This is a genomic window from Micromonospora sp. NBC_01699 (genome assembly GCF_036250065.1).
Classification (GTDB): domain Bacteria; phylum Actinomycetota; class Actinomycetes; order Mycobacteriales; family Micromonosporaceae; genus Micromonospora_G.
Genome location: NZ_CP109199.1, coordinates 57,672 through 519,044, shown reverse-complemented (window position 1 = coordinate 519,044; position 461,373 = coordinate 57,672). Strand labels below are relative to the sequence as shown.

Annotated in this window: 401 protein-coding genes, 3 tRNA genes, 13 pseudogenes and 1 riboswitch (2 of these 418 running past the window's edge); of the genes and pseudogenes, 164 read left to right on the top strand and 253 right to left on the bottom strand. The window is 70.4% G+C overall.

Translation table 11 applies throughout. The features are described from left to right. The 7 genes in view from dpdF to dpdD are tightly spaced (at most 2 nt apart) and all read left to right on the top strand, a layout consistent with a single transcriptional unit that may run on beyond the window. Positions 1–2,332 carry the 3' portion of a protein DpdF gene (dpdF, locus tag OG792_RS02340; RefSeq protein WP_329106904.1) on the top strand. The gene continues 110 nt to the left of window position 1, outside the view, so the window shows 2,332 of its 2,442 coding nt (coding positions 111–2,442); its start codon lies beyond the left edge, outside the window; it ends in the stop codon at positions 2,330–2,332. Positions 2,333–2,334: 2 nt separating this feature from the next. Continuing rightward, a complete protein-coding gene (locus OG792_RS02335; protein ID WP_329106902.1) occupies positions 2,335–3,297 on the top strand; it encodes a hypothetical protein in 963 nt (320 codons plus the stop codon). Further along, the gene (gene dpdH, locus OG792_RS02330) at positions 3,294–6,194 is read left to right on the top strand and encodes a protein DpdH (RefSeq protein ID WP_329106901.1); all 2,901 of its coding nucleotides are present in this window, start codon (positions 3,294–3,296) and stop codon (positions 6,192–6,194) included. The genes OG792_RS02335 and dpdH overlap by 4 nt, the downstream gene beginning before the upstream one ends. Continuing rightward, positions 6,191–6,955 carry a hypothetical protein gene (locus tag OG792_RS02325; protein ID WP_329106898.1) on the top strand — a complete coding sequence of 255 codons (765 nt, stop codon included), beginning with the start codon at positions 6,191–6,193 and terminating at the stop codon, positions 6,953–6,955. Before dpdH ends, OG792_RS02325 begins: the two co-directional genes overlap by 4 nt. Beyond that, positions 6,949–11,409 (top strand): protein DpdJ, encoded by a 4,461-nt coding sequence (dpdJ, locus tag OG792_RS02320; RefSeq protein WP_329106896.1) that lies wholly within the window; start codon positions 6,949–6,951, stop codon positions 11,407–11,409. The genes OG792_RS02325 and dpdJ overlap by 7 nt, the downstream gene beginning before the upstream one ends. Further along, positions 11,406–11,945 (top strand): phospholipase D-like domain-containing protein DpdK, encoded by a 540-nt coding sequence (dpdK, locus tag OG792_RS02315; RefSeq protein WP_329106894.1) that lies wholly within the window; start codon positions 11,406–11,408, stop codon positions 11,943–11,945. Before dpdJ ends, dpdK begins: the two co-directional genes overlap by 4 nt. Continuing rightward, positions 11,942–14,203: a protein DpdD gene (gene dpdD, locus OG792_RS02310; protein ID WP_329106892.1), complete on the top strand. Its 2,262-nt coding sequence runs from the start codon at positions 11,942–11,944 to the stop codon at positions 14,201–14,203. Before dpdK ends, dpdD begins: the two co-directional genes overlap by 4 nt. Here dpdD and dbpB (OG792_RS02305) read toward each other — a convergent pair. The 11 genes from dbpB (OG792_RS02305) to OG792_RS02255 all read right to left on the bottom strand — a co-directional run bounded on the left by dbpB (OG792_RS02305) (position 14,163) and on the right by OG792_RS02255 (position 23,879). After that, complete coding sequence (gene dbpB, locus OG792_RS02305) at positions 14,163–15,323, bottom strand: DGQHR domain-containing protein DpdB (protein ID WP_329106890.1); 1,161 nt, start codon at positions 15,321–15,323, stop codon at positions 14,163–14,165. The genes dpdD and dbpB (OG792_RS02305) overlap by 41 nt on opposite strands. Beyond that, the gene (dpdA, locus tag OG792_RS02300) at positions 15,320–16,564 is read right to left on the bottom strand and encodes a tRNA-guanine transglycosylase DpdA (RefSeq protein ID WP_329106889.1); all 1,245 of its coding nucleotides are present in this window, start codon (positions 16,562–16,564) and stop codon (positions 15,320–15,322) included. The genes dbpB (OG792_RS02305) and dpdA overlap by 4 nt, the downstream gene beginning before the upstream one ends. Continuing rightward, on the bottom strand, positions 16,561–17,700 hold the full coding sequence (dbpB, locus tag OG792_RS02295; RefSeq protein WP_329106887.1) for a DGQHR domain-containing protein DpdB: 1,140 nt from the start codon (positions 17,698–17,700) through the stop codon (positions 16,561–16,563). Before dbpB (OG792_RS02295) ends, dpdA begins: the two co-directional genes overlap by 4 nt. Continuing rightward, positions 17,697–18,614 carry a hypothetical protein gene (locus OG792_RS02290; RefSeq protein ID WP_329106886.1) on the bottom strand — a complete coding sequence of 306 codons (918 nt, stop codon included), beginning with the start codon at positions 18,612–18,614 and terminating at the stop codon, positions 17,697–17,699. The genes dbpB (OG792_RS02295) and OG792_RS02290 overlap by 4 nt, the downstream gene beginning before the upstream one ends. Then, on the bottom strand, positions 18,611–19,414 hold the full coding sequence (folE2, locus tag OG792_RS02285) for a GTP cyclohydrolase FolE2 (protein WP_329106884.1): 804 nt from the start codon (positions 19,412–19,414) through the stop codon (positions 18,611–18,613). The genes OG792_RS02290 and folE2 overlap by 4 nt, the downstream gene beginning before the upstream one ends. Next, positions 19,411–19,767, bottom strand: a complete 357-nt coding sequence (queD, locus tag OG792_RS02280; protein WP_329106882.1) for a 6-carboxytetrahydropterin synthase QueD — start codon at positions 19,765–19,767, stop codon at positions 19,411–19,413. Before queD ends, folE2 begins: the two co-directional genes overlap by 4 nt. Next, positions 19,767–20,405: a 7-carboxy-7-deazaguanine synthase gene (gene queE, locus OG792_RS02275; RefSeq protein ID WP_329106880.1), complete on the bottom strand. Its 639-nt coding sequence runs from the start codon at positions 20,403–20,405 to the stop codon at positions 19,767–19,769. Before queE ends, queD begins: the two co-directional genes overlap by 1 nt. Positions 20,406–20,408: 3 nt before the next feature. Further along, on the bottom strand, positions 20,409–21,086 hold the full coding sequence (queC, locus tag OG792_RS02270; RefSeq protein ID WP_329106878.1) for a 7-cyano-7-deazaguanine synthase QueC: 678 nt from the start codon (positions 21,084–21,086) through the stop codon (positions 20,409–20,411). 230 nt (positions 21,087–21,316) lie between these two features. Beyond that, positions 21,317–22,813 carry a tyrosine-type recombinase/integrase gene (locus OG792_RS02265; RefSeq protein ID WP_329106876.1) on the bottom strand — a complete coding sequence of 499 codons (1,497 nt, stop codon included), beginning with the start codon at positions 22,811–22,813 and terminating at the stop codon, positions 21,317–21,319. A 188-nt stretch (positions 22,814–23,001) separates the two neighbouring features. Next, positions 23,002–23,119, bottom strand: a tRNA-Arg gene (locus OG792_RS02260). 325 nt (positions 23,120–23,444) lie between these two features. Continuing rightward, positions 23,445–23,879 (bottom strand): NUDIX hydrolase, encoded by a 435-nt coding sequence (locus OG792_RS02255; protein ID WP_329106874.1) that lies wholly within the window; start codon positions 23,877–23,879, stop codon positions 23,445–23,447. Between the two features lie 384 nt (positions 23,880–24,263). On the opposite strand from OG792_RS02255, the gene OG792_RS02250 reads away from it, so the two are divergent. Then, a complete protein-coding gene (locus OG792_RS02250; RefSeq protein ID WP_329111058.1) occupies positions 24,264–24,920 on the top strand; it encodes an HAD family hydrolase in 657 nt (218 codons plus the stop codon). Here OG792_RS02250 and OG792_RS02245 read toward each other — a convergent pair. Beyond that, positions 24,917–26,152 carry an XRE family transcriptional regulator gene (locus OG792_RS02245; protein WP_329106872.1) on the bottom strand — a complete coding sequence of 412 codons (1,236 nt, stop codon included), beginning with the start codon at positions 26,150–26,152 and terminating at the stop codon, positions 24,917–24,919. The two genes, OG792_RS02250 and OG792_RS02245, sit on opposite strands and share 4 nt — an antisense overlap. A gap of 584 nt (positions 26,153–26,736) precedes the next feature. On the opposite strand from OG792_RS02245, the gene amcA reads away from it, so the two are divergent. After that, positions 26,737–26,922 carry a multiple cyclophane-containing RiPP AmcA gene (gene amcA / locus OG792_RS02240; RefSeq protein WP_329106870.1) on the top strand — a complete coding sequence of 62 codons (186 nt, stop codon included), beginning with the start codon at positions 26,737–26,739 and terminating at the stop codon, positions 26,920–26,922. After that, entirely contained in the window at positions 26,903–27,919 is a 1,017-nt protein-coding gene (locus OG792_RS02235) for a Z1 domain-containing protein (RefSeq protein ID WP_329106868.1), read from the top strand. Before amcA ends, OG792_RS02235 begins: the two co-directional genes overlap by 20 nt. A 115-nt stretch (positions 27,920–28,034) precedes the next feature. Here OG792_RS02235 and OG792_RS02230 read toward each other — a convergent pair whose 3' ends face one another. Further along, the gene (locus tag OG792_RS02230) at positions 28,035–28,892 is read right to left on the bottom strand and encodes a GIY-YIG nuclease family protein (RefSeq protein ID WP_329106866.1); all 858 of its coding nucleotides are present in this window, start codon (positions 28,890–28,892) and stop codon (positions 28,035–28,037) included. Positions 28,893–29,493: 601 nt separating this feature from the next. Between OG792_RS02230 and OG792_RS02225 the strand changes: the two genes are divergently transcribed. After that, positions 29,494–30,360 carry a hypothetical protein gene (locus OG792_RS02225; RefSeq protein WP_329106864.1) on the top strand — a complete coding sequence of 289 codons (867 nt, stop codon included), beginning with the start codon at positions 29,494–29,496 and terminating at the stop codon, positions 30,358–30,360. A 47-nt stretch (positions 30,361–30,407) separates the two neighbouring features. Continuing rightward, entirely contained in the window at positions 30,408–31,403 is a 996-nt protein-coding gene (locus OG792_RS02220; RefSeq protein WP_329106862.1) for an HNH endonuclease, read from the top strand. Positions 31,404–31,639: 236 nt separating this feature from the next. Here the strand turns inward: OG792_RS02220 and OG792_RS02215 are convergent, their stop codons facing one another. Then, the gene (locus tag OG792_RS02215; protein ID WP_329106861.1) at positions 31,640–32,440 is read right to left on the bottom strand and encodes a very short patch repair endonuclease; all 801 of its coding nucleotides are present in this window, start codon (positions 32,438–32,440) and stop codon (positions 31,640–31,642) included. Then, entirely contained in the window at positions 32,437–33,741 is a 1,305-nt protein-coding gene (locus tag OG792_RS02210; RefSeq protein ID WP_329106859.1) for a DNA cytosine methyltransferase, read from the bottom strand. Before OG792_RS02210 ends, OG792_RS02215 begins: the two co-directional genes overlap by 4 nt. A 184-nt stretch (positions 33,742–33,925) precedes the next feature. Between OG792_RS02210 and OG792_RS02205 the strand changes: the two genes are divergently transcribed. The 7 genes from OG792_RS02205 (at position 33,926) to OG792_RS02170 (ending at position 43,436) form a co-directional block, all read left to right on the top strand. Then, positions 33,926–34,447 carry a DUF4259 domain-containing protein gene (locus OG792_RS02205; protein ID WP_329106858.1) on the top strand — a complete coding sequence of 174 codons (522 nt, stop codon included), beginning with the start codon at positions 33,926–33,928 and terminating at the stop codon, positions 34,445–34,447. Between the two features lie 340 nt (positions 34,448–34,787). Beyond that, positions 34,788–36,272 carry a HEPN domain-containing protein gene (locus tag OG792_RS02200; RefSeq protein WP_329106856.1) on the top strand — a complete coding sequence of 495 codons (1,485 nt, stop codon included), beginning with the start codon at positions 34,788–34,790 and terminating at the stop codon, positions 36,270–36,272. 388 nt (positions 36,273–36,660) lie between these two features. After that, positions 36,661–37,878 (top strand): hypothetical protein, encoded by a 1,218-nt coding sequence (locus tag OG792_RS02190; RefSeq protein WP_329106854.1) that lies wholly within the window; start codon positions 36,661–36,663, stop codon positions 37,876–37,878. Further along, positions 37,875–38,414: a hypothetical protein gene (locus OG792_RS02185; protein WP_329106852.1), complete on the top strand. Its 540-nt coding sequence runs from the start codon at positions 37,875–37,877 to the stop codon at positions 38,412–38,414. Before OG792_RS02190 ends, OG792_RS02185 begins: the two co-directional genes overlap by 4 nt. Beyond that, on the top strand, positions 38,411–39,064 hold the full coding sequence (locus tag OG792_RS02180) for a hypothetical protein (RefSeq protein ID WP_329106850.1): 654 nt from the start codon (positions 38,411–38,413) through the stop codon (positions 39,062–39,064). Before OG792_RS02185 ends, OG792_RS02180 begins: the two co-directional genes overlap by 4 nt. Further along, positions 39,061–42,147 carry a hypothetical protein gene (locus OG792_RS02175; protein ID WP_329106848.1) on the top strand — a complete coding sequence of 1,029 codons (3,087 nt, stop codon included), beginning with the start codon at positions 39,061–39,063 and terminating at the stop codon, positions 42,145–42,147. The genes OG792_RS02180 and OG792_RS02175 overlap by 4 nt, the downstream gene beginning before the upstream one ends. Further along, positions 42,144–43,436, top strand: coding sequence for a DUF2399 domain-containing protein (locus tag OG792_RS02170; protein WP_329106847.1), 1,293 nt, complete (start codon positions 42,144–42,146; stop codon positions 43,434–43,436). The genes OG792_RS02175 and OG792_RS02170 overlap by 4 nt, the downstream gene beginning before the upstream one ends. A gap of 258 nt (positions 43,437–43,694) precedes the next feature. Here the strand turns inward: OG792_RS02170 and OG792_RS02165 are convergent. From OG792_RS02165 to OG792_RS02115, 12 genes and pseudogenes are all read right to left on the bottom strand, one after another. Beyond that, positions 43,695–44,291: pseudogene (locus tag OG792_RS02165) on the bottom strand (IS3 family transposase); the annotation flags it as partial. Between the two features lie 200 nt (positions 44,292–44,491). Further along, positions 44,492–45,742 (bottom strand): IS4 family transposase, encoded by a 1,251-nt coding sequence (locus tag OG792_RS02160; RefSeq protein ID WP_329106845.1) that lies wholly within the window; start codon positions 45,740–45,742, stop codon positions 44,492–44,494. Positions 45,743–45,775: 33 nt separating this feature from the next. Further along, positions 45,776–46,126, bottom strand: coding sequence for an IS3 family transposase (locus tag OG792_RS02155; RefSeq protein WP_329106843.1), 351 nt, complete (start codon positions 46,124–46,126; stop codon positions 45,776–45,778). Continuing rightward, complete coding sequence (locus OG792_RS02150) at positions 46,123–46,416, bottom strand: transposase (protein WP_329106839.1); 294 nt, start codon at positions 46,414–46,416, stop codon at positions 46,123–46,125. The genes OG792_RS02155 and OG792_RS02150 overlap by 4 nt, the downstream gene beginning before the upstream one ends. Positions 46,417–46,439: 23 nt before the next feature. Continuing rightward, positions 46,440–47,459, bottom strand: a complete 1,020-nt coding sequence (locus OG792_RS02145) for a DUF6884 domain-containing protein (RefSeq protein WP_329106837.1) — start codon at positions 47,457–47,459, stop codon at positions 46,440–46,442. A gap of 45 nt (positions 47,460–47,504) precedes the next feature. Further along, positions 47,505–47,777, bottom strand: a pseudogene (locus OG792_RS34600) (DUF7669 domain-containing protein); the annotation flags it as partial. Between the two features lie 499 nt (positions 47,778–48,276). Then, positions 48,277–48,906: a hypothetical protein gene (locus OG792_RS02140; protein ID WP_329106835.1), complete on the bottom strand. Its 630-nt coding sequence runs from the start codon at positions 48,904–48,906 to the stop codon at positions 48,277–48,279. Between the two features lie 173 nt (positions 48,907–49,079). Then, positions 49,080–49,694, bottom strand: coding sequence for a hypothetical protein (locus OG792_RS02135; RefSeq protein WP_329106833.1), 615 nt, complete (start codon positions 49,692–49,694; stop codon positions 49,080–49,082). Continuing rightward, positions 49,691–51,082, bottom strand: a complete 1,392-nt coding sequence (locus tag OG792_RS02130) for a hypothetical protein (protein WP_329106831.1) — start codon at positions 51,080–51,082, stop codon at positions 49,691–49,693. Before OG792_RS02130 ends, OG792_RS02135 begins: the two co-directional genes overlap by 4 nt. Next, positions 51,079–51,882 carry an ABC transporter ATP-binding protein gene (locus OG792_RS02125; protein WP_329106829.1) on the bottom strand — a complete coding sequence of 268 codons (804 nt, stop codon included), beginning with the start codon at positions 51,880–51,882 and terminating at the stop codon, positions 51,079–51,081. The genes OG792_RS02130 and OG792_RS02125 overlap by 4 nt, the downstream gene beginning before the upstream one ends. 169 nt (positions 51,883–52,051) lie before the next feature. Next, positions 52,052–52,846: a zf-HC2 domain-containing protein gene (locus OG792_RS02120; RefSeq protein WP_329106827.1), complete on the bottom strand. Its 795-nt coding sequence runs from the start codon at positions 52,844–52,846 to the stop codon at positions 52,052–52,054. Continuing rightward, entirely contained in the window at positions 52,843–53,394 is a 552-nt protein-coding gene (locus OG792_RS02115; RefSeq protein ID WP_329106825.1) for an RNA polymerase sigma factor, read from the bottom strand. Before OG792_RS02115 ends, OG792_RS02120 begins: the two co-directional genes overlap by 4 nt. A 415-nt stretch (positions 53,395–53,809) precedes the next feature. Here OG792_RS02115 and OG792_RS02110 point away from each other — a divergent pair, with 415 nt between their 5' ends. Next, the gene (locus tag OG792_RS02110) at positions 53,810–54,280 is read left to right on the top strand and encodes a YybH family protein (RefSeq protein ID WP_329106823.1); all 471 of its coding nucleotides are present in this window, start codon (positions 53,810–53,812) and stop codon (positions 54,278–54,280) included. 74 nt (positions 54,281–54,354) lie between these two features. On the opposite strand, the gene OG792_RS02105 is transcribed toward OG792_RS02110, so the two are convergent. The 4 genes from OG792_RS02105 to OG792_RS02090 all read right to left on the bottom strand — a co-directional run bounded on the left by OG792_RS02105 (position 54,355) and on the right by OG792_RS02090 (position 58,807). Next, positions 54,355–55,800: an NDP-hexose 2,3-dehydratase family protein gene (locus OG792_RS02105; RefSeq protein WP_442932362.1), complete on the bottom strand. Its 1,446-nt coding sequence runs from the start codon at positions 55,798–55,800 to the stop codon at positions 54,355–54,357. Next, complete coding sequence (locus OG792_RS02100) at positions 55,797–56,519, bottom strand: class I SAM-dependent methyltransferase (protein ID WP_329106821.1); 723 nt, start codon at positions 56,517–56,519, stop codon at positions 55,797–55,799. The genes OG792_RS02105 and OG792_RS02100 overlap by 4 nt, the downstream gene beginning before the upstream one ends. 72 nt (positions 56,520–56,591) lie before the next feature. After that, entirely contained in the window at positions 56,592–57,650 is a 1,059-nt protein-coding gene (locus OG792_RS02095) for a glucose-1-phosphate thymidylyltransferase (protein ID WP_329106819.1), read from the bottom strand. Then, positions 57,647–58,807, bottom strand: coding sequence for a DegT/DnrJ/EryC1/StrS family aminotransferase (locus tag OG792_RS02090; RefSeq protein WP_329106817.1), 1,161 nt, complete (start codon positions 58,805–58,807; stop codon positions 57,647–57,649). Before OG792_RS02090 ends, OG792_RS02095 begins: the two co-directional genes overlap by 4 nt. A 369-nt stretch (positions 58,808–59,176) precedes the next feature. Between OG792_RS02090 and OG792_RS02085 the strand changes: the two genes are divergently transcribed. Together OG792_RS02085 and OG792_RS02080 are read left to right on the top strand one after the other, a co-directional pair. After that, entirely contained in the window at positions 59,177–60,421 is a 1,245-nt protein-coding gene (locus OG792_RS02085; protein ID WP_329106815.1) for a class I SAM-dependent methyltransferase, read from the top strand. An 85-nt stretch (positions 60,422–60,506) separates the two neighbouring features. After that, positions 60,507–63,260 carry a LuxR family transcriptional regulator gene (locus tag OG792_RS02080; RefSeq protein ID WP_329106813.1) on the top strand — a complete coding sequence of 918 codons (2,754 nt, stop codon included), beginning with the start codon at positions 60,507–60,509 and terminating at the stop codon, positions 63,258–63,260. Positions 63,261–63,297: 37 nt separating this feature from the next. Here OG792_RS02080 and OG792_RS02075 read toward each other — a convergent pair whose 3' ends face one another. After that, positions 63,298–63,915 (bottom strand): dTDP-4-dehydrorhamnose 3,5-epimerase family protein, encoded by a 618-nt coding sequence (locus OG792_RS02075; protein WP_329106812.1) that lies wholly within the window; start codon positions 63,913–63,915, stop codon positions 63,298–63,300. Positions 63,916–64,217: 302 nt separating this feature from the next. On the opposite strand from OG792_RS02075, the gene OG792_RS02070 reads away from it, so the two are divergent. The 3 genes from OG792_RS02070 to OG792_RS02060 are packed head-to-tail and all read left to right on the top strand — an operon-like array spanning position 64,218 to position 67,385. Continuing rightward, on the top strand, positions 64,218–65,198 hold the full coding sequence (locus OG792_RS02070; protein ID WP_329106810.1) for a thiamine pyrophosphate-dependent dehydrogenase E1 component subunit alpha: 981 nt from the start codon (positions 64,218–64,220) through the stop codon (positions 65,196–65,198). A gap of 3 nt (positions 65,199–65,201) precedes the next feature. Beyond that, positions 65,202–66,236, top strand: a complete 1,035-nt coding sequence (locus OG792_RS02065) for an alpha-ketoacid dehydrogenase subunit beta (protein ID WP_329106808.1) — start codon at positions 65,202–65,204, stop codon at positions 66,234–66,236. Positions 66,237–66,281: 45 nt separating this feature from the next. After that, positions 66,282–67,385: a Gfo/Idh/MocA family oxidoreductase gene (locus OG792_RS02060; RefSeq protein WP_329106806.1), complete on the top strand. Its 1,104-nt coding sequence runs from the start codon at positions 66,282–66,284 to the stop codon at positions 67,383–67,385. A 3-nt stretch (positions 67,386–67,388) separates the two neighbouring features. On the opposite strand, the gene OG792_RS02055 is transcribed toward OG792_RS02060, so the two are convergent. Next, positions 67,389–68,531 (bottom strand): nucleotide disphospho-sugar-binding domain-containing protein, encoded by a 1,143-nt coding sequence (locus tag OG792_RS02055; RefSeq protein WP_329106803.1) that lies wholly within the window; start codon positions 68,529–68,531, stop codon positions 67,389–67,391. 331 nt (positions 68,532–68,862) lie between these two features. Between OG792_RS02055 and OG792_RS02050 the strand changes: the two genes are divergently transcribed. Beyond that, positions 68,863–72,081: a ThuA domain-containing protein gene (locus OG792_RS02050; RefSeq protein ID WP_329106802.1), complete on the top strand. Its 3,219-nt coding sequence runs from the start codon at positions 68,863–68,865 to the stop codon at positions 72,079–72,081. A 130-nt stretch (positions 72,082–72,211) separates the two neighbouring features. Here OG792_RS02050 and OG792_RS02045 read toward each other — a convergent pair whose 3' ends face one another. The 4 genes from OG792_RS02045 to OG792_RS02030 form a co-directional block, all read right to left on the bottom strand. Then, the gene (locus OG792_RS02045) at positions 72,212–72,898 is read right to left on the bottom strand and encodes an alpha/beta hydrolase (protein ID WP_329106800.1); all 687 of its coding nucleotides are present in this window, start codon (positions 72,896–72,898) and stop codon (positions 72,212–72,214) included. 326 nt (positions 72,899–73,224) lie between these two features. Then, positions 73,225–74,544, bottom strand: coding sequence for a nucleotide disphospho-sugar-binding domain-containing protein (locus OG792_RS02040; protein ID WP_329106798.1), 1,320 nt, complete (start codon positions 74,542–74,544; stop codon positions 73,225–73,227). Between the two features lie 339 nt (positions 74,545–74,883). Beyond that, complete coding sequence (locus OG792_RS02035) at positions 74,884–75,906, bottom strand: alcohol dehydrogenase catalytic domain-containing protein (RefSeq protein WP_329106796.1); 1,023 nt, start codon at positions 75,904–75,906, stop codon at positions 74,884–74,886. A gap of 47 nt (positions 75,907–75,953) precedes the next feature. Next, positions 75,954–76,568: a DUF2306 domain-containing protein gene (locus tag OG792_RS02030; RefSeq protein WP_329106794.1), complete on the bottom strand. Its 615-nt coding sequence runs from the start codon at positions 76,566–76,568 to the stop codon at positions 75,954–75,956. 694 nt (positions 76,569–77,262) lie between these two features. Between OG792_RS02030 and OG792_RS02025 the strand changes: the two genes are divergently transcribed. Then, positions 77,263–78,870 (top strand): GMC family oxidoreductase, encoded by a 1,608-nt coding sequence (locus OG792_RS02025; protein ID WP_329111054.1) that lies wholly within the window; start codon positions 77,263–77,265, stop codon positions 78,868–78,870. A 231-nt stretch (positions 78,871–79,101) separates the two neighbouring features. Here OG792_RS02025 and OG792_RS02020 read toward each other — a convergent pair whose 3' ends face one another. The 4 genes from OG792_RS02020 to OG792_RS02005 form a co-directional block, all read right to left on the bottom strand. Beyond that, the gene (locus OG792_RS02020) at positions 79,102–80,697 is read right to left on the bottom strand and encodes an MFS transporter (protein ID WP_329106793.1); all 1,596 of its coding nucleotides are present in this window, start codon (positions 80,695–80,697) and stop codon (positions 79,102–79,104) included. 56 nt (positions 80,698–80,753) lie between these two features. Continuing rightward, positions 80,754–81,398, bottom strand: coding sequence for a DUF899 domain-containing protein (locus tag OG792_RS02015; RefSeq protein WP_329106791.1), 645 nt, complete (start codon positions 81,396–81,398; stop codon positions 80,754–80,756). A 241-nt stretch (positions 81,399–81,639) separates the two neighbouring features. After that, the gene (locus OG792_RS02010) at positions 81,640–81,951 is read right to left on the bottom strand and encodes a hypothetical protein (RefSeq protein WP_329106789.1); all 312 of its coding nucleotides are present in this window, start codon (positions 81,949–81,951) and stop codon (positions 81,640–81,642) included. Beyond that, complete coding sequence (locus OG792_RS02005; RefSeq protein ID WP_329106787.1) at positions 81,951–83,006, bottom strand: sigma-70 family RNA polymerase sigma factor; 1,056 nt, start codon at positions 83,004–83,006, stop codon at positions 81,951–81,953. The genes OG792_RS02010 and OG792_RS02005 overlap by 1 nt, the downstream gene beginning before the upstream one ends. Before the next feature lie 400 nt (positions 83,007–83,406). On the opposite strand from OG792_RS02005, the gene OG792_RS02000 reads away from it, so the two are divergent. Then, a complete protein-coding gene (locus tag OG792_RS02000; RefSeq protein WP_329106786.1) occupies positions 83,407–84,639 on the top strand; it encodes a cytochrome P450 family protein in 1,233 nt (410 codons plus the stop codon). A gap of 28 nt (positions 84,640–84,667) precedes the next feature. Then, positions 84,668–85,951: an activator-dependent family glycosyltransferase gene (locus OG792_RS01995; protein ID WP_329106784.1), complete on the top strand. Its 1,284-nt coding sequence runs from the start codon at positions 84,668–84,670 to the stop codon at positions 85,949–85,951. Between the two features lie 248 nt (positions 85,952–86,199). Here OG792_RS01995 and OG792_RS01990 read toward each other — a convergent pair whose 3' ends face one another. From OG792_RS01990 to OG792_RS01980, 3 genes are all read right to left on the bottom strand, one after another. After that, complete coding sequence (locus OG792_RS01990; RefSeq protein ID WP_329106782.1) at positions 86,200–87,366, bottom strand: acyltransferase family protein; 1,167 nt, start codon at positions 87,364–87,366, stop codon at positions 86,200–86,202. A gap of 449 nt (positions 87,367–87,815) precedes the next feature. After that, positions 87,816–88,940, bottom strand: a complete 1,125-nt coding sequence (locus OG792_RS01985) for a helix-turn-helix domain-containing protein (protein WP_329106779.1) — start codon at positions 88,938–88,940, stop codon at positions 87,816–87,818. Then, positions 88,937–89,614 carry a hypothetical protein gene (locus OG792_RS01980; protein ID WP_329106777.1) on the bottom strand — a complete coding sequence of 226 codons (678 nt, stop codon included), beginning with the start codon at positions 89,612–89,614 and terminating at the stop codon, positions 88,937–88,939. The genes OG792_RS01985 and OG792_RS01980 overlap by 4 nt, the downstream gene beginning before the upstream one ends. A gap of 156 nt (positions 89,615–89,770) precedes the next feature. Between OG792_RS01980 and OG792_RS01975 the strand changes: the two genes are divergently transcribed. After that, positions 89,771–91,399 (top strand): protein kinase domain-containing protein, encoded by a 1,629-nt coding sequence (locus OG792_RS01975; RefSeq protein ID WP_329106775.1) that lies wholly within the window; start codon positions 89,771–89,773, stop codon positions 91,397–91,399. 17 nt (positions 91,400–91,416) lie between these two features. Here OG792_RS01975 and OG792_RS01970 read toward each other — a convergent pair whose 3' ends face one another. The 4 genes from OG792_RS01970 to OG792_RS01955 all read right to left on the bottom strand — a co-directional run bounded on the left by OG792_RS01970 (position 91,417) and on the right by OG792_RS01955 (position 96,000). Then, positions 91,417–92,745, bottom strand: a complete 1,329-nt coding sequence (locus OG792_RS01970) for a hypothetical protein (RefSeq protein ID WP_329106772.1) — start codon at positions 92,743–92,745, stop codon at positions 91,417–91,419. Between the two features lie 3 nt (positions 92,746–92,748). Beyond that, entirely contained in the window at positions 92,749–93,282 is a 534-nt protein-coding gene (locus OG792_RS01965; protein ID WP_329106770.1) for a SigE family RNA polymerase sigma factor, read from the bottom strand. A 150-nt stretch (positions 93,283–93,432) separates the two neighbouring features. After that, a complete protein-coding gene (locus OG792_RS01960) occupies positions 93,433–95,256 on the bottom strand; it encodes an adenylyl cyclase (RefSeq protein ID WP_329106768.1) in 1,824 nt (607 codons plus the stop codon). Positions 95,257–95,598: 342 nt separating this feature from the next. Continuing rightward, positions 95,599–96,000, bottom strand: a complete 402-nt coding sequence (locus OG792_RS01955; RefSeq protein ID WP_329106766.1) for a RidA family protein — start codon at positions 95,998–96,000, stop codon at positions 95,599–95,601. A 112-nt stretch (positions 96,001–96,112) separates the two neighbouring features. On the opposite strand from OG792_RS01955, the gene OG792_RS01950 reads away from it, so the two are divergent. Further along, entirely contained in the window at positions 96,113–97,093 is a 981-nt protein-coding gene (locus tag OG792_RS01950) for a helix-turn-helix transcriptional regulator (protein ID WP_329106764.1), read from the top strand. 196 nt (positions 97,094–97,289) lie between these two features. On the opposite strand, the gene OG792_RS01945 is transcribed toward OG792_RS01950, so the two are convergent. Continuing rightward, the gene (locus OG792_RS01945) at positions 97,290–97,949 is read right to left on the bottom strand and encodes a class I SAM-dependent methyltransferase (protein WP_329106762.1); all 660 of its coding nucleotides are present in this window, start codon (positions 97,947–97,949) and stop codon (positions 97,290–97,292) included. 12 nt (positions 97,950–97,961) lie between these two features. Continuing rightward, a complete protein-coding gene (locus OG792_RS01940; protein ID WP_329106760.1) occupies positions 97,962–99,137 on the bottom strand; it encodes a DUF371 domain-containing protein in 1,176 nt (391 codons plus the stop codon). A 195-nt stretch (positions 99,138–99,332) separates the two neighbouring features. On the opposite strand from OG792_RS01940, the gene OG792_RS01935 reads away from it, so the two are divergent. Next, positions 99,333–101,069, top strand: a complete 1,737-nt coding sequence (locus OG792_RS01935; protein WP_329106758.1) for an ABC transporter ATP-binding protein/permease — start codon at positions 99,333–99,335, stop codon at positions 101,067–101,069. Beyond that, positions 101,053–102,492, top strand: coding sequence for an aminotransferase class V-fold PLP-dependent enzyme (locus tag OG792_RS01930; RefSeq protein ID WP_329106756.1), 1,440 nt, complete (start codon positions 101,053–101,055; stop codon positions 102,490–102,492). Before OG792_RS01935 ends, OG792_RS01930 begins: the two co-directional genes overlap by 17 nt. Positions 102,493–102,551: 59 nt before the next feature. Here the strand turns inward: OG792_RS01930 and OG792_RS01925 are convergent, their stop codons facing one another. Together OG792_RS01925 and OG792_RS01920 are read right to left on the bottom strand one after the other, a co-directional pair. Continuing rightward, positions 102,552–103,160 (bottom strand): G5 domain-containing protein, encoded by a 609-nt coding sequence (locus OG792_RS01925; RefSeq protein WP_329106754.1) that lies wholly within the window; start codon positions 103,158–103,160, stop codon positions 102,552–102,554. 350 nt (positions 103,161–103,510) lie between these two features. Next, positions 103,511–103,927, bottom strand: coding sequence for a nucleotide pyrophosphohydrolase (locus tag OG792_RS01920; RefSeq protein WP_329106752.1), 417 nt, complete (start codon positions 103,925–103,927; stop codon positions 103,511–103,513). Between the two features lie 328 nt (positions 103,928–104,255). Here OG792_RS01920 and OG792_RS01915 point away from each other — a divergent pair, with 328 nt between their 5' ends. The 3 genes from OG792_RS01915 to OG792_RS01905 all read left to right on the top strand — a co-directional run bounded on the left by OG792_RS01915 (position 104,256) and on the right by OG792_RS01905 (position 108,044). Next, positions 104,256–105,614 (top strand): family 16 glycosylhydrolase, encoded by a 1,359-nt coding sequence (locus OG792_RS01915; protein ID WP_329106750.1) that lies wholly within the window; start codon positions 104,256–104,258, stop codon positions 105,612–105,614. Between the two features lie 130 nt (positions 105,615–105,744). Further along, positions 105,745–106,629: a DUF1996 domain-containing protein gene (locus tag OG792_RS01910; protein WP_329106748.1), complete on the top strand. Its 885-nt coding sequence runs from the start codon at positions 105,745–105,747 to the stop codon at positions 106,627–106,629. Positions 106,630–106,850: 221 nt separating this feature from the next. After that, on the top strand, positions 106,851–108,044 hold the full coding sequence (locus tag OG792_RS01905; RefSeq protein WP_329106746.1) for an AI-2E family transporter: 1,194 nt from the start codon (positions 106,851–106,853) through the stop codon (positions 108,042–108,044). A gap of 64 nt (positions 108,045–108,108) precedes the next feature. Here the strand turns inward: OG792_RS01905 and OG792_RS01900 are convergent, their stop codons facing one another. Then, positions 108,109–108,741, bottom strand: coding sequence for an NADPH-dependent F420 reductase (locus tag OG792_RS01900; protein WP_329106744.1), 633 nt, complete (start codon positions 108,739–108,741; stop codon positions 108,109–108,111). Between the two features lie 66 nt (positions 108,742–108,807). Then, positions 108,808–109,479, bottom strand: a complete 672-nt coding sequence (locus OG792_RS01895; protein WP_442932361.1) for a dienelactone hydrolase family protein — start codon at positions 109,477–109,479, stop codon at positions 108,808–108,810. 155 nt (positions 109,480–109,634) lie between these two features. Between OG792_RS01895 and OG792_RS01890 the strand changes: the two genes are divergently transcribed. Further along, a complete protein-coding gene (locus OG792_RS01890; protein ID WP_329106739.1) occupies positions 109,635–109,829 on the top strand; it encodes a hypothetical protein in 195 nt (64 codons plus the stop codon). 255 nt (positions 109,830–110,084) lie between these two features. Continuing rightward, positions 110,085–110,217: riboswitch (cyclic di-AMP (ydaO/yuaA leader) on the top strand. Between the two features lie 3 nt (positions 110,218–110,220). After that, positions 110,221–111,258, top strand: coding sequence for a coiled-coil domain-containing protein (locus tag OG792_RS01885; protein ID WP_329106737.1), 1,038 nt, complete (start codon positions 110,221–110,223; stop codon positions 111,256–111,258). A 31-nt stretch (positions 111,259–111,289) separates the two neighbouring features. Here the strand turns inward: OG792_RS01885 and OG792_RS01880 are convergent, their stop codons facing one another. The 6 genes from OG792_RS01880 to OG792_RS01855 all read right to left on the bottom strand — a co-directional run bounded on the left by OG792_RS01880 (position 111,290) and on the right by OG792_RS01855 (position 119,593). Next, positions 111,290–113,716 carry a glycoside hydrolase family 65 protein gene (locus OG792_RS01880; protein ID WP_329106736.1) on the bottom strand — a complete coding sequence of 809 codons (2,427 nt, stop codon included), beginning with the start codon at positions 113,714–113,716 and terminating at the stop codon, positions 111,290–111,292. Further along, positions 113,713–114,465 carry a beta-phosphoglucomutase family hydrolase gene (locus OG792_RS01875; RefSeq protein WP_329106734.1) on the bottom strand — a complete coding sequence of 251 codons (753 nt, stop codon included), beginning with the start codon at positions 114,463–114,465 and terminating at the stop codon, positions 113,713–113,715. Before OG792_RS01875 ends, OG792_RS01880 begins: the two co-directional genes overlap by 4 nt. Positions 114,466–114,537: 72 nt before the next feature. After that, positions 114,538–115,002, bottom strand: coding sequence for a DUF4442 domain-containing protein (locus tag OG792_RS01870; protein WP_329106732.1), 465 nt, complete (start codon positions 115,000–115,002; stop codon positions 114,538–114,540). Between the two features lie 97 nt (positions 115,003–115,099). Continuing rightward, complete coding sequence (locus OG792_RS01865; RefSeq protein WP_329106730.1) at positions 115,100–116,056, bottom strand: hypothetical protein; 957 nt, start codon at positions 116,054–116,056, stop codon at positions 115,100–115,102. Positions 116,057–116,119: 63 nt separating this feature from the next. Continuing rightward, positions 116,120–117,436, bottom strand: a complete 1,317-nt coding sequence (locus tag OG792_RS01860; RefSeq protein ID WP_329106728.1) for an ABC transporter ATP-binding protein — start codon at positions 117,434–117,436, stop codon at positions 116,120–116,122. A gap of 147 nt (positions 117,437–117,583) precedes the next feature. Next, entirely contained in the window at positions 117,584–119,593 is a 2,010-nt protein-coding gene (locus OG792_RS01855) for a glycosyltransferase (protein WP_329106726.1), read from the bottom strand. Between the two features lie 361 nt (positions 119,594–119,954). On the opposite strand from OG792_RS01855, the gene OG792_RS01850 reads away from it, so the two are divergent. Further along, positions 119,955–121,559 carry a glycosyltransferase gene (locus OG792_RS01850; protein WP_329106724.1) on the top strand — a complete coding sequence of 535 codons (1,605 nt, stop codon included), beginning with the start codon at positions 119,955–119,957 and terminating at the stop codon, positions 121,557–121,559. Between the two features lie 171 nt (positions 121,560–121,730). Here OG792_RS01850 and OG792_RS01845 read toward each other — a convergent pair whose 3' ends face one another. From OG792_RS01845 to OG792_RS01825, 5 genes are all read right to left on the bottom strand, one after another. Continuing rightward, positions 121,731–124,115 (bottom strand): glycosyltransferase family 2 protein, encoded by a 2,385-nt coding sequence (locus OG792_RS01845; RefSeq protein WP_329106722.1) that lies wholly within the window; start codon positions 124,113–124,115, stop codon positions 121,731–121,733. A 5-nt stretch (positions 124,116–124,120) separates the two neighbouring features. Continuing rightward, on the bottom strand, positions 124,121–126,310 hold the full coding sequence (locus OG792_RS01840) for a bifunctional glycosyltransferase/CDP-glycerol:glycerophosphate glycerophosphotransferase (RefSeq protein WP_329106720.1): 2,190 nt from the start codon (positions 126,308–126,310) through the stop codon (positions 124,121–124,123). Between the two features lie 72 nt (positions 126,311–126,382). After that, complete coding sequence (locus OG792_RS01835; RefSeq protein ID WP_329106718.1) at positions 126,383–127,129, bottom strand: ABC transporter ATP-binding protein; 747 nt, start codon at positions 127,127–127,129, stop codon at positions 126,383–126,385. Then, positions 127,129–127,941 (bottom strand): ABC transporter permease, encoded by an 813-nt coding sequence (locus OG792_RS01830; RefSeq protein WP_329106716.1) that lies wholly within the window; start codon positions 127,939–127,941, stop codon positions 127,129–127,131. Before OG792_RS01830 ends, OG792_RS01835 begins: the two co-directional genes overlap by 1 nt. Positions 127,942–128,232: 291 nt before the next feature. Then, the gene (locus OG792_RS01825) at positions 128,233–129,627 is read right to left on the bottom strand and encodes an L-serine ammonia-lyase (protein ID WP_329106714.1); all 1,395 of its coding nucleotides are present in this window, start codon (positions 129,625–129,627) and stop codon (positions 128,233–128,235) included. A 236-nt stretch (positions 129,628–129,863) separates the two neighbouring features. Here OG792_RS01825 and OG792_RS01820 point away from each other — a divergent pair, with 236 nt between their 5' ends. Further along, the gene (locus OG792_RS01820; RefSeq protein WP_329106712.1) at positions 129,864–130,073 is read left to right on the top strand and encodes a PspC domain-containing protein; all 210 of its coding nucleotides are present in this window, start codon (positions 129,864–129,866) and stop codon (positions 130,071–130,073) included. An 87-nt stretch (positions 130,074–130,160) separates the two neighbouring features. Here the strand turns inward: OG792_RS01820 and OG792_RS01815 are convergent, their stop codons facing one another. From OG792_RS01815 to pdxH, 9 genes are all read right to left on the bottom strand, one after another. Beyond that, entirely contained in the window at positions 130,161–132,176 is a 2,016-nt protein-coding gene (locus tag OG792_RS01815) for an arabinofuranosyltransferase (RefSeq protein ID WP_329106710.1), read from the bottom strand. Positions 132,177–132,183: 7 nt separating this feature from the next. Then, positions 132,184–133,428, bottom strand: a complete 1,245-nt coding sequence (locus OG792_RS01810) for a glycosyltransferase family 2 protein (protein WP_329106708.1) — start codon at positions 133,426–133,428, stop codon at positions 132,184–132,186. A gap of 212 nt (positions 133,429–133,640) precedes the next feature. Further along, positions 133,641–134,501, bottom strand: coding sequence for a DUF4230 domain-containing protein (locus tag OG792_RS01805; RefSeq protein WP_329106706.1), 861 nt, complete (start codon positions 134,499–134,501; stop codon positions 133,641–133,643). A 98-nt stretch (positions 134,502–134,599) separates the two neighbouring features. Next, the gene (locus OG792_RS01800; RefSeq protein ID WP_329106704.1) at positions 134,600–135,775 is read right to left on the bottom strand and encodes an acyl-CoA dehydrogenase family protein; all 1,176 of its coding nucleotides are present in this window, start codon (positions 135,773–135,775) and stop codon (positions 134,600–134,602) included. Continuing rightward, positions 135,772–136,074, bottom strand: a complete 303-nt coding sequence (locus tag OG792_RS01795) for a type II toxin-antitoxin system VapB family antitoxin (protein ID WP_329106703.1) — start codon at positions 136,072–136,074, stop codon at positions 135,772–135,774. Before OG792_RS01795 ends, OG792_RS01800 begins: the two co-directional genes overlap by 4 nt. A gap of 210 nt (positions 136,075–136,284) precedes the next feature. Beyond that, positions 136,285–136,887: a nitroreductase family protein gene (locus OG792_RS01790; RefSeq protein WP_329106701.1), complete on the bottom strand. Its 603-nt coding sequence runs from the start codon at positions 136,885–136,887 to the stop codon at positions 136,285–136,287. 19 nt (positions 136,888–136,906) lie between these two features. Further along, a complete protein-coding gene (locus tag OG792_RS01785) occupies positions 136,907–137,842 on the bottom strand; it encodes an aldose 1-epimerase family protein (protein ID WP_329106699.1) in 936 nt (311 codons plus the stop codon). A gap of 65 nt (positions 137,843–137,907) precedes the next feature. After that, on the bottom strand, positions 137,908–139,296 hold the full coding sequence (locus tag OG792_RS01780) for an MFS transporter (RefSeq protein ID WP_329106697.1): 1,389 nt from the start codon (positions 139,294–139,296) through the stop codon (positions 137,908–137,910). After that, positions 139,293–139,973 carry a pyridoxamine 5'-phosphate oxidase gene (gene pdxH, locus OG792_RS01775; protein ID WP_329106695.1) on the bottom strand — a complete coding sequence of 227 codons (681 nt, stop codon included), beginning with the start codon at positions 139,971–139,973 and terminating at the stop codon, positions 139,293–139,295. The genes OG792_RS01780 and pdxH overlap by 4 nt, the downstream gene beginning before the upstream one ends. A 251-nt stretch (positions 139,974–140,224) precedes the next feature. On the opposite strand from pdxH, the gene OG792_RS01770 reads away from it, so the two are divergent. From OG792_RS01770 to sepH, 3 genes are all read left to right on the top strand, one after another. Further along, positions 140,225–141,331, top strand: a complete 1,107-nt coding sequence (locus OG792_RS01770; RefSeq protein WP_329106692.1) for a citrate synthase 2 — start codon at positions 140,225–140,227, stop codon at positions 141,329–141,331. 277 nt (positions 141,332–141,608) lie between these two features. After that, positions 141,609–142,736: a phosphoserine transaminase gene (gene serC / locus OG792_RS01765; protein ID WP_329106690.1), complete on the top strand. Its 1,128-nt coding sequence runs from the start codon at positions 141,609–141,611 to the stop codon at positions 142,734–142,736. A gap of 212 nt (positions 142,737–142,948) precedes the next feature. Continuing rightward, positions 142,949–144,034, top strand: coding sequence for a septation protein SepH (gene sepH / locus OG792_RS01760; protein WP_329106688.1), 1,086 nt, complete (start codon positions 142,949–142,951; stop codon positions 144,032–144,034). 9 nt (positions 144,035–144,043) lie between these two features. On the opposite strand, the gene thpR is transcribed toward sepH, so the two are convergent. The 6 genes from thpR to OG792_RS01730 all read right to left on the bottom strand — a co-directional run bounded on the left by thpR (position 144,044) and on the right by OG792_RS01730 (position 149,448). Continuing rightward, complete coding sequence (thpR, locus tag OG792_RS01755) at positions 144,044–144,646, bottom strand: RNA 2',3'-cyclic phosphodiesterase (protein ID WP_329106686.1); 603 nt, start codon at positions 144,644–144,646, stop codon at positions 144,044–144,046. Positions 144,647–144,693: 47 nt separating this feature from the next. Further along, a complete protein-coding gene (locus OG792_RS01750; RefSeq protein ID WP_329106684.1) occupies positions 144,694–145,194 on the bottom strand; it encodes a hypothetical protein in 501 nt (166 codons plus the stop codon). Between the two features lie 60 nt (positions 145,195–145,254). Beyond that, complete coding sequence (locus OG792_RS01745) at positions 145,255–146,004, bottom strand: maleylpyruvate isomerase family mycothiol-dependent enzyme (protein WP_329106683.1); 750 nt, start codon at positions 146,002–146,004, stop codon at positions 145,255–145,257. Between the two features lie 12 nt (positions 146,005–146,016). Further along, complete coding sequence (locus OG792_RS01740; RefSeq protein WP_329106681.1) at positions 146,017–147,327, bottom strand: MFS transporter; 1,311 nt, start codon at positions 147,325–147,327, stop codon at positions 146,017–146,019. Positions 147,328–147,397: 70 nt separating this feature from the next. Continuing rightward, the gene (locus OG792_RS01735; protein ID WP_329106679.1) at positions 147,398–147,847 is read right to left on the bottom strand and encodes a MarR family winged helix-turn-helix transcriptional regulator; all 450 of its coding nucleotides are present in this window, start codon (positions 147,845–147,847) and stop codon (positions 147,398–147,400) included. Between the two features lie 122 nt (positions 147,848–147,969). Further along, a complete protein-coding gene (locus OG792_RS01730; RefSeq protein WP_329106677.1) occupies positions 147,970–149,448 on the bottom strand; it encodes an NCS2 family permease in 1,479 nt (492 codons plus the stop codon). Between the two features lie 119 nt (positions 149,449–149,567). Between OG792_RS01730 and OG792_RS01725 the strand changes: the two genes are divergently transcribed. Beyond that, positions 149,568–149,822 (top strand): DUF2530 domain-containing protein, encoded by a 255-nt coding sequence (locus OG792_RS01725; RefSeq protein WP_329106675.1) that lies wholly within the window; start codon positions 149,568–149,570, stop codon positions 149,820–149,822. Between the two features lie 37 nt (positions 149,823–149,859). Here the strand turns inward: OG792_RS01725 and OG792_RS01720 are convergent, their stop codons facing one another. Continuing rightward, complete coding sequence (locus OG792_RS01720) at positions 149,860–150,699, bottom strand: DUF3027 domain-containing protein (protein ID WP_329111053.1); 840 nt, start codon at positions 150,697–150,699, stop codon at positions 149,860–149,862. A gap of 86 nt (positions 150,700–150,785) precedes the next feature. On the opposite strand from OG792_RS01720, the gene OG792_RS01715 reads away from it, so the two are divergent. Genes OG792_RS01715 through OG792_RS01705 form a run of 3 tightly spaced genes read left to right on the top strand, consistent with a single transcriptional unit; the run spans position 150,786 to position 153,992 of the window. Further along, positions 150,786–152,495 carry an MFS transporter gene (locus OG792_RS01715; protein WP_329106673.1) on the top strand — a complete coding sequence of 570 codons (1,710 nt, stop codon included), beginning with the start codon at positions 150,786–150,788 and terminating at the stop codon, positions 152,493–152,495. Beyond that, positions 152,492–153,127: a futalosine hydrolase gene (locus OG792_RS01710; RefSeq protein WP_329106671.1), complete on the top strand. Its 636-nt coding sequence runs from the start codon at positions 152,492–152,494 to the stop codon at positions 153,125–153,127. The genes OG792_RS01715 and OG792_RS01710 overlap by 4 nt, the downstream gene beginning before the upstream one ends. Before the next feature lie 25 nt (positions 153,128–153,152). Continuing rightward, complete coding sequence (locus tag OG792_RS01705) at positions 153,153–153,992, top strand: 1,4-dihydroxy-6-naphthoate synthase (RefSeq protein ID WP_329106669.1); 840 nt, start codon at positions 153,153–153,155, stop codon at positions 153,990–153,992. Here OG792_RS01705 and OG792_RS01700 read toward each other — a convergent pair. Beyond that, a complete protein-coding gene (locus OG792_RS01700; RefSeq protein WP_329106667.1) occupies positions 153,953–154,339 on the bottom strand; it encodes a cold-shock protein in 387 nt (128 codons plus the stop codon). The genes OG792_RS01705 and OG792_RS01700 overlap by 40 nt on opposite strands. A 36-nt stretch (positions 154,340–154,375) precedes the next feature. After that, positions 154,376–154,996, bottom strand: a complete 621-nt coding sequence (locus OG792_RS01695) for an HAD family hydrolase (RefSeq protein WP_329106666.1) — start codon at positions 154,994–154,996, stop codon at positions 154,376–154,378. Between the two features lie 91 nt (positions 154,997–155,087). Between OG792_RS01695 and OG792_RS01690 the strand changes: the two genes are divergently transcribed. Then, entirely contained in the window at positions 155,088–157,568 is a 2,481-nt protein-coding gene (locus tag OG792_RS01690) for a helicase-associated domain-containing protein (RefSeq protein ID WP_329106664.1), read from the top strand. 24 nt (positions 157,569–157,592) lie between these two features. On the opposite strand, the gene OG792_RS01685 is transcribed toward OG792_RS01690, so the two are convergent. Next, positions 157,593–157,856 (bottom strand): hypothetical protein, encoded by a 264-nt coding sequence (locus OG792_RS01685; RefSeq protein ID WP_329106662.1) that lies wholly within the window; start codon positions 157,854–157,856, stop codon positions 157,593–157,595. 397 nt (positions 157,857–158,253) lie between these two features. Between OG792_RS01685 and OG792_RS01680 the strand changes: the two genes are divergently transcribed. Further along, entirely contained in the window at positions 158,254–159,963 is a 1,710-nt protein-coding gene (locus tag OG792_RS01680) for a DNA repair helicase XPB (RefSeq protein WP_329106660.1), read from the top strand. Positions 159,964–160,471: 508 nt separating this feature from the next. Here OG792_RS01680 and OG792_RS34595 read toward each other — a convergent pair. The 3 genes and pseudogenes from OG792_RS34595 to ligD (OG792_RS01665) form a co-directional block, all read right to left on the bottom strand. Continuing rightward, a pseudogene (locus tag OG792_RS34595) lies at positions 160,472–160,633 on the bottom strand (helix-turn-helix domain-containing protein); the annotation flags it as partial. Between the two features lie 182 nt (positions 160,634–160,815). Continuing rightward, positions 160,816–161,748: a non-homologous end-joining DNA ligase gene (ligD, locus tag OG792_RS01670; RefSeq protein WP_329106656.1), complete on the bottom strand. Its 933-nt coding sequence runs from the start codon at positions 161,746–161,748 to the stop codon at positions 160,816–160,818. Next, entirely contained in the window at positions 161,738–162,679 is a 942-nt protein-coding gene (gene ligD / locus OG792_RS01665; RefSeq protein ID WP_329106652.1) for a non-homologous end-joining DNA ligase, read from the bottom strand. Before ligD (OG792_RS01665) ends, ligD (OG792_RS01670) begins: the two co-directional genes overlap by 11 nt. 85 nt (positions 162,680–162,764) lie before the next feature. Between ligD (OG792_RS01665) and ku the strand changes: the two genes are divergently transcribed. From ku to OG792_RS01645, 4 genes are all read left to right on the top strand, one after another. Continuing rightward, positions 162,765–163,808 carry a non-homologous end joining protein Ku gene (gene ku, locus OG792_RS01660; RefSeq protein ID WP_329106650.1) on the top strand — a complete coding sequence of 348 codons (1,044 nt, stop codon included), beginning with the start codon at positions 162,765–162,767 and terminating at the stop codon, positions 163,806–163,808. 124 nt (positions 163,809–163,932) lie between these two features. Beyond that, complete coding sequence (locus tag OG792_RS01655) at positions 163,933–164,649, top strand: FKBP-type peptidyl-prolyl cis-trans isomerase (protein ID WP_329106648.1); 717 nt, start codon at positions 163,933–163,935, stop codon at positions 164,647–164,649. Positions 164,650–164,798: 149 nt separating this feature from the next. After that, positions 164,799–165,935, top strand: a complete 1,137-nt coding sequence (locus OG792_RS01650) for a glutathione-independent formaldehyde dehydrogenase (RefSeq protein ID WP_329106647.1) — start codon at positions 164,799–164,801, stop codon at positions 165,933–165,935. Between the two features lie 40 nt (positions 165,936–165,975). Further along, positions 165,976–166,377: a GlcG/HbpS family heme-binding protein gene (locus OG792_RS01645; protein ID WP_329106645.1), complete on the top strand. Its 402-nt coding sequence runs from the start codon at positions 165,976–165,978 to the stop codon at positions 166,375–166,377. A 1-nt stretch (position 166,378) separates the two neighbouring features. Here OG792_RS01645 and OG792_RS01640 read toward each other — a convergent pair whose 3' ends face one another. Continuing rightward, on the bottom strand, positions 166,379–167,296 hold the full coding sequence (locus OG792_RS01640; protein ID WP_329106643.1) for an NADP-dependent oxidoreductase: 918 nt from the start codon (positions 167,294–167,296) through the stop codon (positions 166,379–166,381). A gap of 187 nt (positions 167,297–167,483) precedes the next feature. On the opposite strand from OG792_RS01640, the gene OG792_RS01635 reads away from it, so the two are divergent. Then, positions 167,484–168,350, top strand: coding sequence for an alpha/beta fold hydrolase (locus tag OG792_RS01635; protein ID WP_329106641.1), 867 nt, complete (start codon positions 167,484–167,486; stop codon positions 168,348–168,350). Positions 168,351–168,358: 8 nt separating this feature from the next. Here OG792_RS01635 and OG792_RS01630 read toward each other — a convergent pair whose 3' ends face one another. Further along, positions 168,359–170,146, bottom strand: coding sequence for a glycoside hydrolase family 15 protein (locus tag OG792_RS01630; RefSeq protein ID WP_329106639.1), 1,788 nt, complete (start codon positions 170,144–170,146; stop codon positions 168,359–168,361). A 168-nt stretch (positions 170,147–170,314) separates the two neighbouring features. Between OG792_RS01630 and OG792_RS01625 the strand changes: the two genes are divergently transcribed. Further along, the gene (locus OG792_RS01625) at positions 170,315–171,346 is read left to right on the top strand and encodes an NADPH:quinone reductase (RefSeq protein WP_329106637.1); all 1,032 of its coding nucleotides are present in this window, start codon (positions 170,315–170,317) and stop codon (positions 171,344–171,346) included. Between the two features lies 1 nt (position 171,347). Here the strand turns inward: OG792_RS01625 and OG792_RS01620 are convergent, their stop codons facing one another. After that, positions 171,348–171,590: a hypothetical protein gene (locus OG792_RS01620; RefSeq protein ID WP_329106635.1), complete on the bottom strand. Its 243-nt coding sequence runs from the start codon at positions 171,588–171,590 to the stop codon at positions 171,348–171,350. A gap of 255 nt (positions 171,591–171,845) precedes the next feature. On the opposite strand from OG792_RS01620, the gene OG792_RS01615 reads away from it, so the two are divergent. Both OG792_RS01615 and OG792_RS01610 read left to right on the top strand, forming a co-directional pair. Continuing rightward, entirely contained in the window at positions 171,846–172,298 is a 453-nt protein-coding gene (locus OG792_RS01615; protein ID WP_329106633.1) for a ribonuclease domain-containing protein, read from the top strand. A 72-nt stretch (positions 172,299–172,370) separates the two neighbouring features. After that, positions 172,371–172,772 carry a barstar family protein gene (locus OG792_RS01610; RefSeq protein WP_329106631.1) on the top strand — a complete coding sequence of 134 codons (402 nt, stop codon included), beginning with the start codon at positions 172,371–172,373 and terminating at the stop codon, positions 172,770–172,772. Positions 172,773–172,784: 12 nt separating this feature from the next. Here the strand turns inward: OG792_RS01610 and OG792_RS01605 are convergent, their stop codons facing one another. Then, entirely contained in the window at positions 172,785–173,258 is a 474-nt protein-coding gene (locus tag OG792_RS01605) for a hypothetical protein (RefSeq protein ID WP_329106630.1), read from the bottom strand. A 175-nt stretch (positions 173,259–173,433) separates the two neighbouring features. Here OG792_RS01605 and OG792_RS01600 point away from each other — a divergent pair, with 175 nt between their 5' ends. Beyond that, positions 173,434–173,928: an NUDIX domain-containing protein gene (locus OG792_RS01600; protein ID WP_329106627.1), complete on the top strand. Its 495-nt coding sequence runs from the start codon at positions 173,434–173,436 to the stop codon at positions 173,926–173,928. A 5-nt stretch (positions 173,929–173,933) separates the two neighbouring features. On the opposite strand, the gene OG792_RS01595 is transcribed toward OG792_RS01600, so the two are convergent. After that, positions 173,934–175,550 (bottom strand): MDR family MFS transporter, encoded by a 1,617-nt coding sequence (locus OG792_RS01595; RefSeq protein WP_329106625.1) that lies wholly within the window; start codon positions 175,548–175,550, stop codon positions 173,934–173,936. Between the two features lie 181 nt (positions 175,551–175,731). On the opposite strand from OG792_RS01595, the gene OG792_RS01590 reads away from it, so the two are divergent. The 3 genes from OG792_RS01590 (at position 175,732) to OG792_RS01580 (ending at position 179,907) form a co-directional block, all read left to right on the top strand. Beyond that, positions 175,732–177,045, top strand: a complete 1,314-nt coding sequence (locus tag OG792_RS01590) for an MFS transporter (RefSeq protein WP_329106623.1) — start codon at positions 175,732–175,734, stop codon at positions 177,043–177,045. Positions 177,046–177,130: 85 nt separating this feature from the next. Continuing rightward, the gene (rfaE2, locus tag OG792_RS01585; protein ID WP_329106621.1) at positions 177,131–178,936 is read left to right on the top strand and encodes a D-glycero-beta-D-manno-heptose 1-phosphate adenylyltransferase; all 1,806 of its coding nucleotides are present in this window, start codon (positions 177,131–177,133) and stop codon (positions 178,934–178,936) included. 14 nt (positions 178,937–178,950) lie between these two features. After that, positions 178,951–179,907 carry a glycosyltransferase family A protein gene (locus tag OG792_RS01580; protein ID WP_442932436.1) on the top strand — a complete coding sequence of 319 codons (957 nt, stop codon included), beginning with the start codon at positions 178,951–178,953 and terminating at the stop codon, positions 179,905–179,907. Positions 179,908–179,943: 36 nt separating this feature from the next. On the opposite strand, the gene OG792_RS01575 is transcribed toward OG792_RS01580, so the two are convergent. The 3 genes from OG792_RS01575 to OG792_RS01565 are packed head-to-tail and all read right to left on the bottom strand — an operon-like array spanning position 179,944 to position 182,247. Further along, on the bottom strand, positions 179,944–181,047 hold the full coding sequence (locus tag OG792_RS01575; protein ID WP_329106618.1) for a glycosyltransferase family 9 protein: 1,104 nt from the start codon (positions 181,045–181,047) through the stop codon (positions 179,944–179,946). Positions 181,048–181,063: 16 nt separating this feature from the next. After that, positions 181,064–181,735: an Hsp20/alpha crystallin family protein gene (locus tag OG792_RS01570; RefSeq protein WP_329106616.1), complete on the bottom strand. Its 672-nt coding sequence runs from the start codon at positions 181,733–181,735 to the stop codon at positions 181,064–181,066. Further along, entirely contained in the window at positions 181,732–182,247 is a 516-nt protein-coding gene (locus OG792_RS01565; RefSeq protein WP_329106614.1) for a DUF2231 domain-containing protein, read from the bottom strand. Before OG792_RS01565 ends, OG792_RS01570 begins: the two co-directional genes overlap by 4 nt. 301 nt (positions 182,248–182,548) lie before the next feature. Between OG792_RS01565 and OG792_RS01560 the strand changes: the two genes are divergently transcribed. The 5 genes and pseudogenes from OG792_RS01560 (at position 182,549) to OG792_RS01540 (ending at position 185,801) form a co-directional block, all read left to right on the top strand. After that, positions 182,549–182,737, top strand: a complete 189-nt coding sequence (locus OG792_RS01560) for a hypothetical protein (RefSeq protein ID WP_329106612.1) — start codon at positions 182,549–182,551, stop codon at positions 182,735–182,737. Positions 182,738–182,821: 84 nt separating this feature from the next. Continuing rightward, positions 182,822–183,085 carry a hypothetical protein gene (locus OG792_RS01555; protein WP_329106611.1) on the top strand — a complete coding sequence of 88 codons (264 nt, stop codon included), beginning with the start codon at positions 182,822–182,824 and terminating at the stop codon, positions 183,083–183,085. Next, positions 183,082–183,639 carry a DUF6879 family protein gene (locus OG792_RS01550; protein WP_329106608.1) on the top strand — a complete coding sequence of 186 codons (558 nt, stop codon included), beginning with the start codon at positions 183,082–183,084 and terminating at the stop codon, positions 183,637–183,639. The genes OG792_RS01555 and OG792_RS01550 overlap by 4 nt, the downstream gene beginning before the upstream one ends. Before the next feature lie 258 nt (positions 183,640–183,897). Then, a pseudogene (locus tag OG792_RS01545) lies at positions 183,898–184,515 on the top strand (NB-ARC domain-containing protein); the annotation flags it as partial. 764 nt (positions 184,516–185,279) lie between these two features. Then, positions 185,280–185,801, top strand: a complete 522-nt coding sequence (locus OG792_RS01540; RefSeq protein WP_329111052.1) for a tetratricopeptide repeat protein — start codon at positions 185,280–185,282, stop codon at positions 185,799–185,801. A gap of 439 nt (positions 185,802–186,240) precedes the next feature. Here OG792_RS01540 and OG792_RS01535 read toward each other — a convergent pair. Beyond that, positions 186,241–186,317 (bottom strand) — tRNA-Thr (locus OG792_RS01535). A 259-nt stretch (positions 186,318–186,576) separates the two neighbouring features. Between OG792_RS01535 and OG792_RS01530 the strand changes: the two genes are divergently transcribed. Then, positions 186,577–188,298, top strand: a complete 1,722-nt coding sequence (locus OG792_RS01530) for a metallophosphoesterase family protein (protein ID WP_442932360.1) — start codon at positions 186,577–186,579, stop codon at positions 188,296–188,298. A gap of 337 nt (positions 188,299–188,635) precedes the next feature. Then, on the top strand, positions 188,636–192,124 hold the full coding sequence (locus OG792_RS01525) for an ice-binding family protein (RefSeq protein ID WP_329106604.1): 3,489 nt from the start codon (positions 188,636–188,638) through the stop codon (positions 192,122–192,124). A gap of 232 nt (positions 192,125–192,356) precedes the next feature. Here the strand turns inward: OG792_RS01525 and OG792_RS01520 are convergent. From OG792_RS01520 to tmk, 7 genes and pseudogenes are all read right to left on the bottom strand, one after another. Next, positions 192,357–193,097, bottom strand: a pseudogene (locus OG792_RS01520) (class I SAM-dependent methyltransferase); the annotation flags it as partial. A gap of 21 nt (positions 193,098–193,118) precedes the next feature. Beyond that, positions 193,119–193,961: a PSP1 domain-containing protein gene (locus OG792_RS01515; RefSeq protein WP_329106602.1), complete on the bottom strand. Its 843-nt coding sequence runs from the start codon at positions 193,959–193,961 to the stop codon at positions 193,119–193,121. A 63-nt stretch (positions 193,962–194,024) separates the two neighbouring features. Continuing rightward, on the bottom strand, positions 194,025–194,723 hold the full coding sequence (locus OG792_RS01510) for a hypothetical protein (RefSeq protein ID WP_329106600.1): 699 nt from the start codon (positions 194,721–194,723) through the stop codon (positions 194,025–194,027). Next, the gene (locus OG792_RS01505) at positions 194,723–195,028 is read right to left on the bottom strand and encodes a hypothetical protein (RefSeq protein ID WP_329106598.1); all 306 of its coding nucleotides are present in this window, start codon (positions 195,026–195,028) and stop codon (positions 194,723–194,725) included. The genes OG792_RS01510 and OG792_RS01505 overlap by 1 nt, the downstream gene beginning before the upstream one ends. Further along, positions 195,029–195,355, bottom strand: coding sequence for a YbaB/EbfC family nucleoid-associated protein (locus OG792_RS01500; RefSeq protein ID WP_329106596.1), 327 nt, complete (start codon positions 195,353–195,355; stop codon positions 195,029–195,031). A 110-nt stretch (positions 195,356–195,465) separates the two neighbouring features. Further along, positions 195,466–196,674, bottom strand: coding sequence for a DNA polymerase III subunit delta' (locus OG792_RS01495; protein WP_329106594.1), 1,209 nt, complete (start codon positions 196,672–196,674; stop codon positions 195,466–195,468). Between the two features lie 37 nt (positions 196,675–196,711). Next, on the bottom strand, positions 196,712–198,799 hold the full coding sequence (gene tmk / locus OG792_RS01490; RefSeq protein WP_329111051.1) for a dTMP kinase: 2,088 nt from the start codon (positions 198,797–198,799) through the stop codon (positions 196,712–196,714). Positions 198,800–199,098: 299 nt separating this feature from the next. On the opposite strand from tmk, the gene OG792_RS01485 reads away from it, so the two are divergent. Then, positions 199,099–200,319: an amino acid deaminase/aldolase gene (locus tag OG792_RS01485; RefSeq protein WP_442932359.1), complete on the top strand. Its 1,221-nt coding sequence runs from the start codon at positions 199,099–199,101 to the stop codon at positions 200,317–200,319. 77 nt (positions 200,320–200,396) lie between these two features. Here OG792_RS01485 and OG792_RS01480 read toward each other — a convergent pair whose 3' ends face one another. Further along, positions 200,397–201,053, bottom strand: coding sequence for a TetR/AcrR family transcriptional regulator (locus OG792_RS01480; RefSeq protein ID WP_329111048.1), 657 nt, complete (start codon positions 201,051–201,053; stop codon positions 200,397–200,399). Between the two features lie 230 nt (positions 201,054–201,283). On the opposite strand from OG792_RS01480, the gene OG792_RS01475 reads away from it, so the two are divergent. After that, complete coding sequence (locus OG792_RS01475; protein WP_329106593.1) at positions 201,284–202,648, top strand: D-arabinono-1,4-lactone oxidase; 1,365 nt, start codon at positions 201,284–201,286, stop codon at positions 202,646–202,648. A gap of 42 nt (positions 202,649–202,690) precedes the next feature. On the opposite strand, the gene OG792_RS01470 is transcribed toward OG792_RS01475, so the two are convergent. The 7 genes from OG792_RS01470 to OG792_RS01440 form a co-directional block, all read right to left on the bottom strand. Beyond that, entirely contained in the window at positions 202,691–203,920 is a 1,230-nt protein-coding gene (locus OG792_RS01470) for a CapA family protein (RefSeq protein WP_329106591.1), read from the bottom strand. Between the two features lie 315 nt (positions 203,921–204,235). Then, entirely contained in the window at positions 204,236–207,103 is a 2,868-nt protein-coding gene (topA, locus tag OG792_RS01465) for a type I DNA topoisomerase (protein WP_329106590.1), read from the bottom strand. 393 nt (positions 207,104–207,496) lie between these two features. Beyond that, the gene (locus tag OG792_RS01460) at positions 207,497–208,183 is read right to left on the bottom strand and encodes a hypothetical protein (RefSeq protein ID WP_442932435.1); all 687 of its coding nucleotides are present in this window, start codon (positions 208,181–208,183) and stop codon (positions 207,497–207,499) included. A gap of 89 nt (positions 208,184–208,272) precedes the next feature. Continuing rightward, on the bottom strand, positions 208,273–208,815 hold the full coding sequence (locus tag OG792_RS01455) for a hypothetical protein (protein WP_329106586.1): 543 nt from the start codon (positions 208,813–208,815) through the stop codon (positions 208,273–208,275). A gap of 86 nt (positions 208,816–208,901) precedes the next feature. Then, positions 208,902–211,280: a sodium-translocating pyrophosphatase gene (locus OG792_RS01450; RefSeq protein WP_329106584.1), complete on the bottom strand. Its 2,379-nt coding sequence runs from the start codon at positions 211,278–211,280 to the stop codon at positions 208,902–208,904. Between the two features lie 303 nt (positions 211,281–211,583). Then, a complete protein-coding gene (locus OG792_RS01445) occupies positions 211,584–212,021 on the bottom strand; it encodes an ATP-binding protein (RefSeq protein ID WP_329111046.1) in 438 nt (145 codons plus the stop codon). Then, positions 212,018–212,374, bottom strand: coding sequence for an STAS domain-containing protein (locus OG792_RS01440; RefSeq protein ID WP_329106582.1), 357 nt, complete (start codon positions 212,372–212,374; stop codon positions 212,018–212,020). The genes OG792_RS01445 and OG792_RS01440 overlap by 4 nt, the downstream gene beginning before the upstream one ends. A gap of 195 nt (positions 212,375–212,569) precedes the next feature. On the opposite strand from OG792_RS01440, the gene OG792_RS01435 reads away from it, so the two are divergent. After that, positions 212,570–214,960 (top strand): DEAD/DEAH box helicase, encoded by a 2,391-nt coding sequence (locus tag OG792_RS01435; RefSeq protein WP_329106580.1) that lies wholly within the window; start codon positions 212,570–212,572, stop codon positions 214,958–214,960. 75 nt (positions 214,961–215,035) lie between these two features. Next, positions 215,036–215,245 carry a hypothetical protein gene (locus tag OG792_RS01430; RefSeq protein ID WP_329106579.1) on the top strand — a complete coding sequence of 70 codons (210 nt, stop codon included), beginning with the start codon at positions 215,036–215,038 and terminating at the stop codon, positions 215,243–215,245. 200 nt (positions 215,246–215,445) lie between these two features. Here the strand turns inward: OG792_RS01430 and OG792_RS01425 are convergent, their stop codons facing one another. After that, complete coding sequence (locus tag OG792_RS01425) at positions 215,446–215,886, bottom strand: hypothetical protein (protein WP_329106577.1); 441 nt, start codon at positions 215,884–215,886, stop codon at positions 215,446–215,448. A 297-nt stretch (positions 215,887–216,183) separates the two neighbouring features. Here OG792_RS01425 and OG792_RS01420 point away from each other — a divergent pair, with 297 nt between their 5' ends. Together OG792_RS01420 and OG792_RS01415 are read left to right on the top strand one after the other, a co-directional pair. Next, a complete protein-coding gene (locus OG792_RS01420; RefSeq protein WP_329106576.1) occupies positions 216,184–217,020 on the top strand; it encodes a helix-turn-helix domain-containing protein in 837 nt (278 codons plus the stop codon). A 42-nt stretch (positions 217,021–217,062) separates the two neighbouring features. After that, the gene (locus tag OG792_RS01415; protein ID WP_442932358.1) at positions 217,063–217,236 is read left to right on the top strand and encodes a DUF397 domain-containing protein; all 174 of its coding nucleotides are present in this window, start codon (positions 217,063–217,065) and stop codon (positions 217,234–217,236) included. An 87-nt stretch (positions 217,237–217,323) separates the two neighbouring features. Here the strand turns inward: OG792_RS01415 and OG792_RS01410 are convergent, their stop codons facing one another. From OG792_RS01410 to ssd, 7 genes and pseudogenes are all read right to left on the bottom strand, one after another. Next, positions 217,324–217,677 carry an Rv3654c family TadE-like protein gene (locus OG792_RS01410; protein WP_442932357.1) on the bottom strand — a complete coding sequence of 118 codons (354 nt, stop codon included), beginning with the start codon at positions 217,675–217,677 and terminating at the stop codon, positions 217,324–217,326. 38 nt (positions 217,678–217,715) lie between these two features. Further along, positions 217,716–218,084 carry a TadE family type IV pilus minor pilin gene (locus tag OG792_RS01405; protein WP_329106574.1) on the bottom strand — a complete coding sequence of 123 codons (369 nt, stop codon included), beginning with the start codon at positions 218,082–218,084 and terminating at the stop codon, positions 217,716–217,718. Next, positions 218,081–218,209 carry a DUF4244 domain-containing protein gene (locus OG792_RS01400; protein WP_442932434.1) on the bottom strand — a complete coding sequence of 43 codons (129 nt, stop codon included), beginning with the start codon at positions 218,207–218,209 and terminating at the stop codon, positions 218,081–218,083. The genes OG792_RS01405 and OG792_RS01400 overlap by 4 nt, the downstream gene beginning before the upstream one ends. Positions 218,210–218,276: 67 nt before the next feature. Then, on the bottom strand, positions 218,277–219,101 hold the full coding sequence (locus OG792_RS01395; protein WP_329106573.1) for a type II secretion system F family protein: 825 nt from the start codon (positions 219,099–219,101) through the stop codon (positions 218,277–218,279). Continuing rightward, positions 219,101–219,661, bottom strand: a pseudogene (locus OG792_RS01390) (type II secretion system F family protein); the annotation flags it as partial. The pseudogene OG792_RS01390 and the gene OG792_RS01395, both read right to left, overlap by 1 nt. A 440-nt stretch (positions 219,662–220,101) precedes the next feature. Beyond that, positions 220,102–221,334, bottom strand: a pseudogene (locus OG792_RS01385) (TadA family conjugal transfer-associated ATPase); the annotation flags it as partial. Beyond that, on the bottom strand, positions 221,331–222,386 hold the full coding sequence (gene ssd / locus OG792_RS01380; protein WP_329111042.1) for a septum site-determining protein Ssd: 1,056 nt from the start codon (positions 222,384–222,386) through the stop codon (positions 221,331–221,333). The pseudogene OG792_RS01385 and the gene ssd, both read right to left, overlap by 4 nt. Positions 222,387–222,768: 382 nt before the next feature. Between ssd and OG792_RS01375 the strand changes: the two genes are divergently transcribed. Both OG792_RS01375 and OG792_RS01370 read left to right on the top strand, forming a co-directional pair. Continuing rightward, the gene (locus tag OG792_RS01375; protein WP_329106572.1) at positions 222,769–223,803 is read left to right on the top strand and encodes an alpha/beta hydrolase; all 1,035 of its coding nucleotides are present in this window, start codon (positions 222,769–222,771) and stop codon (positions 223,801–223,803) included. 413 nt (positions 223,804–224,216) lie between these two features. Then, positions 224,217–225,038 carry an HAD family hydrolase gene (locus OG792_RS01370; RefSeq protein WP_329106570.1) on the top strand — a complete coding sequence of 274 codons (822 nt, stop codon included), beginning with the start codon at positions 224,217–224,219 and terminating at the stop codon, positions 225,036–225,038. A gap of 3 nt (positions 225,039–225,041) precedes the next feature. Here the strand turns inward: OG792_RS01370 and OG792_RS01365 are convergent, their stop codons facing one another. Then, positions 225,042–225,788 (bottom strand): oxidoreductase, encoded by a 747-nt coding sequence (locus OG792_RS01365; RefSeq protein WP_329106568.1) that lies wholly within the window; start codon positions 225,786–225,788, stop codon positions 225,042–225,044. 269 nt (positions 225,789–226,057) lie between these two features. On the opposite strand from OG792_RS01365, the gene acs reads away from it, so the two are divergent. Both acs and OG792_RS01355 read left to right on the top strand, forming a co-directional pair. After that, positions 226,058–228,022, top strand: a complete 1,965-nt coding sequence (gene acs, locus OG792_RS01360) for an acetate--CoA ligase (protein WP_329106566.1) — start codon at positions 226,058–226,060, stop codon at positions 228,020–228,022. Positions 228,023–228,344: 322 nt separating this feature from the next. After that, on the top strand, positions 228,345–230,681 hold the full coding sequence (locus OG792_RS01355; RefSeq protein ID WP_329106564.1) for an immune inhibitor A domain-containing protein: 2,337 nt from the start codon (positions 228,345–228,347) through the stop codon (positions 230,679–230,681). Positions 230,682–230,777: 96 nt separating this feature from the next. On the opposite strand, the gene OG792_RS01350 is transcribed toward OG792_RS01355, so the two are convergent. Beyond that, entirely contained in the window at positions 230,778–231,947 is a 1,170-nt protein-coding gene (locus OG792_RS01350) for a C45 family peptidase (RefSeq protein WP_329106563.1), read from the bottom strand. A 135-nt stretch (positions 231,948–232,082) separates the two neighbouring features. On the opposite strand from OG792_RS01350, the gene OG792_RS01345 reads away from it, so the two are divergent. From OG792_RS01345 to OG792_RS01330, 4 genes are all read left to right on the top strand, one after another. After that, positions 232,083–233,027 (top strand): alpha/beta fold hydrolase, encoded by a 945-nt coding sequence (locus OG792_RS01345; RefSeq protein ID WP_329106561.1) that lies wholly within the window; start codon positions 232,083–232,085, stop codon positions 233,025–233,027. Between the two features lie 144 nt (positions 233,028–233,171). Further along, on the top strand, positions 233,172–233,375 hold the full coding sequence (locus OG792_RS01340; RefSeq protein WP_329106560.1) for a hypothetical protein: 204 nt from the start codon (positions 233,172–233,174) through the stop codon (positions 233,373–233,375). Position 233,376: 1 nt separating this feature from the next. After that, the gene (locus OG792_RS01335; protein WP_329106558.1) at positions 233,377–233,901 is read left to right on the top strand and encodes a DUF6879 family protein; all 525 of its coding nucleotides are present in this window, start codon (positions 233,377–233,379) and stop codon (positions 233,899–233,901) included. Positions 233,902–233,981: 80 nt separating this feature from the next. Continuing rightward, on the top strand, positions 233,982–236,021 hold the full coding sequence (locus tag OG792_RS01330; RefSeq protein WP_329106557.1) for a tetratricopeptide repeat protein: 2,040 nt from the start codon (positions 233,982–233,984) through the stop codon (positions 236,019–236,021). Between the two features lie 115 nt (positions 236,022–236,136). Here OG792_RS01330 and OG792_RS01325 read toward each other — a convergent pair whose 3' ends face one another. Both OG792_RS01325 and OG792_RS01320 read right to left on the bottom strand, forming a co-directional pair. Beyond that, complete coding sequence (locus tag OG792_RS01325; protein ID WP_329106555.1) at positions 236,137–236,325, bottom strand: DUF397 domain-containing protein; 189 nt, start codon at positions 236,323–236,325, stop codon at positions 236,137–236,139. Then, positions 236,316–237,116 (bottom strand): helix-turn-helix domain-containing protein, encoded by an 801-nt coding sequence (locus OG792_RS01320; protein WP_329106553.1) that lies wholly within the window; start codon positions 237,114–237,116, stop codon positions 236,316–236,318. The genes OG792_RS01325 and OG792_RS01320 overlap by 10 nt, the downstream gene beginning before the upstream one ends. Positions 237,117–237,412: 296 nt before the next feature. Here OG792_RS01320 and OG792_RS01315 point away from each other — a divergent pair, with 296 nt between their 5' ends. The 3 genes from OG792_RS01315 (at position 237,413) to OG792_RS01305 (ending at position 238,174) form a co-directional block, all read left to right on the top strand. Then, positions 237,413–237,556, top strand: coding sequence for a hypothetical protein (locus OG792_RS01315; RefSeq protein WP_329106551.1), 144 nt, complete (start codon positions 237,413–237,415; stop codon positions 237,554–237,556). Positions 237,557–237,613: 57 nt separating this feature from the next. After that, the gene (locus tag OG792_RS01310) at positions 237,614–237,838 is read left to right on the top strand and encodes a hypothetical protein (RefSeq protein WP_329106549.1); all 225 of its coding nucleotides are present in this window, start codon (positions 237,614–237,616) and stop codon (positions 237,836–237,838) included. A 72-nt stretch (positions 237,839–237,910) separates the two neighbouring features. Further along, positions 237,911–238,174: a hypothetical protein gene (locus OG792_RS01305; RefSeq protein WP_329106547.1), complete on the top strand. Its 264-nt coding sequence runs from the start codon at positions 237,911–237,913 to the stop codon at positions 238,172–238,174. Positions 238,175–238,241: 67 nt separating this feature from the next. Here OG792_RS01305 and OG792_RS01300 read toward each other — a convergent pair whose 3' ends face one another. Further along, positions 238,242–238,928, bottom strand: a complete 687-nt coding sequence (locus OG792_RS01300) for an alpha/beta fold hydrolase (protein WP_329106545.1) — start codon at positions 238,926–238,928, stop codon at positions 238,242–238,244. Positions 238,929–239,044: 116 nt separating this feature from the next. Between OG792_RS01300 and OG792_RS01295 the strand changes: the two genes are divergently transcribed. After that, a complete protein-coding gene (locus OG792_RS01295) occupies positions 239,045–240,022 on the top strand; it encodes a helix-turn-helix transcriptional regulator (RefSeq protein WP_329106543.1) in 978 nt (325 codons plus the stop codon). A gap of 21 nt (positions 240,023–240,043) precedes the next feature. On the opposite strand, the gene OG792_RS01290 is transcribed toward OG792_RS01295, so the two are convergent. From OG792_RS01290 to OG792_RS01280, 3 genes are read right to left on the bottom strand one after another with little or no spacing between them, the layout of a single operon-like run. Next, positions 240,044–240,478 (bottom strand): NUDIX hydrolase, encoded by a 435-nt coding sequence (locus OG792_RS01290; RefSeq protein WP_329106541.1) that lies wholly within the window; start codon positions 240,476–240,478, stop codon positions 240,044–240,046. Further along, positions 240,478–240,843: a hypothetical protein gene (locus OG792_RS01285; protein WP_329106539.1), complete on the bottom strand. Its 366-nt coding sequence runs from the start codon at positions 240,841–240,843 to the stop codon at positions 240,478–240,480. The genes OG792_RS01290 and OG792_RS01285 overlap by 1 nt, the downstream gene beginning before the upstream one ends. After that, entirely contained in the window at positions 240,840–243,191 is a 2,352-nt protein-coding gene (locus OG792_RS01280; RefSeq protein WP_329106538.1) for an SseB family protein, read from the bottom strand. The genes OG792_RS01285 and OG792_RS01280 overlap by 4 nt, the downstream gene beginning before the upstream one ends. 159 nt (positions 243,192–243,350) lie before the next feature. Between OG792_RS01280 and mycP (OG792_RS01275) the strand changes: the two genes are divergently transcribed. Then, entirely contained in the window at positions 243,351–244,580 is a 1,230-nt protein-coding gene (mycP, locus tag OG792_RS01275; protein ID WP_329106535.1) for a type VII secretion-associated serine protease mycosin, read from the top strand. Between the two features lie 28 nt (positions 244,581–244,608). Here mycP (OG792_RS01275) and OG792_RS01270 read toward each other — a convergent pair whose 3' ends face one another. The 3 genes from OG792_RS01270 to eccB all read right to left on the bottom strand — a co-directional run bounded on the left by OG792_RS01270 (position 244,609) and on the right by eccB (position 246,831). Then, the gene (locus OG792_RS01270) at positions 244,609–244,902 is read right to left on the bottom strand and encodes a WXG100 family type VII secretion target (protein WP_329106533.1); all 294 of its coding nucleotides are present in this window, start codon (positions 244,900–244,902) and stop codon (positions 244,609–244,611) included. Between the two features lie 22 nt (positions 244,903–244,924). After that, positions 244,925–245,242, bottom strand: coding sequence for a WXG100 family type VII secretion target (locus OG792_RS01265; RefSeq protein ID WP_329106531.1), 318 nt, complete (start codon positions 245,240–245,242; stop codon positions 244,925–244,927). Positions 245,243–245,436: 194 nt separating this feature from the next. After that, on the bottom strand, positions 245,437–246,831 hold the full coding sequence (eccB, locus tag OG792_RS01260) for a type VII secretion protein EccB (protein ID WP_329106529.1): 1,395 nt from the start codon (positions 246,829–246,831) through the stop codon (positions 245,437–245,439). Positions 246,832–246,933: 102 nt separating this feature from the next. Between eccB and eccE the strand changes: the two genes are divergently transcribed. The 4 genes from eccE (at position 246,934) to rarD (ending at position 250,773) form a co-directional block, all read left to right on the top strand. After that, positions 246,934–248,808: a type VII secretion protein EccE gene (eccE, locus tag OG792_RS01255; protein ID WP_329106527.1), complete on the top strand. Its 1,875-nt coding sequence runs from the start codon at positions 246,934–246,936 to the stop codon at positions 248,806–248,808. A gap of 78 nt (positions 248,809–248,886) precedes the next feature. Then, positions 248,887–249,273 (top strand): phage holin family protein, encoded by a 387-nt coding sequence (locus tag OG792_RS01250; RefSeq protein ID WP_329106525.1) that lies wholly within the window; start codon positions 248,887–248,889, stop codon positions 249,271–249,273. A gap of 70 nt (positions 249,274–249,343) precedes the next feature. Then, positions 249,344–249,856: a GNAT family N-acetyltransferase gene (locus tag OG792_RS01245; protein ID WP_329106524.1), complete on the top strand. Its 513-nt coding sequence runs from the start codon at positions 249,344–249,346 to the stop codon at positions 249,854–249,856. After that, complete coding sequence (gene rarD / locus OG792_RS01240) at positions 249,853–250,773, top strand: EamA family transporter RarD (protein WP_329106522.1); 921 nt, start codon at positions 249,853–249,855, stop codon at positions 250,771–250,773. The genes OG792_RS01245 and rarD overlap by 4 nt, the downstream gene beginning before the upstream one ends. A gap of 122 nt (positions 250,774–250,895) precedes the next feature. On the opposite strand, the gene OG792_RS01235 is transcribed toward rarD, so the two are convergent. After that, a complete protein-coding gene (locus OG792_RS01235) occupies positions 250,896–251,636 on the bottom strand; it encodes an anti-sigma factor family protein (protein WP_329106520.1) in 741 nt (246 codons plus the stop codon). Then, the gene (locus OG792_RS01230) at positions 251,637–252,152 is read right to left on the bottom strand and encodes a sigma-70 family RNA polymerase sigma factor (protein WP_329111040.1); all 516 of its coding nucleotides are present in this window, start codon (positions 252,150–252,152) and stop codon (positions 251,637–251,639) included. A 270-nt stretch (positions 252,153–252,422) separates the two neighbouring features. Here OG792_RS01230 and OG792_RS01225 point away from each other — a divergent pair, with 270 nt between their 5' ends. After that, positions 252,423–254,555: a PhoX family protein gene (locus tag OG792_RS01225; protein ID WP_329106518.1), complete on the top strand. Its 2,133-nt coding sequence runs from the start codon at positions 252,423–252,425 to the stop codon at positions 254,553–254,555. Between the two features lie 187 nt (positions 254,556–254,742). Here OG792_RS01225 and OG792_RS01220 read toward each other — a convergent pair whose 3' ends face one another. Then, positions 254,743–255,525 (bottom strand): IclR family transcriptional regulator, encoded by a 783-nt coding sequence (locus OG792_RS01220; RefSeq protein ID WP_329106516.1) that lies wholly within the window; start codon positions 255,523–255,525, stop codon positions 254,743–254,745. Between the two features lie 246 nt (positions 255,526–255,771). Here OG792_RS01220 and OG792_RS01215 point away from each other — a divergent pair, with 246 nt between their 5' ends. The 3 genes from OG792_RS01215 (at position 255,772) to OG792_RS01205 (ending at position 258,150) form a co-directional block, all read left to right on the top strand. Then, entirely contained in the window at positions 255,772–256,305 is a 534-nt protein-coding gene (locus OG792_RS01215; protein WP_329106514.1) for a SigE family RNA polymerase sigma factor, read from the top strand. After that, the gene (locus OG792_RS01210; protein WP_329106512.1) at positions 256,302–257,081 is read left to right on the top strand and encodes a hypothetical protein; all 780 of its coding nucleotides are present in this window, start codon (positions 256,302–256,304) and stop codon (positions 257,079–257,081) included. Before OG792_RS01215 ends, OG792_RS01210 begins: the two co-directional genes overlap by 4 nt. A 217-nt stretch (positions 257,082–257,298) precedes the next feature. Beyond that, the gene (locus OG792_RS01205) at positions 257,299–258,150 is read left to right on the top strand and encodes a DUF3152 domain-containing protein (protein WP_329106511.1); all 852 of its coding nucleotides are present in this window, start codon (positions 257,299–257,301) and stop codon (positions 258,148–258,150) included. A gap of 172 nt (positions 258,151–258,322) precedes the next feature. Here OG792_RS01205 and OG792_RS01200 read toward each other — a convergent pair whose 3' ends face one another. From OG792_RS01200 to paaA, 25 genes are all read right to left on the bottom strand, one after another. Beyond that, positions 258,323–259,354: a polyprenyl synthetase family protein gene (locus OG792_RS01200; RefSeq protein WP_329106510.1), complete on the bottom strand. Its 1,032-nt coding sequence runs from the start codon at positions 259,352–259,354 to the stop codon at positions 258,323–258,325. Positions 259,355–259,435: 81 nt separating this feature from the next. Beyond that, a complete protein-coding gene (nuoN, locus tag OG792_RS01195) occupies positions 259,436–261,004 on the bottom strand; it encodes an NADH-quinone oxidoreductase subunit NuoN (protein WP_329106509.1) in 1,569 nt (522 codons plus the stop codon). Continuing rightward, complete coding sequence (locus OG792_RS01190) at positions 261,001–262,545, bottom strand: NADH-quinone oxidoreductase subunit M (RefSeq protein WP_329106507.1); 1,545 nt, start codon at positions 262,543–262,545, stop codon at positions 261,001–261,003. The genes nuoN and OG792_RS01190 overlap by 4 nt, the downstream gene beginning before the upstream one ends. Beyond that, positions 262,545–264,485 carry an NADH-quinone oxidoreductase subunit L gene (nuoL, locus tag OG792_RS01185; protein ID WP_329106505.1) on the bottom strand — a complete coding sequence of 647 codons (1,941 nt, stop codon included), beginning with the start codon at positions 264,483–264,485 and terminating at the stop codon, positions 262,545–262,547. The genes OG792_RS01190 and nuoL overlap by 1 nt, the downstream gene beginning before the upstream one ends. Positions 264,486–264,497: 12 nt before the next feature. Continuing rightward, positions 264,498–264,797, bottom strand: coding sequence for an NADH-quinone oxidoreductase subunit NuoK (nuoK, locus tag OG792_RS01180; RefSeq protein WP_326561439.1), 300 nt, complete (start codon positions 264,795–264,797; stop codon positions 264,498–264,500). Then, on the bottom strand, positions 264,794–265,564 hold the full coding sequence (locus OG792_RS01175; RefSeq protein ID WP_329106502.1) for an NADH-quinone oxidoreductase subunit J: 771 nt from the start codon (positions 265,562–265,564) through the stop codon (positions 264,794–264,796). The genes nuoK and OG792_RS01175 overlap by 4 nt, the downstream gene beginning before the upstream one ends. After that, a complete protein-coding gene (gene nuoI / locus OG792_RS01170; RefSeq protein WP_329106500.1) occupies positions 265,564–266,151 on the bottom strand; it encodes an NADH-quinone oxidoreductase subunit NuoI in 588 nt (195 codons plus the stop codon). Before nuoI ends, OG792_RS01175 begins: the two co-directional genes overlap by 1 nt. A 1-nt stretch (position 266,152) precedes the next feature. After that, positions 266,153–267,511 (bottom strand): NADH-quinone oxidoreductase subunit NuoH, encoded by a 1,359-nt coding sequence (gene nuoH / locus OG792_RS01165; RefSeq protein ID WP_329106498.1) that lies wholly within the window; start codon positions 267,509–267,511, stop codon positions 266,153–266,155. Further along, positions 267,501–269,996, bottom strand: coding sequence for an NADH-quinone oxidoreductase subunit G (locus OG792_RS01160; protein ID WP_329106496.1), 2,496 nt, complete (start codon positions 269,994–269,996; stop codon positions 267,501–267,503). The genes nuoH and OG792_RS01160 overlap by 11 nt, the downstream gene beginning before the upstream one ends. Before the next feature lie 55 nt (positions 269,997–270,051). Then, positions 270,052–271,368, bottom strand: coding sequence for an NADH-quinone oxidoreductase subunit NuoF (gene nuoF / locus OG792_RS01155; protein ID WP_329106494.1), 1,317 nt, complete (start codon positions 271,366–271,368; stop codon positions 270,052–270,054). Continuing rightward, positions 271,365–272,354 (bottom strand): NADH-quinone oxidoreductase subunit NuoE, encoded by a 990-nt coding sequence (nuoE, locus tag OG792_RS01150; RefSeq protein ID WP_329106492.1) that lies wholly within the window; start codon positions 272,352–272,354, stop codon positions 271,365–271,367. The genes nuoF and nuoE overlap by 4 nt, the downstream gene beginning before the upstream one ends. Continuing rightward, entirely contained in the window at positions 272,354–273,679 is a 1,326-nt protein-coding gene (locus tag OG792_RS01145; RefSeq protein ID WP_329106490.1) for an NADH-quinone oxidoreductase subunit D, read from the bottom strand. Before OG792_RS01145 ends, nuoE begins: the two co-directional genes overlap by 1 nt. Then, positions 273,679–274,413 (bottom strand): NADH-quinone oxidoreductase subunit C, encoded by a 735-nt coding sequence (locus OG792_RS01140; protein ID WP_329106488.1) that lies wholly within the window; start codon positions 274,411–274,413, stop codon positions 273,679–273,681. Before OG792_RS01140 ends, OG792_RS01145 begins: the two co-directional genes overlap by 1 nt. Further along, positions 274,410–275,084, bottom strand: a complete 675-nt coding sequence (locus OG792_RS01135; protein WP_326561448.1) for a NuoB/complex I 20 kDa subunit family protein — start codon at positions 275,082–275,084, stop codon at positions 274,410–274,412. The genes OG792_RS01140 and OG792_RS01135 overlap by 4 nt, the downstream gene beginning before the upstream one ends. 13 nt (positions 275,085–275,097) lie before the next feature. After that, positions 275,098–275,463, bottom strand: a complete 366-nt coding sequence (locus tag OG792_RS01130) for an NADH-quinone oxidoreductase subunit A (RefSeq protein ID WP_326561449.1) — start codon at positions 275,461–275,463, stop codon at positions 275,098–275,100. Between the two features lie 90 nt (positions 275,464–275,553). Further along, positions 275,554–276,861: a geranylgeranyl reductase family protein gene (locus tag OG792_RS01125; protein WP_329111038.1), complete on the bottom strand. Its 1,308-nt coding sequence runs from the start codon at positions 276,859–276,861 to the stop codon at positions 275,554–275,556. 117 nt (positions 276,862–276,978) lie between these two features. Then, the gene (locus OG792_RS01120; protein WP_329106485.1) at positions 276,979–277,554 is read right to left on the bottom strand and encodes a hypothetical protein; all 576 of its coding nucleotides are present in this window, start codon (positions 277,552–277,554) and stop codon (positions 276,979–276,981) included. 200 nt (positions 277,555–277,754) lie between these two features. Next, positions 277,755–278,465: a demethylmenaquinone methyltransferase gene (locus OG792_RS01115; protein ID WP_329111036.1), complete on the bottom strand. Its 711-nt coding sequence runs from the start codon at positions 278,463–278,465 to the stop codon at positions 277,755–277,757. A gap of 108 nt (positions 278,466–278,573) precedes the next feature. Beyond that, entirely contained in the window at positions 278,574–279,827 is a 1,254-nt protein-coding gene (locus OG792_RS01110) for a hypothetical protein (protein WP_329106483.1), read from the bottom strand. Positions 279,828–280,221: 394 nt separating this feature from the next. Continuing rightward, positions 280,222–281,412, bottom strand: coding sequence for a cyclic dehypoxanthinyl futalosine synthase (gene mqnC / locus OG792_RS01105; RefSeq protein WP_329106481.1), 1,191 nt, complete (start codon positions 281,410–281,412; stop codon positions 280,222–280,224). Between the two features lie 85 nt (positions 281,413–281,497). Further along, positions 281,498–282,613, bottom strand: coding sequence for a 1,2-phenylacetyl-CoA epoxidase subunit PaaE (gene paaE / locus OG792_RS01100; RefSeq protein ID WP_329106479.1), 1,116 nt, complete (start codon positions 282,611–282,613; stop codon positions 281,498–281,500). Next, positions 282,610–283,089 carry a 1,2-phenylacetyl-CoA epoxidase subunit PaaD gene (gene paaD, locus OG792_RS01095; RefSeq protein WP_329106477.1) on the bottom strand — a complete coding sequence of 160 codons (480 nt, stop codon included), beginning with the start codon at positions 283,087–283,089 and terminating at the stop codon, positions 282,610–282,612. Before paaD ends, paaE begins: the two co-directional genes overlap by 4 nt. A gap of 11 nt (positions 283,090–283,100) precedes the next feature. Continuing rightward, complete coding sequence (gene paaC, locus OG792_RS01090) at positions 283,101–283,826, bottom strand: 1,2-phenylacetyl-CoA epoxidase subunit PaaC (protein ID WP_329106475.1); 726 nt, start codon at positions 283,824–283,826, stop codon at positions 283,101–283,103. Then, a complete protein-coding gene (gene paaB, locus OG792_RS01085) occupies positions 283,823–284,113 on the bottom strand; it encodes a 1,2-phenylacetyl-CoA epoxidase subunit PaaB (RefSeq protein WP_329106473.1) in 291 nt (96 codons plus the stop codon). Before paaB ends, paaC begins: the two co-directional genes overlap by 4 nt. Continuing rightward, a complete protein-coding gene (gene paaA, locus OG792_RS01080) occupies positions 284,110–285,198 on the bottom strand; it encodes a 1,2-phenylacetyl-CoA epoxidase subunit PaaA (protein ID WP_329106471.1) in 1,089 nt (362 codons plus the stop codon). The genes paaB and paaA overlap by 4 nt, the downstream gene beginning before the upstream one ends. A 415-nt stretch (positions 285,199–285,613) precedes the next feature. Between paaA and OG792_RS01075 the strand changes: the two genes are divergently transcribed. Further along, positions 285,614–286,600 (top strand): hypothetical protein, encoded by a 987-nt coding sequence (locus tag OG792_RS01075; protein ID WP_329106469.1) that lies wholly within the window; start codon positions 285,614–285,616, stop codon positions 286,598–286,600. Then, positions 286,600–287,553: a serine hydrolase gene (locus OG792_RS01070; RefSeq protein ID WP_329106467.1), complete on the top strand. Its 954-nt coding sequence runs from the start codon at positions 286,600–286,602 to the stop codon at positions 287,551–287,553. The genes OG792_RS01075 and OG792_RS01070 overlap by 1 nt, the downstream gene beginning before the upstream one ends. A gap of 24 nt (positions 287,554–287,577) precedes the next feature. Here the strand turns inward: OG792_RS01070 and OG792_RS01065 are convergent, their stop codons facing one another. From OG792_RS01065 to OG792_RS01055, 3 genes are all read right to left on the bottom strand, one after another. Beyond that, entirely contained in the window at positions 287,578–288,426 is an 849-nt protein-coding gene (locus OG792_RS01065) for a menaquinone biosynthetic enzyme MqnA/MqnD family protein (RefSeq protein ID WP_442932356.1), read from the bottom strand. Positions 288,427–288,460: 34 nt separating this feature from the next. After that, the gene (locus OG792_RS01060) at positions 288,461–289,774 is read right to left on the bottom strand and encodes an MFS transporter (protein WP_329106464.1); all 1,314 of its coding nucleotides are present in this window, start codon (positions 289,772–289,774) and stop codon (positions 288,461–288,463) included. A 78-nt stretch (positions 289,775–289,852) separates the two neighbouring features. Further along, positions 289,853–290,437, bottom strand: a complete 585-nt coding sequence (locus tag OG792_RS01055) for an ArsR/SmtB family transcription factor (protein ID WP_329106462.1) — start codon at positions 290,435–290,437, stop codon at positions 289,853–289,855. Between the two features lie 238 nt (positions 290,438–290,675). Between OG792_RS01055 and OG792_RS01050 the strand changes: the two genes are divergently transcribed. After that, positions 290,676–292,715 carry a HelD family protein gene (locus tag OG792_RS01050; RefSeq protein WP_329106461.1) on the top strand — a complete coding sequence of 680 codons (2,040 nt, stop codon included), beginning with the start codon at positions 290,676–290,678 and terminating at the stop codon, positions 292,713–292,715. Between the two features lie 12 nt (positions 292,716–292,727). Here OG792_RS01050 and OG792_RS01045 read toward each other — a convergent pair whose 3' ends face one another. Continuing rightward, positions 292,728–293,447: a hypothetical protein gene (locus tag OG792_RS01045; protein ID WP_329106459.1), complete on the bottom strand. Its 720-nt coding sequence runs from the start codon at positions 293,445–293,447 to the stop codon at positions 292,728–292,730. A gap of 278 nt (positions 293,448–293,725) precedes the next feature. Here OG792_RS01045 and OG792_RS01040 point away from each other — a divergent pair, with 278 nt between their 5' ends. From OG792_RS01040 to OG792_RS01000, 10 genes are all read left to right on the top strand, one after another. Further along, on the top strand, positions 293,726–294,655 hold the full coding sequence (locus OG792_RS01040; RefSeq protein ID WP_329106458.1) for a PIG-L deacetylase family protein: 930 nt from the start codon (positions 293,726–293,728) through the stop codon (positions 294,653–294,655). Positions 294,656–294,683: 28 nt separating this feature from the next. Continuing rightward, positions 294,684–295,625 carry an ATP-grasp domain-containing protein gene (locus OG792_RS01035; RefSeq protein ID WP_329106456.1) on the top strand — a complete coding sequence of 314 codons (942 nt, stop codon included), beginning with the start codon at positions 294,684–294,686 and terminating at the stop codon, positions 295,623–295,625. Then, positions 295,622–296,845 (top strand): glycosyltransferase, encoded by a 1,224-nt coding sequence (locus tag OG792_RS01030; RefSeq protein ID WP_329106454.1) that lies wholly within the window; start codon positions 295,622–295,624, stop codon positions 296,843–296,845. Before OG792_RS01035 ends, OG792_RS01030 begins: the two co-directional genes overlap by 4 nt. A gap of 267 nt (positions 296,846–297,112) precedes the next feature. Further along, positions 297,113–297,370, top strand: coding sequence for a type II toxin-antitoxin system RelE/ParE family toxin (locus tag OG792_RS01025; protein ID WP_329106452.1), 258 nt, complete (start codon positions 297,113–297,115; stop codon positions 297,368–297,370). Positions 297,371–297,428: 58 nt separating this feature from the next. Next, positions 297,429–297,824: a helix-turn-helix domain-containing protein gene (locus OG792_RS34590; RefSeq protein WP_442932355.1), complete on the top strand. Its 396-nt coding sequence runs from the start codon at positions 297,429–297,431 to the stop codon at positions 297,822–297,824. Next, entirely contained in the window at positions 297,821–298,321 is a 501-nt protein-coding gene (locus OG792_RS01020; RefSeq protein ID WP_329106450.1) for a hypothetical protein, read from the top strand. Before OG792_RS34590 ends, OG792_RS01020 begins: the two co-directional genes overlap by 4 nt. A 93-nt stretch (positions 298,322–298,414) precedes the next feature. Next, entirely contained in the window at positions 298,415–299,059 is a 645-nt protein-coding gene (locus OG792_RS01015) for a transporter (protein WP_329106448.1), read from the top strand. Beyond that, on the top strand, positions 299,056–299,388 hold the full coding sequence (locus OG792_RS01010) for a transcriptional regulator (protein WP_329106447.1): 333 nt from the start codon (positions 299,056–299,058) through the stop codon (positions 299,386–299,388). Before OG792_RS01015 ends, OG792_RS01010 begins: the two co-directional genes overlap by 4 nt. Further along, on the top strand, positions 299,385–300,299 hold the full coding sequence (locus tag OG792_RS01005; RefSeq protein ID WP_329106445.1) for an ABC transporter ATP-binding protein: 915 nt from the start codon (positions 299,385–299,387) through the stop codon (positions 300,297–300,299). The genes OG792_RS01010 and OG792_RS01005 overlap by 4 nt, the downstream gene beginning before the upstream one ends. Before the next feature lie 13 nt (positions 300,300–300,312). Beyond that, positions 300,313–301,050: an ABC transporter permease gene (locus OG792_RS01000; RefSeq protein WP_329106443.1), complete on the top strand. Its 738-nt coding sequence runs from the start codon at positions 300,313–300,315 to the stop codon at positions 301,048–301,050. Positions 301,051–301,108: 58 nt separating this feature from the next. Here the strand turns inward: OG792_RS01000 and OG792_RS00995 are convergent, their stop codons facing one another. The 4 genes from OG792_RS00995 to OG792_RS00980 form a co-directional block, all read right to left on the bottom strand. Beyond that, on the bottom strand, positions 301,109–302,995 hold the full coding sequence (locus OG792_RS00995) for a M14 family zinc carboxypeptidase (RefSeq protein ID WP_329106442.1): 1,887 nt from the start codon (positions 302,993–302,995) through the stop codon (positions 301,109–301,111). 176 nt (positions 302,996–303,171) lie between these two features. Continuing rightward, entirely contained in the window at positions 303,172–303,963 is a 792-nt protein-coding gene (locus tag OG792_RS00990; protein ID WP_329106439.1) for a WXG100 family type VII secretion target, read from the bottom strand. After that, positions 303,960–304,271, bottom strand: coding sequence for a hypothetical protein (locus tag OG792_RS00985; protein ID WP_329106438.1), 312 nt, complete (start codon positions 304,269–304,271; stop codon positions 303,960–303,962). Before OG792_RS00985 ends, OG792_RS00990 begins: the two co-directional genes overlap by 4 nt. Continuing rightward, the gene (locus tag OG792_RS00980) at positions 304,268–304,870 is read right to left on the bottom strand and encodes a hypothetical protein (RefSeq protein WP_329106436.1); all 603 of its coding nucleotides are present in this window, start codon (positions 304,868–304,870) and stop codon (positions 304,268–304,270) included. The genes OG792_RS00985 and OG792_RS00980 overlap by 4 nt, the downstream gene beginning before the upstream one ends. An 80-nt stretch (positions 304,871–304,950) precedes the next feature. On the opposite strand from OG792_RS00980, the gene OG792_RS00975 reads away from it, so the two are divergent. Then, positions 304,951–305,352 carry a YbaB/EbfC family nucleoid-associated protein gene (locus OG792_RS00975; RefSeq protein ID WP_329106434.1) on the top strand — a complete coding sequence of 134 codons (402 nt, stop codon included), beginning with the start codon at positions 304,951–304,953 and terminating at the stop codon, positions 305,350–305,352. A 105-nt stretch (positions 305,353–305,457) separates the two neighbouring features. On the opposite strand, the gene OG792_RS00970 is transcribed toward OG792_RS00975, so the two are convergent. The 16 genes from OG792_RS00970 to mqnE all read right to left on the bottom strand — a co-directional run bounded on the left by OG792_RS00970 (position 305,458) and on the right by mqnE (position 324,019). After that, positions 305,458–305,766 carry a DUF4229 domain-containing protein gene (locus tag OG792_RS00970; RefSeq protein ID WP_329106432.1) on the bottom strand — a complete coding sequence of 103 codons (309 nt, stop codon included), beginning with the start codon at positions 305,764–305,766 and terminating at the stop codon, positions 305,458–305,460. A gap of 14 nt (positions 305,767–305,780) precedes the next feature. Continuing rightward, positions 305,781–306,203: a hypothetical protein gene (locus OG792_RS00965; protein WP_329106430.1), complete on the bottom strand. Its 423-nt coding sequence runs from the start codon at positions 306,201–306,203 to the stop codon at positions 305,781–305,783. A gap of 169 nt (positions 306,204–306,372) precedes the next feature. Next, positions 306,373–306,849: a hypothetical protein gene (locus OG792_RS00960; RefSeq protein WP_329106428.1), complete on the bottom strand. Its 477-nt coding sequence runs from the start codon at positions 306,847–306,849 to the stop codon at positions 306,373–306,375. A gap of 88 nt (positions 306,850–306,937) precedes the next feature. After that, positions 306,938–307,999 (bottom strand): WxL protein peptidoglycan domain-containing protein, encoded by a 1,062-nt coding sequence (locus OG792_RS00955; RefSeq protein ID WP_329106426.1) that lies wholly within the window; start codon positions 307,997–307,999, stop codon positions 306,938–306,940. A gap of 113 nt (positions 308,000–308,112) precedes the next feature. Beyond that, the gene (locus OG792_RS00950) at positions 308,113–309,327 is read right to left on the bottom strand and encodes an Ig-like domain repeat protein (protein WP_329106424.1); all 1,215 of its coding nucleotides are present in this window, start codon (positions 309,325–309,327) and stop codon (positions 308,113–308,115) included. 206 nt (positions 309,328–309,533) lie between these two features. Then, complete coding sequence (locus tag OG792_RS00945; protein ID WP_442932354.1) at positions 309,534–310,385, bottom strand: phosphate ABC transporter ATP-binding protein; 852 nt, start codon at positions 310,383–310,385, stop codon at positions 309,534–309,536. A 30-nt stretch (positions 310,386–310,415) separates the two neighbouring features. After that, the gene (locus OG792_RS00940; RefSeq protein WP_329106422.1) at positions 310,416–311,354 is read right to left on the bottom strand and encodes a sortase; all 939 of its coding nucleotides are present in this window, start codon (positions 311,352–311,354) and stop codon (positions 310,416–310,418) included. Further along, positions 311,354–313,033 carry an Ig-like domain-containing protein gene (locus tag OG792_RS00935; protein ID WP_329106420.1) on the bottom strand — a complete coding sequence of 560 codons (1,680 nt, stop codon included), beginning with the start codon at positions 313,031–313,033 and terminating at the stop codon, positions 311,354–311,356. Before OG792_RS00935 ends, OG792_RS00940 begins: the two co-directional genes overlap by 1 nt. A gap of 76 nt (positions 313,034–313,109) precedes the next feature. After that, on the bottom strand, positions 313,110–314,291 hold the full coding sequence (locus tag OG792_RS00930) for a hypothetical protein (RefSeq protein WP_329106418.1): 1,182 nt from the start codon (positions 314,289–314,291) through the stop codon (positions 313,110–313,112). 185 nt (positions 314,292–314,476) lie between these two features. After that, entirely contained in the window at positions 314,477–317,095 is a 2,619-nt protein-coding gene (locus OG792_RS00925) for a hypothetical protein (protein ID WP_329106416.1), read from the bottom strand. Further along, positions 317,092–318,795 (bottom strand): phosphate ABC transporter substrate-binding protein PstS, encoded by a 1,704-nt coding sequence (locus OG792_RS00920; protein ID WP_329106414.1) that lies wholly within the window; start codon positions 318,793–318,795, stop codon positions 317,092–317,094. Before OG792_RS00920 ends, OG792_RS00925 begins: the two co-directional genes overlap by 4 nt. Further along, positions 318,792–320,093: a phosphate ABC transporter permease PstA gene (gene pstA / locus OG792_RS00915; protein ID WP_329106412.1), complete on the bottom strand. Its 1,302-nt coding sequence runs from the start codon at positions 320,091–320,093 to the stop codon at positions 318,792–318,794. Before pstA ends, OG792_RS00920 begins: the two co-directional genes overlap by 4 nt. A 10-nt stretch (positions 320,094–320,103) precedes the next feature. Further along, entirely contained in the window at positions 320,104–321,159 is a 1,056-nt protein-coding gene (gene pstC, locus OG792_RS00910) for a phosphate ABC transporter permease subunit PstC (RefSeq protein ID WP_329106410.1), read from the bottom strand. Then, the gene (locus OG792_RS00905) at positions 321,159–321,677 is read right to left on the bottom strand and encodes a hypothetical protein (RefSeq protein WP_329106408.1); all 519 of its coding nucleotides are present in this window, start codon (positions 321,675–321,677) and stop codon (positions 321,159–321,161) included. The genes pstC and OG792_RS00905 overlap by 1 nt, the downstream gene beginning before the upstream one ends. A gap of 311 nt (positions 321,678–321,988) precedes the next feature. Further along, on the bottom strand, positions 321,989–322,720 hold the full coding sequence (locus tag OG792_RS00900; RefSeq protein ID WP_329106406.1) for a hypothetical protein: 732 nt from the start codon (positions 322,718–322,720) through the stop codon (positions 321,989–321,991). 129 nt (positions 322,721–322,849) lie between these two features. After that, positions 322,850–324,019, bottom strand: coding sequence for an aminofutalosine synthase MqnE (mqnE, locus tag OG792_RS00895; RefSeq protein ID WP_329106404.1), 1,170 nt, complete (start codon positions 324,017–324,019; stop codon positions 322,850–322,852). A gap of 258 nt (positions 324,020–324,277) precedes the next feature. Here mqnE and OG792_RS00890 point away from each other — a divergent pair, with 258 nt between their 5' ends. The 4 genes from OG792_RS00890 to OG792_RS00875 all read left to right on the top strand — a co-directional run bounded on the left by OG792_RS00890 (position 324,278) and on the right by OG792_RS00875 (position 331,137). After that, on the top strand, positions 324,278–325,801 hold the full coding sequence (locus OG792_RS00890) for a C40 family peptidase (protein WP_329106403.1): 1,524 nt from the start codon (positions 324,278–324,280) through the stop codon (positions 325,799–325,801). A gap of 405 nt (positions 325,802–326,206) precedes the next feature. Next, entirely contained in the window at positions 326,207–328,063 is a 1,857-nt protein-coding gene (locus tag OG792_RS00885; protein ID WP_329106401.1) for a hypothetical protein, read from the top strand. A 581-nt stretch (positions 328,064–328,644) separates the two neighbouring features. Further along, on the top strand, positions 328,645–330,369 hold the full coding sequence (locus OG792_RS00880) for a DEAD/DEAH box helicase (protein ID WP_329106399.1): 1,725 nt from the start codon (positions 328,645–328,647) through the stop codon (positions 330,367–330,369). A gap of 129 nt (positions 330,370–330,498) precedes the next feature. After that, complete coding sequence (locus OG792_RS00875; protein ID WP_329106397.1) at positions 330,499–331,137, top strand: putative glycolipid-binding domain-containing protein; 639 nt, start codon at positions 330,499–330,501, stop codon at positions 331,135–331,137. Positions 331,138–331,158: 21 nt separating this feature from the next. On the opposite strand, the gene OG792_RS00870 is transcribed toward OG792_RS00875, so the two are convergent. Further along, positions 331,159–332,250 carry a PLP-dependent cysteine synthase family protein gene (locus tag OG792_RS00870; protein ID WP_329106396.1) on the bottom strand — a complete coding sequence of 364 codons (1,092 nt, stop codon included), beginning with the start codon at positions 332,248–332,250 and terminating at the stop codon, positions 331,159–331,161. After that, on the bottom strand, positions 332,247–332,708 hold the full coding sequence (locus OG792_RS00865) for an Lrp/AsnC family transcriptional regulator (protein ID WP_329106394.1): 462 nt from the start codon (positions 332,706–332,708) through the stop codon (positions 332,247–332,249). Before OG792_RS00865 ends, OG792_RS00870 begins: the two co-directional genes overlap by 4 nt. Before the next feature lie 248 nt (positions 332,709–332,956). On the opposite strand from OG792_RS00865, the gene OG792_RS00860 reads away from it, so the two are divergent. Continuing rightward, positions 332,957–333,238 (top strand): BldC family transcriptional regulator, encoded by a 282-nt coding sequence (locus tag OG792_RS00860; RefSeq protein ID WP_329106392.1) that lies wholly within the window; start codon positions 332,957–332,959, stop codon positions 333,236–333,238. A 46-nt stretch (positions 333,239–333,284) separates the two neighbouring features. On the opposite strand, the gene OG792_RS00855 is transcribed toward OG792_RS00860, so the two are convergent. From OG792_RS00855 to hemL, 10 genes are all read right to left on the bottom strand, one after another. After that, complete coding sequence (locus OG792_RS00855) at positions 333,285–333,974, bottom strand: UbiX family flavin prenyltransferase (RefSeq protein ID WP_329106390.1); 690 nt, start codon at positions 333,972–333,974, stop codon at positions 333,285–333,287. Positions 333,975–334,040: 66 nt separating this feature from the next. Continuing rightward, on the bottom strand, positions 334,041–334,970 hold the full coding sequence (mqnP, locus tag OG792_RS00850; RefSeq protein WP_329111032.1) for a menaquinone biosynthesis prenyltransferase MqnP: 930 nt from the start codon (positions 334,968–334,970) through the stop codon (positions 334,041–334,043). Then, positions 334,946–336,409, bottom strand: coding sequence for a menaquinone biosynthesis decarboxylase (locus OG792_RS00845; protein ID WP_329106388.1), 1,464 nt, complete (start codon positions 336,407–336,409; stop codon positions 334,946–334,948). The genes mqnP and OG792_RS00845 overlap by 25 nt, the downstream gene beginning before the upstream one ends. A 61-nt stretch (positions 336,410–336,470) precedes the next feature. After that, positions 336,471–336,875: a hypothetical protein gene (locus OG792_RS00840; RefSeq protein ID WP_329106387.1), complete on the bottom strand. Its 405-nt coding sequence runs from the start codon at positions 336,873–336,875 to the stop codon at positions 336,471–336,473. A gap of 228 nt (positions 336,876–337,103) precedes the next feature. After that, positions 337,104–338,096, bottom strand: coding sequence for a c-type cytochrome biogenesis protein CcsB (gene ccsB, locus OG792_RS00835; RefSeq protein WP_329106385.1), 993 nt, complete (start codon positions 338,094–338,096; stop codon positions 337,104–337,106). After that, positions 338,097–339,749, bottom strand: coding sequence for a cytochrome c biogenesis protein ResB (resB, locus tag OG792_RS00830; protein WP_442932353.1), 1,653 nt, complete (start codon positions 339,747–339,749; stop codon positions 338,097–338,099). Beyond that, positions 339,749–340,582 (bottom strand): cytochrome c biogenesis CcdA family protein, encoded by an 834-nt coding sequence (locus OG792_RS00825; protein WP_329106383.1) that lies wholly within the window; start codon positions 340,580–340,582, stop codon positions 339,749–339,751. Before OG792_RS00825 ends, resB begins: the two co-directional genes overlap by 1 nt. Then, complete coding sequence (locus tag OG792_RS00820; RefSeq protein ID WP_329106381.1) at positions 340,582–341,196, bottom strand: TlpA family protein disulfide reductase; 615 nt, start codon at positions 341,194–341,196, stop codon at positions 340,582–340,584. Before OG792_RS00820 ends, OG792_RS00825 begins: the two co-directional genes overlap by 1 nt. Positions 341,197–341,200: 4 nt before the next feature. Continuing rightward, complete coding sequence (locus tag OG792_RS00815) at positions 341,201–341,848, bottom strand: histidine phosphatase family protein (protein WP_329106379.1); 648 nt, start codon at positions 341,846–341,848, stop codon at positions 341,201–341,203. A gap of 3 nt (positions 341,849–341,851) precedes the next feature. Next, positions 341,852–343,189: a glutamate-1-semialdehyde 2,1-aminomutase gene (gene hemL, locus OG792_RS00810; RefSeq protein ID WP_329106377.1), complete on the bottom strand. Its 1,338-nt coding sequence runs from the start codon at positions 343,187–343,189 to the stop codon at positions 341,852–341,854. Positions 343,190–343,378: 189 nt separating this feature from the next. On the opposite strand from hemL, the gene OG792_RS00805 reads away from it, so the two are divergent. Further along, a complete protein-coding gene (locus tag OG792_RS00805) occupies positions 343,379–343,714 on the top strand; it encodes an STAS domain-containing protein (RefSeq protein WP_329106375.1) in 336 nt (111 codons plus the stop codon). A 9-nt stretch (positions 343,715–343,723) separates the two neighbouring features. Here OG792_RS00805 and OG792_RS00800 read toward each other — a convergent pair whose 3' ends face one another. From OG792_RS00800 to OG792_RS00780, 5 genes are all read right to left on the bottom strand, one after another. Continuing rightward, positions 343,724–344,278: a hypothetical protein gene (locus OG792_RS00800; RefSeq protein ID WP_329106373.1), complete on the bottom strand. Its 555-nt coding sequence runs from the start codon at positions 344,276–344,278 to the stop codon at positions 343,724–343,726. A 93-nt stretch (positions 344,279–344,371) separates the two neighbouring features. Then, positions 344,372–344,695, bottom strand: coding sequence for a hypothetical protein (locus OG792_RS00795; protein WP_329106372.1), 324 nt, complete (start codon positions 344,693–344,695; stop codon positions 344,372–344,374). Between the two features lie 104 nt (positions 344,696–344,799). Next, the gene (locus OG792_RS00790) at positions 344,800–345,546 is read right to left on the bottom strand and encodes a GntR family transcriptional regulator (RefSeq protein WP_329106370.1); all 747 of its coding nucleotides are present in this window, start codon (positions 345,544–345,546) and stop codon (positions 344,800–344,802) included. Positions 345,547–345,737: 191 nt separating this feature from the next. After that, complete coding sequence (locus OG792_RS00785; RefSeq protein ID WP_329106368.1) at positions 345,738–346,292, bottom strand: response regulator; 555 nt, start codon at positions 346,290–346,292, stop codon at positions 345,738–345,740. 31 nt (positions 346,293–346,323) lie between these two features. After that, a complete protein-coding gene (locus tag OG792_RS00780; protein ID WP_329106366.1) occupies positions 346,324–350,685 on the bottom strand; it encodes a hybrid sensor histidine kinase/response regulator in 4,362 nt (1,453 codons plus the stop codon). A gap of 168 nt (positions 350,686–350,853) precedes the next feature. Between OG792_RS00780 and OG792_RS00775 the strand changes: the two genes are divergently transcribed. Continuing rightward, complete coding sequence (locus tag OG792_RS00775) at positions 350,854–352,908, top strand: SpoIIE family protein phosphatase (RefSeq protein WP_329106364.1); 2,055 nt, start codon at positions 350,854–350,856, stop codon at positions 352,906–352,908. A 9-nt stretch (positions 352,909–352,917) separates the two neighbouring features. Here the strand turns inward: OG792_RS00775 and OG792_RS00770 are convergent, their stop codons facing one another. Further along, positions 352,918–354,234: an FAD-binding oxidoreductase gene (locus OG792_RS00770; RefSeq protein ID WP_329106362.1), complete on the bottom strand. Its 1,317-nt coding sequence runs from the start codon at positions 354,232–354,234 to the stop codon at positions 352,918–352,920. Positions 354,235–354,329: 95 nt separating this feature from the next. Between OG792_RS00770 and OG792_RS00765 the strand changes: the two genes are divergently transcribed. Next, positions 354,330–356,420 carry a S9 family peptidase gene (locus tag OG792_RS00765; protein WP_329106360.1) on the top strand — a complete coding sequence of 697 codons (2,091 nt, stop codon included), beginning with the start codon at positions 354,330–354,332 and terminating at the stop codon, positions 356,418–356,420. A gap of 124 nt (positions 356,421–356,544) precedes the next feature. Continuing rightward, a complete protein-coding gene (locus tag OG792_RS00760) occupies positions 356,545–357,783 on the top strand; it encodes a family 16 glycosylhydrolase (protein WP_329106357.1) in 1,239 nt (412 codons plus the stop codon). Positions 357,784–357,819: 36 nt separating this feature from the next. Here OG792_RS00760 and OG792_RS00755 read toward each other — a convergent pair whose 3' ends face one another. After that, positions 357,820–358,764 carry a threonine ammonia-lyase gene (locus OG792_RS00755; protein WP_329106355.1) on the bottom strand — a complete coding sequence of 315 codons (945 nt, stop codon included), beginning with the start codon at positions 358,762–358,764 and terminating at the stop codon, positions 357,820–357,822. 121 nt (positions 358,765–358,885) lie between these two features. On the opposite strand from OG792_RS00755, the gene OG792_RS00750 reads away from it, so the two are divergent. Continuing rightward, positions 358,886–359,986: a DUF4352 domain-containing protein gene (locus tag OG792_RS00750; protein WP_329106353.1), complete on the top strand. Its 1,101-nt coding sequence runs from the start codon at positions 358,886–358,888 to the stop codon at positions 359,984–359,986. A gap of 4 nt (positions 359,987–359,990) precedes the next feature. Here the strand turns inward: OG792_RS00750 and OG792_RS00745 are convergent, their stop codons facing one another. From OG792_RS00745 to OG792_RS00735, 3 genes are read right to left on the bottom strand one after another with little or no spacing between them, the layout of a single operon-like run. After that, positions 359,991–361,538: an FtsX-like permease family protein gene (locus OG792_RS00745; protein ID WP_329106352.1), complete on the bottom strand. Its 1,548-nt coding sequence runs from the start codon at positions 361,536–361,538 to the stop codon at positions 359,991–359,993. Next, positions 361,535–362,248, bottom strand: a complete 714-nt coding sequence (locus OG792_RS00740; protein ID WP_329106350.1) for an ABC transporter ATP-binding protein — start codon at positions 362,246–362,248, stop codon at positions 361,535–361,537. The genes OG792_RS00745 and OG792_RS00740 overlap by 4 nt, the downstream gene beginning before the upstream one ends. 44 nt (positions 362,249–362,292) lie before the next feature. Then, positions 362,293–362,829 carry a PadR family transcriptional regulator gene (locus OG792_RS00735; RefSeq protein WP_329106348.1) on the bottom strand — a complete coding sequence of 179 codons (537 nt, stop codon included), beginning with the start codon at positions 362,827–362,829 and terminating at the stop codon, positions 362,293–362,295. Positions 362,830–363,030: 201 nt separating this feature from the next. Between OG792_RS00735 and OG792_RS00730 the strand changes: the two genes are divergently transcribed. From OG792_RS00730 to OG792_RS00715, 4 genes are all read left to right on the top strand, one after another. Beyond that, the gene (locus tag OG792_RS00730) at positions 363,031–363,387 is read left to right on the top strand and encodes an STAS domain-containing protein (RefSeq protein ID WP_329106346.1); all 357 of its coding nucleotides are present in this window, start codon (positions 363,031–363,033) and stop codon (positions 363,385–363,387) included. A gap of 129 nt (positions 363,388–363,516) precedes the next feature. After that, complete coding sequence (gene mscL, locus OG792_RS00725; protein WP_329106344.1) at positions 363,517–364,038, top strand: large conductance mechanosensitive channel protein MscL; 522 nt, start codon at positions 363,517–363,519, stop codon at positions 364,036–364,038. 65 nt (positions 364,039–364,103) lie between these two features. Beyond that, entirely contained in the window at positions 364,104–364,358 is a 255-nt protein-coding gene (locus OG792_RS00720; protein ID WP_329106342.1) for a hypothetical protein, read from the top strand. Between the two features lie 21 nt (positions 364,359–364,379). Further along, positions 364,380–364,757, top strand: coding sequence for a hypothetical protein (locus OG792_RS00715; protein WP_329106340.1), 378 nt, complete (start codon positions 364,380–364,382; stop codon positions 364,755–364,757). 34 nt (positions 364,758–364,791) lie between these two features. Here the strand turns inward: OG792_RS00715 and OG792_RS00710 are convergent, their stop codons facing one another. Further along, positions 364,792–365,829 carry a helix-turn-helix transcriptional regulator gene (locus OG792_RS00710; protein ID WP_329106338.1) on the bottom strand — a complete coding sequence of 346 codons (1,038 nt, stop codon included), beginning with the start codon at positions 365,827–365,829 and terminating at the stop codon, positions 364,792–364,794. Between the two features lie 63 nt (positions 365,830–365,892). On the opposite strand from OG792_RS00710, the gene OG792_RS00705 reads away from it, so the two are divergent. Continuing rightward, positions 365,893–366,612: a PP2C family protein-serine/threonine phosphatase gene (locus OG792_RS00705; RefSeq protein WP_329106336.1), complete on the top strand. Its 720-nt coding sequence runs from the start codon at positions 365,893–365,895 to the stop codon at positions 366,610–366,612. A gap of 79 nt (positions 366,613–366,691) precedes the next feature. Here OG792_RS00705 and OG792_RS00700 read toward each other — a convergent pair whose 3' ends face one another. Next, a complete protein-coding gene (locus OG792_RS00700) occupies positions 366,692–367,003 on the bottom strand; it encodes a hypothetical protein (RefSeq protein WP_329106334.1) in 312 nt (103 codons plus the stop codon). Between the two features lie 103 nt (positions 367,004–367,106). After that, a complete protein-coding gene (locus OG792_RS00695) occupies positions 367,107–368,003 on the bottom strand; it encodes a Sir2 family NAD-dependent protein deacetylase (protein ID WP_329106332.1) in 897 nt (298 codons plus the stop codon). Positions 368,004–368,223: 220 nt separating this feature from the next. On the opposite strand from OG792_RS00695, the gene OG792_RS00690 reads away from it, so the two are divergent. Together OG792_RS00690 and OG792_RS00685 are read left to right on the top strand one after the other, a co-directional pair. Beyond that, positions 368,224–369,018, top strand: coding sequence for a DUF4184 family protein (locus OG792_RS00690; RefSeq protein ID WP_329106330.1), 795 nt, complete (start codon positions 368,224–368,226; stop codon positions 369,016–369,018). Positions 369,019–369,815: 797 nt separating this feature from the next. After that, positions 369,816–370,559, top strand: coding sequence for an SDR family NAD(P)-dependent oxidoreductase (locus OG792_RS00685; protein ID WP_329106328.1), 744 nt, complete (start codon positions 369,816–369,818; stop codon positions 370,557–370,559). A 35-nt stretch (positions 370,560–370,594) separates the two neighbouring features. On the opposite strand, the gene OG792_RS00680 is transcribed toward OG792_RS00685, so the two are convergent. Continuing rightward, positions 370,595–370,873, bottom strand: coding sequence for a helix-turn-helix transcriptional regulator (locus OG792_RS00680; RefSeq protein ID WP_329106326.1), 279 nt, complete (start codon positions 370,871–370,873; stop codon positions 370,595–370,597). Positions 370,874–370,909: 36 nt separating this feature from the next. Here OG792_RS00680 and map point away from each other — a divergent pair, with 36 nt between their 5' ends. Beyond that, complete coding sequence (map, locus tag OG792_RS00675) at positions 370,910–371,677, top strand: type I methionyl aminopeptidase (protein WP_329106324.1); 768 nt, start codon at positions 370,910–370,912, stop codon at positions 371,675–371,677. Positions 371,678–371,775: 98 nt separating this feature from the next. Here the strand turns inward: map and OG792_RS00670 are convergent. From OG792_RS00670 to OG792_RS00645, 6 genes are all read right to left on the bottom strand, one after another. After that, positions 371,776–371,848, bottom strand: a tRNA-Lys gene (locus OG792_RS00670). A 131-nt stretch (positions 371,849–371,979) separates the two neighbouring features. Further along, positions 371,980–373,305, bottom strand: a complete 1,326-nt coding sequence (locus tag OG792_RS00665; RefSeq protein WP_329106322.1) for an ABC transporter permease — start codon at positions 373,303–373,305, stop codon at positions 371,980–371,982. Continuing rightward, complete coding sequence (locus OG792_RS00660) at positions 373,302–374,045, bottom strand: ABC transporter ATP-binding protein (RefSeq protein WP_329106319.1); 744 nt, start codon at positions 374,043–374,045, stop codon at positions 373,302–373,304. The genes OG792_RS00665 and OG792_RS00660 overlap by 4 nt, the downstream gene beginning before the upstream one ends. Continuing rightward, a complete protein-coding gene (locus tag OG792_RS00655) occupies positions 374,042–375,046 on the bottom strand; it encodes an efflux RND transporter periplasmic adaptor subunit (protein WP_329106318.1) in 1,005 nt (334 codons plus the stop codon). The genes OG792_RS00660 and OG792_RS00655 overlap by 4 nt, the downstream gene beginning before the upstream one ends. Positions 375,047–375,201: 155 nt before the next feature. After that, positions 375,202–375,363, bottom strand: coding sequence for a hypothetical protein (locus OG792_RS00650; protein WP_329106315.1), 162 nt, complete (start codon positions 375,361–375,363; stop codon positions 375,202–375,204). A gap of 85 nt (positions 375,364–375,448) precedes the next feature. After that, a complete protein-coding gene (locus tag OG792_RS00645; protein WP_329106313.1) occupies positions 375,449–376,318 on the bottom strand; it encodes an SDR family NAD(P)-dependent oxidoreductase in 870 nt (289 codons plus the stop codon). 134 nt (positions 376,319–376,452) lie between these two features. Here OG792_RS00645 and OG792_RS00640 point away from each other — a divergent pair, with 134 nt between their 5' ends. The 3 genes from OG792_RS00640 to OG792_RS00630 all read left to right on the top strand — a co-directional run bounded on the left by OG792_RS00640 (position 376,453) and on the right by OG792_RS00630 (position 379,254). Further along, the gene (locus tag OG792_RS00640; RefSeq protein ID WP_329106311.1) at positions 376,453–377,019 is read left to right on the top strand and encodes a TetR family transcriptional regulator; all 567 of its coding nucleotides are present in this window, start codon (positions 376,453–376,455) and stop codon (positions 377,017–377,019) included. Positions 377,020–377,182: 163 nt separating this feature from the next. After that, the gene (locus OG792_RS00635; RefSeq protein WP_329106309.1) at positions 377,183–378,016 is read left to right on the top strand and encodes a class I SAM-dependent methyltransferase; all 834 of its coding nucleotides are present in this window, start codon (positions 377,183–377,185) and stop codon (positions 378,014–378,016) included. Between the two features lie 74 nt (positions 378,017–378,090). Then, on the top strand, positions 378,091–379,254 hold the full coding sequence (locus tag OG792_RS00630) for an NADH-quinone oxidoreductase subunit D (RefSeq protein WP_329106306.1): 1,164 nt from the start codon (positions 378,091–378,093) through the stop codon (positions 379,252–379,254). Between the two features lie 14 nt (positions 379,255–379,268). Here the strand turns inward: OG792_RS00630 and OG792_RS00625 are convergent, their stop codons facing one another. The 4 genes from OG792_RS00625 to OG792_RS00610 all read right to left on the bottom strand — a co-directional run bounded on the left by OG792_RS00625 (position 379,269) and on the right by OG792_RS00610 (position 384,372). Next, positions 379,269–381,341, bottom strand: coding sequence for a hypothetical protein (locus OG792_RS00625; RefSeq protein ID WP_329106304.1), 2,073 nt, complete (start codon positions 381,339–381,341; stop codon positions 379,269–379,271). A gap of 136 nt (positions 381,342–381,477) precedes the next feature. Beyond that, positions 381,478–382,482: a glycine betaine ABC transporter substrate-binding protein gene (locus OG792_RS00620; protein WP_329106302.1), complete on the bottom strand. Its 1,005-nt coding sequence runs from the start codon at positions 382,480–382,482 to the stop codon at positions 381,478–381,480. Positions 382,483–382,963: 481 nt separating this feature from the next. Continuing rightward, the gene (locus OG792_RS00615) at positions 382,964–383,686 is read right to left on the bottom strand and encodes an ABC transporter permease (protein ID WP_329106300.1); all 723 of its coding nucleotides are present in this window, start codon (positions 383,684–383,686) and stop codon (positions 382,964–382,966) included. After that, a complete protein-coding gene (locus OG792_RS00610) occupies positions 383,683–384,372 on the bottom strand; it encodes an ABC transporter permease (protein ID WP_329106299.1) in 690 nt (229 codons plus the stop codon). Before OG792_RS00610 ends, OG792_RS00615 begins: the two co-directional genes overlap by 4 nt. Positions 384,373–384,512: 140 nt before the next feature. Between OG792_RS00610 and OG792_RS00605 the strand changes: the two genes are divergently transcribed. After that, positions 384,513–385,475, top strand: coding sequence for an ABC transporter ATP-binding protein (locus OG792_RS00605; RefSeq protein ID WP_329111028.1), 963 nt, complete (start codon positions 384,513–384,515; stop codon positions 385,473–385,475). Positions 385,476–385,593: 118 nt separating this feature from the next. Here the strand turns inward: OG792_RS00605 and OG792_RS00600 are convergent, their stop codons facing one another. From OG792_RS00600 to folP, 7 genes are all read right to left on the bottom strand, one after another. After that, a complete protein-coding gene (locus OG792_RS00600; protein WP_329106297.1) occupies positions 385,594–386,085 on the bottom strand; it encodes a hypothetical protein in 492 nt (163 codons plus the stop codon). Between the two features lie 177 nt (positions 386,086–386,262). After that, positions 386,263–386,577 (bottom strand): hypothetical protein, encoded by a 315-nt coding sequence (locus OG792_RS00595; protein ID WP_329106295.1) that lies wholly within the window; start codon positions 386,575–386,577, stop codon positions 386,263–386,265. Between the two features lie 76 nt (positions 386,578–386,653). After that, on the bottom strand, positions 386,654–387,829 hold the full coding sequence (locus OG792_RS00590) for an ABC transporter permease (RefSeq protein ID WP_442932433.1): 1,176 nt from the start codon (positions 387,827–387,829) through the stop codon (positions 386,654–386,656). Positions 387,830–388,268: 439 nt separating this feature from the next. Then, the gene (locus OG792_RS00585) at positions 388,269–388,787 is read right to left on the bottom strand and encodes a DUF3180 domain-containing protein (protein ID WP_329106291.1); all 519 of its coding nucleotides are present in this window, start codon (positions 388,785–388,787) and stop codon (positions 388,269–388,271) included. A gap of 111 nt (positions 388,788–388,898) precedes the next feature. Continuing rightward, positions 388,899–389,423 carry a 2-amino-4-hydroxy-6-hydroxymethyldihydropteridine diphosphokinase gene (gene folK / locus OG792_RS00580; RefSeq protein ID WP_329106290.1) on the bottom strand — a complete coding sequence of 175 codons (525 nt, stop codon included), beginning with the start codon at positions 389,421–389,423 and terminating at the stop codon, positions 388,899–388,901. Positions 389,424–389,426: 3 nt separating this feature from the next. Next, positions 389,427–389,786, bottom strand: a complete 360-nt coding sequence (gene folB, locus OG792_RS00575; protein ID WP_329106288.1) for a dihydroneopterin aldolase — start codon at positions 389,784–389,786, stop codon at positions 389,427–389,429. Continuing rightward, positions 389,783–390,625, bottom strand: coding sequence for a dihydropteroate synthase (folP, locus tag OG792_RS00570; protein WP_329111026.1), 843 nt, complete (start codon positions 390,623–390,625; stop codon positions 389,783–389,785). Before folP ends, folB begins: the two co-directional genes overlap by 4 nt. Positions 390,626–391,108: 483 nt before the next feature. On the opposite strand from folP, the gene OG792_RS00565 reads away from it, so the two are divergent. The 7 genes from OG792_RS00565 to OG792_RS00535 are packed head-to-tail and all read left to right on the top strand — an operon-like array spanning position 391,109 to position 399,942. Continuing rightward, the gene (locus tag OG792_RS00565; protein WP_329106285.1) at positions 391,109–391,423 is read left to right on the top strand and encodes a hypothetical protein; all 315 of its coding nucleotides are present in this window, start codon (positions 391,109–391,111) and stop codon (positions 391,421–391,423) included. Positions 391,424–391,439: 16 nt separating this feature from the next. After that, complete coding sequence (locus OG792_RS00560) at positions 391,440–391,802, top strand: hypothetical protein (RefSeq protein WP_329106283.1); 363 nt, start codon at positions 391,440–391,442, stop codon at positions 391,800–391,802. A 49-nt stretch (positions 391,803–391,851) separates the two neighbouring features. Next, a complete protein-coding gene (locus OG792_RS00555) occupies positions 391,852–395,601 on the top strand; it encodes an ATP-binding protein (protein ID WP_442932352.1) in 3,750 nt (1,249 codons plus the stop codon). A 1-nt stretch (position 395,602) separates the two neighbouring features. Next, complete coding sequence (locus OG792_RS00550) at positions 395,603–397,558, top strand: MFS transporter (protein ID WP_329106281.1); 1,956 nt, start codon at positions 395,603–395,605, stop codon at positions 397,556–397,558. A gap of 3 nt (positions 397,559–397,561) precedes the next feature. Further along, a complete protein-coding gene (locus OG792_RS00545) occupies positions 397,562–398,110 on the top strand; it encodes a hypothetical protein (protein WP_329106280.1) in 549 nt (182 codons plus the stop codon). 19 nt (positions 398,111–398,129) lie between these two features. After that, positions 398,130–399,287, top strand: coding sequence for a M23 family metallopeptidase (locus OG792_RS00540; RefSeq protein WP_329106279.1), 1,158 nt, complete (start codon positions 398,130–398,132; stop codon positions 399,285–399,287). A gap of 37 nt (positions 399,288–399,324) precedes the next feature. Beyond that, positions 399,325–399,942, top strand: a complete 618-nt coding sequence (locus OG792_RS00535) for a hypothetical protein (RefSeq protein ID WP_329106277.1) — start codon at positions 399,325–399,327, stop codon at positions 399,940–399,942. Positions 399,943–399,964: 22 nt separating this feature from the next. Here OG792_RS00535 and OG792_RS00530 read toward each other — a convergent pair whose 3' ends face one another. Next, positions 399,965–400,441 carry an Rv0361 family membrane protein gene (locus tag OG792_RS00530; protein WP_329106275.1) on the bottom strand — a complete coding sequence of 159 codons (477 nt, stop codon included), beginning with the start codon at positions 400,439–400,441 and terminating at the stop codon, positions 399,965–399,967. Positions 400,442–400,740: 299 nt separating this feature from the next. On the opposite strand from OG792_RS00530, the pseudogene OG792_RS00525 reads away from it, so the two are divergent. Next, positions 400,741–402,681, top strand: a pseudogene (locus OG792_RS00525) (FtsK/SpoIIIE domain-containing protein); the annotation flags it as partial. A gap of 62 nt (positions 402,682–402,743) precedes the next feature. Further along, positions 402,744–403,047, top strand: a pseudogene (locus tag OG792_RS00520) (hypothetical protein); the annotation flags it as partial. Positions 403,048–403,214: 167 nt separating this feature from the next. Here OG792_RS00520 and folE read toward each other — a convergent pair. The 4 genes from folE to OG792_RS00500 all read right to left on the bottom strand — a co-directional run bounded on the left by folE (position 403,215) and on the right by OG792_RS00500 (position 407,234). Then, complete coding sequence (gene folE, locus OG792_RS00515; protein ID WP_329106270.1) at positions 403,215–403,883, bottom strand: GTP cyclohydrolase I FolE; 669 nt, start codon at positions 403,881–403,883, stop codon at positions 403,215–403,217. A gap of 29 nt (positions 403,884–403,912) precedes the next feature. Next, positions 403,913–405,940: an ATP-dependent zinc metalloprotease FtsH gene (gene ftsH, locus OG792_RS00510; protein WP_329106268.1), complete on the bottom strand. Its 2,028-nt coding sequence runs from the start codon at positions 405,938–405,940 to the stop codon at positions 403,913–403,915. A gap of 485 nt (positions 405,941–406,425) precedes the next feature. Then, positions 406,426–407,001, bottom strand: coding sequence for a hypoxanthine phosphoribosyltransferase (hpt, locus tag OG792_RS00505; RefSeq protein ID WP_329106266.1), 576 nt, complete (start codon positions 406,999–407,001; stop codon positions 406,426–406,428). Between the two features lie 98 nt (positions 407,002–407,099). Continuing rightward, complete coding sequence (locus tag OG792_RS00500; RefSeq protein WP_329106265.1) at positions 407,100–407,234, bottom strand: hypothetical protein; 135 nt, start codon at positions 407,232–407,234, stop codon at positions 407,100–407,102. A 151-nt stretch (positions 407,235–407,385) separates the two neighbouring features. Between OG792_RS00500 and OG792_RS00495 the strand changes: the two genes are divergently transcribed. Continuing rightward, the gene (locus tag OG792_RS00495) at positions 407,386–408,339 is read left to right on the top strand and encodes a GlxA family transcriptional regulator (RefSeq protein WP_329106263.1); all 954 of its coding nucleotides are present in this window, start codon (positions 407,386–407,388) and stop codon (positions 408,337–408,339) included. 40 nt (positions 408,340–408,379) lie between these two features. Here OG792_RS00495 and OG792_RS00490 read toward each other — a convergent pair whose 3' ends face one another. The 4 genes from OG792_RS00490 to dacB all read right to left on the bottom strand — a co-directional run bounded on the left by OG792_RS00490 (position 408,380) and on the right by dacB (position 413,828). Beyond that, on the bottom strand, positions 408,380–410,032 hold the full coding sequence (locus OG792_RS00490; RefSeq protein ID WP_329106261.1) for a gamma-glutamyltransferase family protein: 1,653 nt from the start codon (positions 410,030–410,032) through the stop codon (positions 408,380–408,382). 9 nt (positions 410,033–410,041) lie between these two features. Beyond that, complete coding sequence (gene tilS / locus OG792_RS00485; RefSeq protein ID WP_329106259.1) at positions 410,042–411,043, bottom strand: tRNA lysidine(34) synthetase TilS; 1,002 nt, start codon at positions 411,041–411,043, stop codon at positions 410,042–410,044. A gap of 10 nt (positions 411,044–411,053) precedes the next feature. Then, positions 411,054–412,124 (bottom strand): zinc-dependent metalloprotease, encoded by a 1,071-nt coding sequence (locus tag OG792_RS00480; RefSeq protein WP_329106257.1) that lies wholly within the window; start codon positions 412,122–412,124, stop codon positions 411,054–411,056. A 72-nt stretch (positions 412,125–412,196) separates the two neighbouring features. Further along, positions 412,197–413,828 (bottom strand): D-alanyl-D-alanine carboxypeptidase/D-alanyl-D-alanine endopeptidase, encoded by a 1,632-nt coding sequence (gene dacB / locus OG792_RS00475; protein ID WP_442932432.1) that lies wholly within the window; start codon positions 413,826–413,828, stop codon positions 412,197–412,199. Positions 413,829–414,418: 590 nt separating this feature from the next. On the opposite strand from dacB, the gene OG792_RS00470 reads away from it, so the two are divergent. Then, positions 414,419–414,928 carry an inorganic diphosphatase gene (locus tag OG792_RS00470; RefSeq protein ID WP_326561590.1) on the top strand — a complete coding sequence of 170 codons (510 nt, stop codon included), beginning with the start codon at positions 414,419–414,421 and terminating at the stop codon, positions 414,926–414,928. A gap of 74 nt (positions 414,929–415,002) precedes the next feature. On the opposite strand, the gene eccD is transcribed toward OG792_RS00470, so the two are convergent. Then, positions 415,003–416,430 (bottom strand): type VII secretion integral membrane protein EccD, encoded by a 1,428-nt coding sequence (eccD, locus tag OG792_RS00465; protein WP_329106253.1) that lies wholly within the window; start codon positions 416,428–416,430, stop codon positions 415,003–415,005. A gap of 126 nt (positions 416,431–416,556) precedes the next feature. Here eccD and eccCa point away from each other — a divergent pair, with 126 nt between their 5' ends. From eccCa to OG792_RS00450, 3 genes are all read left to right on the top strand, one after another. After that, entirely contained in the window at positions 416,557–420,567 is a 4,011-nt protein-coding gene (gene eccCa / locus OG792_RS00460) for a type VII secretion protein EccCa (protein WP_329106252.1), read from the top strand. An 86-nt stretch (positions 420,568–420,653) separates the two neighbouring features. After that, on the top strand, positions 420,654–421,994 hold the full coding sequence (gene mycP / locus OG792_RS00455; protein ID WP_442932351.1) for a type VII secretion-associated serine protease mycosin: 1,341 nt from the start codon (positions 420,654–420,656) through the stop codon (positions 421,992–421,994). A 36-nt stretch (positions 421,995–422,030) separates the two neighbouring features. Continuing rightward, positions 422,031–422,570: a GNAT family N-acetyltransferase gene (locus OG792_RS00450; protein ID WP_329106250.1), complete on the top strand. Its 540-nt coding sequence runs from the start codon at positions 422,031–422,033 to the stop codon at positions 422,568–422,570. A 60-nt stretch (positions 422,571–422,630) separates the two neighbouring features. On the opposite strand, the gene OG792_RS00445 is transcribed toward OG792_RS00450, so the two are convergent. From OG792_RS00445 to OG792_RS00425, 5 genes are all read right to left on the bottom strand, one after another. Further along, on the bottom strand, positions 422,631–423,809 hold the full coding sequence (locus OG792_RS00445) for a MarP family serine protease (RefSeq protein WP_329106248.1): 1,179 nt from the start codon (positions 423,807–423,809) through the stop codon (positions 422,631–422,633). Positions 423,810–423,881: 72 nt separating this feature from the next. Further along, positions 423,882–424,601 (bottom strand): NUDIX hydrolase, encoded by a 720-nt coding sequence (locus tag OG792_RS00440; protein WP_329106246.1) that lies wholly within the window; start codon positions 424,599–424,601, stop codon positions 423,882–423,884. After that, positions 424,598–425,203 carry a TlpA family protein disulfide reductase gene (locus OG792_RS00435; RefSeq protein ID WP_329106244.1) on the bottom strand — a complete coding sequence of 202 codons (606 nt, stop codon included), beginning with the start codon at positions 425,201–425,203 and terminating at the stop codon, positions 424,598–424,600. Before OG792_RS00435 ends, OG792_RS00440 begins: the two co-directional genes overlap by 4 nt. Continuing rightward, positions 425,200–426,012 (bottom strand): endonuclease III, encoded by an 813-nt coding sequence (gene nth / locus OG792_RS00430; protein WP_442932350.1) that lies wholly within the window; start codon positions 426,010–426,012, stop codon positions 425,200–425,202. The genes OG792_RS00435 and nth overlap by 4 nt, the downstream gene beginning before the upstream one ends. Before the next feature lie 24 nt (positions 426,013–426,036). Further along, on the bottom strand, positions 426,037–427,230 hold the full coding sequence (locus OG792_RS00425) for a CapA family protein (RefSeq protein WP_329106240.1): 1,194 nt from the start codon (positions 427,228–427,230) through the stop codon (positions 426,037–426,039). A 327-nt stretch (positions 427,231–427,557) separates the two neighbouring features. Between OG792_RS00425 and OG792_RS00420 the strand changes: the two genes are divergently transcribed. The 9 genes and pseudogenes from OG792_RS00420 to OG792_RS00380 all read left to right on the top strand — a co-directional run bounded on the left by OG792_RS00420 (position 427,558) and on the right by OG792_RS00380 (position 437,884). Further along, positions 427,558–428,235 carry a Crp/Fnr family transcriptional regulator gene (locus OG792_RS00420; RefSeq protein ID WP_121158004.1) on the top strand — a complete coding sequence of 226 codons (678 nt, stop codon included), beginning with the start codon at positions 427,558–427,560 and terminating at the stop codon, positions 428,233–428,235. A gap of 196 nt (positions 428,236–428,431) precedes the next feature. Then, complete coding sequence (locus OG792_RS00415; protein WP_329106234.1) at positions 428,432–429,181, top strand: metallophosphoesterase family protein; 750 nt, start codon at positions 428,432–428,434, stop codon at positions 429,179–429,181. Positions 429,182–429,441: 260 nt separating this feature from the next. Further along, positions 429,442–430,041, top strand: a pseudogene (locus tag OG792_RS00410) (TetR/AcrR family transcriptional regulator); the annotation flags it as partial. Between the two features lie 149 nt (positions 430,042–430,190). Continuing rightward, a complete protein-coding gene (locus OG792_RS00405) occupies positions 430,191–431,063 on the top strand; it encodes a TIGR03084 family metal-binding protein (RefSeq protein ID WP_329106233.1) in 873 nt (290 codons plus the stop codon). Continuing rightward, positions 431,060–432,790, top strand: coding sequence for an acyclic terpene utilization AtuA family protein (locus OG792_RS00400; protein ID WP_329106231.1), 1,731 nt, complete (start codon positions 431,060–431,062; stop codon positions 432,788–432,790). The genes OG792_RS00405 and OG792_RS00400 overlap by 4 nt, the downstream gene beginning before the upstream one ends. Positions 432,791–432,876: 86 nt before the next feature. After that, positions 432,877–433,011: a hypothetical protein gene (locus tag OG792_RS00395; protein WP_329106229.1), complete on the top strand. Its 135-nt coding sequence runs from the start codon at positions 432,877–432,879 to the stop codon at positions 433,009–433,011. Between the two features lie 64 nt (positions 433,012–433,075). Continuing rightward, positions 433,076–434,632, top strand: coding sequence for an acyl-CoA carboxylase subunit beta (locus tag OG792_RS00390; RefSeq protein ID WP_329111020.1), 1,557 nt, complete (start codon positions 433,076–433,078; stop codon positions 434,630–434,632). Positions 434,633–434,642: 10 nt separating this feature from the next. After that, positions 434,643–436,679: an acetyl/propionyl/methylcrotonyl-CoA carboxylase subunit alpha gene (locus OG792_RS00385; RefSeq protein WP_329106228.1), complete on the top strand. Its 2,037-nt coding sequence runs from the start codon at positions 434,643–434,645 to the stop codon at positions 436,677–436,679. 41 nt (positions 436,680–436,720) lie between these two features. Beyond that, positions 436,721–437,884, top strand: coding sequence for an acyl-CoA dehydrogenase family protein (locus OG792_RS00380; protein ID WP_329106226.1), 1,164 nt, complete (start codon positions 436,721–436,723; stop codon positions 437,882–437,884). 24 nt (positions 437,885–437,908) lie between these two features. Here OG792_RS00380 and OG792_RS00375 read toward each other — a convergent pair whose 3' ends face one another. Then, positions 437,909–438,469: a helix-turn-helix domain-containing protein gene (locus tag OG792_RS00375; RefSeq protein ID WP_329106225.1), complete on the bottom strand. Its 561-nt coding sequence runs from the start codon at positions 438,467–438,469 to the stop codon at positions 437,909–437,911. 92 nt (positions 438,470–438,561) lie between these two features. On the opposite strand from OG792_RS00375, the gene OG792_RS00370 reads away from it, so the two are divergent. The 3 genes from OG792_RS00370 to OG792_RS00360 all read left to right on the top strand — a co-directional run bounded on the left by OG792_RS00370 (position 438,562) and on the right by OG792_RS00360 (position 441,081). Then, positions 438,562–439,476, top strand: coding sequence for an alpha/beta hydrolase (locus OG792_RS00370; protein WP_329106223.1), 915 nt, complete (start codon positions 438,562–438,564; stop codon positions 439,474–439,476). Positions 439,477–439,532: 56 nt separating this feature from the next. Continuing rightward, entirely contained in the window at positions 439,533–440,420 is an 888-nt protein-coding gene (locus tag OG792_RS00365) for a CPBP family intramembrane glutamic endopeptidase (RefSeq protein ID WP_329106220.1), read from the top strand. Between the two features lie 178 nt (positions 440,421–440,598). After that, the gene (locus OG792_RS00360) at positions 440,599–441,081 is read left to right on the top strand and encodes an NUDIX hydrolase (protein WP_329106219.1); all 483 of its coding nucleotides are present in this window, start codon (positions 440,599–440,601) and stop codon (positions 441,079–441,081) included. Here the strand turns inward: OG792_RS00360 and OG792_RS00355 are convergent. Together OG792_RS00355 and OG792_RS00350 are read right to left on the bottom strand one after the other, a co-directional pair. After that, complete coding sequence (locus OG792_RS00355; protein WP_329106217.1) at positions 441,074–442,258, bottom strand: acyl-CoA dehydrogenase; 1,185 nt, start codon at positions 442,256–442,258, stop codon at positions 441,074–441,076. The two genes, OG792_RS00360 and OG792_RS00355, sit on opposite strands and share 8 nt — an antisense overlap. Next, positions 442,255–443,043 (bottom strand): DapH/DapD/GlmU-related protein, encoded by a 789-nt coding sequence (locus tag OG792_RS00350; RefSeq protein ID WP_329106215.1) that lies wholly within the window; start codon positions 443,041–443,043, stop codon positions 442,255–442,257. The genes OG792_RS00355 and OG792_RS00350 overlap by 4 nt, the downstream gene beginning before the upstream one ends. 177 nt (positions 443,044–443,220) lie before the next feature. Between OG792_RS00350 and OG792_RS00345 the strand changes: the two genes are divergently transcribed. Then, the gene (locus tag OG792_RS00345; protein ID WP_329106213.1) at positions 443,221–444,558 is read left to right on the top strand and encodes a helix-turn-helix domain-containing protein; all 1,338 of its coding nucleotides are present in this window, start codon (positions 443,221–443,223) and stop codon (positions 444,556–444,558) included. Positions 444,559–444,644: 86 nt separating this feature from the next. Continuing rightward, positions 444,645–445,109, top strand: a complete 465-nt coding sequence (locus OG792_RS00340) for a hypothetical protein (protein WP_329106211.1) — start codon at positions 444,645–444,647, stop codon at positions 445,107–445,109. A gap of 20 nt (positions 445,110–445,129) precedes the next feature. Here the strand turns inward: OG792_RS00340 and OG792_RS00335 are convergent, their stop codons facing one another. From OG792_RS00335 to OG792_RS00325, 3 genes are all read right to left on the bottom strand, one after another. Next, positions 445,130–446,779 carry a hypothetical protein gene (locus tag OG792_RS00335; protein WP_329106209.1) on the bottom strand — a complete coding sequence of 550 codons (1,650 nt, stop codon included), beginning with the start codon at positions 446,777–446,779 and terminating at the stop codon, positions 445,130–445,132. Positions 446,780–446,851: 72 nt separating this feature from the next. Continuing rightward, complete coding sequence (locus tag OG792_RS00330; RefSeq protein WP_329106207.1) at positions 446,852–448,447, bottom strand: hypothetical protein; 1,596 nt, start codon at positions 448,445–448,447, stop codon at positions 446,852–446,854. 195 nt (positions 448,448–448,642) lie between these two features. After that, positions 448,643–449,218, bottom strand: a complete 576-nt coding sequence (locus OG792_RS00325; protein ID WP_329106205.1) for a CHAP domain-containing protein — start codon at positions 449,216–449,218, stop codon at positions 448,643–448,645. A gap of 278 nt (positions 449,219–449,496) precedes the next feature. Here OG792_RS00325 and OG792_RS00320 point away from each other — a divergent pair, with 278 nt between their 5' ends. Further along, entirely contained in the window at positions 449,497–450,102 is a 606-nt protein-coding gene (locus OG792_RS00320; protein WP_329106203.1) for an esterase/lipase family protein, read from the top strand. After that, positions 450,089–450,262: a hypothetical protein gene (locus OG792_RS00315; RefSeq protein WP_329106201.1), complete on the top strand. Its 174-nt coding sequence runs from the start codon at positions 450,089–450,091 to the stop codon at positions 450,260–450,262. Before OG792_RS00320 ends, OG792_RS00315 begins: the two co-directional genes overlap by 14 nt. Positions 450,263–450,399: 137 nt before the next feature. Here the strand turns inward: OG792_RS00315 and OG792_RS00310 are convergent, their stop codons facing one another. The 7 genes and pseudogenes from OG792_RS00310 to OG792_RS00285 all read right to left on the bottom strand — a co-directional run bounded on the left by OG792_RS00310 (position 450,400) and on the right by OG792_RS00285 (position 458,368). Then, on the bottom strand, positions 450,400–452,163 hold the full coding sequence (locus tag OG792_RS00310) for a serine/threonine protein kinase (protein WP_329106199.1): 1,764 nt from the start codon (positions 452,161–452,163) through the stop codon (positions 450,400–450,402). A 69-nt stretch (positions 452,164–452,232) separates the two neighbouring features. Next, positions 452,233–452,700 carry a hypothetical protein gene (locus OG792_RS00305; RefSeq protein ID WP_329106197.1) on the bottom strand — a complete coding sequence of 156 codons (468 nt, stop codon included), beginning with the start codon at positions 452,698–452,700 and terminating at the stop codon, positions 452,233–452,235. 254 nt (positions 452,701–452,954) lie between these two features. Further along, positions 452,955–454,508: pseudogene (locus OG792_RS34585) on the bottom strand (adenylate/guanylate cyclase domain-containing protein); the annotation flags it as partial. Between the two features lie 131 nt (positions 454,509–454,639). Next, positions 454,640–456,659: pseudogene (locus OG792_RS34580) on the bottom strand (adenylate/guanylate cyclase domain-containing protein); the annotation flags it as partial. Positions 456,660–456,790: 131 nt separating this feature from the next. Further along, a pseudogene (locus tag OG792_RS00295) lies at positions 456,791–457,597 on the bottom strand (MBL fold metallo-hydrolase); the annotation flags it as partial. Positions 457,598–457,754: 157 nt separating this feature from the next. After that, on the bottom strand, positions 457,755–458,216 hold the full coding sequence (locus OG792_RS00290) for a RidA family protein (RefSeq protein ID WP_329106195.1): 462 nt from the start codon (positions 458,214–458,216) through the stop codon (positions 457,755–457,757). Beyond that, a complete protein-coding gene (locus OG792_RS00285; RefSeq protein WP_329106193.1) occupies positions 458,213–458,368 on the bottom strand; it encodes a hypothetical protein in 156 nt (51 codons plus the stop codon). Before OG792_RS00285 ends, OG792_RS00290 begins: the two co-directional genes overlap by 4 nt. Before the next feature lie 839 nt (positions 458,369–459,207). Between OG792_RS00285 and OG792_RS34575 the strand changes: the two genes are divergently transcribed. The 3 genes in view from OG792_RS34575 to OG792_RS00270 are tightly spaced (at most 57 nt apart) and all read left to right on the top strand, a layout consistent with a single transcriptional unit that may run on beyond the window. After that, complete coding sequence (locus OG792_RS34575) at positions 459,208–459,831, top strand: Rv0361 family membrane protein (protein WP_442932431.1); 624 nt, start codon at positions 459,208–459,210, stop codon at positions 459,829–459,831. A gap of 39 nt (positions 459,832–459,870) precedes the next feature. Further along, positions 459,871–460,845, top strand: coding sequence for an ArsA-related P-loop ATPase (locus OG792_RS00275; protein WP_329106189.1), 975 nt, complete (start codon positions 459,871–459,873; stop codon positions 460,843–460,845). A 57-nt stretch (positions 460,846–460,902) separates the two neighbouring features. Further along, positions 460,903–461,373 carry the start of an ArsA family ATPase gene (locus OG792_RS00270; RefSeq protein WP_329106187.1) on the top strand. The gene runs 678 nt beyond the window's last position, so only the first 471 of its 1,149 coding nucleotides appear in the window; its start codon is at positions 460,903–460,905; the stop codon falls past the right edge of the window.

Sequence of the window (461,373 nt, the reverse complement as noted above, 5' to 3'; positions counted from 1 at the left end):
ATCCGGCCTCATGTTTGCCCGTGCCAGCACGTTAAATCTGATCGACACACCCATGCGGAGTTGGGATACAGCGATCTGGCAACCGCATGGCCTCCTCAAAGATGGCGACACGCTCACCCTAACTCCGTGGCAGCCGAGCTGGCTCGATACGCACGGCGGTGCCCCGCCCGACGAACCAGTCAGCCGCCGGGCTCGACGCCGGCTCGACGGCAGCGTGCCGGCCGACCGCTTTTACGAAGGTGCGACCGGGCAGGCAACCGCCAAGACGCTCGCTCAGCGCGACGCGTTGCGTGCGACCGCGCTTGCCGGCCCAGGCGACACGGTGATCTGCGTGCTGCCCACCGGTTCAGGCAAGACAGACGTCGTGCTCACGCGCGCGATCCGCTACCGACCGCAGCAGGCCATCATCATCGTTCCAACGGTGTCGCTAGCAATCGACCTTGAACGCCGAGTGCAGGATTTCCTGAAGACGACCGAGCGGTTCGCGTACTACGGAGCCGCCGACGGCGCTATCAAGGACCGAATCCATACAGGTATCGCTGCCGGCTCCCAGTGGCTTACGATCGCCGGCCCCGAGGCCGCGTGTCTCTCCCTTGCCAGACCACTCCTGGAGGCTGCGAACCGCGGCACACTCGACATGATCGTCATCGACGAGGCACACATTGTGGCTGAGTGGGGCGATGCCTTCCGGCCCGCCTTCCATACGTTCGCTGGCTTGCGGCAACGCCTGCTCGCCGTGGCTCCTGACGGGCGGCAGGCGACCACGGTACTGCTCACTGGGACCCTCGACACCTACGGCCTGGCCACGCTGACACGGCTCTTCCCTGGGCGGAACCGGTTGATCGTGTCTGGACAGGCGACTCGCCCGGAGCCCGCGTGGTGGAACGCACACTGTGCCACCGAGAATGAGAAACGCGACCGGCTGATCGAGGCGCTCCGTCACCTACCCCGGCCCGCTCTGGTCTACACGACCCTGCACACGTCGGAGCGATCGACCAACACCAAGACTGTCCAGTCATGGCTTCGAAAGGCGGGTTTCCGATCGACGATCGAGATCGCCGACAATCCCAGTCCACAACGCCGACAGGCTGCAGTGGCCGGCCTTCGCTTGAGCGGGCCTCTGGAAGACGACCTCGACGTCGTCGTGGCGACGTCTGCGTTCGGTCTGGGAATCGACATTCCAGACATCCGTACGGTCATTCACGCGTGTGTTCCGGAGACAATAGATCGCCTCTACCAGGAGGTGGGCCGTTCCGGGCGCGACGGCTTGGCCACGACATCGCTCGTGCTGTGGACTGCCGCCGACATGGCCCTCGCGGAGTCCATCTCCCACGAGCGTCTGCTCGGTGTGGACCTTGCGTGGAGACGCTGGAAGAGTATGCGCAACGGAAAGTGGTCTGGGACGCACCTCACCGTCGATCTGCGGGCGGACCACGCGGGTGTGAAGTATCCATCAAGCGACGCGAACATCTACTGGAACATCCAGACACTCTCGGCCATGGATCGCGCCAAGATGGTCCGCCGCCAGTGGCCTATTCCCGAAAACGTTCCCGACGATGCGGATGACGACACCTTGGAGGTGCTGTTTGACAACCAGCGGTCCGCCGCAGCCGTCGAAGTACTCCAGAGCGATCTCGACGATGAGTCAACCTTCAAGACCCGGTTCGCGGCCGGCCAGCGTAGCGCTCGCAGCGGATCCGCTGCAGCTCTCGCTGCGGCTACCCATCTCGTACGTGGCCTCAATGAATGCACCAACCGCTACCTAGCAAGGAACTACCAGGTCGAAGACGAGAGCGGCGACCGGTTCCCGGTCTCCGTTGCCTGCGGCGGATGCCCGCACTGCCGCCGAATTGGCAGCCTGCCGCGCTCCGCGCCCATGCACCACACGCTCGTGGCGGGCACTATCAGCATGGAGGCGCACGACGACCTGCGGGCGCTATCGGTCGATCGCCGGCTGAGCGTGCGCTTCGACGCACCTGACCCCGCAGCCGTCCGATCGCTGGTGGACCGCTTGATCAGGAGGGGCATCGTCGTCGTAGCCGCGCTGTCGAGCACCGCATGGACCTCAAGATCACCGAACCCCTGGTGGCAGGAGGACATAGCCTCGCTCATCGAGCGGCGCCTGGCACCTTGGCGTGTGCCTACGCTGCTTATTGTGGACCACGGACTCGACGACACCGACCTTGCCCGGGCGTTAACGTCGCTGACAAATCAAACACTTGGGGTGGTCCTCACGCCGACGACACGACGTGATCCGCGCAATCCCAAACAGTTCCTGCACGAAGCGTGGACGCCCAGCTACGACATCTACGATTTACTGAGGAAGGTCTGACCATGGGTGTGATGACGACGTCGCCTGACGTTGTGCCCGAGGCATTGCGGTACCTACTGCGTGCCGTGTTGGCCCACACCGACGCACGCTGCAACAAATCGGATCTCCTTCTACTAGTGGCACCCGAGGGCCTCCCCGAGACCATGAAGCCCTTCGAAGGCGACAAGCCAGATGACGGCGATAACGAGAACAACTCCACAAGCGGCAATCTCATTGTCACCCGATCACTAATTGCCTTAACAGCCTTCAAGCTCGTCTCCGCCGAGGGTGCCGAGATTGTCGCAACGGATACTGCTCGCCGTCACTGGTCGAAGCCATCCGATGTGTCCGCCCGATCCCTCAGCCGAGTCCTCCGCTCTCAACTGTGGCAAGGTGCGACTGCGGGCGACGACGCGCTGCCTGCCGACCCTGACAGCGATCTCGTGAACGCCCTGGCAGTCCTGCACGCGTGGCCCGAGCCACTGCGCCCATTTGACTTCGAGGGTGGTAGCGGTCGCCGATTCGACTTCGCCCAAGCCCACTGGTACGGCCCGAACAAGGCAGACTGGCCAATAACGAACGTCGTACAATTCGCGCCCTTCCGCCGATGGGCGGCCTATCTGGGGTACGCGCAGCACGTTGGCAAGCAGTCAGTCATCGCCGAGGCGAGCCAGGCCCTCGTGGCCGATTTGCACTCTTTGCCACGGTCGCGATACCGGGTGAGAGACTTCATCGACCATTGCGTCCGCCAGCTGCCGATCAGCGACGGAGGGTCTCGCACTCATTGGAAGCCTGACGATCCGCGGGAGATTTCCCCCGGATTATCAATGACGCTGTCGCAACTGGAGGCATCCGGCCACGTGAGCATCCCGCCCGCCGAAAGTGACCGCGACTCCATGGTCATTTCTCTGGGCTCGGACAGGGCAGGTCGAAACGTCTCCCATCTGGAATGGCACCCACAAGACGTGGCGAAGGAACGCTCGTGACGACGCTGTCGATACCGCCCTGCTGGTCGCGGGCAGAGATTCAGAACGCTGCTCAGGTCGACGTCGGCGCGCTCGACTTCGAGGACGACGCCTCCAGCGCCCTATTCGACGCGGTCCATCAGTCTGTACCTCTCGCCCGGCTCGGCAAGAATAAGCAGCAGCAGCCGGCGAGCGAGAGAGATGTACTCAACGACCTCTGTCAACCGATCACCTCGAATGAGCCGCTTATCCGGTTCATTACCGGACAGACCGGTACTGGGAAGAGTCACTTGGTCCGGTGGCTGCGGACCCAGATACCTCGCAACGATAAGTGGCACCTGGTCTACATCGAGAAGCGCAACACCTCGTTGCGGCGGATCATCGAGCAGATTTTGACCGATATCGACACGCCAACCGCCAACACGCTTCGGATCAGCCTGGTTCACGCTGCGGCGCAGGTCACTACGGTTGAGGAGGCAATGCTTGCGGTCCTGAACCAACTCCACCAACTCGTGACGTTCGACGAGGCTCCTACGATCGCTGGCCTGTCTGGGCCCGATCTCGCAGAATCTCGCACCTTTGTCGCCCGTCTGATCGGCGACTTCATGTTCAAGCAGCAGCTTTCACGCCCGAGCGGGCCGATCGAGCGGATCGTAAAGCTCGCCATGCACGGCTACGACTCCGAGGCCACCGTCAGTCCAGAGGATCTTCGGTTTCGCCAATCGGACCTGCGAGTCGACGCCGAGGCCTTCGAGGACGCGGGCCAGGACTTCCAGGTCCTGATCCGGTCCCTGGCCTCCAACGAGGGCCGTCGGACGGAGGCCGCCGCGATTATCGACTACTACGTGCCCCGAGCAACCGCCGCGGCCATCACTGGCAGCGGGACCGACCTGCTTGGCGTCTTCGAAGACGTCCGAGGCGAATTGGCTCGCCGAGGTCAGCAGCTATTCCTTTTCATCGAAGACTTGGTACTCCTGCATGGTATCGACGGGCAGTTGGCGCACGCGTTGACACTGCCTGCCCGGCGTGATCTGTGTCCGATCCGGGCGGTGATAGCCGTCACCACCGGTCATCTCGACACCCGCTACGACACCTTCGCAGAACGTGGTGTGCACTACACGATGGATGTCCCGCGCGAGCAGATAGACCCCGGCGACCTTCGCATGTTCGTCGGCCGCTACCTCAATGCTGGTCGGGTCGGGCGCCACGAGCTCGCGCAGGCGAGACACCTTGGCTCGCCGAGACCGAACAAGTGCACCGGTTGCAGGTACCGGGACAGGTGCCATCCGATGTTCGGCACGACCGACGAGGGGCATGGCCTGTTCCCGTTCAACGCGGTCGCGGTGGATCGGCTCGTTGAGCTGGCAAGCCCCGACAGGTTCGATCCGCGCAACATCCTGCGAGAGGTCGTTCGCGCCCCGCTGGAGGTAGCCGAGGCGGAACTGGCTACGCCCGGTATGTTCCCGTCGGCGCGCTTCGCAGCCACCCTCGCCCCTACCCGCACCAGAGTGCCGCTGGTGACACGTGACACGATCACGAGAGGCTCTGCAAGCGGCGAGGCCGAGATCAGCCTACGGGCGTTCTACGCGGCCAACCCAATAGCGAGCGATCCGACGCTGGATTCGATTGCCATGGTGTTCGGAGTCGAACTTACCGATCTTGGTCTTGAGACCTCAGCTCCCGAGGCCGCGCAGCCAACGCCGGCCGCCGTTACCGCTCCCTCGACCATCGATGCGTGGGCCAACGGTGAGCGACTGCCGAGCAACGATGCGCGCAAGATTCGACGGTGGGTAATCGATGCCCTGGCCCTGCGGCTGCTCAACCACCCACATAGCCTCAGCGTCTACCGCTCGCGCGGCAGCGTTCGAGTCGGAGCTGTCGACATCACTCAGGGGCACGTGGTGGTGCACAACGCGGGCGGTGGCGGTAACCCACCTGAGGAACTTACGATTCAGTTTCGACAAAGTGATACTGACGCGGTGGTCCTCAAAGGCATTCTGTCGTCGGACACCGGGGATCTCGCGGGCCCGAATGCTGGCCGTTGGTTCTTCGACCTCCAGGCGCGACTCGACACGTGGGAGCGGGAGATCGTCGACCGGGCGTCGCAACAGCCCGAGGACGAGATAGGCAACGCGCTGGCAGTGCTTGGTGTGCTGAGCAGCGCCGACGAACGAACTCCTACCAGCCCGGCAGAGGCTATCGCGATCATGGTCAGGCCGCAGCGGCCGGAGAACCTGCACCCGGAGATCGTGAAGTTTCTCGGTGCGGTCGAGCGGCAACGGACGGAAGCGTTAACCGTGGTGCGAGATCACTTCACACAACGCAAGTCCACCGGCCTTCCGACAATCTTCGACGCGGGAGCAGTGCTAGAGGACTTGCTGCCCGCAGCACGACTGAGTGAACTTCCCGGAAACGGCGCGGCGACCAACCTGATGTGGCGAGCAGTGCGCGATCAACAGACCGTGGCCGCCACGTCGGCATGGGCACCGGTCAAAGGCACGCTAGCCGCGATCACGCAGCAGATTGGCCCGTCGGAGGACTTCACGGAGACGCTACAGGTCATGGATCGCTTCGTCGAGCAAGCCCTCCGCGCTGGTGTATTGAAAGACCCAGAAGCACACCGCCGGTACGAAGAGCTCCGGGCCGCAGCCGCACCAGGACATCTCACTAAACTTCGGCAGCTGCTCAAGCGACGAGAAACCACCATCAGCCCGGCCATGCTGTGGGAGCTTCCGCAGGACCAGACACCGATGCTGAAGAACATCCTGGCGTTTTGGCGAAACTGTGACAGCCTTCTGCGTTCGGTGCGCTCTTTCAACCCGGTGGATGATGGGCCCACAGACACCTACGACCGGGCGCGCCTGCACAACGCGTTCAGAACCCTTGCCGACCGCCTTGAAGAGCAGGCCACACGATGACTGACACCCACACCGTTGCCACCACTCCCAATGGCGAGACGCTCGCCCAGCGAGCGAACAAGGCTCTACTTATGCTGGCGGCACGCGGAGACCAGCAAAAGTCGGCAGACGAGCTCGCCGGGATCACCGCCGCCTGCAAACGTGCCGAGGATGCGTCCAAAGACCTGGACGCCCTCGCGGAGATCGTCACCGAGTTCGCGACACGCAACGTGCCGTACACACCGCCGCCGCTACCGCCGGACGCCAGAAAGGCAACCACAAATCTGCGCGGCGTTGCTACAAGGGCACTGGATTCAGAGGAAGATCTGACCAGCCGCCTGCGAGGCAATGCCGTTCAAACGGCATTGGAAACCGCTGAAGCCATCGTGAAGAGGTCCAAGCAGGCGTTGATCGCAGCGGCGGACACCGAGCGAAGACGCGTCACACCGGATGGAATTGGCCGACCCATCACCGTCCTACCCGGGAAAGAGTCGGTGCGGATACAGGCCCAGCGGATTCAAAGCACTCTACAACAGCGTGCTGCCCAACAGGTCACCGATTTACCGGCCGCGATCGACGGCTGGCGGGCTGCTGCCAGCGAGTGGAACGCGGTCAGCCGGTCCCTAGCGCAGGCCATCTCCGAACTTCCCCCGGAGATCAAGGCCTTCATCGAAGCCGCAGTCAGCGACGACGGCGCCGGATGGTCTCTGCTCACCCCGGCCGTACGTGAGTGGCTCGACATGGACGGCCATGGCGACGGCTATGTGATGCGCAAATGGTAGACATCGACCACCAGGTACTGCTACGCGTTCTCGACGAGCTTGAGGACCACGAGGCCCGCAACCTCGTATGGGGACTTACCGAGGAGTCGTGGACACAGGAAGCGTTGATCGATCGCATCAGCCGAGCAGCCACCCTCTTCGACCCGCATGAGGTCCTGGAACAGTTGCAACAGCATGGACTGCTGTTCGAGGTGGAACGGACTTGGCCGACGGCCTACCGCACCCGTATGGCCGAGGCAATGCGGTTGTTTGCGCACCTTCGTCAGCAGTTTTCCAACAAGCCATGGCAGGCTGCGGCTCCGCTAGTGGCGGACTTCCGGTTCAGGCACGAGCCCCGTCGCTTTCCGAAACGTGACCTGAACCTGGCCGACGTATCGACGAGACTTTCGGTGCAGGGAATAAGTCCAAAATTCGACGCTGCGGCCAAAATTCTGGACGGACGCGATCTCTCGCAGTTTCAACTCGACTCGACCGTGGCAATACTAAACGCGATGGCCGGCCGTGATCGAGGCGTGGTCGTGTCTGCCGGCACTGGCAGTGGCAAGACGCTAGCGTTTTATCTGCCGGCGCTGATCTACCTGGGGACCAGACCAGACGGGGAGACCGGCGCCGGTGTTATCGCCATCTACCCGCGGAACGAACTACTCAAAGACCAACTTGCGTCCGCGCTTGACGAGACCCGTCGGTTACGGTCCGCTGGCGGCCGCCAGATCCGCATCGGCGCGTACTTCGGTAACACGCCAAACCAGGCACAAAGGGGCCACGCGCCGAATCGGCAGTGGCGCCGGGCGCCGGCTGGCTGGGCCTGCCCGTTCCTGACCTGCCGGGTGTCCATCGACGACAAGCGCTGCGGTGGCGACCTTATCTGGCAGTTTGCCGACTATGAAACCGGCCGCGAGCAGTTGAGATGTGCGACGTGCGGAGACGTCGTGAACGAAAATGAACTGATCTTGACACGGCGCAAGATGCAGCAGCAGCCCCCGGACCTACTGTTCAGCACTACTGAAACGCTCAACCGGTCGCTGAGCGACGGCTGGAGCATGCATGTGTTCGGTGTCGGCCCGAAAGCGCGCTACACGCCGCGCCTCGTCCTGCTCGATGAGGTACACACCTACAATGGCACCAACGGTGCACAGGTCGCCTATCTGCTTCGCCGGTGGCGCCGTCTCATGCGACGCTCGGCGAGCCGGTCAACGGCCTGGGTGGGGCTCAGCGCGACGCTGGCCAACGCCGAGCGTTTCTTCGCCGAACTGTGCGGCCTTAACGATGGCGCTGTCGAACCGGTAGAGCCCCAGCCTGAGCACATGGAGCCACGGGGCCGTGAGTACCAGGTCGTCCTTCGTGGTGACCCCGGAGCCCAGACGGCGCTGCTGTCCACGACGATCCAGTCCCTGATGCTGATCCGCCGGGTCCTGGATCCTCGGCCCACCACCATCGGAGCCTACGGCAGTCGTGTCTTTGCGTTCTGCGACAACCTCGACCTAGTGAACCGACTTTATCGGCAGGTTCTCGATGCCGAAGGTTTCGACGAGTTCGGCCGACGCAAGGCAAACGGCTATGCCCTCGCGGACCTGCGAATGAGTCGATCCGCCCAGCGACTCGGTGCAGTTGTCACGGACTGGCCGCTACGCGATGCCGATGGCCAGCACTGGTGGATGCCCGAGCAGTTGGGATTCGACGGCCGGGTGCTGACCATCGGCCGGACCTCGTCACAGGACGCCGGCGTGAACACGCTGGCCGATGTGATCGTCACGACCGCCTCGCTTGAGGTCGGCTTCGACGACCCGCAAGTCGGTGCTGTCCTTCAACACAAAGCACCTCGCGACATCGCCTCGTTCCTGCAGCGACGGGGGCGCGCCGGCCGTACTCAGACTCAACGTCCATGGACGGTCGTGGTGCTATCCGATTTCGGGCGTGACCGGGCCGCATACCAGGACTACGAGACGCTCTTGGCACCCGCGCTACCCGAGAAGCGACTCCCGCTAGGCAACCAGTCGGTGCGTAAGATGCAGGCGGCGATGTGCCTGATCGATTGGGCTGCGAACGTCTTGAACGTCTCGGCCCGCCGGGACAGTGGCCGCACCATGCGCAAGGTGTTCGTCAAGCCCGACGAGACCCACGACCCTCTGCGTGAGCAGACCGCCGACCTGCTCGATCGGGTGATGAGCGGCGGACCTGAACGCGACGATCTCATAGCGTTCGTCGGGGCGTCTATGCAACTGCCGCGAGACGAGGTCGAGGCGGTGTGTTGGGAGCAGCCACGGTCGCTGCTACTCGACGCCGTGCCGACCGCACGACGTCGACTGGCCAGTCGATGGACCAAGCACCGCGACGACGACGGTCGCGACCCGGACGACAGTTGGGTGGAGGACTCCCCGCTGCCGGATTTCATCCCGAAGGCGCTGTTCAGCGACCTGTGCCTGCCTGAGGTTGCGATCGAACCGCCGGTCGGCTACGACGCCGCTGCCCGCGAGTCTCTCGCGGTCTTTATGGCACTCAATGAGCTTGCGCCGGGCAAGGTGACTATGCGCTGGGCGGTCGAGCGCGGCAAGGGGCTATGGATCCCTCCAGCTGACGACGGCGGGTCGGTAGCGGTGGAGGAGGGCATCGCTCGGGTGAATCAGCTCATTGGGGAGGTGAAGGTCAAGGGCCAAGTGCTGCCGCTGATCCGGCCGCTGATCACCGCACCGGTCGTACCCGAGCCCGACGTGCGGCCGTCGTCAAACGGCCGGCTGGCCTGGCAGATACAGCACCAGCCTGCGGGCGGGGCTATTGAGATGACTCGACCCCGATCTGGTCCACTGCGGACCTGCGTCACCGAGGTCCTCGCCTACCTACACACCGCTGCGGGCGCGCTTCGCACGTGGCGGTACGCGACCCAGACCACCGCCAGCGTGCTACGGCGCACCGGAGGACGGCGGGAGTTGCGTAACTCGTTCACCTGGCAGGGCGCACCAGCGGCCATCGGCTACGAGGCGACGGTGGACGCACAGATCGTCACGGTCACGGTGCCGCAGACCCTGGCAGCGTTCGCCCTGGGCCACTCCGGCAAGCGTCTCCGCCAGTTGCGCCGCGACTACTTCATCCATCAGATGCGCTCCGCCCTGCATGCCGTGCGCATCGATGCCTTCCTCTCCCGCGACATCGCCGAAGCGCTAGCCGTCGCCGCCGCCGCGAGGATTATCGGTGGGGGTGCCGCCGTCGACTTGACGGCCATCCCCGTATCCGAGTGGAAGACAGTAATTGGGGGCCTGCTCCACGAAGGGGTGATCGGCCTCGACGACAGCGATGACGAGCAGCACGACAGTCAGGCCGGCAGTAAACAACAGGAGCGGCTCCTGGAATCGCTGACAACACCACATGTGGCTGCCGCCATCACCGCTGTGATCGGCGAGCTGACAGCACCACCCGGGGACGGATGGCTGCCGTGGCTTCGCGACCGATACGTCCAGACGATCGCCGCCGCCTGGCAGGCTGCCGCGCAGCAGATCTGTCCCGAATTCGATGCCGATCTCGACAGCCTCATCGATGTCGACCCTTTGGGCGACGGACCGACGGCTACCTTCATTATCAGCGACTCTGCCATCGGCGGTGGCGGTCTCATCGACGCGCTAACCAACCGCATCAGCGAGGATCCGCGGCGCTTCGACTACCTGGTTACGACCGCGCTGCAGGCCTCCGATCTGGAGGAGGTGGACCGGTCCATGCGGCACACCCTCGACCTACTCGCCCGCAATGACGGCGTGGCCCGGACGGCGGCCCGGTTCCGGCAGGCGACCGGTGACCGGCTGGGCGCCTGGCAGGACCTCCTCGTGACACTAACCGCCGAGGGTGTGAGCCCGGCTCACACCACGGTGACTGCGCTGGCCAGCCGCATATTCCGGGCGGCGTCATCGCCCGCGTCCGATCAACTGCTCACCACGTGCCTGCGACGCTGGGACGAGACCGAGGAGCGGGTCGGGTTTGCGGTCGACTACCGCAGCATCTGCATGACCTTGCTCGCCGAACAGGATGTCCGGGCCGCGCTCGTCGAGGCCATACCCGAAGCCGCCAAGCAGGGCGACAGTTGGGCACGGTCCGTGTTGCAAGGGTTATTGTGGCCGAGCGCCGAAGCGAGGCGGGCGGCGTCCCTCGTCGCGTCGAATCGGTTCGTCAACGAGGCCCCTCTAACCGAACGGACGCTCGTGCTGGATTCCTTGCCCAACCCGGTGAGCGACGTAGACGTCGATGAGCCGCAGTGGCTCCGCATGCTCAGTGACTTCATCGCCAGCAGCGGCCGTTGCCGATTGTACTCGGCAAGCGATGACCGTTTGCAGCTCAAACACGCGATCCAGCAGTTGGTTACGAGCCCGATCGAACTCGGGTGGCTGCATGTGCACGCGCATGTGGAGGCAATGGCCCGCCACGACGGCGTCCTACACGTCGAGGTGTCGCTGGAGGAGACGCCTCAATGAGCAACAGGCACATCCACCGGCTCGCGGCGCGGCCGCATCGACTCATCGGCGAGGCGCTGCAGGGCCTCGTCGTCGCAGAGATCCTGTCACCCGGACGGCGCGTTCTGATTGCGTCGCCGTGGATCAGCGACGTGCCAATTCTGGACAACCGCGGCGGCCGTTTCACCGCGCTAAACAGCTCCTGGAGCACCCGCGTCATCCGTCTGTCAGTGGTGCTCCGCACCCTGCTCGAAAGGCACACCGAGGTGTATCTGCACTGTGGGCCCGGCGGACGTGAGAAGGCGTTCATCGACCATCTGCGCAATATGGCCCGCACCGACGGCACTGAGACACGGTTACACACCCGCCAGTCCAGGCATGACCCAGAGAAGGCTCTCGACCATGAGAAGGCGATCGCAGGTGACGACTGGGCCGTGTTCGGGTCCATGAACCTGACCTACCGCGGTGTGGAAATCAATGGCGAACTTGTGACGGTCTCCACCGATCCAGCGCGTGTCGCCACTATCACTACCGAACTGATGAGCCTGTTCCGGTGACCGGACCACGAACGCCAGTGATCGCGGTGTGGCCAACTTTCCGCGACACGTTCTTCGCGCCCCCCAACACTCTGGACATCACCAAACGAATTCCTGACCTGGACCGTCTGCTATCTGTTGTCAGCCAACTCGTTGCGGCCGAGCCGCCCCAGCCGATCGTGCTGCCGGCGGTCGTGGGCCGTGTCTCCTTCTACTACGGCATTGCTTTCACCAATGAACAGGCCCACAGCCTGCGAGAACTGCTGCAGTCCCACGTCGGAGCAACCTGGTCGGACTTCGACGGGCTCAGCGTCCACGGTCCGGCCCTCAACGATCCGCTGGTGCAGGCCGCCACAGCCTTCGCTGGCAATCCACGTTACGTCTACCGGTTGAGGGTCGCTACCACTGAACGCGACATGGTCCGCGCCTCGGTCCTGTCGCTACTGGAATCGCTGGGCACAGCGCCACGTCGCCAAACACGGCTGGCCGTCCCAATCGGACGTCTGGTGGGCGACCTCGCCGACGCATGCGCTGCCGGCGCAGAGGACGCTGCCAACCGCACATACGCTATGTTGGCAGCCGATCACCGGATATCCGAGACGAATCGGCTATTCCTGCAGGTCCAAGTTCTCGCTGCGTTCGATAAATGGGACGATCTTACAAATCATCCAATGCTCGACAACCTGCTGAGGCTCGACCGGCCCAGCCCGGTCTCGGACGCACTGGCCCGCCTGGCCATCGCGCAACTGCCGGATTCGCCAACGCTGGAGGCATTCCAGCCTGTCGGGACCCGCTTCGGATCGTTGATCGACTCCGTGACGGTCATCCGGACGCCGGCCGGCGCCCTGTACTACACCCTGCGGTCGCTGGCGGCCGGTGAAGCACCTGAGCAACTACGCCAGCGTCTCATCGACGCCGGCTGGGCTACCCCGACCGTCACCGCCATTCTCGGTACCGGCGGCCCAGCCGGCGCCGACGAGGGCGCACCGACACGTACGCACCAGGAGTTGCGCGCTGCGGCCCAAGCGGCGATCCGCGAAGGTCGCTACGACACCGCAATCGAGTTGCTCTCGGTACTGCCAGCTGATGTCGTCGACCTGCCCGGCGTCATCGACGCCGTCACCCACACGTTCACCTCAGCCGCCCTAGCGCTGTTAGAGCGTCACCGCGCGGCACACGGCGACGAGATACTACGCCAGGCCAGCATCCAAAAGCCCGTTCCTACCAGTGCCGGCACCTCGCTCGTGCAACGACTGCGGGCACTGTTCAACCCGGCGACGCCACCTGCTGCTATCGCCGACATAACCACCGCCATCGAACGGTCCGGTCTCGCAGAACTCCGCGCTCCGGGTGGCACCGACGCAGTGTGTCGGGCGCTGCGCGAGCTCACAGCCAGCGAGGACGTGATGCGCTTGGCCACTGGTCTGGACGTGTGTATCGATCTCGCCCGCGATCTTAAGGCCAGCGAGGCAGACCATGATGCCATTAGGTCGCTTAGCCGGACGGTGCTGGAACTGTGGGCGTTCCATGACACCACCGGTGACCGCCGTCGGGCGGCCCGTATCGGGCAGCTCGCCAGCGCGGCTGTCGAAGTCGGGCTGAGCCGTCAGGAGTTCGACGAGGTCATCGAGTTGCTGCGCGTCGGCTGGGATCCGTTCCTTACCGATGCCGACCTGCCTGTCGGACTTGACGTCCTGGAGCAGTTGATCGGCTACCGACCCGCCGACTCCGACAGTCTGGACAAGTTCGCCATCCCGATGCTGTCGCGAATCGGCAGCCACAACGCGGGGCGCATCCCGTCGGCGCCACTGGCGGTGGCAGTCGACCTCGCGGCGACGTTCGGCCTGACCATCGAACTGCCGGCAATGCACACTGCCCCATCGCCCGTTGTCATACCGAACGGTCTCAAGATCGCGCTCTATTCGCTCGAGGAGGGGGCGCTCGCTCGGGCAACGAAGATACTCCAGCAACGGCATCCGGGGCTGGGGTTTCTGGTCTCTTCGGACCATGTCGCCACCGACACACTCAAGGTGGCGGCCCGGACAGCCGACCTGTTCGTCGTCGTTGACCGGGCCGCCACGCACGCGGCTACCGCTGCGGTCAAGGCCGACCGACCCAGCGCACCGATCCGTTACGCTGCCGGCAAAGGTTCCACCTCATTGATCGAGACTGTGGAGACGTGGCTGCGTGACCGGCAGGCCGGGCCGGACGAGACTCCTGAACGCCCGGCAGGCCGCCTTAGCCGCGACCGCCGACCCGGTAACGATAACGGTCGATGAGGTACTCCTGCACTCTGGCGATGTCGCGGGAGGTGTTTTCCACACCGTTCCAGACCCGTTCGCCGTCGGGGAACGGCCACGTTCCCTCGGTCCAGTGGCAGTCGTCGGCGATGGCCTTCAAGTCGGCTGCGAACTCTGCCTCCGTGACAATTCCATCCGAACTGCCGCGTGCATGGGAGATCTCGTCCATCAGCACACCCATACCGATGATGCCTACACCGTGCATGAGCCGAGACTGGCGTGGCGGTTTGTTCCACGCGTCGGGGAAGACCTCGGCGACGGCCTTCCAGAAGTTGTTCAGGATCGAGGTCATGCGGTCATAGTTCGGCGCAGCGTTGTCGCCGCGGTAGGGCCAGAGGGCACCGTTACTGAGACTAGACTCCAGCATCCGCAACATCGAATTGTCTTTGATCAGCCCTTTCGGGTTGGTCTGGGTTTGGATCATGCGGTGCAGCGGCGACTCTTTTAAGAAGTTAAGCCGTTCCACGAGGGTCGCCGGTATTTGGCGGACCATCAGCGGCGCTGGGAGCGCACCGGACGCCTCGGGCAGTAACTCATGGATAAGGCCCTTAGGAAGCGCCTTGGTCGAGTTGACCAGGATGAACTGAGAACGTTGGTCGGCGTGAGTGTCGGCAATGAAGGCGGTCACGCACACCGGAAACTCGTCAAGACGCGAGTCACGGATTGCGGCACTCCGCTGCTGCCCATCGACGATGAACCCGGGCTTGTCCTCCTCCTGCCCGTCGACGATGATCGGAATAATAATGGTGCCCGACCGCACGAAACCAGGGCCGTCCTCATCAGCGCCTTTCTTGCCCTGAAATCGGACGCTCTCGTCGAACGCGATCACGATTGCATTTGGCAGCAGAGGGCTCGGGTCAGTGTCCAGGTAGCGGCGAATCGCACCGACGTGCGCCGCGCTTTCCGGCCGCTGGTAGCCGTGTAGCTTGGTTGTGTCGTCGCGGCGAATACGTGACACCGTCGCGATGTCCGGCAGCTGCTTCCCGTCGATTGCGAACGTGTAGACGCGCCGGTTTGGGCCCTGCTGGATCTGCAGCGCGGGCAGGCGCAGCAGCCGTCGGCGGCCAGACTTCTGCGGGCTGTCAGGTGCCTGCGTCACATTGGGTCCTCTCCGAGTTGGGTACGCAACCGATTTCGGAAAACGTACAGGTTATGAAAGCCGCGTCGCTTGTTGCGCTCGCTTCCGCGGAAGATGGCGATGGTGATGCCTTCCTTGCGGCACAGCGGGCACTTGCAGTCCTTCCAGGGCATGTCCTGCAGGGTCCGCCGGTAGTCCGCGCGGCGGTCGACCTTGGGGTCCACCAACTGGCTATATTCGTGGACGGCCGTCAAGGTTTCATCTATGGTGGCTAGCCCGGCATCGTACTCGCGCAGCCGGCGAAGAGCGGCGCGTTCGAGGGTCATCGCCCTCCGCTGGTCGATCTCCCCGGCGCTGATCCTCTTGCGTAGTGCGGGGTTACCTTCCACCTGCTTCACCCGGATGGCGACATAGGTCGAATTGGGTGTGTAGTAGTTGTCGCGGTCGTCTTTGAACGACTGCAGGAACGGCGAGGTGCTGTCAAAGCTTGTCACGCCGTGCTCGGCGAAGGCCGGGATATTGTCGCAACGGCTGATCCCGAGCAGATGCAGTTGGGTACCGGCGTGACGCTCCCCATCGACGGCAGCGAGGCAGGCGAGGATCTCCGGAGTCTTGTACGGGACCATGCCACCCATCGCAATACGACTGTAGCCGATACGCTGCAGTTCTCTCACGGACTTGGCGTAGGACTCTGGGCTCCAGCCCTGCGCCACCCCAAGTGGCTCGAAGCGCACCTTGCGGTCTTTGCATCGCTTCCAGAACTGGTTAGCATAGTCGAGGGTGAGATCCTGGCGGTCGGCCCATTTCTGCACCGACTCGTGCCCTGGATCGACTGGCGTCAGCGGTTTCAGGTTGAACACGATGTGGTCAACGGAGATACCGTAATCGAAGTCGTTGCGGTCGTAGAACTCAATGACTTCCTCGACGGTGAACGGCGGCTCATCGAGTTGATGATAGGTGAAGGCGCCGCAGTCGCCCATGATGCTCAGCGGGCCGTGGACATGGTCCAGGCGGAAGAACCGGCGGGCTCCTTCGCGTCGCAGCCGATTGCGCTGCGCACCGGTGTACTTCCCCGCGACGCCGCTCGAGTAGCCGTCCACGATTGACTTGGCGACCAGCAAGCCATGAAAGGGCGGCGAATCGAAGACCTCGTGAGCGTACAAGTCATCGCGTTGGCGTACCCGCATGGGGTCGCGTTCCTCTGTGAGGAAGTCGAAGCTGGGGTCGATCTGATCCTGGCTATCGGGGAAAAAGTACTTCATGATCGGGCCGCCCGTGCATCGATGTAGACCCGAATAAGGTAGTTCGACAGTGTCTGGATCTGGCCGGGTACGTTCTCAACCGCGTTCCACGGCAAGTTGATCTGGTCCCAGGTGCCGGCGGTCCACCGGCAGTAGGGGGCAACCAAGTCGATCTCCTTGCGAATCTGTTCGGCGGCGTCGAGACGGCGCGGATCGACGATTGCTAACACCCTGTCCATGAGCCTTCCCATCGCCCGGATGCCGGCGCCGTGCATGAGGCGGCTGTCGTTGGCGGGTTTGCCCCACGCGTTTGGGAATGCGTCGCGGACTGCCGACCAATACAGGCACAGGGCGTGGTGGATGCCGTCAACATCGATCTCGTTGCTGGTCAGGTTCCGGTACGGGTACAGGCAGCCAGCCGCAGCAGTGAGGCTCTCTTGGATCATCGACACGATGCTGTTGTCGGCGATCACCGCGATGCGGACGGCGTTGCCGCTGGTGGAGGCCCGTTTGATCATCTGGTGAAACGGTGACCGCTCGTCGTTGTTGAGCCGGTCACACACCATCGATGGCGCTTTACGGACGCTGAGCCGCTGGGGCAGCGGCGCGTCCACCTCTGGCAGAAGTTCGGTTACCAGGCTCGGCGGCAGCGGGCGGGTGTTGTTGACGCGGACGAACTGATCGCGTTGCAGGCTTACCGCGTCGGCGACGAACGCGGTAACTGGCACGGGGAAGTCGTGGCGTTCGGCTCGGGACAGGGCGATCGCCCGTTGTTGCCCGTCGACGATCCACGCAGGCTTTGCCTGTGCCGGACCGGCCAGCGGGAGTCTTAACGTGCCTGCAGTGGCCAGCCCGTCGTGGGTGCGGGGTCCACGGCTGCCAGTAAACCTCGCGCGGGAGGACAGGGCCAGGATGATCGCGTTAGGAAAGATCACCGGTCCGCTGTTGAGGTAGTCGATGATGTCCTGGACATGGCTACGAACCTCGGGCCGCTGGTAGCCGATTAGCCGGCTAGCCTCGTCGCGGCTCACCCGAGACACGTCGGCGATCTGCAGCACTTCAGCCGCGGTAAGTGCGAACAGGTACAGCGGGTGTCCGTTGATCTGGTCGATGCGCAGCGCGCGGCGCCGCAACTCCGTCGGCTGATCGGTCATCATCGGTGCACATCGCAAACGTCGCGATGCAGGTCGGCAAAACGGTGCTGTTCGCACGAGCGGCCGGTAGCGCGCAACTGACGTAGCAACTGGGTGGCGCTGGTATGGGCGTGGCTGCGGATGTAGGCAGCGACCTCGACATCTGTCATCCGCTGACCTGCGGCGCGGGCCGCCGGTGGGTTGGCGGGGACTGCAGCCTTGGCGGCCGTACGCAGCGCGACGCGCGTCGTGCCGGTGCCATGTTCGAGTAGGTAGTTGGCGACGCGGATGTTGAGGGCCTGCAGGCTGCCCCCGACGGTGTGACGCAGCACTGCGGTGACCGGGATCAGCAGATTCGCGAGCGGGGCATGCGCGGCGGGTGGCCCGACGACAGACAGGGTGTCTCCGTTGAGCAGCCCAGCAGCAGCGAGCAGGTCCTCGGCACAGGCCCGCTGGTATGCCTCGGACAATACGGCGATTACGGTCGCCGACCTGTCGGCGGCGACGAGTTGTTGGAACGTGCGGGGCCCGACGGCGGGCCCCTCCCACTCGCCTAGCCGCTGCCACCAGTCGCTCACCTCCGCAACTGTCGCCCCCACCGTGTCGGGGGCGGGCGCAGAGAACGTGGCGCCGTAAGCACAGATCGGAGCATCGGCCGGGATCAGGCCATAGCCAGCGGAAGCAATCCACAACTGAGCGTTCCGACCGGCCCGGGAATCGACCAGCTCACGCACGACCTTCCAGTGTTCGCCGGCGTAGGCGTCGATCGCGGGGCAGCGGCGAGAGGTAGATGTCTCGAGCCGGCGGGTCCAGCTGGCAAATCGATCTGCGGGGCGCCGCTGGAGGACTGTACGCAGGTGGAGGTCGGCCGGGACAGCGTGACGTTTGCGGTTCGCGCAGGTGACCACGATGTGTAGCGGCCCACGCTGGCTGGTCACGAACCAGCTCCAGACGGTACGGGCCACGATACCTGGGCAAAGGCGACGTGGTTGTGGATGCTTTCGTCGTTGACGACCCGCACCCAGCCCCGGTTGATCCGTGGATCGTCGCGGAGCGCGATCACCACGTTGCGGGCCATGTCTTCGACGAAGACTGGATTGTCGTGGGCGGCCATCGTCACGTACCGCTCGTCCGGGCGCTTTAGTAGTGCGTACAGCGGCGATGAGCCGGCCTGCTCCGCCACGGCGATAAGGTCGTCGAACCACAGCCCGGTGGCTGGACTGGCCAGGTCGGCTTCGATGGTGACCCGGCCACGTTGGTTATGCGCGCCGTAGTCGCTGATCGCCTTACTACACGGACAAACGCTGGTTACCGCCACCTCGGTGCGCAGCGACACCCGACCACCGGCCGGACCGCTGATGACGGTGATCCTGCATGGGTAGTCCATGAACGAGGCCGCACCGGTCGCCGGCGCCTGCCGCTCTAGGAAGTAGACAAAGGCAGCCGATACGGTCGCGGTGAGCGAGCCCATCCGCTGGCGTAGGTCGTCGGCCATCAACAGCATGGTCGCAGCGTCGAGTTGGTCGCGCCAGGCATGCAGCACTTCAACGAATCGCGACAAGTGCGCGCCCTTGACCTCGGCCTCCACATCAATGGTCATGGTCATAGTGGCGACCGTGTCCCGCTTATTGCCCTGGCCGTCGCGGACCAGTACCGGATAGCGCAACCCGTCAACACCCACGGTTTCCAACGGGACCCCGCGCTCGTCGGGTAGGGCCTGCACATCGATGAGGGTCACCGCTCACCTCGATACACACAACCCGAGGTGCAAGTTTCTCTGACCACGATCGCCGACAGCGACAGCGTGTTGACGAGTCGTTCCCACGCCCACCGAGCCAAGTTCTCGCTGGTCGGATTCTCCAACCCAGGGACCTCGTTGAGGTAGTAGTGGTCTAGCTCAGCGATCACCGGATTGACGGCAGCCTTCAGATCACCGAAGTCCATGATCCAGCCCATCGTCGGGTCGACCTCGCCGCTTATGTGAACCTCTAGCTTGTACGAGTGGCCGTGGAGCCGGGCGCATTTATGGCCTTCCGGCACATGGGGTAGCCGGTGGGCGGCCTCGAAGGTGAACTCGCGGAAGATTTCCATCAGGCGATCCCAAGGTACTTGTGGGTCTGCAGGCTGAGCTGCCACTGCGGATGTTCGAGGCAATACGCCACCGTCGCCGCCGTGTTCGCTTCCCGATCAGGGCCATCCATTGGCTGCAACAGGAAACGGCGAAAGTCGAGGTGCTCGAACCGGTCAGGCATCGCCTCCGGCTGCGGGAACACCAACTTCAGATCGTCGCCCGAGGTCAGTACAACCTTTGCCTCAGCTTTCGGGCTCACGCAGATCCAGTCGATACCGGCCGGTGCCGGCCGGGTGCCGTTCGTTTCGATTGCGACTTCGAACCCTTCATCGTGCAGGGCCGCGACCGCCGCAGCGTCCAACTGCAGCAGCGGCTCGCCGCCGGTGCACACGACGTAGCGGCGGGCCCGCGGGTGCGCCGTTCCCTGCCATGCCTTCGCAACGGCAGCGGCAAGGTCGGTCGCAGAACGGAAACGGCCCCCGCCGGGGCCGTCGGTGCCGACAAAGTCCGTGTCGCAGAACTGACATACAGCCCGATGTCGATCGCTTTCTCGACCGGTCCACAGGTTGCAACTGGTGAAGCGGCAGAACACTGACGCACGACCGGCGTGGCTGCCCTCACCCTGCAAGGTATAAAAAATCTCTTTCACCCGGTACATGGACTACGCGACCGCAGCCATCGACGGATCGTCCATGCCCAACTCGGCGAAGCCGCGTATCCGGAGCAGACACGAGTCGCAGGTGCCGCAGGCGCGGCCATCGACTGGGTCGTAGCAACTGTGCGTCATCCCATAATCGACACCCAACTCCAGACCACGCTTGATTGTTTGCGCCTTGGTCAGCGCCACCAGCGGCGTGTGGATCTTCAAGTGCTGAGTGCCCTCCACGCCAGCCCTGGTCGCCAGGTTCGCCATCCGCTCATATGCCTCGATGTATTCCGGCCGGCAGTCCGGGTACCCGCTGTAATCCAGGGCGCTCACCCCTATGAACACGTCCGACGAGCCGACCGTCTCGGCGAACGCCAGCGCGAACGACAGGAAGATCGTGTTGCGGGCCGGCACGTAGGTGACTGGAATGTCGGAGTCAAGATCATCAGCACTGTCGTGGTGGGGTACGTCGATCGCGTCGTCGGTCAACGCCGACCCGCCGAACGCGCGCAGGTCGATGTCCGCCACCACATGCCTACTAACGCCGAACGCCTGGGCAACGCGGGCTGCGGCTTCCAACTCGATGGTGTGACGCTGGCCGTAGCGGAAGCTCAGCGCGTAGGGCTCGAAGCCCTCGCTACGGGCGATGGCAAGCACCGTCGTCGAGTCCAAACCACCGCTGAGCAGGACCACTGCCTTCGGTGCTAGCATTGCCGCCCCCAAACTCCAGGAAACTGTGCCGGGATCGAAAACTACGGAGATGTAGTTTCCGTCCTGTTGTGGCTCACGTTAGCGTGCAGAAAGCGCGGATGAAAGTCGCCGCGGGAGCCAGCGAGTAGACCATCGATCTAGTCTCGAACCTTGCGGGTCCGTGCAGGCGTAGACCGCATCCCGAGGCCGGCCCCCGCCACGCCGCTCGGCTGTTACGCGGCCACAGGTGTCGGCAGCCGGCGGGGCACAAGTGCGGCTACGGCCTCGGCAGCGGCGTGGCTGAGTTCGGGCAGCACGTTGGTGTACGTATCGGCCGTGAGCGCCAACGTGGAGTGACCGAGGGTGGCCTGGATGACTTTGAGATCGACGCCGGCGGCGAGGGCGAGGGTGGCGGCGCCGTGGCGGAGGTCGTGCAGACGACCACGTGGTAGGTCAGCCAACGCGACGAGCCTACGGAATCGGCGACTGACGGCGGCCGGATGCCAGGCGAACCCATCGGGGCGGGTGAAGAAGAGTCCCTCATTGCGATCACGGGGCCGCCGGCTGCGGTAGGCGCGTAGGACGGCGACGGTCACAGTGTCGAGTCCGATACTCCGGTTGCTGGATTCGCTCTTCGGGCGCTTCCGGTGCAGTCCGCGGCCGATGGCGGTGATCTGATTGGCGATGGTGATCTCGGCGCGATCGAGTGCGGTGTCGAGGTCACGCAGGCCGACTGCCTCTCCGCGGCGCAGTCCCCGGTACGCGATGAGGTGGAACAGCGGGTAGAGGTCCGGGTCATGCTTGGCGGCGTGATCGAGAAACGCACCAGTCTGCTGCGGCGTCCACACCATGACCGAAGCGGGGACCTGTCCGGTGTCTCGCCAGTGGTCGACCCGCTCTTCGGTCCAGAGCAGTGGTCCGGCCGATCCAGCCCGGCGCATCCGGACGTGTGTGGCCGGGTTCGTCGCGATCAGGCCCTCGGCGATGGCGTCGTTGAGCGCCTTGCGGAGAGTCGCGCGGATCCGTTGGCAGGTGGAGGGGCCGGCGGGCCTCAGTCCACGGACCGAGGCCCGCACCGCAGCGTCACGCGAAGCCTGCGACAAACGGATTTTCGCACCGTTGCTCTCGATGGCATCGAACATGATCCGGATGTCGTCGACCCGCAGCTGGTCGAGGGACAACTCACCCAAATGCGGGATCAGGTGGACCCGGACGTGCCCCTCGTAGGCAAGCAGCGTGTTCGGATCGACCCTGCACCACTGGAGCCAGCGTCGCAGGTAGGTGGCGACCGAGGTGGAACCACCGAGACTGCGCCGAGCCTCAACTTTGCGGCGTACGGCGTCAACGGAGGCAAGCGGCCGCATCCGACGGCTCGCGACCAGTAGATCCGTGATCTCGCCGAGCAGGGTGGCATCGCCCTGAGCAAGGTCGAGCAGGGCACGGGCATGGTCCCGGGCGGCGAGCGCGTCGCGCCGTATCCGGAACCCGCCCCGGCATAGTTGCCGTCGGCGACCACCACTCACCCGGGGCAGTTCCAGCTGGTAGTACCAGGTCCCGTGGTCGATGCTCCACGTCCCGCCTACGCGGCGCAGTCTCGGACAGGGCCCCTCGGACGATCCCGTCGGGCGGCAGCCGCACCGCTTGAAACAGCCAGTAGTGCCCACCGATGACCTCCATGCTGACAGCAGCGCGATCGCTACGGACCAGGACCGATACCGCCCGCAGTCCACCTGGTGCAGTCCAACCAGCGAGCGAGCCGCTCAAGACGTTCAACGCAATACAGCTCAAAAGGTGCGCCGCCCGGAGTCAGCAGTCTTCAACTACATACCCAATGAGCAGGCAATATGGACGACTTGCGATGAGATGTGGATCTTGAGCGATTGAGTTCCGACAACGGCTCCCACGAGGGGCCCACATTTGCCCCCGAACTCACTTCTAATTTGCTAGCCCACAGGTCAGGGCCTTGATCAAGACTCGGCGGAGAGCAAAACTCTCGGTTTAGGAAACCGATGCTCTATCCCCTGAGCTACGAGGGCGCGAGGGTCCAGGGTACCTACCAGCAGCCGCCGACGCGCCACAGGGACCCTCAAAATCTATCAGCGCTGGCAGTGCCACCCGGGGATCACACAACGACCGCATGCGACCGGAGCCGGGCCGCCGTCGCACACGTTCGCGCGCTGCCGCTCACCGACGCTCACCGGCGCCCGAGCACACAACGCGCACACCCACGAAGATCAACAACATCGGGCGGAACGGGCCAATTCGGAACAGACCTGGGGCCCCGACTGGCCGGGGCTCGACGACACCGAACCTCCCCCGGCGGTTGCGCGACACGATCGCCTCCTTCCCACAGTGTCCAGGTCAGTCGAACAGCCGCCCCAGGAGCGCTCCCTGGCCGGACTGGAGGATGTGCGCCGCCTCCAACGGCAGCCAGAAGCACTCGAAACGGGTGGGCTCCCGCTCACCGTCATGATCTTCCTGGCTTGCCCACCGATGGGGCGCAGACTGGGTGAGTTCCAGTTGAAAGACGTGACGATGCTGAATCTCGAACCGGTACGGGCTGATGTCGTACTCGATCTCACCCAGCTTACGAACGATCTTGAAGCCGTCGAGCCCGGTCTCCTCGCGGGCCTCACGCAGGGCCGCATCTTCCGGCGCCTCGCCTGGGCGGACGCTGCCGGCCGGAACCTGGATGCCCACCTCTTCGTAGCTGTAGTCGGTATGCCGGAAGACGAGCAGCCGCCCGTCGCGCACGATGTAGCAGAGCACCTTGTGCTTGACGACCCGCTCGGGCATGACGTCCTCTCCTTGGCCTGAGGCCGGGCCGGATCAGCACCGTCGCCACAAGTAGAACGCATCGCTGGAGACGGCAGGCCGATGACAAGCGGTAACCGTGAGCTCACCCAAGAAACTGTTCGCGACAAGCGCCGAACCGGGCCGATCTGCCGGCCGTCGGATGACAGGTCCTGCCGCCAGCGATCAGGTCTGCGCGGCGCTCGCGGGGTCGCACTTCGCAGTAGCAGATGACGTCGCCGGCAACTGCCTGAACGAGCCCACTTGATCAATGTGGTACCTGGCTGCTCCATGACCGTCGGCCTGGTCCGGGAGATACCGGAGAAGGGACTCGACACCGGCGCGGGGCCACTGGAGCTGGCAAGGCCGGCAGGGCAAACTGTTCGGATGATCGCTAGTGTCTTCTTCGATGTGGGTGAAACGATCGTTGACGAGTCTCGGGAATACGGGACGTGGGCGGACTGGTTGGGCGTACCTCGACACACGTTCTCTGCCGTCTTCGGTGCGGTGATCGCGCGGGGCTTGGACTACCGGGAGACGTTCCAGGTGTTCCAGCCCGGGTTCGACCTGGCCAAGGAGCGGGAACGTCGTACCGCAGCCGGGCAGCCAGAGCACTTCTCCGAAGATGACCTGTACCTCGACACGCGGCCGTGCCTGGCCACGCTGCGGGAAATGGGGGTACAAGTCGGCCTGGCAGGTAACCAGACGGCACGGGCGGAAACGATCCTACGTGCCCTGGACCTGCCGGTTGACGTGATCGGCACGTCGGACGGTTGGGGTGTGGAGAAGCCGTCGGCGGCATTCTTCGATCGGGTCGTAGCTGAAGCGGGCTGCCGGGCCGATCAGGTGCTCTATGTCGGTGACCGCCTGGACAACGACATCCGGCCGGCGCAGGAGGCCGGGATCGCGACCGCCCTGATTCGCCGCGGGCCTTGGGGATACATCCTTGACGACAGGGCGATCAGCGAGCGCTGTCTGTTCCGACTCGACTCGCTGGCCGACCTTCCCGAGCTGGTACGCAAGCACAACGAATCGGTCGCCTAACTTCCAGGCAGGGCTGCCCGGGCGGTCGTGAGGGCGGCGATTCGTTCGTCGAGCTGAGCGCCCTGTCGACCGTCGCCAAGTACGGGGCGTACGGCTCTGACTCGGTCCAGGCCGGTTCCGTACCAGTCGGTGTGCAGCACGTCGACGGCCCGGTTGAGGTAGTCGGCGGCGTGGTCACCATCAGCGCGGTGCGCGGTGGCGAGATCGGCCAGAACGACGCTGCGTTGCTTTGCACCGTGGCCGCTCAGACCAGCGAGGGCCCTCGTGAGCTGGTCCGCAGCCCCGGCGTCGTCACCTGCCGCGAGCGCCGAGTAGCCGGCGAAGGAGTGGAGGCGCCCGGCGTTGTAGAAGTCGAGCCATCCGGGTGGCGTGCTGCTGGTGTCGATCGCGTTGGCGGCGAGGTCGATGTGGTGGCGACTGGCCAGCCCCGCCCCGGCACGCGCTTCGACCTCTGAGGCGACGCAGTGCAGCCAGGAGCGGACCATGGGGCTGACACCGTGCCAGGTGTGCTGGAGGGCTGCGTCGATCAGGGGTCGGGCGCCGGATGGGTCGTTGCTGAAGGCGGGGATGAAGGCCATGTGGCCGAGGACGGCAGCCGCCAGGGAGTGGTCGCCCGCCTCGCGTGTCGCTGCCAGGGCGACGTCGTAGCAGCGTTCGGCAATGGCGGGTTGGCTCAGGTCGAAGAAGGCGAGCCGGGCGGTGAGCAGCGCGGATTCGGCGAGCGCGGTAGCGAGGCTGGATCGACTGTTGTCGCCGGCCGCACGCAGGAGGCCGATCCCGAGCTGGGTGTGGGCGTACGCCGCCTCGTAAAGCGGCCGCGAAGGGCTGGTCCAGTACAGCTCGCGCTGGCACCGCACGATCTGGGTGTACGAGTCTGGGTCGATGGTCTTGCCGTGCGCGTGGGGGGCTTGCGGGTCGAGTGACAACAGTGGTGCGACCATGGGCAGCATGCTGGCGCCGAACAGCGCTCGCAGTACGGATGCCCGGTCCCAGCCCGTGCCGTTTTCGTCTCCGGTGAGCATGTCCCACAACCTCCTGAACTCGTGCAGTGTTTCGGCTTGCGGACGCACGGCCATCTCGTCCGGGGTGAGCAGACCCAGGTCGGCGGCCGGCATCCCGAGGATGGTGACCAGGTGCTTTCGGTAGCGCGGGTCTGGCCACCGCTCGCCGGTCTCCCATCGCCGCACCGTGTTGGCGTTGAGGCCGCTGTCGGCCTCTCCGGCACGGCTCATCTCGGTACGGATGCGTTCGGCGACCTCTTCGTAGGACCAGCCCCGCTGGAGCCTCTCCCACGCTAGCCGACGGTTTGGTGGATAGCGCCGTCCGGTCATCCGGGTACCTCCGCGGATCGGATGTCGATGGGTTCACGCTAGCCACCGTGGCGACAGATCGTCACTACCTGGTTGCGAACGGATGGGTAGTGGACGGTACCGCCCCAGTCCTGTCAACGGTTTCCTGTTGACGAGCATCAACGGCCGCCGGTGATCAAGCGGACCAGCTCACCGACAACTCGTCACAACGCCGAGGACTTCATGGTGGATAGATTGATCGCACATTTCAAGGCGCTCAGTGAGCCGATCCAGCCGACCGTAGCGGCTGGCCCGTTTGTCGTGGGGTTGATCCCTCGTCTGCGTACAGCCGTCGGGGTTGCGCGGGCGGGTGACCGGCGCGGCGCTCCCGGCCGCCGCATCGCGGTGGTGGATCCACCGGGACATCGGTGGATCCACCACGGCCGGCTGGATCGCCTACTGCCCGATGTCGTACTGAGCCCGCTCCGGAACGACCCGAACGGGATTCATCAGACGGCGATGTGGCCATGACCCTCTACGTCTCCCAAAACGCCACCACCGGCACGGTCTCCAGGCCGCGCCCGGCGGCGCCCGCGCACACAGAATCATCGGCGATCGGCCGAGCCGGTGCCGTCTGGGCTGATCCCCCTTTGCTCACCCATGCCTGGCGTCGCGTGTTCGCGCGAACGACCGGTGAAAGCGGTCGCATGTGATCGCCAAGGTCTTGGTGGTGGCGTCGCAAGCTGCATTGGCTCGCACCTGGTCGACGCGCTGCAGATGGGCCGCTGGTTCGGTTTCCGACCTGGCTACCGCGACCTCGTCCGGCTTTACGTCACCGACGAGCTTCGGGAGGCCTTCGAGGCCGTCTGTCGGGACGAGGAATTCTTCCGCGAGGAACTACATCAGTATGCGCGACTCATCGACGGGCGCCCTCAGGTCACCCCCGCGAAGATACCCCCGCTGGTAGCTCAGCGACTGCCGTGGCTCAAGCCCACCGCCGCAAACAAGATGTACAACGCCGAGCTGGTCGAACGCCGTTCACCTGGCAAACCGTTCGAACCGAGAGCATACCCTACTGAACGCAGTCAACGCGCGTATAACGTCGAACGATTCCTGCCGCTCGTAGACGCGGCAACAATTCGGACTCAGCTACCCGGTCGCAGCGAGCACCCCGACGCCGTGCTCGTCGGCCAAGTGCCGCATCGCACGCTCACCGCCGCCCTAAGCGGGCTTAAGTGGAGCGATCCAGCCAATGTTGCACCGGATCTCCGATGGGTCATGTCCCTCACCGACCACGACGTAGATGGGTGGGTGGTCCTCCTTCCACAACAGCGCACAATGGACCATGACCGAATGCTGAATGGACGTGGACCTATTGCCATCGCAACACGCAGCGAAGTCAGGCCCGGGTATTTAAACACCGTTGCCGACTCCATACACCGCCAGTGGGCCATCGACATCGCCCACGGAAGGCACAACGAGCTGCCACGATTGCGTATCCGGCCGAAGACCGGGGCGATTGTCCTCTATCCGACAACCATAGCCAATCAGGTGTCTGGCCAAACCAAGCATCCCATTGACGCACGACAGGTGGTCATGGCGTTCTGTCTCGTCGCCCCCTCGTCGGCAATCAAGGAGACGCAACCGCTCGTTACCTTCCGCAGCCACGACAGCCTCCATACCGAGGCGGCGATCATCGACCGCGTGTAGCCTGCCGTTAGCAGCCCCCCGATTAGCCATTCGCTACTCTTGCACGTCTGGGGAGGACTTTACCTTCACACACTAAGGGCATTTAGGAGTTGCCTCCAGCCAACCTAGTATTGGGTCAGATCGTAGGCATACGGAGTGACTGGCCGCGTTCAAGGCGCGCCAATCCATGTGACTCATGGCGCCAACCATCCATCGCGTAGGGGTAGTTCACCTCTTCCCGATAGATCTGCACACCTGGCGGCTCCACTGTGGCTTGCCAACCAACCGGCAGCGCGGCGACCACCCGTCGCAGGTGAGACATTAGCGGAGCTTTGCCACGCTCCAGCGTGACCTCTCGTCCCACGTAGTCAACCACACTAGCCTTGTCACTCTCACTGCCACTGCGGTCCGATGCGTACCGGAAGAGATCGAATGGCACGGCAGCTTTAAGGGCTGCCAGTGCCCCCAATACAGGCATCGGTCCACCTGCCCCCGCCACTCTAACCGTGACCAGGTGATCCACGGGTCGATCAAGAAACCATTGTCCAGGCTTACCAGACGCACGGCCGCGCCCGACATCCTTCGGGGCAAAGCCTTCGGCAACGTTCCAGGGTGCGAGACCCGCCTCTCTGTACCGCTTGATAAGCACCGACTCCGGGGACGCTGCGTCAACGAATTTATCAACGTATAAACACCGGAACGACATGTCGCTCACATCGATACCAAGCCGCCCCATGCAGCGTCGCCGGTGCTGATTCAACCGGACACGCAAAGTATCCTGGGACTTTCCTATATAGACTGACTCGCCAGCGTGGAACAGCTGGTAAACGCCATGCTCCGGTCCAAGCGCGGAGAGATTTTCCTCCGTCAATGAGACCGGCTCCAGGGAATCCAATGCCTGCGGCAGTTGCTCCAATAGAGCGGCGTTCAGGTCGATAGCGAAGACATCCGCATACGACAGGAGCTCTCCGCGGGCGCGTTGCCGAGGAACCATCACGAAACCCTCACGTCATCGCTACTGCCAGACTCCAGCACCGTCTTCCCCCATCTGCGGTCCATCGGGTCGAAGCCCTGACTTGATCACCTCGAGCATGATTATGCGCCACAAGGAGCCGGGGCGATAGGCCCTTGGACTGCGGTGAGGGCAGCAGACGCTGCACTGCTACTGGTGGACTCCGCCGCCAGCGTGAAATCGTGTCGAACCGGGAGTCGCCTAAGTAGCACCGCCAGCCGCGACGGGGTGACAGTTCAACCCCGTCCCCCAAGAAGCATCCCTTAGGCTGGATTCGCCCGATTTATAATATTTGATGGACTCGGACCATTGTGCACCGATGCAACCGTAAACCGGTTGGTGGATGACGGGATCGATCCTGGCCTCGATAGAGATCGGGGCGCATGGGCTGGGCAGGATCAAGCTAGTGCGGGTGAGTGGGTCCCTGTAGACAGTTGTTGCCATGCCGTGCTCCGGGGCCACTGGGCGGGCAGATGAACGACGATTTGTCGAGCGCGCCTGGTCCGCCTGGGTTGTAGTTGGATCTCGAAGACTAACCTGTCAGACTACGGGGACCCGGCTTGGCGAGTCTGTGGAGGCAGCGGTGACTGACCATTGGACTGCCGAGTTTCGCCTCAGCATCACGCGAGCTCTGGCCGACCAGTTGGAGACCACCCTGCGGCCACTTAAGCCCGCACCCTTGACGACGACGCACCTGTCCAGGGTTCTGGGTCGTCCCGGCGTGTACACGCTGTTCTTCAACGGTCAACGTGTCTACGTCGGCAAGGCCGCGAGTTCGCTGCAGGACCGGCTGACCCAACACCTCCGCAAGCTCTCCGGTCGTTCCGGGCTCGATCCGGCAGCTGTTGGCTTCGTGTGCGTCTACGTGGACGAGGACCTCGACGCCGCAGCGCCCGAGAAGCTGCTTATCAAGAAGTATCGGGAACACGACAGTATTCCCTGGAACACTAATGGCTTCGGCAACAAGGACCCGGGGCGCAATCGGGATACAAGCGTGGTCAAGGCGGTACATTTCGACGCAACCTATCCCATCGACCTTGACTACCGCTGTCGACTGCACCCAGGCTCCCAGCCACTCACGGCGATCTTGGACTCGGCCAAGGGCCAATTGCCCTACCTTCTGCGATTCGACAGCAGCGCTGGGGCCAGGAAGACCTACCGAGACACCTCGTTGACCCCTTCCGACCAGCCCATGAACGCGAGGAACCTCGCGCACCAGGTTATCGCCGCCTTGCCCGTTGGATGGCAGCTGACCGCGTTGCCCGGCTACCTCATCATGTATCAAGAGCGTCGGCGGTACGACAGCGCGCTCGGCTGGTGGCGGCGTGAGTCGGATGGTCAGGTCCTGTACGCCCCGGGCCCGCGCCAATTCGCCGCAGGCAGGGTGGACGCGGACGCGGCCGACGAGGGCACGACTGAGGCCGATCCGCTCTTCGAACTCGACGCGTAGGCAGCCTGCCAGAAGGGCTCATCCCGGTGCCTACTGCCCAGGACTACGTGGAGATCGGTACCTCTTCCGCGCGGGAGCAGTGGCGGTCGATTCTCGCCCGCACGCCGGTCATGGTCGGCCGGCAGGTGGCCTTCCTCCCGGTGGAGACGTTGACCTGCCTCGCCGCAAGCCTGCTGGTTAACCATCGAAAGTACGGTGGCTCCACGGCCCATAGGGCCGAAGCGCCGGTGCCCGCACTCGCGCGGTTGTTTCAGCGGCCCAACAGCAGCGTCCTGGCGAAGATGGCGAACCTCGACGGCAGCCGACGCAACGGTGCGAAGCACGAGATCGAGGTAGCCGCTCACCTCCTGGCGGGTCCGGGAAGTCTCGGCGCTGTTTACCGCGTCATACTCGCCGCAGCGCGGGACGTCGGCATCGGGCCGGCGCGTCTGCCCGACTTTCTCGGACTCGCCGACAACGACTCCGAACTGCTCCTGCTCGGTCAAGGCCAGCTCGACAGCGCGGAGGTCGAACTCGCCGTACAGGCCAGCTCGGCGAACTGGCTTGAGTCGCGAGCCGACCTCGATGAGCGGACGACAGAGCGGCTACTCGTGGCCGCCGTACGGGTTGGCCAGCACCGATTCGCCCACGAGGTGTTACGCAACCACGGACACCGGTGTGTCTTCTGCGGCCTCTCCATCAGCGTGGAAGGAAGCCGCGCGGTGCGGATGTTGGTAGCCAGCCACATCAAGGCGTGGCGATCGAGTAACCACGCCGAGCGGCTGGACGCGCGGAACGGCCTCACCGCCTGCCCAACGCACGATGTCGCGTTCGATACGGGGCTCATGACCGTCAACGGAGGCCTACGCATTCACCTCAAGCCCTCTCTCACCGCCGCCGTTGGCACAGATCCGGCGACCCGAGCCGCGTTTGGCCGACCACCATTGGCTGACCGTCTCCTCCTGCCCGCCGCCGCCCTGCCCCCACGCGCCAAATACCTGGCCTGGCACCACCAGCATGTCTACCGAGAAACACCGGCACCCGCTCTACCGCTCGCCCTCTAACCCAGAGCACGCGTTCGACGGCGTAGACAGCCTGTCGGTGCGATCGCTCGTAGCGATCAACCGCCCCCGAGTCCGGCGGCACGCCCGTCGGGACGTGACTCAATTGTCCTCCGACCTCACGCCGATGGCGCTCAAGCCCAGGCCGTGACGGTAGCCCCCCTCGGCTGCGACCGAATCTCGGTCGCAGCCGGGTTCGGCTCTCGATCGTACCCTCGAGCGCGCGTCATTTGCCTCGTCTAGCGCCCTGGACGCAATGGCCGAACATGACCCTCGCCTCGGACCACCTCCTCAACGCGGTTGGCGGCCTCCGTGGGATCCTCGTGCTCCCAGATTCGGATCACGGTCCAGTCCGCGTCGGCGAGTAACTGGTCGGTCTCCCGATCACGAGCGCGGTTTCCATCGATCTTCTCCCGCCAGAAGCCGCCGTTGGCGTGGGCCGGACGATAGTGCTCGGGACATCCATGCCAGTAGCAGCCATCAACGAAGATCGCGATGCGGGCGGCCGGGAACACCACGTCGGCGGTGCGGCGCAGGGACGGTAGGGGTTTGGCGTTGACTCGGTACCGCAGACCTCTCTTATGCAGAAGCGAGCGCAGGCGCAGTTCGGGGCCGGTATCGCGGGCCTTGTTGGCGCGCATCACCGCCCGTACGGCGGGGGTCTTCGCCCAAGAGCTCGTGGTGACGTCCGGCGCGACGAGAAGACCTCGGTCCCACGCCAAGCGCCACCCCTGGGCCAGATTCTCGGCCCGGGTAGCGTGTTCGACCTCACCGAGGTAGCGAGCGGGTGAGCGGCCCTTATCGGACCAGCGTAGGTAGGCCCGGATGCGACGAGTCCGGGGCAGCAGTTTGAGTTCGACGGACGCGCGGGCCCGCCGTCCGTCGCCGAGATCGACCAACCGCCGGTCGGCCCCGCCAGCGGCTCGGTCCTGCTCAAGCGACGCCGCTCTCCTGCTACGGCCCTGCCGGCCCTTCCACGCTCTCGGATCGGGGGTCTTGTCCGCCCAACGATTGTCGGACGGGGCGATGGCCGAAGTCACCGCTGGCTCGTAGTCTCGTCGAGGGCGGTGGCAATGGCCCGAGCGAAGAACTCACCAAGCATGACGGGCACAGCGTTGCCGAGTTGGCGCATTTGCTCGCTCCGAGGACCGGCCAGCTTCCAGTCGTCGGGGAAGGTCATAACCCGTGCTGTCTCACGTACGGTCATATACCGGTGCTTGTAGGCGTAGGGCGAGCCCTCTAGTGGCTCGGGTAGCAGTTCGTCGGTCAACATCACCGACTCCCCGCCAGGTACGCCGTGCACGCCCGCCTTCACTGTCTTCGCCGGCCGGTCGAGCTCGTTCGGGGTGTGGCCGGCGTAGATTCGCGCGTCAGGCCAGCCGATGTGGCCGGTGAATCCACCGAGTCGGTACTCCCGCCGGTCGAGTCTGTCCCAAGGCACCGCTGGTAGCGGGGGCTGTCCGTCAAGGCCCTTAAGCGCGTCCCGCAGAGTGCGCCATGGAAGCTTGCCGTCGTCCTTTGGAGGAGTATCCGGCAGCCGGGACATGACACGCTCGCGCACGTGGTCGGGCACGTCCGGGTGTCGGTCCCAATACGAGCCGTCCAACATCGATCGGACCAACGCCGTCTCTGAGTAGCGAGGGCTCACGGCCTGCTTGAAGCGTTCGATGTCAACCCCGCGGTCCGCCCTGAACGCCACGATGATGATCCTGTTGCGAATCTGTGGAACACCGTAGTCGGCGGCGTTCACTGTCGTGGTCACTACCTCGTATCGCTGCTTCGGATCCGACGGCTCTTCGGCCAGTCGCCCCTGTAACACCTCGTCATGCTCACGCCACGAAGTGTCGTCGTCACGTTCCACGAACGGCAGCTGCAACTCACGCTCGATGTACTCGAAGTACGGTCTGAAGGAGGGGCGCAGCAAGCCGCGGACGTTCTCGCAGATGACGGCCTCGGGTTGAATCTTGCGGATGGCGCGGAACATCTCCGGGAACATGTTGCGTTTGTCCTCGTCGCCCTTCGCCACCCCACCGAGGCTGAACGGCTGACAGGGTGGTCCCCCGGCGAGCAAGTCCACGCGGCCCCACAGATACTCGAACCGGACCCGGCTCACATCCCCCTCGATCAGGGGCCACCGCTCGCCCGGGTCAGGGATCCACTCCTCGTCGCCCCTCGAAACCGCAGCGTTGGCCTTGAGGGTGTCGCAGGCGTGCCTCACAAGCTCGTTGACCAGCAGGGGCCGGAACCCAGCTCGATGCACGGCCATCGCCAGACCGCCACCACCAGCGAACAACTCCACCGAAGTGCGGTCATTGACTGGCTCTTTTAGCGGCTCAAGCATCCCGGAAGCATACCGCGGAGTTGTCGATCTTTCCAGTAACGCGCCCTGCTATCGACGAACGGACCGATAGGCCGCCGACACGCCACGGGACGCGCTACCCAGAGGTCGCCGAACGCCAGAGCCCGAGCCCCGGGGCAAGCCACGAGGACCGTGTGGTTTGGTTACGCGATCCCGAGGAGGAGCGATGGCGACCTGGCAGTTCGGTCCGTTCGACAACGACGACGCGGTCGAGTGGTGCGCCATATTGGAAGGCAGCGCGCCCGACCAACGCACGGAACTCGTGCGCCGCACGCTCGAAGCAGCAGCCCTGGCCGGGCCCGCACTTCCGCCGGAAAGAGCCGCGCAAGCCATCGCCGCCGCCGCAACCGTAATCCAGTCGCTCACCGGCATGCCATCATCGGAATCGGCCTACGCCCCCCGCTTCCTCCTTGGCCGCGCCGACGTATACGTCGATCCGTCGCTGCGAGACCTGGCCACACGGGCGCTCGAGGCAGTGCTCGCCGAAGGATCGGCGTGGCGCCTGCGGTGGGCCGGAAACATCGAGGAGGAGGAGGCGCTGAGCGTCGTCAAAAAACTTAGCACTTCCCTCGCCACGGGCTCGCCAAGGCCTCATCGTTCGAAGGTAGTGTCAGGCCAGATGCCACGCGAGCGCGCTCTCCAGTTCGGGCAGGAGGTCGGCGACGGCCCGGAAGATCTACCTACCTGACGGACACGCCATGCGACGCCCTCTCAAACACCACGAAGTGACCGCCCAGACATGTTGTCCTAACGGGTCGTACAAGTCGCGATGGGGCGGCGGACAACACCGGGGCGGCATCCCTAGCCCGCGAGCACGGGGGGCGTCCCTATGGGCTTCGTCAAGCGGCGAAGGCATGTTGCCTAGGCCGAGCCCTGGTAGGCCTGCGTCCCGCTGCCAAAACGGCCGGCAGGGTCCGCGTGAAGGGCAAGGGCTACGTCATTAAGGACGGCGACGTCGTAGAGTTTCAGAGGGAGGAACATCTGGGATCGGGAGGGAGTAGCTGTCCTACGCAGCGACAGCGAACATCATGGCCAACGATCCTCTGAACCTCGACAAGTCCGGCGAGTGGGCAGGTCTCTGGTGGTTGCCGGACGACCCTGACGAGCAGATCCCCGGTGTGCTCCGGTACGAGCCGGAGGGCGGCCTGGTGCTCTCGTTGATCGGCGCGTTCGAGGACCGCATCATGTCGAGCCCTTCTCCTGGTGTCGTTGCGGTCCACGAAGGGCACCGGGTGTGGGACGTGATCCACGGTGCGGCCGAGCAGCGCGAGATCACTCTTCTTGCCTGCGTCCCGAATAGCAGCAAGCGGACCATTGGTGCGCGAGTGAAAAGTCCGGACAAGCAGACCGTGATGGCGACGACGGCGCTCATCGGGGCGCACGTCAGCGGCGAGGACGACGCAGCGTTCTCCGCGGCCGAGGTGTCGGTCGAGGACCTCGGGCTCTGGGCAGCCTCGTCGGTGTTCGAGGGCTTTCTCGGAGCCCCCGACGGCAAACCGGACGGAAGCGGAAGCATCTCCGTGAAGCCGTCGGAGACCCAGTCGATCGTGGTTGATGGAACTGAGTTCCGCCTCTCGCACCGGCACACGCTGCCGTTCTTCGATCAGCGGAGGGGCGGGACCGTCGGCCGCGTGCGCGACACCGCGTTCGTGCGAATCGTCCCTACGGACCCGTTCTCCTTGAGCGGTGCGCTGGGCACGGCCAGCCTGGTGCAAGATTTGATCGCTCTCGCGACACACCGTGCCGCCGGCGTGATCTGGTTGCGGCTGGAGGTGGCAGAAGCGGACTCTGTGCCGCGTGGTGACCGCCCTTCGCTGCGCCGAGATGCTGATGTTCTCTACTCGCCCTCTGTGCTTGGTAAGCACGATGCCAAGGCCGCCGACCACCACCGCGTGTTCTTCACGTGCGCATCGTTCCCGTTCGAGGAGGTCGTTCCACGCTGGTGCGAGGCACACGGGCGGCTACAGGCGGCGATCAACATGATCTTAGGCCTCCGCTACGCACCGGCTCGCTATGTCGAGAACAATCTTCTGACGGCGGTGGGCGCAGCCGAGGTGCTGCATCGCCGTCTCGGCATCGATGAGCGCCCGATGCCCGCAGATGAGTTCAAGCCGATGCGCGAAGCCATGCTGACGCACGTGCCCGAGGACCACCGAGAGAGATTCAAGCGAGCTATCCGCAACGACCCGACCCTGCGGGACCGGCTGTACGCGCTCGCTGCGCGTCCTGATGATGTGGCCGTCGGGCTGCTCATGCCGGACGTGGACCGATGGGCGAGGAGGACCACTCGGGCACGGAACGACCTGGCGCACGAGGGTAGCACCCCGGATCACTCCATGGAGGAGTTGATCGCCGTTGTGGAGGTGACCACAGCCGTCGTGATCCTCAACGTGCTGCACGAGCTCGGGTTGCCCCCCGAGCGACAGCGCGAGATCGTGCAGAAGCATCCGCAGCTCCGTGCGACGGCCAGGAGCGCGCGCGAATGGCTGGTTGTCCCGGGAGCCGACTCCTGAAGCCTCGTCTTCTGCCAGCGAGGAGAGTGAGGCGTCTCTATGGATCTTGTCCGGCGGCGAGGGTGAGTTCTCCTGCTGTTTGGCGCTGATAAGGCGTACGAGTCCGGGGCATGGCGTGCAGGACGTCGACGCGACGGCGGGCGAGGCAGATGACTTTGCGGTCGTAGTAGGCGCGGCTATGCGGGTCGGATAGGGCTACGAACGCGGGCAGGAAGAACGGTTTGAGCTGCTTGATGCCGCCTTTGAACGGGTGCTCGCCGACCAGATCGCCGACGGGTGGAAGGGCGGTCCCGATGAGCTTGTCGAAAAAGCCCGGAGGAGCATCCGGTAGCCCCGGCGTACGAAGAGTCTCCTGCTCGTTGGCTTGCCGCGATATCCTCGATCTCCTATGAGCGATGCAGCGGCCTTGACGTTCGACGACTACGCTGCCGAATCGGCTGTTCTCGGGATCTACCGGCAGGTCTTCGCGGTGCTAGCGCGAAACGCCAACGCGATGGTGGACGACGCAAACTCGGTCGGGGCCGATGAGTCGATCTTGCAGGCGTTCGCTGACGGGGGCCCGTCTGGGATGACGGTCGAGCAGGTCGTGCTGGCGTGTCCGAGCGTGCCTGCCGATGTGGTCCGGCGCCGATTTGAGGTGCTGCGTTCGTATCGAGCGGTGACCCGGGTCAACGAGCGGCCGCACGAGATGTTCTACCAGGCGACGTTCGCGCCGTACGTGATGTTGCTCTTCCTGCGCCGCCTGTCGCAGACCGGGGGTCAGGCGGAGCTGCACCGGATGTTGTCGATGGCCCGGCTGGCCTTGGACGAAGATGACACCACCCCGGAAGTGGTGCGCGAGCAGCTGCTGGAGATGACGACGGTCTTCCGGTTGCTGGCGAACCCGATCATGCAGTTGGCGAAGTCGGCGACGGTCGAGTCCTTGCAGACGCAGGCGCAGCCGCTGCTGGGTAACAGCGACCTACTCGACAAGGCGCGGGTGTATCACAACGCGGCGGCGGACCGGCATCCGCAGCTGCTGCCGGAGTGCACGCAGTTGAGGATGGCGCTGGCGGCATATCGCGACGCGTTGAACACCGCAGCCGGGCGGCTGCTGGCGCACGCAGGCAAGACTCGCGCGCTGGGGTTGCTGCCGACCGAGCGATGGCGCACGTTCGCGCGTGACAGCAGCACGGAAGGCCTGGCTCAGGCTCTGAACGGTCTGCTGTTCGACGCGCCAGAGCCGTTCTTCACCGCCGACGATCTGCTGGACGCGGTGGAGGAAGGACTGCAGTCCGAAACCGGCCGAGTGCCGCCGCCGCGACCGCGTGTCGATGACGAGCCTCCGCCGACGGAAGTCGACATCGACTCGGAAGCGACGCTGCTGGCCCGGCCCGCGGAGGAGCTGCTCACCGGGCGGGACGTGGTCACGGTGGCGCAGCTTCTCGCCGATGCCGGTGACTGGCCGACCAGTCGGCGGGTGTTGTCGGAGCTGACCGCGATTCATCTGCGTCCGGAGCTGCCGTACATAGTGACCTGGGGTAATGGATGGCGCGTCGATGTGACATCCACGCGGACGTGGGTCTCCGACGGCTGGTTCCGCCGGGACCAGCGGGAGACAGCGTGAACGAGCGCGACGTGGCCCTGTGGTGGGCCAGGATTCGGTCCGGCGGACCACAGCAGGTCTCCGCCGGTGGGCCGACACCGGCCGGGCTGCGCCGTCTGGTGGAAGCCGACGCCAAGGCAGTGTGGCTGATCCCGAACCTGCCCGACAGCGCGGGACCGACTGTTCTGAGCGAGTACGGAATCCCTGGCTCCTCAATAATGGACAGCAAGGGGACCCTGCGAGTGCTGGCCGCGACTCTGCGATGCTGCTGGCCCGACCCCGCGACGGATCCGTGGCCCGGGCTGCCGGCTTCGACCGGCCACGTCGGTCAGGTGTTGCAGCGGCTGGTGCCAGGCCGCAACAAGGTGAGCCGCCAGCAACTGTTGTCCGCAGGGCTCAGGCGCCTCGCATCATCCGGTTGGGTCCTTCTGGAAGGTACGGACACGGTGCGGATCGGGCCACGAATCGCCTCCTTCGGATCGTTGGAACTGAGCACTCTCAGGGAGCTGTGGCGGTTGATCCCCAACACCACCGACAGCGGGCCGGAGGTGTGGTGAACCGCCCGAATCCCATCTTCGAAGAGGTGCTCGGGACGTTGCCCGACCGGCAGCGAGAGCTGGTCGAAGCCGCGTACGCGCTGCTAGAGCACGGCAGTGGCCCAGTTCACCGGCAGTTCCTGCCCGCGCTGCGGGACGCGACGAGCCGTGAACGGCTGGAGGAGCTACTTCGCCGAACGGGCCGGACACTGGTGTCGGTCGACGCGCTGCACTTCACGTCCGGATTCGACGACGCCGTACGGACCGAGCTCGCCGAGACCGGGTGGCAGCCGCTGTCGTTGGCCGACCGCGCCGTTCTGGTCCTGGTGCTGGTCCACTCGGTGGCGGTCCCGCGCAGCGAGGAGCGAATCGCCGCGGACTCCTGGGACAGCCCGTACCCGACCACGTTGCAGGACGTCACTCGTGACAGCAAAGTGCCGATTGGAGAGGTCAGAGCGGCCCTGGGCCGGTTGACCGCGTGCGGGCTGCTCCGAACAGTCCGGGGCGGCGACCACGACAGCGGCTACGTACCGGGCCCGCAGCTGTCGCGGCTGACGCCGGCCGCCCGCGAGCAGTTGCAGGACCAGTTGATTCTCGCCGCGGCACCGGACCATCCGCTGGCCGCGGCGATCCGGGAACGCCGGCACAACCGCATGGGAGGACAGCGTTGACGTCGGTAGCCATGCCGTCGGACGGCGTCGTCGAGGACATCGTCGGAGCGCGCGTCCTCGCCGGCATCCAGATGGTCAACATCTCACGGCTGTCGACTCATCCGGTGCCGATCACCGCCCGTGGGCTGATCACGATGGCGGGTCAGGGGCCCTCTGACTCCAACGGGGCCGGCAAGTCGTCGTTCATCGCCGGGCTGAGCCTGCTGCACGCCGACGAGCAATGGCGGTTGCAGTCGGGGGCGCAGGCCGCTGCCGAGTTGCTATTCACCGCCGAACTCGCCGGCCAGGAGGCGATGCACGCCAACGCCGACCGCGGCTACCTGATCGGCGTTTTCGTGCCGTCGCAGGCCGAGACGGTGGAAGAACTGGACGCGTCGGCGTTGACGGTGTGGCTACGGATCAACCGGCAGAGCCCGCACGTTGAGCTGCGGTGGGCCCATCGGCTACACGTGCCGTTCGGTGACACGGAGGACGAACGAGCCGGCGGCGCCGACGGGTTGTGGGACGCCTTGCCGCGCAGCAACGGCCGTACCGATATCCGCGCCAACCGGCTCGCTCGCACCCTGTACGGCTCGACAGTTCGATGCGTGTCGTTCCTGTCGACCTCGGTACGGGCCAGCCCGACCGCGAACCTGCTCGCCCAGCCGCTCAACGAGCTGACCCCGGAGCGGATCTTCGAGGCCATCGGAGCGCTGACCGGTTTGACCGCCGAGATCGAACAGGAGCAGCGGTCCAGGGCCGAGGAGTACGAACAGGCTGGGAAAGCCGAGCGGGCCGAGTCGGAGTACGAGTTGTGGGACGGCCGGATGAAGGTCGTCGAGGATGGCATCGCCTCGCGGGAGCAGTCCCGGACGTTGCTAGCCGAGGCACGTGACGGTTGGCGAAGTCGCTGTGCCCGGTACCTGGTCGACGGCGTGCACGAAGCCGAACGGATCGCCGCGGATGTCGAGGCGAAGGAACGTCGGCGTGAAGAACTGGATGCGAAGATCGAGACGGCCGGCGGTGAGGTGGATCGGCTATCCGACGACAAGGCATTCGATGAGAGCTGCCGCACCCGGATCAAGGCGTACGAGGATCTCAAGGCTGCCGAAACCGCACTGCAGGACGAGCAGAACAAGAACGTCGGCTCGATCGAAACCCTTGGTGGACAGCTGCGGCGCCTTAAAGCCGACGCGGCCGTAGCGGACGGGCGCACCGTTGAACAGGCCGAGGATGAGATCACCGAGGCCGAGAAGATGATCCAGGCGGCGGAACGGGCCAAAGGTCGTACCGAACACGCGCTGGGGGTCGCCAAGGCGGCGCTGTCCGCCGCAGAGAAGGGCGAGGATGTCGCGGTCGCCCAGGTCCGGCTGCTACGGGCGAACGACATCACCGCAGCGCCGCTGGTCGACACGATCTCCTTGACCGAACAGCAGCGGCCTACGTGGGAGGCGCGGCTGCTGCCCTATCGGCACGCGGTCGCCGTCGCTCACCACCAAGCTCGGGATGCCGTCCGACTACTGACCGCACTGCCAGGCAGCCTACTGGTCGAAGCAGACCCCATCGATCATGTGGCCGAGCCGGGCCTGCCCGCCGCTGCGGACCCCGACCTACCGGTGAGCCGGTTCCTCGCGGCGTTAGCCGAGCGAGCCGGAGCCGACGAGCACATCGATCCCGTAGCTGGCGTGCACGGGATCGCCGGGTTACCGGAATCACTGACCGGCCGTGCCGGCCGGATCCGAGGCGCTCAAGATCAGGTGAAAGGAGCCGCCAGCGAGGACGACGAGGCCGACGAGGGGATCCGCGAGGCCAAACGCATCAAGGGCCGCGCCGACACGCACCTACGCGGCGCGAAGGCCGAGGCCGAGGCCACAGTGGTTCGCGACAAGGTGACGAAGCTCCGCAATCGCAACTCCGCAACCGAACTGGAGCTGAACAAACTCGGCGGGCCGTTGCAGCAAGCCAAGGTCGGCTACGAGGCCGCCCTCGGCGAGAAAGCCGCCCGGGCTCAGCAGATCGAGGCGGCAAACAGCACCCTTACCAGGCTAAAGAAGGAACTCGAAGATAACCGCAGCCAGTGGCGAGCCCTGCTGCAGCTGCGTACAGATCTTGACTTGCCTCGCCTGCACGCGCAGTGGACCGGAACGGTGGAGTCCGCCGAACAGCACCTGCTTACGCTCGACGAGAGTGAGGCGCTGCGGCCGTCGGCGGAGTGGGACGAGCTGTGCGCGCGGCTGGCCAATGAGGTTCGCGCCGTGTGTTTCCCGCCCGGTGACCCGGAGCAGAACCGGCCGGAGGAACTCCGGGTCGTCGACGAGCAGCGCGCCGACCGGCGCACCGGAGCGTACGTACGGCTCATTCCCGACGTGTTGAGGATCGTCGGCAACTTCCTGACTGATCATGAGCGCGTCGACCGGGAGAATGCCTCGCAGATCCAGCAGGAGCGGCAAGCCAAGACCATCACGCTGACCGGCGCGAAGGCCGCACTCGACGAGGCCCGGCGAACATCGGAGGCGCTGCGGTCGACCACCGCCAAGGCCATCAAAGCGAAACTGCGTCAGGTGTCCGACGAGTTTGACCGGCTCGACCAGACCTACGGCGGCTACGGCGGCAACCTCGATTTCCCTGAACCGGAAGCCCCCGCCGACCCCGAGAAACCGTGGCAGTGGACGATCACCCCACGGTGGCGGCGCGGTGAGGGAAAACCGCCGTCGTCGTACCGGCTGCGCGGCAACACGGCACAGATGGACGACAAAGCGGTGAAGCTCGTCTGCGCGGCGGCACTCGCCGGCGCCCAGGACCGGCCGCTGTTGCTGGTCCTCGACGAACTCGGCCGCAACCTGGGTGCGGCACACCGCCGTGACGCCGTCGCCCTCTTCGAGAACATCGGCCGGGACCGTGCGATCAGCGTCGTCGGCGCCCTGCAGGATGACATGGAGCGGTACGCGATCGGCGCGTCCAGCCTCTACATCAAGCTGAGACGCCCGTCCGACACCATGCCGTACAACCAGGCGCCGGTCGTCATCGGCAGCGAAGCCGACACCACCCGGGTGCAGCTGCTCTCCGACTGGATGACCTCGTTCCGGCCGGAGCCGCAAACATGACCGACACCGACGGCACCGTCCCAGAGGAACCGGACCCCGAAATCACTCTCAGCTGGATCCGTGACTACCCGGGCCTGGTCGCCTACGCGCCGCTGCCGCCCAGCGGGCACTACCCCCGGGACAGCCGCGGTCGGCCGAGACCGCGATCCGCCCGCCTCCGCACCGAAAACCCTGGCCAGGCTCCACGCCGACCGGACGGACTACTCAGCGACAGCGACTGGACCTGGGTCATTCGCAGCGAGCACAGCTGGGCCGGTGTCAGCAACAAGTTCGGCGCTGACGCGCTGCGCATCATGCTGGAACTCGCCGCATCCGGCTGTGTGACGATCGGCTACACCCTTAACAGCAACGCCCTGGCCCAGCCACCACGCCGGGTGTACCCGCACCCCGACCTGGCGGCAGCAGAACAAGCACGCCGAAGCCGCCGACGCGACGACACCAGCACCCTTCGAACCAGGGCGGAGCAGATCGCATCGGCGATCGCCGATGACTGGCCGGATGCCAGCCGGGCCCTACGCGTCACCGACCACCCCGACCGGCTGTTGTGGGCGCTGCGCGCCGCCGCCGACCTCGCTGAGGGCCGTACCCACGATTCCCTCCGCGCATTCGTGCAGAGCCACGCCAACGACACGAAAGCCCGCGACGACGTGCATCATCTGCTCGCCGCTATGGGTTTCGACCACGAGACACTCATCGCGCTCGGCGTGGCCCGCAACCCGTACATCGGGCTCGGCGGCCCGATCCTGCTGCACACGACCACCGGCTCCGTCCTCGACCTGTCGGCGATGCCCGGCCCGCACGACATCCGACTGAGCCCCCACGCGCTGCCGCGACTGACCGTCTCCGGGCACACCGGCGTCCTGCTGGTCGTGGAGAACCGGCAGGCGGCCGAAACGGTTTGTGACACCCGGCCCGACCTGCCGGTCGTCTGGTGCCACGGACAGCCGCCCGCAGCCGTCGTGTCGATGATCGTCCAGGCCGCGCAGCAGACCTCAGCAGTCGTCATCTGCGCGGACGCCGACCTCGGAGGCGTCCGCATCACCGCCCGCGTCCACGACAACCTGCCGCTGGGCACCACCATCCACGTCGTGGACGTCGGCACGGTGCAGCACGACGAAGGCCGGACATTCAACACCCACAGCCGTACCCACCTCGAGCAGCTCGCACAACGCCCGGACCAAATCGGCGCCTTCGCGCAATGCTGCCTGAACCGGGGCTACGCGATCGAGCAGGAAGCCACCGCACGGGCCGCCCTTCACACCGTTTTGAAGAGCCAGCCACCTTCGTAAACCGCACTGGCGCCTTCTCACAGTTGCCGGTGCACCGGCAACTGTTTTGAACGGGACGAGCGAACCTCGACCTACTCCGCAAACGCGTCCTCAACGCCACATGCGAAAAGCAAGATCAACGACACAATGATGTGTGCCAGGGCCGATATGCGCTACCTCGGAAGTGCGTCATGACACCGCCGCCGCACGTCCCACGTCCTTGGGGCAGGCTGCGGTGACGTGGCCCGAAAAATCCGGACTCGAACTAAATGCACATTATCAAGCTGCCCGCCGATTAGCAAACCATTCTTCGAGGATTTCCGACGGCGGGCGGTACCCGAGACCGGAATGTAGACGCCGCCGATTGTAAAAGCCCTCGATGAACCTGATGATCTCCCGTCGCGCTTCGGCACGAGTGGCGAATGTTCGGTGATGCACCCACTCCGTCTTCAGCTTCCCGAAGAACGACTCGGCCATCGCATTATCGAAACAGATACCGGTCCGCCCGACCGACTGCCGCACCTTATGCCGACTCAACGCGACACCGAACTCGTGCGATGTATATTGACTACCGCGGTCGGAGTGAAATATCGCTCCGGTCGGCAACGGGAAACGCCGCGCGGCCATATCCAGAGCCCCGCACACCAACGACGCCGGATAACGGTCATCGACCGCCCACCCGATCACGCTCTTGGAGAAACAATCGATGACCGAAGCCAGGAACAACGGCCCTTCTCCGGTGTCGATCTGGGTGATGTCACCGACCATCTTCGCCCCGGGCGCCTCGGCGGTGAAGTCCCGGCCGACGAGGTCCGGGATCGGCCCGGCGGCCCGGTCGGCCACCGTCAGGCCACGACGGCGTTTGACCCAATGCCGTTCAGTTAAGGATGTTTGGGCAGGCCAGTTGCGGTGTTGGCGGGTTGGGGTGGCGGGTGGTTCGGTCGGTGGGGCGTTTGACGCGGTAGGAGTTGTGTCGGGCGCGTTTGATGACGCGGGGGCAGGTCCGGTCGCGGCGGGGTGGGTTGGGCTGGTGGCGAATCTCGTCGAGCGCGTCGGTCAGGGCGGTGTAAAGGTGTTCAGGGGGTGATGGCCGCCTGGTCGGTGACCTGGCGGCGCGTGACCCGGAGGCCTTTGATGAAGGACATGCGGTCGGGGTCGTAGCCCGCCGGGTCAGCGGCGTCCAGCAGGAGGGCGCGGATGGCGTAGTGGGCCAGTAGCAGTCCCCACATCTGTTGTTCGACCAGGTCCGGGGTCTTCGAGCGCAGGACTTCACCGCGTCCGCGTAGGTCCGTCTTGATCTCGTCCAGCGCGGATTCCTCTTCCCAGCGTTGGTGATACGCCTCGGCCAGGGTGAGGGCGCCGATCTCGTGCGGGTCGGTGATCGTGGTGATCACCACGATCAGGTCACCATCGAGGTTGCGGTCCGGGACGGTGTACTCGACCACCCGTACCCGGCGAGCCAACTCGGCGGGAACATCGTGGCCGGCTTTTGCCTGTTCGGCCAGCCGGGCCCGGCTGGCGGCGCTCAGCCCGGCTGTGTAGATCAGCGCGTGGTAGGAGCCGTCCGGAAGCCAGCTCAGGTGCCCGACCGACACCGACGCGCCGATCCGCCAGGCCAGGTCCGCGCCGGTGCCCGCGAACCGGTTGAACAGGTCGTAGGAGTACAGGCCGGCGTCGGCCATCACCAGCATGCCCGGCCCGACCGTGCTGGTCAGATCGGCGGCCAGGGTGCGCTCCCCGGTGCGGCAGCTACCCAGCACGGCACCGACAATCGCGTGGCTGCCGCACTCGGCGATGGCGGCGAGGTGCAGTTTCGGATACGCCGACGCTTTCGGCCCGGAGCCCATCCGGCCGAACCGTTCGGCATTGTCCGAGGTGTCGGCCACGTCGAAGCTGGTCGCGTCGATCGCCATCAACCGGCGCCGGGCCAGCCACGCGCCCTTGGTGCCCGAGGTCGCCAGAGGCACCGCGGCCCGCTCGAACAGCGCCTTCATCGGCTCTGGCCCGAGCCGTTGTCGGGCCTGGGTGATCGCCGACTTGGTCGGGACCTGCCAGTCGTCGTCCCACGAACCGAGTGCGCGCAGGTTACCCACCAACCGGCGCATCACCTCGTCGTAGGACTCGGCGAAGAACAAACCCATCGCGATGACGTAGCGGATCATCACATGCGCGGGCAGCCGCCTCGACCGCTTCTCCCGCCGCTCGGTGCGGTTGAGGACCTCCTCCAGCAGGTCACGCCCGAAACGGGCCGACACCACACCCAGCCCGATATGGTCGGTCAACCGGCCCCACGGCCGTTGCGCTGTCTCTACCACCGCTGACGTCACGGCCAGCCACCGTACCGCCCTCCACAACCGACGTCAGCTCACCACACTGACCTCAGCAGACGCCCTAACTGAACGGCATTGGCGTTTGACCTGTACAGGCACCAACCCGGCCGCCGCCATCAGCCGCCGCACGAGCTCGTCGTCGACCTCCACGCCGGCACGCGCGAGTTCAGCGTGGACCCGCCGGTAACCATAGGTACGACCAGACCCGACAAAGACGCTCCGAATTCTCTTCGTCAGTTCCAGACGCCGCGTTGCCCGCGCCGAAACAGGCCGGTCGAGCCACTCGTAGTACCCCGACCGGGAGACACCCAACATCCGGCACATCATGCTTACCTCAAAGTCGGCCTTCCCCCCGGAGATGAAAGCGTACCGCTCGCTCACCGTTGTTCTCTCGCGAAGAAGGCCGCAGCTTTTTTCAGGAACGCGTTCTCTTGCTCCAGTTCCCGAATGCGCCGTTCCATCTCGGCTGTCCGCACCCGATCGATCGCCTCGCGGGCGTCATCACTGCCACCAGGGTTCTTTTTCTTCTCCGCGATCACCCAGTTGCGTACCGTCTCCGCAATCAGACCGAAATCGCGGGCGACATCAGCGTAGCTGCGCTGCCCCTCGATCACCGCCTTGACCGCCTCGGCGCGCAACTCCGGTGAATACCTTGCTGGTTTCTTTGCCACGTACCGTTCCTTCCGGACTCTCATCACCCTACTTGGGGACGTGTCCGGAGTCCTCGGGGCACCTCACGGGCCAGGATCTCGACCGCCATGGCAGCCTTCTTCTGCCCTATCCCGGGTAAGGTCCGCAGCCGTGCCGCAAGGTCGGCGGCTCGTGGCTCGCCGGACCAGACCAGCCCGGCGTCGCTGCCGTAGCGGTCCACGACCAAGCCGGCGGCGGCCACGACCCACACCGACATGTTGTTCACGTACCTATGCAGGGCGGGCTGCTGGGCCACCGCGGCCCGCACGCCTTTCGGATCGGCGACGATACCGGCCGGATCGAGGTGACCGAGACGCCGCCGCAGCTCGTACGGTGCCTGCCAGGCGCGCTCGGCGGGTATGCCCTGGTCGAAGAGGACGGCCAGGAGGAACGCGAACGGGTCGGTGAGGACGAGGGTGTTGGCGTCCGGGTCGGGGGTAAAGCGAGGCGGAGCGTCAGCCCTCTCGGCCTGGTGCTCCCGCCCGTAACGCAGCAGCGCCGCCACCACGGCCTGACTCGTGGACGGTACGACGGACGGCTGCGTCTCGACGGGTCGAGCCTGCGTCGGAACCAGGTCCTTCGGCTGTTGGTCGTACCAGGCCAGTTGCTCGCCAAGCGTCAGCCCGGCAAGCGGCCGACGAACGGTCGCCCCGGCCTGCTCAAGAAGGTGCGCGATCGGCCGGCTGTACTCGTCGCCGGCATGAACCTCGACAATCCTGCCCCGCAGCGAACCCTCGGCACGCACCAGCTTTGCCAGCACCCACTGACCCCAGGCACGCCGATACTCAGAAGTTTGATCGGCCAGCGCGGTGTCGTACGGGGCGAGCACCGTCTCGGGCGGGACCAGCGCGTGTTCGGCACTCAGGATGTAGCAGCGGTAGGCCTGCTGCTCGGCGTACTCACGACGGCGTAGGAACAGTGGCGACAGGTAGAGATCTCGAGCGGGCATGGGATAGCCCGCTTTCGTCTTCACACAGCCAATCAGCGCGATGTCGGCACGCCCGAGGGTCTGGGCTGGCGCCACGACGCGGGTCTGCTGTGGCAGGGCGGTCTCGACGAGGGCGTACCGCCCGTGCCCGAGGCGGATCAGGGGTGTCCCGCAAGGGCTCGGTGGCCCACCGCTGGCGTCCCTGGTCATCCCCTGAATCACTGGCCCGAGTGATTCCGGCCGTCGGCTCGGGTCGACTCGCCGTACCTCATCAATCAGCTCGGCTCGCCCGAACTCTGGCTGTTCCACTGCGAGCCGGCGGGCAGCGGATAGAACGAGCTGCCAGGCGGGTTCATACCCCAAAACGTACCCCTCACCATCTGGACCAGCCTGAGGACTGAGGATCGCAGCCATAGGCCAAGATGTACATCGCCCAAAGGGCCTTTCCGAGCCGGACGGAACTCACCCACCCGCATGATCAGGTTTAGCCTGTCGCCGTACCCGAAGGTCACAACCGGTCCGCCGACCAGTGCCCACTCACCACCTGCGGCAACACTCGATCCCGACCATCCCGTCATCGGCGATGGCACGACCAAGCATTTGCAACGGAGCACCCAACGACCATCGTCGTACACGAATGCAACAAATGGATGCCGAAAACGCGGGGTGTGCGGCTACAACGGTTTCCTCGCATCACTATTAGGAAACCGATGCTCTATCCTCTGAGCTACGAGGGCGCGAGGCTACAGGGTACCCGCTCGCGGCCGGTCCCCGTCGACAGGGAGCGGTACGCGTCATCAGCTGCCGGCACCCGTCGCGCCCCACCCCGGGAACCCCACCCCGATCCCACAACCCGCCTGATCATCGCGCTACACGTCACGCAGCCGGACAATGAAGCAGCCGACAAGTTCGCTCACCCGTCGGCCGGGCGGCGGGCGGGGCCGTTGTCGACGAACTGGAACAGGCTCAGCAGGGGCGCGCCGCCGAGCTCTTCGAGGATCAGACCGTCGTTGGAGGAGAACTGGAGGTACGCCGAGCCGATGCTGACCCCGTACGCTCCCCTGCCGTTGGGGGTGATGGTGAACCGTTGGGCCGGGTTGGTGGCGTCGCAGACGGCCGCCTCGACGGTTGACGACCTCGCGTTCACCGGGACGTACTCCTGCCAGCAGCTCGGTTCGTCGGCGGCCGGATGGTTGTTGGCCCTGGTGTACGCCTTGATCAGGTACGTGTCCCCGTCGAGCGGTGTCGGGACGAACAGCTGGCGCCCACCGACCTCGTCGGCTTCGACGAGCCGGCCGTCGAGCGCCAGCCGCCCCCCACGAGCCTGCACCGGCGCCTGCACCGCCACGATCGTGACCTCACGCGTACCGGAGAGTGCCGGGTCGATCGCGTCTGTCGCTGCTTGCGGTGCCTCGGCGGCGAGCGGAGCTGATGCCGCCCCCACCGGGGCACCCGGTGTCGCGCCGATTGCGGGCCCGCAGGCCATCAGCGCGCCGGTGCACACCAGCATCGCCGCACCGGTAACCCACTTCATGGTGAACATGTCGTCCTCCTAGCGCTCCGTCACATCGGTGTCGGTTGGGAATCAAGATGGCGTGTCGGCGTCGGTTCAACACGCCTGCTGTCGCCCGGCGGTTTCACGGACCCTGGAAATCTTTTGTACGACCAACCGGGTGCCAGGTGCCGACGGACCAGCACCTGGCACCCGGGAGCCGGTCAGTGGTCCGGGGCCGTCTGGGCCACGGGGCGCCGGGGACATCCGTACAGGGTGTAGGCGAGCAGCCCGGTCGCGGCGAGGATGGTGGCGCAGACGGTGGCGGCGGTGGTGTCGGCGGGCTGGATCAACCAACCGGCAACCTGCATCCTCAGGTGCTCGCTGGGGCCCATCATCGGCAGGATCGCGATGAGGGTCCAGGCCAGCGGGGCGATCCAGGCGCGGGTGACGCCGAGCAGCGCCGCGCCGAGTGCGGTGAGTCCGAGCATGCCCGCGGTGTTGCGCAGTACGACGGTGAGCGGTTCGAAACGCGCCTCGGTGATCGTGGTGAGCAACAGCAGTCCGACTATCGCTCCGGCGGCGAGTACCAGGTGTCCGGCACGGCGTACCGGCCAGTTCATCGACGCGGTGTGGTCGAGGGCATCGTCGGCCCCGCTGAGGGTGGCGCCGAACGCGGCTACCGCCAGCGTCACGGTGAGGCTGATCAGACGCACGTTGATCGCCCGCGAGTCGGAGTAGGCAAACCACAACGCCCACACCAGCACGATCGCCGCCGTCGCGAGGGTCAGCGCGAGGGGAACCCGTCGGGACCGCAGGTAGAGCCGGAGCCACCTCACGGCGTCTCGCCGTACAGGAATGGCATTAGATCTTCGCCCTGGCAGTTCAGCGCGGCGGCGCGGGCCTGCGCCATCCGGCGTCCCTGCTCGGCCGGCGGCAGGCCGGTCAACGTCCGGTACGCGTCTTCCGCCTGCCCGCGTTCCTCGGGCATCAGTGCCTGCCAGGTGCTCGGTTGCCCGCGCAGCCAGGCGGCGGCCACCTCCTGGAAGAGGTACCGGCCCTCGGTTCCGCCGGGTTCTCCGCTCATCTTCGCGTCGCAGTCCTGCTCCCAGGCCGACCCGAGCAGGAATGTCAGGAAGATCGGGTCGGCGAATTCGCTGCTGACGATCCCGATCGAGGCAAGGCCGAAGCCGAGCGTGTCGGGCTGGTGCGGGACCGGGGCCGGGTCCGTGCTCGACCGTGCCCAGTCGTGAAGCTGTGGGCTTTCCACCACTCGGGTGGGGGCGTCGGGCAACTTCGCCGCCAGCATGGTCAGGGCCTGCCGGGCCGGGCCGACGACCTCGGGCAGGAGGTAGGCGTGCACCCGGGTCACGCAGACCCGCGGGCCGTCGCTGTCGCACACCAGCTCCCGGGCTACCGGGTCCACTGCGGCCGCGGCGGAGTAACCACCGGCGGGCAGGAGCGGTACCGCGATCACGGCACCGACCACCGCCGGGAGCACCGCCAGCGCAACCGTGCGGCGGCTGGCCGCGCCGACCAGGAGCAGTGCGGTGATGGCGAGGGCCGTCAGCCACAGCGCCTGGGTGGTGTTGACCCGCGCCACGATCGTCTGGAAGTCGTCGATGTTGCCGTCGTGGATCGGGCTGAGCAGGAGCGCCGCCGGACCGGGTTTGGCGTCCCCGCCCACCATGGGCTCACCCATCCACAGCGGAATTATGCCGGCCACGGCGGCGCCGACCACGGCGAGCGCCGGCGCGGTGAACAACCGGGGTACGGCCCGACCGGCGGCCATGCCGAGCCAGCCCGCGGCGATCAGCGAGATGGCACCGACCACGGTGACGGCGATCGCGGCGACCGGGAAGTATCCCGACGTCGGGGCTACCCATGGCACCCCGATGAGGAAGACCAGGAGGTAGGCGCTCACCATCGCGAGCGCGAGCGCGGCCGCCGCCGGCACGACTCGTTGCCGTCGCGGTCTGACGGTGCTGGCGAACAGTTCGTCGACCCGGTAGAGCGTGTCGCGCCGGCCCAGCCACGCTCCGCCGGCCAGTGCCAAGGGCAACATCAACAGCAGGTTCATCCGTACGGCCACCGCCAGCTGCATCCAGCGCCCTTCGAACCCGACGGTGTAGGACAGCAGCAGGCCGGTGCCGAGCACGATGGACAGCAGTGCGATGAACGCGGCCGGGGAGCGGCGCAGTTCGATGCGCAGGATCCGGGCCATCATGCCTTCACCTGCTCGCGGTGCGCCCGTAGCAGCGCCGAGTAGCCGCGCTCGGTGGCGCTGTCTCCGGCTGCTCCGGCGTCTTCCTCCTGCGCCAGCTGCGCCGCGCTGCCCTGCCACACCAACCGGCCCTCGTTGATCAACACCACGTCGGTGCAGGCGGCCGCGACGTCCTCGACCAGGTGGGTGGAGACCAGTACGCAACTGTCCACGCCGATGTCGCGCAGCAGTTCGCGGAAGTCGAGGCGCTGCTCCGGGTCGAGGCCCACGGTGGGCTCGTCGAGCAGCAGCACCTGCGGGTCGTTGACGATCGCCTGCGCGATTCCGGCGCGGCGCAGCATGCCCCCGGACAGCGTCTTCATTTTCGAGTCGGCGCGGTCGGCCAGGCCGACCCGTTCGATGGACCGCTGCACCGCACCGGCGACGACCGGCTTCGGCATCTCCTTGAGCCAGGCCATGTACTCGACGAACTCCCGTACGGTGAAGCGCGGGTAGAACCCGAAATGCTGCGGCAGGTAGCCGAGCCCTCGGCGTACCTCACGCAGGTCGGCGCGGCCGGTGGCGTCGTGGCCGAGCAGGTTCAGCCGCCCGCCGGCCGGCTTCAGCACCGTGGCCAGGGCTCGCATCAGCGTTGTCTTGCCGGCGCCGTTGGGGCCCAGCAGTCCGTGCACGCCGGTGCCCAGCGCCAGGTCGAGTTCGTTGACCGCCACGTGCCGTCCGGCTCGGACGACCAGTTTCTCGGCGTGCACCGGCCAGGCGTAGGTGGTCGGCGATATCTCCGCCGCGCTGACAGCGCGCATCATAATTTCTCCATTCGTGGTGTGGCATATCCGCCACCTGCGGGTGGAATGTCCGGCGGGGGCTGTGCTTCCCGTACGTGAAATCGGCAGCCCGGAGGGCGGGGCCGCCGATGTGGTGGCGTGCCGCCGGTGGAGCGGGGAACGTGGTGGCGCTCGGGGCGCCGGGGTCAGGTCAGGTCTGGTCCGTACCGAGACGGTTGTGGTCTGCGGCGCGGACGAGCACCACGGCCGTCAACGCCAGGGTGAGCCCGACCCATCCGGGCCAGCTGTCGCCGTTCAGGATGCTCGGGAGTCGATTGCCGGCCAGGCTCGGCAGCACCACCCCCGCGGACCAGGTGACCGTCAGCCCGAGTGCGGCCCGGTCCACCCCGACCAACCCGCCCAGCGCCAGGGTGCCGGCGATGAAGGCCAGGCACGGCAGCAACCATTGGGCCGGCGAGTGCCCGGTCCCCCAGCCCGCCACCGCCAGAATCGGCACGACCGCCGCCAGAACCGCGGCCGTACGGTGCAACAGCAGTCGCAACCCGGCTCGGGGCACGCTCGCCATCAGCTCCCAGGCGGGATCGGTGTAGCGGCTCCACGCGGCGGCCACCGGCAGCAGCGGCGCCACCGGCGCGATCAGCAGCACAAGTGACGGTCGGCTCTCGAAGACCTTCTCGAACATGACCGCGAGCAGCATCAACCCGGCCGCCGTGGCCAGCCAGGGCAGGAGCCGCGCCGCAGCCCCCGTACGCCGCAGCAGCCTGCGCCGCCTCCGGACGGGACTGGCGGCGATCCCCGCCGCGACCCCGTCGGCCACCCGGTCGAGCAGGTCCCGCGTGCCGGGGTCGATGGCGTCGGCCAGCAGCGCCCGGCAGTCGGCGCAGGATTCCAGGTGCGCCTCCACCGCCCAGACGGTCGCGTCGTCGACACCGGCGTCACCCATGGCGTAGCGGGAGATCAGGGCGTGTGTTGGGTGAGTGGTCATGACAACGCCTCCCGCATGGCGATCCGGGCCCGCCGCGCGCGGGTCTTCACAGTTCCTTCCGGGACACCGAGCAGCAGCGAGGTCTCCCGTGCCGTCAACCCGTCGAGGACCATCGCCCGCAATACCTGACGCAACTCCGCCGGCAGTGCCAGCAGGGCTGTTTCCAGGCGGGAGTCGATGCCGCCGGCCAGCGCCTCGTCCTCGGCCGCCGGGGCCATGTTCTCGAAGGTCTGTACCGCCGGCACCCGCTCCTGCCGGGCTCGCCGACGGAACGCGTCGACCAGTCGGTGGGCCGCGATCGTCCACATCCAACCCAGGGCGCTGCCCTCGGTCGAGGCATGCGCCTGGCTGCCGGCCGACCGCCACACCGCCAGGTACGTCTCCTGTAGCACGTCGGCCACCACGTCCGGGTCGGTGCAGCGCCGACGCAGCCGTACGGTCAGCCACGGCGCGGTGCGCCGGTACAGCTCGTCGAAGGCGCGCCGATCGCCGCGTGCGACGCAGCGCAGCAGCTCACCCTCGTCGAGTTTGTCCAAGCTTCGTCTCACACCAAGCAAGACGACGGGTACGCCCGCCACGGTTCTCCATATTCCGTGACGTGGGTCACAAAGCAGAACCGGCACCCGGCGACCTCGACCGACCGCAGGGCCCGTCTGTCCTCCCCCGCGACGCTAGCGCACGGCAGGAGAAGACGATCGGTCGTCGCTGGACCCATAGTGGGTGGGCCCCCGTCCAGCCGACCGGTACGGCATCCGACGATCGTCCGGGCCGGACGACCCATGCCCGCTCCGGCCGACCGACCGATTCTTCAGCCGACGGCCCCGGCCGAGTTTTTCAGCCGGCGGCCCCGGCCGAGCCCGGTGCCGACGGCAGCCTGCCGCCGCCCCGTCTCCGACGCTCACCACCGGATACATATTTCCGCACAGGAAAACAGTCATCGATATCGCAGCAGGGAGGGATCGCGTGAAGAAGTTCGCCACCGTATTTCTGGTAGTAATCCTGGGTGGTTTTCTGGTAGCGCCGGCCCAGGCGGGTCCGAAGCATCAGGACCAGAACCACTGGCGCCCCGGATGCGCGCAGCGGTTCGACCAGGTCGTCCGAAAGCGTGACGTGGCCTTCCAGGCCCGCGACCTGACTCGGCTGATGCCCACCTACCGGCAGGACGCCGTGGAGATCGATCCGACCGGGGCCTACCTTCCCGGCAAGGCGACGATCGAGGCGCATCTGACCAACCTCTTCGCCGTGGATTTCGTGTCCACCTTTGTGGAGTACCAGCGGATCGTCGACGGTTGCGGAACCGCGCTGCTGGTTCTCGAGTCGCGGTTCAGCAATCCCGCGATCGGCATCAACATGCATTTCATCACGTCACAGACCTTCACCTACGAACGCGGCCAGTGGCTTCTCCTGCTCGCCGCCAACACCACGATTCCCTGACGAAGGGGACCGGCGCACAACTGGCGCTCCCGCGTACCCACAACGCGGGAGCGCCAGCGTCGGCCGGGGGCGGATCAGAGGTCGACCGCTCGTGAGTTGAGTACGGACAGCAGGGTGCGGGCCTGGACGTTGACGTAGTGACCGTGCCGTACGAGCGAGTTCAGCTGACCGCTGGTGACCCAGCAGAAGCCGGGCGGTGGATCGATCGGCGCCTGGTCCGGCTCGGCCTCGATGATCAGGTAGCGGCTTTCGGCGTGGTAGAACCGGCCGCCCTCCTCGGAGTGGACGGCGTCGTAGCGGATCGTCCGGGCCTCCGCGTCGCGTACCAGGTCGAGGAACGGCGGGCGGCTCGGGCCGGTCAGGTGGTCGTGGTAGTTCGGCGTGAGCTGCACCGTCGGCCCCAGTTCGACCGTGTCGAGGAAGCCGCCCTCGACCCTGGCCTGGGCCAGCAGGTGGGGTACGCCGCCGAAGCGCCGTACCAGGAAGGCGGCGATACCCGTCCCGAGCGGTTCGAACAGCGGCTGGGTCCAGCCGGCCACCTCGCGGTTCCCGGCCTGGACCGCCACCGCCATCACCCGGAAGTACCAGTTGCGCACGTGGTCGATGGAGGACCCGCCGCGTACCCAGTCGCTGACCCTGTCCAGCGGGATCAGCCGGGCGGACACCTGGTGCCGGGCCCGCTCGTCGGTGATCCAGGACAGCAGGTCGATGTCGGAGTGCAGCGCGCCGGAGTCGGCGGGCCAGGCCGGCGCGCAGGCCAGGACGGTACGGGAGTCCATGTTGACCACGTTGTCGAGGCGCAGCAGCTCACCGATCTGGCCCAGGGTCAGCCAGCAGAAGTCGTCGTCGAGCGGGACGTCCTCGTCGGTTTCGACGATCATGTTCCGGTTGACCTTGCGGAAGAACCAGGAGCCGTGCTCGGACTGTAGGACGTCGGCCAGCACCCGCCCCCGGTCCCGCCGGGTGAAGTACTCCAGGTACTTCACCTCCCCGCCCTGGTGCACCCTTGTGTAGTTGCTCCGGGTGGCCTGGACCGTCGGGGAGAGTTGCAGCAGGTTCGGGTTTCCCGGCTCCATCTTCGCCTGCATCAGGAAGTGCAGTACGCCGTTGAACTCCTTCGTCAGGATGCCCAGGATCCCGACCTCCGGCTGGACGATGATCGGCTGCTGCCACTCCGGGAACGGCCCCTCCTCGACGGTCACGTGCAGCCCCTCGACCGTGAAGAACCGGCCGCTGCGGTGCCCCAGGTTGCCCCGGTCCGGGTCGAACGACCAGCCGTCGAGCTGGTCGAACGGGATGCGGTCCACCCGGAAGTGGTGGGCCTGCTTCCGGCCGGCGAGCCACTCGGGGAACCGCGCCGTGGGCATGCCCGCCCCGGTGGTCCTGATCTGGGCGGAGTAGGTGAACCGGCCGGGCAGTGTGGTGTCCTCGCGGGGCCGCAGCCGTGGGCCGGGTGGGACGAACGTCGCTTCCCGGGCCGCCCGGCCCGGGAAGCCGGTGCCCAGGTCAAGGTCGGTCATCGTACGTCTCCTCCCCGCCATCCGACGAACAGGCCACGGCCGGCCTGGACGTCACCGATGTACTCCGTCTTGCAACCGGCGTTCTCGAACGCGGCCTCGTACTGCTCCCGCGTCCACAGCCCGAACACGTGGTTCTCGGTGAAGTGCCGAATGCCGTGCCGGTCGGCGACCGTCCAGTGGCTCTCGATGTGGGTGGCTCCGTCCCGCTCGCGGCTGTGCGACACCCGGGCCACGGTCATCTCGGGGCGCCGGATGATGTCGCCGGCGATGTAGCCGTCGAGGTAGTTCTCCGGGAAGTACCAGGGCTCCACGACCAGTACGCCGCCGGGCGCGAGGTGCGCCACCATTCGGGTGAGCGTGACCCGCAGCGCCGCCACCGACGGCAGGTACGCGACCGCGGTGGACAGCGAGATCACCGCGTCGAAGCGCCGACCGAGGTCGAAGTCGCGCATGTCCCGCAGGTGGATCTCGACGCCGGGCAGCTTGGTCCGGGCGACCGAGACCATCGGCCCGGACAGGTCGAGGCCCTCGACGTGGTCGAATGCCCCGCTCAGGGTCAGCAGGTGCTCTCCGGTTCCGCAGCCGACATCGAGCAGCGAGGTCGCGTCCGGCCGGCGGGCGCGGACGATCTCGGTCACCAGCTCGGCCTCGCGGTCGAAGTCCTGGCCACGGGCCCGGTAGACCAGGTCGTAGACCCGGGCGAGGTCATCGCCGAACATCGGACCCCCTGTTCCGCCGTGGTCGGGCCGTACCCGGTATCGCCAGGTGCGGCCGGGGGTGGGGCGCGGCTGTCACGCGGCCAACTCGATCCACGCGTCGTCCCCGACCACCATCCGGCGTCCGGTGGCCCGCGAGCGGATGGTGGCCGAGCGGCCGATGAGCGATCCCCGCAGTCCGGGTACGTCCGAGATCGATGCGCCGTCGAGCACTATCGAGTCGCCCAGGTTCGTCGTCCGGACCAGGCAGTTCTCGCCGATGGCGGTGTACGGCCCGATGTTGCTCGCCTCGACCACGGTGTTCGCCCCGACGACCACCGGTCCCTCGATCCGGGACCGCAGCACCCGCGCACCGGGTCCGATCACCACCTGGCCGACGAGCTCGCTGGCGTCGTCGACGTCACCGAGGTTGGCCGACCGCAGTGCCCCGAGCTGGTGCCGGTTGCATTCGAGCACGTCCTCGGTACGTCCGGTGTCCTTCCAGTAGCCCTGGTATTCGATCGCCCTGACCTCGGCACCGTTGGTGAGCAGCCACTGGATCGCGTCGGTGATCTCCAGTTCGCCGCGTGCGCTGGGTGGGATCGCGTCGACCGCGTCGTGGATCGCCGAGGTGAAGAAGTAGACCCCGACCACGGCCAGGTCGCTGACCGGCTGCTCGGGTTTCTCCACCAGCCCCCGTACGTTGCCGTGCTGGTCCAGCTCCACGATGCCGAACTGACGCGGGTCGGCGACCTTGTACACCAGCACCTGGGCGGCCGGCCGGCGGGCGGTGAACTCCTCGGTGCTCCGGAGGATTCCGTCCGGCAGGAAGTTGTCGCCCAGGTACATCACGAAGTCGTCGTCGCCGAGGAAGTCGCGGGCGATCGCGACGCAGTGCCCCAGGCCGCGCGGCTCGTCCTGCCGGATGTAGGTGACCCGTACGCCGAGGCGGGACCCGTCGCCGATGGCCTCGTCGATGGCGGACGCCCAATCACCGACGACGATGCCAATGTCGGTGATGCCCGCATCGCGGATGCTTTCCAGGACGTACTCAAGCACGGGTTTGTTGGCGATCGGGATGAGCTGTTTGGGCATCGAGTAGCTGAAAGGTCTCAGGCGGGTACCCGACCCGCCCGACAACACCAGTGCCTTCATGACAGTGCTCCCCTCACGGCCGACCGTCGGTGTTCGACGGCCTTGCACAGTTCGCCGGCCACGGTCCGGACCTCGGCGTCGTCGAGTCCCTGGTGGATGGGGAGCAGCAGGGTGGCGGCGGATGCCTGCGCGGTCCCGGGCAGGACCGCGTCGGACTGGAAGAGCGGCACGGTGTGCAGCGGCTCGTAGCGGAACGTCGTGTAGATGCCGCGTTCCAGCAGGTCCTCGGCCACCTGGTCGCGGATGGCCGGGTCGAGCTGGATCCAGTAGAAGTAGTGGGTCGACTCGTGCCCGGCCGGCAGCCGTGGGGGGAGACGGATGCCCTCGACGTCGCCCAGCAACCGGTCGTACGTCTCGCTGATCGCGCGGCGCCACTCCACGAAGCCGGGCAGCCGACGCAGCTGTACGCTGCCGATCGCCGCGGTCATGTCGTTGCCGATGAGCCGCCGGCCGACGTCGTGGATGCTCAGCTCCCACCAGCGGTGGGCCACCTTGGACGCGGTGGTGAAGGCGCTGCGGTCGTCCACGCCGTGGTAGGCGAGTCGCTGGGCACGGTAGCCGAGTTCCGGGTCGCGTACATAGAGCATGCCGCCGTCACCCGTAGTGATCACCTTGCGGGAGTCGAAACTCCAGGTGGCGATGTCGCCGAAGGTGCCGACGCGCTGGCCGTCGACCGCGGAGGCGATCGACACGGCCACGTCCTCGATCAGCGGAAGGCCGCGCTCCCGGCAGAACGCGGCGATGTTGACCAGGTCGCCGGGGTGGCCGCCGTAGTGCAGTACCAGCACCGCCCTGGTCCGCTTGGTCAGCGCCCGCTCGATGTCGGCGACCGAGGGGTTGAGCGTGTGCGGGTCCACGTCGCAGAAGACCGGACGGGCGCCGGTGGACGCGATGGCGTTGGCCGCGGCGATGAAGCTGACCGACGGCAGCAGCACGTCGTCGCCGGGGCCGAGGTCGAGCAGCTCCATGGCCAGGAACAGGCCGGAGGTGGCCGAATTGATGAAGATGAGGCGCTCGGGCTCGACGTCCAGGTACTCGGCGAACTCCGCCTCGAACCTCTTGGTCCGGGGGCCGTACCCCAGCCAGTTTCCGGCGAACACCTCGCGTACGGCTTCGAGTTCCTCGGCGCCGAGATTGGGCTGGGAGATATTGATCATCTTTCCTCCGACGGTGCGGACGTCCCCCGTTCGGTGCGGTACCGCGCCCGAACTCCCGCCCCGGCCCGCTACGCTCCGCGACGAGCAAACCAGGCACGGAAAGACGTCACAGCTGAAAAATTCGCTCCGCATTACCACTGGTCGAGCCAAACACAAAGCATATCGTCAAGCTTCGCTGTCCGGCGCCGCATCTTCCGTGTTGCGGTATCGACGCGCACACTCGGAGATGACAGGGGGATATGCGCTGGTACAGGCTGTCGCACGTAGCGTGGAATCAGTGACTGTTCCCACCCGGGCCCGGCGCGTGCGGCGAGCAACGGCTGCCCGACCTCGTCCCGGCTCGCCACAATTATCGAGGGGGTTGCCTAAGTGCTTGGCAACGACGTACCGCCGACCGTAGCCGAGTGCCGCGTCTGCGGCGGCGCCGTCCAGGAATGCCTCGACTTCGGGCAGCAGCCCGTGTCCAGCGCGTTCGTCGATCCCGACCGGGCCGACGCGGAGGTCTTCTTCCGGCTGGCCGTGGGCTTCTGTACGACCTGCACGATGGTCCAACAGTTGGAGGAGGTGCCCCGGGACCAGATGTTCCGCCTGGACTACCCGTACCGGTCGTCCGGCTCCGCGGTGATGCGCAAGCACTTCGAGCAGACCGCCCGGCACCTGCTGGAGACCGAGCTGACCGGGCCGGACCCGTTCGCGGTCGAGGTCGGCAGCAACGACGGCATCCTGCTCCAGGACATCGCCAACGCGGGCATCCGGCACCTGGGCGTCGACCCGTCCGGCGGCGCGGCCACCGTCGCCCGGGCGAAGGGCATCCGGGTACGGGTCGAGTTCTTCGAGGAGACGTCCGCTCGGGCGATCCGGGCCGAGAATGGCCCCGCCGACGTCATCTTCTCCGCGAACACCATCAGCCACATCGCCTACATCGGCTCGATCTTCCGGGGCGTGGACGCGCTGCTCGCGCCGAACGGGGTGTTCATCTTCGAGGACCGCTACCTCGGCGACATCATCGAGCACACCTACTTCGACCAGATCTACGACGAGCACTTCTATCTCTTCTCGATCCAGTCGGTCCAGGCGATGGCCGCCACGTACGGCTTCTCGCTGATCAACGCCGAGCGGCTGTCCGTACACGGTGGCGCGGTGCGGTACACCGTCGCCCGTACCGGCTCCCGGGAGCCCGACCCCGCCGTCGCGGAGCTGCTCGCCCGGGAGCACGCCCTCGGGCTCGGCACACCGGACACGTACGAGCGGTTCGCGGCGAACATCAGCCGGACCCGGGACGACCTGGTCGCCCTGCTGCATGACCTGCGTTCGAAGGGCCACACCATCGTCGGTTACGGGGCCACCGCGAAGAGCGCGACCGTGGCGAACTACTGCGGCATCGGACCGGACCTGATCTCGGCCGTCTTCGACTCCACCGCGGAGAAGCAGGGACGACTGACCCCGGGTTCGCACATCCCGGTGCTGTCGCCCGAGGAGTTCGGCAACCCGTACCCCGACTACGCGCTGCTGTTCGCCTGGAACCACGCCGACGAGATCATGGCCAAGGAGCGGCGCTTCCGGGAGAACGGCGGCCGCTGGATCCTCTACGTCCCCGACGTCCACATCGTCTGAGCGGCGACAGCGGCGACAGCGGCGGAACCGTCGGCGCGGGCCCGTGGACGGGACACGCGGGCCCGGTCGAGGGAGGCAGCACGGGATGGATCTGGTCGAACGGGACCTTGAGCTGGCACGACTGGAGGACCTGCGGGCGCAGTGCGTACGGGGCAACGGCGGCGCGGTACTGGTCAGCGGTGCCCCGGGCAGCGGGAAGACCGCGCTGTTGAACGCCTTCACCCAACGGTGGACACGGGACGGTCCGCTCCTGCTCACCGCGACCGGCTCGCGGGCGGAACGCGGCGTACCGCTCGGTGTGCTGCGCCAGTTGCTCGCCGGTGCCGGGCTCCCCGGGAACGTCCGGGACGGCCTGGTGACACCGACGGAACCGGCAACGGGAGCCGGGCCGGCGGCAGCGGAACGGGCGAGCGCGGCGCCGGTGGCGCAGTGGTGCTCCGTACTGTTGGATCTCGCCACCGACCGGCCGGTGGTGCTCGTCGTGGACGACGTGCACCACGCGGACGACCCGTCGTTGCAGTGCCTGCTCTGGCTGCTGCGTCGGCGGAATTCGGCCCGCATCCTGCTGGTGCTCGGCGACCAGGCCCCCTCGACCGTCATGGACCCGTGGTTCCGGGCCGAACTCGTCCGGCAGCCGGGCTGCCACCGGCTCCGGCTGGCACCGCTGTCCGTGCCGGCGGTACGGGCACTGTTCGTCGACCAGCACGGTCAACCGGCGGCGGGTCAGCTCGCCGTCGCCTGTCACCGGGTCACCGGCGGAAACCCGGCGCTGGTCGAAGCGCTGGTCGAGGACCTGCGCCTGCCCGGCACGGGTGGGGTTCGCCCGGCCGGGCCGGTGCTCGGCGAAGCCTTCGCCCAGGCCGTGGTCACCTGCCTCTACCGGGCCGAGCCGGACGTGCTCGCGGTGGCCAGGGCGATTGCCGTGCTCCGGGGCGGTACGGCGACGGCGCTGGTCGGCCGCCTCGCCGGGGTCGACACCGGCACCACGGCACGCGCGCTCCGGCTGCTGGACCGCGCCGGTCTGCTGCACGCCGGCGCCTACCGTCATCCGGCCGCCCGCGCCGCCGTGCTGGACGAGATGGACGGGGCGACCCGTGCCCGTTGGCACGAGCGCGCCGCCGAGCTGCTGTACCGCGAGGCCGCCCCGGCCTCGACGGTCGCCCGGCACCTGGTCGCGGCCGGTGGGCCGGGCCAGCCCTGGGCCGCCGGTGTGCTCGGCGAGGTCGCCGAACGAGCGTTGTCCGACGGCCGGGTGGCCGAGGCCGCCGACCGGCTCAGGCTGGCCCGCGAGTGCGCCACCGACGGCCGGCAGCGCGCGGAACTCACCGCCCTCCTGGTCCGTGCGGAATGGGAGGTGAACCCGGCCGCGGCCGGTCGGCACCTGGCCGGGCTCGGACGGGCGCTGCGCGACGGCGATCTAGGTGGGCGTTGCGGCGTCGACCTGGCCCGCCGCCTGCTCTGGCACGGCCGGGTGGAGGAGGCGCTCGACGTGGTCGGCCGGCTCGCCGGATCCTCGGACGGGACCTCGGCCTGGCTGCTCGGCGAGCTGCGGGCACTGCGCGAATGGCTCGCCGTCACCATGCCGGCGGTGGCGGGGCGTTTCCCCGCCCTTGCCGGCGGCGCCGGGTCGGGCGGGGTCGGATGGCCGGCCGTCGATCCGTACAGCCGTGCGACGGCCGTCCTGGTCGCGGTGCTGCGCGGGACCGCCGACGAGCAGGTCCTGGCCGCCGCCGAGCAGGTCCTGGAGGGCGCGAAGGTGGGCGTGACCGCCCTCGAACCGGTCGTCTTCGCCCTACAGGCGCTGGTGTACGCCGACCGGGCCGACCAGGCCGCGCGGTGGTGCGACGGCTTCCTGGAGCAGGCCACCGACCAGGGCGCGGTGACCGCGGCCGCGATCCTCGCCGGGATCCGGTCGGAGATCGCCGGCCAACAGGGCGACCTGGCGGGGGCCGAGCGGTACGCCCGGACCGCGCTCGACCGGCTCGACCGGGAGAGTTGGGGTTGGGCGGTCAGCGTGCCGCAGGCGTCGCTACTGCTGTCGCTGAGCCTGACCGGCCGGTACGACGAGCTCGGCGACGTGTCCTGGTCCGACCTGCCCGCGCCGGCGATGGAGACCCGCGACGGGTTGCGTTACCGCTACGCCCGTGGCCACTACTGGCTGGCCGTCGATCGCGCGCAGGCGGCCCTGGGTGACTTCCTCGCCTGCGGGGAGCTGATGGCCCACTGGGGACTCGACCTGGCCACGCTGGCGCCGTGGCGGCTCGGCGCGGCAACGGCGTACCTGCGGTTGGGGCAGCCGGACCGGGCCCGGGATCTGGCCGGTGAGCAGCTCGACCGCTGCCCGTCCGGGTTCGGCCGGATCCGGGCCGGAGCTTTGTGGATCATCGCCCGGACCAGTGCGCCGCAGGCCCGGATCACGCTGCTGAGCGAGGCCACCCGGGCCTTCGAGGCCGTCGGGCACCCGTCCGAACTGACCCACTCGCTCACCGAGCTGAGCCAGGCGTACCAGGCGCTCGGCGACCACGACAAGGCCCGGTTGGCCGCGCGGCGGGCCGCCCGTACGGCGAGATGGTCCACCGGCGGCGAGTCCGACGGCCCGCCGCCGCCGGACCGGGACCCGGCCACCCCGTTGCCCGGTACGGAGGAGCTGAGCGCGGCCGAGCGCAGGGTCGGCGCGCTGGCCGCGCTGGGCTACACCAACCGCGAGATCAGCCGTCGGCTACACATCACCGTGAGCACGGTGGAACAGCACCTCACCCAGGTGTACCGGAAGCTGCGGGTGAGCCGGCGGACGCACCTGCCGGCCAGCCTCCGGTACGAGGTCGCCGACGCCGGCTGAGCGTCGGCGGACCCGCGCCGCCCCGGGTCCGGACCGGTCACCTCGATTCCATCGCACCGACCGTCCGGTAGACCTCCAGGCACTCCTGGTAGCGCGGCAGAAGGCCCTGTTCCAGCACGGTCTGGAGGGGTGGGGCGGTGCTGTCGCGTACGGACAGGATGGGGTCGGCGCCGCCGAGCATTCCCCGCCAGTCGATGCCGAGCTGCGGGTCGAGCGGATGCACCCCGAACTCGTTCGAGGCGTCGTAGGTCGCCGAGCAGAGGTAGAAGGCGGTGGTCTGTTCCGCCAGGGAGGCGATCCCGTGGCCCACCCCCTCCGGCAGGTAGACCATCCGGAGGCTGTCCGAGTCGAGCCGGACCGAGTCGTGGCAGCCGAAGGTCGGCGAGCCGATCCGGGTGTCCACGATGACGTCGTTCATGGATCCGTAGAGGCAGCACACGAACTTGGCCTGTCCGACGAGTCTGGTGAAGTGCACGCCGCGCACCACGTTGCGGTGGTTGACCGTGCAGTTCACCTGGGCCACCGGCAGGTCCCGCCCCAGGATTTCGCGCCACCATTCGACGCGTAGCAGTTCCGAGAAGACGCCCCGGTTGTCCGGCAGCACGCTCGGCGTGAATTCGAATGCGCCGGCGACCGCGAGTTCACGTACCTTCACCAGATCCTCCTCAGCAGAGCCTTCGGACGGCAGCAGAAGGGATATCAATAGTCATCGCACCGGAGTGCGATGCACACTCCCGCTGGCGCCATACGCCCCGGCACCTCACCGTCAAATATGTTTTCCGTACGACCCGATGTCAAGGGCGATCCAATTAGCCGCACCCCTGTTTACAGAACAAGGGTTGATAGGGGTTTTGGCCGACGATCCGGATTCCTAAGATTCAGGATGACGATCTACCCGCACGTCGCGCCGGAATCCGTCCACCCAGCCGGATCGGGCACCAGAATGGGGGTCAGCCAGTGACAGTCGACACAGCGCAACTGCTGCGCGAAATGGTACGCATCCGCTGCATTGAGGAGACGCTCGCCGAGGTTTACCGCGACGAGCAGGAGATGCGTACGCCGATGCACCTGTCCATCGGTCAGGAGGCCGCGGCGGTCGGCGTGTGTGCCGCGCTGGGCCGCGGCGACCTCGTCTACAGCAGCCACCGCTGCCACGCCCAGTACCTGGCCAAGGGGGGCGACCTGTCCGCCATGGTGGCCGAGTTGTACGGCCGGGAAAGCGGCTGCACGCACGGCCGGGGCGGCTCGGTGCACCTGATCGACACCGAGGCCGGGTTCGGTGCCTCGTCGGCCATCCTGGGCGAGATGATCTCGGTCGCCACCGGTGCCGCGTGGGCCATGGCGCTGGAGGGCTCGCCGGGCGTGGTCGCCACCTTCTTCGGCGACGGCGCGACCGAGGAGGGCGTGTTCCACGAGGCGCTGAACTTCGCCATGGTCCGGCACGTCCCGATCATCTTCGTCTGCGAGAACAACGGCTACTCGCTGTCCTCGCCGCTGGAGTACCGGCAGCCGCCGGGGAACAGCATCACCGGGTGGGCCCGGGGCTACGGCATGCCGGCCCAGCGGGTCGACGGCAACGACGTCCTGGCGGTACGCGCCGCGGCCGAGCAGGCCGCCGAGTGGTGCCGGGCCGGCAACGGTCCGTACTTCCTGGAGTTGGAGACGTACCGCTGGCGCGAGCACGTCGGCCCGAACTGGGACTACGACGTCGATTTCCGGACCAGGGCGGAGGTCGACTCGTGGATCGAGCGCTGCCCGATCCGCCGGGCCACCGAAGTGGTCCGGGAGCGAACCTCCACCATCGACGATCAGGTCGCCGCCTGGGAACAGGAGTTCCGGGACGAGGTGCGGCAGGCCATCACCAAGGCGAAGCTGAGCCCGTTCCCGGCGATCGAGAACCTGCTCGTCGGCGCGTACGGACCCAGCGGGAAGGCGTGAGACATGCGCAAGCTGAAGTATTCCGAGGCGATCGGCGAGGCCACCCTGCAATGCATGGAGGCCGACCCACGGATCTTCGTCGCCGGCCAGAGCATCGCGGACCGCAAGGGCATCTACGGTACGACCGTCGCCCCCACCGAACGTTTCGGGACGACCCGGATGCACGACACCCCGAACTGCGAGAACGCCTTCGCCGGGATCGCCGTCGGGGCGGCGTCGAGGGGGATGCGGCCGTTGGTGGTCTACTCCCGCGACGACTTCATGTTCCTGGCCATGGACGCGATCTTCAACCTGGCCGCGAAGTGGCGCTACATGTACGGCAACCAGGGCGGCGTGCCGGTCGTACTGCGTGGTGTGGTCGGCCACGGCTGGGGCCAGGGAGCCACCCACTCGCAGAGCCTCCAGTCGATCTTCGGGCACTTCCCCGGCCTGTACGTGGCCACCCCGGCCACCCCGGCGGACGCCAAGGGGCTGCTGATCAGCGCCCTTCAGGGGGACAACCCCGTGGTCCTGCTGGAGAACCGAGGTCTGTACGAGGTCGAGGGTGAGGTGCCCGAGGAGCCGGTGGCGGTTCCCTTCGGCGTGGGTCGGATCGCCCGAGCCGGGCAGGACATCACCATCGTGGCCGCCTCGCTGATGGTCCGCGAGGCCGAGCGGGCCGCCGAGGCGCTGACCGAGTGGGGCGTCAACGCCGAGGTGGTGGATGTTCGCAGCATCCGCCCGCTGGACGAGGAGATCATCTGTACCTCGGTGGCGAAGACCGGGCACCTGGTGGTGGCCGACACCAGCTGGGCCCGGTACGGATTCAGCGCCGAGGTGGCCGCCGTGGTCGCGGAGAACGTACTCGGATCGCTGCGCGCCCCGGTGCGCCGGGTGACCCTGCCGGACAGCCCGGCACCGGTGTCCTGGCCACTGGAGCAGGCGTTCAACCCCGACGCCGAGGCGATCGCCAAGGCGTGCCTGGAGGTACTGGGGATGGACCAGAAGGTCTCGGTCGAGTTGGATGAACTGGCACGCGACTTCATCGGCCCGTACTGAGCGGCTCACCGGGCCACCGGCGGTCGGAGCGACGAGGGGACGACATTGAGCAGCACGAGTGGGCGGCGCCTGCGGGTCGGCCTGATCGGCACGGGCGTCGGTATCCGGACGTACCTGCCGGGTTTCGCCGCCACCGGACGGGCCGACGTGGTCGCGCTGTCCGGTAGCAGTGCCGGCCGGGCCCGCGAGGTGGCCGCGGCGGCCGGCATTCCCACCGCGTACGACAACTACCGACAGCTGTGCGCCGACCCGTCGCTCGACGTCATCTGCGTCGCGTCGCCGAACCAGTACCACTACGAGCACTACCTGGCCGCCGCCGCGTCCGGCAAGCACGTGATCGTGGAGAAACCGGCCGCGCACGACGCCGAGGAGCTGGCGAAGTTCCTGGAGATTCCGACCGCCGCCGACCAGATAGTGCTGGTCGACCATCAGCTCCGGTTCAATCCCTACCTGCGGGTGCTGCGCGACCGCATCGCCTCGGGCGAGCTGGGTACGCCGTACCACCTGCGCATCCACCAGCAGGGCGTGGGCCTGCTGTCGCCGGACGTGCCGTACTCGTGGCGCTTCGACGCGGAGCGCGGCGGCGGCGTACGCCTCGCCATGGGCTCCCACCTGGTCGACCTGGTGGAGTTCCTGCTCGGCGGCGCGTCCACCGACACCGTCTTCGGCACCCTGGACGTCGTGGTGCCGACCCGGCGCGACTCGGCCGGACGAACGCATCGGGTGAGCGCTGATTCGGCGTTCTCGTCGGTGCACCGGGTCGGCGACGTCACCGCGCTGCTCTCCGCGAGTGCCGCCGCCGCGTCCGAGAACCTGTTCGACGTCGACCTGCTCGGCAGCGCCGGCGAGGCGCACTTCAGCCTGACCGACAAGTTGCGGCTGACCACGTCGGGCGGGCACCGGACGGTCGACCGGCCCGAGGGTGTCGATCCCGACGAGGTGCACAACCGTACGTCCGTGTTCAAGTCCTCGTTCGTCCAACTGGCCCGCGCACTGGTCAGTGCGGTGCTCGACGACCAGCGCGAGGCGCTGGCGGTGGGGTCGTTCCTGCACGACCAGATGCCCACGGCCCGTGTGTTGGACGCGCTGCTGGAGTCGGCGCGGACCGGAACCTCGGTCGCACTCGGCGAGCCGGTACGGTCGAGCTGATCGTCAGCTCGGCAGGGCCGCCGCGACTACCAGTTCCGGCAGCCGGTCGACGATCTCCGCCGGGGTGGGCTGCGCGGCGACCTCGTCGGCGACCTCGGCCGCGGCCAGGGCGAATCCGACCGTGCCCAGCAGCTCACGGGTGTACTCGGTGACCGTCTGCGCGGTGGCGTTGCCGGGGGCGAGGCTCAGCCCGGCGCCGGATGCCACGACCGCCTGGGCGTTGTCGGCCTGGTCGTCGAACTGGGGCAGGACGAGCTGCGGCACACCGCTCGCCAGCGCGGTCAGCGCGGTGCCCTGTCCCCCGTGGTGGATCACGACGTCGCAGGCTCCGAGCACCTGGGCCAGGGGCAGCCGGCCGGCGTGCCGGACCGCGGTGGGCAACGGTGGCCAGGTGTTGACGACATCGTCGTCGACCGCGACGACGACGTCGAGCCCGAGCCGGGCCAGGGCCTCCAGCACCGGGATGACCAGCCCCGGCACCGTGTCCGCGCCGAGCCGCGGCACCAGCGTGCCGACGGTCAGGCAGACCCGCGCCCGTTCGCGCGGTTCGAGCACCCAGCGGGGCACGTACGCGTCGCCGTTGTACGGCACGTACCGGATGCCCTGGTGTTCGGTGGTGTGCGGCAGCCGCAGGCTCGGCGGCCACGGGTTGATCACCCGCGCGGGGCGGGGCAGCGTGTCCCGACCGAGGTCGGCCAGCACCCCGCGCAGTTCGGCCTGCGCACCCGCCCGGTACTCGGGTAGCTCCGGGACGCCCCAGTGCATCTCCACCTGCGGGATGCCGTGCGCGGCGGCGGCCAGCGGCCCGGCGAACTCGGCCCGCTCGGACACGACCACGTCCGGTTGCCAGGACTCGACCAGCTCCCGTACGTGCGCCAACCGGGCCTCGGCGAGCTGCCCGAACGCGCGACCGTGGGCGTACCGCCGGTCGTCCGGCCCGTGCCCGGTCGCGGCGGCGGCCAGCTCGACGAAGTCGACGTCCGGCCCGCACGAGGACGCCGGCAACCCGGACCGCAGTACCACCGGTACGAACCGGTCCGAGGTCGCCACCAGCACCTCGTGACCGGCCAACCGGCCGGCCCAGGCCAGTGGTACCAGCGGGAAGAAGTGGCCGGACAGCGCCACGGTGGTGAAGAGAATCCGCACGGTGCCTCCCCTCGTGAGGGGCCGACCGGGGTCGGCTGCGATGGCGGGGCCCGGCTTCGGGCTCCGGAGCACGTCGCACCGGCTGTTGACCGGGCCAGGCAAGCATGTACCGGCAACCCACCCCGTGACTTCTTCGACCGTGCCCTCCTGGGCACCGTGATTCGCGCGTACCCGATGACCGTCGCTCCTGTGGGTCCCCAGCTCGCACCGGCGGTCCGGGCCGCGACCGTCGCGGCCGGGGCCCGCTTTGATCGAGCACGATCGGATAAGACAACCCGGCCGCACGCCGCTAGACAGGGGGGCGACAGAAAGATCGCGAGAGTAAGGAGTCATGGTGCAAGGGAGCAGCAGCAACCGAGGACATCCGTCCGCCAGCGGGCGCCGTCGACTGGCGACGGCCGTGGTGGCGCTGTGTCTGACCCTTGGCGGCGGCTTCCAGCCGACTCCCGCCTCGGCGGACTCGCCTGCCCCGTCCGGCGCGGGGCGCACCGACCGGATCCTGGTGTTCCACCAGACCGGCCCCTTCCTCCGCCACGCCTCCATCGAGTACGGTCTCGCCGCCATCCGGGAGATGGGTGAGCAGAACGGCTTCACCATGGAGGAAACCCAGGAGTCGTCCGCGTTCACCGACGCCAACCTGGCCCGGTTCGACGCGGTCATCTGGCTCAACGCGATCGGTGTGGTGCTGGACCGCGACCAGCAGGCGGCCTTCGAACGCTACGTCCGGGGCGGCGGCGGGTACGCCGGTGTGCACGGCCCCGGCGGCATGGAGACCAACTGGCCGTGGTTCTACAACGACCTGATGGGCAGCTTCTACGAGTCGCACCCGGCCCAGCCCGCCTTTCCCGAGACCCAGCCGGCGCTGATCCGGGTCGAGGATCGCGGGCACCCGTCGACCACCGCCCTGCCGGCGGAGTGGGCGTTCGCCGAGGAGTGGTGGAACTTCTACCAGAGCCCCCGGCAGGACGTGCACGTGCTCGCCTCGCTGGACGAGTCCAGCTACGACCCGGGCACCGGCGCGATGGGTGATCACCCGGTCACCTGGTGCCGGGAGGTGGCCGGCGGCCGCTCCTGGTACACCAACCTCGGGCACAGCGTCGGCAGCTACGCCGACCCGGCGTTCCGGGGCCACCTGCTCGGCGGCATCTCGTACGCGGCCGGCTGGGCGGCGGGCGACTGCTCGGGCCGCAACACCGACAGCGACAACGCGTTCGAGCAGGTGACCCTCGCCGAGGGCGGGGCGCGGATCGGCGAGGCGACCGCGCTGGCCGTGTTGCCGGACCGGCGGGTGCTGCACGCCGCGCGTACCGGCGAGGTACGGCTGACCACCCCGAACGGGAACACCACGCTGGCCGGGAAGCTGCCGGTGTACACCCACCGGGAGAACGGCCTGTACGCGATCGCCCTCGACCCCGACTTCGACACCAACCGTCAGGTCTACCTGTACTACGCGCCGCCGCTGAACACCCCGGCCGGCGACGTACCGGCGGACGCGAACCCGCTGCTACGCGCCCGCTACCAGGGCTACGACCAGCTCTCGCGGGTCACCCTGGGCCGCGACAACCGGCTGGACCTCCGGCACGAGCAGAAGATCCTGCGGGTCCCGACCGACCGTGGGCTCTGCTGCCACGCGGGCGGCGACATCGGTTTCGACCGGGCGGGCAACCTGCTGCTGTCGACCGGCGACAACACCGACCCGTCCGCCTCGGACGGGTTCACCCCGATCGACGAACGGCCCGGCCGTAGCCCGGTCTACGACGCCCAGCGCACCGCCGGCAACACCAACGACCTGCGCGGCAAGCTGCTGCGGATCACGGTGAAGCCGGACGGCGGCTACCGGATCCCGGCGCACAACCTGTTCCCGGCCGGCACCGCGAAGACCCGGCCGGAGATCTACGCGATGGGCCTGCGCAACCCGTCCCGTTTCACCGTCGACCCGGCCACCGGCTGGATCCAGCTCGGTGACGCCGGCCCGGCCGCCGGTGCCGCCGATGCCGACCGTGGTCCGGCCGGTCAGGCGGAGTTCAACCTGCTCAAGGGTCCGGCGAACCTGGGGTGGCCGTACTGCGTCGGGGCGAACCAGGGCTACCGGGACCACGACTTCGCCACCGGAGGGTCGGGCGGCACGTTCGACTGCGCGGCACCGGTGAACACCAGCCCGCACAACACCGGGCTGGTCGGCCTGCCGCCCGCGCAGGGCGCGTGGATCAGCTACGACGGCCTCTCGGTTCCCGAGTTCACCACCGGCGGTTCGACGCCGCCGTTCGGCAACGGTGGCGAGGCCCCGATCGGCGGGCCGACCTACCGCTTCGATCCGCGCCTGTCGTCGCCGACCGGCTTCCCCCGCTCGTACGACGGACGGACCTTCGCCGTCGACCGGGACCGGGCCTGGATCAAGGAGATCGGGGTCGGTACGGACGGCCGGCGGGGCGAGATCCTCCCGTTCGGCAACCAGCTGCGGCTGACCGCGCCGACGGACCTGGAGTTCGGGCCGGACGGCTCGCTCTATGTGCTGGATCGCGGACGGGCCGGCACCGACTCCGCTCTCTACCGGATCGACTACGCGAAGGGCCGCCGCGCACCACTGGCCACCGCGACCGTCGACGGGGACAGCGGGCCGGTGGGGCAGGTGGTGACGTTCCACTCCGCCGGCTCGTACGACCCGGACGGTGGCCGGTTGCGCTACTCCTGGGACTTCGACGGCGACGGGCGTACCGACGCGACCGGGGCCGGGCCGGTGACCTTCCGCTACCCCCGGCCGGGCGGCTACCAGGCGCGGCTCACCGTCACCGACCCGACCGGACGTACCGGCACGGCGCGGGTGGCGGTCACCGCCGGCAACACCCGCCCGGCCGTGAGCCTGACCGCCCCGGTCAACGGCGGGCTGCTCGCCGCCGGCGACCGGGTGCCGTACCGGGTCTCGGTCAGCGATCCGGAGGACACCGGGGGCTGGTGTGACCGGGTGGTGGTCGAGTACCGGTTGGCGGACGGTCCGCCGTTGAGCCGGGCCACCGGCTGCGCAGGGGTGATCGACACCCCGGGGGCACGGACCCCGGGTACGACCGCCGGCGTGATCACCGCCAGCTACACCGACCGGGGTAACCGGGCCGCGCCCCGGCTCACCGGCACCGCGCGACACGTCCTGCAACCGATGTCGCGGGAGGCCGAGTCCGTGGTGGAGGCGTTCGGCGTACGGGTGGTGCCGCACGGCGCCGCCAGCGGTGGCGCGTACGTCGGTGACATCGATCCGGCCGACTGGATCAAGATCGACCCGGTGAACCTGAGCGGCGTCACCGGAATCGGGCTGCGGGTGTCGGCCACCGCGCCCGGCGGGAAGATCGTCGTCCAGAACCACGAGGTGGGTGGGCCGACGGTGCTGACCGTGGACGTCCCCGCCACCGGCGGCCCGGACGCCTTCGTCGACCTGCCGATCGCACCGCTGACCGATCCGGGCGGCACGGAACCGCTGTACCTGATCTTCACCGGACCGAGCGGCGGACTGTTCAATCTGGACAGCATCCGGTTCGACGGTCCCGGCGTGGGCGGCTGACCAACCGGGGAAAGGACGCCGGGCCAGCGGGTCGCTCGCTGGCCCGGCGTCCTTTCCGGGGATGCCGGCTCTCGTTCTCTCCGGGGATTGCCGGCTCTCGTTGACCGTCCGGCAGGAGGTCCTGGTCTTCCTATGCCTTGAGGCGGAGCGCCTCAAGCTGGTCGGCCAGCTCCTTCGGGCGACTCAGGGCAACCGGGTGGCCCCCACCCATCTCGTCGGCGGTGATGCCGATCCGGTCCTTGACCAGCTGGCGGAGGAAATCGACCGGGAAGAAGTGGTCATCGCGGCAGATCAGCGCCCGGGTCGGCACGTTCGGCCACGCGTCGAGCGGCCACGGCTTCTCGAACGGCGTGCCGGACTGCTCCCGGGCGTTCTCGGCGGACGCCTCGACCAGCTCCGGCGACAGGTCGTTGAAGAAGATGAGATTCGGATCCTGGTCCTGCTCGGGCGTCCAGCCGTTCCGCTCGGCCTGCGCCTGCCGGGCCTGCGGGTAGCCGCTGCTGCCCCACCACTCGCCGGGCGACTCGCCGGGCGCCGGCACCATGGGCGTCAACAGCACCAGCAGGTCCGCCGGCACCCGGTCACAGACCAACGCACCGGTGTACGCCCCGAAGGACTGGGCCACCACCACCAGGTCGGTGCGATCACCGATCGCCTTGACGGCGACGTCGGTGTATTCGGCCAGCCCGGCCGAATCGTCGTCGCATGGTAGATCAACCACTACCACCTCATGGCCCTTGTCCCGCAGTTCGGCCTCCAGCGGCTGCCAATACCAGGGACCATTCCCGGCCGGCGGAATCAACACGTACGTCGCCATAGTCAGCGATCCTCCAGGGTAGACGAACGGTCGGCAACCGCGCCCAGCAGGCCGGGGAGCACACGTTGGGCCCGCCGATATCGCGCCGACGTGATCCGCCCGAGCCTATCGCACTTCACCGGCACCGCCAGGCGGACAGCCCGTACGTCGACCCGGCCGATTCTCATCGCGTACGTCGATTGTGTCCGGCCCGGCGAAAGGAGCCGGCCCACCACCGAAAATGCCTCCAGAACGCCCGGTACAGGTGACCCGGAAACGATCTAGAGGCATTTACCGGTCGGTCCCCGACGCGGCTTGATCGGCGACGCGGCTTGATCGGCGACGCGTCAGGGGCGGCTGCGGTTATGCGCGGTCAACCGCTCCAGGATCGGAATGATGTCGTGCGAGTTCGGCGCCGAGAGCCACTCCTGGTGCACCCGAGCCGCACCCTCCCGGTACGAGGGATCCTCCAGCACCTGGATGAGTTGCTTACGCATGTCCTCCACCGACTGGGTGGACCGGTCGAGCGCGACACCGGCACCACGGGCGGCCATGTAAGGACCGGTCACCGGCGACTCGATGCCCCACAGCTCGACCGGAATGATCTGCGGCACCTGGAACGGAATGGCCGACGCCCAGGTTCCGAGGCCACCGTGGTGGATGAATGCCGAACAGGTGGGCAGCAGCAGGTCGAGCGGGATGTACTCGACGATGCGCACGTTGTCCGGTACGCGGGGAACGCCCTCAAGCTGCGACTCGTTCAGCGTCGCCACCAGCTCGACGTCCAGGTCGGCCACCATCTCGAACATGTCCGTGACCAGGGAACGGACCGCCGCCTGGAGGTCCTCCGCGCCCTTGCCGAACTCGCGCATGGAGGCGCCCAGGCACAGCGCGACGCGCGGTCGGCTGGGCTTGTCGTACAACCACTCCGGCATGACGGCGGTGCCGTTGTAGGGTTCCCACCGCACCGACAGCGCCGAACGGGTGGTCGGCAGGCGCATCCCGGCCGGAGTGGGGTCGATCGTCCACTGCCCGAAGAGCAACTCGTCGTCGACCTCGAACCCGTACGGCTCGGCCTGCGGCCGCATGGCGCTGGTCAGCGGGTCCTCGCCCAACGTGGAGCCGGGCAGCTGGCGGGCCTTCTGCCAGCGGTCATAGCTCGCCGCGAACATGTCGTGACCCCACAGCAGGCGCGCGTGCGCCGCACCACTGGCCCGGGCCGCGATCGCCGCCGAAGGCCAGCAGGGCTCCCAGACGATCAGGTCCGGCTGCCAGCCGCGCGCGAGCCGGACGAAGTTCTCCACCCCGGAGTCCTGCACCGCCGTCGCGTCGTCGACAGGGTGGAAGTTCCAGATGCACGGCAGCATGAACATCCGGAAGAAGTCCCAGGCGTACGCCTCGCCCGGATCGTCGATGGCCAGCTGGCTCGCCGCGTCACCGTACCGCTCCGCGGCGAGGCCCCTCAGCTCCGCGCTGCCGGCGCCGACCGTCTCGGGTAGGTCGTCGCCGAGCGACACCGCGGTCAGACCGGCCTCGGTGATGTGCTTCACGACCGCCGGTCCGGACACGACGCACACCTCGTGTCCGGCGGCCTTGAAGGCCCAGGCGAGGGTCACCGACGGATAGAGGTGCGCAATGGCGGGCCAGACGGCGAACATGACTCGCATTAAAATTCTCCCTTTTGCGACGTGGCTTTGGTATGACCAGGCCGGAGCGACGTGTCCCCGGAATGTGCGGCGTGGTGGCATCGCCGGGGCGCCGTACCACCATACGTCATATCCATGATCATCGCTCCATAACATGCCCCGCCGCCCCGGTCAACCCTTTAGCGGCCTCGGTTGCCGAGAAATAATCCGCCAGTCAGCTTTCCCGCCTACGGTAGGCCGCTCGCGGCCGTCCACCGTGGACCCGCGCCGCCGGGCGGCGCTCGGGCCGGGACGAATCCGCATCTTTGAGATTGCACTTCTGGTCATCGGCGCGACCGGGACGAACCGGGACTACCGATATCACCAGGTCACTACGGCACGAAAGCGCACGTCGCCGTTTGCCACCCGGTCGAGCGCGTCGGGGATCCGGTCCTTGGTGAAGGTCTCGACCACCGGCGTGCAACGGCCACGGGCGACCAATTGCAGCGCCTCGGTGAGGTAACGCAACCCGCCGTGGGTGGCACCCATGATGCGGTGCCGCTGGGTGAAGAACGGCTTGGTCCGCTCCGGCGCGAGATTGAATCCGGCGGCGTTGTCCAGGCCCACCAGCACGAGTCGACCGTCGACCCGCAGGCCGCGCAGGCTGTCGGAGGCGGCCTGGTAGGAACCGCAGGTTTCCAGGATGACGTCGGCGCCGCCCACGTCACGCAATTCCGCCCCGTCGCTCACCACGATGTCGGCACCGAGCTGTTTGGCGACCTCGTGCTTGTCCGGAGAACGGGTGACGGCGATGGTCTCGTACCCGCAGGCGTGGGCGAACTGCACCGCCAGGTGCCCCAGCGCGCCGACGCCCAGCACGGCGATCCGTTCGTGCGGCTTCGGCTCGCTCTGGCGCAGCGCGCTCCAACTCGTGTAACCCGCGCACATCATCGGCGCCGCGAGTTCGTACGCGAGCCCGTCCGGCAGCAGCACCGTCGCGTCCGCGGCGGCGACCACGTACTCGGCATGACCGCCGGCGACGCTGAACCCCGTCGTACGGGGTGCCACGCAGTTCATCGCGGCCTGTCCCGAGACGGGCAGGTTGAGCCGGCAGTAGTCGCAGCGACCGCAGGTGGCCTGTACCCAGGTGGTGCCGACCCGGTCCCCGACCGCCCGGGAGGTGACCCCGGCGCCGACCTCGACGACCTCACCGACCGGCTCGTGCCCGGTCACCGCCGGGGTGACGGCCGGGAAGGGGATGACACCCCGGGTGGCCAGCACGTCGTTGACGCAGATACCCGAGGCGTGCACCCGGATCAGCACATCTCCGGGACCCGGTCGGGGAGTCGGGATCTCCTGGATCTCCCACCTGGCGTTGACCTTCGGAACGACCGCTGCCTGCATGATTCCACCGCCTTCGTTGTTCGGTCACCCGCCGCACCCTGACGCGACTAGCGGGTCGAGGTGCCCACCCGGGCCGGCGCCAACGAGCCCTTGTTCCGGCGGGCGGTCCACTCCAACCACCACTGGGCGGCGAGCAGGTTGAGCACGATCCCGATCCAGCTGGCCGTCTCCAGCAGCAGGGGGAAGGACGACGGGTCGAATCCGGGCAGGTGCGGAATGGTCAGCACCATGACTCGGCCCTCGATGATCTGCATGCACAGCGCGAAGCTGTAGATCATGAACCGGCGGTGCTGCTGGTACCGACGCAGGCGGGCCATCCGCCAGCCGTAGAGGCTGGCCGCGAGCCAGAGCAGCGCCCCGATCGCGTTACCCGCCGGGCCCGCGGCGAACGGCACGATCGCCAACGCCAGCAGCGAGGACGGGATCACTCCCACGAAGACGTAGGCCCGACCCATGAAGCGGTGCGCCGCCGGGAAGCGCTGCCGGAAGCGGGGCCACAACTGGAACGGCACCGTCGCCATCGCCACCGTGCCGAAGATGACGTGCGCGGCCAGGACCCCGTAGTGCCACGGTACGTCCTCGCGCAGGTTCACCCGGGCCTGGCTGGGATCGAAGGTCAGGTACGCCGGAACGAACATCAGGATGAAGAGGTACGCGATCACCGCGACGGGCAGGATCCAGGGACGGCGCCACCAGCTCCGCCGACGTACCGGCGGGGAGCTGGCTCTGCCGTCCGGTGTCGGTTCCGTCGACTGTGGATCGGCTTCCCTCGTAGAGACACCGATTGCCGGGGGCTGCGTCACGGTTGTTCCCCTGTTCGTCTGAGGTGCTTGAGCAGCAAGAAAGAACCTCCGACAGCGATCGTCGGACTGATCGACTTCACGTTCGACGCGTGCCGGCGGGGTGGCCGCCGGACGGCCCATCAAGAATGACAAGGCGGGCCGGACGAAGCTCCTTCGAAAATGCTCAATGTGATGGCGGTCGATCGGTGTCGGGCCTAGGATCGTCGGCACCCGGCACCCGGCACCCGGCACCCGGCACCCGGCGGCAGGGGCGGCGGCGGAACCGACGGCGACCATCGGCCACCGTTTGCCCGCTCTCCCGCCGTCGGACGCGGACCCGGATCGGTTCAGCGGCGCGCCTCGCCAAGACCGCAATCGTAGAGATGCGGGTGGGTCAATATCCAAAGACGATGGCAACGTCGGGCCCGACGGGCCTGGGCACGCTCCGACGAATCCGCATGCAGCCGGCGAGCGCCATCTCGCGGACGAGCGGCCCGGGGAGTGGGCCGTGTTCGCCAACCAACCACCCAACCCGCTGGCTCGTCCCTGCGGAGCTCGACTGATGGAGGAGCACATGTACGACTATGTGATCGTCGGTGCCGGGTCGGCCGGATGTGTACTCGCGGCTCGGCTGAGCGAGGATCCCTCGGTGACGGTGTGCCTGGTCGAGGCTGGCCCGAGGGACACCGCGCCGAACATCCACGTGCCGGCCTCGTTCGGCCGGCTGTTCCGTACGGAACTCGACTGGGACTTCAGCACCCACGAGGAGCCGTTCCTGGACCGCCGCCGGATCTACCTGCCCCGTGGTCGGGTGCTGGGCGGCACGAGTTCGATCAACACGATGGTCTACGTCCGCGGCAACCGGCTCGACTTCGACGAGTGGAACCAGCCGGGGTGGCGCTACGACGACCTGCTGCCGTACTTCAAGCGTTCCGAGGACAACGAGCGGGGCGAGTCCACGTACCACGCGGTCGGCGGGCCGCTCACCGTCTCCGAGGGGCGGGCGAAAAACCCGATGTCGGCGGCGTTCGTCGAGGCCGCCAGCCAGGCCGGGTACGCCGTCAACCCCGACTTCAACGGGTCCGAGCAGGACGGATTCGGGTTCTTCCAGGTGACCCAGCGCGACGGCAAGCGGGTGAGCACCTCGACCGCGTTCCTGCACCCCGCGCTGGACCGGCCGAACCTCACCGTGCAGTCGAACCTCCAGGTGCACCGGGTGCTCATCAACCAGGGCCGCGCCACCGGTGTGGTCGGCCGCCGGCTGGAAGAGGAGATCACGATCGAGGCGCGGCGGGAGGTCATCCTCGCCGGCGGCGCGTACAACTCGCCGCAGCTGCTGATGCTCTCGGGCATCGGTCCCGCCTGGCTGTTGAACGCGCTGGGCGTGCCGGTCACCCTGGATCAGCCGCTGGTCGGCCAGAACCTGTACGACCACGCGCTGGTGCCGCTCATCTTCACCCACTCGCACCCGATCAGCCTGCTGGTGGCGGGTGAGCCGGCCAACGTCGCCCAGTTCATGGAGGAGGGTCGGGGCCCGCTGACCTCGAACGGCCCCGAGTCCGGTGGCTTCGTCCGGACCAGTGCCGACCTTCCCGCACCGGATGTCGAATACCTCGGGGCGCCGGTCATGTTCGCCGACAGCGGCCTCGGCACCCCCACCCAGCACGCCTTCTCGTTCGGCCCGTCCATTCTCACCCCGCGCAGTCGGGGCAGCGTGCTGCTCGCCCTGGACGACCCGACGGCGAAGCCGAAGATCGTGCACAACTACTTCTCCGAGGACGCGGATGTCGAGGTCGCGATCGCGGGGATCCGGATCGGCCTGGAGATCGCCCGGCAGAAGGCGCTGGAGCCCTACACCGAGGGTACGTTCGAGCCGCCGGCCTCCGATTCCGACGCCGACCTGCGCACGTACATCCGTCAGTACGCACACTCGATCTTCCACCCGGGCGGCACCTGCGCGATGGGCAGCGTGGTCGACGCCGAGCTGAAAGTCCAGGGGATCGACGGGCTCCGGGTGGTGGACGCGTCGGTCATGCCCGCTCCGGTCCGGGGCAACCCGAACGCCGCGGTCATCGCGATCGCCGAGAAGGCGGCCGACCTGATCAGCGGCGCGACGCCACTGTCGCCGGCGACCGCGGCCCTCGCCGGCCAGCCCGCCAGCGGCGCGAGCCGGAGCGCGTGACACCCGGCAATCCCACGAGCGGGTACCGAACCTACTACTGATATCTCGACGGCCCGGGTGCGACGGACAACCGCCGCCCCCGGGCCGTTCGCTGAGCGACCGGTGGTGCTGGCCGCGCCGAGCCCGTTCGGCTTCCCGGCCGCCGGGCCGGGACGACCGTCGTGCTGCCGGGAGGCCGACGACGAACTGGCCTCCCGGCAGCACGGAACGGTTCGGTCCCTCGTCGGCTGGTCAGCCGCCGACCTGGACCGCCGGCTCGTCGGCGTCGGCCTCCTCGGCTTCCGGCGCCGCGCCGGTCGGCGGCGCATGACGCAGGGTGACGACCGCGATCAGGGCCAGGCCGACGAGCAGGACGGCACTGATGGCGGCGACGACGTGCATGCCGGTGGTGAACGCGTCACGAGCGCTCTGGAGCAGTTCGGCACCGACCTCGCCGGGAAGTTGCCCGGCCGCGGTGAGCGCACCGACGATGCTCTCCTCCGCGCTCCGCGTCGCCTCCTCACCGGCGGCGCTGGGCAGGTTCCCGCTCAGCGCGCTGCCGTACACGGCGGTGGCGATGCTGCCCATCACCGCGAAGCCGAGGGCCATGCCGAGTTCGCCGCCGGTCTCGGAGACGGAGGCGGCCGAGCCGGCCTTCTCCGGCGGTGCGGACCGGAGCACCAGCTCGGTGCTCAGCGCGGCCTGCGGCCCGCTGCCGGCGCTGCTCAGGATGAGGGCGATGACCAGGAGGACCACTCCGCCACCGGTGTCCACCTGGGTCAGCATCAGGTATCCGCCGGCCGCGACGAGCAGTCCGACCGCGACCACGTAGGCCGGGCGGACCGTACGGGCGATCGCCGGGGCGATCATCGCGGCGGCCACCATGGCGAAGCCGGAGGGCAGCGTCAGCAGACCGGCCCGCAGCGGCGTGAGCCCCTCGACCGTCTGGAGGTAGAGGTTGACGACCAGGATGGTCCCGCCACCGACGGACGCGCCGAACAGCGCGATCACCAGGGCCCCGCTGAACGACTTGATCTTGAACAGGCGCAGGTCGATCAGCGGCTCGGCGAGGCGGTTCTGCCGGAGCACGAACAGCACACCCAGGACCAGGCCGACCACGATGGCCGCCACCGGGACCGGCTGCACGCCGTCCTTGGCCAGTTCCTTGATGCCGTACACGGTGGACAGGATCGTGCCCAGGGACAGCGCAACGCTGAGCAGGTCGATCCGGCCGCTCGAACTCTCGTCCCTGAACTCCGGCAGCAGCACCGGGCCCGCCACCAGCAACAGCACCATCACCGGAACCGCCAGCAGGAACACCGCGCCCCACCAGAAGAACTGGAGGACCGTCCCGCCGATCAGGGGGCCGAGGGCCATGCCGCCCATGAAGCACGCCACCCACACCCCGATGGCCGATCCGCGCTGGGCCGGGTCGTGGAACATGTTCATGATCAGTGCCAGGGTGGATGGCATCAGGGTGGCACCGGCGATGCCCATCAGCGCCCGGGTCACGATCAACATCTCGGGCGAGGTGGAGAGCGCGGCCGCCACCGAGGCGACGGCGAAGAGTGCCGCGCCGATCAACATCAGTTTCCGGCGGCCGATCCGGTCGCCGAGGCTACCCATCGTGATCAGGAAGCCGGCGATCATGAAGCCGTAGATGTCGATGATCCACAACTGCTGGATGCTGCCCGCGCCGAGATCGGCACTCAACTGCGGCAGCGCCAGGTGCAACACGCTGAGGTCCAGCGACAGCAGCAGGGTTGGCAGAGCCAGCACCGCCAGACCCAGCCACTCCCGGCGGCCGGCCTTGGGCCCGGCTTCCGGAATTGCCGTGTTCGCGTCCATGGAAAACCCTTCTGTGAACAGTTCGAGCTGATGAGTACGGGGGGCGCGAGCGGGTGTTACTCGTCGTACCGGTCGTGGTGCCGCCACCACTGCTGCGGGTAGTCCAGCTCCTCTTCCTGCCGCCCCAGCGGGGTCAGGTCGAGGTAGTTGTAGATGTTGATCAGCGCGTCTCCGCCACGGGAGAACGACGAGTACGTGTGGAAGATGTCCGTGCCGTCACGGAGGAAGACACTCAGTCCCGAGGTTTCGGAATCGTTGACGGTGACCCCGAAGTCGGGGTTGAAGTCGCTGCCGAACGACGAGAACCAGGGCGCCGTCCATTCCATCCGCTGCCGGAACGCCTCCAGCTTGGCCAGCGGTGCGCGGGACACCAGCACCAAATTGGTGTCCCGGGCGTGCAGGTGAGCCGGGTGGCCCAGGTTGTCGACCTGGAGTGAGCAGCCGACGCAACCCTCGCTCCAGTTCGGATGGAACATGAAGTGCCGGACGATGAGCTGGCTACGGCCGTCGAACAGACCCAGCAGGTCCGTCTTGCCGTTCGGCCCCTCGAAGACGTACTCCTTGTCGATCTTGACCATTGGCAGCTCGCGCCGAAGGGCACTCAGCGCGTCCCGCGCCCGGGTCAGTTCCTTCTCCTTGACCAGCAGTTCTCCTCGGGCGGCGACCCACTCTTCCCGACTGACTGTTTTCGGTAACTTCATCCGTGTCTCTCCCGCAGAATCGTTGTCGTAACCCAGGTCCGGCTCGCCACCGTCGTCGCCGGACCCACCGAAGATCGCTCTAGAACGGGCATAAGCTGACGAAGACCAACTACTGGTCGAACATGTGGCGTTATCTCATCCCGGACCATCTCCCTCGGCCGTCGTTCCGACGTGGCCCTACTTGAGACGGTGGTGGCCGGAAAAACTCATCGCTTCGACGGAAGCCGATCGAAAACGGGCCTCAGCGCGGACCGGTTGGCTGGTCACGGCGGGAGACGGCGGCCAGCACCGCGGGCTCCCGCTCCTGATTACGGATCACGAACGGCGACACCCCGTCCAGGCACAGCACGTCGCCGCGCCCGTACCGCTGCCGGCCGCCGTCGGCGTACTCGATCTCGACCTCGCCGTACTCGATCACCACGATGGCGCGGCGCCAGTCCGTGTCGTCGACCTCGGGGGTGCGTCCGGGCGCGACGACGATCACCAGCAGCTCGAACGACGGCGGGAGCCGCCGGTTGAGAAAGGAGACACGGTCGCCCCGGCCGCCGTCCATCAGAGCGTCAGCGGCAGCCCGAAGGCGGGGAAGACCTGCGGCTGGAAGGTGGTGATCTCCGCTACCACGCCACCCTCGATCCGCAGCACGTCCAGACCCAGCGCCCGGTACGCGGACTCGCCCGGCCCGCGTACGTAGCAGGCGGCCGCCGGCTGCCGGTTGGCCCGGGTGAGCACGTGCCGCCAGCCCGGCCACGCCCCGGGACCGACCATCGCCGGCGCCCAGCTCGCGATGATGGCCGACCGCCCCTCGAACCAGGTCGGCTTGGGCGGCATCGTGAACCGGGCGTCCTCCCGCAGCAGCGCCGCCAGCCCGACCATGTCGGCCCGCTCGGTCGCCTCGACATAGCGCTGCAACACCGCCCGTTCCTCCTCGCTCGGGTCGGTGGACGACGACCACTCGATCCGCCGCTCCGGCAGGTGGAGCTTGAGCGTGGCCCTCGCCCGTTGCAGCGCGCTGTTGACCGCCGCGACGGTGCCGTCCAGCAACGCCGCCGTGTCATTGGCCGACCAGCCGAGCACGTCCCGCATGATCAGCACCGCCCGCTGTTTGGGCGGCAGGTGCTGGATCGCGGCGAGGAAGGCCAGCTCGATCGTCTCCTTGGCGACGACCGCCGCGTCCGGCTGGACCTCGGACGGCGCCACCGGTTCGAGCAACCGGTCCGGGTACGGCTGCAACCAGGGCACCTCGACCTGCGGCAACGGCAGCCGGTCCACGCCCGCGAGGCCGCCCCCGACCGGGGCGAACGGCTGACGCGCGTGGCGCTGGTGGCGTTCGAGGAAGTCCAGGCAGGCGTTCGTGGCGATCCGGTACAGCCAGGCCCGGAAGGTGGATCGTCCCTGGAAGCTCTCCCGCCTGCGCCAGGCGCGCAGGAACGTCTCCTGGACCAGGTCCTCCGAGTCGTCGAACGAACCGAGCATCCGGTAGCAGTGCACCTGCAACTCGCGCCGGTATCGCTCGCTGAGATCGGTGAACGCCAGTTCGTCACCCACCCGTACGGCGTCGACGACGGTGCTCTGCTCGGACCTGCTCGTGTCCGCTCCGATGCCGCTCACGAAACGCCCTCCATCGCTTAACAGGTGCCCGCCGGTTTCAGGACCGCCAACCAAAGCGCCCGCCCGAATGCGATCCGGCGCGTGGCAGAGAATGCGTGTAACACAATGACCGCCGTTTATGGTCGGTTGCCGCTGCCTGCGGTATCAACCGACCGGCACCAGCGTATCGCAGGGCGGGCGCCGACGGCCCGACGAACGGGCTGCGTTCGGCGCGTCGGCGGGCCCGCTCGGTCCCGACAAGTGAGACCGCAACCCAAGAGATGCGGTCCTGGACCGCCCACCCCGAGGATGTATCGGGAGGACTGCCGAACATCGGGCGTAGCTCGTCCCCACGACACCCTGATTCGTCCGGCGCAAAGGTCTCATGTCCGCATTCGCTCCTCTCAGGGATGGCTACCAAATGACCTCGGTCGACCTGTTCAGCAAGGACTTCCAGTCGAACCCCTACCTGAGCTACGCCCAACTGCGACAGGACGCGCCGGTCTACCACGTCAGCGGGCCGATGGGCTCGGAGATCTGGCTGATCACCCGCTACGAGGACGCCCGGGCCGCGCTCGCCGATTCCCGATTCTCGAAGGACCCGAAACGCGCGCCCCAATGGGCGAAGATGATGGCCGCCGGAGTCGGGGACGAAGGACCGCTCGGCGCCAACATGCTCAACAGCGACCCGCCCGACCACACCCGGCAACGCCGCCTGATCAGCATGGCCTTCACCCGTCGCCGGATCGACCTGCTGCGGCCACGGGTCCAGGAGATCACCGACGAGCTGATCGCGGCGATGGCGACCAAGAGCGAGGTGGACCTGATCACCGCGCTGGCGTACCCGCTGCCGATCACCGTGATCTGCGAACTGCTCGGCATCCCCGGTGAGGACCGCGACGACTTCGGTACCTGGACCCGGATGCTGCTCGCGTCACCCATGACCAAGGAGGGTGTCGAGAGCCGGCGGCAGGGCAACCAGAACATGGACCGGTACCTGACCGACCTGGTCAGCAAGCTGCGGGCCGAGGTCGACCCGGACCTCGACTACGACGCACAGCCCAACATGCTCAGCGCGTTGATCGTGCCGGGCAAGGCGGACCAGCTCTCGGAACGCGAACTGCTCGGCATGATCAAGCTGCTGCTCGTCGCCGGCCACGAGACCACCGTCAACCTCATCGGCAACGGCACGGTGGCCCTGCTCCGCCACCCGGACCAGATCCAACTGCTGCGCGACCGGCCCGAGCTGATGCCGGCGGCAATCGACGAGCTGCTGCGCTACGACGGCCCGATCGAGCGGGTGCCGATGCGGTTCACCACCGAGGACATCGAGATCGCCGGCGTCACCATCCCGGAGGGCAGCGCGGTCAACATCGTCCTGGCCGCGGCGGACCGCGACCCGACGCGGTTCGACGCGCCGGACCGCCTCGACATCGCCCGCGAGGAGAACCCGCACATCGCCTTCGGCCACGGCATCCACTACTGCATCGGCGCGCCCCTGGCCCGGATCGAGGGTCAGATCGCGTTCCGCGCTCTGCTGGACAACTTCCCGAACATGGCGCTTGCCTGCCCGCCGGAGGAGTTGGACTGGCGAATCGGCGGGCCGAACATCATGCGCGGCCTCGGGTCGCTCCCCCTGGCACTGAACCGATGACCGATCGCTGCACGCGGGGAGGACACCCATGCGCGTACTCTTCCTAGCCGGAATCAACAAGTCGCACCTGTACGCGATGACCCCGCTGGCCTGGGCCCTCCAGATCGCGGGGCACCAGGTACGCGTCGCCAGCCAGCCGGACCTGGCCGACGACGTGGCGCAGACCGGGTTCACTCCGGTGCCGGTCGGTCAGGTGCTGCGGATCAGCGAGAAGCTCGGACCGGCGGAGCCGGCGAAGCCGGGCGAGTCGCGCCCGCAGCGGTGGGAGAAGCCCGTCCAGGGCACCTTTCCGGAGGACCCGCACGGCCACCTGGCGTCGATCTCCTCGGGCTTCTTTCCGCTGGTCTGCCCGGATCCGCTGTTCGACGACTTCATCGAGTACGCCCAGAGCTGGAAGCCCGATCTGATCATCTGGAACTCGCTGGCGTTGGCCGGCGGGGTGGCCGCCCGGATCAGCGGCGCGGCGCACGCGCGCCTGCTGTTCGGCGCCGACGGGCTGGGCCAGATCCGGGCGGCCTTCCGGAAGGTACGCGACGAGGCCGCACCGGAATCGTTGAACGACCCGCTCGCCGACTGGCTGGGTCCGAAGCTCCAGCGCTACGGCCACGAGTTCGACGAGGAGATCGCGCTCGGGCAGTGGACCATCGATCCGATGCCGCCCTGGGTCTACCACCCGCCGGCGGACGTCCACTACGTGCCGATCCGGCACGTGCCCTACAACGGTCCGTCCCGCATCCCGGACTGGATGAACGAGCCGCCGACCCGGCCGCGGGTCTGCCTGACCCTGGGCGTGTCGCACCGGGAGTCGCACGGGATCGAGGCATCCGTCGTCGACCTGTTCGACGCCGTGGCCGACCTCGACATCGAGGTGATCGCCACCCTCAACCGCAGGCAGCTCGCCGACGACCCGAAGATCCCGGACAACGTACGGGCGGTCGAGTTCGTGCCGTTGAACGCGCTGCTGCCGAGCTGTGCGGCGATCGTGCACCACGGTGGCACGCAGACCTTCGCCGCGGCGATGGAGAACGCGGTGCCACAGCTGATCGTGCCCAGCGCGTACTGGACCGAGAAGTGGTGGGGGCCGGTTGCCGAGGGCAACGGGTTGGAACGGCGCGGTGCCGGCGTCTACGTGGCCGACTCCGACTTCCTGACGGTGGACATGCTCCGCGAAGAACTGGTACGGGTGCTCAACAACCCGTCGTACAAGGAGAACGCGGTCAAGATCCGGGACGAGCGGCTGGGCACACCGACGGCGAACGAGCTCGTGCCGCAGCTTGAGCGGCTGACCGCGCGACACCGTGGGCTCGGCTGAGGTCGTACCCGAAGTTCCGCCGCACGACGGCGTGACTGTTGTTGATGGTCCCGGACCGAGTTTCAGGTCCGGGACCATCAACGTGTTGTCACACCTTCGTCGTCCCGACCCGGTGTGACGGGGACACGGGACCGCCCCCGGTTCGGATCGATCCGATCCTGTTCGGACCGGGTCGTCGAACCGGGGGCGGTGGCTGTCCTGCCCGGGGACTCGCGCGCTGTCGGGCTGGCCCGGCGCGCGGGCACCCGCTAGTCGCGCAGGGCCGGACTACCGACCTCGGATCCGGTCGCCGGCGTCGGTGCCGGCGGCGGGACGGCTGCCGGCGGCGGGCTCTTGCGCCGACCCCAGCGCCGCATCACCGGCCGTTCGACGGTGACGAACAGCAACCAGCCGGCGATCACGTTGGCCACGAGGAACGCGAGGATGACGGCTATCGCGACCCCGGTGCCGTACTGCTGGTTGTCCCCGAACAGCGCGCGTCCGTGGTAGAGCACGATGCCCTGGGCCATGTAGAAGCCGAACGACACGTCACCGAGCCACTGCATCGGCCGGCTCGCTAACAGGGTTCGCCTGCCCTCCCGGTCGGCCACCGCGGCGGCACAGATCAGGATGCCGAGCGGCACCATGGTGGCAAAGCTGAAGGCGTACGCGGTCGGCAGGGACAACGACAGCGAGTACCCGCCGGTCGCCATCCCGGTCGCCGACAGGACGCCGATACGCGGCCACAGCCCGGCTATGACGATCCGGGCCAACAGCATGCCCAGTACGAATTCGAACACTCGGGCCGGCGGGAAGAAGTAGCCGAACCAGAACTGCTGCATGGAGAGTTCGGGGATGAAGGGGCCCTTCGGGGTGTCCGGGATGACGTACAGCGTGGTGAGTACGACCGCGAACCCGCCCAGCACCGTCGCTCCCGCCCAAGCCCACAGCCGGCTGTCGGCGATCCGCCGGATCGGGTGGATCAGCAGCGGGAACAGGAGGTAGAAGAGCAGTTCGCAGCCGAGCGACCAGCTCGGTGGATTGACGCTGATCGACATCAGCGCATCCGGGAAGAACGGGTGCAGCAGCAGCAGGTTGGGCAGCCACGTCGACACGGGAGTGAACGCCGCCGCGAACAGGATCATGGCGATGGCCCAGGTCACGATGTGCGTCGGGTAGATCTTGAGGAGTCGGCGACGAAGGAAGGACCAACCACTGTCGCCGGGCCGGGTCGACCAGGTGAGCACGAAGCCGCTCAGTATGAAAAAGAACGACACCCCGACGAAACCGCCGCCGGCCAGCACTTTCGCGTATCCCGCCTGCCAATCCGGATCGGCGAACGGGGTTGCCGGGAGGTTCGGCGGGACCGGCGTAACGAACTGTGACGTATGGTAGAGAAAGACGAGCAACGCCGCGACGAAACGAAGCCCCGTCAACGACGGAAGCTTGCTCGCCGTGGCTGACGCCCGGCTGTGGGACTCCGTACTGGACGGGGTCATGTCAGGTAACCTTTCCTCAGGGCGGCCATAGGCGGTCGCGGGCGCATCCTCGGAAACCGACGCGGCGACAACAGCAGGGGTACGTCTTACGTCTCCCTCCCCGAAACGAATCATCGCCGGGCACCCCGGAGCCCGACGAAGGTCAACAGGGACATCGTTCTCGACTCCACCCGGGGCCGCATCTCCTGAATTGCCGAATTGACGTGCGTCAACAGCGCCGAGACTCCTGCCGCAGGCCAAAATCCGGCCGGTCGATCGAGGCTCGTCCACTCCGCACAGCGGAAGAGGGTTCGGCGCCCCGACCAGCGGTAATCTCAGCCGCCAACGTCCGTACGGGCGTCAACGCGAGTTGCGAAAACCCGCCGGCGTCGGTCGCGGGCCGTGGGTCACGGATTCGGGACGTCGGACTCCAGCCGCAGGGTGGGGACGCTTTCGGTGCCGGCGTCGATGACCGCGTGGGCGAGTGCCGGGGGTAGCCCCGTCTGGGTGGCGAGGCTGCCGCTGGAGACCCGTTGCCGGTCGAGGAGTTCGACGGCCTTGCCGAGCAGCGACGGCTGCTCACGGGGGCCCAGGTCACCGGGTTCCGGGTAGCCCCACTGGGCGAGCAGGCTCATGCCGCGCCGGTAGGTGTGGTCGCGGTAGACCCCGACTTCGTGTCCCCGGTAGATCAGCGCCTTCAGGCTGATCCCCCAGCGGCGCTTCAGCTCGTGCAGCCGGTCGAAGTCGAGTCGGGCCGGCAGCTCGTCGCGCAGCACCGCGCTGGGTGCGAGGAACTCGGACGCGAACGCCATGGCCTCCCGCTCCAGAAGCTGGCTGCCCGGTTCGGCGTCGTGGTGCATCAGCAGGTGGCCGAGTTCGTGCGCGGCGTCCATCCGGGAGCGGGCCTTGTCGTCCTTGGCCGGGTTGAGGAAGACGAACGGACGCTGTCCGTACCAGTGGGAGAAGGCGTCAACCCGTTCGGAGACGTCGGGCAGGGCCAGCACGATCACCCCGTACGACTCCAGCAGCCGCACCATGTGCGCCACCGGTGCCGCCCCGAGGCCGAACGCCTCACGCGCCGCCGCTGCGGCCGCCCGTACGTCCTCCGGGCCGGCCGGCTCGGCCAGGTCCAGGTGCGGCAACCGCAGTTCGGGCAGCCGCAGATACCGCTCGACCACCTCGACCACCCGCCAGGCGACCTCACCGAACGCCGCCGCCTGGTCCCGCTCGGCCTGGGTGGCCGTACGGAGACTACGGAAGTGCGCGTGCCCGGGGGTGACCGGAACCGGGAACCCGGCGGCGAAGAACTCGACCGGCATCGACAGCGCCAACGCCAACCTGGCCAGCACCGACGCCGACGGACGCGCCTGGGCCAGCTCGTACTGGCTGACCGCGGCCGCGGTCACCCCGACCAGCCGGGCGAGTTCGTTCTTGCGCATTCGTCGCCACCGACGGGCGAGCCCGAGTGCGTGCGGCTCGAAGCCCGCGGCGGCGACGGCAGCCGGAACCGGCGGTCGTAGCGCCCTCGTCACGCCGACCGGCCGGACACCCGGCCGGGTCGCAGGGCAAGCAGGTCAAGCTCGGGAATCGGCAGTTCGTCATGGCGCGACTGCGGCACCACGACGGTGCCGTCGGCGACCGGCAACGGCGTACCGACCAGGGCCGCCGGACCGAACCACAGCGTCACCTCGAACCACGGCGAGCCGCCGTCGCGGTTGTCCCTCGGCAAACCGATGTACGCCACCGCCTCACCGGTCGCGATGTCCCCGGTGTGCGCGATCCGCACGTGCCGCTTCGGCGGCACCACCCCCGCGAACACCTCCGGGAACTGTCCCTCGTCGTCGAACGCCAACTGCCGGTCACGGCTGTTCTCCACCGCCCCACCCAGCCGTGCCTCGCTGCCCTCCCAGCGGATCGACTCGATCCCGCCCTGCAACGAGTACAACCGCACGACATAGCCCGCGCAGAGGATCTCCAACGAGTTGTCGTCCAACCGCGCCCGCACGCCGTCGACGCCGTTGAACTCGGCCTGACCGAGATGCACCAGGTTGCGCCACACCGTGGTCCCGAAACTCATCGCATCGTCACCGAGCTCCGGCTCGTGCCGATCCGCCGCCCGCCGGTACACCTGCTGGATCAACCGACCCAGCCGATCCAGCACCCCGCGTTCGTCCAGCACCGCCACCGCGTCACCCAGCAAGCCCATCCCGAAAACCTAGCCGACACACCACTTGATATTGCAAAAATCAAGTCTCCGACACGCCACCGCGACCCGGACGGGCACGAGCCCGCGCGGTCGGCGGAGCGGCCCGGCGCCGCGCCCCGGAAGCGGACCACGGGGGCGATGTGTCAAGGTGGGCGCGTGGCCGGGCGTGTGATAGCTGACCGTTACGAACTGCAAACGATGCTGGGCCGGGGCGGCATGGCGGTGGTCTGGCGCGGGGTCGATCTACGGTTGGGCAGGTCGATCGCGGTCAAGCTGCTCAACCCGGCCGGTCTGGCCGACCCGTCCATGTTGGAACGGTTCGACCGCGAGGCGCGTACGGCCGCCCGGCTGGCCCACCCCAACATCGTGGCCGTACACGACGTGGGCAGTGACCGCGACGAACCGTACCTGGTGATGGAGTTGGTCGACGGGCCCAATCTCGCGACCCTGCTCGCCGACGGGCCGCTCAGGCTCGACCGGGCGCTGGAGATCGCCGGCCAGGTCTGCGGCGCGCTGGGCACGGCACACGCCGCCGGGGTGGTGCACCGTGACATCAAACCGGCGAACATCCTGCTCGACCCGGCCGGCACGGTGAAGGTGTGCGACTTCGGCATCGCCCGCCTGCTGCACGGTGGCCAGGCCACCCTGACCGCCCCGGCCACCACGCTCGGCACCAGCCACTACATGGCCCCGGAACAGGCCGCCGGCGATCCGGTGGACGCGCGCACCGACCTGTACGCGCTGGGCTGCCTGCTGTACGCGATGCTCACCGGTGAGCCGCCGTTCACCGGGGACAACCCGCTCCGGGTGCTGTGGCAGCACCTGCACGAACCCGCCCCGGCGCTCGCGTCCGTACGGTCCGGTGTTCCTGCCGGCCTCGATCGCCTGGTCGGTCAGCTGTTGGCCAAGGATCCCGCCGAGCGACCCACCACCGCCACCGACGTACGCAACCGCCTGGCCGCGCTGGCGTCCGATCAGCCGTCGTCCGGTGCGCTGTCGCCCGGTCGCCGGTCGACCGAACCCGAGTCGTCCGACTTTCGCAGGACGGTGGTGGTCGACGCCGTTCCCCAGCCACCGACGCCCGGCCCGGTACGCGCCGCCGCCTCGGTTGCCGCCCAGACCCGCGCGCTGCCCGCCCTCGACAACGGTCTGACCCGGTCGGCCACGCGGCACGATGAGGGACCCCACTCCCGTCGGGCGCTGGTGGCGGCGCTCGGCGCGATCCTGCTCGCCGCCGTCGTGATCGGTGTGCTGCTGAACAACCGTGGCGGTGGCGGTACGGTCGACCCGCCGGGGAACGCCGCGCCCGCCGGGGCCTCCACCCCGGCGCGTGCTCCCACGACCGCCGCCACGACCGCTGCCGCCGCCACGACCGCTGCCGCCGCCACGACCGCTGCCGCCGCCACGACCGCTGCCGCCGCCACGACCGCTGCCGCCGCCACGACCGCTGCCGCCGGTCCGGCCGGCGCCCCGACCGGTGCTGCCCCGTTCGGCACCACCGCCCTGCTGATCGCCGTGCAGACGACGCTCGACCTCCAGGTCCGGGCCGGAGCGGTGGAGGCCGACGTGGCCGAGGACCTGGACGACAAGCTGGACGACGCCGCCGGCAAGCTGATGGAGGGAGAGCCGGGAGAGGCCGCGAAGCGGGTGGCCGACGTACGCGCCAAGCTTGTCGACCTGCGCGAGGACGGGAAGATCCCGTCCGGGACGTACGACCTCCTGCGCCCCATGTTGGACAGGCTCGCCGAGAGCCTGCCCCCCGGTGGCCGGGGCAACGGGAACTGACCGGTGACCGACCCCGGTCAGCGGCAGTTCCAGACCACGGCCTGGATGACGTTCTGGGCGTCCTCGCTCTGCCCGGCGATGATCCGACCGTCGTCGCTGACCGCCACCGGCGCATCCCCGACGGCCGTCCGGTGCGGCTCGACGTACGGCAGGTCGACCGTTCCGGCGTCGGTGAGCAGGCCGAGGCGTTCGTTCGGGAGCCAGCCCACCATCCAGCCCTGCCCGTTCCCGCCGCGCGGCCGGAGCGTGCTCGGCGGCAGGTCCACGAACTCGCCCGTGGGCAGGTGGTACCGGGCCGGCGTATCGACCTCGGTGCCGTCGGCGGCGTACGTGACGGCGGTGCCGATGATCCAGCCGTTGCGGATGCCCAGCGGCCGGAACGACTCGGCCGGTACGCCCCGCACCACCGGCTTGGGCAGCTCCCGCCGCGTTCCGTCGGGCAGCCACAGGTAGCCCGCCGCCGGGTTCCGGGCCGACCGCGCCCGGTCCTTCGGCGTAACCGAACCGCCGGGGTCGGCCGAGACGGTGGACGGGTTCGGCCAGACGACGCCGACGACGGTGCCGTCCTCGTCGATGCCGGCGACGTGGCCCACCCAGTCGGGGCCGGGCAGCGCCAGGTCGACCGGCTGGGCGGACGCGTCGGGCCAGACGATCGGCCGTTGGTCCACCGCCCCCTCGCCCCGGACTCCGGCGATCCGGCCGGCGTCGTTGATCGCCACCGCCGCCGAGGTGCCCTTCCCGGGCAGTGGACTGACCCTGCCGTCGCGGTAGACGTACGCCTGCGGACCGTTTGCCAGCCAGCCCGAGCCGACGGCCACACCGGAGGTGTTGACGTCGGTCAGGGACTGGTCGGCGCCGGGCAGAACAATCCGGTACGGCTTGCCGTCGTCCCACATCAGGATCGGGTAGCCGTCCCGCCGTTCCTCCGGATAGGTCCGGCCGACGATGAACCGGCCGGTCGGGTCGGCGCCGGTGACCAGGCTCATCGGTTCCCGGTCCGGTAGCGGCAGCCGGTTCACCGTGCACTTCGTTGGTGCCATGCCCGGTGTGGGCCGGGTCGCCGCCGGCTCGGTCGCGGCGGGCCCGGTGGTGGCCGGTACGGTGGCGGCCACGGCCCGTTCGTCCGGTCCGGACGAGTCCGGGCGCAGCGCGGTCAGCGCCACCGGCACGGTCGCCACCATCGCCGCCACCAGCAGGACCGCGCCCCCTCCGCCGAGCGCGCGCCGGGTTCGCCGACGTCGTCCCCCCTCGGCGATCGCCCGGCCGAGATCCACCCGGCTCGGGTTGGTCGGTTCGTCGTCGAGCCGGCGCAGCAGGGCGATCGCGTACTCGTCCTCGTTTTCCATCTCTCATCCTTCCCGTGTCGTGCCGGCGGTCGCCGGTGTCGTGCCGACGAGGTCCCGGTCGCCGAGCAGTCGGCGCAGTGCCTTCAGCCCGTACGAGGTCTGGCTCTTGACCGTGCCGGCGGAGCAGCCGAGCACCTCGGCCACCTCGGTCACCGGCAGGTCGTGCAGGTAGCGCAGGACCAGCACGGCCCGCTGCCGGGGCGGCACCCTGAGCAGCGCGGCGTGCAGGATGGTCCGGTCCTCGGTGGGCTGGTCGGTGCTTGCGCGTACGTCCGGCGCGTCGCCGAAGAGGCGGACCCTCCACCAGCCCTTGCGCTGGCTGTCGAGGAAGACGCGGACGAGGATCACCCGTACGAGTGCGTCGAGCGAGTCGGCTCGCGACGACCTCGCCCAGCTCACGTAGAGCTTGGTGGCCGCCTCCTGGACCAGGTCGTCGGCCTGGTGCTCGTCACCGCAGAGTGAGTACGCCAGCCGGCGCAGCGCGGGCAGCCGGGCGGTCACGTACTCGATGTATTCGCGTTCCGATCCTTCGCGCATCCGGCGACTACCTCCCTGGGATCCCCTCTACTGACGGGCGCCACCGGGAATCGGTTGTACGGGACGGGCCGGATCGGCGGGGACGACAGCGGCGGCCGGCCCGGAACCAACCGGGCCGGCCGCCGCCGGTGGTGCTGACCGCTGTCCCGGTCAGCCTTCGGGGTAGTTGACGATGGTGCTGGTGCCGTACGAGCCGACGACCGGGGTGCCGGCGTCGTTGATGGTTCGTTCGATTCCGCCGCTTCCGTCGAGGAAGACGGTGACCATGTTGTGGAACTTGACCTTCGGCGTACGGGGGACCTCGATGCCCCGGTCCGCGCGGATGTCGACCTCCTGGTTGAAGTACGAGTAGACGCCCAGCCCCCAGGCTTCGTGCTCGCGTACGTGCCGGCCGACCTTGTACGAGGCGTAGCCCTTGCCGGTGGGGCTGGTCCAGGCGGCCTGGCTCGGCGGGTCGTACGGCAGTTCGCTCTGGTAGAAGATCGTCCGGCCGTCCTCGCCGTTCCAGACGGTCTGGTACTTCTGGTAGTGCTCGACGAACAGCCCGTACGCGGTCACGTCGTCACCGTTGATCACGACGCCGGTGTCGGCGGTGTTCTGCGACCAGCCGATGCCGTTGCCGTGGTCACCGCGCCAGGCCCAGATGTTGTCGATGATGGTGTCGTCGCTGTTCACCACGAGGCTGGTCTTGGCCTTGCCGACCCAGGGCCCACCGATGCGGAAGAAGACGTCCTGCAACGAGATCGGGTTGCTGGAGTGGTTCTTCCGGCTGTGCCGGTCACCGACCTCGACCAGCACGTCGGATTCGCGCGCACCGGCGTCGACCAGCACCCCGGCGATCCGTACGCCGTCGACGTCGTCCACCCGCAGGGCCGCGTCGCCACGGTCCGGGGCGAGGCTCGGCATGCCCAGGCCGAGCACGACGGTGTTCTTGTGCTTGACCCGAAGGGCCCGGTCGAGGTGGTAGACGCCGGGGGTGAGCAGCAGGTGCTTGCCCCGGGCCAGCGCCTTGTTGATGGTGTGCTCGCTGTCGGACGGCTTGGCGATGTAGAAGTCGCCGATCGGCAGCGAGTAGCCCTGCTGCCGCTGGCCGTCGCCCCAGGTGGTGCCGGAGGTGTTGTGCCGCAGGGTCGGTACGAAGACCCGGTAGTCGCCGCGGGCGTCGACGTACAGGTAGGGCTTCTCGCGGGTGACCGGGCTGGTCGGCAGCGTGGTGTACGGCGGGTTCGGGAAGCCCGTCTCGGGTGCCCCGACGACACCGGAGAACACCTGGTTCCAGACGCCGTTGGTCCAGACGTCGCCGAGCTGGCTGTCCCGGGTGATCCACTGCTGCTGGGAGCCGTTGATGGTGACCCCGTCGACCTTGGAGTCGGCGATGTAGCCGCCGCTGGAGAAGCCGGCGTTGCCGGGTTCGAGCCAGAGCACGCCCTTGATGTGCACCCGGCGCATCGGCGACGCCTGCGACACCGCCCACTGGTTGGACCAGTCGGTCGGCGTCACGGACAGGTTCTCCGCCGAGCGCCAGAAGTTGGTGAGGGCGGAGATGCCGGCGGCCGAGTCGGGGTCGGGCTGGCCGATGACGCGTACGGCGCCACGGATGTCGACGTCGTCCGGGGACTGGCCGAGGCCGGCGACGGTGGTGTAGTAGCCGAGCTTGCCGTTGACGTCGTACTGGCCGGGCTTGAACAGGATGGCGTACCTGTTCGTACCCATCTCGTTCTCTTCCTGCTGCGCGAAGAGTTCGTCGAACTTGGCCTGGATCTGGGCGACCGGCGTCGACGGGTCGTAGACGAAGACGTTGGGTCCGAAATCAGGGCGTCCGCCCTGGTGAGCGGCGGCGCTGCCGGCCAGCGGCACCAGGCCGCCGGCGGTGAGCAGCGCGGCCGAGGAGATGACCGTGCCGAGGCGGCGCAGAGTGCCACCGGTACGCGGGCGCGTGGTCGCGCGTACGCCCTGGTTGTGGATCGGTTTCATCGACCTGCCTATCGGGGACGGCGGCGAGTCGTCACCGGCCGACGGAGAGAGCGCTCTCTCCGTCGGCCCGGCCCGGTCCAAGCCGCGAAGGAAGGGATCGGTGTGTTTCTACCCCGCCGATCACGTCCCGCGCTATAGCTGGCACAGCCATTTGCCGACCCGAATCACGACCGGCCCGGCTCCACATCGGACAGTGCAGCCATTAATCGCGCTATGTCCGGCGTCCCCCGAGCAGGCTGCGGTGGACAGCGGATGTCCACCGCAGCGAACGCACGCCGGATCCGCGCCGAGCTCGCCGCCCCCGGTACGACCGGCAGCCCTACCGGAGGCGGCGAGGTCGAGTCAGGCGACGGCGGTTCCCTCGAACTCGACCATCAGGGTGGGGATCGCCAGCCGGGTGACCCCCAGCATCGTGGTGGTCGGTGCCACGCCGGCCGCGCCCAACCTCGACGTCAGCACACCGTAGTGCTCGAAGAGTCGGTCGACGTCGGTGGTGTAGACGTTGAGTCGGACGAGGTTCGCGAGGGACATGCCGGCCTCGCCGAGGATCGCCTCCAGGTTGTCGAGACTCAGCGTCACCTGTGCCGCCATGTCACCGGCATGCCGGGGCTTGCCGTCGCCGCTCATCGCGGTCTGCCCGGAGCAGTACAGGGTCCGGGTGTCCCCGGATACGACCTCGCCCTGGTTGTACCCCAGCCCCACCGACCAGGCCCACGGGTTGACCGCCGATCGTTGCACTGCCATCTCAGCTCCATTCGTCGAAAGCGTGGGCACGCTGGAACCGAACCCACGTGTCGGTGAGCCTCTCAGCGAATACACGACATCCTGTGTCTTGTATTCCTGGCACAATTTCCGGGTGCGAGCCGACCGGTTGGTCTCGCTGGTGCTGCTGCTGCGCCAGCGCGGTCTGCTGCCTGCGGCCACACTGGCCCGCGAGTTGGAGGTATCCACCCGCACCGTGCTGCGCGACATCGAGGCGCTGTCCGCGGCCGGCGTCCCGGTCTACGCCGAGCGCGGGCGGCACGGCGGATTCGCTTTACTGCCCGGTTTTCAGACCGAACTTACCGGGCTGAACCACGACGAAGCGCTCGCCCTGCTGGTCGCCGGATCGCGACGCGGCGCGCAGGCGTTCGGTCTCGGCTCGGCACTCGCGTCGGCCATGCTCAAGGTGGTCGACGCGCTGCCTGACAGCCATCGACACACCGCGATCGGCGCGGTCGAGCGACTGCTCATCGACCCGGAGACCGATCTGCTGTCGCGCCGGCTGGTCACCGAGGAGGTTCCGTACGGCACGGTGGCCGAGATCCGGCGCGCGGTGTTCGCCGGACACAGGCTGCGCATCCACTACGCGGCCGTGGGCCAGCCCCCGAAGTGGCGCACGGTGGACCCGATCGGCCTGGTCACCGTACGCGAGCAGGGCTACCTGCTGGCCATGAGGTCCGGCGCGGACCGCACCTACCGGCTGTCCCGGGTCCTGGCCGCCGAGGAACTCGCCGAACCCGCACAGCGACCGGACCGGGTCGATCTGGACCGGGCCTGGCGGGAACGCAGCACCCGGTTTCGGACCGGCGGCGACACGGTCACCGTGCTGGTACGGGTCACCGCCGCGCGGCGTGAGGACCTGGTACGTACCGCGCTGGCCGTGCACTCCGAAGAAGCCGACGCAGACGGCTGGCTGCGGCTGGAGGTGACCTTCCAGGATCCGAGACATGCCGAATGGGCACTGTGGCAGCTCGCCAGCAGCGGGGAGGCCCTGGCCCCGCAGTGGTTGCGCACCGCCCTGCACGACCGCGCCGCCGCGATCGCCACCCGCTACGCAGTGTCATCCGGAGGTTGAAGGACGACTCACCCGCCAGCCAAGAAGCGTCCGGGCGCTTCCGATCTCGAAGGTGTGCGCCTTCGACTCCAGCTCAACCGCCAGGTGGAGGACGGCCGCGGGCCGGCTGCCCTCCCCCACCTGGTCGGCGTACGTTCCACCATTCACCCATCGACAGGTGACGTGACGTACCTGGTGTGCGACCGTAGGAAACCGGTCAGTCCCGTACGTCGGCGGCGGCCCGGACGTGGATCACGACCTCGGGGGTGGTCGAACCGAGCCGGCGGGCCCACGAGGAACTCATCCGGTCCATCTCGGCGCCACTGATCACCTCCGCCCCGGTAACCTTCCAGCCGCAGTCGGCCAGCCGGTCGGCGAGGACCGCGTCGACGTACTCGGGGGTGAGTTCGGGCAGCTCGCGGATCTCCAACGGCACCGGGTCCCGCCAAATGCTGGTACCGACGGTCACGTCGAGCGTGGCGCCGGACCGGGCCACCGCCCGCAGCCCCGCGCAGACGTCCCGGTCGCCGTGCACGATGCCGCGCAGCAGCTTGCCCCAGGGCATCAGCACCGACACCTCGTCGGCGATCCCGTGCAGCTCACCCGGCACCGACTCGATCGCGGAGTTGACCAGGAGCAGGTTCGGCGCACCGCCCTTGGCCGGCTTGCGGGCGGCACGCACGCTGGTCGGCGACATCCGCTGCCAGGCCGGATCGATCCCGATCACCAGCCAGTCCGGCTGGGACCGGGCCAGCCGGTAGGCGGTGCGCGCGTCACCGGTACCGACGTCGACGATCACCCGGCTGGCCGCGCCCCGGAGCGCGTCGAGAACCTCGCCGTCCGGCGTGACCAGGCGCTTACCCTGTACGACCTGCATCCGGCGATTCTGTCAGGTGCGTACGGGCGCACCGGCCGGGCCGCCCGGCGACCGGTCCGGGCCCAGCGCGTCGTACACCCGGCGCCGGGTCAGCCCGAACGGCGCCAACGCCTCGCTCAGCGTGCGCGGCGACACCCCGGCGGTGGCCAGCGCCCGGACCAGGGCGTCAAGATCGACCGGCTGGTCGGTGGCCGGCGAGGACGCCAGCACGACGGTGACCTCCGGCAGGCCGAGCCGGCGTACGGCGGCACCGGTGCGCTCGGCCGTGGTCCAGCGCATCGCGGTGCCGACATCCGACTGCCCGTCCGGTACGGCCACCCGGCGCGCGGGGGTCGCCGCGACCACGTGTTCGAGCACCGCGTCGACCTCGTCCACCGGCAGCACCAGCACCGTCGGCGCCAGCGCGGAACGCAGTGACACCTCGACCTCCGGCCGACGTACCGCCCGCCGGTCCACCCGGCCGAGCAACAGCGCCGGGGTCGGCGGCAGGCCGGCGGCGAACAGCACCTCGGCCGGGCCGCCCGGCGCGTTCAGCAGCGCGAACCGGGCACCGGTGCCGGCGGCGGCGGCGGACAGCCACCCGAGCGCCGGGGTGGACAAGCCGTCCGCCGGGCCGGGCAGGGTCACCGCGACGATCCCGGCCCGCTCGACAACCGCCGCCGCTGCCACCGGCTCGCGTACGCCGACCAGGTCGACGGTCGCGTCGGCGTGCCGCCAGAGCAGGTCGAGCCGGCCGGCGGGTACGGCCGACCCGGCCGGTCGGAGCAGGACCAACGGCGCGGGCGGGGTCACCTCGACCAGGGTCAGGGTCACCGCCGTCGCCGGGTCGGTGAGCGCGGCGGCCAGCTCGCGGTCGAGATCCTCGGCGGTCAGGGTGGCCGCCACGGCCAACGTGCCGGGGTCGTTGTGGTGACTGCGACGCAGCACCAACCCGTCGCGTACGGCATGGTCGGGGTTGATCGTCGCCTCGCCGGTGGCCTCGTAACCGGCCGCCTCGACGGTGTACCGCACCCGACCGCGCAGCAGGCCGAGCTCGGCCGGATCCAGTACGGCCGCCACCCCGACCACACAGGTGGCCCGCTCGGTCACCTCGGTGTCGTGGGTGAACTCCAGCGTCTTGGCGTGGGTCGCCCGGATCCGGGGATGGCCGTGGCCGCGTACCAGCGCACGGCGCCTCGTCCTCGCCACCGGTCGGTTCCTCCTCGACTGCCGCCCCGAGGCGGGGCGAGCCAACGCCAAACGATATCCCGTGCCCGATCCACGGCCGGCGGCGTCGCCGTCGAGGGCGCCGATATCCGACTGAAATGGACGCTGACGAAATGTGAATGACGTGCCATATTCGTCACACCGGTGAATGAACAGCCCTCGCAGGAATCGACGGACATGACCCCCTCCGAACTGATCACGGCACCACCGGCCGGGGTACGCATCACCGCGTCCCGGCTGAGCCAGACCGTCCGCGGCGGTCGGCGGACCCTGCTCGACGTCTCGCTCACGATCGAGCCCGGCGAACTGGTCGCGATCATCGGCGCCAGCGGTGCCGGCAAGACGACCCTGCTGGAAACCCTGGCCGGGGTACGGCCGCCAAGCTCGGGCACAGTGGACCGACGGCCGGGCGTCGACACCGACCGGATCGACGGACCGGCCGTCGTCGGCTACGTGCCGCAGGACGACATCATCCACCACGAGTTGCCGCTCGAACGGACCCTGCGGTACGCCGCCCGGCTCCGGCTGGCACCGGGCACCGACCCGACCGCGCTCAGTCGACGGGTGCACGAGGTCATGGCCGAGCTGGGGTTGACCGAACGGGCCGGGGTACCGGTCGGGCGGCTCAGCGGCGGCGAGCGCAAACGCGCCAGCATCGCGGTCGAGCTGCTGACCCGACCCGGGGTGTTCTTCCTGGACGAGCCGACCTCCGGGCTGGACCCGGCGATCGCGGTCGAGCTGCTGCGCGTACTGCGCGGGCTGGCCGACTCGGCCGCCACGGTCGTACTGACCACGCACCAGGTCACCGACGTCGAGTTCTGCGACCGGGTGGTCGTACTGACCCGGCAGGGGGCGCTGGCCTTCGCCGGCACGCCGGGCGAGGCGCGGGAGTTCTTCGGGGTGGCCACGCTCGCCGAGGTCTACCTGCGGCTGGACGGGGAACCGGAGCCGGGCACCTGGCCCGACCGGTTCGCCGCCCGCCCCGAAGCTGATGCCCGCACCGCCCCCACGGCGGCAACGGCCGACCGGCCGACGCACACCGGCGAGCCGGGACGGACCGGTGGGTCGCGGCAGCGGGTGGGGCGGCTGCGCCAGTGGGCCGTGCTGACCGCCCGCAACCTGGAGATCGTCGGGCGGAACCGGCTCACCCTGGCCATCCTGCTCGGCTCACCGCTGATGGTGCTCGGCATGTTCGCGCTGCTGTTCCGGCCCGGAGCGTTCGAACCGGCCGACCCGAGCCCGAATGTGATGGTGATGATCCTGTTCTGGATCGCGTTCGGCGGCTTCTTCTTCGGGCTCACCTACGGGCTGCTCCAGATCTGCACCGAGCTGCCGATCGTCCGGCGGGAACGGCTGGCCGGCGTACGCGTCGGGCCGTACCTGTTGGCCAAGGTCGCGGTGCTGCTGCCGCTGCTGGCCCTGGTCGACCTGGCCCTGCTCGGGGTGTTGCGCGGCATCGACCGGCTGCCGGCCGCCGGCGGGGCCGCGTTCGCCGCGCTCTACCTCACCCTGCTGCTCTCCTCGGCCGGCGCGCTCGCCCTCGGCCTGCTCTGCTCCGCGTCGGTGGCCGACGCCGCCCAGGCGACCCTGCTGCTGCCGATGCTCTGCTTCCCGCAGGTGCTGTTCGTCGGGGCGATCCTGCCGGTGCCGGAGATGGCCGCCGGGGGCCGGTGGCTCAGCTACGCCATGTCCAACCGGTGGGCGTTCGAGGGGCTGGGCCACACCGCCGAGGTGGAACGGATCTGGCACGACGGCGCGTCCCCGCTCGGCCCGCCGCTGCTGGCCAGCTACGGCGACAGCTTCGCCCGACCGGTCTGGGTGAACTGGGTGATCCTCGGCGGGTTCCTGGTCGCCTTCCTCGGCGCGGCGTGGACCGTACTGGCCCGGAGGGACTCCCGTGGCGCCGCGGCCTGACCTGCTGGCGACCGACGACCCGGCATACGCCGGCACCAGCCGGATCGACGAACTACGCGCGGGCGAGTACGCCCACCTCGACCGCAACGGGCAGGTCTACCTCGACTACGCGGGAGCAGGTGTGCCCGCACGGGCCCAGATCGACGCCCACCACCAACGGTTGACCTCGGGCCTGTACAGCAACCCGCACTCGGAGAACCCGACCTCGGTGGCGGCCGGCACACTGGTCGAATCGGCCCGGCGGGCGATCCTCGCCTTCTTCAACGCCGACCCGGAGCAGTACGCCGTCGTCTTCACCCCGAACGCCAGCGGCGCCTGCCGGCTGGTCGGCGAGGCGTACCCGTTCGGGCGAGGGGTACCACTGGTGCTCACCGCCGACAACCACAACTCGGTCAACGGCATCCGCGAGTACGCCCGTACCGCCGGCGGGGCAATCCGTTACGTGCCCGTACGCGGCACCGAGCTGCGGGTAGAACGGTCCGATGTGGAGGCAACGCTGACCCGGCGAAACGGCCGGTGGAGACGGCGGCGGGGCCTGTTCGCCTTTCCGGCACAGAGCAACTTCAGCGGGGTGCAGCACTCGCTGGAGTGGGTCGGACTGGCCCAACGGCACGGGTACGACGTACTGCTCGACGCCGCCGCCTTCGTACCGACGAACCGGCTGGACCTCGGCGCGGTCCGGCCCGAGTTCGTCTGCCTGAGCTGGTACAAGCTGTTCGGCTACCCGACCGGGATCGGCGCCCTGGTCGCCCGCCGGGACGCGCTGGCCCGACTGCGCCGGCCGTGGTTCGCCGGCGGCACCATCCGGGCGGTCAGCGTCCAGGGCGACTGGTACGAGTCGATGGACGACGAATCCGCGTTCGAGGACGGCACGCTCAACTTCCTCGGCATCCCCGACGTCGAGTTCGGCCTGAACTGGGTCGAGTCGATCGGGATCGACGTCATCCATGCCCGGGTCGGCGCACTGACCGGCTGGCTGTTGGGCAACCTGACCGCGCTACGGCACCGCAACGGCGAGCCACTGGTCCGGGTGTACGGCCCGGCGACCAACGAGCGCCGGGGCGGCACCATCTCGTTCAATTTCCTCCACCCGGACGGCACCCCGGTCGACGAGCGACTGGTCGCGGCCGAGTCGACCGCCGCCGGCCTCTCCCTGCGTACGGGCTGCTTCTGCAATCCGGGGGCGGGCGAGGGCGCGTTCGGGATCACGAAGTGGCGGTTGGGGCGGGCACTGCTGCGCAACCCGAAGACCGTGGACGAGTACCTCGACGTACTGCGGGTACCGACCGGTGGCGCGATCCGGGTTTCGTTCGGGCTGGCCTCGAACGCGGCTGACGCGTACCGGTTCCTCGCCTTCGCCGAGTCGACCTACCTGGACCGGGACCGCCCCGACGTGGCCCTGCCGCCCCGACTGCGCTGCTGAAATGGAAACGTCCGGCGCCCGTCGGTAAGTCCGTGGCGCCGGACGTGTTCGTCGGGAGGTCAGTCGCAGCCGTACCCGTCGCCGTCCCGGTCGAGGTCGTAGATGTCGTCACCGATCACCTTCACCGGTCCGGTCACGTACGCGGGCCCGTTGCCGCTGCCTCCCGCGCAGTCCACATCACTGGCGATCGGTACGCATCCGCTGTAGTTCGGATCGCATTTGCTCGCCGCCTTGGTGCCCACGGCGACCACCTGCGTAACCGGTGCCTTGGTGACCGCCTCGCGAATCAACTTCTTGCCGGTCTGCTTTCCGTCGGTCGTGGTCACCTCGTAGGTGAGTGTCTTCACCCCGGCGACGCCCTTCGTCTTCGTCTTCTTGGTGCCCTTGGCGAGGGTCGCGTCGTTCACGGTCCTGGTGGTGAACGGAATCGACCTGGTCTCGATAACCGTCTTCTTCTCGATCCTCGGCGGCTTCGGTACGGCCGTCGGAACCGGTGCGGCGGTCGCGGATGCCGGCGGTTGCGTGGTGTCCGCCGGCACTGCGGACGGAGTCTCGGTCGGTACCGCCGTCACCAGCTCGTCTGCGGATGGGGTCGCACCGGGCAGAGCCTCGGAGGCGGGCTGCGGACCGCAGGCCACCACCAGGCCGACCGCGGCGAAAACAACCATCCAACGGGTCGGTCGGATGTCGCGGCGATTGCCGACCGACCAGAAGGCTCGCGATTTCCGCACCATTTCACTCCCAGCTACTAACGTCGAAGTAAGCAGACCACGATGGACGTGTAGCAGTCTGACGACGAGCGGTAGTGGTGCGCACCCGCCAGGGGTGTGGACAGCGGAAACAATCCGGTAATGAGCACGACCATAAGGCCGATGACCGTTTGTGTGATCAACCAACGTCCGACAGGGGCCCGCCCTGGTGTTGTCGACCCGTACGGGTGGCCGCTTTTCGGTGGACCCGCGCGGTCGTCCCGGACGTTCAGGCCCGAGAGATGATGCGTGCCCGCCCCATCGACTGTCTAACCGGCAGTAGGGTCACCGGACGGGTGCGTGGGCGGGGCCTTTGCGACCGAGCCTCGGGATCGCTCGACCGTGTAGCGCAGCGCCGAGTCGTCGAGCTTGTCGTGGGCGGCGGCCACGAGGTCGATGCCCAGTACGTCGGCCAGCCGGGTCAGGTACGTCATCACGTCGCCGATCTCGGCGCGTACGCGCGCTCCGGCCGTCGGATCATCCATCACCCGGGCCGCCTCGTCCGGGGTGAGCCACTGCAACTCGGCGACCAGCTCGCCGACCTCACCGGCCAGCGCCATGGCCAGATTCTTCGCGGTGTGGAACTGCTGCCAGTCCCGCTCGGCCACGAACGTCCGCAGCCGCTCGGTCAGCTCCGGCACGGTGTTGGCGCGGACGTCCGCGCCGGACGGGGGTTCGGTACTCATGGGCAGGACGATATCGGCGAAATTTTTCGAAGAACCTGGGGAGCCCGCCCGGGAGCCTCGTGACCGACCAACCTCGGTTTGTTGCGGGAGCGCTCTCTACCTGGCAATTCCGACGTTTTGCTGGCCCCGCATGCTCCCGGCCGGCCCGTCCGTCGGCTGACGCCTGGGAGCGCTACCCCGGCCCAGAGAGCGCTCTCCAAGCGCCCCTCGAATTGACAGCTGTCACGGTGCGGTTAAGAGTGGGTTGCAAGGGAGCGCTCTCTTCATCCAGATGTCACTGATCCGCCACGGTTCGTTGACATTCGTCCTACTCCATGAAGGAGGACTGATGGATCGGGTTCCTACTGCTCCCGGCACCCCGCTGCCCCCTCCAGCCGACGCTCGGCGGTCTCGTTCGCGACGCTCCAGCACCGGTGGGTGGCGCGGAATCGTCTCACTGACCGCCTTACTCGCCCTGCTCGGCGGCTATCTGAGCGTCACGCCGGGCACCGCCAGCGCCGCCGAGGAAGGGCTGCTGTCGTACGGCAAGCCGGCGGTCGCCTCGACCGACCAGAGCGACGTGAACTGCTTCGAGTGCACGCCGGACAAGGCGTTCGACCTCGACCCGGCCAGCCGCTGGGCGACCAGTTCCACCACCGGTTGGGTCGACCCCGGCTGGATCTACGTCGACCTCGGCGCCACCGCCACCGTCAACCAGGTGGTCCTTCAGTGGGATCCGGCGTACGCCTCCGCGTACCAGATCCAGGTCTCGCCGGACGCGACCACCTGGACCACCATCTACTCCACCACCACCGGTCGGGGCTTCAAGGAAACGATCAACGCCACCGGCACCGGCCGCTACGTCCGGATGTACGGCACCGCTCGCTCGGGCCCGTACGGCTACTCGCTCTACGAGTTCAAGGTGTACGGCACCGGCGGCAACCCGACCGCCCCGCCCGCGCAGCCGGCCGACCCGACGTTCCCGGCCACCCGGCTGATCTGGAGTGACGAGTTCAACGGTGCCGCCGGTAGCAAGCCCGACCCGGCGAAGTGGACCATCGACCCCGGCACCGGACAGAACAACGAGATCCAGTACTACACGAACAACAACAACGCCAACATGGACGGCACCGGCTCCCTCGTCATCGAGGCCCGACGCGAAACAGCCGGCGGACGCGACTACACCTCGCACCGGATGAACACCGGCGGCAAGTTCACCACCCAGTACGGCCGCGTCGAAGCCCGGGTCAAGGTACCCAAGGGCAACGGACTCTGGCCCGCCTTCTGGATGATGGGCGCCGACTTCCTCACCGGCCGCCCGTGGCCCTACAACGGCGAGATCGACATCATGGAGGTCCTCGGCCGCAACACCTTCGAGGGCTACTCCACCCTGCACGCACCGGCGTACAACGGCGGCGGCGGGTACGGCCAGAAGTACCCGGCACCCGGCGGCGCGGACCTGTCCCTGGACTACCACGTCTGGGCCGTCGAGTGGGACAGCCGGGGCATGACCTTCAAGCTCGACGGCACCACGGTCTTCTACGCCAGCAAGGCCACCGTCGAGGCGACCCGCGGGCCGTGGGTCTTCGACCACCCGTTCTACATCATCCTCAACCTCGCCGTCGGCGGCGACTTCCCCGGACCGGTGGACGGCACCACACCGTTCCCGTCCCGGATGCTCGTCGACTACGTACGGGTCTACCAGTAACCGATCGCCGTGGGGTGGCCGGCCGCGCCGGTCGGCCACCCGGCGTCCGGCCGACCCGGTCCGCCCGTGAGCTTCGATCCGCTTCCACTCACCGCGTAAATCCCACCCGTGAGTCACAAGGAGTTTCCGTATGCACCGGAGATCCGCACTCGTCGCCCGGCCACGACTGCGCCTGGCCCTGCTCTTCGCCGCCATGGTCGCGCTGCTGGGCGCCTACCTCACCGCCGCCGTGTCGAAGGCCGACGCCGCCGCCGAACCGGTCCGGGTGTCGGAGTTCCTCGCCGACTGCCCGTTCAGCCACCGCCTGCCGGACGACCCGATCGTCTTCCCGGGCCTGCCCGGCGCCTCGCACATGCACAGCTTCTTCGGCAGTGAGGCCACCAACGCCCACACCGAGCTGCCCGACCTGGTCAACGCGAACAGCAACTGCAACCCGGCGGTGGACAAGTCGTCGTACTGGGTGCCGACCCTGTACGTCAGCGACCAGCCGGTCGAGCCGGAGATCACCACGTTCTACTACCTCGGCGAGGGCGTACGCGACGACGTGATCGCCCGGATCCAGCCACTACCGCTGGGGCTGCGGATCGTGGCCGGAAACGCCAGGGCGACCGCGCCGGACGAGACCACCAACTCCCGCTGGTCCTGTCTGCACCACGGCGAGGTCGGCTCGTCGAAGGACTTCGTGAACTGTCCCGCCGGCAGCATGATCGAGTCGTATCTGGACTTCCCGCAGTGCTGGAACGGGGTCGACCTCGACTCGCCCGACCACAAGAGCCACATGGCGTACCCGGTCAACGGCGAGTGCGCGAGCACCCACCCGGTGCCCGTACCGAAGTTGCGCCAGGTGCTGCGTTACCCGGCAAACGGTGACCCGGCCCGGTTCCGGCTCGCCTCCGGAGCCGGCTACACGATGCACGGGGACTTCTTCAACGCCTGGCCCGAGGACGAGATGGCGCGGCGGGTGCAGGACTGCATCCGACCGATCATCAAGTGCGGCGCCGACGGCCGTCCCTGACCCGAACCCTGATGGGGCTCCCGACTGGCCGGGAGCCCCATCAGGCTGTCTGCACCGGGCTTCCGCGTGATATCTCCTGACAAAACACGAATCAACAGCTCATCACGTAGGCTTTTGGACGCCCCGCCCAGACGTGTCGACACCCTCCCGACCGGGTAATGCCTCTCCGCCGACATCGAGAGGGGTCACCGTGATCATGGCGACTGAGCGGGGGGCCGACCATGTCTGACGGCACGGCTGCACCCGATCCCGGCGCCGCCGGGGCCAACCCGGCCGGGCCGGACCCGCAGGAGCCGATCGACGGCAGGCAGCAGCCGGTCCACGGCAGGTTGGAGCGGATCCAGGGCGCCCAGGAGCGGGTGCACAGCACCTGGGACAGCCTGCCCTGGTTCCTGCGCTGGTCGGTGGTGTGGAGCGCCTGCCTGCTGATCATCGCCGCCGGGATCTACCTGCTCGCCACGGTCGCCTCCCGGCTCGCGCCGCTGACCATCGCGCTCGCCGCGACCTTCTTCCTGGCCGCGATGCTCGACCCGCTGGCCGTACGGCTGCGCCGGTTGCGCCTGCCCCCGGCGCTGGCCGCGCTGATCTCCCTCTTCCTCCTGCTGGCGGTGATCGGCGGGGCCGCGTACCTGGTCTGGACGCTGACCGCGGACCAGTTCTCCAGCCTCAGCAAGCAACTGGACGAGGGGTTGGACCGCACCCGCGACTTCATCACCGGCTCGCTACCGGTCAGCCCCGAGCAGCTGGACAAGTGGACCAAGCAGGCCACCGACGGCCTGCGTGAATCGACCCCGGACCCGGTGGCCGGAGCGCGTACGGCAGCCGAGGTGGCGGGCGCCGTACTGCTGATCTTCGTACTGCTGTTCTTCCTGCTCAAGGACGGGCGCCCGATGTGGCACTGGGTGCTGTCCCGGGTCTCCGACCGGTCCCGACCGGCGTTTGTGCAGGCCGGCCGCAACGGCTGGCACACACTCAGCGCGTACACCCGGGGGACGGTGCTGATCGCGGCGATCGACGCCGTCGGCATCGGTCTGGCACTCGTCCTGCTCGGGGTGCCGCTCGCCTTTCCGCTGGCGGTGGTGACCTTCCTCGGCGGCTTCATCCCGATCATCGGCGCCACCGTCGCCGGCAGTGTCGCGGTACTGGTAGCGCTCGCCGCGAAGGGACCGACCACCGCGCTGCTCGTCCTGCTGGCGGTGATCGCCGTACAGCAGACCGAGGGCAACCTGCTCGAACCCCTGATCATGAAACGGCAGGTACGCCTGCACCCGGTCGTGATCCTGGTGGCGGTCACCGCCGGCACGCTCTTCGGCGGGATCGCCGGCGCCTTCGTCGCGGTCCCGGTGACCGCCGTGGTCTACCGGGTGGTCGACACCGTCACCGCACTCCGACAGGGCCGAGAGGTCCCGTCCTGACCGAGCCACAGGTGCCAGCGGGGCCGGCCGGCAGCACGAGCCGGGCAGCGGGCGGAGCGACCGCTCACGAGTCCTGGCGCAACGCCTCCACCAGCTCGTCGGCGGTGAAGTCGGCGTCGTAGGTGATGCCGCCCGGCTGCTGCTTCCGGCCGCCCGCCGCCAGATCACCGGCGTCCACCGGTTGGAAGCCGAGTTCCTCGATCAGGTCCGCGACGGCCCGCTTGGCCTTCGGGTCGTCCCCGGACATCGGAATGCCGTAGCGCTCCTGGGCCGAGGACTGGCGGGCGTGGTCGCGCATGTGCTCGGCGTGCAGGGTGTTGAACGCCTTGACCACGTTCGCACCGCGGAGGTGCTGCTGCACCAACTCGCTGGAGGTGACCCTGTCCTGCTCCAGGTCCGGGTACTCCCCGTCCCGCTCCGGCGTGTAGTTCCCGGTGTCCATGACGGGCTTGCCCTTCAGCTCCGCCGTGGGCAGTTCGTCGTACCGGCCGAACGGCACGGCGACGATCACCACATCGCCGAACCGGGCCGCCTCCGAGGGGCTGACCGCGTGCGAGCGGTGTCCGAGTTCGCCCACCAGATCCCGAAGATTCTGTGGGCCGCTCGCGTTCGCGATGGCGATCTCGTGACCGGCCGCGGCGAGCCGACGGGCGAGCGTTGCGCCGACGCTCCCGGCGCCGATGATTCCGATGTGCATGCCAGTGGTTACCCGCCAATCCCGGCGACGAACGGGCCGGGGCGTGAGTCCGGTGACGGCCGCCGGTCAGGGCGCGGCGCCGAAGCTCGGTAGGCGCTCGGCGAACCAGTCGGCGGCCTGGTCGGCCACCTGCTCCAGCGCGCCGGGCTCCGGGAACAGGTGGGTCGCGTCCGGGATGATCCGCAGTTCCACTGCCCCGCCGAGCGCGTCACGGGCCTGCTGGTTGAACTGGATCACCTGTTCGTCGCGACCGCCGACCAGCAGCAACGTCGCCGCCCGTACGCGGGAAAGGGCCGGACCCGCCAGGTCCGCGCGGCCGCCGCGGGAGACGACCGCCGGTACGTGCTCCGGCCGCTCGGCCGCGGCTACCAGCGCCGCCGCGGCACCCGTGCTCGCTCCGAACAGTCCGACCGGCAGGGCGGCCGTGTCGGGCTCGGTGCGCAGCCAGTCGATCACGCCCACCAGCCGTCCGGCGAGCATCGGGATGTCGAAGCGCAGCTCGGCGGTCTGCTCGTCGGCCCGCTCCTCCTCGGGTCTGAGCAGGTCGACCAGCACGGTCGCGAGGGCGCGCTGGTTCAGCACCCGGGCGACCGCGACGTTGCGCGGGCTGCGCCGGGAACTGCCGCTGCCGTGGGCGAACAGCACCACCCCGACCGCCCCCTCGGTGGGGGTGACCAGGTCGGCGGTGAGCTGCACCTCCCCGGCCCAGACGGTGGTTTCGGTCGTCACTGTGTTCACCTGCTGTCCGGTACCCGGCTACGGGTGGAACAACCGCCCGTCGGCCCGGCAATCACCGTTTGCCGGGCTCCCCGCTCGGGAAGGCGAACCGGGTCAGGCAGGAAGACCACGGCGGAGCCGGTAGCGGCCCGCGCTGAGGCGATCGTGAGGATGCCATGACCCACCACAAATCCGCCAGGTCGGAGTCCGGTCGAGCCGACACGGGTCCGGCCGGCGACAAACGGGACAAGCGTAAGGACGCGGGGCGGGACTGGGCGGACGAGGCGGCACAGGCACGAGCCTCGGACGACCCGCGCCGGGTGACCCCGCACGACCCGACGGGCGTCCCCTCGACCGGGGACCGCCGCTGACGTGACGACGCGCCGCGCCCGGCACCGGAAATTCCGGGCGCCGCAGCGGCGTGAACGTTCGCTCCGACGAACCCCGGCGGGCACTCCTGGTGAGGCCCGCCGGGGTCGGTCACCGACCCGTGGACCGGCGGGGCGGCCGGTGGTACGCCTAGCAGGAGAAATCCTCGACCGCGACCCTGAATTCGGCTGCTAAGTCCGTCTGATCCGGTAATGTCACCCTCGGTTCCGACCCGGTGGTACCCCCTCTGCTGTCGGCGACGACCGCCGCCCAATCGCCGTCACCGGCGAACCGGGGAACCAGGTAGTCGGGGTGAGTCCGCACACGCGGTAGGGGTAGTTCCGTCCCGAACCCGTCAGCTAACCCGGTCGGCGGCCGACGGGAGGAACGTGCATGACGAGATCCAGACGTCAGCGGTTCTCGCTGGCTCTGACCCTGCTCACCGCGGTGAGCATGCTGGTGGGCGGCGCGGCGGTCGCGGCCGGGCCCGCCTCGGCCACACCCTCGCCGCCGACCACACTCGGCGACGAGGGCGGCAACCCCCTCTTACGCGACGTACTCGAATCGACCGGGCGTGGATACGCCGCCGCGAGCGTCGCCGTCGAGAACGCCCGCAAACGCCAGGCCGCGTACGCCGACGAGCTGCGGCAGATCGAGGCACAGCTCGACCAGCTCGCCCCCGAGGTCGGCGAGGTCGCGGTGAGCGCCTACCGGATCGGCCGGATAGGACCACTGAGCGCGCTGCTCGGCAGCGCCTCGCCGGACGACTTCATGGACCGGGCAGAGGGACTCGACCTGATCGCGCAGCGCGACAACAGCAAGCTGCGCCGGTTGCACGAGGCCCGCAACCGGGCCAGCCGGGCCAAGGCGGCGGCCGACGCCGCGGTGGCCGACGAGCAGCGGCAGCTGTCCGTGATGGCCGCGCAGAAGGAGGCGGCGGAACGCGCCCTCTCCCTGGTCGGCGGCGCGGCCACCGAGGGTTTCGTGAACGCCAGTTCACCGGTCGCGGCACCCGCGCCGCGCAACCGGGACGGCTCCCTGCCGGCGCAGTCCTGCAACCGCGACGACCCGACCACCGTCGGCTGCCTCACCCCGCGCGCCCTGCACGCGCTGACCGAAACACGACGGCTCGGCTTCGATCGGTACGTCTCCTGCTACCGCGCCGGCGGGCCGTTCGAACACCCGAAGGGCCGGGCCTGCGACTTCTCCGCGCAACCCGGCGGGTTCGGCGGCAACGCCACCGACGGCGACAAGACGTACGGCAACAACCTCGCCGCGTTCCTCGTCCGCAACGCCGACCGGCTCGGCATCCTGTACGTGATCTGGTACCGGCAGATCTGGTTCCCGGCCACCGGTTGGAAGGCGTACTCGTCCGCGAAGGGCGACCCGTCCAGCGACCACACCAACCACGTACACCTGTCCCTGCTCTGATCCCGGTGCCGGATGCCGGGTCCGGGCCCGGTCAGTTGCGGGTTTCGCTCGGCGCGACCTCGTTCTTCACCGGGGTCCCCGAACCCGAGGTCTCCGCGACCGAGGCACGCCGGGCCGGCGCCCGACCGGGCGGCTGCTGTGGCGCCGGACCGACCGGTTGCGGCTCCGGATTCGGTTTGGTCACCGGCTCGTCGCAGCCGACCTCGACCCTCTCCCCGTGGTGTAACAGCTCCACCGACCCGTTCCGGTCGCCGTTGCGCAGGGCGTACGTGGTGTCGCGTTCGCGTACGTCAACCCGCAGCCGGTGCCCGTGCCAGACCAGCGAGAACTCCAACCGGTCGATCCGGTTCGGCAGTCGGGGGGCGAACGACAGGAGGTCCCCGTGGTCGCGCATCCCGCCGAAACCGGCGACCAGCGCGATCCACGCCCCGGCCAGCGAGGCGACGTGCACCCCGTCGCGGGTGTTCTGGTTCAGGTCGTGCAGGTCCATCAGCGCGGCCTCGCCCAGGTAGTCGTGGGCCAGTTCGAGGTGCCCCACCTCGGCCGCCAGGACCGCCTGGGTGCAGGCCGACAACGACGAGTCACGAACCGTACGCCGCTCGTAGTAGGCGAAGTTGCGGGCCTTCTCCTCCGCGGTGAACGCGTCCCCGCGCCAGTGCATCGCGAGCACCAGGTCGGCCTGCTTCACCACCTGCTTGCGATACAGGTCGAAGTACGGGTAGTTCAGCAGCAGCGGGTACTTCTCCGGCGGAGTGCCCGCGAAGTCCCACTCCTGGAGCCGGGTGAAGCCCTCCACCTGCTGGTGCACGCCCAGCTCCGGGTCGTACGGGATGTGCATGGCGTTCGCCGCGTCCCGCCAGGCGGCGGTCTCCTCGTCGTCCACGCCCAGCCGCCAGGCGTGCTCGCTGTGCCGGGTCACCGCGTCGGCGGCGGCCAGCAGGTTCCGCTGCGCCATCAGGTTGGTGTAGACGTTGTCGCTCTTCACCGCGGTGTACTCGTCCGGACCGGTCATCCCGTCCAGGTGAAACTGCCCGGACCGGTCGTGGTGCCCCAGCGATCGCCACAGCCGGGCCGTCTCGACCAGCAACTCCAGCCCGATCTCGCGCTCGAAGTCCTGGTCACCGGTTGCCTGCACGTAGCGGCGTACCGCGTCGGCGATGTCCGCCGCGATGTGGAAGGCGGCCGTCCCGGCCGGCCAGTACGCCGAGCATTCCTGGCCCCGGATGGTCCGCCACGGGAACGCGGCCCCGTTCAGCCCCAGGGTCCGGGCCCGTTCCCGGGCCATCGGCAGGGTCGAGTGCCGCCAGCGCAGCCCCGACGCCACCGCCGACGGCAGCGTGTACGTCAGCACCGGCAGCACGAACGTCTCGGTGTCCCAGAAGACGTGCCCGTCGTATCCCGGACCGGTCAGCCCCTTGGCCGCGATCGGCCGCAACTCGGCCCGCGCACCCGCCTGGAGCACGTGGAACAGCCCGAACCGGACCGCCTGCTGCACCTCCGGATCGCCCTCGACCCGTACGTCGGAGGTGTCCCAGAAGGTGTCCAGGTAGTCGCGCTGCTCGGCGATCAGCCCATCCCAGCCGGAGAACCGGGCCCCGGCCAGCGCGGCGCCGACCTGGTCCCGCAGGGCCGGCCGGGACCGCTCGCTCGACCACCCGTACGCGATGTACTTGTCCAGCCGGATCCGCTCCCCCGGCTGGAGGACGCAGGTGATGGTGGTCCTGGCCCAGTCGTTGAAGGTCTCGGTGCTGAGCGTGGTCCGGGCGGGTGCCTCCAACTCGTGGCCCATCGCGGCGGCCAGCCGCAGCCCGCTGGCCCGGGTGTGGTGGACCAGCAGCCCGCCGTCCTCCAGCGCCAGGTGCTCCTCGGACTCCAGCGGCGACTCCAGCACCGCCGCGACCCGGGGGTCCTTGCTCTGTGCCGGCAGCACCTCGTTGGCGACGAGTTCCGACTGCACGATCAGCCGCAGCGGCTCGTCGACCGGTTCCACCTCGTAGCGGATCGCGGCCACCGAGCGCTGGGTGAAGGAGACCAGCCGGGTGCTGCGGATCCGGACCCGCTTGCCGGCCGGGGAGCGCCAGAGCACCTCCCGGTGCAGGGTGCCGGCCCGCAGGTCGAGCACCCGTTCGTGGTCGAAGAGTTCGCCGTACCGGACGTCGAAGGGTTCGTCGTCGACGAGCAGCCGGATCAGTTTGCCGTTGGTGACGTTGACGATGGTCTGGCCGGACTCGGGGAAGCCGTAACCGGCCTCGGCGTACGGCAGCGGCCGGAGTTCGAAGAACGAGTTGAGGTAGGTGCCGGGCAGGCCGTGCGGCTCGCCCTCGTCCAGGTTGCCGCGCAGTCCGATGTGCCCGTTGGCGAGTGCGAACACCGACTCCGACTGGGCCAGCACGTCGACGTCGAGGCGGGTCTCCCGGACATGCCAGGGCTCGACCGGATAGGCCCGTTCCCGGATCATGCCGCGTCCCTACCGGTCAGCAGTTCGGCCAGGTCGGCGACGACGGTGTCGGCGCCGTACTCGCGCAGCGCCGTGGCCTGCCCGACCCGGTCGACGCCGACCACGAAGCCGAAGCCGCCGGCCCGCCCGGCCTCGACTCCGGCGAGCGCGTCCTCGAAGATGGCGGCCTGTTCGGGCTTGACCCCGAGTTGCTCGGCGGCGGCCAGGAAGGTGTCCGGGTGCGGTTTGCCGCGCAGGCCCCGCTGGGCGGCGACCACCCCGTCGACCCGGACCTCCAGCAGGTCTTCGAGTCCGGCGGAGGCGACCACGTCCCGGCAGTTCGCGCTGGCCGACACGACCGCCCGGCGGAGCCCGGCGCGGGCGGCGGCGTGCAGGTAGGTGACGGATCCGTCGTACACCTGGACACCGTCGGTGTGGATCCGGCGGAGCAGGATGTCGTTCTTGCGGTTGCCGACGCCGTTGACCGTGTTCGCCTCGGGCGGGTCGTCGGGGGCGCCCTCCGGCAGGTTGATGCCGCGGGAGGCGAGGAAGGTCCGTACCCCGTCGGCGCGCGGCCGGCCGTCGACGTACCGGTTGTAGTCCGGGCCCGGGTCGTACGGCACGAACGGCTGCCCGTGGGCGGTTGCCCACTGGCGCAGGAAGGCGTCGAACGTCTCGGCCCAGGCGGCGTTGTGGACCCGGGCAGTCTGGGTCAGCACGCCGTCGAGGTCGAAGAGGCAGGCGGTCACATGAGCGGGTAGACCCAGCACGTCTTCAACTTATCCGGGCGAACCGGTCGACCAAACGTCTTTCCTCGATGGTGTTTCCCATCCGATCCCCGGTCAGCGGCGGCGCAGCGTCCAGAGCACGGTCATCTCGGCGGTCGGCTCGCCGTCCTCGGTGCCGATCTCGACCCGTACCGGGAACTCGGGCCGGGTGCCGGCGTCGAATTCGGCGATCACCTCTGTCGCCGGGCGGCCGAGTCGGGCGGTTGCCCGTACCGGGCCGAGGGCGAGTTTCCGGTAGGCGATGTCGGCGGTGACGGTCAACGGCACCGCCCGGTCGAGCAGCGCGCCGAAGGCGGTCAGCACGACCGCGCCGGAGGCGGTTTCGCCGAGGGTGAACAGGGCGCCGGCGTGCGGTCCGCCGACGTGGTTGTGGGTGGCGGGCGAGTCCGGCAGCCGGACCGTCACCCGGACGCCGTCGGCGCCGTCGGGGGCGATCTCCACGAACTCGACCCCGAGGGTACGGACGAACGGCACCGCTTCGAGCATGCCGGCCGCGATCTGACGCGAGTCGATGGTCATGAGCCGGAGGCTACTCGCCGGTAATTTGTCCGGGCAAGACCCGACGGGTGTCGGCCGCCGCTCCCGGCCGGGCGGGTCACCGGCCGGGGAGCAACGGTCAGAGGCTGGCGATGGTGTTCAGGATCTCGGCGTAGAAGTTGCCCTCGATGCTGCGGAAGAACGCGAAGTCCTGTCCGGGGTCGCCGAAGAACGGGCGCAGGGTCCAGGCGAGCTGGGTGCCGACGAACCCGAACAGCAGGATCCAGATGTAGAGCAGCGTCATGCTCGCCGGCCGCTGGCCGCCCGCCGCCACCCGAGCCCCGGGCTGTTGTTGCCGGTAGCCGGGCGGGAGCTGGTGGAGCGGCTGCGGGTACGGGGGGAGCTGCGGCGCCACCGGCGCGGCCACCGGGGCCGGCCCGGCGGCAACCGGTACGGGCGCCGCGACCTGCGGCCTGCCGTCACCGTTCGCGGCCACCGTGGCGGGCACCGGCACCGCCGGAGCGGTCACCTCGGCGGCGCCGGCCGGCACCTGCGCCGGCACCTGCTGCGGCACCTGCTGCGGCGGTGCGGTGGTGAGTAGGCCGTGCTCGTTGAGCACCTGCATGCCGCCGGTCAGGAACTTCAGCCCGACAAAGGCGGAGAGCGTCAGGATCGCCACGTTCAGCAGCTTGAAGAAGCTGTAGTCCGGCGCGGTGATCAGGAAGAACAGGCTGATCGGCGCGAACGCCACGGCCAGCATCGAGATGACCGTGATCGCGACCATCACCATCGCCAACGCCTGGCGTATGGACAGCCGGGCGCCGAAGACCAGATTGAACAGATAGAGCGTCGGTAGGCAGATCGCCAGCGTGACCAGGAACAGCAACGGCAGTTTCACCGCCGAGGTGAGGGCCATCAGGAAACTGTGGAACGCGCCGAGTACGGCGCCGTAACAGGCCAGTGCGATGGCCGAGGCGGCCAGCATCCGGCCGGTCAACGCGTTCAGCTCCCGCTCCTCGACCACCTGCTGCCAGATGCTGTGCCGATCCCGGAGAATGCGCTCGATCACGAGCAGGCCGGAGCCGTCAGATGCCAACGGAAGATCCCTTTCGGTGGGAAAGCGGAAGCGAGCACGTTGACGCTAGGTGGTACGGGCGCGTCAGCGCCACCCCACATCGATCCGGTCGCCGCGTTCGTCGAAGAAATGCAGGGCGTCCATGCGTACCGAAATGGCCAGTGGGTGTCCGGCCGCGACCGCCGGGTACGGCGCCAGCCGGACCGCCAGCTCGGCCGGGCGGCGGTGGTGCCGACCCGGATCGTTGAGCACGCTGGTCCGCGAACCGGGGCCGATGGTCTCGCGGGCGGCACCGGGCTGGTCCGGCACGGTGGCCCGACCGGTGAGCCGCTGCACGGCGTGGCCGAACCGGCGCAGCCGGCTGCCGGTGGGCCCCTGCTCCCGCGTCGGCCCACCGAGTTCGTCCACCACGATGGCGGTGGCGCCGATGTCCAGGAAGGCCAGCGACTCGTGGCCGTGGTGTTCGAGGTAACGGATCCGGCCCTGGAGCACGTCGCCCGGGGCGTCGGCGGCGACCGGGGTCAGCGCCTCGGCTCGCATCCCGACCACTATCCGCTCGCCGTGGTAGTGCGCGACCGCCCTGGACCGGATGTCGTCCCAGGGCAGGTAGAGCGACTGCTCACCGAGGTTCAGCGTCACGTACCGGTCGAGGTGGACGTAGACCGACGCCTCCAGCAGGTTCATCCGGGGACTGCCGAGGAACGCCGCGACGTAGAGCGTCGCCGGGCGGCCGTAGACCTGGGTCGGGGTGCCGACGTCCTGGAGCACGCCCTTGCGCATGATCGCCACCCGGTCGGCCATGGTGAGCGCCTCGGCCTGGTCGTGGGTGACGTAGATGGTGCTCACGCCCAGTTCCCGGACCAGGCCGGAAATCTCCGCCCGCAGCTCGGCGCGCAGGCCGCTGTCGAGATTGGACAGCGGCTCGTCCATCAGGAACAGCCCGGGTCGGCGTACGATCGCCCGCCCCATCGCCACCCGCTGCCGCTGCCCGCCGGAGAGCTGGCTCGGCTTACGCCCGAGTACGTCGCCGATGCCGAGCGCGCCGGCCACGTCGCTGACCCGTTCGGCCCTCGGGGTGGGCTCGACGCCGGACAGCCGCAACGGGAACGCGATGTTGTCGCCGACCGTCATGTGTGGATAGAGCGCGAAGTCCTGGAAGACCATGGCGATCCGGCGGTCGCGCGGGGGCAGGTCGTTGGCCAGTTCGCCGTCGAGCAGGATCGCGCCGCTGCTCGGCTCCTCCAGCCCGGCGACCATCCGCAGCACGGTGGACTTGCCGCAGCCGGAGGGTCCGAGCAGCACCATGAACTCGCCGTCGTTGACGTCGAGATTGACGCTGTCGACCGCGATCGTCCCGTCCGCGAACACCTTGGTCACGTCTTTGAGCGCGACGGTTGTCACCGTCACCTCCCCGCAGCATCGAGCCGGTCCCCGAGATGACTGTGACGAGGATCATCGCCCTCGCACATCGGGTAAACGTGCCATGCTCATACTGTGACGAGACGGTAACTCGCCCGCAAAGGGACTCTGCTAGGCATCGACCGCTGGTCAGCGGCGGTGCACCGCCCAGGGCTCGGACTCACGGTCGACGTCCAGTTCGGTCAGTCCGGTGAGGCTGGACTCGGTGCCGAACTCCCGGTGCCGGGGCAGCCCCGACCACTGCATCCCGGAGCCGCGCAGGAAATACTCCAGACCCGGATCCCAGGTGTGGCCGTCCGACCGCCGTTGGTAGACGTAACCGAGCGGGTGGGTCCGGTAGATCAGGCCACCGGCGCGGCGGACCCGGTCGAGCAGTCCCCGGTCGATCGAGCGCGGCACCGGGCGCCAACCGCCCACCTGCTCCAGGTCACCCCGGCTGATCAGCATCGTGCCGCCGGCCACCACCGGGACGTACTCCTCGGCGAAGCCGGCGGACCGGCGGACCGTGGTGTCCAGGGTCTGGAGGTAGACGAACTCGGCACCCTTGCCGACCATGGTCGCGCCGGAGTAGTGCCGGGCGAGCACCAGGTCCCAGACGTGCTCCGGCCCGTACGTGTCGTCGTCGTCGAACTTGGTCACCAGACTGCCGCGGGCGCGGGCGGTGGCGGCGCCGATCGCCTCACCGAAACCGTGCTCCGGCGGCAGCGTCATGATCTCTATCGGCCGCGAACCGCGGGTCACCCGGGCCCGCAGTTCCGCCGGCAGTTCGACGCCGTGCAGGCAGAGCACGATCTCCAGGTTCGGGTACGTCTGGTTCTCGATGGCGTTGACCGCCTCGATCACGTGCTGGAGCCGCTTGGTCACCAGCAACGCGCTCACCGACGGCACCGCCGTCAGGTTCGGGAAGGTGCTGGCGGCGAGCCGGGGCAGCGCGAACCCGCTGGCGTGCAGGCGCATGGCCGACCGGCGCAGCGCTACCGCGCGTACCTCCCACTCCAGGTCGTCGGAGGGGGCGGGCAGGTCCGCGCGCAGCGCGTCCCGCACCTCGTCGGCCAGGTGTTCGCCGACCGCGTCCGGCAGCCCCGGTACGTGCACCAGCAGGCCGGCCAGGGTCAGGTGCACCAGGAACGCGGCCTCGGCGACCGGGTGCCGGGCCGGAACCGTGGCGCAGTGCACCACCCCGGTCTTGGCCAGCGCCGCGAGCGCCTCCTCGCCGAGCCAGGGCCGGTCGATCCGACCCGCGCGGAGCAGACCCGCCGGACCGGTGATCCGGTAGCCCCAGCCGTCCTCGGCGTCGGTGAAGATCAACTCAGCCCGGTCGGCCGAGCGTCCGAACGGACCGTAGCGGCGGCGCACCACCGAGCGTTCGAGGTCGACCAGGACGGTCGCCGGCCGGGCGGCGACACCGGCACCGTACGGCCCGGCGGCCAGTGTGGTCGCATACAGGTCGGCCGGGGTCGGGGCGGCCACCGCGGAGTCCACCAGCTCGACGACGCTGGTCTCGGTGACGGCCGGCTGCTGTAGCGGACGTGACTCGCCGCTGGCGGTGAGCACCACGTCGTGCGCCCGGATGTCGTTGTTCTCCGGCAGCGCGCCGGAGACCGGGGCGATGTTCTGTCCACCGCCGAGCCACGCCGGCAGTACGTCCTGCGCGGTCACGTCGGCGCTCGCCGGCTGCGGCAGCGGGCGGACCGGGGTGAGCAACGGAACGATGGCGGCAATCACCGAACGTAGCTGGGTCGGCCAGCGCACCTCGATCTCGACCATCGCCCGGCCCTCGCTGGAGCGGGGAAACCGCGTCCGGTACGCGAGTACGTGCCGGAGCGCGCCGAGCCGGCCGGACCAGCCGCTCTCGGGGACCCGCCACGAGTCGACCACGACCGTCACCCGGCGTACCTGGATCAGCGAGACGGGATGTTCGAGCAGATGCCACAGCCAGTCGACCGACTCCGCGGCGATCGCCAGCCGGCTCACCTGGTCGCCGACCCCCGGCATTGACCGCTTTCCGGGTCGGCCCGGCACCTCGGTCAGACCGGAGCCCATCATCACGGCCGGCCATCGTCGGCGGCGTAGACCTCGCCGGTCACCCACCACCACCCGCCAGCGGGTGTACATCTCCGGCGCGTCCTTGCTCGACAAAACCCGGTCCCTCTCTGCGTCTGTTGGCGGCCGAGGGCGGGCCCGCCACCGACCGCTGTGGTGCCGGACAGACGCCGTCACAGCCGTACTGACAACCCCGAAGATTCCACGATAGCCCGCCAAAAGCGTACGCGCCGGTCGGGCCCGGGGGCCCGGAAGTGAACCGCAGGGGCTATTTACCGGGGCCCGGTACGGGCTGCTCCGAACCGGTTACGTTCGGGTCGACCGGAGGCCGTCTCCCCGTCGTACGAAAGGGGCGGTCAGCCAGCACCGCCCGGCGCGGCGGTTGCACATCGTTAGACTGTGGCTCGTGTCGAGCCGGAATCGCGTCCCGTCGGATGCGCACCAGCATCAGGTCAGGTTGGTCCGTAACGATTGGAGCCCGCTCAAGCCAGGCAAAATTGGCGAATGGCAGCCGACGAGGTCGGTCTCGGTTGTCATTCCCGCATACAACTGCCAGGAGACGCTCAACCTCACCCTGGCCTCGCTGAGCCACCAGACGTACCCAGAGCACCTGCTCGAAGTGGTAGTGGCCGACGACGGCAGCGAGCCGCCGCTGGAACTGCCGAAGATCCGGCCGGCCAACTGCCGGATCGTCCGGGTGCCGGAGCACTCGACCGGTTGGGGCCGGTCCAACGCCCTGCACGTCGGCGCGATGAACAGCGGCGGCGACATCCTGCACTGGCTGGACGCCGACATGGTCGTCTTCCCGGAGCACGTCGAGGCCCAGGTTCGCTGGCACCACGTCTCCGAAGAGGCCGTCACTCTCGGTTACAAGCGGTTCGTGGCGAGCGACTTCCCGACGCCGGAGGAGGTCTCCGAGCGGAGCATGGCCGGCACCCTCGACAAGCTCTACCGGGTGCAGGACACCGAGCCGCACGACTACGTCGAGAAGCTGATCAACGACACCGACCAGCTCCGGGGCGGTGACCACCTCAACTTCCGGGCCCACGTCGGTGCGACCGCCGCGCTGACCCGCACCCTGTACCTCGCCGCCGGCGGACTCAACCCTGAACTGCGACTGGGCGAGGACACCGAGTTCGGCTACCGGCTGACCCAGCTCGGTGCGGTCTTCATCCCCGAACCACGCGCCGGCAGCTGGCACCTGGGTGCCACCCACATGCAGACCAGGGGCGAGGCGCTCCGCCGCTACAACCACCCCTACCTGGCCGATTTGATGCCACTGCCGCGTTACCTGCGGCCGGCCCCGAACCGGTCCTGGGCCGTCCCGCTGATCACGGCGGTGGTGCCGGCCGAGGGGTCGTTCGAACTGGTCCGCGCCTGCGTCGACCGGCTGCTCGCCGGGGACCAGACCGACCTGCTGATCAAGCTGGTGGCGGACTGGGACGCGATCGAGGACAACCGGCGCTCCGTACTCGCCGACCCGCTGCTCGACCGGCGGCTGCTCGCGGTCACCTACCGCTCGGAGCCCCGGGTCGAACTGGTACGCCAGGCGCCGGACACCGTGTTCCCGTCCCCGTTCCTGCTCAACGTCCCGCCGCACCTGGGCGTGGACGTCAACACCGTACGCCGGATGGTGTCGGAGGCCGACGAGTGGCAGGCCGGGCTGGTCCGGCTGCTGCCCGCCGGTGCGACGTCCCCGGCGGAGGCACTGGCGCTGTGGCGTACCTCCGCACTCAGCCGGGCCGAACGGGTACGCCGACCGGGCGAGCAGCTCGACAAGGTGGTGGCCGAGGTGTCCGGCGAACGCTGGGTCAGCGGCGACGAGTTCGGGGTGGTCAACCTCGGCCTGCTCTCCCCGGCCGGGCTGGTCCCGCCCCGGCCCCGGTTGGTGCACCCGGCCGGCAAGCGGTCCCGCCGACAGTTCGGCGACGCCGAAACCGTCGCGGTCGGCGGCGTGCGCTCCCTGGCCAGCGCCACCCGTTTCGTCGCCCGCCAAGCCGCCATGGGCGTCGCCCGCAAAGTCCACCGCCGAGTCAACCGCCCAACCCCACCACCAACCTGACCCCCTCCCCCTCCCCCTCCCCTCCCCCACCCCCCGGGGCGGCGATCTTGCAGTTGTGGCCGTGCACAAATCCGGACAAGTGTCCTAACCTAGGGCACCACAAGTGCAAGATCGTCGACGAAATCGGGGAGGAGGGAGGGAGGAGGGAGCGGGAGGGGGAGGGGGAGGGGGTTAGGTCGGTGGGGTTAGGCGGATTGTTTCTTGGTCGCGGGTTGGTAGTAGTTCCAGCCGGCGGCCTGCTACCTCGATGTCCTGGGGGAGTGAGGGTCGGGCGATGATGTCGAAGGTCAGGTTGGCCGGGGGCGCGTCGGCGGTGCGTCGGTAGAGCAGCAGCCAGTCGCCGTCGGGCAGCCCGGTCAGACCGGCGACGGGGATCCGTACCCGCCAGCCGGTGGACACCTCGGTCGACAGTTCGAGGTCCGGCGCCGGCACCTCGTAAGGGTCCGCGCCGGTCCGCTGGCGCAGCACGATCCGCAGGTCACCCCAGTCGTATTCACCCCCGGGCAGCCCACCTGCGAGCGAGAGCAGGCCGTCGGCCAGGTCGGCGTCGTACACCACCGGGCCGGGCGGGAGCACCCGCAGCGACAACACCTCGTCGTCGGTCGCAGCGGCGAGCACCTCCACCTCGCCGACGATCCGCCGGACACCGGTGAAGCCGGCGACGATCGGCAACTCCGACGTCTCACCGCCCGGATCGACGAAGGTCACCCGCCAGCCGGGACCCACCTCACCGACCAGGGGCGACCGGTAGGCCGGGCCGGCGCCGGCGACCAGGTCGGCGAGCGGAATCCGGGCCGCCCAGCCGACCCCGGACGACACCGGTCCGGGGCCGGACGGGTCAGTTCCCACCCGGTCGGCCGGAGCCGGGCCATCGTCGACCGGCTCGACCGGATACGAGCGCCAGAGCACGCCCGTGGTCCGGGCGAGCCGGAGTGCCGCCCCCGGCGGGTGGGTCAGCGCCCGGCCCTCGACCAGCAGATCCGCCCCGTCGATCCGGGTGCCGGTGATCCACGCGCGGGGCCGTTCCACCCGCAGCCGCAAGCCGGTCCGGTGCGGGTAGGGCACCACCCGTACGCCGTGGGCCACCCAGCGGGCCGGCAGCGCCGGCCGGGCGTCGCCGAGGCCGAGGGTGCGCCGCTGCGGGCCGCCGGGATTGACCAACGCCACGTTGAACACCCACTCGCCGGGCCGCCAGCCCTCCCGGCCGCCCAACCGGCGCGGGTCGACCACGGCGGAGAACCCGGACCAGCCGTACGGGACCGAGGCGGCCACCTGCGCCACCCGGCGGGGTCGGCTCGGCAGCAGCCGGATACGCCGCCGCCCGGTGGCCTCACGCAGCCAGAACACCCGCGCCGACACCCACGGTCGGGCCGCCCCACGGATCACGTCGTACGCCAGGCCGCGTACGTGCAGGCGGCCGTCGACCCAGCGTGCCTCGTGCACCTCGGTCCGCACTCCCGGCCCGAGCCGGAACAGTCGCCGGGGTGCGGCCGGGTGACCGGCGTCGAGCAGCGGCAACCGGAGGTAGCGCCCGCCGCCCCGACGAACCACCGGCGGGGTGGCGTCGAGCCGGCTGGCCGCCACCACCTCGACCAGTTCCGGCAGGGCCCGCGCGCGGGCCAGGTGCCAGGCCACCCGCAGTCGGGGGACCAGCCGGTCGAGCACCCGGTCGTCGACCCGGCTCAGGTAGTCGGTGGCCAGGTCGCGAAAACGCTCCCGGTACGTCTGGTCGACGTCGGGCAGCAGGTCCAGGAAGATCCTCAGGTCGTTGACGAGCGTGGTCTCGTCGTACCAGTCCTTGAGCCCTCGGTCTAGCGCGGCGAGCGACCGGCTGGCGCTGTCGACGGCGGCGAACCGGTCGACCAGGTTGCGCACCTCGTGCTGCCGCTGGGTGATCGACAACTCGGCGCCCGGCTCACGCTGGCGCCAGTAGTAGACCGGCAGGTCGAGCACGTCGACCGAGCCGGCCAGCGCGTACGCGGGCACGGTCACCGGGATGTCCTCGTAGCGGACCCCCTCCGGGAACCGAAGCCCGTGCCGCTCCCAGAACGACCGGCGGAAGACCTTGTTGCAGGCCAGCCGGTCGTAGACCAGGTTCCGCCGGGCCTTCAGGCTGGTCCGCAGGGCGGTGGCCCGATGGGTGCCCCGGTGCAGCGGCGACTGCCGCAGGCCACGGGCGGTGAGCAGGGCGACGTTGCCGGAGGCGAAGTCGGAGCCGGTCTGCCGTAACGCGCCCACCAGCACCTCCAGCGCGTACGGCGGCAGTAGGTCGTCGCTGTCGACGAAGCTCAGGTAGTCACCGGCGGCGGCCTCGATCCCGGTGTTCCGGGCGGCGCCGAGCCCCCGGTTGGGCTGCCTGATCAGCCGGAACCGGTCGTCGGTCCGGGCGTACCGCTCGGCGATCTCGCCGCTGTCGTCGGTCGACCCGTCGTCGACCAGCACCACGTCCAGGTCCGGGTAGGTCTGCCCGGCGATCGAGTCGAGACAGTCGACCAGGTAGCGGCGAACGTTGTGGATCGGCACCACGACGGTGATCGACGCCCCCAATTCCGGCACCCGGGTCAGCCGGGCTCGCCGAGCAGCGTCCGGCGTACCACCCGCTCGGCGGCCCGGCCGTCGTCCAGGGCGCAGAACCGGGCCCGGAACCGGGTTCGGGCGTTCGTGGCCGCGTCGTTGTCGACCGCGTCGGTGCGGAACAGGTCCAGCAGGTCCGGGAAACCGGTGGCGACCGCCCCCGGCGGTTGCGCGGTGACGTCGAAGTAGACCCCACGGGCGAGCCGGTACGCGTCCCAGTCCGGGGCGTAGATCACGATCGGCCGGTCCAGCGTGCCGTAGTCGAACATCGCCGACGAGTAGTCGGTGACCAGCACGTCGGCGGCGAGGTAGAGGTCCTCGACCGACGGGTGGTCACTGACGTCCAGGACCCGGCCGGCGGCGCCGAGGACACCGGCGACCTCCCGGTCGTGGAAGTAGTGGCTGCGCATCAGCAGCCGACCCCGGGGGCCGAGCGCCTCGACGAACTCGGTCGGGTCGAACGGCGGCCGGTAGCCGGGCAGGTGTTCCCGGTGGGTCGGCGCGTAGAGCACCACCCGGTCCCCGGCTGCGAAGCCGAAATCGGCCCGGATCTGCGCGACCTCCTCGGCGGTCGCGTTGGCCAGCCGGTCGTTGCGCGGGTAGCCGGTGTCGAGCGCGACGTAGTTCGCCGGGTACGCCCGGTGCCACATCTGGGTGGAGAAGGTGTTCGAGCTGATGCTGAAGTCCCACCGGTCGATCCGGCGCAGCAGCCTGGTGAACCGCATCCCCGGCGCGCCGGCCGGGTACCGCTGCTGGTCCAGGCCCATCACCTTGACCGGGGTGCCGTGGTGGGTCTGGATGTGCACGGAACCGGGCCGCTTGACCACATAGTCGGGGAAGTTGACGTTGTTGACCAGCCACTTCGCCCGCGCCAGCGCCCGGTAGTAGGCGGGTGTGCCGGCGACGACGTACCGCACGCCGGGCGGCAGGCTCGACACCCGGTCGCGGCGGACCACGAAGACGCCCCGGATGTGCGGGGCCAGCTCGCGGGCCTTGGCGTGGATCGCCGCCGGGTTGCAGGTGTAGCCGCGGTACCAGTAGGCGGCGTAGAGGGCCAGCGACGGGTCCATCGGCAGCAGCAGCTGGGCCCGGTAGTAGCCGCGCAGGACGGCGTCGCGGCCGAGCCGGGCCGACCGGCGGACCGGTGGTTTCACCGTCCGCCGGGCCGCGCCGGCGCCGTCGCGCAACCGGCCCCGGACCAGGTACGCCGTACGCAGGGCGCTGAACGTACGCCAGTTGCCCCGGGCGACCAGCCGGTGCTTGAGCCCCTCGGCGCCCGCCGGCACGGGGTAACCGCCCGCCGGCAGCCACCGCCGGTAGTCGGCGACCATCCGGGCGAAGAACGCCGGCCGCAGCTTCGGGGCGAGCCGGTCGCCGTTGCCGAGGATGGTCAGGTAGTGCCAGATCATCCGCTGGAAGAGCAGCGGGCGCAGGTCGTCGACCCGTGGCCCCCACTCGTCCATCAGCTCGAACACCCGGCGCCAGTGCAGGAAGACCTCGAAGTGCCGGTCCCCCCGGGTACGGGTGATCGCGCCGGACCGGCGCTGCCGGTAGTTGACGCAGACCAGGTCGAGTACGCCGATCCGCTCCGCCGCCACCATCAGCGGGTACGTGAACGACACGTCCTCGTACCAGCCGGGCCCGAAGCGGAGCCCGAGATCGACCAGGAAGTCCCGCCGGACCAGCTTGTTCCAGGCGGTGTGCAGCAGTTGGATCAGTTCCGGCCGCTGCCGCAGGTTGACCGTGGTCGAACCCGGCAGGTCCGGGAACAGCTCCGGCATGGCGCTGCCCAGCACCGAGTTGTCCCAGTACACCCGGACGTGGTCGACGATCAGCAGTTCCGGGGAGGTCTCCCGCAGTTGCCGGGCCACCGTCGGCAGGCAGTCGGGCACGAGCCAGTCGTCGCTGTCGACGAACCAGACGTACTCGCCGTGGGCCCGGTCGAGCCCGATGTTGCGCGCCTCGCCCAGACCCACGTTCTCCGGCAGCGACACCACCGTCAGCCGGGGGTCGCGGGCGGCGTACTCGGCGAAGATCTCGCCACTGCTGTCCGGGGAGTGGTCGTCGACCCCGATCACCTCGATGTCGTGCAACGGCTGCCCGAGAATCGAGTCGAGACATTCCCGCAGGTAGCCCTCGACCCGGTAGGCCGGTACGACAAAGGTGATCAGGGTCATCGGGTCCAGCCAACCACCCCGGAGCCGCACCCGCCCGGTGTATCGGGCAGGTGCCCACGAAGACGGCCGGGGTCAGGTCCGAACGACGTTGTTGTACGCGTCGAGCGCTTCCCGGACGGTGCCGTCGATCTCCAGCTGGCCGGCGTTGAAGTAGAGCCCACGGGTGCAGAACCGGGTCAGGTCGTTCTCGTTGTGCGAGACCAGCACCAGCGAGCGGCCCTCACCGAGCATCCGCTCGATGGTGGAGTAGCACTTCTTCCGGAACTCGGTGTCGCCGACCGCCATCACCTCGTCCATCAGCAGGATCGGGTGCTGGAGGTGGGAGATCACCGAGAAGCCCAGCCGGACCTTCATACCGGACGAATAGTGCCGTACCGGTGTGTCGATGGCCTTCTCAACCTGGTCACCGGCGAACGACACGATGTCGTCGAACCTGGTCTTCAGGTACTGCGAGCTGAGCCCGTGCAGGGACCCGACCAGGTGCACGTTCTCCCGGCCGGTGAGGTCGTTGGAGAAGCCGGCGGAGAGCTCCAGCAGGGGCGCGACCTCACCGCGTACGGTGATCGTGCCCTCGTCCTGGATCAGCACCCCGGCGATCAGCCGGAGCAGCGTGCTCTTGCCGGTGCCGTTGCGGCCGATGACGCCGACCGCGTCGCCCGGCTGGACCTCGAACGACACGTTGCGCAGTGGCCAGAACTCGTCCGCCTTCGGCTGCCGCCCACCGCGGTGGATGAACATCTCCCGCAGGCGTAGCTGCCGCCGCCGGTTGCGAACGAACTGGATGCCGAGGTTGTGCGCCTCGATGATCGGCTTGCTCACTACAGCTCCTTGAGCACGGCGGGCTCTAGCCGGCGGAAGACCCACCAGCCGCCGAAGAACAGCACCAGACTGCCGACCACCGAGACGGCGAGCAGACTGGCGTCGGGGAATTCCGACGGGTACCAGATGGCGCGGAACAGCTCGAAGATGCCGACCAGCGGGTTCAGCTCGTAGACGATCTTCACCCAGCCCGGCATTCCGGAGTCCTGGACGAGCTGCAACGGGTAGATGATCGGGGTGCCGTAGAACAGCAGCCGGGTGAACAGCTTCATCAGCCGGTCCACGTCCCGCAGCAGCACGTTCAGCGACGACAGCAGCAGCGCGACGCCGGTGAGCAGGATGGTCATCAGCAGCACCGCCAGCGGCAGCGCGAGCAGTTCCCAGCCGAAGTGCAGTTCACCGAAGTACGCGGCGAGCACTACCAGCACCGGCAGGCCGGCGACGTACTCCGCGAAGCGGCCGATGACCCGCCCGATCGGGAAGACCTCGCGGGGCACCTTCATCGTGGTGATCAACCGGGCCTGGCCGGTGAGCGCGCTGGTGGCCTCACCGATCGCGGAGTTCGTCCACATCCAGGCGAAGATGCCGGTCACCAGGAACAGCGGGTACGAGTCCTTCGCCGGGCCGGCGTGGTTGCTGGTGTTGTAGAGGACACCGAAGACGAACCAGTAGATGCCGCCCATCGCGAGCGGTTCGAGCAGCGACCAGAAGTAGCCCAGGAACGACTGCTGGTACTTGACCGCCAGGTCCCGGCGGACCAGCAGCCGCAGCGCGTTGCGATGGCCCCACATACTCGCGACGCTCGTTGTCATGGCCGCCTTCCCGAACCGAGGAATGATCGAGGGCGGCTGCGCCGGAGAGATCCACCGACGCGTCCGGTACGAATCACGTGTCGACCTCTCCCGGTCACCGTCCGCGACCGCCCTAACAGCTATTGTGCTCCCGCGTCTCGTGCCGGAATCTCGGACACGGCAACCTGGAGCGCGGCTGCGGGCCCCGCTTCAAGCGGGCCGCTGACGCGCCATAGGTTAGCAGTCGGTCAGCACGCTCGGTAGGCGGTGCCGGGCCTGCGCGAGCGCTCCGGAGCGCGGATCCATCAACCGTCAGCACTCGATGACATTGACCGCCAGACCACCCCGTGCGGTCTCCTTGTACTTGACCTTCATGTCCGCCCCGGTCTCCCGCATGGTCTTGATGACCTTGTCCAGGGAGACCGTGTGTACGCCGTCCCCGCGCAGCGCCAGCCGGGTCGCCGTGATCGCCTTGATGCTCGCCACCGCGTTCCGCTCGATGCACGGGATCTGCACCAGTCCGCCGACCGGGTCGCAGGTCAGACCCAGGTTGTGTTCCATGCCGATCTCGGCCGCGTTCTCCACCTGGGCGGGCGTGCCGCCGAGCGCCTCGGCCAGACCGGCCGCCGCCATCGAGCAGGCCGAGCCGACCTCGCCCTGGCAGCCGACCTCGGCCCCGGAGATCGAGGCGTTCTCCTTGAACAGCACCCCGATCGCCGCGGCGGCCAGCAGGAACCGGACCACGCCGTCCGGCGACGCGGTGGCCACGAACCGGGTGTAGTAGTGCAGCACCGCCGGGATGATGCCGGCCGCACCGTTGGTCGGCGCGGTGACCACCCGGCCGCCGGAGGCGTTCTCCTCGTTCACCGCGAGCGCGAACAGGGTGACCCAGTCCATCACCCGCAGCGGGTCCTCCGAACCGCCGGTGCCCGACCAGCCGGCCCCGCGTTCGGTCGCCAGGGACCGCCGCAGCTCCGCCGCCCGCCGGCGCACCTTGAGCCCGCCCGGCAGCACCCCGTCCCGGTGGCTGCCCCGCTCGACGCACTCCTGCATCACCCGCCAGATCTCCAGCAGGCCGGTACGGATCTCGTCGGCGCCGCGCCGGGCCCGCTCGTTGGCGAACATCACCCCGCTGATCGACAGCCCGGTCTCCTCGGTCACCTTCAGTAGTTCCGCCCCGGTGCTGAACGGGTACGGCACCCTGGTCGGGTCCGGCTTGATCCGGTCCGCGCCGGCCGCCGCCTCGTCGACCACGAAGCCACCACCGACCGAGTAGTACGTCCGGTCCCGTACCGCCTCACCGGCCTCGTCGTACGCGGTGAAGGTCATCCCGTTCGGGTGGTACGGCAGCGCCCGGCGGCGGTGCAGCACCAGGTCCCGGGCCGGATCGAAGTCGATGGTGTGCGCGCCGAGGACGGCCAGCCGCCCGGTGCGGCGGATCTCGGCCACCGCACCGTCGACCAGGTCCGGGTCGACGGTCTCGGGTGCCTCACCGGCCAGCCCGAGCAGGACCGCCCGGTCGCTGCCGTGGCCGTGCCCGGTGGCGCCGAGCGAGCCGAAGAGTTCGGCGTGGATCCTGGCCGTGCCGGAGAGCAGCCCGTCGGCCTTGAGCCCGGCGGCGAACGTACGCGCCGCGCGCATCGGCCCGACCGTGTGTGAGCTGGACGGCCCGATCCCTACCGTGAACAGATCGAAGACGCTGATCATCGATCCTCCTCCCGCCGCTGGCTCTGCCGCATCCGGCTCCGTTGCCGTCGGTCCGGCCAGCACCGAGCGGCGAGCCTACCCGTCATCCCGAGCATGCGTCCGATGCGGCCAACCGGGGTAAGCACCTACGGGTACGGATGCGCCGAATCGCCCTCAGTGAGGAGGTCGGCGGTGGATGTCGGTTCGTACGGTGGATTCAGACGCGGCGGACCGCCGCAGAGTTGGAGAAGACGACCATGAGTCGCAAGCTTGCACGACCCCGCGACGGCCGGATGATCGCCGGAGTCTGCGCCGGGCTGGCCCGCCGCTTCGGCCTCTCCACCGGCCTGGTCCGGCTTCTGTTCGTGCTCTCGGTGATCCTGCCCGGCCCGCAGGTGCTGCTCTACATCGCACTGTGGATCATCCTGCCGAACGAGGACCACCAGCAGGCGTACGTCGCCCACTGAACGTGGATCGGGGCCGCACCCCGCTGGGTACGGCCCCGATCGTGGTCCTGCCGGGCCGGCTCGGCCCGGTGGGGCCTCGGCCCGCGGTCAGCGCCGGACGGCGACCACGACGTCCTGCGGCAGATTGTCGATCACGGTCCAGTACTGGGACGAGAACTGCTCCGGGGAGAACCGGTTACCGCGCCAGACCCAGCCGTCCGGCTGCTCGCCGAGCACGAAGACCTGGATCGGCCCGAACCCGCCGACATCGGCGGCCCTGGCTGCGAACGCCGCCGGGTCCCGGGTGGCGGCCAGCTTCTGCACCTCGGCGAACCGGTCGTCCCAGCGGGACAGGGTGCTGCCGGCGGTGCGGTCGTTGTCGACGAACCCGGGCCAGGGCAGGTACGAGAAGACCCGGTCGTCGATGGCGAGCGTGACCGGCTGTGCCTTCGGTCCGAGCACACCTTCGACCGCCCGCTCCACCTCGGTGATCGGGAAGCCGGTACGGAGATCCTCGTCCGGGGCGTAGACCGGGTAGCCGCCGCCGGGCAGCGGTTCGCTGTGCGCCATGATCGCGTACTTGCTGCCGCTCTCGGGCATCCAGGTGGTGGTGAAGCCGGTCGCGGTCCAGGCGAGCACGACCGCGAGTAGCCCCGCACCGGCCAGCCGGGGCGGGGTCAGCCGCAACCGGCGTAGCACGATCGGGACGAGGTGCGCCAGCACCAGGACCCCGGCGATGGTGAGCAGCACCCCGTAGAGCCGGGCCGTGTAGTGCAGGAACCCGGTGTGCTGGGTCAGCACGTACCGGATCATCGACAGGATCCGGTAGCCGTACGCCGAGATGATCAGCAGCAGCAGCGGGCGGGCCCACCAGACCGAACGCCACAGCCAGACCAGACCGATCAGCCCGACGAGGTTCAGCAGCCCGAGCGGGTTGAAGTCGAGGAACGGGAAGAGGCCGGAGTTCAGCGAGCCGGAGACGTACAGGTCGGAGATCGACTGCCCGCCCTTGGTCAGGCTGTCCCAGCCGAACGGCACGATGTACCAGGACGCCACCACGAACGAGACCAGCACGATCAGGCCCAGCCGGCGCAGGTACGCCCACCGGTCCGGCTCGGTCCGCCAGGCGACCACGATCAGGGTGATCAGGCCGATCGCCCCGTAGACCATCCACGCCTGGTAGGTGATCACGATGAAGCCGCCGAGGATGCCGGCCGGCAGCCAGTGCATCCGGCGCCGGGCCGGGCGGGCGAAGACCTCCAACGCCCACGGTACGAAGATCGCCAGCGTCAGTACCTCGAACGCCTTGCGCGGGTCCGACCAGGTGACCAACGTCAGGGCGGCGATGGCCAGGGCGATCCACGGCCCGACCAGCCGGCGCCACAGCACGAACGCGGCCAGCACCGCCAGCGAGCTGAAGAGCACCTCGGCGTCGGCGAGCAGCCGCCAGGCCGGCTCGTCGAGCACGACCGACGCGCGGCCGACCAGCCAGGCGTAGAACGGCGGGTACTCCGACGGCAGCCCCTGGACCAGGGTGTCGCTGGAGGCGATGGTGGTGGTGTAGCGGGTCGCCGACGCCGACATCCGGCCCATGTCGCCGACCAGGCCGGCGAAGCCGAACGGGGTGCCGTTGAGGGCCGAACGCAGCATCAGCACGGTCCAGGCCGCGCCCAGACCGGCCGCCAGACCGGCCACCGCGTCCCCGGACCGACGCATGGCCAGCACGAACACCCCGATGATCAGGATGAACGCCCCGGCGAGCGGGATCGTGGACGCGCCCGCCGAGAACGGATCCCGGTCGATCAGCCGGGGGATCACGATCGCGACCGGGGTCGCGACAAGCCAGGTGAGTACGGCGACCGTGCCACCGTTGGCCAGCCAGTTCGGCAACCGCCGCCCACTGCCCGAGGTGGTCTCGGTGGTGTCGGCGGCCGCCGGTTCGACGGCTGCCGGCGCGGGCGACTCCGTCTTCGGTGCGGCGGACCCGGCCGGCGCGGATGCCCCGGACTCGGCCGCGTCGCGGTCTTCGGTCGGCACGTTCGCCTCGTCGGACTCGTCGGCCCGGTTCGGCCGGACCGGGCCGGTCGGCTTGGCCGACCCGTCGGGCGTGGTCTGCACTGTCATCGCGTACTCAGCCGCGGGCCGGGGCGAGGTCGCTGTCGCTGCGCGCATCGTCGACCGGCGTCGTGGCGACCGGCGCGCTCGGGCCGACCCGACGCAGGTTGAGCAGGCTGGCGAAGAGGCCGGAGAAGAGCACCGTCACGCCCAGGCCGATCACCGTGGACGAGGGCAGCACGACCCGCAGGGTCTCGGCGAGGTTCTGCTCGCCGAAGCCGCTGGCTCCCCACGCGGTGACCGCGAGCACCGACCCGGCCAGCCCGAGCAGGATCAGGAGCAGGCCGGCGGCGGTGCAGGTCTCGAACCGTACCCACCTGCCCCACCAGGCGACCTGGGCTTGGTTGGTGATCCCCTCGGTGTGACCGTAGAGCAGCGCGAAGACGCCGAAGAGCAGTAGCTGCGCACCGGTCAGGACGGCCAGGCAGGTGTAGACCATGGTGCTGATGTCGAAGCCGACCCCGGCCACCTGTAGCGGCCCGAAGGACAGCGTCGCGGTGCCGAGCAGGCCCAGCACGACGAGCACCAGCCCCGGCCAGATCAGCGTCTTGCGCGGTGCGAAGACGAGCAGGAAGCGCAGGTGCCGCCATCCGTCCCGCCAGGTACGCAGGTGCGGCGGACGGCTGCGGCCGTCCTTCTGGAGCGTGGTCGGCACCTCGACGATGTCGTAGTTGTTGAGCGCGGCCCGGACCACCAGTTCGGAGGCGAACTCCATGCCCGGCATGCAGAGGTGCAGGTCCCGGATGCGGTCCCGGTTGAAGCCCCGGATCCCGCAGTGGAAGTCGCCGACGTTGCGCAGGCCGAACAGCCGGCGCCCCAGCCAGGACAGCACCGGGTTGCCGAGGTAGCGGTGCAGCGGCGGCATCGCACCCTTGGCGATGCCGCCGCGGAACCGGTTGCCCATGACCATGTCGTGCCCGGCGCGCAGTTCACGGATGAACGGCTCAAGGTTGGACAGATCGTACGAATCATCCGCATCGCCCATGATGATGTACTTGCCTCGGGCCTGCTCGATGCCGTTGAGCAGTGCGCCGCCGTAGCCGCGGATCGGCGCGTGGGACACCCGCGCCCCGGCCCGGGTGGCGATCTCCTGCGAGCCGTCGGTGGACCCGTTGTCGCTGACCAGGACCTCGCCCACCACACCCAGTTCGGCGAGCGCCCGGACAGCTTTGGTGACGCAGATCTCCAGCGTCTCCGCCTCGTTCAGGCAGGGCAGCAGGACGGTAACCTCGATCTCGTCTCCGGCAACAGAAAGTGCCACAGGCGTTTCTCCCGATTCGATTTCTCGGTGTGTCGATTGGCGAGGGGCCGGGCGGCGAGGGCAGCGCGGTGCTCCGTCGGCCGCCTTCTCAAGACGCCGCTGGATCCTACCGCCACATCCCGCACCCGGTGATACGCCACCAGGGAACGCTAGGAGAATACCCGGCGCGGCCGGTTGACCTGGGATGACACCGAGTCATCGAGCTCCTACGCTCAGGGAGCGGTATAGGTCACGGTCACCTTCTCGTAGCCCAGCGAGCGCAGCAGACCCTCAAGCATTTTCCGGGTGTTCTCCTGCGCCCTGTCACTGAGTCCGCTGTCCCGGGCCGCTGCGGAGATGCTCTCCTCCGCCTTCTGGTAGACCTCGCGCTGCCGGTTGGGGTCGCCGCCGAAGACCTCACCGAGCCGGTTCAGCAGGCCCCGGTCCTCCGCGAAGACGTAGCTTTTCTCCAGATCGAGATTGGTCTCGCCGAGTTGCGGCGCGGGCAACCTGATCTCGACCGACTTCCGGTCGGCGGATTCGATCACGCCGCCCTCGGAAATCTTCGCGAAATCGACATATGCCTCAACAGACCCGGCCCCGACAAAAAGGGTACGTTCGTTGAGCAGGAAATCCGGCACGTACTTGCGGTCCTGCTGTAGGTCGATCACCACCTGGAAGTTGCCCTCCGCGGCCACGTAGCGGCTCAGGTCCTGGATCGACTTGAGCAACGGCGGCTGGCTCCGGTCGGTCGTCTCCTGCGCGAACGGGTTCCGCCAGGTCGGCCACAACCCGGTCGCCCGTACGCCGAGGACCAGCACCAGCACCACGACGAGCGCACCGGCCAACCAGAACAGTCCGCGCCCGCGCGCCGGGGTGGTGGTGACCAGCGGCTCGGGTTGGGTCGGGTCCGGCCCACGGTCGGGGTCGACCGGGTGGTCGGCCGATTGGTCGGCATCCCCGGCGTCGGCGGCCCAGCGCCGATCCTGGGCCGGTACGGTCGGCGCCGCCTTGCCCTGCACCGCTGGCGCCTTACCCTGCGTGTACTCCGGGTACTCCCGGGTGGGCTCGTTGACATCTCCGCTACGGGACATCTGCCCTCACCGTCCTCATCAGACCGTTTGCCTGCTACAAACGGTACGGGTCGGGTACGACAACACGACCACTGCCGTGCATGTACCCGATGGGACGGTCAGTTGAACGCGGCGATCCCGGTCAACCGCTGGCCGATCACCAGCTGGTGGATCTCCGAGGTGCCCTCGTAGGTCAGCACGGTCTCCAGGTTGCTGGCGTGGCGCAGCACCGGGTACTCCCCGCTGATCCCGTTCGCGCCGAGGATCGTGCGGCACTGCCGGGCGATGGCGAGTGCCTCCCGTACGTTGTTCAGCTTGCCGACGCTGACCTGGTCCGGCCGCAGCGCACCGGTGTCGGCCAGCCGGCCCAGGTGCAGCGCCAGCAGGTAGCCCTTTTGCAGCTCGACCGCCATGTCGGCCAGCTTCGCCTGGGTGAGCTGGAAGCCGGCGATCGGTCGGCCGAACTGGGTCCGGTTGACCGCGTAGTCGAGCGCGACCCGCAGGCAGTCCCGGGCCGCGCCGAGCGCACCCCAGACGATGCCGAACCGCGCCTCGGTCAGGCAGGACAGCGGCGCCTTCAGCCCGGTCGCCGCCGGCAACTGGGCCGCCGCCGGCAGCCTTACCCCGTCGAGCACGAGTTCACCCGTTGAGGAGGCACGCAGCGACATCTTGTGCCCGATCTCGCGGGCGGTCACCCCGGCACTGTCCAGCGGCACCACGAAGCCGCGTACGCCGTCGTCGGTGCGGGCCCAGACCACCGCCAGGTCGGCCAGCGGGGCGTTGGTGATCCACATCTTGGTGCCGGTCAGCACCCAGTCGGTGCCGTCGCGCCGGGCCCGGGTCGCCATCGAGGCGGGATCCGAGCCGTGGTCGGGTTCGGTCAGGCCGAAGCAGCCGATCGTCTCGCCGGTGGCCATCGTGGGCAGCCAGGACCGCTTCTGCTCCTCGCTGCCGTACCGCCAGATCGCGTACATGGCCAGCGAGCCCTGCACCGACACCAGCGACCGCAGCCCGGAGTCGCCCGCCTCCAGCTCCAGGCAGGCCAGCCCGTACGCGACCGCCGACGCGCCGGCGCAGCCGTAGCCGGTCAGGTGCATGCCGAGCAGGCCCAGCTTGCCGAACTCGACCGCCAGCTCCCGGATCGGCGCCCGGCCGGACTCGTACCACTCGGCGATGTGCGGGCGGACCCGGTCGTCGACCAGCCGACGCACCACCGAACGGATCTGCCGTTCCTCCTCGGACAGCAGCGCGTCCAGGTCGAGCAGGTCCAGGGCCGATTCCGGCGGGCTGCTCACTGCGCCACCCCGAGCACGAGCACCCGGGCGTGGATCTGGTTGCGCTGCTGCAACGCCGCGCGCAGCGCCCGGTGCAGGCCGTCCTCCAGGTAGAGGTGGTTGTTCCACTGCACCACGTGCGGGAACAGATCGCCGTAGAAGGTGGAGTCCTCGGCGAGCAGCTTGTCGAGCGCCAGCTCCCGCTTTGTCGTGATGAGTTGGTCGAGCCGGATCGGCCGCGGTGGGATCTCCGCCCACTGCTTCAGGGTGAACTCGTGGTCCGGGTAGGGACGTCCGTCCCGAACCGCTTTGAAGATCACGACGGTACGCTCCCCTCCCCGTGGCCGAGCCGGCCCTGCCGTTTCACCGTGCCAGTTTGGCCGTGCCGGTTCGACCGCGCCCCACCACGCCCGATGACGCCGGCAGCCAAACCGAAAGCCGGTGTCAGCCTAGCGACCGGCAACGACATTGCGGTTTGTTCCCGGATGTCGATTTCGTTACTGCCTGACCGGCAGCCACCGGCCAACCGGTCAACTCCATTGACCGCGATGCACAACCTGTTCGACCGGCCGACGACCCCGATTCAACGACGTCGACCGATGATCGGGAGCGCGATAACCGATGGTGACCGCGCCGATCGGCGCAAATTCCTCCGGTACGCCGAACGCCTCCCGGTAGGCCGCGAGACGTTCCGGCGGGATTCCGAAGAAACACGCGCCGAGCCCCTCGTCAACCGCGGTGAGCAGCATAAGGAGTGCGGCGAACCCGGTGTCGACATACCAGTACGGCACCGGCCACCGGTTCTCGTCCCGATCGACCCAGCCCTTGTCCGGCTCGGCGTACCGGTTGAGATAGGCCGAGCGGTTGGCGTGCGGCACCACTATCAGCGGCGCCCGCCGCATCCCGTCGAGCCATCGCCCCCGACCGGCCCGCTCCGGGCTGGTCGCCGCCCAGAACCGGTCCCGGTCGGCGGCCTCCTCCAGCACCAGGAAGCCCCAGCCCTGGGCGAAGCCGGCCGACGGTGCCCGTACCGCGTGGTCCAGTAGCCGGTCGACCACCGCCGGCGGGACCGGTCGGTCCGGGTCGTAGTTGCGCACCATCCGCCGCCGCCGTACGACCTCCGTGAAGTCCATCCGGTCGCCCGCCGCCCGGCTATTCGGCGCCGGGGCGGATGCCCCAGCTCGCCCGCCAGGTCCCGCCCGGGGCCAGCACGATCACGTCCCGACCGGACCGGAACGCGTCCGGCGGGCAGGTCATCGGCTCCACCGCGACCGAACGCCGGTACCGCTCCCCGGTCAGGGTGTCCCCGGTGAACACCTGCCACCAGCCGAACGCCGGGTCGGCCCAGACGTCGACCGTGGGCGCCCCGGCCGGGCCGGTGAGCGTCACGCTGGAGCCGTCCGGTCCCTGGTCCACGTCGCCGAAGGTGACGTCCAGCACCGCGTCGCCGATCCGGCGGGGCTCGGTGAAGTCGTACTCGCTGCCGGTGACCTTGATTTCACCGATCGGCAGCATCCGCCCGTCGACCAGCAGCCGGCTGCGCCCCGGCACCCGTACCCGCACCTCGTCGACCGGCACCCCCGGCAGCCGCAGGTACGGATGCACGGACAGCCCGAACGGGGCCTCCTGGGCGCCGAGGTTGGTCACCTCGTGCTCGGCCCGCAGCCCGTCCGGACCGACCGACCACCGGGTGCGGAGGCGCAGCGGCCACGGGTAGCCGATCTGCGCCGGCAGCTCGCAGCCGACCGTGACCGCGTCCGGGGCCTGCTCCAGCAGCTGCCAGGGCAGCCAGTTGACCAACCCGTGGATCGCCGTCTGCTTGTCCGGCTCGGTCAGCGAAAGCTGGTACGCCCGACCGCCGAAGCTGTACTGCCCGTCCCGGATCCGGTTCGGCCACGGCGCGAGCACGTGCCCGGCGCTGCCGGGCGAGACCTCGTCGTCGGCGTACCCGTCGAGGTAGTCGACGCCGCCCACCCGGTAGGCGCGCAGTCCCCCGCCCACCTGCACCACGACGGCCTGCTGGCCGCCGCCCGTGATCGTCCACTGTGTTCCGGACAGCGGGCGGGGCCCGGTTTCGACGTTGTCCATGCCGGGACGATATCGGTTGTCCCGGCCCGCCGCCCGGTCACCCGGCAACCCGGTCACCAGCGGCTCTATTCCGCCGGGGTGGCCGGTGCCCGGTAGCGCAGCAGGGCCGGGAAGGCGAGCGCGAGCAGCGGGGCCAGCACGACGACCGCCAGTCCACCGCCGACCCAGGCGAACCCCACCCCGAACGAGGAGGCCATCAGCCCGGCCCGCAGGTCACCGAGCCGGGGACCGCCGGCGACCACGGTGATGTTGACACCCTGCAACCGCCCGCGCATCCGGTCCGGCACGTAGACCTGCAACATCGACTGCCGGAACACGGAGCTGACCAGATCGGCGGCGCCGGCCAGGGCGAGCAGCCCGACCACCAACCAGAGCTGGTGCGCCAGCCCGGCGAGCGCGATGCTCACCCCCCAGCCGACCACCGCGACGACCAGGGCCAGACCCTGGCGCTGGATCCGCCCGATCCAGCCCGAGGTGAGCCCGCCGAGCACCGACCCGATGGCGATCGCGCTGTAGAGCAGGCCGATCGCCGCCCCGCCGCCGAACCGCTCGTCGGCCACCTCGGGAAAGAGGCTGCGCGGCATGGCCAGCACCATGGCGATGATGTCGATGGCGAAGGAGAGCAGCAGCACCGGCGTGGTGGCCAGGTAGTGGAAGCCGTCCGCGATGGTGCGCAGCCCGGCCCGGCGGGGAGCCGGCGGTGCGCCGTCGACCGGCTGACCGGCCTCGACCAGCGGGGACAGCGACGGCAGCCGGTAGGTGGCCCAGAGCGACACGGTGAACAGCACGGCGTCCACCCCGTACGCCAGCGGCAGTCCGGTGGCCGGCGTCCAGGCGGAGAAGATCAGACCGGCGGTGAGCGGTCCGGCCACCCCGGCGGCCTGCGAGGTGGTGAAACCGAGGGTCAGCGCGGCCGGTACCAGCGGGGTCGGCACCAGCCGGGTGATGATCGCCTGGCGGGCCGGTGAGCTGATCCCGAACGCGGCCGACTGGACCGCGACCAGGCCGAGCAGCAGCAGCGGGCTGCCCACCTCGAACACCGCCTGGCCCAGCAGGCCGAGCGTGGTGAGCCAGGTCAGGGCGGTGCTGACCAGCAGCAGCTTGCGGCGGTCCATCACGTCGGCGACGGCACCGCCCCAGATGCCGAAGATCACCAACGGGACCAGGGTGGCGAGCCCGAGCAGGCCGACCCAGAGCGAGTCGCGGGTCAGGCTGTACATCTCCACCGGTACGGCGACCGCGGTGAACTGCATGCCGTACATCGACACACCGTTGCCGACCCACAACCGACGGTACGCGGGCACCCGGAGCGGGCGTACGTCGATCGCCCACCGCGACGGTGCCTTGGATTTCTTCCCTGCTGCGAGTTTCCGGTCTGCGTGGCTCTGCTGACCGTTTTGCCGGTCTTCGAGGAGCTGCCGGGAGTCCTGCGCGGAGCCCGGTTCGGAACTCATGGTGCCAGTCGTTCGATGATCCACCCCTGTTCGTCGGCTCGACGGTAGCGCAGCCGATCGTGCAGCCTGCTGGCCTGCCCCTGCCAGAACTCCACCGTCTCCGGCACCACCCGCAGACCGCCCCAGTGCGGCGGCGGCGGGATCGGTGTCTGCTCGCCGAACCGCTCCGCCACCGCCCGGTAACCGGCGTCGAGGGTTTCCCGGTCCGGCAGCACCCGCGACTGTGGGCTGGCCCACGCGCCGAGCCGGGAACCGCGCGGCCGGCTGGCGAAGTAGGTCTCGGTCTCGGCCCGGTCGACCGGCTCCACCGACCCGACGACCACCACCTGCCGCTGCATCGGAAACCACGGGAAGACCAGGCTGGCGTACGGGTTCGCGAGCGCTTCGGTGCCCTTGCGTGACCCGTAGTTGGTGAAGAACACCAGGCCCCGCTCGTCGTACCCCTTGAGCAGTACGGTCCGGCCGCTCGGCCGGCCGGCGGCGTCCGCGGTGGCGACCACCATCGCGTTCGGCTCGGGCAGACCGGCGGCGACCGCGTCGGCGAACCAGCGGTCGAACTGGGTGTACCAGTCCGGGGCCAGGTCGGCGCGATCCAGGCCACGGTCCACGGAATAGTCGCGGCGCAGCGCCGCCGGTCGCACTGTGTCTCCGGTCACCCGACCATCGTCCCCGGTCATTCGACCATCCTGCTGCACCCGCCTCGACCTGTACGAACCGACACCGGCCAGCCGGTTTGCCGGCAGTCGATGGATCCGGGCCGGCCGGCCGGCAGCGGGTGTGTTGTGCGTAGCACAACCCGTTCGGGTCGCAAAGTCAGTTACTCACCAGGCAAGATGGCACGAAATACATCCCTGAGGGTCGCCTAAGGAGCTCCGGGTTACGCCGATGAGCCCCGGGTGTACGGACGATGCAGATCCAGGAGAGCAAAATGTCCGACTTCAAGCCGGGGCTGGAAGGCGTGATCGCCTTCGAGACCGAGATTGCCGAACCCGACAAAGAGGGCGGCTCGCTGCGCTACCGAGGCGTCGACATCGAGGATCTGATCGGGCAGGTCTCCTTCGGCAACGTCTGGGCCCTGCTCGTGGACGGCCGATTCGGCCCCGGACTGCCGCCGGCCGAGCCGTTCCCGGTGCCGGTGCACTCCGGCGACATCCGGGTGGACGTGCAGTCCGCGGTCGCGATGCTCGCCCCGTACTGGGGCCTCGACCAGCTGCTCGACATCAAGGACGAGCAGGTACGCGAGGACCTCGCCCGGGTCTCCGTCACCGCCCTGTCCTTCGTCGCCCAGTCCGCCCGTGGCCTGGGCCTGCCGGCGGTACCGCAGAAGGAGATCGACAAGGCGCAGACGATCGTCGAGCGGTTCATGAAGCGCTGGCGCGGCGAGCCGGACCCCCGGCACGTCAAGGCCGTCGACGCGTACTTCATCTCCGCCGCCGAACACGGCCTGAACGCCTCCACCTTCACCGCCCGGATCGTCGCCTCCACCGGCGCCGACGCGGCAGCCTGCATCTCGTCCGGCATCGGGGCGCTGTCCGGCCCGCTGCACGGCGGGGCGCCGTCCCGGGTACTGCACATGATCGAGGCCGTCGAGCGCAGCGGCGACGCCGAGGGGTACGTCAAGGGCGTACTCGACCGGGGCGAGCGACTGATGGGCTTCGGCCACCGGATCTACCGGGCCGAGGACCCGCGGGCGCGGGTGCTGCGGCGTACGGCCAAGGAACTGGGCGCGCCGCGCTTCGAGATCGCCGAGGCGCTGGAGAAGGCCGCCCTGGCCGAGTTGCAGGCCCGCAAGCCGGACCGGGTACTGGCCACCAACGTCGAGTTCTGGTCGGCGGTCGTACTCGACTTCGCCGAGGTGCCGGCGCACATGTTCACCTCGATGTTCACCTGCGCCCGGATGGGCGGCTGGAGCGCGCACATCCTGGAGCAGAAGCGGCTCGGCCGGCTGGTCCGCCCGGCCGCCCGCTACATCGGCCCCGGCACCCGCAAGCCGGCCGACGTCGAGGGCTGGGACGCGGTCGTACACGGGGTGTGATCCCGACCACCACGGTGGCCCATTCGACTCCGGTCGGGTGGGCCACCGCCGTTTTGTCGCCGTGGCGCCGCACCGGGCCGATCCGCGGTGTGGCGGACGACTCACCGGGGCGGCGGGACAACGACGGGTCGGGAGCCCCGGTAGTGCGAGGATGAGGGCTCGGCAACGTCGCCGGACATCCATGGATCCGGCCCCGGCGCCCGCCGCCCGTGGGCCCGGAGCCCTCGCATCCCAGCTCCCGGGCCGCGCCGGCCCATCGGAAGGATCGTCGATAACCGTGGCTGACCCATCGACCATCAGGATCCCCGACGAGTTGAAACCCGCCGACGGTCGGTTCGGCGCCGGCCCGTCCAAGATCCGCCCGGCGGCCGTCTCCGCGCTCGCCGACGTGGCGACGACATTCCTCGGCACCTCCCACCGGCAGCGGACCGTACGCGACCAGGTCGCCCGGCTGCGCCGGGGCCTCGCCGACTTCTTCTCCCTGCCCGAGGGGTACGAGGTCGTGCTGAGCAACGGCGGCAGCACCGCCTTCTGGGACGTGGCCACCTTCGGTCTGGTCCGCGACCGGGCCCAGTTCGCCAACTTCGGCGAGTTCGGCGCCAAGTTCGCCAAGGCGGTCACCGACGCGCCCTTCCTCGGTACGCCGACCGTACGCAAGGCCGAGGCCGGCTCCGCCCCGGCACTGCTCGCCGAGGCCGGGGTCGACGTCTACGCCACCCCGCAGAACGAGACCTCCACCGGTGTCGCGGTCCCGGTCCGCCGGGTCGCCGGTGCCGACCCGGACTCGCTGCTGCTGGTCGACGCGACCTCCGCCGCCGGTGGACTCGACGTCGACGTACGCGAGAGCGACGTCTACTACTTCGCCCCGCAGAAGTGCTTCGCCTCCGACGGCGGCATCTGGCTCGCGCTGATGTCCCCGGCCGCGCTGGCCCGCGCAGGCGAGATCAAGCAGTCCGGTCGCTACATCCCGGCCTTCCTCGACCTGGTCACCGCGATCGACAACTCCCGGTTGGAGCAGACCTACAACACCCCGGCGCTGGCGACCATCTTCCTGGCCGCCGAACAGACCGACTGGATGAACGCGCAGGGCGGGCTGGCCTGGGCGGCCAAGCGCACCGCCGAGAGCGCCGCCATCGTGTACGGCTGGGCCGAGCGGTCCGAGGTCGCGACCCCGTACGTGATCGATCCGGGGCTCCGCTCGAACGTGGTCGCCACCATCGACTTCGTCGACCGGGTGGACGCGGCGGTGATCGCGAAGGTGTTGCGGGCCAACGGGATCGTGGACATCGAGCCGTACCGGAAGCTGGGCCGCAACCAGTTGCGGATCGCGCTCTACCCGGCCGTGGAACCGGCCGACGTCGAGGCGCTGACCGCCTGCGTCGACCACGTGGTCGCCGCGCTCTGACACCGTCGGGTCGGGACATCCGACACCCATCGGTTTCGTACGGGTGTCGGATGTCCGGCTCCGCCGGCTGTTCATAGATCGTTCGTGCAGCTCACCCGCGACATGCGGGCGTGGCATCCCCCACGCGCGGGCGGACGGGCGTACCGTGTGTCGAGGACGCCCGGGTGGCTGGCTCGTGGCGTGGGCCGAGCAAGCGGGACGGAGGCAACGCGATGCGACCGGTACGCTTCGTCGCCCTCTCCGAGGACGGCCAGGCCTTGGTGCTTGCCGACGAGGTGGGCCGCCTGCTCGCGCTCCCCATCGACGAGCGGGTTGCCACGGTTCTGCACGCCGAACCGGGTGGCACTCCACTGACGGTGGTCTCCCCCGCCCAGGACCCGGTGGCCTCACTGTCGCCACGGGACATCCAGGCCCGCATCCGGGCCGGTGAGTCCGCCGAGGACGTCGCCCGGATCGCCGGTGTCCCGGTCGACCGGGTGCTGCGCTACGCCGGCCCGGTCCTACAGGAGCGGGCGATGGTCGCCCAGCACGCGCGGCGTACCCGGCTGAAGAACTCGGAGAAGAGCGTTCCGCTCGCCGAGGTGGTCGACGGCCGGCTCGCCCAGCACAGCATCGACACCGAGAAGATCTCCTGGGACGCCTACCGGCGCGACGACGGCACCTGGCGGATCATCGCCAGCTGGCCGTCGGGCAAGGCCACCGCCCAGGCGGTCTGGGACCTCGACAAGACCCGGCAGATGGTCTCGCCGCACGACGACATGGCGCAGTACCTCTGCGCCGAGCGGCCCACGCCGATCCTCGGCCAGGAGCCGACGCCGGAGCGCGGTGGACACGGCCTGCCCGGCCCCACCCGGGTCGAGCCGACCCGCGGTGGGCACGGCCTGCCGGCGGCCACCGGCGACCAGCACGCCCCCCGTCCGACCCGCGATCCGATCCGGGCCGGTCGGGACGCGCTGCTCGCCTCGCTCGACCGTCCGCTCGGGTCGAGCGCCGGTCGCGGGCTCGAACCGGTCTCACCGGCCGCGCACACCAACTACGAGGCGCCCCGGCCCCGGCCGGTCGCCGGTGGTGCCGCTGCTCTGCTCGGCGGGGGCCAGGGTTCGGCCTTCGACGACGACGCGGACCTGCCGAAGGAGGTGCCGGCCGTGCCGTCGCTGGCGGTGCTCCGGCCGCGTCGGACCACCGGCCCGGCGGCCACGAACGAAACCACCGACCAGTCCGGCAAGCCCCGCAAGCGGCTGCCGAGCTGGGACGATGTGCTGTTCGGCAGCGGTCCCGCCCAACGCGAAACCTCCTGACCCCGGCGCCTAGAGCGGCCAGGCCGCCAGACGGTCGTAGGTCGGTCGGGGGCCGGGTCGGCTGCGTACCAGCACCAGTTCGGTCGCCGGCCACTCCGGACCCAGGTATCCGTCCAGCGCGGCCCGGTCCGCCTCAACCGCCTCCGGGGACAGCCGGTTGCCCGGTCGGGCCAACGTGACGTGTGGCACGTACGGCCGTGGGTCGGCTGGCAACCCGACGGCGGCGAGTTCCCGTCGGCTCGCCACGCTCACCGCGTGCAGCGCGTCGACGTCGCCGCGCAGCCCCACCCACAGCACGGTTTCCGGCGGCACCCCGAACAGGCCGCCCCCGCCCAGTCGCAGCCGGGGTGTGCCGACCAGCTCCACCGAACCGTCGGTGCCCGGCGACGGCCGCCAGGTACGGGCCGCCCGGTCGAGCGCCGAGTGCAGTCCGGGTAACCGGCTCTCGGCCACCTCACCGACGAACACCACGGTCAGGTGCAGGTGATCGGGCGGCGTCAGCCGTACGTCGACTCCGGACGCGGATGCCGCACCGACCCGGAGTCGGGTCAGTTGCCCGGTGAGGTCGGCCAGTGCCGCCGGATCCGGGTAGATCGCTACGAACAGTCGCACCGGACCACCTCGCTCGTCTCCGACGCCGTCACGCTTCACCAGCGTCGTCACGGTGGTGAACCCCGGTCGGCGCTGCACAGAACCAGGCCGGCGGCCTGCAACTCGCCCTCGACCCGGACCCGTTCGATCTCCCGGTCCAGCCCGTCGAGGTCCGCCAGGTGTTCGGCCACCCCCAGTGCGCGGCTGGCCACCCGCAACTGCTCGTCGTACGCCCGCAGCAGATCACCGTACGCCGGGCCGGACCGGGCCGGCCGGCCCAGTCGCTGACCGCCGAGCCGGCGCAGATCGGCGGCAACCTCTTCGATGGCCGGGCCACCGGGTAGGTCCACCTCGGTCGGGTCGAGCCGACCCGGCTCCGCCGTGGCCCGGAACGCCCGGTCGAGGCGGTCGAGTTCCCGCCGTTGCCGCCATCCGGTCCGCCGGGTGACCGCCTCGGCGGTGAGCCAGTCGACCAGTTCGTCGGCGCAGAGGATCGCGGCCACCAACGCCGGCAGGCAGACCAGCGACAGGAGTGCCAGGGCCAGCACGAAAACCTGCACGACGGCCATCCTCCGACGCTAGGCCCCACGATCGGGGCACGCCACCGATTTGGAAAGTGAGCCGGGTCGCTACTGGGTCGCCGCGCCGAGCACCGCCCGGAACGTGTCGACCGCGTGGCGATCGGCGGTGCGGCGTACGGCGTCGTCGGGGGTGCGGCGCCAGAGCCAGAGCAACAGCTCCGGCGGGGCACCGCTGATGGTGGCGTGCACCGCTTGGTCCGTCGAGCCCGGCTCGACCACCGCACCCGTGGCGTCGAGGCGGACCAGCCAGCTCTGCTCGCCGGTGTCGACCAGCAGCCGGACGGTCGAGCTGGGCAGCACGCCGGTGAAGGCTTCCGGCCAGCGGTGGGTGCCGTAGCCCAGCATCACCCGGAGCACCTCGTCGATCCCGTCGTGCGCGAGGTCGTCCGGGATGTCGGCGACGGAGGTCCCGGCGGCCAGCTCGGCGTCGACCCGGTGCACCACCGTCTCCTGCGCCATCCGACGGATCCAGAACGCCACCGTCTGGTCCGGGTCGTACCAGGTGTGGGCGGGCGATTCGGGGCTGCGCTCGGCGAACTCGGCGCGCAGCTGCGCGTACGCCCGGTCCAGGAGCGCGAGTGGCGGCTCGCCGGACAGGTCCGGCGGCCAGGTCTGTGGCGCGGACCCGGTCCGCATGCACTCGACCTTGTGCAGGTAGACCTGGGCCACGTGGCGGGTCAGGTCCTCGACGCTCCAGTCCGGACAGCTCGGCACGGTCTCGGCGAGGCCGGTCGCCGCGACCGCGCCCAGCCGGGCGTGGTCGGCGGCGAGACACTCCAGATAGCGCGACGTTTCCATCCCACCAACCAATCAGACACCTACGACAGTTCGCGCCTGGTTGGCGTCGGCGGGTACGACGTAGAAGCGCGGCAGCGGGGCGATCCGCAACCGGAGCCGGGACTTGTCGTGCCGCAACTGCCAGAGCACCGCCAGTAGGGCGGCGGCCAGCGAGATGAGCCCGCCGATCCAGATGGCGGCGTTGGCGCCGGCGTGCTCGGCGACCCAGCCGATCGCCGGTGCGCCGACCGGGTTGGTGCCGAGGAAGACCAGCACCCACAGGGCCATCACCCGGCCCCGGAAGGCGGCGTCGACACCGAGCTGGACCCGCTGGTTGGACGCCTGGGCGAAGTAGACCATCAGGAAACCGGCCGGCACCAGCAGCACCAGGACCAGCCAGTACGTGGTCGCCACGCCGACCAGGGTGCCGGCGACCGCGCAGGCCACCGCGGCGCCGAGGACCACCCAGACCGACGGCCGGCTGCGCCGGCCGCTGCCGGCCAGTGCCCCGCCGAGCGCACCCACGGCCAGTGCCGTGGTGAACAGCCCGAACGAGGCCGCGCCGGTGTTGAAGACGGTCTTGGCGAGCGCGGCCAGGGTGATCTGGAAGTTGAACAGGGTCATCCCCATCACCGACATGAGCACCATCGGCAGCACCAGGTCCGGCCGGACCCGGACGTACCGGAGGCCGTCGATGACCTTGGCCGGGGCGCGTTCGTCCATCGGCAGCAGGGCTTCCCGGTGCAGTTCCTCACCGCGCATCCGGACCAGGCCGATCAACGGCGCGAGCGCGCCGAAGACACTGATCAGGAAGACCGGCCCGACGTCGAACAGGGCGATCGCCACCCCGGCGACGGCCGGGCCGATGATCCGGGCCGAGTTGAAGGTCGCCGCGGACAGCGAGAGCGCGTTCGGCAGCAGCGGGGTGCCGACGAGTTCGGAGACGAACGACTGGCGGACCGGCGTCTCGACCGCGTTGGCCGTACCGAGCAGGGCGGCGAAGACGAAGACGTGCCAGAGTTCGATCACACCGGTGACCACCAGCAGGCTCATCGCGAGCGACAGCACGCACCAGGCGGCGTTGGCGATGAACAGCAGCAGGCGCTTGTCGTACCGGTCGGCCAGCCGACCGGAGAACAGGGTGAGCAGCAGTACGGGGGTGAACTGTAGTGCGGTGACCCAGCCGAGCGCGGTGGCCGAGTCGTCGGACAGATCGAGTACGAGCCAGTCCTGCGCGGTGAACATCATCCACACGCCGATCAGCTTGGCGAGCTGACCGATCGCGAACAGCCGGTAGTTTCGAACCTGTAGGGACTGGAACGTGGTGCCTAGTTTTGCCCGCACTCGGGGTGCGCCTCCTCGGGTCGTACGCGTCATCCACGGCGGACGAAGCGGACCCGGTTGGTGGCGCCGATCAGGCGCGAGCCACCTTTTGCAGGATCGCCGCGGCCTCCCGCAGCGTCTCCCGTTCCTCCGGCGTCAGCTCGGCGAGCCGGTGGCCCAGCCACTCGTTGCGGGCCCGCTCGAAATCGGCGAACACCTCGCGGCCGGACTCGGTCGTCGAGAGGATGACCTGTCGCCGGTCGGTCGGGTGCGGAGTGCGGCGTACGAGGCCACGCTCCTCCAACTTCGCGACGATCTTGGTCATGGTCGGTGGCTGCACCCGTTCGGTATCGGCCAACTCACGCGGACTCAGCGCGCCCGCCAGCTCAAGGCTGGTCAGGGCGGACAACTGGGTCAGCGTCAGTTCGCCGACCGGCCGGGACTGCCGGACCCGTCGGTTGAGCCGGGTGATCGCATCGCGCAGCAGGCTGGCCAGCTGCGCGGGCGGCACACGTTGCGCCATCACCGTCCGCTCCGTCACGATAGTTAGCCTAACTAATAAGCCTTGCTAACGACCACTGTTATGACCACGGTCACCGAACCAGCGAACGGGCGGGGGACCCGTCGACTACCAGTGTCCCCCGCCCGCGCACGCCAAACCGATCAGCCGATCAGCGTCTCGATCGGACCCCGCAGGAAGTACAGGACGAACAGCGCGGCCACCCCGTACAGCAGCGGGTGCACCTCGCCCGCCTTGCCCCGGGCCAGCTTGAGCACCACGAAGGTGATCATTCCGGCACCGATCCCGTTCGAGATCGAGTACGTGAACGGCATCAGCACGATGGTGAGGAAGGCCGGTACGGCGATCTCGTAGTCGGTCCAGTCGATGCTCCGTACCCCGGTCATCATCAGGAACCCGACCACCACCAGCGCGGTCGACGCGGCTTCGAACGGCACCACCACGACCAGCGGGGCGAGGAACATCGCCAGCAGGAACAGCCCGCCGGTGACCAGGTTCGCCACGCCCGTACGGGCACCCTCCGCCACCCCGGCCGCGCTCTCGATGTACGAGGTGTTGCTCGACGTGCTCGCCGCGCCGCCGGCCGCCGCCGCAATCGAGTCGACCAGCAGGATCTCCCGCGTACGCGGTGGCGTCTGGCTCTCGTCCAGCAGGTCGCCCTCCTGGCCGACGGCCACCATCGTGCCCATCGTGTCGAAGAAGTCGGTGACCAGCAGGGTGAAGACGAACATCAGCGCGACCAGCCAGCCGGCGGTCGACCACGAGCCGAGCACGTTGAAGTTGCCGAGCAGGGACAGGTCGGGGGTGTCGACCACGGTCGCCGGCAACTCCGGCACGTTCAGCGACCAGCCCTGCGGGTTCGGCTTGCCGTCGACGAACGACGGGCCCACGTTGGTGATCGCCTCCACCACGATCGCCAGCACGGTCGAGGCCACGATGCCGATCAGGATCGCGCCCCTGACCTTGCGCACGACCAGCACCAGGGTGATCAGCAGGCCGAGCACGAAGACCAGCGCCGGCCAGGTGACCAGCTTGCCGTTGATGCCCAGGCCGACCGGGACGGTGGTGCCGGCGGCGTCCGGAATCCGCCGGACGAACCCGGCGTCGACCAGGCCGATGATGGTCAGGAACAGGCCGATGCCCACCCCGATCGCGGTCTTGAGCTGGGTCGGCACCGAGTGGAACACCGCCGTACGCAGCCCGGTCAGCACCAGGATCGCGATGATCACACCCTCGATCACCACCAGGCCCATCGCGTCGGCCCAGGTCATCTGCGGGGCGATCTCGTACGCGACCAGCGCGTTCACGCCGAGGCCGGCGGCCAGGGCGAGCGGGAACCGGCCGACAACACCCATCAGGATCGTCATCACCCCGGCGACCAGGGCGGTGGCCGCCGCGAGCGCCGGGATGGCCAGTTTCTGACCGTCGCCGTCGACCGCGTTGCCGAGGATCAGCGGGTTGAGCACCACGATGTAGGCCATCGTGAAGAAGGTGGCGAGACCGCCCCTGATCTCGCGGCTGATCGTCGAGCCACGGGCGGATATCTCGAAGTACCGGTCGAAGCCGTTGCGCGGGGGTGTGGTCGCCGCCGGGGCGGCGGCCTCCGGGGTGGTGGTCGTCATAAGGACCTCACATAGTGATCATGGGGGGTTCATTGGGCGCATCGTCCCAGACGACCTGTTACCGGGAAAGTACGTTCCGGTTACGAACTTCGATCCCTGCCCACGGGTACGCTGACCACGTGCCGGAGCAGCAGCAACCGCGGCCGGAGCCGCTGGACCCACCGATGGTTCCGTTCGCCGTCGGCGGCCTCGTGATCTGGGCGGCCGTCGGGCTGGTCCTGCTGGTCTTCTTCCGCGACTGGCTCACCGAGCACGGTCACCGGGACTGGCTCTGGACCTGTCTGGCCGGCTTCCTGATCGGCTTCCCCGGACTGGCCGTGATGCTGCGACACGACGCCCACCGTCGACGCCGTCGGGCCGGTCAGCAGCACTGATCGGTGCCACGAACCGACAGCCGACGGCCGGGCCGACTCAGCCGTGGCCGTACGGCTCGGCCGGCTCCTCGTCGGCCACCGAGCCCGGCGCCCGGCTGACCGAGACCGCCTCGACCTCGTTGTCGTCGTAGATCGTCGGCAGCTCGTCCACCGGCGTCTCGGCCACGTCGAGCATGGTCTCCGAGTGCGCCCCGCAGCCGTGGTCGGCACTGACCGCCCGGCCGTCGTCGGGGGCGTAGAAGTTGCCGCACACGCCGAACGCCTGGCGCAGGGAACCGGCCAGCGGCAGGTAGAAGCCGCAGGTCCCGCAGCGGGCGGTCCGGGGGGCGGCGGCCGAGATCGGCGCGGTCGGGCCGTGGTCGCCGTCGTACCAGCGCTGCGCGGTCTCCTCCCGGCCCTCCTTGGACATCACCCGCGAACGGCCGAGCCCGAGCTCCCAGGTGGCCTCCTCGACCGCCGGGTCGTCGGAGAGGACGTAACCGGGAACGAGCCGGTCGTCGTCGGCCGTGGCCGGCAGTAGGTCGCCGACGCCCAGATCGCCCGGCTGAAGGCGCTCCTGCCAGGGCAGCCAGCTCGGCGCCAGCAGGGCGTCCGGTCCCGGCAGCAGCACCGTCTCGCAGATGGTCACCTGCTTGCTGCGCGACACCCGGGTGACGGTCACCGCCCAGCGCCAACCCCGGTAGCCGGCCAGCAGACATTCAAAGAAGTGGGTAACCAGGCGTTCACCCTCGGCAACCACCTCCAGGTGATCGCCGACATCGGTCGGCTCCACCTCGGTAATGCCGGCCCGCGCCACCTCGACGGCAGCGGCACAAACCTGGTCGAGACGGGCTGCGCGAGCACCGGCGGTCCTGGTCACATGCTCATTGTTCCCTATCCGAGCGGCCCGCCGGCAGGGACTCCCCGTACCTGTTCTCGCGCCACATCCTCCGGCCGCTCGCCGAATGGGCGAGGATGGTGCACATGCCGCTCTTCAGCCGCCCCCAGGGGTCGTTCCTCGGGCGTGCCCTCGGAAGGACGATCCGGGGCGTCCGGGCACTCGTACGCGGGACGTTCCGTGGCGGTGCCTGGATCACCCGGAGCGCCGGCCGGGCACGGACCAGGGGCGCCGGCGGCGAGACCGGCATGGTGCGCCTGTTCGACCTGCACGCCATCTCCTGCGCCGGCGACGTACTGATCACCATCGGGCTGGCCGGGACGATCTTCTTCAACGCCCCGCTCGGCGAGGCGCGGGGCAAGGTCGCGCTCTACCTGCTGGTCACCATGGTTCCGTTCGCGCTGCTGGCACCCGTGGTGGGGCCGCTGCTCGACCACTTCCGGCACGGCCGCCGGTACGCGCTCGCCGCCACCATGCTCGGCCGCGCCTTCCTGGCCTGGTTGATCTCCGACTACATCCACGGCTTCGGGCTCTACCCGGCCGCGTTCGGCGTACTGGCGCTCTCCCGCGCGTACGGCGTGGCCCGCTCGGCCGCCGTACCCCGGTTGCTGCCCGAGGGGATCGGGCTCTCCCAGGCCGGGGCGCGGGCCAGTGTCTACGGCACCATCGCCGGGGCCGTGGTGGCGCCGCTGGGGCTGGCCGCGTTCTGGCTAGGTCCACAGTGGCCGCTTCGGGTGGCGTCGGTGATCTTCCTGGTCGGAATGGTGATCGCCCTCCGGCTGCCACCGCGCGCCGACTCCGAGCCGCCGGAGGCGGTGCCCCGGGCGATGCGCGCCGCGTGGCGGGGCGGAACGGGCGCACTGGGTCGGGGCGGTCCGGGCGGCCGGCTCGTCATCGGCGCCCTGGCCGGCGGCGCCACCCTGCGCGGCCTGTACGGCTTCCTCCTGCTCTTCCTCGCCTTCGCGATCAAGGGCGGCGACATCACCACCGCCGTGTTCGGTCGGGACCTCTCCGACCAGGCCGCGCTGGGCCTGGTCGGCGGGGCGCTGGCGGTCGGAAGCTTCCTCGCCACCGCCGTCGGCACCCGGCTGCGCATCCACCGGCCGACCGCCATCCAGTCCAGCGGCCTGGTCATCGTCGCCGCCCTGGCGGTACTGGCCACGGTCGAGTTCTCACTGCTCACGGTCGCCCTGCTCTGCCTGGTCACCGCGCTGGTCAGCGGCATCGCCAAACTCGCCGTCGACGCCTCGATCCAGGAACGGATCCGGGAACGGTCGCGGGCCAGCGCCTTCGCCCACTCCGAGACCGCGCTGATGCTGGCCTTCGTGGCCGGCGGCGCGATCGGCCTGATCCCGTTCGACGGCCGGGTCGGCATCGCGGTGCTGAGCGGGCTGGCCATCCTCGCCGCCGTACGCGCCGTCGTGGTTGCCGGGCGGCTGCGGGGCGAGCGGCTGCACGGTCGGGCCATCCCGGACGCCGAGCAGGAAGCCGCCGAACAGCAGGCCGCCGCGCAACGGGCCGCCGAGGAGCAGGCCGCCGCCGCGCAACGGGCGCGGGCGGCCCGGGACGAGGACGAACGGCAGCGGGCGGCCGCCGAACGGGAGGCCGACGACCGGACCGGCGTCACCGAACCGGCGACGGCGGCAGCGGGCCAGACCGGGAACGGGGGCGGCGGCGAACGGCCGTTGGCGCCGCCCGGTTACCACATCTACCGACCGTCGTCGGCCGTACCCGCACCGGGCTCCGGCGACGACGGCGGGCACCGGCCACACGAACCACGGGAGCCGACCACATGAGCGCTGGACTGCTGATCGTCACCGCGGTGCCGGCCGAGGCGGAGGCGATCCGGGCCGGCCTGACCAGCACCACTGCGGTGGTCGCCCCGGTCGGGGTCGGGCCGGCCGCCGCCGCTGCCGGCACCGCCCGGCTGCTGGCACTGGCCGAGGCGGCCGGGCGCCCGTACCAGGCGGTGATCAGCGCCGGGATCGCCGGCGGCTTCCCCGACCGGGCGGCGCTCGGCACCATCGTGCTGGCCACCCGGAGCATCGCCGCCGACCTCGGTGCCGAGTCGCCGGAGGGTTTCCTGCCCCTGGACGACCTGGGCTTCGGCCCATCGTCGGCCAGTGCCGACCCGGCACTGCTGGAACGGCTGCGCGAATCGCTGCCCAGGGCCACCGTCGGCGCCGTTGTCACCTGTAGCACCGTCACCGGGACCTCGGAGAGCGCCCGCACGCTCGCCGCCCGCTACCCGGACGCGGTAGCCGAGGCGATGGAGGGGTACGGGGTGGCCGTCGCCGCCGCCCAGGCCGGGGTGCCCTTCGCCGAGCTGCGTACCATCTCCAACCCGGTCGGGCCCCGCGACCGGGGCGCGTGGCGGATCACCGAGGCGTTCGAGGCGCTCCGCTCCGCAGCCGCCGCGCTGCACTGATCCACTGCGGGTTACCGTGGGGGACGTGGCTCTCTCGCTGGCGTTCTCCCCCTGCCCCAACGACACCTTCGTGTTCCACGCACTGGTGCACGGTCTGGTGCCGGGGGCACCGCCGGTGCAGGTGACCTACGCCGACGTGGACGTCACCAACACCGCCGCCCAGCAGGGCGCGTACGACATCGTGAAGGTGAGTTACGCCGCACTGCCGTGGCTGCTCGACGACTACCAACTGCTGCCGTGCGGCGGGGCGCTCGGGCGCGGCTGCGGGCCGCTGGTGCTGACCCGGGGCGACCGGACCGATCTGGGCGGGGCGACCGTCGCGGTGCCCGGCGACCGGACCACGGCGTACCTGCTGTTCCGGCTCTGGGCGGCGGACCAGCGGCCGGCGAGGATCGAGGTGGTGCCGTTCCACGAGATCATGCCCGGGGTGGCGGCCGGTCGCTACGACGCCGGACTGGTCATCCACGAGGCCCGGTTCACCTACCACCGGCACGGGCTGACCGCGCTGGTCGACCTCGGGCAGTGGTGGGAGTCGGACACCGGCCTGCCGATCCCGCTCGGCGCCATCCTGGCCCGCCGCGGCACCGTTGATCCGGTGGCCGCGGCGGACTGGATCCGCGCGTCCGTACGGCGTGCGTGGGCCGACCCGGCCGGCACCCGCGAGTACGTGCTGGCGCACGCGCAGGAGATGGAACCGGACGTGGTCGACCAGCACATCGCGCTGTATGTGAACGAGTTCACCGCTGACCTCGGCGAGGACGGCTACCGGGCGATCGACGCCCTGCTCCGCCGGGCTGCGGCGGCCGGGTTGACCCCGGCGACCCCTCAGACTTCCAGTTCGCTGGCGACCGCGTGGACAAGCTGAGCGACGGTCGTCGCGGTCTTCTTGTCCGGGTACCGGCCGCGCCGCAGATCCGGCTGGACCTTCGCCTCCAGCACCTTGATCATGTCCTCGATCAGCCCGTGCAGCTCTTCGGCGGGACGGCGGCGGAGTTCCGCCATGGACGGCGGCGCGTCCAGCAGTTTCGCGGCGTGTGCCTGGGCGCCCTTGCGACTGTCCACCACGCCGAACTCGATCCGCTGACCCCCCTTGAGATCGGTGACACCAGCGGGCAACGCACTCTTGGGTAGGAATACGTCGCCGCCCTCGTCACTGGTGACGAATCCATAACCCTTGGCCGCGTCGTACCACTTCACTCGACCCGTCGGCACCTGATTGACCTCGACTCCGTAAACGGCTGATGACCCTCACAAGGCTAGCCGCAACAGGCCCGACAACGCCGCTGGGAATCCGGTGAGGTCGTCGAGCACCATTCGCGCGCCGGCCGCGCGCAGCTCATCCACATCGCACGGCCCGGTGGCGACACCGACGCCGGGCACGCCGGCGATCCGGGCGGCGGTCATGTCCGCGACGTGGTCGCCGACGTAGAGCCGGGCGTCGTGCTCCCGCAACGCGGTCGCCTTCTGCTCGGCGAACAGGTCGCCGACCACCTCGTCGACGGTCAGCCCGAGGTGCTCGGTGTGCAGTCGGGCCAGCCGGCCGAGCTTCGAGGTGACAACCAACACACGCAGCCCGGCGTCGCGTACCGAGGCCAGCGTCTCGGCCGCGCCGGGCAGCAGCAGCGTCGGGCCGACCGCGTACGCCGGGTAGAGCGAGCGGAACGTCGTCACCGCCGACTCCACCTGCTCGGACGGGAACCAGTGGGCCAGTTCGTGCCGCAGCGGCGGGCCGAGCCGACTGACCGCGAGGTCGGCGTCGACGTGCACCCCGGTCCGGGCGGTGAGCTCACGGTAGGTGGCGGCGATGCCGGGGCGAGAGTCGATCAAGGTCATGTCAAGGTCGAACCCGACCGAGGGGGTGGTCGCCATCCGATCATCGTCGCACGCCGACCGCATCGCGAAGTCCAGCCGGCCGACCGGGGGGCACAGGCGGCACTCGGCCGGATAGCGTGGAATGACGATGACCACCTCACTCGCCGATCACCTGCGGTCGCTGCCGGACGAAGCCCTGGCAGCGCTGCTACAACTGCGCCCCGATCTGGTCCTGCCGGTCCCGGCCGACATCTCCGCGCTCGCCGTACGGGCGCAGTCGCGGGTGTCGGTCGCCCGCGCCCTGGACGGGTTGGACCAGTTCACCCTGCAAATCCTCGACGGTGCCCGGCTCACCCGTGACCCGGCCGACGGCACCACCTCCGTCGACGCGGTCCTGGCCGTCGCGGCGGTGCCCGTGCAGGGTGCCGACCCGGCCGCCGTACGGGCCGCGCTCAACCGGCTCCGCGCGCTCTTCCTGCTGTACGGCCCGGAGCACGCGCTGCGGGTGGTGCCAGGCGTGGACGAGGTCAGTTCGCCGTACCCGGCCGGTCTGGGGCGCCCCGCGCTGGATCTGGACCCGGCCGCCGCGGCACTGTGCGCCGACCCGGCCCGGCTGCGCCGTACGGTGCTGGCGGCACCGCCCGCGGCCCGCGCGATCCTGGACCGGCTCGCCGCCGGCCCCCCGGTGGGCACGCTCCCGCCGAAGGCGCTGGACGCGCCGCCGGTCGAGGATCCGGCGAACCCGGGCTCCGGCTCACCGGTGCGCTGGCTGGTGGAGAACGCCCTGCTCGTCCCGATCTCGGACACCGACGCCGGGTCCGGCGGGACCGCGGTGGAACTGCCCCGCGAGATCGGCCTGCTGCTGCGCCGCGACTCCGGGCCGCTCGGGCCGATGCAGCCGCTGCCACCGGCTCTGGGCACCGCCGCGCTGCGCGAGCCGAAGGCCGTCGACTCGGCCGGCGCCGGCCAGGCGATGGAGGTGGTCCGGCAGGCCGAGACGGTGCTGGAGGCGCTCGCCGCCGATCCGCCCCCGGTGCTGCGCTCCGGTGGTCTGGGCGTACGTGACCTGCGCCGGATCGCCCGTGGTGTCGGGTTGGACGAGCCGACCACGGCGCTGGTGCTGGAGGTCGTCTACGCCGCCGGGCTGGCCGGCGAGGTCGACCTGACCGGCTCCACCACCACCCGCGCCGGTGCCGACCAGCAGGTGCTGCCGACCGCCGGCTACGAAGCCTGGCGGGCCGGAACGCTTGCCCGGCGGTGGGAGCAACTGGCTCGGGCGTGGCTGGCCATGACCCGTCAGCCGGGGCTGATCGGCCAGCGGGACGAGCGGGACCGGTTGATCACCGTGCTCTCCCCCGAACTGGAACGGGCCGGTACGCCGACCGCGCGCCGGGGGCTGCTCGGCGTACTCGCCGGGCTGGATCCGGGGACCGCGCCCGGACCGGACGAGGTGTTGGCGCTGCTCGCCTGGCGGTCACCCCGGCGCAGCCGGGGTCGTGAGACGGCCCAGCGGGAGGTGCTCGCCGAGGCGGCCCGGATCGGTCTGACCGGGCTCGGCGCGATCACCGCCTACGGGCGCCTGCTGCTGACCGACTCGACCGCCGCCGAGGACCGGTCGGCCGCCGGGACCGACGACCCGCTGGGCGTACGGCTGGGCGCCGACGAGTCCGGCGAGGCGTCGGCGGCGGTCCGGGCCCTGGACGGGCTGCTTCCGGCCCCGGTGGACCACTTCCTGCTCCAGGCCGACCTGAGCCTCGTGGTGCCCGGCCCGCCGGAGCCGACGCTGGCGGCCGAGTTGGAGGCGCTGGCCGACCCGGAGTCGGCCGGTGGCGCCAGCGTGTACCGGGTGACCGCCACCAGCCTGCGTCGCGCCCTGGACGCCGGGTACGCCGCCGAGGACCTGCACGCGCTGTTCCAGCGGCGGTCCCGTACGCCGGTGCCGCAGGGGTTGACGTACCTGGTCGACGACGTGGCCCGCAAGCACGGCGGGCTGCGGGTCGGTTCCGCCGGTGCGTACCTGCGCAGCGACGACGAGGCGCTGCTCGCCGAGGTGGTCGCCGACCGACGGCTGAGCACGATGTCGCTGCGGCGGCTGGCGCCGACGGTGCTGGCCACCCCGTTCCAGGTGGGCCGGCTGCTCACCATGCTGCGCGAGGCCGGGTACGCGCCGGTGCCGGAGGACGCCACCGGCGCGGTGGTGCTGACCCGGACGAAGGTGCGCCGGGCTCCGGCCCGGGCGCCGGTGGGGAACCGGGTCGGTGACCCGCTCGCCGCGCCGAAGCTGACCACGCCCCGGGTGCTCGGCATCGTGGAGCAGATGCGCCGGGGCGACGCCGCCGCGCGGGCCGCCCGGCGGGCTCCGGACCCGGTCCGGGGTGCGGCCGGCCGGGCCGGCGGGAGCGCCACCCCGGCACACGCGCACACCCAGGCACTCGCGGTGCTGCAACAGGCGATCCGGGACAAGACACCGGTCTGGGTCGGGTACGTCGACGCCCACGGCGCGACCACGTCCCGCCTGGTCCGGCCGGTCTCGATCGGCGGGGGTTACCTGCGCGCCGAGGACGAGCGCACCGAGATGCTGCACACGTTCGCGCTGCACCGGATCACGGCGGCGGTGCTCGACGCGTAGCCGACGGCGTCAGTGGCGGCGGTGTCAGTGGCGGCTGCGGCGTAGGGTCCCGACGATCGCGATGACGAGCAGCAACGTGAACGCGGTGCCGGCCGCCTCGCCGACCGAGTTGACGAAGCCCTGGCGTTCCACCAGCCAGCCGAACAGGAACCAGCCGAACAGGGCGACGGCGACCGTGGCGTAGCCGATCAGGGTGGCCCGGGAGACCGGGGCGTCCCGGGCCGGCGGGCCGTTGGGCTCCTCGGTCGGCCGTTGCGTTCCGGTGCTCAGCTCGCGGTCCAGCGACATGGCTGCCTCCCCCACCCGGGCCCGTCCTGTCCCTCAAGACTCGCACTCGGGTGGGCGTGGTGACAGGGCCGAAAACTGGTCGGGCGCCGGCGAGCCGTTCGCCCCCGTTGCCTTCCGCCGCCGGGACCGGCCGGTGCCCCCGCACCCACCCCGGTCCCCCGACGGATCGAACGCGCGTACACCGGCGCCGACCAGGACGACCACCACCGGAGCGGAAACCGGACGGAATGTTCCCGAGTTCTGAACCGGAACGGTCGTCGTCTGCTAGACGCCCGGAGGGTGGTCAGGGTTGCCTGAGGTGAAGACTTTTCTTGCCCGGTTGTCTACCGGCGAAGACTGGTTACCGACCGTGCAACACTTGAGGGTCTTGTTCCGCGCTGTCGAGAGGAACCTGAGCGTGAGCAGTGGCCCATTGATCGTGCAGTCGGACAAAACGCTGCTGCTGGAGGTCGATCACCCGGACGCGCTCGCCTGCCGGATGGCGATCGCCCCCTTCGCCGAACTTGAACGCTCGCCGGAACACGTGCACACCTACCGGCTGACGCCGCTGGGGCTGTGGAATGCGCGGGCCGCCGGGCACGACGCCGAGGGTGTTGTCGACGCGCTGCTGAAGTACTCGCGCTATCCGGTGCCGCACGCGCTGCTGGTCGACATCGCCGAGACGATGGACCGGTACGGCCGGCTGCAACTGATGAACCACCCGAACCACGGACTGGTGCTGCACGCGCTCGACCGGATGGTGCTGATCGAGGTGGCCAAGAGCAAGAAGCTGGCCGGGATGCTCGGCGCCAAGGTCGACGAGGACACCATGATCGTCCACCCGTCCGAGCGTGGCCGGCTCAAGCAGGGCCTGCTGAAGCTCGGCTGGCCGGCGGAGGACCTGGCCGGTTACGTCGACGGTGAGGCGCACCCGATCGAGCTGGCCGAGGCCGGCAAGGACGTACCGGCGGACGGGCGGCACCCGGCGCGGCACCAGGCGCCCTGGACGCTGCGGTCGTACCAGCGGGAGGCGGTGCAGCACTTCTGGGCCGGCGGGTCGGGCGTGGTGGTGCTGCCCTGCGGGGCGGGCAAGACCATGGTCGGCGCGGCCGCGATGGCCGAGGCGAAGGCGACCACGCTGATCCTGGTGACGAACACGGTCGCCGGGCGGCAGTGGAAGCGCGAGCTGATCGCCCGTACGTCGTTGACCGAGGAGGAGATCGGCGAGTACTCGGGCGAGCGCAAGGAGATCCGCCCGGTCACCATCGCGACGTACCAGGTGCTCACCGCGCGCCGCAACGGCGCGTTCACGCACCTGGACCTGTTCGGTGCCCGCGACTGGGGCCTGGTCATCTACGACGAGGTGCACCTGCTGCCGGCGCCGATCTTCCGGTTCACCGCCGATCTCCAGGCCCGCCGCCGGCTGGGCCTGACCGCGACGCTGGTCCGCGAGGACGGCCGCGAGGGCGACGTCTTCTCACTGATCGGCCCGAAGCGGTACGACGCGCCGTGGAAGGACATCGAGGCGCAGGGTTGGATCGCCCCGGCCGACTGCACCGAGGTACGGGTGACGCTGACCGACGCCGAGCGGATGTCGTACGCGACCGCCGAGCCGGAGGAGCGTTACCGGATGGCGGCGACCGCCCGGACGAAGCTGCCGGTGGTGAAGGCGCTGATCGACCGGCACCGGGGCGACCAGGTGCTGGTGATCGGCGGTTACATCGACCAGTTGCACCAGTTGGGCGAGTTCCTGGGCGCGCCGATCGTGGAGGGTTCCACCACCAACAAGGAGCGCGAGCGGCTCTTCGACGCGTTCCGCTCGGGTGAGGTGCCCACCCTGGTCATCTCGAAGGTGGGCAACTTCTCGATCGACCTGCCCGAGGCCGGGATCGCGATCCAGGTCTCCGGCACGTTCGGTTCCCGGCAGGAGGAGGCGCAGCGGCTCGGCCGGGTGCTGCGCCCGAAGGCCGACCGCCGGCAGGCGCACTTCTACACGGTGGTGTCCCGGGACACCATCGACACCGAGTACGCCGCCCACCGGCAGCGTTTCCTCGCCGAGCAGGGCTACGCCTACCGGATCGTGGACGCCGACGACGTGCTCGGCCCACCGCTGCCCACCATCGACTGAGCGCTCTCACCGGCCCGTCGTGCCGGTCGCCGGCCCGGATCCGCACCGCCGCCGGCAGCCGGGCCAGCAGACGTACGCGCAGTTCGCCGCTTGGTGACCGCCAGTGCAGCGGGCCGGGGCGAAGTGGGCTGATGTCGTACCCGCTGAAGTCCCGCCAGCGCTCCACCCGGCGCAGGCAGTTGGGGATGGCTCGGATCCACTCGTCCAGCCGGGGCAGGTCGTCCTCGGCCACCGCGAGGTCGACCCGGGTCGGCCTGATCGGCACCCCCTGGAGCGCCGCGGCCAGCTCGCCGTCGACCAGGTACGTCAGCCCGTCGGGTGCCCGGCGGTGCAGCAGGGCCAGGTCGTGGAGGCACATCTCGACGTGGTCAACCTCGATCCGGTGCCGGTCGGTGACCGCGTCGATGGCGGTGTCCAGGTCGGCGTCGCGTTCCTCGACGTCCAGCCGGAGCTGCTTGCCGAGCGCGGCGAAGAGTCGTTCCACCTGCGTGGTGGTGGGCGCGGACCGGCCACTTTCGAACCGGGAGAGAGTCTGTTGGGTCACGCCGGCCCGGACGGCGAGCCTCGCCTGGGTGAGCCCGGCCGCTTCCCGCTCCGTTCGCAGCAGGCGACCGAGTTGCCCGGCGAGGGTCTGTCCGACATCCCGCCGATGGTGTCCGCCCCCGCCCACCGTGCGCCACCCCACCCGGCAATCCTGTGGATAACCCTGTGGACAATCGAATCGAAGGCATAACTCGAATTCTTCGTACGCCTTCTTTGATGTGCGTACGCCGAAGAAGGTGTACGAAAGTTTCGTGTTATGCGTTTCGGCGGGGCCGGGCCGGCGGAACCGAGCCGGCGGGGCGGGGTGGGTCAGCGGGGGAGTTTGGGGCCGGGGACGAGCAGGTCGGCCATCAGGTCGCCGTACTCCTCGGCTCTGGCCAGCACCTCGACGGCGGTGAACGGGCGGACGGCGCCCAGCTCGCCCGAGCCTGCCGCCTCCACCTCGGTCCAGGTCAGCGGCGCCGACGCCGCCGGCACCGATCCGGCCCGCAACGAGTACGGCGCCACCGTCGTCTTCGCCGCGCTGTTCTGGCTCCAGTCGATGAAGATCTTGCCTGGTCGCAGCCGCTTCGCCATCTTCGCGGTGATCAGCTCCGGGTCGGCCCGCTCCAGCTCCTCGGCGATCCGGCGGGCGTAGCCGGAGACCTCGTCCGCCGACTGCTTGCCGGCGATCGGGCAGCAGAGCTGCATGCCCTTCTTGCCCGAGGTCTTCGGGTAGCTGGCAATTCCGTCCTGCGCCAACCGGTCGCGCATCCGTACCGCGACCGTGGAGCACTCCGGCAGCCCGGCCGGCGAGCCCGGGTCGAGGTCGACCACCATCAGGTCCGGCCGGGGCTCACCGGCCCGGCTACGGGTGCCGACCCGCCACTGCGGGGTGTGCAGTTCCAGTGCGGCGAGGTTCGCCAGCCAGACCAGGGTGGGCAGGTCGTCACAGACCACATAGTCCAGTTCGTCCCGGTCCTTGGACGAACCGGGGGTGGGTAGCCGCGCCTGGCGCACCCAGTCGGGGGTGCTGGCCGGGGCGTTCTTCTCGAAGAAGAAGGACGCGTCCACCCCGTTCGGGTAGCGGATCCTGGTCAGCGGCCGGTCCCGCAGGTGCGGCAGCAGCACCGGGGCGATCCGGGTGTAGTAGTCGATCACCTCGCCCTTGGTGAAGCCGACCCCGGGGTAGAGCACCTTGTCGAGGTTGGAGACCTCAAGGGTGCGGTCTTCCACCTCGACCCTGATCTTCTCAGCCGGCATCCTCGACTTCCTCCGCCGCCTTGTCGGGACGCAACCGGCGCAGCCGCGGGAACCGCAGCCGCCCGTCCGGGGTGCGCTGGCCGTACTTCACCTCGATCACGACCTCGGGACGTACCCAGATCGCGCCCTTGGCATCCTCGCGCGGCACGGCGTCGACGAACGGGGCGGTGTCGACCCGCAGCGGCTCCAGTGCGGCGAGCAGTTCGCGTTCGGCCGCCGCGCCGATCCCGCCGCCGACCCGGCCCCGGAACACCAGCCGCCCGTCCGGCGCGGGCACCCCGACCAGGAGTCCGCCGAGCCGGCGTGCGCCCGGACGCCAGCCGCCGACCACGAAGTCCCCGGTCACCTCCAGCTTGACCTTGAGCCAGTCCGGTGACCGCACGCCCGGCCGGTAGATCGAGTCGAGCCGCTTGGCGACCACGCCCTCCAGCCCGTGCTCATCGGCGGCCTCGTAGGTGGCCGGGCCGTCCGGAAAGACCGGCGGCGCGGCCCACCGCGCGCCGCCCAGGCCGAGGCCGTCGAGCGTCGCCCGGCGCCGCTCGTACGACTGGCCGATCAGGTCCGCGCCGACCAGTCGCAACACGTCGAAAATCATGTACGTCACGGGTACGGTGGCCGCCAGTCGCGCCGCCCGGCCCGGTTCTCGTACGTGCATCCGTTCGGCGAGGGCGGTGAACGACGGCTGCCCCCGGTCGGTCAGCACCACCACCTCGCCGTCGAGCAGGGCGTCCGGCGCCTGCGCGCCGAGCGGCGCCAACTCGGGGTAGGCGGCGGTGATCTCGGCGCCGGAACGGGCGAAGAGGCGGACCGCACCGTCGATGACCTGCGCGATCGCGCGTACGCCGTCCCACTTGAACTCATACCCCCAGCCGGGGCCGCTGGGCAGCTCCCCGGTCATGGCGAGCATCGGTTTGAGCGGTGCGCCCGGCACGACATCACTCTAGGTCCGCAGGGAAACACTCGCCCGACCTTCTATCAGATGCAATCCTGGTCAATACCGGGGAAGGGAGCGGGGAATGCGGGCTATCTGGCGGGGCGCGGTCTCATTCGGCCTGGTATCCATCGGCGTACGGCTATATTCAGCCACCGAGGAGAAGGACATACGGTTCAATCAGGTACACCGGACTGACGGCGGGCGGATCAAGTACAAGCGCACCTGCTCGATCGACGGCGAAGAGGTCAGCTACGACGACATCGCCAAGGGCTACGACCTCGGCGGCGGCGAGATGGTGATCCTGACCGACGAGGACTTCGCCGAACTGCCGCTGACCACCTCGCACGCGATCGACGTGCTGGAGTTCGTACCGGCCGAGCAGGTCGACCCGATCCTCTACAACAAGGCGTACTTTCTGGAGCCGGACGGGGCGGCGACCAAGCCGTACGTGCTGCTGCGGGACGCGCTGACCGACTCGGACCGGGTGGCGATCGTGAAGGTGGCGCTGCGCCAGCGGGAGCAACTCGCCACCCTGCGCGTACGCGAGGGAGTGCTGCTGCTCAACACGATGCTCTGGCCGGACGAGGTCCGTGTCCCCGACTTCGGGTTCCTCGACGAGGACATCACGGTCCGCCCGCCGGAGCTGGCGATGGCCAGTTCGCTGATCGACTCGATGGCCGGCGAGTTCCAACCGGACGCCTTCACCGACGACTACCGGACGGCGCTCCAGGAAGTGATCAACGCCAAGGTCGAGGGCCGCGAGGTGGTGCAACCGGAGGAGGCGGAGGAGGCCCCGGCGGCCGCGGTTGACCTGATGGCGGCGCTGCGTGCCTCGGTGGACCGGGCTCGGGCGGCCCGCGGCGAGGAGCCGTCCGAGGGCCGGGGTGTGGCCAAGGCCACCCCGATCTCGGCGGCGAAATCCGCCCAGCAGGCGGCCAAGGCCGCGAAGGCGGCAAAGACCCCGGCGAAGAAGACCGCCCAGAAGAAGGCAACCGGCACCACCGGGGCCCCGGCGAAGAAGGCCGCCGCCGGCACCAAGTCCACCGGCGCCAAGTCCACCGGCACGAAATCGACCTCGGTGAAAAAGAGCACCCCGGCGAAGAAGACCCCCCGCAAGTCCGCCTGAGCCAGATTGATCATCGGCTCCGGGACCATTCGGCTGCTGGCCGAGTACCGTATGCAAGGCCCTCCGATCGGAACACATCCGGGCGAGGCCGCCCCGCCCCGACCTCTTGCAGGAGCCGACACCTATGAGCGACCAGGTCCAGAGCCGTCCCGCCAACGTCACGGACGAGCCGGCGCCGCTGACCAAGTCCGAGAAGCGCGCCCTCGCGAAGGCCGCCAAGGCACGGGCCGCCGCCGCGAAGCGCCGCCGCCAGGCGCTCGCCGGTGCGTTCGCCGGCCTGGCCGTGGTCGCCGTGATCGTCGTCGCATTCGTCGCCCTCGACGACACCGGCAAGGAACCCGCCGACGGCGGTCTCGCCTCCAACCCGAGCGCCAGCGCCCCGGCCGACCCCGCCGCCCCCGCCGACCCGGCCGCTCCCCCGGCCCAGCCGCCGGCGGACGCGGAGTTCCCGCCGCTGCCCGAGGGCGCCGACCCGGCCCTGGGCAAGGAGCCGGTGGTGACCAAGGGCGAGGGCGAGTTGGCGAAGCTGACCTCGAAGACCCTGGTCCAGGGCACCGGCCCGGTGGTCCAGGCCGGGCAGCAGATCACCGTGAACTACGTCGGCGTCACCTACGCCGACGGGCAGGAGTTCGACTCCTCCTGGAAGCAGTCCCGGGCGGTCCCCTTCCAGATCGGCACCGGTCAGGTCATCCCCGGCTGGGACCAGGGCCTGGTCGGTGTCAAGGTGGGCAGCCGGATCCAGCTCGACATCCCGCCCGCACTCGCGTACGGCGAGAACCCGGGCAACGGCGCGCCGGCCGGCGCCCTGCGCTTCGTGGTCGACGTACTCGCGGCGCAGTAGACCCGGCAGCGGCACGACCGCCGCAACCGCTCCGAACGGTGAACCCCCGCGTTTCGTCGCGGGGGTTCACCGTTTCCGCATTCCGGCATCGAGAGCCCGGCGCCGCCCTAGGGTCGATGACAGGATCCCGGGCTGGGACAGGAGCGGACATGAGGGCAGTCGTCTACCACGGGGCCAACGACGTCTCGGTCGAGAACGTCGAGGACCCCCGCATCGAGGACCCGAACGACGTGATCATCAAGATCACCACCACCGCGATCTGCGGGTCCGACCTGCACATGTACGAGGGGCGCACCAAGGCACAGCCGGGCATGGTGTTCGGCCACGAGAACATGGGCATCGTCACCGAGATCGGCCCCGGTGTCTCCCGGGTCCGCCGCGGCGACCGGGTCTCCATCCCGTTCAACGTGGCCTGCGGGTTCTGCAAGAACTGCTTCGCCGGCAACACCGCCTACTGCCTCACGGTCAATTCCAACTTCGCCGGCGGCGCGTACGGCTACGCCGCGATGGGACCGTACCGGGGTGGGCAGGCGGAGTACCTGCGGGTCCCGTTCGCCGACTTCAACTGCCTGGACCTGCCCCAAGGTGACGAGCACGAGGACGACTTCGCCATGCTCGCCGACATCTTCCCCACCGGGTACCACGGCGTCGCCCTCGCCGACGTACAGCCGGGCGAGACGGTGGCGGTGATGGGCGGCGGACCGGTCGGGCTGATGGCCGCGTACTCGGCGATGCTCATCGGTGCGGCCAAGGTGTTCGTGGTCGACCGGGTCCCGTCCCGGCTCCGGCTGGCCGAGTCGATCGGCGCCATCCCGATCGACTTCAGCAGGGCCGACCCGGTGATGCAGATCCTGGACCAGACCGACGGCAACGGCACCGACAAGGGCGTCGACGCGGTCGGCTACCAGGCACACGGCACCGGTGGCGAGGAACAACCCGCGCTGGTGCTGAACAACCTGATCGATATCGTCCGGGCCACCGGCCGGATCGGGGTCGTCGGGCTCTACCTGCCGAGCGATCCGGGCGCGCCCGACGAGCACTCCGCCCACGGCGAACTGCTGTTCAAGGTCGGCAAGTTCTTCGAGAAGGGCCAGCGGATGGGGACCGGGCAGGCGAACGTCAAGGCGTACAACGAGCAGTTGCGGGACCTGATCATCGCCGGCCGGGCCACACCGAGTTTCGTGGTCAGCAAGAGGCTGCCACTGAACGACGCACCGGACGCGTACGCCCGGTTCGACCGTCGGGAGGACGGCTACTCCAAGGTCGTACTCAAGCCCGCCGCCTGAGGCAGGCGCAGATGTTCCCACCCTCGCCGAAGGAGCGCCCATGTCCGTACTGAAACTCGCCGACGCGCGTCAGGTGATCGCGGCCGCCGAGGCCCGCGCCAACGAGATCGGCCAGCCGCAGAACATCGCCGTGGTCGACGCCGGTGGCAACCTGGTCGCACACGTACGGATGGACGGCGCCTGGCTCGGCAGCGTCGACATCAGCATCAACAAGGCGTGGACGGCACGGGCCTTCGACATCCAGACCAAGGACCTGGGCACCAACGCCCAGCCCGGCTCGCAGTTCTTCGGCATCCACGCCACGAACCACGGCCGGGTGGTCATCTTCGCCGGCGGCATCCCGCTGGTCCGCGACGGCAGGGTGGTCGGTGGGATCGGCGTCAGCGGCGGCACCGGCGAACAGGACCAGACCGTCGCCGAGGCCGGTGCCGACGCGCTCTGACTCAGGGGGTCAGCACGACCTTGCCCCGTACCCCGCCGGCCTCCACTATCCGGTGCGCCTCGGCCGCCCTGGCCAGCGGCAACGTGGTAGCGACCCGGGTCCGCAGCCGACCCCGGGCGACCTCGACGATCAGCTCGCGCAGCAACTCCCGGTCGAACCGGATCAGGACGACCTGCTGTCGGACGCCCCGCGCCGGGTCGACCGGCGGGGTGGGGCGGGTGGTGAGCAGGATCCCGCCGTCGACAACCGCCACCGCGGCCGACTCGGCCAGCGGCACGGCGTCCAGCACCGCCGGCACCGGGCCGATCCCGGCCAGGTCGACCTCCTTCGGTACGACCTGCGCCACCCCCAGGTCGCGTACCCAGTCCTCGTCGTCGCGGCCAGCAACGGCGAGCACCCGGTGCCCGGCCCGTACCGCCAGTTGGGCGGCGAAGCCGCCGACCCCGCCGCTCGCACCGGTGACCAGCACGGTGGACGCGGGCGGCAGCTCCATCAGGTCGAGCGCCTGACGTGCGGTCAACGCGTTCAGCGGCACGGTGGCGGCCACCGTCGGGGCCAGCCCGTCGGGCAGCGGCACCACCCAGTCGGCATCCGCGGCGATCAGTTCGGCGTACGCGCCGACCGCGCCCCGGGTCCGGTACCAGGGCACCATCCCGACCACTCGGTCACCGGGCCGGTATTCGCCGCCGCCGCCGTCGCCGACCTCGACCACCTCACCGGCGAAGTCCCAGCCGGGCAGGAACGGCGGCTCGACCGGCCCACCGGGGATGAGTCCGAGCCGGGCCGCCACGTCGGCCGGATGTACGACCGCCGCCAGCACCCTGACCAGCACCTGCCCCGGACCGGGGACCGGGTCCGGCCGCTCGATCACCTGTAAAACCTCCGGACCACCCTGCGCGGTCACCGCTACCGCCTGCATCGATCGGCCTCCTCTTGGCTCAGAGGTATCGTCGGCATTCAAGGTGGTGATCGCAATGGGCATCGGCCACCGCCGGACCCGATGTGCGGTCCGCCGATGCCGTCCGGGGTACCAGGCGCCGGAGCGGAAGCGGGGGAACTTCGCGGATCTCGGGACGTGTCGGGCAATGCGCCTCGATACTGCGGACATGATCCCTGTACATCACCGGACCGCGACGGTCGACGGGTTCGAGGTGTTCTACCGCGAGGCCGGCAATCCGAGTTCGCCAACCCTGGTACTGCTGCACGGCTTCCCGACCAGTTCGCACTCGTTTCGGGAGCTGATCCCGGCACTGGCCGACCGTTACCACCTCGTGGCCCCGGACATGCTCGGCTTCGGCTACTCCGCCGCGCCGAGCCTGGCCGACTTCCCGTACACGTTCGACGCGCTCACCGACGTCACCGCCAAACTGCTAGAACAACTCAAGATCCGGCGGTACGCGGTCTACATGCACGACTACGGCGCGCCCATCGCCCTGCGGCTGTTCCTGCGCAAACCCGAGCAGATCAGCGCGTTCATCACCCAGAGCGGGAACGCGTACATGGAGGGTTTCGTCGACGCGTTCTGGACACCGCTGTTCGCGTACGCGAAGGCCCCCGGCCCGGAGACGGAGAAGACGGCTCGGGTGGCGTTCACGCCGACGAAGGTCCGCTGGCAGTACGAGAACGGCGTGGCCGACGTGAGCCTGATCAGTCCGGACGCGTACGCCCACGCCCAGTCGATTCTCGACCGGCCCGGCAACGACGACATCCAGCTTCAGCTCTTCCGCGACTACAAGACGAATCTCGACGTCTATCCGGCCGCCCAGGACTGTTTCCGGCGCACGAAGGTGCCCCTGCTCGCGGTCTGGGGCGGCAACGACGAGATCTTCGGCCCGGACGGGGCCCGTGCCTTCCAGCGGGACCTGCCGGACGCCGAAATCCACCTGCTCGACACCGGGCACTTCGCCCTTGAGACCCATCTGGACCCGATCACCGGTTACATCCGGGGCTTCCTCGGGCAGACCCTCAACTGACCGCGTTGCTAGACGCGTACGCGGGCGCTCTCGGTGAGCTGCCAGGCCGTGTTGATCAGTGCCATGTGGGAGAACGCCTGCGGGAAGTTGCCCAGCTGCTCCCCCGTACGCGGATCGAACTGCTCGGCGAACAGCCCGAGATCGTTGGCGCGGGCGGTGAGGCTCTCGAACATGAGGCTGGCCCGGTCGTGCTCGCCCGCCTGGGCCAGGCAGTTGACCAGCCAGAACGAGCAGAGGAAGAAGGCCGCCGGGTCGCCGTCCCAGCGCCGGACCAACCCGTCCACGGTCAGCTCGCGTTCGATCCGGTCGATGGTGGCCCGCATCCGTGAGTCGGTGGCGGGCAGGAAACCCCAGATCGGCAGGGTCAGCACCGAGGCGTCGAGCCGGTCAGACCCGAAAGCCCCGGTGTACGCGCCGACGTCCGCGTTCCAACCCTGCGCGAGGACGGTGGCGCGGACCTCGTCGCGGGCCCGCGCCCAGCGCTCGACGTCCGCCGCGTCACCGATCCGCTCGCCGAACAGGACCGCCCGGTCGAGCGCCACCCAGCAGCACACCTTGGACGAGAGGTAGTGCCGCTGCGCGTCCCGCGCCTCCCACATGCCGGCGTCGGGCAGGTGCCAGCTCGCGGCGGCCTGGTCGGCCAGCGAGCGCAGCAGGTGACAGACCGACTCGCGCATCGGGTCGAGGTAGTCGCGCAACAGCCAGGCCGCGTCGAGGACCTCACCGAGTACGTCCGACTGCCGCTGCCGCCAGGCGTCGTTGCCGACCAGCACGGGTCTGCTGCCGGCGTACCCGCCGAGGGTGTCGAGGGCGTGCTCGGTCAGGTCCCGCTCGCCCTCGGGCCCGTACATGATCGGCACCGGTTCGGTGGTGACCCGGCCGACCGACTTGGCCACCCAGTCGAAGAGCCGGTTCGCCTCGTCCGGGCAGGCCGCCACCCACAGGGCGCGCATGGTGAGGGCGAAGTCGCGCAGCCAGGCGTACCGGTAGTCGTAGTTGCGGTCGCCACCGATCTCCTCCGGCAGCGAGGTGGTGCCGGCGGCCACCACGGCACCACTGGGCCCGAAGGTCAGCCCCTGCAACACCAGTGAGCTGCGGCGTACCTGGTCGCGGTAGCGTCCCTGATAGTTGTGGTGGTGCATCCAGGAGCGCCAGCCGGTCACCGTGTCGGCCAGTGTCTCGGGCACGTCCCCGGCCGGCAGTCGCCGGGCACCGTCGCCGTAGGTGGGCGAGTAGGTGACGGCGAAGCTCTCCCGTTGGCCGGCGGCGACGGTGAACCGGGCCGAGGCGTCGATGTGGTCCCGGTCGACGGGAACGCTCGCGGTCATGGTGAGCGTGGTCGCCCCGGCGGTCGCGGTGACCTCGCGTTCCTCGACGGTCAGGTACGCGGTCACCCGGCCGTACTCGAAGCGCGGGGCGAAGGACATCAGGATCGGTACGCTCCCGGACAGGCCCTCCACCGTACGCAGCAGCATGGCGGGTGAGCGCCGGCCGATCTGGTGCCCGCGTGCGCCCGGTTCCAGTGCGAGCGCGTCGGTCACCGCGACCGTCCCCTCCCCCGTGGTGAAGACCGTACGCAGCACCAACGTCTCGTCCAGGTACTCCCGTTCCACCTCGAAGTCCGCTGCGGGGCGGATCGTCCAGTGCCCGCCGCCCTCGTCCAGCATCCGGGCGAAGACCGACGGTCCGTCGAACCGCGACGGGCACCACCAGTCCACCGCGCCGTCCCGGCCGACCAGCGCACCGGTACGGCCGTCGGCCAGGAAGCCGTAGTCGCCGATCCGGTTGCCGGTCACCGGCACTCCGTCCGTACGACCTGTGCCCGATGTCCGATCTGTCATACCCCCGACACCCCGCCGTCCCGCGCCACGACACCTCCCGAACCAGGAAGGACCCCGGATACCCGTACATGGCTCCGATAACCGGGGAAAATGGGGTCAACCGCGCCAGGCAGGGAGACCACCATGAAGGCAGCCGTCTACACCCGCACCGGCGAACCGGGGGTGCTGGAGCTGGTCGACCAGCCGATCCCCGAGCCCGACGCGGGTGAGGTCCTGGTCCGGATGGCCTTCTCCGGCATCAACCCCACCGACGTCAAGGCCCGCTCCGGCGACGGCGGCCCACCCCCGTACGGTTGGCAGGTCCCCGGTCAGGACGGTGCGGGCGTGATCGAGGCGACCGGCCACGGGGTGGACTCGACCCTGGTCGGCGAGCGGGTCTGGGTCTGGGAAGCCGCCGTCACCCGCCCCTGGGGTACGGCGGCCGAGTACACCCTCGTACCGTCCCGCCAGATCGTCCTGCTCGGCCCGGCATCGTTCGAGGTCGGCGCGGCGCTCGGCATCCCGTTCCTGACCGCCCACCGTTGCCTGACCGTCGGCGAGTTGATGCCCCGACACCTCGACGTCGGCAGCCTGGCCGACCACGTCGTCCTGGTCCAGGGCGGTGCGGGCGTGGTCGGCAACGCGGCGATCCAGCTCGCCCGCTGGGCCGACGCCACCGTCATCGCCACGGTCAGCAGCGCGGAGAAGGCCCAGCTGGCCGCCGCAGCCGGCGCCTCACACGTGATCAACTATCGGCAGCAGGACGTGGTCGCCGAGGTGAAGAAGATCGCCCCGCACGGGGTGGACACGATCGTCGAGGTGGCCGGCGATCGGAACGCGTCGATCGACGCCCAGGTGATCGGCCACGCCGGGGTCGTCTCCGTCTACTCGTTCGGCGGCGACGGCACCCTGAGCCTGCCCGCGATGCAGCTGATGACGCCCAACGCGCGCTGGCAGTTCGTGACGATCTACCAGGTGCCGACGGCGGCCAAGGCGCAGGCCGTACAGGACGTGGCCACCGCGGCGACGCAGGGCGGCATCCGGGTCGGCGCGGATGCCGGCCTGCCGTTGCACTACTACCCGCTGGCCGAGGCCGCCGACGCGCATGCCGCGGTGGAGGATTCGACGGTTGGCAAGGTCCTGATCAGTACGGCCCAGGAGCAGCCGGCGGCGTAGCTCAGCCGCTGCGGCGGTTGCCCCACTGGCGCGGCCCCTGGACCGAACCCCGGCCGCCGAAGCTCTTGCCCTTGCCCTGCGGCTGCTGCTGTGGGCCGCCCTTGCCCCGGCGGGCCGCCCGGTTCAGGAAGGTTGGCGCGTCGTCCTCGGCCGGCGCGTCGTCGTCGGCCGGGTCAGCGCCCTCGGTCAGCTCCGCCGCCTCGGTCACGTCGTCGGTGTTCTCGGGACCGCTCGGATCCGGCATCGTTGTCTCCCTGGAGCTCGTGGGTACGGGTCACACGACAGCGCCGGGCTCCGCACTGGGGAATCCTCCAAAGCTTACGGGTACGCGCCGACGCCGCCGCACCCGACCAACCGGTCCGGCCGCGGCCGAGGCGGAAACATATGGTAGATCATCGATTAATTTAACCTTTTCCCTCTTCCAGGGCAGACATCCACTATCGAAGATGGATCACGACCCGCACACCCCCGCGGACTTCCCCGGCACTGGAGGCCCACCATGACCGTCCTCGCCCCGCTCGCCGCCGTCGCCCGATCGCGACCGCAGCGCCTGCTCGCCAGCTTCGCCCTGCTCGCCGCGATGGTCGCCACGATGCTGGTCGGACCGGCGGTGGTCGCGCCGGCGCACACCGACTCGGCCTCGGCCGCCGTGTTCAGCTCCTGCAACATCTCCCGGTGCGCCGACGCCCGGACCGCCCGCAGCGGCTGGGCCAGCCGGGGCTTCCCGACCTCGCGCGGCTGGGTCTCCTGGAGCGGCGGGCTCTCCAACTACGCCGGCGGCCGGCACATGAACTACGAGGGCCAGCTCCCGACGAACGCCACCTACTACGAGTACGACGTCTACCCGCGCAGCCAGGGTGCCGCCCGCGACGCGTACCGGATCGTGGTCAACAAGGCCACCGGCGCGACCTGGTTCACCCCGAACCACTACGCGGACTTCTACCGGCTCTGATCGGGTGCGTACCGTCGGGCCGGGCGGCACTCGCCCGGCCCGACAGCTCGACCGTCAAGACGAGGAAACCCGATGGCAGAACCGACCGGTCCGCAACTCCCGCCGTGGCTGAGTGTGTCGACCACCGCCGCCGTACCGCCGGACGCGGTGGTGGTAAGCGGTGCCGCCGGTCGTACCCGGGACGGGCTGTTCACCGGGTGGGCGGCGGCGCTCGCCTTCCCGGACTACTTCGGCCGCAACTGGGACGCCCTGCTGGACGCGCTACGCGACCTGGTCGAGCGGCAACGGCCCACGCTGGTCGTGACCGACGCCGACGAGTTGCTCGCCGACGAGCCGCCCGCGCAGCTCACGACCCTGCTGGCCGTACTCGGCTCGGTCGACGACGGGTCCGGGCAGGCGTTGCGGGTTGTTCTGGACACCGGGCCGGACGACGCGCCCACCCTGCGACGGCGGATCGCCGCCGCGCTGTCCTGAGACCGGGCAGGACTACGGCAGTTCCATCGTCTGGACGACGAAGATCTCGGCCAACGCCGCGTCGAGGTAGTCGGCGAGCGGCCGGCCGGTGACCGCGAGCAGGTCGGCGACGAGCAGCGGCGCGTGCCGGGCCATCGCCGCCGGCTCGATCCGCGGCGCCTCCTCCTCCGAGGGATGTACGCCGAGCGCGGCCGTCAGCAGCAGCACGAGCACGGTCGGGTCCAGTTCCGGAAACCAACCGAGGTTGTCGACGGCGCACCGCTTCAGGACCACTTGCAGGTCGTCGCTGTCCAGTCCGTCCGGGTGCATCTCCTCCAGCAGCATCCGTACCACCCCGCCGAGCACCAGCCCGACCTGCTCCGGATTGCGGGCCGCCAACTCCACCGCCGCCCGCTCGAACTCCTCCGGGTCCCGTGCGACCGCCGCCGCGACGGCACCCTCCGCCGCCCGCGAAATCGCCCGCCCCACCACCACCCCTGATTCCATGCACCCCATTCAACTCGCTGCGCCGGTCCGCTACCCCTCCAGGGGCAGCGGACCGCCACAGCATCGAGCGGATTTGGTCAGGTGTCGGCACCGATACCTTGGAAAGCCCGGCGGCGCTCTCCCGAGGCCGAAACAGCGGACTCGGCGGCCCGGTTCGCGCCCTAGAGTTATCGGGATGAGCAGCATTTCGTGGGCGGAGTCCTACCTCGGGCAGCTTCGTACGCTGGCCGGCGACCGGACCCTGATGTTCGTTGGCGCCCGGGGCGTGGTCCGGGACGCGGCCGGTCAGGTTCTGCTGATCGAGCGGTCCGACAACGGTGACTGGGCGTTGCCGGCCGGGGCGATGGAGCTCGGTGAGTCGATCAGCGACTGTGTGAAGCGGGAGGTGTGGGAGGAGACCGGTCTGCGCGCGGAGGCGGTCACCCCGTTCGCGTTCTACACCGGCCCGGAGCGCACCTTCACCAACATGTACGGCGACACGTACCAGCTCTTCGTGGTGGCGTTCCGGGTCGAGACCTGGTCCGGTGAGCTGTTGACGGTCACCGACGAGACCACCAACGCCGGCTTCTTCCCGCCCCGTGGCCTGCCCGCGCCGACCTCTCCGACGGTCTTGGAGACCCTGGACGACCTGGCGGTGTACGAGCGCACCGGCCAACTCGTGCTCAAGTAGGGCGGCTAGATCATCGTCTGGGCGTTCGCTTCCATGTCCGTCGCGGCGTCGTCGTGCGACTCCTTGGAAAGCGGCGTGCCGGCGCCACCGGCACCGCGCAGTTCCTGGTTCGGCATCAGCACGGTGAGCACCACCGCCACGATCGCGATCAGGCCGGCGACCAGGAAGACCAGGTGCAGCCCGCTGACGAAGCTCTGCTGTACGGCGTCGCGGAGCGGGTCCGGCAGCGCCATGATCTTCGCCGGTTCGTTGATGGAGAACGTGCTCGGGTCGATCGGGGCCTGCTGCTCCGGCGGCAGCTTCGACAGCGCGGTCGGCAGCCGGTCGGTGAGCCCACCGGTCAGCCGGGTGGAGAGCAGGGTGCCGAGGATGGCCACCCCGAACGAACCGCCGAGCGAGCGGAAGAAGGTGACGGTCGACGTACCGGCGCCGAGGTCGCGCACCTCGACCGAGTTCTGCACGCCGAGGATCAGCGACTGCATGCACAGGCCGAGGCCGATACCGATGATCACCATGTAGACGAACGCCAGCCAGAGCGTCGAGTGCACCTGGAGCTGGGTGAAGAGCAGCATGCCGAGCACCAGCAGTACGGCACCGGCGACCGGGAACCACTTGTACCGACCGATCCGGCTGATCGCCCGGCCGGTGAGCACCGAGGTGACGATGATGCCGGCCATCATCGGCAGCATCAGCAGACCGCTGTTGGTCGGCGAGGCGCCCTTGACGATCTGTAGGTACAGCGGGATGAAGATGATCGACCCGAACATCACCAGGCCGAGGATGAACGAGGCCGCGTTGCCCAGCGCGAAGGTCCGGCGGCGGAACAGGCCGAGCGGCAGGATCGGCTCGGACACCCGGGACTCCTGCCACAGGAAGACCACCGCGAGCAACGCGCCGACCGCGAACAGGGCGAGGATGAGCGGCGAGGCCCAGGCGTACTCGTTGCCGCCCCAGCTCAGCGCGAGCAGCAGCGCGCTCACCGAGCCCACCAGCAGGCCGGCGCCGAGCCAGTCGACCGAGTGCTGCCGCTTGACGAACGGGATCAGCCGCATCACGTAGTAGCTGACGATGATCGCGACGATCGCCAACGGCACGTTGATGTAGAAGATCCAGCGCCAGTTGTGCTCGGCGAAGTAACCACCGACCAGCGGGCCGGCGACCGAGGCGATACCGAAGACCGCGCCGAACAACCCCTGGTAACGACCGCGTTCCCGGGGTGCCACCACGTCCGAGATGATGGTGAAGGCGAGGGTCAGCAGACCACCGGCGCCGATGCCCTGGATCGCCCGGGTGATGATCAGCTGGGTCATGTCCTGGGAGAGCCCGGCCAGTGCCGAGCCGACCAGGAACGTACCGATCGAGAAGAGGAAGACCGGGCGGCGACCGTAGAGGTCGGCCATCTTGCCGTACAGCGGGGTGGAGGCGGTCGACGCCAGCAGGTACGCGGTCACCACCCACGAGTAGTGGTTGATCCCACCCAGCTCACCCACGATGGTGGGCAGAGCCGTACCGACGATCGTCTGGTCCAGGGCGGCCAGCAGCATGCCGGTCATCAGGCCGCTCATCAGGAGCAGGATCTGCCGGTGAGTCAGGCTCGGCCGGGTGTTCTCGGCGGTCGTCATCGTGCTTTCTCCCCCCGCCGGCACCGAACATGCCTGGCGGGTGGCCACTCTTCCACCCGCACCCACCCGCCTACTTACCGGCCGACAAGTATGTGATCCCGGACATCCCGAAGATCAGCGAATGCTGGGAGCCGGCTGTACCAGCGAAACCGGCTCGACGGCGGGACGACGATCCGGGACCATGCGCCGGGTGAAGACCGGCCTGCTCCGGCGCCTGGCGCTGGACCTCACCCCGCTGCGTACCTCCCGTGACTTCCGGCTGGTCTTCTCCGCCGCCGGCATCTCCGGCTTCGGGTCGTTCATCACGTACGTCACCGTCCCGTACCAGGTGTACGAGCTGACCCACGATCCGCTGCTGGTCGGCCTGCTCGGCGTGGTCGAACTCGTACCCCTGCTCCTGATGGGTTTTGTCGGCGGCGCGCTGGCCGACTACCTGGACCGGCGCCGGCTGGTGCTCGGCGGCGAGATCGGCCTCACCCTGCTCTGCGGGGTGCTGCTGGTGAACTCGCTGTCCGACCAACCCCACCTGTGGCTGCTCTACCTGGTCGCCGGACTGACCGCCGCGGTCGACGGGGTGCAGCGCCCGGCCCTGGAGGGACTCACGCCGAGGCTGGTCACCCCGGCCGAGATCCCGGCCGCCAGCGCGCTCAACTCGCTGCGCATGCAGATCGCCCAGCTCGCCGGCCCGGCCCTGGCCGGGGTGCTGATCGCCTCGGTCGACCTGGCCTGGGTGTACGCCATCGACCTGGCCACCTTCGCCGCCTCGCTCGGCTGCCTGGCGCTGGTCCGGGCGGTCCCACCACCACCGGCCGCCGACCGCCCGTCGGTGCGTTCGGTGCTGACCGGCCTGCGGTACGCCCGCAGCCGCCCCGAACTGCTCGGCACCTACCTGGTCGACATCAACGCGATGTTCTTCGGCATGCCGCAGGCGCTCTACCCGTTCATGGCCGGCAAGCTCGGCGGACCGGCCGTACTCGGGCTGCTCTACGCCGCCCCGGCGGTCGGCTCGCTGCTCGCCACGCTCGGCTCCGGCTGGACCCGGCAGGTGCACCGGCACGGGCTGATGGTGGTGCTGGCCGCCGGGGCCTGGGGGCTGGCCATCCTCGCCTTCGGGCTGGTCGACTCGCTCTGGCTGGCGCTGGTCCTGCTCGCCCTCGCCGGTGCCGCCGACATGGTCTCCGGGCTGTTCCGGATGATCATCTGGAACCAGACCATCCCCGACCACCTGCGCGGCCGGCTGGCCGGGATCGAGATGCTGTCGTACTCGACCGGGCCGCTGCTCGGGCAGTTGCGCTCCGGGCTGGCCGCCCGCGCGCTCGGCGTGAACGGCTCGATCGTCTCCGGCGGCCTGCTCTGCATCGTCGGCACGGTCGCCCTGGCCGCCGCGCTGCCCCGGTTCCTGCGCTACGACGGGCGCGACGGCCTGGCCCGCAAGGAGGCCGAGGACGCCGCCTGGGCCGCCGCCGCGACCACGCCGGCCAGCCCCGTCGGATAACCCCGATCCGGTACGAACACCACCAGAACCACCGCGCGCCGATCACCGCCCGGTTTGGCCCTGCCGACAGCGGGGACCCGCCGGCATGGTGATCGGAGCAGCAGATGATCGGCGACTCGCCGATGTGGTCGAGAGCTGGCTCGGGCGTGGCGTGCTGGTCGTCGGCGACGCGATGCTCGACGAGTGGCGGTTCGCCGATTCCGACCGGCTCTGCCGGGAGGCGCCCGCCCCCGTACTCACCCTGCGGCGGCGGATCACCGCCGCCGGTGGCGCCGCGAACACCGCGGTGAACCTGAGCGCGCTCGGTGGCCGGGCGTCCCTGGTCGCCCCGGTCGGCGCCGACGTGGCCGGCGACGAACTGCACGACTGCCTGGACCGGGCCGGGGTCTGGGACCGTACGGTGTCGCAGACCGGACGGCGTACGCCGGTCAAACGACGGATCCTCGCCGCCGACCAGATCCTGGTACGCGAGGACGAGGGCGACCGGGACGACCGGCTCTGCGCCGACGGGGTGGAGCGGCTGCTCGGCACCCTCGCCAGCGCCACCGAGGAACTGCGCGAGGTCACCGGTCAGCCGCCGACGCTGGTGATCTGCGACTACGGCCTCGGTGCCCTGCCCGAACCGATCCGGGCCTGGCTGGTCGAGCACCGCGACCTGTTCGGCACGGTGGCGCTCGACGCGCACGACCTGGCCTACTGGCGCGGTCTCGCCCCGACCGTGGTGACGCCGAGCTTCGCCGAGGCGACCCGCCTGCTCAACGCCGCCCGCCCCGCCCCGACGGCAGCACCGCAACCGCCGGCTGCGCATGGGACACCCGCGGTGGCGATGCCGACGGTGGTGACCACGGTGGACGTACCGCCGCTGCCGGAGCGGTCGCGCGGGTTCACCGAGAGCACCACCGGCGCCGGCACCGACCGGGCGGGGCTGGCCCGCTCCCGGCTCGCCGAGATCCGTGAACGTACCGGGGCGGACGTGGTGGCGGTGACCCTGGACACCGACGGTGCCGTGGTCGGCGGCGCCGACGGCGAGCCCCGCCGCAGCCACGCCACCCCGGTCCCGGCCAGCTACGCGGTCGGCGCCGGAGACGCGTACCTGGCCGCGATGACCCTGGCCCTGGCCGCGGGCGCACCACTGCCGACGGCCGCCCGACTCGCCCAACTCGCCGCCACCAGCACCGTGGCCGGCACCGGCACCTGTGTCTGCGTACGGGAAGATCTGCTCGCGGCCCTCGGCTCGACCGACGGCGGCGAGCCGGCGCCGGCGATCGTCGACCACGGCGGACTCGACGCGCTGATCGCCCAGCACCGGCGCGACGGCCGCACGGTGGTCTTCACCAACGGCTGCTTCGACGTCCTGCACCGGGGCCACGTCCGCTACCTCGACCAGGCCCGCCGGCTGGGCGACGTGCTGGTGGTGGCGGTCAACTCGGACGACAGCGTGCGCCGGCTCAAGGGCGCCGACCGGCCGGTGAACCCGGTCGAGGACCGGGTCGCCGTGCTCGCCGCACTGGCCTGTGTGGACCACGTGGTCGTCTTCGAGGAAGACTCGCCGGCCGCCCTGATCGAGACCGTCCGGCCCGACGTGTACGTCAAGGGCGGCGACTACCCGCCCGAGATGGTCCCCGAGGCACCCCTGGTACGGCGGCTCGGCGGCCAGGTCCGCACCCTCGGCTACGTGCCCGACCGCTCCACCTCCGCCATCATCGAACGGATCCGGGCCCAGGCCGGCGACCGAACCCCCGCCGTCGCCGACAGCGCCGCCGGAATCCCGGTGGTGCTCACCGAAAGCCCACCCGACCCCGTGGAAAGCCCTGTCGACAGCCACACCGAGGGTTACGCCGGGGGTTACGCCGACAGGCCGGTCGACAGCCCGAGCGGCAGTACGCCGTGAGCCGGCCGCCCGTCGTGAACCGGCCGCTGGCCTCGGACGACGCGGCGGACTTCCGGACCGGCCGGCTGCTGGACGTGCTCATCCCGACCCGGAACCGCCCGGCCGAACTGGCCGTCACGCTGGCCGGGCTGGCCGCCCAGAGCGGGCCGGACGGGTTCGGGGTGGTGGTCAGCGACCAGTCCGGCGGCAGCCCGCCGTGGGCCCAGCCGGCGGTCGCCGCGACCGTACGCGTGCTCCGCCATCGCGGTCACCCGGTGCTGCTCACCCGGCGACTGCCCCGGCGCGGGCTGGCCGAACACCGCGCCTACCTGCTCGACCAGTCCCTCGCTCGGTACGTGCTCTTCCTCGACGACGACGTGTGGCTCGAACCGGACGCGGTCGACCGGCTGGTCGACGCGATCCAGGAACTGGACTGCGGCTTCGTCGGCAACGCCGTACACGGACTGTCCTACCTGGACGACGTACGGCCGGAGACGCACCGGCACTACCAGGAGTGGGACGGGCCGCCGGTGCCGGAGGAGATCCGCCCCGGCACGCCGGAATGGGACCGGGCCCGGATCCATCCCGCCGCGAACCTGCTGCACGTCACCGAGACGGTGGGTCTGACGCCCGGCCAGTGGCGGGCGTACAAGGTCTCCTGGATCGGCGGCTGCGTGCTCTACGACCGGCTCCGGCTGCACGCCTCGGGCGGCTTCGACTTCTGGCGCCGGCTGCCGGAGAAACACCAGGGCGAGGACGTCGCCGCCCAACTAGCGGTGATGCGCCGGTACGGCGGGGCCGGCATCCTGCCCAGCGGCGCCTACCACCTGGAGGCGCCGACCACGGTCACCGACCGACCGGTCGAGGCGTGGGAGATAGTGCTCGCCGACGAGTCCGACGGGCGGGCGGTGGCGGCACCGGAACCCCAACCGGCCTCGCTGGAACCACAGGCCGCCTCGCTCGAAACCCAGGCCGCCCTGGAACCGATGTGACCGATCCTTTCCGACCCGACACCGACACCGACCGGGTCAGTGGGCGTCGGTCAGGTCGGCCACCGCCTCCAGCACCTCCACCACCGGTACGTCGGTGACGAAGGAGACCCGGTGCGGGCAGTCCCCGGCACCGGGGCGGGCCGGATAGATGCCCCGGCTACAGTCGAGGCCGCACTCCGGGCAGTGGATCGTCCAGGAGCCGATCGGCCGGTGCCGCGCCCGCAACGGGGTGGCGCAGTTGATCAGGTTGCCGACCCAGAAGATGCCGACCGTCGGCGTACCGACCGCCGCCGCGACGTGCACCGGGCCGGTGTCGTTCGCGATCACCACCGCGCAGCCGGTGAAGAAGCCGAGCAGCCCACCGAGCGACAACTCCCCGGCCAGCGATCGCAGCGGTACGCGCGCCGCGTCGACCACCTGCCCGGCCAGGTCCCGCTCCTGCGACGTACCGGTGACGAACACGTCGTACCCGTCGGCGACCAGCCGGTCGGCGACCTCGGCGAACCGCTCCGCCGGCCAACGTCGGCGCGGATCGCTGGCACCCGGATGCAGGGCGATCCTCGGTCGGTCCGGCTCACCGAGCACCGACCGGGCCTCGGCCAGGTCGGCGGGGGTCACGTGCAGGCGCGGGCTCACCGTCGCCGGGCTCACCCCGACCAGGCCGGCGACCTCCAGGTAGCGGAAGACCTCGGGCTGGTAGAAGACGTACCGCAGCCACCGGTCCAGTTCCGGCGCACCCTCGGCGCGCAGCCCGGCGGTGACCCGGGCGCCGAGTCCGGCCACTATCGGGTTCGAGTTCCCCCCGCCACCGTGCATCTGTAGGGCCAGGTCGAACCGCTCCCGACGGGCAGCGGACAGGAAGTCGGCCATCGCGGCACTCGACGGCGCCGGCTCGTCCGGCCCGGCGGTCCTGATCCCCTCGGCCGGCGGCACCACCAACACCCGGTCCACCGGCCCCGGCCGGTCGGCGAGCAGGCCGGCGTGCCACGGTGCACCGATCAGGACCAGCTCGGCGTGCGGATAACCGGCCCGCAGCGCCTCCAACGCGGGCAACGCGAAAATGAAGTCACCGAGCGCGTTCGCCCGCAGTACGGCGATCCGCTCGACATCCGGCACCAGGTCCCGTACCCGGCCGATCATCGCCCGTGGTCGCCGCTCAGCCGAAGTGGCGTCGAGTGGGCTGACTCGATCCCGCCTCCGGCTGATGCAGCTCCCGGTCGGCGGCCGGATCGCTGGTGCCCTGGGTGATGCCACCACCGGCACGGGCCGAACTGCCCGCCGTCAGCGCCGCCTCACCGACCCGACGCGCGGCGGCACCGGCCGGCAGAGCCGTACTGCCGCTCGTCGCGCCACTGCCGCTTCCCGGTGGGGTGGACCGGCCGGACGGGTAACGCCGGCCGACGGTGATCGTACGGCGACCGGACCGGCCCGCCTTCGGTAACGCCACCGTGAGCAGGCCGTGGTCCATCACCGCGTCGATTCGCTCCAGGTCGACCTCACCCGGCAACCGGATCTTGTGCTCGAACGCCCGCGCCTTCGAACCGGAGCCGGGCATCCCGTTGTCGGTGTTGACCTCTTCCTCGGACCGGCCCCGTACGCACAGGTCCCGGCCGTCGACCTCAAGGGCCACCTCCTCCGGGGCGACCCCGGGCAGCCGGGCGACCACGTACCAGCCGTCGTCGCCGTCCACCAGTTCCACGTCCGGCGGGCCGCCGCCGACCCCGGCCAGCGCCGAGTTCACCATCCGGCCCAGCTCGGTGCGGAATGCCCGCAGCCCGGTCACCGCCTCCCGGCCACGGTCGAGTCCTGCCTGCACCGGTTGACTCATCGGGCGTCTCCCATCCGGCCCATCCGGTCCGCCGCCGGGGTTGGGCTCAGCGAACTGGACGCGTTCAGCCCCGCGTCCCGATCGATCCCGACGCCGAGCCGGTCGACCAGTTCGCCACCGAACCAGGCACCGAGACCGACGCAGGCGAGCGCCACCACCTCGATCGCGAACAGGGCCCCACCGGCGCCGCGCTCGTTGGCCGCCAGCCGTACCGCCCAGATCGCGGCGAAGAGGAGGATCACCGCTATGTTGATCGCCGCGTGGCTCACCCCGATCCGCTTCGCGCGGGTGCCGGACGGGATCGCCAGCAGGTCGACCGCGCCGACCCCCGCTGCCAGCACACCGCCGATCAACCCGATCAAAATATTCCAGTACGCCACCTCGCCCAGGAACCTCGGGCCGCCGACGATGTCGGCGAAGTCGAAGATCACCGCAGTCACGAAGAGCGCGACCGGAAACATGACCAACATCGGGTGCACCGGGTGACCCAGCGATTTGATCCGGCTCTCCATGGTCGCCTCCCAGCTCGGCGGGCTTTCCCGCGCTGGGCCCGTACCCGGCTGTGACCTCGGCAAACACGATCGCCCACGATCGGGCCGGTCGGCTACGAGACGGGACGGCGGGTCGTCTCCGACCCGCCGTCGATGCCGATCAACGGCATGCCCCGTGGAGACCCCCAAGGTTCACGGCAAGCCAGACCGGCCCGCCCATCAGACGAGAGTTGTGGCGAGACGACAACCGCCGGCCCGGCACCCTCGAAGCGCCCGTCGTCGCGGACCCGTCGGGCCCACCGGAGCCCGCGAAGAACACCGAGTGATCGGCCGGATCGCCATCCGTGGGTGGAGGGATGACCTGCCGCTGTATCCGCTGGTGGCGGTTGTCCTCGTCGGGTTGCTGCCGCTCGCGTACCTGGTCCACCGGCCGTGGGAGCGACCGGTGGCCCGCTGGCTGACCGGCCGCCTGCGGGCAAGCTTCGACCAGGTACGAGCAGCCACCGCGTAGTGACCGCAGGGAGCGGGCTGTCTCCACGGACCCTTGTTCGACAACTACGCTCCGCACTACCCTGCTCACCAGAAGCGTTGACCGATGGCATCGAGTCCGCCGAAGGAGATCGCGGTGAAGCTCACCAAGCTCTACAAGGACGGGACTTCCGGTGGTAACGGCTGCCCGACCGTCTACCTGGGTGAGAGCGGCGAGCTGATCGTCCAGGGAGACATGGTCGACGAGGACACCTTCAGCGAGCTGGAGAATGTCCTGCCCGGTGAGGGCGCGGTCCGGATCTCTGCCGAGGTCGTGCTCGGTGCGATCGAGCGCTACCGCGAGTCCGGGGCAGCGGTGAGCGAGGGTTGAGCCGGTCCTTCACGTCCCTGGACGACGAAGACTTCAACCGCCTGTTCCGGGAGTTCCGCTACACGGCCTACCGATTGGAGACCCTCCAGCGGTATGACGTGTCGTACGAGCAGGACGAGTTCGCCCGATTCCTGGCGGGCGAGTCCCGCGGCGAGTTCCCCGGCATCGCGACCTGGTGCGACACTGTGCGGACCGCCGTGTCGGCGGGTAAGCGTATGCACCGGGTCCACATCGTCACCGAGCCGTTGTCGGACTACGTCCGGTTCGAATGCGGCTGGGCCTACGAGCACACGGTCGAGGCGGGCGAGGATGTCCGTCTCATCGTGGTCTCCGGCGACGACTGGCCGACGGGGTTGCCACACTACGACTACTGGCTCTTTGACTCGTCGGAGCTCGTGGCGATGCACTACGACGAGGACGGCCGGTTCGTCTCGGGTGAGTTGATCAGCGAGCCGGAGCGGATCGTGCAGGCCAATCACTGGCGGGACGCGGCCGTCTCCTCATCGGTCCCCTACCCGCAGTACGCTTCCCAGCCGCAACTCAGCTCGCCCTAGTCCGCATGCCGCCGTCGGCGAGGAGGCAGCGTGGACACAACACGAAATGAGTCGTCGGGGGACGCCGAGGCCATCGTCCAAGCGGGGACGGTGCACGGCGGAATCAACCTGTATGCGCGAGCCGTGTCCCCACCACCGCCGCCTCGCCAGTTGCCCCTCGACACGACCCGTTTCGTCAACCGCCAGCAGACGCTTACCCGACTCGACGCCGCGCTGCCGGTGCCCAGCAACGACGCGACCACAACGGTCAGCCGGCCAATGACCGTCGCGGCCATCGCCGGTGCTCCCGGCGTCGGGAAGACAGCTTTGGCCGTTCACTGGGCCCATCGGGTCCGACGGTGGTTCACCGACGGTGACCTCTACGTCGACATGCGCGGCTACGGTCCCGGCCCCGCGCTCGCCGTCGACCAGGCACTGGACACCTTTCTGCGCGCCCTTCACGTGCCCGCCGAGCAGATCCCCGCCGACACCGAGGGACGAGCCGCCCTGTATCGGTCTGTACTGACCGGCAAGCGGGTGCTCATCGTGGTGGACAACGTGTCCACAGTCAGCCAGGTCCGGCCGCTGCTGCCCGCCACTCCGACTTGCATGGCGATCATCACCAGCCGCAGCCGGCTTTCCGGCCTGGTCGCGCGGGAAGGAGCGTCACGCATGACCTTGGACGTCCTCACACCCGAAGAGTCGATCGCGCTGCTGCGCGACAGCGTCGGCGACGACCGCGTCAACGCCGAACCTCAGGCAGCCTCCGAGCTTGCCCGTCGATGCGCCTACCTGCCGCTAGCCCTGCGCATCATCGGTGAACGCATCGCCAACTCACCCCACCTGCTCCTCGCGGACTTCGTAACCGACCTCGCACTGGCCGAACATCAACTCGATGTCCTAGCCGTCGAGGGCGACGAACTCTCCGACGTGCGGGCGGTCTTCTCCTGGTCATACCGAGCCCTGCCGGACGACGCCGCACGGTTGCTCCGACTACTCGGGCTACACGCCGGGTCCGACATCTGCGCCGCCGCAGCGGCAGCGCTCGCCGGTGTGAGCGTGCCCCGAGCCCGCAACCTGCTTGATCAACTGAACGCGGCGCACCTGCTACAGAATCCCGCTCGGGACCGCTACCTCCTCCACGACCTCCTCCGCGCCTACGCCAAGGAACGCGCTGAGGCCGAAGAGTCAGCAGAGCAGCAGCGCCGGGCGCGGCGCCGTGCCTACGACTGGTACCAGTGGATGGCGGAAGAGGGCCGAAAAATCATCCTGCCCTACTCCCACGCCATTCCCCTCCCACCAGCGGAACCCGACCTACCCCTCACATCCCCGAGGACCGTGGCCGAGGCGATGGCCTGGTTCGAGCAGGAAAGGCTGAACCTGCTCGACAACGTCAGACAGGCCAGCGAGCTCGGTGACTACGACATCGCCTGGCAGCTACCCGTGGTCAGCGACGGCTTTTTCGAGCTCAAGTCCTACTGGACGGACTGGCGCGACATCCACCTCTTCGGCCTGCGTGCCGCACGCGCGGCCGCATCCCGCCACGGCGAGGCCGCCAACCTCCGATGCCTCGGCGACGCGTACTGGCGAATGGGACAACGCGAGGACGCTCTCAGCTGCTACCGCCAAGGCGTCGAAGCGAGCCGCGAAGTTGACGACCGCTGGGTGGAGGGGTTCTCCCTCCGAGGAATGGGTCTCATACACGAGGAACGCGGCCAGATCGACGAGCGATCGACCTGTACGCCCAAGCACGCGACGTCTTCCGCGCCAGCAATATCACCCGAGGCGAGGGCATGTCCCTGCTCAGCCTCGGCAACTGCCACCGCACGCTCGGTCAACTCGACGCCGCCATCAGCCACTACCGCGACTCGGTGGCCATACTCGAACGTATCGACGACCAGTGGAGCGTCGCCTGGGCCTCCTACCCCCTCGCCCTGGCCTACCAGCAAGCCGGCCAACTCGACCAAGCCCGCCGGCAACACCAACGCGCCTTGGATCTGTTCCGCAGATTCGACGACCGGCGCTCCGAAGGACTCACCCTGGCAGCCCTTGGCGATACCCTCGACGCCACCGGCCAGCCAGACGAAGCCCGACGCTACCGGCAAGAAGCGCTCCGTATCCTCGACCCGCTCGGAGACCCCCGAGCCGACACGGTCCGGCGCCATCTCACCGAGGGTGTATGAGTTTGTTGTCAGCCGGGTGGGTTGAAGGTGCGGCGTTGTTGGCGCCGGGCCGGGCGTCCCTTGGCTGCCCTACAACACCGTGGAGATCGTCCGGAAACCCGCCGACAACGAGGGCTTCGTGGTCCACCCGCGCCGTTGGGTGGTGTCGAGCGGACCCTGGCCTGTTAGCCGCCCACCGTCGACTCACCCGCGGCTACGAACGCCTCCCTGAAACCGCCAGAGGCATGATCAACTGGACGCCGGTAAACCAGACTCCGCCGACCTTCCACGCGGACCGAACTGGTCCGTACACACACGGCAGCGATCGACGCCCGATGTGTCCAGGCTTGCCAAACCTGATCGCTTGCGGGGGTTATCGGGGGTTTTCGGGGGGGCTTCAGGACCGCATAGATAAACATGAGGCCCTGGCCAGCGTTTCCGCTGGTCAGGGCCTCACACCTGGAGCCGCCTGACGGAATCGAACCGTCGACCTACGCATTACGAGTGCGTCGCTCTAGCCGACTGAGCTAAGGCGGCAACGCCCGTCGAGCATACGGCACGCCCCCCGCCCCCTCTCCACGGGTTTCCCCCTCCCTCCCTCCCCCCTTCCCACGTCCGCGATCTAGGGGAAATGGTGGCGATTGGAGATCAACTAACACGTATTTGCCCTAGATCGACGCGCAAAGAGGGGCGCGGGAGGGGCGCGTGGGGGAAGGGGAGGGGGAGGGGGAGGGAGAAGGGTGGGGGTCATGTAGTGGACAGCGTGGGTTGAGGAGGCATGGGTAGGCTCCGATGGGTGAAGAGGGATGAGGTGGCCGGGGCGGGATCGGTCACGCCGGCACGGCCACGCAGCCTCGATCCCCGGGAACTTGGTTTCACTCCCGCCCGGCCGGTGCCGTGGTTGGCGCCCCTGCTGCTGATCAGTACGGGTGTGCGTACGTTGCTGGCGTTGCTGTTCGGCGCCTATCTCGACAAGCGTGAGTTGCAGAACGCGCTGCCCAGTGAGGTCTACCGGGAGCCGGGCACCGACGGTGAGCTGTGGCTGGACTACGTGGCGGACCTGGGCGACGGGTTCAACGCGACCTACTCGGTGGCGTACCTGCTGGCGCAGCCGGAGCTGGTGGTCGACGGGCACCGGCTGCCCCGTGGACAGATGCTGATGATGGGTGGCGACCAGGTTTACCCGACCGCCAGCAGCGCCGCGTACGAGCAGCGGTTCAAGGGGCCGTACCAGGCGGCCATGCCGTGTCCGCCGGCCGACGCGCCACAACCGACGCTGTACGCGATCCCCGGCAACCACGACTGGTACGACGGCCTGACCGCGTTCCTGCGCCTGTTCGCCCGCTCCCGCGACGACAACATCGGCGGGTGGCGTACCCCGCAGTCCCGCTCCTACTTTGCCGTACGGCTGCCGTCGGACTGGTGGTTGTTTGCCCTGGACGAGCAGTCCGGCACCTATCTGGACGACCCGCAGTTGCGTTATTTCGAAGAGGCGGCGAAGCAGCTCGGTCCACACTCCCGGGTGATCGTGTCGGTGCCGGCGCCGACCTGGGTCAAGGCCGTGGACAACCCGCAGGCGTACGAGTCGGTCGACTATTTCGTCCGTACCGTGCTCGATCCGGCCGGCGCGAGCGTCCGCCTGATCATCTCAGGTGATCTGCATCACTATGCCCGCTACGCCGCACCGGACCGCCAGTTGATCCACTGCGGTGGCGGCGGCGCGTACCTCTACCCGACCCACCACCTGCCCGAACGGATCGAGGTCCCACCCCGGGACACCCTGGCCCGCCGAGCCAGCCAGACCCGGGAGTACGACCTCGCCGGCCGCTATCCGGAGGCAGCCAGGTCTCGGCGCTACGCCTGGGGCATCTTCGGCCGGTTGCCGCTGCGCAACACCGGCTTCATCACCCTGCTCGGTGCCCTGCACCTGCTGCTGATGTTGCCGATCGCCGGGGTGGCGACCCAGCGGGCCAGCTCGACCGACCAGGGACTGTTCAGCATCCCGCTGGTGCTGATGTTGGCGGTCGTCCTGGTGAGCGCGGCGTTCTTCGCCAAGCCACCGACCGCGAGTGGCAAGCGGCAGATCCGGCACTACCTGCTCGGTGTGCTGCACGGGGTCGCGCACATCGCGCTGGGCGCGGCCGGCGCCTGGCTCTGGCTGCAACTGCCCTTCCGGGACTGGCCGTGGCCGCTGCCGGTGGCCGCCGCAGCATTGCTCTACGCCCCACTCGCCGGGCTCGTCGCCAGCCAGCTCACCGCCGCGTACCTGTTGGTGGCCGGATTTTTCGGGGTGAACCTGAACGAGCTGTTCGCCGGGCAGGGCATCGAGGACGCCAAGAGCTTCCTGCGGATGCGGTTCGCCCCGGACGGCTCGCTGACCATCTACCCGATCGGCGTCGACCGGGTGAGTCGCGAGTGGCGGGTGAACCCGGACGACAGCCGGCCGGACGCGTCCTGGCTGACACCGCAGCAACCGCTGCCCGCCCGGCTCGCCGAACCACCGATCGTCCTGCGCTGAGCCCGGCCGGAGGAACCATCCCGGGCCGGCACATGCGAGATTGCCTCACTCCTGGTACGCCTGCCCCCACTACTGCCTTATGTGGCATTTGGCGGCATTGCGCCGCTTTGCATGGATAACCTCGTACTAGAAGGCTTTCGGGCGTCCGTCACCTGACGCTGCGCCAGTCAACGACCTTCACGCTCTGAATCTCGCCGGGGGCGGGATCTTGATTGGTGGGGGAAAATCCGTGTCGGTGATCCGTTTGGCTCGCGCGTGTCGTAGACGCCGTCGGTCTACTGCGATGGCGATGGCGGGGGCGGTCGCAACCGCGACGATTTTTGTTGGGGTCGTTGGGGTGCCGGCGGCGTGGGCCCAGGCCCCGGTCCCGTTGGGCGTTGCCGAGACCTACGGGGTGTTGGCCGGCCAAGCGGTCACCGACGTCCCACCTCCCGTCGGCCCTTCCACCATCAACGGGGACCTGGGCGTCTGGCCGGGCACGTCGGTCACCGGCGCCCCCGTGGTGAACGGCGCCACGCACGTCGGTGACACCGCGGCGATGCAGGCCCAGGCTGCCCTGACCACGGCGTACAACTTTGCCGCAGCCGAACCGACGACCGGCACGATAAGTTCCGACCTCGGCGGCCAGACGCTGGCCGCAGGGGTTTACAGGTCGCCCGCCACCATGTCCCTGACGGGCACCGTCACACTGGACGCGGGGAACGATCCCAACGCGGTGTTCGTCTTCCAGGTGGGATCCGACCTGGTCACCGCGACTGACAGCCGGGTCAGCCTGATCCGTGGCGCGCAGCCGTGCAACGTGTTCTGGCAGGTCAGCAGCTCGGCGACCCTGAATACCAGAACGATTTTCGCCGGCACCATCCTGGCGTTGCAGTCGGCGACGCTGGGAGAGGGAGCCACCGTTGCCGGGCGGGTGCTGGCCCGCAACGGCGCGGTCACGCTGATCCACAACACCATCACGCGACCGTTCTGTGCCGCAGCCATTGCGCCACCGACGATCTCCAAGGCTTTCGGGGACGCGACCCTCCCCTTCGGCGGGACAACATCGCTCGACTTCACCCTGACCAACCCCAATGCGGGTACGTCGCTGACCAGCGTCAACTTCAGTGACACCCTGCCCGCAGGGCTGGAAGTCGCCACACCCAACGGCCTGACCGGCTCCTGCGGCGGCGGCACCATCACCGCAACCGCCGGCAGCAGCACCATCAGCCTGACCGGCGCCACCCTGCCCGCCAACGGAAGCTGCACCTTCTCCGTGAACGTCACCGCCACCACCAGCGGCACAAAACTCAACACCAGCGGCCCGGTCGACTCAACCGAAAGCGGCCCCGGCGCCCCCGCCTCGGCAACCGTCACAGTCGGGGCGGCGGTCATCGCACCACCAACAATCGCCAAAGCCTTCGGAGACCCGACCATCCCCTCCGGCGGCACAACCTCACTCGACTTCACCCTCACCAACCCCAACCCGAGTACGCCACTGACCGGCGTCAACTTCAGTGACGCCCTGCCCGCAGGACTCGTCGTCGCCACCCCCAACGGCCTGACCGGCTCCTGCGGCGGCGGCACCATCACCGCAACCGCCGGCAGCAGCACCATCAGCCTGACCGGCGCGACCCTGCCGGCCAACGGAAGCTGCACCTTCTCCGTGAACGTCACCGCCACCACCAGCGGCACAAAACTCAACACCAGCGGCCCGGTCGACTCAACCGAAAGCGGCCCCGGCGCCCCCGCCTCGGCAACCGTCACAGTCGGGGCGGCGGTCGTCGCACCTCCGACGATCGCCAAGGCTTTCGTGGATGCGACCATCCCCTTCGGCGGGACGACATCGCTCGGTTTCACCCTGACCAACCCCAACCCGGGTACGCCACTGACCGGCATCGGTTTCAGTGACACCCTGCCCGCAGGACTCGTCGTCGCCACACCCAACGGCCTGACCGGCTCCTGCGGCGGCGGCACCATCACCGCAACCGCCGGCAGCAGCACCATCAGCCTGACCGGCGCCACCCTGCCCGCCAACGGAAGCTGCACCTTCTCCGTGAACGTCACCGCCACCACCAGCGGCACAAAACTCAACACCAGCGGCCCGGTCGACTCAACCGAAAGCGGCCCCGGCGCCCCCGCCTCGGCAACCGTCACAGTCGGGGCGGCGGTCGTCGCACCTCCGACGATCGCCAAGGCTTTCGTGGATGCGACCATCCCCTTCGGCGGGACGACATCGCTCGACTTCACCCTGACCAACCCCAACCCGGGTACGCCACTGACCGGCATCGGTTTCAGTGACACCCTGCCCGCAGGACTCGTCGTCGCCACACCCAACGGCCTGACCGGCTCCTGCGGCGGCGGCACCATCACCGCAACCGCCGGCAGCAGCACCATCAGCCTGACCGGCGCCACCCTGCCCGCCAACGGAAGCTGCACCTTCTCCGTAAACGTCACCGCCACCACCAGCGGCACAAAACTCAACACCAGCGGCCCCGTGAACTCGAACGAAGGCGGCCCCGGCGCCCCCGCTGCGGCAACCGTCACGGTTGCTGTCGCCACACCGCCGACGATCGCCAAGACTTTCGGGAGCACGACCATCGGTGCCGGCGGTACGACATCGCTTGAATTCACCCTCAGCAACCCCAACGCGATCACACCGCTCACCGGGGTCGGTTTCAGTGACGCCCTGCCCGCAGGACTCGTCGTCGCCACCCCCAACGGCCTGACCGGCTCCTGCGGCGGCGGCACCATCACCGCAACCGCCGGCAGCAGCACCATCAGCCTGGCCGGCGCGACCTTGGCGCCCAACGGGAGCTGCACCTTCTCGGTGAACGTCACCGCCACCACCAGCGGTACGAAGGTGAACACGAGCGGCCCGGTGAACTCGAACGAGAGCGGCCCGGGTACGCCCGCCGCGGCGAGCGTCACGGTTGCTGTCGCAACGGCACCGACGCTCGCCAAGGCTTTCGGTGACGCCACCATCCCTTCCGGCGGGACGACGTCCCTCGACTTCACCCTCACCAACCCGAACCCGGGTACGCCGCTGACCGGCGTCAGTTTCGTCGACAACCTTCCTGCGGGACTGGTGGTCGCCACCCCCAGCGCCGCGCAAACCGACTGCCCCTCCGGCACAATCACCGCGACGCCCGGTAGCAGCACCATCAGCCTGTTCAGTGTCACCCTGCCGGCCAGCGGGAGTTGCACGGTGTCGGTGAACGTCACCGCCACCACCACCGGAACAAAGGTCAATACGACCACCGCCATCACCTCGGTCGAAAGCGGTCCGGGCACCCCTGCCTCGGGAACCGTCACGGTCGTCGCGGTGATCGTCACGGCACCGACAATCGCCAAGGCGTTCGAGAAGGGCATCCTCCATCTCCACGGGACGACGTCGCTGAGCTTCACCCTCACCAACCCCAATACGGGTACGCCGCTGACCGGCGTCGGCTTCACCGACGACCTTCCTGCGGGCCTGGTGGTCGCCACCCCCAACGGTTTGAATGGCTCCTGCGGCGGCGGCACGATCACCGCGACCGCCGATAGCAGCAGCATCAGCCTGACCGGCGCGACCCTGCCGGCCAACGGAAGCTGCACCTTCTCGGTGAACGTCACCGGCACCACCAGCGGCACGAAGGTCAATACGACGTCTGCCGTCACCTCGGACCAGAGCGGCCCGGGCTCCTCGGCCTCGGCAACCATCACGGTCCGCAAGGGCATGCTGCCCGTCACCGGAAGCCGAGTCTCGGCCTACGTCACCATCGCCCTGACCACCATCGCCCTCGGCGCGGCATTCATCGCACTGAGCCACCAGCGCCTCCCCGGACGCAGACGCAACCTCGTCTAACTCGCCCCTGCTCCGCCCCATACCCAACCCAGCGCGACGCTCACCCCACGGCACGTCGATCTAGGGCAAATGGTGGTGATCGGAGATCAACAAGCACGTATTCGCCCTAGATCGCGGGCAGAGAGGAGCGGGGGCGAGAAGGGCCACGAAACCCTGCCGCTGCGCCGGGTATCGACAGGACCGCCTTCGGCTGGCCATGATCATGGCGAGAACACCCAGTCAGGGGCGGGGTTCAGGTGATGAGTAGGCGAAGGCCGAGCTCCGCCGCGTCGAGGGCGACGAGGTCGCGGTTGCGTTCGGCCCACCGACCCGAGTCGAGGTCGTCACGGAGGCTGCGAACCGCCCGCTGCTCGGCATCCGGCCCGACCCTGGCCCACACCGATAGTCCACGACGGACACGATCGTCCAGGTACGCCTCCGGGCGGCGCCAGTATGCCTCGAAGAAACCGTCGGTGCAGTCCCACGGAATGGGCACCGGCTCGATGCGGGCTTCGATCGCGCTGGCCAGATCGGTCACCGAGGGCCGGCCGACCACGAGGTCGGCGACCTCGGGCAGGTAGTCGCGAGTGAGCCAGAACCGGCGACGCCATCCGGCATCACTGGTGTCGTGCGTGAAGACCACCACGCGGCGAGCCACACGCCGCATCTCGCGCAGCCCCGCGATCGGATCCTGCCAGTGATGAAGGGTGGCAAAGGCCATCGCGGCGTCGAAGGACTGGTCCGCGAACGGAAGGCTCTCGGCGGTGGCGGCCACGCACGGCGCCGCGCCCGCGGGACGCTGCGCACGCATGAGCGTCGACGGTTCCACCGCGGTGACGTCACGGTCGGAGGGCTCGTAGGAGCCGGTGCCGGCGCCGACATTCAACACCGTCCGCGCATCGCCGAGCGCGGCCCAGACCCTTGCGGCAATCCGTGGCTCGGTACGCCGCGTCACGGTGTAGGTGGCACCGATGGTGTCATACAACTGCGTACCGGACATGTCGCTGCCCCTCTGCTAGCTCGGGTCGGCGCCCTCGTACGCGCGGCGCGAGCCGCAGACGTCGGCGACGGCGCAACGCCGGACGGTTCCGTCCTCGATCTGCCGTACGGTGACGGTCTCGCTCGGCGGGTGCCGGGACACGACCTTCGCCAGGCCATCGGGAGTCTCGACCCGCTGACCCGACGTCGGGTAGTTGCTGCTGTTGGCGTACAGCGGGTGTTCGTATTTGAGGCAGCACATCAGCCGGCCGCAGGCGCCGGAGATGCGCAGCGGGTTGAGCGGCAGGTCCTGGTCCTTGGCCATCCTGATGGTGACCGGCTCGAAGTCGGTCAGGAAGGTGGCACAGCACAGGTCGCGCCCGCAGGAACCGATGCCGCCCTGCACCCGCGCCGAGTCCCTGGCCGAGAGCTGACGCAACTCGACCCGGCAGTGCAGGGTGGCGCCGAGGTCGCGGACCAGCGCCCGGAAGTCGACCCGGTGCGGCGCGGTGAAGTAGACGGTGGTGCGGGAGCCGGACGTGGTGCCGCCCGGCGACTCCAGCACGTGGTCGATGGCGATCACCTTCATCGGCAGCCCGTGCTCCCGGATGAGCCGCTTGGCGGCGACCTTCGCCTCCGCCTTGCGTTTGCGCTGGAGTTCGTCGCGACGCAGGTCGGCATCGCCGGCCAGGCCGGCGAGGCGCGGGAACCCGTCGGTGTCGTCACTGACCCACTGGGCCGCCCAGACGCACTCGGCAACCTCGGTGCCGTCGTCGGTGGGGACCAGCACCCGGTCACCGACCGCCGGCCGGAACTCACCCGGATCCAGGTAGTAGAGACGACCGTACCGGGTGAAGCTAACCGCACACAGCATCCCCATGTGCCCACCCTACGTCCAAAACGCCGGGTCCTTACCTACCGTTTTTTCCGACCACCACGGGAGTCAGCCGGAGATCCAGGTGGTGCCGTCGAGCCGGCTCGGCGCCGCGTCCCTCGGACCCCGGTACGGCAACTCGGTCAACTCCTGCGCCCACCGGTGCAACAGGTCCCGCCCCCGCGTCTCCGCCTCGGCCACTGTCGCCAGCACCCGGGCACCGATCTCGGCGGCGGCCAGCGCGACGGCGCCGGGGTCGCCGGTCGTACCGGCCGTGACGACCGTAACCGCCTCGGCGGAGCCGAGCACGTCGGCCAGGGTGCGGGCGAGCGCCTGCCGGCTGCGGGCCACCCAGTCGTCAACCGCTTCGGCGTACGCGGCGGTCGCGGCGAGCCGCCCGGTCAGGCTCTCCGGATCACCGTCGAGGTACGCCGCGAGCGCGTCCCGGTGGGCGGCGTACGCCTGCGCCCCCGCCCCCTGCCACGGGTCACCGGTGGTGAGGTTCGCGCGGGCGTGGTCGTACTCCTCGGAAAGGGTGCGGACGGCGTGGCCGGCGGCGGCCAGCGGCGCCGGTCGCAGCGCGACGATCGTGCCCAGTGCGTCGGCGGGCAGTGCGCCGAGGGCGCGCAGCAGTGGCCAGATCCGGTGGTCGTCCGGCGCTCCGGCCACCGCGAGCAGGTCGTCGACCCGGCGGAGCAGGTCGGTGCCGGGCCCGGCGAGGTGGTCCAGCGGGTCCTTCGCCCCGGTGGCGTTCGGGCCGAGGTCCATCATGCCTCCCGCGCGTGCCGGCGCCGGGCGGCGTCATCGGTGTCGGCGTAGCCGTCGGCCACCAACCGCAGCGTGGCGGCGAGGTCGGCGACCCGGTCGGCGGTCAGCGTCGCCTCCGTGGCCCGCGCCCCGATGGCGGCCTGCCACTGCTCGCCCAGCGCCCGGATGGTCCCGGTGAGCCGGCCCGGTCCGTCGACCCGGAGCGCCGGCCGGGCACGGTCGGCACGGCCCAGTTCACGGCCGGCGGCGGTGAGTGTCCCGGCCGCCTCGTCCAGCTTGTCGGCGAGTTCGCGCAGGCTCTCCACTCACGCCTCCGTCAGTCGCCGGTACGCGCCGAACGTCTCGGTGTGCAGCTTCTCCCGCGCCCATCCGGCCGCATCGGCGGCGGCGGTCACCGCGGCCTGTACGGAGCGGGCCAGCTCGGCGTCGCCACGGCTGCGCACCGGGGCCAGGAAGCGGACGTCGGTGATCGTCCCGGCGGCGGTCACCAGCACCTCGACCAGCCCGTCCGGTGACCGTACGCTGACCTCGACCGCGCGTATCGCCTGGTCGAACTCGGCCTGCAACGACTCGATCCGGCGGTAGCGCTCGACCGCCTCCTCGACCCAGGTCTCGTCGATCTCCCGCGACATCGATGAGCTCCTCCCGGCAGCCATTCACTGACTGTGCCGTCGCTGTTGCGCCAAGCTACGCACCGTACCGGTTGGATCTCCCGAACGGAACCCCGTGGGATCGACCTCGGTCAGCCGCGCCAGAGGGAGAGCATCATCGCCTCGACGGCGATCCGGGGCTTGACGTTCGTGTCGATCGCCGTACGGCAGGCGAGCACCGCCTCCAGGCGGCGCAGCGTCGCCTCCGGGGTCCACTTCGCCGCCGCCGCGCTCGCCAACGGCGCCGTGTCGGTGTGCACCGGCGCGACCGGGGCACCCAGCGACACCGCCAGTACGTCCCGGTAGAAGCCGGCCAGGTCGACCAGGGCCCGGTCCAGCGCGTCCCGCTGCGCCCTGGTGGCCCGCGACTTCTGCCGTCGTTCCAGGTCCTTGAGTTGCCCGGCCGAGCCGCGCGCCGCACCGGCGGCACCCTTGCCCGTTCCGCCGGCACCCAGCGCGGTCTGCAACGCGGCCCGTTCGCTCGCGTCCGACTCCGCCACCGCCGCCTCCGCTTCGGCCTCGGCCGAGTCGATCAGGGTGGCGGCGGCGTCGAAACAGGCCCCGACCCCGGTCAACCGGCGCGGCACCGCCAGCACCGCGTCCCGCCGCTTGCGCGCCTCCGGGTCGCGGGCCAACCGGCGGGCCCGGCCGACGTGCCCCTGCGCCGCCGCGGCCGCCCACCCGGCCAGGTCCGGCGCGATCCCGTCCCGCTCGGCGAGTACGGCCGCAACCGCGTCGGCCGGCGGTTGGCGCAACGGCACCAGCCGGCACCGGGACCTGATGGTCACCGAGATGTCGTCCGGGTGGGTGGACGGGGTGCAGAGCAGGAAGACCGTCCGAGGTGGAGGCTCTTCGATCGCCTTGAGCAGGGCGTTTCCGGCAGCCTCGGTGAGCCGGTCGGCGTCGGAGATGACCACCACCTGCCAGCGCCCGCCGGACGGGGTGCTCGCCGACCGGAGCACCAGGGCCCGCATCTCCCCGACACCGATGGAAAGCCCCTCGGGTACGACGAACCGTACGTCGGCGTTGGTGCCGGCGAGCGTGGTGTGGCAGCCGGCGCAGTCGCCGCAGCCGGTGCCCCGCTCGCACTGGAGCGCGGCGGCGAACGCACGGGCGGCCGCCGACCGGCCGGATCCGGGCGGGCCGGTGAAGATCCAGGCGTGCGTCATCGCGCTGTTGATGACGGCCGCCGGGTCCGGTACGACACCGGCCCGGATCACCTCCGCCGCCGAGGCGGCCGCCCGCCGCAGCGTCGCGGTCGCCTCGGCCTGGCCGACCAGTTCGGCAAAGACATCGGCCATCAGGACCGCCGCTCCGGTTCCGCGAAGATGTCGGCCATCAGGACCGCCGCTCCAACTCCACCGGGGGGCTCGGTTCCGGGGGGCTCGGTTCCGGTGTCCTCGGTTCGACCGACGGGTCGAGCGGCCTCGCCGGACCGGGGTGCACGATCGGGTCCGGGTCGGTGAGCATGCCGCGAACCCGCTGGGCGACCGTGGCGGCGATCCGCTCGATCGAGCCGGTGCCATCGAGCACCAGGTAACGCTTGGGGTCGGCGGCGGCCAGGTCGAGGAAGGCGTCCCGGACCCGCTCGTGGAAGTCGAGCGACTCGCCCTCCAGCCGGTCCGCGCCCCCGCCCCGGGCGGCCACCCGGTCCAGCCCGGCCCGGGGGTCGACGTCGAGCAGCACCACCAGGTCGGGCTTGAGCCCGCCGGTGGCCCAGGAGGAGAGCCAGGAGACCTCGTCGACCGGGAGCGTACGACCGGCGCCCTGGTAGGCCAGGGACGAGTCGACGTACCGGTCGCTGATCACCACCGCGCCCCGGGTCAGCGCCGGGCGGACCACGGTGGCCACGTGATGGGCCCGGTCGGCGGCGTACAGCAGCGCCTCGGCGCGTGGCGAGAGCGGTACGGCACCGGCCGCCACACTGTCGAGCACCAGGGAGCGGATCCGTACGCCCACGTCGGTGGCGCCCGGCTCGCGGGTCACCAGCACCTCCCGGCCCTCGGACCGCAGCGCCTCGGCCAACGTCGTGACCTGGGTGGACTTGCCGGCCCCCTCGCCGCCCTCGAAGACCACGAAGGCACCGGTCGAGGTGAACGGTTCGGCCGGCGAGAGCGGGCGTCCCCGGATCGAGCCCCACAGGTCCGCCAGGACCGGTACGCCCGGCTTGTCGTCCATCTGGCGGAAGGCGTTGATGCCGGCGAAGATCCCGGCGACTCCGGCGACGAGCAGCAGCAGGCGGGTGGAGGAGACCGAGATGCCCAGGTCGGCGATCCGCAGTTCGCGGGAACCACCGACGCCGACCAGCAGGCTGCTGATCGAGATGGCCAGGATCAGCACCAGCCGGGTGCCGGTCTGTACGACCGAGAAGACCCGGCCGCGTACCTCGTCGGCGACCTCGCCGCCGAGCAGGGTGGTGCCGGCCAGGAAGGCCATGCCGGCACCGGCGCCGACCAGCACCGCGCCGAGAATCGCCATCGACAGGTGGATGGCGGCGGCCAGCACCAGCACCGAGGCGCTGGCCAGGACGATGCTCATGCCGAACCAGCGGCGGCGGGACATCTCCCGGACGATCATCGGGCCGAGGCCGATGCCGACCGACAGGCCGATGAAGATCGAGCCGAAGAGCAGGTAGAACGCGGCCTCACCGGCGCTGAGCGACTTGGTGAAGAAGTTCGCCGTACCGATCACCACGCCGCCACCGGCGAAGGCGCCGAAAATGCCCAGGACCAGGCCACGGATCAGCGGGGTCTTGCCGATGAACTTCCAGCCGTCGAGGAACTGTCGCAGCACGCTCTCCTGGCCGCCGCCCTCGCGGGCGCCGACCCGGCCGCTGATCTCGCGGATGCCGAAGAAGACGACGAGCGCGGTGGCGAGCCGGCTCAGCGAGTTGAAGTAGAGCGCCAGTTGGGTCGGGTCGCTCCAGCCCTGCGGCGGTCCGCCGGAGACGGCCCGGACGCTGCGGTCGAGCACCGCGATGCTGATCGCGGCCAGCACCGGGGTCACCCCGTAGGTGGTGATCAGCGTGAGCTGGTTGGCCACCTCCAGCCGGGTACGCGGGATCAGGTTCGGGACCGCGGCCTCCTTGGCCGGGATCCAGATCAGCGTGATCGCCTCGATCAGGAAGGTGGCCACCGCCGCCCAGCCGACGACCAGCGCACCGCCGACGTTGAGCAGCGCGGCCAGCGGAATCGAGGCGAACAGCACGAAACGCAGCAGGTCGCAGACGACCATGGTGAGGCGCCGGTCGAACCGGTCGGCCAGCACCCCGGCGACCGGGCCGAGCAGCAGCGCCGGCAGCAGCCGTACCGCGATCACCCCACCGAACGCCAGCCCCTTCGCGGTGTCGCCGCTGACCTGGGTGGCCGCGAAGATCGACGTGGCCAGCAGGCCGAGCCAGTCGGCGAACGAGGCCGCGCCGAGCACCAGCCAGAGCCGGCGGAAGGGTCGGATCCGCAGCACTGACCGGAGTGCCTGGTAACCCGTGCGGTCGACCTGGGTGGTGGACGGCGCTGCCGAGGATGTCGCTCCTGGCTCGCCGCTGCGGTTCGTGTCGATGGCCGTACCTCCGAGTGCCGGCCCATCGCTGGGCTTCCCCGGACACTCTAATCGCGGCGTGAACGGGCGCTGCCCCGACATTCCCCTGTTCGCGGCGGGGACGGTCGACACGATCGGCAAGACGCGAGGGTGTTTCGCATTGGCGGCTGGGCGGTTAGCGTGCACATGTGCCCACCGAGGAACCAATCGCCCGAGATGCCCTGCGCACCCGCCTGGACCGGGCGACCGCGCACCTCGACCCACCGTTCGCGGCGGTCGACCTGACCGCCTTCGACGCCAACGCCGACGCGCTCATCGCGCGCGCCGCCGGCAAGCCGGTACGGGTGGCGAGCAAGTCGGTCCGCTGCCGTGACCTGATCACCCGTACGCTCGCCCGGCCGGGCTGGCACGGGGTGATGGCGTACACGGTGCGGGAGGCGAACTGGCTGGTCCGGGCCGGTGTGACGGGCGACGTGCTGGTGGCGTACCCGAGTGCGGACCGGGCGGCGCTGGCCGAGTTGGCCGGGGACGCCGAGCTGGCCTCGGCGGTGACCCTGATGGTGGACAGCCCGGACCAACTCGACCTGGTCGACGCGGTCGTACCGGCCGACCGGCGGGAGCCGATCCGGATCTGCCTCGACCTCGACGCCTCGTGGCGACCGGCCGGGGGCCGGGTGCACATCGGGGTGCGCCGCTCGCCGGTGCACTCGGCCACCGCCGCCGGCACGCTGGCCGCGCAGGTCACCGCCCGCCGTGGGTTCCGGCTGGTCGGACTGATGTCGTACGAGGCACAGATCGCCGGGCTCGCCGACGCCCCGCCCGGACAGGCCCTGCGCGGGGTGGCGATCCGGGCGTTGCAACACTGGTCGTACCCGGAACTGCTGGCCCGGCGCGGCGCGGCGGTGGCCGCCGTACGCGAACACGCCGACCTGGCGTTCGTCAACGGCGGCGGCACCGGCAGTATGGCCGCGACCAGCGCGGATCCGGCCGTGACCGAGATCACCGCCGGCTCCGGGCTGTACGGGCCGACCCTGTTCGACGGCTACCGCGCGTGGCGACCGGCTCCGGCCGCGTTCTTCGCCCTCGCCGTGGTACGCCGCCCGGCGCCCGGCCTGGCGACGGTGCTCGGCGGCGGCTGGATCGCCTCCGGTCCGGCCGATCCGAGCCGGTTGCCGGAGCCGTGGCTACCGGCCGGGTTGCGGTTGACCGGCTCGGAGGGCGCCGGCGAGGTGCAGACGCCGCTGGCCGGGTCGGTGGCAAACACCCTGGCGGTCGGTGACCGGGTCTGGTTCCGCCACGCCAAGGCCGGCGAGTTGAGTGAGCACGTCAACGAGCTGCACCTGATCGAGGGTGAGCAGGTGGTGGCGACGGTGCCGAGCTACCGGGGCGAGGGCCGGGCGTTCCTCTGACCCGCCCGCGACCAGCCTCGGCTGGCCTACCCGCGACGAGCCCCGGTGGTCTACCCGCGACCAGCCTCGGCCGGAGGTCAGCCGGTCGGGTTGTCGGCCGGGTCGGCGGCGCCGACGGCGACCGGGACGCCCGTGGCGGCACCGGTCTGTTCCGGTCCGCCGGACTGCTCCGGTACGGCCGGCGCCGTGCCGACCTGGCGGTACAGGTATTCGCGGATCAACGCCTTGGCCTCGGCGAGCACCCGCTCGTCCCCGTCGGAGTCCCGCCGGAAGGCGAGCTTGATCAGGGCGTCGGCGGCCTCGACGGCGATCTCCAGCGCGAACCGCAGCGGCGGGCCGTCGGTGATCCCGAACTGTTCGACCAGCACCCGGGCGAGCTGTTCGGCGATGACCCCGTTGTTGTCCCGCTGCTCGTCGAGCAGGTGCACGTCGACCACGTCGCCGAAGTGCAGCGTACGGAAGCCGGGCACCAGCCGGTGCATGGCGATGTACTCGTCTATGCCTGCGTCGACCCCGTCCCACCAGTGGGCCAGATCGCCCTGGGAGAACCGGTCGGCCAGGCGTTCGAGGTACGCCTCCATGTTGCGCAGCGTGAGCGCCTGCACGATCGCCCGCTTGTCCGGGAAGAACTGGTAGACCGAGCCGATCGCCACCTCCGCCCGTTCGGCGAGCAGGGTCGTGGTCAGCCCCTCGTAGCCCACCTCGTCGACCAGTTCGGCACAGGCGTCGAGCATGCGCTGGACCCGGGCAACGCTGCGGCCCTGCACCGGGACGCGGCGTAGTGGACCACTCGTGGCGGTTGATGTGGACACGCGTCGCCACTCCCCCTTCGACGGATGAGATGCGTCTGTACGTCGCGAGTTCGAAACGTTACCTGGATTAACGATCGGACCTGGTGTGCGATGTTTACTCATCGCATCGAAGCCTGATATGAATGCTACTCATATTCGGCCCTGGAGGCTGCATGGCCAGCACCCCATCGCCGTCCGGCGCGGTGTCGCCGCTCGGCGCGACGCCATCGTCCGCCGTGTCCGGCCCCGGCTGGCGCAACTGGACCGGCAACCAGCGGGCCACCGCCACCGCCGTACTCCGGCCGTCCGGCGTGGACGAGCTGGTCGACGCCGTACGCGAGGCGGCCTCGGCGGGACACCGGATCAAGGCGGTCGGCAGCGGTCACTCCTTCACCGACATCGCCCGTACCGAGGACCGGCGGATGGAACTCGCCGCCCTGACCGGGCCGGTCCGGGTCGACCCGGACCGGCGCCTGGTCACCGTGCCGGCCGGGCTGGAGCTGCGCCAACTCAACGCCCTGCTGGCCGGGCACGGCCTGGCCATGCCGAACCTCGGCGACATCGACGCCCAGACCGTCGCCGGGGCGATCTCCACCGGCACCCACGGCACCGGCGCCGGCTACGGCTGCCTCTCCACCTTCGTCACCGCACTGCGCCTGGTCACCGGCACCGGCGAGGTACGACACTGCTCCGCCGAGACCGACCCCGAACTGTTCGCCGCCGCCCGGGTCGGGCTCGGCGCGCTGGGCATCATCACCGAGGTGACCCTGCGCTGCGTGGACGCGTTCGTGCTCCGGGCCGACGAACGGCCGGCACCGCTGGCGCAGGTGCTGGCCGACCTGCCCGACCTGGTCGCCGGCAACGACCACTTCGAGTTCTACTGGTTCCCGTACACGGACAGGGTGCAGGTCAAGACGAACAACCGGGTGCCGGCCGACGATCAGCCGCTGAACCGGTTCCGGGGTTGGCTCGACGACGAGTTCCTGGCCAACACCGTCTTCGCCGGGGCCTGCCGGCTCGGTCGGGCGGTGCCCGCGCTGGTGCCGCCGATCAGCGCGTTCTCCGCCCGCGCGCTCACCGCCCGGACGTACACCGGCCGCTCCGACCGGGTCTTCTGCACCCCGCGCCGGGTCCGGTTCACCGAGATGGAGTACGGCCTGCCGCGCGCCGCCCTGCCCGACGCGCTGGACGCGCTGCGCCGGCTGGTCGACGGGCTGCCGTTCAAGGTCCAGTTCCCGGTCGAGGTGCGGTTCACCGCCCCGGACGACATCTGGCTGTCGCACGGCTACCAGCGGGAGTCCGCGTACCTGGCGATCCACCAGTACGCCGGTGCGCCGTACGAGCCGTACTTCCGGGCGTTCGAGCGGATCGCGATGGAGTGGGGCGGCCGACCACACTGGGGCAAACTGCACTACCGGCACGCGGACTCGCTGCGCTCGGTCTACCCACGGTTCGACGACTTCGTGGCCGTACGGGACCGGCTCGATCCGGTACGGGTCTTCGCCAACGCCTACACCGAACGGGTCCTCGGCGCCTGACCCGGCCCGACGGCGAAACCCAGCCGGCCCGGCCCGGCGGCCTCAGCCGGTGCGGGACAGCACCTTCAGTCCGTCCTGGTCGGCGCCCCGCGCGGTCAGATAACCGGTGATCCGCCCGTACGCGCCCCGGTAGACCTCGCGATTGGCGGCCGGCAGGGTCGGATCGGCGAGTGCGGCGGCGAGATCGACCAGCCGGATATCGGGCGCGAGATCGGTCCAGATGGGAATCGCCGCAGCCTCGCTTATCTTCCACTTTTCCGGGGCAATTTCCGTGAAGGTAATTTTTGCCATGACACCCTCGCGGTTGTCATTCACCGGTTCGGAATGGCGTGCCAACTGGTTGCCCATGCCGTATACGACCCACTTCTCACCGAACTGCTCGAACGGCTGCACCACGTGCGCGTGGTGCCCGAGAACCAGGTCGATATCGGGCGAGTCGATCAGCTGCTGCACCCAGCGCAGTTGGTCGGCGTCCGGCAGATGCTGGTACTCCGTACCCCAGTGCAGGCTGAGCACGACGATCTCGGCGCCGGCCGCGCGCAGCCCGGCCGCCGCGGCCAGGATCTTGTCCGGCTCGATCAGGTTGGCCATCCAGAGCTTGCCCGCCGGCCGTTGCAGCCCGTTGAAATTCAGACTGTACGACAGGTGCCCGACCCCGACCCCGGCCGCCTGGTAGATCCTCGGCGTGCCGGCCTCACGGGCGTCGCGGGCGCTCCCGGAGTGGCCGAGCCCGGCCGCGTCGAGCGCGTCCAGGGTCCGCTTCACCCCCTGCGCGCCCTGGTCCAGCGTGTGGTTCGAGGCGGTGGAGCAGGCGTCGAAGCCGGCTCGGCGCAGCCCGTCGGCCAGCTGCGGCGGGGCGCTGAACTGCGGGTAGCCCAGAAACGGACCGGCGGCCGGGGCGAGCGGGATCTCCAGGTGGCAGATGGCCAGGTCGGCGCCGGTGATGGCGGGTGCGACCGAGCCGAACATCGGCAGGAAGTCGAAGCTGCCCGGTCGGCCGGTCCGGGTGGCGTCCCGGCGCGCCTGCTCCGACACCGCCGGATGCACCAGTACGTCACCCGCGCCGAGCACCGTGAACAGCCGCCGGCCCTGCCCGTCCAGCCGGGCCCCGGACGCCGCCGCCGCACCCCCGGACGGCGTCCCCGGCACGCCGCTGGGGGCACCCACCCAGGTCGACGTACGCGGCGACGACCCACCCCACCAGTCCGCGCCATAACCAACGGCACCGATACCGATCAATACCACTACCAGTACGGCCGAAAACAGCAGCATTGTGTGCCGATGTCCGGCCAATATCCCCCGTCGAACCATCGCAGCAGCCTAAAGCACACTCCCAAACCAAAAAACCCGTTCCAGCCCCCTTCACCCCTTCCGGCCCCCACCCCCACCCCCACCCCCGTCCACCCCGCCCGCCGCCCACCCACCCCGTCGATCTAGGGCAAATGGTGGCTGTTAGAGATCAACAAGCACGTATTTGCCCTAGATCGACGGGGACAGGGGCGGGCACGGGGGCACGGGGGGCACGGGAGGCACGGGGGGCATGGGGGGGCACGGGGCGGGGCGGGGGGCGGGGGGGTGCTTGGGGGTTTACTTGGCTCGGTCGGTTGCCTTGGCGGGGGTGGTCTTCTTGGTCGCCTTTGTCGCGGTGGTGGACTTGGCGGCGGTGGCTTTTCGGGGGGCGGCCTTTTTTGCGGCGGTTTTCTTGGCGGGAGCATCTGCCCCGGCCGCAGGGGTCGCCTTCTTCGCCGGGGCCTTCTTCGGCGCCGCCTTCTTCTTCGGCGCCGGTCCCTTGGCCCGCTTCTCGGCCAGCATCTCCGATGCCTCCGCGAGAGTCAGCTCCTCCGGGGTCTGGCTTCGCCGGAGCGACGCGTTGACCTCCCCGTCGGTGACGTACGGGCCGAACCGGCCGTCCTTGATCACCAACGGCTTCTCGGTCAGCGGGTCGGCGCCCATCTCCCGCAACGGCGGGGCGGCGGCCCGCCGTTGACGAGCCTTCGGCGCCGCGAGCAGCGCCAACGCCTCGTCCAGCGTGACCGTGAAGATCTTCTCTTCCGAGTCCAGCGAACGGAACTCGTCGCCCTGCTTGACGTACGGGCCGTAGCGGCCGGCGGCGGCCAGCACCTCCGCGCCGTCCGGCGCCAGCCCGACCACCCGCGGCAGGCTGAGCAGGCGCACCGCCTCGGTGAGCGAAATGTCGTCCGGCGACTGCGACTTCAGCAGCGACGACTTGCGGTCACCGCTGGAGACGTACGGGCCGAAGCGGCCGGACTTGAGCAGGATCGGCTCACCGGTCTCCGGGTGCTCGCCGAGCTTGCGCTCGCCGCCACCGCCGAGGAAGTACTCGCTCACCTTCTCCGGGGTCAGCTCGTCCGGCGCGACACCCTCCGGGATCGACACCCTGTCCCCCGACGGACCACCGTCCTCCGGCTGACCGCCGTCCTCGGCACCGGTCTCGGCCACGACCGGTTTCTCGATTTCGGGGCCCGGCAGCGTGCGTTGCAGGTACGGCCCGTACCGGCCGACCCGGACGACGACGTCGCGGCCCTCGTCGTCGCGGAACAGCGGGATCGAGTTGACGCTGCGCGCGTCGATCTCGCTCAGGTTCTCGGTGACCATCTTCTTCAGTCCACCGGACCGGGCCACCGAGTCGTCGCCGGCCACGTCGCTGCCGAAGTAGAACGAGGTGAGGAAGTCCACCGCGGCGTGGTCGCCCCCGGCGATCTCGTCCAGCTCGTTTTCCATCGCGGCGGTGAAGTTGTAGTCGACCAGGCGCGGGTAGTGCTGCTCCAGCAGGCCGACGACGGCGAACGCCAGGAAGGACGGGATCAGCGCCTGACCGCGCTTGAACACGTACCCCCGGTCCTGGATGGTCTGCATGATCGACGCGTACGTCGACGGGCGACCGATGCCCAGCTCCTCCAGCGACTTGACCAGCGAGGCTTCGGTGTAGCGGGCCGGCGGCTGGGTGGTGTGCCCGGTCGCGGCGAGCTGTTCGGCGCTCAGCGGCTGGTCCTTGACCAGGTTCGGCAGCCGCCGCTCGGCGTCCTCGGCCTCGGCGTTCTCGTCGTCGGACGACTCCACGTACGCCCGCAGGAAGCCCGGATCGGTGATGGTCTTGCCGGTGGCGCCGAAGTCGGCCTCCTCGCCGGCCGTGGTGACCGCGCGGATCCGGACCGAGACGCTGGAGCCGACCGCGTCGGTCATCTGCGAGGCGATGGTCCGGCGCCAGATCAGCTCGTAGAGCCGGAACTCCTCGCCGGACAGCTCGCCCGCCACCTCACCGGGCGTACGGAAGTGGTCGCCGGCCGGGCGGATCGCCTCGTGCGCCTCCTGCGCGTTCTTCACCTTGCCGGTGTAGCGGCGCGGCTCCGGCGGCACGTTGCGCTCGCCGTACAGCTCGGCGATCTGGCGGCGGGCGGCGGCGATCGCGGTCTCCGACAGGTTCACCGAGTCGGTACGCATATAGGTGATGTAGCCGTTCTCGTACAGCCGCTGGGCGGTGCGCATCGTCTGCTGGGACGACAGGCGCAGCTTGCGGGCCGCCTCCTGCTGGAGCGTGGAGGTGATGAACGGCGCGTACGGCCGGCGGCGGTAGGGCTTCTCCTCGACCCGGGTGACGGTGAACGGCCGCCCGTCGAGGCGGGCGGCGAGCCCGCGGGCTCCGTCACCGTCGAGGTGCGTCACCCCGGCGCCCGGCTTCACCTTCCCGGTGGTCGGCTCGAAGTCCCGACCGGTGGCGATCCGGTCGCCGCCCAGCCCGATCAGGGTGGCATGGAACGTGCGCGGCCCTTCACCGCCGTCGCGTACGGCGAGGGTGGCCAGGATGTCCCAGTACTCGGCGGTGCGGAAGGCCATCCGCTGCCGTTCCCGCTCGACCACGATCCTGGTCGCCACCGACTGGACCCGGCCGGCCGACAGGCGCGGCATGACCTTCTTCCAGAGCACCGGGGAGACCTCGTAGCCGTACAGCCGGTCGAGGATGCGTCGGGCCTCCTGGGCGTCGACCAGGTCCTGGTCGATCTCGCGGGGGTTGGCCACCGCGGCCTGGATCGCCGGCCGGGTGATCTCGTGGAAGACCATCCGCTTGACCGGGACCCGCGGCTTGAGCGTCTCGACCAGGTGCCAGGCGATGGCCTCGCCCTCGCGGTCCTCGTCGGTGGCGAGGTAGACCTCGTCGACCTCCTTGGCCAGCTTGGTCAGCTTGGCGATCTGCTGGCGCCGGTCGGCGGAGACGACGTAGAGCGCGGTGAAGCCGTGGTCGACGTCGACGCCGAGCCGGGCCCACGGTTCCTTCTTGTATTTGGCGGGTACGTCGGCGGCGTTGCGCGGCAGGTCCCGGACGTGTCCCAGGCTGGCTTCGACGATGTACCCCGGGCCGAGATAGCCCGAGATCGTCTTGGCCTTCGCCGGTGACTCGACGATGACCAGACGGGTGCTCTTGGCGTTACTCGGCACGTCTCTCCCCGACCTCACTCACGACATCTCGCCCTGCGGACCACCGTGGTCCGCCTTTCCACCGGTCGCCACGCCGCAGGCGTGACGTTGAACGTCCAACGTAACGCGCTGCGCGGCATCCGGGTTGCGCGGGCCGCGAAGAGGCCCACAGAGCTGGGCGAACGCTTGACCCCGGAGCCGGCCCGGTGTTCATCCCGGACGGCGACACCGTACACCGACGATGAATCGGCCCGGATCCATTGGCGACGACCATCTCCTTCGAATGCCACCAGTTGGTGGATTATCTCCCAAATCTCCGGTTCGCTGTCCGCCATCGGACAGTAGACCAGATTGTCCCTGAATCAGCGCTGAAAGTGTTAAAGCGGATGAAGAATAGTTAAAAGCCGTAAATCGCTAGAGCGCCGAGGCCGGCCACGTCGCGGCCGGGGCCGCCGCCGGCCGCTCGCCCACCAGCTCCACCAGCCGGGCCAACCGGCGCCGGCCGGTGATTCGGTACGCCGGACCCCCGGCCCGGGAAAGCAACAGTACGGCCGGCAGCCCGATCGCCGCGAGCGCCGCCCCGACCGCCTCCCAGCAACTCTCCTCGGCGTCGCCCAGCCCGAGCAGGAACCCCGGCGGTTCGGGGCTGCCCGCCGCCGCCACCCAGAGCCGCAGCCGGCGCCCGTTGAGGTGCAGGCCGGCCGGTGGCCGTTTCGCCGTACCGCGCAACCAGGACCGGGCGAGCGGAGCGAGCGTCGTCGCGTACGCCGTGCGTACCTCGTGCCGCTGGTCCTCGGTCGGCTCCCAGGTGGCCGGCAACCCGCGTTGGGCCAGTTCGGCCGCGAGCACGTGCACCCGCCAGGCGGCGTCCACGATCACCGAGACCCTGGCCGTCCCGCCCATCCGGACCACCTGCGCGGGGCCGACGAGCAGACCGGTGAGATCGGCCGGAGACGGTTCGGTCGCCTCCACCCCGAACAGCGAGAGCTGCCGCACCCTCGGATCAGGCGGATCAGGCGGAGTCGGGGGAGCTGGCGGATCAGGCGGATCAGGCGGATCAGGCGGAGCCGGTGGATCGGGGGGATCAGGTGGAACGGGCAGATCGGGTGGATCGGGCGGGATCAGTGCCGGCGCCTCCCCCGCCGACGGTCCGGCGGACTCCGTCGGCGGCGCATTCGGGGGCGGCGTGGTCAGCGACACTCCGGAACCTCGTCGAAGGCCCGCTTCAACTCCGGTGAATCGAGGGTGCTGGTGTCCAGCGCGCCCGCGTCGTACTCCGCGTTGAGGGTGTCCACCGCCGCCTTCACCCCGTCGTAGAACGGACCCGACTGCCCCGTGTTCAGCCCGTCGATGGTCCGACCGGCCCGGCCGTACGCGTCGCGGACCTCGGTGAGCGAGTCGAGGAAACCCCGCGATACCTGCTCGCCCTGGGACACGTCGGGCACCCCCGCGTCCGCCACCCCGCGACGGGCGGTCTCGCTCGCCTGTTCCGCACCGGCCATCATCCGGACCAGGTTCTCCTTGGCCTGCGCGGGTGTCGTCTGCGCCGTCATCTGTTGCTGGGTACTGCTGGTCAGACCATTGATCTCAAGCCGCCAGGGCGCCAACGCCTCGCAGACCGAAGCCGCCCAGGCCGGTGCCGTCGGACCCGCACCACATCCGCCGGTCAGCAGCACGAGGATGCACAGCACCGCCGGGATGATCCCGGCGGCCGGCGCGCGGGGCGTACGCATGCGTTGCAGCGTACGGGTTGGGTCGGATGGTGCGGTGGGACAGCCGTACCGGCCCACCGCACCATCCGACCGAACGAAAGGCCCGATCAGGCGGTGATCGTCTCCGGGCGGTGCTCCGGGCTGCCGGTGGCACCGGGGCCCGAGGCGTCGTCCGAGATCGCGATCGGCTTGCGCTTGCTCCACACCACGGCCGCCACCACGATCAGTACGGCGCCCAGCGACACGGCGATCCGCAACGGGGTGTTCCGGTCGGCCCCGACGCTCCACGCGACCACGGCCGGCGCGATCAGCAGCGAGACCAGGTTCATCACCTTGAGCAGCGGGTTGATGGCCGGGCCGGCGGTGTCCTTGAACGGATCACCGACGGTGTCGCCGATGATGGTCGCCTCGTGCGAGGCGGAGCCCTTGCCGCCGTACGCGCCGTCCTCGACCAGCTTCTTGGCGTTGTCCCAGGCGCCACCGGAGTTGGCCAGGAAGACCGCCATCAGGGTGCCGGCGCCGATCGCACCGGCCAGGTACGACGCCAGCGCGCCCGGACCGAGACCGAAGCCGACCGCGATCGGGGCGAGGATGGCCAGCAGACCGGGGGTGACCAGCTCACGCTGGGCGTCCCGGGTGCAGATGTCGACCACCTTGCCGTACTCGGGGCGCTGGGTGCGGTCCATGATGCCGGGCAGTTCGCGGAACTGGCGGCGTACCTCCATCACCACGGCACCGGCGGAGCGGGAGACCGCGTTGATGGCCAGCCCGGAGAAGAGGAAGACCACCGCCGCACCGATGATCAGGCCGACCAGGTTGCGCGGGTTGGCCACGTTGAGCGCGTTCAGGATCTCGGCGCCCACGTCACCCACACCCGCCTCGGCGTACGCCGAGCGCAGCGTGTCGGTGTACGACCCGAACAGGGCGGTCGCGGCGAGCACCGCGGTGGCGATCGCGATGCCCTTGGTGATCGCCTTGGTGGTGTTGCCGACGGCGTCCAGCTCGGTGAGCGTACGGGCGCCGGCCTCGTCGATGTCGCCGGACATCTCGGCGATGCCCTGGGCGTTGTCCGAGATCGGGCCGAAGGTGTCCATCGCCACGATCACGCCGACGGTGGTGAGCAGGCCGGTGCCGGCCAGCGCCACCGCGAACAGGGAGACCGTGATCGAGGCGCCGCCGAGCAGGAACGCGCCGAAGACCCCGGCCGCGATCAGCAGCGCGGAGTAGACCGCCGACTCCAGCCCGATGCTGATGCCGGCGAGCACGACGGTGGCCGGCCCGGTCAGCGAGCTTTTGCCGATGTCCTGCACCGGGCGCTTGTTGGTCTCGGTGAAGTAGCCGGTCAGCGCCTGGATGGCGGCGGCGAGCACGATGCCGATGACCACCGCGCCGATCGCCACCCACTGCGGGCCGAGCGGCAGGTCACCCTCGACGCCGAGCTGCGTACGCCACCCGTCGCCGAGCAGTTCGGCCCAGGTCGCCGGCAGGTACACGAAGGACATCGCCGCGACCAGGATCGCCGACAGCACCGCGGAGGCGTAGAAGGCCCGGTTGATGGCGGTCAGCCCGGACCGGTCGGAGGCGCGCAGTCGGGTGATGAACACCCCGACGATCGCCACGATCACCCCGATGGTGGAGATGATCAGCGGGAAGACCAGGCCGTCCTCACCGAACGCGGCCCGGCCGAGGATCAGGGCGGCGACCAGGGTCACCGCGTACGACTCGAACAGGTCGGCGGCCATGCCGGCGCAGTCGCCGACGTTGTCGCCCACGTTGTCGGCGATGGTCGCCGCGTTGCGCGGGTCGTCCTCGGGGATGCCCTGTTCGACCTTGCCGACGAGGTCGGCGCCGACGTCGGCGGCCTTGGTGAAGATGCCGCCGCCGACCCGCATGAACATGGCCAGCAGCGCGGCGCCGAAGCCGAAGCCCTCCAGCACGGTCGGCGCGTCGGCCCGGAACAGGACGACGACCAGCGCCGCACCGAACAGGCCGAGCCCGACGGTGAGGAAGCCGACCACGCCCCCGGTCCGGAAGGCGATCTGCATGGCCTTCTCACGACCGCCGGAATGTTCCCGGGCGGCGGCGGCCACCCGCAGGTTGGCGCGGGTGGCCAGGGCCATGCCGGCACCGCCGATGAAGGCGCTGAACACCGCGCCGACGACGAAGAAGGCCGACCGGCCGATCTTCACCAGGGTTTCGTTGTCGGTTTCGTGCACCGGCAGCAGGAAGAGCAGCACCACCGCCAGTACGACGAAGACCGCGAGGGTTCTGAACTGCCGGAAGAGGTACGCCGATGCGCCCTCCTGGACCGCTGCCGCGATCTCCTGCATGTTTGTGGTGCCCCTACCGGTCGCCAGTACCGCCCTGGTGAGGGCGGCGGCGAAGCCGAGCGCCACCAACGCGATGACCGCGGCGATGATGACGTACGACAGGTTCTGATTGGTGAGGGACAACCCGCCGCTTTCGGCGGCGAAGGCCGTGGACATCTATGTCCTCCTGTACCCAACACTCGCGCCGGCCGGCGGACGAGACCGGCCCGGCGTCTCCACACGTGGAGCGACGGTTCGCAAGCGTCCCCGCCGGGCCAAGGCTTCAGCTCAGCGGTGACCACCCGGTCACGCGAGCGCGGGACCAGGGCACTTGCTGATAACCCCGGGTACTCTAGCCGTCCGCAGTGTTGGAGGTCACAGTTACCACCCACCGTGTCGCAATGATCTTCATCGCTGTGCAAGCACAGTTGATCTGCTATGGAGAATCGCGGTGGGGCGTACGCGACCGAACCGGTCGGGTCAGCGGCCGACCGGCCAGACCATCCGGACCTCGGTGCCGATGCCCTCGTCCACCGGACGCACCTGGAGATCCTCGACAAAACCGGCCAACAGGGCGAAGCCGACGCCGACGGTGAGCGCCTCGTCGGTCAGCGACTCGTCGGCCAGCTCGTCCGGCGGCAACGCGGCCAGGCCGAGCCCGGCCTCGATCGGCGCCCGGTCGGTGACCCGCACCGTGTAGGAACCGCCGTCGGACATCTCCACCCGGACCAGGTCGGTGAGACCGTACTGGCGGTGCAGGGCCACCGCGCGGGTGCACGCTTCGCCGATGGCCAGGCGTACCTCGTCGAGCAGTTCCTCGGCGACGCCGGCCCGGCGGGCCACCGCGACGCCGACCAGGCGCGCGGTGCGGACGTGCACCGGCGCCGGAGAGAAGGACAACCGGACGGTCGACATCAGGCGGTGGGGTTCGCCGCGCCCGGCGCCGTCGCCGCGTCGATCGTCGGATAGAGCGGGAAGACCTGGTCCAGCGCGGTGATCCGGAAGATCTTGAGCAGCGGTTCCTTGTCGCAGACCAGCCCGAAGGTGCCGCCGACCGCGCGCAGCCGCTTCAACGCCCCGACCAGCACACCGAGGCCGGTGGAGTCGAGGAAGTCGACCCGCCGCAGGTCCACCACGACCTGCCGGGCGCCGCCGTCGACCATCTCGATCAGGCGTTCCCGGAGCCGGGGGGCGGTGTAGACGTCCACCTCGCCACCGACCTCCAGCACCGCGTGCTCGGCGATGGTGCGGGTCGTCAGCGACAGCTCCATCCGTCCTCCTCGACTACCTTCCCGGCTGATGCCGGCCCGACCGGGCGGCTCCCGCCAGGAATGCTCATGGGCATCTAACCATCGTCCGGCCGGCGCCGCACCGAGCTGGAGCGTCGCCTACCTGACCCATGGCGCCTGCGGCCTGCCGCGCCCCCCGCTTTCGGATCCCGACGGGTCGATGCGAGAGTGCAGGGCGTGACCACCGCAGCCACAGTATCCGCCGAGGCCGACCGGCCCCGCCCGGCCGGTGGCCCCACCCCGAGCCCGGCCGAGCTGCTGCACCGGCTACGGGCCCGGACCCGGGACGATCCGGTCACCCACGTCGAACGGGTGCCGGCCAGCGCCGGGCACGCCGTACCGTGGCCGGACTGGGTGCCGGAGCCACTGCGGGCGGCGCTCGTCGGGCGCGGCGTGGTCGCCCCGTGGCAGCACCAGGCCGAGGCGGCCACCCTGGCGTACGGCGGCCAGCACGTGATCGTCGCCACCGGCACCGGGTCGGGCAAGTCGCTGGCGTACCAGTTGCCGGCGCTGGCGACCCTGCTCACCGACCCGCGCGCGACCGTGCTCTACCTGGCCCCGACCAAGGCACTCGCCGCCGACCAGCTGCGCACCGTCGCCGCCCTCGACCTCGACGGCGTACGCCCGGCCAGCTACGACGGCGACACCCCGCGCGCCGAGCGCGAGTGGATCCGCAAACACTCCCGGTTCGTACTGACCAACCCCGACATGCTGCACCACGGCATCCTGCCCGGACACGGCCACTGGGGGACGTTCCTGCGCCGGCTCGCGTTCGTGGTGGTCGACGAGTGCCACACCTACCGGGGCGTGTTCGGCTCGCACGTGGCGCACGTACTGCGCCGGCTGCGCCGCCAGGCCACCCGGTACGCGCCCACCGTCAACGGCGTACCCCGGTCCCCGGTCTTCGTGCTGGCCTCGGCCACCTCCGGTGACCCGGGCAACGCCGCCCAGCGGCTGACCGGGCTGCCGGTGCACGCGGTGACCGAGGACTCGTCCCCGCGCGGCGGGGTCACCTTCGCCCTCTGGGAACCGCCGCTGCTGCCGCCACCGCCGGACGCGGTCGACGTCGGCGAGGCCGAACCCGTCCGCCGCTCGGCCCTGCGGGAAACCGCCGACCTGCTCAGCGACACCGTCGCCGCCGGGGTGCGTACGCTCGCCTTCGTCCGGTCCCGGCGCGGCGCTGAGGTGGTCGCGAGCACCGCCCGGCGGTCGCTGGACGAGGCGGTGCCCGGCCTCGGCAGCCGGGTCGCCGCCTACCGGGCCGGCTACCTGCGCGAGGACCGGCGCAAACTGGAACGGGCGCTGCTGCACGGTGACCTGCTCGGGCTGGCCTCGACCAACGCCCTCGAACTCGGGGTCGACCTGGTCGGACTGGACGCGGTGCTGATCTGCGGCTGGCCGGGGACGCGGGCGTCGCTCTGGCAGCAGGCGGGCCGGGCCGGGCGATCCGGCGGCGAGGCGCTCGCTGTGCTGGTGGCCCGGGACGACCCGCTCGACACCTACCTGGTGCACCATCCGGAGGCGCTGTTCGGGCGACCGGTCGAGGCGACCGTGCTCGACCCGGCCAACCCGTACGTGCTCGGGCCGCAGTTGTGCTGCGCGGCGTCCGAGGCCCCGCTGACCGAGGCCGACCTGCCGCTGTTCGGGCCGGGGGCGAGGGAGGCGGTGGCCGCCCTGGTCGAGTCGGGCGCGCTGCGGCAACGCCCGACCGGCTGGTACTGGCGGCACACCGGGCGCCCCGAGGTGGATCTGCGCGGCACCGGGGGCGCCCCCATCTCGGTGGTGGAGACGTCGACCGGCCGGCTGCTCGGCACGGTCGACCCGGCCTCGTCCCACTTCATGCTCCACTCCGGCGCGGTCTACCTGCACCAGGGCGTGTCGTACGTGGTCGACAACCTGGACCTGGACGACGCGTGCGCGCTGGTGCACGCGCAGGAGCCGGACTGGTCCACCCACGCGCGGGACGTCACCTCGCTCGGCGTGGTGTCGGTGCGGTCGTACCGGGACGCCGGGCCGGTCGGGCTGTTCCTCGGCGAGGTCGACGTGACCAGCCAGGTGGTGTCGTACCAGCGACGACGGATCGCCTCCGGCGAGGTGATCGACACCCGGCCACTGGACCTGCCCGCCCGCGAGCTGCGTACGGTCGCGGTCTGGTTCACCGTGTCGTTGGAGGCGCTGGGCCGGGCCGGGGTGGAGCTGGCCGACGTACCGGGGGCGTTGCACGCGGCCGAGCACGCCGCGATCGGCCTGCTGCCGCTGATCGCGACCTGTGACCGCTGGGACATCGGTGGGCTGTCCACCGGGATCCACCCGGACACCGGGGCGCCGACCGTGTTCGTCTACGACGGACATCCCGGCGGGGCCGGGTTCGCCGAGCGGGCGTACCACGCGGCGGCGGAGTGGCTGGGGGCGACGCGGGACGCGATCAGCGAGTGCGGCTGCGAGTCGGGCTGCCCGTCGTGCGTGCAGTCGCCGAAGTGCGGTAACGGCAACAACCCGCTGGCCAAGGCGGAGGCGGTGAAGGTGCTGGACGTGGTGCTGACGAACCTGGCCGAGGAATCCCACTGATTCATCTGTATGGATGGTGATGGGAATGGGTACCCTGATGGGAGCGCTTCCATAGTCCCGTCCGAGGAGGATTGAGTGGCCGACACCATCGCCGAGACCGTCGACCTGCTCTACGGCGTCGACCAGGACAACCTCACGGTGGACCAGCAGATCTCGCTCAGTCAGGCGTACGCCGCCCTGGCCCAGGCCGAGCAGCTGCACCGACTGAACGAGCAGCTGCACAGCATCCACCAGATCCTCAGCGCCTCGGCGCTGCGCGCCGCTGCCGACGGCACCGGCCGCTGACCCCACACCCAGCTCCGCAACCGCTCTCGGTCACCGCGTTCGCTCGCGGCTGTGGTCGTCTACTACCCCTCCGGGGGCAGCAGGCCGCCACAGCCGACGACCTTCTCGTTTGTCGATCGCTGCGGCTACCCGTTTCCGTACTGGTTTGTTGAGATTCGCGAGCTGCTTGCCGGCAGCAGGTGCAACGCGGAGTTCCCAGTTCAGAAATCAAGCCCCGCCTTGACCTGCTCCCAGGGGAGAGTCTCGGCATCATCGCCACGAACCCGAGCGACCTTCTCGGCCAGCGCCTCGTGGTTGTCGATGTCGTCCAGGAGATCGACGAGCTCCTCACCTATGCGGCGCCGCGTCGCCGTTGCGGGCGCCGGCACCGACTGAAGCAGGGCGAGGATCGTGGTGCGTGCCCGCTCAGGATCAAGGGAGATCAGATCGGTGACTACCTTCACCACGACCTCGACGGTGTGCTCCTCGATGGGGATGTCGGCTTCATGGCCGGCGAGCCCAGGACTATCCAGGCAGCCCCACCGGCTGTGGAGGTCGATCGCGCCACGGCACCAGCGGCAGGTAGAGCGCTGGATGAGCCGGTCATCCCCGAGGCGGGTTGGAACGAACGGCTTACGTTCACAGCAGGCGTCGACGAGCACGCACACGGCATCTTCGTACGATCGACAAGGCCAGGGGTGGAAGCAGTCGCGACAGTGGCCCAGGCGGTCAGGCTGGTGAGCGGCGTACGTGCGGTAGCCCTCGAACCAACCGACAGGGTCGGTGCACCCCGCAGGCGGGTCGGCCGGCGGGCGTTCGACATTCCACGACAGCAACCATGTCGGCATGTCCACGGCCCAGCCCCTAGAAAAGGTGAATCCGGTCTACGGAGCCGTCAGGTTGAACGAGGGCGACGCTGCCGCCGCCACGCTCCAGCAGTTCGAGCACAACCGCCCACCGTGCGCCTGCGACGGCTTGCTGCCGAACTCCGCAGCATGCGCACCGCTTCAGCCATGACGCGCGAAGAAGTGAGCGAGCAGACCGGGATCAACTCGGCCACCCTCTACCGCATCGAGACGGCCAGGATGCGGCCGCAGCGGCGGACGCTCGTCGCGCTCCTCGATAAATACGGCGTAACGGATGAAGACACCCGTAACGAACTGATCGACCTGTCGAAGCAGGCCACCCAGCTCGGTTGGTTGCAGGCGTTTGAGTCGGAGCTGCCGGATGAGTACACGGCCTACATCAGCTTCGAGGCCGAGGCGCTCGGCCTGCGCAACTACGAGTGCTTGTTCGTTCCGGGGTTACTTCAAACCGAGGACTACGCCCGCGCCGTCATCGCCGGGGCAGTTCCGATCGCTGATCACGGGTACGTCGAACGGCGAGTTGAAGCGCGACTCAAGCGCCAGGCGTCGCTCCAGAAAGACGGCCCACTGAACCTGTGGGCGATCATGGACGAAGCGGTGCTTCACCGGCTGGTAGGCGGCACGAAAGTTATGGTCGAACAGCTGACCGCCCTGGCCAACGCCTCGAAACAGCCGCACATCGTTGTGCAGGTCGTCCCGTTCGGTGTCGGCGCTCACCCGGGCATGCCGGGCTCGTTCGCCATCATGGACTTCCCGGAGGCCGCCGACCCCGACCTGGTGTACATCGACAGCATGGCCGGGGAGCTGTTCCTGGAGCGTGACGCCGATGTCCGGCGCTTCACAGTGATCTTCGAGCACCTCCGCGCCGCCGCACTGAATCCCGTGGATTCCGCTCGACTGATCCGCGAGGTGGCCAACAAAATGAAGTAGGCAAGGAGGAACTGATATGGGATCTATCCCCACTCACGCAGCTTGGCAGAGTCGAGCAGGTCATCATCTAACGGGCAGTGCACCGAGGTACGCGACCGGAGCGTTGCCATCGACGTGCGCGACTCGAAAGACCCAAGCGGCCCGATGCTGACCTTCAGCCCGGTCGCCTGGGCTGCCTTCACCGAAGGCATCAAGGACGGCGTGATCGCCCCGTAAGGGCGTCCCATCCGGCCTCATCTATCAGCGAGCCCCCTGTCGATCCTGATAGGGGGCCGCTGCCCAAGTGTTTGCGGAAGGGCCAACTCAACCTCGGACGGGGCCGGCGCGGGCGGTAGCCCGTGCGGCGCGGGCCAGGCCCGGTAGCGGGGTCACCGCCACCTCGACCACGAGTTGCAGGTCGAGTCCGTCCACCGTGCAGTCGAGCATCCGGCCGCCGTTCGCGGTGACCAGGTCGGCCGCGCGGGCGCAGGCCACGGCCGGGCCGTCGAGCGTACGGGCGGCGCCGGCCAGGGCGCCGAAGTCGGCCGCCACCCTCGCCCGGTGCTTGGCGACCCGGGCCGCCCCGACGGCTGCCCCGGCCAGACCAGCCATGACCAGCGTCAACCCGACCGCGAGCAGCCACAGCGACGCGCTCCCCCGATCGCGTCGACCCCCCATCGGGCGTCGGCTGGGGTTGACGGACGGCCAGACCCGGCTCATGGCAGCGGTTCCGGGTTGCCCGGTTCCACGGCGGCCACCGCACTCGCCGTGACGGTCAGGCGAGGGAGTCGGGTGCCGAAGGCGCGGATCGGTGCCCGTACGGTCGCGACGACCCGCTCGCCCGCGACGGTGACCGCCACGGTGGCGCCCGGCGGTGCGGATCCGGTTCCGGCCGGCACTCCGGGTTCGCCCCGGGAGGCGGCGAGTGCCGCCTCCCGAGCCGCGTCCACACATTGGGCCTTGATGGTCACCGCGCCGACGGCGGCCAGCCCGACGAGCAGCAGCATCACCAGCGCCGGTAGACCGGCCGCCAACTCGGCGGTGAACGAGCCCCGGTCGCCCTCGGCCCACCGGCGCCCGGTCACTTCAGCGCCCGGTCGATCACGGCGGTCAACGCCGACTGAACGCTTCCGCTGGTCAGAACCTTGAGCAGGATGCCGGCGAACGCGACGGCGGCAAGCGTGCCGACGGCGTACTCGGCGGTGTTCATCCCGGCGTCGCCACGCAGCCGGGCCCTCAGTTTGCGGATCACGGTCTTCCCCTTCTCTCGTACGGACTCAGAGCACGTCGCCGAGTACGGCGACGATCACCGGCACCAGGCCGGCGAGAATGAAGGCAGGCAGGAAACACAGCCCGAGTGGCAGCACGATCAGCACGCCGGCTCGCCGGGCCGCCGCCTCGACCGTGATGGCCCGGTCGGCGCGCAGGTCGTCGGCGAGCCGGGTCAGCGCTCCGGCGAGTGCGGCACCGCTGGTGGACGTACGGATGGCAGCGGCGGTGAGGCGGTCCCCGCCGGGAACGGAGCCGAGATGGGACCACGCCTCCTCCGGTTCACCGCCAAGGCGCAGCGTCCGGCCGACCCGGTGCAGCCGCTCGCCCAGCGGGCCGCCGAGGGCCTCGGCGACCGACACCACCGCCCGGTCGACCGGGGCGCCGGCGCGCAGCGCGGCGGCGAGCAGATCGGCGCCGAGCGGTAGGTCGGCGGCCTCGCGCAGCCGCAACCGGCGGGCGCCGGCCGGTTCGAGTCGGCGCAACAGCCGGTCGCTGAGCACCCCGACCAGCACTCCGACCACCGCTCCGGTCCAGCCACCGAGCACGACCGCGACGGCCAGTCCACCGAACCCGGCCCCGAACCGGATCGGATCCGGCCGCCACCGACCATCTCCGGTGTCACGTGCACCACCCCCGGATCCGCTGTGGTTGGCGCCGTTCCCGCTCCTGCCGTCCGTGCCGCCCGAACCGTCGGCGCCGTGCGCCGGACGACGGTCCAGGTCGAGCCGGAACAGGCGGCGCCGGGTGGACCGTGCGCCGGGCCGGCCGGCGACGAGGACGAGTCCGGCAGCGCCGGCCAGGCCGAGGACCAGTGCCGTCGAGGTCGACATCAGACCGCCCGCAGAGCGCTGCCGGCGAGCCGGTCGGCCCAGGCCAGGCCCGCGAGTTGCAGCAGGATGGCACCGACCGCGCAGCCGGCTCCGATCGGCGTACGCAGCAGCACGGCGAGCGGGTCGACGCCGATGCCGTAGCCGAGCGCGATGCCGCCCAGGGGTAACCCGGCGAGCAGCATCGCGGTCGCTCGGGCCCCGGCCGCCTGGGCGGCGGCAGCGGCGAGTCCCCGGTCCATCGCACGGGCGTCGGCCTCGATCCGCTCCAGCAGATCGGCCAACGGCGCACCCGTCTGCTCGGCGAGCCGGACCGCCGCTCGGGCCAACCCGTCAATCCGCTCCGCCGGACCGGTCGCGGTCGATGTCGTGCGCGCGGGCGAGGGCGTACCGGCGGGCGGTACCGAATCCGGGTCCGGCGCGAACGCGTTGGTGATCGGCAGGCCGGCGCGCAGGTCGGCGGCGAGCGCGCAGAGTTTGTCCAGTTGCCGGCGGCGTGCGCGTTCCGCCGCTCGTCCGGTACGCCGACGCAGCGCGGCCCGTACGGCGAGCCCGCCGTACGCCAGTGCGGCGAACCCGGCGACCGGTCCGGCGAGTACGGCTCCGACAACCGCCGCGAACCCGGCGACAACCACCACGACCCGCTTCGGCGCACCGTCCACCCAGCCGGGCGCAGCGATCCGCCGCCCGAGTACCGCGATCCGCCGCCCGGACACCGCCCGGCCGGTGTCCCCGGCCCCGGCGTGACGGGTGCCGCCGGACGACGGTCCGATGATCGCCCGCCAACGTGCCCGGTTGCCCACCGGTGACCAGGCCACCAGCCCCGCCGCGACAACCAGGCAGGCCGCGACGAACCACCAGCCGGCGCTCACGCCCGACCTGCCGTTCCGGGCAACGGCACCGGCGCCCGGCCCGACTCCGCAGGTTGGAGCACCGGCGCCCGGCCCGACTCCGCGGGTTGGAGCAGCGGCGATCGGCTCGACTCCACGGGCTGGAGCAGCGGCGCCCGGCCGGGCTCCGCAGGTTGGAGCAGCACCGCCGGTACGGGCACCGCCCGATCGGCGAGGAGTCGGGCCAGGGCGGTGGCAGCCGGTCCGGCGCCCTCACCCCGTCGCCAGGCCGGTACGACGGTGACCAGTCGTTCCCGCCCGCTGGGCAGCAGCAGGCAGACGGCTTCCAGCACCCGTCCCCGGTCGGTGCGGCGTACCTGCAACAGCACCTGTAGGGCGGCGGTGACCTGCGCGTGCAGGGCGGCTCGGGGGAGGCCGCCGAGCAGGCCGAGCGCCTCCAGCCGGGCCGGTACGTCCGCCGGGGCGTTGGCGTGCAGGGTGCCCGCCCCGCCGTCGTGCCCGGTGTTCAGGGCGGCGAGCAGGTCGACCACCTCGGCGCCCCGGCACTCGCCCACCACTATCCGGTCCGGGCGCATCCGCAGCGCCTGGCGGACCAGGTCACTGAGCCCGACGGTGCCGCTGCCCTCCACGTTGGCCGTGCGCGCCTGGAGGCCGACCACGTGCGGGTGCACCGGGCGCAGTTCGGCGGCGTCCTCGACCAGCACTATCCGTTCGGTCGGCGGGACCAGCCCGAGCAGCGTGTTGAGCAGGGTGGTCTTGCCGGAACCGGTGCCGCCGACGACCAGGTACGCCAACCGGGCGGCTACCACGGCGGCGAGCAGCGGTGCCGCCGACCGGGGCACGGTGCCGTGGTGGACGAGTTCGTCCAGGGTGAACGGGCGCTGCCGGAAGGTACGCAGCGACAGGTACGGCCCGTCGGTCGCCACCGGCGGCAGTACGGCGTGCAGCCTGGTCCCGTCCGGCAGCCGCCCGTCGACGTACGGGGATCCCTCGTCGAGGCGCCTGCCGCAGCCGGCGGCGAGCCGCTGGGCCAGCCGGCGTACGTCGTCGCGGCTGCCGAGTGCGACCGTCACCGGTTGCAGTCCCCGTCCCCGATCGACCCACACCCGTACGCCGTTGACCAGGACGTCGGTGACGTCGGGGTCGGCGAGCAGCGGGGCGAGCGGGCCGGCGCCGACGAGGTCGTCGTGCACCTGACCGGCCATCCGGAGCACGGTGGTGTCGCCCAGCACCGCCGCACCGGGCTCGTCGCGTACGGCGGCGACGACGGTGGCCGGGGTGATCGCCGTACCGTCGGCGGCGAACCGTCGGCGGACCCGGCCGGCCAGTTCCCCGCCGACCGGACCCGCGCCGCCGGGGCCGGTGGGACGGACCCGGCCGGTCATGCCGCGCCCGTGTTCGACTGGTCGTCGAGTTCGGTGAGCAGGCGCTGGCAGAGGGTGGCGAGCGGGCCCCGGCCGCTGGACGCGGGCGCCTCGCCACGCTCCAGGCCACGGCTGAGCCCCGGCTCCGGTCGCAGCGTGCCGGCCAGCGGCAGGCCGAGCGCACGGGCGACCTCACGGGCCTTCAGCCGGCCGGGGGCCGGGCCGCGCACGATGACCGTCAGTTCGGCGCAGTGCAGACCGGCGACGGCGACGACCCGCGCGGCCGCCGCGGTTGCCCGCAGTTCGGCCGGCACCACGAGGAACGCCCGGTCGGCGGCCTGCAAGGCGATCACGGCCGGGTCGTCGAGTTGTCGCGGCAGGTCGACGATGACCAGGTCACGGCCGCGACGGCCGGCGTCCATGGTGGCCGCCATCGCCTCGGCCGGCAGGCTGAACGCCTCGCCCCGGTCCCAGGAGAGCATGACCAGGTCGCCCCGGCTCGGAAGGGCTCGGACCAGGGCCGGTGCGTCGACCCGGCCGTCGGCTTCGGTGAGCGCCGGCCAGCGCAGTCCTTCGAGTTGTTCCCAGCCGAGCACCAGGTCGAGTCCGCCGCCGAGCGGGTCGGCGTCGACCAGCAGGGTGCGCAGCCCGCCCCGGGCGGCGGTGACCGCGAGGCCACCGGCGAGCACGCTCGCGCCGGCGCCGCCCCGGCCGCCGATGACCGCGACCACCCGGCCGAGTCCGGTGCCGGCCGAGCCGGGTACGCCCTCGGCGAACCGGTCCACCAGCCACGGTTCGGCCGCCGGCAGCATCGCCACGTGTTCGGCCCCGATCAGTTCGGCGAGCTCCCAGCCGGGGTCGCCGGGCCGGGACCGGCCGACCAGCACCACCCGGGGGCGGCGCGGCAGCCGGGCCCGCAGGCAGGACTGCGCCTGGTCGATGCCGACCATGACCAGGGGTGCGGCGGCCCAGCGGGGACGTGCCGCGGCCGGGTCGGCGACCACCTCGACCTCGGTGCCGCCGGCCGCGGCGAGCCGGAGCAGTTCGTCGAGCAGGTCACCGTCCGAGGTCAGGACCAGCGGCAGGCGGGGTCCGGGATGGACCGGGGTACGGGCGGGCATCGGGTCTCCAGCGGCGGGCGTCGGTACGGGTTGACCGACACACCCTGGAACGGGCGGCGCGTCACCGTCCCCACCTCCGGCGCCGCCTGTGGATAACCGACCCGCCTGTGGAAAACGTCCGGGATCGGGGGTGATCTGCTATGAAACCCCGGACTTCCAGGAGCAAAGCGGACACGAAGCCGAGTTGATCCACAAGCCCGGTCGCGCGAATTCCCACCCTGGCGGAGGCATCCGGAGATCGACCATCAGCCCCGGTAGACCGCCCGGATTCGGGTACCCACCCCGCGGAGCAGCCGCCACCGCAGCAGCTCCGGGCTGCGCGAGAGGAGCGACCATGGCTCAGTCCGTCGGCACCGTCGTACTCGAACCGGCCGCCCACGAATTCGCCAGGATGACCTCGCAGCCGCCCTTCCTGCACCAGCTCACGCCGAGCGAGGGCCGCACCAGACTCACCGACCTCCAGTCCAGCGGCATCGCCCGACCGGCCGTCGACTCGGAGAACCTGATGGTTCCCGGCGGCCCCGCCGGCCAGGTGCCGGTACGCATCGTGCGCCCGCCCCGCAGCGGCGGATCGGACGGCGGGAACAGACTGACCGACCGGGTACGCGGCCTGATGAGTTCACGCGCCAGCCAGCGGGCGACGCCGGTCATCCTCTACATCCACGGCGGCGGCTGGGTGTACGGGGACTCGTTCACCCACGACCGGCTGATCCGGGAGATCGCGGTCCAGGCCGATGCGGCCGTCGTCTTCCCGGAGTACAGCCGCTCACCCGAGGCGCAGTTCCCGACGGCGCTGGAGGAGTGTTACGCGGTAGCGGAATGGATCACCGAGCAGGGCTCGGAGTTCGGCCTCGACCCGGCCCGGATCGCGATCGCCGCCGACTCGTCCGGCGCCAACATCGCCGCGGTGATCACCCTGTTGGCCAGGCAGCGGGGCGGGCCGCAGTTCCGGCACCAGGTGCTCTGGTACCCGGTCACCGACGCGGACTTCGACACGGGTACGTACCGGGAGTTCCAGAGCGGCTACTACCTGAGCCGGGACCAGATGATCTGGCACTGGGACCAGTACCTGCCCGACGCCAGTTGCCGTGACGACCCGATGGCCGCACCCCTGCGGGCCGACGTCGAGCAGCTCCGGGGACTGCCACCCGCGCTGGTCGTCACCGAGGAGGCCGACCCGCTGCGCGACGAGGGCGAGGCGTACGCGGCCAAGCTGCGCCGGGCCGGCGTACCGGTGACCCAGGTCCGCTACCAGGGCATGATCCACGACTTCGTCATGCTCGACACGTTGGCGACCACGAGCGCGGCCCGCGCCGCCACCGCGCAGGGCGCCCAGACACTGCGTACGGCGTTGCACGACGGCCCTTGACCGCTCCGGTACGCGGGCGCCGCCCCGGTCCGCCGGGCGACCGGGGCGGCGCCCCGCCGGTGACGAAGGGTCCAGCGGCCCACCTGCGGATAAGCGACGACCCCCGTCGGGGGGAGACGGGGGTCGTCTGGGGGTTCGGCTCCGGGGGGGTCGAGCCGAACCCACCTCAGCGGTCACGGGGGGTGCAACCGCCGAGAGTCTGCCGGGCACACGAGATATGAAAGTGTGTCGCGAAGACAAGCATGCCTGAGCGGACCTGTATACGTCGAGTGGCGCGATCTCCACTCACTGCAAAACCACGGCCGTTCGACGCGATCAGGCTCACCGCCGCCGGCTCCGGGGCCGGGGTGTCCGGGGCCACAGCCAGCCGGGTGCCCCCGCGCACCCGCCGACCATAGACCATCCGGCTAGACTTGCGCGCCGTGGGCCGAAGTGCCGCTTTTTTCGATCTGGACAAGACCGTCATCGCGAAGTCGAGCGCCCTGGCGTTCGGCAAGCCGTTCTACCGGGACGGCCTGATCTCGCGCCGGGACGTGGTCAAGTCCGCGTACGCCCAGCTGATGTTCCGGCTCGGCGGGATGAACGACCAGACGATGGCGCGTACCCGGGACTACCTGGCCGCGCTCACCAAGGGCTGGTCGGTGGACCAGGTCCGCCAGATCGTCGCCGAGACACTGCACGAGTTGATCAACCCCTACGTGTACGCCGAAGCCGCCGCCCTGATCGAGGAGCACCAGGCGGCCGGTCGGGACGTGGTGCTGGTCTCCGCCTCGGGTGAGGAACTGGTCCGCCCGATCGGTGAACTGCTCGGCGTGACCGACGTGATCGCCACCCGGATGGCGGTCCGGGACGGCCGGTACAGCGGCGAGGTCGAGTTCTACGCCGCCGGGGCGGCCAAGGTCAGCGGGGTGGCGGAACTCGCCGAAGCGCGCGGTTACGACCTCGCCGAGTCGTACGCGTACTCCGACTCGATCAGTGACCGGCCGTTGTTGGAGTGTGTCGGGCATCCCACGGCGGTCAACCCGGACCGGGCGCTGCGCAAACTCGCCACCGAGAACGCCTGGCCGGTGCTGGAGTTCCGGCACCCGGTGCCACTGGGTCGTCGGCTGCGGGAGCGACCCGCGGTGCCGGTGGCCGCAGCCGCGCTCGGGGTCGGGGTGGGGGTCGCCATCGGCATCGCCTGGTACGGCCGCCACCGCCGGACCCGTACCACCACGTCGGCGCAGAAGGGCTGAGGTTCAGGCGGCGGCGAGCACCTCGTCGCCGACCAGGCCGATCTGCTCGGCACCGATCTCCACCGCCGTCGCGCAGTGCCGCAGCCAGGAACGCACCCCGTCCGGCGTGCCGGTCGCGAACGCCCCGGCGGCGCCGACGTACTCGGGGGACCGGTCATGGTGGCCCACGTCGACCGCCACCAGGCCGCGCGGGTCGAATCCGCTGGCGAGCAGGGTCAGCCGGGCGGCGGCTCGGGCGACCACCCCGGACGGGCCGGCGAACGGGCGCAGGGCGAGCAGTTCGCCGTGCACCACGGCGGCCAGCACCAGCGGATCCACCCTCGTCCCGCCGGTCAGCAGCCCGGCCAGGCCGTCCAGCCGGGCGCCGGTCGACGGGTCGGCGACCGGTCGGCCGAGTTCGTGCTCCGGCAGCACGTCCCGGGCGGCGAGCACGTGCAGCCGGGCCAGCACCTGCCGGGGCGCCCGGGTCCACAGGTCGGCGAGGCCGGGCAGCGCCCCGGCGACCCGCAGCGCGCCCTGGAGCACCGGGTCGGTGACGGTGCCGCCGCGTACGGCTTCGCGCTCGTGCTCGTACCCCTCAAGCGCGGCGCTGGCCACCGCGGACCGGAGGCTGATCTCGGCCGCGACCCGGCCACCGTGCCGGCGCAGCGCGCGGTGTCGCAGGGCCTGGTCGACCCGCTCGCGGGCCCGGTCGACGGCGGGCCCGACGTCGGCGAGGGTGAGCAGCGGGGCGAGCGGGTCGGTGGTCACGACCCTCACGCTAGCGACCCGCCGGGCGGCCGGTGGCGGCAGCCGGCGCACCGCCCGCGACCGGGGGATCGACCCGCGCACACCGGCTCCCGCGCGGGTCGGTGGACCGGCCGGCGCGCGACGGCGTTCACTCGGCGCGCCGGACGACCCGGCGACCCGGCCAGCGCTCGCACCACCGGTGAGGGCGCCGTTAACCTCCTACCGAGACGCATCTCACGCTGACCCCGAGGAGCCCCACCGATGAGCGAACAGATGAGCGAGCACCGCGCATGAGCGAGACCCTGGCGAACCTGTTGCAGGAGACGCGGGAGTTCCCGCCCCCGGCGGAGCTGGCCGCCGCCGCCAATGTCACCGCCGCCGCGTACGCCGAGGCCGCCGACGACCGGCTCGCCTTCTGGGCGCAGCAGGCCAGCCGGCTGGACTGGGCCAAGCCGTGGGACGAGATCCTGGACTGGTCGAACCCGCCGTTCGCGAAGTGGTTCGTCGGTGGGGAACTGAACGTCGCCTACAACTGCCTCGATCGGCACGTGGCCGCCGGTCGCGGCGACAAGGTCGCCATCCACTGGGAGGGCGAGCCCGGCGACACCCGCACCCTCACCTACGCCGACCTGCACGAGCTGACCTGCCGGGCGGCCAACGCCCTGACCGACCTGGGCGTCACCGCCGGTGACCGGGTGGCGATCTACCTGCCGATGATCCCGGAGGCCGCGGTCGCGATGCTGGCCTGCGCCCGGATCGGCGCGACCCACAGCGTCGTCTTCGGCGGCTTCTCCGCCGATGCGTTGAGCAACCGGATCCAGGACGCCAGCGCCAAGGTGGTGATCACCGCCGACGGTGGCTACCGGCGCGGCAAGCCGTCGGCGCTCAAGCCGACCGTGGACGAGGCGGTCGCCGCCTCCCCGACCATCGAGCACGTGCTGGTGGTCCGGCGGACCGGCCAGGAGGTGGCCTGGACCGACCGGGACCACTGGTGGCACGAGACGGTGGAAACCGCGTCGGCCGAGCACACCGCCGCCGCGTTCGACGCCGAGCACCCGCTGTTCATCCTCTACACCAGCGGTACGACCGCCCGCCCGAAGGGCATCCTGCACACCACCGGCGGTTACCTGACCCAGGCGGCGTACACCCATCACGCGGTGTTCGACCTGAAGCCGGAGACGGACGTCTACTGGTGCACCGCCGACATCGGCTGGGTCACCGGGCACTCCTACATCGTGTACGGCCCCCTGGCCAACGGCGCCACCCAGGTCATGTACGAGGGCACCCCGGACACCCCGCACAAGGGCCGGTTCTGGGAGATCGTCGACAGGTACGGCGTGAGCATCCTCTACACCGCGCCGACCCTGATCCGCACCATGATGAAGTGGGGCGACGACATCCCGCAGGGTTACGACCTGTCGTCGCTGCGGGTGCTCGGCAGCGTCGGTGAGCCGATCAACCCCGAGGCGTGGATGTGGTACCGGGAGCACGTCGGCCGGGACCGGGCCCCGATCGTGGACACCTGGTGGCAGACCGAGACCGGCGCCATCATGATCTCCCCGCTGCCGGGGGTGACCAACACCAAGCCGGGCAGCGCGATGTCGCCGCTGCCGGGCATCAGCGCCGACGTCGTCGACGACCAGGGCGAGTCGGTGCCGAACGGCGGCGGTGGCTACCTGGTGCTGCGCGAGCCGTGGCCGTCGATGCTGCGCACCATCTGGGGCGACGACGAGCGCTTCATCGACACGTACTGGTCCCGGTTCCAGGGCATGTACTTCGCCGGTGACGGGGCGAAGAAGGACGACGACGGGCACCTGTGGCTGCTCGGCCGGGTGGACGACGTGATGCTGGTGTCCGGGCACAACATCTCCACCACCGAGGTCGAGTCGGCGCTCGTCTCGCACCCGTCGGTGGCCGAGGCGGCGGTCGTCGGTGCCACCGACCCGACCACCGGGCAGGCGATCGTCGCGTTCACCATCCCGCGCGGCAACGTCGACACCGCGGGCGAGGCCGGCGAGGCGCTCATCACCGAGCTGCGCAACCACGTCGCCCGTACGCTCGGGCCGATCGCGAAGCCGCGACAGATCATGCTCGTACCCGAGTTGCCGAAGACCCGGTCCGGCAAAATCATGCGGCGGTTGTTGCGGGACGTGGCCGAGAACCGATCTCTCGGTGACGTCACCACGCTCCAGGACTCGTCGGTAATGGAAATGATTTCCTCCGGGCTACAGTCCGGGAAGTCCGACGAGGACTGATCGGCGACACAGACGACCTGATGGGCGCGGCTCCCGAAGGAGCCGCGCCCATTTCCGTGCCCGTGACTCCGATTCACCGACCATCGGAAGCGGTCGCTGTCAAGTCGGCCGATTCCACGTCGCTGAGAATTCCGACGCTTGCCCCACCTGGCCTGAGTCCGGGTAAACATCGCAGCACCTTCTATCTGTGACCCGTGACATCGGTGCATCGATCTGCAAAGGTAGTCACGATCATGAGTGACAGGTGTCGCGCCCTGTGCCGAGTTCCTGTCACATTCCACGAAGGGAGGAGGACCCTTTGAGGAGAGATGTCACCGCAGGCATGGCAAGCGTTGCCGCAGCCGTCCTGGCGGCTGGTTTCGTTTCCGTTCCGGCGTACGGCGCCCCCAAGCCGTCGCCCACGTCGTCCGCACGGGTTACCAACGCCGATCAGGACCCCACGGCGTCGCACCGCGAGGACAACCTGCCCCACCCGCTCGGTGACCAGCAGGACGCCCTGCGCCGCGAGGCGATCGCCGACCTGCTCTCCGGCAAGTCGGCACCGCAGCAGCGCAACGGCTCCGAGGTCGTCAAGGTCAAGGGCAACCGCTGGGTCGAGGTGAAGAAGAAGCCGGCCAAGGTCGACCCGATCTTCTCGATCCTGGTGGAGTTCGGCGACCAGGTGGACCCGCTGTACGGCGGCGGTGCCGGCCCCACGCACAACCAGATCGAAGAACCGGACCGGGTCTGGAACGGGGACGCCACCGACAACAACACCACGCTCTGGCAGGAGAACTTCAACCGCCAGAGCTACCTGGACCTGATGTACTCCAAGACGAAGGAGTCGATGGCCTCCTTCTACCTGGACCAGTCCGGGGGCAAGTACACCGTCGGTGGCGACGTCAGCGACTGGGTCACCGTGCCGTACAACGAGGCGCGCTACGGCAGCAACAACGTCGTGGAGAGCGAGGGCGAGGTCTACTGGCCGTTCGTCGAGGACACCGCGCAGGCGTGGTACGACTCGCAGCTCGCGGCCGGCAAGACCAAGGCCCAGATCACCGAGTACCTGAAGCAGTTCGACATCTGGGACCGGTACGACTTCGACGGCGACGGCAACTTCAACGAGCCGGACGGCTACATCGACCACTTCCAGGCGATCCACGCCGGTGAGGGTGAAGAGGCCGGCGGCGGTGCCCAGGGTGAGGACGCGATCTGGTCGCACCGCTGGTACGCGTACCCGACCCGGATGGGCGACACCGGCCCGTCGTACAACGAGCGGGGCGGGGTGCCGCTGGGCGACTCCGGAATCTGGATCGGTGACTACACCACCGAGCCGGAGAACGGTGGCCTGGGTGTGTTCGCGCACGAGTTCGGCCACGACCTCGGTCTGCCGGACCTGTACGACACCACCAACCGTACCGAGAACGGCACCGGATTCTGGTCGCTGATGAGCGGTGGGTCCTGGCTGAGCAAGGGCGGCGACAACATCGGCTCCAACCCGGGCTACATGGGCCCGTGGGAGAAGCTGTTCCTCGGCTGGCTCGACTACAAGGTGGTCAACCAGGGCGAGGGGACGAAGTACCACATTCTCGGCCCAGCGGGTGACAACGACGGTCTGCTGCCCCAGGCCGTGGTGGTCAACCTGCCCACCGCCCGGAAGTACATCGAGTACAACACCCCCACCTCCGGCCAGAACGAGTGGTGGACCGGCAGCGCCGACGACCTGGACATCAAGCTGACCAGGGACCTCGACCTGACCGGCGCCACCACGGCCGCGGTGACCACCAAGGGCTGGTACGACATCGAGGAGGGCTACGACTTCCTCTTCGCCCAGGTGTCGGTCGACGGTGGGCAGAAGTGGCTCCAGGTCGGTAACCGGATCGACGGTAACTCCGGCGGCTGGCAGGACCTGAGCTGGGACCTGACGCCGTACGTGGGTCAGAACGTCAAGTTCCGGTTCCGTTACTACTCCGACGGCGGTTACCACCTGGCCGGTGCCTTCCTCGACGACATCAAGCTGTTGAAGAACGGCGCGGTGGCGTGGAGCGACGACGTCGAGTCGGGTGACAACGGCTGGACGCCCGCCGGCTGGAGCCGCTTCGGCGGCACCGTGGACGAGCAGGTGCCGCGCTTCTACATCGCGGAGAACCGGCAGTACGTCGGGTACGACAAGGGGCTCAAGGTCGGCCCGTACAACTACGGCTTCACCAACACGAAGCCGGACTGGGTCGAGCGGTTCCCGTACCAGGACGGCCTGTTGATCTGGCAGGTCGACTACAGCCAGGAGGACAACAACACCTCGTCCCACCCGGGCCGGGGTCTGGTGTTGCCGGTCGACGCACGGCCGACGCCGATCGCCTGGCCGGGCACCTGCGCCGTGACGGCGTACAACCCGCAGGGGCTGTGTCTGCTGGCCAACCGGCGGCAGCCGTTCGACGCGACCTTCGGTCGGCAGAAGACCGACGCGTTGACCCTGCACCGGCTCGGCGTTCCGTTGGCGATCCCGTCGAAGCCGGGCGTCCCGACGTTCGACGACTCGGACCCGAACCGCTACTGGTCCGCGGCGAACCCGGCTCACTCGGTCAAGGTCGCCGGCACCGGCACCAAGATCGAGGTTGTGCTGGAGCTCGGTCTGCCGATCGGCACCAGCCTGATCAAGGTGAGCACGCCGAGAGGCTGACACCCGAGAACAGGTAAGAACAGAAGGGCCGGTGCCGCGTACTGCGGCACCGGCCCTTCTCACTGCTCAGGACGTCAGCGGGTGAAGCCCAGGACGTCAGCGGGTGAGGCTGAGCCAGCCGTACTCGTGGCCGCACGGCGGGCCGGAGGCGATGCCCAGCCGCAGGTCGTCCAGGTCGAGCAGGACCGAGTAGACGGTTTCGGACCGGTCCGCGAGCGCGTCCCGCTCGTCCACGTGCCGGCAGATGGCGTGCGGGAAACTCGCGTGGTCGCCGAAGAGGTCGGCGAGGTCTTCCTCGGTCACCTTCCGCGCCTGGGCGGCGGGCGCGAGCAGTCGCCGGGCCCGCGCCGAGCGGAACATCGACGAGCCGCCGTAGTCCTTCATGGTGTCGTGCACCCGTACCCCGGACTCCAGGTGGTTGGCGTGCGTCAGCAGACCGTCGGCCGGGTGCAGCCAGCCCGCGTCACCGGGTACGAGTTCCAGGTCGATGAGCTCGCCACCGGCCTCGCCGGCCTGCCCGAGCAGCAGGTTGATGGAACTGTTCCGGGTGCCCCGCATCGCCGCCTTGAACGCCCCGGCCAGGGTGTCCGCCTCCAGCGCCGCCCGCAGCAGCACGTGGTACGGCACGCCGGGCGGCGTACCGTCGGTGGGCAGGCCGTCGCGGTCGCAGCCGAGCATGTTGACGCAGACCCCGACGCCGGCCGAGTTGAGCCCGGTCTTGGCGAGCATGCCCGCCTCGGCCAGCGCGAGCACGGTCAGCCCCCGCTCGTCGCGGGTGGCGAGCAGCACCATCGCCTCGCGCTGGTCCGGATGCCAGTCCCAGTTCTGCCCGAGCAGCAGGTTGCCGCTGGCGGTGTGGGTGCCCAGCACCCCGGCCACGGTGCAACCACCGTCCCGCCCGTCCACCGGTACCGCTGCCGCCGGACCGGCCGCCGTGGTGCTCCCGTAGATCAGCTCGGTGCGGGCGTTGAGCGCGTAGATCTCGCCCACCCCGACCCCGGCGCCCTCGGCCACCCCGTCGAGCATCTGCGCCACCCGTGGGTGGAACTGCTCGGTCGTACGCCGGAACGCCTCACCCGCCGCGCGCACGGCGGCCAGGTCGAGTCCCGCCTCGACCCGGAACCGGCGCAGGTAGAGGTCCAGGTTCGCGGCGATGAGCGAGCGGGCTGCGACGCCGTACTCGAAGCCGCATTGCTCGGGGGTGCCCTGCACCCGGATCACGGGAACGGGCAGGTGGGCGAAGGTTCCGTCGTCAGCGGAAATCATGCCCCGCACGATATCCGCATCCGGCGAAGACGTTCACCGGAAAATTCGACGCCATTTCCGTGACATCCCCGACGATCCCCTGATCTGTGCCGCCGTACGGGACGCAGGCGCTGGTCGGGGGCCTAGGCTGTGCGGATGAGCGATCAGCGAGGCGGTGGCCGGCAGCCGGTCGTCGACGAATCCCGTGTGCTGGTGGACGGCCCCTGGACGCATCGCTTCGTCGGCGCCAACGGCAGCAGGTTCCACGTGGTCGAGGCGGGCAGCGGCCCGCTGGTGCTCTTCCTGCACGGTTTTCCCGAGTTCTGGTGGGCCTGGCACGAGATGCTGCCCGCCGTGGCGGACGCCGGCTACCGGGCGGTCGCGGTGGATCTGCGCGGTTACGGCGCGAGCGACAAGCCACCCCGGGGGTACGACGGCTACACGCTCGCCGCCGACGTCGCCGGCCTGATCAGGGGGCTCGGTGAACGTTCCGCCGTGGTCGTAGGTGCCGGTTTCGGGGGCATGGTCGGCTGGACCACCGCCGCTTTCCACCCGGGTCTGGTCCGCCGGCTGGTGGTGCTCGGCGCACCGCACCCGCTGCGGCTGCGTACGGCCGTCTTCGCCGACCCGCGCGGGCAGTTCCGGGCCGCGACGCCGACGCTGAAGTTCCAGCTCCCCCGCTACGAGCACGTGCTGACGAAGGACAACGCGGCCCTGGTCGGCCACTTCCTGCGCCGCTGGGGCGGCGAGCGGTGGGTCTCCAGTGACTCGTTCGAGGCGTACGCGGACCGCTGTCGGGAGGCGATGCGGATCCCGCAGGCGGCCTTCTGCGCGCTGGAGGGTTACCGCTGGGCGTTCCGTTCGGTGCTGCGGTTGCAGGGCTACCGGTTCGTCCGGCTGATGCAGGAGCCGCTGGTCACCCCGACTCTCCAGTTGCACGGCGCACTGGACCGGGGCGTGCTGCCCCGCACCGCCCAGGGCTCCGGCCGGTACGTGACCGCCCCGTACGAGTGGCGATTGTTGGACGGGGTCGGTCACTTCCCCCACCTGGAGGCGCCGGACCTGGTCCTCGGCGAAATCCTCCGCTGGGCCAAGTCCTGACCCCCGTGTTTTCACCAGGTCATTCGGTCCAGCGGTCCAAATTCATCGACATGCGTAATCAGAAGACGAAGTCTTGACGTCGGCAGCCGCAGTGCGGTAACGATTTGTTGACGAAGAGATTGGGCCTCAACTGAGGAGCTGTCCGTGACCTTGAAGATCCTCAACACTACCGGATGCAACGGGGGGACCTGCCCCACCCTCTACGAGACCGAATCCGGGGACTTTCTGGTCCAAGGATTCATCGTCGAAGACTCCGGCACCATGGACGAGATCGGCACCGTACCGCAGGGCGAGGGCGTCGTTCGCGTACCCCGAGAGTTGTTGAGCAGCTTTCTTGGCAGGGAGTGAAGTGGAAGACCAGACATCATTCGACTTTCTCATGGAGCACTTCCGGACCAGCGCCTTCAGATTGGAAGTCCGAAGGTCGTACGGCGTCCCCTCCGAGGACGCCGCCTTCCAGACGTTTCTTGACGGCGGGGATCCGGGAATCGACTGGCTGAGCGACTGGCTCGATGGCGCCCGGAAGAAGACCGCCGCCGGCAAACGGATCGAGAGGGTGCGCGTCATCGACAAGCCTCCCAGTGATTTTCTGCGCTTCGAGCTGTCCGTCACGCCACACAACATCGAGGCAGGCGAAGACATTCGCTACCTCCCGAGAGACATTGCAAGAGAGCTCGACTTGCCGAACGAAGACTTTTGGCTCTTCGACGCTACGACGGTTCTTATCTTGAATTTTGACGACAACGATCGTTTCAGCAGTATCGAGCCCGTCACCGAGTCGGCAAAGGTAGGACCCTACGTGTCGGCCCGCGACACAGCGTGGCAGCACGCGCTTCCCTACCGGGCCTACCTATCCGCAACCATCCAGCAGTGAATCGGGCTGTCTGGGCGGGATCGTGGTCAGCCTACGCGCCATGTTCCGGAGTGAACTCGGCAGCAGCAAGGTCTTGAACGATGACTGACTTCAGCACCGGATCGGAAGTCGCACGAACCTTGAGGAATGACTTCTCCGGACAGGCCGACACCGTCATCCAAGCCGGCAGCCTAACCGGCACCATCAACCTACAGGCACCCCGCAAGCCAGGCTTTCCGCGCCCACGGCAGCTACCGTCATCGGTGCCTAGCTTCGTCAACCGCAAGCTCGACCTGCACAGGCTGGACGCCGCACTGGAGCAATCGCTTCGGGCGCCCGGCTCCGAGAACTCCGCGATCGTCATATCTGCACTCTCCGGGCCCGCAGGTGTAGGAAAGACCGCCTTGGCCGTGTACTGGGCCCACCGTGCGCGGCACAGATTCCCGGACGGCGATCTCTTCGTCAATCTGCGTGGCTACGATGCCGGGCTTCCTGTCTCTCCTCAACAGGTCCTCGAATCTTTCCTGCGGGCACTGGATGTTCCCGCTCCCCGCATTCCGGCGAACGTCGATGAGCAGGCAGCGCTCTACCGGTCATTGGTTCTTGAGGCGCTTGCGCCGGGCGAGGCAGTTGCCCTACTGGAGGAGATTCTTGGTCAGGATCGTGTCGAGGCCGACCCCAACGGCGCGAGGGCTCTCGCCGAGCAGTGTTCATACCTTCCGCTCGCCCTACGCATAGTCGCCGACAAAGCCACCGCAGAACCGGGTATGACGTTGCGCGAGCTCGCAGCCCAGTTGGCCGCACATCGCAGGAGGCTCGACGGGTTCACCGTAGATGACGACCTGTCCGAGATGCGTGCGGTGTTCTCGTGGTCCTACCAGGCGCTGTCCACGGAGACCGCCCGCGTGTTCCGACTGCTGGGCGCTCACACCGCTCCAGATATCGGAACTCACGCGGTCGCCGCGCTGGCACAGATCTCGGTCGCCGAGGCGCGTAAGAGCCTTGGCGCACTTGCCGACATCCACCTGCTGACTCGGGCCGAGACCGACAGGTTCCGGATCCACGATCTGCTCCGCGCGTACGCCATTGAGCGTTTCGAGCACGAGGAGTCCGAGGCGCAACGCCTGGCCGCCAGCCGCCGCCTGCTCGACTGGTTCTTCGCTGCGGCCTACGAGAGCTATCGGACCATCCTGCCGCAGGGCCGGCTCTTCGCCCAGGTCGAGTTCGGGCGAGACGTGACCACGCTTCCTGTCTTCGCCGATCAGGCTTCGGCGGTCAAGTGGTGCGAGAGTCAGCATGCGAATCTCATGGATGCGATCAATACGGCCGAGGATCTCGGCTTCGACGATCTGCTGTGGAAGATCGCAGTCTCCTGCATGGCCTTTTTGGAGCGACTGTCCTATAGGACCGATTGGATAGTCAGTCACGAGAAGGCGGCGGCTGCGACGACGCGTCTTCACGACAGGGCCGCTCAGGGCTTCGTGTTGATGCTGCTGGGTGACGCGTACTGGTTCTGCGGGCGCCTGGAGGATGCGTTGTCGACGTACCTGAGTTCGGCTGCCGCCAGTCGGGACGCGCATGACAGGTGGACCGAGGGTTTCGCCCTGCGCGGCAGCGGGCTCGTACAGGAGGATCGGGGCAATTTTGCCGAGGCGACGTCGTTCTTCGAGGATGCCTTGAGGGTCTTCCGGTCAATCGGCGAGACCCGCGGCGAGGCAATGAGCCTGCTGAGCATCGGTAACGGACTCAGCGGCCTCGGCCGCCTGGACGAGGCGCTCAGCATGTACGGCGAAGCGCTTGAGGTGTGCCGGCGGATTACGAACCCTTGGATCCCCGGCATGGTGTCGTACCGGATCGGCCTGGTGCACGCCGCGCAGAACCAACACCTTCAGGCGGTCGAAGACTTCAAGCCGGCCATCGAGATTTTCAAGGAGCTCAAAGACCAAAGGCACCTCAGCCTCGCACTGCGCGACATCGGGTCCTCCTACCTCGCGACAGACCAACTCGCCGAGGCGCGCTCCAGCTGGCAACTCGCCCACGAACTGCTCACGACCCTTGACGACCCCGAGGCGGAGCACCTTGCCGCGAAGATCGCATCCTTGCCGTCCCAGGCCCTCGCCAGGTCGGAACAAGACGAGTGAATTCCGGGTAGGTCAAGCGTCGTAGTGCTTCGCCCTTCGATCGCCTCCGGACAGCCTTGGCCTCAGCCGCCGCCATGGTGGACGCCCAGCGGGTCGGGCGCCCACCTGACGACGACTAGCGCTGCTTGGTCAAGGCGACGAACGCGCGCCACGACTCGGGAGCGAAGCTCAGGGCCTGGCCCGACGGGTCCTTGCTGTCCCGCACGGCCACGACACCGGGCAGGTTGTCCGCGACCTCGACGCACTCGCCGCCGCTGGTGCCGCTGCGAGTGGACTTACGCCAGGTGGCGCCGGTCAGATCCATGGCTTCACCACTTCCTTGATCAGGTCCAGCGACTGCCGTCGTGACAGCGCCTCGCTACGCACACTCTCCCACCGCTCGAAGAGAATATCGAGCTGCGCCTGCCGATGCACCACGTTGCCGCCGAGCTGGCTTTCGAGGTCGCCGACCCAGGTGCCCTCGGGCAGCCCGGCAAGGGAAAACGGTCCCGACAGTCCGGCGTGGAGGACCAGGTCGAGCGGCAGGATGTGGACGCTGATGTTGGGCCGCTCCGCGCAGGCCAGCAGGTGCACCAACTGCTCGATCATAATTTTTTGGTACGCCTCGCCGACCCGCCGGACCACCGACTCGTCGATCACCGCGATGAGCTGCGGAACGGGCTCGCGCAGCAGGATCGCCTGCCGTTCGATCCGCGAGGCCACCCGCTGTTCGAGCTCGTCGTCGGTCAGTCGGGGATCGAGGCGCAGCACCGCGCGGGCGTAGTCGGCCGTCTGGAGCAGCCCCGGAATCAGGTTCGGCTGGAAGATCCGAAGCTGGATCGCCGACTGCTCGGCCTCCAGCCAGGGCTGGAACCACTCCGGGGCACCGAACCTGCGGACCAGCCGCTCGTAGACGCCCCCGGTGCGTAGGGCCCGATCGCCGCCGCGAACGAAGTCCATGGTCAGTGCCCGGGTGCCGTTCTCGACAGCGCTCACGTGCGACGCACTGAAGCCGGCGACCTTGCCGAACGCCTCCTGGGTCATCCGGGCGGCATCCCGCCCGCGACGCAGCTCCCCAACGATGAATTCAGCGAGTGGACCCGGTATCTCAGCCATTCTGCTTCCCCCAAAACTTGAGATCAACTATTCACGCCCACCCATGCGGGCCTTTCCGATCTGGCAACACCGCCCCGGTGGCCCGAATGACTCACGAGACTAAGCCCTGTCACGCCACAGTGTCATCAGCAGAACGCCTGGAGTTATCGACAAAGTCCTGCAAGGGACTGCATGGCTTACCGTGCCCTCTCCATCCGTGCACGCACCACCGGTGCGGCGCCTCCACAGAGGAAGGAAGATTCGCAATGTTTGATTCTCACGAACGGCCCACCAATCCCGACGGGTCTCCGGGAGAGATGACGCCCGACCTTCCGCCGGCTCCGGGCACCCGGCGGCGGCAGCGCAACCGAGGCCGGTTCGAGGCCGTGAACAGGCTCGGGCCGGCGGAGTTCTTCGCCGCCGGGGTCTCCGGCCGGGTCCGGCGCGACCCGTCGACGTGACCGGTGGAGGGGTTACCGATCGGGCGCTGGGTGAACCACTGGCGTACGCGGCGGAAGTTGACCCTCCAGATTCTCGCCGATCGAATCGGTACGTCGAAAGGCTGGCTGGAGAAGTTGAGCGCGGCGACCGTCGATTGGATCAAGCTCTCGATCATCACCGAAATCGCCGAGGCATTGGAGATCGACATCGCGATACTGCTCGACCTCGCCCGTGCGCTCGTCCTCGGCAGCAACCTCACCGGCGCCGGCCCGCGCGGCACTGGAGATCGCCCAAGCCTGTGACTACGCCTCGCTGGTCGAGCGGGCACAAGCGCGCATTGACGGCCGATAGGGAAGCGTCGTTATGCTGCTTGTATGGCAACTGGACGATTCGCTTCAGGGCACCGAGCGCGGGCCGGTGCGTGGGTGGCCGTCGCGGTGACGATCCTCTGCGCGATCGTCACGCTGCTGATCCTCGCCGCGGCGGTCTTCACCGCCGTGATCTTCGCCGCCGATCACGAGCTGACCGACACCACCTGGCTGCCCATCGTGATCCTCGCCATGTTCGGCGTGATCAGTGGCCTGGCGACGGCGTACCTCGGCCGACGCGCCAGGCGGGAGTTCCACGCGGCTCGTTGAACGGCCACCGGGCCATGCCCACGCCGATCGCCATGACACCGCCAGGCAGATCGGCCGCGCTGTCCTGTCAGGCCGCGTCGGCCGCTGTAGCGAGGAGGCGGGCGAGTTCGGTCGGCCTGGTGTGCATGGGCCAGTGGCCGGAGTCGATGTCGACGAAGTCGAGGTGCGTGACCTTCGCGAGTTCGGCGGCGTCGCCGGCGTCGATCCACTTCTTGGCCTGGGCAGGGGTGAACTCGGGACACACGAGTACGACCGGCACATCGAAGCGTCGCTCGTCCGTCAGCCGCACGACGCCCGTGGCCACGCCTTCAGGAACGGGGATCGCGGTGGCCTCGATGGCGCGCCTGGCCTCCTCGTCGAGGTCAACCGAGTCCGGTCCCTCGAAGGGGGCCCAGCCGGGGAAGGGCATGGCGCCGTCCCGCAGCTCGAAGAAGGCGGCGTAGGGCTTCCCGTCGTCGGCCGGGAAGCCACCGATGAGGACGGCCTTGGAGATCTTCTCCGGTCGCGCGTCGACGGCCAACCAGGCCAGGGTGCAGGCTGCCGAGTGCCCGACCACCATGGGCCTGCCTGCGGCTGAGTCCACGGCGGCGAGCACGGCCGCCACCTGGTCGTCGAGCGTGGCGGAAGTCGATCCATCGCCCTGACCGGGCAGGGTCAGCGGCACCGGGTTGTGGCCGAGCGACCGAAGTGTGGACGCGACATCGTCCCAGACGGATCCGTCGAGCCACAGGCCCGCGATGAGCAGGACCTCCATGATCAATTCTCCTTTTCCTGTGCGGTCATTTCACGGCGGTGCACCAACACGTCAAGCTACCGCCAATTGCGGACGATCTGCTTCCGGTTCATCGGATGATCGCCTAGCCTGCTCGGGTGCCGAGTCACCTCAGTCCCACCGCACGGGCCCTGCGCGCCCTGGAGATCCTCCAGGCCCGCCCCGGCGCGACGGCCGACCAGCTCGCCGAGTCACTGGGCGTGACGGAGCGTGCCGCCCGCCGCTACATCGGGATCCTCCGGGAGGCCGGCATCCAGGTCGAGTCGACCCGTGGGCCGCACGGCGGGTACCGGCTCCGGCGTGGCACGAGGTTGCCTCCGATCGTGTTCACCCAGGCCGAGGCACTGGGGTTGGTCATGGCGGTGCTCGACGGCCAGCCCGCCGCCACCGACGTCGACGATCTTGTCGGAGCTGCCCTCGGCAAGGTCATCCAGGCGCTGCCCGAAAACGTCGGACGACAGGCAGCCGCGCTACGCGAGCACGCCTCGGCCACGCCCGACCGGCACTCCGCCCGCCCCGATCCCGCCACCACCGGCGCACTCGTCGCCGCCATCGCGGCCAGACGCCGGGTGCTGATCACCTACCGGAGCGAGACCAACAGCGAGTGGGAGGCCGAAGTGGACCCCTGGGCGGTCGTGGCCCGCCACGGGCGCTGGTACCTGCTGTGCCATTCCCACCGCGCGGACGCGATCCGCACCTACCGAGTCGACCGGGTCCGTGCGGTCGGGCAGACCACGCACGAGTTCGAGCCGCCCAACGACCTCGACCCGGTGGCGGCGCTGGAGGAAAACCTCGGCACCGGCTGGGAGTTCCCCACCCGCGTCGTGTTCCACGCCCCACCGGCCGAGGTGGCGCCCTGGATCCGTCCTCCCATGGGACAGCTCCACCCATTGGAGGACGGGTGTGTGCTCGTCGGCAGCACCAGCAATCCGGCCATGTACGCGCAGGAGTGGCTGGCGACCGTGCCGTTCGACTTCCGCGTCGAGGGCGGAGATGAGCTGCGTGCCACCGTCGCGGCCGTCGCGACGCGCTTCGCCGCGGCCCTGGCCCCCCGACAAGCCCTCACCGAACCCTGAGACGGGTCTCCTGCCGGAGTGCTAGCGGAGAAGGGCGCCGTACTGGGGTGAGGCGAGGAAGCGGCGTACGACGTTGGCGACGCCGAGCGGCATCTGCCGGTCGAGGAGATCGGCCGGGGACAGGAACACCATCGCGGCGCCCTCACCGAGGACCACCTCGTCCTGCCGGGCCAGGGTGGGTGCGTAGAAGGTGTACCAGTAGCCGTCGTCGTTGGGCGCCGGCCCGTGCCAGAACAACTCCAACCCGCCGTCGACCCGCAGACCGGTCTCCTCCAGCAACTCCCGGTGGGCCGCCTGCTCGGGCGTCTCGCCCGGCTCGACGAGTCCACCGGGGATACCCCACAGGTTGGGATGGCGAGGAGCGTGGCCGTCACGCAGTTGCATCAGCAACGCGCCGGACGGGTCGACCAGCAGCACGCCGGCATGGTGTTGCAGCGAACCGGACACGATCGCCATCAGGCGCGTTGTTCGCGCAGGTCGGTCACCTCGGCGGCGGGGGCCCAGCCCTGGTAGACACCGAAGTCGAACGCCTCCAGGCCCATCGCCTCGGCGATCGGCCAGCGCCCGCCGGTGTACTCCACCCGCAGCCAGGTGTCGTGTTCGGCGAGCACGATGAACGGCTCACCCTTCCACCAGCAGGTCGTACGCACGTACGCCAGCTCCTCGACCTCGGTGGCCGGCACCACCCGGACGAACCGACCCGGTCGGACCTCGGTGAAGCCGTCGGCCGGTGCGGTCTGGTAGAGCCGGATCTCGTCGTGGTCCGGGCTGACCTCGTATTCCCGGTCGCGCCAGCGGGCGACGTACCCGTCGCGCATCACGGTGCCTCCACCTGCTGCCAGCTCGGCGCGTCGCTGTCGAAGGTGGCGACGAGAGTTTCGCTGCCGTCCGAGCCGAGCCGCCACAGCTCGGCGCCGTGCGGCAGCCGTGCACTGTCCACCTTGAACTCCGCCACCACGTCACTGCTCTCGCCGGGGGCGAAGCCGTTGCCCCGGAACGGCGGGCGCTCGATCACCCAGCCCTCCATCGCCCGCATCGCGGACTCGCTCTGGCCGCCGTACGGGATCCGGTAGAGACTCGGCCGGTACGCCGGCCAGCGCAGCACGTAGATCTCGTCGGCGTCACGGGCGAACGGCGAGCCGGCGTAGCCGAGCCCGAGCGCGGCGTGCAGCTTGGCCGGGGTGTTGAGGTGCGCCACCTCGGGGGCGCGGTGTACGAAACCGGAGACCCGGTCGTAGCCGCGTTCGAGATAGTAGATGACCTGGCTCGGGGCGATGGTCTTCTGCATCATCGTCGGCCGACCCGGATCCTCCTGCGCCGGCGCGTACGTCGAGCGGGGCGTCTCCTCGACCGGGGACGCCGTCGGCTCGATCGCCCCGGTGTCGTCCCCGAGCCCGACCTCGGCCGCCCAGTTGGCCAGCGCCACGATCTGCGAACCGGGCAGTTTGGCGCCGACCGGGGTGCCGGGGTTCACCGCGAACGACCACTCCTTGTCCGGCCACCTGCGGATCACCTGCACGAACTTGACGCTGACCGTGTCGATCGGGATCACCAGGTGGTCCGCGATCCGCTCCGGCGAGGTGAACACCACGACGTACGTCTCGCCGTCCATCCGCTCGGTGTTCCAGACGAACCCCTCGTCACCGGGTCGACTGCCCGGTACGGCGGCGGCCGAGACCGGCAACAGCACCCTGGCCAGCAGCAACGTGGAGAGGAAGGTGTCCGTGCTGCCGTCACCGGCGGCGTTGAGCAGACTCTCCTCGACCTCGTTCGCCGGGGTGAAGTCCGGCGGCAGGGCCGGGGTGGGCGTGACCGGCTCCGGCTCCACCGGCACCACGTCCGAGTACGGCGCCGCCACCGACGAGTAGTCCGAATCCGCCGCCTGCTCCGTGACCAGGGCATATTCCCCGGTCGCCGGCTCGGTCGGGCTGTAGTCGGCGACAGCCGGGCTGTAGTCGGCGACAGCCGGGGCGTAGTCGGCGCTCGGCGCGGCCGACTCGACCGGGGCGTAGTCGGTGGTCGGATCGTCGATGGGGGCGAAGTCGGCGAAGGCCGGGTCAACCGGGGGCAGGTCGCCGAAGGTCGACTCGGTGGGGGCGTACTGCGTCGGCATCGGTTCGACCGGTGACTCGGCCGGCACCGGGCGGGTCGGCAGGGGGTGGGCGAAGGTGGGCGGCTCGGCCGGTGCGGGCTCGAAGTCGATCGGGGCGGTCGGCGGCGGTGGGAGCGCCATCGTCGCCTCGGCCTCGGCGAACGGGCCGGCGACGGGCGTGATCGCCGGCAGCATCGTCGTGCCCGGGTCCGGCGCGTGGGCCTGGCCGGTCGACTTCGCGGCGGCGGCGTACCAGCCGGAGAGTTCCTGGGTCACCGCGGCAGCGGCGGGGGGCGGGGCGGCCAGGGCGGCGGGCGGAACTCTCGGCTGGCGCGGTGCGGCGGTGAAGAAGTCCGGCCGCCCCTCGGGAGCGGAGGCCCCGCGCCCGTTGCCGGGAGCGACGGAGCCGTGACCGGCACCGGTGCCACCGGTCGAGTCGTACGCCGAACCGGGCGCGAAGCCGCCGTATCCCGGATCCGGGCGCAGGCCGGGCAGGCCGCCGTTAGCGCCGGTGGGAGCCTCGGCGGCCGGTTGGCGTACCGGAAGGGCTGATTGCGGGTCCGGTGCCGCCGGCAGTGCCTCGGTGGCCTGCTCGTGCGGCGGGCGACCCGGCACGACCGCCGTCGCCCGAGCCCGTGCGGCGCTATCGGCCCGTTCCAACCGGGCGCGGGCACCGATGGTGCGGCCCGGCAGCCGGACATCGCCCCGGGCGAGTTGCGAGACGAACCAGGCGGGCAGGTAACCCTCGACCGGCAGGCCGGGGTTCACCGCGAGCCACCACTCCAGGTTCGGCCAGTTACCGGCCAGCTCGTGGTAGGGCGTCCGCCGGGTCGAACCCGCGTTCTCGCCCAGACAGGCACGCAACGCGTTGACGGAGGTGAACGCGAGTACGTGGGTGCGGCCGCCGGTGGTCCAGGTGCCCCAACCCATCGGCGCGTGCCCGGCCAGCGCGTTCGCGGAGACGGGTAACAGCAGCTCGGTGCGGGCGAGAATCCGGAAGTAGCGCTCCTGGTCATTCGCGCGCAGCGCGTCCCGCATTGCCGCCTCGGCCTCGGTGGCCGGCTCCCATTCCGTCACGGCCACCTTCCTTTCCACGAAGAGGCCACAGGCATCGCGTACAACCTACAAGGTTGGAACAAGATCACGATGTCAGCCCGGCGGTGGGTGCCGCGCCCGGTGGCACACAGATACCATCCGGTCGCGAAATCGACACACTTTCGGAGGCGGAGGCGGACGATGCCGGGCCGGAGATCACGTCTCGCATTCACGTACGCGGCTCTGGCGGCGATCGTGCTGTCGGTCGGGGCCCCGGCGGCGGTCGCCGCGCCGGTGCCGGCGACCCGTCGGGCCGCACCCGACTGCCAGACCAGGGCCACCCCCGCCAAGTTCGTCGCCGACGACCCGTGGGCCCAGCGGCGCTACCCGCCCGACCGGCTCGCCGCGCTCGCCACCGGCGCCGGGGTCACCGTCGCCGTGATCGACTCCGGGGTCGACGCCGACCACCCCCAGCTGCGCGGACGGGTCGCCGACGGCACCGACCTGCTCGACTCCGGCGGCGACGGAACCGACGACTGCGTCTACCACGGCACCGCCGTCGCCAGCATCATCGCGGCCACCCCGCGCGACGGCGTCCGGTTCCGCGGGCTCGCCCCACAGGCCAAAATCCTGCCCGTACGGGTCAGCGAACAGCAGAACCTCGACGACGACCAGAAGCAACGCACGGTCACCCAGCAGGGATTCGCCCAGGCGATCCGGTGGGCGGTCGACCACGACGCCGACGTAATCAACCTCTCCGTGGTGCTCTACGAGGACAACCCGGCGGTACGCGACGCGATCGCCTACGCCATCGGGCGGAACGTGGTGGTGGTCGCCGCCGTGGGCAACCGGTCCGAGGAGGGCAACCCGCGCCCGTACCCCGCCTCCTACGACGGGGTGCTCGGCGTCGGCGCGATCGACGAGAACGGCGTACGCGCCCCGTTCTCGCAGACCGGCCCGTGGGTGGACCTGGTCGCGCCCGGCGTCGGGGTGCTCGCCGCCACCGCCGGACCGGGACACAGCCGGCACGACGGCACCAGTTACGCCGCCCCGTTCGTCGCCGCCACCGCCGCACTGCTCCGGCAGTACCAGCCACGACTGCCGGCCGCCGAGGTGGCCGCCCGGATCGTCGCCGGCACCGATCCGGCACCGGACGGAGGGCGCAGCAACGCGTACGGCAGCGGCGTGCTCAACCCGTACCGTGCGCTCACCGACACCAGGCCCGCCGGGGCGGCGCCGACGGCCGCGGCCCTGCCGGCGGAGCAGGCCGATCCGGTGGCCGTCGCGGCGCGGCAGCGACGCGACCGGGCCGGGGAGCGGTCGCTCTGGATGGCCGGGGTGGCCGGCGGGCTGGTCGCGCTCGCCCTGTTCCTGGCCGTGGTGCTGCCGCGCGGGGCGCGGCGGGGCTGGCAGCCGGCCGGGCGCGGGTAGCGACGCCGGCCGGTCCGCCAATCCGCGCCTACTGGAACAGGCCGGTGTTCTTCTTCTCGGTGCTCTGGTAGTCGGCCGCGGAGTCGTCCACCGCGATCTTGATGTCCCGGAGCATGGCCTTGAGGTCCTGCGAGGCCGAGCGCCAGGCCGCCTGCCGCTGCTCGTAGGCCTCCTTCGCCTCACCGCTCCAGGTGGCGACGAGCGGTGCGGCGTCGCGTTCGAGCTGGCCGAGCTGCGAGTCGAGCGTGTTCAGCGCCCGCTGGATGTCCGCGCTCGCCTGCTGCAACGCGGTGAAACTGACGACAAGTACGCCATCGTTCATCGGATCGGTCCTCCCCCGAAGATCAGAGCGGCAGCGTGATGCCGCGGTTGGTGTTGGCAACCCGGCTGGCCGCCTCGCTGTCGGACGCGTCGTACTGCTGGCCGGAGGTGCGGATCGCACCGGCCGTCTCCCGCAGTGCCCGCCCCAGCTTGGCCTGGTCGTTCGCCCACTGCTGCTTGACCTGCTCGAACGAGCGGCCACCCGCACCGCGCCAGGTCTGCTGGAGCCCTTCCAGCTCGCTCATCAGACTGCTGAGCATCGACTGAAGCGACTGGTCGACCTCTTCGAACTTCTTCGCGGTCTGTTGCATCACCGCGGCTTCTGCCTGCGTCTGGGACACCCCGGACGTCACCCCGCTCCCTCAATCGTCGCGCCCCCGGTCACCACTGTGGACACCGAGGCGGTATCGGTTCACCCATCGACCCGGCACACCCGCGCCGGTACGGCAAACTCCGTCGCTGACCGTAGCGGGCCGCGACCATGCCCGGTAGCCCCTGCCGCCGCCCTGTGGAAAACGGGCCGCTGACCGACGGGTCAGTCCTGGGTGGCCGGTGAGCGGGCCGCGGCCGGATCCAGCGCCTTGCCGGCCGGCACCAGCGCCACCAGACCGGCCGGCAGGCGCATCGGTTTGGTGTTGCCGAAGCCGAGCATGCCGAGCACGTCCGGGCCCGTCACCGCATGCCGCCGGCCCAGGTCGGTGATGACCGAGATCGCCCCACCGGTCAACCCCGGTGCCGCCACCGCCTCCACCACCGCACCCCGCCCCGGCTCCACCAGGATGTGGTCGGCGAGCGCCGCGCCCTGCCCCGACTGGGCCGCCGTCCGCGCCGCCTCGGTCAGGTCCGGCAGCTCCGCCCCGACCACTGTCCGCTCCACCCCGCCGTCGTCGCGAACCTGACCACAGATCCCGCCGCGCTCCACCGGCACCAGCTCCGGGCGGTTGGCCGGCGGGGCGCCCGGATCCTGCGACACCAGCGGATCCACCTTCGGGACCCGCGCGTACTCGCCCTGCGACATCGGCGTCGGGTCGTCCTGCCGGCCCGCGGTGAGCAGCAGGTCCGCCTGCACCTGGGTGATCCCGGCCAGACCCTCGCGCTTGGCCACCGCGTACTGGCGGCCACCGCCCTGGCTCTCCACCACGAAGACCTCGCCGACCCGCGCGCCGTCCACCCGCAGCGACTGCCGGCCCTGCTCGGCGATCGGCACCCGACCCAGGTCGGCACCGGCCGGCAGGGCGTTGAGCAGTGCTGGCGCCACCGGCACCGGCCGCTCGCTGGCCCAGGTCAGCGCGGGCAGCACCAGGTCGGTGTCGCGGATCAGATGCCGGCGGTTGTGCCAGATCAGGAACAGGGCACCGTCCGGGTGCCGGACCAGCACCGCCTGCTCGCCCAGCGGCGTACCCCCGGTGACGTCGGCACCGACCAGCAGCGCCGACCGGGGCGCGGCCGGGCCGTCGCCGGTGACCAGGGTGGAGCAGATCGTCCACGGTGCGGTGGAGAGCCGGTCGGCGGCCGGCAACGAGTCGGGAGCACCGCTGATGCCGAGCGTGTTCCCGCGCGGCACACCCTCGATCGACTTACGCGACACCAGTACGGTCTTCGGCTGCGCGCCGCCGACGATCAACAGGGCGGACGCGTAGTTGAGCACCAGGTGCAGCTTCTCCTCGCGGAAGACGTACCGGGCGCCGGACTCCTTCTCCACGATCACCGCTGCCGGGTCACGCCAGCTCTTGCCGCCACCGCCGACGATCGCACCGTAGACGGTGACCCCGCCGAGCGCGATCGCGGCGATCAGGACACTGGCCAGGGTCGCCCCGGCCGCCCGTCGGAACGGCGACTGCGCCGGGTCGGTCTCCCGCATGACCAGCGCGGCCACCACGCGTTGGACCATGAACTGGTAAGAGTGCAACTGGTCCTGCCGAGACGGCATGCGGGCCCCCTCCCCGGTGTGTCCGGCCCATACGATAGGCCCCCTGCGGGAGTGTCGCGGGGGGACGCCCGTGGGGCGGGCCCATGCACGGGAGGCTATCGCGTGACGGTGAGTGTGGCGGGTGACGTGGCCCGGTCCGGCGAGTCCGGACCGGTCGGGCGCGACGACGACCCACGGGCGGGCGTACCGGTCGGCGGCGCCACCGCGTCCGGCCCGGTCCGCCGCCGGCCGTTCGGTGTCCGCGCCGGTCAGATCGTCGCCGCCCAGGCCGCCGTCGCGCTGCTGCTGGCCGCCGCCGGACGCGGTCCACTGGTGATGGTCGCCGCCGGGCTCGGCGCCGCCGTACTGGTGCTCACCGCGTGGCTGCGGCTGCGCCGCCGGTGGCTGTTCGAGTGGATCCGGATCGGTGTGCGCTACGCGCTGCGCCGGCACGCGCTCGCCCCGACCGCCGAACCGGCGGCCCTGCTCGACCTGCTGCTACCGGGTGCCCGGGTGGACCCGGCCGAACTCGGCGGCGACGCCGCGGCGGTGATCGTCGACGGGTACGGGCTGACCGCCGTACTCGAACTCGGCGATCCGACCGGGCTGCTCGCCGACACGCCCCTGTCCCTGCCCAACCCGGCGAGCCTGCTGCCGGCGGCCGGCGCGCAGACCCCGCCGATCCGGATCCAACTCGTGCTCACCGGTGCTCCGGCCCCGACCCTGCGCGCCGGTGGCGGCACCCCGGCGACGTCGTACCGGCAGCTCACCGACGGGCGGCTGCTCGGGCACGAACGGGCCCTGCTCGCGATCCGGGTGCTACGCGCCGAGGGTTTCACCGAGGCGGACCTGCGCCGGGCCCTGTCCAGCACCGTCCGCAAGGTGCGGCGTCGACTCGCCCCGGTGCCGGCCCGCCCGCTCGGGGACCGGGCGGCGCTGGGCGTACTCGGGGAACTGGCCCACCACGACGGCGCGTCACCGGCCCAGGAAAGCTGGCAGGCGGTGCGCCTCGGCGGGTTGTTGCAGACGACCTTCCGGCTGCGGCGCTGGCCGGACGCCCGATCGGAGACCGCCCGCCGGCTGGTGCCGCGGCTGCTGGCGCTGCCGGCCACCGCGACGACGGTCTCGGTCAGTGCCGGTCCGCGGGTCGGCGCGGCCACCGACCCGCTCCCGCTCGATCTCACCGTACGGCTGGCCGCCGAGAACGCGGCCGGTCTGTCCACCGCCATGCAGGCGATGCGTCGGCTGCTCGCCGCCGAGAACGCGACCGGTCGACGGCTCGACGGCGAGCACCTCGACGGCTTCGCCGCCACCCTGCCGCTCGGTACGGCGCAGACGGGTCCGCCCGCCCAGTCGCCGAACGCCCTGATGGACGTCCTCGAACTGCCGTTCGGCACGGCCGGGCTGATGATCGGCGCGAACCGGCACGGGGCGGCGGTGACCGTACGGCTGTTCCGGGCCGAGGCGACCCGGGTGATGTTGATCGGCGGGGTGGCGGCGGCCCAGCTCGTGGCGTTGCGGGCGATGGCCCTGGGTGCCCGGGTGGTGGTGCAGACCGCGCGGCCGAGGGCCTGGGAGCCGTTCGTCCGGGCGGTGAGCGCGCCGGGCGAGACGATCCCGCTCGTGCCGCCCGGCCGACAGGTCGGCGGCCCGGCCGGCACCCCGCTGCATCCGCTGCTGGTGGTGGTGGACGTGGGGCCGGTGACCGCGGACGCCCAGCCCGGACCGGGCTGGCAGGCCAACCTGGTGGTCCGGGACGAGCTGACGCCGGCCGACACCGATGCCGTCTCCCGCGCCGACCTGGTCGTGTTGCAACCGCTGCGGCCGGACGAGGCGGCGCTGGCCGGGGTCGCCCTCGGGCTCGGCGACTCGGCCGAGTGGTTGACCCGGATCCGGGGCGACATGGTGGGCGTGATCAACCGGCGGGCGCTGCGCTGGGCGCTGCTCTCGGCGACCCCGATCGAGGTCCAGTTGATCGGCCCGCCGACCCGGAGCTGACCGGCGGCAGGCCGGAGCTGGGGAAACCGGCGGCGGCCGGGGCTGCGGAGGTGGACCGGGCGTGGCACGATCCGCGGCATGGACTTCCTGACCGGGCTGCTGATCCGGCTCGCCACCACCGCCTTCGCGTTCTGGCTGGCGACGTTGGTCATTCCGGGCATCACCCTGGGTACCGACTCGATCGGCGAGGCGGTGCTCACCCTGCTCCTGGTGGCCGCGATCTTCGGGGTCGTGAACGGGGTGCTGCAACCCGTGATCAAGACCTTGGGCTGCGGGTTCTACCTGCTCACCCTGGGTCTGATCGCGATCGTGGTGAACGGGCTGCTGTTCCTGCTGACCAGTTGGATCGCCGGCCAGTTGGACCTGCCGTTCTCGGTCGACGGGTTCTGGCCGTCCGCCGTGCTCGGTGCGCTGTTCGTCAGCGTGGTGACCTGGGTGCTGGGCCTGGTGACCAACCGGGACTGAGTCCGACCGGTGGCCAGAGTTCGGGAATTGGCCTGGCGCGTACCACCGGTGGTGGCGATACCGTCTGCCGGTGTTGACCATCACCCGCACCGACGGTTACGAAATCTCCAGCGATCCCGACCGGCTCGACCTGCACCGGGTACACCACTGGCTGTCGATCGAGTCCTACTGGGCCAAGGGCCGAGCGTACGAGGTGACGGTCCGGGCCGTCGCCGGCTCGATGCCGTTCGGGGTGTACCGGCCCGGTGACGGGGTCCAGGTGGCGTTCGGCCGGATCGTGACCGACGGGGCCACCTTCGCCTGGCTCGGCGACGTCTTCGTGGACTCGGCGCATCGGGGGCTGGGGCTCGGCGGCTGGTTGGCGCAGACGGCTCGGGACGCGGTGTTCGAACTCGGCGTGTCCCGGATCCTGCTCGCCACCAACGACGCCCACGGCGTGTACGCCCGGCTCGGCTTCACCCCGCCGGCCAAGCCGGACACCATGATGGAGTTGGTCCGCCCCCGGCACGCCGACGCCGACCGGGTGACGCCGGTCACCGATAAGGAGAGGTTGACGGGTTCACCCCTTACGGTGACCGAGTGAGCCAGCTCCGCCTGGGATATGTCTTCGGCCTCAGCGCGTACGTCCTCTGGGGTTTCTTTCCCTTCTACATCAAGCTGCTCCGGTCGTCCGGGCCGGTGGAGATCCTCGCCCACCGGGTGATCTGGTCGGTGGTGTTCGTCGCGCTGGTCCTGGCCGTGACCCGGCACTGGGCGTTCCTGCGCCGGCTGGTCCGGCAGCCCCGGTTGCTGGCCGGGATCGCCGCGGCCTCCGCGCTGATCGCGATCAACTGGGGCACCTACATCTACGGCGTGAACTCCGACCGGGTGGTGGAGACCGCGCTCGGCTACTTCATCAACCCGCTGGTGGTGGTGCTGCTCGGCGTCACCGTGCTCAGCGAACGGCTCCGTACGGCGCAGTGGACCGCGCTCGGCATCGGCGGCCTGGCTGTACTGGTCCTGGCGATCGACTACGGGCAGCCGCCGTACATCGCGCTGACCCTGGCGCTCAGCTTCGGCGGCTACAGCCTGTTGAAGAAGCGGCTCGGCCTACCCGCCGCCGAGGGGCTGTTCGTCGAGTCGGCGCTGCTGGCGCTGCCCGCGCTGGGCTACCTCGGCTGGCTGACCTGGCGCTCCGAGTCGAGCTTCGGCGGCTCGACCGGGCACACCCTGCTGCTGGTGTTCGCCGGTGCGGCCACCGCCATCCCGTTGCTGCTGTTCGCCGGTGCCGCGAACCGGCTGCCGCTGACCAGCCTCGGCGTGCTCCAGTACACCGCGCCGATCCTGCAACTGGGCCTCGGCGTACTGGTCTTCCACGAACCGATGCCGCCGGCCCGGCTGGCCGGCTTCGCCCTGGTCTGGCTGGCACTGATCGTCTTCACCGTCGACGCGATCCGGCACGCCCGCCGCCCCGCCCGCTCCGCCGCCGCCCCGGTCACCCCGGTCGCCGAACCCGTCTGAGCCGCTACCGCCGTCCCGTTGCCGCCGTCCCGTGGCCGCTGAGCCGGTGGCCGCTGAGCCGGTGGCCGCTGAGCCGGTGAGCGGCGGCCCGGTCCGATGCGGGTCGGGAACGCGTTCCCCGGTCAGGGAACGTCGTAGCCGAGCAGTGGGACGCCGTTGGCCCGGAGCACCTCCAGTCGGACCAGGTCCGCGCCGGAGAACCGGGTCGCGCCGGTGAAGATGACCTCCTCGCCGGGGGCGGCCAGCCACGACCCCACCTGCTCCGCCGCGCCGTCCGGGCCGTACGCCACCAACCGATAGGTGTACGTCCTCGGGTGGCTGCCGCTGCTGACGTACTCGCAGCGCATGGTGACCTCGGTGCCCCACTTGGTGCCGTTGAGCCCGATCTCGGCGCGTACCGGCACCGCACCGGCCACCGGCTGCATGGCGACCATCCGTACCTGCACACCGGTGGCGGTCGGGGTCGGTGGCAGTGCCTCGGGCGTATCGCCCGGACCGCCGCCGATCAACCGGTCGGCGCCCAGCCCGATCACCACCGCCAGGCAGGCGGCGGCGAGCCCGGCTCCGGCGTACCGGAAGCGGGTGACCCGGCGCTGCCGGCGCCGCGCCGACCGGGCGGCCGTCAGCAGCGACGGAAGTCGCGACTCCACCGTCGGCGACGGCTCGGTGATCAACGCCAGCCCGTCGGCGTCGAGCCGGCTGAGCAGTCCCGGCAGGGCGGCGATCTCGGCCACCGCCTGTCGGCAGGAGGGACAGGTGGCGAGATGGCGTTCGTACGCGGCGCGGTCGGCCGGAGCGAGCGCGCCCAACACGTACGCGCCGTCGTCGAAGGCAAACTCACACCGCTCGTCGTGCTCGCTCATCTATTGGGTCACCCCCATCTCCGCCAGCACCAACCGTAGGGATCGCAGCGCGTAGTGCGTGCGCGACTTCACCGTGCCCGGTGGTACGCCCAGCCGCGCCGCCGCCTCGGCCACCGAGCGCCCCTGGTAGAAGCACTCCACCAGTACCTCCCGATGGGTCGAGGAGAGCCGGGCGAGCGCCTCGGCGACCATCCACGCCTCCACCGCCCGGTCGGCCTCGTCGGTCAACTGCGGCGGCTCGGGCAGGTCGTCGGTGATCACCTCACCGATCCGCGAACTGCGCCGCCGCCAAGCGTCGATCGCCAGGTTGCGGGCGGTGGTGAAGAGCCAGGCCCGGACCGAGCCGCGCTCCGGGTCCAGCGCCTCGGGATGGCTCCAGGCCCGCAGCAGGGTCTCCTGGACCAGGTCCTCCGCCCGCTGGCGGTCGCCGTTGACCAGACGCAGCGAGTGCGCGAAGAGCGCGTCGGCGTGCTCGTCGTGCAGGGCGCGCAGGAGTTCGGCGTCCCGGTCGCTGATGGCAACCCCCTCGGTGCCGCACCCGGCGCCGGCACCCCGACACCCCAACGAACTGTTTCACGTAGCCGGCGGCCGATCGGTTCACCCGGCCCCCGGCTGCACTTGTTCACGTGGGGTTCACCACAGCGCCGACGTGCGCTCACGGCGCACTCCTAGCGTGCGGCTCATCCACCCGCGCGCTGCCCCCGAGCGCGGGTACGGACCAGCACTTTTACCGCAGAAGCACCACTCACCGACAGCATCCTGATCCAGCCAAGGAGGCCATCCCATATGAGCGACCGTCCCCGGCTGCTCCCCCTGCTCGGCCAGAGCGGCCCGCACGGTAGCCGCAGTTCCATGACCTGCCTCTACCGGTGCGGCAACGCCTGCGACCACCCGGCACCCAACGAGTCGGACAACGAGTACTTCGGTGACGTGGTCAAGGCCGAGGTCACCCGGCGCGGTGTGGTCCGGGCCGGCGCCGTCGGCGCCCTCGTGCTCGGCTTCGGCGGCGCGGCCGCCGGCGCCCTGGCCGGCGCCGCCCCCGCGCTCGCCGCCCCCGGCGACGGCGCGGCCCTGCCGGACGTGGAGTCGTTCACCGCTCGCAAGCCCCCGGCCGGCAACGGCGCGCTGACCTTCAAGGCGATCCCGCCGAACCGGCTCGACACCCTGGTGGTGCCGAACGGCTACGACCACTCGGTGGTCATCCGCTGGGGCGACCCGGTGGTGCCGGACGCCCCCGCGCTGGACGTCCACCACCAGACCGCGGCCCGCCAGTCGAAGCAGTTCGGTTACAACAACGACTTCGTCGCCGTGCTGCCGCTGAACAACAAGGGCGACCGGGCGCTGCTCGTGGTGAACCACGAGTACACCAACGAGGAGCTGATGTTCCCCGGCTTCACCTCGCTGGACGCGCTCACCGTCGAGCAGGTTCGGGCCACCATCGCCGCCCACGGCCTGTCCGTCGTCGAGGTGGAGCGGGTCGGCAACACCGGCGAGTGGAAGCTCGTCCGCACCGGCAAGCGGCAGTACAACCGCCGGATCACCGCCCTGAACACCCGGTTCGACTTCACCGGCCCGGCCGCCGGCTCGGCCTGGCTGAAGACCGCGGCGGACCCGCGCGGGATGGTCGCCATCGGTACGCTCAACAACTGCGCCGGCGGCGTCACCCCGTGGGGCACCGTGCTGTCCGGCGAGGAGAACTTCAACCAGTACTTCGTCGGCGGCGACGGCGCGCCGGAGGCCGCCAAGGCGAAACTGGCACGCTACGGCATCCCCACCACCAGCCGCTACCCGTCGGGCAGCCGCAAGTGGGAGCGCGCCGACGAGCGGTTCGACCTGGCCAAGCACCCCAACGAGGCGAACCGGTTCGGCTGGGTCGTCGAGGTCGACCCGCTCGACCCGGAGGCGAAGCCGCGCAAGCACACCGCGCTCGGCCGGCTCAAGCACGAGGGCGCGAACGTCATCATCGCCAAGTCCGGCCACGTGGTCGCGTACATGGGTGACGACGAGCGGTTCGACTACATGTACAAGTTCGTCTCCGACAAGAAGTACATCAAGGGCAACTCCTGGACCGCCCGGCAGCACAACCTCACCCTGCTGGAGTCCGGCACCCTGTACGTCGCCAAGCTCGACTACACCAGCGCCGACGAGATCGACGGTTCGGGCAAGCTCCCCAGCGACGGCGCGTTCAACGGCCGGGGCCGCTGGATCAAGCTCGTCCGGGGCAACACCTCGTACGTGCCCGGCATGACCGCGGCGGACGTACTGACCTTCACCCGGCTCGCCGGTGACGCGGTCGGCGCGACCAAGATGGACCGGCCGGAGGACGTCGAGCCGTCGCTGCTCACCGGCAAGATCTACGTCGCGTTGACCAACAACACCAGCCGGGGTGTCGGTACGAGCCCGGCCGTCGACGAGGCCAACCCGCGCAACGCCAACAAGCACGGGCAGATCCTGGAGATCGTCGAGGACCGGGGCGACCACGTCGGCGAGAACTTCGCCTGGTCGCTGCCGATCGTCTGCGGCGACCCGACCGACCCGTCGACCTTCTTCTCCGGGTACGACAAGACCAAGGTCTCGCCGATCTCCTGCCCGGACAACGTGGCCTTCGACGGCGCCGGCAACCTGTGGATCTCCACCGACGGAAACGCGCTGGGCAGCAACGACGGCCTCTTCGCCACCCCGGTCGAGGGGCCGGAGAAGGGTCACCTGAAGCAGTTCCTGACCGTACCGATCGGCGCCGAGACCTGCGGCCCGTTCATCAGCACCGACAACCGCTCGGTCTTCGTCGCCGTACAGCACCCCGGCGAGATCAGCGGCGCGTCGATCGAGAACCCGGCGTCGAACTGGCCGGACGGCGACTTCGCCAAGCCCGGCGTGGTCGTCGCCTGGCGCCTCAACGGCGGCCCGGTAGGTAGCTGACCCATCCAAGCCAGACCCGCCCGGACCGGCTCACCGCCGGCTCCGGGCGGGTCTGCGTCAGGCACCGGCGTACGCCCCGTGGCAGCGGGACCATCGGGGTGGTCGTGTTCGGTGAACAGGACGGGTCCCCGGCCCACGGGGCGTACCCGGGCAGGACCCGTACGACCGGCGGCCCGGACGGCCGCGATCAGCTCTCGGTGGCGAGCCCGTCGGCGACCGCACGGGCCACCGTCAGCAGCTTGGCGCGGACCACCCGGGCCGAGGTCATCATCTCCGCCGCCGGCAGCGAGCAGGCCAGCACCACCCGGCGTTCCATGTCCTTGTCCGGGCTGACCAGTACGGCGGCGCAGGCCACCCCCTGGCGGTACTGCCCCAGCTCCAGGTGCATCCCGCGCCGGTCACCGGCGGTCAGGTCGGCCTCGAAGGTGTCGGTGGCGGTCAGCGTCGCCGTGGTGAACGGCCGCATGCCGTATTCCCGGAGGTAGCGGAAGCGCTGTTCGGGCGTGAGCGTGGCGAGCAGGGCCTTGCCGAGGGCGGTCGCGTGCGCGCCCTCGTCGAAGCCGGGCATCAGATCCTCCAGGTACGGCGACCGTGGCCCCTCGGCAACCGCGGTGATCGCCACCTGCCCGCCGACGAACCGGCCGAGGAAATGGCTGTAACCGCTGTCGACGGCGGCCCGGCGGAGTGCCTCGCCGACCACCGGCGGCCCCCGGAACGCCGTCACCAGCTCCCGGTAGCGGTCGGCCACCTCCAACCCGACGATGTACGTGCCGTCCTCGCGCCGGATCACGTAACCCTCGTACGCGAGGGTGCGCACCAGGTGGTAGGTGGTGGCGACGGTCAGCTCACATCGCCGCGCTATCTGCTTCACGGTCAGGCCCTTCGGGGCGCGTCCGACCGCTTCGAGGACACGTAGCGCACGCGACACGCTACGGATCAGGTCCGAAGGTTCCGCCAGAGGGTCGCGCACAACCACCTCCGCCGCTGGGGCTTACACCATATGAAAAATCGGCCGACTGCGAAATGCCCGTTCGGATCGAGGATGCCAGATCTACGGCGACAGTGCGTGCAGCGACAGACACGGTAAGTCCTCCACCCGGCTTCCGGGCACCTCGCCTTCGACCAGGGCACCCCGTGTCCCGGATCACGTCAACCCGCCGCCGCCCCGCCCGCGTTCTATACCGGTACGGCAGGAGGGAGCCAGGAGGGAGCAGGGATGAGGATGGCCAAGGACCCGGCCGCCGCGCGGGACCAGGGCTTCCGGGACTTCTACCTCGCGCGCGGCACCCGGCTGCGCGCCACCGCGTACCTGCTCTGCGGCGACTGGCACCTGGCCGAGGACCTCGTCCAGGCCGCCTTCACCAAGCTCTACCTCGCCTGGCCCCGGATCTACCGCTACGAACACCTCGACCAGTACGCCCACCGCACCCTGCTGAACACCTTCTTCAGCGAACGACGCCGCTCCTGGCGGCGGGAGGACCCGGTACGCGAACTCCCCACCACCACGCCCAGCACCACCGGCGGTGACACCGAGGACCGGCTCGTCCTGATCAAGGCGCTGGCCGCCCTGCCGGACCGGCAACGCGCCACCCTCGTCCTGCGCTTCTTCGAGGACATGTCGGTCGAACAGACCGCCGACCTGCTCGGGATCTCCACCGGAGCGGTCAAGACCCACACATCCCGGGCACTGGCGACACTACGCACCCGGCTGGGCTCACTCGCCCTGGTGCCGGCGGAGGAGAACGGATGACCGAGACCTCGATCCGGGAACTCATGTCACGGGCCGTCGAGGCCGGGGCACCACCGGGCGTCCAGTTGCCGGTCAACGACGTACTCGCCCGCAACGGGCGGGTGCTCCGCCGCCGCCGGACCAACCGGGCGGTCGCCGCGGTGGTGGTGCTGGCCGGGGTCGCCGGACTCACCGCCCTGCTACCGGGACGGTCACCGTCGGCCCTGCCACCGGCACCGGCGGCCACCAGACCCGCACTCGACACACCGACGCCGACGATCGACTACGAGCACCGGGCCAACACCGCGATGGGCCTGCTCACCGCAGCCGTACCCGCCGGGTACCGGGTGTCGAAGGGCGGACCGACCCCCGCACCCGGCGGCGGCAGCTACGCCGTACACGAGGTGCACTGGCGCATCCCCGGCCAGCCAACCAAGGATCTGTACGGGGCGCTGCTCGAAGTCCAACTCGACGGCCGCGCCGCCGTACTGACCGCCCGGGTGACCGAACACGACCGCCCCGAACCGCCGCCGACAGCTGACCTCTGCGCGGTCCGGATCGACCCGAACGAGCAGAGCTGCCGGACGGTGCTCGCCTCGAACGGCACCCCCGTACGCATCGCCAGCTGGAATCCGGTGACCGGCCCCGTCGACGAGGCCACCCGGATGGCGAACGGCGTACTCGTCACGGTCCAGCAGGCCGGTCGACCCCGCCCCGGCAGCTACGGGCTCGGCCGCGCCGTCCTGGACGACCGGCAACTCGCCGACCTCACCGCCAACCCGAGGCTGCTCCCCTGACCCACACCTTCCGACACCCGCCCCACCACCCGGGGAGCCCCGCCACCCGAGGCACACCACCCCGACCGGCCTGACCGGTCGCCGCCCGGCACCCCCGAACCGACCCGGACACGCCAACCGGGCCGGCCGGTCCCCTACGCCCATCGCAGCCACTCGTGACGCCCACCGCAGCCGGGTTCACCCGTACCTGTCACCCGTACCCTTCGAGGAGCAGCAGATGCCCGCCCGCCGTACCGGACCCGAACAGCGACCCGTCAGCCGCCGCCTGCTGCTACCCGCGGTGGGAGCCGTGGTGATCGGGCTGGTCGTCGCCCTGCTCGGCCTGGCCGGCGAGGCCGGTGGCAAACCCGAACCCAGCACCACCCGTACGACGAACAGCCCCGTCCCCGACGAACCGGGCACGGCCGGCCAGCCCCCAGCATCCGCACCGGCCCCGCCCCAGAGTCCACCCGTACCGGAAACCGCCATCACAGCCCCGGTGACGTACCCGGAAGCCGGCCCCCGTACCTGGCAGACCGTCGGCGGCCGCAGCCCCGTCCTCGGCCGCGCCGGGCAGCTACTGCGCTTCCGGGTCGCCGTCGAGAACGGCATCACCGGAATCACCCCCGACGCGTTCGCCGACGCCGTCGTCAGCACGCTCGGCGACCCCCGCAGCTGGACCGGCACCGGCCAGCGGCGACTCCAACGGGTCGGACCGACCGAGGCCGCCGCCTTCACCGTCTACCTCGCCACCCCGGCAACCCGCGACCGCCTCTGCGACGACGGCTACGACCGCTACACCTCCTGCCGCAACGGCAACCAGGTAGTCGTCAACGTCGCCCGCTGGGCCCACGGCGTCCCCGACTACGGCGCACCCCTGGCCACCTACCAGCAGTACGTCATCAACCACGAGGTCGGCCACCGCCTGGGCCAGGGCCACCAACTCTGCCCCGCCCCCGGCAAACCCGCCCCGGTAATGCAACAACAAACCCTCTCCCTACACCGCTGCACCCCAAACCCCTACCCGCTCCTGAACGGAAAGTTCTACGCCACCCACTCCGGCCACTACAACGACCCCATCCCCCACTAACCGCCTCGCCGTCCCTCCCCAAGGGTTGGACGCGCGTGCGGCCCCCGCCCGTGGTGTCGACCGAGCGCATCGGGGCGGGTGTGTTCGTTCGAGGACGATGCGGTGAAGCCGTCACCGCCCGGAGGACGGAGTCACCGCACTGGGCGGAGCGAGCCAACCGAGCGAAGCGAGGTCAGCTAGTACGGTCGGCGATGAAGTCGCAGAGGGATTCGAGGGCGAGGCGGGCGGAACTGTTGGGCAGGGGGGCGAGTTGTTCGCGGGCGTCCTCGGCGTAGCTGCGTACGGTTTCCCGGGCGCGCTTGAGGGCGGGTGACTCGCGGAGCAGCCCGAGGGCCTCGGCGTGCAGGGTGTCGTCGGTGACCGGGCCGGCGGAGAGGATCTCCCGGAGGCGTACGGACGCGGCATCGTCGTCGTCGGAGGCGAGCGCGTAGAGCACCGGCAGGGTCGGTACGCCCTCGCGGAGATCGGTGCCGGGGGTCTTGCCGGACTGTACGGATTCCGAGGCGATGTCGAGCAGGTCATCGGAGAGCTGGAACGCGATTCCGATGGTTTCGCCGTAGCCGGCGAGGGCCTCGGTGTGGGCCGGGGTGGCGCCGCCGAACATGCCGCCGAACCGGGCCGAGGTGGCGATCAGCGAGCCGGTCTTCTCAGCGATGACGTTCAGGTAGTGGCCGACCGGGTCGTCGCCGGCGCGTACGCCGACGGTTTCCGCGATCTGGCCGTGCACCAGCCGGGCGAAGGTACGCGCTTGGAGGCGTACGGCCTGCGGGCCGAGGTCGGCGGCGATGTCGGCGGCCCGAGCGAAGAGGTAGTCGCCGACCAGGATCGCCACCGAGTTGGTCCAGCGCGAGTTGGCGCTCGGTGCGCCACGGCGCACGGCGGCCTCGTCCATGACGTCGTCGTGGTAGAGCGTCGCCAGGTGGGTTAGCTCCATCACCACGGCGGCCGGGACCACCAGCGGAGAGGTCGGGTCGCCGAACTGGGCGCCGAGGGCGACCAGCAGCGGGCGGAACCGCTTGCCGCCGGCCTCCACGAGGTGCCGGGCGACCTCGGTCACGAGCGGGTCCGCGCTCGCCACACTCGTCCGCAGCTCGGTCTCGACCGAGGCCAGGACCGCTAGGGCCGACGCTTCCACTTCCGCGTCGACGAATTTGAGCCCAATCCCCGTCAGGCCGTCAGCCGGTCTCCCCACGCTCTCAACCATGCCACACCGGCCCGACCACCCCTGGCCGGGGGCGGTCGGTGACCTTCGTGCGCTGGTACGGGGCCCGGACGGTTGTGCCGGTCACTTCACGAATTCTGCGGCGCCGTTGGCGAGGTCCAGCAGCGGTGCCGGCACCACCCCGAGGGCGAGTGTGGCCACCACGCCGATCGTGAGCGCGGCGGAGGTCAGGCCGCCGGGGATCGAGACCGTCGGGGTCGACTCGCTCGGCTCGGAGAGCCACATCATGACCACGACCCGCAGGTACGGGAAGGCGAGGATCATGCTGGTCAGCACACCGGCGATCACGAGCCAGGTCTGTCCGCCGTCGAGAGCCGCCCCGAAGACCGCGAACTTGCTGGTGAAGCCGCTGGTGAGGGGGATGCCGGCGAAGGCGAGCAGGAGGAACGTGAACAGCCCGGCGAACAGCGGGGACCGCTTCCCGAGCCCGGCCCAGCGGGACAGGTGGGTGGCCTCCCCGTCGGCGTCGCGGACCAGGCTGACGACACCGAACGCGGCGAGCACGGTGAAGCCGTACGCGACGAGGTAGAACATCGTGCTGGACAGTCCGTCGCGGGTGAGCGCGAGTACGCCGACGAGCAGGTAACCGGCGTTCGCCACCGACGAGTACGCGAGCAGCCGCTTGATGTCGGTCTGGGTGACCGCGAGCACCGCTCCGACGAGCATGGTCAGGATCGCGATGGTGCCGAGGATCGGGGTGAAGTCCCAGGCCGCCCCGGCGAACGCCACGTAGAGGACCCGGAGCAGCCCACCGAAGGCGGCGATCTTGGTGCAGGCGGCCATGAAGGCGGTGATCGGCGTCGGGGCGCCCTGGTAGACGTCGGGGGTCCAGACGTGGAACGGTGCCGCGGCGGCCTTGAAGAGCAGGCCGATGCTGATCATCGCGATGCCGGCGACGAGCAGCGTACGGCTGGCGTTCGAGTCGGCGACGGCGGCGCTGATGGTGGCGAAGTCGACACCGCCCGGCTCGTCACCCGGCTGGCCGTTGGTCACACCGGCGGTGAAGCCGTAGGTGAGCGCGATGCCGAAGAGGAAGAACGCGGAGGCGTACGCACCGAGCATGAAGTACTTGAGCGCGGCCTCCTGGCTGAGCAGCCGGCGGCGACGGGCCAGCGCGCAGAGCAGGTAGAGCGGCAGCGAGAAGACCTCAAGCGCGATGAACATGGTCAGCAGGTCGTTGGCGGCGACGAAGAGCAGCATGCCGCCGACCGCGAACATGGTGAGCGGGAAGACCTCGGTGGAGCCGCCCTCCTCGGCCGCCTGCCGGCGGTCCTCCTCGGAGCCGACGGTGACCGCGGCGTGGGCCACGAACGGGCCGCCGGTCTCCAGCGTGCGCTCGCCGATCAGCAGCAGCGCCATGCCGGCGAGCACGATGATTGCGCCTTGCAGGAACAGGGTCGGACCGTCGATCGCGACCGCCTCACCGGCGGTGACCGTCTGGGTGGTCCGTTCGAGCACGACCACGATCAGCGCGGCGACCAGGGCGGCCAGACCGAGGACGAGCTGCACCAGGTGCCGGAGGCGCCGCGGGACGAACGCCTCGACCAGGATCCCGACGCAGGCCGCACCGACCAGGATCAGGATCGGCGCGAGCGCCGCGTAGTCGATGGAGGGCAACTGGAGCGTGTTCATTTCGCGGCCTCCGGAAGGTGCCCGACCGTCGGAGCGGGGTCGGTCTTGCCGACGTTCTCCATCGTGGCCTGCACGGCGGGGTTGATGACGTCGGTGACCGGCTTCGGGTAGAAGCCGAGCAGCAGCAGGAGCGCGATCAGTGGTGCGACCACGACCTTCTCCCGCAGGGTGATGTCACGCCGCATGCCCTCCACCCCGGCCAGCGCCGGGTTGAGGGTGCCCTGGGTGGTGCGCTGCACCATCCAGAGGACGTACGCGGCGGCCAGGATGATGCCCAGGGTGGCGATGATCGCGACCGGCTTGTTCACCGTGTAGGTGCCGATCAGCACCAGGAACTCGGAGATGAACGGGGCCGTTCCGGGCAGGGCCAGCGAGGCCAGACCGGCGAAGAAGAACACCCCGGCCAGCACCGGGACCATCTTGCCGGCGCCGCCGAAGTCGCTGATCAGCGCCGAGTTGCGGCGGGCGACGAACATGCCGACCACCAGGAAGAGCAGGCCGGTGGCGAGGCCGTGGTTGAGCATGTAGAGCACCGCGCCGGTGCCGGCCTGGCTGGTGAAGGCGAAGATGCCGACGCCGATGAAGCCGAAGTGCGCGATCGAGGTGTACGACACCAGGCGCTTGAGGTCGTTCTGGCCGACCGCCAGCAGCGCCGCGTAGATGATGCCGATCACCGCGATGGCGATCGCGTACGGGGCGAACCAGCGGGACGCCTCGGGGAACAGCGGCAGGCAGTACCGGAGGATGCCGAACGTGCCGACCTTGTCCATCACGCCGACCAGCAGCGCGGCGGAGCCGGCCGGGGCGGCGCCACCGGCGTCCGGCAGCCAGGTGTGGAACGGGAAGAACGGTGCCTTGATCGCGAAGGCGATGAAGAAGCCGAGGAAGAGCCAGCGCTCGACACCGGTGGAGATGTCCATCGTCGGCAGCGTCTGGATCAGGGTGGCCCAGTCGAAGGTCTTCCCGCCGACGACCCAGAGGCCGATCACGGCGGCGAGCATGAACAGGCCGCCGACCAGCGAGTAGAGGAAGAACTTCACCGCGGCGTACTGGCGCTGGTGCCCGCCGTAGCTTCCGATCAGGAAGTACATCGGGACGAGCATGACCTCGAAGAAGACGTAGAACAGGAACACGTCGGCGGCGGCGAAGACGCCGATCATCGTGCATTCGAGGAGCAGCAGCAGCGCGAAGTAGACCGGCACCGAGCGCTTCGACTTGTCCGCGTCGTGCCAGCTCGCGAGGATCACCAGCGGCACCAGGAGCGTGATCAGCATCAGCATGACCAGCGCGATGCCGTCGGCGGCAAAGGTGAAGTTGACGCCCCAGCGCGGGATCCACGAGTAGGACTCGCGGAACTGGAGGCGGTCACCGCCGGCCTGGAACGCCACCCACATGAAGATCGAGAGCACCAGTACGGCGATCGACCAGCCGAGCGCGACCCGCTTGGCCAGCTCCGGCTGGCTACGTGGCAGGAACGCCACGATGAGCGCACCGACCAGCGGCGCCACCGTCAGTACGGAGAGGAAGGGAAAGTCCCCCATTAGGCCAGCCATCCCATCTGCAGGGCCAGGAACGCCGCCACCACCAGCAGGGCGCCGGTGAGCATCGACATCGCGTACGACCGGACGAACCCGGTCTGCAACCGGCGCAGCCGGCCGGAGCCGCCGCCGACCGCCGCGGCCAGGCCGTTGACGAGCCCGTCGATGCCGCGGTTGTCGAGGTAGACCAGGGCCCGGGTGAGGAAGATGCCGGGCTTTTCGAAGACGGCCTCGTTGAACGCGTCGGTGTAGAGGTTGCGCCGCGCGGCCCGTACCACCGGTCCGACCGGTTGCTGCGTCAGCGCGGTGCCGTTGCGGAACAGCAGCCAGGCGAGGCCGGCGCCGAGCACGGTGAGGATCAGCGACAGCGCGGTGATCACCCCGTGCGAGAGCACACCGTGTACGCCCTCCTCGGCCTCGGGCAGCACCGCCGGGGCGAGCCAGTCCGGCACCGAGGTGGCGAGCAGCGCACCGGCACCGAGCGAGCCGACCCCGAGCAGGATCAGCGGGATCGTCATCAGCGCCGGCGACTCGTGCGGGTGCTCGATGTCGTCGGTCCAGCGCTTCGGGCCGTGGAAGGTGAGCACGAACAGCCGGGTCATGTAGAACGCGGTCAGCCCGGCGCCGAGCAGTGCGGCGCCGCCGTACAGCCAGGCGGTCCAGCCGTGCCGCTCGAACGCGGCGGCGATGATCGGCTCCTTGGAGAAGTAGCCCGAGAACGGGAACATGCCGATGATCGCCAACCAGCCGGCTCCGAAGGTGAGCCAGGTGATCTTCATGTACTTGGCCAGGCCACCGAAGCGGCGGATGTCGACCTGGTCCTTCATGCCGTGCATGACCGAACCGGCGCCGAGGAACATGTTGGCCTTGAAGAAGCCGTGCGCCAGCAGGTGGATGATGGCCAGCGCGTACGCGCCGCCGCCGAGGCCGACGCCGAGGAACATGTAGCCGATCTGGCTCACCGTCGACCAGGCGAGGATCCGCTTGATGTCGTCCTTGGCGGCGCCGATGATGCAGCCCATCAGCAGGGTGAGCGCACCGACGCTGACCACCACGGTCTGCAAGGTGTGGTCGGCGGAGAAGATCGGGTTGGACCGGGCGATCAGGTAGACGCCGGCGGTCACCATGGTCGCGGCGTGGATCAGCGCGGAGACCGGGGTCGGGCCCTCCATCGCGTCCGGCAACCAGGCCTGGAGCGGGAACTGACCGGACTTGCCGGCCGCGCCGAGCAGAAGCAGCAGCCCCATCACCAGTACGGTGCTCCCGGCCAGGCTGCCGGCGTCGATGCCGCCGATCACCCCGTTGAAGACCTCGTTGTACTGGGTGGTGCCGAAGCTGGCGAACATGATGAAGATCGCGATCGCCAGACCGGCGTCGCCGACCCGGTTCATCAGGAACGCCTTCTTACCGGCGGTGGCCGCGGACGGCCGCCCGTACCAGAAGGAGATCAGCAGGTACGACGCCAGACCGACGCCCTCCCAGCCGAAGTAGAGCATCACGTAGTTGTTGCCGAGCACGAGCATGAGCATCGCGGCGACGAACAGGTTGAAGTACGCGAAGAACCGGCGCCGCCCCGGGTCGTGCTCCATGTAGCCGACCGCGTACACGTGGATCAGGAAACCCACGCCGGTGATCAGCAGCACGAAGACCCCGGACAGCGGGTCGAAGAGCAGGCCGAAGTCGACCTTGAAATTGCCGACCGAGATGAACTCCCAGAGGCTGCTCTCGACGGACTTGTTGTCCAGGCCGCGCAGCTGGAAGAAATAGGTCAGGCCAAGTACGAAGGCGGCACCGACACTCGCCACGCCCAGCCAGTGACCCCACCGGTCGGCCCGCCGGCCGAGCAGCAGGAGGATCGCCGCGCTGGCCAGCGGGATGGCCACCAGCAGCCACACGCTGCTCAGTAGCCCCGTGGCCTGGGCGTACTCCACAGTCTCTTCCACTCCAGGGCCCCTTTAGTACTTCAGCAGGTTGGCGTCGTCGACGCTCGCGGAGCGTCGAGTCCGGAAGATCGACATGATGATCGCGAGCCCGACCACAACCTCGGCCGCGGCGACCACCATCACGAAGAACGCCATGATCTGGCCGTTGAGATCGCCGTTGATCCGGCTGAACGTGACCAGCGCCAGGTTGGCGGCGTTGAGCATCAGCTCGACACACATGAACAACACGATCGCGTTGCGGCGGATCAGCACCCCGACCGCGCCGATGGTGAACAGCACCGTGGCGAGGACCAGGTAGTAGTCAGGACTCATTTCTCGGTCCCCTTCAGCGCGGTCTCCGACTCGGTCATCTCCCGGGTCGGAAGAATCTCGGGCACGCTGCGCTCGCTGAGCGTCCCGTCCGGCAGGCGGCCGGGGGTGGCGACCGAGCTTGAGGTGGCGAAGACACCGGGGCCGGGCTTCGGGCCGGGGTAGTTACCCGGGGCGAAGCGCGCCTTCATGGTCGCCACCTGGTCCATCCGCTCGCCCTTGCGGCGCTCGACGTGAGCCAGCACCATCGCCCCGACCGCCGCGGTGATCAGCAGCGCCGAGGTGATCTCGAAGGCGAAGACGTACTTGGTGAACAGCAGCGCGGCGATGCCCTGGACGTTGCCGTCGGCGTTCGCCTCGTCCAGCCCGACCACCGGAGCGCCGTGTACGGCCCGGTAGACCCCGGTCGCCACCAGCGCGGCGAAGCCGAGGCCGAGGGCGATCGCGGCGATCCGTTGGCCGCGCAGCGTCTCGATCAGCGAGTCCGACGCGTCCCGGCCGACCAGCATCAGCACGAACAGGAACAGCATCATGATCGCGCCGGTGTAGACGATGATCTGCACCATGCCGATGAACGGCCCGGCCTGGAGCACGTAGAACACGCCCAGGCAGAGCATGGTCAGCACCAGCCAGAGCGCCGAGTGCACGGCGTTGCGGGCCGCGACCATGCCGATCCCGCCGATCAGGGCGAGCGGGGCGAGGATCCAGAAGGTCACCGCCTCGCCGGTGGAGACGTCACCGGCCGCGGCGAGCACCGTCTGCGTCGTCATCACTTGTCTCCAGTCGCGCCGGAGCCGTCCACCGTGCCGGTTTCGGACCAGGGCGCCCGTTCGGCGCCGGCCGACGTACCCGGGTTGGTCAGCGCACCGACGTAGTAGTCCTTCTCGGTGTCCCCGAGCCGCATCGGGTGCGGCGGCTGCTCCATACCGGCCAGCAGCGGCGCGAGCAGCTGTTCCTTGGTGAAGATCAGGTCCTGCCGGTTGTCCCGCGCCAACTCGTACTCGTTGCTCATGGTCAACGAGCGGGTCGGGCAGGCCTCGATGCAGAGCCCGCAGAAGATGCACCGGGCGTAGTTGATCTGGTAGGTGCTGGCGTACCGCTCACCGGGCGAGAAGCGCTGCTCGTCGGTGTTGTCGCCACCCTCCACGTAGATCGCGTCCGCCGGGCAGGCCCAGGCGCACAGCTCGCAGCCGATGCACTTCTCCAGCCCGTCCGGGTGCCGGTTGAGGATGTGCCGCCCGTGGTAGCGGGGAGCGGAGACCGGCGGCTTGAACGGATAGTCGGTGGTGACCACCTTCTTGAACATGTGCGAGAAGGTGACCCCGAAACCCTTGAACGTGCCCGAGATCGCGCCCACGTCACACCTCCTTCTCGTCCGCGCCGGCAACGACGTTGGCCGGCTCCCGCTCGGCGACCGCGCGCTTGAGCCGCGGGCTCGGCGGGACCTGCAGGTCCATTGGCGGCAGCGGGAAGCTGCCGGTGGGCCGGTTACGCACCTGCTGTTGCAGGGTCTCGGTCGGTTCCGGCTTGCGGGTCGGCCAGAAGAGCACGATCAGCAGCAGGACCAGCAGCACGACGCCGAAGATGATCCAGCGGTCGGTCGCGCCCCGGCCGTCGACCGAGCGGATGCCGGCCAGCGCCAGGATCCAGACCAGGTTGATCGGCAGCAGCACCTTCCAGCCGAACCGCATGAACTGGTCGTACCGCAGCCGGGGCAGCGTGCCGCGCAGCCAGACGAAGACGAAGACCAGCAGGACGACCTTGGCCATGAACCAGAGCAGCGGCCACCAGCCGGAGTTGGCACCGGACCAGAAGGTGATCGGCCACGGTGCCCGCCAGCCGCCCAGGAAGAGCGTGACGGTCACCGCCGACATGCTCACCATCGCGACGTACTCGGAGAGCATGAAGAGCGCGAACTTCAGCGAGCTGTACTCGGTCATGAAGCCGGCGACCAGCTCCGACTCGGCCTCGGGCAGGTCGAACGGCGCCCGGTTGGTCTCGCCGACCACGGCAATGAAGAAGATGATGAAGCTTGGCAGTAGCAGGATCGCGTACCAGCTCGGCGCGGTCGGGTGCCAGCCGAAGATGTCCCAGCTCGCCGCCGAGCTGCCGGCCTGGGCGGCGACGATCCCGCTGGTCGACATGGTGCCGGCGGACATGAAGACGGCGACGATGGAGAGCCCCATCGCCACCTCGTACGAGATCATCTGGGCGCTGGACCGCAGACCGCCGAGCAGCGGGTAGGTCGAGCCGGAGGCCCAGCCACCGAGCACGATGCCGTAGACGCCCATCGCGGAGCAGGCCAGGATCACCAGGACGGCCACCGGCACGTCGGTGACCTGCAAGGGCGTCCGTTCACCGAAGATGCTCACCATCGGTCCGAACGGAACGACCGACAGCACGGTCACCGCGCTGATCACCGAGATGGTCGGCGCGAAGAAGAAGACCACCTTGTCCGAAGCCTTCGGCAGGATGTCCTCTTTGAAGGCCATCTTGAGACCGTCGGCGAGGGTCTGGAGCAGGCCGAACGGGCCCACCTGGTTCGGACCGGGGCGGACCTGCATCCGGCCGACCACGCGACGCTCGAACCAGACCCCGAGCAGGGTGGCGAGCACCGCGAAGACGAAGGCGAGGACGACCTTGAGCAGCACCAGCCACCAGGTGTCCTTGCCGAAGTCGGCAAGGGTCGGATCCTGGGCCAGATAACTAAGCCTCACTGAGCACCTCTTCCACCGTGCGTGTGGACAGCCGTACGACCGCACCGGAGGTGGCGCCGAGGCTGCGCCGGACCGTCGAGCCCGGCGAGTTGGTCGGCAGCCAGACCACCCCGTCGGGCATGTCGGTGATCTCCAGCGGCAGGGTGAGCGCGCCCCGGTCGGTGCCGACCGTGACGGCGTCACCGTCGGCCGCGCCGAGCGCCTCGGCGGCGGCCTTGCCGAGCCGGACCACCGGCGGGCGGGCGGTGCCGCCGAGCTGCGCGTCGCCCTCGGTCAGGGTGCCCAGGTCGATCAGGTGGTGCCAGGTGGCGAGTACCGCCTCGTCCGCGCCGATCGTCGCCGGGGCGGCCGGCTCGACCGCCGGGCTGGCCGGGCGCTGCGCCCGGGTCACCGGCAGTCCGCCCAGCTCGCGGCGGATGCTGTTGACATCGCCGGCACCGAGGGTGGCTCCGAGCTGCGCGGCGAGCGCGTCGAGCACCCGGGCGTCGGTCATGGCGGTGGTGTCGAGCACGGCCTCGAAGGTGCGCAGCCGGCCCTCCCAGTCGAGGAAGCTGCCGGCCTTCTCGACCACCGGGGCGACCGGGAAGACCACGTCGGCGCGCCGGGTGACCGGTCCGCCCTTGATCTCCAGGCTGACCAGGAACTGCACCTTCTCCAGGGCTTCCTCGGCCAGTCGCGGGTCGGCCAGGTCGGCCGGGTCGACCCCGGCCACCACCAGCGCACCGATCTTGTCGGCGGCGACGGCGGCGATGATCTGGTCGGTGTCCCGACCGGTCTGGCTCGGGATGACGCCGGCGGCCACGTCCCAGGCGCCGGCCAGTTCGGCCCGCGCGCCGGGGTCGGTCACCGGGCGTCCGCCGGGCAGCAGGTTGGGCAGGCAGCCCGCGTCGACCGCACCCCGGTCGCCCGCTCGCCGCGGCACCCACGCCAGCTTGGCACCGGTACGCTCCGCGACCGCGACCGCGGCGGACAGCCCGCCCGGTACGGTGGCGAGCCGCTCGCCGACGAACAGGATCGCACCGGGCTGGCTCAGCGCCTCGGCGACCGTGTCGTGCTCGGCCAGCACCTGCGCCTCCTCACCCGGTACCACCCGGGCGAGCTTGGCGCCGAGCTTCTCCAGCCCACGGGTGGCGAACGGGGCCAGCGCGTAGACCTTGAGGCCCTTCTTCTGGTACGCCTTGCGCAGTCGCAGGAAGAGGATCGGGCACTCCTCCTCCGGCTCCAGCCCGGCCAGCACCACCGTGGACGCCTGCTCGATGTCGGCGTACGTCACGTCGGTCACGCCGGCCACGTTGCTCGCCAGGAACTGGGTCTCCTCGGCGGAAACCGGGCGGGACCGGAAGTCGATGTCGTTGGTGTTCAGGGCCACCCGGGCGAACTTCGCGTACGCGTACGCGTCCTCGACGGTGAGCCGGCCGCCGGTCAGCACCCCGATGCCGTACGCGCCGTCGCGGGCCAGCCGCAGCCCCTCGGCGGCGAAGGCGAACGCCTCGCTCCAGGACGCCTCGCGCAGTTCACCGGTCTTCGCGTCCCGGATCAGCGGGTTGGTGAGCCGTTCGGTGGCGGTGCTGTAGCGGAAGCCCCAGCGGCCCTTGTCGCAGTTCCACTCCTCGTTCACCGCGGCGTCGTCGCCGGCCAGCCGGCGCTGGACCTTGCCTCGGCGGTGGTCGGTGCGCTGGGCGCAGCCGGCCGAGCAGTGCTCGCACACGCTCGGGGTGGAGACCAGGTCGAACGGGCGGGCCCGGAACCGGTACTGGGCTCCGGTCAGCGCGCCGACCGGGCAGATCTGCACGGTGTTGCCGGAGAAGTACGAGTTGAACGGGACGTCACCGGCGCCACCGGAGTCCCGGCCACTGCCGTCTCCGTCGCCACCGAAGACCTCGTCCCGGTAGACGTTGATCTGCTCACCGGATGAGCGGTCCATCAGGTCGATGAACTTGTCGCCGGCGATCTCCTCGGAGAACCGGGTGCAGCGCTGGCAGAGCACGCAGCGCTCGCGGTCCAGCAGCACCTGGGAGGAGATGTTGATCGGCTTTTCGTACTCCCGCTTGGTCTCGTGGAAGCGGGTTTCGGGGCGGCCGGTCGACATCGCCTGGTTTTGCAGCGGGCACTCGCCGCCCTTGTCGCACATCGGGCAGTCCAGCGGGTGGTTGACCAGGAGCAGCTCCATGATCCCCTCCTGCGCCTTCTTGGCGACCGGGGAGGTGAGCTGGGTCTTGACCACCATGCCCTGGGCGACCGTCTGGGTGCACGAGGCGACCGGCTTGCGCTGGCCCTCCACGTCGACCAGACACTGCCGGCACGCCCCGGCGGGCGCGAGCAGCGGGTGGTCACAGAACCGGGGGATCTCGATGCCGAGCGTCTCGGCGGCCCGGATGAGCAGCGTGCCCTTGGGCGCGGTCACCTCGATGCCGTCGATGGTCAGGGTCACGGTCTCGACCGGCGCGACGGCACCGGCCGGATTGACAGCCTTCAGGTCAGTCATCAGAGCCGCCCTTCACTCGCGACTGCGGGACTCGCAAGCTCGTTCCTCGCGCTCATCAGTGCGCCCCTACCAACTGCTTGTCCGACAGCTTCGGCGCGGTGCGCCCCTCGATGTAGTCGAGGTAGTCCTGCTTGAAGTACTGCAAGGACGAGGTCACCGGGCTGGTCGCGCCGTCGCCCAGGCCGCAGAACGAGCGGCCGAGGATGTTGTCACAGGTGTCCAGCAGGGTGTCCAGATCCTCCTGGGTGCCCTGGCCGGAGAGGATCCGGCGGTAGACCCGGACCATCCAGTAGTTGCCCTCCCGACACGGGGTGCACTTGCCGCACGACTCGTGGTGGTAGAACTCCAGCCACCGGTAGGTCGCGTAGACCGGGCAGTCCTGGTCGGAGAAGATCTGGGTGGCGGTGGTGCCGAGGATCGAACCGGCCGCCGCCACTCCCTCGAAGTCCAGCGGTACGTCGATGTGCTCGGCCGCGAGCAGCGGCGTCGACGACCCGCCCGGCGTCCAGAACCTGAGCTGGTGACCCGGCAGCATGCCGCCGGCCAGCTCGATCAGCTCGCGCAGGGTGATGCCGAGACCGGCCTCGTACTGGCCGGGGTTGACCACCCGGCCGGAGAGCGAGTAGATCATCGGGCCGGACGACTTCTCCGTACCCATGCTCTTCCACCAGTCGGCCCCGCCGAGCACGATGTACGGCACGCTGGCGATGGTGCCGACGTTGTTGACCACGGTCGGTGCGGCGTAGAGGCCGTGCGTGGCCGGGAACGGCGGGCGCAGCCGAGGCTGGCCACGGAACCCCTCCAGCGAGTCGAGCAGTGCCGTCTCCTCGCCACAGATGTACGCCCCGGCGCCGCTGTGCACCACCAGCTCCAGGTCGAACCCGGTGCCGAGGATGTTGGTGCCGAGGTAGCCGGCGGCCTTCGCCTCGGCGACCGCGTTGCGCAGCCGCCGGGCGGCGTGCACCGCCTCGCCCCGGATGTAGATGTAGGCGCGGCTGGCCCGGATCGCGTACGACGCGATGATCACGCCCTCGACCAGCGAGTGCGGATCGTGGGTCATCAGCGGCAGGTCCTTGCAGGTGCCGGGCTCGCCCTCGTCGGCGTTGACCACGAGGTAGTGCGGCTTGCCGTCACCCTGCGGGATGAAGCCCCACTTGAGCCCGGTCGGGAAGCCGGCGCCGCCGCGCCCCCGCAGACCGGAGTCCTTGATGAGCTGAATCAGGTCGTCCGGGTGGGCGGCGAGCGCCTTGCGCAGCGCGGCGTAACCGTCGAGCTTCTGGTAGACGTCGAGTTTCCAGGCGTCCGGCGAGAGCCAGCGCTTGGTCAGCACCGGAGTCAGCTTCGCCAGCGTCTCCGGCCGAGGCGTACTCATGATTGAGCCTCCTTCAACGAACGCTGCTGCTGCTCGGCGTCGTCACCGGCCGGCTTGCCATCGCTGGCCGGCTTGTTGGCGGCGGCGCCGGCCTCGGCGGCGGCCTGGGCGTCCGCCGGAACCGGCGGTTCGCCGTCGACCGGGGTGGCGACCCCCGGCGCGTCCGGTGCCGGCGTCTTCGCGTCCGGCGCGCGGGTCTCCGCGGTACGCAACTGCGGCGACTTCTGGTCCGGTGCCGGCAGGTCCGGCGCGGTGGTGCCGGTGGCGGCGGCCGGCCGGGTGGTGGCCGGGGCCGGGGCGGCGTCCTGCTTGCGCTTGATCGGGGTGTTCGGGTCGAAGCCCGGCACCGAGATGCCGTGCTGCTGGGCCAGCTTCAGCCCGCGCAGCGTCGGCTCGCCGGCCGGGCCGTCGGCCACCGCTCCCTCGCGCTCGTCGGCGAAGCCGGCGAGTTGAAGCGACATCTCCTTGAGCGTGCAGAGCCTGGCCCCACGGGTCGGCATCGGCCGGTTGCCGGCGCGCAACTCGTTGACCACGCCGACCGCGCCGTCCGGGTCGACCTGGTCGAAGAAGTCGTAGTTGACCGTCATCACCGGGCCGTAGTCGCACGCGGCCAGGCACTCGGCGTGCTCCAGCGTGATCGTGCCGTCGGCGGTGGTCTCGTCGTGCCCGACGCCGAGGTGCTCGGAGACGGCGTCGTAGACCTTCTGCCCGCCGAGCACGTTGCACATCGTGTTGGTGCAGACGCTGACCAGGTAGTCGCCGGTCGGCCGGCGCTTGTACATGGTGTAGAAGGTCGCCACCGCGCCGACCTGCGCCTTGTTCAGGCCGAGAACCTCGGCACAGAACGACACGCCGGCCGGGGAGACATAGCCCTCCTCCGACTGGACCAGGTGCAGCAGCGGCAGCAGCGCCGAGCGGGACCGGTCGGCCGGGTAGCGGGCAACGATCTCCCGCGCCCGCCCGTACGTCTCTTCACTGAAGGCCACTAGCGATCACACCCACCCATCACCGGATCCAGAGAGGCACCGCCCGCGATCACGTCCGCGATCAGCCCGCCCTCGGCCATCGCCGGGAGGGCTTGGAGGTTGACGAAGCTCGGCTCGCGGTAGTGCACCCGGTAGGGCCGGGTCCCGCCGTCCGAGACCGCGTGGACGCCCAGCTCGCCGCGGGGCGCCTCGATCGCGACGTACACCTGGCCCGGCGGCACCCGGAAGCCCTCGGTGACGAGCTTGAAGTGGTGGATCAGCGACTCCATCGACTGACCCATGATCTTCGCTACGTGTTCGAGGGAGTTACCCATGCCGTCGACGCCGATGGCGAGCTGCGCCGGCCAGGCGATCTTCTTGTCGGCCACCATGATCGGGCCCGGCCGGAGCCGGTCCAGCGCCTGCTCGATCAGCTTGAGCGACTCGCGGATCTCGCCGAGCCGGACCTGGTAGCGACCCCACACGTCGGCGTCGGTCGAGGTCGGCACGTCGAACTCGTACGTCTCGTAGCCGCAGTACGGCATCGTCTTGCGCAGGTCCCAGGGCAGTCCGGCCGAGCGGAGCACCGGGCCGGTGACGCCGAGCGCGAGACAACCGGTCACGTCGAGCACGGCCACGTTCTTGGTCCGCTCGATCCAGATCGGCTGCCCGGAGAGCAGGTCCTCGTACTCCTTGAGCCGCTTCGGCATCATGTCGAGGAACTCGCGGATCTTGACGATCGCCGCGTCCGGTACGTCCTGGGCGACACCGCCGGGGCGGACGTACGCCATGTTCATCCGCAGGCCGGTGACCATCTCGAAGATGTCGAGGATGTACTCACGCTCGCGGAATCCGTACAGCATGATGGAGATGGCGCCGAGTTCCATGCCGGTGGTGGCCAGCCACACCAGGTGCGACGCGACCCGGTTCAGCTCCATCATCAGCACCCGGATGGTGGTCGCCCGCTCGGTGATGTCGTCGGTGATGCCGAGCAACTTCTCCACGGCCAGGCTGTACGCCGTCTCGTTGAAGATCGGAGCGAGGTAGTCCATCCGGGTCACGAACGTCGAACCCTGCACCCAGTTGCGGTACTCAAGGCTCTTCTCGATGCCGGTGTGCAGGTAGCCGACGACGGCACGGGCCTCGCGGACCGTCTCGCCCTCAAGCTCCAGCACCAGCCGCAGCACGCCGTGCGTCGACGGGTGCTGCGGGCCCATGTTGACCACGATCCGCTCGTCGGCGATCGGGTCGTGGCCGGCCACCACGGTGTCCCAGTCGCCACCGGTGACGGTGAAGACCCGGCCCTCGGTGGTCTCGCGCTCAGCCGCGTATCCGGGAGTGGTCATTACTGGTAACTCCTCCGCTTGTCGGGCGGTGGGATCTCGGCGCCCTTGTACTCGACCGGCACGCCACCGAGCGGGTAGTCCTTGCGCTGGGGATGTCCCTCCCAGTCGTCCGGCATCAGGATCCGGGTCAGGCCGGGGTGGCCGTCGAACACGATGCCGAACATGTCGTACGCCTCGCGCTCCTGCCAGTCCGCGGTCGGGTAGACCGCCGTGACGCTGGGCAGGTGCGGCTCCTCGACGCTCACGGCGGCTTCCAGTCGGATCCGCCGCCGGTAGGTCATCGAGGTCAGCTCGTAGATCACGTGCAGTCGGCGGTCGTCGGTGCCGAGGTAGTCGACGCCGGAGACCGAGGAGCAGAGCTCGAACCGGAGTGCCCGGTCGTCGCGCAGCACCTGGCAGACCTCGAAGATCCGCTCCGGTCGTACGTGCAGGGTCAGCTCGCCCCGGTCGACCACGATCTTCTCGATCGCGTCGGCGAACGCGGGGTACGCCTCTTCGAGCGCGTCCCGGACCTCGTCGAAGTAGCCGCCGTACGGGCGCGGGCTGTCGACCAGGCCGACGTGCCGGCGGACCAGGCCGCCGAAGCCGGAGGTGTCACCGGAGCCGTGGATGCCGAACATGCCCTGCCCGGCCGGGCTGGCCGGCGGGTGTTCGGCGGGGGCGCCGCTGGTCGCGCCGAGCGGCGGGGCGGCCACCGGTACGCCGTTACCGGGCTTGTCACTGGGCGTGGTCACGGCTTGACACCCCCGGTGATGTGGTTCTGTGCGTTCATCCAGTTCTCGATCCGGAGCTGTTCCTCGCGGCCCTCGCGAACCGCCTGAGTCCACTCGGCCCGCCGGGCCTTGTCGGACCGGTACGACGACGGCATCGAGCCGTACGGCACCACCGGCACGTCACCGCGCGCCTGCCGGGCCTCCAGCATCTTGCGGCCGTTCGGGCCGAGCGGCTCGTGCATGATCTTCTCGCGGAGCTTGAGGATCGCGTCGATCAGCATCTCCGGCCGGGGCGGGCAGCCGGGCAGGTACATGTCGACCGGGACGATGTGGTCGACGCCCTGCACGATGGCGTAGTTGTTGAACATGCCGCCGCTGCTGGCGCAGACACCCATCGACAGCACCCAGCGGGGCTCCGCCATCTGGTCGTAGATCTGGCGCAGCACCGGGGCCATCTTCTGGCTGACCCGGCCGGCCACGATCATCAGGTCGGCCTGGCGCGGCGAGGCCCGGAAGACCTCCATGCCCCAGCGGCCCATGTCGTAGTGCGGGCCGCCGGCCGCCATCATCTCGATGGCGCAGCAGGCGAGGCCGAAGGTGGCGCCCCAGACCGACGACTTGCGGGACCAGTTGACCAGCTTCTCCACCGAGGTGAGCAGGACACCGGCGGGGAGCTTCTCTTCGATACCCATCTGACGTCCTCCCTCAGTCCCAGTCCAGGCCGCCGCGCCGCCAGACATAGGCGTACGCGACGAAGACCGCGACGATGAACAGCACCATCTCCACGAAGCCGAAGATGGGCAGCGAGTCGAACACGACCGCCCACGGGAAGAGGAAGATGATCTCGATATCGAAGATGATGAAGAGCATCGCGGTCAGGTAGAACTTGATCGGGAACCGACCACCGCCCGGAGGCTGTGGGCTCGGCTCGATGCCGCACTCGTACGCTTCGAGCTTGGCCTTGTTGTAACGCAGCGGACCGGCGAACCGCGCGGCGCCGACGGAGAACAGCGCGAACGCCGCGGCGAGGGCCATGAGCCCGATGATGGGTACGTAAGGCGAGAGCGACATCTCTTCTCCTGCTCGTCCTTCCCTGCCCTCGGTTAACGAAATTCACACTATTCACAGTCCTCCGGGCGCCTTCGCCCGGGGGGCCGCTGCTCACACCGCCGGTGCCACCTTGGTCATCGCGTTGATCACCCGGTCCATCGCGTCCCCGCCGCGCGGGTCGGTCAGGTTGGCCAGCAGTTTCAGCACGAACCGCATCAGGGTCGGGTGCGGCATGCCGTGTTTGGTGGCGATTCGCATGATCTGCGGATTGCCGATGAGCTTCACGAAGATCCCGCCGAGCCGGTAGTAACCGCCGTAGCGGGCCTTCAGCTCGGCCGGGTAGCCGGCCAGTGCCCGCTCCCGGTCCGGGCCCTCGGCGCGGGCCAGCGCCTGCACGATGATCTCGGCGGCGAGTTCGCCGGACTCCATCGCGTACGCGATGCCCTCGCCGTTGAACGGGTTGACCATGCCCCCGGAGTCGCCGACCAGCAGCACTCCCCGGGTGTAGTGCGGCACCCGATTGAAGCCCATCGGCAGCGCGGCGCCGAGGATCGGCCCCTCCGCGTTGGTCTCGTCGGTCATCCCCCACTCCGGCGGGGTGTTGGCCAGCCAGTCGGTGAGCATCCGGCGGTAGTTGGTCTTGCCGAACGCCGCCGACGAGTTCAGTACGCCGAGACCGACGTTGACCCGGCCGTCGCCCATGCCGAAGATCCAGCCGTAGCCGGGGAGCAGGTTGTCGCCGGAGTCCCGGCTGCGCAGCTCCAGCCACGATTCGAGGTAGTTGTCATCGTGCTTGGCCGGTGACTTGTAGTAGCGGCGTACCGCCACTCCGATCGGGCGGTCCTCCCGCTTGGCCAGCCCCATGGCGAGCGGCAGCCGGCCGGAGACGCCGTCGCCGGCCACCACCAGGGGCGCGTGGAAGGTCACCGGTTCCTTGCCCGGTCCCGCCTCGCCGATGACCCCGATCGCCCGGCCGGTCGCGTCCAGCACCGGAGCGGTGACGTTGACGCCGGTACGCAGCTCGGCGCCGGCACCCACCGCCTGCTTCGCGAGCAGGTCGTCGAAGTCCAGCCGGGTCCGGACCAGGCCGTAGTTGGGGAAGCTGGCCAGCTCGGGCCAGTCGAGCTCCAGCCGCATCCCGCCGCCGATCACCCGCAGGCCGCGGTTGTGCAGCCAGCCGGCCTCGGCCGAGGTGTCGATGCCGAGCCTGATCAGCTGCTTGACCGCGCGCGGAGTGAGTCCGTCGCCGCACACCTTCTCGCGCGGGAACTCGGTCTTCTCCAGCAGCAGCACCCGCAGCCCGTGCCGGGCCAGGTGGTAAGCGGTGGTGGAACCGCCCGGTCCGGCGCCGACGACGATGACGTCCGCGTCGTACTCGACCGTGGCCATCAGCGCCTCCTTCCCGAGGGCTCGTGAAATGCTTCACAAGCTAGTTCGGGAGGAGTCTAAGACCGCGTTAAGGGTGCCAGCGGGTTAGGTGAACCTAAGTTACCGAGGTAGGCGCGGTGAGCCCCCCGCCGAGGCGGACCGGTCGGGTCAGCCCGATCCGGTGGGCCGTTCCTCCGACCCCGCCGCCTCCAGATCGGACAGTGTCACCGGGGGCTCGTCCTCCCTCGTCAACCGGTTGGCCGGCGGGCCATCCGCGCCCGTCGACGGATTCGACTCCGCCTGCTCGTCACCGGCCGGCAGATCGACCGGCGCGTTCTCGTACCCGTCCGGAAGATCGACCGGTGGCTCCGCCCGCCCGGCCGCCTCGACCCCGGCGTCCTCCGCCCCGTCGTGCCGGTCGCCCGACCGGCCGGAATCGGCAGCGCCCGCCCGATCAGGATCGGCAGCGCCCGGAAGGTCCGGATCGGCAGCGCCCGGAAGGTCCGGATCGGCAGCACTCGGCAGGCCGTGCGGCAACTGCTCGCGCAACGCGCCACCGGCCGCCCGGTCCAGCGCGGACAGCACCTCGGCGACCACCTGCCGCACACCGGCCGGGTCGGCGTCGGCCGCCAACTGCCGGAGCTGCGCGATCAGCTCGGCCGCGTCCGTGTCGGCCGGCGCTCCGTGCTCCGCCGCCGCCGCCGACCAGTCGTCGTCGTCCGGCTGCCGATATGCCCCCGCCATGCGGGCAGCGTACTGCGCAATATACCCAGAAAAGGACGAAACGCGAAAAGTTACCCACGTGCGCTCGCGCCGCCCGCCGCTCGGACCGCACGCCCCCGCCGCTCGGACCGCACGCCCCCGCCGCTCGGGAACCACGCCCCGCTCGGGAACCACGCCCCGCTCGGGAACCACGCCCCGCGCCGGTCGGGACGTCCGACCGGCTATTCCCGGACGGCGCGGTGCAGGGCCACGATGCCGCCGGTCAGGTTGCGCCAGCCCACCCGACCCCAACCCGAGGCGGCGATCCGCCCGGCCAGCCCGGCCTGGTCCGGCCAGGCCCGGATCGACTCGGCCAGGTAGACGTATGCATCCGGGTTGCTCGACACCGTCCGCGCCACCGCCGGCAGGGACCGCATCAGGTACGACAGATAGACGGTACGGAAGATCGGATTGGTCGGCGTACTGAACTCGCAGACCACCAGCCGGCCACCCGGACGGGTCACCCGGGCCATCTCGCGCAGTGCCGCCTCGGTGTCGACCACGTTGCGCAGCGCCAGCGAGATCGTCACCGCGTCGAAGGAACGATCCGGGAACGGCAGCCGCAACGCGTCACCGGCGAGCAACGGCACGTACGGGCGGGTCCGCCGGCCGGCCTGCAACATCCCGATCGAGAGGTCGAGTCCCACCGCGTACGCGCCGGAGTGGGCCAGTTCCTCGGTGGAGACACCGGTGCCGGCGCCCACGTCGAGCACCCGCTCACCGGAGCGCAACCCGAGGGCGGCGCGGGTGGCCCGGCGCCATCCCCGGTCCTGCCCGAACGAGACGATGGTGTTGGTCAGGTCATACCGGGACGCTACGCCGTCGAACATCGCCGCCACCTCGTGCGGCTGCTTGTCCAGGCTGGCGCGCTGTCCGTGCGGGGTACCGGTCACGCCGTACCACTCTGCCACCCACCCCCACCCCTCCCCATCCACCCCCACCGGGGCCGCGCCTCCTACAGAGAAAGAGTGGCTATCCGCGACGGAGAAGCCACTCTTTCTCTACATGAGTGCGGATCTTCGGGGGCGGCGGCGGGTTAGGAGGAGGAGGGCGCTGCCGGTGGTTAGGGTGCTCAGGCCCAGGGTGCCCAGGAGGGTGGCGGGTGGGCCGGTTTCGGGGAGGCCGGCGCCGGTGCCGGGCCGGGCGGCGGTGGCGACGGTGAAATGGTCGGAGTCGTCGGTGCCGTCCAGGCGGGTGGCGGCCAGACCGGTGATGTCGTCGGGCAGGTCCGCTGTGGGTGGCAGTTGCCCGGCCAGCAGCGGTTCGACGTCGAGCCGGCCACCGGGCAGCCGGGCCGGGGCGGGCGCGGCCCGGTCCACCCGTACCGGATGACGGAAGCGCAGCGCGGAGTAGTTCCGGTCGTGCGGGTCGCGGTCCGCCCGCGCGCCGATCAAGGACAGCTCGGGGTACGCACACGTGGCGTTGCGCCGCCCGGTGTCGTACGTGCACCCGGACCGATCCCCGGCGAACGTGACGTGTGCCGGCAGCCCGACGGTGACCACCATTCCGCTGACCGGCTCGGTCCCGTGGTTGCCGATCTCGAACCGCAGGTCGGCCTCGTTGCCGGGCAGCGCCGGGGTGATCGCACCGGTAAGGTCCGCCGGCCCGTCCCAGGCTCGGGCGTAGAGGTCCGGAACTCTCTCGGGAAAACTGATCGGTGCGGTCGTCGAGTTGTTCACCGGCACCGGGTCGCTACCGCCATGCGAGACCCGTACGGTCAGCTCGCCGACCGGGCCGAGGCCGTGCGCCGACCGGACGAGGGTGCTGTGCAATCGGGTCGACTGGCCGGGGGCGAGGTCCGGCAGGACGCACTCGCCGGCGACCGTGACCTCCAGTGACGGCGCCGAGGTGGGTGGACCCGATGTCGGGCTGGTGGCCGGCGGCGGGCAGAAGGCGAGACTGCGCGGGTTGACGACCTCGCTGTCGACCCGACCGGTGTAGTGGAGGCGGACACCCCGCGCGGTGCCGGTGCCCCGGTTGGTCACGGTCGCGGTGGCGACCTGCCGCGGGGTCCGGTTGGTCAACGTGGTCCCGTCGAGGGAGATCGTCAGGTCGGCGTCGTCCGATGCCGGTAGCGCGACGAACACGGGCGCGACGAACACGGGCACCGAAAGCACGGGCACCGAAAGCACGGGCGCGGCGAACCCGGGCGCCGCGAGCACCGGCGCGGCGAACACGGGGGCGGCGACGGCCAGCCCGGCCACGAGGAGCAGGGCCGCGCAGGCCGGAGCGGCCAGGAAGAGGCGTGTTCGCATGACTGCGTACTGTAGTCAAATACCCGACGCGACGCGCCTGACCAATCGCGTTTCACCTGGGAAAACCGCAAATTTGGCGGGGATACGGTACGGGCGGGGTGCTCAGCACCCCGCCCGCGCCGCCGTGCGTTATGTGGACGGCCCCGCTGGGCCGATGGAGTACGACGTCAGCCACCGTCGCGGTCGACACGATCGCGGCGGAGGGCAGGAGGTCGGAGATGTCGTCCCGTGGGCGCGGGCGCTACAACGGACGTTAGCGATCTCCGCCGACCCCCCGCTACCCCAGTGATACATCCGTTATGACCTGCGGCGCAGCGGGTTCAGGATTGTCCCGATTGATCGCCCTTGGCGGACGAGAGTCCACCCGACCGGTGCGGTCCGGCCAACCGTCCGGCTACTTCGCCTCGACCAACGGCAGTAGCTTGCCGGCGCCGCCGCCGGGCAGCGCGATCGAGGAGAAGTGCGACACCACGCGGTCGTCCTGCGGGTCCTCGGCCGGCGTACGGTGCACCGCCAGATGCCGGTAGAGGGTGTCCCGCTGGGCCGGGATGCGACCGGCGGAGCGGATCATCCAGATCAGGTCCCGGAGGTTGGACCGGTGCCGGGCACCGGCGGAGGAGATGACGTTCTCCTCCAGCATGATCGAGCCCAGGTCGTCCACGCCCATGTGCAGGGCGAGCTGACCCGCCTCCTTGCCCGTGGTCAGCCAGGACGCCTGAAGGTGCGGCACGGTCTCGAAGAACAGCCGGGCCACCGCGATCAGCCGCAGGTACTCCAGGGTCGTGGCCTGGGTCCGCCCCTTGAGGTGGTTGTTCTCCGGCTGGTACGTCCACGGGATGAACGACCGGAACCCGCCGGTACGGTCCTGCACGTCGCGGATCATCCGCATGTGCTCGATCCGCTCGGCGTTGGTCTCGCCGGTGCCCATCATCATCGTCGCGGTCGACTCGATCCCCTGGCGGTGGGCGAGTTCCATCACCTCAAGCCAGCGCTGCCCGGACTCCTTGAGCGGGGCGATCGCCTTGCGCGGGCGGTCCGGCAGCATCTCGGCGCCGGCGCCGGCGATGGAGTCCAGCCCGGCCACCTTGATCCGGCGGATCGCCTCGTCGAGCGAGACGTCGGACACCTTCGCCATGTGCAGGATCTCACTCGGCCCGATCGAGTGGATCACGAGCTGCGGGTAGGCCGCCTTGACCGAGGAGAAGAGTTCCTCGTAGTACTCCACCCCGTAGTCGGGGTGGTGGCCGCCCTGGAGCATCACCTGGGTCGCGCCCAGCTCGACCGCCTCGCCGCACCGGCGCAGGATCTCCTCGGTCGGGTGGGTCCAGCCCTCGGCGTGCTTCGGCGCCCGGTAGAACGCGCAGAACTTGCACGCGGTCACGCAGACGTTGGTGTAGTTGATGTTGCGATCGATCAGGTACGTGACGATGTTGTCCGGGTACCGACGGCGGCGTACGGCGTCGGCGGCCTCACCGAGGGCATGGAACGGCGCCTCGGTGTAGAGCAGCAGCGCCTCCTCGGGCGTGATCCGCCCACCGTCGGCACCGCGCTGGAGAATGTTGTCGATCTCGCTGCTCCCAGTCACAGCTCCGAGCGTACGTGGCCGGGCCGGGGCACCGCCGGATGGTGCCCGTCGACCGGCCCGGATCACACCGGCGGCCACCTGCCGGTCAGGCGTCGTAGTCGACCACCAGGCGGTCGCCGAGCGGGCTGGACTGGCAGGTGAGCACGTAACCGGCGGCCAACTCGTCCGGCTCCAGGGCGTAGTTGCGGGCCATCGACACCTCGCCGGTGACCACCTTCGCCCGGCAGGTCGAGCAGACCCCGCCCTTGCACGCGTACGGCAGTTCGCCGCGCACCTTCAGGGCCGCGTCGAGCACCCGCTCGGTGCGGCCCATCCGGAACGACGACGCCCGACCGTCGAGCACGATGGTGACGTCGGTGCCGGCGGTGTCCGCCGTGGTCGGCCGGACCGGCGCCGCTGGCGGCTCGTCGACGTGGAACAACTCCGTGTGTACGGCGTCGTCGGGCACGCCGCGCCCGGCGAGCACCGTACGGGCGTCGGTGACCATTCCGTACGGGCCGCAGAGGAACCACTCGTCGATCCGCTCGGCCGGCACCAGGTGCTCCAGCAGGCGGGTCAGCCGGTCGGCGTCCACCCGGCCGGAGAGCAGGGCCGACTCGCCCGGCTCGCGGGACAGCACGTGGATCAGGTGCAGCCGGGCCGGGTAGCGGTCCTTCAGGTCGGCGAGTTCCTCGGTGAACATCACGCTGCGGGCGTTGCGGTTGCCGTACACCAGGGTGAAGGTGCTGGCCGGTTCGACGGCCAGGGCGGTTGCGACCAGCGCGAGCACCGGTGTGACGCCGGAGCCGGCGACCACCGCGCCGTAGTGCCGGGTCCGGTCCGGCCGGAAGCCGGTGCTGAACTGGCCCAGCGGCGGCATCACCTCGACCACGTCGCCGGCCCGCAGCACCCGGCCGGCAAAGGCGGAGAACGCGCCACCGGGGATCTCCCGGACCCCGATCCGCAGCCGACCGTGGTCGGCCAGCTCCGCCGGGGTCGAGCAGATCGAGTACGACCGGCGCACCTCCGCCCCGGTCGGCTCGTCGGTTCGGCGCACGGTGAGGTGCTGACCGGCCCGGAAGGCGAAGGTCTCGCGCAGCTCGGCCGGTACGGCGAAGGTGACCGCCACCGCGTCGTCGGTGAGCCGGTCCACCGCGAGCACCGGCAACGGGTGGAAGACCGGCCGGCGGCGGACCGGTCGGGTGATCGTCACGCTGCTCATAACGCCTTCATCTGGTCGAACGGTTCACGGCAGGCGCGGCAGCGCCAGAGCGCCTTGCAGGCGGTGGAGCCGAACCGGCTGACCTGCTCGGTGTCGGCCGAGTCGCAGAGCGGGCAGCGTACGGTCAGCCGCAGTGCCACCGGGCCGGGTCGCCGGTCCGCGGGTCCGGGTGGGGCGATGCCCGCCTCGGCGAGCTTGGCCCGGCCGGCGGCGGTCACCCAGTCGGTGCTCCAGGCTGGTGCGTACACGGTCGCCACCTCGGCGTCCGGGTAGCCGGCGGCCCGCAGCGCGGCCCGGATGTCGGCCCGGATCACGTCCATCGCCGGGCAGCCGGTGTAGGTCGGGGTGATGGTGACGGTGACCCGCCCGGTCTCCGGGTCCTGGTCCACCGCACGCAGGATGCCCAGCTCGTCGATGGTCAGCACCCGGATCTCCGGGTCGACCACCGCGGCGACCGCCTCCCGTGGGCTCACCATCGTGCCCGGCCTCACCAACGCGCGCCGGGATGGGCGCGGTGCAGCACCTGCATCTCGGCCAGCAGGTAGGACAGGTGCTCGCTGTGCACCCCGATCCGGCCACCGGCCGGCGCCCAGCCGTCGGCGGGGCGGACCAGGGTCGCCTCGGTCAGCACCGTATCCACCGTGGACAGGAAGGCCGGGCGCAGGGTGGCCGGGTCGACCGGCGCGTCCGGGTCGGGCGCGAACAGCTCGTGCGTGTACGGCCAGATCTGGTCGACCGCCGCCTGCATCCGCCGGTGCGACTCGTCGGTGCCGTCGCCCAGCCGCACCGTCCACAACCAACCGTGGTCGAGGTGGTACGCCGTCTCCTTGCGGGCCTTGTCCGCGATGGCGGCCAGCCGTTCGTCGGCGCACCCGGCCAGCGCGGTGTAGAGCGGAAGCTGGTACGCGGCGAGGAAGAACAGCTTCGCCATGGTCACGCCGAAGTCGCCGTTGGGCAGCTCGACCAGCAGGCAGTTGCGGTACTGCCGGTCGTCGCGCAGGTACGCCAACGCGTCCTCGTCCCGGCCGGCGCCCTCCCGCTCCCCCGCGTACGACAGCAGCAGGCGGGCCGCGCCGAGCTGGTCGAGCGCGATGTTGGCCAGCGCGACGTCCTCTTCCATCTCCGGGGCGGCGGCGGCCCACTCGCCGAGCCGCTGCGCGGCGACGAGGGCGTCGTCGCCGAGCCGGAGCAGGTGTTCCACGGAGACGGTCACAGGTGGGCCACCCCGTCCGGCACCTCGTAGAAGGTCGGATGACGGTAGATCTTGTCGGCCGCCGGGTCGAAGAAGGCGTCCTTCTCGTCCGGGCTGGACGCGGTGATCGCGGACGCGGGCACCACCCAGATGGAGACACCCTCCTGGCGCCGGGTGTAGAGGTCCCGGGCGTTGCGCAGGGCGAGCTGTGCGTCGGGCGCGTGCAGGCTGCCGACGTGGGTGTGGGAGAGCCCGCGTCGAGCCCGTACGAACACCTCCCAGAGTGGTGACTGTTCGAGGTTGCTCACTGGGCCGGCTCCAGGGTGCGGGCGGCGGCGGTGCGCTTGGCGGCGTACGCGGTGGCGGCCTCGCGTACCCAGGCGCCGTCGGCGTGTGCCCTGCGGCGGTGGTCGATCCGCTGGCGGTTGCACGGCCCGTCGCCCTTGATCACTCGCATCAGCTCCGCGTAGTCCGGCTGGGTGTAGTCGTGCGCCTGGCGCTGCTCGTTCCACCGCAGGTCGGGGTCGGGTAGCCGCAGGCCGAGGATGGCGGCCTGCTGTACGCACATGTCGACGAAACGCTGACGCAGCTCGTCGTTGGAGAAACGCTTGATCTTCCAGGCCATCGACTGGGCGGAGTGCGTCGAGTCGGTGTCCGGCGGGCCGAACATCGCCAGGGACGGGTACCACCAGCGGTCGATCGCGTCCTGCGCCATCGCCTGCTGCTCCGGGGTGCCGTGCGCCAGGGTGTGCAGGATTTCGTAGCCCTGCCGCTGGTGGAACGACTCCTCCTTGCAGACCCGGATCATGGCGCGGGCGTACGGGCCGTACGAGCAGCGGCACAGGGGCACCTGGTTGACGATCGCCGCGCCGTCGACCAGCCAGCCGATGGCGCCCACGTCGGCCCAGGTCAGGGTGGGGTAGTTGAAGATCGAGCTGTACTTCTGCCGGCCTTCGAGCAGCATGTCGACCAGTTCGTCGCGGCTGATCCCGAGGGTCTCGGCGGCGGCGTAGAGATAGAGCCCGTGCCCGGCCTCGTCCTGCACCTTGGCCAGCAGGATCGCCTTGCGCTTGAGCGATGGCGCCCGACTGATCCAGTTGCCCTCGGGCTGCATTCCGATGATCTCGGAGTGGGCGTGCTGGGCGATCTGCCGGATGAGGGTCTTCCGGTAGGAGTCGGGCATCCAGTCTCGTGGCTCGATCTTCTGGTCCGCCTCGATCACGGCCGTGAAGTAGTCGCCTAGATCACTTTCGCTCGCCCCGGCCAGGTCGACGGCGGCACCGGGGCGCGCCTGGAGGGCTGCGGCACGCAGTGCCGCCTCGGCCGCCTCAACCTGGTCGATCAGGCCGCCGGTCGGCTCGTCGGACGCATCGGGGAAGTCATTGCCGTACACCCATCCAGTGTTACAGCTCAGACTTGACTAAGCCAGGGGGTGTCACAAGAAACTGAGTCGGCCACGGTGAGTAGTTGGACGCCTACATACCGCCACAAATCAGCTCCAGGTTGGACAAATGATCCCGATCACAGAGCGTGCTCGGCCAAGAAGGCATTGCCACATAAGGGCTTATTTCGTTTCTCTTTATGAAAACTTGATGGCTTCCTGATCTGGCACATCGAGCCTCGCCACGTAAGCTTTCACCGGTCGGCCCTGCCACCTCCCCCGGCAGCTCACGACCGCGTCGCCGCCCCGAAGCGGGTCGGGCGGCGGGACGAGCAGTGCGAACATAGTCCCAGAGCGAAGATCAACATCCCAAGCGCAGCACGCCCCGGTCCCCCCGGGCCCCGACTTTCTTGGAGCTCTTCCACCCATGCGCCCTCGCCTGATCATGGTGCTCGCCCTCGTGGCCATCGTCGCCGGCGGGATCCTGCTCGTGCCGGCCGCGTACGCCCGGTTCGACGGCGACGACTCGACCACCGCCGACGGATCCGGATCGGCCGGGAGCGTGGCGGCGGCCAAGCTGGCCCCCCCGCCGCCGCCAACCCTCGCGGCCGGTCCGGTCTCGATGAGGATCGACAAGGGGTTCTTCTCCTGGGCGCTGCTCGACCGTGGGACCGGCAAGATCTCCGGGGCGCCGAACATGACCGCGACCAACAGCACCGAGTCGATGATCAAGGTGTGGCTGGTCTCGGACTACCTGCGCCGGCTCGGTGACAAGCAGCCGCCGGCGGCGAAGCTGAAGCAGGCCAGCAGCGCGATCATCAACAGCGACGACACCGCCGCCGAAGCCCTGTTCCAGGCCGGCGGCGGCAAGCCGGTGATCGACCGCCTGATCAGCGTGTGCAAGCTGACCAACACCCAGCCGGTCATCCCGCCCGGTTACAAGACCGTCTGGTGGAGCTACACCAAGATCTCCGCGGCGGACGCGGTCCGGATGGGCGAGTGCATCAAGAACGGCACCGCCGCCGGCCCGAAGTGGACCACCTGGGTACTGGAGGAGATGACCAAGGTCCAGGGCAGCACCGCGGCCAAGGACCAACAGCTCACCAGGGGCGGCGGTCGCTGGGGGATCATCGACGGCCTGCCCCCGGAGATCACCGACCAGGGCCCGGTCGCGATCAAGAACGGCTGGACAATGATCTTCGCGGACGGGTTGTGGCACGTGAACTGCCTCGCCGTCGCGGACAAGTGGGTGCTCGCCGTACTGCTGCGGTATCCGCAGAAGCAGGGGCTCGACTACGGCGCGGACGTCTGCTCCAGCGTGACCACCCAACTGGTCACCGCACAGCCGGGCGCCGCGCTCAAGGTGCCCGTACCGATCGGCAAGGCTCCCGCGAGCAGCGGTGGGGCCTCCTGATGGCGGGCAGCCGACGGGCACCCCGCAGCGGCGCCGAGATGACCCCGCTGCGGATCGGGATCATCACCGGCGTACTGCTGGTGCTGGTGCTGGCCGCGCTCCGGCTACTGCCGGGGTCGCCGCTGGCGGCCAACGCGGCCGCCCAGTGGGGCGAGCCCGACCGGACCACCAGTGCCGCCGATCACACCGACGACCAGGCGGCCAGCCGGTCGGACCGGTCGACGCCCAGTGCCACCCCGACCCCGGAACTGCCGCCGCTGCCGGTTCGTGCGGCTGACATCACGATCAACGCCAAGGGCTGGTGGGCCTGGTCGATGCAGGACACCCGCACCGGTGAGATCGTCGGCTCGGCGAACATGGGCGAGACCAGCACCACCGCCTCGCTGATCAAGTCGTGGATCGGGGCGGACTTCCTGCGCCGGTCGGCCGATGCCGGCCGGAAACCCACCGACGCGCAACTCCAGCAGGTCCGGGTGATGATCCGGGACAGCGACAACAACGCCGCCGAGTCGCTCTACAACACCGTCGGCCGGGCCGCCTCGATTCAGCGGCTGATCAGCACCTGCAAGCTCACCGACAGCAGCGCGGCCAGCGGCGGCGGCTGGAGCCGTACCGAACTCTCGCCGCGCGACATCACCCGGCTCGCCGCCTGCATCGGCGACGGGCGGGCCGCCGGGCCCACCTGGACCAAGTGGCTGCTGGACGAGATGCGGGCGGTGCGCGGGATCGGGGACTTCGGCATCCGCAAGGCGTTCCCGGCCGCCGTACAGAAGACGATCGCGATCAAGAACGGTTGGGTCGACCGCCAGGCCGAGCAGGAGTTCCACGTGAGCTGCCTGGCCATCGGGGACGGCTGGACCATGGGCGTGATGACCAAGTACCCGATCAACCTCGGCTACACGTACGGCGCCAAGATCTGCCAGCAGGTCGCCGAACAGCTCCGCGCCGACTGACGGGACGGGCCGGCCCGACCCGGCTCAGCCGGCGAAGAAGGCCGGTCCGGTCGGCGGCAGCAGCGGGGTGGCACCGATCGCGGCCGCCCGTCGGGCGAACTCCCGCAGGCCGCCCACCTGGCGCTCGCCGAGGGAGAAGTCGAGCACCCGGAAGTACGAGGCCAGCGTCGCCGCGTCGAACGACTCCCACCGGGCGGCCGCCTCGGCCACCTCGTCCAGCTCCGACAGGCACAGGTCACGGGACCGCAGGAACGCCTCGTGCACGTCCTTGACCAGGCCCGGATGCGCCGCCGCGAAGTCGCGCCGGACCGCCCAGACGGCGAACACCATCGGCAGACCGGTCCAGTCCCGCCACGCCTGTCCGAGATCGGTGACCTCCAGCCCCCGACCCGGCGCCTCGTACAGCGCGCGGAGCGCGACGTCGCCGATCAGCACCCCGGCGTCGGCTTCAAGCAGCATCTGGGTCAGATCGGGCGGGCAGGTGAAGTAGTCGGGTCGTACGCCGTACCGGTCGGCGAGCAGCATCTGGGCCAGCAGCACCCCGGTACGCGAGGTCGACCCGAGCGCCACCCGGGCCCCGTCGAGGTCGGTCAGCGGTCGGGTGGAGACCACGTTGACCGAGAGCACCGGCCCGTCGCTGCCGACCGCGAGGTCCGGCAGGAGCAGCAGCTCGTCGGCGTGCCGCAGGTATTCGACCAGCGTGATCGGGCCGATGTCGAGGTCGCCGGCGACCAGGGCGGCGCTGAGCCGCTCCGGCGAGTCCTTGTGCAGGTCGACGTCGAGCAGGGCACCGGACCGCATCAGCCCCCAGTAGATCGGCAGGCAGTTGAGAAACTGGATGTGCCCGACCCGTGGCCTCTGAAGATCACCCATGATTTCCACCGTATCCGGCGCTTCGGACACCCGCTCAACCAGTCACCGAAGAAGTGGCCAACCCCGCACCGCGTCCATCGGCCGTGACCGGCTCCGGTACGGCGGCGCGCGCCCGCTCCCGGCGGGTCATCCGGACCACCGGTACGACCAGCCAGAGCACCACCACCAGCCCGGCCACCCCGAGGCCGGCGACCAGCGGCCGGATCGGCACCCGATCGGCGAGTACGCCCCCGGCTAGGTAACCGGCCATGCTCGCCCCCTGGATCGCGCCGCCGAGGGTGGCGAAGGCCCGTCCGAGCACCGCCTCCGGCACCCTGTTCCCGACCACCACCCCGGCGAAGACGTTCTCGCCGCCGTTGAACGCCCCGCCGACCACCCAGAGCGGGATCAGCCAGCCGACCGCGCCGACCACCGCCGCCACCGGCAGGACCAGGCAGGTCGCGCCGAGCAGCAGCAGGATCCCGCCGACCAGCGCGGCATCGTCGCGGGCGCGTCGGGCCAGCCGGGCGCAGAACCAGGCACCGGCCAGCAGACCCACCATCCAGGCCGCCTCGACCACGCCGTACATGGTTTCGGAGGCGGCGAGTGTCTCGCGTACGAAGAAGACCGCGACAACGTTGATCGCACCGACCACCCCGATCACGGCGGCGACCGAGACGACCATCGCCCGCAGCAGCGGGTCCCGCCAGATCGACCAGCCTTCGACGGCGGCGCGGTCCGCCGGGACCGTCGCGCCGGCCGCCGCCCGGCCACCCCGACGGGTACGCAGCAGCAGCCCCGCCGCCACCAGTGCGCCGTAGCTGGCGGCGTCGATGAGCAGCGGCACGGTGGTGCCGAACTGGCCGACCAGCAGGCCGGCGAGGGCGGGGCCGAGCAGCGCGCCGACCGTGCCGGCGGTCTGGTTGATCGCGCCGGCCCGGGGCAGGTCCGCGCGCCGGACCATGGCCGGGATGAGCGCGGACAGGACCGGTTGGCTGACGGCCAGTCCGCAGGAGAGCAGGAAGACCAGCCCGATCACCGCCACCGGTTGGCTGACCAGGGCGAGCGCCACGCAGATGGCGGCCTGGCCGAGCCCGGCGGTGACCAGCAGCGTACGGCTGTCCACCCGGTCGGCAAGCCGGCCGGCGACCGGGGCGAGCAGCACCAGCGGCATGGTCGAGGCGAGCAGCAGGGCCGCGACGGCGAGTCCGCCGGCACCGGCGGACTGGAGGGTGAGTACGAGCGTGGTGGCGGCGAGGAAGTCACCGCAGATCGAGACGCCCTTGGCGGTGGCGGCGATGTACACGTCCCGCCAGCTCCCGGCCGACGGTACGGCGGGATCACGGACCGGAGCAGATGCGAAGGACATCTTTCGAAAATAATCCTTCACATCTACTCAGGCAAGAGGCAACAGCCGACCCGGCGGCAGCGGCGGGGCCGCCACCGGTCACTCCAGGGGCAGCGTCGAATAGTTGAGCGCCACCGGACGAGCCTCCGCCGGTGCCTCGGTCTGCCGGTTCCGCCGCCGGTACGGCTCCACCAGTTCGAGTACGGCAGCGTTCAACCGGGTCAGCTCCTCCGCCGTGAGCAGCAGCACGGTGCCGCTGATGATCGCCGCGTCGTACCACTGCTTCGGCTCGTCGTACGAGCGGCGGACCCAGTCGCGCAGCCGCTCGAAGTCCCGCGCCGCGAACGCCTCGACCAGCGACCACTCCGCCGCCCGGGTGTCCGGCGAGGCGCCCTGCCCGCCATCGACCCGAAACGAGGGCTGGACCGCCCGCCACAGCCGCTCGCGTGCGTCGCCCCGGCTCGGCGCCTGCTCCACCAACCCGAACCGGGCCAGCTCACGCAGGTGGTAGCTGGTCGCGCTCGGCGACAGCTCGACCACCTCCGCGCACTCGGTCGCGGTGACCGCCCGCCCGGTGGACCCGAGGTGTTCCATGATCGCTATCCGGGCCGGATGGGCGAGCGCCCGCATCACCCTCGGGTCGCTGACCGTCGTCCATCGCGGCTCGGCACGCTCCTCGCTCATGCAGCCATGATTCCGCCCCCGGCGTGGCCAGCGCTAATCCGATCGCCGGCACAACCGGTTCCGCAAGGTCGAGACCGCCGGCGTATTTCGGTGGAACGGTCCGTCCGGTGCGCGTAGCGTGGTTGACCGCCTGACGGCCGCGGTGAACATGCACCGCAGCGGACGTCTATCGCGCTGGGTGCCGGCCATCCGCCCCCGGACACGCGAGCGAGCAGCAGATGATCCCGAGGAAGTCAGCATGCCCGCACCCGACCTGGACACCGAACTCGGCGGCGAACGCGCCCACCTGGACGCCTCCCGTGCCGCGCTGCACCGGATGCGGGAGCACGCCGAGGCACTCTTCAGCACCGGCGCGAACGTCGCCGGTGACTCGTACACCGCCGAGATGCTCGGCCGGACCCTCTCCCGGCGGGTCGCCGAACTCGCCGACGACCCGACCACCCCGCTCTTCTTCGGTCGACTCACCTTCCCGGAGATCGACTACCACATCGGTCGGCGGCACGTCACCGACGACCTCGGCGAACCCATGGTGCTCGACTGGCGGGCCCCGGTCTCCCGGTCGTTCTACCGGGCCAGCGTGCGCGACCCGCAGGGCGTCACCGTCCGCCGCCGGTTCGGCTTCAGCGCCGGGGTGTTGACCAGCTTCGAGGACGAACACCTGGACCGGGGCGAGGAACTCGGCACCGCCTCCCGGATCCTGACCGCCGAGATCGAACGGCCCCGCGTCGGCCCGATGCGCGACATCGTCGCCACCATCCAGCCCGAACAGGACGAGCTGGTCCGAGCCGACCTGGAGACGTCGATCTGCGTCCAGGGGGCACCCGGCACCGGCAAGACCGCCGTCGGGCTGCACCGCGCCGCGTACCTGCTCTACCTGCACCGGGAACGGTTGCGCCGGTCCGGCGTACTGATCGTCGGGCCGAACCGGGCGTTCCTGTCGTACATCGCCGCCGTACTGCCCGCGCTGGGCGAGGTCGAGGTCGCCCAGGCCACGGTCGAGGACCTGGTCACCGCCGCGTCCGTCCGACCGGAGGGCACCGAACGGCCACGAACCCTCGCCGTACGCGGCACCGACGCCCCGGACACCGCCACGATCAAACACGATCCGCGGATGGCCGAGGTGCTGCGCCGCGCGGTGGACGCCCACATCCGCGAACCGGAGCAGCCGATCACCGTCTCCGACGGCTCGTTCCGCTGGCGCATCGGGGTCGAGGTGTTGCGCCGGATCGTCGACGAGGCCCGCCGCGAGGGACTGCCGTACGGCACCGGCCGGGAACGGGTCCGGGCCCGCGTTGTCGGCCTGCTGCAACGGCAGGCCGAGGCGCGCCGGGGCGAGTCACCGAACGACGCCTGGCTGCGCCGGATGGGCAAGGCCACACCGGTCACCGAGTTCCTCGACGCCGCCTGGCCGGCGCTCACCCCGGACGGGCTGGTCCACCACCTGCTCAGCGACCCGGACGCACTCGCCACCGCCGCCGCCGACCTGCTCACCGAGAGCGAACAGGAGTCGCTGATCTGGACCAGGCCGCCCAGGACGGCCAGGACGGCGAAGTGGAGCACCGCCGACGCCGTCCTGATCGACGAGGCCGCCGGGCTGATCGAACGGGTGACGAGCTTCGGGCACGTGGTGGTGGACGAGGCGCAGGACCTCTCCCCCATGCAGTGCCGGGCCATCGCGCGGCGCAGCGTACACGGCTCGATCACCCTGCTCGGCGACCTCGCCCAGGGCACCGCGCCGTGGGCCGCCACCGACTGGCGGGAGTCGCTGGCCCACCTCGGCAAGCCGGATGCCGCCGTGGTGCCGTTGACCATCGGGTTCCGGGTGCCCGCCGCGGTGGTCGCCTTCGCCAACCGGCTCCTGCCGGCGCTCGCGGTCGACGTACCCCCGGCCGAGTCACTGCGCCGCGACGGCGCGCTCGATCTGCGTACGGTGGACGACCTGGATGCGGCGACGGTGGCCGAGGTGCGGGCGGCGCTGGCGTACGAGGGATCGGTGGCGGTGATCGCCGCGGACGCGGCGGTCGACCGGCTGGCCGGCGCCCTCGCGGACGCCGGGATCACCACCTCGACCGCCGACGACGTGCAGGCGTCGGAGAGGGTCACCGTGGTCCCGGCCAGCCTGGTCAAGGGCCTGGAGTACGACCACGTCATCGTCGTCGAGCCGGCCCAGATCGTGGCCGCCGAGCCACGCGGGCTGCACCGGCTCTACGTGGTGCTGACCCGAGCCGTCTCCCGACTGGCCGTGCTGCACCACGACCCACTGCCCGCCCCGCTGTAGCAACGGCGGGTGTCAGCCGCGTTGCCGCAGGTAGCGCAGCCCTTTCTTGAAGTAGGTACGCGGGTTGGTGTCCAGGTGTCGGGCCCAGGCCGGGTCCGACTCACCTCGCAGCCACGCGTACGCGGCCAGCGCGTAACCGAACATCGGCTCGGTCAGGTAACCGGTACGTCGTGCCCGCCAGCCGCTGCCGTGGCTGGAGAATTCGAACGCCGCGTTGGCGCTGAACACCCCGTAGCCGAAGAAGACGGTGAGCAGGTCGGTGAGCGGTTCCGAGTCGCGCCGCTCCGGGGCGATCCGCTGTTCGCCGAGCAGCAGTACGTGCCCCAGTTCGTGGGCGACCGTCGCGACCAGCGAGGTCAGGTCGCCCGTCTCGGCGCTGTTGATCGAGATCACGGCCCGGTCGCCCCGCGGCTGGTAGTGGCCGGCCGCGCCGGACCAGGAACCGGCGAGCGACGGCAGGCTGGACAGCAGTTCGGCGTCGAGTCCGTCGTCGAAGAACTCGATCTCCAGCCGGTCGGGGTCGACACCGGTCCGGCGACAGAGCGATCCGATCACGCGCCGGACGTCGGCCTCGGTGCCGGCATAGGTGTCGGGAAAGAACTCCGGGGTGGGCAGCACCACCGAACGGCGCAGAACCTTCGCGCCGAACTCGCCGACCAACCAGTCCAGCGAGTCCTCGATCCACTGCTGCTCCTCCGAGGCGACCGGACACCGAGCCGCAAACCATCTCATCCCACGCCGCCCAACCGCCCGCCCAACCACACCCATCGCATCGACCGCCTCCGATCTCCCTGTGACAAGTGTGCTCCCCCACCACAACCCCCCGCCCCGGTCGGATAGCCACTCTTTCCTCTACAAGAGCGGTCGCCGGTTGCGGGGACGGGTGGGTGAGGACGCTCTCATGGTGGGTTCAGGAGGGGCTCACTTTGGGGCGGCAGGCTGCCGTTGACCGACAAGGCAGCCGCGCCGTACGGGGTTGTGCAGACGCGGCCGTACCGAGCGAGGTTGCCGTGACCGTTTCCCTGTCCGCTCCACTCCTGGTCGCGTTGCTGGCGGCGGCCACCGCCGCGGCCGGCGCCGACCGGCCGTTGCGCCGCCGCTTCCGGCGACCCCGACTGCTCCAGGTGCTCGCGGTCGGCGCCGCGCTGGTGCTGGTGCCCGCCAACATCGCCTATGGCCTGGCGAGCCGGTCCGGAGCGGGCCCGGCGGCGGACGGAACCACCACCGGCGTGCAGGTGGCCAGCCTGGCCGTGCTCGGTGGTCTGGTCGGGCTCTGTGGCGTGCTCCGGATCGCACCGGCACCGGCCCGGTTGCCCCGCCGGGTGCTCGCCGTCGGGGCCCATCCGGACGACCTCGAACTCGCCTGCGGCGGCACGCTGCTGCGGCTGGTCGACTCCGGTCACGAGGTGCACATCATGGTGATGAGCCACGGTGGTCGCGGCGGCGACGGCAACGTACGAGCCGGCGAGGCCGAGTCGGCGGGCCGGTTCCTCGGCGCCAGCGGGATCGAGGTGCTGGACCTGCCCGACACCCGGCTCGCCCGGCACGAGAACGAGATGGCCGAGGCGATCGAGCGGGCCATCCGGCGCCACCAACCGGATCTGATCTTCACCCACTCCGGCAACGACCAGCACCAGGACCACCGGGCGGTGCACCTGGCCACCCTCCGGGCGGCCCGCCAGCACCCGGCCGTGCTCTGTTACGAGAGCCCGTCGGTGACCGCCGGGTTCCGGCCCAGCGTCTTCGTCGACATTTCCGACCAGCTCGACGCGAAGGTCTGCGCGGTCGCCACCCACCACGACCAGCGGGCCAAGCCATACGTCGGCGAACGGCAGGTACGCGGCCTGGCGGCGTACCGGGGCGGCCAGGCCCGGGTGCCGCTCGCCGAGGGTTTCGAGCCGGTCCGGATGACCGTGCCGCTGATCGAGGAGCAGAGATGACCGTGCCGCTGATCGAGGGGAAGAGCTGATGCCGCGCCTGCTGGTGACCGGTGCGGCCGGTCCCGCCGGCCGGGCGCTGCTCAACGCGCTCGCCGTCCGGGGAGTCCCGGCCATCGGCGTCGACATGGCGCCGGCGGCAACCACCGGACGAGCAGCACCGGGAACGGACGCGACCGCCGGAGCGGAAGGTGTCGAGCTGATGCCGGGCACCGGAGCGGACGGGATCGAGCGGGTGCCGGCCGCCACCGACGAGGCGTTCCTGCCGGAACTGCTGCGGATCGCGGGCCGGCACGACGTCGATCTGATCGTGCCCACGGTCACCGAGGAACTGCCGGTGCTGGCCCCGCTCGCCGCCCGGCCCGGCTTGCCGGCGGTGCTGGTGAGTCCGGTGTCGGCGGTGGCGATCGCCGACGACAAGTGGCGTACCGCGCAGGTGTTGGCGGCGGCCGGGGTGGCCGTACCGCGTTCGGTTTTGCCGGGTGTGCTCAGCCCGCCGGCGCTGCGCGGCTACCTGGGGTCTACGTACCTGAGCAAGCCGCGTCGGGGGCGCGGCGGGCGCGGCGTCCGCGTGCACGACCGGACCGGAACGCCGCCGCCGGATCCGGGCGACGTCTTGCAGGAGTTCATTCCGGGTACGGAGTACGCCGTCGACCTGTTCGTCGACCGGCTCGGTCAGGTGCGGGCGGTCGTGGTGCTCCGCAAGACCACGCTCGCCCAGGGTCGGGTCGGCAACGCGGTACGGGTGGTCCGCGACAATCCGTCCGATGTGGCCGACCTGGCACGGGCGGCGGTACGGGCGATCGGGGTGACCGGCCCGGCCGACCTCGACATCCGGCGTCGGCGGGACGGGACCCCGGTGGTGCTGGAGGTCAACGCCCGGTTCGGTGCGCACAGCGGGCATGCGCCGGAACTGCTCGACGCGCTGCTGGCCGGGTACGGGGCCGGATTCCGGGCCGGGGCGACCCCGTGACCGACCTGCTCTCCGGCGCGATCGTGCTGCTCAGCGTGCCACTGCTGCTGATCGGGGTGCTGGAACTGGCCTACTACCCGCTGGCCGTGCTCGCCGAGGTACGCCGCCGCCGGCAGCCGGTCTTCGACAGTGTGCTGCCGCTGGTGTCGGTGATCGTGCCGGCGTACAACGAGGAACGGGTGCTGGCCAGTTGCGTCGAGTCGATCATCGCGGCCCGGTACCCGCGCAAGGAGATCATCCTGGTCGACGACGGTTCGACCGACCGGACGCTGGCGGTGATGCGCCAGTTCACGTACCACCCGGACGTGGTGGCGTTGACCCAGCGCAACGGCGGCAAGGCCAGTGCCCTCAACCGGGGGATACGACTGGCCCGGGGTGAGATCTGCTGTTTTGTCGACGCCGACGGGGTATTCACCGCCGACACCATCGGCGAACTGCTGCGCGGCTTCGACAGCGCGTCGGTCGGCGGGGTCTGCGGCAACGACGAGCCGGTCAACCTCGACCGGCAGCAGACCAGGCTGCTGGCCCTGCTCACCCACGCCACCGCGCTGGTCCGGCGCGGATTGGCGCAGATCGGCTGCCTGACCATCGTCTCCGGCAACTGCGGCGCGTTCCGTCGCCGGGTGGTGGAGGAGGTCGGCGGCTTCGAGACCGGGACCCTCGGCGAGGACCTGGAACTGACCTGGCGGGTACGCGCCGCCGGGTATCGGATCAACTTCCAGCCGCGCGCGATGGTCTACGCAGAGGTGCCGTCGACGGTTGGTGGCCTGTGGCGGCAGCGAATCCGGTGGACCCGTGGGCTGGTGCAGACCGCTCGACGCCACCGCGACCTGCTCGGCAGCCGGCGGCACGGCCGGCTCGGCCCATACCTGGTCTACAACCTCGTCACCATGCTCGCGGTGCCCCCGATCCAGTTGTTCACGCTCGGGTTGGTGCTGCTGCTGGCGGTGCTGGATCGGCTGCCGAGTGCGCCGACCGTACCGGCACTGCTGCTGTGGATCGGGCTCGGTGCGGCGGCGGCGCACACCCTGGTCGCGATCGCGCTGGACCGGGCGTGGCGGGATCTGCGACTGCTCTACATCCTGCCCGCCGCCGCGATCTTCTCGGTCTTCAGCAGCGTGGTGACCGTACGAGCGCTGTGGCTGGAGGCCCGGAACGCCCCGATGCGCTGGAACAAACTCGACCGCACCGGCGTACGCACCCGCTCGACGGTGAGCTGACCTCTGCGGTACGGGAGGAATGGGCCGGTGAGGTTTGTGGACAGTTCCGCACCTGGTCGAGAAACGGTCAGCGACTGGACGCGTAAGGTTTCGTGTCGCAAACTGAGCGTCATGTCTGTCGGTGGGGCGCGTGCCGGTGCGTGAGGTGGCGACAAGCCACCCGACTGGACGCACGACGTGAGACGACGATGGGCATTCTATGAGGCCGCCGGTGGCGGCGAGCCAGTCCGCAAGGAAATCGAAAGATGCGGACTGACGGTCGCGGAGATGGCCAAGGTCCAGACGGCCATGGACCGTGTCGCCGAGGGGCGAGCACAACCCAGCGACGTCAAGGCCCTGCGCGGCGGCGTGCTGGAGGTACGCGTCTCGGTCGCGCGACGACGCCTCCGGCTGATCTACGCCGAGACCGAGGGCGGTCTGGTCCTGCTCGCGTTGCATTTCTTTCAGAAGCAGCGCCAGGTGGAGGCTAGGCACATCGACATCGCGATTGATCGGCTCCGGGAGTTCAGGGCGACGCAACCGTGAGGTACCCCAGTATCGCTCCGAGGCGATATGATGTATCGGGCACAGGGAGGGCCGGACGATGGGAACCGAACTATTCGATCTATTGGGCGTAAACCCGGACGATCCTCGCGTTCGGGATGCGATAATGGACGCACGGGATGCCGAGCGCCTGATCGACACCCTCGTCCAACTGCGAAAGCGATTGGGGATTACTCAGTCAGAGCTTGCGCAGGATATGGAAACGACCCAGTCCGCCGTTTCGAAATTCGAAAGAGCGGGTGGAGACCCTCATCTGTCCACCCTCCAAAGGTACGCCAGATCCGTGGGCGCCCGGTTGCGCTTCGCATTTGACGTATCCCCCAGGCAAACCCCCACCTGGCAGGCCAGCTACAGAATTCCCGCCGGCATGGAGCAAGACCTGGATGAACCAGAGTCGGAGTCGGTCCTGTCACCCCGCATCGGACTAGCCTCGTGAGCGGCAGATTGATCTCCAGCCTGGAGGAGCTGACCTCGCTCGCCGAGCTCACCGGCATCAGGGTCTACGAGGCATCCGCAAGGCGACGCGATGGGTTCAACCTTGAAGAGACGCCCATCGACCCCAACGCCTCCGAACTGAAGATATCCCAGTATGTTCGCAACGATGAGCTGACTTTTCGCTGTCGCATCGAGATGAGCACCAAGAGTGCGGTCCTTGCGGCTGACGTGGCCGCACGATTTCATCTTGCAGAGAGCGTCGAGGAACCGCCGAAAGAGATACTGGAAAGGTTCTCCCGCGAGGAGGGCCTTCCCATCGTTCTGCCCTATCTGAGGGCGACGATCCAGCAGGCCGCGAGGCAGATCGGCGTCAACGCCCCACTGCTGAGGCACTATTGGCGGCACGACCTCGACAAAATGCGCCGCACCAGGGCCGAGGAGCCGGCGACACCGGAACTGCGGTCCTCCATGGGAGCAAGCAGCCTCCCCAACAGCTAGCCCTCACCGGTCCGGGCTGCCAGGACAGTCTTCCCGCCGACGCTCGACCCAGCCCCGCCACGGGGATGGAGTTTGTGGCGTAAAGTAGTTTGCGTGGCCCTGAGTGATGACGACGAGCAGCCGTTGGCGAGTGCGGCGGAGACGCTGCTGCTGATCCGGCAGCAGCAGGCCGAGGCGGCTCGGCAGCTCAACCCCGACCCCCGGCTGATCTACTGGCCGTGGGGAGTCGCCTGGCTGGTCGGGTTCGGGCTGTTCTTCCTCCGGTTCGGCCCGGACCACCGGGTCTTCGTCGACCTGCCCGAGTGGTTGCCGCTGACCACGCTCTTCGTCCTGCTCGGCGCCGCCGGCGCACTCTCCGCGATCACCGGCGCCCGGTCGTACGGGCAGATCACCGGCGACTCGGCCCGCCGTGGCCAGTGGTACGGCTTCGCCTGGCTGATCGGCTTCGCCAGCTACGGAATCGTCCTCAGCCGGGTCACCGACCACCTGCCGGACGACCTGGCCCGACTGCTCTGGGCCGCCGCGGCGGTCGGCCTGACCGGGGTGTTGCACGTGGCCGGCGGGGCGATCTGGCTCGACCGCAACCTGCTCCGCCTCGGCATCTGGCTCAGCGTCATCAACATCGTCGGCGTGTACGCCGGACCCGGCTGGCACGCACTGATCGTCGCGGTCGCCGGAGGCGGCGGCATGCTGATCGGCGGCACGATCACCTGGCTCGGCCGCCGGAACAGGTCATGACCGCCCCGCCCGAACTCGACCCGGTGATCCACGCCCAGGCCCGGCTGCGAGTGGTGTCCACCCTGGCCACTCTCGCCGAGGGCGACCGGATCACCTTCCCCCGGTTGCAGGAGATCCTGCGGATGACCGCCGGCAACCTCTCGGTCCACCTGCGCAAACTCGAAGACGCGCAGTACGTCGAGATCACCAAGACGCACCACGGGCGTACGCCGGCCACCCTGGTCCGGCTGAGCCGGCGCGGCCGGTTGGCCTTCGACGAGTACACCGCCGCACTGCGCGCCCTGCTCGACCCGTCCGAGGCAGCCACCCCCGCCCAGGAGAAGACATGATCCTCGCCCGCGCCGACCAGGCCACCCGCCGGTACGGCGACGTCACCGCACTCGACCAGGTCAGCTTCGAGGTACGCACCGGCGAGCTGGTCGGCCTGCTCGGACCCAACGGCGCCGGCAAGAGCACGCTGCTGAACCTGCTGGTCGGCGTACGCCGGGTCACCTCCGGCCGGGTCGAGCTGTTCGGCGGCGACCCGCGCGACCCGGCCCACCGCCAACGCCTCGGGGTCACCCCGCAGGAGACCGGTCTGCCGCCCACCCTGCGGGTCGGCGAGGTGGTCGACTTCGTCTCCGCGCACTACGCCGACCCGGTGCCGCGCGCGGAACTACTCGACCGGTTCGGCATCACCGACCTGGCCAAACGGCAGACCGGCGGGCTGTCCGGCGGGCAGAAACGGCGGCTGGCGGTCGCGCTGGCCTTCCTCGGCCGACCGCAACTGGTGATCCTGGACGAGCCGACCACCGGGCTGGACGTGGAGGCCCGGCACAGCCTGTGGGCCGCCATCCGGTCCTTCCACGAAGACGGCGGGACGGTCCTGCTGAGCAGCCACTACCTGGAGGAAATCGAGGCGCTGGCGCACCGGGTGGTGGTGCTCGGCCGGGGCCGGGTGCTCGCCGACGACACGGTCACCGCGATCCGGGAGATCGTCGGCGTACGCCGGGTCAGTTTGGTCGCGGAGAACCTGCCGGCGCTGCCCGGCGTGCTCGGCACCGAACACACCGACGGGCGTACGCACCTGCTGACCACCGATGCGGACCAACTGGTCCGGGACCTGGTGACCAGCGGGGTGGGCTTCGCCGACCTGGAGATCCGGCCCACCTCGTTGGAGGAGGCGTTCCTGACCCTCACCGCCGACACCGATCGGCCGGTCGGAACCGGTACGCCCGCCAACCAACCGATCACCGCCTGACGGGGGAACAGCCATGCAGCTCGCGCTCGTACACGCCAGGTATCAGCTCCTGGAGACGATCCGGATCCCGATCGCGTTGATCGGCAGTGCCTTCTTCCCGGCCGCCTCGATGCTCTTCTTCGTGGTGCCGTTCACCGGCGACGACCCGACCGGCGCCACCTTCGCCACCGCCTCGATGGTCACCTTCGCGGTGATGAGCAGCAACATCTTCCAGTACGGCATCGGGGTGGCCGAGGATCGGGCGCAGCCCTGGGACCCGTACACCCGGACTTTGCCGGCCGGGCCGGCGCCGCGCTTCGTCGGCCGCATCCTCGCGGGCCTCGCGCTGACCTTCGTCTCGCTGATCCCGGTGGTGGTGATCGCGGCGGTGGCGACCCCGGCGACGATCACGCCGGCCGCGTTCGTGCTCGCGCTCGGCGCGGTGGCCGTGGCCGCGGTGCCGTTCACCCTGCTCGGACTCACCATCGGGTACGCGCTGCCGAGCAAGGCGGCGATAGTGGCCGCCCAGGTCATCTTCTTCCCGCTGGCCTTCGGCGGCGGCCTGCTCTCCGCGCCCGGCGCCGCGCCCGGCTTCATCGAGACGATCGCGCCCTTCCTGCCGACCCGTGGTGCGGTCGAGCTGATGTGGGCGGCGGTGGGTGACTTCCGCCCCGACCCGACCGCGCTGGTCATGCTCGGCGTCTGGGTGGTGGTGCTGGCCCTGGCGGCCGGCTGGGCGTACCGACGGGACGAGGGTCGGCGGTTCAGCTGAACCGACGGGCTGCCCCGCCGACCGGGGACCGGTCGACGGGGCAGCGCCACTGCTGGAATCAGGAACTCGTGATCGTCACGTCGTCGACGCCCGCCTCGACCAGGCTCGCGGTGGCGGTGTCGGTCGCCTCCACCAGGATCCGGACCTGCTGCCCCGCGTACGGGGTGAGGTTGAGGCTGGCGGCCGTCCACGAACCGTTGCGGTTGCTCGCCGCCCCGGCCTGGGTCAGCAGTACGGTGGTGCCGCCGTTGTGCACCACGCTGACCCGGAAGAAGTCCGCCGAGGACGAGTTCGCGCCGTGCGCGAGGTACCACGACAGGGACAGCGTCAACGTGCCGCTGCCCGGCAACGCCACCACCGGCGAACGGGCGCTGGTCGAGCCGCCGTCGAGGTCGTAGTCACCCGCCGCGGTGCCGGCGAGCCGGCCGGTGGTCAGGTCGTTGCTGCCGCCCGCCGGGGCGAGCTGCTTGGCACCGCTGGAGTTGGTCGCCTGCGAGGTGCCCCGCTCCCACGCACCGGAGGTGGCGGTGTCCGTACCGCTGGGGTTGATGGTCCAACCGGTCGCGGTCTCGAAGGTGTCCGACCAGACCGTGGTGCCGCCACCGCCGCCGCAGTACTGGGCCTGCTTGCCGATCACCCGGTACGGGCAGTCGGCGTACTCGCTGAGCATCAGCACCGCTTCCCGGTTGCGCGAGGTCTGCGCCGGGATGACCTCGTCGGGCGGGTAGAAGCCGCCGCCGCCGGACGATCCGGGGTACATCTCGAAGGTGTACGCCCAGATCTGGTGCGTCGCCCACAGCCAGTCGAGGCTGTCTCCGTCGGTGATGTAGAGGTCGGAGGACTGCTCCGGGGTGTAGCTGTTGGTGGCCGCCATCTGCTGGCCCAGGGTGCGGAAGGTCGCCTCCTGGTCCACGCTCAGCCCCGGCGCCGTGTTCGCCGTGGTGTAGCCGTACGGCCAGAGCACCAGCTGGGAGTACGTGTGGAAGTCGATGTTCGCCTTGATCTGCTGCGTACCGCCGACCACGCGGCTGTTGACGAAGTTGCGCAGCGCCTGGGTTTCCGGGGCGGAGAAGGCGGACGGGCCACGGTAGGTCTCCGACGAGGTGCTGCCGGAGGAACCGCCGCAGCAGCCCCAGTTGTAGCCCCAGTTGCGGTTCAGGTCGGTGCCGACGTTCGACGAACCGGCGTTCGGCTGCCGGTTCTTCCGCCAGGACCGGTACGAACCGGTGGCGATGTCGTACTCGCTGCCGTCGGGGTTGACCGTCGGCACGATCCAGATCTCCCGGGTGTTCACGATGTTCGTGATCCGGGAGTCGGAGCCGTAGCTGTCGGTGAACAGGTTGAGCAGGTAGATCGCCATCTCGACGGTCAGGTGCTCACGGGCGTGCTGCTGCGAGTTGAACAGGATCTCCGGTTCGGCTTCGTCCGTACCGACGTTGTCCGAGATCTTGATGACGGGCAGGTCCCGACCCTCGTACGAGCTGCCGATGCTGGACTTGCGGGCGATCGTCGGGTGGTCCGAGACCACCTGGTTGATCACCGCGGTCAGTTCGGCGTAGTCGTGGTAGTTCGAGTCGGCGGGCGGGAACGCCATCGTGCCGACACCGTCGGTCGCACCCCGCGCCGGCGGCGCCGGTACGGCTTCCAGGGTGAAGCCGAGCGCGGTGATCGCCTTCACCTCGGCTGCGGTCGCGGTGATGTTCAGGATGCCGTGCTCGCTGTAGTTGATCGCCGCGCCGGTCTTGCCGACGGCGTTGCGGTCCTCCAGCGTGCGTGGGCCGAGTACCCGGTACTCGGCACTGGTGGCGGCACTGATCGCGCCCGGCTTCGGGTCGGCGGAGACCGGGCCGCTCACGACGGCGAACAGTCCGATCGCGACCGTCGTCGCGAGGGCGATGGTCCGGCGCCGAGAAGACCGCCGGGGTACGGGGGTACGGAAGGGCATGCAAAACCTCCTGGGGGTGCGGAGATTCCCGCTCTGTACCGCACACTGCACCACCCCTCACATGGTCATATCAATAATCATCACTCTCTGTTCCATCTCAACATCATCGTCATGCCGGCGAAAAGTGCCGGAACAGCTCGGCCAGACTGGCGCTCGGTTTCGGAGCCGGACCCGCGTCAGAGCACCTGCGGCAGGTCCCATGCCTGGTCGGCGCCGGTGACCTTGTCGATCGTCGGGCCGAGGACCGGCTTGACGATCGTCTGCTTGATCACCCAGTTGGTGGCCAGCAGCTGGTAGCCGGCGCTGGTCGCGTACCGGGCGCTGGCCCAGTTCTGCACCCCCACCTTGTGGATGCTGGTGAGCTTGTACGTCCGGGCGAAGTCGCTCATCCTCTTCAGGAAGAGGGCCACCTTCTCCAACATCCGGGCCAACCGCGCGGCAACCGCCGCCGCCCGGGTCCCGGCAAGGGCCGACTCCACCCCGACCGCCGCCCCGCCGACCACGGCCGACGCCCCGGCGGTGATCCAGGCCGAGGCGAGCGCCACGATGATCGTGATGATCGCCCAGGCGATCAGCTCCCGGACGATCTGCTCGACCAGCTCCTGAGCCTGCCGGGCCCCCTCCGCCGAGCCCTGTAGCAACTCGGCGGTGGCCGCGAAGTGGTCACCGATCTCGGTCAGCGACCGGTTGAGCTGGCTCATCTCCTCGTTGAACGACTCGGCCGCAGCACCCTCCCAGTAGGAGAGCAGGTCGGTCCGGGCACCCAACTCGTCCACCGCGTACCGCTCCAACCGGGCCGCCGCGTCCTGCCACGCCTTCGCCTGCGCGTTCAACGCGTCCGGGTCGCCGGTCACCTGGTCGATCGGGTGGGCCAGGAACTCGACGATCGGCCTGATGATCGCGTACGCGGCACCGGCCGGGGCGAGCCACGTCTCGATCCGCTCCGCACCGCTCGGCGCCCGGGTCACGACCCTCCCCCGAGTCGCCGCGCCGCCGCCTCGTCGGTGCCCCGGTAGTTGTCCCGCATCTGGCGGAACGCCACCGCCAGCTCACCGAACACGTCCTCGCCGGTACGCAGCACCTCCAGCCCGTCCGTGGTGCGCTGCTCGTAGACCCTCGCCACCTCGCGAGACTCCGGCAGCAGCCCGAAACTGTCGTCGGCCACGTCGGCGTCGACCAGCAGCGAACGGGTGCTGCCGAAGGCCGTACCGAGGTCCTGCATCGCGTCCGCGTACCTGGTCATCGCGTCGAGATAGACCTTCACCGGTTGTGTCATGCCTGCTCCTCCCCAGGAGTCTGTGCCGCCGGCCGGGGCGGTCCGATGGCTTCCGCCGCCCGCCGACCCGCTTGCGGCGGTCCGCCGACCAGTGCGCAGACCGATCCGTCGGTGAAGACGACCAGGAACCGTCCTCGGCGGAGCACACCCGCCGGCGCCTTGATCGCCCCGACGATAGCGTTCCGTGGCGACTCGTGGACGAGCGTCGCCGCGTACTCCACCGGACCGAACCAGCGGTCGGTCCAACTTCCCCCGTTTCGGTCGACGGTCTTGCGATCGGCGACCAGCAACCTGGTGTCGGTGACCGCGAGGGTGGGCGAGACGGTGTCGGCGACCGCGTCGTACAGGCGCCGGGCCGGGCTGTCCGCCGGACCGATCACCGCCCGACCGAACGTCGCCCGCTGCAACAGGTTCCCCGGATGGCTGCCCAGTCCGAGCAGGATGGTCGGATCGAGCAGGTTCTTCAGTTCGTCGGAGACGGAGACGTCGTCGGTCGTACCGACGTCCTTGATCAGCATCGCGGCGGTCAGCAACCGCTCCCCGGGCGCGAGGAGTGGACGCAGCGCCGGCCCGATGTGGAGCGTGTCATCCTTGGCCACCGGGCAAGAATGCCACCGGTGGATCGGCGCTCGCTATCCTGTCCACCCTGACCCGCCGTCACCGGCCGAGAGGATCTGACGTGCCCGACATCCGCAACCTGGACGACCTCGCCGAGTACGCCCACCAGCAGGTGGCACGGATCCAGCGGATGCAGGAGGACCTGGCCGACCAGTACGGCACCGGCGAGTCGCCGCGCGGTTACGTACGGGCCCGTACCGGTCCGGGTGGCGCGCTCCAGGAACTGCGGATCGACCCCGGCGCCCTGCGGCTGTCGGCGGAGGACGTGGCGGCGGAGGTCACCGCCGCGATCGGCGCCGCCCAGCGGGAGTACGCCGACCGCGCCAACGAGATCATCACTCCGGTGCTGGCGGCGGCGCCGAGCAAGGATTCACTGGACGACCTGGACGCCGGCATGCGCCGCCTGGACGGCCTGATGGACGACCTGGACCGGCTGGCCCGACGCCGCGGCCTGGACGGCTGAAACCGGCAGTCCCAGCCCCCCGCCTCGTTCAGCGGTTCGCGCCCTGTTCGACGGTTAGCGCTCTGTCAGCGGGTGGCGTCCTGGCTCAGCGGGTGGCGGCTTGGCTCAGCGGGTGGCGTCAGGGTCGGCCGGCGGGGTGGTCGAGCCGGCCGGCGATGTCGGGGCCGGCTGGTCGTCACCGGAGAGCGCGGCGCGCAGCCGCGCCTTCTCCTCCTGCCGCCGCTGGACCGCACCGGCCACCTGCTCGGCCATCTCGTCGCGCCAGGTCTTGAGCAGGAAGAAGGACGCCGCCGCCGAAAACACCACCGCCAGCATGAGCTTGAGGAAGATGCTCATGGGGACCGGCAGCAGCGCGGCCATGACCACCAGGAACAGCCCGACCCGGCCCAGCGTGTACTTCACGGCGGGACTCACGATTCCATCTCCGATCAACCCGTCCGACGGTCCAGCCACCGGACGCCGAAATACCAGATCAGCGTATATACCAGCGCGAACGCCCCGGCCGCCGCCGCGCCCGACACCAGCGGCGCCGCCGCAGCGGCCAGCCCCGCGGCGAGCAGCCCGGTGGTCAGTCCGACCCCCGCGCCCACCACCGCTGCCGCCGCCCTGGCCGGACCCGGCCCCCAGGCCCGGTACTCCTCGACGAAGAGCCAGGCCGGCAGGATCACCGCCAACCAGCCGTTGGTCTTGCCGAAGTCGGCCAGGCCGATCGACTCGAACGCCCAGTCGAATGCGACCAGCGCCAGCACACCGATCACCAGGCCGGCGAGGACCACGCCGCCCAGGTCGGCCAAGCCGGTGATCCGGCCGCTGGAGTCCCGCCGGGGAAAACTGCTCTGCGCTTCGCTCATGACACGTCGAGCGTACGTGCCCTGCCCGCCCCACCGCCCCCGCGGGCGACCCCCCTCACCCCCGTACCCCCAAACGCCCCCAACCCCGCCCCCGCCGAACCCGGCCCCCCGCCGTTGATCATGAAGTTAACGCGGACATTTCAGACTCGAACCTGCGCTAACTTCATGATCAACGACGGGGGCGGGGGTGGGGGCGGTGGGGGCGGCGGTGGGGGGCGAGTAGGCGTAGTGCGGTGCCGGCGGCGATCAGGGTCGCGCCGGCCACGACGAAGGCGCCGATCGCCAGTCCGGTACGGGGTAGATCGCCGCCGTTGTCCGGTGGATCCGTCGGGGCGGCGGTGCTCGCCGTCGGTGTCGGGGACGGGGTGGTGGGTGTCGGCGTACCCGTGCCGGTCGGCTTCGGGGCGATCACCACACCCAGCTCGACCGACGCACCGCGATCCCCGCCGGGAACGGGCGTTCCGAACCGGGTGACCGGTTCTGCTTCGAGAAATTCCTGCCTCGCGTCGGCCACCGCGCGCACCGGCTCGATCCCGGCGGCGTTCACCGGGGGAATCCAGGAGGCCGCGACCGCACCGGCGACCCCGGCCAGGAAGACCAGGATAACGGCGATCCGGCGGCTGTTTTGTCCGACCACTGTCAGCACCCCTCCGCTCGTCGATCACGGGCGACCTCGGCAGCGACCCGCCGCACCGGCCGACACCGGCCGGCCGTCCCGGTTACCGGACCGGCCATCAGGAGGCCACCGGTACCGGCCGGGGCAGTCCCGGGTCGGCGGGGAAGACATCGGCGTCGTCCCGGTCCCGCAGGCGCGTCGACCGGCGCCGCCAGACCCAGGCGACGAGGGCCCCGACGACCAGGAGCAACCCGCCGAGCAGGAGCCACGGTACGGCCGGCACCGACGCCGATCCGGTCAACGCCGGCAGGGTGTTCGGACCGGCCTGCGGGTTGACGCTGACCGTGGCGGTGAGCCGGCCGGCCGGGAAGACCCCCGGCAGGGTCCCGTGCAACTCGACCTCCGAGTCGGGCAGCAACTCCGGAATGTCGATCACCTCGCTGTTGCCCAGCCGTACGCCGAGCGGCCCGGTCACCTGGATCCGCGCCTTCCCGCCGAGCCGGGTGTTGCCCCGGTTCACCAGCCGGTACGTCACCGCGACCTCGGCGCCGCGAAACGGCACCAGCGGGTTGTCGTAGTCGACGCGTACGTCGCCGATCTCGGCGAGCGGGGTGAGCGGTCCGGCGACCCGGAGGTACACCCGGGCGGCGATCCGCCGCTCGACGTCGACCCGCTGGCCGTGCTGGTCGGTCTGCGCCTCGGTGGCCGAGGCGATGATGCCGCCGATGTGGTCACCCGGGGCGGCGCCGTCCGGTACCCGCAGTTGGAACGGCAGGTCGGCGCGCTTGCCCACCGGCACCCTGAGCTGCCGGGTCGGCAATTTGATCCAGGAACCGACGCCGTCCGGCGCCTGGCTGCGCGGCAGCAGGGCGAAGCCGCCGTCCACGGCGGTGAACGCGTCGGTGGGATAGAGGTCGACGGTCAGCGGCTGGTCGCTCAGGTTGGTCACCGAGATCCAGTCGGTGATCTCCTCCTTCGGCGCCAGCTCGTAGTCGAACTGCTTGCGCCCCTTCGGGCCGCTCGGGCTCGACGGCACGATGGTCCAGCGGAAGCTGTCGTCCTTTGCCGCACCGGCCGCCGCCGGGATCGGCACGAGCGAGATCAGCAGCATCGCCGCCACGGCGGACAGCACCGCGATGCGGGTGGCCCGACGGGGGCGTACGGGGTGGGCAGTGGTCATGTGCAGGCTCCGAGGAGAGGTCCGGACAACGGGGTGTGGCGGAGGTGACGCCGGCTCGCGCCGGCGGCACCTCCGCCTCGGTCACCCAGGGGGCGAACCCGACCGGTTGTCGGTCAGGCCAGCGTCAGGGTCAGGGTCGCGGTGTACTCGCCCGGCGCCACGTTGTCCGGGATCGCCAGGCTGAGGTCGGCGCCGCAGGTGAACACACCCGCGTTGGTGCCGGCGACGGCCGAGCAGAGCGTGCGGGTGTCGCCGAGGGCGGCGCTGCCGCCGGCCGCGACCGCACCCGAACCGCTGGTCTTGGCGGCGTTCGGGGTCCAGGTCAGGGCGCTGTTCGCGATGGTGCTGGTGCCCTGGTTGAAGTCTTCGAGCTGACCGGTGAGGTTCCACGCGGTGCCGGTGCCCCGCAGGTCGGTGACGGTCGCGGCCGGCAGCGCGCCGGTCGCGGTGCCACCGACGGTGCCGCCGGTGAGGCTGGTGTTCGGGGCGGCCACCGCGAGGGTGAACGCGCCCGGCGCCACGTCGGCGGTGATCTCGACGTCGACCGGCGGGGTGCCGCCGGCCCGGCGGATGATCTGGTACGACACCGCTGCCGAGGTGGAGGACTTGAAGTCGGCCGAGTTGGCCGGGGTGAACGCGGCGGTGTAGTTGAAGGTGCCCGCCGGCAGGGCGGTGGTGGCGAGGGTGGCGGTGCCACCGGTCACCGGGGCGGAGCCGATCACGCTGGCGCCGCGGCGGAACTCGACCGTACCGGCGACGGCGGGGGCGCCCGCCTCGGTGGCGGCGACGGTGGCGGAGAGGGTGACCTCGTCGCCCTCGGTCGCCGTGTTGCTGGCCGGGCTGATGGCCAGGGCGGTGGTGGTGTTGTACGCCACCGCGACCCGCCAGGTGCCGGCGTTGACCACGATCGAGGTACGGAACTCGTCGACGTGCCGGCCCAGGGTCAGGCTGTAGCACTCGACGATGACCCACCACTCACCGTTGGCCGGGGTGACGTTGCCCAGCGCCTGGGAGAACGAACGGTCCCCGGCGAAGCTCAGCGGAGCCTGGTCGAAGCCGCCACCGCCGAGGGAACGGGCGATGTTGGCGTACTCGCCGCCGGGCCGACCGATCCGCAGCGACGCGTTCTCGCCGAACCCGGTCGGGCAGGCCGCGCTGGTCGCGTTCGCCAGCATCGGGGTGTCGGTGACGCTGCCGCTCTGCTGCGACAGGACCACGTCACCGAGCGACGCGGCCTGGGCGGGAGCGGAAACAGCAACGAGTACGCCGGTCGTCATCGCAATGGCGGCGAGCGTGGCGCCCGCGCGAGCGAACATCCGCTTGCTCATGAATCACTTCCTCTCATTGAGGGTGATGCCTCGGCTGGATCCTCTTGACCCGGCCGGCAATCAGGCTCCACAGGAGCTGTGACCCGGTAGGCAGGCCAACGTCTCCGCCGGACGTGCGGAAAGCGAATTCTCGGTGCCCGCACAAGGGGAAACAGAATGGCCTTTGACCGACTCGACAAATCATTTGGCGAAAGGGCGGAGCGGGCTCAGCCGAACCGGCCGTTCACGTAGTCGTGCGTACGCGGATCCTGGGGGTTGCCGAACATCGCCGCGGTCGGGCCGTGTTCGACGATCATTCCGGGGGTGCCGTGCGACGCCAGGAAGAACGCGCACCGGTGGGACACCCGGGCGGCCTGCTGCATGTTGTGCGTGACGATGACGATCGTCACCTCGCTGGCGAGTTCCGCGATGGTCTCCTCGATCCGCCGGGTCGAGGTCGGGTCGAGGGCCGAACACGGCTCGTCCATCAGCAGCACCCTGGGTCGTACGGCGAGCGACCGCGCTATGCAGAGCCGCTGCTGCTGGCCACCGGAGAGGGCGCCACCCGGCTCGCGCAGCCGGTCCCGTACCTCCTTCCACAGCCCCGCCTTGGTGAGCGTCTCCTCGACCAGGTCGTCCCGGCCGCGCCGGGAGACGCGGGTGCCGGTGAGCCGCAGCCCGGCGATCACGTTGTCGTAGATCGACATCGCCGGGAACGGGTTCGGTTTCTGGAAGACCATGCCCACCTGGCGCCGGGCGTCGGTGATCCGGCGCTCCGCCGAGTAGAGGTCGCGACCGTCCAGCAGCACTTCGCCGGCCAGCGACGCGCTCGGCACCAGCTCGTGCATCCGGTTGAGGATGCGCAGGAAGGTCGACTTGCCGCAGCCGGACGGGCCGATCAGCGCGGTCACCTGCCCGGCCGGCATGGTCAGCGACACCCGGTCGAGCACCTTGTGGTCGCCGAACCAGGCGGAGATCGACCGGGCGTCGAGGGTGGCCAGGTCGGCGTCGCCCGAGATCGACGGGATGGGGGCGGAGGGTGGCAGATCGACCAGGGTCGCGTCTTCGACTGTGGACACGGCGATCCTTTCTGTACCGGAGCAGGGGTGCTAGAGCAGGTTGGGCAGGAGGCGGGCGGCCTGGTCGGCGATGGCCAGGCCCAGTGCGACCAGCAGCGGGGTGCCGACGATCCACGCCTGCCAGCGCCCCCACCGGGATCGGAGGTAGGTCAGCGCGAGCGCCGCGAGCACGATCGCCTGGCCCCAGAGCATCAGCGGGGTCCAGGCATTCGGGTCGGTGGCCATCGCCTGCTCCGCCGGCGGCAGGGAGGCGGCGCCGAACGTACGTTTCGGTGCCGGCTGGGCCGGCGACACCAGGTCCGCGTCGACCCGGAGCACGTCATGCGGCACGAACGGGTCCCCGTCGGCGGTTATCAGGGTCAACCGCCCCGCGCCGGCCACGAGTTCCGGTGGTGCGTTGTCGCCGGGCCGGCGCAGCCCGGTGACCCGGTAGGAGTGTTCGCCCTGGCCGGTGGTGACCGTGATCATGTCGCCGGGCAGCAGCAGGTCCAGGTCCCGGAACGGGCCGCCGTACGCCGCCCGCCGGCCGAGCACCAGGCTGGTGCCCGGCTGTCCGGGCAGTACGGTGTCCCGCCGGTGACCCGGACCCGACCGGAGCACCTCGCCACTGCTGCCCTCGAAGATCACCGTCTGTAGTCCGACCGCCGGGATGCGCAGGACGGCGACGGCGGAGCCGGCCTCGACCAGCCGTTCCCGGCCCGCGCCCCCGTCGGTGAAGTCCATCCGGTTCTGTCCCACCGGTGCGGTTCCCTGCGCCAACTCGGTCCGGAAGTCGGCGAAGGCGGTCTGCTGGTTGCGCGCGTACTGGAGTTGCGAGACCAGGGTCAGGTGGATCACCAGGCCGAGGGCCAGGCAGGCGAGGGTGCTCAGCGCCACGCCCGGCACCTGGAGGGCGAGCTTGACCGGACGCCGGTCCGGCACCGGTGCCGCCGGTGCGGGCCGGGCCGGCGGCGCCTCGGTCACGGTCATCAGCGGGCGTCCGGCCAGGCGACCGGTTGGGGCGCGGTGCGGCGGCGGGTCACCAGCATGGTGCCGCCGCCGACGACGACCAGCAGCAGGCCGACCGAACCGACCATGATCAGCGGAACACCGGTACGCGGCAACGAGTCGCCACCACCACCGCCACCGTCGTCGTCCCCGCCGTCGTCGTCGGCCGGGTCACCGGCCGTGATGACGTACGAGTTGACCGCCGACTGGGATCCGCCGTACGCGTTGGCCGCGGCCGGCGTGAAGATCGCCTTGAGCGGGTGGGTCCCGGCCGTCAGCGAGGCGGTCTTGAAGCTGGCCTGGCCGCCGCTGACGGTGGCCGAGCCGAGTTCGGTGGTGCCGTCCAGGAACTTCACCGTGCCGCTGGCGGCGGACGGGTCCACGGTGGCGGTCAGGGTCAGCTCGACACCTTCCCGCTGTGGTCCGGCCGGGCTGACCGCGAGGGTCGTGGCGGTCGCGACCGGCCCGGTCGGCGGCGTGCCGACGAGGTAACCGTTCAGCGTGTCGGTCGAGGTCACGAAGTCGGCCTCGTCGGCCGGTACGAACACCGCCTGGAGGCTGTAGTTGCCGTCGGCGAGGCGCGGGGCGACCGTGTGGCTGTACCTGCCGTCGGCCAGGTCGGCGGTGCCGAGGACCACCCAGACCGTGGTCCCGGTGAGGCGCTGCTCGAACCGTACCCGCCCGACGGGCTCGTCCGGTCCGGTGCGCTGCCGGACGGTGGCGGTCAGTACCAGGTCGGCGTTGGTCGGCAGCGGGCTGGCCGGCGTCACGGTCAGGGTCGTCTCGGTCTCCGGTGCCGGGGCTTCGCCGACGAACACCGCGACGTCCGACGTGGCCGCGGACCCGAGGTGGCCCGGTGCGTCCGGGACGAACCGGGCGGTGATCCGGTAGGTACGCGAGGTGATGTCGCCCTCCGGCGGCGGCAGGGTGATCGCCGTGAGGACCGCCCGGCCCTCGGTCAGGGCCACCGTGCCGAGTTCGACCGGCGGCTCCGCGGTGGCGGGTTCGGTCCGGCTGAACACCACGTTCCCGGTTCCGGTCGCGGGCAGCGGGGTGCAACCGTCCTGGTCGCCGGGCACGCAGACGGTCGCGGTGAGGGTGACGGGTGTGCCGGCCGGGACCGGACTCGGGTCGACCGCCACAGTGGTCCGCGTCGCCGTGGCGGTGTTGCAGCTCGTGCCGACCTTCCAGGTGTCGCCGCAGACGAAGATCGAGGTCTGGAACTGGTCGGCGCTGCGGCCTGCGGTGAGGCTGTAGCAGTCGACGATGACCCACCATTCGCCGTCACCGACGGTGGTCGCCGGCTCGATTCCCGCGACCGCCCGGGTGAGGGACCGGTCGGCGGCGAACTCCAGCGGGTTCTGGTCCCAGCCGCCGGCGCTCAGCGCGCGGGCCAGGTTCGCGTACGGGCCGCCGGGGCGGCCGAGCCGCAGGTTGGTGGTTTCGCCGAAGCCGGTCGGGCACGGCGTGGCGGTACGCGCGGTGGCGAACATCGGGGTGGTGTTCACGTCGCCGGTCTGCTCGGACAGCGTGACGGCACCGAGCGACACGGCCTGCGCCGGGCTCGCCGGCCCGATCAGCACCCCGGCCACCAGCACGCCGGCGGAGAGTAGGCCCGCCGACAACAGGGCGAGCGCGCGGGCAAACCTGTGCCTGCTCATTGATCACTTCCTTCGGTCAGGGTGCCCAGCGGTCCGGGCGGCCTGGTGGGCCGCCCGGACCGGGGCTGTGCCGGAACTAGCTGTTGGCCCGCAGGTCGGTGTAACCGCAGGCCGCTTCGAGTGCGTTCACGGTGGTGGTCCGCTGGCCGAAGCCGAGCAGCTGCACCACGTTGCGCTGGGTGCCGCCGTCGTTCACGGTGGCCGTGCAGACCGCCGAGCCGGCACCGACGAAGGTGTCGGCGATCAGCTGGTTGGTCAGGTCGGCGGTCGGTACGACGTTGTAGACGTCCCGCCGCATCGGGAAGTTGGTGTTCAGCCGCCCGCCGACGATCGGCTGGGTGGCGGGCTGGGTGGTGGTGCTCATCCCGGTCAGCAGCGCCGGGCCACGCCGGTCGGCCACGGCCACCCCGGTCAGGGTCTGGATCGAGGCGCGGTTGGTCTGCGCGATGAACTGCGCGGCCGAGAACGGGATGACGTGGTTCAGGTTGCCGGCCAGCGGGGTGCCGTCGTGCTCCTGCTCGCGCGGGAACACCGGCACCGCCGGGGTGCCCGGGTTGCTGTCGGTGTCCGCCGCCAGGCAGGGGTAGTCACCGAGGTTGATCTCCGCCTCGGTGATCGCCATCCGGGTCGGGCCGATCCAGAACTGCCAGGTACCGGAGTCGGCCTGGATCATGCGCGGGGTGACGCGGTTGCCGCCGACGTTGTTGCTGAAGCACTTGTAGACCCGCTGCACCTGGGACAGGGACATGTTGAGCGGCAGGTCGAGGTTGTTCGAGTTGATCGCCAGCGCGACCGCGTCGACGCCCATCGGGATGTAGGTGTACGTGCCGGTCGGCGACGGGCTCGAACCGCCGTAGCTGGACGAGCGGGCGAAGTCGACGCAGCCGCGGATGTCGACGCCGTTGAAGAAGCCGGGGCCGCCGTGCGTACCGCCGAGGTTTTCGCCCTCGGAGGCGCGCAGCGCCTGCCGGCCGGCGCCGGAGCCGTTCGGCCGCACGTACGAGCAGCCCGCCGCCTTGGTCTTGATCGGGCTGGTGCCACGCGCGTCCCAGGACGCGACGACCTTCGCACCGCCGGAGAGGATGACGTTGCCCAGGGCGTTGACCGCGTCCTGGGTGGTGTCCGAACCGACCCCGGTGAGCAGGCGGTAGTCGTCCGCCGTGGTCGGGTCGGCGGAGGCCGGAACGGCGATCGCGGCCATGGCCACGGCGACGGCGAAACCGACCGCCATCGCCTTGCCGATGATATTGACCTTCATGAGTTGTCCCTTTCTGCGGGCAAGATACTCAAGCTCGCCTCCATGCCAGGCGGGCCGGAGTCATCGTGGCGTTCCTGTTCGGACCGGCGAAACCGCGCTCAGACAAACGTTTTGCGGTGCTGTATCTCGCCAACACTTAGGCCGGATGAACAAAGACCCGCGAATTGGTGCCGCGCTCCCGGCGGTCATTTCGCGCCATTCGACGGGGTGGACCGGGTGGCGAGTCGTTGCAGAATCGGACCGGCCACTCCGCCGACGAGGCCGAGCAGCAGGACGGCGACGAGCAGATAGCGAACCGACCCCAGCGGGCTGCCCGGCGTCGACCGGGCCACCGGCATCGCCGACGCCGGCCGGCTCGGCGCGGGCGTCGCGACCGGCGAAGGCGGGTTGCCGACGTTCGGCACGGTGGCCGGCGCGGTGGCACCCGCACCGGCCGGTGACGAGGTCGGCTCGGCGGTGGTCGGCGCCGCCGGGTGCTCCAGCCGGTCGGCCGCGACCATCGCCTGCTCGCGCAGGCCGGCGGGGAGCGGTACGTAACCGGCGGGCAGTTGGCCGATGTCGGGTCCCGACTGCTGGCCCGCGCCGACGGCGTACCGCAGCAGCCTGGCGTAGTCCCGGCGGGCCTCGGCCGGGTCGGTGGTGTCGCCGATCGCGTACGTCACCGTGGTCAACGGGTACGCGCCCGGTGCCGACCAGGCCTTCACCGGGTCGATCACCCGTACCCCGCTGACCCGGCTGTCGACGGCGGTGGACGCGGCGGTGGTCATCGCCGCACTGGTCGCGCCCCGGCAGTCGGTCGACGCCAAGAGGGTTCCGATCGTGTCCCGTCGGGGCTTGCAGAGTTGGGCGGTGGCGAGCCCGTACCGGCCGGCGGAGGCGGAGTCGGTCACCGACATCGCGAACCGGGTGCCGACCGACTGGCGCGGGATCTTCTCGTAGCCGTAGCTGGTCGACGTGCTCAACCGGTTGAAGAACGAACTGGTTCCCTTCACGTCCGCCCGCAGCGTCTGCAACGCCGACTCCCCCATCGACGTGAGGTACGGCCGCAGGTCGATCCCGCAGTGCGTGTGCTCCTCGCCGAGCGGGTCGATCTCCGAGGTGCAGGCGGAGTCGAGCTTGGGGAACGACTCGGGCAGCCCACCGGCGAAGACCCCCCGGTACGCCTCGTTGATCACCATCCGGTCCTCGTCGGCGTTGCCCTGTAGCCAGGCGCGGGCCTCCTGGTCGCTCCACAGCCAGCGCCAGACCTCGCGGGCGGCCACCGTGCTGCCGTACGAGAACATCAGGCCGTTCAGGGTGGCCGACTTCTTTGCGTCCCAGTAGCGGAACAGCGGGTTGAGGGTGAGGAACTCCTCGTCGTACCGGATGCTCTGCGGGTTTGTCGCCGGCACACCGGACTTCGCGTCGAGCAGGTAGCTCTGGGTGAGCAGTTTGGCCAGCAGGCGCGGCGTGAGCCTCAGGTCGCTCAGCGCCAGTCCGCGCTGGGCCGCCACCTCGGGTGGGATGGGCCCGTTGGCCTCGTTCGGGTCGACCAGGTTGACGTCGACGTTCGTCGCGATCACGATGCTGCTCAGCGTCACCGGCGCGTGCACGAGCGCCGGCTCGGCGGCGGTGGTCACCATCGGGTCGCCGCTGAGCACCAGGCCCGGTGCGGACTCGGAGGCGCTGCGGAGCTGGTCCGCCGCCTCGAAGTCGCCAACCACGGTGTAGCTGAAGTTCGGGCCGGCGTTGGTGCAGACCGAGGGCCGCCACGAGGTGAGGGCCAGGGCGGCAACCTCGGCGCCGTTGATCCGCCGGGCCGCCGGTCCGCCCGAGCAGGGTTCCGCGACAGGCTGGAACTCCAGCGGTACGACGATCCGGTGCTGCCACAGCGACGGGACGAACGGGCTGCCGTGCACCGATCCGGTACGGGAGACGTCCTCGCCGGTGTACGGCTGGTGGTGCCCGCGCGGCACGATCACCAGGGAGCAGGGCCTCGACGGACGGTTCTCGCTGTTCACGGTGTAACCGGCGCCGCAGCCGAGGTGGCGGGAGAGGTTGGCGTTCTGCACCTCGAAGACGGCCCGACCGGTGCCGTCCGCCGCCGTGACCGCGTACGGGTACTCGTTTGTCGACGCTTCGGAGAAGTACTCCCGCAGCACGTCGACATCGGTTTCGGGGCGGGTGACGCCGGGGTTGTTCGGGACCGGCACCTCCCGGTAGGGCCCAGCGGCGCTGCCGTCCCGGCTGCGCTCGCCGGCCACCGTACGGAACGGGACCATCCGGGCGTCGCCGGGCAGGATCTCGTCGCCGTCGCGGCCCGGGTAGTCGCTCGGGACGCTCCACTCCAGACTGCGCCGCCCGGCGAGGTTGCTGGTGGGCTGGGTGCCGCCCTCCGAGCCCGGACGCGCGGGCGCGTCGAGGTTCATGCCGAACTGGCAGGTTTCGCGGAATGCCAGCCCGTCGGGGTCGTTCGGGTCGTCCGGGTTTCCCCAGCACTGCATGAGTTGGAGGAAGTCGACGCCGAGCGGCCGTTGCGGGGTCGGCGTCGCACCCGTCCAGGAGACCGTGACCGCCTGGTTGGCCAGCTCGCGGGTTTGTGACACGGTCACCGCGAGCCCGGTGAAGTCCTCGAACCCCTGCTTGCGGCCGTGCACGGTGACCGCCGACCCGGCGACGTCACCGGGGCCGGCGTCGGTGATGACCGCGCCGCGGGCCGGCCGGGCCGCCGGCGGTACGGCGGCGAGCGTACCGATGGCGACCAGCAGCACCGCGAGCGCCGCGGCCCGGCGGGAAAGCCGGCGGGTCGGCGTCGTTGTCGTCACCGGTGGCTCCCGGTGTCCGAGTCGCGACCGCGCCGCAGCGTGTTGGACAGCAGTGGCGGTCCGACGACCAGTCCGACCAGCAGCACGCCGGCGAGCAGCATCATGGTGTGCCGCAGCCGCCAGCCGCCCTCGCCGTCGAGCGACACCGGCACCGCCAGCACCTGCTCCGCACCGCCGTCGCCGCTGCCGCTTCCACTGCCGGTGCCGGTGCCGGTCGGCAGACCGGTGTCCGGGTCGATCGGTCCGGCCGAGGCGGTGGGGCCGGCGCTGGCGGCGGGCCCGCCGGTAGCACCCGGCTGGGCGGTGCCGCCGCTGGTGTTCCCGCCGCAGGCGGCGGCCGGCAGGACCGGGGTCTCGTCGCGGGCGCCCGCGGTGCCGGCCGGGTTCTGCGTCGGCCCGCGTTTGTCACAGGATGACGGCTGGGGGGCCTTGGTGAGCAGGGTGTTGGTGCCGTTGCGGTCGAAGGTCGGGTTGTTGCAGCCGACCACGTCGATGTTCCGGTCCACCCCGCCGGGAATCCGGTGGACCTGGTTGATGGCGGCGTCGACCAGGTTCTTCGGCAGCGGCGAGTAACCGAGGTCCTCGGCCTGCTGCTGGCCCTCGCAGAGGAAGTAGTAGGCGAACTCGGCGAGCGTGTAGCCCTTGTCCTCGGTCATGTTGAGCTGGACCTGGTCAACCGGGATGATCATGTACGAGTACGACGACAGCGGGTACGTACGCGGGTCGTTGAACCTGTACACGTCATCGAGGATCTGGGTCAGGAAGTCCGGTCCCTGCCTCGGGTTGATCCGGGCCTTGGTCAGCGCGACGGCGACGTTGGAGGCGGTCGGCTCGACGTAGTAGCCGGCCTGGTTCAGCACCTTGGCGACCGGGAACCGGGCGTCCTTCGCGTACGAGTACTCGACGTAGGTGATCGCGCCCTCGGCGTTGCTCTGCGAGACGTACCCGGCCACGCCCTGGGAGAGGCTCTGCCCGATGAAACCCTCGCTGGCGTTCATCGGGTAGCTGGAGGTGGGGCTGCACGGCGACGGCTTTCCCCACTTGCGGCAGTACGCGTTCCAGATCGCCGGGTACTGCTTGCTCATCCAGAGGGTGAACTGGGCGCTGGTGCCCGAGCTGTCCTGCCGGATCACCGGGACGATGGCCCGGGCGGGCAGGTTCAGCCCCGGATTGTCGGCCCTGATCGCCGGATCGTTCCACCGCTTGATCACACCGGTGAAGATCTTGGCGATCACCTCGCCGGACAGCCGCAGGTTCGTCACCCGACGGCCACCGATCTTCAGGTTGTACATGAACGAGGTGCCACCGGCGACGATCGGCATGTACGCGTACCGGCGCGACGGGGCGAAATCCGGGGTCTGGAACGAGTCCTTCGTCCCGTACGGGATTTCCGAGACGCCGAAATCGACGGTCGCCTCGGCGAACGTGGACCGGCCGGTGGTCGAGCCGGACTGCGCGTAGCTGACGTTGATGCCCTTGCGGACCAGGATCTCCCGCCGCCACTGGTCGATCGCCCGACCACTCCAGGTCGACCCACCACCGTTGATCTGCACGTACTGCGGGGCAGCCCTGGCCAGCGCGGGCGCCGCCGGTACGGCCGGCGCCAGAATGCCGACCAGCACCATCGCCGCGGTCGCGGCGACAACACGAGCCAGCCGGCGGGTCACGCCGGCCGGGCGGCCGAGGATGCGTCCAGTCATTGATCCAACCTCTTGTCACTGCCGAGGGTTTCGACGAGATCGCCGACCGGCACGTCCACCGGTTCGGCGTGGGCGGCGTCGCGGGCGCGCTGGCGGGCGGCGAACCGTCGCGCGTCGCGCCGGGAGGTCCGGACCCGGCGTTGGCGCTGCCTGCGGCTGAGCTGGCCGGGTGCCTTGCCGCCGAAGAGTCGGGCCAGCACGAACAGGAACAGGACCAGCGCCATCAGTACGGCGGCGGCCCCGAAGGCCCGCGAGATCATGCCCTGGTCGCCCTGCTTGGCCAGCTCGAACGTGACCAGCGGCAGCGACACCTGCGGGTTGTTGGTCGGGTCGAAGTTCGTGCTCGCGGTGAAGCCGGCGGTGAGCAGCACCGGTGAGGTCTCGCCGATGCCACGGGCGGTGCCGAGGATGACCGCGGTGGTGATGCCGGACCGGGCGGTCGGCAGCACCACGTGCCAGATGGTCCGCCACTGGGACGCGCCGAGGGCCAGCGACGCCTCGCGCAGCGTGCCCGGCACCAGCCGGATCACCACGTCGGCGGCCCGGATGATGATCGGCAGCATCATCACGCTCAGTGCCAGCGAGGCGGCGAAGCCGGACAGGTTGACCCCGAGGCTGAGGATGACCGTGGCGTAGATGAACAGCCCGGCGACGATCGACGGCAGCGCGGTCATCGCCTCGACGATGGTCCGGACGAACCGGCTGAACGGGCCGGGCAGTTCGCTGAGGAAGACGGCGGCGACGACCCCGAGCGGCACGGTGATCGCCAGCGCGATGCTGATCTGCTCCAGCGTGCCGACCACGGCGTGCCGGATGCCGCCGACGCTCAACGGCTGCAACGGGCCGGTCAGCCGCAGGTCCTCCAGGTAGAAGTTCGAGTAGGACAGCGCCTGCCGGCCCCGCCAGAAGGTGAACCCGACCACCACCACCAGCGCCAGCAGCAGCAGGAAGGCGAGGCTGTGTACGAGGACACCGGCCAGCCGGTCGCGTACCGCCGGGCCGGACTCGTCCAGCGAGACCAGCAGCAGGTAGCTGGCGACGAACGTGACATAGGCGAGCACCACGAAACCGAGCGCCCCGTCGAACGGCGCGAACTGGGCGAAGATCACCGTGGTCAGGCTGAGCGCGGACACCGCCGCGCCGACGCCGGCGAACACATCGGTACGCCGTACGCCGCCCGTGCCGCGCCGCTGCTCGCCCACTGGCTGCCCGTCCGGCCGGACCGGCAGAGTGGTCGCCGGGGCCGGGGTGTCGACCGGGGTGTCCCGGTCGACGGTGGCGGCTGAACTGGTACTCACCGGGATCTCCTCACGCGTCGCTCGACGCGCCGGATCGACTGCGGCTGATGATCAGCCCGGCGCCGAAGTTGACGATCAGGGTCATGACGAAGAGCACCAGACCGGCCGCCATCAGCCCGGCCAGGCCAACGCCCGCGTCCTCGGAGTAGCGCAGCGCGATCAGGGCCGAGATCGACCCGCCACCGTTCTGGAGGATGTGCGGCTGGATGACGTAGACCATGGAGATGACGAGGAAGACCCCGATCGTCTCGCCCAGTGCCCGGCCGAGGCCCAGCATGGTGCCGCCGACCATGCCGCCGCGTCCGAACGGCAGCACGACCGCGCGGATCATTCCCCACCTGGTGGCGCCGAGCGCGAAGGCGCCCTCCCGCTCGCCGACCGGTGCCTGGGAGAACACCTCGCGCATCACCGAGGCGACGATCGGGGTGACCATCATCGCGACCACCAGCCCGGCGACGAAGGTCGACGCGGTGAGCGCGGTCGGGCTGGACATCGGGTCGCGGGGGTCGTACCCGTCCACCTGGAACAGCGGGATCCAACCGAAGTACGTGGTCAGCCAGCGGGGCAGCCCGTTGCCCTGGTCACCGTCGACGAGCAGGCGCGGTTGCAGGAGGTAGAGACCCCAGATGCCGTAGACCACGCTCGGCACGGCGGCCATCAGGTCCACCAGGTTGACCAGCACCGGCCGGATCCGGCGCGGGGCGTACTCGGAGATGTAGAGCGAGGTGCCGACCGCGAGCGGCACCGCGACGCTGACCGCGACCAGCCCGATCAGCACCGTGCCGACGAGTACGCCGGCCACCCCGAAGTTGTTGCCCGCCGGGTCCCATGCCTGGGTGGTGAGGAACCGGAACCCGGCCAGCCGTACGGCGGGCAGCGCCTCGATGGTCAGGAAGGTCCCGACCAGCAGCATGATCGCCAGTACGACCAGGCCACCGGTCCGGGCGACGCCACGGAACACCAGGTCCGACGGACCGCGCCGCAACCGGATCCGGCGCGGACGATCCTCGGGCCCCTCCGACCGGGGCGGTCGGGTGGTCGGCGGGGGCGTAACGGTGACGACCATCAGCCGGCGTCCCGCATTCCGCCGGTGACCCGGTTCGTCGGCCGGTACGTCGGGGTCAGCGGGGCGGGCGCCAGCCGGCGGCCGAGCGAGCGGACCCGAGCCTCCGGCAGGGGTTCCGCCGCCACCGGCCGGGGCCGCCCCCGCCGGGCGCTGCGTGCCCCGGCCACGATCTCGGCCTGCGGCACCGCCTCCAGGAAACGGTCCAGGTTGTACGTGCACTCACGGGCACGCAGGTACGACCGGCTGGAGACGGCGATGGTGGTGCGGTCGATGTCGATACGCCAGATCCACTGCCCGGTCCGTTCGACCGACGTCTCGGTGGTTTTGATTCGGTCGAAATTGCCCTGTAGGTCGAGCACCGACTGCCGACAATCGGCGTAGACCTCGTGATACCTGGTCCCTCGACCGAGCTGTCGGTTGTTGGGCGAAACCAACATCCAGAGGATGCCCTCCGCCGTCGGTCCGCCCTGACTTTCGGGCATCGGCGCGGCAAGGAACACGAAGCGTGGACGCTGCACCCTGATCCCTTCCATAGCTGCTGGCGGGCTCGTACACGAGGTCCGCGTACGGTTGCCCGCCTTGACCGCCTCCCCAAAGGCCAGCTGCTGGGACAGCGTCGACACGACCGGTGACCGCGTAAGCCGTCATCCGCTCACGCCAGACGTGCAGCACATGAACAACACGTATTTCCATGTCATGCTTTCGTCCAAGATCGATCACCGATTGGCGGAGCGGCCGTCAGCACGGATGGATAAAGGCGGATTAGGTCCCCGAACTAATCCCACCGGCGACGTTTTACGGAGCGAATAGGAAGAAGCTCGAAGAATCGCTACCGGAGCCGCGTACCGCCGGAGGGCCGGCGGCGGGCGGCCAGCGACACGGCACCGACCACCGCGAGTACGCCGACCAGCCCCAGAATCCACCAGACGTTGGCGAACGACGCGGACCCGATCCGGAAGCCACCGGTCAGCCGGGGCTCGATCGTTCCGGTGACCGCCGGTTCGGTGCCCGGGGACGCGGCCGGCGGTGTGGCGGACGGGTCGGTCACTCCCGCCGCGCCCGACGCCGACGGCTCGGGGCCGCCCACCGGCGCACCACCGGCCGGTGCACCGACCCGCCACTGCCGGCCGGAGACGGTGATCGGCGTGACGAACCGGTCCGGGTGCATGCCGAGGGTCTCGCTGAAGCACTCGACCACCACCCACCACTCGCCGTCGACCGGCGGGGTGTTGCCGAGCGCGGTGAGGAACGAGCGGTTCGGCTGGGCGGAGACCGCGGTCCGGTCGTAGCCACCGGCGCTCAGCGGCTTGGCCACGTTGGCGAACGGACCGGCCGGCGGGCCGATGCGTACCTGCGCGTTGCTGCCGTAACCGGTGGGGCAGGCCCCGGAGGCGGTCGCGGTGGCGAAGATCGGTGTCGCGTCGACGGTGCCGCTGGTCTGCGACAGCCGTACGGTGCCCAGCGGCGCGGCGGCCGCCGGCCCTGCCGCGAGCAGGCAGGCCACGGCAGCCACGGCCGTCGAGAGAGCGGCGGAGAGGAGGCGGGTTCCGGGTCGATTCACACCGACGGGTCTATTCACCCGCGGCGACCACCGGAGCAATCACGTCCACCCGCCGGACACACAACAGATGAACGGCGGGGCGTGGACCGAACGACCACATCTACGTGATCATCCAGCCGGTGGGCTGAATCAGGCCCAGACCTGCTGCGGCTCCGCCCGGCGCTGGGCCAGGGTCGGCGGGCGGTCGTACTCCCGGACCACGTTGTAACGGGTGTCCCGCTCGACCGGCTGGAAACCGGCGTCCCAGATCAGGTGCAGCAGGTCGTCCCGGTGCATGGTGTTCGGCGTACCGTACGAGTCGGCGTCGTGGGTGATCTTGTATTCGACCACCGAGCCGTCCAGGTCGTCCACCCCGAAGTTGAGCGACAGCTGCGCCACCGACAGCCCGTGCATCACCCAGAAGCACTTCACGTGCGGCACGTTGTCGAACAGCAGCCGGGAGACGGCGAAGGTCTTCAGCGACTCGGCCGGCGACGCCATCGTGGTCCGCGCCTGGATCCGGTTACGGATCTTGCCGTCCGCAGAGTCGACGAAGTCGTGCTGGTAGCGCAGCGGGATGAAGACCGTGAAGCCGCCGGTCTCGTCCTGTAGCTCGCGCAGCCGCAGCACGTGGTCGACCCGGTGCCGGGGCTCCTCGATGTGGCCGTAGAGCATCGTCGACGGGGTACGCAGACCCTTCGAGTGGGCCAGCCGGTGAATCCGCGACCAGTCCTCCCAGTGGCAGGCGTGGTCGACGATGTGCTGCCGGACCTCCCAGTCGAAGATCTCCGCGCCGCCACCGGTGAGCGACTCCAGCCCGGCGTCGATCAACTCGTCCAGGATCTCGTCCGCCGGCAGGCCGCTGATCTTCTCGAACCACTGCACCTCGGTGGCGGTGAACGCCTTCAGCTTCACGTTGGGCAGCGCGGCCTTCAACTCGCGCAGCACCTTCGGGTAGTACCGCCACGGCAGGGTCGGGTGCAGCCCGTTCACGATGTGCAGCTCGGTGAGCTGCTCGTCCTGCATCTCCTTGGCCTTGCGTACGGCCTCTTCGATCCGCATCGTGTACGCGTCCTTCTCGCCCGGCTTGCGCTGGAACGAGCAGTACGCGCACGACGCGCTGCACACGTTGGTCAGGTTCAGGTGCCGGTTGACGTTGAACATCACCCGGTCGCCGTTGCCCTCGGTCCGACGGTGGTGGGCCAACCGGCCCAGCCACGCCAGGTCGTCACTGTCGTAGAGGTCCTCACCGTCCTGGCGGCTGAGCCGCTCCCCGGCGTAGACCTTCTCTTCCAGCTCGCGCTTGCGTCCGGCGTCCATGTCGGGCCCGTCCCTTCCGTACGATCCGGCACCGAGCCTACGTGGGTCCCGGCACCACCACCCGGACGGCCGGGCCCACAGCGACGTAGTTCACCGGATGTCCGGCTGTCACCAGACTCTCAGGCTCTTGTTACCCCCGCTCCAATCGACTTCCTTGTCGCGGTGCGGTAGACAAAAGTGGGACGCCGGGCACATCGCCGGACGCGAGGGCACCGGAGCCACCGGCTCAGGGGCCCTTGATGCTGGATGGGGAGCGGAATGGCAAAAAAGACGGGCATCCGACCGAAGCGACGTAGACGACCGCTGATCAGCCCGGTGCTGCGGCCACTGGCCTGGTCCGCGCTGCTGAGCGCGGCTGTCGCGTTCGCCTTCGCCAGCCCGGTCTACGCCGACCCGGCCCGACCGACCACGGTGCCCGACATCGGCTCCCGTCCGGCGGTCGCCGGCGCGCTGCTGCTGCCCGGTGCCACCGCGCCCGGCTCGACCGGTCCCCGGACCCCGCTGCCGCCGCTGCTGAACGGCCCGCTCGCCACCCAGATCCAGGCGAAGGAGACCCAGCTCGCACTCTTGGGGGAGGAGTTACTCCAGCTACGCGCGGATCGTGACACCGCCGCCGGCCTGCTGGTCACGGCGGACGCCCAGTGGCAGACCACGCACGTGCAGTTGACCGCCGCGCAGGAGGCGGCCGACGCGGCGGCGGCCGAGGCGTTCAAGGACGCCGCCGGGCTCCCGCCGGGCGCGCTCGGCTCCGATCTGCACGGGCTGGGTGCACTCAGCCGCCTACAGAAGGGCGAGCAGTCCGGCGCGGACAGCATCGCGCCCGCCCGCGAGCTGGCCCGGGTCCGGGCCGCCGAGCAGACCGCACGGGAAGCGCAGTTGGCCGCTTCGGCGGCGGCGACGAACGCCGCAGCCCTGTTCACCACGAAGGAAGCCGCCTACAAGCGGTTCGAGGCCGACCTGCTGAAGCTCAAGCGGGACAACGCCGACCAGCTCGCCGAGATCGAGAGAGTCCGGGAGGCCACTGAGCAGCAGCTCAGCCCGGACGGTGTGGGCAACGCCGACAGCGTCGGTGGAAAGGTCGCCAACCCGAACGCGCGCAAGGCGGTGCAGTACGCGCTCGCCCAGCGGGGCGACCCGTACGTCTGGGCGGCCGAGGGTCCGGACCAGTTCGACTGCTCCGGCCTGATGTACGCGGCGTACCGGAGCGTGGGCACGACCCTGGCCCGGGTGGCGAAGGACCAGTACTACACCACGCGCAGCCAGTCGGTCGACCGCTACTCGCTGCTCCCCGGCGACATGATCTTCTTTGCCTCGGGCAGCAGTTGGACCACGGTCCACCACGTCGCGATGTACATCGGCGGCGGCAAGATGGTGCACGCCCCGAACTCCGGTGACGTGGTGAAGGTGTCCACCGTCTGGTGGTCCCGGTTCTACGCCGCGACCCGGGTCTTCCCCGCGGTCGCCGCGCCGAACACCAGCCCGACCACGCCACCGCCGACCACGAGGCCGCCGACGACGCCACCGGCCACCACCCCGCCGCCGACCACGAAGCCGCCGACCACCCCGCCGGCCACGACCCCGCCGCCGACCACCCCACCGCCAAACACCACGCCGCGGCCGACGACCCCGCCGCCGACGACCCCGCCCCCCGCCACCACCCCGGCGGAAGAGCCGGCGTCGACCCCGGACATCCCCGCGACAACCACGGCCGCCGTGCCGTCCACCACGCCCCCACGCACCACACCACCAGCAACAACCCCCGAAACCCCACCCACCACCTAACCCCACCCCATCGCCCCTCCCCACCGGTTTCCTCGACGATCTTGCAGTTGTGGCGCCCGAGTTGGGACCCTCATCCCGATTTATTCACAGCCACAACTGCAAGATCGTCGCGCTACCCGTTGGGCGACGGACGGGAGCGGTTCGATCGGGGGGCTGGGGGCGGTGTGTGGACGGGGCAGGTAGGGGTGGGAGGGCTTGTGGGGGTGTCGGTCGGTCAACGGTGGTGGGCGGGGCGCCTCGGGGGGCGGGGGAGTCGGGCCGACAGCCCGGTCATCGCGTCCGTTCGAACCGGACAATGGCCTCCGACTGTCCGCCCGTGCCCGGATGTGGCACGGTGAGGATCGAGGGCACTCCCGGTCCGGCGTCACCGGTCCGGGGCGCGGGTGCGGGCGCGGGAGGCAAACAATGGCTGAAGAGCAGGCACCGCCAACGGTGGAATCGGTCGGTTCCGGTAGCGGGACCCTGACCAGGACACCACCGGACGCGGCGGAGGGCACCACACCGTCTCCACCACTCCTCGGCCGCGCCGTGCCCGATCCACCGATCGAGAAGTCGCCCGACGGGTCCGCGCCTCGACCGGCCGCCGTCGAAGAGGTCGCCGAACCGGCCGCCATCGGGGCCGGCACCGGGGCACCCGTGGTCACCGCCGGGTCCACCGACAGCGCCAACCCGGCCGTACGGGGACGAGCGGTCAGTGCCGCCGGCGCCGTACCGAGCGTCGCCGACCTGGCCGCCGTGCCGGTGGCCGTGCCGGCGGGCACCACGTACCGGGCGGCTGATTCGGGGGGCCCGAGCACCGCCGCACCGGAGCCCGCCCCGGTACGCACGGCTCCGGCCGCCACACCACTGGAACGCCGTACGCCCAAGGCGCCGCAAGAGGACGTGCCCTGGTCGGCCTTTGGCCCGAGCAAACAGCCGGAGCCGAAGGACGCCCCGCCCGCGCCCACCGACCCGCCGAGGGCCGTCCCGACCGTCCGGTACGTGATCCCGACGCAGCGCTCCGGACTGCTCGGCGACAACTCGGCGCGGGCCAGTGCCGCGGTGCCCGGCGTGACCCCGCTCTCGGCCGACGAGCGCGCCGCTGACACCTCGACGCCGACCGCGCGGGCAAAGGTCTACCGGGCCGGCGAGTCCGCCGCACCGACCCCGACCGAAGGCACCGTTCCGACTTCGGCCGCCACGCCGGTCAAGCAGGTCACACCGGCCGAGCAGGCCGTCGCGCCAACGAAAGCTGCTTCGGTCGAACAGGCCGTCGCTCCAACGAAAGACGTCGCTCCAACGAAAGCTGCCTCGGTCGGACAGGCCGTCGCGCCAGCGGGAGCCATTCCGGTCGAACAGGCCGTCGCGCCAGCGGAAGCCGTTCCGGTCGAGCGGGCGGTTCCGGTCGAGCCGCCCGCCCCGCCCCGGCCGCCGGATCCGGTCGAGCCGCCGAAGCCGGCGGAGCCGCCCAGGCCCGCGCCGCCGAGCCCGCCCGGCCCCGGACCAGCACCGGCGCCGTTCCCCGCACCACCGGTTCCCGCGCCGACCCCGCCCCTTCCGGGGCCGACACCACCGGCGCCCGGACCGACCCCGCCGCGACCGACTCCGCCTCCTCCCGGACCGGGACCGGTACCACCGGCTCCGCCGGTCCCGCCGGGGCCGCCCGTACCGGCACCGGTGCCGCCCTTCCCACCACCGCCCGCGATGACCGCCCCGGCGTACCCGGCGTCGGCGTCGCCCGCCGTCACCCAGCCGATCAGCACGGCCCGACCGCCGGCCACCCCATCAACCGCGCTCACCACCCAGCCGATCAGCACGACCCGACCGCCGGCCACCCCACCATCCGCGCTCACCACCCAGCCGATCACCACGGCCCGACCGCCAGCCACCACCCCACCATCCGCGCTCACCACCCAGCCGATCACCACCACGCCACCCGTCGCCGCTACCCAGCCGATCCGGCTGCCGACGACTGGCCACCGGACGGCCCCGGACCAGCAGGGCGACGGCCGGGGAACGGTGTACGGCGGGCCGGGCAGCGCCCCACCCGCCGACATGACGGTCGCCATCCCGATCGGCAATCCGGTGGAGAACACGGGTTCGCTGACCGGGCACATCCTGGCCCAGGGCTGGACGGACTCACCGGCGTCGAACGCGGGCACCGGGAAGATGATCGGGGTACTGGCGGCGGGTCTTGTCGTACTCGTGGCGATCGGTCTGCTCGTGGTGTTCGCCGCCGGGGACACGTTCAGCGCTATTTTCGGCGGGCTGCTCGGCAGCTGAGCCGACCCGTCCGAGCCGGCATCCACGCTGGCCGTGGCCTTGGGAACAACGGGTAACCCGGTGGGTGACCCTGCCCACTGACCGGGGTCGGTCGATGGCGGCCGGGCCGACAAGCCGTACACTTGACGCGATTACTGACCTGGCGCGCACAAAGCGCGCCCCTGGGCGATCTTGCGGGCGATTCAGCGGCGAACGTTGCCGCAGCGGGCCATTCGCGAAGATGCGCCCCGCTTGAGAGGTTTTTCTTGACGCCCTTCGCTGATCCCAGCACGTTCCCGTCCGTCTTCGACTCGGTCGACAGCACCAAGCAACCCGCCCCGGTTGCGCAGGTTTCCCCGTCAGAGGTCACTCAGATCGCCCCGGCAGAGGTCACCCACGTCTCCTCGTCGGATGTTGCCCAGGTCGCCCCGTCGGTCGAGGTGGCGCCGGCAGAGCCGGTCGAGCCGGCCACGGTCGACGAAGCGGTCAACGCCGTGACACCCGTGTCACCCGTAGCGCCCACGGCGGAAGAGCCCGTGGCAGTCGTGGCGCCCACGACGGAAGAGCCCGTGGCAGTCGTAGCGCCCACGACGGAAGAGCCCGTGGCAGCAACGGTGGCGGACGAGCCGGTCGCGGTCCGCGACTTCGCCGCCCTCGGCCTGCCGCACCAGCTCGTCCGGGCCCTCAACCGCGAGGGCATCAGCACCCCGTTCGAGATCCAGCAGGCGACCGTGCCGGACGCGCTGGCCGGCCGGGACGTACTCGGTCGGGGCCAGACCGGCTCCGGCAAGACGCTCGCCTTCGGCCTGCCCGTACTGGCTCGGGTCGCGGCGGGTGGCCGGGCCCGGCCGCTGCACCCCCGGGCGCTCATCCTGGTGCCGACCCGCGAGCTGGCCATGCAGGTCAACGACGCGCTCGTGCCGCTGGGCAAGGCGGTCGGCGTGTTCCTCAAGACCGCCGTCGGCGGGGTGCCGTACGACCGCCAGATCGACGCACTGCGCCGTGGTGTGGAGATCATCGTGGCCACGCCGGGCCGGCTCGGTGACCTGATCTCCCGTGGCGTGTGCAAGCTCGACGAGATCGAGATCACCGTGCTGGACGAGGCCGACCAGATGGCCGACATGGGCTTCCTGCCCGAGGTCACCGAACTGCTCTCCAAGACCCCGGCGAACGCCCAGCGGCTGCTCTTCTCGGCGACGCTCGACGGCGACGTCGACGCGCTGGTCCGGCGCTTCATGCACGACCCGGTGACGCACTCGACCTCGCCGGCGACCGCTGCGGTGTCCACCATGGACCACCACCTGCTGCTGATCCCGCCGCACGACAAGTTCGCGATCGCCGCGTCGATCGCCGCCCGACAGGGCCGCACGATGATGTTCGCTCGTACGCAGATGGGCGTGGACCGGCTGGTCGAGCAGCTCGCGGCGGTCGGCGTACGCGCCGGGGCGCTGCACGGCGGCAAGACCCAGCGGGTACGCACCCGCACGTTGGCCGAGTTCAAGGAAGGCCGGACGAGTGTCCTGGTCGCCACGGACGTGGCCGCCCGGGGCATCCACGTCGACGGCGTCTCGCTGGTCGTCCACGTGGACCCGCCGAAGGACCCGAAGGACTACCTGCACCGGGCCGGCCGTACGGCACGGGCCGGCGAGTCCGGTGCGGTGGCGACCCTGGTGTTGCCGAAGCAGCGCCGGACCACCCTGGCGATGCTGGAGAAGGCTGGTGTCGAGCCGGAACAGACCCGGGTCCGGCCCGGCGACGCGGTGCTGGCCGAGCTGACCGGTGCCCAGGCGCCGAGCGGGGTGCCGGTGATCATCGAGCCGGAGCGCTTCAGCGACCGTCCGCGCGGCGGCGACCGCCGTTACGGTGACCGCCCCCAGGGCGAGCGCCGCTATGGCGACCGGCCGCAGGGCGACCGCCGTTACGGTGACCGTCCCCAGGGCGAGCGCCGCTTCGGCGACCGGCCGCAGGGTGACCGGCCGCAGGGTGACCGTCCGCAGGGCGAGCGCCGCTTCGGCGACCGGCCCCAGAGCGACCGGCCCCAGGGCGAGCGCCGCTTCGGCGACCGGCCGCAGAGCGACCGGCCCCAGGGCGAACGTCGCTTCGGCGACCGGCCGCAGGGTGACCGGCCCCAGGGCGAGCGGGCTGCCGGTGGACGTCCGGCGGGCGAGTGGCGGACCGGCGGCGAGTGGCGGTCCGACGACCGGCGCGGCGGGTACCGGCACGAGAGCACGCCCCGGCACGACCGGCCGGCCGACGCCCAGGGCGATCGTCCGCGTACCGGTGGCGACCGGCAGTTCGGCGCGCGGCGCCCGACCCGTACCCACTGATTTTCGCGTTTCCGACCCCGATGGCGGCGGGCGGGCGGCACGGTCTCACCGTGCCGCCCGGCCCGCCGCTTTCGTCCGTCCCGGCGGCACGGCCGGCGAGGGGCCGCTTCCGGCGGTAACGTCCGATCCATGCCGATGATGCCGAGATCGCTGCTCTGGAACCGTACGGACGTCCCGGGTGCCGACCACGTGCTGCTCGACGACCGCCGGGGGCTGCTCGCCCGGGGCGTGGCACTGGCCGTGGACCCGCTGCCCTACACCTGCCGTTACGAGCTCACCACCGACGAGAACTGGGCGGCCGTACGGCTGGAGGTGAGCGTCGAGGGTGCCGGCTGGCTGCGCAGCCTGCGGCTGGAGCGGGCGGCGGGGCGCTGGCGGGCCAGCACCGCCGAGCAGGGCGACCTGGACGGGGCGCTGGCCGTGGCCGGGGCTCCGGGTGCCGGCATTCCGGGGATCGAGGAACCGGACCGCCTGGTTGACGCGCTCGACGTCGACCTCGGTGGCGCCCCGCTGTTCAACACCCTGCCGGTACGCCGGCTCGGGCTGCGCAACGCCGCACCGGGTACGGTGCACCGGATCACGGTCGCCTGGGTGCTGGTGCCGAGCCTGCTGGTGGTCCCGTCCGAGCAGGTCTACACGGCGCTGGCCGGCGGCAACGTACGGTTCCGGGACGACGACTTCGAGGCGGACCTCGGCCTCGACGCGGACGGTTACGTGGTCAGCTACCCCGGGCTGGCCGAGCGGGTCGGCACCGAGGTACGCCGCTGACACCCGCCCGGTCCGTGATCCTCACTCCGACCACTCGGCGCTGGCGAGGAACCGCTCGACGGTGGCCAGGTACGGGCTCAGTTCGAGGCCCTGGGCGGCGAGCCAGTCGTCCGAATAGTAGGTGTCGACGTACCGTTCGCCGCCGTCGCAGAGCAGGGTGACCACGGACCCGGCCTGGCCCGCGGCGCGCATCTGCGCGATCAGGCCGAAGGCCCCCCAGAGGTTGGTGCCGGTCGACCCGCCGACCCGCCGCCCGAGTACGGCGGTGGCCGCCCGCATGGCGGCGAGCGATGCCTCGTCCGGCACCTGCACCATCCGGTCGACCACGGCCGGCTGGAAGGACGCCTCGACGGTGGGTCGGCCGATCCCCTCGATCCGCGAGCCGCGCCCGGTCGACACGGACCAGTCGGCGGCCAGCCAGGCGGGGTAGTAGGCGGAGTTTTCCGGGTCGACCACGCAGATCTTGGTCGGCAGTCGCCGGTACCGGGTGTAGCGGCCGATGGTGGCGCTGGTGCCGCCGGTGCCGGCGCCGACCACTATCCAGCTCGGGATCGGGTGCCGTTCCAACGACATCTGCGCGTAGATCGACTCGGCGATGTTGTTGTTGCCGCGCCAGTCGGTGGCGCGTTCGGCGTACGTGAACTGGTCCAGGTAGTGCCCGTTGCGGTCCTCGGCCAGCCAGCGGGCCTCGACCACCACCGCCGCGGGGTCGTTCACCAGGTGGCAGCGCCCGCCCTGGAACTCGATCAGGGCGATCTTCTCGGGCGAGGTGGCGGCCGGCATGACCGCGATGAACGGCAGCCCGAGCATCCGGGCGAAGTACGCCTCGGAGACGGCGGTGGAGCCGGAGGACGCCTCCACGATCGTGGTCTGCGGGCCGATCCAGCCGTTGCATAGGCCGTACAGGAAGAGCGAACGGGCCAGCCGGTGCTTGAGCGACCCGGTCGGGTGTACCGACTCGTCCTTGAGATAGAGGTCGATGCCCCACTCGCGGGGCAGCGGGAACGGGAGCAGGTGCGTGTCGGCCGACCGGTTGGCGTCCGCCTCGACCAGGGCGATCGCCTCGGTAACCCAGGCCCGCTCCGCGTCGTTGCACCTGTCGAGTTGTTTCATGCCCCGGTCTCCTTCGCCCGTGGCTGTGGGCGGTTCTCCCACTTGGTGGAGAGGGCGATGCCGGTCCGGGTCGACGCGACGCCGGCGGTCCGGTTCAGCCGTACGATCAGCTGCTCCAGTTCGGCGATCGTGCCGACCCTTGCCTTGAGCAGGAACGACTCGACGCCGGCCATGAAGTAGCAGGATTCGATCTCGGGCATCCCGCGGAAGGTGGCCAGTACGTCGTCGGTGTCGCCGCCGGAGTCCTGGACGATGCCGATCAGGGCGGTGACGCCGAGGCCGACCGCCTCCGGGGCCACCTCGGCCCGGTAGCCGCGGATGACTCCGTTGGATTCGAGTTTGCCCACCCGCTCGTGTACGGCGGGCGCGGAGAGGCCGACCTGCCGGGCCAGCTCGGCGTACGAGAGCCGGGCGTTGGTTTGCAGCAGATCGACGAGTACCAGGTCGATGGCGTCCACGGACTGTAGACACTATCCCGATGAATGGGACGGGTAACGACCGGTAGGCGGTACCCCGCGCTCAAAGCTCGTAAAAACCACATATCGGCCGAGCTAACTTCCCACTCAGGGCGTTTTCGCGTTCGCCGGACACGACACTCTGGCGGTGCTGTAATTGCCGTACGTCCCCACCGAAGGCTCTGGCAGGCACTTTTGTCCCGGGGGCGGTCTTACCAGTCCGGGGACTTCGTGGACGCGAGGAGGGGGCTGTGGACACTGGAGATCGTCTGCTGACGCCGGGCGAGGTGGCTGCGCTGTTCCGCGTCGACCCCAAGACCGTCACCCGATGGGCTGCGGCCGGACGGATCGGCAGCATCCGGACACCGGGCGGACACCGACGGTTCCGCGAATCGGAGGTGCGTGCCCTGCTCGAAGGCGAGGGCATGCTCGACGAGGTCGACGACAGCATAGCCAACCGGCCGCGCAACAATGGTCCGGCAACGCCGACAGGCCCGAATCCGGCCAGCGCCGGCAACATGGGCATGCACTGAGTAACACCCGGGCTCGGGCCGGCCACCATCGGCCCGAACCGGGGTTTCACCCCAACCGATCCGGGTTTCCAACCGGACCGATCCGATCCCGATCCCGATCCCGATCCCGGTCGCGGCCGGCGCCGAGTTCGCCGGCCCACCGCCGGAACAGCGAGTGCGGCACACCGAGCGCGTCGAGCACCTTGCCGGCGACGAAGTCGACGAGCTGCTCCGCCGAGGCGGACGCACCCGCGCCGTAGAAGCCGGGGCTGGCCGGCAGCACCACCGCCCCCGCGTCGTGCAGGGCGATCAGATGCTCCAGGTGGCTGCGGGTCACCGGGGTCTCCCGGGGCACCACCACCACCGGTCGGCGCTCCTTCAGGTTCACCTCCGCCGCGCGCTGCAACAGGTCCTTCGACAGGCCGATGGCGATGCCGGCGCAGGCGGCCGTACTCGCCGGCACCACCACCATCCCGCGCACCGGGTACGACCCGCTGCTCGGACCCGCGGCCAGGTCGCCGGCCGGCCAGTACGCCAGGTCGGCACCGGACAGGTCCCGCCCCAACCAGGCGCCCAGGTCGTCGCGCCAGTGCGCGTCCCGGAACGCGGTACCGGTCTCGTCCAGGACGGTGAGCCGGGCCGCCCGGGAAACCACCAGGTCGACCGCTGCCCCGGCGTCCAGCAGCCCGCCGATGACCGCAGCCGCGTACGGCGTACCCGATGCTCCGGAAACCCCCACCACCCACGGTCTGCGCATACCCCAAGCCTGCCCGGTCCGGCCGGTGCTCGTCCCGCCGACCCCGGCAACCCGGCCCGGACGGGGTCAGGGACGCAGGTTGAGCCGGAACACCAGGTCGAGCAGGGCGAAGAAGAACAGCGCGATGGCGACGAACCCGTTGGCGGTGAAGAACGCCCGGTTGACCTTCGACAGGTCGGTCGGCGAGACCACCACGTGCTGGTACGTGAAGGCGGCCGCGGTGAGCACCAGGCCGATCCAGAACAGCCAGCCGAGGCCGATCAGCGCGCCGAACCAGCCGAACAGGGCGAACGTCCCCACGTGCGTCGCCGTCGACAGGTGCAGCGCGAAGCGCTTGCCGTACCGGGCCGGCACGCTGCGTACGCCGATCTCGCGGTCGATCTCGGCGTCCTGGCAGGCGTAGATCAGGTCGAAGCCGCCGATCCACAGCCCGACCGCGGCGCCGAGCAGCCAGGCCGGGCCGGAGCCGTTGAAGCTGCCGGTGACCGCGAGCCAGGCGCCGACCGGGCCGACCGCCTGGGCGAGCGCGAGGATGGCGTGCGGCCAGTCGGTGAACCGCTTGCCGTAGGGGTAGAGCACCAGCGGCACCACGGCCAGCGGTGCGAGCGCGAAGCAGAGCGGGTTCAGCGCGGCGGCGGCGCCGAGGAAGACGATCACGGCGACGATCGCGCCGGTCCAGGCCGTGCGGACGCTCACCGCCCCGGTGACCAGTTCCCGCCCGGCCGTACGGGGGTTACGCGCGTCGATCCGCCGGTCGATGATCCGGTTCGCCGCCATGGCGAAGGTACGGGCGCCGACCATCGCGACGGTGATCAGCAGCAGGTCGAGCCAGCGTACGTGCCCGCCGTCGACGAACATCGCGGCCAGCGCGGAGAGGTACGCGAACGGCAGAGCGAAGACCGAGTGCTCGATCGCGACGAGCTTCAGGAACGACTTCACCCGTCCGGTGCGTTCGGCGACAGTGGTGGTAGTCACTGGATTCCGTACTCCTTCCAGCGCTTGTCGACCAGGGCGCGGATCTCCGGCGACATGGTCATCTCCTCCGGCCAGCCTCGGGTGTAGCCCTCGGTGGGCAGTTTCCGGGTGGCGTCGACCCCGGCCTTGCCACCCCAGAACTGCTGGTACGACGCGTGGTCGAGGTGGTCCACCGGCCCCTGGGTGATCAGCAGGTCGTGCGAGTAGTCGACGTTACCGAAGGCACGGAACGCGACCTCGGAGTAGTCGTGCACGTCGCAGTCCTCGTCGACCACCACTATCAGCTTGGCCAGCGAGAGCAGGTGGGCGCCCCAGATCGCGCTCATCACCTTCTGGGCGTGTTTGGGGTAGCGCTTGCGGATGGAGACGATCACGCAGTTGTGGAACACCCCGGCGGACGGCAGGTCGTAGTCCACGATGTCCGGGATCAGCATCTTGAGCAGGGGCAGGAAGATCCGCTCGGTGGCCTTGCCCAGGCCGTGGTCCTCCTGCGGCGGCTGCGAGGTGACGATCGAGTGGTAGATCGGGTCGCGCTGGGTGGTGATCGCCTCGATGTGCATCACCGGGAACGGTTCGACCGGGGTGTAGAAGCCGGTGTGGTCGCCGAAGGGCCCCTCCGGTAGCCGCTCGCCCGGCTCGATGTAGCCCTCCAGCACGATCTGGGCGTTCGCCGGCACCTGGAGCGGCACGGTCAGGCAGTCGACCATCTCGACCCGCTCGCCGCGCAGGAAGCCGGCGAACAGGTATTCGTCGATGTCGCCGGGGAGCGGGGCGGAGGCGGCGTAACTGACCACCGGGTCGGAACCGATAGCGATCGCCACCGGCAACCGCTCACCCCGGCGTTCGGCGACCGCGTGGTGCGCGGTGGAGTCCTTGTGAATCTGCCAGTGCATCCCGATGGTGTTGTGCGAGTGCTGTTGCAGCCGGTAGAGGCCGAGGTTGCGCTTGCCGGTCTCCGGGTGCTTGGTGTGGGTCAGCCCGAAGTTGTGGAAGATTCCGCCGTCGCCGGGCCAGACCTGGAGGCCGGGCAGGCGGTTCAGGTCCACGTCCGCGCCCCGGTAGACGATCTGCTGGCAGGGTGCGGTCTTCACCTTCTTCGGCGGCAACGACTTGAGTTGCAGCACCTTGCCCAGGCCGTCCCGGATGCCCGACCAGCCGACCGGCAGTTCCGGCTTGATCATGGCGCCGATCCGCTCGCCGACCTCGTCGAGGTGGTCCACGCCGAGCGCCATCGCCATCCGGCGTTCGGTGCCGAAGAGGTTGATCGCGACCGGCATCTCGCCCCGGGTCGGGCGCTCGAAGAGCAGCGCCGGGCCGTTCGCCCGGACCGTCCGGGTCACCACCTCGCTGATCTCCAGCGTGGGGTCGACCGGCACGGTCACCCGGCGCAGCTCACCCGGCCCTTCGAGCGCGGCGAGAAAGTCCTTGAGATCGGCGTACGGGAAGCCACGAGCCACCATGCCTGCCAGTCTCCCGTACCGGCGGGCCGGTCGACGCAGCCGGGGTGCCGTGCGGCGGTGGTCACAGCAGGCCGATGCCGAGCAGCAGGGTGCCGGCGGTCAGGCTGGCGCCGCCGAGCGGGACGAGGTAGATCAGCTTGTTCGGTTTGGTGTCGGTCGGGCGGACCACGGAGAGGAAGAAGCCGAGCGGCATCAGGATCGGTGCGGCCACGAACAGGACCCGTACCAGGGTCAACATTGCGTCGCCGTAGTCGGACTGGTCGAGGTAGAGCAGGGCGACCAGGGCGAACAGCACCAGGACGCCGGCGTGGGCGTGGCCGGCGGTCCAGAGCGCCCGCCGGACCGGGTTGTCCAGGTAGCCGGGGATCCGGCGGACCAGTTGCATCAGCAGCGACAGCCCGCCGAAGGCGATGGTGCCGACCGTGATGATCAGGATCGCGGCGGTGGTACGGGTTTCCGGTGTCACGGCAGGCTCCCGGTAGACGAGTCGAACTCACCTTGTCACTGTCAAGATTGGCGCCCACCAAGCATCTTGTCAACAGCTAGATTCCGCCCGCGTCGGGGAGAAGCAAACAGGCCCGCCGCCGCAAACTTGCACATCCAGTGTGGTTGCGCGATTACCGCCCGGAGTAGAAGTGCAGTTCTAAGAAGTGCACTTCTACATCTTGCGAAGGCGCTCGACCTGCCGAAGGGGTCAGTTCACTCCGGCGTACGAGTGCAGGCCGGTGAAGAAGAAGTTCACCCCGAACAGGTTCATCAGCATGGTCAGGAAGCCCAAGATCGAGATCCAGGTGACCACGTTGCGCTTGACGCTCGGGGTGGCACGGGCGTGCAGGTAACCGGCGTACACCACCCAGGAGATGAACGCCCAGGTCTCCTTCGGGTCCCAACCCCACGCCCGGCCCCAGGCCGCCTCGGCCCAGACCGCTCCGGCGATCACCGCGAAGGTGAAGATCGGGAAGGCGAACGCGTTCAGGCCGAAGGTCAACCGTTCCAGCGTCACCGCGCTCGGCGCCCTACGCGCCAGCACGTACGGGAAGCTGCGCTTGCCGGACTCGTAACCGGCCCGCAGCAGGTACATCAGGGCCGGTACGAAGGCGAGCAGCAGGATGCCGGACGAGAAACTGATCGTCGTCACGTGAATGTCGAACCAGTACGAGTTCAGCGCCGGCACCAGCGGCACGACCGGGGTGTAGAGCACCAGCCCGGCGATGCCGAGCAGCACCACCATCACCATCGTGAGGACCAGCCCCAGCTGGCGTACGGACGGCCAGCGGAACAGCAGGTAGAGCCAACCGGCGGCGCCGACGAAGGTCACCGACAGCAGGAACTCGTACATGTTGCCCCAGGGCAGCCGCTCGGCCGCGACCCCACGGGTGACCAGCGCGCCGAGGTGCAGCGCGGTGGCGAGCATGGTGGCCACCATGGCGATCCGGGCGGCGATCGCGGCCCGTCCGGTGGACTTCGGCGGAACCCTACCGGTCGACGTTCCCGCGGGCGGCGCGTCGACCTTGGCCAGCGGGGCGTCGGACTCCCCCGCACCCACGGTCACCAACTGCCGGGCCGGACGGCTGATCGCGGCGACCGCCCCGCGCCCACTGAAGGCGTACGACGCGGCGTGGCTGATCATCGCGATCAGGTATCCCAGGATGGTGAACACCAGGAGCTGGTCGGAGAGTGCGGCCATTTACTCGGTCCCTTCTCGGCCCCCGGCACCGCGTTCCACCGCGGCGACGAGCTGGTTGAACTCGTCGGCGAATCCGGCATAGTCGGTGCGCGGCAACCCACCGGCCTCGATCAAGCTACTACCGCCCGTCGTGGACCTATCCTCCGGGGCGGCCGGAGTGACCCGGAACCAGACCCGACGCCGCCGCCCGAACAGCGACGACATCAGCCCAATCAGCAGCAGCACCGAGCTGACCAGCATCAACGTCGAGGCCGGGGCGTACCGGACGGTGAGGGTGATGTACTGCTGGGTGCCCAGGAACTCGACCGTCGTACCGTCGTCGAGCGTCCACCTGTCATTCGGGCGAAGCAGTTTCGCCTCCCCGACCTGGGTCAGCTTGCCCTCGCGTACCTGTTCCTGGTTGAGGCTGTAGACCGAGGACGGCATGCCGGCGTCCATGCCCAGGTTGCCCCGGTACGGGATCAGCATCAGCGCCGGATTGCGTTCCGCCGGGAACTGCGAGCGAACGAAGGGTGCCTCGTCGGGCGCGGTCGGCAGGTAGATGCCCTCGAACGCGACCTGCGCCTTCGGGTCCCGCTGCCCGGTCGACGGGTCCAGGTTGACGTCCGGGAACGTGGCGACGCCCTCGCTGGTCAGGTTGCCGTCGTTGCTCAGGAACGGGAACGGCTGGGTCTGCGACTTCCCGTTGCGGTCGGTGTAGCGGATCACCGGGGCGTAGCCGTGGCCGAGCAGGTAGACGTTCGCCCCGTGCAGCCGCAGCGGGGAGTTGACCGAGAAGTCGGCCGCCCGCTGGGCGCCACCGTCCTCGTCCACCAGCACCGAGGCGCTGAACGACTCGGGCTGCCCCGACGGCAGGAACCGGGCCTTGAAGTCGGTCAGCTCCAGGCAGAACCGGGGCAGGTCGGTGGCCTGCACCCGGGGCCCCAGACCGGACTCGCTGAACTGGTCGAGCGCGCTGCAAAACGACGAGTCCTTGCCGGCGACGAGCAGCCGGTTGCCGTGCCAGCCGTACCAGGAACCGAGCGCGACCCCGACGAGCATGGCCAGCAGCGAGATGTGGAAGAGCAGGTTGCCGCTCTCCTTCAGGTAGCCCTTCTCGGCGGCGACCGTGTTGCCCCGGACCACCACCCGCCACCGCCGCTTGCGCAGCATGGCCGCGATCGCCGCCAGCTCCGCGTCGGCATCCGCCGGCTGCCCGGCCGCGTCCCGGTCGGCCAGGACCGCGTGTTGCGGCAGCCGGTCCAACCGCTTCGGACCAACCGGCGGTACGGACCGAAGCGTACGAACGTGGTCGCGCAGGCGGGGCGCGATGCAGCCCACCAGCGAGGTGAACAGCAGCAGGTAGATCGCGGAGAACCAGATCGAGGCGAAGACGTCGAAGCCGCCGAGCCGGTCGAGCACCGGGGCCAGGTCGGGGTGCTGGTCGAAGTAGTCGTTGACCTTCTCCGGGGCGATGTTGCGCTGCGGCAGCACCGAGCCCGGGATGGCGGCGACGGCGAGCAGGAAGAGCAGGATCAGCGCCGTACGCATGCTGGTGAGCTGCCGCCAGGAGTTGCGCAGCAGCGCCAGCACCCGGTTCGGCCGGCGTACGGTCGGCGGCCCGCCGCTGGTGGTACCCGTACCGGGGATGGTCTGCTGTTCGACGCTGGACATCAGATGCCGACCTCACCGACGCCGAACGTCGTCTGCAACCAGATCACGAAATTGAGCCAGCCGCCGGTGACCAGGGCCAGCCCGACCACCACCAGCAGCGCCCCGCCGATCCGGGTGACCCAGGCGCTGTTGCGCCGGACCGCCTTGAACACGCCGAGCAGGCGACGGAAGGCCAGCCCGAAGATCACAAACGGCAGCCCGAGCCCCAGGCAGTACGCCACCGCCAGCAGCGCGGCCCGGTCGGCCTGGCCGCTGACGGTCGCCATGCCGAGCACCGCGCCGAGCGTCGGCCCGGAACAGGGCAGCCAGGACAGGGCGAATACCGCGCCGAAGACCGGGGCACCGACCAGCCCGGCGGCCGGCAGCCGCTGGAGCCGGAACTCGCGTTGCAGGCCCGGCACCAGCCCGAGGTAGGCGAGGCCGAGCAGGATGATCAGCAGCCCGACGCCGATCTCCAGCGGCCGGCGGTGGGCCGAGAGCACCCGACCGACGCTGGCGACAAGGATCGCGCTGAGCACGTACACGGTGGTGAAGCCGGCGATGAACAGCAGCGTGCCGGCGAGCACCCGGCCCCGGACCCCGCGGGCCTCCCGGCTCGCCACCGCGACCGCGACCCCGCCGCCGGGGCCGTCCGGGCCGGCGTCGACCGGCGTACGCGGCGCGCCGGTGGCGCCGAGGTCCGCCCCGGCCAGTCCGGTGACGTACGACAGGTAGCCGGGCACCAGCGGCAGGATGCACGGCGACAGGAAGCTCACCAGGCCGGCGAGGGCGGCGGCGCCGAACGCCAACAGCAGCGGCCCGCTCTCGGCGAGGTTGGCGAAGGTGTCGCCCATCAGCGGGCCACCGGCGACGGCGAGCCCGTCGGCGCGTCACCGCTCGGCGGCGCCTCGGCGGCGATCCGGGTCACCACCGGTTCCAGCATCGAGCGCACGACCGGCTTGCGGAAGACGGCCGCGATCCGGCCCTCCCGGTCGAGCACGATCGTCGCCGGGGTGCTGTTCGGCGGGATCTCGAAGTTGAGCGCCACCCGGTTGCCCGGATCGAACAGGCTGGCGTACGTCACCCCGAGGCTCTGCTCGAACGCCTTCGCCTTGTCCCGGCCGTCCTGGACGTTCACGCCGAGGAACCGGACCCCCTGGGCAGCGGTCGCCTGGTACGTCGCTTCGAGGTCGTCCGCCTCGGCCCGGCAGGGCGCGCACCACGAGCCCCAGAAGTTGACCACCACCACCCGACCCCGGTCCTGGATCAGGTCGTACCGACCGCCGTCGAGCAGCTCACCGCTGACCTTCGGCGCCGGCGCCCGGTTCTCCGGACCGCACTCGATCGCCTGGTCGGCGTTGGTCGAGCACTTCGCCTCCCAGTTCTCGCCGCCGGAGCAGCCGGCGAGCGCCACCACCGTGACGGCGGAGAGCAGCGCGCCGAGCCAGACCCGTGGCGGGAACCTCATAACGTCAAGCCCCCTTGGCCGTCCGTGCGGTCGGCGACATGGCGACCAGGTGCGCGGCCGGCTCGGAGTAACCGATGCCGACGACCTTGGCGCCGTCGAAGTGGAACGAGGTGAGGCTGGCCAGACCGCACTGGCGCTTGCGCGGGTCGTGCCAGAGTCGCTTGCGCTCGACGTACCGGCGCAGGGTCCAGATCGGGAGCTGGTGCGAGACGCAGACCGCCTCCCGCCCCTCGGCGGCCACCCGCGCGGCGTGTACGGCGGCGAACATCCGCTCGGCGATCACCCGGTACGCCTCGCCCCAGGACGGGGTGACCGGGTCCCGCAGCACCCACCAGTTGCGCGGGTCGCCGAACGATCCGTCGCCGGGTGACACCCGCTTGCCCTCGAACCAGTTCGCGCTCTCGATCAGCCGGTCGTCGACCGCCACCGGCAGGCCGAGCTGGGCGGCGAACGGTTCGGCGGTCTGCTGGGCCCGCTCCAGCGGGCTCGCCACCACGTACGCCAGGTCGCGGTCGGCCAGCGACTGGGCCGCCGCCTTGGCCATCTGGACACCCAGCTCGGACAGCCGGAAACCGGGCAACCGACCGTAGAGGATCTTGTCGGGGTTGTGTACCTCCCCGTGCCGCAGCACGTGGACGACCGTCTTGCTCACTTGCTACCCCCCGTGACCGACCGCCGCTGCCGCAGCCGCTGCCACGGGCAGGGCTGCCGCGTACTGCTCCAAGGCGGCGTCGTCCAACGCCGTCGACACGAACCACGACTCGAAGGCGCTCGGCGGCAGGTAGACGCCATTGGCCAGCATCGCGTGGAAGAACGCCCGGAACGCGGCGACGTCCTGGGTACGAGCGGACTCGTAGTCGACCACGTCGTTCTCGGTGAAGAAGATCGAGAACATGCTGCCCGCGTACGACAGGTTGTGCGGGACCCCGGCGGCGGCCAGCGCGTCGCTCGCCAGCTTGCCCACGGCGGCGGCGGTGCTGTCCAGCCGCTGGTAGAGCGCGGCGTCGGCGAGCCGGAGCGTGGCCAGCCCGGCGGCACAGGCGAGCGGGTTACCGGAGAGGGTGCCGGCCTGGTAGACCGGCCCGGCCGGGGCGAGGCGGGACATGATCTCGGCCCGGCCACCGAAGGCCGCCGCCGGCAGCCCGCCACCCATCACCTTGCCGTACGTGAACAGGTCCGCGTCGACCGGTTCCAGCCCGGCCCAGCCGCCCGCCGACACCCGGAACCCGGTCATCACCTCGTCCACCACCAGCAGCGCGCCGTACGCGTGGGCGATGCTCGCCAGGGCGGCGTTGAAACCCGCCCGGGGCGCCACCACGCCCATGTTGCCCGGCGCCGCCTCGGTGATGATCGCGGCGATGTGCTGCCCCTCGGCGGCGAACACCGCCTCGACCGCGCTCACGTCGTTGTACGGCACCACGATGGTCTCGCTGGCCGCCGCACCGGTCACACCGGGCGAGTCGGGCAGGCCCAGGGTGGCCACGCCGGAGCCGGCCGCGGCGAGCAGCGCGTCCACGTGCCCGTGGTAGCAGCCGGCGAACTTGACGATCTTGGAGCGCCCGGTGAAGCCACGGGCCAGCCGAATCGCCGTCATCGTCGCCTCGGTGCCCGAGTTGACCAGCCGGACCTGCTCCACCGGCGTACGCGCGACGATCTCGGCGGCCAGCTCGACCTCGCCCGGCGTGGGCGTACCGAAGCTGGTGCCGAGCGCGGCGGCGGCCTGGACCGCGGCAACCACCTCGGGGTGGGCGTGCCCGGCGACCAACGGTCCCCAGGAGCAGACCAGGTCGACGTAACGCCGGCCGTCGGCGTCGAACAGCCACGGGCCGGAGCCACGGACCATGAAGCGTGGGGTGCCTCCGACCGCCTGGAACGCGCGTACGGGGGAGTTGACCCCGCCCGGCACGATGGCGCGGGCGCGGTCGAACAGGGCCTCGGAAGCCGGGGCGTCGGCCGGGTACGGGCCGGTGCCGGCAGAGTACGTATCGGTCACGGTGCCGCCATTCTGTCAGCGCTACTACGCAGCACGGTAACCACCCCTTGCGGGGTAACCCCGCTCACGTCCCCTTCCCGTCCCGCTCACTCCCCCGCTCACTCCCCGGTCGCGTCCCGGAAGCTGCTTCGACCGCGCGGCGGTACGCCTCAACCGGCCGAGTCACCTAGATCGCGATACGCTGACCCGGTGGAGCGAGCGGAGCTGACCATCGCGGTCCAGCGCAGCGCCGACGAGGTGGTCCTGAGCCTCGCCGGCGAAATTGACATGCTCACCGCCAGCCGGCTGTCCGCCGTCGTGAACGAGGTACTTTCCGACGCGCCGCCCCGGTTGGTCCTTGATCTGGCCGGAGTCACCTTCTGCGACTCCCAGGGGCTCGGCACGCTGGTCGTACTGAGCCGCAAGGCCAGTCACGCCCAGACCCTGCTGGTCCTGACCAACGTCGGCGACTTCCTGCTCCGGGTACTCGACATCACCGGCCTGCGCTCCGCCCTGATGATCCGCAACGAACCCGCCAACAGCTGACCGAACCGGTTACTCGCGCGTCAGTCCGGGCGGGAGTGCGTCTTCGTCGGGTCCGACCGGGCGGGCGTTGACCAGCGGGTTGTGGCGTAGGGCGGTGATCAGGTCCGGGCTGCCGCCGATGTCGGTCCAGGTGTCGTCCCAGAGGGCGGAGACGAACCAGGACCGGTCGGCGGGAAAGAACAGATCGGGCAGCGGACCGTCGCCGCGCATGTGCCCGGTTCGCCAGGCCAGGGCCTGTTCGGGTCCGGCCTCGACCAGCACGTAGGACCAGTCCCAGTAGAGGGACACCTTCGGGGCGTCCGGGAAGACGATGTCGTGGGCGCCGGTTTCGAGGTAGCCCAGCCACCAGGGCTGCTCGGGGGTGTGCCGGGCGAGCACGTCGACCACGGCGCGTTCATGGGCCGGGTAACCGACGCCCTCGGGCGGGTAGCAGGTGGCGTACGCGTCGAACACCGGCGGAATCGCCGTGGTGATCGAGAGCCCCTGGGTGGTCTGTCCGGCGAGCCAGGCCACGTCGTCAGCCGTACCGATCCGCCAGCTCCGCCCGTCCCTGGTGACCTCCATGCCCCCATCCAACCGAAGTCGGCGAGGGCGCCGTGGCGAATTACTGCCCCCGGAGGGGCACGAATCCGCCACAGCCGACTGGGCTCAGCGGGATCACGGTTGGGTCGGAGTGCCGACGAGGTGGCGCATGGAGGTCCGGAATTCGGCTCGACTGTCGTTGATGCCTTCGGAGATCGTGGCATGAGTCTCGTCCAGCCGGACCAGTACATCCGCCAGATGCTTGAGCCCGTCGCCGAGCTGCCACGCCGGCCACTGCCCGCGTAACTTGTCGAGCGCCTGGCCAAGCAGCTCAAGAGTGAGTTCGTGAGCGGCGATGGCGGCGACGGATCCGATCGCCTCCCCCACCACGTCGGGTTCGTCCGCGATCAACTCAAGCAGCTCACGCGTGTCGATCTCGTAACCGAGTTCGGCCGCCATCTTGCACACCTGGTCACGAAGGTCCACGTCATTCCCCAATCCTTGGGCGAAATCGATGGATCGATTCTTGCCTAGACTTCAAACTCTTGGCAAGAGTTGGGAGTCTAGGCAAGAAACTCGTACTCCAACTCGTAAGCGGTCGCGTCGAGAACCATCCGCGTGACCTCGACACAACGGTCGGACCCGTCGTACGCGAATCTGGTGATCTCGATCACCCGTGCACCGGCCCCGGACGAGAGGGCGAGCTGCTCACGCTCCTGTTGGTTCGGCGCCCGGTCGGTCAGCCGCTCGACGAAACGCACCGGAGCGAAGCCCAGTTCGGCCAGGCGGGCGTAGGCACCGCCGGGTCCGGTGTCCGTGTAGGTGATCGCCGTGCCGCGTACCAGTTCCAGTGGAAGGTAGGAGGTGGCCAACTGGACCGGGCGCCCGTCGACCTCGAACCGCCGCGCCCGACTCAGGACGGCCGTGCCGCTGTCCACGCCGAGCGCCGCCGCCACGTACTCCGGAGCCGGGACCTCACCGACCACGACGCCCAGAACTCTTGCCCGTACGCCCGTGTCGTGGTCCTGGATAGCCCGGCCCTGTCCCCAGTGGGAGCGGGCGAGCCGGCCCGGTGAGCTGCGCCGGATCCGTTCGAACCGGCGTACGTAAGCGCCCGCGCCCTGCCGGGTGACCACCAGGCCCTCGCCGCGCAGCACGTTGACCGCGTTGTGCGCCACGGTCGTGGTCACGCCGAAACGGGTGGCCAACTCCGGCAACGACGGCATCCGGTCGCCCTGCGCCAGCTCTCCGGAGAGGATGGCGGCCCTGATCTCGTCCGCGACCCGCTGGTACGCCGGCCCACTGCCCACAATTCTGCCCAGAACCCTTCCCTCCGGCGAACAGTGCGAACTCTACGCGTCAAACACCGCCGCACCGGACGCCGGCCAAACCGCCAGATCAACCGTCCCGGTGTCCGGCGGCCTGCTCTCAGAGACCTGACCCGCCACGAGTGACGCCGGACGCCGGCCGGTCAACGGGCCGGCGTCCACAAGGGCGGCGATCAGGAGGGTGAGCCCCAGCGGGCCTGTTCGAGGATCTCGGTGGCGCGGGCGGGGGCGGTCGGGTCGTCGGAGCGGAGCAGGCGGGTGGCCTCGTCCACGGCGTCGGTGAGGTTGCGCCACTGGGCGTTGCGCTCCCGAACCACCTCGGCCTGGGCGATCAACTGCCGGTTCTTGGTCCACAGGTCCACGAAGACGGAGACCTTGGCCCGCAGCACCCACGGGTCGAACGGCTTGGTGAGGTAGTCGACCGCGCCGACCGCGTACCCACGCAGCGCGAGCTGGGCGTCGCGGTCCGCGGCGGTCAGGAAGATGATCGGTACGTGCCGGGTCCGCTCCCGCCGCTTGATGTGGCTGGCGGTCTCGAAGCCGTCCATGTCCGGCATCTGGGCGTCCAGCAGAATCACCGCGAAGTCGTCCACCAGCAGCTGCTTCAGCGCGGCCTCACCGCTCTCCACCGCGACCGAGTGCACCGGCAACCCTTGCAGGATCGCCTCCAGGGCCAGCAGGTTCTCCCGCCGGTCGTCGACCAGGAGAGCCTTCGCCACCTCGCTCATCGGGCCATCACCCCGTCGCTGCCGTACTCGCTCACTCGGTCATCTCCCGTCCGCTGCCGTTGACCCAGGAGGCCATCAGCTCGATCAGCTCATCCAGGTCGACCGGCTTGGTGATGTAGTCGCTGGCCCCGGCCCCGAGCGCCGACTCCCGGTCGCCCGGCATCGCCTTGGCGGTCAGGAAGACCACCGGCAGGTCGGCGAACCGATGGTTGCGCCGGATCGCCCGGGTCGTCTCGTAACCGTCCTGGTCGGGCATCATCGCGTCCATCAGCACGATGTCGACCTCCGGATGCTCGGCGAGCAGCCGTACGCCGTCCACCCCGTTGTCCGAGTAGAGCACGGTCATGCCGTGCAACTCCAACGCGCTGGTCAGCGCGAAGACGTTGCGTACGTCGTCATCGATGATCAGTACGGTGGCGCCGTCGAGTTGGCGGGTGACCGGCGTACTGACCCGTTCCACCTCGATGGTGCGCAGCAGCGGCGGCAGGTCGTTGCGGACCGGGGAGGCCGGCAGCGGCATCGGCGCGACCACCGCGTCCGGTGCCAGCACGTCCGGTACGAACAGGGTGAAGGTCGAGCCCTGGCCGGGTGCGGACGCGACGGTGATCGTGCCGCCGATCAGCCGGGCCAGGTCACGGCTGATCGACAGCCCCAGCCCGGTTCCGCCGTAGCGGCGGCTGGTGGTGCCGTCCGCCTGCTGGAACGCCTCGAAGATCAGCGACAGCTTGTCGTCGGAGATGCCGATCCCGGTGTCGATCACCGTGAAGGCGACCACCTGCCGGGCCGTGGCCAGCGCCGGTACGTCGAAGTACATGCCCTCCGGCGCGGGCGCGATCCGCAGCGTGACCGCGCCGTTGTCGGTGAACTTGACCGCGTTGGAGAGCAGGTTGCGCAGGATCTGCTGGAGCCGCTGGGCGTCGGTGACCACCGCCTCGGGCAGGTCGCGGGAGACGCGTACCTGGAAGTCCAGGTTCTTCTCCTCGGCCTGCGGGGCGAACGCCTGCTCGACGTAGCTCCGGATCTCGGCGAACCGCACCTCGGTCGGTTCGACGTCCATCCGACCCGCCTCGATCTTGGACAGGTCGAGGATGTCGTCGATCAATCGCAACAGGTCCGAGCCGGCACTGTGGATGGTCCGGGCGAACTCGGTCTGCTTCTCGGTCAGGTTCTGCTCCGAGTTGTCCGCCAGCAGCCGGGCCAGCAGCAGCAGCGAGTTGAGCGGCGTACGCAGCTCGTGGCTCATGTTGGCCAGGAACTCCGACTTGTACGCCGATGCCCGGCTGAGCTGCTGCGCCTTCTCCTCCAGACCGATCCGGGCCATCTCGATCTCCCGGTTCTTGGTCTCGATGTTCCCCTTCTGCTCGGACAGCAGCTGCGCCTTGTCCTCCAGTTCGGCGTTGGTGCGCTGGAGTTCGGCCGACTGTTCCTGCAACTCGTGGGCGAGCCGCTGCGACTGCGCCAGCAGCTCCTCCGTACGCCGGTTGGCCTGAATGGTGTTGACCGCGATGCCGATGGTCAGCACCAGCCGTTCCAGGAAGGTGAGGTGCAGTTCGGAGAAGGCGGCGACGCTGGCGAACTCGATCACGCCGAGCATCTCGCCCTCGAACAGCACCGGCAGCACCACCAGATCGGCCGGGGGTGTCGCGGCCAGCCCGGACCGTACGGTGAGCTTGCCGTCGGGCACGTTCACCCGGATCGTGCGCCGGGAGAGCGCGGCCTGGCCGACCAGCCCCTCACCGGGGCCGAAGGTGACGTTGTGGTGCCGGGCGACGTAGCCGTACGAGGCGGTCAGCCGCAGCCGCATCGACGCCTCCTCGGTGTCGGCCAGGAAGAACGCGCCGAGCTGCGCGTCGACCAGCGGGGTCACCTCGGTCATGATCATCCGGCAGACCTCGCCGAGGTCGCGCTGCCCCTGGAGCAGGCCACCGATCCGGGCCAGGTTGGAGTCGAGCCAGCCCTGTTCGGCGTTCTTCTTGGTCGTCTCCCGCAGGGTGACGATCATCTGGTTGATGTTGTCCTTCAGCTCGGCGACCTCGCCCTGCGCCTCGACCGTGATCCGCTGGGTCAGGTCGCCCCGGGTCACCGAGGTCGACACCTGGGCGATCGCGCGCAGCTGGGTGGTGAGGGTCGAGGCGAGCTGGTTGACGTTCTCGGTCAGGTCCCGCCAGGTGCCGGAGACCCCCTTCACCTGCGCCTGACCGCCGAGCTTGCCCTCGATGCCGACCTCGCGGCCGACCCGCGTCACCTCGTCGGCGAACGAGGACAGCTGGTCGACCATGATGTTGATGGTGTTCTTCAGCTCCAGGATCTCGCCCTGCGCGTCCACGGTGATCTTCTGACGCAGGTCACCACGGGCGACCGCGGTAGTCACCGAGGCGATGTTGCGGACCTGGGAGGTCAGGTTCGACGCCATCGAGTTCACGTTGTCGGTCAGGTCCCGCCAGGTGCCCGAGACGCCCTTCACCTCGGCCTGGCCGCCGAGCTTGCCCTCGGTGCCCACCTCGCGGGCCACCCGGGTCACCTCGTCGGCGAAGGACGAGAGCTGGTCGACCATGGTGTTGACGGTGGACTTCAGCTCCAGGATCTCGCCCTGTGCGTCCACGGTGATCTTCTGCGACAGGTCGCCGCGCGCCACCGCCGTGGAGACCTGGGCGATGTTGCGGACCTGGGAGGTCAGGTTCGACGCCATCGAGTTCACGTTGTCGGTCAGGTCCCGCCAGGTGCCGGCGACGCCGCGTACCTGGGCCTGGCCGCCGAGCTTGCCCTCGGTGCCGACCTCGCGGGCGACGCGGGTCACCTCGTCGGCGAACGACGACAACTGGTCCACCATCGTGTTGACGGTCGACTTCAACTCCAGGATCTCGCCCCGGGCGTCGACGGTGATCTTCTGGCCGAGGTCGCCCCGAGCCACCGCCGTGGTCACCGAGGCGATGTTGCGCACCTGCGACGTCAGGTTCGACGCCATCGAGTTCACGTTGTCGGTCAGGTCCCGCCAGGTGCCCGAAACGCCCTTCACCTGTGCCTGACCGCCGAGCTTGCCCTCCGTACCCACCTCGCGGGCAACGCGGGTGACCTCGTCGGCGAACGACGACAACTGGTCCACCATCGTGTTGACGGTCGACTTCAACTCCAGGATCTCGCCCCGGGCGTCGACGGTGATCTTCTGCGACAGGTCGCCCTTGGCGACGGCGGTGGAGACCTGGGAGATGTTCCGGACCTGGGAGGTCAGGTTGCCGGCGAGCTGGTTGACGTTCTCGGTCAGGTCCCGCCAGGTACCGGAGACGCCGCGTACCTGGGCCTGACCGCCGAGCTTGCCCTCGATGCCCACCTCGCGGGCCACCCGGGTCACCTCGTCGGCGAACGACGACAACTGATCCACCATCGTGTTGACGGTGTCCTTGAGTTCGAGGATCTCGCCCTGCGCCGCCACGGTGATCTTCTGGCTCAGGTCACCCCGGGCCACCGCCGTCGACACCTGGGCGATGTTGCGCACCTGGGAGGTCAGGTTCGACGCCATCGAGTTGACGCTGTCGGTCAGGTCCTTCCAGGTCCCGGCGACGTTCGGCACCTCCGCCTGGCCGCCGAGCTTGCCCTCCGTACCCACCTCGCGCGCCACCCGGGTCACCTGCTCGGCGAAGAGGCGCAGCGTGTCGGTGAGCGAGTTGAAGGTGTGGGCCAGCTCGGCCACCTCACCCTTGGCCGACACCGTGATCTTCTGCGACAGGTCGCCCCGGGCCACCGCCGTGGCCACCTGTGAGATCGACCGCACCTGGTAGGTGAGGTTCGACGCCATCGTGTTGACCGACTCGGTCAGGTCCTTCCAGGTGCCGGCGACCCCGCGTACGTCGGCCTGGCCGCCCAGCTCACCCTCGGTGCCCACCTCGCGGGCCACCCGGGTCACCTCGTTGGAGAACGAGGAGAGCTGGTCCACCATCGTGTTCACCGTGCGGCCGATCCGGAGGAACTCGCCGCGCAGCGGCCGGCCGTCCATCTCCAGCGCCATGTGCTGGGACAGGTCCCCGTCGGCGACCGCCACGATCACCCGAGCGATCTCGGTGGTCGGGTTGGTCAGGTCGTCGATCAGCGAGTTGATCGCCCGCTGCCCGTCGGCCCAGGCGCCGTCGAAGCCCTCCTCGTCCAGCCGCTCGGTGAGCCGCCCGTCCCGGCCGACGATCCGGCTCACCCGGCGCAGGTCCAGGTTCTGCCGCTCCTGGAGGGAAACCACCTCGTTGAAGGCGTCCGCGACCTCGCCCCCGAGCCCCGCGCGTCGCGGCAGCCGTACCTTGAGATCGCCGCGGCGGACCCGCCGCAGCGCCTCGGCGAGTTCGCCGAGCAGGACCGCGTCGTCGGTGGTCGACGGGTCCGCGACGGGCAATTGTTTCGCCGTGGTCATTCTTCCTCGCTCAACTCGGGGAGGTGGTGGACCGTGCCTGACCGGCACCTGTGCCGGCGGCGGCACACCCATCATTGTGCTCCGATCCCGCCGATACCACTCCACGCTGAGCTGGGGCGGCGTGCCGGCAGGCTTGGCACCGGCAGCCGAGCGGTGGAGGATGAGACAGTGTCAGCGGAAATCGGGGGGCCGTTCAGCGACGGGACGGACGAACGCGTACGGCGGGTGAGGCTGCCCGCCGATCGCCGTACGCCGGCTGCCGCGCGGGCGATAGTGAGGTCCGTGCTCGCCGAGGCAAAGCTCGACGAACTGCTCAACGAGGCCCTCCTGCTCACCACCGAGCTGTCCACGAACGCGGTGGAGCACGCCGGGACGGAGCTGGACATCGAGGTCGTCGCGGACGAGAGCGGACTGACCGTCACAGTCTCCGACTTCGCCGTCGGACCACTGGAAAAGGTAACCGCCCGCCCGAAAAATGACCTAACAGACATTTCTGAGGTATCGGAGAGAGGGCGGGGCCTGCTGCTGGTCGACCACTTCGCCAGCCGCTGGGGCACCACCCACCTGCCCACCGGCAAGGGCGTCTGGTTCCGGCTCGACCGCAAGAGCGCGCCCGCCCCCACCTCCGGCGGCCAGCCGTCCAGCCGTACGGAGACCGGTCCGGCGCCCAGCGTCGGCGCGCTCACCGCCCTCATGCATACCGTGCCCGACCCGTACGCCGACGACCCGCTGCCGGACTTCGCCGGCGACCTGCTGGCCCGGGTCGGCGAGATGGTCGGCGCGGCCGGTGGCACCGTTCGACTGGACCGGGGCGACGGCAACGGGTCCCAGGTGCTCGCCCGCTACGGCCGGCACCCGCGCCCCGGTGACGACCTGCTCCGGGTGCCGCTCGCCGTGCACCGCCCGTACGCCGGGGAACTGGAACTCGACGCCGCGCCCTCCGGCTATGCCCAGCCACTCGCCGCGCTGATGGCCGAACGCCTCTCCCTGCACCTGGAGAACGACCGGCTCCGCCGGGCCGACGTACGCCGGCAGACCTGGCTGACCTTCCTCGCCGAGGCGAGCGAACTGCTCGCCCAGTCCCTCGACGTCGACCTGACCATGGCGCTGATCCCGCAACTGGTGGTGCCCCGGCTCGGCCAGTGGTGCGCGGTGCACACCGCCGACGAGTGGGGGCGGCTCAAGCTCGCCGCCGCCAGCCACGCCGACGAGGCCATCCTGCCGGAGCTGCACAAGGTGCTCGGCGAGGACGGTCCGGACTCGGTGCAGGCGCGGCTGCGGGAGGCGTCCCGCAGCGGCTCCCAGGTGCCGATCGGCGGGCCGATGGACGGCTTCGCGGTCCCCCTGGTCGCCCGAGGCCAGCGGCTCGGCACCCTCGCCGTCGGCCGCCACCTGCGCCACCGGCACGACCCGGACGAGGTCGCGGTGCTGGAGGACGTGGCCCGACGCGCCGCCCTGGCGATCGAGAACGCGCGCATCCACGCCGAACGGCGGCGGATCGCGCACACCCTGCAACAGTCGCTGCTGCCGCCGGTGCTGCCCGTCGTCGACGGCATCGGCTTCGCCGCCGAGTACGTACCGACCGGTGACGACGCCGACGTGGGCGGCGACTTCTACGACGTCGTACCGCTGCCGGACGGCCGGTGGCTGGTGGTGGTCGGTGACGTCTCCGGCAAGGGCGTACAGGCCGCGGCCGTCACCGGGCTGGTCCGGGACGTGATCCGGGTGCTGGTCGGTGACGGCAAACCGCTGCCGGAGGCGCTCGACCGGCTCAACGAGACCCTGGTCGAGCGCGGCGGCGGGCGCTACTGCACGCTCGCCCTGGCCGCGGTGGGTCAACGCCCCGACGGGCAGCTCTCGGTCGAACTGCACCTCGCCGGCCACGATCGCCCGGTGCTCGTACGCGGCAACGGCCGGGCCTCGTTCGTCGGCACCGGCGGCACCGCGCTCGGCCTGCTGGACTCGATCGCCACCCCGTCGGCCAGCGTGCCGATGGGTCCGGGTGACTCGCTGATCTTCTACACCGACGGGGTGACCGAGCGGCGGCGCGGTCGGGAGCTGTTCGGGCTCGATCGGCTCCGGGACGCGGCCGGGCCGCTGGCCGGCTACTCGGCGGACGTGGTCGCCGCGCGGCTGCGCTCCACCGCTATCGGGTTCTCCGCTGAGACCCCGCGCGACGACATCGCCATCCTGGTCCTGCGCAACGACGCCCTTCCGGTCTGACCGATCGGGTCAGATGCCGCCGGTGTAGCGGCCCGGTGCGAGCCGGTGGTGCGGGTCGAAGCGCTCCTTGACCCGGCGCAGCAGCGGCAGGGTGGGCAGTTGCCCCCAGAAGTCGATCTCCCGGCGCAACCGGGGCGGGGCGGACAGCACCACGCAGCGGCCGTTGCGGCCGAGCAGCACCTGCCGCACCGTCGAGAGGATCGCGGCGATCTGCGCGGGCGTCAGGTAGCCCGGCAGTGCGGCGTACACCACGCCGAGTCCGGCTGAGCCGCGCACCGGCACGGGTGTGCCGACGGCGTCACGCAGTGCGTAGACGGCGGCGTGCAGGTCGGTCGCGGGTACGTCGATCCGGAGCGCGACGTCGTCGGCGGTGAACGGGTAGCGCCCCCACCAGTCCGGCGCGGCGGTGTGCACCCGACTGTCGCCCTTGAGCAGCTCGACCAACCGGGCCACCCGACCGCCGACGTCGGCCTGCCCACCCTCCAGCAGTACGGCGAGGCTGCCGGCTACCAGCGACGAACCGGCCGGGTGGCTGCCACGGGAAACGGCGGGCCCCTCCTTCGGCAGGTCGATCTCGATCGCGGCGGGGCTCAGCCAGGCGCCGTGGATGAGTCGGACCAGGTTGTGCATCTCCAGCGGGGACCGGACCGGGCGGGACACCCAGATCTGGCTCGCCGGCACCGGCTGCACCCGCAGCGTGGCCGAGACCAGCACGCCGAGCGCACCGTTGGAGCCGCAGAGCAACCTGGCCAGGTCGTGCCCGGCCGTCTCGCCGGCCGCCCAGCCGCCCGCGTGGTGCAGCGCCCCGGTCGAGTCGACGTAGCTGACCCCGAACAGCCGGTCACCGGGCGAGCCGTGCCGGTGCCGCATCGGACCGGTCTCGTCGGCGGCCACCAGCCCGCCGATGGTCGCGCCGGCCGACGGCGTGTCGAGCGGCAGGCGCATGCCGCTGGCGGCCAGCGCGGCCTGCACCGCCCGCACCGGCGTGCCGGCGCCGACCTCGGCCACCATGTCCTCACCGGACCGGTGCCAGACACCGGCGAGCCGGCCGGTGTCGAGCACGATGTCCACCCGCGACGGTGGCGCACCCCAGTCCAGTTTGGTGCCGGCGCCGCGCGGGACCACCGTCAGTGCCTGGTCGGCGGCGGCCCGCAGGACCGCGCCCACCGCCTCGGCGGTGCCCGGTGCGGCCACCCACGCGGCCGGTTCCCCGGCCACCCCGTCGGCCATTCCGGCCGGTCGGGCGAAACGCTCTCCACAGATCTCGGCCAGTCGCCGACCGATCCCCCCGCCAGTTGTCCGCTGCACCGCTGTCGATGTCCCCACGGCGCTTATCGTACACATGTTCGAATCTTTTGCCGATGGTCGGCGCCGGACCGGCGAGGCGCGGGGGTGGGGACAGGGGCGGTAACGTGGCCGGGGTGAGCACTGAGACGCCCGTCGCCGCCCCCGTCGCCAACCGGATCCCCACCGAGCGCACCCACCACGACGACACCGTCATCGACGAGTACGCGTGGCTGGCGAACAAGGAGGACCCGGCGACGATCGCCTACCTGACCGCCGAGAACGACCACACCGACGCGGTCACCGCACCACTGGCCGCCCTGCGGGAGACGCTCTTCGGCGAGACGAAGGAGCGCATCCAGGAGACGGACCTGTCGGTGCCGGCCCGCAAGGGCGGCTACTGGTACTACACCCGCACGGTGGAGGGCCAGCAGTACGGCATCCAGTGCCGGCGCCCGGTCGCCGACGGTGAGACCGAGCCCCCGGCGACCGGCGACGGTGCCCCGCTGGCCGGTGAGGAGATCCTGCTCGACGGCAACCTGCTCGCGCAGGGGCAGGACTTCTTCGCCCTCGGCACCTTCGACGTCAGCCCGGACGGGCGCTGGCTGGCGTACTCGACCGACTTCGCCGGGGACGAGCGCTTCACGCTGCGGGTCAAGGACCTCCGGACCGGCGAGGTGCTCGCCGACGAGGTGCCGGACACCTTCTACGGCTCCGCCTGGTCCGGCGACGGATCCACCCTGTTCTACCTGACCGTGGACGAGGCATGGCGGCCGAACCAGGTGTGGCGGCACACCGTCGGCGCGCCGGCCGCCGACGACGTGGTGGTCTACCAGGAGGACGACGAGCGGTTCTGGGTCGGTGTCGAGCTGACCCGGTCGGAGAAGTTCATCGTCATCGACTCGCACAGCAAGGTCAGCAGCGAGGTACGGGTCATCCCGGCCGGCAACCCGACCGGCGAGCCGGCGGTGATCGCCCCGCGCCGGCAGGGCGTCGAATACTCGATCGAGCACCACGGGCACCGGTTCCTGGTCCTGCACAACGACGGCGCCGAGGACTTCGCGCTGGCGTACACGTCGGCGGACAGTCCCGGTGACTGGGTGCCGATGATCGACCACACCCCCGGCGTCCGACTGGAGTCGGTGGACGCGTTCGCGAACCACCTGGTGGTGTCGCTGCGCAACGAGGGCCTGACCGGGCTGCGGGTGCTCACCGCCGGCAGCACCGACTTCTACGACATCGAGTTCCCCGAGCCGATCTACAGCGTCGGCCTCGACAGCAACCCGGAGTACCAGACCGACACCGTGCGACTGCGGTACACCTCGATGGTCACCCCGGACTCGGTCTACGACTACGACCTGGTGACCCGGGCGATGGTGCTGCGCAAGCGCAAGCCGGTGCTGGGCGACTTCGACCCGGCCGCGTACGAGCAGCACCGGGTCTGGGCGCTGGCCGACGACGGCACGCGGGTGCCGGTGTCGCTGGTCGCCCGCGTCGGTACGCCCCGCGACGGCTCGGCCCCGTGTCTGCTCTACGGCTACGGGTCGTACGAGGCGAGCATGGACCCGTGGTTCTCCATCTACCGACTGTCCCTGCTGGACCGGGGCGTGATCTTCGCGGTGGCGCACATCCGTGGCGGCGGTGAGCTGGGCCGGCACTGGTACGACGAGGGCAAGATGCTGGCGAAGAAGAACACCTTCACCGACTTCGTCGCGGTCGCCCGGCACCTGGTGAAGTCCGACTGGACGTCGGCGGACAAGCTGGTGGCGCGGGGCGCGTCGGCCGGTGGGCTGCTGATGGGCGCGGTGGCGAACCTGGCGCCGGACGCGTTCGCCGGGATCGTGGCGCAGGTGCCGTTCGTCGACGCGCTGAACTCGATCCTGGACCCGTCGCTGCCACTGACCGTGACCGAGTGGGAGGAGTGGGGCAACCCGCTGGCCGACCCGGAGGTGTACGCGTACATGAAGTCGTACACGCCGTACGAGAACGTGTCGGCCGTGGACTATCCGGCGATCCTCGCGGTGACCAGCCTGAACGACACGCGGGTGCTGTACCACGAGCCGGCGAAGTGGATCGCCCGGCTGCGGGCGGTGGCGCCGGGCGGGTCGTACCTGCTGAAGACGGAGATGGGGGCCGGGCACGGCGGGCCGAGCGGGCGCTACGACTCGTGGCGCGAGGAGGCGTTCATCAACGCCTGGACGCTGGACCGGTTCGGGCTGACCGCCTGAGGGCCGTACGCGATGATCGCCGGGTCCGACGGGGCCCGGCGATCCGCCGTTCTTTGCCGGAATTGACTTAGTTATTAGTTAACAACCTTGCCAGAAAGCGTCATCATGTTATAGAAGTATTTCCATGCGTATACGACGGACCGCCCTGGCACTCGCCCTGCTCGGGGCTAGCCTGGCCACCCTGCTGACGGCTCCGGCATCCGGCGTCGCCCAGGCGGCGCCGGGCGCACTGACCTGGAGCGACGAGTTCAACGGAGCCGCGGGCACCAGCCCCGACGGCGGCAAGTGGAAGTTCGACATCGGTGGCAGCGGCTGGGGCAACAACGAGCAGCAGTACTACACCAACTCCACCCGCAACGCCGCGCACGACGGCGCCGGCAACATGGTGATCACCGCCCGCCGGGAGAACCCGGCCAACTACCAGTGCCACTACGGCACCTGCCAGTACACCTCGGCCCGCCTGCTGACCGCGGACCGGTTCACCCAGACGTACGGCCGCTACGAGGCCCGCCTGAAGATCCCGCGCGGCCAGGGCATCTGGCCGGCGTTCTGGATGCTCGGCACCGGCTCGCAGGGCTGGCCGGGCAACGGCGAGATCGACATCATGGAGAACATCGGCCGGGAGCCGAACACGGTCTACGGCACCCTGCACGGGCCGGGCTACTCCGGTGGCAGCGCGATCAGCAGCGCGTACAGCCTGCCCGGCGGCCAGGCGTTCGCCGACGCCTTCCACACCTTCACCGTGGACTGGGCGCCGGACTCGGTGACCTGGTACGTCGACGGCATCCAGTACGCCCGCAAGACCGCCGCCGACCTGCGCGGCAACCCGTGGGTTTACAACCACCCGTTCTTCATGATCATGAACGTGGCGGTCGGCGGCTACTGGCCCGGCTACCCCGACGGCAGCACCCAGATGCCGCAGCAGATGCTGATCGACTACGTCCGGGTCTACGCCTGGAACACCGGTGGCGGCCCGCCGCCCACCGGCGGCTCACTGATCGGGTACGGCAACAAGTGCGTCGACGTGCCCGGCGGTACGCCGACCGACGGCGCCCTCCTGCAACTGTGGGACTGCAACGGCACCGACGCCCAGCGGTGGAGCTTCCCCGGCGACGGCACGGTCCGGGCGCTGGGCAAGTGCATGGACGTGGCCTGGGGGTCGGTCGCCAACGGCGCGAACATCCAACTGGCCACGTGCAGCGGCAACGCGGCCCAGCAGTTCGTCCTCAGCGGCGCCGGTGACCTGGTCAACCCGCAGGCGAACAAGTGCGTCGACGTACGCGACTGGAGCACCGCCAACGGCGCCAAGCTCCAGCTCTGGACCTGTGGCGGCGGCGCGAACCAGAAGTGGCGGCGCGGCTGAGCCGGTGACGGTGTTCGCCTGAGCGGGGGGATCCGCTCAGGCGATCGCCGCGGCGGCCAGTACGGCCGGATCCACGTTGCCGCCGCTGATCACCGCTACCGTCCGGCCGGGCGGCAACTCGGCCGGACGGAACAGCCGGGCGGCGGTGGCCACCGCGCCGCTCGGCTCGACCACCAGCCGGGCCCGGCGGACCAGGTGGGCGGTGGCGGCGGCGATCTCGTCCTCGGTGACGGTGACGATGCCGTCGAGGTGTTCCCGCAGGTGCGCCAGGGTCAGCTCGGCGAGGCTGGTACGCAGCCCGTCGGCGCTGGTCCGGTGGGTGCGGGCCAGGTCCCAGACGACGAGTTCACCGGTGGCCAGCGACTCCTGCGCGTCGGCCGCGTACGCGGGTTCCGCGCCGTAGACGCGGGTCGACGGGGAGAGCGCCTTGATCGCGGTGGCGACGCCGGAGGAGAGGCCACCGCCGCCGACCGGCACCAGCACCACGTCGACCTCGGGCAGGTCCTCGACGATCTCCAGCCCGATCGTGCCCTGCCCGGCGATGACCTGCCGGTCGTCGTACGGCGGGATCAGCGTCCGGCCCCGCTCGGCGACGATCCGCTCGGCGGTGCTCAACCGCTCGGCGGGCGGCACGAGCAGCACCTCGGCGCCGAGCGTACGCACCTGTTCGATCTTGATCGCGGGTGCGCCCTCCGGGATCACCACCGTGCACGGCACCCGGGCGGCGCGGGCCGCGTACGCGAGCGCCTGGCCGTGGTTGCCGGAGGAGTGTGTGACCACGCCACGGGCCCGCTGGGCCTCGGTCAGCCGGGCGACCGCGTTGGTCGCGCCGCGCAGTTTGAACGAGCCGACCGGCTGGAGGCTCTCCGGCTTGAGCCAGAGCTCCGGATCCCAGCCGGTGGGCAGCAGCGGGGTACGCACGACCCGGCCGGCGATCCGTGACGCGGCGGCCCGGATGTCGTGCAGCGTCACCAGATCCATTCGATCATCATGCCGCAGGAACGGGTCCGGCATCCGACACCGGAAACCCCGATCTTGAACGGGCAAAGCAGCACTAAAGCCTAGAATCAGGCAAAGTGTTCCGCGTGATCGGGGGACCGCGATGCCCACGCCCGACCCGCCGGAGAGCGGCCCGCCCGAGCCGTCCCCGGATCCCCACCGATCACCGTCGTCCGAACCGGCCCCCGCCTACGGTCCACCGGACCAGTCCGGCCCGCACGCCCAGCCCTGGACCTGGTCGGTGGACCCGGACCCGCCCACCCGCGAGCCGACCCCCGACCCGGAGGGCGGCCCCTACCTGGACGACCCGCCACCCCCACCACCCGTCACCGATCCGGCGCGGGCGCGACCACCCGCCGGACCGCCGGAGGCGCAGCCGCCCGACCGACCGCCGGACTGGTCCACCCCGGACACGCCCGCCGTGGCTCCGCCGATCGGCGGCGACCCCTGGCCGCCGCCCCCCGACCAACCATCGCCGTACGCCGACCCGTCGGCCTCCTCCTCCGATTCGTCGGCGTCCCACTCCGACCCGTCGGCGTTCCATTCCGAGGAGCAGCCGTACGCCGACCGGCCGGATTCCGAGCAGCCGCACCCGGACGAGCCGGGACCGTACTGGCCGGACCAGGCGCCCTGGCTGGACGAGCCGCCGGAGCACCCGTACCCGGCGCCGGAACGGCGCAGGCGCCTCTGGCTGCTGCTCGGGGTCAGCATGGCCCTGGTGCTCTGCTGCTGTGCCGGGGTGGTCGGAACGGCGCTGACCTGGGGCGGCGACCTCTACGCCGAGGTGGAGAACCGGGGCCAGCGGATCGTCGGGCTGAACCAGCCCGGCCGCGACGGCGACCTCGAATTCCTGGTACGCGAGGTCAGATGCGGCGTCGGTCGGGTCGGTGACCCGTTGGTGAACCAGGCCGCGCTCGGCCAGTTCTGCCTGGTCGAACTGGCCGTACGCAACGTCGGCAAGCGGCCGGTGTTCTTCACCGACACCCTGCAACGGGCCTACGGGCCGGACGGCGAGCAGTTCGGCGCGGACAGCGGCGCGAGCGTGCTCGCCAACTCCGACCAGCAGGTCTTCCTCAGCGAGATAAATCCCGGCAACCAGGTGAGCGGCGCGGTGGTCTACGACATCCCGCCCCGCGCCCGGATCGTCCGACTGCGGCTGCACCACGCACCCACCTCACCCGGCCTGGTGGTCCGGGTGCAGTAGCCGCTCAGCCCACCCGCAGCTCGGTCAGTGCCGTGCTGCGGCGCAGGAAGAGCAGCCCGATCCCGGCCGTCACCAGCACCGCGCCGAGCGCACCGGCCCCGTACAGCGCCAGTTCGGGCAGGGGTACCGGCAGCGGGACGGTGAGCAGCGGCTCCGACACCGTCCGGGTGTACTGGGCCGCGGTGGCCGGGTCGCCGCACAACTCCGGGCCGGCGTCGCAGACCTCGTAGCTGTACCCGCCGTGGCTCGGCGTACCGAAATAGCCACGGGCCAGGAACACCCCGACCGTCAGGGCCAGCAGGATCGCCGGCACCACCGGGGTGAGCGCCTGCCAGGCGACCGACCGGCTGAGTACGGACACGGGCACCCCGGTCGCGACGAGCGAGGCGTACGCCCTGCGGCGGGACACTATGCCCTCGACGAGCGCGACCAGCAGCCCGGCGGCGGCGATGACCAGCGCGACGACCACCGCCACGTCGATCAGCGCGATGGTACGAAAATAGAACTCGTCCTGCCCCACCTCGACGATCCGCGGTCCGCCGTCGACCAGCGCTTGCCGGCGCTGGACCTCGTCCCGGAGGTTCGCACTGGCGACGAAGTGCGCCCGGACGCCGGCCGCCCCCGCGCCGAACAGCACGGCGGTCAGCAGCGCGCCGAAGGTCCGGCTCCCGGTCCACGGATCGGCGATCAGCCGCCGGGCCGCCAGCAGCGCGGCCGGCCCCCGGCCGAACCGGTGCAGCAGCCGACCCGAGGTGTACGAGAACCAACCGGCGCCGAGCACCACCCCGAGCGCGGCCAGCACCCCACCGCCGAGCAGCAACAGGATCATCACGCCTTGGTCCCCGCCGTACCGTTGGCCGATCGTCTCCGCACTGCCGGCCGCGACCAGGCCGAGCGCGATCAGCACCCCGGGCCAGGGCCACGGGCTCCGGTCGCGCCGCACCCGGCGGAACACGTGGAGCGGGGTGATCACGACCCGGCGGGCGAGGACCGCGCCGATCAGCGCGGTCAGCAGCGGCAACCCGACGAGTACGGCGACCAGCGCGCCCGGCGCCGGCAGTACGTCGGTGGGCAGGGCCAGCCTGCCCTCGGCGTTCGGCCGGTGCAGCACCTGCCGACCGACCAGGTAGACCACGAACCCGAACCCGGTGCCGAGCAGGCTGGCCAGCCCGGTCTCGGTGGCGATGATGGCGACCGCCTGCCCCGGTGTGGCCCCGGCCAGCCGGATCCCGGCCAACCGGCGGTCCCGGGCCGGCGCGCCGAGCCGGGCGCACTGACCGGCCAGCGCCAACACCGGGATGGCGAGCAGGATCAGCGCGATCACCACTCCGGGTCGTAGCCCCGGCTCGATCAGCACATTGTTGATGTACTGGTTGGAGTTCTGGCTCAACTCGTTGTCGCCGACCAACGGCGGCGTCGGAATGGCCAGCACGGTCAGGGCGGCCAGGCCGATGAGTGTGGCCAGGGTGGCACTGAGCCCGGTCAGCGCCACCCGGAGGGTGTCCGTACGGGTCCCGGCGAGGGCCAGCCGGACCAGGGTCGGGGGCGTCATCCGGCACTCGTCAACAGGGTGTCGAGCCCGAGCCCGGACCGGTCGATCTCACCGTCGCGGAGGGCGACCTCCCGGTCGGCGTAGGCGGCCACCCGTGTCTCGTGGGTGACCAGCACCACCGAGGTCCGCTGCTCGCGGGCGACCCGCATCAGCTCGCCCAGCAGCCGCTCCCCGGCGAGTACGTCCAACGCGCCGGTCGGCTCGTCGGCGAAGAGCACCCGGGGTTCGGTCACCAGCGCCCGTGCCATCGCGCACCGCTGTTGTTCCCCGCCGGACATCTCGCCCGGCTGCTGGTCGGCCAGGTGGGCCACGCCCAGCCGGTCCAGCCAGGCCAGTGCCGCCGACCGCGCTGCTCGCCGCCCCGTGCCGGCGAGCAGCAGCGGCAGCGCGACGTTCTCCACCGCGGTCAGTTCGGCCACCAGTTGGCCGAACTGGAACAGCACCCCGAACTCGGTCCGGCGCAGCCGGGAGCGGGCCGCCTCCGACCAGGTGTCGAGCCGGTGTTCGCCGTAGTGGACCGCACCGGAGTCGGGGCGGAGAATGCCGGCCAGGCAGAGCAGCAGGGTCGACTTGCCGCAGCCGCTCGGGCCGGTGATCGCCACGATCTCACCCACGCCGACCGCCAGGTCGATCCCACGCAGCGCCGGAGTGCGCCCGTACGACTTCACCAGGTCGTTCGCGCTCAGCAGGGGGTTCGGGGCCGCGGTCATCCGTACTCCTCGCTCGGCTTGGTCGGGCTTCTCGTTCGGCTCGGTCATGGCCGCACCTCCCGGTGCCAGTCGGAGACGCGTTCCAGGGTGGTTTGCAGCCACCGCAGGTCGGCGTCGAGATGGACGATGGCGAAGTCGGCGGCGATGATCTCGGCGAGGCTGGCCGTGGCATCCGTCTTGACCCGGGTCAGTTCGCGCAGTCGGACGGTGTGCGCCTGTCGTTCCGCTACCAGGTACTCACGGGTCCGGTCGGCACCGACCACCAGCAGCGCCACCGTGGCCTTGGCGAACAGCGCACTGCTCACGTACGGCGCCGGTGGTTCGACCGCCTCCAGCCAGGAGTCGAGCGCCGCCCGCCCGGCGTCGGTGAGCGCGTACGACGTGCGGTCGGGCCCGCCGTCGCGGTCCTGCCCGACCGGTGTGACCAGGCCGTCCCGGGTGAGCCGGCCGAGCGTGGCGTAGACCTGCCCGTACCCCAGCGGCTTGGTACGCGGCAGGCGCTCGTCATGGGCCCGTTTGAGCTCGTATCCGTGCTGCGGGCCGGCGGCGAGCAGCCCGAGCAGCACCTGTGCCGTCGACATGGACCCCACTATTCACTGAATGAATAGTGACGGTCAAGCCCTCGTGCCGTACCCGACGCACCGGCCGGCTGCCGGCTCCACCGGGGGCGCCTGCCTCCGGTCGTCGCCCGGCTAGGAAGATGAGCACGCCAAGTAGGGCGTGCGGTCCTGCCACCGAACCCGACGGTGGAGTACCGTTTGATCGATAACAGGAGGTCGCGAATGTCCTTGACGGTGCACACCGAGCAGCGCGGCGACGTGGTCGTCGTGGCGGTCGCGGGCGAGCTGGACATGGCCACGGCGCCCCAGTTGCAGGACGAGATCACGGATCTGCTCGACCGGGGCAACAGCCGGCTGGTCTTCGACCTGTCCGAGCTGACCTTCTGCGACTCGACCGGACTCTCCGTCTTCGTCCGTGCGAAGAACAGCAGTGACGAGGCCGGCGGGGTGGTCCGACTCGCCGCACCGCAGCGCGGCGTGTTGCGCATCCTGGAGGTCAGCGGCCTGGTCGAGGTGTTGCAGACGCATCCCTCGGTGGAACAGGCCATCGCGGCGGACCAGACTCCCGCCTCGTCGTAGCCGCCAAACGCCCGGTCATGACGCAATCACCGCCTGGTCCGCCACACGGCGGGCCAGGCGGCACTTTTCCGCGCGCCCCCGACGGGGCATAGGTTGTCGGTCGACACCGCCAACCTTTCGGAGACGCGAATGCTCAAGGGTTTCAAAGACTTCATCATGCGTGGCAACGTCGTCGACCTCGCGGTCGGCATCGTCATCGGCGCGGCCTTCACCACCGTGGTCAACCAGCTCACCCTGTCGTTCCTCAAGCCTCTGATCCAACTGATGGGCGGTTCGGCGGCCAGCCCGGCCCCGGCCGGCTCGCCCGCCGCCCCCGGCACGGAAGCCGCGGCCACCCCGGGCGCCTGGAAGGTCGCCGGCGTCGTGTTCGACTGGGCCGCCTTCATCAACGCGGTGGTCACCTTCTTCATCACGGCCGCGGTGCTGTACTTCCTGGTCGTGCTGCCGCTGAACAAGCTGGCCGAGCGGCGCCGGCGGGGCGAGGAGCCGCCGCCGGCCGCGCCGAGCGAGGAGGTCAAGCTGCTGACCGAGATCCGCGACGCGCTGGTGGCCGGCGGTCGGGTGCCGGCGCAGCACCGGGAGTCGTTCGACGACCTGACCGGCCGGGACTACCCGCCCGCCGGCCGGGAGTACCCCTCGGCCGGTCGCTGAGCCGCCGGTCACCGACTTTCCCCCTCCCCGCACCCTATCGAACACGTGTTCGATAGGGTGCGATCATGGAACAGCGGAAGCACTGGTGGAACGGCAAATGGGGACACCTCGCACGACGCGATGTCTACCTGCGGGCCGACGCCGACCAGTGGCACCTGGAGCAGCGGGCCGGCGGCGCCGAGGGGATCTCCCGGTTCTACGAGTACGACAGCGAGGACGAGGCGTACGAGGCGGTGCGCGGCCTGCTGGTCGGACCGGACACCTGGCGGGAACTCTCGGCCCGACCACCCGGACTCGGCAGCGGTGGTTTAACCGGCTGACCGGGCGGGAATCGCCCAGACATGCACACCAATGTCCCGAACAGCACCGAACCCATCGCCCAGGTGACCAACGGTATGCGGGTGGTCGATCCGGGCGGTGAGGAGGTGGGCACCGTCGTCGCGGTCCGACTGGGTGACCCGAACGCGGTGACCGCCCAGGACCCGCCGACCGGTGACGGCGTACTCGGCGCCGGCGTGCCGCACACCGAGAACGGGGACGAGCCCGACGTACCGCCGGACCTGGCGGCGCGGCTGCTGCGGACCGGCTATCTGAAGGTGGACAGCCGGGGGATCCTCACCCAGGACCTCTACGTCGAGGCCGACCAGATCGCGAAGGTCAACCAGGACGTGGTGGAGCTGACCGTCGACCGGACCCGACTCATCACCGAAGTCCACTGAGGTGCTGGCCAGGGGCTGGGTCGGAGCGGTCGGGTCAGACCGACTGGGTCGGTCCGGTCAACTGCCGGCGGACCGCCCAGAGGGCCGCCTCCGTACGCGACGCGGAGCCGGTCTTGCGCAGCAGGTTGGACACGTGCACGGTGACCGTCCGGACCGAGATACCCAATGATCTCGCCACCTGCTTGTTCGACATCCCGGCGGCCAGACAGCCGAGCACCTCGATCTCCCGCGCGGTCAGCTCCGCCCCGACCAGTTCCGCCCCGATCGGCTCCGCCGACAACCGCGGATGCTCCGGCGGCGGCTCCCCGAGCAGCCCGTCGGGCCCGTGCCCGCCCCGCGTCGCGAGCAACTCGGTGAGCCGGTACGGGTTACCGCCGGTCCGCTCCCGTACCGCCTCGACCAGGTGCCGCTCGACCGTCCCGTCCGGGTACACCTGGGCCAGCACCGCCGCCACCTGGTCGGCCGTCAACGCGCCGAGGTGCTGCCGTACGGCACCGGGCGCGCCGGTGAGGCGGGCCAGCGTACGCGCGGCCAGCTCCGGCGCGAGGGCGGTCTCCGGCGGCCGGCTGGCGACCACCAGCAACGCCGGCAACTCCGGCGCGGCGGCCAGCTCGCCGATCAGGTTCAGGCTCGCCGGGTCGAGCGCGTGCAGGTCCTCGACGACGATCACCGCCGGCCCCGCCCCGACCAGCGCCCGTACGGTCGCCACGGCCAGCCGCAGCAGCGTGCCGGGGGCGTACCGCTCGCGGGGTGCGTTGGGGTGCTGGGCCAGCCAGGCCAGCGCGTCGGCGGGCAACGGCAGACCGGCCGTGTCCCGCCCACTGAGCACCGCGGCCAGCCAGTCGTACGGCGCCGGACTGTGCACCCGCGCCGTACCGAACAGCACCACGCTCGGCCGAGGGTCGGCGAACCCGTCCAGCGCGGCGGCGACCAACAGGCTCTTGCCCACCCCGGCCGCACCGGTGATCACCACCGTACGGCGGGCCGGCGTCACCGATCCGGCCAGGCTGGACCAGGCGCGGGCAAGCTCGGTCAGCTCACCGACGCGCCCGACCATGGCGACCGGCATCATGGACCAACCCTACGCAACAGTGCGTAGAGACGATTCGGTGCTCCGCTTGGCATGCTGCACGGCATGAACCTGCGCCTGCGTACCGCGATCGTCAGCGATCCCGGCCTGGTCCGCACGAACAATGAGGACGCCGCCCTTGCCGGCGACCGGTTGCTCGTGGTCGCCGACGGCGTCGGCGGGCAGCCGGCCGGCGAGGTCGCCAGCGAGATCGTGATCCGGAACCTGTTACCGCTGGACCGGGCCCCGATCGACGGCGACCCCATGACCGCACTCACCGAGGCGCTCCTGGTGGCCAACCGGCAGATCGCCGAGACCGGCCGGTCCGACCCGAGCCGCACCGGTCTGGGCACCACGGTCACCGCCGTGCTGCTCACCGACGACCGGCTCTCCGTGCTGCATGTGGGCGACTCCCGCTGCTACCTCGCCCGCGACCCGAACTTCTACCAGTTGACCAGGGACGACACCTTCGTCCAGGAACTGGTGGACCGGGGCGCGCTGACCCCGGAGCAGGCCCACCGGCACCCGCAGCGTTCGCTCATCACCCAGGCGGTGCAGGGCGGCGAACTCGTCCCGGCGACCGTGGTCGTACCGGTGGTGGCCGGCGACCGGCTGCTGCTGTGCAGCGACGGCCTCTCCGACGTGGTCGACGACGACGCCATCGGCGAGGCGCTGGCCCAGCACGTGGAGCCCCGGCAGTGCGCGGAACAGCTGGTCAAGCTCGCCCACCAGGGCGGCGCCCCCGACAACGTCACGGTCATCATCGCCGACCTCCTCTCCGCCTAAGCCCCGGTCCGCCTCGTGATCCCGAAGAGTTCGGCTCGCGATCGTCGGCCGAACTCTTCGGGATCCTGAAAGGTCTGCCTCAGAGGCCGAAGACGTCCTCGGCGGCGCCGTCGCGGGCGCCGTCGACGAAGCCCCGGAAGGCGGGATCGTCGTGGTCGGCGGTCACGCTGGTGACCGTCTCCCCGGTCGCCTCCGCCACCGCGTCGACCAGCGGCGGGTAGTCCAGCTCGACATCACCGAGATCGTCCTCGTCCGCCTCGGCCAGATTCAGCACCTGCTGGAGGTCGTCCGCGGAGGTCACCTGGTCTGTCGCCCAGTCGTGGCCGATCGAGTAACACGCGTCGTACAGCCCGCGTTGATCGTCGGTCCAGTCATCGTCGTAGTCCGGCACGCTGCGCCTCCTTCGGAGCCCTTCCCTTGTGCAGCATGCCCGGCCGCACCGTGAGGGCGCGCAGGGACGACAAAACTCGCACCCGCGTACGTCCCCCGGAGGATCAGGTCAGTACGGGCCGGGTCGACGGTCCCGGCTCGGCCGGCAGCCGTACCGCCAGCGACTCCGGGCACAGTCGGACGAGTTCCGGCAGCACCACCCCGAGCGGGGCATCGATGGTGAGCGCAGAGTACGTCTCGCCCCGGGTCGGCCCCTGGTTCACGATCATCACCGGGATGCCGAGTTTCGCCGCCCGGATGACAAACCGGCGGCCCGACATCACCGCCAACGACGAGCCGAGCACCAGCAGCATCCTGGCCTTCTCCACCAGGTCGAAACACTCCCGTACCCGGTCGGGCGGCACCGTCTCGCCGAAGAAGACCACGTCCGGCTTGAGCGTGTCGCCGTCGCACGCCGTACACGGAACCATCCGGAACCGGTCGACCTCGTGGTCGGACAGATCCACGTCGCCGTCCGGGTTGATCGCCGTCGCCTGCGCGTCGAACCGGGGATTGGCCAGGCCGAGGCGTCGGTCCAGTTCGGCCCGCGAGGTCAGGTCACCGCAGCCGAGGCAGATCACCCTGGCCAGGCTGCCATGCAGCTCGACCACCCGGTCGGCGCCGCCCGCCTGGTGCAGGCCGTCCACGTTCTGGGTCACGACGCCGGTCACCAGCCCGCGCCGCTGCAACTGGGCGACCGCGCGGTGGCCGGTGTTCGGCCGGGTCCGGGCCATCCGTCGCCAGCCGAGGAAGCTGCGCGCCCAGTAGCGCCGTCGGGCCAGCGGATCCCCGGTGAAGGTCTGGTAGGTCATCGGGCTGGTGCGTACCAGCGCGCCGCTCGGGCCCCGGTAGTCCGGGATCCCCGAGTCGGTGGAGAGGCCCGCGCCGCTGAGCACCACGACACCGCCGCCGGCCAGCGACCCGGCCAGCTCGGCGCACTTCTCGGCCGTACCCTCATGCACCCGTCCATGCTGCCGCACCCGGAGGCCGATCGACCAGGCGCGGCCAACATCGTGGGGCAGACCTCAAACGGTACGGCGAAACAGCCGGCGATTCGCGCCGATTGGACGGATCATCCGTTTCACGAATGGCTGATGGCTGCCCTCCGACACCCCGCGCCCGCCCCCGTGGCGGTTAGCTGGAGAGGACCGGCCACGTACCGCCGCGCGGATCGGAGGAGCCATGCCGTTCACCGGTAGCCACCCCGCCGCCGTACTGCCGTTCCTGCGATCGGGGCTGGTGCCGTCCGCGCTGGTCATCGGCAGCATGACGCCGGACCTGCCGTACTTCCTGCCGACCTCGTTCTCCGGCACCACCACGCACACCCTGGCCGGGGCGCTGACCGTGGACGTACTCCTGGGTGGGGTGGCCTTTGGGGTGTGGCAGGCGGTGCTGGCGCCGTTCGCCGTCGCCATCGCCCCGGCGGCGCTGCGGGACCGGCTCGACCCCCGGCTGCCGCGTGGCCTCGCCTTCCACCTGCGCGGCTGGCGCAAACTGGGCGTGCTGGCCGCCTCGCTGGCGGTCGGCGCCGCGACCCACGTCGGCTGGGACTCGTTCACCCACCTGCTGGGCTGGGGGCCGTCCCACGTCGCCTGGCTGGCCGACACCCACGCCGGGCTGCCCGGCTATCGCTGGGCGCAGTACGCCAGCACGATCGTCGGTGCGACAGCCCTGGCCGGCTGGTTCACCCACTGGTGGTTCACGAGTACGCCACAGTCGCGTACCGAGACCCGGGCACCGCTTGCACGCCCGGTCGCGTACGCGGCGTGGGCCTTCATCGGGTTCGCCACGCTCGCCGGCGGCCTGCTCGGCGCCCGCCCCCACCTACCCCAATCCAGCCCGTACGTCACGGTGTTCCTGGTCCTGACCAGGGGCGGCGGCGCCGGCCTGATCACAGCCCTGGGCTGCGCCCTAGCCTGGCTAGCCCTCTCCCCCAAACCCGAACACACCCACCACCCCCTCCCCCCAACCCCCTGAACCCACCCCCTCCACCCGAGCCCCCACCCCCGAGCCCCCACCCCGGCCCCGCCCACCCCACCCCCACCCCCAGCCCCGTCGATCTAGGGCAAATGGGGGTGATCGGAGATCATCAAGCACGTATATGCCCTAGATCGACGGGGGCGGGGGCGGGGGGCGGGGGCGGGGGCGGGGGCGGGGGCGGGGGGCGACTTCCGCCCCTGGGCGCCGGTCATGTCCGTGTCTTCGCCGCCTCCTTGATCAAGTCAAGTGATTGCAGACCGGTGCGCGATGTTCGGGACAATTCGCGATTGGTGGACCGGCCGTCGGCCCCGATCGCCAAAGATCGTTCGACAACGGCTCGAAGAAACGCCCGAGCTGCGGCGTGGCGCGATGCTCCGACCGCCGAATACCGGCCGAGGATCATGAGTTTGGGGCAGTTGGCGGGCGGGACCGGGTGGCGGACACGGCAGGTGAGCCGCGTGCCCGCCACGAACGGTTTCTCGGTCGGATGCCGATCCACAAAACCCGATGACCGAGCTGATGAAGATCACCGTCAACCTGAGCCCGGTAGCCGAGGCGGCGTTGACCAGACTTGCGGTTGTCCAGCGGGGTAGGCGTACCGATATGTCGAACCGGGCCCGGCGACTGGCCGCGCTGATGCTCGGCCTGGCTCTCGACGGACATCTTCACGCTCGTCCGGCCGGACGGTTCGCTCGACCGAATCCGCCTTTTCTGAACGGGCGCGGTAGCGGCGGTCGAACGCGACGTCCTATTTCCGCCGGAGTCTCGGCGGCCGTCGGGGCACGCTTTCCGTCATGGACAGAGTTCTGGACGGGAAAGTGGCACTGGTGACGGGCGGCAGCCGGGGTATCGGGGCGGCGGTGGCGATCCGGCTTGCCGGGGACGGCGCCGATGTCGCATTCACCTATCGGCAGGATGCCGAACACGCGGCGCAGGTGGTGGAACAGATTAAGGCAACCGGACGGCGGGCGCTGGCCATTCGGGCGGACAGCGCGGACGCGGACGCGGTCACCGGCGCGGTGGACGGTGTGGCGGGCGAGTTCGGCCGACTGGACATCCTGGTCAACAATGCCGGACTATTCGTCGTCGCACCGGTCGAGAATCTCGGACCGGACGATTTCGACGGCACCGTCGCGGTCAACATAAGGGCACCGTTCGTCGCGGCACAAGCGGCCGTCCGGCACATGGTCGACGGCGGAAGAATCATCAACATCGGCAGCAACGTGGCGGAGCGGGTGCCATTCCCCGGCTTCTCGCTCTATTCGATGAGCAAGACGGCGCTCATCGGGCTCACCAAGGGACTCGGCCGCGATCTGGGCCCACGGGGGATCACCGTCAACCTGGTCAACCCCGGCCCGACCGATACCGACTCGAACCCGGCCGACAGCCCCGCCGCCGACACGATCCGGGGCTTCACCGCCCTGAACAGGTACGCCACACCCGCCGACATCGCGGCGGCGGTCGCCTTCCTCGCCCGCGACGACAGCCGGTACGTCACCGGCGCGTCCGTCAACGTCGACGGCGGCTTCACCATCTGAGCGACTGCGCCCCGTACGACCGCTCGTCGGGCCGGCTACGAGGCCAGCCGGTCCGGCAGTTGTCGTACGGGCGGCGTGGCGAGCGCGTCGGCCAGGTCGTTGAGGTCCAGGTCGAGAACCTCGGCGAGGGCGGCGACGGTGAAGAAGGCCGGGGTGGCGATCGCTCCGCGTTCGATCTTGCGTAGCGTGTCCAGCGAGATGCCGGCGCGCAGTGCCACCTGGGCGGCGCTGCGGGTGCCCCGGGCCCGTTGCAGCATCCGGCCCAGCGCGAGCCCTCGCTCCCGCTCATCCTCGGTCAGCGGTGTACGAACCATGGCACCGATAGTAATCCTAGTATTAAAATACCAGGCATGGTTGTGCTCAAATCAGAGACCGAGATCGCCACGATGCGGGAGGCCGGACGGATCGTCGCCAACACCCTGGCCGCCGTCGCAGCCGCCGCCCGGGTCGGCGTACGCCTGATCGATCTTGACGAACTCGCCGCCGGACTGATCGCCAGCGGTGGCGCCAAGCCGTCCTTCCTGAACTACCACCCCTCGTGGGCACCGACGCCCTACCCCGGCGTGCTGTGCCTGTCGGTCAACGACAACATCGTTCACGGCATCCCCGATCGCCGGGTGCTGGCCGAGGGCGACCTGCTCTCGATCGACTGCGGCGCGTACGTCGACGGCTACCACGGCGACGCGGCGATCACCGTTGCCGTCGGCGCGATCGACGAGGCAGCCCGGCGACTCGCCGACACCACCAACCGGGCCCTCGCCGCCGGCATCGCCGCAGCCAGAGTGGGTGCCCGGATCGGCGACATCTCGCACGCCGTCGAGACCGTCGGCCGCGAAGCCGGGTACGGCCTGCCGGACGGCCTCGGCGGTCACGGGGTCGGCACCGCCATGCACGAGGCACCCTCGGTGCCGAACACCGGCCGGGCCGACCAGGGCATGGCGCTGGCCGAAGGACTGGTGATCGCGATCGAACCGATGCTGCTCGAAGGCGGATCGAGTCGTTGCCGCACCCTTGCCGACGGCTGGACGATCGCCACCGCCGACGGCAGCCGGGCCGCCCACGCCGAACACACCATCGCGATCACCGCCGCCGGCCCGGTCATCCTGACCGCACCCTGACCGGTCGCCGTCGCGTAGGCGGGCTCACGCGGCCATCCATACCGGACGTGAAAAGCTCCGACCTGGCATGAGAGGCCAGGTCGGAGCCATGATCAACGTGGGCCGCCTGGGATTCGAACCCAGAACCCGCGGATTAAAAGTCCGCTGCTCTGCCGGTTGAGCTAACAGCCCGCCGAGGGCCAAGACTACCGGATCACGCCATGATCGCGCCCGGCCGGCCACCGGGGCAGGGCGTACGGATATCCGACGCGTCCGCCCTGCCGACGTGCCCCGGCGGGCCCTCGAAGCGGCACCGACTCCCCTCAGGCGCGCATCACGGTGGCGATCGGAATCCGGGCGGCCCGGATCGCCGGGATGAGCCCGCCAAGCAGCCCGGCGACCAGACCGGCGATTACCCCCGCCACCCCGGCCTGCCAGGGGAAGACAAGATTGGCCAGGAACTGCTCCCGGTCGCCGAACAGGGTGCTGACCGCGCTCAGCGCGGCAGCCGACAGCCCGATCGCGACGGCGGCCGTGAACAGCCCGGTCAGCAGGGTTTCCGCGAGCACGATGCCGGCCAGCAACGATCGTGGGGTGCCGACCGCCCGCCGGAGCGCGAACTCCTCCACCCGTTCGCCGACCGTCGCAAGCCCGACGTTCAGGATGCCGGCGACACCGATGAGCAGCACCAGACCGGCCATGCCGAGGAAGATCCAGCGCATCAGCGCCAGTTCCTTGGCGATCTCCTTGCGGGCCTGGACGGTCTCGGCGTGCACCTGGTCGGCGGGGATTCCGCTGGCCACCAGCCGGACCCGCAGCAGCTGTTCCGCGTCGAGCGCCGTCGGTGCCAACATGATCTGCAAGCCGGGGCCGGAGTTCCCGCTGCCGGTCGGTGTCGGCAACCAGTTACCGAGTTCGTCGGCGCGGCCGTACGCGGTCGGCTGCGGGTTGCCGTCGTCGACCACCCCGATGATCCGAGGCGTCGGGTTGGCGGTAGCCCCGGTGATCCGCATCTCGGCCGGCACCCGGTTGCGGCTGAAGCCCTTGGCGGCTTCGAGGTTCACCACGATCCCCGGCGACAACGACGGACCGGTGGAGAAGTCCAGCCAGTCACCGGCAACGGGCCGGAACGGCCGGAACTGGCGAATGTCGCCGGTCAACGCGCTCAGGCTCAGCTCGATCGCCGCACCGGTCACCGGCGCGGCCGCATTCTGCCCGTCCATCGGCACCGGCCAGCAGTTGCCGTTCTGGTCGCACTGCATCGAGTAGCTCGTACCGCCGTAGCCGCCGGGCTGGTCGAACGGGGCCCCACCCGGGTTGATCGGGGTCACGTTCGGCTCGCCGATGATCGCCTGGAGGCCGATGATCGCGAGCGCGTCCGGCCGACCGGCGAGCGTCTCCTGGCTGACCCTGATCGCGCTCGGGGAACCCTGGAGGTACATCTGCCGGGTGCCGTCCTTGCCCATGTGCAGCTCCAGATCGGCCAGCCGGGCGCTCTTGGCGGTCTCGGCGCCGACCTGGACGACGACAACGGCCAGCACACCCAGGAAGAGGCTGACCATCGAGAGCAGGGTGCGCGTCTTGCGGGCCCGGATGCCCTGACCGCCGATGATCAGCGCGGACCGGAACCGCCCGGAGAGCCGGATCACGGGTACACCGCCGGGACGGCCTCGGCAGCCGCGACGGTCTGCGTCGCCGGCCTGGTGTCGATGGCCGGTTCGAGCAGACCCTCGTTGAGGCGCAACACCCGCTGCATCTTGTTGGCGTGGTCCCAGTCGTGGGTGACCAGGATCAGCCCGCAACCCCGTTCGGTCGCGGCGCGCATCACCTCGATCACCAGGTTGCCGGTCTCGGTGTCCAGCGCACCGGTGGGCTCGTCGGCCAACAGCAGGCGCGGCTCGCGTACGAGCGCGCGGGCAACCGCTACCCGCTGCTGCTCACCACCGGAGAGCCGGGCCGGCCGGTGCTTGGCCAGATGCGCTATGCCGACCTGGTCGAGCGCGGCCATCGTCCTGGCCTTCCGCTTCCGCCGGGACATCCAGCCCTGCCCGTTGACCAGTGCCATCGCCACGTTCTGCGCGGCCGTCAGGTGCTTGAGCAGGAAGAACCGCTGGAACACGAAGCCGAACTCGGCGCTGCGCAGCGCCGCCGCCCTACGCTCGGAGAGCTTGGTGATGTCCCGGCCGCCGAACAGGTACTGCCCACCGTCGGGCCGGTCGAACAGCCCGATCAGACTCAGCAGCGTGCTCTTGCCCGAACCGGAACGACCGAGGATGGCGACACTCTCGCCCTGGTCGACGGTCAGGTCCGCGCCGGCGAGGATGGTCCGCGGGGCCTGCTGCCCCCTGAGGGTCTTGGTGATGCCGTTGAGCTCCAGCAGGGCCGTCATTTTCCAACCATCGGCGCGTTGGGGTCGCCCTCGCCGGGCTTGGGGGCGGGCAGGTTGGGACCGGGTACGGCAATCGTCTCCGTACCGGTCAGACCGGACTTGACCTCCACGACCTTGCCGTCGCTGAGCCCCAGCACCACGTCCGTGGTCTGGCGTACGCCGTCCGGGCCGACGATGTCCACCCTGCCCCTGCCCTGCATCCCGGCAACCGCCTCGACCGGCAACGTCAGCACGTCGTCCGCCCGCTGGGTCACCACTTCGAGGGTGGCGGTCGCGCCGTTGATCAGCCTGACGTCGGCCGGGGCGGTGCAGACCACCCGCAGCCCGGTCGGCTCCGACGGCTCGGTCGGATTCCGCTCGTCCGGACGTACCGGAATCGGCGGCGCGGGCGGCGCACCCGGCGGCGGCGCGGCGGGCGGCGCGGCCGGCGGGTCCGGGATGGTGCCGGCGGGCAGTGCGGCGATGGTGCCCAGCACCTTGCACGGGAACGGGCCGGGGCCGTTCTTGATCTGCGCCTGGACCGTCGCGAGACCCTCGGAGATCTGGTACGCCTGGGCACCGTCCAGATCGGCGACGAGCCCGTAGCCGATCATCTTCGCCGAGACGATGGGCATGCCGACCGTCACCGTGGACCGGTCGTCCACCAGCCGACCGGCGAACACGGCTCCGGCCGGCACCTCGATCCGGTGCGCCTTACCGGACACCCAGACGCTGGCCACCCGGGTCGGCTTCGTCGGGGTGGCATCCGGTGCCTTCACGTCCAGGTAACGCACCTGTCCCTTGACCGGCGCCACCAGCCCGAACACCGGGTTGATGGTGACCTTTCCGGTGAGGCTGACCTTGTTGGCCAGATCCTGTCGGGTGGGCTGCACGGTGGTCATCGTCGTGCCCCTGGCGGCGAGCCCCGGGGTCTCCGTTTCCGGCCCCGACTCGCTGCATCCGGCAGCGGCGGTCACCACCAGGGCGAGGACGCACGTACGGAGTAGCAGTTGCCTTCGCACCGGTGCCCCTAACTCGATTGCTTCAGGCGTACAACTGAAAGACGCATGGTGACGGCGACCCGTTGCGGTCCACACGCAACTATCTCGACGGCCGTCGAAACCCGGCGAAAGACTACCGTCGACAGTCGTTCCTCGATGCCCCATGAGCCCGGTCTTCACAGGAAACACACGGCTCGCGAACGCATTCGCAGCACCAGCGCACCGGCGGTGACGGTGAACAACACCGCCGGCAACGGAACGACCCGGGGCAGATATCGCACAACCCGTGCGGCAATTCCGGCACCGATCAGAACGCCGCCGATCGCCGGCGTCTGCACGCCGCCGGATCGCCGGCGCCAACCGTTCCCACCGATCGAGCTGACAATTCGGGTCGGTGAGCCGGTCAGGTAGGTGGTGGGGAACTCAGCCAACCGAGCTCAGCGGGTCGAGTTCGGCGGCGGTCACGTCGTCGTGGTCGGTGGAGACGCTGAGCGAGCGCCACTGTGCGTCGGTCTCGGCGCGGATGTGCCGGGCCCGGTCGGCGTAGTTGAACGCGTCGGTGCCGAGCAGTAGCCGGACCGGTGGCCGGTCGAGCTCGGCCACGGTGAGCACCACCCGGGCAACCTTCGCCGGGTCACCGGCCGCGTTCCCGGAGCCGCCGCGCAGCAGTTGCGCGACCGCTCCGACGGTCTGCCGGTAGGGCTCGCTGACCGGTGGGATCGCCATCGACGAACCGGCCCAGTCCGTACGCATCCCGCCCGGCTCCAGCACGGTGACGTTGATGCCGAGCGGGGCGACCTCCTGCGCCAACGCCTCGGAGAATCCGCCGACCGCCCACTTCGCGGCCTGGTACGCGGACAGCCCCGGGGTGGCCATCCGCCCGCCGAGCGAGGAGACCTGGATGATGTGCCCGCAGCCCTGCGCCCGCAGTACGGGCAGCGCCGCCTTGGTCACGTTGACCACGCCGAACAGGTTCGTGTCGACCTGTGCGCGGAAGTCCTCGGCGGTGATGTCCTCGGTCGAGGCGAGGTTGGCGTACCCGGCGTTGTTAACCACGACGTCGAGCCGGCCGAAGGTGTCGACGGCGAGCCGTACGGCGGCCTCGGCGGCCGGCGCGTCGGTGACGTCGAGGGCCACCGGGCGGATCCGGTCGCCGTAGCGGTCGACCAGGTCGACGAGTTGTTCGGGCTGGCGGGCGGTGGCGACCAGTTGGTGCCCGGCGCCGAGCACGGCCTCGGCGATGTGCCGACCCAGGCCGCGTGCGCTGCCCGTCACCAGGAAGACTTTTGGCATGTTCTGTTACCCCTTGTCGAGTTTTCGCGGGTCGGTGGTCGGCTCGCGAGGGCGATGCGACTGACTGGTTAGTTGAAGTGAAGCACGGGTCTGGCGGAGCGTCAACTAGACGGTTAGTGAGCTAGGCTGCGCCCATGGTGGGAGACGCACAGGCGACCAGGCAGCGCCTGCTACAGGCGGCGGCGAAGGAGTTCGCCGCGTACGGCATCGCCGGTGCACGGGTCGACCGGATCGCCGCCGAGGCCCGGTCGAACAAGGCGCAGATCTACCACTACTTCGGTAGCAAGGACGGGCTGTTCGACGCGGTCTTCACCGCCCTCGTCGTGGACACCGTCCGCGAGGTGCCGATCGACGCAACCGACCTGCCCGGCTACGCCGGTCGACTCTTCGACGGCTACGAGGCCAGTCCCGAGATCATCCGGCTGGCCACCTGGTACCGCCTGGAACGGGCCGGTTCGCAGGCACCCCTGGAGCCGATCCTGGCCAGCAACCGACACAAGATCGAAGAGATCGAGCGGGCCCAGCAGGCGGGCCGGCTCACCACCCGATACGCCGCCGTGGACCTGCTCGCCCTCGTGGTGCACCTGGCCGCACTCTGGACCGCCGCCACGCCCGAGTACGCCACCCTGCTCAGCACCCACTCGCGGGCCCACCGGCGCAAGATCGTCACCGACGCGGTGGCGACGCTGCTGACCCCGTAACCGGGCCGCCGGGTCCGCCGCCGATCAACCCCCACGGGTACGGACAAACGCCCGTACGGCATTCCGGTGACCGCCGTAGCCGGTAGTCGAGGACCGGAACCACGCCGGCTGCCCTGAGCAGAATCACGGTTCGGGGTACGGATCCGGCTGCGAGGCTGTGGCGATGACTCCGGGACTGGGCTTCCGCGGCGAAGTTGTCGACTTCTACCACCGCTACCGTCACGGCTACCCGCCCTCGGTGATCGACGCGCTGGTGGCGGCGTTCACGCTGACCCGCGCCGACACCGTCGTCGACCTCGGGTGCGGGACCGGCCAGTTGACCATCCCGATCGCCCACCGGGTACACGCCGTGGTCGGCGTCGACCCGGAGCCGGACATGCTGACCCGGGCCCGCACCGCCGCCGCCGAGCAGAGCGTCGCCAACGCGACCTGGGTGATCGGGACCGACGCCGAGCTGCCCGCGTTGGGCCGCCTGTTCGGCGCGGGCAGCCTGGGTGCGGTGACCATCGGTCAGGCGCTGCACTGGATGCGCCCCGACGAGCTGTTCCGCACCCTGTTCCCGCTGGTACGCGTCGGCGGCGGGGTGGCCGTGGTGACCAACGGATCGCCACTGTGGCTTCAGGACACCGACTGGTCGCGGGCCCTGCGCGGCTGGCTGGAGGGGTGGTTGGACAGGGATCTCGGCTACGCCTGCGGCACCGACACCGACAGCCAGCTCCGGTACCGGGCAGCGCTGAGCACCGCCGGCTTCGACGTACGCGAAACCCACCTGCGGTACGCCGCCGAACTGGACCTGGAACAGCTCGTCGGCGGCATCTACTCGGCACTACCGGTCGACCAGTTACCCCCGCCGGACCAGCGCCCCCGGTTCGCCGAACAGATCCGCCGCGCCCTGCACCCCGACCAACGTTTCGTGGAACACGTTGACGTCACCCTGCTGATCGGCATCAAGAATCAGCCGCCCGGCCGCCGGAGGTCCGCGACATCGGCGGTGTAGTAGTGCACCGCTTCATGTCGGCTGCCCACGAAGACGGGCGTCCCGATCCCGCGGAGCCGTCGGGGCGTGCCACGATGACGGGTATGACCACCGAAACCGGCGCCTTGCGGGAGCTGACCGTCGGCACCGGGGCGGGCCTCGACACCGCCGACATGGTGCTCAACATCGGGCCACAACACCCGTCGACGCACGGCGTACTCCGACTCAAGCTGGTGCTCGACGGTGAGCGGGTGGTGGCCTGCGAACCGATCGTCGGATACATGCACCGGGGCGCGGAGAAACTGTTCGAGGTCCGCGACTACCGGCAGATCCTCATGCTGGCCAACCGGCACGACTGGCTCTCCGCGTTCGCCAACGAACTGGGGGTGGCGCTGGCGGTCGAACGGCTGATGGGCATCGAGGTGCCGGAGCGGGCGATCTGGCTGCGTACCGCCATGGCCGAGCTGAACCGGGTGCTCAACCACCTGATGTTCCTCGGCTCGTACCCGCTGGAGATCGGGGCGATCACGCCGGTCTTCTACGCGTTCCGCGAGCGCGAAACGCTCCAGGCGGTGATGGAGGAAGCTTCCGGCGGCCGGATCCACTACATGTTCAACCGGGTCGGCGGGCTGAAGGAGGAGGTACCGGCCGGCTGGACCGGTCGGGCCCGAGCCGCCATCGGCGAGGTACGCCGCCGCATGCCCGACCTGGACAACCTGATCCGGCGCAACGAGATCTTCCTCGCCCGTACGGTCGGGGTGGGTGTGCTCTCCGCCGCCGACGCGGCAGCGTTCGGCGCCTCCGGCCCGGTTGCCCGCGCCTCCGGGCTGGACCTGGACCTGCGCCGGGACGAGCCCTACCTGGCCTACGGGTCGCTCGACGTGCCCGTCGTCACCCGGACCGCCGGAGACTGTCACGCCCGGTTCGAGGTCCTGCTCGACCAGGTGTACGTCTCACTCGACCTCGCCGAGCAGTGCCTGGACCGGGTGGACCGGATCAGCGGACCGGTCAATGTCCGGCTGCCCAAGGTGGTGAAGGCCCCGGAGGGGCACACCTACGCCTGGACCGAGAACCCGCTCGGCATCAACGGCTACTACCTCGTCTCCCGGGGCGAGAAGACCCCGTGGCGGATGAAGCTGCGCACCGCGTCGTACGCGAACGTGCAGGCCCTCGCCACCCTGCTGCCCGGCTGCCTGGTACCGGACCTGATCGCCGTACTCGGGTCTATGTTCTTCGTGGTCGGCGACATCGACAAGTAGTCTCGCCGGCCGGCTCAGCGCCAGCGGGCCCCACCCGCGCGCGGAACGTCGTCGTCGGGCGGATAGCCGTACGCCGGCTCCTCGGCCCGACGACGGCCCGGACCGGCCGGATCGCGCGCCGGTTCGTCCCGGCCCCCACGCCGTGCCGCCGACGGCTCCGGGCCACCGGCCGGCAGCGCCGGTGCGCCTGTGCGCTGGTCCCGGCCGCCGGCCGACCACGCTTCCACGTCGGAACCGGGCCAGTGTGCGTCGCCGGAGGGAGCCGGCCCCGCCCGGCGCGGGTCCCCGGAACGGTCCGCGCCGGGCCTGCCCGGACCGCCCGCTCGGCGGCCCTCGTCCGGCTGCGTGTCGGCCCCCCAGCGGGCACCGTCCCGCTCGGCGCCGCGTGCCGGCCGCTCGGCGGGTGCCCCGGATTCGGGCCACTCGTCGGCCCTGCGCCGGCCACCCGCTGCCCGGTCGTCGGCGGCCCGGTGCCCGGTCCGACCCGGCTCGTCCCGCCTCGCCCCGGCCCACCGGGGATCGTCCCGCGGCTCCTCCCACTGAGGCTCGTCACGCCGGGGATTCGCACGTCGCGGCTCGTCGTTCCGGTACTCGTCGCGGTAGGACTCGGCAGGGCGGGGCTCGTTCCGGTGTGACTCCTCACGGTGGGGCTCGGCGCGGTGGGACTCGGCACGATGGGGCTCGTCGCGGCGGGGCTCGGCACGATGGGGCTCGTCGCGGCGGGGCTCGGCACGATGGGGCTCGTCGCGGCGCATGGTTGCCCAGCGGTCCTCCACCCGCAGCTCGGTGCCGGAATCGTCGGCCCGTACAGCGGCCCGCCGTTCGCCCATCCGCAGTTCGCTGCCCCGCTCGTCACGGCGTACCGAGGCCCAACGGTCGCCCGCTCGGCCGGACCAGCGCGGGTCGTTCTCGTACCCGGCATCCTCCGGCTCGTCCGGTTCGTACCGGCCGGCGCGCCGTCCCCCACCGTCGCCGTGGTCCCGAGGCCACTGCTCCGACCAGGAATCCTCGTCCGGGTCGGCCGGCCGCCGACCCCGCGCCGGCTGGTCGACCCAGTCGTCCTGCCGGCCGTCGCCCCGCTCGCCGTAGACGTTGCTCGGCGGGTAACCGGCATCAGCCGAGCCATAACCGGCCCGCGAGGGGTACGCCGGACCGGACCCGTAGCCCGTACCGCCGCCGTAGACACCGCCGGCCCCGGCGTCGTCGCCGGGCGGGCCGACGATGGTGTGCCGGGTGGTGACCTTCACCGTCTCGGTGTGCCGGACCACGCCGCCCGCCAGGTGCGACCGATGCGGCGGGGCGACGCCACCGCCCGGTGCCGCCGCACCCCGACCGCCGCCCCGGTCGCCGCCGTAACCCGACTCGGGCTCGCCGGCCGAGAACTGACCGTTGTCGTACTGACGGTCGCCGTAGTGGTTGGGGCCGCCGTACTGGTTGGGGCCGCGTTGCGGGCCGCCGTAGGGGCCGGTGTGCTCGGCTCGCCGGTGGTCGGTCCGGCCGTGGTCGTCGCCCGGATCCGGCTCCGGCTCGCGACCGGCCGCAGCGGCGCCGGCGGCCCGGTCGGCGCCGGGATGCGCCGGGGCGCCGTACGCGCCGTCCCGCACCGGTTCACGACGGTCCGGCTCCACCGGGCGTCCGGCCGCCGCGGGGGCCGGGCCCACCGGGACGGTTGCGGGCGCCGGCACACCGGCCCGACCGGGTACGCCGTCCGCCCGCGCGTCGAGCTGCCGGCGCAGTGCCTCCACGTTCTGCTGCACCACCTGCAACTGCTCACCCACTGACTGATGGGTGGCGTGGGCGGCGCTGTTGATGTCCTTGCGCAGGGTGCCGCGAAGCTCCTCGATCTCGTCGTGGAGAGTCTCCTCCAGATCCAAACGTACGGTCTGCATATCGCCACGCAGAGTGATCGACAGTCCAATCAGGACAACGGCGACCACGGCCAGCACGGCGGCGATCCGCAACGGACCGTTGCTCTGCCCGAACAGCAGCATCAGCGCAGCCAGCGGGGCTAGTCCGACGCCGACCCAGAACAGCACGGTCAGCAGTTGGCGGCGCTGCGGCTGCTCGGTGTCGTCCCCTGCGGGCATGGAACTGGAGCCTACCCACAGTTGCCGAATCCGGGGAGGGCGCCACTCAACCGCCCCGCCTCCGCCCGTACGCGACGCGGGGGCCGCCGCCGCTGGCTGCGGCGCCGACCCCCACGAAACGGTTTGTTCGGTTGACTCAACCGACGGCGAGTTCACCGTCGGAGGAGAGCACCAGACCCACACTGATCGAACCGGTGGTCAGCGCGGACTTGGTCTGCGGGCCACCGGCGTCCAGCGAGCTGAACGAACCCGCCTTGAAGTTGTAGACCTCGACCAACCCGGCCTGGCACTTCGGCCGCTGCGGGCACTCCGGCGGCCCACCGAGGACGGTGGCCGAGCCGGAGCACTTGGCGGCCAGGTCCGACAGGGTCTTGAGCCCGTGCTGGTCGGCGAAACCCTGGGTCACCGCGAAGGCGTTCTGGTCCTGCGCGGTGGAGGCGGCGCCGAAGGTCAGGCCGACCTTCTCCCCGAGGCCCTTCAGGTTGGTGACCGTCTGGTTCAGGTCCGAGGAGGCAACGGGGGTGGTGCTGCCCTGGTTGACCTTGCCGTTGAGGAAGGTGGCCAGGGTGGCGGCGTACTCCGGCACCACCTGGATCTCGCCCTTCTCCAGCGCCGGCTCGTACAGCTCCCGGTTGCCGATCGTCTGGACCTTGACCTGGAATCCGGCCGAGGTCAGCACGATCGAGTAGAGCTCACCGAGGGTCTGGTTCTCGCTGAAGTTCGCCACGCCGACCGTGATCGGCCCACCGGCCCCCTTGGTGATGCCGCTGGTGAGGTTGTTCGCGGTGGCGAACTCCTCGGCCGCGACCTTGGGGGTCTTCCGGTCGACGTCAACGGCCTTGTTCAACTGGATCAGCTTCGGCGTGTCGACCGCTGCCGAGACCTTGTCCAGGGCTGCGACCAGCTCCGGCGTGGCCGCCTTCGCGTTGATCGCCGGAATGATGTTGTCGGTGTCCTGCAACTTCTTGTCGTCTTCGAGAACCACCAGCTTCTTGCCGGCCACCGGTGCGCAGCCCGCACCCGCCGCCGCGCTGGGTGGCGCCTCGGTTCCCGATGATCCCGATTCCCCGCAGCCGGCGAGGAACGTGGCCGCCGCGAGTGCGCCGACCGTTCCCACCACCAGCCGTGTACGTGCGCGCATGACGCCCGCCTTCCGTGTCCCGGCGCGACCCGATGGGCCGGCCGCGTGTCCGACGGACGATCTGACAAGGCGATCGCCCGCGACCTCCCACCCAACATCGTCGCGCACCGGGCGACAACTCGGGGGAGATGTCGTCACCGGATCGTCACACTGTTAGCCGGACCGGAAAACGGGTATGCCGGGCAACCGGATCGGGCTGATCGCCAGCTCAGGATGGCGGTCGGCAGGGCCGCAATCCCTGACGGGCACTTGGCGTACGACGCTCGGGGCGGGGTCGGCGGAGGCCGACGTACGGCGATCGAGGCGGCGGTGGCGCGGCCCGGCGGGGTCCGGTCGGCCGCTCGCCCGACGGTGGCCGGGATCACCCCGCCCGACGGGTGCGAGCAACGCCACTCATGGATCCCTCGACGCCGCGGATCGGCGGCCGGGGCCGGAGCCGCGAGGTCGACCCCCGGACCGGTCCCCGGACCGGGGTCGGCGCTCAGGAGCCGCCGACAGCGGCGGCGGCGCGGCGGTCCGCCCGCCGGCCGGCCCGACGCAGCGGACGCGGGGTGACCGCCCGTTCGACGGCGGCCAAAATCAGCTCGACCAGCACCGCGAGCAGCGCCACCAGCAGGCCGCCGGCCAGGATCTGGCCCCCGCCGACCGCGATGCCGAGCCCGAACCCGGCGCTGATGATCTGCCCGAGCCCACCACCGTTGACAAACGAGGCGAGCGCCGCCGTCGCGACCACCTGCACCGCCGCGGTACGGAACCCGGCGGCGAGGTACGGCACCGCCAGCGGCAGTTCCACCCGTCGCAGCACCTGCCCTCCGGACAGTCCCATCCCCCGGGCGGCGTCCCGCGCCTCCGGGTCGACCTCCCGCACCCCCGTGTACGCGTTCGCCAGCAGCGGTGGCACGGCGAAGACCGCCAGCGCCACGATCACCGGTCGCTGGCCGAAGCCCAGGGCGGTCAGCGGCAGGATGGTCAGCAGCGCGATGGTCGGGATGGCCAGCGTCACGTTCGAGATCAGCAGTACGAAGCCGCCACCCCGGCCGATGTGCCCGAGCCAGAGCCCGATCGGCCAGGCGACCAGGCAGCCGAGCGCGACCGCCGCCGCCGAGATGGTCAGATGCTCGCCCAGCCGGTCCAGGATGCCACCCGGATTGGTCCAGTTCAGCGGGTCGTTGAGCCAGGTCACGGCCTGTTCGAGCGCGTTCATCGGGCCCTCCCCCGGACGATCCACGGTGTCAGCAGCCTGCCGATGGCGGCAAGCATCAGGTCGAGCACCAGGGCCAGGGCCACGCAGAGCACGGTGCCGGTGAAGATCTCGGCCTTGAAGAAGTTGTTCCGGAAGCCGCCGAGGATGAGCTGACCAAGCCCGCCGTGGCCGACCAGCACCCCGACCGTGACCAGCGCCACGGTGGAGACGGTCGCCAACCGTAGCCCGGTGAGGATGCCGGGCAGGGCCAGCGGCAGGTCGATCCGGAGCAGGCGGCCGAACCGGCCGTAACCCATGCCCTCGGCGGCGTCGCGTACCTCGGCCGGCACCTGGTTGAGCCCGGCGAGCGCGTTTCTGATGATCAGCAACAGGGCGTAGAGCACCAGACCGACCAGAACCGTCGTGGTACCGATGCCGAGCACCGGTGCGAGGAAGGCGAACAGCGCGAGTGAGGGGACCGTGTAGAGAATCCCGGACAGTGCGAGAATCGGGCCGGCAAGAGCACGGAACCAGTACGCCGCGACCGCGAGCGGTATCGCTATCAGTGCGGCGAGTAACACCGCCTGCGCGGTCAGACTCGCGTGTTCTCGCAGTGCGGCAAGAATGGTGTCAGAGTTGTCCCGCACGTACTGCCAGGAGAACCACGGATTGCCCGGGGCTTCCCGGTAGGCCAGGTGGAAGGACATAGGTGAACGCTACCCCGGAGGACGATTCCGTGGCGTCGCACCGGAGCCCGCCGGACGGCGGCGCCCGCGTCGGCCCCGCACCGACCCATGGCACGCCGAGCGGTGGCACGCCGAGCGGTGGCACGCCGAGCGCGGCGTCGATCCGGCTGGACGGGGTGCGCAAGGAGTACCCGAACGGGACCGTCGCGGTGAACGCGCTCGACCTGTCGGTGCCGGCCGGCGAGCTGGTGGTGCTGATCGGGCCGTCCGGCTGCGGCAAGTCCACCGTCCTGCGCATGATCAACCGGCTGATCGAGCCGTCCGGCGGGCGGATCCTGCTCAACGACGAGGACGTCACCCGGGTCGACCCGGTCGAACTCCGTCGCCGGATCGGGTACGTGATCCAGAACGTCGGACTCTTTCCACACCAGACGGTGCAGGCCAACGTCGGCACCGTACCTCGGCTGCTCGGCTGGTCCAGGGCCCGGATCCGCAGCCGGTCCGACGAACTGCTCGACCTGGTCGGCCTCGACCCGACCAAGTTCGGCCGGCGCTACCCGCACGAGCTCTCCGGTGGACAGCGGCAACGGGTCGGGGTGGCCCGCGCCCTGGCCGCCGACCCGGTGGTGCTGCTGATGGATGAGCCGTTCTCGGCGGTGGACCCGATCGCCCGGGCCCGGCTCCAGGAGGAGTTTCTCCGGCTCCAGGCGGAGGTGCATAAGACCATCGTGCTGGTCACCCACGACCTGGACGAGGCGGTCCGGCTCGGCGACCGGATCGCCGTACTCTCCCAGGGCGGACGGCTGGAGCAGTACGACCAGCCGGCGACCCTGCTCGGCGAGCCGGCCTCGCCGTTCGTCCGGGAGTTCGTCGGCGCCGACCGGGGCATCCGCCGGCTCGCCGTCACGCCGATCACCCGCGACCTGCTCAGACCGCCGCCGGACGGCCCGCCCGACACCTCGCTGCCCCGGGTGACGCTCGGCTCGTCGCTCTACGACGCCCTCGCCACCCTGCTCGTAACCAACGCCGACGAAACCTGGGTCACCGAGAACAACGAACCCATCGGCCTCCTGACCCGCCACCGCCTCCTGAGCATCGACTACCCCGCCGACCCGGTCACCTGACCACCCCCACCCTCGGGCGGGGCGCTCGTGTGGAGAAAGAGTGGCTGCTCCCGAAGGAATTTCGACTCTTTCGCTACACGAGCGCCCACCGGGGGTGGGGTGGGGTGCGGCGGGGGGGTCAGGGACGGCCGCGGCGGGTGCCCAGGGTGGTGAGGCCGATGATCCAGCCGACGAAGAGGCCGTAGCCGGCTCCCTCGCCGGCTGCGCGGAAGGCGCCGAGCAGGGTGGGGTCGGCCTGGATCAGCGTGGTGAGCAGCGCGGCGAAGGCGCCGGCGAAGACGTACGACGCCCACCCGGCGAAGAGCTGGCTGAGCGTGCCCCGCGCTCGGGCGAGTTGCGAACCGGGCAGCAGATAGAGGAAGAGCGCGGTGAGTACGACGACGAGGATAGCCCGGAGGTCGGCGGCGATGAGGTTCTGCACGGAGTCGTCGGAGTCGAACCGCCAGGCCGGCCAGGAGAGCAGCCGCAGGAACCAGCCGCCGGCCGTGTTCGGATCGGTGTTGTCCCCGGCCCAGTCGACGTACCAGGGGCTGCCGAAGACCAGGACCAGAATGAGCGCGGCCAGCGTGCCCGCACCCGTTGCGGATTTGTAGCGATTGGTGAGAGCCATGGCGCGTTAGTTCCCAACGCGCTCCGGCGGGCAAACCCGAGTCCCGCTCACCTGTTGATGCCCAGGCCGATAACAGGCACCAACGCCACTTAGCCGAGAATCACGCAGCAATAAACAGATGTCCGGAAGACCGGACATCGAATTGAACCCACCATTCGGTGGTGCGCGACGCTCCGGTCAGTGCTTGAGCAGGTAGTCGATGAAGGCGGCCCGCAGCAGTGGTTCGGTGTCGGGCTCCGCGTACCCGTGGCCGGTGAGCTGCCGCCAGAGCGCCACCGCCTCGTCCACCGTCGGGCCGACCGAGTTCGGCGAGCCGTCCAGGACGGTGGCCTCGTCCGCGTTCGGCAGGTGACGCAGCACCGACCAGAAGAAGGCGACGTCGAGTCGCTCCCGGGCCCGGGCGAACGCCCGCTCCCGCAACTCCTCAGTGGACAACGCATCGAGCTGCGCGAAGTCTGATCCGCTCCGGGCACCGGCTGACGATTCGGTCATAGCGCCGAGCCTAACCGGCACCCGTCCGGGCGGCACCCGGAGTACCCGGGTGACCCGCCGAGCGCCTCCGCGCGGGTCAGCGGTCGGAGCCCCAGCGGTCGTTGCCCCACGGGTCCGTACGCCCGGCCGGCGGCTGCTCGGGCAGCACGGAGGACCACTCCGGCCGCTCCGGCGGCTCCTCGCTCCAGTTCGGTGCCGGCGGTGGCGGGCCCGGCGCGACGGGCTCGGGCTGCCACTCCTCCTCCACGTCACCGGCCGACCGGGGCCGCCCGAACGTCTCCACCAGCCGGGTCACGACCAGCCCGACGGCCACCGCAACGGCGGCGGTGGCGGCGAGCGCGATGTCCCAGTTCGCCTGGTTCTCGTACGCGAGGAAGAGGGTCAGCGCGGTCACCGCGAACAGGGTGCCGAAAACCCCACCCCGGCGGCCGTACGCGCTGGTGCCGCCGACCAGCGCGGCGCCGATCGCCAGCCCGGACCACTCCAGCCCGGAGGTCGGCGCCACCCGCCCGGTCCCGTCGGCGGCCAACAGCACGCCGGCCAGGGTCGCCGCGACCATCGAGATGACGATCGACAGCGTGGTGATGGTGGCGGCCACCCCGCCGCGACGGCGGGCCGGGTCGCCAACCGGACGGAACCGGCCGACCGAGCGGCGGACCGCCTTGATCATGCCGAGCAGGCCGCCCAGCAGCGCCAACGCGGCGAAACCGCCGAACAGGTACAGGGCGTGCTGGGTCGGGTCGTAGTCCCCCTGCACGTCGACCGGGCCGGACCGCTGCTGGATGAAGACCAGCACCCCGAGCGCGACCCCCAGGCTGGCCCCCCACGCCGGTACGTGGAAACCCACCACCAGCAGCGCGAGCACCAGACCGGTCGCGACCGCGAACAGCACCGCCGGGAGCATCGCGGCGACGACCCCCCGGTCCCCGTTCTCGGCGAAGTGCAGGGCCGCCGCGACGGCGACCGGGCCGAGGGCGAGGTTCGGCGCCCCGGCGCGCAGGGTCAGGCCGGCGCCCAGGGTGAGGGCACCGATCGCCGCCCCGTCGACCAGCAACCGGTCCAGCGCCGCGCCGCGCAGCAGGTCCGGGTCCGCCCGGTAGAGCGCGTACGCGAGCAGGCCGCCGGCCAGCAGCAGCACGAACTCCCAGCCGAAGTGCACACCCAACCGGTCCCGGCCGGGCTCACCGTGTGCCGGGTCGTCGAAGACGTCGTCGAGTACGGCCGGCGACACGGTCTGCCGGGCCGAGGTCATCGGCTCCGGGGCGGCGGAGAACTCGGCGGTTGTCGACCCCCGCCGGTAGCCACCACCGGAGTAGCTGTCGGGCGGGTATTCGTCGGCCGGGTAACCGGCGGAGTAGCCGACCGGTTGGTAGCCGGACGTCGGGCGGGAAGCGGGATCGTCGGAGTAGTCCTGCTCGCCGTACCACGGGTCGTCGCGGTGCCCCGGTCCGACCGGCTCCGGCCCGGCCGGCTCGTGCCGCCGATAGATCGACTCGTCGTACGCCATGTCGCGCGCCTCCCGCGGTCGTCGTGCCGACCATCCCAGCCCCCGCGACGGTCGCCGGGGCCCGAACCGGTCACAGCGCCGGACCCGACCCGACGGAAAATCGAGTTTCCACCGGTCGCAGGCACGCTACTCGGATCCGGCACCGGCGTCACCCCCTGTACCGGCGACGATTCACGCCGGCCCGCTACGGCTCCCGGTCGGTGTCCTCCCGCTCGTCGTCGGGGCGCTTCGGCACCCGGCAGGCGCGTTCCAGCAGGAGCGCCGCCACGACCAGTCCCAACGACGCGACCAGCCCGGCGGTGGCCGCCGGGATGTCGTTGCCGGCGGCCCTGGTCGGCTCGACCACCAGCCAGGCGTCGACTCCGGCGTAGAACCCGGCGAAGATGGCCGCGGCCATCGAGGACGCCTTGGCCAGTACGACGAAACGCGCCACGGTGAGCGGGTCGACCGGATCCCGACCGGGCCGGCGGTCGATCCGCAGCCGGGTGTCGATCGCCGCGTAACCCTCCAGCACCGCGAGCGCCGCGATGGTCGCCGGCGGCAGCCACGGCAGCGGCGGGATGTCGTTGTAGAACAGGCTGATCAGCAGCCAGGCCAGGGCGGCCGCGGCCAGCGCGGCGACCACCAGGGTGGAAATCCGGGTCGGGCCCATCCGGGGACGCTCGTCCGTCGGCCCGCGCGGCGGGGACTGCCGCTCGGTCATGCCGTCTCCTCGCTCCGCTCGTCGTCATGACCGGCACGTCCGGGCCGACCGGTGACCTCGCTCCGCTCGGTCATGCCCGTCTCCCCCGCACCGCACCAGTTCGCCTGCTCGTCACATCGACTCTAACTGGAGATCCGGTCGGGGGCGCACGTCCAGCACGTCGGTCGCGACCGGTTCGGTATTCATCACGTCGGTCAACCAGCCGTGGCCGGGCAGCTTGCCGTACGGCTGGATGTCGATCCACGGGCGCAACACGAACGCCCGCAGATGCGCCCGTGGGTGCGGCAGGGTCAGTTCCGGATCGTCGCTGTACACCGGCTCGCCGTCCTCGGCCCAGACCCCGATCACGTCCACGTCCAGGCTGCGTGGTCCGTACGGCCGGGCCGGGTCGCGGGTCCGGCCGGCCGCGTCCTCGATCGCGCGGGTCCGGTCGAGCCAGTCCCGTGGCCGGGCCGCCGGGTCCGCCGCGAGCAGGGCGGCATTGAGGTACGCCGGCTGGTCCGGGTCGCCCCACGGCGGCGTCTCGTAGACCCCGGAAACCACCAGCAGTACGTCCTGGAGTGCGGCGACGGCCGAGCGCAGGTGCCCGAGCCGGTCGCCGAGGTTACTGCCGAGCGAGAGCACCACCTGGGTCACCGGTTACCTCCGCCTGGTCAGGGTGACGGCCACGTCCGCGAACTCGTGCGGGATGGGCGCCTGTGGTTTGTGCACGGTCACCGTGGCCGCACCGACCCGCGGGTCGGCCAGGCAGGCGGTGGCGAGCCGCTCGGCGAGCGTCTCGATCAGGTTGACCGGTTCGCCGCCGACGATGGCGACCAGGGCTCCGGCCAGTTCCCCGTAGTGCACGGTGTCGGTCACGTCGTCCGAGCGCGCCGCCGGGGCGAGGTCGAGTTCCAGCACCACGTCGACGACGAAGTCCTGCCCCTGGGCCCGTTCGAAGTCGAACACCCCGTGGTGGCCCCGGGCGCGCAGGCCGGTCAGCTCGATCCGGTCGGTCATCGCGTGGGCTCCGAACCGACCGGTGCGGGTACCGAGCCGACCAGCCGCGGTCGCCCGCTCGCCTGCCAGACGGCCAGCGCGTCGGCGGTGCCGCGTACGTCGTGCACCCGGACGCCCCAGGCGCCGGCGGCCACCGCGAGCACGCTGGTGGCGATGGTGGCCTCCGCGCGCTCGTCGGTCGGGCGCGGGCTGCCGTCCGGGCCGGCCAGCAGCGCACCGAGGTACGACTTGCGGCTGGCGGCGAAGAGCACCGGGTAGCCGAGTTCCAGCAGCTCGGGCAGCCGGGCGGTGAGCTGCCAGTTGTCGGCCGGCCGTTTGGCGAAGCCGAGTCCGGGGTCGATCACGATCCGGTCGGCGGCCACGCCGGCGGCCAGCGCGTCGGCGATCCGCTGATCCAACTCGGTCTTCACGTCGGTCACCACGTCGGTGTAGTTGGCCAGGTCCCGCATCTGCTTGGCGTGCCCGCGCCAGTGCATCAGCACCCAGGGGCAGCCCGCGTCGGCGACGACCTTCGCCATGTCCGGGTCGGCCAGGCCGCCGGAGACGTCGTTGACCACCGTCACGCCCGCGTCCAGCGCCGCCGCCGCCACGCGGGCCCGGTAGGTGTCGATGCTCATCGGTACGCCGTGCGCCGCCAGTTCGCGGATGACGGGCAGTACCCGGGCCGTCTCGGTCTCGGCGTCCACCCGGTCGGCACCGGGCCGGGTCGACTCGCCGCCGACGTCGACCAGCCGGGCGCCGTCCCGGTACATCCGCAACCCGTGCCGTACGGCGGCGTCGAGGTCGGCGTACCGCCCGCCGTCGGAGAACGAGTCGGGGGTGACATTGAGGACCCCCATCACCACCGGCCGCTCCGTACGCAGCAGCTCGTCCGCGCCGTTCGGGTCGGCGCCGCTCGGCGGGGCATGGTCGGGGGCGGCCGGAAGTGCCCGCGAGGGTGGGGCCGGTGGCCGGCCGGGAGCGCCGGCGGGGCCGTGAGCCAACTCAGTCACGGCTAGACGTTACCCACCGGCCCTCGGCGCACCGCGCTCCACCTGGGCAGTGGGTGGTCAACTAGACCGGACAGTCGGGCCGTAACGGTGACACTCCACTTGGCTTGTTCCAAGCAGGCACGGGCCGTACCCTTTGGAATTGCGCCACAGCCGGACGTCGAAGCTTGAGGAGATGGGCCGAAGCGGATCAAAACGCCCAGAAACCGTCACCGCTCGCGGTGATGATCGAGACGGAGGGTCAACCCGGAACCGCACCGCCGACCCCCCTGGTCGGCCGGGTTTGACAAGTGCAGTGCGGCGACTCGGGTCGCCACACCGGGGAGGATTCCGATGATCGCCATGGAGCTGATGGGGACGGCGTGGGCCAGCACCACGCACGTACTCCAGACGGTTTCCACCGTGCTCGCCGCCGAGCCGGCACCCACGGGCATCAACACCGACGGTGTGGTCAGCTTCTTTGCCAGCAAGATCGCGCCCATCCTGCTCGCCGTACTCGGGGTGATCTTCATCAGTCGGGCCAGCCGGGGTGAGATCTCGAAGGTCCTGACCAGTTCGGCGATCGCCATCGTCGGCCTGGCCTTCATCGCCGGTGCCGCCACGCTGTTCTTCGTCGGCGACTACCTGATCAAACTGATCTTCGAGTAGACCGCGGAGCATCCAGATGCGCCTGCGTACCGACGACGACATCTACCGAGCCCGTCTGGTCTATCTCGGGCCGCCCGGCTACACCCTGCCGGTACACCTGCCGTACGCCCAGTACGGGCTGTTCATGCTGCTGGTGCCGCTCTACATCTTCATCCACTGGCTGTTCACCCTGAAGGTCGAACTCTTTCCGGCCTGGGAAATCGCACTCGCGATCGTCACCACGTCCTTCATCTTCCGGCACGTCGACCCGGATCGGCCCGCCCGCATGGTCATCCGCACCGCGCTGACCGACTGGCGACGCACCCGTGAGCCGGCCACGGAGCAGCGCGATCCCCGGCTGATCGCGACCCGGATCCGGATCCGGGAGGACCTGGCATGAGTAGGCAGCGGACGAGCGTAGGGCTCGGGGTGGCGGCCGGACCGGCCGCGTGGAACGAATCGAGGCGGCGCGTGGAGAACTGGTCGAGGACTGTGGCGGGAGCTTTCCGGTCGGGCGAGGCAACGGCATGACCCGCCCCGCGACGCCGGGTTCCGCTCACCCGGCCGACGGTCCGGCCGCCCCCAGAGGTAACGGTACGCGACCGATCAGCTACGCCGAGCCCGATCTTGACGAGGACGAAACCGTCAACGACGCGCTCGTCGCCACCCCCGGAAACGGTGGTGTCGCGGCGTTCCAGGCACCCCAACCGACGCGCGGACGACCGGCCGCACCGGCCATTCCCAGCGCCGCTGCGCCGCCGGCCGACGGACCCGACATCGACTCGCCGTTCCTCGACCTGTTCGGTGGCGCACTGCCGGTCCCGCCGGCGCCCCGCCCGACCCCGCCGCCGGCTGTCCAGTCGTCGGCCGTCGCGCACGCCGGAGCGCCCCAACCACCGATCGCCGGAGCGCCACAGCCGCCGCACGCCGGAGCGCCACAGCCGCCGATCGCCCCGCACCAGGGACCGCCGCCCCGCCCGGCGGGTACCCGGCCCGCACCCGGCCGGCCCGTAGCCGACCAGCCCGAACCGCACCGGACGGCCCCGGAGGCATCCGGCCCGACCAACACCGGATGGGCGGCGCACCCCGCCGAACTGCCGGCCTGGGAACCCGACGAACTGCCCGAGCCCGCCCCGCGGACCCGTACGGCGGAGTCGGCCGTACCCGCGATCGACCCCGCCCGCCGACGGATCGCCGCCGGCCCGCCCACCCAGCGGGCCGCCACCTCGGCCGGCCCGGGTACGCGTCGACGCATCCCCGAGCAGCCGACCAACCCGGTGATCTCCCCCGAGGCGCCACGTCCGCAGACGCCCGACGATCCGTACCGCGACGACCAGTGGGACGCCCGACGGAGTGCCGAGGCACCGGCGGCCCGGACCGCCGCCCACCCGGCCGGCACCGGCACACCCGGACCGGATCGGCCCACCGACACCGGCTTCCGGCAGAGCCGCCCGAACCCCCGCCAGGCCCCGGAACCACGGCAGGCCGAGCAGGAACCACGGGACGGCGACCAGCGCCAGCGGCCGGGCGACGCCGGGTCGCGCCCCGGTCACGAGCGGACCGGTACGGGAGAACGGACCGGCCGGTCGCGGCGCCGCGAATCCGAACCGAAACCCACCCAGGTACGCCCGCCGAAGGTGAAGTTCACCGACCGCGACCCGTCGATCGAACTCGCCATCACCGAGATCGCCGGTCACCTGACCTTCACCCCGAACACGGTGACCGCCTGGTACTGGCTGCCCGAGGTGCGCTGGGCGTTCCGCCCCGACGCCGAACGGGAGGCACTGCTCGCCGCCATCTCCGAGCAGTACGCCGGCCTCGCCGGGTTCCGGCTGCACCTGCGCCGGACCACCCGCCCGTTCCCGGCCGACGAGTGGGCCCGCACGGTCGACGCGCACACCCCGAACCCGCTGGCCGCCGTACCCGGCGCGGCAAGCTGGTCGGACCACCTCGTCGCCGCCCAGCGGCACCTGCTCTCGGTGAACCACGCCGAGGGCCAGACCTACCTCGGGGTCACCTTCGCCCGCCGTTCCCTCGGCAACTCGCTCACCGAACGGATCCTGCGCACCTTCGGCCGTGGCGTGGCCGACGGGGAACGGCGCAAGCTCGGCCGCACCGTCGAACAGTTCGACGAGGTGCTCGGCGCGTTCGGCATGCGCGGCCGGCGGGTCACCGCAACCGAGCTGGAATGGCTGCTCTACCGCTCGGTCGCGCTCTGCATGGCCCCGCCCGGCACCCTGTCCCCGGTCACCAACGGGCAGTGGGAGCGCGGCGACCTGCTGGCCCTGACCGAGCAGGTCGAGCGCTACCGCAGCCCGTACGGCTCCACCGTCAAGCTGGTCAACCGGATGACCGGCGAGGAGCGACACGTCGCAGTGCTCGCCGTCGGCCGGATGGAGCCGCTGGAGATTCCCGAGCGGCACGAGCCGTGGCTGCACTTCCACGAACGGCTGCCGTGGCCGATGGAACTGTCCACCCGGATCGACATCCTTGGATCGGGCGACTCGTTCCGCAACCTCGAACACCGGCTGCGGATGATCCGGTCCCAGCAGCTCGACTACGCCGAGCACGGCATCGACGCCCCACCGGAGCTGGAACGGCTCGCCAAACGTGCCCTGATCATCGGCGACGAGATGACCACCGGCCTGCCGGTCGACTCCGCCCGCGCGCACGGCTGGCACCGGATAGCGGTCGGCGGCCGTACCCGCGAGGAATGCCTCGAACGGGCCCGCCGGCTCATCCAGCTCTACTCCCGGGAACTGCGCATCTCGCTCCAGCACCCGAAGAACCAGGACTGGCTGGCCCGCGAGTTCATCCCCGGCGAACCGATCGCCAACACCGGCTACATCCGACGGATGCCGGTGAACCTGCTGGCCGCCGCCCTACCCCAGGCCGCGTCCACGGTCGGCGACCGCCGGGGCGACCTGATCGGCCGTACGGCGGGAACCTGCCGCCGACCGGTCTTCCTCGACCTGCACTTCCCGATGGAGGTACGCGAACGCTCCGGACTTGCCGTCTTCGTCGCCGAACCCGGTGGCGGCAAGTCGACCCTGCTCGGCGCCCTGGGTTACCTGGCCGCCCGACGCGGAGTGCAGGTTACCCTGCTCGACCCGTCCGGCCCGCTGGCCCGACTGTGTGCAATGCCCGAACTGCGGCCGTACTCGCGGGTGCTGAACCTGACCGGCTCGGAACAGGGCACCCTCGCGCCGTACGCGCTGATCCCCACCCCGCTGCGGTCGGAGTTCCCGACCGGGGCCGGTGGTGACCGGGAGTTCGAGATCGCCCTGTCCAACTCCCGCGCCGAGCGGCGGATGCTGGTGCAGGACATCTGCATGATGCTGGTGCCGCCACAGGTCGCCCGCGAGGCGTCGACCGCCACCCTGCTGCGGCACGCCGTACGCCAGGTGCCGGCCGAGGAGACGTCCACCCTGGATGATGTCGTCGCCTGCCTGGCCACGCTCGACAACGACGAGGGCAAGGAGCTGGCGAACCTCCTGCTCGACACCGCCGAGATGCCGCTGGCGTTGCTCTTCTTCGGCCGCCCGCCGCCCGGTCTGCTTGGCGCCGACGCCGCGCTCACCGTGATCACCATGGCCGGGCTGCGGCTGCCCGACCTGAAGATCGAGCGCGAGTACTGGTCGGCGGAGGAGGCGCTCGCGCTGCCGATGCTGCACACCGCGCACCGGCTCGCGGTCCGCCGCTGCTACGGCGGCTCGATGTCGTCGCGGAAGATGGTCGGGCTGGACGAGGCCCACTTCATGGAGGGCTGGCGCTCCGGCCGGTCGTTCCTGGTCCGGCTCGCCCGGGACTCCCGCAAGTGGAACCTCTCCGCCCTGGTGGCGTCGCAGAATCCGCGCGACATCCTCGGGCTGGACGTACAGAACCTGGTGTCGACCGTGTTCGTGGGCCGGATCGCCGAGGACACCGAGATCGCCTCCGAGGCGCTGCGACTGCTCCGGGTGCCGGTCAACGACGGCTACGAGGCGACCCTCGCCTCGCTGTCCAGCGTGGACGCCGCCTCGGCCGCCCGGCTCGGCTTCCGTGAGTTCGTGATGCGGGACGTCGACGGACGGGTGCAGAAGATACGGGTCGACGTGTCGTACGTCGAGGGCCTGCTCGACCACCTGGACACCACTCCGGCGAGCGCGGCCTCGACCCCGGCCAACCTCCCCATCCCCCTCGCGGACCTGGAGGCTTGACATGGCGCGGGCCGGCGTACGCAGCATCGCGTTCCTCCTCGCCCTCGCCGTACTCGCGGTGGCGACCGTGTCCTGGCCCCTGTTCGGCGCGGCCCCGGCCACGGCCGCGCCGACCGCCGGGCTGCCTACCCGGGCGCCGACCGACCTCTGCACGACGGAGGAATGGCAGGCGGACTTCCGGGCCTGCGTGGACAAGCTCCAGGACGTCACCGGCGCGACCGCCGACTGCCTGGACCCGCCGACCCCGGGCACCCCCGACTCGGGCCTGGCCGGCTGGTTCGCCGCCCGCCCGGACTCCGTGAAGGAACCCGGCGTACGTGGGCTCTACAGCGACTACGGGTACGCGGGATACAGCTACGAGACGTACGACCAGGAGGGCGGCTGTGCCGCTGGCGTCGTCAATCCGGCGAGCCTCGCGCTCACCAAGGTGGCCAGCGGCGAACTGATGGCCGCGACGGCGATCATCGGTGCTTCGAACGCGCTGCGCGAGCGGGCCTGGGATCCGCGCACCATGTGGGACTGGGCGAACCCCCTGGTCGAACAGGCGACGAAGGCGGTCTACGAGAAGGTCTTCAGCGTCTTTGGCATCATCACTCTCTGTATTGTCGGGCTCTATCTGCTGTGGCGGTCCCGGCAGTCCGAGATGAGTCACGCGATGACCACGGCCGCCTGGGCACTGCTGGTGATGGTCGCGGTGACCGCCCTGGCCGCCTGGCCGGTGCAGTCCGCGAACGTGGCCGACAACGCTCTGATCACCACGTTGAGTGTGGTCCATGGCGCGGTCGGCCCGTCGACCAAGGACGTACCGCCCGACGAGTGCGCCGTACCCGACCCGACCTGGTGCGCCGACAACCGTCCCCCGGCGGTACGGGCGAGCGACATCTCGACCGAGACGATGCTCTACCGCAACTGGCTGCGCGGCCTGCTCGGCTCGGCCGATAGCGAGACCGCCAAGAAGTACGGCGAGGCACTGTACGACGCCAAGTCGCTGACCTGGGAGGAAACCGAGCGGCTGCGTGCCAACCCGACCACCCGGGACACCATCTTCGAGGCGAAAAAGAACCAGTGGAACAAGGTCGCCCAGCAGATCAAGGTCGAGGATCCAGAGGCGTACGAGTACCTACAGGGCACCCGGGACATGGAACGGATCGGCGCCGCCTTCATCGCCTTCCTCGCCGCCCTGCTCTTCGCCATGTTCGACCTCACCGCCTCGCTGCTGGTGCTGCTCGGCTTCCTCATCTTCCGGTGGGCGGTGATCGCCGCACCGGTGCTCGGCACGGTCGGCCTGATGCGACCGGCCAGCGCCGGCCTGCGCCGGTTGGCCAACGCGGTGGTCGCGGCGGTGTTCAACATCGCCATCTTCGGCACCGGGGCGGCCATCTACCTCTTTGCCGTCGACCTGATCATGAGCACCGCGACCCTGCCCGGCTGGCTACAGGTTGTCCTCGTCTTCCTGACCGGTGTGGTGGGTTGGCTGCTGCTGCGGCCGTACCGGCGGATCACGCAGCTCGGCGGCAAGACCAGCACCCGTACGGTCGAGGCGGAGCAGTCCTGGCACCGCAGGTTCCTGCGCGACCTGCGTGAGTCGTCCCGGTCGGACCAGTCCGATTCCGGTGGCGACCGGGCGCTGGGCAAACGCCGCGAGGTGGTCGCCGAACAGACCAACCTGCGCCCGGAGGCCAGGCTGGAGGATCCGTCGCACTCCGCGGACACCCGCTCCAACCCGCGTCCGGACGGCCGGGAGGGTACCGACGGATCAACCGGGCCGAGCGAGGACGCGCCGTCGCGGGAGTCGACCGGCGCGCCGCGTCCCCGGCGTAGCCGGGCGGGCGAGTGGACCGACCCGGACGTGCCGACGGAGAAGCCGACCTACGTGCTCTACCGTCCCGATTCCGCCGGGCGGCCGGAGACAACTCCGACCCCGACCACTCCGCGAATCCGGTCCGAAGCGAGGTGAGCCGTGCGGCGCGCGTTTGAAACCCTGGTCACCGGCATCCTGCGATCCCGGCTCGGGATCGCACTGGCCCTGGTGGTGGTGATCCTGGGCGTGATCGGGGCGGCCCGGCTCTTCTCCGGTGTGACCGGCGACGACGCCGGCCTGGCTGGCGCACCGGTCGCACCCATCTCCACCGTCGACCCGACCACCGGCAACGACGGCATCCTCACCACCGAGCCGCCGCCGACGCCCCGGACGAGTCCGGGGGCGGCCGCGCCGGAGGAGATCGCCCGGAAGTTCGCCACCGCCTGGCTCAAGCACGACGGCGTCCCGGCCACGCAGTGGTACAACGCGCTACGACCGTTGTCGACGAGCGGGCTGGCGGATCGACTCAGCGGGGTGGACCCGGCCGGTGTGCCGGCAGAACGGCTCACCGGCGAACTGACGGTCATCACACGCAACGAGGAGTTCGTCGAGGTGACCGTGCCGGTCGACGCCGGCACGTTGCGCCTCGAACTGGTCGCGCCGCAGGGGCGGTGGCTGGTTGACGCGGTGGACTGGGAGCGCGGATGACCACGGTCCGGGGTGAGGGATGAGCGACGAGCATGGTGACCAGGACCCGGATGTCCCCGCTCGGCAGAAACGGCTGCCGGCCCTGGCGGTCGCGCTGACCGCCGCGCTGGCCCTGCTGTGCTGCACCGGGGGGACCGGTGCGTTGCTGCTGTCGGAGTTCATCGGCAGTTCCGACGACCAGTTGGTGACCACCCTCGGCTGTGGTCAGGACAAGCCGATCGAGATCAAGGACGGTCTGCCGATCGTCGACCCGTACGACGCGGCGCAGATGCGCAACGCGGCGGTGATCATCAACGTCGGCGCGCAGATGCGGGTGCCCCCGCGCGGCTGGGTGATCGCGGTGGCCACCGCCATGCAGGAGTCACGGCTGAGCAACCTGCCCCACCTGGGCTCGGACAACGACCACGACTCGATCGGCCTGTTCCAGCAGCGGCCGAGCATGGGCTGGGGTACGCCCACCCAACTGCTGGATCCGGAGTACACATCGCGGAAGTTCTACGAAAAGCTGGTGGGCGTCAGCGGCTGGCAGAAGAAGCGGCTGACCGACGCGGCCCAGCGGGTGCAGCGCAGTGCCTTTCCGGACGCGTACGCCAAGCATGAGGCGATCGCGACCCAGATCGTGAATGCCCTGACCAGGGGTGGAGCCAAGGCCGCCGGACTGCCGGCGGACGGCACCGACCTACAGTGCGCTGCCGGCGCGGACATCGCCGCCTCCGGCTGGACGTTGCCGATTCCCGGCTCGGTCGGCTCGGGCTTCCGTACCGCCGAGCGGCCGGCTCACAACGGGGTGGACATCGGTGCGTCGAAGGGCACCGAGATCCGGTCCGCGGCCAGTGGTCGGGTACTGGTGTCCAAATGCGACCCGGACCGACGCGGGGTGCACAGCTGCGACGTTGACGGCTATCCGGGCAAGGGCGGCTGCGGCTGGTTCGTCGACATCCTGCACGCCAACCAGATCGTCACGCGTTACTGTCACATGGTCAGGAAGCCGCTGGTGAACGTGAACGACATGGTGGAGGCCGGCCAGGTGATCGGGATCGTCGGGTCGAGCGGCAACTCGTCCGGTCCGCACCTGCACTTTGAGGTGCACGTGAAGGCCGACCGGAGCAGTCGGGGCGCGATCAACCCGGTTCCGTTCATGCGGGATCGCGGCGCGTCGCTACAGGGCAAGGGATGAGGCTGGCCGGCATTGGCACGCCGTACGGAGCACGACAGTGACCGGTGACCCCCTTCCGGACCCGTTCGCCGGTCAGCCGGACTGGGCGCCCCGACCGCCCCGCCCGGTGCTACTCACCCCCTCCGGGGAACAGTTCGACCTGCGCGGCCGGCGGGTCCTGGTCGGGCTGCCCGGACTCGGTTGGCGGGCCGACCTGCGGTCCGACGAGCGGGTGGTGCAGGGCAGCCGGACGTACGTGCCGGTGATCCCCGAGCAGGAGTGGTACCGGGCCGAGGCCGAGCAAATCGAGGTTTTCGCGCCGCTGGTGCCGGCAGACCGGGTCTGGGTGGAGACGCTGGGCGAGGCCGCGGGGCCGGATCTCGGCGTACGCATGCCAGCCGGTGACGTGCTGTCCCGGCTGGTGTCGCTCGATCGGCCGGCGCACCGTCCCCCGCTGCCGGTGGTCGAGGCGGACTCGGTTGCCGGCCGCCGGGTCGTGCACGTGGCGGACACGGTCGAGCGGCGCGACCTGCGCGCGGTGACCGAGGTCTACACCAGCACCGACGGCGACATCTGCGTACGGGTGACGCCGGAGTTGGACTGGTACCGCTGGGGGTGGAGCGGGCAGCCGCCGACCACCCTGGAGATTCCGGTGCACCTGCTCTGGATCGAGTGACCGGAGGCCGTGGGGGCGGGAGTCACTTGACCTGTGTGGCTTCGCAGACCCGCCATTTGTCGTCCCGCTCGGTGACGAAGCGCCAGGACTGCCGTCCGCTCTGGGTCAGGTTGTTGATCCTGGTTGAGATGGTCAGGTCAACCAGGACTTCGGCGGTGTCGCCCCGCTCGGCGACGTCTAGTTTGCCCCAGCTCACCCGGAAGGTGTTCTGGAACCGCTGCTCGCGCGCGGCCAGGTCAGCGCGCAATGCCGCCAATTCCGCCATTTTGGACGTATCGCCACAAGCGAGCTCCTTGGCCCGTACGTCGTTGCGGTCGGCCATGTACGCCTGTAGGTAGTTGTTCACCGTGATGTCCGGCGCGCTCTGGTCGGGTGCGGTGTAGCGGTCGTAGGCGACGTACCCGATCACCGCACCGGCCGAGCCGAGCACCGCGAGCGTCCCGGCGATCACGGCCAGCACCAGTCGCCACCGCCGCCGCTTCCGTACGGGTGGAGTCACGACCGGATCAGGAGCGTCCTGACCCGGCCTGGTGCGCTGCGCCGGTACCCGCGACACCTGGGAACCGGCGGGGGGTTGCACTGATTCCACACCCCGAGGCTATCGGTTGCCGAGTCTCCACCCAATGGGTGAGAAGCACAGCTTGATAACTCAATGGCAGCAAAACATGACGATATGCAGTTGATGCGACAAGCTCCCCATCGGAGCGCCGCCGTACGTCCGCGAAGATCGGCTCCGGCTGGGATAACGTCTGCATCCAGAAGAGGTACCCGCCCCGGGTGACCCGCCACGAGTGAGAGGTGGAGGGGGTGACCCAACTGAAGACGCGGACCAACCAGGCTGCCGCGCTGCACCGGCAGGCAGCGGCCGCCGCCGTGGCCGCCGCGACCACCCTGGACGCGACCCAGCCTGCCCCCGCCGACCAGCGCGAACAGCACGAACTCGCCGAACGTCTGCGGGCCGCCGCAGCCGCCCTGGTGCCCGGCTGGCTGGGCGCGCCGCTGGCCGCGCAGGCGGCGGACACGCCGCTCGGCGGCCCCGAGCTGCCCGAGTTCGTCCGGATCGGCACGGCGCAGCCGCTCGACGACGCCCGGTTCCCCGCGGTGGTGCCGCTGCTCGGCACCGGCCACCTGACCATCGACGCCGACACCCGGGACCCTCGGGTCGCCGGCCTGGTCCGGGCGGTGCTGCTCCGGTTGCTCGCCGCCGCACCCGCCGGCTCGCTGCTCGTACGGGCGGTCGACGCGGCCACCGCCGGGCAGGTGTTCGCCCCGTTCGCGCCGCTGGCCGACGCGGGACTGATGCCACCTCCGGCAACCGACCGGACCGGGCTGCGTGCCGTCCTGGCCGAGGCCGAGCAGTGGGTACGACCGACCCGCCCGAGCAGCGCCCGACACCACCGCCACGAGCGCACCCTGCTGCTGGTGATCGCCTCGCTGCCCGAGCTGACCGAGGCGGCCGACCTGGTACGCATCTCAGCCCTGGCCCAGCACGGTCCGACCGCCGGGCTGCACCTGGTCATCGCCGGCTGGCCCCCGCCACCACTGACGGCGGAGACCACCCAGCCGCCCCTGCCGGACAGCACGATGATCGCGTTGCGCAACCCGTACGCCCTGGTCGGCGATCCGCCCGGTAGCTCGTTCGGCAATCCGGGCCCGCATCTGCCGTCCACCGGCCTCAACTCCCCGGTCTTCCTGGACGAGGATCCGCCGGCCCAACTGTTCCACCGGGTCTGCCGGGAGCTGACCGAACGGGTCAACGCCAACTCGCGCCCCCGGCTGGCGGAGTTGCTGCCGGACGGGGCGGACACACTGTGGGAGTCCGACCCGACCGAGGGGCTGGTGACCACGGTGGGCCGGGACGGTGAGATTCCGGTGACGGTACGGTTCAACGACCTCACCCCGCACTGGCTGGTCAGCGGCCGCCCCGGCGCCGGGAAGTCGGCGTTCATGGTCAACGTCCTCTACGGCCTGTGCGCCCGGTACTCCCCGGGCGACCTCGGGCTGTACCTGGTCGACTTCGCCGACGGTGGGTCGTTCGAGGAACTCCTGCCGGCCGGTTCCGACTCGTCGTGGCTGCCGCACCTCCGAGTGGTCGGGACAAGGTCTGATCGGGCGTACGGGCTGGGTGTGCTCGGTGAACTCGACGCGGAGGTGAGCCGGCGCGCCGCCCTGGCCGAGGCGGCCGGGGTCACCCGCTTCGCCGACCTGCGCGCCCGGCACCCGATGCCCCGGATCCTCTGCCTCCTGGACAGCTTCCGCCTCCTGCTCGACACCGACACCGACACCGGCAGCAGCGCCGACGGCACCGGCGCCGGTCCGGCCGTACGGGATCCGGATCCGCTCGCCGTCGAGGCGCTGAGCCTGCTGGACTCGCTGGCCCGGCGCAGCCGCCCGTACGGCGTCCATCTGGTCCTGGTCAACCGGGCAGTCCCCGACGCCGGGTACGGCCAGCGTGACTCCGTCTACGGCCAGTTCCCGGTCCGGATCGCGCTGCCCGGAGGCGGTGAGGTGCTGGAGCCGACCAACGACGCGGCGGCCGGCCTGCCGCTGGGCAGTGCGGTGGTCAACACCGCCGGTGGCCTGGGCGGGCCGCGCGGCGCGACCAGGGGGCACGAGCGGGTGGTCCAGTTTCCCGATCCGCAGGCCGACCCGCTCGCGCTCGATACGTTGCGCCACCGGCTCTGGCAGGCCCGCCCGGCGCACGCCGTACCGCCGGTGGTGTTCGCCGGTCACGCCAAACAGCCGTCGGACGACGAGCAGCCGTCGGACCACGAGCATGGTGACCCGAGCGGGGTGGTCCGGTGAGCGCCTGGGACGACTACCTGGCCGCTGCCCAGCGCCTCGACGCGGTCCGCCGGGGCGCGGCGACGGCCGCCGGGGAGCAGGCGGAGGCGGTCCAGGACGCCCGCGAGGAACTGACGGCGGTACGGGCCCGGCTGGTTCCGCAACAGGCCCGGTTGCGGGCGTTGGGCGTACCGGAGCCCGAACTGGTGCCGGCGGCGGCCGAGGTGGCCGCGGCGGGCCGGGCGATGGCGGCCGGTCCGGCGGCGGTGCTGGCCGGGCTGCGTCAGGCCCGGGGTACGGCGGACGTCGCCGACGTCATGGTCGCCGCGACCCGGCTGCCGCCGTCGACGGGCGGGCAGAGCCACCGCCGGCGGACCTGGGTGCACGGGCTGGTGGTCTACGGCCCGTTCGCGGTGGCGGTCGTGGTGTTGCTGAGCTGTCTGGGGGTTGGGGCGTTCGCCCTGTTCGGCGCCGGGTAGGTCGCCCGGTCAGGAATGCATGATCAGTGCCATCGCCTCGGCGCGCGACTTCGAGTCGTCCTGGAGCAGACCCCGGACCGCCGAGGTGATGGTCTTGGCACCGGACTTCTGGATGCCGCGCATCGCCATGCACATGTGTTCGCATTCGAGCACCACGACCACACCGCGCGGTTGCAGCCGCTCGGTGAGCAGGTCGGCGATCTGCGTGGTCAACCGTTCCTGCACCTGCGGGCGCCGGGCGAAGACCTCGACCAGCCGGGCCAGCTTGGACAGCCCGGTGATCCGGCCGCTGGAACCGGGGATGTAGCCGATGTGGGCGAGGCCGCGGAACGGCAGCAGGTGGTGCTCGCAGAGGCTCATCACGTCGATGTCGCGGACCAGCACCAGCTCGCTGTGGTTGGCCTCGAACGTGGTGCGGAGCACCTGGGCCGGGTCGACCCGCAGCCCGGCGAAGAGTTCGGCGTACGCCCGTGCGACCCGGGCGGGGGTCTTCACCAGTCCGTCCCGGTCCGGGTCCTCGCCGACGGCGATGAGAATCTCGCGTACGGCTTTTTCGATCCGGGCCAGGTCGACCGCCTGCTCCACCGGGGTTCCGGTCAGCTTGCCGTCGACCAGCCGGGCGGCGAGGTAATCGAGGGTGTCGTCGCCATCGGGCTCGGTGGACGAGGCATCGTTCACCTCGTCCACCGGGCCGGCGATGTCAGTGCTCAGTGTGGGCCGTCCGAGTTCGGCGGGGGCGTCGTTCCGCCGCCACCGCCCACGGTCGCCTCGGCGCCGTCCGCCTCGGCCTGTGCCTTGAGCTTGTCCTTCTCGGCCGGGGTCAGCACCGGCGGCTCGGTCGAGGGCTGCCGCTTGCCGAACCCGTTGTACGGGGCCAACGGCGGGCGCTTGACCACGCGGGCGCAGATCCGGGCCATGTCGGCGGTGGAGAGGGTTTCCTTCTCCATCAGCTCAAGCACGAGGTTGTCCAGGACATCCCGGTACTCGACCAGGATCTCCCAGGCCTCGTCGTGCGCAAGCTCGACCAGGGCCCGCATCTCGCCGTCGATCTCGGCGGCGACCGAATCGGAGTAGTCCCGCTCGTGGCCCATGTTGCGGCCGAGGAACGGTTCGTCACCGGTGGTGCCGTACTTGATCGCTCCGAGCTTGGAGCTCATGCCGTACTGCGTGATCATCGCGCGGGCCAGTGCGGTGGCCTTCTCGATGTCGTTGCCGGCACCCGTGGTCGGCTCGTGGAACACCAGTTCCTCGGCCGCCCGACCGCCGAGCGCGTACGCCAGCGTGTCGACCATCTCGGCCCGGGTCTGGGTGTACTTGTCCTCGGTCGGCAGTACCAGGGTGTGGCCGAGCGAGCGTCCCCGGGACAGGATCGTCACCTTGTGCACCGGCGCCGAGTGCGGCAGCGCCCAGGCGACCAGCGCGTGCCCACCCTCGTGGTACGCGGTGATCTTCTTTTCCTGGTCGCTCATCACCCGGGTCCGCCGTTGCGGGCCGGCGATGACCCGGTCGATCGACTCTTCGAGCTGGTCATTGCTGATCGCGCGCAGGTTGCCCCGGGCGGTCAGCAGGGCCGACTCGTTGATGACGTTGGCCAGGTCGGCACCGGTGAAGCCGGGGGTACGCCGGGCGACCGCGTCGAGGTCGACGTCGGGCGAGAACGGCTTGCCCTTGGCGTGCACCCGCAGGATGGCCTTGCGGCCCTCCATGTCCGGGGTGTCGACCGCGATCTGCCGGTCGAACCGGCCGGGCCGCAGCAGTGCCGGGTCGAGGATGTCCGGCCGGTTGGTCGCGGCGATCAGGATCACGCCGCCCTTGGTGTCGAAGCCGTCCATCTCGACCAGGAGCTGGTTGAGGGTCTGCTCACGTTCGTCGTGGCCACCGCCCATGCCGGCGCCACGGTGCCGGCCGACGGCGTCGATCTCGTCCACGAAGACGATCGCCGGTGCGTTCGACTTGGCCTGTTCGAACAGGTCACGCACGCGGCTCGCGCCGACGCCGACGAACATCTCGACGAAGTCGGAACCGGAGATCGAGTAGAACGGCACTCCCGCCTCACCGGCGACCGCCCGGGCGAGCAGCGTCTTACCGGTACCGGGCGGGCCGAAGAGGAGTACGCCCTTGGGGATCTTGGCGCCGAGCGCCTGGTATTTCGCCGGGTTCTGCAAGAAGTCCTTGATCTCGTGCAGTTCCTCGACAGCTTCTTCGGAGCCGGCGACATCGGCGAAGGTGGTCTTCGGCGTGTCCTTGGTGATCACCTTCGCCTTGGACTTGCCGAAGTTGAGCACCCGGGAACCGCCGCCCTGCATCTGCGACATGAACAGCAGCAGCAGGATGACCAGTACGGCGATGGGCAGCAGGTTGACCAGCAGCGTGAGGAAGACGTTGTCGCTGGAGACCTTGACGTCGGCCGGACCGGTGATCCGGTTCGCCGCCTTGGCCGCGAGCACGTCGTTCCACACCTCGTCGCCGACCTCGGCCGGGAACTGGGCCTGGATCCGGTCGGTTTCGGTGTCGCCGAACTTGGCCTTGTTGGCCAGGTCGAGCTGGAGCGTCTGCTCCTTGTCCTGGAAGACCGCCTTCTTGATACTGGCCGTGTGGAGCTGATCAAGGGCGACTGAGGTGTCGACCTTGTGGTAGCTCGGGCCGCCGGTGAAGAACGAGCTGAGCGCGATCGCACCGATGATCACCAGGATGATCCAGACCACCGGGCGGCGGAAGAAACGCGTACGTTCCATACTGTTGTCGAGCGCCGCGGCGCCCGGACCCTCCTGATCGACGTCCTGACCGTCTGGCTTGGCTTGTCGCCGCGGGTAGCGGCGGCCGGGGCCGCCTTGCGGGCCGGCCTCGACCTCGACGCGAATATCTCGCCGAGGTGATTCGACGGTACACCGTGACCGCGAGGAGTGAGCTTGCGAGCCCCGCAGTCGCGATCCGGTGCCGCTCCGTGAGCGCTGGAGGAAACCCTCCGGGGACGCCCGCGGTTCGCCCGTCGTGCCAGCGTGACGGCGGATTCGCGCCCGGTTCCCGACCTGTACGGTCAAACAGGGCGGAAAGACCCGGCGCGGAAATACGTCCGCGCCACCACCGCATACCGTAGCTGGTGATCCTGAGAGCGCGCTGTACGTCTGCTCGATATTTCCTAACGCCAATGCCACCGACGTTCCGCTCCGGCGGCCCGCCAGCGGGCGAACCGGGCCCGATCAGGCGGGTGCGGGCCGGCTCAGGCGCGGGCGTAGACCTCCGGCTTGAGCACCCCGACGAAGGGCAGCTCCCGGTAGCGCTCGCCGAAGTCGAGCCCGTACCCGACGACGAACTCGCTCGGGATGTCGAAGCCGACGTACTTGACCGGGACGGTGACCTTGATCGCGTCCGGCTTGCGGAAGAGGGCGACCACCTCGACGCTCGCCGCCGACCGGGACTCCAGGTAGCGCAGCAGCCAGGAGAGGGTCAGACCGGAGTCGACGATGTCCTCGACCACCATGACGTGCCGGCCGGCGATGTCCCGGTCCAGGTCCTTGAGGATGCGCACCACGCCCGAGGAACTGGTGCCCTGCCCGTACGAGGAGACGGCCATGAACTCCAGCTCGGCCGAGGGGCCGTGCTTGCCGAGGGCCCGCGCGAAGTCGGCCATGAACATGACCGCACCCTTCAGTACGCAGACCAGCAGCAGCCCGTCGGTGACCGAGGCGTAGTCGGCCGCGATCTGCTTGGCCAGTTCCTCGGTCTTCTCGCGGATCTGCTCCTCGGTGATGATCACGTGGTCGATGTCGGCGTCGTACCAGGAGCCGTCAGCCATGCACCTAGCCTGCCGTACGCCGGTGACGGCTTGTCGCCGGGGCGGTCAGTTCGTGACGTGACCACCCCGGCGGGGTGCCGGAACATCAGACAGACCGGTCAGCAGGGGCCGGAACGGGGATCGGGGCGGCTGTCGAACGACGCCCGACCGGTGCACTCGCGGCTGTCGGCGGTCAGCCCGAACACCGATGTGAGAGCGAGGAACAGCAGGAAGAGCAGGATGAAGAGTTCCATGGCGGCGTGGACCTTCCGAGAGTCTCTGCGGTTTCGCCGCCGGTGCGCACCGGACGTCTCATTCAGTTTCCGCCGAACGCGAACACCCGGACAGTGGCAGGATTGCCACACAGGCTCGATTTCCTGCCACCAGCCGGGTTACCCTCGCCACATGCTGAGCAAAGTCGCGGTGATCGCCCTCGACCCGGTGGCCGCGTTCGAACTGGGCGTGCTCTGCGAGGTGTTCGGCACCGACCGGACCGCGGACGGCTTCCCCGGCTACCGCTTCGATGTCTGCTCCGTCGACGGCAAGCCGGTGCGCAGCCGCTCCGGCTTCGACGTGGTGCCACACGCCGACCTCACCCCGACCGAGGACGCCGACCTGGTCGCCGTGCCGGCGTACGGGGACAGCGCGCCGTTTCCGGAACCCGTACTCGACGCGCTGCGGCGAGCCCACGCACGCGGGGCGTACGTGCTCAGCGTCTGCTCCGGCGCGTTCGTGCTCGGCGCCGCCGGGCTGCTCGACGGGCGCGAGTGCACCACCCACTGGAAGTACGGCGACCAGCTCGCGCGGCGCCACCCGCTGGCCCGGGTCCGCTGCGACGAGCTCTACGTCCAGGACGGCAACCTGCTCACCGGCGCCGGCACCGCCGCCGGCATCGACGCCTGCCTGCACCTGGTACGCCAGGAGCACGGCTCCGCCATCGCCACCAAGCTCGCCCGACGGATGGTGGTTCCCCCGCACCGCGACGGCGGCCAGTCCCAGTACATCGAGGCACCGATCCCGCGTACGCCGGACGCACCCACCCTCGAACCGGTGCTCGGCTGGCTGGTGAGCCACCTCGACCAGAACCTGACCATCGACGAGCTGGCCGCCCGGTCGCACATGGCCCCGCGTACGTTCGCCCGGCGGTTCCGGGCCGAGACCGGAACCACCCCGCACGACTGGCTCACCAACCAGCGGATCCTGCTCGCCCGGCGGCTGCTGGAGGAGACCGAACTCGGCGTCGAGGCGGTGGCGACCCGGGCCGGCTTCGGTGACCCGGCGACCCTGCGCCACCACTTCACCCGCCGGGTCGGCACCACCCCGCACGCCTACCGCACCATATTCCGGGAACGGGTGTAGGAGCGTTCCCGGAAACGGGTGCCGGAGCCGAACCGGTCGGTCAGTAGACGACGGCGCAACCGTCGGCGCGCGCGTCGGAGCCGGCCACGTAGCCGCCCTCCGGCAGCCGCCAGATCGCCTGCCCGTAGCCGAACGGCGGCGAGTCGTCGTCGTCCGCGACGCTCAGCGAGTGCCCCCGCTGGCGCAGCTCACCGATTGCCATCGGCCCCGACCGCAGGTTCAGCAGATCCGCCTCGACCAGCACCGACCGATCGGCGTGCCAGTACCAGCGGGGCGCGTTCAACGCCGCCTGCGGATCCAGGCCGTCGTCGACCGTGTGCGACACCAGTTGCAGATGTCCCTGCGGCTGCATGTGCCCACCCATCACCCCGAACGGGCCGACCGGCGCACCACCACGGGTCAGGAAACCCGGAATGATGGTGTGGTACGGCCGCTTGTTCGGCGCCACCACGTTCGGATGCGCCGGGTCGAGGCTGAACCCGGTCCCCCGGTTCTGCAACCCGAAGCCGAACCCCGGCAGCACCACGTGCGAGCCGAAGGCCAGGTAGTTCGACTGGATCAGGCTCACCATCATCCCGCCCGAGTCGGCGGTGCAGAGGTAGACCGTCCCGCCCCGACCCGGACTGCCCGGCTCCGGCGTACCGGCCCGGTCGCCGACCAGGGCGCGGCGGGTGGCCGCGTACTCGGGGCTGAGCAGTTGCTCGATCGGCACGGCGACCTTCTCCGGGTCGGCCACGTACGCGTGCGCGTCGGCGAAGCCGAGCTTCATCGCCTCGATCTGCCAGTGCAGCCGGTCGGCCAGCGACATCCCGGCCAGGTCCACCCCGTCCAGGATGTTGAGCGCCAGCAGCGCCGCCACCCCCTGCCCGTTCGGCGGCAGCTCCCAGACCTCGTGGCCCCGATAGTCGGCCCGGACCGGCGCGACCCAGGTCGACGAGTGCCCGGCCAGGTCGTCGGCGGTGAGCAGGCCACCGGTGCGGGCCGCGTACTGGGCCAACGCCTGCGCGATCTCACCCCGGTAGAACGCCTCCGCGTTGGTCGCGGCGATCCGGCGCAGGGTCCGCGCCGCGTCCGGGTTGCGCCACCGCTCACCCGGCCGGGGCGCCCGGCCGCCGTCGACGGTGAAGACCCGGGACCACTCCTCGAACTCCGGGCCGGTCAACCCGGACTGCACCGCCACCGACCGGGCCCAGCCGGCGGCCACGTTCGGCGAAACCGGGTAGCCCTGCTCGGCGTAGCCGATGGCGTCGGCGAACAGATCGGCGAAGGGCAGCACCCCGAACCGGTGGTGCAGGTCCCGCCAGCCCGCCGGGGCGCCCGGCACCGTCACCGGCAACCAGCCCCGCGCCGGCATGCTCGGACCGGACCCCTGGGCCCCACCGAGCGCCGCCACCGGTTCCGCTCCCCGACCATCGGTCGCGGCGAGCACCGCGTCGCGGGTCAGGGCCGCCGGTGACCGCCCGGAGGCGTTCAGGCCGTGCAGCCGCTCCCCGTCCCAGACGATGGCGAACAGGTCGCCGCCGATGTCGTTGGAGCCGGGCTGGACCACGGTCAGGGTGATCGCGGCGGCCAACGCCGCGTCGACCGCCGTGCCGCCCTTGCGCAGTACGGCCAGCCCGGCGGCGGCGGCAAGGGGTTGGCTGGTGGCGACCGCACCGTGCGGCGCGAAGAGGGGTTGACGGGGATGTGCCATGCCCCCTGTCTACCCTCTGCCCAGAGTGTCACCGCGCCGGGCCACCGTTATTGCTCCCGGCAGGTGCACCGGCCCCTGCCCGTGCCAGTCGGTGAGCAGGGCGTCGAGGGCGGCCACGTGCCGGGCGGAGAGCGCGGCCGGCGGTACGCCCAGTTCCAGCGCCCACCGGTGCAGCACCCGCGTACGGACCGCCACCGGCAGCCCGACCAGCGCCGACACCACCAGTCGTCCCCCACCCTCCGGGGACGGATCCGCCCGCGCGGCGGCCAGGGCGCTGCCGGCGAGCCCGTCCAGTACGGCGGTGTCCTCGGCGACCAGCCGCGCGGTTCGGGCCAGGTTCGCCACCACACCGGGACCGAGCGTGGCGACCAGGGCGGGCAGCAGGTCGGCCCGGACCCGCGCGCGGGCGTAGCCGGGATCGGTGTTGTGCGGGTCCTCCCACGGGCTCAGCCCGAGCGCCGCGCACGCCTTGCGGGTCTGCTCCCGGTCCACGTCGAGCAGCGGCCGGAGCAGCGGCACACCGTCCACCTCCCGGCGGACCGGCATCCCGGACAGGCCGTGCGGTCCGGCGCCCCGGGCGAGCGCGAGCAGCACCGTCTCGGCCTGGTCGTCCCTGGTGTGCCCGAGCAGCACCGCCGCCGCGTCGTACCGCCGGGCGACCTCGACCAACGCCTGGTAGCGGGCCTGCCGGGCGGCCGCCTCGGGCCCACCCGGACGGCCGGCGACCCGCACCGTGGCGACCTCGACCGGGGCGAGTCCCTGCTCGGTCGCCCACCGGGCCACCGTCAGGGCGCGTTCCGCCGAGCCCGCCTGCAATCCGTGGTCGACCGTGACCAGCCCGGCGGTCAGCCCCAGCCGGGGGACGACAAAAGCGGCGGCGGCGGCCAGTGCGAGCGAGTCGGCGCCACCGGAGCAGGCGACCAGGACCGGACCGGACGGCCGGCGTACGCCGGTCAGGGCCGCACGGACCGCGGCCCGGACGGCCGCGACCGGCGGGGCGAGCGCGGCCATCGCGGCCGGGTCAGCCGGCGGCCGGCGACCGGCCGGCCGAGCCGTGCACCCGCGCCACCCAGGCGTCCGGGTCGGCGAGCTCCTCCAGCCGGGGCAGGGTCAGCGGCGAGCTGAAGACCCGGTTGAAGCCGTCCATCCCGACCCGGTCCACCACGCCGTGGACGAACTTGCGTCCCTCGGCGTACTGGCGCATCTTGACGTCGACGCCGAGCAGTTTGCGGATCGCCTTCTCCAGCGGGTTGCCCGACTCGCGGCGACGGTTGAACTTGGATCGGATCCGCTCGACGCTCGGGATCACCTCCGGGCCGACGCCGTCCATCACGAACTCCGCGTGCCCTTCGAGCAGGGTCATCAGCGCGGTGAGCCGGTCCAGCACCGCCCGCTGGCCGGGCGTCTGCACGATGTCGAGCACGCTCGCCCGGCTGTCCGGGTTGCGGACCGAGTCGGCCAGCGTCGCCACCCCCCGGCGCAGCCGGTCGGTGAAGTGCTCGCCACCGGCCTGGGAGGCGTCGACGAACGCCTGCACCTCGCCGAGAAAGTGGCCGCGCATCCACGGCACCGCGGTGAACTGGGTCCGGTGGGTCACCTCGTGCAGGCAGACCCAGAGCCGGAAGTCGCGCGGTTCGGCCTCCAGCTTCCGTTCCACCTCGACGATGTTCGGCGCGACCAGGAGCAGCTGTCCGGGATCGGCGGAGAAGACCTCGTATTGGCCGAGCACCCTGCCGGAGAGATAGGCGAGCACGGTGCCGGCCTGCACGCCGGTGAGGCGGGAGCCGATCGCGTCGCTGATCGCGCCGGGCTGCTTGTCGCCGGAGAGCCGGGTGACCAGCGGGGTGATCACCTCACGCAGGCCGGCGATGTTCGTCGCGGCCCAGTCCCTGCGGTCGACCACCCGCACCGGCGGGTGCGCGACCTGGGACCGCAGCCCGGTGTACGCGACCACGTGCCCCGCCGCCTCGTCGGTCAGCTGCCGCAGGTCGGCAACGACCTCGGTGGCCTCGTCGTACGAGACCTTCGGTCCCGACTTACCCAGCGCGCCCGCAGTGGCGGCGGCCAGATCCCAGTCCACGAACTGCGCCATGGCACCCACCGTACCCGCGCCCGCACACCCTCACCCTTGTCGTACGCGGATGGACCGGTCCCCTGCCCGGTCTCAGCTGCCGCAACCGCAGGTGGCGAGGGCGGCGGCGATCCGGTCCAGCGGCGGCTGTGCCTGCTCCAGCCCCACCGGCACCTGGTCGGCGAGTACGGCGAACGCGAGCAGCCGACCCTGTGTCGTGGTCACCACGCCGGCGATGGCGTGCACCCCGGTGAGGGTGCCGGTCTTCGCCCGGACCACCCCGACCGCCGCGCTCGCGGTCTGGTTGCCGAACCGCTCGCTGAGGGTGCCGGACCAGCCGGCCACCGGCAGTCCGGCGAAGATGCCGGCCAGTTCGGGTCGGGTCCCGTCGGCCGCCAACGCGAGTACGTCGGTGAGCAGTTCGGGGCTGATCCGGTTGTTCCGGGACAGGCCGCTGCCGTCGCTGAGGGTGCTCTGGTCGGCGGCGAGTTTCAGCTCGGCCACCACGGCGTCCATCGCGGCGGCGGCACCGTCGAACGAGGCCGGCTGGTTACGGGCCAACGCCACCTGCCGGGCGAGCGCCTCGGCGACCACGTTGTCGCTGTCGGCCAGCATGAACTCGACCAGCCGGCCCATCGGCGGCGACTCGACCCGGCCCAGTTCGGTGCCGGGATTTGTCGCGGTGGCGGTGTCCGGGCTGGCCGTGGCATCGGCCGGCGGGGCGCTCGTACCGGCCGGACTCGTACCGGCGGGGGCGCTGCCCCGGGTCACCGCGCTGACCACGGCCGCCGGTAGTCCGAGCGCCCTGGCGAAGGCCCGCCCGGCGGCCACGTCCGGGTTCTCGTACCGGGTGGCGCCCTTGACGGTGTCCTTGGGGTCGATCCGGGCGCCGTCGGTCATCAGCGCGGTGATCGGCGACGCGAAGCCGCCGGTCGGGATGTCGGGGTCCCAGCCGGGGCCGTACAACGGCTTCGGGAACAGGGACGAGTCGACGGTGACCCTGGTCGGGGCGACCCCGCCCAGGGCCTGTTTCACCTGGGCGGCGAGCTGGTCGAGCCGGCCCGCGCCGGGGTAGCTGCCGGTGGCGTTGATCGCGAGCGTCGGATCACCGCCGCCGACCAGCACGACCTCGCCCGGTGCCGCCCCGGCGACCACCCGGGTGGGTATCCGGTACGCCGGGCCACGGGTGGCCAGCACGGTCGCCGCGGTGATCAGCTTGGTGGTCGAGGCGGGCACGGTCGGGGTCTGCGGATCCCGACCGTAGAGCAGTTCACGGGTGGCCACGTCGACCACGGCGACGTGCACCGAGGGGCCCAGCACGTCCACGCCGACCAGCGGGTCGAGCACCGCCCGCAGGCCGTCCGGGGTGGGGGTGACCGCTCCGGTCCCGAAGACGGCGAGCACCTCGCCGGGTGCCGGCTCGGGCGGGTCGGTGCTGGCGGTCGGTGTGGGTTCGGCCTGTCCCAGCCAGCCGGCGACCGGGCCCGGTTTGACCAGGACCACCCCGGCGGCGGCCAGTGCCAGCACGAGCACGGCGGCGAGCCCGACCAGCAGCCCGGCGCGGCGCCGGGCCGGCCGGGCCGGTGGTGGCGGCGGGGCCGAAGCCGGTGGCTCGGCCGCCGGGGGTGCCGGCGGTACGGACGCCCGCCCCGACCCGCCGTCGTCCGGGGACCGCATCGCCGGGACCGTCGCCCGTCCCGATCCGCCGCCGTCCGGCATGGGCACGGACCGGACCGTCGCCCGCCCCGATCCGCCGCTGTCCGGCGTGGGCGTGGGCGTGGGCGTCGGCGTCGGCGTCGGCGTCGGCGTCGGCGTCGGCCGGATGGTCGGGTACTGGGCCGACGAGTAGGTGGTGCCGGTCGACCCGGCGGTGGGCGGCACGACCGCCCGGCCGGCCGGTGGGCCGGAGACGTACGCCTGCGGGGCCTCGGCGCCGGGCGGGACCGGTCGCGCCGAGCCCGACGCCATCGGCGGACCCGGACGGTACGGACCCGCCGGTGCCGGCCCACCGTGGTTCGGAGCCGGTGGCGGTACGCTCGCCCGGCCGCTCGGTGCCCGAAGGTCGGCCGGCGGGTGTTGGGGCGCGGGCTGCTCGGGCCGGGAGGGCCCGGCCGGCGGTGGCTCGTTCACCCACCCCGAGTGTGAATCTTCACTCTCCACCGGCCCCTCCTCCCAATCAGTAAATGGCTCTAGGTGACACTACTTCCGTCCGAACACTATGCGGCGCCCGGATCAAGCGAGTGGGACAACACTCCTGCCGGTACACGCCGCCTAGATTCCGTTAGCCAGCGCCGGCGAACGAGGGAGCGTGGAAGATGGATTTCGACGTCACGGTTGAGATCCCGAAGGGTCACCGCAACAAATACGAGGTCGACCACGCGACCGGCCGCATCCGGCTGGACCGTACCCTCTTCACCTCGACCCAGTACCCGGCGGACTACGGCTTCATTGAGGGCACCCTCGGTGAGGACGGCGACCCGCTGGACGCGCTGGTACTGGTCCCCGAGCCGACCTTCCCGGGTTGCCTGATCCGCTGCCGGACCATCGGCATGTTCCGGATGACGGACGAGAAGGGCGGCGACGACAAGGTCCTCTGCGTTCCCTACGAGGACCCGCGCCAGGAGCACCTGCGCGACATCCACCACCTCGGCGAGTTCGACCGGCTGGAGATCCAGCACTTCTTCGAGGTCTACAAGGACCTTGAGCCGGGCAAGTCGGTCGAGGGCGCCACCTGGGTCGGGCGTACCGAGGCCGAGGCGGAGATCCGGGCGTCGTACCGGCGCCAGCAGGAGGCCGTGGAGCGCGGCGAGGGCCTGCCGCACTGATCGCGTACTGAACTGATCGCGTACCGAACCCGCCGGCCGGAGTCCGGCCGGCGGGGGGAGCGGGCGGCGCCGGGTCAGCCGAGCAGGCCGCGTACCTGGCTGTAGAGGCCGAGGACCGCACAGGCGACCGGCACCACCGAGACCACCATCAGGGTGTCGACCAGGTCGGCCGCCCGACCGAGGTACGGCGAGGGCGCGCGGGTCGCGTACGTCGCGCCCGCCCCGACCGTCACCAGTGCGAGCACCAGCCCGGCCCCGGTCAGCACCAACAGACCGTCCGCGCCGGACCGGCTGACCAGCGCCAGCCCGAGCACCACGAAACCGAGGATGCCAGCGACCACCAGCGGCAGCCGCTGACGGAACGTGACGAACAGCCGGGAGCGCAGCAGCAGCGCCGCCGCGGCGACCGCCACCAGGAGCCGGCCGGCGAAGCCCCCCGCCAGCACCAGCAGCCCGGACGCCACCATGGCGAGCACGGCGTGACCGATCAGCATCCCGGTGAGCAGTTCCTCGGTACGGGCCACCGCGGCGAAGACCCGATGGCGTTCCGGCCGCTCGCGGGCCCCGTCGAGCGGGCCACCGGCGGCGGTGAAGCCCTCCGAGCCGTCGGTGCCGGCCGGCAGGGTGATCGGCGGCATCGGCAGCTTGCCGAACCGGATCGCCAGCAGCGGCAGCACCCCGATCCCGCAGACCAGCACCGAGAGCAGGATCGCGGCCGCGCCCCCGGCACTGAGCACGAACCCGGCCAGCGCGGTCAGCGCACCGAGCAGCCCGACCGTCGCACCGGCCGCGAAGACCCGCAGCCCGGCCGCCACCCCGACCGCCCCGAGTACGGCGACCAGCAGCACCGCCACCGACCCGGCCAACGCCTCCGGCGCGCCGAGCCAGCGCACCGGGGCCAGCACCCGCGCCGGATCCCCCGAGGCGATCAGCAGGGCGCCACCGAGGAACGCGTACGGCAGGGCGTAGCCGCCCAGCGCGGCACCGGCCGGCGCGTCCCCGTACGCGCGGGAGGCCACCACCCCGGCGAGCGCGAGCAGGATGGCGATGCCGAGCGCACCGATCGGCGCCAGCCGCGCCCCCGGCCCACCGGCCAGTACGGCGAACAGCCCGACGGTGAGCAGGGCACCCGCCCCGGCGAGGCTGGCCGCCCGGGTGGCCGCCCCGGACCAGGCGGCACCCCGGCGCCGGGCCCCGTCGGCGATCGCCTCGACCACGTCGTCGTACTCCAGTTCGGGCCACTGGGCCCGAGCGGGTACGAGGTGCAGCACGTCGCCGTCGCGTACGCCCTGGGGTAGCAGGGCCTGGCCGGCGAGCAGCGCGACGCCGTCGGTACGCCGCAGCACCCACCCGCCGTGGCGCTCCCCGTCGTCGGCGAGACCATCACCGGCGTGTCGCAGCACCTCGGGCAGGAGTTCGGCGAGCGGGAGATGTTCGGGCAGGGCGACGTCGACCCGGCGTAGCGGCGCGCTGATGGTGACCCGGGCGAGGCCGCTACTCATCGACTTTCCTCCATCACCGGACGGTCACGGCTGCGCAGACGACCGCACTTTACCTACCATGAGCCGGGCTTGGTCGACCGAGCGTCAGGGGGAGAGTCGGATGAGCGGACTCGGCGAGGCGGGGGCATGAGCACGGTTGTGATCAAGCGGCCACCCCGGCGACCGGCACCGGACATCCCGACCGGCGAGCTGCCGGTCGACCCGCCACCGGAGATCCCGGCCGCCACCGGCGGCCGGATGCAGCAGCTCATGATGGTGCTGCCGATGCTCGGCGGCTCGGTCGCGATGGCGATGATGTTCGGTCGCGGCGGCGGCGCCTACTCCTACGTGGTCGGTGCGATGTTCGGCGTGTCGTCGCTGGCCATGCTCGCCTCCTCGTGGGGCAGCGCCTCCGGCACCCCGAAGAAGGCCGAGATGATGGCGGCCCGCCGGGAGTACCTGCGGCACCTGGCGACGCTGCGCCGACGGGTCCGGGACACCGCCGGCCGGCAGCGCGCCGGCCTGTTCTACCGGCACCCCGACCCGGCCCGGCTCTGGTCCACCGTGGGCAGCCACCGGGTCTGGGAGCGCCGGCCCGCCGACCCCGACTTCGGCGTGGTCCGGGTCGCGGTGGGCCCGCAGACCCTGGCGACCCCGCTGATCCCGCCGGTCACCCGGCCACTGGAGGACCTGGAGCCGATGACCGCCGGTGCGCTGCGCCGGTTCCTGGACGCGTACGCGGTGGTGCCGGACCTGCCGGTGGCGCTCTCCCTGCGCGCCTTCGCCCGGGTCTTCGTACGCGGCGAGGCGACCCGAACCGAACTCGGCCGACCCGAACTGGGCTGGACCGACTCGGGCCGGAGCGACCCCGGCACCGGGGCGGAGGGGCCGCAGGCCCTGGCCCGAGCGATGCTGACCCAGCTCGCCGTCTTCCACGCCCCGGACGAGCTGCTGATCGCGGTCTGCGCCGGTCCCGAACGCCGGGCGCTCTGGGAGTGGCTGAAGTGGCTGCCGCACGCGTTGCACCCGGACCGCTCCGACGCGCTCGGCCCGGTACGCCTGGTCGCCAGCTCCGCCGTCGAACTCGAAAGCCTGCTGGAGGACGTGCTCGGCAACCGGTCCCGGTTCAGTCCCGCGGGACCCGCGACCGACGGGCCGCACGTGGTGGTCGTACTCGACGGGGGTGACCTGACCGGGGCCGCCGCACTGGTCAGCGACGGTGGCATCGACGCGGTGACGATCGTCGACCTGGACGGCCCGCCGCCCCGGCTGCTGGACCGGTCGATGCTGGTGCTGGAGGTGCGCGGCGGCCGGCTGAACACGTACACGATGGACGGGCAGGCGGAGGTCGGCACACCGGACCGGCTGACAGTGGTCGAGGCCGAGGCGGTCGCCCGGCGACTCGCCCCGCTGCGGCTGGCGGCCGCCGGCAAGGGCGGCGCCGACACGCCGTTGAACGCCGAGATGGGGCTGGCCGAACTGCTCGGCATCGGCGACCCGGACAACTACACCACCGAGCAGGGCTGGGCGCCCCGGCCCGCCCGGGACCGGCTGCGGGTGCCGATCGGGGTGGCCGGCGACGGCGGCGCGATCGAACTGGACCTGAAGGAGTCGGCCCAGGACGGCATGGGCCCGCACGGGCTGCTGATCGGCGCGACCGGCTCGGGCAAGTCGGAACTGCTGCGTACGCTCGTGCTCGGGCTGGCCGCGACGCACTCGTCCGAGGCGCTGAACTTCGTCCTGGTCGACTTCAAGGGCGGCGCGACCTTCTCCTCCCTGGACCGGCTGCCGCACACCGCCGCCGTGATCACCAACCTGGCCGACGAGCTGCCGCTGGTCGACCGGATGGTGGACGCGATCAACGGCGAGCTGATCCGCCGGCAGGAACTGCTCCGCCGGGCCGGAAACTTCGCCAGCCTGCGCGACTACGAGAAGGCCCGGGGCGGGGGTGCCGCGCTCGCCCCGCTGCCATCGCTGCTGATCATCTGTGACGAGTTCTCCGAACTGCTCTCCGCCAAGCCCGACTTCATCGACCTCTTCGTCCAGATCGGGCGACTGGGCCGGTCGCTCGGCGTACACCTGCTGCTGGCGTCGCAGCGGCTGGAGGAGGGGCGGCTGCGCGGGCTGGACACGCACCTGTCGTACCGGATCGGACTGCGTACGTTCTCCGCGCTGGAGTCGCGCGCGGTGCTCGGCGTGCCGGACGCGTACGAGCTGCCCCGCTCACCCGGGCACGGTTACCTGAAGTTCGGCACCGAACCACTGGTCAGGTTCAAGGCCGCGTACGTCTCCGGCGCGTTCCGCCGGGCCGGGCTCGGCGGTGCCGGCGGCGGCCAGTCCGGGGCGCCACGCCTGCTGAACTACTCGACCCACTTCGTGCCGGTGCCGGAGCCGGTGACCACCGCCGCCCCGGTGCCGGAGGAGGTGCCGGCCGGGCAGAGCCTGCTCGACGTGATGGTCTCCCGGCTGGTCGGCCAGGGCCCGCCGGCACACCAGGTGTGGCTGCCGCCGCTGGCCCAGGCACCGACACTGGACGAGCTGCTCGGCCCGGTCACCACCGACCCGGCCCGTGGGCTGACCTTCGGCAACCCGGAGCTGCACGGCGGGCTCCAGGTGCCGGTGGCGCTGATCGACAAGCCGTTCGAGCAGCGCCGGGACCTGCTCTGGCTGGCGCTGGACTCGGCCGCCGGGCACGTCGCGGTCGTCGGTGGGCCGCAGAGCGGCAAGTCGACCCTGCTGCGCACGCTGATCTGCGGGCTGGCGCTTACCCACACCCCGGCCGAGGTGCAGATCTACTGCCTCGACTTCGGCGGTGGGGCGCTGGCCGCGCTGCGCGACCTGCCGCACGTCGGCGGGGTGGCCGGCCGGCTCGACACCGCCGCCGTCCGGCGCACCATCGGCGAGATCACCACCCTGCTCGCCGAGCGGGAGCGCCGGTTCGCCGACCTCGGGGTGGACTCGATGGTGGCGTACCGCAAGCGCCGGGCGGCCGGTGGCACCGGACCGGGCAGCGACCCGTTCGGCGACGTGTTCCTGGTCGTCGACGGTTGGCCGACGCTGCGCGGCGAGTACGACGACCTGGAGCCGATGATCACCGATCTGGCCACCCGTGGCCTGTCGTACGGCGTACACGTGGTCGGTGCCGCGCCGCGCTGGATGGACTTCCGGCCGGCGATCCGGGACCTGTTCGGCTCCCGCCTCGAACTGCGCCTCGGTGACCCGACGGACTCGATAGTGTCCCGGCGTACGGCGGCGAACGTGCCGGAGAAGACACCGGGGCGCGGGATCACCGCCGAGAGCCTGCACCTCCTGACCGCGCTGCCGGGACTGTCCAGCCTCGGTGGCGACACCCCGTCACTGGTCAAGGCGGTCGCCAGTGGCTGGACCGGTGCACCGGCTCCCCGCGTACGGCTACTGCCGCCGGTGTTGCCGTACGCCGAATTGGACCTGGCCGGGACGACCGGCCTGCGGCTGCCGATCGGCATCTCCGAGGCGGACCTGCGGCCGGTCTCGATCGATTTCGCGAGCGAGCCGCACTTCCTGCTCTTCGGCGACGCCGAGTGCGGCAAGTCGTCGTTCCTGCGGGCGCTGGCCACGTCGATCACCGGCCGGTTCACCCCGGAGCAGGCCCGGGTGATCCTGGTCGACTACCGGCGCAGCCTGCTCGGCACGATCCAGACCGAACACCTGATCGGGTACGGCACCGCTGCCGCCGCGACGGTCGAGCTGATCGAGTCGGCGGCCGGTTACATGTCTCGCCGCCTGCCCGGCCCGGACGTCACCCCGCAGCAGTTGAAGGACCGGTCGTGGTGGACCGGCCCGGAGCTGTTCGTGCTGGTCGACGACTACGACCTGGTCGCCACCGGCCCGGCGAACCCGCTGCGTCCGCTGGAGGAGTTCCTGCCGCAGGCCCGCGACATCGGCCTGCACCTGGTGCTGACCCGCCGGTCCGGCGGCGCCTCCCGGTCCCTCTACGAGCCGATCATCCAGCGGTTGCGCGAGCTTTCCTCACCCGGCCTGGTGATGTCCGGCGACCGGGACGAGGGCGCGTTGGTCGGCGCGGTACGGCCGGCGCCGATGCCGCCGGGACGGGGTCGGCTGGTGACCCGCAAGGAGGGAACACGCCTGATCCAACTCGCCCATCTGCCCTCGTCCTGATCGATTCGTCGCGAACGCCCCGCCACCACAGTGAAAAGGGGTAACCTCCGTGCATCACGTGTCCGCCGGGGTGAAATGGCCAAGCTGTGACAGGGCTGGTGTATCGAGACCATCGTGCCGGGCCACGGTCTGCCGTGGCGGCGCTGCTCGCCGTGCTCGGGATCGGGGTCACCCTGGCCGGGCCGGCCGTGGCGGCGGCCGCGCCGCAGTCACCGACGGCGGTTCTGCGAGGCCAGCCGGCGGCCCTGCCGGTACGGGCCGACTCGGTCCGGGACGAGCAGTGGCAGCTTGACGAGTTCAACACGAAGGCCCTGTGGAAGGTGTCGACCGGCCGGGACGTCACCGTCGCGGTGATCGACTCCGGGGTGGACGGCACCCACCCGGACCTCGCCGGCCAGGTGCTGCCCGGTCTCGACCTGGTCCAGCCGGGCGGCGACGGGCACACCGACCCGGTCGGCCACGGCACGACGGTGGCGGCGCTGATCGCCGGGCGCAACGACGACAGCCGCGGGGTCGCCGGGCTCGCCCCGAACGCGAGGATCCTGCCGGTCCGGGTGCTCGACGCGGAGAACCGCTACGACGACGCGATGATCGTGGCGAAGGGTCTGCGCTGGGCGGTCGACAACGGCGCCCGGGTGGTCAACCTGTCGCTCGGCGGGGCCGGGAACAGTCCGGCGCTGGCCGCCGCGCTGGACTACGCGTTCGTCCGGGACGTCGTCGTGATCGCCTGCACCGGAAACCGGGGCGTGTCGGCGTCGACCGACGTGTGGTACCCGGCGCGGGAGCCGGGCGTGGTCGCGGTGTCCGGCATGGAACGCGACACCGACGGGCTCTGGTCGGGCGCGATCAGCGGGCCGCAGACCGTACTGACGGCTCCGGCGACCGGGCTGCTCGGCGCCGGTCGGGACGGCGGCTACTGGCGGGTCCAGGGGACCAGTTTCGCCGCCCCGCTGGTGACCGCCTCGGCGGCACTCGTCCGGGCCAGGTGGCCGCAGATGTCCGCCGCCGACGTGGTGAACCGGCTGGTGCAGACCGCCCGCGACCTCGGTCCCACCGGGCGGGACGACCGGTTCGGCTTCGGCCTGGTCAATCCGCTCGCCGCCCTGTCGAACGAGGTGGCCGCGGTGCCGAGCAACCCGCTCGACGACAACCTGTCGCCCGGTGAGGCCGGTTTCGGTCCGGCGCCGAACGTCAACGCCGCCAGCGGGTCGGGCAGCCAGCAGACGGATCAGCTCAGGGTCGCCCCGCCGGGCGAGCGGATGCGCTGGGCGGCACACCCGGCCGGTGGCCTGGAGGGTCCCGCCGGGCAGAGCGGGGTGGTCTGGACCAGCACCGTCGTCCTGCTGGTCGTACTCACCGGCAGCGTGCTGCTGGTGAACCGGCACCGACACCGACACCGGGCCCATCAACCGTCAGGGGAATCCTGACACTGCTCCGGCCGGTGCGGGGGCTACTGTTCGCCCGTGGTGGAGATCGACACGGAGCGACTGGTCCTGCGCGACTGGCGGAGGTCCGACCTGGAACCGTGGGCGGCGATGAACGCCGACCCCGAGGTCAGGGAGCATCTCGGGCCGGTGCTGGACGCCCACCAGGCCGCCGCCTCGGTCGAGAGCTTCCAGCACGACCTGGACCGCAACGGCTTCGGCTTCTGGGCGGTGGAAATCCGGGCGACCGGGCAGTTCATCGGCTTCACCGGCCTGGATCCGGTGGACCAGGGGATGTCGTTCACCGGTGTCGAGGCCGGCTGGCGGCTGGCCCGTCCGGCGTGGGGCCACGGGTACGCGACCGAGGCGGCCCGCGCCGCCCTGGCGTACGGCTTCGACACCGTCGGCCTGCCGGAGATCCTGGCCATCACCGCGAAGACGAACCACCGCTCCCGAGCGGTGATGCGCCGGCTCGGCATGACCACCGACCCGGCGGACGACTTCGACGACCCGGAGTCCGACCCCGGCCCGTTGCGCCGCCAGGTTCTCTACCGCATCCGCCGCGAGCCACGAGGCTGATCCGGCGGCCGGTGCGACTGGTCCGGTGAGCCGGTGCGGCACCGATGCGGCCGGAGCCGGTCAGGTGCAGGCGCCGGTGTCGGTGGCCCTGGTCCGCTCGGTGCCGGCGGTCGCCACCGACTTGGCCTCGTTCGCGGTCACCGCGAAGCCGGTGTTCGGGTCGTCCGCCGCCGCCGCGAAGATCACGCCGAGCACCTGGCCGTTCGGTGCGACCAGGGGGCCGCCGGAGTTGCCGCTGCGGACCAGCGCCCGGATCGTGTAGATCTCGCGGGTCACGTCCCCGGAGTCGTAGATGTTCGGTCCGGTGATCTTGCTGACGTCCCGAACCCGCGCCGACTGCGCGTTGTACGGCCCGTCCAGCGGGAAGCCGAGCACTATCGCGTCGGCCTCGGTCGGCGCCTGCCGGGCGGCGAACGGCATCACCGGCGCCGACAGCCCCGGCACGAAGATCACCGCCAGGTCCCGTTCCGGGTCGTAGACGACCACCCGCCCGTTGTGCCGGTCGCCGTCCAACTCGATCGAAACCGACCGGGTCCCGGCGACCACGTGCGCGTTTGTCATCACCCGGTCCTCGGCGTAGACGAACCCGGACCCCTCTATCCGGCGGGAGCAGGACGGCGCCGAGCCGAGCACCTTCACCACCGACCGCTGTCCGTTCACCACCACCTGCGAGCCGGCCAGGGCCGGATCGGGCGGCGAAACCTCGCGGGCGCGGGTGGGAGCGAGGCCGCCGAACGGATCCGGGAAGCCGTTGGTGTCGACGGTCTCCCGCAACTGGTTCGACAGCGCCTGCGCCTGCGCCGGCAACACCCGGTCCACCGCGTTGATCAGCGCACTGTGCCGTACGGCGCTGGCCAGCCAGGGCAGCGACGACGAGCCGAGCGGCACCGCCACCAGCCAGGCCGCCAGCAGCAGCGCGAACAGCGAAACGAACGCGCCACCGACGTCGTCGGCCTTGCGGCCCACCGGGCTGCTGATCGCGTGCCGCAGATGCGAGCCGACCCAGCCGGACAGGGTCTGCCCGAGCACCGCCAGGCCGAAGATCGCGATCAGGGCGACCAGGATGCGCATCGCACCGCCGGAGAACTGCTGCGCGAGCAGTGGGCCGAGTTGCAGCCCGATCAGCAGTCCGGTGAAGAACCCGGTGAGCGAGAGCGCCCCGATGACAAAGCCCTGCCGGTAGCCGGTGATCGCGAACACCAGCATGAGCAGGATGAGGACCACATCCACCACCGACACGACCCCAGCGTACGGGGGCGTGGCTCCGGAGATGACAGGCCGCTCGCACAGACTCGGATTGAAAACCGGGAATCAGCGCCCGGGAACGACCTTTCCGCCGCCCGGACCGGGCTCGGCCAACTCACCGTCGTTGCCCGCGTACGGGGCCGGGGTGGCGCCGACCGGCGGAAGTTCGACCACCCGGTCCTGCGACCACGGGCGGTCCCAGCCACCCATGCCGAGCAGGGCGGCGATCACCCCGGCGGTGAAGCCCCAGACGAGCATGCCCCGGACCTGGAAGGCGGGACCGACCCAGCCGCTGGGATGGCGGACCCGTACCCGGTTGGCCGGGTCGACGAGTTCGGCGATCGGCAGCCGGGCGACGTGGGCGACCTCGCCCGGCGCCCGCGCGTGCACCGGATGCGGCCGGTGCCACCAGCCGAGGATCGGGGTGACCACGAAGTCGCTCACCGGGATCCAGAGCGGTGGGAGTTGCGCCAGCACGGTCACGGTGGTCGGGTCGAGGCCGACCTCCTCCTCCGCTTCACGCAGGGCGGTCGCCGCCGCGTCGGCGTCACCCGGGTCGGCGGCGCCACCGGGGAAGGCGGCCTGGCCGGCGTGGTTGCGCATGGTCGCGGCCCGCTGGAGCACCAGCACGTCGGGCCCGTACGCCGGATCCTCGCCGAGCAGCACCAGCACGGCGCTGGGCCGACCGCCGCTGGTGGGCGTACGGAGTCGGGTGAAATCCTCGGTACGCGCCGTGCGTACCCGGCTGAGCAGCGGCTCGCACCACGGCGGCAGTTGTCCGCTCATGCCGGCACCACCACCCCGAGGTGCTGCTCGACCAGGGCGGCGAGCGTGGCGTCGTCGAGCGCGCCGGAGATGTCCAGGTGCCGGATCCGCCCCTGCGCGTCCACGAACACGGTCGCCGGCAGGCCGGGGGCGGCGATCCGGGTGCGCAGTTTCTCGGCGGGGTCGAACAGGGTCGGGAAGGTGAGGTCGAGTTCGCCGGCCAGGTCCCGCGCGTCGTCCCGGTCGTCGCGGGTGTCGACCCCGATGACGTGCAGTTGCCCGCCGGCCCGCTGGGCGAGCCGTTGGAAGGCGGGCAACTCCTTGCGGCACGGCCGGCACCAGGCCGCCCACAGGTTGATCACGGCGGGTCCGCGTACGTCGGACAGCGACACCTCGGCGCCGCCGGTGAAGCAGGGCAGCGTGACCTCGGGCAGCGGCTCGGTCGATCCGTCCGGCCTGCTCCCGCCGGGGTCGGTGGGCGGCGCGGTCGGTGGTGTGCTCAGCGCGGCACAGTCGGCGAACGGTGCCGGCGGCTCGGGCTCGGGTGCCGGATCGGACCGGCCGCAGGCGGCGGCGGTGAGCAGCAGCAGGGGCAGGAGCAGCCCGGCGAGCGGACGCCTCACGGTGCCTCCGCGGCCACCGCGGTCGCCGGCACCAGCGCGGGGTCGATTCCGGCCTGGATCGCGAGTTCGCGGGCACGGGGTCCCTTGAGCAGCTTGGCGGCGGCCTCCGGCTCGGTCGGGCCGAGGCCGTACGAGGGGCAGAGCGGGGCCAGTGTGCAGGCGCCGCAGGCGGGCTTGCGGGCGTGGCAGACCCGCCGGCCGTGGAAGATCACCCGGTGCGAGAGCATGGTCCACTCGCGCTTCTCGTAGAGCGCGCCGATCGCGTGTTCGATCTTCACCGGATCGGTCTCGGTGGTCAGCCGCCACCGGTGCATCAGCCGCTGGAAGTGGGTGTCGACGGTGATGCCGGGCACGTCGAAGGCGTTGCCGAGGATCACGTTGGCCGTCTTGCGCCCGATCCCGGGCAGGGTCACCAGGTCGGTGAGCTTGCCGGGCACCCGGCCGTCGTACCGCTCGACCAGCGCCCGCCCGAGGTTGATCAGCGAGCTGGTCTTGTTCCGGAAAAAGCCGGTCTGCCGGATCAGGTCCTCGACCTCGGCCCGGTCGGCGCCGGCGTAGTCCTCGGCGGTGCGGTAGCGGGCGAAGAGCTTCGGTGTGACCTCGTTGACCTTCTTGTCGGTGGCCTGGGCCGAGAGGATGGTGGCCACGGCGAGTTGCAGCGGGCCGTCGTGGTCCAGCTCGCAGTGCGCGTCCGGGTGGGTCTCGGTCAACAGCCGGCCGATCCGGCGAGCCCTTCGCTTGCGGCCGAGGTCGGTCTCGGCGGCGGGGGCAGGAGTACGGCTCACGTCGGTCAGCCTACGTCGGCCCACCGACCATTCGGCCGGTCCCGCCGGTCAGGCCGGCGCGCTGATCTTCCCGGCCGCGTCGAGTTTCGCCGCGGAGTTGTCGAAGTCGGCGGCGGACAGGTCCTGGACCGCCTTGAGCCCGCGCTTCTGGGTGTCCACGGTCGGCTTACCGGCGCTGTTCATGTACGTCGAGACGAACTCGCCGCCGCTGAAGGTGCCGTCGGCGGCCAGTGACACCTTGAGCACCCCGCCCCAGCCGAGCCGGCCGCTGTTGTTCAGCGCCCCGGCACCACCGGCGAAGTTGCCCAGGCTGTACGCGATCAGCCGGCCCTGGTAGAACTCCATCCCGCGCAGCACGTGCGGCCCGTGCCCGACGATCAGGTCGGCACCCGCGTCGACCATCGCGTGGGAGAACTTGACCGGGTCGCCCCGGTTCTCGCCGAGGAACATCTCGGTGCCCGGCTTGACGTGGATCTTGTCGGTGCCCTCGCCACCCATGTGCACCTGTACGACAACCAGCTCGGCCTGGGTCGCGGCCTTCTTGATCACCTCTGCCGCGGCGGGGATGTCGACCAGGCTGTTGCTCCACGCGTACGACGAGAAGCCGACGACCGCGACCTTGACGCCCTTGACGTCCATCACGGTGATCTGGTCCGGCGCGCCGGTGTTGGCCAGCCCCTGCGCCTCCAGGTGCCGCTGGGTGTTGCGGTAACCGGCGGCGCCGTAGTCGTAGCCGTGGTTGTTGGCCTGGTTCAGCAGCCCGAAGCCGGCTTCCTTGAGGTGCGCCGCGTACGACGGGGGGACCCGGAACTGGTGGCACTGGGTGGAGTTGGCCCCGCACTTGGAGGTGCCGGTGTCGTCCGTTATCGGCTCTTCCAGGTTTCCCATCACCAGGTCGGCGGCGAGTGCCTCCCTGACCGAGTCGAAGAAACCCTTGCCGCCGTTGGCCGGCAGACGCGCCGGGGCGTTGCCCATCACGATGTCGCCGGTCGCGGAGAGCGAGACGACCTGTGCCGCCGTCGGCTCGGGGCTGGGCGTCCCCGCGCCGGCACTGCCGGCACTGCCGACCGGTTCGGCCTGCCACCGGGACGGGTCGGGGTCGTCGAGCAGGCGGGTGGCGGCCAGCCCGGCCAGCCCGACACCGAGCAGGAGGGCCACGACCGCGCCGACCACGAGGACGAGTCGGCCGGGACCGCGGTGCCTGCGGTTCGGGCGGGGGGTGGGTTGGCTGCTCTCGTACATCGCCCGCGACGCTACATAACCTGTTCACCTGGCGAGGTCGGCCGTTCGGCTCGGGAAAACCGGGCACCGGGCCCATTCAGGCTGTTTGATGGCTCGGTCAGCGGCCCGGACCTGCACTATCGGGGTGCTTCGGTGAGGTCGGGTGGACGCGGGCCGCTGGCGCGCGGATGATAGCCGCTGTCATGGTCGGACGGGTTTCCGTGCCGGATCAAGTTTCCAGGGGTGCACCCCCGGATCCCGTTGACGTGCGCTTAGACTTGGCGGCGCGCGACGGATCATCGGCCGGCGGACCCGGCCGACGGAGGTGCGCGCAGTCGGAGGTGCGCGATGGACGAGGTACTGGCCCGCAGCGGGATCTTCCAGGGCGTAGACCCGGAAGCGGCCGAGGCGCTCGCCAAGGAGATGGAGACGATCGACGTCCGCAAGGGCGAAATCGTCTTTAACGAGGGCGAACCCGGTGACAGCCTCTATATCCTACTCACCGGCAAGATCAAGGTTGGTCGACGCGCCGCGGACGGCCGCCAGAATCTGATCGCCGTGATGGGTCCGTCGGACATGGTCGGCGAGCTGTCGCTCTTCGACCCGGGGCCGCGTACGGCCACCGCGACCGCGGTCACCGACACGAAGTTGGTCCGGCTGCGCAAGCAGGCGCTGCGGCCCTGGCTGAACAACCGGCCGGAGATCGCCGAGCAGTTGCTGCGTGTGCTCGCCCGCAGGCTGCGCCGGACGAACGACTCACTGGCCGACCTGATCTTCACGGACGTACCGGGCCGGGTGGCGAAGAACCTGCTCCAGATGGCGGGCCGGTTCGGCACCCGTGACGGCGGCGTCCTGCGGGTCACCCACGACCTGACCCAGGAGGAGATCGCCCAGCTCGTCGGCGCCTCCCGGGAGACGGTGAACAAGGCGCTGGCCGACTTCGCCTCGCGTGGCTGGCTGCGGCTCGACGGCAAGAGCATCATCATCCTCGACCCGGAGCGCCTGGCCCGACGCGCCCGCGTCTGAGACAACAAGCGCAAAAGCGGGGGTCGCCGATCGGCGCCCCCCGCTCTCCGCTGTCCACCCGTGCTCATAACCCGCTTTCTGCTGCCCGTCCCTGCTCGTAACCCGCTTTCTGCTGCCCGTCCCTGCTCGTAACCCGCTTTCTGCCGCCCGCTGAAGCATCTCGACCCGGGACCGTACGGCGCGCGAGGCTGGACCGATGCCACAGACCATCGCCGTCCTCTCCGACATCCACGGCGTACTGCCTGCGCTGGACGCGGTGCTGGCCGAGCCGGACGTCCGCTCCGCCGACCGGATAGTGCTGACCGGCGACATCGCCGCCGGCCCGCAACCCGTCGAAACCCTGGACCGCCTGACCGCGCTCGGCGACCGGGTGATCTGGGTACGCGGCAACGCCGACCGGGAGCTGATCGAACTGCGCGCGGGCAAGGCGCCCTCGATCCCGGACCCGATCGCCCCGTGGGCCGCCACCCAACTGCGCGACGACCACGTGGACCTGCTCACCTCGATCCCGGAGACGGTGACGCTGGCGGTGGACGGGCTCGGCCCGGTGCTGTTCTGCCACGCCACCCCGCGCGACGACGAGGAGGTCGTGCTGGTCGACTCGCGGCTGGACCGGTGGACCGAGGTGTTCGCCGGCCTGCCGGACGAGGTCGAGACGATCGTCTGCGGCCACACCCACATGCCGTACGTCCGACTCGCGCACCGCCGGCTGGTGGTGAACCCCGGTAGCGTCGGCATGCCGTACGGGCGGGCCGGCGCGCACTGGGCGCTACTCGGGCCGGGGGTGCAACTGCGGCGAACCGCGTACGACATCGAGGCCGCCTGCGTACGGGTGGCCGCCGAGTCGGACTACCCCGACGCCGCCACCTGGGCCGACTACTACCTGCACTCCCGCGCCAGCGACGCCGAAGCCCTCACCGTCTTCAGCCCCCGCGACGGCCGCTGACCCACCCCCACTCTCGCCCTCACCCCCACCCCCACCCCCCACCCCCACCCCCGCACCCCCGCACCCCCACTCTCTCGATCGATCTTGCAGTTGTGGCGCCCGAAACGAGTGACTTGCTCGGATTTGTGCACCGCCATAAGTGCAAGATCGCGGGCCTTGGGGGCGGGGCGGGGGCGGGGCGGGGGCGGGGGTGGGGGCGGGGCGGGGGTGGGGAAAAAGTCAGGCTTGACTGTTTGTTTTGTTGGCGGCACGCTGTTCGGGTGTCCGCTGTCACCCGTGTGCCGCAGCAGGAGCGCAGCCGCGCGACCCAGGCCCGGCTGCTCGAAGCCACTGTGGACTGTCTGGCCGAACGCGGCTGGTCCGGCACCACCTCGACCGTCGTCGCCACCCGGGCCGGTGTTTCCCGGGGCGCCCAGTTGCACCACTACCCCACCAAGGCCGCCCTGGTGATGGCCGCCGTAGAGCACCTGGCCGAACGGCGGGCGGTGGAGATCAGGGCCGAGGCAGCCGCGCTGCCGTCCGGGCCGGACCGGCTCGACCGGGTGATCGACATGCTCGCGGTGGCGTTCACCGGACCACTGTTCGTCGCCGGCCTCGAACTCTGGCTGGCCGCGCGTACGGACCCGGAGCTGCGGGACGCGCTGGTGCCGCTGGAGGCGCGGGTGGGCCGGGAGATGCACCGGCTCACCGTCGAGTTGCTCGGCGCCGACGAACGGACCCCCGGCGTACGCGAGTCGGTGCAGGCCACCCTCGACCTGCTGCGCGGACTCGGAGTGGCGAACCTGCTCTCCGACGACTCGGCCCGCCGCGCCCCACTGCTGGCCTTCTGGAAACGCCAACTCGCCACCATCGTCACCCCGTCGACCACCGGCACCCCGCCGACCGCCGGCAATCCGTCGACCACCGGCACCCCGCCGACCACCGGCAATCCGTCGACCATCATCGACCCGTCGAGCGTCGTCACGCCGTCGCGTACCGAGGGCACCCCGCGTCAACCAACGGAGGCACCGTGGTCGACCTGAGTCAGCTGCTGACCGACCTGACCGACGAATCGAGCGAGCTGGACGCGCTGGTCGCCGAGCGGCCGGCGGTCGACTGGGCCGAACCGACCCCGGCACCGGGCTGGACCATCGCCCACCAGATCGCGCACCTGGCCTGGACCGACCACGTGGCACTGCTGGCCGCCACCGACGTACCGGCGTTCTACGCCTCGCTCGAAGACGCCGCGGCCGATCCGGGCGGTTTCGCCGACCGGGGCGCGAACGAGATCCTCGACCAGGTGATGGCCGGTGCACCGGACGGACCAACCGATCCGCGTGCCGCGCCGGCCGCCCTGCTCGACCGGTGGCGTACCGGCCGGGCCGCGCTGGCCGCCGCGCTCGCCGCCGTGCCGGCCGGCGACAGACTGCCGTGGTACGGCACGAGCCTGTCCCCCGCCACCATGGCAACGGCCAGGCTGATGGAAACCTGGGCGCACGGTCAGGACGTGGCGGACACGCTCGGTGTCACCCGTACCCCGAGCGGTCGGCTGCGGCACGTGGCGCACCTGGGCTTCCGTACCCTCGGGCACAGCTTCGCCACCCACGGCCGGGCCGCGCCCGACGTGCCGGTCCGGGTCGAACTTCGCGCCCCCGACGGCACCGAGTGGACGTTCGGGACGGCCGACGCGGTCGACCTGGTCGCCGGGCCGGCGCTGGACTTCTGCCTGCTGGTCACCCAGCGCCGGCACCGCACCGACCTGTCCCTGGTGGCAACGGGCGGGGTCGCGGACGAGTGGCTGGACATCGCCCAGGCGTTCGCCGGCCCGCCCGGACCGGGCCGGGAGCCGCGCGCCGGTCGGGACCGCGCGGCCCGCCGCACCGCCGCCGGAAACCACCCATGAGTACGCCCACCGCGCCGGCCGTCCTGCGGATAGGCAACGCCTCCGGCTTCTACGGCGACCGGTTCGACGCCTGGCGGGAGATGCTCGACGGCGGGCAGCTCGACGTGCTCACCGGCGACTACCTGGCCGAACTCACCATGCTGATCCTCGGCCGGGACCGGCTCAGGGACCCCGACCTCGGCTACGCCCGGACGTTCCCGCGCCAGCTCGAATCCTGTCTGGGCAGCGCGGTCGAGCGCGGGGTCACCCTGGTCACCAACGCCGGTGGGCTGAACCCGGCCGGACTGGCCAACGCCATCCGGGCCCAAGCCGTTCGGCTCGGTGTGCCGGTCCGGGTCGGGTACGTCACCGGCGACGCCGTCGACCGGCCGGACGCGTTGACGGCGAACGCGTACCTGGGTGCGTTCGGGATCGCGCGCTGCCTGGCGGGGGGCGCGAACATCGTGGTGACCGGCCGGGTCACCGACGCGTCGCTGGTCGTCGGCCCGGCGATCCACCGGTTCGGCTGGACCCACGCCGATCTCGACCGCCTCGCCGGGGCGACGGTCGCCGGGCACCTGCTCGAATGCGGGGCGCAGGTGACCGGTGGCAACTTCAGCTTCTTCACCGAGCTGCCCGACGGTGGCCGCCGACCCGGTTTCCCGATCGCCGAGCTTTCCGCCGACGGTTCCTCGGTCATCACCAAGCACCCCGGCACCGGCGGCGGTGTGACCCGGGAAACCGTTACCGCGCAACTGCTCTACGAGATCGGCGGCCCGGACTACCTCGGCCCGGACGTGGTGACCCGCCTCGACACGGTCAGTCTCACCGACGACGGCCAGGACCGGGTACGGGTCACCGGCGTCAAGGGCCTGCCGCCACCGCCCACCGTCAAGGTCGGCGCCAACTCCCTCGGCGGTTACCGCAACACCGCCACGTTTGTCCTCTGTGGACTTGATATCGAGGCGAAGGCGGAACTCGTACGGGACCAGCTCACCGAGGCGGTCGGCGCGACCGGCCTGGAGTTCACGCTCGCCCGTACGGACCAGGTGGACGCGGTCGACACCGAGTCGGCGAGCGCGTTGCTGCACGTACACCTGCGCGACGCTGACCCGAAGCGGGCCGGGCGGATGTTCTCGGCCGCCGCGATCGAACTGGCGCTCGCCTCGTACCCCGGTTGCACACTGACCGGGGTGCCCGGCGACGCCAGCCCGTACGGCGTCTTCACCGCCACCGACCTGCCGCAGGACGCGGTCGAGCAGCTGGCGGTGCTGCCCTCCGGCGAGCGGGTCCCGGTCCCGCCCCCACCGCTGACCGCCACCCCGCCGACCCGTCCCGTGCCGCCCCCGGTCCGGCGACCGGAGCCGGGTCCGACCCGTCGGGCACCACTGGGGACGGTGGTCGGGGCGCGTTCCGGCGACAAGGGCGGCGACGCGAACCTCGGCGTGTGGGTACGGTCCGCGAAGGGCTATGGCTGGTTACGCGACTGGTTGACCGTCGACCGGCTGCGGGAGCTGCTGCCGGAGACGGCAAACCTCGACGTCGAGCGGTACGAGCTGCCGAACCTGGCCGCGGTCAACTTCGTGATCCGGGGCCTGCTCGGTGCCGGGGTGGCCGCGTCGACCCGGTTCGACCCGCAGGCGAAGGCGCTCGGCGAGCTGCTCCGGTCCCGGATCGTCGACCTGCCGGCCGAGCTGTCACCCGACCTCCCGGCGCCCGCCGGCCGCACGACAGCGGGTACGTCATGACACCGTCGGCGTGTCCCGCTCGCACACACGTCCAGCCGCTCGGGGTCCGTATCGCCACCGGCGAGCCGCTCGTTGCAGAGGTGGCGATGGACCAGTCCATCGCCATCGTCATGACGGCCGCCGACCAGCGCGAAACGGCAGCCGGGCGGCACTACGGCGGTACCGGCGGCGGCATCACGGAGATCATGGACGGGATCATCGCGAAGGGCATGGGAAGCTGACGTGGCCGTTCTGAAGACCGCGGTGCAGCCGCGACAGTCGGCGTACCGGGAGAACCGGGCGGCGATGCTGGAGCGTCTCGCCGAACTGGACGCCGCCGTGGCGACCGCCCGAGCGGGCGGTGGCGAGAAGTACGTGACCCGGCACCACGCGCGGGGCAAGCTGCTGCCGCGCGAACGGATCGAGTTGCTGGTCGACCGGGACTCGCCGGTGCTGGAACTCTCCCCGGTGGCGGCGTGGGGCACCGACTATCCGGTCGGGGCGAGCGTGGTGACCGCGATCGGGGTGATCGAGGGCGTCGAGTGTGTGATCGTCGCCAACGACCCGACCGTACGTGGCGGCGCGGTGAACCCGTACACGCTGCGCAAGACCGTACGGGCCGGGGAGATCGCGCTGGCGAACCGGTTGCCGCTGGTGAACCTGGTCGAGTCGGGCGGGGCGGACCTGCCCAGCCAGGCGGAGATCTTCATTCCCGGTGGGCAGGTGTTCCGGGACCTGACCCGGCTGTCGGCCGCCGGCATCCCGACCGTGTCGGTAGTCTTCGGCAACGCGACCGCCGGCGGCGCGTACGTGCCGGGCATGTCCGACTACACGATCATGGTGCGGGGCCGGGCGAAGGTGTTCCTCGCCGGCCCGCCCCTGGTGAAGATGGCCACCGGCGAGGTGACCGACGACGAATCGCTGGGCGGGGCGGCGATGCACGCCACCACCTCCGGCCTGGCCGACTGGCTCGCCGAGGACGAACGCGACGGGATCCGGCTGGCCCGGCAGTGCGTACGCCGGTTCAACTGGCGCAAGCAGGGCCCGGCACCCCGGACGGCGGTCGCTCCCCCACCCAAGTACGACCCGGAGGACCTGCTCGCCATCGCGAGCGCCGATCCCCGTACCCCGTTCGACCCGCGCGAGGTGCTGGGCCGGATCCTCGACGGCTCCGAGTTCGACGAGTTCAAGCCCGGTTACGGCGGCGCCCTGGTCACCGGCTGGGGCGAGCTGCACGGCTACCCGGTCGGGGTGCTGGCCAACGCGCGCGGGGTGCTGTTCTCCGAGGAGGCGCAGAAGGCGACGCAGTTCATCCAGCTCGCCAACAACGCCGACACCCCACTGGTCTTCCTCCAGAACACCACCGGTTACATGGTCGGCGCCGAGTACGAGCAGGGCGGCATCATCAAACACGGCGCCCTGATGATCAACACGGTGTCGAACTCGACCGTGCCGCACCTGACCGTGAACCTCGGCGCGTCGTACGGGGCGGGCAACTACGGCATGTGCGGCCGGGCGTACGACCCGCGTTTCCTGTTCACCTGGCCGAACGCGAAATCGGCGGTGATGGGGCCGACCCAGCTGGCCGGGGTGCTGTCGATCGTGGCGAGGCAGGCGGCCGAGGCAAAGGGCCAGCCGTACGACGAGGACCGGGACCGGGCCATGCGCTCGATGGTCGAGGCGCAGGTCGAGTCGCAGTCCGCCGCGCTGTTCCTCTCCGGGCGGCTGCTCGACGACGGGGTGATCGACCCGCGCGACACCCGTACGGTCCTCGGGCTCTGCCTTTCCGCTGTCCACAACGGCCCGGTCGGCTCATCGCTCCACAGTGCACGAGGCGCCGGCTTCGGCGTCTTCCGGATGTGAGGGAATCCCCATGATTCGCAGGCTGCTGGTGGCGAACCGGGGCGAGATCGCCCGCCGGATCTTCGCCACCTGCCGGTCGGTCGGCGTCGAAACGGTCGCGGTCTACTCCGACGCCGACGCCGACGCGCCGTACGTCGCCGAGGCGGACTTTGCCGTACGGCTGCCCGGCCAGACCCCGGCGGACACCTACCTGCGGGCGGACCTGCTGGTCGCGGCGGCCCGCCGGTCGGGCGCGGACGCCGTCCACCCCGGTTACGGCTTCCTGGCCGAGAACGCCAACTTCGCCACCGCCGTCTGCGACGCCGGCCTGACCTGGGTCGGCCCGCCGGCCAAGGCGATAGCGGTGATGGGTTCGAAGATCGAGGCGAAGGCGCTGCTGGTCGACGCCGGGGTACCGATGCTGCCCACCGAAACCGAACCGGGCCGGGTGACCGACTTTCCGGTGCTGGTCAAGGCGTCGGCCGGTGGTGGTGGGCGCGGCATGCGGGTGGTCCGGGACGCGGCGGCGCTGACCGAGGCGGTCGCGTCGGCCCGCCGCGAGGCGGCCAGCGCGTTCGGTGACGGCACCGTCTTCATCGAGCGGTACGTGGAGCAGGCCCGGCACGTCGAGGTGCAGGTCTTCGCCGACAGCCACGGCACCGTGCTGCCGCTCGGCGAACGGGAGTGCTCGATCCAGCGCCGGCACCAGAAAATCATCGAGGAGACCCCGTCGACGGCCGTCGGGCCGGAGCTGCGTACAAGCCTGTTCGAGGCGGCGGTGGCGGCCGCCCGCGCGGTCGGTTACCTCGGTGCCGGCACCGTCGAGTTCCTGCTCGCCCCGACCGGCGAGTTCTTCTTCCTGGAGATGAACACCCGGCTCCAGGTCGAACACCCGGTCACCGAGGCGGTCACCGGCCTGGACCTGGTCCGCTGGCAACTCCTGGTCGCCGAGGGCGGCGTCCTGCCGGTGCCGGGCCCGCCGACCGGTCACTCGATCGAGGTACGACTCTGCGCCGAGGACCCGGCGAACGTCTGGTTGCCGGCCACCGGCACCCTGCACCGGTTCGCGGTGCCGGAGGTGGTGACCGAGTTCGAACCGGTGCCGACCGGTGGCGCCGGCCGCGCCGGGTTGCGCCTCGACTCGGGCGTACGCGACGGGTCGGTGGTCGGGGTGCACTACGACTCGATGCTCGCCAAGCTCGTGGCCTGGGCGCCGACCCGCTCCGAGGCCGCCCGCCTGCTGGCGTCCGCCCTGTCCCGGGCCGAACTGCACGGCGTACGCACCAACCGTGACCTGCTCGTACGCGTCCTGCGGCACCCGGAGTTCCGCAGCGGGGCGATCGACACCGGTTTCCTGGACCGGCACCCGGAACTGTTCGCGCCGCTGCTCTCCTCGGTCGACGCGGTCCGGATCTCCTGCCTCGCGGCGGCGCTCGCCGGTGCCGCCGACCGGCGACGTACCGCCCCGGTGCTCGCCGGCCTGCCGTCGGGTTGGCGCAATGTCCCGGCCGGCGCCCAGACCAGCGTGTACGACGGACCGTCCGGCCCGGTCGAGGTCGGCTACCGGCTGGACCGGACCGGGGCGCTCGCCACCTGGTGGGTCCGCCCGGTCGACCCGGACGAACTCGATCTCGCCGGTCTGTACCCGTCCGCTCCCGCCCCGGCGGAGAAACCGCCTGCGGTGACGATCCTGACCGCCGACCCGGACCGGGTGGTGCTCGACGTCGCCGGGGTACGGACGACGTTCGCCGTACACCGGGTCGGGTCCGAGTCCTTCGTGGACGGCCCGGACGGTTCGGTGACGCTGTCGGAGCTGCCACGTTTCCCCGAGCCGGCGCCCGACCTGGCCGAAGGTTCCCTGGTCGCGCCGCTGCCCGGCGCGGTCAGCCGGGTCCTGGTCGTGCCCGGCCAGCGGGTCGCGGCCGGCGACCTGCTGCTCACCCTCGAAGCGATGAAGCTCGAACACCCCGTGCACGCCCCCGCCGCCGGCATCGTCGCCGAGTTGCCGGTGACCGCCGGCAGCCAGGTCGAGACCGGCGCCGTGCTCGCCGTGCTCACCGACGCGTGAACATGCTCACCGACGCGTAGCAGGAAGGAAGGCCACCCCTCATGGACTTCGACCTCACCTCGGAACAGGTTGCGCTCCGGGACGCGGTGCGTGCGTTGGGCCGCCGCTATGGGCACGAGTACTACGTGCGGAAGGCGAAGGCCGGCGAGCACACCACCGAGCTGTGGCAGGAAGCGGGCCGGCTCGGCTACCTCGGCGTCAACATCCCCGAACAGTACGGCGGCGGTGGCGGCGGCATCACCGAGCTGGCGATCGTCTGCGAGGAGTTGGCCGCGACCGGCTCCCCGCTGCTGATGATCGTGGTGTCGCCCGCGATCGTGGCCACGGTCATCGCCCGGCACGGCACCGAGGAGCAGCGCAAACGCTTCCTGCCCGGAATGGCCGACGGCACCTGCAAGATCGCGTTTGCGATCACCGAGCCGGAGGCGGGTTCCAACTCGCACAGGCTCGGCACGGTCGCCCGCCGCGACGGCGACGACTGGCTGTTGTCCGGGCGCAAGTGCTTCATCTCCGGGGTGGACGACGCGGCGTACGTGCTGGTGGTGGGGCGTACCGAGGACGCGGCGACCGGCAAGCTCAAGCCGGCGCTGTTCCTGGTCCCGACCGACGCGCCGGGGTTCACGAAGTCGAAGCTCGACATGGAGATCCTGTCGCCGGAGAGCCAGTGGATGCTCTACCTGGACGACGTCCGGCTGCCCGCCGACGCGCTGGTCGGTGGCGGGGTCGACGTCGGCCTACAGGCGCTCTTCGCCGGGCTGAACCCGGAACGCATCCTGGTCGCCGCCCTCGCCGCCGGCTCCGGCCGGTACGCGATCGAGCGCGCCTCGTCGTACGCGGCGAACCGGAAGGTCTGGGGCGGCCGGACCATCGGCTCGCACCAGGGTCTGTCGCACCCGCTCGCCCATGCGGCCGTGCAGGTCGAACTGGCCCGGCTGATGATCGCCAAGGCGGCTGCCCTCTATGACGCCGGCCGCGACCTGGACGCCGGAGTCGCCGCGAACATGGCCAAGTACGCCTCGGCCGAGGCCGCCGCACTCGCCGTCGACACCGCCATCCAGGTCCACGGCGGCAACGGCATGACCACCGAGTACGGCGTGGCGACGCTGCTCGGAACCGTACGCGCGACCCGGATCGCCCCGGTCAGCCGCGAGATGATCCTGAACTTCGTGGCGCAGCACGTGCTGGGGCAGGAGAAGTCGTACTGACGGGTTTCTCCGTCGGGATGCGTCTCATTCGGCCGCCTGATCGGTGTCGGCGTCCGGCGCGGGTTGGTCCGGCACGACAACGAGACTGATGACGTGCCGTACGCGGCCGTCCGCCCTGTCGTGGCCGACCCGGGCGAGCACAGCGCTCTCGATCTCCTCGATGAGCGCGGTCCACTCTTCCCTGGTCAGCCACACCGCCGCCTGTCGGTAGACCACGCCGTCGGAGTGGGGATCGGCATCCTCGTGGGCGAGGTAGCGGTCGAAGTCCGTCATCAACGATGCCGAGAACATGGTGAACGCGCGTAGGTGGTCCTCGCGCGTCATCGCCGCCCGTGCGGCGGGGTCGACCACCGCCTCCCCCTTGCGTACCCGGTAGCTGCGCTCCACCGTGCCGCGTACCCGTTTCTCCTCCACCACCTCCAGCACGCCCGCGTCGGCCAGCACGGCAATCTGCCGGTACATCGTCGCCGGCGGGATGTCGGGCAGGCGTTCACGCAGCTGGGCGGTGGTCAACGGATCGGCGTCGAACAGCGCTTGCAGGATGCGCATCCGGACGGGATGCAGGAGAAGGTCCGCGGTTGCCATGACGCCATGTTTCCACATACGATAATGTTCCCACATCTGATAATGTTCCCACGAGCGAGAATGATGGGAGGTGGAACATGCGGGATGTCGGCATGACAGCCATCGCGGACGACGGGCTGCCCCTGGTCGGCACGCTGACCCTGCCCACCGGTCCCGGCCCGCACCCGGCCGTCCTGCTGCTGCACGGATCCGGGCCACTGGACCGCGACGCCAACACCGGCGGCCGGCTCCGCATGGAGCTCGGACCGCCGCTGGCCGCCGCGCTCGCGAAGGACGGGATCGCCACCCTGCGGTACGACCGTCGCGGCGTCGGCGCCACCTCCGGCGACTGGCACGCGACCGGATTCGTCGACAACCGGAACGACGCCGCCGCAGCACTACGCGCCCTCGCCGAACGACCCGACATCCGGGCCGACGCCATCGGCCTGATCGGACACAGCGAGGGTGCCGTCCACGCCATGTCCCTCGGCGCACTGCCGCAGGTCAGAGCGGTGGTGCTGCTGGCCGGGTTCGCCCGCCCGGGCGAGGACGCCCTGCGCTGGCAGGCCAGGATGATCGCCCGCGACCTGCCGGCGCCCGTACGGCCCCTCCTGCCGGTTCTGCGGGTGCTGGCCAACCGGCAGCTCGCTCGGATCAAGACGACCAGCACGGACGTGGCGCGGGTCGCCGGGAAGCGGATGAACGCCCGGTGGATGCGGGAGATGCTCGTCCACGACCCGCGCCCGGACCTGGCGAACCTCAAGGTCCCCGTCCTGGCGATCACCGGTGGCAAGGACATCCAGGTCGACCCCGCTGACCTGGACGAGATCCGGCGGCTGGTGCCCGGTGAGGTCGAAATCCACCGGATCCCCGACCTCACCCACCCGTTGCGCCGTGACCCCGGTCGCCCGTCCGCGCGGTCATACCCCCGGTTGATGCGCCAGCCGGTCGACGCCGACCTGCTCGCACGGGTGACCGGCTGGCTCGCCCACCGACTCCGGGAAGAGCCCCCGGTCGAACGCCCCTAGCTTCCGCTCGTCTCCCGCGTGATCCCCCCACGCGGAACCCCTGAAAGGGAAAAGGCGTGACTATCGCAACCCCCGTACGTCAGCAGAGCGGCCTCGCCATCTTCTGGGCGGTCACGTTCACCTGGACCTTCGCGTTCTGGCTCGCCGCGATCGCCCTCGGTGGATCGCCGACGAGTTCCCCCACCGCCATCCCCTACCTGCTCGGTGGCTTCGGCCCGGTCGTCGCCGCGATCGTGATCCGAGTACGCCGCAACCGCCGTGGCGAACCCGTACCCGCCCACACGGTGAGAACCCGACTGACCCCGCGACTGTTCTGGGTGCTGCCCATGCTGGCGCTGGCATCGGGATCCGTGCTGGCCGCGGCGCTGCTCTCGGAGCTGCTGGGTGGTCCCGCGCTGAGCCTGACGGAGGGGAAGGACCTGATCGCGACCGTCGGTGGACCCGTACCGTTTCTCATCAGCATGTTGGTCGCCGGCCCGTTGGCCGAGGAGCCCGGTTGGCGTGGCACCGCATATCCGCGTCTGCTCGCGTCGATGAGCCGGCTGCGAGCCGGCCTGCTGCTGGGTGCCGCCTGGACCGTGTGGCATCTGCCGCTGTTCTTCATCTCCGAAACCGTCCAGGCCGAATTCGGCCTGTTCAGCTGGAGTGGGCTGCTGTTCTCGCTCAGCGTCTTCCCGATGGCGCTGCTGACCGGTTACGCCTACGAGCGTGCCGGGGTCGCGGCCTCGATCGCGGTCCACTTCGGCGCCAACGCCACGATCGCGCTGCTGACCGTCAAGTCACCCATCACGCAGGCGTTCATCCTGGGTGTGCAGATCATCGCCGCGATCGTGCTGCTCGCCGCGCAGCGGGGTCGCCGCTCGAACCCGCCGGTCGACGCGACCGCCCACCCCCACCGGGTCGCCGCCGACTCGTCGTACCGGACCAGCCCGACCGGAGTTTGATCGATTCGGGCGGCGATCCCGCGCCCTCCCCGTGGCAGACCTGCCGGTGCGGCGGGTCTGCCACGTCGCCGTAGGTGACACTGCCGGTGCAGCCGCGCCGAGGTCCTGGCCCTGAAGCTATGAACCACTCAGCGCGATTCGCGGCGGACGGTGGCACCCGTCGCGGTAGCTTCCGCTGGTGACGACGCTTTCTGACGACTACACCGCCACACTGCCACGCAAGCGCATGGGCTCGGCCGTGCTACTACGTGATGGGGTTGACCGGATTCTGCTGGTCGAGCCGACGTACAAGGACTACTGGGAGCTTCCCGGAGGGGTCGTGGATGGTGACGAGTCGCCGTACAACGCCGCGATCCGGGAACTGACCGAGGAGTTGAGTCTGTCGGTTACACCGGGCCGACTGCTGGTGGTGGACTGGGTTCCACCACGGTTGGGCCGTACCGATGGCGTGATGTTCGTCTACGACGGCGGTCTGCTCGACCCGGCACGAGCAGCGGAAATCAGGCTTCCCGCCGACGAACTCCGTAGTTGGGCCTGGTCGACGCCGGAGGAGGCGGAGCGGCGCCTGTCACCCCTGCTCGCCCGCCGAGCAACCGCTGCGTTGCTCGCATTGAGCCAGGGAAGAACCCAGTACCTGGAAGACGGCAACCACGTCATCTGACGCTCGGGTTGACGTGAAAGCCCGGATGGAACGACCGCTCAATGAGCTCGATTCCTCCCGCCCGATACAGGGTGTCGTGGATGCCGTCCGCGTACAGCAGCGCGGTCAAATCGCCCCTGGCCTTCGCGATCGGGCTGATTCGTTGAAACCCGCGAGCGCCGAGCAGCGGCGCCAGGTCGGCTGTCGCCTGGTAGGCGATGTCGACGCCCATGGCCTTGCCGGTCCGGGAGACAAGGTCCGCCGACGGATGCCCGGCCGAGGCCAGACGGTTGGCGCTGATTGCCGCAAGCAACGCAGCGTTGATCTCCGCGTAGGTCCGACCAAGCATGATCAACGCGTTGTCGCGCACCCTCCGCAGCGTGCCGCTCCGGCAAGCAGCCGCGAGCGAGTCGGTGACGAATGTGTGCACGCCGGCGGCAGTACCCAAGGCAGTAGCGGTAACCAGAGGGCGGAACCGGCCAAAGTGACGCCGAAACACGTCCAAGCCAGAGCCAGCCGGCCCCAAAAGATCATTCGCCGGATCGACCGGGACATCGTGTAGCCGAAGCATGCCCCACGACCAGCCATCCAACCCAAGGGGCTCGATGAGCTCCCGCTCCAGGCCAGGTTCCGAGGCATCGACGACCGCAGCGGTGATCGACCCCTCCGGGGCCCGAAAGAACACCACGAACCCCGACGCCTCAGCCAGGCGAGACACCCAGCACTTCTCCCCGCGCAAACGCCACCGACCATCCTGCCGCACGGCGGAGGTGGTGATCTCCCGAATACGGGAACCACCGTGTCGCTCGGTCGCGGCGATGCCCACCAGGTCTCCCTGTTGGAGGCGCCCTCGCCAAACCGAGGCCGTCCGCTCGCCCGCCTCGTTCAGAATCATCGCGCCATGGCCCGGCCCGGTTGCGTCGCGCAGGTCCAGGTCGTGAAAGCCCACGCAGAACTGGGCGAGAATCTGCCAAACGGATGCATCGGCACCGGGCGGCGGGTGGTGGCCCTGCTCGGCGAGGGTCCGACGCACCTGCATCAACCATTTCGACCTGCTCGGGTGGGGCCGCGTCGGTGCATCGCGAACAAGCTCGGTCACGTCGGTCGACAACCCGCAAAGTCGATCCCAGGCAGTCTCCCCGAGTTCGGGAACGCTGGGTCGCAGCGGCTCCAGCCATGTGATGGCCGGGGTCATCATCGAGTCACCCAGCCATGCTGGCGAGCGGGTACGCCGTACACGATCGCGTCCGCCGCGACGTCGCGGGTCACCACCGAACCGGCTCCTACCAACGCCCGCGCGCCGACAGCGATGCCACCGAGTACGACCGCACCCGAACCCACCTTGCAGCCGTACTCGAAGCGGGGTGGTGTCAGTGGTTGTTCGTTCTCCGGGTCCCGCCAGATCAACTGCTTGTCGTTGATCGTGCGTATGCCCGCGCCGAGAAACACCGAGTCGGCAACCACCGTCTCGGCGGTGAGGTGCGAGCCCGGCGAACACCGGACACCACTACCGATCCTGGTGCCACGCTCCACGGTCAGGTTCGCGGCCAGTTGGGTGTGCGTGCCGACCGTGACACCGCTACGCAGCAGGGTGTGGTGCCCGACGGAGCTGTTCTCGCCAATCCGGACCCCGGCATAGATCACCACGCCCGCGCGTAGAACGGTGCCCGCGCCCACGGTAGTGATGTCACCCGCACCAGGGTGGACCTGCCGCACCGCGTACCCGAATTCCGGCTCACCCACGATCACGCGATGCCCGACATAGCTTCCCTCGCCGAGATGCGCACCGCCGTGAATCACCGCGAACGCACCGACCGTGACCCGAGCACCCAGGGTGATGCCTCGCGGCGCACCAATCCGGTCAGTCGGCAGGAACACCGCTGTGGAATCAATCCGAGATCCCCTGCCCACTCTGAGTAAGCCTGCCCCGATCAGGCTCAGAGCAGTGGCTGGAGCATCCAGTGGGGTATTGGCGTGCTTCATCACGGTCTCCCTCCGCGTTTCGAGGCTGCTCCGCCGAACGCGGAGGCCCTTCAGCACGCTCCAGTCCACGCTGGTGATGTCCCAGTCCGCAGATGTCGACGCAGGGCTTGCAAGCCGCTTGCATGACCCGCAAGTGGCTTGCACCCTCGAATTACCCATCGTGATGCGGAGGCGGTCATGTCTACCGATCCCGCTTGGACGGTGATACCCAGCATCGTCACCGCCGCCACGGCCGGTGAGGTCGGTGCGTTGCTGCGCACTGCCCGCACCGCAGCTGGGCTGACCCTCGAAGATGCCGGTCGTCTCGCCGGCTATTCAGCGTCGACCATGTCACGGTGGGAGAACGGCCGAAGGCGCAACTGGACCATCGCCGAGTTACGTCGGCTTGCCGAGGTATACGGAATCCCACCACATCTGCTCGGGCTGGCCGCGTCATCCACCGTCGGGGACCCCGACGTGGCTAGGGTGACGGGAGACTCCAACAGCGATGGTGGTGACTCGATGCGTCGACGTAATCTGCTCGCCGGAACTCTCGGACTCACCACGACCGCCGCCCTGATGCCGACAGCAGCGACGGCCGGACAGTCGTTGAGCGTGGACGATGTCATTTTTGGCCGCGTGAGCGCCACATCACTACCGGAACAGCAGCTCGCGGCGCAGATCGCGGCTGCCGGTGCCCAGTTCCGCGCGTGCCGCTACACGCAGCTCGCCCGGCGCGTGCCCATGCTGCTCGCCCAGGCCACCGCTACCCGTGACCACGCTGCCGTGGACCAGGTGGAATCGGCCTCCGCACTGCTGGCACAGGCGTACTCGGTCGCCACCCAACTGCTGATCAAGCTGCACGACGACGGCATGGCCTGCGCAACCGCAGATCGTGCCGTACAGGCCGCTCGCGCCAGCGGAGATCCCCTGATCATCGCGGAGGCGACGCGGCTCGCTGCCACAGTGCTACGCCGGGGCCGTCATAGGGATGGCGCACAACGACTTGTCCTGAACGCCGCGCGGCAACTCGATGCCGACACCGGCCTTGCGGATCCGCAGCAGACCGCGATGTACGGGCAACTACTCGCCGTGGCGTCGTACACCGCCGCGCTACTGGATGATCGCGATACCGCCTGGACCCTGCTCGACGAAGCCGGGGACGCGATCACGCGAGGACGGAACATCGAGGTCGAAAGGTTCAATTCCCTCGAACTGGCCGTCTACAAAATCAGCGTGTCCCGGGTCCTCGGTGACTACGGCGCCGCCGTCGACTACGCCCGCATGGTCGACCCTGCCCGGATCACCTCGCCTGAGCGACGGGCCCGCTACTGGCAGGACACCGCCCTCGCCCTGTACGGCCGAGGGCGCTCATCAAGCACCTTCCAGGCCCTGGTCGCCGCCGAGCGCGACGTGCCCCAGGAGGTTCGCTACCGATCCTGGTCACAGGACCTGACCCGCGCCCTACTGTCCGCCGACACCCGTGGCGCCCTACCGGGTATCCGCGACTTCGCCCAGCGCATCGGCGCGACGTAACCTTCGACAACAACCACCAGGACCCTCGATCTGGCCGAGCACGAAATACGGCCAGGTTCTGCACCGCAACTGGCTGGTCGACCCGAGTGGCCGCCCGCCTGCTCGTACGCGCCAGCCGGGCGGCCGCGCCCCCGCTGGCCGAGCTGGTCCGCCTGGTCCACGGGCTGCACCTCACCCTGGCGGTCACCGTCGAGGCCGCCCAGCAGCAGCCGACCCCCGCGCTCCGCCAGTACGCCGAGACGTGGCAGGTCGACGTGCTCCGCCCCGACCAGGTGCACGGCTTCGCGCCTGGGCGCCCGTGTGGCCTCGGCGGTCGCCGCGTGTTGGCGTACCTCGAACTGTCGATCACGGCGGTCGTGCCGACCAACCCCGACCAACCCGGACCAGCCGATCCCGGCGCCGCAGTCTCCGCCGTCGGCGACCCGGCCCGGCGACGACCCGACGGAGGCGGTCCGAGCGCTCGGGCGTCGTCATCCCGGGCAGCCGGTCGCGGCGCTGCTCACCCCACCGGCTGTCACGTCCACCTGCGACAACCCGAGCGTGAAGGCTGAGCCCGATCCCCGCCCCGCGGTCAGCAGCCCGTTGGGCGGCTCACCGTCCCGGAGGTGCTGACCCGGGTGCCGGTTTTCATGTCGCCGTTCACCCACACTTCCAGCCGCCATCCTGCCGTGGCCGACGTCAGCAGGTGACCCGGAACGGAAGACCTCGGTACGCTCCCGTAGAAGCTGGCCGAGCCGTCGCCGTCGATCGGGTAACCGTGGACGGTGCCGTTCCGGTGGTCGACGTACCCGTGCGGGTCGGAACCGACCGACGAGTTGTGCAGCGTCCCGGAGATGTTGTACGCCCAGCTCCCGCCGCCCCGGCAGTACGCGTTCACCGAGGCGGTCAGGTACGGCTTCGCCTTCGGCTTGGGCTGCGACACCGAATCCTTGTCTCCGGCCGGAGCCTTCGGCGTCGGTAGTCCCGTCGCGGAGGGTGCGGCGCTCAGGCTGACCGGCGGGCTGGTGGAGGTGACCGAGGCGGCAGCCGACCCGTTCGGGGCCGGTTCCGCCGTCCCGTCCGTCATCCCGTCCTGCACCGACACGTCGATGCCTTCCGCCGCCAGCCCGTCCAGCGCGTTCGGTGGATCCTCGACGCCGGGGGTGCGGTTCTCACCTGAGGTGGGACGGAGGTAACGCACCACCGCTCCGGTGCTGATCAGGATGAGGACCAGCACCAACGCCCCGGAGAGCACCCTCGACGCCCAGCCGGTCCGGTACATGATCGGCGGGATCAGCCAGCGCATCCCCGCCGGCCGTGGCACGTCGACCGCCGGATCCCGCCGATGTACGCCCGTCCACCGGTACCGCTCCTGGATTGCCGTCGCGGCAGCCAACGGGCGGTGCGTGGACTGCGTCGTCGGCCACCCGTCCCCGAGACCGTCCGGCTCCTCGGGGATCGCCGCCGATCCGTCCACCGCGGCCGCCGATCCGCCGACCGGCCCGTCGCCCGCCGCCACCGGTTCCCCGGCCGTATCCACCACCACAGCCGGGCCAGCCCCCACAGCGGAACCCGCCTCCGCAGCCCAGTTCGCCTGCACGGCCGTCTCTGTCGCGGTCACCGGCGCGGCGTGTTTCCCACGCCCGGTGTGCTTCTCATGCCCGGTGTGCTTCGCAGCCCCGGATTGCTCCACGGGCCCGGCATGCGTCGCGAACCGGGCAGGCTCGGCATGCTTGGCGAGCGCGGCATGGTCCGCCGGCTCGGCAAGCTCCGCACGCACGGCGTACTCCACGGGCCCGGCTTGCTCTGCCGGCTCGGCATACGCCACGAGCTCGGTGTGCTTCGGCGGCTCGACGTACTTTGCCGGCTCGACGTGCTTCGCTGGTTCGGCGGGCTCCGGGTCTTCTGCGGGCTCGGTCCGGGCGGCGATGCTCTTGCGGACCGCGACCCACTGCTCGACCGCCGTGTCCGAGCCGCCACAGGCGCGGACGAACGCGCGCAGCAGTTCCTCGCGCGGCAGCGTGCCCCGGCCGAGCACCGCGGCGAGAGTGCTGTGCGGCAGCACGTCCCCGACCGCCTGGGCCCGGCCCTGCAACTGGCGATAGGTGAAGCCCGACCATTGTCGTAACACCCGCATCGCCCTGACGAACGCCGCCGGGGACGCCAGCGTATCCGGCGGGCCCGGTACGGCGTTTCCGCCGTCGCCGGCCTTCTCGGGCGTACCACTGTTGTGCGTCGACACGATTACCTCACCCCGTGATGGTCCGCTCTCCTGCCGATTCCGGTCGACCGGAATGGTGGCGCCGTCGGTGGTTCAGCGTGCTTCGAAGACGAACACCTGGTGCCTGCCGCCGTCGCACCTGGTCTGAATCAGTTGCGCACCCACGTCCCGACTGCCCCGGTAGACACCGATGCAGAAACCGCTCCCGGCCACGGAACGTACGCGGTGACCGATCGCCGGTGTGGTGACCGGTTCGAGGGTGAACTGCTGGTCTTTCCGACTCGCGCCGCAGTTGGCGCCCGCGAGCAGAAATCCGTCGCCGGCCGCTTCACCGTCCACCGTGGCGCAACCGATGCCGTACGTCGGATGGTCGAGTTTGATCCGGTAGGTGCTTCCGCTGACCCGTTCGAGAATCGTCGGCGGCCCGGCCTGCTCGCAGCTCTGCTGACCGAGCACGGTCCGCTGCGAAGGCTTGTACAGCTCCGGACCCTCGCCGATACAGAGCGAGGTGTGCGCCGGACGGATCGCGTACACCCCGGCGAAGGTGGTGCTCCGGTTGTTGGTGGCGGCGGGTTTCGCGGTGGTGGGCTTCGAGACGGCCGGTTTGGCCGGCGGCTGGGCCGATGCACTGCCCGGAGCCGGGGTCGGCGTCGGTCCCTGAGCCGGTGCCGAGGGTGTGCCGTCGATCGCGCCGTCGTCGAGGGCGTCGCCGGTCTCGGTCCCTTCCTCCTCACCGTCGGGAGCCTCGGCCTGGCTCGACGGGAGCACGCCCGGATCGCCGTCGCGCACCTCGCGGATGATCCGTACGGTCACCGCCGAGGCGACGAGGACGAGGATGACAACGAGTCCGGCGGAGAGCACGCGGGTGGCCCAACCGGTCCGGTACATGATCGGCGGCACCAGCCAGCGCAGCCCGGCCGGACGCGGCACCTCGACGGCGGGGTCGTAGCGGTGCGTGCCGACCCACTCGTCCCGCTTGCGCCGCGCGACCGTCGAGGCGAGTGCTCCCGAGGCGAAGGACGACACAACCGGTTCGACGCCGACCCTGTCCCGTACCGGGCTGTCCTGCTGGTCACGGTCCTGTACCGCCTCGTCCCGGTCGGCGCCGTCCCGATCCGTCCCGACCGCCACCGGGTCCACAGACGCATCCACCGGCTCGTCCGCCGGCCCGGTCACCGCCGAAGCCGGGACCGCCGGAGCCGGGTCATCCGCCGCCGGCTCCTCCACCGGTACGTCCTCGGCCTCACCCTCCTCGGTAACCGCTACCGCGGCGTCGGACGGTTCATCCGTACCCGTGTCTGGATCTGAATCCGGCGCGGGCCCGGCGGCGGCCGGAGCCGGCGCGGCGGTCGACCCGGTCGGGATGGGCAGCCCGGCGGCGATCCGCTTGCGTACGCCGAGCCAGCCGCCCGCGGTCTTCTCGTCCTGGCCGCAGGCTCGCACGAAACCGGTCACCAGTTCCTCGCGGGGCAGGGTGTTGCGGCTGAGCGCGGCGGCGACCGTGCTGTGCGGAAGCAACTCGTCGAGGGCTTCCGCGCGGCGCTGGAGTTGCCGGTAGGTCAGGCCCGACCACTCCTTCAACGCCCGCATCGCCGCGACGAACTCGCCCGGGGAGGTGGCACTGTACGGGTCCGGGGCCCGGCCCACCTCGTTCGCCGGGTTCACCTCCCGACTGTCGCTCCCCCGCATTACCGCCTCTTCTTTCCCGTACCCGCCGGTCGGCTGCCTTTGCACAGGTTAGGGTGGTCGATCCATTGTGGCTAGCGGCCGGGTCCGAAGGCATTGCAGGATCATGCAAAAGCGCGATCCGGCATGGACAAACGGGTACGGGGACCACCTCTCCGGTGGCCCCCGCATTCGTTGCTTTCCGCGCGTTCCGGTGGATCAGGACGGCATGCGGTAGTACCTCATCGCCCCCTTCCGGTGACTGCCGGTGTCCACGCTGTTCTTGCCACCATTGCCGTCGATCGTGTGAATCGTGGTGCCCGACACCTTCACCACTATCTCGATGTGCTGCCCGCTCGTCGCGACCGCCACGTCACCCGCCTTCGGGGTGGTGATCCGGGTGAGAGCGTTCGCCCAGCTGCTCACCGCGAACGACTTCGGCGTATTCGGAACACCGGACTTCGCCCAGACCCAACGGGTGAACGCCGCGCACCACTGGCCGTTGACGTCGTCGTCGCAGTTGAGGTTGCTCTTGAAGTCGCGGAAGTACTTCTGGCAGTTGTCCGCCTTCCGCGTCTTGACGCCGCGTTCCTTCACCCCGACCTGGCTCTTGGCGATGCAGACGACCATCGCCCGGCGGGACAGCGAATCGTCGTTCTGGCAGGCTTTCGCCTTCTGGTCGGCAGTTGGCTTGGGGGCGGCGTACGCGGCCACCGCACCCCCGACGAGCAGGGCTGCCACGGCCACGAAGGCGACCATCAGCGGCGCGAACTTCGTCTTCCAGGCACTGTTCATCCGAGCACTCCATGTCATTGATGGATTCGATTCGGCGACCCGTCGGCGCCTGTCTCAATTCGAATCCCCGTCCCGTCGCCGGTCAACGGATCCACCCGTACGGAGCTGTTCCGACCATGCCGGAACGGTTGTCCCGGACTGCTCCCGGCCGTACGCGAACATGACCGTCCGTATCGGACTGACCCGTACGCGACAAGCCTGTCAATGCCCGCTCCGGCCGTGAAACATATGCACCGCCACTGGCGAACGACCTATTTTCCAACTCGCAGGAGCAGTGAATGAAACGCAACTGGGCATTGTTGTTGACCGCGTTCGGCGCCATCGCGCTCACCCTGGTCGGCATTGTCGGGGTCAGCCACGCGGCCCCCGCGACACCCGGCCGCAGTGACAGCCGGACCGAGCCGGTGTATTTCGTCCACGGTTACGACAAGGATGCCGACACCAACTGCCAGTCGTACTGGGGCGCGGCGATGACCGAGATGCGTCGGTGGGGTTGGAGCGGTCCGCAGCACACCGTCGGCTATTACACGAACGACACCAGCTGCAACGTCACCCTGGCCCGCTCGGGCACCAACACCCACATCAAGGATCTCGGCAAGAAGCTGGCGAACGAGATCTACAACCGGTATTCGAAGCGCGGCAAGTCGGTGGACGTGCTCGCCCACTCGATGGGCGGTCTGATCATCCGCGCGGCGCTGACCGGTACGGCCAACCGCGAGGCCGGCTTCCCGCCCTACCTGTACGTCGAGGACGTGGTGACCCTCTCCACCCCGCACAAGGGCGCGGCCGGCTTCACCCGGGCCTGCAACAGCATCCAGTACGGTCGCGTCGGCGGACTCGGCCACCAACGTCAGTGGCCCCGGTCACCGGGTGATCTATCTTGACGGCGCCGACATCAGCCACGGCAACATCACCGACACCGTGCGCGGCTCGTACAAGCAGAGGTACTGGAACGCCGCCGACGGACGCTGGACCGAGGTGGCCAAGGGCGCGGCGCCGATCAGGTCGGCCAGCAACGCCCTCTTCTCCTGGAAGAAGTGGTGACCACCGCGAGGAGGTGGTGACCACCGTTCGATAGGCGCCGGGATCCCGTGGACGCGCGGGGTCCCGGCGTCGTCATGTCCGGGGTCCGCCGGCCGGTTCGGACCGGTCCCGCTCCCGGTTGTCGTCCCGGATGGGGTTCAGCGGCCGAGGGTGGGGCCGGTCAGGCCGTTGGTGCCCTTGCCGGCCAGGCACCGGAACGTACGCTCACCCGGCGCGAGCTCGTCGCCGTTGGGCGGTAGCACCTGGAACTGCCAGCCGCCGGTGCTGCGCAGCAGGGTGGCGACCCGGAAGGTGTTGTCGTTGCAGACCTGCTGCACGGTCGGATCGCGCCAGATCGCCTGGTGGTCGGAGGCGTCCACCTCGGCCGGCAGGTCGCCCGCCGCGTACGCCTCCCAGGTGTGCCGGCCGGCGCACGTCACCCGGCTGGCGTCGGCCTCGGTGCCGTCGATCCGCATCGGGCCGAAGCACTCCAGTTCGCCGGTGCAGCGGCCACCGCCGGGCAGCGGCACCCCACAACCGGGCAGCGCGCCGCCGGGCGCCGTCTTTGCGCCGGAGGCGGTCGGTGGCGCGGGCGGGTTGGTCGTACGGGCGTCGCTGCTGCGCGCCATCGTCGGGTTGTACCGGGCCACGTACCAGGAGCCGGTGGCCGCCGCGACCATCAGCACGAGTACGCCGAACCCGCCGAAGAACCAGCGCAGCCGGCGGCGGCGCGGGTTGGTCCGTACGGTCGGGTGGTCGTCGTCGTAGCGGGCGGCGGACGGCGGACGGGGTGCCGGCACGCCGTCCCGGGCGGCCGGGCGGACGGTCGGGCCGTGGCCGGCGGAGGTCGTGGCGCCGGACGCCGTGCCGCTGTCGTGCGGGTGCGGGTACGGTCCGGTCGGGCCGGTGTAGGAACTGCCGTAGGACGGTGATCCGGTCGCGGGCGAACCGTAGGCGGGTGACCCGGTCACCGGGTAGCCGTAGCCGGGCTGGCCCGGTACCGGTGTGCCGGAGGCGTTCGGCGCGCCGGAGACCGGGTTCGCGGGGAACGGGGACGCCGGGAAGGGTGCGCCGGAGATCGGCGCACCGGAAATCGGGATGCCGGAGACCGGGGCGCCGGAGATGGGCGCTACCGGTCCGAGCGGCAGCGCGGCGAGCAGGTCCCGGAACTGTTCGGCGGACGGCCGGGCCTGCGGGTCGTTGGCCATGCCGAAGCGGAGCACCTCGATCAGCTCGGGCGGGATGCCGGGCAGGTCGGGGATCGGTTCGTTGAACAGTTCCATCAGGGTGATCAGGCTCGGGTTGCTGTCGGTCCGCCAGCGCGGCGGTTTGCCGTGCATGACCGCGTAGAGGGTGGCGGCGAGCGCGTAGACGTCGACCGCCGGGGAGGGCGGGCTGTGCCGGAACATCTCCGGCGGCGCGTACGCCGGGGTGAGCACCTCCAGGGTGACCGACGAGTCCCGGACCTCGGCCAGTACGGCGAGCCCGAAGTCGGCGAGCACCGCCGGGTTGAAGTGCGAGTGCAGGATGTTCGCCGGTTTGACGTCGCGGTGCAGGACTCCCATGGCGTGCGAGTGGGCCAGCGCGTCGGCGATCTTGACGCCGAGGTCGCGGGCCTCGGCTGGGCCGAGTGGCGAGGTACGCATCCGTTCGGCGTACGAGCCGTCGCAGAGTTCCATGATCAGGTACGGGTGCTGGTCGACGGTGACCCCGGCGTCGAAGAGGTCCACGACGTGCGGGTGCGACGACATCCGGCCGGCGGCCCGCGCCTCGCGGAGGAAGCGGCGCTGGTCACGTTCGCTACCGAGGGTGCGGTTCTCCACCTTGACCGCCACCTGGCGTCCGACCGACCCCTGGGTGGCGCGGTAGACGGTGGCGTAACCACCCCGGGCAAAAACGTGCAAATCCGTCAGACCAGGCACTATGGGCTTCGGTAGCGCGCCTGGCGGGGTGTCGGTCACAGTACGAAAATACCGAAGAGGGCGGACGCGTCAGCGGCCCGCATCGGTCGGCGACCGGACAGCAGCGGTCGCCGGGGAGATCGAAGCCAATTCCGGGCGTCGAGAATCAAGCCACAGCCCGACCCCGGTGGCCACCGCACCCAGCCCCTCCCAGGCAGCTACACCGAAAAATTTCCCGGGCGCGGACCCGGACACCACGAGGGTGGTGAAGACGCTGAACGTGACCAACCGGAAAATCACCGTGAAGCGGAAGAACGCTCGCCATTCAGTGTGCGCCGCGACCAGGTAGTAGACGCCCATGTTCACCGCCGCCATCGACGACGCCGCGATGTACGTACGGGTGTAGTCGCCACTCGCCCGGTCGGCCGCCTCGATCACCTCGAAGCCCAGCAACCGCAGCAACGCCTCCGGCCGGATCAGCCCGACCAGCCCCAGCACCAGGGCGAGTACGCCGAAGACGGCGATCGTCCAGCCCGCAGCCGAACGCGGCAGCTTCATCCGTCTCCTCCAGACACCCGGCACGCGCAGACGGCCCGGCAGCCCAACGGGCGGGGTGTGCACCCCGACGCCGTCCGCTGTGGACCGTGGAAGATCTACGCTAGCGGCTGCACGGAAGCCCCGGAGTCGGCCAGACCGGCAGAGTCGGCCAACCCGGCGACATCGGCCAACGCGGCGGCCTTCGCCAACGCCGTACCGTCCAGCGGGCCGTCACCGTCGGTGGCCGCAGCGGCGATCGGGGCGGGCAGGTGCGGTGCCAGTTCAGCCCACAACGCGTCCACCCCGGCCCGCTCACTCGTCTGCTGCGTCGAGTACGCCAACCGCACCGCCCGCGCGGCGGCGACGGCGGCCTCGGCGTACTCGCCCGTCGCGGCCAGGGTCTCGGCCAACGTCCGACTCGCCAGCACCAGACTGCGTACGTCCTCGGCCGGTGCCGCGATCGCCCGGCGGGCCCAGTCCAACGCCTGCACCGGCTGGCCCTCGGCGAGCAGCGCCGAGGCGTACCGGGCCAGGGTCTGCTGGCGGGAGAAGAGCAGCGACGGGGTGCCAGCCGTGGTCGCCAGCGGCGCCAACAGCCCCACGGCGGTGCTCGGGTCACCGGCGGTCAGGCGGGCGGTGGCCAGCAGCACCCGCGGACCGACCTGCGCCGGCGCCAACGGATTGTGCGGCTCGATCGCCGCCAGCACCGCCCGCGCGTCCCGCTCGGCCGTCTCCACGTCGCCCCGCTCCAGCGCCACGAATCCGCGCAGCGTGCCGGCCAGGCCGGTCAGCAGCGGGTGCGCGGTCCGCTCGCCGTACGCCAGGGCGTCGCGCAGCAGGTCGGCGGCGTGCTCCGGCTCGCCCAGCCCGCGCGCCACCACCCCGCGTACGACCAGGGCGAAACCCCGGCCCCAGTCGTCGGAGACGGCGGCGAAGTCCCGGTACGCCCGGCGCGCCGCCCGGTCGGACTCGGTCAGCTCGCCCAGCTCGGCGGCGGCGAACGCCTCCACCGCGCGCAGTGTGCCGACCGCCCACGCCTCACCGACCCGCTCGCCGAACGGCAGGAACACCCGGGCCAGCCGGCGGGCCTCGGCCAGCCGGCCGGCGAGCAGCCGGGCGAACGCGGTGGTGCCGCGCAGCCACGCCTGACCGACCGGATCGTGGGTTTCGGCGAAGAGTCGCGCCGCCCGGCCGAGCACCGCGTCGGTGCCGGCGAAGTCGCCCCGGGTGGTGGTCACCCAGGCCAGGTTCTGCAACGACCACGCCTGCCCGCGCCGGTCGTCGGCGGCCAGGTTGACCTGGTACGCCCCGGCGAACCGGCTGCTCGCCTGGCTCAGCCGGCCGTTGAAGAAGTCGCTCATGCCGAGCCGACGCATCGCCGAGGCACGGGGTGCGGGCAGGTCGGCGGCGGTGGCCACCTGCAACGCGTCCTGCCAGGTGTCGACCGCCCGCCGATGGTCACCGATGGCCTGGTACGCCTGCCCGGCGACGAGCAACGCACCGGCCCGCCGGACCGGGTCGTCAGCGGCGTTGGCGCCGATCTTCTCGGCGAAGGTGAGCGCGTCGGCGGGCCGCCCGATCTGCAACAGGGCACGGGCGTGCACCAACTGGTCCGAGCCCGGCACCTCCTCGCCGGCGAGCGCGATGGCGCGTTCGGCGTACTCGACCGCGAGGGCCGGTTCCCCGGCCGCGATCGCCTTGCGGGCGGACCGGTTCAGCGCGCTCACGCCCAGCGGGGCAACCGTACGGGCCACCGAGTCGGTCCGCAGGCCGACCGCGTCGGCAAGCGCCACGGCCCGTTCGACGTGCTCGGCGACGAACGCGTCCCGGAGTTCGTCGGGCAGCCCGGACCGGTCCCGGACCGCTCCGAGCACACCGTCGACTGTGACCACCGCACCGTCGACCGGCCCGAGCCCGTCGACCGTACGCAGCAGCCCGTCCGCCGGTCGCGGCAGTTCGGCCGGGGCGGCCCAGCGGGCCAGCGCGGCGTGCCGCTCGGCCAGGTCGGCCTTGCCGATCCCGGCGTACGCGGCCTCGCGCATCAGCGGGGTGGCGAAGGTGTAGCCGTCGCGGGTGCGGTGCAGCATCCGGCGTTGCAGCAGTTCCTCGACGGCCCGGTCCAGTTCGGCGGTGTCGACCGAGGCGGCGCCGCCGTCGCGCCCGGCCCGCCGCTCGCGCAGCGCCTGTAGCGCGCCGGCCGGCACGGTGTCCCCGATGACGGCGGCGTCCCGCAGCACCGATCGGGCGTCGGCCGGGAGCGCGTCGATCCGGGCGGCGAGCACCGCGGCCAGGTCGCGGGAGAGCAGCCGGCTGCCCAGCGACCCCGGCACCAGTCGCCAGTTGATCGCCGGTCCGATGCCGGTGGGGCCCGGGATCGCCGCCTCGGCCGCCTGTTCCCGCGCGCCGAGCTCGGTGAGCGCGCCGCGCTCGATCAGCAGGGTGACGAGTTCAGCGAGGTAGAACGGGTTGCCCTGGGCGGTGGCGAGCAGCCGGTCGGTGTCGGCCTGCGGCAGCCGGCCGCCGCCGAGGTAGGTGGTGAGCAGGCGGGCCGCGTCGGCACCGCGCAGCGGCGGCAGGGCGTTGACCTCGGCGTCGGCGACCCCGGTCAGGGCCCCTGCCGTACGGACCAGTTCGGGACGGCCGAGCAGCAGCGCCAATACCGGCCCGGTCAGCCGGGACAGGGTCTGGCCGAGGGCGTCGACGGTTTCCGGGGTGGCGTCGTGCAGGTCGTCGACGATGACCACCATCGGGGTCTCGACGGCGAGCGCGCTGAGCAGGTCGGCGACGGCGGCCGGCACCGCACCCGCGTCCGGGACCGGTCCGCTCGGCGCCCACTCGGCGGCACCGGCCGGTACGCCGGCGGCCGGCGTCAGGTCGGCGTAACCGAGCAGGGCGAGCAGCAGGTCGGCGGCGATCGGTGGCTGGTCGGGGCGGAACCGGGCCAGGCGCTGGCCGAGCCGGCGCAGCCGCTCCTCGACCACCGGCCGGGTGAGTGCCGGGTTCCCGCCGCTGGGCAGGCCGACGGCCGCGCGTACGAGGTCGGCCAGCGGCGCCAGCCGGCGCCGTTCGCCGAAGGCGGCACAGCGTACGGAAAGCACCCGCGCGCCGGTGTGCGCGGCGAACCGCCCGGCGGCGACGTCGTAGCCGGCGGCGAGCCGTTCGACCTCGGCCGCGAACCGGGACTTGCCGACGCCGGCCTCGGCCGTCATCAGCAGCACCCGCGACTCGCCCCGGTCGATCACCTCGGCGAGCCGGCCGGCGACCCGACCGATCTCGGTTTCCCGGCCGACGAAGGGCGCCTCGTCACCGAGCCCGGACCGGGTGCCGGGCGCGTCCAGCAACCCGAGCAGTTCGTACGCCTCGACCGGTTGCCGTTTGCCCTTGAGTCGCAGCGGGCGCAACTGCCGCCAGGAGGAGACGTGTCGGGTGGCGGCGGCGGTGCTGGCCCCGGCGTAGACCGCGCCGATCGCGGCGGCGTCGGCGAGCCGGGCGGCGGTGTTCACGGTGTCGCCGATGACGGTGTACTCGATCGCGGCCTGGATCCCGGCGACCACGTCGCCGCTGTTGAGGCCGACCCGCAGGCCGAGCGGGGCTCCGCCGCCGCGTTCGTCGTCGAGCACCCGGCGGACGGCCCGCTGCATCGACAGGGCGGCCCGGACCGCTCGTTCGGCGTCGTCCTCGTGGGCGACCGGGGCGCCGAAGACGGCCATGATTCCGTCGCCGGTGAGCTTGTCGACGTGTCCGCCGAAGGTCTTGACCGCGCCGGCCAGCGAGGCGAGCACCCGGTCGGTGACCGCGCCGACCCGTTCCGGGTCGAGATCCTCCGACCAGGAGGTGAAGTCGGACAGGTCGCCGAAAAGGACGGTAACCACCCGTCGTTCGGCCGCCGGAAGGGTCGCGGCGGCCGGCAGCGCGGCACCACAGTTGTGGCAGAACCGCGCGCCGGGCACGGCGACGGTTCCACACACCGGGCAGGTCACGGGAGGTCCAACCCACCGGCCCCCGGCCCGGATTCCCGAATTTCGGGACCGGATCCGTTTTCTCGGGCGAGGGCGGAGTCGTCTTCCCGGGCGAGGGCGGGGTCACCTTCCCGCGCGAGGGCGGGGTCACCTTCCCGGGCGAGGTAGTCGAGTTGGGCGCGGACCGACCATTCGGCGGCCCACCACAGCGACCGGTCGACGTCGGCGTAGACGGCGGCGACCACGTCGGGGGCGGTGCTCGCACCGTTGGCGACGGCCTGCCGTACCTGGTCCAGCCGGGCCCGCCGGTGGGCCAGGTAGAACCGGGCCGCGACGGCGCAGTCGGCGAGCGCCGGTCCGTGTCCGGGCAGGGCGGGCAACCCGTCGTACGCGCTGAGCAGTTCCAGGCTGTCCAGGTAGTGCCCGAGGTCGCCGTCGGGTTGGGCGACGACGGTGGTGCCCCGGCCGAGGATGGTGTCCCCGGTGAACACCGCCGCCGGCGCCTCGCCGTCGACCAGCGTCGTGGGTTCGACCAGGTAACAGACCGAGTCTGCGGTGTGTCCCGGAGTGTCCAGTGCCGCGAACTCCAACCCGTACGCGTCGAAGCTCTCGGTCGCTTCGAGCGGTTCCGTGCCGACGCAGTGCGCCGCGTCCGCCGCGAGTACGCGGGTCCCGCCCAGCAGGTCGGAGAGCCGGCGGGCGCCCTCGACGTGGTCCGGATGCCCGTGGGTGACCAGGATGAGGCCAATCGGCCCGTTCGCGGCGATCGTGGCGAGGTGTCCCTCGTCCAGCGGGCCCGGATCGATCACGACCCCGACCCGTTGGCCGGCGGCGCGCAGCAGCCAGGTGTTGGTGCCGTCCAGGGTCATCGGACCGGGGTTGGGTGCGCGCAGCAGCGTCACCCAGCTCGGTAGCTGGTCGGCCAGCGCGGCAGCCGGCGCGATCACGTGGCCCGTCATGGCTGGAATGGTACGACCAGCCCGTGACACACCCGTGTCGAGTTTCCTTCAGCTATTGCTCTACCCGCGCGATCTTGCGCCTGCGGCGGCGGACGTACCCGCACACAGGCGACAATTCACCACGCCTCAGGCGCAAGATCGCGAGTGGTCGACCGGGTCAGGCGACCTCGACGATGACCTCTACCTCGACCGGGGAGTCCAGCGGCAGCTCGGCCACGCCGACGGCGCTGCGTACGTGCCGACCGGCCTCACCGAAGACGGCACCGAACAGATCCGAGGCCCCGTTGAGTACGCCCGGCTGACCGGTGAAACCCTCCGCCGAGGCGACGAACCCGGTCACCTTGACGATCTTGACGACGTTCTCCAGCCCGACCAGCGAGTCGACGGCCGCCAGCGCGTTGATCGCGCACCGCTCGGCCAGGTCCTTCGCCTGCTCGGCGGAGACACCGTTACCCACCTTGCCGGTGGCGAGCAGCTTCCCGTCCACCATCGGCAACTGCCCGGAGACGTAGACGTGGTGGCCGGACTGCACCGCCGGGACGTACGACCCGAGCGGTTGCACCACCTCGGGCAGGCTCAGCCCCAGCTCGGCGAGCTTGGCGTGTGGCCCGTTGCTCACGACTTCGGTCGCTTGAGGTACGCGACGAGCTGCTCCGGGTTCGGACCCGGCACCACGCCCACCAGCTCCCAGCCGTCCTCGCCCCAGTTGTCGAGAATCTGCTTGGTCGCGTGCGTGAGCAGCGGCACCGTGACGTACTCCCACTTCTGCATCGCTGGCTGGCTCCCTGTTCTTGGCTGCTTCGCCGGACGGCGTACGGATGTGCCGGACAGCCTACGGGCAGCGTCCGGCCGGTCCCGGTCCCGCCACCCCCTCCGGCTGGCCCAACTGACACCGGGCGGCCGGGGCAACGCCGGACGGCGGCATCCGTCCGATCGGCGGCGCCATCCCCTGTGGTTCGCGGCGCCATCCCCTGTGGTGCTGGTGTACGACGGCTACCCTCAGCCGCGGGCGGGCACGTATGCTCTCTCGCCAAGCCTGATCACTGCGCCAGCTCCGCGCGGCCCTGCCGGTGAGCGGTGGGCGGCCGTGGGGATCGGCGTACCGAGGCCCTACGGGGGAGACGATGAGCCAACCGCCCAACGGCGGCTCCGCGCAACCGCCGGGCGGTCAGCCGCCCCACGCCGACGAGCCCACGCAGCCGACCCCGGTGACTCCGGAACCCGGACCAGCGGCGACCGACGGCAACCCGGCGGCCGAACCGGACGCCACCACGTCGGACCAGACACAGCCCGCCACGCCGCAGGCAACCGAGCAGGCGCCGCCGGTGCAGGCGGAGCAGACAGGCTCGGCGGCGGCACGGTCCGAGTGGGGACCACCCACGGACGCCGCCGTACCGCCGACACCGTCGGGAGAACCGGTCGCCGACCAGGCCCCACCGACCCAGGCCATCCCGGAACAGACCCAGCCGGTCCCCGGGCAACCCCAGCCGATCCCGGGACAGACCCCGCCGACCCAGCCGATCCCGGCCCAGCCCTGGTCGGGACAGCCCGCACCCGGTGCACCCCAGCCGGGACAGCCGGTGTCCGGGACGCCGTACCCGGGACAGCCGGTGTCGGGGCAGCCCTATCCCGGTCAGCCCGTGTCGGGGCAGCCCTACCCCGGTCAGCCCGTGTCCGGGCAGCCGTACGCCGGGACGCCGTACCCCGGGCAGCCGTTTCCGGGTCCGGCGCAATTCGGGCAGCCGGGGTATCCCCCGCCGCCGGGCTACCCACTGCCCGCCCAGCTGCCGAGGAAGAAGCGTGGGCTGCTGATCGCCTCGATCGTGCTGGCGGTGGCGGTGGTGCTCTGCGGTGGCGGTGGACTCGCCGCGTTCCTGGTGCTGCGCAGCGCGGAGACCGGTCAGGGCGCACCCAGCGCGACCGCCGCGGTGGACGGTTTCCTCAAGGCCGTCTACACCGAGAAGGACGCCGACAAGGCGGCCTCGCTGGTCTGCTCGCAGGCGAACGACAGGGCCGCGGTCGTCGGCAAGGTCGACGAAGTGAAAAAGCTCTCGCAGACCTACAAGACGCCCCGGTTCAAGTGGAACCCCCCGAAAGTGGACGAACAAGCCGATGACCGGGCGATCGTCTCGGTCCAGCTCACGATGACCACCGCGGACGAGAAGACCGCGGAGCAGCAGCTCAAGTTCACCGTGATACAGAAAACCGGTTGGCGCGTCTGCGAGGTGGGCTAGCTCGTGGCGTAGAGGCTACGGCTGGTTACGCTCGTATACGTGCGAGCAGGCGATGGGTCGGTCGGTCAGCCCGAGACGGGCTGGCCGGCCCGTCTGCACGTGGTAACCGGCAAGGGCGGGACCGGGAAGACCACCGTCGCCGCCGCCCTGGCCCTCGCGCTCGCCGCCGAGGGGCGGCGCACCCTGCTGGTGGAGGTCGAGGGCCGGCAGGGCATCGGACAACTCTTCGGCACCGGGCCGCTGCCGTACGAGGAGCGGCGCATCGTCACGCTTCCCGGCGGCGGTGAGGTACGCGCGCTCGCCGTCGACCCCGAAGAGGCGCTGCTCGAATACCTGGACATGTTCTACAAGCTCGGTGCCGCCGGTCGCGCGCTGCGCAAGCTCGGTGCGATCGACTTCGCCACCACCATCGCCCCGGGTCTGCGGGACGTGCTGCTCACCGGCAAGGTCAAGGAGGCGACCACCCGGACCGCCGACAAGCGCCGGGTGTACGACTCCGTGGTGCTCGATGCCCCGCCCACCGGCCGGATCGGTCGTTTCCTGAACGTCACCGCCGAGGCGGCCCGGCTGGCCAAGGTCGGCCCGATCAAGACCCAGAGCGAGGGTGTGGCGGCGCTGCTGCGCTCCCCGATCACGGCCGTGCACGTGGTCACGCTGCTGGAGGAGATGCCGGTCCAGGAGACGATCGACGCGATCGGCGAGCTGACCAAGCTGCGTATCCCGGTCGGCCGGGTGATCGTCAACAGCAGCCGGCCGCCGCTGCTGGCGGCCAAGGTGAGCCAGGCGGAGCTGCGCCGGGGGCTCGCCGCGGCCGGGCTGCCCGCCGACCGGGCCACCGTCGCCGGCCTGCACACCGAGGCCCGCGACCAGCTCACCCGGCGGGAGCTGGAGGAGTCGCTCCGGTCGGATCTGGTCGAGCTGGGGCTGCCGTTGGTCGAGTTGCCCCTGTTACCCGATGGGGTTGACCGAACGGCTCTCGATCGGCTCGCAACGGTGCTGGCCAGCGCCGATTGACTCACACCTGAGCGCTGCCCTGGGCAGTGGGCGGTCCAATCCCGATACGCTCGGAACGTGCCTGCCGATCAACCAGCGCCGCCGCTGGACGTCGATCAGATCCTCGCCGATTCCGGCGTACGGATCGTGGTCTGCTGTGGCTCGGGCGGCGTGGGAAAGACGACCACCGCGGCGGCGCTCGCGCTGCGCGCGGCCGAGGTGCACGGACGGCGTACGGTCGTGCTCACCATCGATCCGGCCCGCCGGCTGGCGCAGTCGCTCGGCCTGACCGAGCTGGACAACACGCCCCGGCAGGTCAAGGGGATCGACGTGGAGGCCAGCGGCGGCGAGCTGCACGCCATGATGCTCGACATGAAGCGGACCTTCGACGACGTGGTGCTCGCGCACAGTGACCCCGTGAAGGCCGCAGAGATCTTCGCCAACCCGTTCTACCAGGCGATGAGTTCGACCTTTGCCGGTACGCAGGAGTACATGGCGATGGAGAAGCTGGGTCAGTTGCACGCTCGGGGCGAGTGGGACCTGATAGTG

Excerpts from the sequence above, each read along its gene's own strand:
- OG792_RS02335 (WP_329106902.1), top strand. The coding sequence starts at position 2,335 with ATGGGTGTGATGACGACGTCGCCTGACGTTGTGCCCGAGGCATTGCGG.
- OG792_RS02325 (WP_329106898.1), top strand. The coding sequence starts at position 6,191 with ATGACTGACACCCACACCGTTGCCACCACTCCCAATGGCGAGACGCTC.
- dpdJ (WP_329106896.1), top strand. The coding sequence starts at position 6,949 with ATGGTAGACATCGACCACCAGGTACTGCTACGCGTTCTCGACGAGCTT.
- dpdK (WP_329106894.1), top strand. The coding sequence starts at position 11,406 with ATGAGCAACAGGCACATCCACCGGCTCGCGGCGCGGCCGCATCGACTC.
- dpdA (WP_329106889.1), bottom strand. The coding sequence starts at position 16,564 with ATGAAGTACTTTTTCCCCGATAGCCAGGATCAGATCGACCCCAGCTTC.
- dbpB (WP_329106887.1), bottom strand. The coding sequence starts at position 17,700 with ATGATGACCGATCAGCCGACGGAGTTGCGGCGCCGCGCGCTGCGCATC.
- queD (WP_329106882.1), bottom strand. The coding sequence starts at position 19,767 with ATGGAAATCTTCCGCGAGTTCACCTTCGAGGCCGCCCACCGGCTACCC.
- queE (WP_329106880.1), bottom strand. The coding sequence starts at position 20,405 with ATGTACCGGGTGAAAGAGATTTTTTATACCTTGCAGGGTGAGGGCAGC.
- OG792_RS02255 (WP_329106874.1), bottom strand. The coding sequence starts at position 23,879 with ATGCCCGAGCGGGTCGTCAAGCACAAGGTGCTCTGCTACATCGTGCGC.
- OG792_RS02250 (WP_329111058.1), top strand. The coding sequence starts at position 24,264 with ATGATCGCTAGTGTCTTCTTCGATGTGGGTGAAACGATCGTTGACGAG.
- OG792_RS02245 (WP_329106872.1), bottom strand. The coding sequence starts at position 26,152 with ATGAGCCGTGCCGGAGAGGCCGACAGCGGCCTCAACGCCAACACGGTG.
- amcA (WP_329106870.1), top strand. The coding sequence starts at position 26,737 with ATGACCCTCTACGTCTCCCAAAACGCCACCACCGGCACGGTCTCCAGG.
- OG792_RS02230 (WP_329106866.1), bottom strand. The coding sequence starts at position 28,892 with ATGGTTCCTCGGCAACGCGCCCGCGGAGAGCTCCTGTCGTATGCGGAT.
- OG792_RS02210 (WP_329106859.1), bottom strand. The coding sequence starts at position 33,741 with ATGCTTGAGCCGCTAAAAGAGCCAGTCAATGACCGCACTTCGGTGGAG.
- OG792_RS02205 (WP_329106858.1), top strand. The coding sequence starts at position 33,926 with ATGGCGACCTGGCAGTTCGGTCCGTTCGACAACGACGACGCGGTCGAG.
- OG792_RS02200 (WP_329106856.1), top strand. The coding sequence starts at position 34,788 with ATGGCCAACGATCCTCTGAACCTCGACAAGTCCGGCGAGTGGGCAGGT.
- OG792_RS02190 (WP_329106854.1), top strand. The coding sequence starts at position 36,661 with ATGAGCGATGCAGCGGCCTTGACGTTCGACGACTACGCTGCCGAATCG.
- OG792_RS02170 (WP_329106847.1), top strand. The coding sequence starts at position 42,144 with ATGACCGACACCGACGGCACCGTCCCAGAGGAACCGGACCCCGAAATC.
- OG792_RS02140 (WP_329106835.1), bottom strand. The coding sequence starts at position 48,906 with ATGTTCACCATGAAGTGGGTTACCGGTGCGGCGATGCTGGTGTGCACC.
- OG792_RS02130 (WP_329106831.1), bottom strand. The coding sequence starts at position 51,082 with ATGATGGCCCGGATCCTGCGCATCGAACTGCGCCGCTCCCCGGCCGCG.
- OG792_RS02125 (WP_329106829.1), bottom strand. The coding sequence starts at position 51,882 with ATGATGCGCGCTGTCAGCGCGGCGGAGATATCGCCGACCACCTACGCC.
- OG792_RS02120 (WP_329106827.1), bottom strand. The coding sequence starts at position 52,846 with ATGACCACTCACCCAACACACGCCCTGATCTCCCGCTACGCCATGGGT.
- OG792_RS02105 (WP_442932362.1), bottom strand. The coding sequence starts at position 55,800 with ATGACCGACCTTGACCTGGGCACCGGCTTCCCGGGCCGGGCGGCCCGG.
- OG792_RS02100 (WP_329106821.1), bottom strand. The coding sequence starts at position 56,519 with ATGTTCGGCGATGACCTCGCCCGGGTCTACGACCTGGTCTACCGGGCC.
- OG792_RS02095 (WP_329106819.1), bottom strand. The coding sequence starts at position 57,650 with ATGAAGGCACTGGTGTTGTCGGGCGGGTCGGGTACCCGCCTGAGACCT.
- OG792_RS02090 (WP_329106817.1), bottom strand. The coding sequence starts at position 58,807 with ATGATCAATATCTCCCAGCCCAATCTCGGCGCCGAGGAACTCGAAGCC.
- OG792_RS02080 (WP_329106813.1), top strand. The coding sequence starts at position 60,507 with ATGGATCTGGTCGAACGGGACCTTGAGCTGGCACGACTGGAGGACCTG.
- OG792_RS02065 (WP_329106808.1), top strand. The coding sequence starts at position 65,202 with ATGCGCAAGCTGAAGTATTCCGAGGCGATCGGCGAGGCCACCCTGCAA.
- OG792_RS02050 (WP_329106802.1), top strand. The coding sequence starts at position 68,863 with ATGGTGCAAGGGAGCAGCAGCAACCGAGGACATCCGTCCGCCAGCGGG.
- OG792_RS02045 (WP_329106800.1), bottom strand. The coding sequence starts at position 72,898 with ATGGCGACGTACGTGTTGATTCCGCCGGCCGGGAATGGTCCCTGGTAT.
- OG792_RS02040 (WP_329106798.1), bottom strand. The coding sequence starts at position 74,544 with ATGCGAGTCATGTTCGCCGTCTGGCCCGCCATTGCGCACCTCTATCCG.
- OG792_RS02035 (WP_329106796.1), bottom strand. The coding sequence starts at position 75,906 with ATGCAGGCAGCGGTCGTTCCGAAGGTCAACGCCAGGTGGGAGATCCAG.
- OG792_RS02025 (WP_329111054.1), top strand. The coding sequence starts at position 77,263 with ATGTACGACTATGTGATCGTCGGTGCCGGGTCGGCCGGATGTGTACTC.
- OG792_RS02020 (WP_329106793.1), bottom strand. The coding sequence starts at position 80,697 with ATGGACGCGAACACGGCAATTCCGGAAGCCGGGCCCAAGGCCGGCCGC.
- OG792_RS02015 (WP_329106791.1), bottom strand. The coding sequence starts at position 81,398 with ATGAAGTTACCGAAAACAGTCAGTCGGGAAGAGTGGGTCGCCGCCCGA.
- OG792_RS02010 (WP_329106789.1), bottom strand. The coding sequence starts at position 81,951 with ATGGACGGCGGCCGGGGCGACCGTGTCTCCTTTCTCAACCGGCGGCTC.
- OG792_RS02000 (WP_329106786.1), top strand. The coding sequence starts at position 83,407 with ATGACCTCGGTCGACCTGTTCAGCAAGGACTTCCAGTCGAACCCCTAC.
- OG792_RS01995 (WP_329106784.1), top strand. The coding sequence starts at position 84,668 with ATGCGCGTACTCTTCCTAGCCGGAATCAACAAGTCGCACCTGTACGCG.
- OG792_RS01980 (WP_329106777.1), bottom strand. The coding sequence starts at position 89,614 with ATGGGCTTGCTGGGTGACGCGGTGGCGGTGCTGGACGAACGCGGGGTG.
- OG792_RS01970 (WP_329106772.1), bottom strand. The coding sequence starts at position 92,745 with ATGGAAAACGAGGACGAGTACGCGATCGCCCTGCTGCGCCGGCTCGAC.
- OG792_RS01965 (WP_329106770.1), bottom strand. The coding sequence starts at position 93,282 with ATGCGCGAAGGATCGGAACGCGAATACATCGAGTACGTGACCGCCCGG.
- OG792_RS01960 (WP_329106768.1), bottom strand. The coding sequence starts at position 95,256 with ATGAAACCGATCCACAACCAGGGCGTACGCGCGACCACGCGCCCGCGT.
- OG792_RS01955 (WP_329106766.1), bottom strand. The coding sequence starts at position 96,000 with ATGGCAGTGCAACGATCGGCGGTCAACCCGTGGGCCTGGTCGGTGGGG.
- OG792_RS01945 (WP_329106762.1), bottom strand. The coding sequence starts at position 97,949 with ATGCAGGTCGTACAGGGTAAGCGCCTGGTCACGCCGGACGGCGAGGTT.
- OG792_RS01935 (WP_329106758.1), top strand. The coding sequence starts at position 99,333 with ATGACCCCCTCCGAACTGATCACGGCACCACCGGCCGGGGTACGCATC.
- OG792_RS01925 (WP_329106754.1), bottom strand. The coding sequence starts at position 103,160 with ATGGTTGTTTTCGCCGCGGTCGGCCTGGTGGTGGCCTGCGGTCCGCAG.
- OG792_RS01920 (WP_329106752.1), bottom strand. The coding sequence starts at position 103,927 with ATGAGTACCGAACCCCCGTCCGGCGCGGACGTCCGCGCCAACACCGTG.
- OG792_RS01915 (WP_329106750.1), top strand. The coding sequence starts at position 104,256 with ATGGATCGGGTTCCTACTGCTCCCGGCACCCCGCTGCCCCCTCCAGCC.
- OG792_RS01910 (WP_329106748.1), top strand. The coding sequence starts at position 105,745 with ATGCACCGGAGATCCGCACTCGTCGCCCGGCCACGACTGCGCCTGGCC.
- OG792_RS01905 (WP_329106746.1), top strand. The coding sequence starts at position 106,851 with ATGTCTGACGGCACGGCTGCACCCGATCCCGGCGCCGCCGGGGCCAAC.
- OG792_RS01900 (WP_329106744.1), bottom strand. The coding sequence starts at position 108,741 with ATGCACATCGGAATCATCGGCGCCGGGAGCGTCGGCGCAACGCTCGCC.
- OG792_RS01890 (WP_329106739.1), top strand. The coding sequence starts at position 109,635 with ATGACCCACCACAAATCCGCCAGGTCGGAGTCCGGTCGAGCCGACACG.
- OG792_RS01885 (WP_329106737.1), top strand. The coding sequence starts at position 110,221 with ATGACGAGATCCAGACGTCAGCGGTTCTCGCTGGCTCTGACCCTGCTC.
- OG792_RS01880 (WP_329106736.1), bottom strand. The coding sequence starts at position 113,716 with ATGATCCGGGAACGGGCCTATCCGGTCGAGCCCTGGCATGTCCGGGAG.
- OG792_RS01870 (WP_329106732.1), bottom strand. The coding sequence starts at position 115,002 with ATGACCATCGACTCGCGTCAGATCGCGGCCGGCATGCTCGAAGCGGTG.
- OG792_RS01840 (WP_329106720.1), bottom strand. The coding sequence starts at position 126,310 with ATGACCCTGATCACCTTTGTCGTACCGGCCTACCGGGTCGAGGGCTAC.
- OG792_RS01830 (WP_329106716.1), bottom strand. The coding sequence starts at position 127,941 with ATGACAACGAGCGTCGCGAGTATGTGGGGCCATCGCAACGCGCTGCGG.
- OG792_RS01825 (WP_329106714.1), bottom strand. The coding sequence starts at position 129,627 with ATGATCAGCGTCTTCGATCTGTTCACGGTAGGGATCGGGCCGTCCAGC.
- OG792_RS01820 (WP_329106712.1), top strand. The coding sequence starts at position 129,864 with ATGAGTCGCAAGCTTGCACGACCCCGCGACGGCCGGATGATCGCCGGA.
- OG792_RS01815 (WP_329106710.1), bottom strand. The coding sequence starts at position 132,176 with ATGACAGTGCAGACCACGCCCGACGGGTCGGCCAAGCCGACCGGCCCG.
- OG792_RS01805 (WP_329106706.1), bottom strand. The coding sequence starts at position 134,501 with ATGTCCCGTAGCGGAGATGTCAACGAGCCCACCCGGGAGTACCCGGAG.
- OG792_RS01790 (WP_329106701.1), bottom strand. The coding sequence starts at position 136,887 with ATGGACTTCACGGAGGTCGTACGGCGGCGGCGGATGGTGCGCAACTAC.
- OG792_RS01785 (WP_329106699.1), bottom strand. The coding sequence starts at position 137,842 with ATGGACAACGTCGAAACCGGGCCCCGCCCGCTGTCCGGAACACAGTGG.
- OG792_RS01780 (WP_329106697.1), bottom strand. The coding sequence starts at position 139,296 with ATGAGTTCCGAACCGGGCTCCGCGCAGGACTCCCGGCAGCTCCTCGAA.
- pdxH (WP_329106695.1), bottom strand. The coding sequence starts at position 139,973 with ATGACCGGGGACGATGGTCGGGTGACCGGAGACACAGTGCGACCGGCG.
- OG792_RS01770 (WP_329106692.1), top strand. The coding sequence starts at position 140,225 with ATGTCCGACTTCAAGCCGGGGCTGGAAGGCGTGATCGCCTTCGAGACC.
- sepH (WP_329106688.1), top strand. The coding sequence starts at position 142,949 with ATGCGACCGGTACGCTTCGTCGCCCTCTCCGAGGACGGCCAGGCCTTG.
- OG792_RS01750 (WP_329106684.1), bottom strand. The coding sequence starts at position 145,194 with ATGGCCGTCGTGCAGGTTTTCGTGCTGGCCCTGGCACTCCTGTCGCTG.
- OG792_RS01745 (WP_329106683.1), bottom strand. The coding sequence starts at position 146,004 with ATGGAAACGTCGCGCTATCTGGAGTGTCTCGCCGCCGACCACGCCCGG.
- OG792_RS01730 (WP_329106677.1), bottom strand. The coding sequence starts at position 149,448 with ATGACGACCACCACCCCGGAGGCCGCCGCCCCGGCGGCGACCACACCC.
- OG792_RS01715 (WP_329106673.1), top strand. The coding sequence starts at position 150,786 with ATGCCGCTCTTCAGCCGCCCCCAGGGGTCGTTCCTCGGGCGTGCCCTC.
- OG792_RS01710 (WP_329106671.1), top strand. The coding sequence starts at position 152,492 with ATGAGCGCTGGACTGCTGATCGTCACCGCGGTGCCGGCCGAGGCGGAG.
- OG792_RS01695 (WP_329106666.1), bottom strand. The coding sequence starts at position 154,996 with ATGGCGACCACCCCCTCGGTCGGGTTCGACCTTGACATGACCTTGATC.
- OG792_RS01690 (WP_329106664.1), top strand. The coding sequence starts at position 155,088 with ATGACCACCTCACTCGCCGATCACCTGCGGTCGCTGCCGGACGAAGCC.
- OG792_RS01685 (WP_329106662.1), bottom strand. The coding sequence starts at position 157,856 with ATGTCGCTGGACCGCGAGCTGAGCACCGGAACGCAACGGCCGACCGAG.
- ligD (WP_329106656.1), bottom strand. The coding sequence starts at position 161,748 with ATGCCGGCTGAGAAGATCAGGGTCGAGGTGGAAGACCGCACCCTTGAG.
- ku (WP_329106650.1), top strand. The coding sequence starts at position 162,765 with ATGCGGGCTATCTGGCGGGGCGCGGTCTCATTCGGCCTGGTATCCATC.
- OG792_RS01655 (WP_329106648.1), top strand. The coding sequence starts at position 163,933 with ATGAGCGACCAGGTCCAGAGCCGTCCCGCCAACGTCACGGACGAGCCG.
- OG792_RS01650 (WP_329106647.1), top strand. The coding sequence starts at position 164,799 with ATGAGGGCAGTCGTCTACCACGGGGCCAACGACGTCTCGGTCGAGAAC.
- OG792_RS01645 (WP_329106645.1), top strand. The coding sequence starts at position 165,976 with ATGTCCGTACTGAAACTCGCCGACGCGCGTCAGGTGATCGCGGCCGCC.
- OG792_RS01640 (WP_329106643.1), bottom strand. The coding sequence starts at position 167,296 with ATGCAGGCGGTAGCGGTGACCGCGCAGGGTGGTCCGGAGGTTTTACAG.
- OG792_RS01635 (WP_329106641.1), top strand. The coding sequence starts at position 167,484 with ATGATCCCTGTACATCACCGGACCGCGACGGTCGACGGGTTCGAGGTG.
- OG792_RS01625 (WP_329106637.1), top strand. The coding sequence starts at position 170,315 with ATGAAGGCAGCCGTCTACACCCGCACCGGCGAACCGGGGGTGCTGGAG.
- OG792_RS01620 (WP_329106635.1), bottom strand. The coding sequence starts at position 171,590 with ATGCCGGATCCGAGCGGTCCCGAGAACACCGACGACGTGACCGAGGCG.
- OG792_RS01615 (WP_329106633.1), top strand. The coding sequence starts at position 171,846 with ATGACCGTCCTCGCCCCGCTCGCCGCCGTCGCCCGATCGCGACCGCAG.
- OG792_RS01610 (WP_329106631.1), top strand. The coding sequence starts at position 172,371 with ATGGCAGAACCGACCGGTCCGCAACTCCCGCCGTGGCTGAGTGTGTCG.
- OG792_RS01605 (WP_329106630.1), bottom strand. The coding sequence starts at position 173,258 with ATGGAATCAGGGGTGGTGGTGGGGCGGGCGATTTCGCGGGCGGCGGAG.
- OG792_RS01600 (WP_329106627.1), top strand. The coding sequence starts at position 173,434 with ATGAGCAGCATTTCGTGGGCGGAGTCCTACCTCGGGCAGCTTCGTACG.
- OG792_RS01595 (WP_329106625.1), bottom strand. The coding sequence starts at position 175,550 with ATGACGACCGCCGAGAACACCCGGCCGAGCCTGACTCACCGGCAGATC.
- OG792_RS01590 (WP_329106623.1), top strand. The coding sequence starts at position 175,732 with ATGCGCCGGGTGAAGACCGGCCTGCTCCGGCGCCTGGCGCTGGACCTC.
- rfaE2 (WP_329106621.1), top strand. The coding sequence starts at position 177,131 with ATGGTGATCGGAGCAGCAGATGATCGGCGACTCGCCGATGTGGTCGAG.
- OG792_RS01575 (WP_329106618.1), bottom strand. The coding sequence starts at position 181,047 with ATGATCGGCCGGGTACGGGACCTGGTGCCGGATGTCGAGCGGATCGCC.
- OG792_RS01570 (WP_329106616.1), bottom strand. The coding sequence starts at position 181,735 with ATGAGTCAACCGGTGCAGGCAGGACTCGACCGTGGCCGGGAGGCGGTG.
- OG792_RS01565 (WP_329106614.1), bottom strand. The coding sequence starts at position 182,247 with ATGGAGAGCCGGATCAAATCGCTGGGTCACCCGGTGCACCCGATGTTG.
- OG792_RS01555 (WP_329106611.1), top strand. The coding sequence starts at position 182,822 with ATGGCATCGAGTCCGCCGAAGGAGATCGCGGTGAAGCTCACCAAGCTC.
- OG792_RS01515 (WP_329106602.1), bottom strand. The coding sequence starts at position 193,961 with ATGGGGATGCTGTGTGCGGTTAGCTTCACCCGGTACGGTCGTCTCTAC.
- OG792_RS01510 (WP_329106600.1), bottom strand. The coding sequence starts at position 194,723 with ATGGACCTCGGCCCGAACGCCACCGGGGCGAAGGACCCGCTGGACCAC.
- OG792_RS01500 (WP_329106596.1), bottom strand. The coding sequence starts at position 195,355 with ATGTCGCGGGAGATCGACGAGACCTGGGTCGAGGAGGCGGTCGAGCGC.
- OG792_RS01495 (WP_329106594.1), bottom strand. The coding sequence starts at position 196,674 with ATGGCCGATGTCTTTGCCGAACTGGTCGGCCAGGCCGAGGCGACCGCG.
- OG792_RS01480 (WP_329111048.1), bottom strand. The coding sequence starts at position 201,053 with ATGCTCGACGCCTGTGCCGAACTGGTCGACGAGGTGGGCTACGAGGGG.
- OG792_RS01475 (WP_329106593.1), top strand. The coding sequence starts at position 201,284 with ATGGCCAGCACCCCATCGCCGTCCGGCGCGGTGTCGCCGCTCGGCGCG.
- OG792_RS01470 (WP_329106591.1), bottom strand. The coding sequence starts at position 203,920 with ATGCTGCTGTTTTCGGCCGTACTGGTAGTGGTATTGATCGGTATCGGT.
- OG792_RS01455 (WP_329106586.1), bottom strand. The coding sequence starts at position 208,815 with ATGCGTACGCCCCGCGCGCCGGCCGCCGGGATCATCCCGGCGGTGCTG.
- OG792_RS01450 (WP_329106584.1), bottom strand. The coding sequence starts at position 211,280 with ATGTCCACGGCCTTCGCCGCCGAAAGCGGCGGGTTGTCCCTCACCAAT.
- OG792_RS01440 (WP_329106582.1), bottom strand. The coding sequence starts at position 212,374 with ATGGAGCTGTCGCTGACGACCCGCACCATCGCCGAGCACGCGGTGCTG.
- OG792_RS01410 (WP_442932357.1), bottom strand. The coding sequence starts at position 217,677 with ATGGGGGGTCGACGCGATCGGGGGAGCGCGTCGCTGTGGCTGCTCGCG.
- OG792_RS01400 (WP_442932434.1), bottom strand. The coding sequence starts at position 218,209 with ATGAACACCGCCGAGTACGCCGTCGGCACGCTTGCCGCCGTCGCGTTC.
- OG792_RS01395 (WP_329106573.1), bottom strand. The coding sequence starts at position 219,101 with ATGTCGACCTCGACGGCACTGGTCCTCGGCCTGGCCGGCGCTGCCGGA.
- OG792_RS01375 (WP_329106572.1), top strand. The coding sequence starts at position 222,769 with ATGGCTCAGTCCGTCGGCACCGTCGTACTCGAACCGGCCGCCCACGAA.
- acs (WP_329106566.1), top strand. The coding sequence starts at position 226,058 with ATGAGCGAGACCCTGGCGAACCTGTTGCAGGAGACGCGGGAGTTCCCG.
- OG792_RS01355 (WP_329106564.1), top strand. The coding sequence starts at position 228,345 with ATGGCAAGCGTTGCCGCAGCCGTCCTGGCGGCTGGTTTCGTTTCCGTT.
- OG792_RS01350 (WP_329106563.1), bottom strand. The coding sequence starts at position 231,947 with ATGATTTCCGCTGACGACGGAACCTTCGCCCACCTGCCCGTTCCCGTG.
- OG792_RS01345 (WP_329106561.1), top strand. The coding sequence starts at position 232,083 with ATGAGCGATCAGCGAGGCGGTGGCCGGCAGCCGGTCGTCGACGAATCC.
- OG792_RS01330 (WP_329106557.1), top strand. The coding sequence starts at position 233,982 with ATGACTGACTTCAGCACCGGATCGGAAGTCGCACGAACCTTGAGGAAT.
- OG792_RS01325 (WP_329106555.1), bottom strand. The coding sequence starts at position 236,325 with ATGGATCTGACCGGCGCCACCTGGCGTAAGTCCACTCGCAGCGGCACC.
- OG792_RS01320 (WP_329106553.1), bottom strand. The coding sequence starts at position 237,116 with ATGGCTGAGATACCGGGTCCACTCGCTGAATTCATCGTTGGGGAGCTG.
- OG792_RS01315 (WP_329106551.1), top strand. The coding sequence starts at position 237,413 with ATGACGCCCGACCTTCCGCCGGCTCCGGGCACCCGGCGGCGGCAGCGC.
- OG792_RS01305 (WP_329106547.1), top strand. The coding sequence starts at position 237,911 with ATGGCAACTGGACGATTCGCTTCAGGGCACCGAGCGCGGGCCGGTGCG.
- OG792_RS01300 (WP_329106545.1), bottom strand. The coding sequence starts at position 238,928 with ATGGAGGTCCTGCTCATCGCGGGCCTGTGGCTCGACGGATCCGTCTGG.
- OG792_RS01290 (WP_329106541.1), bottom strand. The coding sequence starts at position 240,478 with ATGGCGATCGTGTCCGGTTCGCTGCAACACCATGCCGGCGTGCTGCTG.
- mycP (WP_329106535.1), top strand. The coding sequence starts at position 243,351 with ATGCCGGGCCGGAGATCACGTCTCGCATTCACGTACGCGGCTCTGGCG.
- OG792_RS01270 (WP_329106533.1), bottom strand. The coding sequence starts at position 244,902 with ATGAACGATGGCGTACTTGTCGTCAGTTTCACCGCGTTGCAGCAGGCG.
- eccB (WP_329106529.1), bottom strand. The coding sequence starts at position 246,831 with ATGCCGTCTCGGCAGGACCAGTTGCACTCTTACCAGTTCATGGTCCAA.
- OG792_RS01250 (WP_329106525.1), top strand. The coding sequence starts at position 248,887 with ATGGACTTCCTGACCGGGCTGCTGATCCGGCTCGCCACCACCGCCTTC.
- OG792_RS01235 (WP_329106520.1), bottom strand. The coding sequence starts at position 251,636 with ATGAGCGAGCACGACGAGCGGTGTGAGTTTGCCTTCGACGACGGCGCG.
- OG792_RS01225 (WP_329106518.1), top strand. The coding sequence starts at position 252,423 with ATGAGCGACCGTCCCCGGCTGCTCCCCCTGCTCGGCCAGAGCGGCCCG.
- OG792_RS01215 (WP_329106514.1), top strand. The coding sequence starts at position 255,772 with ATGAGGATGGCCAAGGACCCGGCCGCCGCGCGGGACCAGGGCTTCCGG.
- OG792_RS01210 (WP_329106512.1), top strand. The coding sequence starts at position 256,302 with ATGACCGAGACCTCGATCCGGGAACTCATGTCACGGGCCGTCGAGGCC.
- OG792_RS01205 (WP_329106511.1), top strand. The coding sequence starts at position 257,299 with ATGCCCGCCCGCCGTACCGGACCCGAACAGCGACCCGTCAGCCGCCGC.
- OG792_RS01200 (WP_329106510.1), bottom strand. The coding sequence starts at position 259,354 with ATGGTTGAGAGCGTGGGGAGACCGGCTGACGGCCTGACGGGGATTGGG.
- nuoN (WP_329106509.1), bottom strand. The coding sequence starts at position 261,004 with ATGAACACGCTCCAGTTGCCCTCCATCGACTACGCGGCGCTCGCGCCG.
- OG792_RS01190 (WP_329106507.1), bottom strand. The coding sequence starts at position 262,545 with ATGGGGGACTTTCCCTTCCTCTCCGTACTGACGGTGGCGCCGCTGGTC.
- nuoK (WP_326561439.1), bottom strand. The coding sequence starts at position 264,797 with ATGAGTCCTGACTACTACCTGGTCCTCGCCACGGTGCTGTTCACCATC.
- OG792_RS01175 (WP_329106502.1), bottom strand. The coding sequence starts at position 265,564 with ATGACGACGCAGACGGTGCTCGCCGCGGCCGGTGACGTCTCCACCGGC.
- OG792_RS01160 (WP_329106496.1), bottom strand. The coding sequence starts at position 269,996 with ATGACTGACCTGAAGGCTGTCAATCCGGCCGGTGCCGTCGCGCCGGTC.
- nuoF (WP_329106494.1), bottom strand. The coding sequence starts at position 271,368 with ATGAGTACGCCTCGGCCGGAGACGCTGGCGAAGCTGACTCCGGTGCTG.
- OG792_RS01145 (WP_329106490.1), bottom strand. The coding sequence starts at position 273,679 with ATGACCACTCCCGGATACGCGGCTGAGCGCGAGACCACCGAGGGCCGG.
- OG792_RS01135 (WP_326561448.1), bottom strand. The coding sequence starts at position 275,084 with ATGGGTATCGAAGAGAAGCTCCCCGCCGGTGTCCTGCTCACCTCGGTG.
- OG792_RS01130 (WP_326561449.1), bottom strand. The coding sequence starts at position 275,463 with ATGTCGCTCTCGCCTTACGTACCCATCATCGGGCTCATGGCCCTCGCC.
- OG792_RS01120 (WP_329106485.1), bottom strand. The coding sequence starts at position 277,554 with ATGGCGGGGGCATATCGGCAGCCGGACGACGACGACTGGTCGGCGGCG.
- OG792_RS01110 (WP_329106483.1), bottom strand. The coding sequence starts at position 279,827 with ATGCGAACACGCCTCTTCCTGGCCGCTCCGGCCTGCGCGGCCCTGCTC.
- paaE (WP_329106479.1), bottom strand. The coding sequence starts at position 282,613 with ATGAGCAGCGTGACGATCACCCGACCGGTCCGCCGCCGGCCGGTCTTC.
- paaD (WP_329106477.1), bottom strand. The coding sequence starts at position 283,089 with ATGGTGAGCCCACGGGAGGCGGTCGCCGCGGTGGTCGACCCGGAGATC.
- OG792_RS01075 (WP_329106469.1), top strand. The coding sequence starts at position 285,614 with ATGCGCCCTCGCCTGATCATGGTGCTCGCCCTCGTGGCCATCGTCGCC.
- OG792_RS01070 (WP_329106467.1), top strand. The coding sequence starts at position 286,600 with ATGGCGGGCAGCCGACGGGCACCCCGCAGCGGCGCCGAGATGACCCCG.
- OG792_RS01065 (WP_442932356.1), bottom strand. The coding sequence starts at position 288,426 with ATGGGTGATCTTCAGAGGCCACGGGTCGGGCACATCCAGTTTCTCAAC.
- OG792_RS01060 (WP_329106464.1), bottom strand. The coding sequence starts at position 289,774 with ATGTCCTTCGCATCTGCTCCGGTCCGTGATCCCGCCGTACCGTCGGCC.
- OG792_RS01055 (WP_329106462.1), bottom strand. The coding sequence starts at position 290,437 with ATGAGCGAGGAGCGTGCCGAGCCGCGATGGACGACGGTCAGCGACCCG.
- OG792_RS01050 (WP_329106461.1), top strand. The coding sequence starts at position 290,676 with ATGCCCGCACCCGACCTGGACACCGAACTCGGCGGCGAACGCGCCCAC.
- OG792_RS01045 (WP_329106459.1), bottom strand. The coding sequence starts at position 293,447 with ATGAGATGGTTTGCGGCTCGGTGTCCGGTCGCCTCGGAGGAGCAGCAG.
- OG792_RS01035 (WP_329106456.1), top strand. The coding sequence starts at position 294,684 with ATGCCGCGCCTGCTGGTGACCGGTGCGGCCGGTCCCGCCGGCCGGGCG.
- OG792_RS01025 (WP_329106452.1), top strand. The coding sequence starts at position 297,113 with ATGGCCAAGGTCCAGACGGCCATGGACCGTGTCGCCGAGGGGCGAGCA.
- OG792_RS34590 (WP_442932355.1), top strand. The coding sequence starts at position 297,429 with ATGGGAACCGAACTATTCGATCTATTGGGCGTAAACCCGGACGATCCT.
- OG792_RS01010 (WP_329106447.1), top strand. The coding sequence starts at position 299,056 with ATGACCGCCCCGCCCGAACTCGACCCGGTGATCCACGCCCAGGCCCGG.
- OG792_RS01005 (WP_329106445.1), top strand. The coding sequence starts at position 299,385 with ATGATCCTCGCCCGCGCCGACCAGGCCACCCGCCGGTACGGCGACGTC.
- OG792_RS01000 (WP_329106443.1), top strand. The coding sequence starts at position 300,313 with ATGCAGCTCGCGCTCGTACACGCCAGGTATCAGCTCCTGGAGACGATC.
- OG792_RS00995 (WP_329106442.1), bottom strand. The coding sequence starts at position 302,995 with ATGCCCTTCCGTACCCCCGTACCCCGGCGGTCTTCTCGGCGCCGGACC.
- OG792_RS00985 (WP_329106438.1), bottom strand. The coding sequence starts at position 304,271 with ATGACACAACCGGTGAAGGTCTATCTCGACGCGATGACCAGGTACGCG.
- OG792_RS00965 (WP_329106430.1), bottom strand. The coding sequence starts at position 306,203 with ATGAGCGAAGCGCAGAGCAGTTTTCCCCGGCGGGACTCCAGCGGCCGG.
- OG792_RS00955 (WP_329106426.1), bottom strand. The coding sequence starts at position 307,999 with ATGACCACTGCCCACCCCGTACGCCCCCGTCGGGCCACCCGCATCGCG.
- OG792_RS00950 (WP_329106424.1), bottom strand. The coding sequence starts at position 309,327 with ATGAGCAAGCGGATGTTCGCTCGCGCGGGCGCCACGCTCGCCGCCATT.
- OG792_RS00940 (WP_329106422.1), bottom strand. The coding sequence starts at position 311,354 with ATGACCGTGACCGAGGCGCCGCCGGCCCGGCCCGCACCGGCGGCACCG.
- OG792_RS00935 (WP_329106420.1), bottom strand. The coding sequence starts at position 313,033 with ATGAGCAGGCACAGGTTTGCCCGCGCGCTCGCCCTGTTGTCGGCGGGC.
- OG792_RS00930 (WP_329106418.1), bottom strand. The coding sequence starts at position 314,291 with ATGAAGGTCAATATCATCGGCAAGGCGATGGCGGTCGGTTTCGCCGTC.
- OG792_RS00920 (WP_329106414.1), bottom strand. The coding sequence starts at position 318,795 with ATGACTGGACGCATCCTCGGCCGCCCGGCCGGCGTGACCCGCCGGCTG.
- pstC (WP_329106410.1), bottom strand. The coding sequence starts at position 321,159 with ATGGTCGTCACCGTTACGCCCCCGCCGACCACCCGACCGCCCCGGTCG.
- mqnE (WP_329106404.1), bottom strand. The coding sequence starts at position 324,019 with ATGGACGCCGGACGCAAGCGCGAGCTGGAAGAGAAGGTCTACGCCGGG.
- OG792_RS00890 (WP_329106403.1), top strand. The coding sequence starts at position 324,278 with ATGGCAAAAAAGACGGGCATCCGACCGAAGCGACGTAGACGACCGCTG.
- OG792_RS00885 (WP_329106401.1), top strand. The coding sequence starts at position 326,207 with ATGGCTGAAGAGCAGGCACCGCCAACGGTGGAATCGGTCGGTTCCGGT.
- OG792_RS00875 (WP_329106397.1), top strand. The coding sequence starts at position 330,499 with ATGCCGATGATGCCGAGATCGCTGCTCTGGAACCGTACGGACGTCCCG.
- OG792_RS00870 (WP_329106396.1), bottom strand. The coding sequence starts at position 332,250 with ATGAAACAACTCGACAGGTGCAACGACGCGGAGCGGGCCTGGGTTACC.
- OG792_RS00855 (WP_329106390.1), bottom strand. The coding sequence starts at position 333,974 with ATGCGCAGACCGTGGGTGGTGGGGGTTTCCGGAGCATCGGGTACGCCG.
- OG792_RS00845 (WP_329106388.1), bottom strand. The coding sequence starts at position 336,409 with ATGGTGGCTCGTGGCTTCCCGTACGCCGATCTCAAGGACTTTCTCGCC.
- ccsB (WP_329106385.1), bottom strand. The coding sequence starts at position 338,096 with ATGGCCGCACTCTCCGACCAGCTCCTGGTGTTCACCATCCTGGGATAC.
- resB (WP_442932353.1), bottom strand. The coding sequence starts at position 339,749 with ATGTCCAGCGTCGAACAGCAGACCATCCCCGGTACGGGTACCACCAGC.
- OG792_RS00825 (WP_329106383.1), bottom strand. The coding sequence starts at position 340,582 with ATGGGCGACACCTTCGCCAACCTCGCCGAGAGCGGGCCGCTGCTGTTG.
- OG792_RS00820 (WP_329106381.1), bottom strand. The coding sequence starts at position 341,196 with ATGAGGTTCCCGCCACGGGTCTGGCTCGGCGCGCTGCTCTCCGCCGTC.
- OG792_RS00800 (WP_329106373.1), bottom strand. The coding sequence starts at position 344,278 with ATGGAGGTCACCAGGGACGGGCGGAGCTGGCGGATCGGTACGGCTGAC.
- OG792_RS00795 (WP_329106372.1), bottom strand. The coding sequence starts at position 344,695 with ATGGCGGCCGAACTCGGTTACGAGATCGACACGCGTGAGCTGCTTGAG.
- OG792_RS00785 (WP_329106368.1), bottom strand. The coding sequence starts at position 346,292 with ATGAGCGAGGTGGCGAAGGCTCTCCTGGTCGACGACCGGCGGGAGAAC.
- OG792_RS00780 (WP_329106366.1), bottom strand. The coding sequence starts at position 350,685 with ATGACCACGGCGAAACAATTGCCCGTCGCGGACCCGTCGACCACCGAC.
- OG792_RS00760 (WP_329106357.1), top strand. The coding sequence starts at position 356,545 with ATGCGTATACGACGGACCGCCCTGGCACTCGCCCTGCTCGGGGCTAGC.
- OG792_RS00755 (WP_329106355.1), bottom strand. The coding sequence starts at position 358,764 with ATGGATCTGGTGACGCTGCACGACATCCGGGCCGCCGCGTCACGGATC.
- OG792_RS00750 (WP_329106353.1), top strand. The coding sequence starts at position 358,886 with ATGCCCACGCCCGACCCGCCGGAGAGCGGCCCGCCCGAGCCGTCCCCG.
- OG792_RS00745 (WP_329106352.1), bottom strand. The coding sequence starts at position 361,538 with ATGACGCCCCCGACCCTGGTCCGGCTGGCCCTCGCCGGGACCCGTACG.
- OG792_RS00740 (WP_329106350.1), bottom strand. The coding sequence starts at position 362,248 with ATGACCGCGGCCCCGAACCCCCTGCTGAGCGCGAACGACCTGGTGAAG.
- OG792_RS00735 (WP_329106348.1), bottom strand. The coding sequence starts at position 362,829 with ATGTCGACGGCACAGGTGCTGCTCGGGCTGCTCGCCGCCGGCCCGCAG.
- OG792_RS00730 (WP_329106346.1), top strand. The coding sequence starts at position 363,031 with ATGTCCTTGACGGTGCACACCGAGCAGCGCGGCGACGTGGTCGTCGTG.
- mscL (WP_329106344.1), top strand. The coding sequence starts at position 363,517 with ATGCTCAAGGGTTTCAAAGACTTCATCATGCGTGGCAACGTCGTCGAC.
- OG792_RS00720 (WP_329106342.1), top strand. The coding sequence starts at position 364,104 with ATGGAACAGCGGAAGCACTGGTGGAACGGCAAATGGGGACACCTCGCA.
- OG792_RS00715 (WP_329106340.1), top strand. The coding sequence starts at position 364,380 with ATGCACACCAATGTCCCGAACAGCACCGAACCCATCGCCCAGGTGACC.
- OG792_RS00710 (WP_329106338.1), bottom strand. The coding sequence starts at position 365,829 with ATGATGCCGGTCGCCATGGTCGGGCGCGTCGGTGAGCTGACCGAGCTT.
- OG792_RS00705 (WP_329106336.1), top strand. The coding sequence starts at position 365,893 with ATGAACCTGCGCCTGCGTACCGCGATCGTCAGCGATCCCGGCCTGGTC.
- OG792_RS00690 (WP_329106330.1), top strand. The coding sequence starts at position 368,224 with ATGCCGTTCACCGGTAGCCACCCCGCCGCCGTACTGCCGTTCCTGCGA.
- OG792_RS00685 (WP_329106328.1), top strand. The coding sequence starts at position 369,816 with ATGGACAGAGTTCTGGACGGGAAAGTGGCACTGGTGACGGGCGGCAGC.
- OG792_RS00680 (WP_329106326.1), bottom strand. The coding sequence starts at position 370,873 with ATGGTTCGTACACCGCTGACCGAGGATGAGCGGGAGCGAGGGCTCGCG.
- map (WP_329106324.1), top strand. The coding sequence starts at position 370,910 with ATGGTTGTGCTCAAATCAGAGACCGAGATCGCCACGATGCGGGAGGCC.
- OG792_RS00660 (WP_329106319.1), bottom strand. The coding sequence starts at position 374,045 with ATGACGGCCCTGCTGGAGCTCAACGGCATCACCAAGACCCTCAGGGGG.
- OG792_RS00645 (WP_329106313.1), bottom strand. The coding sequence starts at position 376,318 with ATGCCAAAAGTCTTCCTGGTGACGGGCAGCGCACGCGGCCTGGGTCGG.
- OG792_RS00640 (WP_329106311.1), top strand. The coding sequence starts at position 376,453 with ATGGTGGGAGACGCACAGGCGACCAGGCAGCGCCTGCTACAGGCGGCG.
- OG792_RS00635 (WP_329106309.1), top strand. The coding sequence starts at position 377,183 with ATGACTCCGGGACTGGGCTTCCGCGGCGAAGTTGTCGACTTCTACCAC.
- OG792_RS00630 (WP_329106306.1), top strand. The coding sequence starts at position 378,091 with ATGACGGGTATGACCACCGAAACCGGCGCCTTGCGGGAGCTGACCGTC.
- OG792_RS00625 (WP_329106304.1), bottom strand. The coding sequence starts at position 381,341 with ATGCCCGCAGGGGACGACACCGAGCAGCCGCAGCGCCGCCAACTGCTG.
- OG792_RS00620 (WP_329106302.1), bottom strand. The coding sequence starts at position 382,482 with ATGCGCGCACGTACACGGCTGGTGGTGGGAACGGTCGGCGCACTCGCG.
- OG792_RS00615 (WP_329106300.1), bottom strand. The coding sequence starts at position 383,686 with ATGAACGCGCTCGAACAGGCCGTGACCTGGCTCAACGACCCGCTGAAC.
- OG792_RS00610 (WP_329106299.1), bottom strand. The coding sequence starts at position 384,372 with ATGTCCTTCCACCTGGCCTACCGGGAAGCCCCGGGCAATCCGTGGTTC.
- OG792_RS00600 (WP_329106297.1), bottom strand. The coding sequence starts at position 386,085 with ATGGCTCTCACCAATCGCTACAAATCCGCAACGGGTGCGGGCACGCTG.
- OG792_RS00595 (WP_329106295.1), bottom strand. The coding sequence starts at position 386,577 with ATGACCGAATCGTCAGCCGGTGCCCGGAGCGGATCAGACTTCGCGCAG.
- OG792_RS00590 (WP_442932433.1), bottom strand. The coding sequence starts at position 387,829 with ATGACCTCGGCCCGGCAGACCGTGTCGCCGGCCGTACTCGACGACGTC.
- OG792_RS00585 (WP_329106291.1), bottom strand. The coding sequence starts at position 388,787 with ATGACCGAGCGGCAGTCCCCGCCGCGCGGGCCGACGGACGAGCGTCCC.
- folB (WP_329106288.1), bottom strand. The coding sequence starts at position 389,786 with ATGACCGACCGGATCGAGCTGACCGGCCTGCGCGCCCGGGGCCACCAC.
- folP (WP_329111026.1), bottom strand. The coding sequence starts at position 390,625 with ATGGGGGTCCTCAATGTCACCCCCGACTCGTTCTCCGACGGCGGGCGG.
- OG792_RS00565 (WP_329106285.1), top strand. The coding sequence starts at position 391,109 with ATGATCGCCATGGAGCTGATGGGGACGGCGTGGGCCAGCACCACGCAC.
- OG792_RS00560 (WP_329106283.1), top strand. The coding sequence starts at position 391,440 with ATGCGCCTGCGTACCGACGACGACATCTACCGAGCCCGTCTGGTCTAT.
- OG792_RS00550 (WP_329106281.1), top strand. The coding sequence starts at position 395,603 with ATGGCGCGGGCCGGCGTACGCAGCATCGCGTTCCTCCTCGCCCTCGCC.
- OG792_RS00540 (WP_329106279.1), top strand. The coding sequence starts at position 398,130 with ATGAGCGACGAGCATGGTGACCAGGACCCGGATGTCCCCGCTCGGCAG.
- ftsH (WP_329106268.1), bottom strand. The coding sequence starts at position 405,940 with ATGGAACGTACGCGTTTCTTCCGCCGCCCGGTGGTCTGGATCATCCTG.
- hpt (WP_329106266.1), bottom strand. The coding sequence starts at position 407,001 with ATGGCTGACGGCTCCTGGTACGACGCCGACATCGACCACGTGATCATC.
- OG792_RS00500 (WP_329106265.1), bottom strand. The coding sequence starts at position 407,234 with ATGGAACTCTTCATCCTGCTCTTCCTGCTGTTCCTCGCTCTCACATCG.
- OG792_RS00495 (WP_329106263.1), top strand. The coding sequence starts at position 407,386 with ATGCTGAGCAAAGTCGCGGTGATCGCCCTCGACCCGGTGGCCGCGTTC.
- OG792_RS00490 (WP_329106261.1), bottom strand. The coding sequence starts at position 410,032 with ATGGCACATCCCCGTCAACCCCTCTTCGCGCCGCACGGTGCGGTCGCC.
- tilS (WP_329106259.1), bottom strand. The coding sequence starts at position 411,043 with ATGGCCGCGCTCGCCCCGCCGGTCGCGGCCGTCCGGGCCGCGGTCCGT.
- OG792_RS00480 (WP_329106257.1), bottom strand. The coding sequence starts at position 412,124 with ATGGCGCAGTTCGTGGACTGGGATCTGGCCGCCGCCACTGCGGGCGCG.
- OG792_RS00470 (WP_326561590.1), top strand. The coding sequence starts at position 414,419 with ATGGATTTCGACGTCACGGTTGAGATCCCGAAGGGTCACCGCAACAAA.
- eccD (WP_329106253.1), bottom strand. The coding sequence starts at position 416,430 with ATGAGTAGCGGCCTCGCCCGGGTCACCATCAGCGCGCCGCTACGCCGG.
- eccCa (WP_329106252.1), top strand. The coding sequence starts at position 416,557 with ATGAGCACGGTTGTGATCAAGCGGCCACCCCGGCGACCGGCACCGGAC.
- OG792_RS00440 (WP_329106246.1), bottom strand. The coding sequence starts at position 424,601 with ATGAGCGGACAACTGCCGCCGTGGTGCGAGCCGCTGCTCAGCCGGGTA.
- OG792_RS00425 (WP_329106240.1), bottom strand. The coding sequence starts at position 427,230 with ATGTACGAGAGCAGCCAACCCACCCCCCGCCCGAACCGCAGGCACCGC.
- OG792_RS00420 (WP_121158004.1), top strand. The coding sequence starts at position 427,558 with ATGGACGAGGTACTGGCCCGCAGCGGGATCTTCCAGGGCGTAGACCCG.
- OG792_RS00415 (WP_329106234.1), top strand. The coding sequence starts at position 428,432 with ATGCCACAGACCATCGCCGTCCTCTCCGACATCCACGGCGTACTGCCT.
- OG792_RS00400 (WP_329106231.1), top strand. The coding sequence starts at position 431,060 with ATGAGTACGCCCACCGCGCCGGCCGTCCTGCGGATAGGCAACGCCTCC.
- OG792_RS00395 (WP_329106229.1), top strand. The coding sequence starts at position 432,877 with ATGGACCAGTCCATCGCCATCGTCATGACGGCCGCCGACCAGCGCGAA.
- OG792_RS00390 (WP_329111020.1), top strand. The coding sequence starts at position 433,076 with ATGCTGGAGCGTCTCGCCGAACTGGACGCCGCCGTGGCGACCGCCCGA.
- OG792_RS00385 (WP_329106228.1), top strand. The coding sequence starts at position 434,643 with ATGATTCGCAGGCTGCTGGTGGCGAACCGGGGCGAGATCGCCCGCCGG.
- OG792_RS00380 (WP_329106226.1), top strand. The coding sequence starts at position 436,721 with ATGGACTTCGACCTCACCTCGGAACAGGTTGCGCTCCGGGACGCGGTG.
- OG792_RS00375 (WP_329106225.1), bottom strand. The coding sequence starts at position 438,469 with ATGGCAACCGCGGACCTTCTCCTGCATCCCGTCCGGATGCGCATCCTG.
- OG792_RS00370 (WP_329106223.1), top strand. The coding sequence starts at position 438,562 with ATGACAGCCATCGCGGACGACGGGCTGCCCCTGGTCGGCACGCTGACC.
- OG792_RS00355 (WP_329106217.1), bottom strand. The coding sequence starts at position 442,258 with ATGATGACCCCGGCCATCACATGGCTGGAGCCGCTGCGACCCAGCGTT.
- OG792_RS00350 (WP_329106215.1), bottom strand. The coding sequence starts at position 443,043 with ATGAAGCACGCCAATACCCCACTGGATGCTCCAGCCACTGCTCTGAGC.
- OG792_RS00345 (WP_329106213.1), top strand. The coding sequence starts at position 443,221 with ATGTCTACCGATCCCGCTTGGACGGTGATACCCAGCATCGTCACCGCC.
- OG792_RS00330 (WP_329106207.1), bottom strand. The coding sequence starts at position 448,447 with ATGCGGGGGAGCGACAGTCGGGAGGTGAACCCGGCGAACGAGGTGGGC.
- OG792_RS00325 (WP_329106205.1), bottom strand. The coding sequence starts at position 449,218 with ATGAACAGTGCCTGGAAGACGAAGTTCGCGCCGCTGATGGTCGCCTTC.
- OG792_RS00320 (WP_329106203.1), top strand. The coding sequence starts at position 449,497 with ATGAAACGCAACTGGGCATTGTTGTTGACCGCGTTCGGCGCCATCGCG.
- OG792_RS00305 (WP_329106197.1), bottom strand. The coding sequence starts at position 452,700 with ATGAAGCTGCCGCGTTCGGCTGCGGGCTGGACGATCGCCGTCTTCGGC.
- OG792_RS00285 (WP_329106193.1), bottom strand. The coding sequence starts at position 458,368 with ATGCAGAAGTGGGAGTACGTCACGGTGCCGCTGCTCACGCACGCGACC.